This is a genomic window from Pseudomonas sp. p1(2021b) (genome assembly GCF_020151015.1).
GTDB lineage: Bacteria > Pseudomonadota > Gammaproteobacteria > Pseudomonadales > Pseudomonadaceae > Aquipseudomonas > Aquipseudomonas putida_K.
Map to the genome: position 1 here is coordinate 2,161,372 of NZ_CP083746.1, position 461,373 is coordinate 2,622,744.

Below are 461,373 nucleotides of genomic sequence, written 5' to 3' on the forward strand. Positions count from 1 at the left end.
GGTGCGTGGAGCACACCGCGTTGACCAACTACTCGCACATGTCTGCTCCGGAAACCATGCTGGCCTTCGTCGCCGGCAAGACCGAGCGCATCGGCATCGGCCATGGTGTGGTGTGCCTGCCACCGGCGATGAACCACCCGGTCAAGGTGGCCGAGCGCATCGCCACCCTCGACCTGCTGTCCAAGGGCCGTGTGCACTTCGGCGTGGGTAAGGGCGGCACCCAGCAGGAGGCCGGCACCTTCGGCTACGACCTGGCGACCCTGCAGCCGCAGATCGACGAGGCCATGTACCTGATTCCGAAGATGTTCGTGCAGGACGAGATCGAGCACCATGGCGATTTCGTCAAGATCCCCAAGCGGCCGATCCACCCCAAGCCGTACCAGGATCCGCACCCACCGATGTACCTGGCCTGCACCAACACCGATTCGTTGAAGAATGCTGGCGGGCGCGGCATGGGCGCGCTGGTGCTGGGCTTCGGTGGCCCTGAGGAGATCGCCAAGAAGGTCGAGGTGTACCACCAAGCCTTCGACAACCGCGATGCCCGCAACCAGGTGGGCTTCCGTCCCAATCGCCACATTGCTGCGCTGTGCCCGGCCATCGTGCTGGATGACAACGAAACCGCGCGGCGCATCGGCATCCGTGGCCAGCGCTATTTCATGGAGTCGCTGGGCTACTGGTACGGCGGCGGTGAACGCCCTGACCCGGAAAAGTGGAAGGACGACACCTACGTCGACGGTAACGGCCAGGCGGTGATCAAGTCGCGCTTCGCCTCCGAGGAAGTGCGTGTCGATTTCTCCGACCCGACCATGGCGATGATGAACCCCAACCACGCCTACGGCACCGTCGAGGACTGCATCGGCTACGTGCAGCGCCTGATCGATGCCGGCGCCGACGAGATCCTGTTCATCTGCCAGATGGGCACCGTGCCGCAGTGGGCCCAGCTGGAGACCCTGCGCAACATCGGCGAGAAGGTCATCCCGCATTTCCGCAACAAGCAATAACCCCCAGGGGCGCTTTGCGCTCCAATCGCGGGACAAGCCCGCTCCTACAGGGACCTGCGTCACCCCTGTGGGAGCGGGCTTGTCCCGCGATTGGGCTGCATGGCAACCCCTCGGCCGGTAGTCCTATTGGACGATGACGCTCCACCGCCAACTGGCTTGAATACGACCATCCAAGAGCCCCAGCGGCTCGTGACAAGAACAACATGAGGAGATCGTGCATGGATATCCGTGGCCTGGGTTACGTCACCGTACGTTCCACCGACCTCGCGCAGTGGCGCCACTACGCCAGCCAGGTGCTGGGCATGATGGTGGTCGAGGACGACAGCGGCGAACGCCTGTTCCTGAAGATGGACGAGCGCCCGTACCGCATCCTGGTGCAGCACAGCGCCCAGGACGGTTTCGGCGCCTGCGGTTGGGAAGTGGCCGGTCAGGCCGCCTTCGACCAGGCCGTGGCCGAACTGCACGCCGCTGGTGTGGCCGTGGAGCAGGGCAGCGCCGAGCAGGCCGCGCTGCGCCAGGTGCAGGCGCTGGCTCTGTTCGCCGACCCTGATGGCAATCGCCACGAGCTGTACTGGGGCCCGCGCCAGGACTTCGCCCGTTTCGTGTCCCCGGTGGGCGTGCGCGGCTTCGTCAGCGATGCCCTGGGCATGGGCCATGTGGTGCTGCCGGCACCGACCTTTGACCGTTGCCGCGACTTCTACGAACAGGTGATGGGTTTCGGCCTGTCGGACCTGATGAAAGTGCGTTTCACCCCGGATCCTGCCGAGCCGGAAAAGCGCATCCACTTCATGCACTGCAATAACGGCCGCCACCATTCGCTGGCGATCTTCGAATGCCCGGTGCCCAGTGGCTGCGTGCACATGATGGTCGAGGTCGATGGCCTGGAGGACGTGGGTCGCGCCCTGGACCGCATGCACGCCAATGGCGTGGAGCTTTCGGCCACCCTGGGCCAGCACACCAACGACCAGATGATTTCCTTCTACATGAAGACCCCCTCCGGGTTCGACCTGGAGTACGGCTGCGACGGCCTGGTGGTGGACTGGAGCCGCCACACACCGTTCGAGAGCACGGTGGTCAGCCAATGGGGCCACGACTTCAGTGTCGGCCGCCAGTGAGGACAGTACCCATGGATAAACAGATGACCACGGCCCAGATGGTCGCCCAGCTGCGCGACGGCATGACCATCGGTATCGGCGGCTGGGGCCCGCGCCGCAAGCCCATGGCGCTGGTGCGCGAGATCCTGCGCTCGGACCTCAAGGACCTGACCGTCGTCGCCTACGGTGGTGCCGATGTCGGCCTGCTGTGCGCTGCCGGCAAGGTGAAGAAACTGATCTTCGCCTTCGTCTCCCTCGACTTCATCCCCCTCGAGCCGTACTTTCGCAAGGCACGCCAGGACGGGGCCATCGAGGTCATGGAAATCGACGAAGGCATGCTGCTGCTGGGCCTGCGCGCCGCCGCCATGAACGTGCCGTTCATCCCCACCGCGGTGGGCCTGGGCACCGATGTGCTGCGTCATAACCCCGAGATCAAGCTGATCGCCTCGCCCTACGCCGATGGTCGCGACTGGGTCGCGATGCCTGCGCTCAAGCTCGACGCTGCCCTGGTGCACGTCGACCGCGCCGATGCACGTGGCATTTGCCAGATCGCCGGCCCTGACCACTACATGGACGACCTGTTCGTACGGGCCGCGGCACATACCTTCGTCACCTGCGACGAGCTGGTCGACAGCGCGTGGTTCCACGCCGACCCGGCCCGCGCCCACCAGGTGTTCTGGGAGCGCAACCTGACCACCGCCGTGGCCAATGTGCCCGGCGGCGCGCACCCCTCTTCCTGCGCGCCGCTGTACGGCTTCGATGTGCCGCACTTCAAGGCCTACGTGGCCTCGGCGCAGAGCGAAGAGGGCTGGCAGGCCTATGTCGAGCAGTACGTGGCCTGTTCCCACACCCAGTACCTGGAGCGTTGCGGGGGGCTTGAGGCCATCCGTCGACTGCCCCTGCCGGTTTTCTAAGCGAGGAACGCCATGACCCCTGCAACCTCCTACAGCCTCGCCGAACTGATGATCTGCGCCGCCGCCCAGGCCTGGCGCGACGACGGCGAAGTCCTGGCCACCGGTATCGGCGTGATCCCACGCCTGGCCGCCTCCCTGAGCATGCTCGACAACAACCCGCAGCTGATGATGACCGACTCGGAAGCCTACATGGTCGCCGAGCCGGTGCCGGTCGGCCCGCGCAACGGCTACGAGCCCAAGCGCGACAGCTGGATGGGTTTCTCGCGCATCTTCGACAACGTCTGGAGCGGCAAGCGCCACGCCATGATCGGCCCGATCCAGGTCGACCGCTTCGGCCAGGCCAACATTTCCTGCATCGGCGGCGACTACCAAAAGCCCAAGGCGCAGATGCTCGGCGTACGTGGCCTACCGGGCAACTCCATCAGCCATGCCAACTCGTTCTACGTACCCAGCCACAACCGCCGGGTATTCGTCGAGGGCGAGTGCGACGTGGTCGCCTCGGTGGGCTACAACCCCGCGCGCCTGGCCCGTGGCTGGTCGCTGGACGACATCGACATCCGCCTGATCGTCACCGACCTGTGCGTGCTCGACTTCCTCGGGCCGCAACACCAGGTGCGGGTGCGCTCCTTGCACCCGGGCGTGAGCCTGGACGAGGTGCGTGACAACACAGGCTTTGCCCTGCACGTGCCCGAGCATTGCCCGGTGACCCCGGCACCCACCGAGGCGCAGCTGCAGCGGATCCAGCAGCTGGACCCGCACAACCTGCGCGCCAGCCAGCTCAAGGAAAACCCACCGGGCCAGCGCCAGTCGCGCTGACAGCCCGTACCCGCCAACCGCCTTGCCGGAGTGCAGTAATGAGCGAGCAAAACAACAAAGAGGCCGATGAGGTGGTGCTGTACGAAGTGCGTGGCGCGGTGGCCCTGGTCACCATGAACCGCCCCGAGTACCACAATGCCCAGAACTCGCGGATGACCTACGCCCTGGACGCCGCCTTCGCCCGCGCCTGCGCCGATGACCAAGTCAAGGTCATCGTCCTGTGCGGCGCTGGCAAGCACTTTTCCGCCGGCCATGACATCGGTACGCCCGGGCGCGACGTGGACCAGAGCTTCGAGCGCGTGAGCCTGTGGTACGACCATGTCGGCAAGCCGGGCGGCGAGTTCCTCTATGCCCGCGAGCAGGAGGTGTACCTGGGCATGTGCCGGCGCTGGCGGGACATCCCCAAGCCGACCATCGCCATGGTCCAGGGCGCCTGCATCGCCGGCGGCCTGATGCTGGCGTGGGTGTGCGACCTGATCGTGGCCAGCGACGATGCCTACTTCCGCGACCCGGTGGTGCGCATGGGTATCCCGGGCGTGGAATATTTCGCCCACGTGCATGAACTCAACCCACGCATCGCCAAGGAATTCCTGTTCCTCGGCGCGCCGATGCCGGCGGCGCGAGCCTACCAGATGGGCATGCTCAACCGCGTGGTGCCGCGCGAGCAGCTGGAGGCGCACACCCTGGAGCTGGCCGCGCAGGTGGCCCAGATGCCGCGCCTGGGCCTGCAGTTGAGCAAGCAGGCGGTCAACAACGCCGAGGACCTGATGGGCAAGCGCGCCACCATGGACATGGTATTCGGCCTGCACCACTTCGCCCATGCCCACAACGAACTGGTGTCGGGCGACCGCCTGGGTGGTTACGACGCCAAGGCCATGGCCAGCTCCCAACGCGACCAGGGGAGGGCATGAGCATGGCCGTGTCGCTCGATACCCGCCTGACCGCCTTGCTCGGGTGCCGCTACCCGATCGTCCAGACCGCCATGGGCTGGGTCGCCGACCCGCGCCTGGTGGCGGCCACCTGCAATGCCGGCGGCTTTGGCTTCCTCGCCGGGGCGACCATCGAACCACAGCAGATGGAGGCCGCGATTCTCGAAACCAAGCGCCTGACCGACCGCCCGTTCGGGGTCAACTTCCACATGTACCAGGCCAACGCCCAACAGATCGTCGAGCTGGTGGTACGCCATCAGGTGCGCGCGGTCAGCTACAGCCGCTCGCCGGGCAAGCAGATGATCGCTCGGCTCAAGGACGCCGGCGTGGTCTGCATGCCCACCGTGGGCGCCCTCAAGCACGCGCAGAAGGCCGTGGAGATGGGCGCCGACGTGGTGACCGTGCAGGGCGGCGAGGGCGGCGGCCATACCGGCGCGGTGCCCACCGCCATGCTGCTGGGCCAGGTGCTCGATGCCGTCGAGGTGCCGGTGGTGGCTGCCGGTGGCTTCAAGGATGGCCGCGGGCTGGTGTCGGCCCTGGCCCAGGGCGCCGACGGCATCGCCATGGGCACGCGCTTTCTGATGACCGCCGACAGTCCGGTGCCCCAGGCCACCCTGGCGCGCTACCTGGCGGTCAAGGACCCGGCGGCGGTGATCGTCAGCCGGGCCATCGATGGCCTGCCGCAACGCATGATCCGCAACGAGCTGCTCGATGAGCTCGAGTCCGGCAGCGGCCTGCGTCGCTGGCTGCTGGCCGTGCGCAGCGGCCTGGCCTACCGCCGCCACACCGGCCTTGGCCTGGGCCAGTTGCTCGGCAGCGCCCTGAAGATGCGCCGTGACGGTGGGCTCAGCGCCGCCCAGAGCCTGATGGCCGCCAACGCGCCGATGGTCATCCAGAAGGCCATGGTCGAAGGCCGCCCGGCGGAGGGCGTGCTGCCGGCTGGGCAAGTGGCCGCAGGCATCGACAGCCTGCCGGGCTGCGCCGAACTGATCGCGCAGATCGTCCAGGACGCCGAGCAGCGCCTGGGCGCGCTGTGCCACCGAATTTCGTAAGGGGAAACCGAATGCAACCATTCAGTGTCAGCATTGACAACGGCATCGCCGAGATGGTCTTCGACCATCCCCCGGTCAATGCCTTCAACAGCCGGGGCTGGGCCGACATCGCCAGCACCCTCCGGGCGCTGGGCGAAGACGAGCAGGTGCGGGTCATCGTCATTCGCGCCGAAGGCCGTGGCTTCTGCGCCGGGGTCGACATCAAGGAACTGGCTGCCGACGGTAACCTGATCGTCGCGGTCAACAAGGGCAACTACGACACCTTCAAGGCCGTGCACCGCAACAAAGTGCCGGTGATCGTCGCCGTGCATGGCTTCGTCCTGGGGGGCGGCATCGGTATCTGCGGCGCCGCCGATATCGTCGTCGCCGCCGACTGCGCCCGCTTCGGCGTGCCCGAGGTGGACCGCGGCGCCATGGGCGGCGGTGCCCACCTGCAGCGCCTGTTCCCGGTGCAGAAGGTGCGCCATATGTACTTCACCGGCGAGATGATCGATGCCGCCGAGGCCTACCGCCTGGGCGCGGTCGAACGCGTGGTGCCGCGCGAGCAATTGCGCGAGACCGCGCTGGGCATCGCCGCATCCATCGCCGCCAAGAGCCCGGCGATGATCCGCCTGGCCAAGGAAGCGCTCAACGGTATCGAGGACGGCAACCTGGAAGACAAGTACCGCTGGGAGCAAGGCTTCACCCTCGAAGCCTACCGCACCCAGGACTCCCAGGAAGCCCGCGACTCGTTCGTCGAGAAGCGCAACGCCAATTTCAACGGTTGAGGGAGCGAACATGGACCTTACCTACACACCGGCCCAGCAGGCCTTGCGCGCCGAGGTGCGGGCCTGGCTGCAGGCCAATGTCCCGGCCCAGCCATTGCCCTCGTTCGACACCGAGGAGGGGTTCGCTGCCCACCGCGCCTGGGAAGCACGCCTGAACGAAGGGCGCTGGGGCATGGTCACTTGGCCGACCCGCCTGGGCGGGCGCGGTTGCGACCTGATCGAATGGCTGATCTTCGAGGAAGAGTACTACCGCGCCAACGCCCCGGCGCGGGTCAACCAGAACGGCATCTTCCTGCTCGGGCCCACCCTGATGGAATACGGTACCGAGGCGCAGAAAGCGCGCTTCCTGCCCCGCATGGCCACCGGCCAGGATATCTGGGCACAGGGCTGGTCCGAGCCCGGCGCCGGCTCCGACATGGCGGCGATCCGTTCGCGGGCCGAGCGTGACGGTGACCATTACGTGATCAACGGCCAGAAGACCTGGTCCACCCGCGCGGTCTGGGCCGACTGGGTGTTCGGCATCTTCCGCACCGACCCCGGCTCCCAGCGCCACCACGGCCTGACCTTCATCCTGGTGCCGCTGGACAGCCCTGGCATCACCGTGCGGCCGATCCCCCAGCTCAATGGCTTGCCGGGCTTCGCCGAAATCTTCTTCGACGATGTACGTGTGCCGGTGGAGAACGTGCTGGGCGGTGAGGGCATGGGCTGGCACGTGGCGATGTCCACGGCCGGCTTCGAACGTGGCCTGATGCTGCGTTCGCCAGCACGCTTCCAGGAAACCGCCCGGCGCCTGGTGCAACTGTACCAGGCCAACCGCGAGCGCGCCGACCGCGACCCGGCCATCGGCGAAGCGGTGATGCGCGCCTGGCTGGACGCCGAGGCCTACACCCAGCAGACCTACATGACCGCCTCGCAGCTGGTCAAGGGCGGGCGTATCGGGCCTGAGTCCTCGACCAACAAGATCTTCTGGTCCGAGCTTGACCTGCGCATGCACGAAACCGCCATGAGCATCCTTGGCCTGCGCGGTGAGCTGCTGCCCGAAGCCCCGGCCGCGGGCGACGTCGGCCACTGGCTGGACGGCTTCCTGTTCGCCCAGGCCGGGCCGATCTATGCCGGCACCAACGAGATCCAGCGCAACATCATCGCCGAACGCATGCTCGGCATGCCGCGTGCCTGAGGGAGAGACCATGGACTTCAGTTTCAACAGCGACCAGTTGCTCTTCCAGGACAACGTGCGCAGTTTCTTGATCAACGAAGTGACCCCCGAACGCATCCGCGAGCTGTGGCTGACCGACAGCGGCCGCTGCGACCAGCTCTGGGCGCAGTTGGTGGAGCTGGGCCTGACCGGCCTGACCGTACCGGAACAGTATGGCGGCATGGGCCTGGGGGCCCTGGACTTCGTCCTGCTGGCCCAGGAATGCGGCTACGCCGGGCTGCCCGAGCCGCTGGTGGAGACCATGCTGGTGGCGGTGCCGCTGCTGGCCGAGCTGGGCGAGGCCCACGAAGGGCTCAAGCACGACTGGCTGGGGCGTGTGGCCGAAGGGCAGGCACGCCTGGCGGTGTGCGAGCCGGGCAACCCACTGGTCAGCGATGCCCACGTCGCCGACCTGTTGCTGCTCAGCCACGGCGATGAACTGCATGCAGTGCCCCGCGAGGACGTCGACCTGGTACGCAACCCGTCCGTCGACCCCAGCCGCCAGCTGTTCCAGGTGGTCTGGACGCCGGGTGCGGCCACCTGCGTGGCCCGTGGCGAGGCGGCGACGCGGCTGCTGGCGCGGGCTTTCGAGCGCGGTGCGCTGGGCTGTGCGGCACAGCTGCTGGGCCTGGCCAAGCGCATGGTGGACCTGGCGGTGGACTACAGCTTCGAGCGCAAGCAGTTCGGCAAGCCGATCGGTTCGTTCCAGGCGGTCAAGCACTTGATGGCCAATGTCGCGGTGCGCATCGAGTTCGCCAAGGGCCCGCTGTACCGCGCAGCCCACGCCGTGGCCAACGACGAGCCGGGGCAGGCGCTGGCCGTTTCCCATGCACGCCTGGCGACGTCGGAGGCTGCGCTGCTCGCCGCGCGCAACGCCATCCAGACCCACGGTGCGATGGGCTACACCTGGGAGGTCGACCTGCAGCTGTTCATGAAGCGCGCCTGGGCACTGGACAAGACCTGGGGCGACCACGCCCTGCACAAGGCGCGGATCCGCGAGGCGCTGTTCGACCGCGAACTGGCCATCGGTGCCGGCACCACCTTCTGACGCATGGCTTGTGTGGGAGCGGGCTTGTCCCGTGATCGAGGGCTAAGCCCTCGCGCATGGCAGGCTTGGCCCTGTCGCGGGACAAGCCCGCTCCCACAGGGTCTGCGTCGATTCAACACGATGTGTTTTGTGAGGTAGAAGATGCCTGAAGCTTATATCGTCGATGCCCTGCGCACGCCTACCGGGCGGCGTAAGGGCGGCCTGGCGCACATTCATGCAGCGGACCTGGGTGGCCATGTGCTGCGCGCCCTGGTCGAGCGCAATTCGATTCCTGACCAAGACTACGATGACGTGATCTTCGGCTGCGTCGACACCATCGGCCCGTTGGCCGGCGACATCGCCCGCACCGCTTGGCTGGCGGCCGGGCTCAGCCAGGCGGTGCCGGGCACCACCATCGACCGCCAGTGCGGCTCCTCCCAGCAAGCGGTGCATTTCGCCGCCCAGGCGGTGATGAGCGGCACCCAGGATGTGGTGGTCGCCGGTGGTGTGCAGACCATGACCCAGATTCCCATCTCGTCGGCCATGACCGCCGCCGAACCGCTGGGCTTCAGTGACCCGTTCACCGGCTCCGAGGGCTGGGTGCGTCGCTACGGCGCGACCCCGCCGACCCAGTTTCGCGCCGCGCAGATGATCGCCGAGCATTGGCAGCTCAGCCGCCAGGCGCTGGAAGCCTACTCGCTGGAGTCCCATCGCCGGGCCCTGCGCGCCATCGAGCAAGGGTATTTCAAGCGCGAGATCGTGCCCCTGGCCGGCGTCGAGCATGACGAAACCCCACGCCACACCAGCCTGGAGAAGATGGCCGAACTGGAAAGCCTGTTCGGCTGCGACCGGGTCACCGCCGGCGTATCGAGCCAGACCTGCGACGCCGCCAGTGCCGTGCTGATCGTCTCCGAGGCCGCGCTCAAGCGCTACAACCTCACGCCTCGGGCACGTATCCACCACATGAGTGTGCGTGCCGACGACCCGGTCTGGATGCTCACCGCGCCCATCCCGGCTACTGCCTACGCCCTCAAGCGTGCCGGCATGCGCCTGGACGACATCGACCGGGTGGAGATCAACGAGGCCTTCGCCTCGGTGGCCATGGCCTGGCTCCACGAGACCGGCTACCCCCACGCCCAGACCAACGTCAACGGCGGGGCCATCGCCCTGGGCCACCCGTTGGGAGCCACCGGTACCCGGCTGATGTGCAGCCTGCTCCATGAACTGGAGCGCAGTGGCGGCCGCTATGGCCTGCAGACCATGTGCGAAGGCGGCGGCCAGGCCAACGTGACCATCATCGAGCGCCTGTAAGCGCAGGAGAAATACCCATGAGCAGTTGCAACGACCGAGTCGTGGTCATCACCGGCGCCGGTGGCGGCCTGGGCCGTGCCTACGCCCTGGCTTTCGCCGCCGAGGGCGCCAAGGTGGTGGTCAACGACATCAACCGTGACGCCGCCGAAGCGGTGGTCACGCAGATCCGCGAGCAGGGTGGCCAAGCCATCGCCAACAGCAACGACATCACCCACTACGAGGATGCCGGGCGCATCGTCGCGGCGACGCTGGAGGCGTTCGGCGGCCTCGACGTGGTGGTGAACAACGCCGGGATCTGCCGTGACCGCATGTTCGCCAGCCTCACCGAAGCGGACTGGGACGCAGTGGTGGCGGTGCACCTCAAAGGCCATTTCTGCCTCTCCAGCCACGCCGTGCGCCATTGGCGCGAGCAGGCCAAGAACGGCGTGAAGGTCGATGCGCGGATCATCAACACCAGCTCCGGCGCAGGCCTGCAGGGCTCGATCGGGCAGTCCAACTATGCCGCGGCCAAGGGCGGCATCGCGTCGCTGACCTTGGTCCAGGCCGCCGAGCTCGCCCGCTATGGCATCACCGTCAATGCGCTGGCCCCGGCCGCGCGCACCGGCATGACCGAGGGCGTGTTCGGCGAGGTGATGAAGAAGCCGGAGGCGGGCTTCGACTACTTCGCCCCGGAGAACGTCGCGCCGGTGGTGGTATGGCTGGGGTCCAGCGACTCGGCAGGCGTCACCGGGCAGATGTTCGAAGTCGAAGGCGGCAAGCTGTCCATTGCCGACGGTTGGCGCCGTGGGCCGCAGGTCGACAACCAGGGCCGCTGGGCCGTCACCGAGGTGGGCGCAGCCGTCGGCGAGCTGTTGGAGCGCGCCGTGCCGGCGCAGAAAGTCTACGGCACCTGATTCGACGTTTTCTCGCCAGTAGGGCGAACCGCACCACATGCCAGGGTGGTGCGGTTTTTTTTCGTCTGTTGAAAGACCCTGGGCGGCCCTTCCGCTGTCACCGCTGTGCGTGTAGGAGCGGGCTTGTCCCGCGATCACCGGCAGAGCCGGTGCCAGGCCAAGCGTCGCGCCCTTCGCGGGTAAACCCGCTCCCACAGGTTCTGCGGTGCACTGGCTATCCGCGAAGCAGACCCCAAAGGTCTAGTCCAATTGGCCGATTCCCGACGCCGCGCATCTGGCCACACTCGCAAGTACCCCCGCCAGACGAGTAGAAGACGCCGCGATGGACTTTGCATTCAGCGACGAGCAGGAAATGATCCGCGCATCAGCCGAGGGCTTTCTCGCCGATGTTTCCTACTGTGCCGCCGTGCGCGCGGCGATGGTCAGCGAACGCGGTTACGACACCGACCTCTGGCAGCGCCTGTGCAGCGAGATGTACTGGCCTGCCATCCATATTCCCGAAGCCTATGGCGGCTTGGGCCTGGGATTCGTCGAGCTGGCCATCCTGCTCGAGCAGATGGGCCGGCGCCTGCTGTGCTCACCCTTCTTCGCCACCGCCTGCCTGGCCACGCCGGCGCTGCTGCTGGCCGGCAGCGAAACGCAGAAACAGCGCTGGCTGCCCGCCATTGCCCAGGGCCGGGTGCGTGGCACCCTGGGCTTTGGTGACGGCGGTGCCTGGACCGCCCACGGCATCAGCGTCACGGCCACGCCCGAAGGCGACGGCTATGTCCTGGATGGCGAATATGCGCAAGTGATCGATGGCCACAGTGCTGACCTGCTGGTGGTCGCGGCGCGCCTGGCCGGCAGCTCGGGCGAGCAGGGCATCGGCCTGTTCCTGGTCGAAGCCGGGCAGGCGGGCCTGGCACGCCAGTGGCAGCCGACCATGGACCAGACCCGCCGCCTGGGCCGTATACGCTTCACGCGCCTGTACGTGGCCCCGGACGCGGTGCTAGGCGAGGCCGGCAACGCCTGGCCGCGGTTGCAGGACGTGTTGCGCCTGGCCTGCGTGGGCCTGGCCGCCGAGCAGGTGGGCGGGGCCCAGCAGGCGCTGGACCTGAGCGTGGCCTACCTGCAGGAGCGCCAGCAGTTCGGCCGCCCCCTGGCCAGTTTCCAGGCCCTCAAGCACCGCGCCGCCGACATGATGCTGCAGGTCGAGTGCGCGCGCTCGGCCTGCTACTACGCCGCCTGCGTCGCCCAGGAAGCGCTGGACCCTGCAGGTGATGCACAGGTGGCGGCCGAGCTGCCACTGGCCGCGGCCCTGGCCAAGTCACAGTGCTCCCAGGCGTACTTCCACTGCGCGGCGGAGTCGATCCAGCTGCACGGCGGCGTGGGCTTCACCTGGGAGTACGACCCGCATCTGTACTTCAAGCGTGCCCGGGCCAGCGAGAGCTACCTCGGTGCACCGGCCTGGCATCTGCAGCAGATCGCCAATGTGATTATCGGGGAGCAGCCATGAAGATTCGTTTCAGTGAGCAGGACGAGCGTTTCCGCCAGGAGATCGCCGACTGGATGGCCGCCAATCTGCAGGGCGAGTTCGAGGCCCTGCGTTTTCGTGGCGGCCCAGGCGACGAACACATGTTCCCCGCAGAGCGCAAGGCCTGGGAGCGCAAGCTCGCCGAAGGCGGCTGGACCTGCGTGGGCTGGGCGCCGGAGCATGGTGGGCGCGGGCTTTCGATCAGCCAGCAGGTAATCTTCCATGAAGAGTACGCCCGTGCCGGCGGCCCCGGGCGCATGGGCCATATCGGCGAAGGCCTGGCCGGCCCGACCATCGCCGCCTTCGGCAGCCAGGCGCAGAAACGCCGGTTCCTGCCTGGCATCGTCCAGGGCACCACGTTCTGGTGCCAGGGCTATTCCGAGCCCGGCGCAGGCTCCGACCTGGCCGCGGTCAAGACCCGTGCGGCCCAGGACGCCAACGGCGACTGGCGGATCAACGGGCAGAAGGTCTGGACCTCCCTGGCCCACGAGTCGGACTGGTGCTTCGTGCTGGCCCGCACCGAGCCGGGCAGTGTCGGCCACCATGGGTTGTCGTTCCTGCTGGTGCCGATGGACCAGCCGGGTATCAGCGTGCGGCCGATCGAACAGATGACCGGTACCTCGGAGTTCAACGAGGTGTTCTTCGACGACGCGCGCACCGAGGCTGCCAACATCGTCGGCCAGCCGGGCGAGGGCTGGAAGATCGCCATGGCCCTGCTGGGCTTCGAGCGCGGGGTGTCCACCCTCGGCCAGCAGATGCAGTTCCAGAACGAGCTCGACGAGATCATCGCCATCGCCCGGCGCAACGGTGCCGACCGCGACCCGCACCTGCGCCAGCGCCTGGCCGAGGCGTGGTGCGGCTTGCGCATCCTGCGCTACAACTCGCTGCGCATGCTCTCCGGGCCCCAGGACGGCTCGCTGCGCCGCGAGGCGACGATCTACAAGCTGGGTTGGTCGAGCTGGCACGCCAACCTCGGCAAGCTGGCCATGGACGTGCTCGGCCCCCAGGCCGAGCTGCTCGAGGGCGCGCCCTACCAGCTGAGCCGCCTGCAGTCGCTGTACCTGTTCAGCCGCGCCGACACCCTGTACGGCGGCAGCAACGAGATCCAGCGCAACATCATTGCCGAGCGCGCCCTGGGTATGCCCCGGGAACCGCGGCCACGTCCCTGATCGAGGAGTCCTTGCATGTCCGTTCCACACTATGTTCCCGGCCACGGCCTGCTGCGTGGCAAATCGGTGCTGATCACCGCCGCCGCTGGCTCCGGCATCGGCTTCTCCGCGGCGCTGCGTGCGGCCGAGGAAGGCTGCCGGGCCCTGATGATCAGCGACATCCATGAAGGCCGGCTGGGCGAGGCGGTGGCACGCATCCGCGAAGCCACCGGGCTACCGGCCGTGCACGGGCAGTTGTGCAACGTCACCGACGAAACCCAGGTGCGTGAACTGGTCAGTGCTGCCGAGCGCGAGCTGGGCGGTGTCGACGTGCTGATCAACAATGCCGGCCTGGGCGGCTCGCGCGCCCTGGTGGACATGCCCGACGAAGAATGGCAGCGGGTCATCGACGTGACCCTCACCGGCACCATGCGCATGACCCGCGCCATGCTCCCGCACATGATCGAGCGCCGGGCCGGGGTCATCGTCAACAACGCCTCGGTGCTCGGTTGGCGCGCGCAGAAGCAGCAGGCCCACTACGCCGCGGCCAAGGCCGGGGTCATGGCCCTGACCCGCTGCGCCGCGGTGGAGGCGGCCGAACATGGCATCCGCATCAACGCGGTGAGCCCGAGCATCGCCATGCATGATTTCCTGGCCCGCTCCGCGCCCCAGGCGGTGCTTGATCAGCTGGCGGCCAACGAGGCCTTCGGCCGTGCCGCCGAAGTCTGGGAGGTGGCCAATGTGATGATGTTCCTGGCCAGTGACTACAGCTCGTACATGACCGGCGAAGTGCTGTCGGTTTCCAGCCAGAGGGCCTGAGCATGACCCGAGTATTCGAGGCGCCCCAGGCGCTGCACGAGGCGGTGGGGCAGGCGCTGGGCGAGAGTGACTGGCTGTTGGTGGACCAGGCGCGCATCGACCTGTTCGCCGAAGCCAGTGGTGATCACCAGTGGATCCACGTCGACCCGCAGCGCGCTGCCCAGGGGCCGTTCGGCGCCTGTATCGCCCACGGCTACCTGAGCCTGGCCCTGGTCAACCTGTTCCTGCCGCAGATCATCGAGGTGCGGGGCATCGCCATGGGGGTCAATTATGGCTGCGAGCGCGTGCGCTTCCCCTCGGTGGTGCGGGTGGGCTCGCGGGTACGTGGCAGCGCCGTGCTGTTATCGACCGAGGCGGTCGGCAACGGCGTGCAGGCAGTGATCCGCGTCAGCGTCGAGATCGAAGGCCAGGAGCGTCCGGGCTGCGTGGTCGACACCATCAGCCGTTACTACCCGGCCTAGGCCGTCCAAGGAGTTGAGCATGAACGAAGCAGTGATCGTGTCCACGGCGCGTACGCCGATCGGCAAGGCCTTCCGTGGCGCCTTCAACGACACCGAGGCACCGACCTTGGGCGGCCATGTGGTGGCCGAGGCGGTGCGCCGCGCCGGCATCGTGCCGGAGGAAGTGGACGATGTGATCATCGGCGCCGCCGCCCAGCAGGGCACCCAGGCCTACAACCTCGGGCGCCTGTGCGCCACGGCGGCCGGCCTGCCGGCACAGGTGTCCGGCATGGCCGTGGAGCGCCAGTGCGCCTCGGGCCTGATGAGTATCGCCATCGCCGCCAAAGGCATCGTCTGCAACGAGCTCGACATCGCCGTGGCCGGCGGCCTGGAGTCGATCTCGCTGGTGCAGAACAAGCACAAGAACACCTACCGCAACCAGTCCACCCTGGTGCTCGAGCGTGACCCGACGGCCTACATCCCGATGATCGAGACCGCCGAGATCGTCGCCCAGCGCTACGGCATCAGCCGTCAGGAACAGGACGCCTACAGCCTGCAGAGCCAGCTGCGCACGGCTCGTGCCCAGCAGGCCGGGCTGTTCGACCTGGAGCTGGCGCCACTGACCACCCAGAAGCTGCTGGTGGACAAGGCCACCGGCGAGAGCCGGCATGAAGCCGTGACCCTGCGCCAGGACGAATGCAACCGCGCCGATACCAGCGCCGCCAGCCTGGCGGCCCTGGAGCCGGTGTGGGCGGGGGGGCAGTGGACCGGGCCTGGGCGGTTCATCACCGCCGGCAACGCCTCGCAACTGTCCGATGGCGCCTCGGCCTCGGTGCTCATGAGCGCCCGCCTGGCCGAACAACGCGGCCTGCAACCGCTGGGTATCTATCGCGGCCTGGCGGTGGCGGGCTGCAACGCCGACGAAATGGGCATCGGGCCGGTGTATGCGATTCCCAAGCTGCTCAAGCGCCATGGCCTGAAGGTCGATGACATTGGCTTGTGGGAGCTCAACGAAGCGTTCGCCTGCCAGGTGCTGTACTGCCGTGACACCCTGGGCATCGACAACGACCGCCTCAACGTCAACGGTGGCGCCATCGCCATCGGCCACCCGTTCGGCATGTCCGGGGCGCGGATGGTCGGCCATGCGCTGATCGAAGGCAGGCGCCGGGGCGTGCGTTATGTGGTGGTGAGCATGTGCATCGGCGGTGGCATGGGCGCCGCTGCATTGTTCGAGGTGGCCTGAGATGGGCTTGCCGACAGCACAGCAGGTCCAGGCCATCATGCAGCGTTATGTCGAGCGGGTGGATGCCGGTGATATCGATGGCATCCTCCAGCTCTATGCCGAAAATGCCACCGTCGAGGACCCGGTGGGCCAGGCGCCGTTGCAGGGCATCGACCAGATCGCCGAGTTCTACCGCCAAGGGTTGGGTCGGATGAAGGTCAGCGCGACCCTCACCGGGCCGGTACGTGCCAGCCATAGCGGCTGTGGCGCCATGCCGTTTCGGGTCGACATGCAGTGGCAAGGGCAAGACTGCTCGTTGCATGTGATCGATGTGATGACGTTCGACGAACAAGGGCTTATCAGCAGCATGAAGGCCTATTGGAGCGAGGTGAACGTAGTGCCCCGATGAGCTGGCCTGATCCCGGCCAGCCGTGACATGCGGCGGCCGGAGCGCAAGCGTCGACAACAATGCGACGCTGCGTAGTCAGGTGCGCTCGAACTTCAGGGCTCGGCGAGGTTCCTGTTCGTACCCGCGAGCATATCTGAAGTTGAAACCGTATACGTTCCCATAGAGGTCGGTGATATCTCCGAGCCGTTCCATTACCGGGCTCGCACGCTTAGAACCATTGTAAAAGTGGATATTGAAAGGGCTTAGGCACATGAACACAATGACCTTGCCTGCTTGCGGATTGACGAACGGCGGGTTACGTATCGGATAGGTCTTCAGGGGATGGGCGCCATTAATGCCCAGCTTTTCAGGAAGATCGTTCGCGGTTGGCGAGGTTTCCCCTGAATGTGCTGCCAGGCAGAAGGAATACTCCGCCTTGTACTCCTCGCCGGAGTCCCACCACAAGCCACGCATGTCGATGTATCTGAGTGGCACCTGCCCGTGGACGGTGTGTGCGCTGATGTAGTAGTGGTACATGCGCCACCAAGTCTCCTCGCCGCTATTCCCCAATTGGTAGACGAGTTTCTCCGGGTGGTCGAATGTCACGAGCGCCTTGTTCATCTCCTTGGGCTCTAGCGTGATCCTCCCTGTCGCCCCTTCATAGCAGGTGGAGATATGTTCGTGGAACTTTGCTGCGAATATTTTCCGAGTGGAGTCGCCCGTGGCGACCCAGAGGTGGATCTTGTCGACTTCCACTGCATCGACACCCTGGTGTACATCGACGATGGTATTGGGTGTGTTGGGCGTATTGGGATCGTCAAAGGAAAGTTGGCGAACCACCGTTTCGTCATATACGAACAGCCCGGGGTCCCGGTAGCTGCTCCAGCCAGTCAGATCTTCGTATCCTACGTCGTAAGGGAGAGGCTCGCCGACCGGGTTTCCGGATGAAGTGACTTCTATCAGTTCCATACTGGCCAGGTCTGCGGCACTCATGTCGACCTTACGCCCATACCGGTCCCTGGCGAGCGCTTCGATGGTCAGTGGTATTCGCTGGCGGCTGTTGTTGAAAAGCGGGCGGCAGTCATCCAAGTGGCCGGGGGCATGATAAATACGAAATATCTGGAAGTAGGCAATCGTGGAAGAAGCGGTGCTCGATTGGGTTTGAACAGTCATCCTATGTCCTTGTGGGCGTGTCTGAAGAGACCTGACTGTGCGAGCTTTTGAAGTCGCTGATAACTCCATTTACTTCTAGGTATTGGATTGAAGCGCCTCAGCGCCGGGCCTTGGCTATCACGAGCATGTTCGGGCGCCTTTGCCGATCATTGGCCTCTTGCCGCCTCGAGGAACGCCGGGCGCTCGCCACCGCCATGCACTGCCAGGTCCGCACCGCTGACATAGCGGGCCAGGGGCGAGGCCAGGTACAGGCAGGTATCGCCGATATCGTCCGGCTCGGCCAGGCGGCCCAAGGGGATGGTGGCAGCTACCTCGGCCACCTGCTGGGCATCGCCGTAGTGCAGCTGGGCCTGTTCGGTGAGGATCAGCCCGGCGGTGACCGCATTGACCCGCACCTTGGGCGCCCACTCCACTGCCAGCGAGCGGGTCAGGTTGAGCAGGCCTGCCTTGGCTGCGCCATAGGCGGCGGTGCCAGGTGAGGGGCGGGTGGCGCTGACGCTGCAGATGTTGATGATGCTGCCGCCCTCGGCCTGCGCCTGCATTACCCGGTTGGCCAGCTGGCTCAGGTTCAGCGGCGCCAGCAGGTTCAGCCGCACGATCGACTCGCTGAAGCGCGGCGAGGCGCTGGCGGCTTCGGCGAATGGTGCGCCACCGGCATTGTTGACCAGCACATCGAGACGGCCGAAGTACTTCAGGATGCCACCTACCAGTTGCTCCAATTGCTCCAGGTCACGCACGTCGCATTGCATGAACACGGCCTGGCGGCCTCCGCCGCTGGGCAGACGCTCCGGTGCCTGGCGGCCACAGATGACCACCTGCGCGCCACATTCGAGAAAGCGTCGGGTAATCCCACGGCCCACGCCCTTGGCACCGCCGGTGACCAGGACGACCTTGCCGCGAAAATCCAATGGGTCTTGCATGGGGATGCCTTCCATCTATCAGGAGAATGCCTCGATGCTAGGCGCCAGGGGCTGTCGGGCCTACGTCCGAAGGGACTAGGGCACGTTGCTGTAGTCCTGTCGGACGATGCCGCCAGGCGTGGTGGCTCTGAATAATCCCGGTACAACAACAAGCCGGGAGGTTCCCCATGGGCGCAGCAGCGCAAGGGCACAAGGTCAGGTTGCCGGGTGGCCTGCAATTGCACTATCAGGATGTCGGCTCGGGCGAGGCGGTGGTGTTCATCCATGGCAGCGGCCCGGGTGCCAGCGGGCATAGCAACTTCAAGCACAACTACCCGGTATTCGCCGAGGCCGGCTACCGCGCCATCGTGCCTGACTTGCCAGGCTATGGTGCCTCGGACAAACCCGAAACCGCCTATACCCTGGACTTCTTCGTCGAGGCCTTGCTGGGCTTGCTCGATGCCCTGGATATCCAGCGCTGCGCGCTGGTCGGCAACTCCCTGGGCGGGGCCATCGCCATCGCCATCGCCCTGCGCCAGCCGCAGCGGGTGGCGCGCCTGGTGCTGATGGCCCCGGGTGGCCTGATGGACAAGGCGCAGTACTACCTGCAGATGGAAGGCATCCAGCGCATGGCCACGGCCTTCGCCAGCGGCGAGTTGCGCGATGCCGACGGCATGAAGCGCCTGCTGGGCCTGCAATTGTTCGACCCGTCGTTGATCGACGATGAGACGGTGGCCGAGCGGGTCGCAGTGGTGGCGCAGCAGCCCCCCTGCGTGCTCGCCACCATGGAGGTGCCGAACATGGCCGAGCGCTTGCCGGAGCTGGCTTGCCCGATCCTGGGATTCTGGGGCATGAACGACAAGTTCTGCCCAGCCTCCGGTGCCAACACCTTGATGCAGGCCTGCCGACACATCCGCTGCGTGCTGCTCAGCGAATGCGGCCACTGGGTGATGGTCGAGCACCGTGACCTGTTCAACCGTGACTGCCTGGCATTTCTCGAGGAGGGCCGCCCATGAGCCTGCAACTGCGCCGCCAGCACAGCGACGAACTGTACCAGGCCCTGTGCGAAGGGCAGACGCTGGCACCGCTGACCGAGCGCTGGCCACAGATCACCATCGAGGATGCCTACCACATCTCGTTGCATTGCATCGAGCGACGGGTCGCCGCCGGTGACCGTATCGTCGGCAAGAAGATCGGCGTCACCTCGGCAGCCGTGCAGCGCATGCTTGACGTGCACCAGCCGGACTTCGGCTTCATCACCCGTGCGATGGCCTTCGATAACGGCGCTGAGATCTCGTTGGCCGAGAACCGCCTGATCCAGCCGCGCGCCGAGGGCGAGATCGCCTTCGTGCTCAAGCATGACCTGGTCGGCCCGGGCGTCACCGAGGCCGACGTGCTGGCGGCCACCGACTTCATCACGCCGTGCTTCGAGATCGTCGATTCGCGCATCGATGACTGGCGCATCCGTATCCAGGACACCGTGGCCGACAACGCCTCCTGTGGCGTGTTCGTGCTTGGCCAGGAACGGGTCGACCCACGCCAGCTGGACCTGCCGGCGCTGCACATGCGTGTGTTCAAGAACGATGAACCGCTGAGCGAAGGGTTGGGCTCGGCGGTGCAGGGCAACCCGTTGACCGCGGTCGCCTGGCTGGCCAACACCCTCGGCGCCTTCGGCATCCCCTTCAAGGCCGGCGAGGTGATCCTCTCCGGTTCGCTGGTACCGCTGGAGCCAGTGCGCGCAGGCGACCGCTTTTCCCTGACCATCGACGGCCTGGGCAGTGCCCAGGTGTCCTTCCGAGCCTGATCGAGGAGCAAGGCCCATGAGCCAGAAACTGAAAGCGGCCATTATCGGCCCGGGGAACATCGGCACCGACTTGCTGATGAAAATGCGCCGTTCGGCGTGGATCGAGCCGGTCTGGATGGTGGGCGTGGACCCGGAGTCCGAGGGCCTGAAGCGGGCCCGGGCGATGGGCGTGAAGACCACCGCCGAAGGCCTCGACGGCCTGTTGCCCCATGTGCTGGACGACGATATCCGCATCGCCTTCGATGCCACCTCCGCCTATGTGCATGCGCACAACAGCCGCAAGCTCAACGAGCTTGGGGTGATCATGGTCGACCTGACGCCGGCGGCCATCGGCCCGTTCTGCGTGCCGCCGGTCAACCTCAAGGAGCATGCCGCCAAGCTTGCGATGAACGTCAACATGGTCACCTGCGGTGGGCAGGCCACCGTCCCCATGGTAGCGGCGGTGTCGCGTGTGCAGCCTGTGGCCTATGGCGAGATCGTCGCCACCGTGTCGTCGAGCTCCGTGGGCCCCGGTACCCGGCAGAACATCGACGAGTTCACCCGCACCACCGCAGGTGCCGTGGAAAGCATCGGTGGTGCTCGCCGCGGCAAGGCGATCATCGTCATCAACCCGGCCGAGCCGCCGTTGATGATGCGCGACACCATCCACTGCCTGACCGACGACACCCCCGACCAGGACGCCATCCGCGCCTCGGTGCTGGCCATGGTCGAGGAAGTCCAGCGCTACGTGCCCGGCTACACGCTGGTCAACGGCCCGGTGTTCGATGGCAACAAGGTGTCGATCTTCGTCGAGGTGCAAGGCCTGGGCGACTTCCTGCCCAAGTCGGCCGGCAACCTGGACATCATGACCGCCGCCGGCCTGCGCACCGCCGAGATGTTCGCCGAAGAAGCCCACAAGGGCACCCTGCAATTGCCGGCCCGCTGAGGAGAGTGCGATGAACCTTCAAGGTAAGAATGTGCTGCTGCACGACATGAGCCTGCGCGACGGCATGCACGCCAAGCGTCACCAGATCAGCCTGCAGCAGATGGTGGACGTGGCCACCGGGCTGGATGCCGCGGGCGTGCCGCTGATCGAGATCACCCATGGCGACGGCCTGGGTGGCGCCTCGTTGAACTACGGCTTCCCTGCCCACAGCGACGAACAGTACTTCAGTGCCGTGATTCCCAAGCTCAAGCACGCCAAGGTTTCGGCGCTGCTGCTGCCGGGTATCGGTACCCTCGACCATCTGAAGATGGCCTATGAGCACGGTGTCTCGACGATTCGCGTCGCGACCCACTGCACCGAGGCCGACGTATCCGGCCAGCATATCGGCATGGCTGCCAAGATGGGCCTGGATACCGTGGGCTTCCTGATGATGGCGCACATGGTCAGCGCCGAGAAGCTGCTGGAGCAGGCGCGCCTGATGCAGAGCTACGGCGCCAACTGCATCTACTGCACCGACTCGGCCGGCTACATGCTGCCCGACGAGGTGAGCGAGAAGATCGCCGTGCTGCGCGATGGCCTGGAGGCGGCTACCGAGGTTGGCTTCCACGGCCATCACAACCTGGGCATGGCGATCGCCAACTCCCTGGCCGCCATCGAAGCCGGTGCGGTGCGTATCGACGGCTCGGTGGCCGGGCTCGGTGCCGGTGCCGGCAACACGCCGTTGGAGGTGTTCGTCGCCGTGCTCAAGCGCATGGGCGTTGAGAGCGGGGTAGACCTGTATCGCATCATGGACGTGGCCGAGGACCTGGTGGTGCCGATGATGGACCAGCCGATCCGCCTGGACCGTGATGCCCTGACCCTGGGCTACGCCGGGGTGTACAGCTCGTTCCTGCTGTTCGCCAAGCGTGCCGAGGCCAAGTACGGAATCCCGGCCCGCGACCTGCTGGTGGAGCTGGGCCGTCGCGGCACGGTCGGTGGGCAGGAGGACATGATCGAGGACCTGGCCCTGACCTTGTCCCGCGGTATCAAGGGGACTGCCGGGTAGTTGGGGTAGCTGGGTAGTTGTGGGAGCGGGCTTGTCCCGCGATTGGGCCGGGCCTGCCACCGCAGCGGGATGACAAGGCCTTCGCCCTCGATCGCGGGGCAAGCCCGCGCCCACAATGGCCGCTCCAATCACGCAAGCAGGATATGTGCCGTGCCATGCTGTAGAGCAACAAAGTGTTACGAGATCAACCCCTGCGACAACAAGACGCAGCCCGGAATTCAATGGCTTGCGCGGGGTTGGACCTCTGTCGGCTGGATGCCCGGGGGGTGTCATGCCAGAATGCCCCGGTTTTCAGCTGGCCCATCCCAGGGGCCGGCACCTTCCCTGTAAAGGATGGTTCCATGACTGATTTACTGACCCGGCGTGCTGTCGTCGCCGGGATGGGCGTGCTGGGGCTTGGCCTGCTGGCCGGTTGTAACCCGGCCCGGGGGCTCGAATTCAAGTACGGCAAGAACATGAGCAACGAAATCCTCGGGCGCAAGTTCCGGCTCAAGGATACCCAAGGCAACGAACGCACTCTGTCGAGCTTCTATGGCTCGATGCCGATGATCTTCTTCGGGTTCACCCAGTGCCCGGCCGTCTGCCCGACCACCCTGGCGCGTGCCGCGCAGATCAGGAAACTGCTCAGGGGCCGCGACCGTGATCTGTTCCAGGTGGTGCTCATCACCCTGGACCCGGAGCGTGACACCCCGGAAGTGCTCGATGCCTACGTCAAGGCCTTCGACCCTTCGTTCACCGCACTCACCGGCACCCCCGAGGAAATCGCCGAGGTGGCCAAGGAGTTCAAGGTGTTCTACGAAAAAGTCCCGGCTGGTGATACCTACACCATCTCTCATTCGTCCACCAGCTACGTCTACGATACACGTGGCACCCTGCGTCTGAGCCTTGGCCATTCCCTGACTGCCAAGGAATGCGCCGAAGACCTGGTCACCCTGATGGAGATCTGCTAATGGCTGTTTCACTGCAACCTGTCAAACGCGGCCTGGCCGCCCTGGCGCTGATGGGCCTGGCCCTGCCGGCCCTGGCTCAGACCACCGTGAGCGATGCCTGGGTTCGCGCCAGCGTGCCGCACCAGCAATCCACCGGGGCCTTCATGACCCTGACCGCCGATACCGACAGCAAGCTGGTGAGCGTGGCCTCGCCCGTGGCCAAGACCGCGCAGGTGCATGAAATGACCATGAACGGCGACGTGATGGGCATGCGTGAAGTGAAGGCTGTGGAGTTGCCGGCCGGCAAAGCCGTGAGCCTGGACCCGAGCGGCTATCACGTGATGCTCATGGGCCTGGCCAAGCAGGTCAAGGAAGGCGAACAAGTGCCGCTGACCCTGGTCATCGAAGACGCCAAGGGTGGCAAGCAGACCATAGAGGTGCAGGCACCCGTACGCCCGCTGACCGCCGAAGCGGGGCATGACCACGGGCACATGCAACACTGATCGTTCACGTACCGCTGGGTCTTCCGGCATGACGCAAGGCCGCACCTGCAGGCACCCGATGGGTGGCGTAGGGGGCGGCCTTGTATCGTTTCAGGGGCGCGTAACGGCCCCACGTCACTTAGACCGGCGCTCAGCTACGAAACCTGGGTAGCGGCCGCTCGATGGTCAACGACGTCAAGGTCTTGCGCACCTGGGCATCTTCGGCTTCCAGGGCCTTGAGGCTAGCGCGGATCTTGCCAGCAGCGGGCACATCGCCCTGCCGGTCGATCCAGTCGGCAATCTCCTTGCAAGCACTGCTCAAACAGGCTTGGCGCTGGTTCATCAGCGTCAGGAGGGTGGTGAGCTCTCTATCGGACATGGCAGGATCCTCCGTTCAGCCCACTCAGTTTAGCAGGGGTAGGGGGTTCTGCTCAGCGTAATGTCAGGCCTGCCAAACCGGTATGCGTTACAACCGTTCATCCGACGAATAGGCGGCAAAGGCTGTATGGGCCTACGTGCGCTGTCTGTTTATTGAAGTTCGGTACTTTGTAAGTAAAACGGTATTGATCATGAAAAGCTTGAGGTTTTACGTTTAACTTTTTTCTTGGGTGTGGGAAGTTTCCTACCTGTCCGTGTGAGGCGTTTGTTGCAAAAGGTTTTGTTACAAGTAGTGGGTTGTTGGTGGTGCGTTGTACGTCTACCGTGAAGTTGCCCGCTCGTTGTGAGGGCGTTTAGTCAAGGAACACATCACCAAGTAGAGGGAGTTTGCTATGAAATCAGCTATCGAAATGTTCAAGGTCGATGTCGTGGGTGTAACAGGCAAGGGCGTATGCATGTGGTGAGTCGTATGCCTAGGGGCGGTCATTGATCGCCCTCTCTTCTTTCTCCCGGGTGAAGGAGAGATACGCATGGAAGACGTCGGTTTCCATACACTATGGGACATCACGGGTGCCAACACCGCCTTGCTGCGTGATGAGCAGGTATTGCATCGGTTCTTTTATTCCGCGCTGCTGTCGTCCGGTTTCACGGTAATAGATGATCTGATGCATAAGTTCGAACTAGGCGGCGAAGGTGTCACTGGACTATTTCTGCTTTCCGAGTCGCACTTGTCCTATCACACGTATCCTGAAAATAACTATATCAGTATTGATGTCTATACCTGTGGCAGGAGCAATGACGCCATCAATAATGATATTCGGCGTTTTTTTGGCGAGCAGGCGAACATCAACTGCCAAACATTCCGGCGCGGCAGCTGCCCGCCACGGCGCGAGGAGCATGGCTGTGAAACTTGTCGATAATGGGGTGGTTAAATTTGATTATCAGTTTCCGCTTTATAATTTTTTCTTCCCGTCGCAGTCCTTGAACGTCTTCTCTCCCTCTTGGTCGCAGCTGGCAACGATACTCCAGGACGGCAACGCGCCTGCGCGGTCAAGGGCGCTGTATTTTCATATCCCGTTCTGCGAATCGATTTGCACGTTCTGCCCATTCACTCGTGGGTTATATAAAAACAGCGAGGCGATCGATCGCTATACCGAGGCGCTGCTGACGGAGATCGAGTACAAATCGAGCATCATGGACCTGCGTGCCGTCCCCGTTCGTGCCATTTTCTTTGGCGGTGGCACACCATCGTTGCTGTCGCCTCAGAACATTCATGCCATCGGCGAAGCGTTGCACCGTCATTTCGATATGGCGGGCGTCGAGGAGTTTTCCTTCGAGTGTCATGTCGGCAGTGTCACGCCCGAGCGCGTGGCGGCGCTTGGCGATATTGGCGTGAGCCACGCTCGCTTCGGTCTTCAGACGATCGACCCGCAGTGGCGTCGGCTGTTTAACCTTGAGCAAGACATCGGGCGGGTAGAAACGGCCGTGGAGTGTCTGGTTTCAGGATTTGAGCATGTCCTGTGCGACATCCTCTACGGCATGAATGGCAGCAGCGAACGCCAGACCCTGGCCGATATCGACAAAGCAATCGCATGGGGTGTCAGCAACATAGATATTTACCCGATCAACAATGTCGCCACCTCGGTCAAGCTGCACAAGCAGATCAGGGTCCGGTTCGCCGAAGTGATGCCGGCGCTACGCAAGCTGAACATGAGGCTGCTCTTCGACGAGCATCTGCGGCAAAAAGGGTATGTACCTTACAACGGCCACGGCTACGTGCATCTGCCTGGCGAGGCTGGGCGGCTGATCACGGATGAGTATTCGTTCATCTATCACGAACACGTTTACGGCTACGCCGACCATGACGTGCTGGGCTTCGGCGTCAATGCCATCTCGTGCCTGGCTGGCAACGTGATCACCAATACCCCGTTACGCGAGCAGTACATCCGCCAGATGACCAGGGGCGAATGCCCCTGCCAGGTCAGCCAGCATGATCCTTTGCTGGATGCCGTCAAGCCGCTGGTACTGCGCCTGCCTTATCACGGCAAGGCCGAAAAAGGCCGGATCGCGCTCGATCGCATGCCTGCCGGTTTGATGGCGCGTCTGAGCGCCCTGATCGAGGCCGGGCTAATCGTGGAGCACGCCGAGACTTATGAGCTGACCCACCTGGGCTGGCTCTGGTACAGCAACCTGATGTTCTACCTGATTCCCGAGAGCGAGCAGAACGTGCTCAAGCGCTTGGTCTACGAGCGTCTCGACACACCTGGGCGCGATATTACGGAAGACGAACTGATCTACTCGGCCGGCTAGGGAAGACGAGGCGACATGCAGGCTTTGAACTTGAACGCAGGCACCAGGGCGCTTGCGACCGGATACTGTTTCTCCAAATGTGGGGAGTTTGCCTTCGAGGCTGCCTTCGCTGTGGTGGTGGTAGCTATAGCGGAGGCGGATCTCCTGTTGATTGGCTTGGTCTACTTCTTTCGCTACTTGCCCAGCGCGGTCTTTTCGCCCATTGGAGGTTGGTTGGCGGATAACGGCGATCGCAAACGTACCCTGGTTTGGGTAGAAATGGGCAAGTGCCTCGTGGTGCTTTTGTTCTTCAGCGTGTTCAGTTTTACCAAGCCTGCCCTGGTAATGGTGACCGTGATGGCCATGTTCATGACCGCACTGGACTGTCTGTATGTCCCCACCTTCCGTGCTTACTTTCCCAGTATCGTCGAGCGGGACGTGCTCTGTTCGGTCAACAGTGGGCTTCAGGTGGTCGAAGATGCGGCGTCTATCGTCGGGCCGCTGGTGTTTTCCGCCATCGCGTTGCTGTACACCACCGAGGTTACCTTCTTGTTCTTTTCCGTCTGCCTGCTGTGTTCGGCAGTTGCCCTTGCCACGCTGTCACGGGTCGACAAAGAGCAAGTGGTGGCCTTCGATGGCATGAGCCTCTTGCGTGAGGCTGCGCATAGCGTCGGCCAGATGCGTGCTGGCAATGCGCCTCTGTTCGCCGTGATTTGTTGCACCACGTTCTGTGCAATGTTCGCGACCTCGGTGATTCGCTTCATCCTGCCGGCTTCGGTACTCGAGCATTTTTCTTCCGAAGCGGCGGTAGGCTACGTATTTTCCCTGTTGGCCACCGGGAACGTACTGGGAGGCGTGCTTTATACCCGGTTCAACAAGCGCACCACGGCGCGCTTGGTAATGCGCTACTGGGCGCTGTACGGTGCCTTGTTTTTCGCAGCCGCCGTAGCCCTGGAATACGCCAGCGGGCTGTTCCTGCTCATCCTGTTTTGCGTGGGGTTCGTGGGGGCGTTCGTGGATATCGCCATCGTGACCAATATCCAGTGCCTATCTGGCGAGCACGAGGTCGGGCGCAACTTCTCGTTGTATTACTTCACCGCAGTGATCGGCGACGCTTTTTCAGGTTTGATCGCCAGCGCTGTCTATGTGCTGGTGGGGCCGGCGACCTTTATCGGGATGACGCTCATGCTGGTCGTCGCGCCCTTACGTTGGATCACTCAAGGAGGCCTGGATGAGCATCACGATCGTGCATAGTGCGGCCCTTTCTTCAAGCGAGTGGGGAGAGGCCGAAATGGTCGATTTCGCGCAATGCGAAAACCTTGCCCATGCCTCTGCGCTGATACTCACGCCGCGGGATGCGGTCAGTGATCAGGTGGCTCAAGCCGTACGGCGCTGGAAGGTGCCCCTGTTCGTGATTGGCCAGGCGCACGAGCCGCTCCTGGCCAAGCAATGCTCGGAGCTGGGCGCCATCCGCTTGCCGAAGCCCCTGAGCAGCGATGAGCAGGCGCGGGTAAAGGCCGCGGCCGAAGCGTACGAGCATCGCACGCTGCCGCCTTTCACGCGTGCTGTCGCCGCGTTCAGCGCGCGTCGCAGGCCCACCTATGCCTGCCCGGGCCATCAGGGGGGGCAATGCCTGGAGCTGCATCCGGCCGGGGTGCGCCTGCGACGCTTGCTGGGTGACGGAATCTATCGGGTGGACGTTCCACATGCCGCACCTGAGCTCGGTGATGTGCTGTGCCACCACGGGCCTGTCCGGGAGGCCGAGCAACTGGCCGCACGGGTATTTGGTGCCGATCGAACCTGGTTCGTGCTCAATGGCACGTCCACGGCCAACAAGGTGGTCACCAGCGCCCTGCTGACGGCGGGTGACCTGGTGTTGATGGACCGGAACAATCACAAGTCGGTGTTCCTCGGGGCCCTGGTGCAGTGTGGCGCGTTACCTGTCTACCTGGAGAACGTTCGCGACGAGCGCGGGATCCTGGGCGGCTATCGCCCCGGTGCATTGGATGAAAGCCGGTTGCGGCATAAGGCTGCACAACTCGATGAGCGCAGGGCTTGCCAGGCGCGGCCGTTTCGCCTGGCCATCGTTCAGCATGCAACGTGCGATGGGGTGATCGTAGACGCTGCGGCGCTACTCGACCGTATCGGTCATCTTTGCGACTACGTCCTGTTCGATGCGGCCTGGTCGGGATACGAGCCTTTCATTCAGCCATTGGCGCGGTTTTCACCACTGGCCGCGCCTTTGCACGAAGGGTCGCCCGGCATCTTCGTCACCCAGTCGGTGCACAAGCAGATGTCCGGGCTTTCGCAGGCTTCGCAGATCCACAAGAAGGACCGGCATGTACAGGGGCAAACCAGGTATTGCCCAGGGCACGTGTTCAACAGCGCCTTCATGCAGCATGCATCGACCAGCCCGTCGTACCCGTTGTTCATGTCACTGGAGGTCAACGCGGCCATGCTCGTCGAGGGCGAGGGAGAGCGGCACTGGCAGGCGGTCGTTGGCCTGGCCGACGCATTTCGCCTCCAGGTCTGGCGTCAGTGCCGCTGTATAAAGCCGCTGCTGTGGCCGTCCAGCTGCGAAGGGCCGCAGGCGCACACGCTGATTAACGACGGAAGGGCGGTCGAACTGGAACCGGGCCTGCACTATCTGGACCCGTGCAAGGTAATCCTCCTTACCCGCGTGCAGCCCCTGAACCATGTCCCAGCATGCGTCGTGGCTCACTACCTGAGGGATCATGACTTCACCCCCGAGAAAGCGGACTTCTACAACTTCACCTTGCTGATCACGCCTTCTAGCACACAGGCCGGCCTGAGCAGGCTGGTGGACTGCCTTCAGGCCTTCGAGGCGGACCTGTGCGCGCATACCCCGGTATTGCAAGCCCTTCCGTCCTTACGCCAGGCCGGTGCACGCTATGAAGGCATGTCATTGGTCGAGCTGTGCCAGGAGATCAACGGCCTATACAGGTCATACGAAGTGGAGAGGCGACAAGCTGATATCTTCAGTGCCATCGATGTGTGCATTGCCGAGCTTAGCCCGCAGGCGGCGAACCAGCGTTTCATTCGCGGTGAGGCCAGATGGGCGAAGGTAGCGAATGTCATTGGCAAGGTGGCGGCGGAAGGTGTCATACCTTATCCGCCGGGCATCCTTTGCATTGCCCCCGGTGAGCGATGGACACCAGCCTTGGTCGGTTATCTGCTGGCCATCGAAGCTATGGCCTCCCGGCATCCCGGCTTCGCGCCGCATATCCAGGGGGTGCACCCGGTCGACAATGACGATGGCACGGTTTCGTTCGGGGTGTTCGTGCTTGAATGACAACGTCGATAGCGATACCTGCCTTGAGCGCAAATTCATCCATATCGACATGGATTCTTTTTTCGTCTCAGTGGAGTTGTTGGATGCGCCCTGGCTATGCTCGCAACCCGTCGCGGTAGGAGGGCGGGCGAGTGAACGTGGCGTTATCAGTACGGCCAACTACATTGCCCGGCAGTTCGGGGTGAAGAGCGGCATGGCCACGGCCACGGCGCAACGGCTTTGCCCGGAGTTGGTCATGCTGCCGGTGCGTTTCGAGCGGTATGAGGCCGTTACCCGTGTCTTGGAAGGTATCTTTCGTCGATACACCCAGAGTATAGAGTTTCTTTCCCTGGATGAGGCCACGCTCGATGTTTCCGGCCAACCCCACTGCGGCGGGTCAGCCACGTTCATGGCTGAGCAGATCAGGGCGAGTATCTGGCGCGAGTTGAGGTTGACCGCCTCTGCAGGCGTCGCCCCGCTGAAATACCTGGCCAAGATTGCCTCCGAGGTCAACAAGCCCAATGGTCAATTCGTCATCGCGCCAGGCCAGGTAGGGGCATTTCTCGCGACCCTGGATATCCGCAAAATCCCCGGAGTGGGGCCGAAGACCTGGGCGGTGCTGGAGAATCTCGGCTGTCGTCGCTGTGGAGACGTCACTGAAGAGCAGATCCCTTCGTTGTTGCACTACCTGGGCGTGCACGGTTTTTACGTATGGGAGCGGTGTCAGGGCAAGGAAGCCTACGAGGACAAATCCAGTGACATACGCTCCCTGGGCGTAGAGCATACCTTGGTCCATGATTGCGTGGACTTCGAGACCTGCATCGACGAGCTCACGGACCTCTTGAGTGCTTTACGTACTCGTTTAGGCGAAATCGAGGACGGCGCGTATATCGTCAGGAACCATGTCAAGCTCAAGTTTTCCGACTTTTCCATGGCCAGCGCCGAGGCCCCTGCGCGTGACCTGGAACCGGACGTTTTTCAAGGGTTGTGCCGGATGCTGTGGGACACCAAGCGCCAGGGGCGAGGTGTGCGCCTGGTCGGTATTGCTGTCAAAGTCCGGCGCAAGACCAGAAATGGGCTGCAATTGGAACTGTCTTGGTGAGCAGTACGGATGGCCTACACAAAGCGACACGCCTGCCGATAAGCCCCCGGCGTCACGCCATAGGCCTGCTTGAACTGACGGCTCAGGTGGCTCTGGTCGGCAAAGCCCAAGGCAAAGGCCACTTCCGAGGCGGGCAGGCCGCTCTTAAGGTATTCGCGGGCGCGGGCCAGGCGACGTTGCTTGAGCCAGGCGTGGGGAGGCAGGCCGGTGGCCTGGCGGAATACCCGGGCGAAGTGGAAGGGCGAAAGGTTCACGGCCGCTGCCAGGGCCTCCAGCGAGGGTGGGTCGGCCAGCTGGCTTTCCAGCAGCTCACGGGCCCGTGCCACCGCCACGGGTTCGTTGCCCGGCGTGGGAGGCTGGGCGCAGTGGCCGTGGCGCTGCACCAGGGCCAGTACCGCCTGGCGCCAGGCGGTCTGTTGCTCCAGGGCACTGGCACCGGTTTCGGAGAGTTGGTGCAACTGGCTGAACAGGGTGGCCAGCGTTGGGTCCTGGATGACGCTGGCCTTGAAGTGCGGCATGCCATGCCGACCCAGCTCAAGTTCCTCCAGCACACCGGTGACCCGTTCATGCTCGGGGTAGAAGCCGCGGTAGCGCCAGCCCGCCTCGTGGGCGGTGGCTCCGGTGTGCAGCTCGTCCGGGTTGATCAGCACCATGCTGCCTACCGGCGCCAGGTGCTCGCTGCCGCGATGCCAGAAGCGCTGGGCGCCGGACTCGATCACGGTGAACACGTAGCCTTCGTGTACATGAGGGGCGAAACGCTGCTGGAAATACCGTGCGTGCAGCATCTCCACGTCGCCCAGTGCCGGGGCCTGCCAGAGGTGGGTTTGTTCGCGCAGGGGCGTGTTCATGCCAGCCAACTGCGCAGGAGGAAGAAGATCACCATGCTGGCCAGCATGCTCAGCAATACGCTGCGGGTCAACAATACCAGGGCGATCGCCACCAGCGACCCCAGCAGGTATGGGTTGGCCAGGCTCAGGTCGAGCTGGTGGCCAGGCAGGAAGATGATCGGCCCACAGATGGCCGTCAGCATGCCTGGCACGGCGAAGCCCAGGAACTGTCGGGCATTGGAGCTCAGGCGCAAGGGCAGGCGCGGTTCGAGGAAGGCGTAGCGGTTGAGAAATACCACCAGGCCCATGGCGAAGATCAGCAACCAGGTCATGGGCGGCCTGCTCCGAGCTTCTGGCAGGCGAAGCCGGCGCTCATGCCCAGCAGGCCCGCGACCACCAGGGCTGTTTCCCAGTGCCAGTAGCTGAACAGCACCGAACAGAACAGCGACACGGCCACGCACACCACGGTGGGCAGGTTGCGTACCAGGGGCGCGATCAGTGCGACGAAGGTGGCGACGATGGAAAAATCCAGGCCCAGCTGATCCAGATGCGGGATGTTCTGGCCAAGCAGGATGCCGGCGAGCGTGAACAGGTTCCAGGCTACATAGAACGTCAGCCCGACCCCCAAGGCATACCATCGGTTGAACTGTTGCTGGTCATAGCGGCTGGTCAGGGCGAAGAACTCATCGGTCAGCAAAAAGCCCAGCCCCAGGCGCCAGCGCAGCGGCTGGTTGGAAAGCACCGGGCGCATGGACAGGCCATAGAGCAGGTGTTGGGAGGTCAACAGCAAGGTGGTGAGCAGGATCGAGAACAGGTTCGCACCGCCCTTGAGCATGCCGATCGCCACCAATTGCGCGGCGCCGGCGAAGACGATGGCAGACAGCCCTTGGCCCTCCCACGCGCTGAGGTTGGCTTCGATGGCCATGGAGCCGGCCAGCAGGCCCCAGGGGGCGACGGCCAGGGACAGCGGCAGGATGGCAAGGGCGCCGTGGAGAAAGGCTTGACGGGCTACGGATGGGTTGCAGGGCATGATGGTGACTATGAATCGACAGGGACAAGCAGCATGCCAGAGGACGCGAGGGGAGGCTTGAACGTTCTTGCTACCCCTGGGCCATTCGATCAGCGATGGCTGGTCAGGCGCTGTTGGGCAGCCGCGCAACCGTTGATCTCCACGGCCTTTTGCAACAACAGCTGCCGACGTTGCGGGTCAAGATCGCCGAGCAGGCGGTACACCTCGGCCTGGTAGTCACGCTGACGCCCCCATTGCATCTCCAGGCCTTGCGGCTGGCTGCGGTTGCAGGCCAGGCGAACTGCAGGCTGTGGGTAATAGGGCGCATACAGGGTGGCCATGCCGGGGATCGCCTCCAGTGCCTGGCGGTACGCGGGGCTGGCATTGTACGGCGGGCACCAGGTGGCGATTGCCGGGGCTGGCGGGGCGAAGCCCTGTTGCAGGCTGGCCTCCAGCAGAGGGCAGGCAGCGTCCGGAATCTGCGTGGCGGGCAGGTAGGTCATGTAGTACAAGGCCAGGCGGTACTGGGCTACCGGGTGGCCAAGTGCCACTGATTTTTTCAGCAAGGCGACAGCCGTGGGCAGGGTACGGGCCAGGGCCTGGCCTTGGCGGCTGAGCTCCGGGTCGCTGCCTATGGCAGTGCGCAGCGGGCTGGGGGCATCATCCTGACTGTCGGCCTGTTCGAGCAGGGGCAGGGCCTGGCGATAGAGCAGGTCGGCGTGTGGGTCGATCTGCACGTCCAGTGCCTGGGCATTTTGCGCAAGCGCGGCCAGGAGCAATGGCGACAAGAAGACAGCACGATTCACGGGCGGGTCTCGCAGGCAGGTCGGCCAAGGCTGGCGACCAGGTACAGCGGGGCAGCTTCGATGGTCATGGCGTTACACACGTGCCTCAAGCGAATCAGGAGCGACAACGTCGTATTCTAGCCACCCCGTAGGGAAGTCTGAAAGAGCATTCCTGCTTTGTCAGACGAGCTTGATGGTCGTCGCCTTGCGATTGGCCTGTTTTTCCTGGGCCAGCCCGAGTTTCGCGGTGATCACCTTGGCCAGGGTATTGTTGCCCAGGTCGTTGAAATGCAGGCGATCGACGAACAGCGCCTCGCTGAACACCGGGGAACTGCTCAACATGCAGTTCATGTCGTAGCAGGGCACGGATTCGGCCTGGGCCTTGATCCGACGGAAGAAGGCCATGTGCAGTTCGTTGTCGAACACGTCGGCCAGCAGCCGGTCGAAATTGGTCGGCTGTCGTTGCAGGGTATCGAGCATACCTTGCTCGGCGGCGGGCAAGCTGTCGCGGCACCAGGGCAACAAGGGCTGGAGAATGAAGGTGAGGGTTGTATGGCCGTCGGCCAGCAGGCGATCCCATTGCCGTAGGGTGCGGCCGATGGTCTCGGCCGCACGGGCCAGGCGCTTGTCGGGGGCAGACAGCGTCCAACGGGGTGGGGAGGGGTGGCGGCGAGGGACCAGGGCCTGGCCCAGGCGCTGCCAGAGCGATGAGCTGCGAGGCGCTTCGGTGTGCTGCACGCCTTCGTTGAAACTGTTGAGCAGGCCCAGGTAGGACAATGCCTGTTCCTGGCCCTGTTCGCAGGCGAAGACTTCGTCCAAAGCCTCATGGGCCAGGGTATTCAGGCCGCTGAGCACCACGACATGGCCGATTTCGCCAAACCGATGCTGGTGGGTAAGGAACATCAACAGCTCCTGGGTGGCATTCAGCCCGCAGCCGGCCAGGCTCAGCCAGACCTCGCCGGTGAGTGCCGACAGGTAGGAGGCCACCGTGTGCTCGTCGGAACTGGCGCCGATGCCCAGTGTGGTGGAACCGCCCACCAACAGGTTGACCCGCTTCGTGCCATGGTGCTCGGCCACCGAAAAGCGCTTTTCGCCGCAGTGGCTGTAGCGCATGCCTAGGCTGTCGGTATTGATGGTGCCGGAGCGATAGCCGCGCTCATGCATGTACAGCGTGTGGGGCGCGCGGCGGCTGCCCAGCAACAGGAAGCGCTGGTAGTCCTGTTGCAGGGGAAGAGGGCTGCCTTGGACGTTCGTGGCGTGGTCGATCGGTCTCATGGGCGCTCCTTTGGCACTCCAGGCTCGGCAATGGCGCGGCTCAGATGGCGGCCAGTTCCTTGATGTTATAGGCAAGGCCGGCAATGGCGATCAGCAGCAGGGCAACGCCGGAGGCCAGGGTGATCAGGCGGTTGCTGCGCTGCGAGGCGATCTTGCCGATGGCGAAGATGTACAGGCTGAGCACGGCGAAATCGATGAGGGTCCACAGCAGCGACAACACCACCATGCTCTTGCCGAAGGACTCGGTGATCTGGATGAACTGCGGGAAGAAGGAAATGAAGAAGATGATGTCCTTGGGGTTGGAAATACCCACCATGAAGCCCTGCAGCAAGCCACCCCGCCCAGGTTGTGCGGGCGTATCCGCCGCTGTTTGCGCAGCGGGCGCCTGCAGCGCTTCGCGCAAGGTGGCGACGGCGATGTAGCCGATGAACAGGCACCCCAGCAGGCTCAGGCCGCTGAGCCAGGCCTTGTCGACCGCGGCGCTGGTCATGATGATCCAGGCGGCGGCACCGATGAGTACCAGGGAGGCCCAGTTGGTGCCCAGCGCGGTGAACAGGGCCTTGCGCGGGCCGGAGGCGGCTGCGGTGTTGACGACCAGCGCCACGACCGGACCGGGCGTGGCGATCAGCAGCAGGACGGTGAGGGCATAGGTGGCGGCGAGTGCGGTATTCACGTTCAGTTCTCGATCAGGGTATCGGTTGTTGCATGGGCATGGAACGGGCAGCGCGCAGGGTTCAGCGAGCCGGGTTCCTGAAGTTGGTATTGACGCCATTCGAAATTGTCGCCCTGGCCGAAGAAGCCCAGGGTATCCGGGACGATGCCGTCGTTGTAGTGGCGTACCCGGTCGCGGATCCGCGAGCGAATGCGCCGCCCGCTTTCGGTGGCGGCGCTGGCCACCTCGTCGAAGCTTTCCCGGGGGTTGATGACGAAGGCGATGTGGTCGCCCAGGTTGCGGCTTTTCATCTGCCGGTGCGCAGGGAAGTTCATGTTGATGAACAACGGCATGTCGGCGAAGCAGAACGACCAGTTGGGGTCATGGGGATCGTGGGGTACCGCGGCGGGCCAGGGCAGCGGGTCGAGACGGTGCACATCCTGCAGCACCTGCCAGGCCAGGGCCTGTTGCTCGGCCAAGGTGCTGCTGGCGTCGGTTTCGAGGAATGCCAGCAGTGGCATGCCGATGCGCTGCTTGAGCGGGATCGGCTCGAGCATACGGACATAGCCGGCCAGCCCCCGGGCGATGTCGGTGGCCCATTCGCCGGCCCGGGCGAAGACCACATGGCACATCGCGGTTGCCACCGCCTTGCGTCCGAACAGGCAAGGAAAATCGGGAGCGGCGAGGAAAGTCCGAAATTGTTCGATGGCGGTATGCGTCCAATGTGGGCGATTCTGGATATGTTCGGCGGCCAGCTCTAGCGCATCCAGGCGATAGCAGTTTCCATAACCCGTAAACATGTGTTCCCCAGGTGTTTCAATGAAATTGACCGCGAGTTCTACGCGGTTTCCTATGAATATTTATTGTTTAAGAGCATTTTCGAAGAACCCACCAAGGTTGTAAAACGGGTGGTGCTGTGACCTACTATTAGTCTCACTCATACTTTGGATGGCTCGATGTCGGAACGGATCCCTGCACTTCATGCCCTGCGCGCTTTTGAAGTCGCCTCACGCTACGGCTCCTTCACCCGGGCGGCCGAGGAGCTGTCCTTGACCCAGGGCGCTGTCAGCCATCACGTCAAGACCCTCGAAGCCCTGTTCGGCTGTGACCTGTTCGAACGTCGCGGCCCCAAGCTGCGCCTCACCGAGCACGGCCGATTGCTGGCCCAGGAGCTCAAGGTCGGCTTCAAGATCATCGAGAATGCCTGTTCATTGCTGCGCCAGGACCGCTACGGCCTGCGCCTGAAGGCACCTTCTACATTGACGGTTCGCTGGCTGCTCCGGGCGCTGGACGGTTTCAAGAAGGTCGACAACAGCTGTAGCGTGCAGCTGTCGAGCGTGTGGATGGACATCGACACGGTGGATTTCTATTCCGAGCCCTACGACTGTGCCATCCTGCTGGGCAATGGCCGTTTCCCGGCCGATGTCGAGGGGCTCAAGCTGTTCGATGAGTGGTTGATTCCGGTGTGCCACCCCGATTACCTGCAAGTTCCCGTCTCGGATCTTTCGGTGCTCGAGCGCTGCGAGCTGCTGCATCCCTCGCCGGACCGTCGCGACTGGCGCCGCTGGCTGGCACGGATGGACGCGCTGGAGATCAGCATCGACCAGGGCCAGGTGTTCGATACCCTTGACCAGGGCATTTCCGCGGCCCAGCAAGGCCTGGGCATCTCGGTGGTCGACCTGGTGCTGGCCAGTGCCGACTTGGCCGCCGGCCGGCTGGTGACGCCCTTCAAGCATGCCGTGGCCACAGGCGACGGTTACTACATGACCTGGCTCAAGGCCAGCCCCAAGGCGCCCCAGATGCGGCGCTTGCGCGATTTCCTGCTCGGCCAGGTACCGCCGTTGGCCTACAAGGACATCGACTACCTCTATGGGTGATGCCTGTCCCCGCAACGAGGCCCATTGGGTCGAACAGGCCATCCCCATACAGCGGTAGAATGCACCTTCACTCAACGAAAAAACGATTCGAGGTCGACGCGGTGGAGTTGCAGCAGGGTTTTGTCCTTACCCGGCATTGGCATGACACGCCCGAAGGTACCTGCGTGGAATTCTGGCTCGCCACCGACCAGGGTCCACGGCAGCTGCGCCTGGCGCCGCAGGTGTCGGTGGCCTTCATCCCGGTGGAGCAGGCGGCGCGTGCGCAGGCCCTGCTGGTCAGCGAACAGGGCATCGAGTTCCGACCGCTGGGCCTGCGTGACTTCGACCAACGCCCCGTGCTGGGCCTGTATTGTCGCCAGCACCGCCAGCTGATCCAGCTCGAGCAGCGCCTGCGTGCGGCGGGTATCGATGTCTTCGAAGCGGATATCCGTCCCCCGGAACGCTACCTGATGGAGCGGTTCATCACCGCCCCGGTCCAGTTCAGCGGTCAACCTGATGCCCGGGGCGTACTCTGCGATGCCCAGCTCAAACCCCTGCCGGACTACCGCCCTACACTGCGCCTGGTGTCGCTGGACATCGAGACCAGCGAGCGCGGCGAACTCTACAGTATTGCCCTGGAAGGTTGTGGCCAGCGCCAGGTCTACATGCTCGGGCCGGCCAACGGCGATGCCCACGCGGAGGATTTCGACCTGCAGTACTGCGACGACCGTGCCCAGTTGCTCGAATGCCTCAATCGCTGGCTGGCCCGTCATGACCCTGATGCAATCATCGGCTGGAGCCTGGTGCAGTTCGACCTGCGTGTGCTGCACGAGCACGCCACGCGACTGAAGGTGCCGCTGGCGTTGGGGCGTAACGGCGCGCCGCTGACCTTGCGTGCCCATGGCAGCCGTAGCCATGTATTCGCCGATGCCCCGGGGCGCTTGCTGATCGACGGCATCGAGGCGCTGCGCTCGGCCACCTGGAGCTTCCCCTCGTTCAGCCTGGAAAGCGTCGCCCAGACGTTGCTGGGCGAGGGCAAGGCCATCGACACGCCCTACCAGCGCATGGACGAAATCAACCGCATGTTCGCCGAGGACAAGCCGGCCCTGGCCCGCTACAACCTCAAGGACTGCGAGCTGGTGACGCGGATCTTCGCCCATACGAAGCTGCTGGAATTCCTCCTCGAGCGCTCGACTGTCACGGGTCTTGCAGTGGACCGCAGCGGGGGTTCGGTAGCCGCGTTCTGCCACCTGTACATCCCGCCGATGCACCGCCTGGGCTATGTCGCGCCCACCCTGGGCAGCAGGCCGGACGAGGCCAGCCCCGGTGGTTTCGTCATGGACTCGCGCCCAGGCCTGTACGATTCGGTCCTGGTGCTCGATTACAAGAGCCTGTACCCCTCGATCATCCGCACGTTCCTGATCGACCCGGTGGGGCTGGTGGAAGGGCTGCGCCAACCCGATGACGAACATTCGGTCGAAGGGTTTCGCGGCGCCCGCTTTTCCCGTACCCGGCACAGCCTGCCTGCGATCGTCGAGCGAGTCTGGCAGGGGAGGGAGGCGGCCAAGCGCGCGGGCAACGCGCCGCTGTCCCAGGCACTGAAGATCATCATGAATGCGTTCTACGGCGTGCTGGGCTCCAGCGGTTGCCGCTTCTTCGACCCGCGGCTGGCCTCGTCGATCACGATGCGGGGGCACCAGATCATGCGCCAGACCCGCGAGCTGATCGAAGCCCGGGGGTATGACGTGATCTATGGCGATACCGATTCCACCTTCGTCTGGCTCAAGGAGGCCCATGACGAGGCGTCGGCAGCGCGTATCGGTCGTGATCTGGTCGGGCAGGTCAACCAATGGTGGCGCGAGCACCTCAAGGTCAGCCTGAACCTGGACAGTGCACTGGAGTTGCAGTTCGAGACCCATTACCGGCGCTTCCTGATGCCCACCATCCGTGGCACCGAGGAGGGCAGCAAGAAGCGCTATGCAGGCCTGGTGCGCCGTGCCGATGGACGCGAGGAGGTGATCTACAAGGGCCTGGAGTCGGTGCGTACCGACTGGTCACCGCTGGCTCGGCAATTCCAGCAGGAGTTGTATGGGCGGATCTTCCGTGGCCAGCCGTACCGCGACTACGTGCGTGATTACGTGCGCCGTACCCTGGCCGGTGAACAGGACGCGCTGCTGGTTTACCGCAAGCGCCTGCGCAGGCCCTTGCGCGACTACCAGCGCAATGTCCCACCCCACGTGCGCGCCGCGCGGCTGGCCGACGAATACAACGAGCGACTCGGCCGGCCGTTGCAATACCAGAATGGGGGCTGGATCAGCTATCTGATCACCACGTCCGGCCCCGAGCCTTTGGAAAACCGGCAATCGCCGATCGACCACGAGCATTACCTGTCACGGCAGTTACAGCCCGTGGCCGATGCGATCCTGCCGTTCGTGGGCGATGAGTTCAACGCGCTGACCGATCGCCAATTGTTGCTGTTCTGACCGAGGTAGTAGCTATCTAGCGTCCTCCCGACCGTGTGGGCCCATAGCCTGCTGGCTTTGCCCCCGGGAGACGCAACATGGACAGCAGCGACAATCTTGCCAATGCCGACGTGAACGTGACCAGGCTCGGACAGGCTGTCCAGGACAGACTCATCGCTCAGAACTTGCCCGGCTGGGTTCGCCAGGCCAACGTCAGGCAACTGGGCGCCCTTGGCCTGGCCTTGGGCGAGAGCCTGGAGCTGCGTCATCAGGTGGACGCGCTGCTCAAACGGATCGAGCCGCTGGACCGGTTCGTCGCATCACGCCTGGAAACCGCACTTCAGCAACGCTACCAGGCAACCTTCGATGTCAGGCGATGGCGGTTTCTCAGGGGCATTGCCCAGCCGGTCATCAATGCGCAGCCCGTAGGCGCCCATTTGAATGAATGGCATTACAAGGACATCCCGTTGCTGGAAGCGGCACTGCGCAATTTCACCCTGGACGAAACCCGGCCGGGCACGCAGGCGCCGGGCAACCGCTTGACCCATCCACGCGCAGGCAAGGTCAAGCCACCCTCGGCGAGCGAGTTCGCCGGCTTGTGCCGTGAGCTGGACCTGGGGGCCGAGTACCAGCGACACCTGGAGGCGGTCTGGCAGGCAACGAAGGCAGGGCGTGAGGGGACCTGGCTGCTGGCCCAGTCGTCGCGCCAGGACATGCTGGTCGAAGCCTACCAAGGCAGGCTGATGGGACGCCTGACGGAACAGGAGCTGACGCTGATCGTCGAGCTGTGCCGGGAGGGCAAGCCTGGGCTGCTGGACGGAGACCGGGTGGTCGCCAAGCAACTGAGCCTGCTGGGGTGCCCCCTGGAGCGGATCGTGGTGCTCGATGTCATCGAGCAAGGGGTGCTGCGCGGTAGCACTCGACGCGTCTTGCTGAACGTTCCGGAAGACCCGCATGGCGCCTGGAGCGCGTTTCCAAGCCTTCGCCAGGCCGCCAACGAGTTGGGGCGGCGCCTGCGGTCGAAGGTGTACCAGGCGTTTTTCGCCCGGTTCGTGCGTCGGCGCCATCGCCAGGCTTTCTACTCGGTGACGACCGAGCTCGAGGCGTTGACCATTTGGGCCAATCTGGACCTGAAGGAGCACATGAGCGCCTATCCCCTGCCGCTGTTCGAGAGCCTGGCGCGCTCAGGCATCGCTAAGATCAAGGACGATGCGGCGATGATCGCCACGCCGGTGGCGAAACTGGATGCGGCGCTGCAACGCGAACAGGACGAGCGCCTGCTTGCCGGGGGAGGATGGTTGGTCGGGCTGGCCGGCGTGTTCGTACCTGAAGTGGGGGCGTTCCTGCTGGCGACCACTGCCGTGGCGTTGCTGAAGGAAATCTTCCTCGGCGTGGAAGCCTGGCATGAAGGTGATGACAGCCTTGCCTTGGATCATGTCATGAACGTGGCCAGGGATCTCTTGACGATCGGGGCCACGACCGTGGCGCTAGGCGCGGCCAGTCGCGCCTGGACACGATCGACCCAGGTCGACGCCTGTGCACCGGCGCACCTGCACGACGGCGGCGTCAAATTATGGAACCATGACCTGCAACCGTTCCGCAGCACCACGCTGCCGCCGGCTGCCGTACGTGACGAACAGGGCGTGTACCGATTCGAGCAATCGACCTGGGTCGAGATGGATGGCCATTTCTATGCCGTGCATGCTACCGCTGATGGGCAATGGTGCCTGAGCCCTCGCCAGGGGCATGCCCCGGTGTTGGTACATAACGCTGCCGGTGCCTGGCGCGTATGGTCGGAACAGCCCACGCAATGGGAACAGGTGCATCGCATGTTCCGCCGCTTCGGTGGTCGGTTCCGCGCGCTGGACGACGAGCAGATCGACCAGCTGCTGCTGATCCATGGCATCGATGGCGATGACTTGCGTGGCTTGCATGTCCGAGGCGTGGCCCCGGATGCCGAACTGGTGGACAGCGTGATGCGGGTACGCCTGGATAAACGCATCCGGACGATGGTCGCTCATTTGCGTGCCGGTGAGCCTGTCGATGACCTGGTGGTGTTGCAACACGCCAGGCGCCTGGCGGGCGCGACCGAGCTGTCGGACCAGGACCTTGCCGAACGCGCGTGGGCCGCCCGTCGGCAGTTGTTGCAGCAGTTGTACGAGAGCGCCCAGGCCAGCGACACGCCTGGCAGTCGTGCGTTGCGCAGGGTATTTCCCAGCCTGCACCCATACGCGGCGCAGGCCCTGGTCGAGCAAGCCAGCGCCGTGGACCGCGAGCATTTGATCGCTCGCGGGCGGGTCACCCTGCGCCTGGCCGAAATGGCCAGGGCGCGCAGCCTGCGGGTGCGTGCCATACGGGTGTACGAAGCCCTCCACTTCGATATGCCCCAGAACGCTGACCTGGCGCGGGTCGCGCTGGGCATGCTCGAACACCTGCCAGGCGCGGCCAGCGGGGTGCGTTGGCGGTTGTTCGAGGGCTATTCGAACGGGCCGCTGCTGTTCGGCACTGCACAGGGCATGACAGCCTTCGACCTGGTGCACGTCCGTGGCCGTTTCATCCTGCTCGATGCACAGGGCCAGGTACAGGGCGAGGCGGGTGAGCTTTTCGAGGTCATGGCACGGGCCTATCGAATCGATCAACGCGATGCCATGCGTATCCATGATCCGTTCGATCACAACCTGCGGGTGCTGGTCGCCCGCCAGGCGATGGACCGCCGCGAGCGAACCTGGCGCCTGTTGGGCACGGACCGGTCCGGCATCCAGTTACATATGCCCTTGCGCCAGGCCGGAGGGCGGCTGGGCTATCCCCTGGGTGGGCATCGGCCGCACCAGGCGACGCAGGGCCTGGTGCCCTGGACGCTGAACATGGAGTTGCGCCGGGTCTATCCCGCCTATACCGAAGCGCAGATTGCCGATTGGGCGCTGGACATGCAGCGAGCGGGTAGGGACCTTGTGGTCGAACTGAGGGTATTGCATGAGCAATTGCGAGGGTTGCAGCGTGCCCTGTCGGAGTGGGTGGACGCCGCGCCACGCCGTACCCGTTCGGACCGGCGAGCGGTCAGGGAACGGCTGCTGGCCTGCTGGCAACGGGTCTCGAACGATGGTTTGCCGTTGACGGCCCAGGCGTCGGAGGCCCGGCTCGTATTGAGTAACTTCCGGCCGGGCCATCTGCCGGAACTGCCCGAGCGCAGTTTCGCGCATGTGATCGAGCTGTCCCTCATCGACATGGACCTGGAGCGTGTGCCTGGTAGCTTCCTTCGTGGGTTTACGCGCCTGCAGACCCTGCAGATCGCCAACAACCGGCTGGCACGCTTGCCGCCAGGGCTTGCGCAGATGTCGCAACTGCGAGAACTCGACCTGTACAGCAACCATATCGTGCTCGATGCCGGGCAAGCCATGGAGCTGTCAGGCTGCACCCAGCTGGAATGCATCAACCTTTCCTACAACCCATTGGGACGGACCTTCTCTCTTGTGGGTTTCGAGCGTTTGAACAGGCTGTTGATGCGCCATACCCAGGTTGGGCAGTTGCCATCGGGATTGCTCGATTGCCAGGAGCTCACCTTCGCCGACCTGAGTGACAACCCTATCGCCAGGCTGCCCGAGGCGTTTTTCCGGGCACCGCTTTGGCTACGTCACCGCGTGTCGTTGGCGGGCAACCCGCTGACCCAGACAGATGCCCAAGCCTTGAGGGCGGATGCACAAGCCCTCGACCGGCAGAATGCCCATGCCCGCCAGTGGAGCGATGCCGCCCAGGCATCGCACCGGGATACGTTGCTACAGACGTGGTGCATGCTCGAGGCCATGCCAGGTTCGCAAGGCGTCATGGGCTTGTTACGGCGGTTATTGGGCACAGAGGAGTTCCAAAGCCGGCCACGGGCCTTGGCCACCCGCGTGTTCAAGCTGTTGCAGAGCCTGCGTGCCGATGCCGCGCTACGCGAAGAGCTGTTTGCCCATGCAGACGATGCCCTGACCTGCCAGGACAGTGCACTCTGGCGCTTCATCAATTTCGAGGTTCGGGTGATGGCGGCACGAGCGCGGGCCCAGACCACTGGCGTCGACCAACAGAACGCGCTGCTTCGCCTGGGGCGCCAGCTGTGGCGGTTGGCCGAAGTCGAGGTACGGGTGCGTCGCTACATTCAGGCGCTCGAAGCGGTGCGCACGCCGGTCGACCCCGTCGAGGTGAAGCTTGGCTATTACCTCGCCCTGCGCGGGCCACTGGATTTGCCCATCGAGGAAAGCGAGATGGCATACCCGTGGAGCTCACGTATAGACCCCTCCCAGGTCGAGCGCATTCGCACCGGAGTCCTCGCGGCGGAGGATCAGGAAGTCCTGACGGACTGGATGGTGGACCAGACCTATTGGCAGGAATACCTGGCGCAAACGCACCGACAAGCGTTCGACACGCTCAACGCCCCTCACCATGAGGGCGTAGCCGCGTTGTTCGCCAGACTGGAGGCTGAGCGGGCGCGTCAGGACTTGCCCGCCAACGAGAGGCAGAGGCGGGTGGAGCAGATCGAGGCGCAGATCAACCGTGCCCATGACATCCAGAAGGCGGATGAACGTTACCTGAGGCGTCGCTTGACCAGCGAAGCGATGGAGGCAGCCTCAGGGCAAACCGCAATCGATGTTCGGTGAGCGCACGCAGGCGCTAACTATCTAGTGCTCCGCGCCAGGTGCGGGTGCCTAAGCTCGCGTCTTCATCCACTGGAGACAAAAGCACCATGGACGCTCATGAGCAGGACCGCCCCTCGACATCCAGGCGCGAGGACCAGGCGCATCAGGACCGCATCATCGCCAAGCGACTGCCCGCCTGGATGCGCTCGGCCCCGGCAGACCAAGTCGAAGTCCTCAAGGATGCCATGAAGCTGGGTCTGTATTATCAGGAACGTGCGCAAAAACGGCTCGAGCAGCTTCAGAACATCGATACCTTCGCGGTGAGCCGGCTGGAAGCCGCCTTGAAGGTCAGGTTCAATGGTGACTACCCGGCCCGACAATGGCAGTTCCGTCTGGGCCATTGGCTGCCTGTGATCGGCAGCCAGCCCACCGGCAGTCACCTGAGCGAGGCGCATTATGAACAGGTGTCGCTGGTCGAGGCGGCACTGCGCAATTTCACCGAAGCTGAAGCCAAGCCGACGCAGATGCCCACGCAGGACGGGGTGTTCGCCAGCCTCCAACAGGCGCTGGCGAATATCTTCACCGGGCCGGGCAAGACCGACCAGCAGGCCCCGGGCAATGGCCTGGTCGACCCGACAGGGCAAGCCCAGGCAACGCCGAGCGCACAAGCGTTCGCTGCGCTGTGCCGTGAGCTCGACCTGGGCGGGCAATACCAGCAACACCTGGAGACGGTGTTGCAGCCAAGCGAAGAGGAGCCCCTGCCGACCGCTACATTGCTGGCGCGTGCGCAGCGCTATGCCATGCTGGTCGATGCCTGTGTGGCGCACATGAAAGGCACTTTGACCGATGCCGAATACCGGCTGCTGGTCGACCTGTGCCTGTTGCGCCAACCCCGGCAACTCGATGGCAACCCACTGAAACTCCGGCGCCTGCAACTGTTGGGTATCGATCTTGAGCAGATCGTGGTGGTGGAAGTGCTCGACCAGGGGCTCGTCTACAACACGGTCAATCGGGTGCTGGTATATATCCCGGCGGAACAGGAGGGTGCCTGGGGCGCGTACCGGGACCTGCGCCATTTCGCCAACGCCCTGGGCAAGCGCCTGCGCACACCCGCCTACCAGCGCGCCTTTGCCCGGTTCGTGCGGCGGCGTCACAGCTATGCATTCTTCCAGGCCGTGACAAGGGGCTACCAGGGCGTATCGGACCTGGCCAACATCGATCTGCGCGAGCGCTTGGCGGACTATCCAGGGGCGTTGTTCGCCTGCCTCGGGCAGGCCCGGGTAGACCAGCTCAAGGATGACGCCAGGATGATCGCGGTCCCGGTCGCGGAAGTGGATCGCGAGGTGCAACGCAAACACGACCTGCGGCTCAAGGCCGAGGGCTGGGCGCTGCTCACACTGGCGGGCTTCTTCGTGCCAGGTATCGGCCTGGCCTTGCTCGCAGCCAGTACCTGGGAGCTGCTTGGCGAGGTCTATCACGGCGTCGAAGCTTGGCGCCAAGGCGAACGCGGCGATGCCCTGGACCATCTGTTGAACGTTGCCACTGATGTGGCGCTGCTTGGCGCCACCGCTGCAGGCGTGAGCCTGGCACAAAGGGCCTGGGCGCGCGCTTCGCTGGTGGACAGCATGGTGCCGGCCATGCTGGAAGATGGCTCGGTAAAACTGTGGAAAGCAGACCTGTCGTCGTTTCGCAGCGACCCTCCACCCACGGCAGCGGTGCGTGACGACGCCGGTGTCCATCGCCTGGGCGAGCAGGCGTGGGTCGAAATGCAAGGCCAGTATTATCCGGTCACCGAACGTGCCGACGATGGGCAATGGCAACTCGTGCCCCGCGAAGGCCACGGGCCGTTGCTCCGCCACAATGGCGCAGGGGCCTGGCGATCATGGACGGAACAACCCACCCAGTGGGCTGGCAAGCATTACCTGTTCCGACGTCTGGGTGGCCGCTTCACGGCGCTGGACGATGAACAGATCGATCAGGTCCTGGGCTTCCACGGTCTGGAGGAGGACGACCTGCGCGCCTGGCATGTGTATGGCCGGGCGCCGGAGGCGGAGCTGGTGGACAGTGTGGAACGTACCCAGCTCGACCAGCGTATACGCACCCTGATCAGCCAGTTGGGCTCAGGGCAGGCGGTCACGGACGCGCCGTTGCTGCAGCAGGCGAGGCGACTGCCAGGGGCGGCCAGCATCGGCGATCAAGCCCTGGCGGAGTGGGTCGCCGGGCAGCGCCGGGTGTTGCTACGGCAATTCCAGGACACTCTGCAAGGTTCGGACAGCATCGCGGTGGCGACGCTGCGGCGGGCGTTTCCCAGGCTGAGTCAGCGCAGCGCGCAGGCATTGCTGGATGCCGCGAGCGCTGCCGAGCGCCAGAGCCTTGCCCGTCGTTCACGGGTGCCGTTGCGGCTGGCCGAGGCTGCCAGGCTCCGTACCCGACGGACCCGTGTGGCAGGGGCCTGCGAGGCGTTGTACCTGGATGTACCCCAGGATGCGGACCTGGCGCGGGCGGTGTTGGGTATGCTCAGGCACCTGCCGAGCGCCGCAGGCGCAGTGCGCTGGCGCCTGTTAGAAAGCGCCGTGGATGGGCCAGTGCTGACGCAAATGACAGAAGGGGCCACGCCATGGGATCTGGTTCACATCGATGGCCGGTTTCGTAGGTTCCACGCCGATGGCACGGCCATTGGCGAGCCTGGCGAGTTGTTCGAGGTGATGGCGGGGGCTTATACGCAAGCCCAGCGCAGTGCCATGCAGGTCAACGAGCCCTTTGCCCATAACCTGCGGGTCATGATCGGCCGGTTGGCCATTTCCCGGCGCGAGGAGTTGGCGGGCCTGCTGGGTGACAGGGCTCCCCAGGGCTGGTTCCAACCTCCGCAACGCCTGGCCGATGGTCGTATCGGCTACCCGCTCAGCGGGCGTGGGGCCGGTAGCGGGGCGCAAGCGTTGCGCGTGAGGCTACGTAACCTGTACCCCAGTTTCAATGACACCCAGGTTGCCCTCTGGCTGGCCCAGCAGGCCGAACAGCCAGGCGGTGTCGATGCCGTCCTGGAACGGCTGGAGCGGGAGTACCGTTTGTTGACTCGCCACGTGAACGTCTGGATACGCCGCGCACGTGACGATGCAGAGGCCGAGCAACGGCGCTACTTCGGTTCGGGGCTGCTGGATTGCTGGCAGCGCAGGGTGCCTGCACAGCCGGGCGAGCAATCACTGGTCGAGCGTTTCTGGTGGAGCCAGTCGGGCGTGGAGCCTGGCGTGCTGCCGGCGTTGCCGGAGCAGGTAAGCTTGAGCCATGTCAGCGCACTGTCGTTGCGCGGCATGTCCCTGGAGGCGGTCCCGGATGAATTCCTGCAGGCCTTTCCCAACGTGAAGTTGCTCGAACTATCGGGCAACCACCTGACCCAGCTTCCTCGACAGCTGATGCTGATGCCTAACCTGCAATGCCTGGACCTCTACGGCAATCGGATCGCCCTGGACCCAGGGCAGTCCACGATCCTGGCCAACTGCGAGTCGCTGGTTTACTTGAACCTCTCGCATAACCCGCTGGGGCGGACCTTCTCGGTTCATGCCATGCCCCATCTGGCCGAACTGCACCTGCGCAACACCCGGTTACGGGAGCTTCCACACGGCGTACTCGAATGCCCCCAGCTTAGCCTGCTCGATATGGCCAACAACCAGATCGCCACCTTACCGAACGCCTTGTTCGAAGCACGGCTATGGCGAGAGGGCGAGGTTCGCCTGCAAGGCAATGCCTTCACCGATGCGCAGGCGCAGCGTTTTCGCGAAGCGTTGCAAGCCCCCAGGGCGCCTCAGGCACCGCGCAATGCAGTGCCCCCTCGTACCCGTTGGCTCGATGTCGCGCATGACCAGGAACGGGATGAACTGGCGGCCTTATGGGCGCTGCTGGAAGCCGAGCCACATTCGGTGCCGTTCTTCCAATTGCTCCAGGCCATGCTCGAGACCGCCGAGTTCCGTAGCTCGGCCGGCGCCGCGAGCCTGGCGAGCCGGCTGTACGTCATGTTGTCCAGCATGCAGGAGCACCTGGCCCTGCGTACCGAGCTGTTCAGCGTGGCATCGGATTTCACCTGCGTGGACAGCGTCGCGTTGTGTTTCAGCGACCTTGAGGTGCGCATGCTGGTCTGGTACGCCGAGAACAACGCGACTGGCCCTGGCCGGGTACGCGCCTTGCTCCGTCTGGGCCGGCAGTTATGGCGCCTGGACGAGCTCGACAGCTTTGCCCGGCAGGACGTGCAGGACCGTCGAGGGGCTGGGGGGGACCCGGATGAAATCGAAGTCGTGCTGGCTTACCGCCTGGCGTTGCGCATCGACCTGGACCTCCCGATCCAGACCCAGGACATGCAGTTCCAGGACTTGGCACAGGTCGGGCGAGCGCACATCGCCCAGGCCCGCGCCTGGGTGCTCGATGGTGAGCGAGAAGCGGACCGCCTGCTCGATTCGCTGCTCGATCGCAGTTTCTGGCGCACACATCTGCGCGCCGTTCATGCCGCGCAGTTCGCCGAGCTGGATGCCATCTACAGCCAGCGTGTCGATAGCTTGATGGCCGATCACCAGGTCCCTGAGGCCGAGCGCTTGGCCAGGATCGCCGAGGTCAGCGATGCCCGGCACCAGGCTGAGCACGACACGATGAAGGCATTGACCCGAGAGGCCATGGCGTCGGTGTTCGACGACACGTCCACGCCTGTGCGTTGAGGGGGCAGCGGGAAGGTCGGAATATGGGCCGGGGAGTTCACCGCGCGGCTTTGGACTATGCTCAGGGTGGGTATCGGTATTTTTTCGCAAATGCCCTGAGCCCGCTCTGAAGGTTGGTTTGAAATGGCAGGTTACTTTCCGCCTGGCCCTTTGGCTGGTCAGATGGTTTAGGCTCGCACGTCGGATCTTTCTCCATGATCAGTAGTCTTTATCGAGAAAATAAGGAGATGCGCATGCTCGTCCGGTCACTCACCCTCGCCACCTTGTTCGCGATCGCCAGCCCTCTGTTGGCTGCCGACAGCGATGCGCCGCTGGCCAAGGAACTGGGCAAGGCCAGGCCGTTGGTCATCATCGCACCCAGTAGCGCCGACCCGACCCTACGAGGGCTGAACGAGGCCCTCAAGGACCCGGCCACCCAGGCCGGCTTCAAGGAGCGCAGCCTGGTCCTGTACAGCGTCGCCAACATGATGGGCAAGCGCGAGGAGAAGAACCTCGAGCAGCAAACCACCATGGCGCTGATCCGTGAACTCAAGCTTGGCGCCAGCAAAGGCACCAAGGTGATCCTGGTCGGCAAGGACGGTGAACGGCATGTGCTCAAGGACGACGACAGTGGGGAAAAGCTGGACCCCCAAGTGATCTTCAAGGCCGTGGACGAGCTGCCGGCCAGTGAAAAGGCGGTGACTGCGCCGGAGCCTGTGGCGACCTCCAGCGAAGCCAAGCCCAAGGACGACAAGCCTGCCAAGCCCGCCAAGCCCGCGGCCCCACCGAAGCCGCTGGAGGATTGACGGCCGCCTGGCCTGGGTCCGCACGCCCAGGCCAGGTTTATGTATCGCACTGTATCAATCTCCCTGTTCGACCGACTCCCATACAAAACCCCGCCGTCACCGATACACCCTCGATACACCACCGCGATGAAATGGCTCCACTTCCCAACCACAGTGGAGCAACACCATGAAACAGTCGAAAAACACCCTTGGCCTGCTTGGCGCTGCCCTGATCGGTGGCATGGTCCTGGGCAACACCGCATTCGCCGCCGAACCCCTGACACAGGGCTACCAACTGGCCGCGGCCAAGGCCGCGGGCGAGGGCAAGTGTGGCGAAGGCAAATGCGGCGCCAGCGAAAAAGCCGGCAAGGGCGAAGGCAAGTGCGGTGAGGGCAAATGCGGCGGTGGCGCAAAAGCTACCAAGGCCGAAGGCAAGTGCGGCGAAGGCAAGTGTGGCGGCGATGGCAAGGCCCATGGTTGACCGACCAACGCTTGATTGAGTTGCAGCAAGGCTTGTGCGTATTGGCGAGAAGCCTTGCTGCTGGCCCACGGACAGGTCGAGACCTGTTCGTTCGGGCCGCACACGACCAGGAGCCTCGAACTTATGAGCGACACTTCTTTACAGGCCGGGCTGGGCCTGCGCCGCGGTCTGCTACCTCAATTGCTGGCGATGGAGCAGGGGGCGGTCGACTTTCTCGAATGCGCGCCGGAAAACTGGATCGGCGTCGGCGGCGCCTATGGTCAGGGCCTGGACCGCCTGGCCGAACGCTTTGCCATCGCCTGTCATGGCCTGTCGTTGTCCCTGGGCGGCAGCCTGCCGCTGGACCATGATTTTCTGGCGCGCACGAAGCAGTTCCTCGAGCGTTACCAGGTGCGCCTGTATAGCGAGCACCTGAGCTATTGCAGTGACGATGGGCATCTTTACGACCTGATGCCGATTCCGTTCACCGATGAGGCTGTGCGCCATGTCTCGGCACGCATTCGCCAGGCCCAGGACGTTCTGCAGCGGCGTATCGCCGTGGAGAACATCAGCTATTACGCCGCTCCCTATCAGGCCATGAGCGAGCTGGACTTCATCCGTGCGGTGCTCGAAGAGGCCGATTGTGACCTGCTGCTGGATGTCAACAATGTCTATGTGAACGCCTGCAACCATGGCTACGATGCCGCGCAGTTCCTCGATGGCCTGCCGCCCGAGCGGGTGGTGGGTATGCACGTGGCCGGCCACTACGATGAAGCGCCGGACCTGAAGGTCGATACCCATGGCGCACCGGTGAAGGATGCCGTGTGGTTGTTGTTCGCCCTGGCCGTCCAGCGCTTCGGTGTGCAGCCGACGGTACTCGAGCGCGATTTCAACTACCCGCCGCTGGCCGAGCTGCTGGCCGAGACGGCGCGCATCCGCGCGTTGCAACACGCCGTCAGGAGCGTTCACCATGGATGAAACCTTGCGCGCCCAGCAACTGACCTTCGCCCGCCATCTGCGCGACCCACACGCCAACCCGCCGCCGCCGGGCATCGAGCAATGGCGCCTGCAGGTCTACCGGGAGCTGTTCTACAACACCGTGGAGGGGTTGTTGGCCGGCAGTTTCCCGGTCATGCGTGAAACGTTGGGCGAGGCGCGTTGGCATGCCAGGGTGCGTGGCTTCTATGCCAACTACCGCAGCCACACGCCGCTGTTCACCGAGGTCGCTGAAACCTTCATCGACTACCTGCAGGGCATCGAGGCCGATACGCCCTGGCAGTTGGAGCTGGCGCACTATGAGTGGATCGAAGCGCAGCTGTACCTGAGTGACGCCCGGGATGCGCCGCACAACCCCGAGGGCGATCTGCTCGACGAAGTCCCGCTGCTGTCATGCGTGGCCCGCGTGTTGGCCTACCGCTGGCCCGTGGAACAGATAGGCCCTGATTACCAACCCGATGAGCCGCCACAGGTGCCTACCTTGTTGCTGGTGTATCGGGATGCTGCGTTCAAGGTCCGGTTCGCGCGCTTGACGCCTATGGCCTACCAGCTATTGATGGGGCTTGCCGGAACCGGCCGCGAGCGCCTGCAAGCGCTGGGGGACGCAGAACTCCAACTTCAAGGGCTGGCATTGCTGGAGCGGCTACGCCGGCAGGGCGTGATCGTGGGTACTTGCACAGCGGCATGAGCACCGGCCGGAAATGCGGGCGCAAGCGAGTCATGGAACATCCCTGGGCAGCGTGGCGGCAGGGCTGTTCTGTACAAAACAAGCAGTCGCTTCTACGGTCGATTGGACATGCCCCGCGATAGCCGGTCGTCAGTTGCATCGATTTGTTGCCTTGGCGCTCCGGTCAATCGTGGTAACCCCCCTCAGGTTGCGACGGTGAATGAATGGATGTGAACCCTGGCAAGGAAATGTCAACCCGCAGCCATGTGGTACGGCAACTGATCCTGGTGTTTTCCGGTGTCTTGCTGCTGGCTCTGGTGCTTGGCCTGGTCTCCCTTTATCGTCTCGCCGAGACCTTGGACCGGCGGGAGGTGGAACGAAGCCGGTTCTATGCAGTATCGGCCCTGACCCAGTTGCAAAAGAACGAGAGGACCTTCCTGCTGACCCATGCCCACTGGCAGGCAGCCTACGACCATCTGGGCGGGCCGGTCGACAGCCATTGGGCCTATGACGAGGACAACGTCGGGGCCACGCTCTATACCGTCGATGGTTACGCCGGCGTCTATGTCCTGGATGACGACGGCACCCACTACGCCCTTGTCGAGGGGCAGCTGAGCGATGAAGACCTGGCGCGTCACAGCGACAGTGCCGGGCGCGTTCTGCAGCTGGCCCGTGCGGCCGACCAGGCCGAGCAGGCCGCCTCGGGCTACCTGGTGTACCGTGGCCAGCCGGCGGTGTTCGCGGCCGCGGTGATCCGCCCGCCGTCCCTGGCCCACTACCTGCCGCGCCCCACTGCGGTGCTGGTGTTCATCCGCGCGCTTTCGCCGGCTGTGCTCGAGTCGCTTGGCCGGTCGGTGGGGTTGTCCGGCTTTGCCCTCAGCGAGGTGGCCGACGAACGGCCTGGGCGCGGGTTTCTGCCGCTGGCGGGAAGCGGGCATGCACTGACCTGGGCAATCCCACAACCGGGCACCGAGCTGATCCATACGGTGATCCCACCCTTGGCCATTGCCTTGCTGCTGATCGCCCTGGCCATGGCGCTGTTCGCCCGTCATGCCATCCGCGCCAGTGCCGGTATCGATCACAGTCACCGTCAGCTGGCCGCGTCCAAGGCGGCTCTGGAAACCAGCGAGGAGCGTTTCAAGGCGGTGGCCGAAGCAGCCTCGGACTGGATTTGGGAAACCGACGCACAACTACGCCTGACGTACCTTTCGGCCCGCTTCGCCGAACTCACCGGGCATGCGGTGCAGGCCTGGTTGCTGCGCCCGATCACCGAGCTGTTGTCCTGCGACACCAGCCACATCGAGACGTGGCTGCATGGCCTGGCCGCCACCAGTGCGTCTGGCAGCTTGCGCTGCCAGTACAAGGATCACCTGGGCGAGCAGCGGATCTGCCGGATCGCCGCACGTGCCATCGTCGACCACGGCGTGTGCTCGGGTTTCAGGGGCACCTGCAGTGACATCACCGACGAAGTGGCCGCCCATGCGCAGATCCAGCACCTGTCGTTACACGATGCGCTCACCGGCCTGCCCAATCGCAACAAGCTGTTCCGCTTCCTCGAACAGGCCGGGCAGGGCCCGGAGACGCCCCAGGTGGCGCTGTTGATGCTCGACCTGGACAATTTCAAGCCGATCAACGACAGCCTTGGCCACCCAGCGGGCGATGCCGTGCTGATCGAGGTGGCCGCACGCCTCGGCCAGGTCACCCGCGACAGCGACCTGGTGGCGCGGCTGGGCGGCGATGAGTTCATCGTCGTGCTGGCCCGCCCGGGTGATCGTGACGATATGGACCGCTTCTGCCTGCGTGTGATCGAGGCGCTCAAACGGCCCATGCAGGTGGAAGGGCAGGCCGTGCAGATTGGGGTCAGCCTCGGCGTGGTGCTGTCAGCAGAATACCCCGGCACGCCGAGCGACCTGATCCGCTACGCCGACGTGGCCTTGTACAGCGCCAAGCAGGCCGGCAAGAACACCTGGCGCTATTTCTCGGCGCAGCTGAACGCCGCGCTGATGGACAAGCGCATGCTCGAGGGCGAGTTGCGCGAGGGCATCCCGCGTGGGGAGCTGGTGCTGCATTTCCAGCCGCGCTTCAAGGTCGATGGCGCCACGGTGGCCTCGGTCGAGGCCTTGGTGCGCTGGCAGCACCCCCGGCTCGGGCTGTTGCGTCCGGACCGTTTCATTGCCCTGGCCGAGGAATCGGACCTGATCGTGCTGCTGGGCAACTGGGTCTTGCGCGAAGCCTGTGCCAGGGCCCGGGATTGGCCGCAGCCGGTCATGGTCTCGGTGAACATGTCGCCGGCGCAGTTCAGCCGCAGCGACGTGGTTCGCGATGTCGGCGATGCGCTGCGGGCCACTGGTCTGCCGGCCCACCGGCTGGAGCTGGAGATCACCGAGAACGTCATGCTCAATGACGTCGAAGGTGCCCTGCACACCATGAACGCGCTCAAGGAACTGGGCGTGCGGCTGAACATGGATGATTTCGGTACCGGCTATTCGTCGCTCGGCTACCTGCGCACCTACCCATTCGACAGCATCAAGATCGACAAGCGTTTCGTGCAGTCGCTGGGCAAGAATGGCAGTGACCGCAGTGTGGTCCAGGCGATCATCAACCTGGGTAATGCCATGGGCATGACCGTGACCGCAGAAGGTGTCGAGACCGCCGAACAGTTGGCCCTGCTCAGCGAGGACCAATGCCACGAGGTGCAGGGCTTTTTGCTCAGCAAGCCGGTGGAGAACGAGGTGCTGGTGCGCATGATGGCCGAGCCTGCCACAGGGCCCGCAGGTGGGAGCCAACTTGCCGGCGATGGGGCACGACGTGGCCGTACAGGCTCAGCCCACTCGCAGCCATAGCGCCGAGGCATCGTCGCTCATCTTGAAGCGCGGGTAGCGTAGGCAGGCGGCGTCTTCGTGCTCGATGCGCCTGAGTACCTGGGCGAGGGCGTCCAGGCCTTGGTCGAGCAACCGGGCCATGAACGTGTCGGGGGTACAGGCATCATAGGTGTCGAACAAGGCTGCGAACCCGTCGCTCATCAACACCAGGTCGTCGCCCCGGGCCACTGGGGCACGGGTGTAGCGCGTGCCTGCCTTGGCCAGCGGCGCATCGACGCCGAGCACGGCCTTGGGCCGTTCGCGGGCGATGCGCCGATCTGCGATCACGGCCGGTGTGCGCACGCCATGGGCGCCGGTACCGGGCCCAAGGGCCCGAGCCTCGGCACGCTCGGCTTCACGATCCGGCTCGGGGGTCAGGAATGCGATGCCGCTGGCACTGCGGTGGAGCACCACGCAGTCGGCCAGGTGGGCACACACCAGCTCGTCGCCTTCCAGCGCCACGGCCGCGAAGGCGGCGCGGGGCAGCTCCCAGCCGGCGATCGGCTCGCGCTGACGGTCACGTGCATAGGCCCGGGCCAAGTCGTCGAACACCTGCTCGCACACCGACTGCAAGGGGCCCGTCGCCATGGCGAAGGCGCGCTGGGCCGATGCGGCGAGCCAGGCCGCGCCGCCGCGCTCGCCCAGCAGGCCTGGAGGACCAAGGTCGGTCGCTCCGTCGATGACCCAGGCGTGGCGGTCGGCGCAGCCGATACGATCATCGTTGGGCACGTCGGCCTTGCCGGCCAGGCTCAGGCTTTGAATCAGATCGAAATGCATGGTCCCTCGAACGTCTCGTGGTAGGAAAAAATGCATACGACACGGACCAACGGTCCGAGGTTCGCTCGTCAGCCCAGGCCCAGGGGCTAGACTGCATCTGTCCAACATAATGGTGGAGAACGTCCATGACCGCCAAGAACACGATCTGCCTCTGGTTCGATGACGATGCGCTGGAGGCAGCGACTTTTTATGCAAGCACCTTTCCCAACAGCGCGGTCGGTGCTGTGCACCACGCGCCGGGCGACTACCCGTCAGGCAAGGCAGGCGATGTGATCACCGTGGAGTTCACGGTCGCCGGTATCCCCTGTGTCGGGCTCAATGGCGGAAAGACCTTCACCCACAGCGAAGCCTTTTCCTTCCAGATCTGCACCGAGGACCAGGCCGAGACCGACCGCCTGTGGCATGCAATCGTCGGCAACGGTGGCCAGGAAAGTGTCTGCGGTTGGTGCAAGGACAAGTGGGGCATCTCCTGGCAGATCTCCCCACGTGTGCTGCTCGAAGCCATGGATAACCCCGACCGGGCGGCGGCCAGGCGGGCCTTCGAGGCCATGATGCAGATGGGCAAGATCGACGTGGCCCGCATCGAGGCGGCACTCAAGGGCACGGCATAGCCGACAGCGAACGGAGTATTGGCACGCAAGAAATCACCGGCTCCAGTGTTTAAGGCATTTCGTCAGCCAGTCGGGAAATCGACTGAGCGCAGCCAGGGGTACCTCGCGTCGTACATGAACACAGACTCAGCTGTGTGAAACTGACATGAGGTGAAAATCATGGCTAGCAATCAAGACGACCGTAAGAACCAAGGTGGCAGCGCACAGAACAACCCAGGCAATTTCGCCAATGACCGGGAGAAGGCGTCCGAAGCTGGCCGCAAGGGCGGCCAGGCGTCCGGTGGCAACTTCGCCAACGATCCGGAACGCGCAGCCGAAGCCGGCCACAAGGGGGGGCAGGTGTCTGGCGGTAACTTCAAGAACGACCCTGAGCGTGCCGCCGAGGCGGGCCACAAGGGTGGCCAGGTATCCGGTGGCAATTTCAAGAACGACCCCGAACGGGCCTCCGAGGCCGGTCGCAAAGGGGGGCAGGCTTCCGGTGGCAACTTCGCCAATGACCGTGAGCGTGCCTCCGAGGCCGGCCGCGTCGGTGGTCAGCACAGCCATGGCGGTGGTCGCAAGAGCGACGATGACAACCGCTGACCTGTGTTGAACCTTGCCAGGGCGCACCCGCGCCCTGGCTGCCTGACGAGGGATTGCCAATGTTCATGCACAACAAGCGACTGCAATATACGGTGCGCGTGGCGCAGCCCAACCCTGGCCTGGCCAACCTGCTGCTCGAGCAGTTTGGTGGCCCGCAGGGGGAACTGGCTGCTGCCATGCGTTATTTCACCCAGGCCGTCAGCGAGGATGACCCAGGGCGCAAGGACATGCTGTTCGACATCGCTACCGAGGAACTGAGCCACCTGGAGGTGATCGGTTCGATCGTGGTGATGCTCAACAAAGGGGCCAAGGGGCGCCTGGCCGAAGGCATCGAGCAGGAGGGCGAGCTGTACCGATCGCTGACCGGTGCCGGCAATGACTCCCATGTCACCAGCCTGTTGTATGGCGCTGGCGCGCCCCTGGTCAATTCCGGTGGCGTGCCCTGGAGCGCGGCCTACATCGACACCATTGGCGAGCCGACCGCGGACCTGCGTTCGAACATCGCCGCCGAAGCACGCGCCAAGATCGTCTACGAGCGGCTGATCAACCTGACCGACGACCCAGGTATCAAGGACGCGCTGGGCTTTCTGATGAGCCGCGAGATTGCTCACCAGCGTTCGTTCGAAAAGGCCTTGCACGCCGTCCAGCCCAACTTCCCGCAGGGCAAGTTGCCCGGCGATCCTGAGTTCAACAGAACCTTCTTCAATCTGTCCCAGGGGGGCGAAGTACGGGGCGCCTGGAATGAAGGCCAGGACTGGGTCTATGTCGATGAGCCGCAACCGGCGGTCGACGGTGGCGATGGCAGCGCCTCGGTGCAGCTCGACGAAGCCTCGGCTTCGGCGCTGGAGGCATTCAAGGCCAGGACCGCCTCCGATCCTAACGCCCAGCCACTGACCGCGGCAGAGCTTGGGCGGGTCAATGGCGATGATGAATAGGCCATTGGCAGTCCGATCGCCATGGCGGCAACGCATTCGGGGCCGTGCTGCGGCCCCGTCTCGATAGTTGCCACTGGCCGGGAGGGGCTGGAGTGTCTGTTCGGCGGCCAACGGTCAAGCGGATTGAACCCCGCTTCATGGGCATGACTCCACCTAAGGCAAACCGTGTTTTCGAGCAACTGACGAGGTGCTGAATGAACGCAATCGAACTGTTGACCCATGACCATGAAACCGTGAAGAAGCTGCTCGCCGACCTGTCGGCGACCACCGAGCGCGCGGTGAAGAAGCGCAGTGAGCTGCTGGCGCGGCTGGAGCAGGAGCTGCAGATCCATACCACCATCGAAGAAGAGATCTTCTACCCCGCCCTCAGGAAAGTGGGCGGCAAGGAAGACGAGAAAATGTACTACGAGGCCAAGGAGGAGCACCGCACCGTCGATTCGCTGGTGCTGCCCGACCTGCTGCAGACCCAGCCCGACACGGTGGAGTTCGCCGGCCGGGTCAAGGTCCTCAAGGAGCTGCTCGAGCACCACATCGAGGAAGAAGAGAGCGAGATGTTCCCGCGGGCGCAGGAACTGTTCGACGAGGCCGCCCTCGACGAGCTTGGCCAGGCCATGCAGGCACAGAAAAAACTGCTCAAGGGCGAGCGCCGCGCCGCCTGACCTTGTATCCACGGTCGGCATCGCCCGGCCGTGGACTCCCTGCCGTGAATCTGCCGAGGTAACCGACCATGGCCCAGCACCTGTTTCTGATCAGCTACATCCTCGACAACCAGCCGGGCACCTGCGAAATGCGCAGCGATGACGAAACCGTCAGCGACGAGCAGGCGCGTAGCTACCTGCAAGGATTGCATCGGGCGGAGACGTCGTCGTTCACCGACGTCCAGGTCCAGCGCCTGGAGCATGACCATGAACCGGACACCTCGCCTGCACACTATCAGCAACCCTGAACCTTGCCGGGGCCGCTTTGCGGCCCATCGCGGGACAAGCCCGCTCCTACAGGGACCTCGCTCACTCATGGGCAACGGTGATCTTGTGGGAGCGGGCTTGTCCCACGATCAAGGGCGAAGCCCTTGCCATGCGATCATATTTTCAACCACAGCGCAGACCTCGAAATCACCCGTTCGGCTCCAGCAGGTATTCGACCAGGGTCGCCGCGCAGGCTTCGATACCTTCGTCGAGCACGATCTCGACGCCATGGGTGTTTTCCGTCGGGATCGCCAGGCAACCTGCCCGTGCCGCCACGCCCGAACTCATCACCGCGCTGGCATCGGAGGCGAAGTCCACCAGCAGCGCAGCCTGGGCCTGGTAGCCGGCGCGCCGGGCGGCGCGCATCAGCGCACGGACCACCGACGGGGTGTAATAGCCTTTCTGGTCGCCTGTGTTGACGATCGGATCGGCGCACAGGCGCGTGCCGTACTCCTCCAGCACCGGGCCGACTTCCAGGGCGATGGTGGTATCGCCCGGCAATCGCGACGCGGCGTACATGGCGCCGGCATTGGACTCTTCCTCGAAGGTGGTGCATACGAACCAGACATCCTGCGCCAGCGCGTCACGGCGGCTGCGCAGGATACGCGCAGCCGCGATGGCCGCAGCCAGCGGTGCTCGGTCGTCGAGAAAGTGCGCGGCCACGGCATCCGGCAAGCGATACGGCTGGCGCCAGTGGCGGCTGAACACGACCCGGGTGCCTGGGCGTACCCCAAGGCGGGCAAGCTCATCGACGGGTGTGCGCGTCACCACATGCACATCCTGCCACTGCACCGCACCCGAGGTCACATGCTGGCCGATGGCCGAGCCGCTGCTGGCATGCATCGAGCCATACGACAGCACGCCCGGCAGGCACTGGTGGTCGCCGAGGACCTCCACCGGACACACACCAAAGCTGATCGGCTGTGCGCCGGACTTCGTCCTCCTGCCCGCCGGGGCCGTAGGCCAGGAGCAGGGCATCGAGGAGGGTTCGGGTGGTCTGCATCGCGCTTCATCCTAAGGCGGGGGACGTTAAAAAATGCCCGTCCGAAGACGGGCCAAGACCTGATGTGGAGAGTCGAACCGACCCTACATGGGTTCTGAGTGGCAAACCGTGCGGATCCTCCGGTCTGTTTCGCAACCTGGCGACGAATGGTACGTCACCGACACGCCAATGAACGGTCGCCGCGCCCTTGTTTCGAACGACAGGGCGCAATCCAACTGGAGAGGCCGGGAAAGTTGCGCTAACTATCTAAAGGGCTGACTTCGCTTGCGAGGCCGATTCCAGGGCGCATGCCCCAGGGGAACACATGGAGTACAGATCGAGGCGAGAGGCCTCGCAGGAGAACACATGAAGATCACGGGAACCTTGAAATGGGCCTTGCTGGGCCTGACGTGCGGTGTGCTCAATGTCCAGGCCGCCGAGGCCAGGAAGGTCGATGTGCTGCTGGTCGGTGGCGGCATCATGAGCTCGACTCTGGCGGTGTGGCTCAATGAGTTGGAGCCCGGCTGGTCCATGGAAATGGTCGAGCGCCTGGACAAGGTCGCCGAGGAGAGCTCCAACGGCTGGAACAACGCCGGTACCGGGCACTCGGCCCTCGCCGAGCTGAACTACACGCCGGAGAAGAACGGCAAGATCGACATCAGCAAGGCCATCGACATCAACGAGTCGTTCCAGATCACCCGGCAGTTTCTCGCCTGGCAGGTCAAGCAAGGGGTGCTGAACAACCCGCGCTCGTTCATCAACACCACACCGCACATGAGCTTCGTCTGGGGCGACGACAACATCCAGTTCCTGCGCAAACGCTACGAAGCGCTGCAGGCAAGCCCACTGTTCAAGCCCATGCAGTATTCCGAAGACCCCGAGCAGATCCGCAAGTGGGTGCCGCTGATGATGGAAGGGCGCGACCCCAACCAGAAGCTTGCGGTGACCTGGACGCCCATTGGCACCGACGTCAATTTCGGTGAGATCACCCGCCAATACGTCGGCTACCTGCAGGGCAGGCCGAACTTCGACCTGAAGCTGTCCACCGAAGTCGAGGACATCACCCGCAACGACGACGGCTCCTGGCACGTCGAGTACAAGAACCTCAAGGACGGCACCAAGGCCGCGACCGACGCCAAGTTCCTGTTCATCGGCGCCGGCGGTGCCGCGCTGCCGCTGCTGCAGAAGTCCGGCATCCCCGAGGCCAAGGACTACGCCGGCTTCCCGGTCGGTGGCTCGTTCCTGGTCACCGAGAACCCGGAGCTTGCCCAGCGCCACATGGCCAAGGCCTATGGTATTGCCGCCACCGGGGCACCGCCGATGTCGGTGCCGCACCTGGATACCCGGGTGCTCGACGGCAAGCGCATGATTTTGTTCGGCCCCTTCGCCACCTTCTCCACACGGTTCCTCAAGGAAGGCTCGCTGCTCGATCTGTTCGCCAGCATGTCGCTGCACAACACCTGGCCGATGGTGCGGGTGGGCGTGCGTGAATTCGACCTGGTGCAGTACCTGGTCGGCCAGCTAATGCAGTCCGACGATGATCGTTTCGAAGCGTTGCAGACCTACTTCCCCCATGCCAGGAAGGAAGACTGGCGCCTCTGGCAGGCTGGGCAGCGGGTGCAGATCATCAAGCAGGATGACGAGCTGGGCGGTGTCTTGAAGCTCGGTACCGAGGTGGTGATGTCCCAGGACGGCAGCATCGCCGGCCTGCTGGGGGCCTCGCCGGGCGCTTCTACCGCGCCGCCGATCATGCTCGACCTGCTGCACAAGGTGTTCAAGGACAAGGCCGCCTCCGCGGCGTGGCAAGAGAAGTTCCGGCAGATCATTCCGTCCTATGGCCTTCGCCTGAACGATCACCCGGACAAGCTTCACGAGGAGTGGGCCTATACCAACCAGATGCTGCAGTTGGCTCCTGCGCAGGAGGGTGAAACCCAGGTGGCGGCGCCATAGGGGCCTGCCGAAGGGGCGCTGAAGGAGCGGCGCCTGCAGTTCTACCCGGCCAAGGCGTTGATCGAGCAACTGGAGCGCGACCAACACTAGGGGCCGGCTTGCAATGGCCTGGGAGAGGCCGGTAATGCTCGTCTACACTTAAAGCCCGGGCCGGTTTCCCCTAGGCCCGCATCATCCTATCCATCCGACCACCGCCCCCCGGACCGGACGTCGCCGACGGTGGCCTTCTTGCAGAGGAGGGCAGGTCATGGACGAGGCACGGCTTCATGAATTCATGGGCAAGCTGGTGGGCGACATGGGCGCTGCGGCGAGCCTGGCCAATGTCATCCTGGGAGACGAACTGGGCCTGTACCGGGCCATGGCCGACAGCCAGCCGGTCACGCCCGAGGCGTTGGCGCAGCGCACCGGTTGTCATCCGCGGTTGTTGCGCGAGTGGCTGAGCGCCCAGGTCGCGGCGGGCTACATGGTCCACCAGGACGGTGCGTTCAGCCTGCCCGAGGAGCAGGCTATGGCCTTGGCCATCGAGGAGTCCCCGGCCTACATGGCGGGCGGCGCAGCGGTGGTAGCGGCCCTGTTTCACGACAAGGACAAGCTGGTGGCGGCCATGCGCGGCGATGGTGGCTTGGCCTGGGGCGACCATCATCCGTGCATGTTCAGCGGCACCGAGCGGTTCTTCCGCCCGGGTTACCGGACGTTTCTGGTGGCCGACTGGCTACCGGCGCTCGAGGGCGTCACCGACAAGTTGCAGGCGGGGGCCAAGGTGGCGGATGTCGGTTGCGGCCATGGTGCCTCGACCATCGTCATGGCCCAGGCGTTTCCTGCCTCGCGCTTCGTCGGCTACGACTATCATGGGCCCTCGATCGTCATTGCCGGTCAACGCGCCGAACAGGCCGGCGTGGCCAGCCAGGTGCGTTTCGAGCAGGCTTCGGCCAAGGACTATCCGGGGCATGACCACGACCTGGTGTGCTTCTTCGACTGCCTGCACGACATGGGCGATCCGGTGGGCGCGGCCCGTCATGCCTACCAGGCGCTCAAGGATGACGGCACGGTGATGCTGGTCGAGCCCTATGCCGAGGATTCGCTGGAGGGCAACCTGAACCCGGTGGGACGGCTGTTCTATGCGGCCTCGACGTTCATCTGCACGCCGAATTCGCTGTCCCAGGAGGTGGGGCTGGGGCTCGGGGCGCAGGCCGGGGAGGCACGCTTGCGGGCGGTGTTCGAGGAGGCGGGGTTCAGCCGGTTCCGGCGGGCGACGCAGACGCCGTTCAACTTGATCCTGGAGGCGCGCAAGTAGCAGGATCCGTGGTCGTCCTCTGTAGGAGCGGGCTTGTCCCGCGATTGGGGCGGGCCTGATATCACCGGCGCTTGGCAAGGGCTTCGCCCTTGATCGCGGGACAAGCCCGCTCCCACCGGTACAGCGGGGGATAACAGAATCTGCGAATAAACCGGACCTGAAAGCAGAAGGGGCGCCATCTGGCGCCCCTTCCGTTCGTAGCTTAGGCTTGCGCGTCCCAGGGACGGTCGCCTTTTTCGTCTTTCACGCGGGTCGGCAGGCCCATCACGTCCAGCGCCTTGAGGAACGGCTCGGCTGGCAGTTCCTCGACGTTGACCATGCGCTTGGCATCCCACTCGCCACGGGCGACCAGCAGGGCCGCGGCCACCGGCGGTACGCCGGCGGTGTAGGAAATGCCCTGGCTGTCGGTCTCGGCGAAGGCTTCTTCGTGGTCGGCCACGTTGTAGATGAACACTTCGCGCGGCTGGCCATCCTTGGTGCCTTTGACCAGGTCACCGATGCAGGTCTTGCCGGTGTAGCCCGGAGCCAGCGAGGACGGGTCGGGCAGGACGGCCTTGACGACCTTCAGCGGTACCACTTCCAGGCCTTCGGCGGTCTTGACCGGCTGCTCGGACAGCAGGCCCAGGTTCTTCAGCACGGTGAACACATTGATGTAGTGCTCGCCGAAGCTCATCCAGAAGCGGATGTTCGGCACGTCGAGGTTCTTCGACAGCGAATGCACTTCGTCGTGGCCGGTCAGGTAGAGGTTCTGCGAGCCCACGACCGGCAGGTCGTCGGTGCGCTTGACCTCGAACATTTTGTTGCTGGTCCATTGGCTGTTCTGCCAGCTCCAGACTTGCCCGGTGAATTCGCGGAAGTTGATTTCCGGGTCGAAGTTGGTGGCGAAATACTTGCCATGGGAGCCGGCATTGACGTCGAGGATGTCGATCGAGTCAATGCGGTCGAAATACTGTTGCTGCGCAAGCTTGGCGTAGCTGTTCACCACACCCGGGTCGAAACCGACGCCGAGAATGGCGGTAATGTTCTTCTGCTGGCACTCTTCGAGGTGTTTCCACTCGTAGTTGCCGTACCAGGGCGGCGTTTCGCAGATCTTGCCTGGTTCTTCGTGGATCGCGGTGTCCAGGTAGGCGGCACCGGTGTCGATGCAGGCACGCAGCACCGACATGTTGAGGAAGGCGGAGCCAACGTTGATCACGATCTGCGATTCGGTCTCGCGGATCAGTGCCTTGGTCGCCTCGACATCGAGGGCATTGAGCGCAAAGGCCTGGATGTCGGCGGGTACCTTCAGGCTACCCTTGGCCTTGACGCTGTCGATGATGGCCTGGCATTTGGAGATGTTCCGTGACGCAATGGCAATACGACCGAGCTCGTCGTTATGCTGCGCACACTTGTGGGCCACCACCTTGGCGACACCTCCTGCACCAATGATAAGAACGTTCTTCTTCAATTTACCTGTTGCTCCTTACTCAAAGGGCCTGCCTCAGGACAGGCTGGAAACGTAGTCTTCGAAACCGAATTCGCGCACCACCTCGACGCTGCCGTCGAGCTGCTTGACCACGATGGCCGGCATTTTCAGACCGTTGAACCAGTTTTTCTTGACCATGGTATAGCCCGCCGCGTCGACGAACGAAAGCCGGTCACCGATGGCCAGCGGCTTGTCGAACTGGTATTCGCCGAAGATATCGCCGGCCAGGCACGACTTGCCGCAGATCATGTAGGTGTGCTCGCCCTCGCTGGGCGCCATCTTGGCGTTCAGGCGGTAGATCAGCAGGTCGAGCATGTGCGCCTCGATGGAGCTGTCCACCACGGCCAGGTGCTTGCCGTTGTACAGGGTGTCGAGCACGGTGACTTCCAGCGAGGCGCTCTGGGTGATCGCCGCTTCGCCAGGTTCCAGGTACACCTGTACGCCGTACGTTTCCGAGAACGCTTTCAGGCGCGCGCAGAACGCATCCAGGGCGTAGTCTTCGCCGGTGAAGTGAATGCCGCCACCCAGGCTCACCCACTCGACCTTGTGCAGCAGGTGGCCGAAGCGTTCCTCGATGTGCGAGAGCATCTTGTCGAACAAGCCGAAGTCGCCGTTCTCGCAGTTGTTGTGGAACATGAAGCCGGAGATCTGCCCGATCACCTTTTCGATCTTTTCCGGGTCCCACTCGCCCAGGCGGCTGAACGGGCGTGCAGGGTCGGCCAGCAGGTAGTCGGAGCTGCTCACCTGCGGGTTGACGCGCAGGCCGCGGACCTTGCCTTCGGACTGCTCGGCGAAGCGCTGCAGCTGGCCGATGGAGTTGAAGATGATCTTGTCGCAGTTCTCGAGCATTTCCTCGATCTCGTCGTCGGCCCAGGCCACGCTGTAGGCATGGGTCTCGCCGGCGAACTTCTGGCGACCGAGCTTGAGCTCGTAGAGCGACGAGGACGTGGTGCCGTCCATGTACTGCTGCATCAGGTCGAACACCGACCAAGTGGCGAAGCACTTGAGTGCCAGCAGGGCCTTGGCCCCGGACTGTTCGCGCACATAGGCGATCTTCTGCATGTTGCCCAGCAGCTTCTGTTTATCGATGAGGTAGTACGGCGTCTTGATCATTTAAAGGCCCCCGGCCAGGCCGGCCAAAAAAAGGACACGCATTGTGCCTTCACTTGGCACAGATCGAAAGGGTGGACGGCGCATTTCGTCCGAGTGACGCATGCGTTCGTTGCCCTTTTGTCACCCGGCACGGGTAGGTGCTGGCCAGAAGGATGCCGTCAAGGCGTTCTCCCCCTCGGGCAGGCCCAGTGAAACAGAGGAATGTGACTGTTCCAATACGGGTGGGCGGTCGATTCGCTGAACATGGCGCCTTGCCAGGGGTGTCCTTGACGTCGACTTGGCCAACCCTGGCCTGGGTCGATGCACGACAGGCGGTGGGGCGGTACTGGTACTTCTTGCGGTTCACGCCGTAAGAGCGGCTCCCTACGATGGAAATCAGAAAATAGCTACGTGACGACGTGATCGCTATTTCCCCTGGCGCTTGACCTGGCAATCAACAGGGTCGGCGGCTCCCTTATCGAATATCTAGCGCTACGTCGCTGTTTGATCGAAGGCTGCGCTTTCGTCCGCGCGGTTCGTTCGGCGGTGTATTCGCTTGCCTCATAGAATGAGTAACTATCCCGATGCGAAAACAATCCGATGCACATGTCGCCGCCATTAAAAAGGCAGGTTTCAGTTCACTTGCCTGTGCGGGGCAACTTTCCTGTGAGGAGTTGCAGGCCCGTCTGGGGCAAGAACTCTCGGCGGACGAAGTTGAAGCGGTACACGCGGCTGCCAGCCAGGCGCGTGACGATGCACTGATTCTTGAAAAAAAGATCCTGACACGGGCTTCGCCCTTGTTACCCGATGCGGTGAAGGCCGGCCTGGACCAGACTGACGTTCCACTGCAAGGTTACGAGCAGTGGTTCGGCGCTCGGGCCGCACGGTACGCAGCGCCAGGCGCCGTCGCATCGATGTTTTCGCCTGCCGCTTACCTGGTGGCGATGTACCGTGAGGCCAAGGCGCTGTATCCCCAGGACAGTCCATGGCATATCGATGCCCGTCGTCCAGACCTCAAGGGGCTGGTGCTGAACCAGGAGAACCTGGACACGCCGATGAGCGCACTGAGCCTCTCGAACGAGATCCTGCTGGAGAAGGCGCGGGTTGCCCTTGCCCGGGAAAACACCGCGACGACGGGTGTCGATGTGCTGGAAACGCTCTCGCGCCATGTGGGCAGTGGTACGCCATACCATCATGCACACAACCGCTTGCGCCTGGTCCATGCGCAGAAGGATCCGGGCTATGAACAGATGCAGGTATCGCCGCAGGTGACCAAGCATTTGAGTGGCGCTTCGCTCGCCGGCATCTATTACGACATTCCCCCGGCGTTGCATACGCTGTTGATCGACGAGATCACCGAAGAAAATGCGGGCGAAAAGTTCGCCCGGTATTTTCCAGGGATGACACCCGCCTCCCTGTTGCAACCGGCGCGACTGCGTGACTGGTTCGACGTGCCTGATGCCCAATTGCAAGGTTTCCTCAGCGCTCAGGACGACTCGGATTATGTGGGTAGAACCCTGGCCAAGCGCGTGGGTGCGAATATTGTCGAAGTGACGATGAGTGCCCCGTCGTCATTCATCAATTATGTTCGCTTGTATCCGCTGGAAGACGGTAAGTGGTTGCTGAATTTCAACCTGAAGGTGTCCAGGGTCGATATCTTCAGGGTCAGCGGTGCCTGTTCGGTATCCCTCACGGCGAATGATTTCGGTGTGACTGAACTCTCGCCGAACACGGAATATCGCAAGGTTTTCGACTGGGCACAGGTGCCTGAGTCGTTCGAGATCTCGACGTATTGGCGCAAGTCGCGCGAAGGTGGCTATGGCGCGCATACGCATCGATTCGCGTACACCTGCAAGACCTTTTCCGCGGCGTCGTTCGTCCTCAAGCTGAACAAGGTCATTCGCCTGTACAAAGCCACCGGTCTGGCCCCGCGCGTGCTGCAGGACATCATCGACAGCGTCGACCCGCACCGGATCACCAACGATACGCTGGCGGTCCTGTTCCGGACCGCATTGCTGGTCAAGCGTTACGGTATTTCCCACGAAGACGCCTTGGTCATGGCCAGGGGGCTGATTTCCCAGACGCCCCGTGCGGGCGAGATGAGCCAGTTCGACCGTTTGTTCAATGACCCGCCGTTGGTCGAGGGTGGGCTGGGGATCGCCAGCAAGCTCGTGAAACTGCATCCAAGGCACTCCGCCGATAATGCCGCTATCAAGGCGACCTTGAAGCGCGTGTGCCAAACGGATGACGAAGGTCTTTTCGAGCTAGGGCGAGCACTGGCGGCCGGTGAAGGCGAGGCGCTTACCGTCAGGCTCGTCCTGGCGCAGCTCTCCGGGCTCTATACCTTGAGCTTATGGGCACGCTTGCATGGGCTCACGCCGGTCGAATTACGGCAACTGCTGGACATGATGGGGTTGCCCAAGGCATTGCACGCTGAACCGGTCAGCCAATGGCTGGCACTACTGGAAAGGCTTTACACCCTTGTCAGCTGGCTGCGTGCGCGTCACTGGACGGTGGCCGACCTGTTGTTGCTGACCCGCACTGTCGACAGCATCCCGACCAGCACCGAAATCACCAACCTGCTCGACGACATGCGAAAGGTCATCGCCTCCTGCGAACTGCCCGAGCCTCCCGAAACGCAGGGGTGCATTCAGGCTCTGACGCCATTGTTGGCGTCGGCCTTCAACCTGAGCGGTGAAACCGCTGCGCAAGCGTTGTTGGTATGGGTGGACCGGGCACGACCCGGTGGCCTGACGTTGGTGCAATCCTGGGCGTATCTGCGCAAGAAGGCGCTCAGTGCCGCTGAGCTGAAGGCCGTGACCGCCTTCGTCTACGGCCTGGCACAACGGGCGCTGATCGCACACGCCACGGGTGTGACGGCAGACCTGTTGGCCCTGCTGGTCGAGCAACCTCATCTGTTGCTCGCCGAGGCCGTCGAAGGGCATGGCAGCACCGCCACCCTGGGGTGTAGTGCGCAGAGCATCATGGCGCTGGGCGATTGCAGCGACTGGTTGAGAACACTGCCCGACCCGATGGGAGCCAGTGGCGCTGTGATCGCGGCACTGGATGCTGGAGGCGTTCCACCGTCGCTGCTCGCCCAGGCGTCAGGGCTGCTGGAGACGGCGGTGATCCAGGCCGCGAGCCAGGCTGGGGTGAAAGGGGATGTCGAGAATCCCGCGATGCTCGGCAGCTGGCAGGAAATATCGGTGGTGCGGCAATGGCTGACCTTGGCGTCGGCATTCGATGTGATGCCGGAAACCCTGGGGCAGATGTTGGCTCTGGACTACCTCAAGGGCGAGCACCAGGCTTGGGCCGATTGGTGCAAGGTCGCGGACGCTTTCCTGGCTGGCTTGAGCCCATCGCAGATGCAGGCAGTGCACGCCGACAGCGAAGCGCCACTGAGCGTGGCGCTGGCAGGCTTCATGGGCGCCCGGGAGAACTTCACGACAGAGCAACTGAACCAGCATCTGCTGCTCGACAGCCTCAATGGCACGCAGGTGATGACTTCACGCATCGCCGAAGCCACGGCGGCCCTGCAAATGTTCATCCACCGTTCCTTGTCCAGGCCCGAGGACAAGCGGGCTCTGCGCCAGGAGGTGACGGACCGCCCATTCTTCCGAGACTGGACCCGCTGGAACGCCCGCTACGCCACCTGGTCGGCCGGGCAGATGCTGATGTACTACCCGGAGAACTACATCGACCCGACCGTGCGCCTGGGCCAGACCAAAGCGATGGACGACATGCTGCAGGTGCTGGGGCAGGCGCAGATCAACGCCGACACCGTGGGCGATGCCTTCCACGGCTACCTGAGCGCATTCGAGGAGGTGGCCAACCTGGAGACGGTCAGCGGCTACCATGACAGCCGCGATCCGGAGGCCGGCAAGTCCTGGTTCATCGGTCGCAGCCGTGGGGAACCCCGTGAATACTGGTGGCGGACGGTGGACGAAGGCAAGCGCGGCGCGGACGGTGTGCTGGCAGCCAATACCTGGACGGCCTGGACCAAGATCGACCTGGCGCCGCAGGTGCTGGAGCGGCTGATTCGCCCGGTGGTCTATCGCGAGCGTCTTTACCTGGGGTGGGTGGAGCGCCAGGAGCACATCACGGCGCGCGACAAGGACGGTAAGCCGACGGCGCGGGAATGGCGTTGGTCATTCAAGCTTTCCTGGCTGCGCTATGACGGTAACTGGGGCGCACCGCTCAACTATCCGCTGATGGTGCCGGACGTCGAGGCGCTGGAGAAGATATCGCACGAGAAACTGTCGCTGTTCATGGCGTCCCGACCAGGGCGTAACGGGTTGCTGGTGGGGCTCTACGACCGCAGTACCGTCAGTGAGTCGCAGATCACCTATTTCGCGGGCATGGAGATCTTCGAGGACTTGAGCGCCAAGCCGATCAACATCGGCCCGTTGCTCAAGGAAGTTGCCCACTGGCTGGACGCACCGAGGCACACCGGGATGTGTGCGGTATTCGATGGCAAGGGCAACCCTGTCGCGCAAGAGCGCCTGCTGGAAAAGCAGGGGTCCGGTATACCCGTGGGGTTCGATACGTTCGACGTTGCGCTCAAGCGGGCGAGGGTCGTCGACGTTTCGCCGGCGCAAGGCACCTATAGCCTGTTCCTCGATACCTTGTTGACGGTGGAAGCGAAACGACCGGAAGTGGAAAACAAATGGGTCATGGCGCTGGTCAGGAAATACCCTGCGCTCGGCAAGGAAACCCAGACGATACCGACATTGGCTCGCAGCGGCTTTGGCGCCTTCATGGTGCGCAAGGAAAACGATCAGTACTGGGGATACCTGTGCGTAAGCCGTGAACGTTTCGAGCGCTTCTTTTCCAGCGACTACGCACAGATCCAACAGGTGTTCGATATTCCCCTGCCGGACCAGGCGTCGACGTTCCGGAAAGAAAATACGTCCCAGGGCGAGGCCTACGTGGGGCGATACCGGGTGCATACGGGAACCTACCCATTGCTGCATATGAACATACGCTTCAAGGGAACGGCGGGGCGGCTTCTTCCCGTGTGGGGCGAAGTCAATCTGCGTGAATTGCTGGCATACCCAAGCGGCCAGGGTCAGGACAACGTCACACCACATCGCTATGTGGACCCCATCACGAAGGTGGCCGCTGCCGACATCCAGCGTGTGATCTACAGCGCCAACGAAAAGGAACATGCGGTCGATACCGCGAAAGCCGACCTCGATCTGTCGACAGGCGCGCAGCATGTGAGCTTCACCGGTGCATTCGATAAAGGCAACATGGCCGATTGGGATGGCGAGGCACAGGCGTTCCACCATGTCCAGTTCCAGTGTGGTGCCGGCAAGACTCGCGATTACACCATCAGGGTCTACAGGGAAGCGGATACCCTCAAGACAGCAGTCATCGGCATGCAGGACAACGGCGCGCAGTACCTGGCACGCCGGGGGTGGATCACGCGCCTCAATACCCTGTTCGCCCGTACCCTCACGGAACGGGCGATATCGGGTATCGACACGGTGCTCAGCTATGAGACCCAGCAGATCACCGAGCCGCAGATTGGCGTGACGGTCCGTTTGACGCTACCGGTGTACAAGCCGAGCTATCACGGCGCCGACACGTCGGCCCAAGTCTGGCTTTCCACGAGCCGCACGCAACGCACGCTCTTGTGGTCCGGTGAGCTCAGTGACACGCATAAAGTGATGGCGCAGGTCACGTTCGCCGCGGACGCCGTGTATGCAGGCCAGCTGTACTACCACCTGGAGACGAAATATCGGGCGCGGCACAACACCGCCCAGAGTGGCCAGAGCATCATGATCGCCCAAGGTACCCTCACCATCACGCGTAGCGCCGATGTCGGCACGAAGCTGTCCAAGGACAATGTGGATAGCGTCCAGGTACTGGATAAGCATGCCACGGCCCTGATGGACTTCTCGGGTGCCAATGCTCTGTATTTCTGGGAGCTGTTCTACTACACGCCGATGATGGTGATGCAACGTTTCCTGCAGGAGGAGCGCTTCGACCTGGCCGAGCAATGGCTCAAGTACGTCTTCAACCCTGCCGGCTACACGGTGAGGGGCCATTACACCCCGCGCATGTGGAATGTGCGTCCGCTGGAAGAGGACACGTCATGGAACGACGAGCCGCTGAAGTCGCATGACCCGGACGCTGTCGCCCAGAATGACCCCATGCACTACAAGCTCAACGCGTTCATGCGTCTGCTGGATATCATCCTGGGACACAGTGATGCGGCCTACCGCAAGCTCGAGCGCGACACGCTGGTCGAGGCAAAGGTCGGGTACCAGCGTGCCTTGGATCTGCTAGGCAATACCCCTTGGAACCCACCGACCACGCACTGGGCGAACCCTTCGCTCGGTCAAGCCGCGTCAGGCCAAGGCATCGTCCAATGGAATGCGGCAGCGGGCACAGGCGAGCTGGGCTTCTTGCCAGAGGTCAATCGCATGATGCTCGGTTACTGGGAGGCACTGCGCATCAGGCTGTACAACTTGCGGAACAACCTGACACTCGATGGCCAGCCGTTGAGGTTGCCGTTGTATGCCGCTACGGCCGACCCCAAGGCCTTGCTGGCTGCCGCCGTGGCCGCGCAGGCCGGTGGCGAGCGCGCGCTGCCTCCCCAGGAAGACGTACCCGCACTACGCTTCATACCCTTGCTGGAAGGCGCACGGACCATGGCTTCGCAGCTCATCCAGTTCGGTAGCACCCTGCAGGGTATCCTGGAGCGCCAGGATGCCGAGGCACTGGCGGAGCTGCTCAATAGCCAGGGGGCGGAACTGGCGGCCAGTAGCGTGGACCTGCAGAAGCAGACGCTCAAGGAACTGGCCGCAGAGCGTGTGACGCTCGAAGCGTCGCTGCAGAGTGCCACGCTGCGCCGCGATCATTACCGTGCCCTGTACGAAGAGAACGTCAATGCACGCGAGATGCAGGCGCTGGACCTCTCCACCGCGGCCCAGACCTTCAATGCCGCTGCGAAGGTGCCGTTCATGGCCGGTGCCGTCCTGGAGGGGCTGCCCAATATCTTCGGCTTCGCCAACGGCGGTCACCGGCCTGGTCAGTTGGTCAACGCCGTCGGTATTGGCTACACCTTGTATGCTGACGCGCTCAATGTGGCCGCGTCGCGCATCGGCCAGGAGGAGAGCTATCGCCGACGCCGCCAGGATTGGGAGATCCAGCACAAGTCGGCGGAGCAGGAAATGGCGGTCATCCAGGCCCAGCTCGACGCCCTGGCGGTGCGCGAAACCTCGGCCAACATGCAGATCGCCCACATGCAGACCCAGTCGGCCCATGCCCAGGCGCAACTGGCCCTGCTGCGCGGCAAGTTCACCGGCAAGAAGATGTACAGCTGGCTGCGGGCGCGCCTGGCGACGATTTTCTACACCTACTACGACCTCACCGCCTCGCGTTGCATGATGGCGCAAAAGGCCTTGCAATGGGAAAAAGGCGACACCACCAGCTACCTGCGCACCGGTACCTGGAACGGTGCCTGGGCGGGGCTGCTGTGTGGCGAGGGGCTGATGCTCGCCCTGGGCCAGATGGAAAACGCCTGGATGAAATGGCAGAAACGCGAACTGGAAGTGACGCGAACCGTGTCGCTGGCGAAGCTTTTTGACGGGCGCCTGACGGCAGGGGGCCAGGCCGTTTCCTTGAACGGTGCCGTCAAGGCGCTGATCGACGGTAAATCGGTGGTGGTTGATAAATTGCCGTTGAGCAGCTTGACGCTGGCCCGGACAGGTGATTTGTCCGTGCAGTTCGGCCTCAAGGAACTGGGCCTGGTGGCAGGTTTCGAGAATAACGCCATGCGCCGGGTCCGCCGCATAGCCGTTACCCTGCCGGCGCTGCTCGGGCCCTACCAGGATGTGCGAGCGCGGCTGCGAACCAGTGCCACGGGCTTGCCTGCAGGTTGCAACGAGAGTGCTATTTCCCATGGTATGCAGGACGGGGGCGTGTTCGCGCCCGATGGTGCTGACTCGCATCCACGCTGGGGCGCCCAATGGCTGCCGTTCGAGGGGTTGAGCATCGCGAGCGCCAGCGAAACGGATGACAAGACGGTCATGACTCTGAATTTCGCCGATGCCAAGGGTGAACAGAAGGCGCTGTTGCAGAGCCTGAGCGACATCATCCTTCACGTCCAATACACGGTTCGTTAAGGATGCGGGAGGGCGCTTTGCGCCCTCTTTTTCATGACCGCCGGTCGCGGCAATGGACCCTGCGGCAATGCGCAAGTTCGAACGTGAGGCAATCCACCGATCAGGAGAGCTGTTATGAGCAAGCACCACGACGCTGGCCATGGCTTTGCCGACGATCCACAAAAAGTCAGCGAGGCTGGCCGCAAGGGCGATACGAAGCAGGATGTGAAAACCGACCGGGCCGAGAAGGCCCGGGTCGGAGGCCAGCACAGCCACGGCGGCACCCCACGGCGTGGCGAGGGCTGAGACGTTGGTACGCCCCTATCGCAGGCGATGGGGGCTGTGCAGTACAGCCCGTATAACGATCAGCTCAGCGGCGGCGTGCGCGGTGGGATCATTCGGCGTGAACCGGTGGACTCGAACGCAGCGCCGAAGCGCAGCAGGTCGTTGTCGCTGTAGGCGCGACCAGCGAAGGTCAGGCCGACCGGCATGCCGATATCCGCCATGATGCCCATGGGCACGGTCACGGTCGGCACGCCCAGGTGACGAATGGCCAGGTTGCCGTTGGCGACCCAGATACCGTTGCTCCAGGCGATGTCCGCCGACGCCGGATTGACGTCGGCGTCGGCCGGGCCCACGTCGGCGACGGTGGGGAACAGCACCGCATCCAGGCCCAGGTTGTCCATCCAGTCTTCCAGATCGATCTTGCGGGTCTTCTCCAGGCCGCGCAGGCCGTCAGGCAGGGTTTCGATCTGGTCCCAGGTCTTCAGGCCGCGCTTGGCCATGTTGACGTACTCGTCCATGCCTGCCGCCAGGTCGTCCTCGCGGTTGGGCAGGGTGCCCGGGTCGTGGGGGAAGATCTGTGGGCCGTCGACATCGGCCAGGCGGTTGAGCTTCGGGTCGCCGTTGGCGCGCAGGAAGTCATCGAAGGCCCAGCCAGACAACTCCCACAGCTCATCGTGCAGGAACTCCTTGGAAACGATACCGCGGTTGTACACGGTCGGTGCGCCAGGGCGGTCGCCCTCGCAGTTGGACACCAGCGGGAAGTCCACCTCGACCACCTCGGCACCCGCCGCCTCCAGGGCCTGGCGTGCCTGCTGCCACAGGTCGATGACGCTGGCTCGGGTGTGGATGCGCTGGCCGGTGGGGCCGCCGATACCGGGTTTTTCCGAGGTACCGGCCTCGGGGTCGGCGTTGATGTACATCTTGGGTACGCCGAAACGCTTGCCTTTGAGTGCGTTGGCATCGACTGCCAGGTCCAGGTAGGAAGCAGGGCGTACGGTCGAGGCAGCCGGGATCGGTACCCAGGGTTGCAGGCGCCACAGGTCGCCACGCTTGTCGGCATCGTCGGCCACGACCACGTCGAGGATTTCCAGCAGGTCGGCCATGGTACGGGCATAGGGCACCACGACGTCCATGGTCGGGGTCAACGGCCAGTTGCCGCGCACCGAGATCACGCCGCGCGAAGGGGTATAGGCGCACAGGCCGTTGTTCGATGCCGGGCCGCGCCCGCTGGACCAGGTTTCTTCGGCCAGGCCGAAGGCCGCGTAGCTGGCCGCGGTGGCAGTGCCGGCACCGTTGGACGAGCCAGAGGCGAACGGTGCGGTCAGGTAGGCGGCGTTGTATGGGCTTTCGGCGCGGCCGTAGACGCCACGCTGCATGCCCCCGTTGGCCATTGGCGGCATGTTGGTCTTGCCCAGGCAGATGGCCCCGGCGGCGCGCAGGCGCTCGATGGTGAAGGCGTCGCGCTGGGCGACCAGGTCCTTGAATGCCGGGCTGCCGGACGCGGCAGTCAGGCCTTTGACCAGGTAGCTGTCCTTGGCGGTGTAGGGGATGCCATCCAGCGGGCCGAGGGTCTTGCCCTGTGCCCGGCGGGCGTCGGAAGCTTCGGCCTCCTTTAACGCGTCAGGGTTGCGCACCACCACGGCGTTCAGAGCAGTGGCGGTGTCGGCTCCGTCATAGGCGTCGATGCGGGCCAGGTAGGCCTTGACCAGCTCGACCGCCGTCGTACGGCCGGCCTCGAGCGCATCGCGCAGCTCGGCAATGGAAACCTCGGTTACCTCGATCATGCTGTCACCAGTTATGCAGGTGGAAACTCGTGGCGCGAGTGTAGCAAGAAGCCCAGGCCCGGCGCAGGCATGCACCGTGGCAATGGTTATTTGCATGGCGGCAGTGTCGGCGCAGGAAAAGTGTGCGTTGGTGCATGCGGGACGGGTAGGGTGGGGCTGCAACGCAGCCCCTGTGCACTCAGCCCAGGTCCGCTGCCGAATGCCGCTCCGGTACCTGGCTGGCCTCGTCACCCCAGGTCCGGTTGACCCGGGTGCCACGTTGCACCGCCGGTCGTTGGCCGATCGACTCGGCCCAGCGCTGCACATGCCGGTACTCATGCACCGCCAGGAACTCCGCTGCGCCATACAGGTTGCCGAGCACCAGCTGGCCGTACCAGGGCCACACGGCAATATCGGCGATGCTGTACTCAGCCCCTCCCAGGTAGGTGTTTTCAGCCAGGCGGCGGTCGAGCACATCGAGCTGACGCTTGGCTTCCATGGTGAAGCGGTTGATGGCGTATTCGAACTTTTCCGGCGCGTACACATAGAAATGGCCAAAGCCGCCGCCCAGGTAGGGCGCCGACCCCATCTGCCAGAACAGCCAGTTCAGGCACTCGGTACGCGCAGCGCCGCCGCTGGGCAGGAAGGCACCGAACTTCTCGGCCAGGTACAGCAGGATCGAGCCGGACTCGAACACCCTCACCGGCGGCTCGACGCTGCGGTCGAGCAGGGCGGGGATCTTGGAGTTGGGGTTGACCTGGACGAAGCCGCTGGAAAACTGGTCGCCCTCGCCAATGCGAATCAGCCAGGCGTCATACTCGGCCCCGGCGTGCCCGAGGGCCAGCAGCTCTTCGAGCAGGATGGTCACCTTGACGCCGTTGGGCGTGGCCAGGGAGTAGAGCTGCAACGGTTGTTTGCCCACCGGTAGCGCCTTGTCGTGGGTCGGGCCGGCGACCGGGCGGTTGATGCTGGCGAATTGGCCGCCGGATGGCGCTTCGTGGGTCCAGACCTTGGGTGGAACGTAGGGCTTGCTCATGCGCGGGATCTCCTGAAGGCTCGAAGCGGTCACGTAGAACGTGGACCTGCATCTATGCCATGGGTTCGACGCGAAGGGCAAACCCTGCGTGTGCTGGCGGAGCCTGCGATGGGCCGCAAAGCGGCCCCTTGAGTCTGGAGGGGCTCGACCGTTTGAGAGCTTGGGGCTGCTTTGCAGCCCATCGCAGGCTGTCGCCAGCTCCTACCGAGATTGCGACGCTCTCAAGGCTTGCGAAATCTCTGTGGGAGCCACATGGATCAGCTCGTCAAGGCGCTCAGGCAACCGGGATCAGCGGGTCCGCCGCAGCCAACGCACTGGCTCGATCCGCGGCCGGCGGGTAGATCCACACGGAGTTGATTTGCGCCTTGAGCTGCTTCGCCTCGGCCTTGTCGGTCGGTGGCGAGACCCTGCGCTCCCACCCTTCGGTATACACCGCCCCCCAGGCGCCGAGGTCCAGGCAGGTGACGTACTTGGGCTGGCTATAGGTCATCGGCGCCACGCCGATCAGCTCGGCGGCGGCGTTGTTGCCTGCGTAGCGCCCCAAGGGAATGGCGTGCTGGCAGGACATCACCGCATGGTTGCCGACTTCGTCGCAGGCGGCGAAGGCCACGTCACCGGCCGCGTACACCGCATCGTTGCCCTTGACCTTGAGGTTGCCGTCCACATGCAGGCGGCCCTGATGGTCGCGCTCGCCGTGGATTTGCGCGGTGAGCGGGTTGGCCTTGAAGCCCACGGTCCAGATCACGGTTTTGGCGGCGATGCGCTGGCCGTTGTCCAGCACCACACCCTCGCCATCCACCGACGCGACGGTAGCGCCGCAGATCCACTCCACGCCCAATGCCTGGGAGGCCTGTTCGATCGCAGGTCGAATGCCTTCGCCCAATGCTGCGCCGACCCCCGCGCCGCGGTCGACCACCACGATACGCAGGCCTGCCTGCGGCCCAAGGATCGCCCGCAGGCGCCCGGGCAGTTCGGTGGCCGTCTCGATACCGGTGAAGCCGCCACCGGCCACCACCACGGTGTTGCGTGCGGGGCTCTCGGGCAGGGCGGCCAGCGACTTGAGGTGTTCCTCCAGGCGCACAGCCGACTCGATCTTGTCCACGTCGAAGGCATGCTCGAAGCCTGCGAGCTCAGGGCGGTTGAGCTGGCTGCCGCAGGCCATGATCAGGCGGTCGTAGCCAAGGCTCGCCTCGCGCCCGGACGGTTCGCGATAGGCCACACTGCGCGAGGCCTCGTCGATCCGGTAGGCGGTCCCCTTGACGAAGCGCACATCGACCGCATCGAACAAGGCCTGCAGTGGCGCGGCCATGTTATGGACCTCGGGCTCGTAGAAGCGCGGGCGAATATGCAGCTCGGCCTGGGGCGCGAGTACGGTGATCTGGACGTCGTCGCGGTCGTGCAGGTCGAGCTGGCGCGCCGCGCCCAGGGCGCTCCACAGACCGGCGAAGCCTGCGCCTATGATCAGGATCTGTTTCATCGTTGTGCTCCTGCGATTGCAAGGGAAGGCCTGGCGCCCATCGTCTTGGCGCCTTGGAAACAACGATGCTAAGCGCAGCAGGTGGCCGGCCCTAGGCCAAAGATCCCTGGATTTCGGCCAAGGGCACGCTACGGGCGAAGCGCGCACGGTAGTCGCGCGGCGTCACCGCCAGGTGGCGCTGGAAGGCCAGGCGCATGCGCTCCTCCGAGCCGAAGCCGCACTGGCGGGCGATCTGCTCGACCTGCTGGGCGGTGTTCTCCAGCAGGCGGCGCGCCGCCTCCAGGCGAAACACTTCGATGGCCTTGGCCGGGGTGCGGCCGGTCTTGTGCTTGTACACCCGGGTGAAGTTGCGCAGGCTCATGCGTGCCTGTTCGGCCAGGCGTTCGACGGTCAGGCGCGGGTCGCCCAGATGGTCGTTGAGCCACAGGTGCAAGGCTTCGAAGGCGCCACTGTCTTCGCCTTGAGCCTTGAGCAGTTCACTGAACTGGGCCTGGCCGCCGGGGCGCTTGAGAAACACCACCAGTTCCCGCGCCACCTGCATGGCCACCTCGCGGCCACAGTCGAGTTCCACCAGGGCCAGGGCCAGGTCGATGCCGGCGCTGACGCCTGCCGAGGTCCAGACCTTGCCCTGTTGCACGAAGATCGACTCAGCGTCCACCTCGACCTCGGGGAAGCGTCGGCGCAGGGCCTCGCACATGGCCCAGTGGGTGGCTGCGCGGCGACCGTCGAGCAACCCCGCGGCGGCCAGCAGAAAGGTGCCGCTGCACACCGAGGCGGTGCGTTGGGCGCGCGCGGCAGCCAGGCGCAGCCAGCCGACCAGTTCGGCATGTTCGGGCAGGGTACGGACGATTTCCGGCGCTCCGGGCACCACCAGGGTGTCGATCGTGCTGTGCAACAAAGGCTCCAGCAGCTCGGTGCCCACCGCCAGGCCTTCGGCGGTGGCGACCAGGCCGCCATCGAGGCTGGCGGTGTGCATGTCATAACCGGGCAGGCCCCGCTCGGCACGGGCCTTGCCTGCGGCCCAGAACACGGTTTGCGCCCCCGTGAGGTCAAGCAGGCCCATTTGCGGGTAGGCGAGAAATACCACCCGGTGAGGTCGGTCCACCGAGGGCGGCAAGGCGTCGGGCACAGGGGCGGGATGGGTCATGGTGCACATCGCAAGGGGGACGAATGTGCCCATGTTACACAGCATGAAGCGGCGAAGGCAGCTCCTCTGGAAAAACGCACAACGCTTTGATTTTGCGGGGTCTTTGTAGGAGCAGGCTTGTCCCGCGATCAAGGGCGAAGCCCTTGCCATACAACCGCGGTGGCAGGGCCGGCCCATCGCCACGCAAGGCCGCTCCCACAGAAGGCGGAGCGGCCTTGCGTGGCGATGGGCTGCGAAGCAGCCCCACCAGGGTCAGTTATCGGTCAGCGGCTGGTCCTGGGAAAGCAAGGCCTTGGCAAGTTCCTCGTCGCTGACCTGCAGGCCTGGATTGGCCTTGCGGGCCTGTTCCAGTGCCGACTCTACATAGGCACCCCGGATGGCACCACCGCTGGCAATGAAGGCAGACAGCTCATCCCGTGCGGGAATGATCCGTTTGTCGTCCTTGAAGGTTGAGTACAGCGAGGCGGAGATCCCCGCCGACGTGGCGACATCACCCGCATCCACACGGGCCAGGGCTGCGCTTGCAGGCAGCAGGAGCAACAGCGAAGGGACGAGCAGTAAGTGGCGCATGGCGAGACCTCCAGGTGAAGCCCAAGGGATTTACCGCATGTTGTTAAGAGCGGCGAAGGTGTCTGGGAGTTCCGTGGGCCGACTGCAGCCGCCTCCGCCGCACCGCCGGTGGCCACGCCAATCCAACGACCGGGACGGATCATGGAAGGGGTTGTCCAGGCTTGCGCGGCTTGTCTAGCTCGTAGCCCTGCGAGTTCATCGCCCGGGCGTACCTGCATAAGATTTTTCGTATCGATAACCCTCACCAATGCGGCATCACCCTGCACCTGGGTGGCGCTGATCATCCTGGGTGCCAACACCCGATGCTTCTTCCATTTCCTCACCTTCCCAGGGCAACCGGGAGGGCCGACACGGAGTCAGATCATGTCCGATACACCTGCCGCTCCCTTAGGGACGAGCCGCGAACCCCTGTTCACCCCACCCGCGCTGCCCAAGGGGGGCGGTACCGTTTCCGCTGGTGGCGGGATGTTGTCCGTCGGCAACGCCGATGGTGCGGCGGGTTGGTCCCTGCCGTTGCCACTGCCTGTTGGGCGTGAACTGTCACCGCAGCTGACGCTGGGCTACAGCTCCAGCGGGGGCAACGATGCCTTTGGCGCTGGCTGGAGTTGCTCGCCACCCGCCGTGTTCCGCATGAGCCGTTTCGGTATCCCTCGTTACAACGAAGACGACCGCCTGGCAGGGCCGGACGGCGAAGAAATCCTGCGCGCCAAGGGCGCGCCGCGGGTTGAGGCGACCCTGCCGTTTTCTGCTGAAGCGGCGCCACACATCGTGACCAACTGGGTATCGCGCAGCGGCGGACGGGATGAACGCCTGGAGCATTGGCGCGCGCAGGAGGCGCCCGAGTCCCCGGGCTTCTGGCTCAACTACCACGCCGATGGCAGCATCACGCTGTTCGGCTGGTCGGACAGCGCCCGCTTGAGCGACCCGGACGATCCGGCGCGGGTGGCCGGCTGGTACGCCGAGGAAACCGTGAGCGCCAAAGGCGAGCATGTGGTGTACACCTACCGCGGCGAAGATACCGTCGGCTGCGACGAAGACGAGCGAATGGCTCACCCGAAGGTCGCGAGCCAGTACCTCACGGGCGTCTATGCCATGAACGCCACGCCCGCGTCCGCGCTGCTGGTGCCGGAGCAGGCCTTTCGTGCCGACGATTTCATGCGCGTGATGCTCCTGGACTATGGCGAGCGCGGCACCGACCTGGACACGCCGCCGCCGTTTGCAAGCACGGCGCAATGGCCGGTGCGAGAGGATTGCCTTTCGTTCTGGCGTTGGGGGTTCGATAACCGGATCCGCCGCCTGTGCCACGACGTACTGCTGTGGCATCGCACACGGATGATGGCTGGCGAAAGCGACCCGACCCCCACGTTGGTTTCCCGACTGCACCTGAGCTATGAGCCGTCTGCCGTAGCGACCCTGCTGGTGGCGGCCCGGCAGGTCGCCTACGAGCCCGACGGCACGCCGTTGGCGCTGCCACCGGTGGAGTTCGAGCTGAGCCGCCCAGGGCGCGAGGCGCCGCAATGGGAGGCACTGCCGGAGCTCGATGGCTTCAGCCCGCCCCATTGGCAGATGGCCGACTTGTACGGGGAGGGGGTGCCCGGGCTGTTGTATCAGGACGGCGGCGCCTGGCGATACCGGGCACCGGAGCGCAAGGGGGAACCCACTACCGATACGGTGACCTGGGGGGAGCCGCAGGTATTGCCCTTGACCCCTTCGTTGGCCGGCGGATCGCTGACCGACCTGAACGGCGATGGCCGCCCCGAATGGCTGGTCACCCAGCCTGGGCTGCAAGGCAGCTTCACCCTGTCGCCCGACGGCCACTGGGGCAGCTTCATCGCGCTGCAGGCCATGCCCACGGAGCTGCTGCACCCCTCTGCACAACTGGCCGACCTGACCGGGGGCGGCCTGCAAGATGTGGTCATGATCGGGCCGCGGAGTGTACGCCTGTGGGCCAGCGCCGCGAGTGCGGGCTGGCGCGGGGGGCGCGAAACAGGCTATGACGGGGACACGCCGTTGCCCGTACAAGGCGGCGAGCACCGCCTGGTGGCATTCGCCGACCCGGCAGGCAGTGGCCAGCAGCATCTGCTGGAAATCACCGGCCAGGGCGTGACCTATTGGCCCTCCCTCGGCCATGGCCGGTTCGGTGAGCCGGTGCGTGTGCCGGGCTTCGCAGTGAGCGATTTCGTCGCGTCGCGCGTATTCCTGGGGGACACCAACGGTAGCGGCACCACTGACATCCTCTATGTGACACCGGACCGTATCCGTGTATTCATCAGCGAGTCCGGCAACCGCTTCGTCGAGGGGCCGTCCGTGCCAGCACCAGCAGGCGTCATCCTCGACGACACCTGCCTGCTGCAGGTGACCGACTTGCGCGGCCAGGGTACGGCCGAACTGGTGCTGACCCTGCCACATATGGCGCCGCGGACCTGGACGTATCGGTTCAACGATAGCCGGCCGTGGCTGCTCGCCGAAGTGTGCACCAACACCGGGAGCCGCACCCTGTTCCGCTACCGCAGTTCCGCCCAGGGCTGGCTGGATGAGAAGGCGGCGCTCAAGGCCCAGGGCAAACCTGCGATCAGCCGCCTGCCGTTCCCTGTGCACATCCTCAGCCGGGTCACGGCGATCGACGACATCAGCGGTTTGCGTACCGTCAGCGGCATGCGATACCTGCTGGGTATCTGGGATGGTGTCGAACGCGAGTTCCGTGGTTTTGCCCGGTTGATCCAGACCGACACCCTGAGCGATGCCCAAGGTACCAGCGTGGAACGCTCGCCGGCCGCGCAGGTACATAGCTGGTTCCTGAGCGGCATCGAGGCGTATGACGCCATCCAGGAAGGCGCTTTTGCAGGGCAAGGTTCGGCCGAAGGCGACTTTACCCTCAATCCACTGCGTATCACCCGTCTGGATGCCGGTGGCCGGGATGAGCCTGTCTCGCCTGAAGGCGAGGCGCGTCGTTGGTTGCTGCGCGCCCTGAAGGGCAGGCCGGTACGTACCGAAACCTATGGTCTCGATGGCAGCGCATTGGCCTCGCAGCCTTACAGCATCACCCGCCAGCGCTGGCAGGTGCGTATGTACGAGACCGCGGATGCCGGCAGGCCTGCGGCGCTGGTCACGCCGGTGGAAACCCTGACTTTCGCTACCGAGCGCATCGTGCAGGACCCGGTGGTCTCCCAGTCGGTCGTGCTCGAACAGGACCGTTACGGCAATGTGGTGCGTGCCGTGGAGGTGCGTTACCCGCGCAGGCCTGCGCCCACGCCGTCGCCCTATCCGGATACCCTCCCCGAAGGCCTGGAACTGGCCGCGCGCGACCCTCAGCAGCAGCACGCCTGGCTGACCTTGACGCGCAACCGGCTGCACAACCTCGACGCCGGCCATAGCCATGTGGTCGGCCTGGTGGAATCGACCCGCACGGATGTCCTGCAACTGGCGCCAAACCAGGTACCGCAGGGCGGTTTCAGCGTCGAAAGCCTGTCGTCGGCAGGGGGGCCTCTCGATGACGTGGGCAACGCCACGCTGTCGAGCCATGTCCGCACCCAGTGGTGTGACGAGGCGGGCAGCCCCAGCGTTGCACCGGTACGCCAGGCCCTGGCTGCCTATACCGAAACCGCCATGCTGGACGAAGCCTGTGTGGACGTGTTCAAGGGCCTGATGTCGGACGAGGCGTTGGCGCAGATGTTGGAAAAGGCCGGCTATCACGCCGTCGAGCTGCCTGAGGATGGCTTGCGTGTGTATACCGGCCGCCATGGCCTGGCCCGCTATCTCGGCGCCGCCGGTTTCTTTCGGCTGGCTGGCGTACGGGAAAGCGAGCTGGTGGGCGAAACGCTGATCGAGTGGACCCCCCACGCCTTGCAGGTGACGAAGGTGACCGACGCAGCCGGCCTGCAGACCACCTTGCGCTACGACTGGCGCTTCTTGACACCGACATCGCTGACCGACCCGAACGACAACGTACGGGAAGTGGTCGTCGATGCCCTGGGCCGGGTATCGCAGACGCGTTTCCATGGCACCGAGCAAGGCATCATGACCGGCTATTGCAGCGGGCGCGCTTTTGCGGTGCCGGAAACGGTCGAAGGCATGCTCGCGCTCAAGGGCGGCGATGTGCCTGTGGCGACGGCCCATCGGGTGGTGGCCGATAGCTGGATGCCGCTGGCGCGCGACCGGCAGGGCCATCCCTTGGCCTCCCGCATCGGGGAGCTTGCGCTACGACGCTTGGCAAGGGCGTACAAGCTCGGGCAGGTGGACCTGGCCGAGGGACGCGAGCCCCCGCACATCTGCAGCCTGCAGACCGATCGCTACGACGGTGACCCACAGCAGCAGGTACGCCTGAACGTCACCTACAGCGATGGCAGCGGCAACCTGTTGCAGACCGCCGTCCTGCACCCGCCAGGTGATGCCCTGGTGCGCACGCCCGAGGGCGGGCTCGAGGTGGGCACCGACGACAAGGCCGTGACCAGGCACGCTTTGGTGCGCTGGGCCGTGACTGGCAAGACCGAATACGACAACAAAGGGCAACCCGTTCGTACCTGGCTGCCGTTCTACCTCGATGACTGGCGCCCGGTCTACGACGACAGCGCCCGCAAGGGCGTCTACGCCGACACCCACCTGTATGACGCCCTGGGGCGTGTGTACAGGGTGATCACCGCGGCGGGCTGGGAGCGGCGCACGCAGTTCTACCCGTGGTTCACGGTAGCCGAGGACGAAAACGACACCGCCCATGATGTACTGCGAGAGCGAGAAGCATGATGAATGAGAACCAAGAACCCCCCTTTTTCACACCCCCATCCCTGCCCAAGGGCGGTGGCACCCTCGGCGGCAGCTCGGGAGCATTGTCGACGGGCGGGCCGGATGGTGGTGCCGGTTGGCACATTCCACTGCCCGTGTCGGCAGCGCCGGCCCGTGGCCTGGCGCCTGAACTGGCCTTGGCCTACAGCAACGGCGGTGGCAACGGTGTGTTCGGGATGGGCTGGCAGCTTTCGCTGCCGGCCATCCGGCTGCGTACGCAGCATGGCGTCCCCCGTTACGATGGCACCGACCGCCTGAACGGGCCCCGTGGCGATGAACTGCTGCGTGCCCAAGAGGCCGTGCGTACCGAAACGCGCCTTCCCTTTGCCGATGCCGCGAGCGGTACCTACACCGTTACCCGTTACCAGGACCGCTTCTCGGGGTTGAATTCGCGTATCGAATGTTGGCAGGAGGTTGGCACGGACGGCGCGGTGAGCCGCACGTTCTGGATCGACTTCACACCCGACGGCGGCCTGGCCCTGTACGGTTGGTCGGCCGATGCCAGGCTGGCCGACCCACAGGATCCCTCGCGTGTGGCCGAGTGGCGTATCGAGGAGACAGTAACGGCCCGAGGCGAGCATATTCTCTGGCGTTGGCGTCAGGAGGACAACGAGCAATGCTCGGCACAGGAGCTTGCCGACCATCCGCACGTGGCCGGCCTGTACCCCGATACCCTGTACTGGATGAACCGCACGCCGGCGCTGCATTTCCTGCGGCCTGGCATGGGCCCGGGCGATGCCTGGGAAAACGAATGGCTGGCGTTGCTGGTGTTCGACTATGGCGAGCGCGGCACATCGACGGACCAAGCGCCGCCACTGACTGCCACGACGACCTGGCCTGCCCGGGAAGATGCGCTGTCGCTGCGCCGCTACGGGTTCGAGGTCCGCACCCGCCGGCTGTGTCACGACATCCTGCTTTGGCACCGCACGGCGATGATGGCCGATGTCGCCTCCCAGGATGCGACGGCGCAGCTGGTATCGCGTCTTCACCTTGGCTATGAATCGTCCACGTTGCTCACCCAACTGTGCGCCGCCCAGACGCTGGCATACGAGGCCGATGGCACGGTGGTGTCCATGCCGCCGGTGGAGTTCGCCTTGTCCGAGCCACCTGAGGTATTGCCCGATGCAACGCACTGGCAACACCTGCCTGCGCTGGACGGCTTCAACCACCAGTCCTGGCAAATGGCCGACCTCTACGGCGAGGGTATCCCAGGGGTGCTCTACCAGGATGAGGGCGCCTGGTGGTACCGGGCGCCGGTTCGGGATGGCGAAGGCGCTGCGTCCAAGATGGAGTCTGGCTATGCCGGGCTTTTCGACACTCCCCTCGACGACCGGGTGACCTGGGCCGCGGCGACCCCCTTGCATCGGCTGCCCTTTGGCGGCAGGGCGCAATTGGCCGACCTTGAGGGCAATGGCCAACCCGAGCTGATAATGACAGTGCACGGGATGCGGGGCAGTTTCACCTTGCAACCGGATGGGCGCTGGAGCGGTTTCAAGCCTTTCGCACGTTTTCCGGCAGAGTTCGATCACCCGGCAGCGCTGCAGGCCGACCTGACCGGCAGGGGCTTGACCGACCTGGTGATGATTGGCCCTGCCAGTGTGCGCCTGTGGCCCTCCGCCGGGCCGCAGGGTTGGGAGCCTGACACGACCGTAGCCCACCCAGGCCGTTCATTGCCTCACCCGAGTGGCGATGGTACCCGTATGGTCGCGATCAGCGACATCACAGGGGGAGGGCTTTCGGACCTGGTGGAAATCACCGCCGACGGCGTCACCGCCTGGCCATCGCTTGGGCATGGCCGTTTCGGCAACCCGCTGTCGTTGCCAGGTTTTTCATTGCAGTTGCTCAGGGCCGAGGACGGCAGTGCCCTGGCCTTCGACCCTGAACGGATCTACCTCGCCGACACGGATGGCACAGGCGTTGCGGACCTGCTGGTGATCGGCCGAAAGGGTATCCATGTGTTCGCCAACCAGAGCGGTAATGCGCTGCGCTACAAAGGCGTGATCCCACCGCCTGCCGGTGTCACGCCGGATGCCACCTGGCGCTTGCAGGTGGCGGACCTGCAAGGCCTGGGGATGGGCAGCCTGGTATTGACGGTCCCGCACATGAAACCGCGCAGCTGGATGCTGAATTTCAGTGCCATGCGCCCCTGGCTGCTGACCACGGTAGTCGACAATCTCGGTGGCCGTACCGAACTGGCCTACCGGAGCTCGGCCCAGGGCTGGCTGGATGAAAAGGCCGCTTTGCAGGCGAGCGGGCAAGCTGCTGTCAGCTATCTTCCGTTTCCGGTGCACACGGTTCGCACGATCACCCAGGTCAATGAAATCACCGGGTTGACGCTGGGCAGCGAAACCCGTTACCTGGGGGGCGTATGGGATGGTCGCGAACGTGAATTCGCAGGCTTTCGCTGTGTCGTGCAGACCGATCGCAACAGCCGCAGCGAGGCCGATGCCGTGGCCCGTGCCGCTGTGGAGTCCCCCCCCGTGCGCACCTGCACCTGGTTCTATACCGGCAACGAGGCGGTCGACAGCAAGCCTTTGGAGCACGCTCGGGAAGACATCGACAAGGCCTTCAGCAAAGGCCAGATCCGTTTCACCGCCTGGCAAGACGGTTCGGACAAGCCCGAGGCGCCCGGGGCGAATGCCGAGCGGCGACGGAAACTGTATCGGGCCGTGCGTGGCCAGGTGATGCGCACGGAGGTGTACGGCGAGGACGATCACCCGGCAGCGGCGACCCCCTACAGCATCTCCCGGCAGCGCCTGCAGGTCCGCGCCTGCGACAGCCTCGGCCCGGATGGCAAGCCCGACCGCAATAACCCGGTTACCCAGGTGACAGTGCTGGAAACACTGTCGCTGGCCTGCGAACGCATCGCGGCCGATCCTCTGGTGACCCAGACCATCGTATTGCAGCAGGACGCCTATGGGGTGCCGCTCGATAGCGTGAGCATCAACTACCCACGGCAATTGACGCCCGCCCAGGTCGAGGCCGAAGAACGCGCACGTGAACGCTATCCCAAGACCCTGCCTGGCGGCGTGATCAAGGAAACCGCCGATACCCAGCAATACGATTGCTGGGTCACGCTGACCCGCAACCGTGTACACCACCTGACGGCAGGCCACGACTTTGTCGTGGGGGTCGCGCAGGACGCTCGCTCCGACCTGGTCTGGTGGGGTACCACCCACCCGGACGGTAATCCCGAGGCGCGCAAGAACCGCCCACTCCCTGAGGGAGGTTTCACCGCCGACAATCTGGCGATGGCTGATTTGTTGGCAGAGCCTGGTTCCCTGGTGTTTTCCGGCTATACGAAAACCAAATGGCGCGGGATCGCTGGCAGCGAACCATTGGACATACCCACGCGCCAGGGCCTGATCGCCTGGACCGAAACCGCCTTGTTGGATGAAACATCCCTGCAGGTACTACGGCCGACCTTCGACCAAACCTTGGCAGACCTGGTCGATGCCTGCCTGAACGATACCGGCGGCGTGATCGACCCGGCGGTATCGCGCCGCTTGCGTGAACGTGTTCAGGCGCACATGACGTCGGACGTGTTCTTTGAGCTCTTCATGGCATTCGCCGTGCATCAGGAGCAGGTTTCGGCAGGAGGTGGCAACCTGTACCAGGCGGCCTTGCAAGCCATGCAAGGGGCACTGAAAGACCAAAGCAGGGGGCGGCGAACCATCGAGGCCGACGCCCTGTGGGCCGCCTTGGGTAGCCACGTCGCTAGCGGCGGCGTCCCGCGAACCCAACTGTGTTCGGCAGTGCAGGCCTATGCTGACCAACACCCTGGCGATGATGAAGCACTGGCGGCGCTGAAACAGGCGCTCATCGACCCCGCTATCACGCCAGATCTGCTGTATTGGCAGGTAGTGTCCACCGCCCTGGCCACGGGCCAGGAGCTTCACCAAGGCCTGGCCCCCCTAAGGGACACCCTTGGCCAACCTGTGCAATCGGAAAGCCTGGCAGCCCTGCTTCAACGCGGTGGCTACAAGCCTCTGGCCGTACCGTTCGAACCGCAGGTCAAGGACGTCTGGGGCGGTTTGCAGAACATCACCGCGTACCATGACCAGTCCATGTTCTGGGTCGCCAAGGGCGTACGTGAAAGTGAACAGGTTCCCCAAGTTGCCTTGACGTATTCACCGCACTTTCTGTCGGTCGTTGGCGCGACCGATGGCTCGAGCTTCGCGTCCCAGGTGACTGCCCTGGATTGGCGCTTCCTGAGCCCTGTGCAGCTCACGGACGCCAACGGTAATACCAGCGAAGCCATCCTGGACGCACTGGGCCGTGTACGGCACACGCGCTTTCATGGCTCCGAAACCCCGGCCGGTGCGAGCGAACCGGTCAACGTTGGCTATTCGACGTCCCGTGACAAACCGTTCACGCCGCCTGCCACCGTGGAGCAGGCCCTGGCGTTGAACACGGCCAAGGGGGTACCGGTTCATGAGGCCTTCACCACCGTCAGCGACAGCTGGATGCCCCTGGCGGTCACGGCCGACGGTCAATTCACAGGGCAACGGTGCGGCAGCCTGGCCCGGGCCCGGCAGGATGCGCGCCTGCGACGGGATGCGATCACCATACCGGACGTCATGGCCGCACGTACGCCCCCTCATGTCATTCGTGTCCAGACCGATCGTTACGACGACGATCCCCAGCAGCAAGTGCGTGTGCAAGTGATCGTGCACGGCGGTGGGCAGGTACTGCAGACAGCCATGCTGAGTACACCGGGCGAAGCGTTCGTGCGCACGGCGCAGGGTACCTTGGAAACCGATATCGATGGCCAGGCCATCGTCAGGCACACGGCGACCCGCTGGGCCGTGACCGGCCGGGCCGAATACGACAACAAGGGCAATCCGGTGCGGGCGTGGCAGGCCTACTATCTCGACGATTGGCGCCTGGTCAGCGGGAGCGGTATCCATGCCGATACGCACCTCTACGACGCGTTGGGGCGCGAGTTCAAGGTCATGACGGCGGCTGGGTACGAGCGTCGGGCGCAGGCCTTCCCGTGGTTCACGGTATCGGAAGATGAAAACGACACCGCGGCAGAGGTGTTGGCGCGTCAGGCAACAGGAGAAGCACAATGAACCCAGTGAATGGAACCGTCGCTTTGCATGCAGCCACTCCGGCGGTGGCTGCGCCGTTTCGGGCCTTGGCCTTTTTACGCACCCCCTCGGCCCCCGAGGCACCGGCGCGCCTGTTGGTCAGCCGCACGGTAGTCCACCCGTTCAGCCGCACCTCGCGGCTGTTCGGTGCTCGCGCCTTGAACAATACCGCCACCGGCAATGCCGATGCGGTCACCGTTTCAGGTTTGGCCGGTCAACCCTTGTGCCTGCACACCGCCGATGGTGACGCCGCCTTCACCCTGCCCGACGTGGCTGGCCGCCCCTTGTGGTCGCGCAATGCCCAGGGCACCGTGTCCACGGCTGCCTACGAGGCGGCCAATGCCGGCGGCAGGCCATTGTCGCTGAGCGAAACAGCGTTTGGCGCGGCGGTTGGGCGTGTGCGTGAGCAGTACACGTATGCGCCGTTGGCCGCGGCGAAATGGCAAGCGCTGAACCTGGCCGGGAGCCAGGTGGAACTGCGCAACAATGCCGGCATCAGCCGGCCCTTGAGCATTTCGCTGACAGGCCAGACGCTGGCCGCCGAGCAGCGCTTGCTCAAGCCTGAGATCGAGACGCTGGACTGGGCGACGACCACGCCGGATGATACCGAAGCGCCTTTACGCATCATCGGCACCTATGACGCGACCGGCGCGCCCCTGGCGACGACCAATGCGGCCGGCGTCACCTCGATCACCGACTATGCCATCAACGGCGCGGTGGCCCAGACGCGCTTGGCGTACACGGAGCAGGGCAGTGTCAAGGAAGTCGTCACCCTGAAGGACATCCGGTACCGGGCCGACGGTGTGGTGTTGTCGCAGACAGCGGGCAATGGCGTCATCGACCGCTATGAATACGACCCCAAAACCCAGCTTCTGCGCCGGCACCTGACCGAGCGACCGAAGGGCCATCCACAGGAGCCACTGATCATCAGCGACCTGCACTACCGCTATGACCCGGTGGGCAACATCATCAGCCTGGAAGACCAGGGCGCCGACCCCACATGGCACGCCAACCGACAGGCCACCGGGCTGCGCGAATACACCTACGACACCCTCTATCGCCTGGCCAGCGCCACGGGCCGGGAGCGCACGCTGGTGGCCCGTTACTACGGCGCGGAGGCCTCGTCGGGCAGCGTCTGGGCACCTTATAGCGAGCAGTACACCTATGACGACGGCAACAACCTGACAACGATCCACCATATCGGCGGTGCCGGTAACCGCACCCGGGAGCTACAGGTTTCCGAGGGCAGCAACCGGGCGGTGGTGAAGGGCCACAGCCTGACACCGGAAACCGGCTTCCTGGCGGGAGGCCTGCAAAAGCAGCTGGCCGACGGCAGGGTGTTGCAGTGGCTGGCCGATAACCAGCTCGGCAAGGTCACCGCTGTCAGCCGCGTGGATGGCGATGACGACAGCGAGCGCTACCACTACGCCGACGGCGGCACCCGCACCCGCAAGGTCCATACGGTGCAGGTCAGCACGGCCATGCAGACCACGATCACGACCTATGCCGGTGGTTGCGAGGTGCGCCAGCGATGGCTGGCAGGCAAGAGCGATCCGCAGAAACACATCGTCATCACCGAGGGGAGCGACGTTCGTGTGGTGGAGGACCGGCTCGCGGGCACCGTTCGGCTGCGCTATCGCTTCGCTGATCATCTGGGCAGCGTCGGCGGTGAGATGGACGCTCAAGGGCGGGTCCTTGCGCGTGAAGAGTACGCCCCTTATGGCGGTACCATGGGGTGCGACGAGGCTGCCGAGGAAGCGAGCAACTTGACCCAGCGGGCATTGCGTTATTCCAACAAGGAGCGGGATGCGACCGGGCTGTATTACTACGGCTGGCGCTATTACCAGGCGGAGTCGGGTCGCTGGTTGAGTGCCGACCCGGGTGGGCTGATTGACGGGATCAACCTATATGGATTTAGCCGTAATAACCCTGTCAATCTCATTGATACAGATGGACGGGGATGCACTTCCAGCAAGGCACAGCGGATTCAGGAGCAACGGGACCGTGCCGCGGAGCAGGAAGAGATAGAGCGATACCACGATGAAGTCACCAGAACAATCGCTAGCGATATGACGGAACGGATGACCGCCATGCGATCAACAGTAGGCGAGGGGTGGTCGCACCAATGGAAGCCAGGACACAGTGAGGCTTCTTTCAAGGATGAAGTTATCCAACTATTGGTGGGCTCTGGAGAAACGCCTGAGCAGGCGGAGCGTCTACAGCGTCGAGGGTTTGCACTTGGTCGGAGGGAGGCACAAAACAAGGCCGCCTCGAAGGCACTATTCTCAAAGGCTTCGCGAAGTACTTCACGCCACCCAGAGCCAAGCCGCTCAGGGGGTAGTTCGAATGCGATCACACTCGCGTGGGCTCACGATTATCAAAATATACAGAAGGGTGGGTCGGAAACGCTTTATACCCTCGACCTGAAGAACAGACTCAAAGAGATGAACACGGATCCTAATCTCACTCGAGACAGGGATAAGTGGAAAAATACTGAGGCGGGCAAGCGAGCATTGGCGAAAGTTGATTCTCTGGCTGGAAAAACATATGCGCAACTGTCCGGAGAATTGAATGATTGGGTCAAAAATAATTCTAGTATGAATGAGGGGGTGCTTTATCGGGGGGTGGATGCAGAGGAGTATACTCGCTGGATAAAGGCAGGCGTGGATGAAATATATAAGCCCGGGCGGTTTATGGCGAGTTCCAAAGTTGAGAAGGAAGCGGAAAAGTTTGGAAAACACGGAGGGATGATCCATATCGAACGGGGCTGTGGGGCAGATATTCCTAACTGGTTCGGGAATAGTGATGAGCAAGAAGTGCTTTTCAGACGCGAGGCCAAGTTTAAAATCCTGAGCATTGACCGCTCGAAGAAAATAATGAAAATAGCTCATGTTCGATAACATCCTAAGTGCAGGTTGGCCTCACCTCGCCAGCACGAGGCTCAATACCACCGGCAGCGTCACCGCTGCAGCGACGGTCTGCAAGGCGATGATGGTGGCCATCAGCGGGGCGTTGCCGCCCATCTGACGGGCCATCACATAGGATGACGAGGCGGTCGGCAGGGCCTGGAACATGACCGCTACCACCGCGGCCTGGCCGCTCAGCCCGAGCAGGCGGCACAGGCCCCAGGTGGTCAGCGGCATCACCAGGAACTTGAAGGCCGAGGCGGCCAGCACCGGGCGTACCTGATGGCCCAGCCGCGCCCCGCCCAGGGCGGCGCCTACACACAAGAGCCCCAAGGGCAGGGCGGCCTGGCCCAGGGCCTTCACGGTGGGCGCTATGCCCGCTGGCAGGCCCAAGCCGGTCACGCGCAGCAACAGCCCGCCGGCGCAGCCGATGATCAAGGGGTTGGCAAAGATCGCTCGCAATACCGTCAGTGGCGAACTGTGACGCGCACTGAAGCGGGCGAACACCAGCACGCAGAGCAAATTGACCAACGGCACGATCGCGGCATTGGCCACCGCCGCCAGGGCGATGCCCGCGCTGCCGTAGATACCTGCGGCAAGCGTGGCACCGATGTAGTTGTTGAAACGCACACCGCCTTGGAACACCGAGGTGAAGTCGGCACCGTCATGGTTCGCCGCGCCCTGGTAGAACACCAGCAACACGCCGCCCAGCAAGGTCGAGAGCATCAACACCCCGACCATGCCCCAGATCGGCACGCCCTCGAGGTTGGCAGTGGCCAGGCCGTGGAGGAACAGCGAAGGCAGCAGGACGTAGTAGCTCAGGCGTTCGGCGCCGGGCCAGAAGGTTTCGGCAAGAAAGCCACGCACCCGTAGCAGGGTGCCCAAGGCGATCAGCAGGATGATGGGGAGCAGGGTGGTGAGCAGCAGATGGAGCATTGGGGCGGTCCGTCGTCGGGTACCGACATAGCCTAGCTGCAGCAGTCAGCAGAAAAAATCGTTGTTTTCTGCAGTGACTGTTGAGGAAAAATGCATGTTCGGTGCGAGCCTTATCGCGGGACAAGCCCGCTCACAGAGTGGACTCTATGGAAGCGGGCTTGCCCCACGATGGCCGTAACGCTTTCTATCAGGCTGTCCGCACCTGAGGCCCTTTCACCCGTTGCAACTCCAGCCCATCGAGCAGCGCCTCGACCAGCGCCTTGCTGGCATCCAACGCATGGTCGTTACCCAGCAACAGGTCATGGCATGTCCCGTTGGCCAGTTGCAGGGCTTTCAGATTGCTGGCGGCCGCACCCTTGAGCAGGGTGGAGAGATGAACGAGGGCGTCTTCGAGTTCCACACCGCCAGTGACGGTGAACACAGGCGGGTGGCTGTGCTCGCAGCTACCGAACGGGGCGGGTGCCGTGGTGCTGCGGCGTGGTGGGTCGGGGATGGCTTTTGTCATTGTGTCGCTCCTTGATTCAATGGAGCCGCCACTCAACGTGACCAAACGAATGGGTGGCGACTGTACGCGGGTTGGTCAACCGGGAATCAAGGAAACCGGCGCGCACGAAGGCGCCCCACGCACAGCCGCCATAACACGAAACAGCCAGGCACAAAAAAGCGCCAACCGAATCGTATTGTGGGCGCTTGTGCGCCTTGATTAATCGCAGGTGACCAAACCCGGCTGCTGGATTTACAGCAGCGCGCAAAGGGTACCGGCCCTGGGGAAGCGTTTCAAGGCTTGTGCATGTCTAGATACATTTGCGGGGCTGCCATGGGGCCCGGCTTTAGTTCGGAGGTGGGTATGAGATCGAGCGCCGCCCGCGCGGCGCCCGATCTTACAGCCGCCGCAGCGACTACGACATACGCTCCCTCACACCTCCAACGCCATTCTCAACACCGCACTCAAATGCCGCCGCTGGCTCTTCTCATGTTCCAGCAGCACCACTCTGCGCACCAGCTGTGGCTCGCCGAACGGCAAGCGTATGGCCGGCGGCAATCGCTCCAGATCATCATCGGCCATGGGAATGATCGCCACCCCCAACCCCAAGGCGGCCATGCGCGCCAGGGCTTCCTGGCTGTCGAGCTCCATCTGCTCGCTGACCTGCAAACGCTGCCGGCGCAGCTCCTGTTCGATCTGTCGTCCTGCCCAGGCACGCTTGTCGAAGCGCAGGAACGGCTGGCTGGCCAGCAGTTGCGTCAGGCTCTGGCCCGCAAGCTCGGGGCTGGCGATGGCCCAGAAACGGTCCTCGAACAACGGCGTGTAATGCAGGCCTTGTGGGTAGGGCGGCACCGGTTCGGTGGTGATCGCTGCGTCGAGCTCGCCATCCTCGACCCGGCGCGCCAGTTCCGCCGACATGCCGGAAAACACGCTGATGTGCAGCTCGGGATGATTGGCCTTGATCCACACCAGCGCCTTGGGCAGACGCCGTGCCAACACAGTATGGATCGCACCGATGCGCAACCGCCCGCGCAAGCTGGGGCCGCAGGCCAAGGTGTCGGCCAGCTCGTCATAGGCGGCGAGGATACTCTCGGCACGCGCCACGGCCAGTTGCCCCGCCTCGGTCAACACCACCTGACGACGGCTACGGTCGAACAGGGCGACCTGCAGCTCGTCTTCCAGGGTCTTGATGTGCAGGCTCACCGCCGAGGGCGTGAGGCTGAGCATGTCAGCGGCACGGGCGAAGGTGCCGTGGCGGGCAATGGTCACCAAGGTGCGCAGGGCTTTGAGGGACACGCGGGTGACTCCGGAGGCGACGATGGGCGCACGTTACAGGCCCAGGGCCGGGTGCGGCAAGCCATTGGCCAGCGGGTATGTGCGCCGAGCCGGCTTTTATACAGCGTGCGAACTGTCTCGAAGCGCCAAGGAGAAACGCTACTCGTCAACGCGGTTATGCCGATAGACAACTCGCAGCCTTGCCAGTCTTTTTATCGTTTCACCTTGATTAGGATCCTCGCACACAGCACAGGACAGCCGGGAATGACTTCCTGATGTCGCGGGCGCCGTCCACTGGAAGCCCTATCGGTATTTGACGAGGAGATTGCCGATGCCTGATACCCCACAGGTTTTGCATCGAAATACACCCACCGTTGCAGTTGTCGACAATCGTGGCCTGACTGTCCGCACTATCGTTTATTGCCGCCGACCCGATGAACTGCAGGTGACGGATGAACGTATCACCTATCAGCAACACGACTCCCGAGGTGTCTTGGAACGCAGCGCCGACCCTAGGTTGGCCACGGCTGGCCGGGCGAATTTCACCTACTTGACGGATCTTGCCGGCACGGCCTTGCATACCCGCAATGTCGATGCCGGTATCTCGATAACCTTCAACGACGCCGCAGGCCGCCCTTTCCTGGCGGTGTCCCAGATCGGCATCGACGCGCAGGGCAACGAGGACTGGAGCCAGGCGGTTACCCGCACCTGGAGCTATGAAGACAGGATGCTGGCCGGTCGCCCAGTGGGCGTGACGGAGCAGGTGGCCGGCAACCCTGCGCGGGTGACCGAGCGCTTCGTCTGGGCCGGCACTACAGCACAAGCGCAAGCCAATAACCTGGTCGGGCAGGCGGTCAGCCATTACGACCCGGCCGGGCTGGTGAAAACCACTAGCATCACCTTGAGCGGTGTGCCGAACGCGGTGACCCGGCAGCTACTCAAGGAGGCCGACAATCCCGAGGTCGTTGCCGACTGGCAGGGCGAAGACGCTTCTGATTGGGACACCCGTCTGGCCCTCGAGACCTATACGACCCAGACCTCGGCAGACGCCACGGGCGCGTTGCTGACGACCCTGGATGCCGCAGGCAACCTGCAACGGGTGGCCTATGACGTGGCCGGCCAACTCAGGGGCAGCTGGCTGACGATCGCGGGCAAGGCCGAGCAGGTCATCGTCCAGTCCGTCAGTTATTCCGCCGCCGGGCAGAAACTCCGTGAGGTGCATGGTAATGGTGTGGTGACCACCTACACCTACGAGCCTGACACCCAGCGCCTATCGTCGATCAAGACCGAGCGCCAGGGCACTGGCGCGAAGGTGCTGCAGGACCTGCGCTATGCCTACGACCCGGTGGGCAACGTGCTCAAGATCCGCAACGACGCCGAGGCCACCCGGTTCTGGCGCAACCAGAAAGTGGTGCCGGAAAACACCTACACCTACGACAGCCTCTACCAACTGGCCAGTGCCACGGGCCGCGAAATGGCCAACGCCGGCCAACCAGGCCGACACCTCCCGCACGTCACCCCCTTCGACAACACCACCTACACCCCATACACCCGCATGTACCGCTACGACACCGCAGGCAACCTGCTGCAGGTCCGTCACAGCGCCCCCGCCACGAACCACAACTACACCACCGACATCACCGTCAGCGACCGCAGCAATCGGGCTGTGCTGAGCACGCTGGCCCAGGAGCCGTCGGCTGTCGAGGCGCTGTTCACCCCCGGCGGGCAGCAGGCCGTGCTGTTGCCGGGGCAACCAGTGGTCTGGAGCTCGCGCGCCGAGCTCAAGCAGGTCGTGTCGGTGAAGCGCGAAGGTGCTACGGACGATGGTGAAAGCTACCGCTATGACAGCCATAGCCAACGGGTGCTGAAAGCCAGCACCCAGCGAACGGCCCGCAGCACCCAGTCCCAGCGAGTGATCTACCTGCCAGGGCTGGAGCTGCGTACCCACACCCATGGCGGCACGCTCACGCAAGACCTGCAGGTGATGACGGTGGGGGAGGCCGGTCGTGCGCAAGTGCGGGCATTGCACTGGGCGGCAGGAAAACCCGACGACCTCGCGAACGATCAACTGCGCTACAGCTACGACAATTTGCTGGGCAGCAGCGCGCTGGAAGTCGATGGCGCCGGCAACCTGATCAGCCAGGAAGAGTACTACCCCTTTGGCGGCACGGCGGTATGGGTGGCGCGTAATGAAATCGAGGCGAGCTACAAGACCGTGCGCTATTCAGGCAAGGAGCGCGATGCCACGGGGCTTTATTATTACGGCTATCGCTATTACCAGCCGTGGGTAGGCCGATGGTTGAGTGCAGATCCAGCGGGGCCTGTGGATGGCTTGAACTTATTCTGGATGGTTGGGAATAACCCAACTTCTGCCATCGATAGAGATGGACGAGTGTTAGAAAAGGTCATGCGTTTTTTGAGCGAAAGAGGTCCATCACCTCTCGTCCAAGAGTTTCAGAGCTATGCGCGTGCGGTCAATGCTAATCAGCAAGAGGGGGTTGATGAGGCCACAAGACAAAGAGATGGAGAGATCTTGGGCCAGCTAGCGTCTAAGAGTAAAGATTTGCCTGCACTGATGATTTATACAGAGGGAGGGAATGATGCATATCGGTTACTCAATGGGCATTTGCGTGGCACACTGTCAGACGGGGATGAGGAGCAGTTTCGTCAATCGTATCCGAATCTTGTCAAGGAACTTAAAGACGAAGTTTCAGGTCTTGAAGACTATGAGGGTGTTGCCTACCGAATGCTGACGGTTCCGCCGGGTGTATACGGGAGGCAGATAAGAGAAAATGATGTTGTGATCGATCAAGGGTATATGTCGGCATCCGCATTGCTTCGCAATACGACTGGGTGGGGGGATTGGGCCACGACGCTGGCAGGCACGGGAGATGATCAAGTAGCACTGGTGCTGGATGAAACCGTGCCTAAAAAGATGGCGCCCACCACATTCTTGGCCGATCACATCTTAATCACCCCTTATACACAACTGAAAGTAAAGGAGATCAGTAAGACCGGCAACGGCATGATGGTGGTGAGGTTAAAGGGCGCGGATCACGCCTATCGGCATGATGTGAAAGATATCTACTCTGGTGAGGTTAGACTCGAGCGAAATACAACGTGGTTGGCTGATAAATTGAGGGTTTGCCTTTGAAACGTGATGGTTCTAGCTCGACTGGGAAGCTAGCCCGGGAAATACCAATGCTTAGCACTGTATCAGCGTTGAACAAAAGTACTCCAACAGTCACGGTAGTCGACAACCGCGGCCTGACCGTCCGCATTGTGACGTATCATCGCCATCCCGATGTGCCGCAGGCGGCAGAGCAGCGCAGTACTTGGCACTGTCATGATGCCCGTGGTTTTCTGTCATGCAGTGCCGACCCGCGCCTGGCGCAAGGCGGGCGATCGAACTTCACCTACCTGACGGACCTTGCCGGTACGGTTTTGCAAACTCGCAGCGTCGATGCGGGCACCTCGATAACCCTCAGGGATGCCGCCGGGCGCCCTTTCGTGGAGGTGGCCCAGGTTGCTACCGACGAAGGCGGTAACGACGACCTGAGCCAGGCGGTTACCCGTACCTGGCAGTACGAGGCCCCGTCCCAGGCCGGCCGACCGCTGAGCGTGACGGAGCAAGTGGCCGACAGCGAGGTACGGATTGCCGAGCGGTTCGTCTGGGCACAGGTTACGCAACAAGCACGGGACCATAATTTGCTCGGGCAGGCGACCCGCCATTACGACCCGGCGGGTCTGGCGCAGGCGAACAGCTTTGCCCTGACGGGTGTGCCGATCTCAACGACCCGGCAGCTGCTCAAGGATGCCGACAATCCTGATATCGTCGCCGACTGGCAGGGCGAAGAGGAGGCGCAATGGGACACCCGACTGGCCCCCGAGAGCTATACGACCCAGACCACGGCAGACGCCACAGGCGCGACGCTGACGACCCTGGATGCCGTAGGCAACCTGCAACGGGTGGCCTACGACGCGGCCGGCCAGCTCAGGGGCAGCTGGCTGACGATCGCGGGCAAGGCCGAGCAGGTCATCGTCCAGTCCCTGAGCTACTCCGCCGCCGGGCAGAAACTGCGCGAGGTGCATGGTAATGGTGTAGTGACCACCTACACCTACGAGCCCGACACCCAGCGCCTGTCCTCGATCAAGACCGAGCGCCAGGGCACTGGCGCGAAGGTGCTGCAAGACCTGCGCTATGCCTACGACCCGGTGGGCAACGTGCTCAAGATCCGCAACGACGCCGAGGCCACCCGCTTCTGGCGCAACCAGAAAGTGGTGCCGGAAAACACCTACAGCTACGACAGCCTCTACCAGCTGGCCAGTGCCACGGGCCGCGAAATGGCCAACGCCGGCCAACAAGGCCGACACCTTCCGCATGTCACCCCCTTCGACAGCACCACCTACACCTCGTACATGCGCACGTACCGCTACGACACCGCAGGCAACCTGCTCCAGATCCGTCACAGCGCCCCCGCCACGAACCACAACTACACCACCGACGTCACCGTCAGCGACCGCAGCAACCGGGCCGTGTTGAGCTCGATGACGAAGGCCTCGTCGGCTGTCGAGGCGCTGTTCACTCCGGGCGGGCAGCAGGCCGTGCTGTTGCCGGGGCAACCACTGGCCTGGAGCTCGCGAGCCGAGCTCGAGCAGGTCGTGTCGGTGAAGCGCGAAGGAGGTACGGACGACTGCGAAAGCTACCGCTATGACAACCATAGCCAGCGTGTGCTGAAAGCCAGTACCCAGCGAACGGCCCGCTGCACTCAGTCCCAGCGAGTGATCTACCTGCCAGGGCTGGAGCTGCGTACCCACACCAATGGCGACACGCTCACGCAAGACCTGCAGGTGATGACGGTCGGGGAGGCCGGTCGTGCGCAAGTGCGGGTACTGCACTGGCAGGCAGGAAAACCCGACGATCTCGCGAACGATCAACTGCGCTACAGCTACGACAACCTGCTGGGCAGCAGCGCGCTGGAGGTCGATGGCGCCGGCAACCTGATCAGCCAGGAAGAGTACTACCCCTTTGGCGGCACGGCGGTATGGGCTGCGCGTAATGAAGTCGAGGCAAGCTACAAGACCGTGCGCTATTCAGGCAAAGAGCGCGATGCCACTGGGCTGTATTACTACGGGTATCGCTATTACCAGCCTTGGGCAGGGCGATGGCTGAGTGCAGATCCCGCGGGTGCTCTAGATGGGCTAAACCTCTTTTGTATGGTTAGGAACAACCCAGCTACCTACCTTGACCCTGATGGTCGAGTGACCATTAAGAATCATTCGGTCGCGGACGGAGCATTGCTAACGGAGCTGTTTGAAGATGGTCATGTGTTGTATGGTCTGAGGGCGCCAATATTGTCAGCTGTGTCTGAATTGATGAGTTCCGGTTTTAGGTCGGTAGGGGGCGAGGGTGGGCAAAAGACAAATATATTTTATCAAGGGCAAATGACCGATGGCGTGTGGGATGGGGCGCTTCGGCCTACAAAATATTCGTCCGATGCCGATATAGAGCGAGGGTTCAATGACGCTGGAAGAGTCTTGGGGTTCAAAAGGTTTCTCAAAGGGCACCCTAGGTACAATGTTCGGAACCAGAGTGATGCAAAGCGTTTGAAGTGTACCTATTCTAAAGATGTCCATGTGGGGCTTTGGAAACGAACAAGCAAGGCGGGGCTTGAGTTCCAGCTTCTTGTGCGCAAGGCTCCGGTTCACTTTTTGATGGACGGTCTTGAAATAAACGAGATTGTTTCGAAGCAAGGAGGCGGTGGTCAAAGTGTGACGGCCAGTGAACTTCGCTGGTTGTATCGGCGCCGAGAGCTTCTGGATGTCAAGGGAAATGTGTTTTTTTATCGGGGCGGTAAGAAAATATCCCATGCCGAAGTGTTTGGAGACCCACAGTGGCAGAGGTATATCCCGAAAGAACGGTCCTGTCAGCAGGGCAATGGGCGCAGGTCTAATGGAGTGTTTGGTGCGTTGAGGAGGTATATTCGAAGTCGTTTTCAATAATGCGTATAAGCATCAGCAGGATGGGTGAGACTACCAACGATTGGGTCGGTTCAGACAGTCGAAGAATTTCAAGGTTGCCTTGATTGCGGCGTTCAAGTGGTTTTGTTGCATCATCGATCCAACGCCCCCACCACCTGCTCGACACTAACCTTCAAACCACCAATGGCATCCTCCGGCTCGCTGTCGATCACCACCAGCCGGGCGCCACCGGCCGCGATCGCGGCGGCCAGGGCCGGCTCTGGCTGGCGATGGTGCAGCACCAGCGCGACGTCCTGGGCCTTGAGGTTGTCGGTCAGCGCTTCCAGTGTGGCTGCGTCCCATTGGTCACCGGCGGGCAGTGGCTGCTCCACCCTGTCCAGGTTCAGGCCGCTAGCCAGGTAGCTCAAGCGTTCGGACAGGCTGACCACGCTGAGATTGTCGATCTCGGCCAGGCGTGCCTGCGACTCGGCGGCCAGGGCCAGCAGTTGGCGCTTGAGGCCGGCCAGGTTGGCCTGGATCTTGTCCTTGTCGCCGGGCGACAGGCGCTCCAGGTCATTGGCCAGCACATCGGCCATGCGCCCCAGGTTGGTCGGGTTGAGCCAGGGGTAGCGGGCGAAGGCTTCGTCGCCCTGGACCGCGATGCCCGGCAGGGCGCCGTCCACCGGGCGTGCGGCATCGATCTCGACGATGCGGATATTGCTGCGCCGGGCCATGGGGTAGAGCGGGTCGTCGCGCCAGATCGAGCGCAGGCCGATCACCGCGTCGGCCTGCTGTGCGGCCTTGTGCAGGCTGGCTCCGCCGCGACCGCTGAAATACGACGGCTGGCGTGTGGCCGGCAGGTTGGCCGGGGCGGCGCGCTTGAGCTGCACCGAGGTGCCCTCGAGCAAGGCGGCCGCCAGGCTGTGGGTCACCGGCAAGGTGGTCAGCACTTCGCTGCCGGCGGCGTGGGCGAAGCTGGGCAGGCCGGCCAGGGCGAGGGCCAGGATCAGGTGCTTGAAGTTCAGGGTCATGCCGGGGTTCCTTGCAGACGAGGGACGAGGGCGCGGGCCAGGGCCGCGAGGGCGAAGCAGGCGCCCGCGACCAGGATGATCGCCGCGCCCGACGGCACGGGCAGGTCGAAGACGATGGGTAGCAGGATGCCCAGCACGGTGCTGAGGGTGGCGATGGTCACCGCGATGAAGAAAAAGCCCTTGAGCGACTGGCTGACCAGGCGCGCTGCCGCCGCCGGGATCACCAGCAGGGCGCCGACCAGGATTGCCCCGATCACCTTCACCGAGGCCACGGTGACCAAGGTCACCAGCACCACGAACAGGTAGTCCAGGGACTTCACCGCCACCCCGCGTACCGCCGCCAACTGCGGGTTGAAGCTGGCCAGCATGATGCGGTTGTACAGCGGCAAGGCCAGCGCCAGGACCAGCATCGCGACGATGCCCAGCACCACCAGGTCCTGGCCGCTGACCGTCAGCACCGAGCCGAACAGCACGTTCTCCAGGATATGCACGTTGATCTTGCCGGCCAGCATCAACAGCAGGCTCGCACCCAAGGCCAGGGACACCGAGAGGAACACGCCGATCAGGGTATCCGGCGACAACCCGGTGCGGTTGCGCAGGAAATTGAGCAGCAGACCGAACAGCAGGCAATAACCGAACAGGCTGCCGTAGGGCCCGGTATAGGGCTCGCCGAGCAGGATGCCGATGGCCACGCCGGTCAGCGCGGCATGGCCGACCGCCTCGGAGAAGAAGGCAAAGCGCTTGACCACCACCAGGGTACCCAGGCCGCCCAGCACGGGGCCGATCATCAGGCCGGCGAGCAGGGCGTTGATCACGAAGCCGTAGGCCAGCGCCTCCGGCAGATAGCCTGCCGTGGCCCAGCCCTGGATCAGTTGACGGAAGGTTTCATCGCTCATCAGGCCAGGCACTCGCTGCGAGGGTGGACGGAAAACAGGCCCAGCAGGCGTTCCGGAGTCAGGGCCTGGGCAGGCGGGGCGTCGAACAGTACCTGGCGGCTCAGGCCGGTGGCCCGGTCGGCCAGGCGCAGCACTGCCTCCAGGTCGTGCTCGATCCACAGCACCGTGGTACCGGCCTGGCGCCAGGCCTGCAGCAGCTGCTCGAACACCTGGATGCCTGCTTCGTCGAGGGCCGCCATGGGCTCGTCGAGCACCAACAGTTGTGGGTCGGGAATCAGGCCCTGGGCCAGCAGCACACGCTGGCGTTCGCCACCGGACAGCGCGCCCATGCGCCGCTTGCGTTTGTCGAGCATGCCGACCCGTGCCAGGGCCGCATCAATGGCGGGCCGGGCGTGGCGAGCCAGGCCGAGGAAGGCCGGGCGCTGCTGGCACAGGGCAGCCATGAAGTCGTCCACGGTCATCGGCAGGCCCCGGTCGAACTCCAGGGCCTGGGGCACGTAGCCGATCACCTCGCGTGGCCCTGGCCAGTGCAAGGTGAGCCGGCCCTGGTGGGGCATCTGCCCGAGCAAGGTCTTGACCAGCGAACTCTTGCCGCCGCCGTTGGGGCCGACGATGGCGTGCACGCTGCCGGGGGCCACGCTGAAACACACCTGTTCGAGGATGCGTGTACGCCCCAGGGTCAGGTCGATGCCGTCGAAGTCGATGCGCGGCCCGCAGGCGGCAGTGAGGTTGGCGGCGGTCACGTGCGGGTCTCCTGGATGGCGCGCACCACGGTGTCGAGGTTGCGCTTCATCTCCACTTCGTACTTGCCCTGGGTGTACTCGCCGTAGGAGATATGGGTCAGCGGGTAGATGCGCACACCCGCCTCGCGCTGAATGGTCTCGACGTACGCGGACGGGAAGTCCATCTCCGAGAAGATCACCTGCACGTCCAGGGCCTTGAGCTGGTCGATGGTCTTCTTCAACTGGGCCGGGCTCGGCTCGATGCCATGGGCCGGCTCCACCACCGCGGTCACCTCCAGGCCGAAGTCGCGCACCAGGTAGTCATAGGCGGCATGGATGGTGGCCACGCGCAACGAGGCCTGCGGCGCCTGGGCGACCTTGGCCAGCGCCTCGGCGCGCAGCGTACGCAGGCGCTTGGCGTAGGCGCGGGCGTTGCTGCGGTAGAAGGCTGCGTTGTCCGGGTCGAGGGTGCCCAGCTCGCGGGCGATGTTGTTGACCTGGGCGATGGTGGCGCTGATCGACAGGAAGGTGTGTGGGTTGACCACCTTGCCCGCACCCCGGGCCGCGATGCCGGTGGCGGCCAGCAGCGGCACGTTGGCGTTGGACTCGATGGTCTTGATGCCGGGCTTTTCGCTGGCAGCGATCATGCGGTCGGCGAAGTCGTCGTGACCCACACCGTTGAGCACGATCACGTCCAGGGTGCCGATGCGCTTGATGTCCTCGGCCCGTGGCTCGTAGGCATGGGGGTTGAAGCCGGCCGGAATCAGCGGCACCACCTCGGCCTTGTCGCCCACGATGTTGCTCACATAGCTGTAGTAGGGGTGCAGGGTGATGCCAATGCGCAGGGGCTTGCCGTTGTCGGCCAGGGCCAGGACGGGCAGGGCGCAGGCCAGGAGCAGGGCGAGGGCGGAGCGGAGCATGGGGAGTCCTTGGGTTCAGTGGCGGTGTTGGCGGGTGACCCCGGCGTCGTAATGGCTGACCACCTGTTGCCAGCCTGCGGCGATCAGCGCGGCGGGGGCGAGGTCGTCGGGTACCAGGGCGCTGCGGTCGCGCCGTAGCCAGACGTCGGCCGGTTGCCCCTGGCTTGAGGGCAGGATCAACAGGAAGCTGCCGGCGACCGCGGCATCCTGGCTACGGCCCAGGTACGCGCCGCCTGGCAACCTTTGCCAGTGATGCTGCCCGCGGCGCTGGCTGCTGGCGTCATGGGTGAAGGGCGGCAGACCGTCCTCGGCCAAGGCCTCGACGGCCGGCAGGTGGCCGCTGTCTTCGTGCAACAGCTGGATTTCTTCGACCGCCACCCAGAGGTCGGTGTAGATACCTTGCTCGGCCGCGCTGAGGTCGCGGCGGGCGTCGATCTGGTGGCTGGCGATGGCCACCTCGTCCTGGCGTTCGCCGCGCAGCGCCACCACCGTGGCGGCAAGGGCGACGATCAACAAGGCACTGAGCAGCACGTAGAGGGTTTCGTGCCCGGCGCCGGCGGGGCGCACCACCTGGGCGCGGCTCATGGCGCAGCGATGTCGGCATGGTCGACTTCCACCACATGCCCGGGGCCGGCGTCGAACAGCACGTAGAATTCACCGTCAGGGCGCGTGAAGGTCAGGGTCGAGTCATCGCCCAGCTTGCCGCCGACCAGTACCTGCTCATCGTAGCCGATCACATCCAGCGTCACCCCGGGGGCGCCGCTGCCATCGGAAAAACCACCCTTGCAGGTGATCTGCTCGCCGGATTCGGTGCATTCGCACATCGGGTTGTGGGCCATTGCCGGCGTCGCGGCCAGGGCCAAGAGCGGCAGGGCGAGCCTGCGCAGCAGTGGTTTCATTGCTTGCCTCCTTGTTGCTCGAGCCAGGCGACGGTAGCTGGCGATGCCTTGGCCAGTGGGACCGAGGCCTGGTGCAGCTGGCCGTCCCAGCCTTCGATGGTGATCCACAGGTCAGCGTCAGGGCGGGTACGCGGCGGCACCGGCAGCGAGGTGCCCATGCGGTACGCCGGGCCGAAGAACAGCGTGCCGGCGGCGCGCAGGCTGCGGGGTTTGCCGACGCGCAGGTAGACAGCCTTGGCGCCCTCGACGCACTGCGTGCACAGCGCGGCGTTGAATGGCTTGAAGTAGCCCGCCGGGCCATTGGGGCGCGGTGCTTCGTCGCGCAGTTCGGCCAGGTCCAGACGGTAGGGCCCCACCTGGATATCGCGGATCAGGTTGGCCCCCAGACCGGCATCGCCGCGAAACAGCTTGGCGTCGGCAAAGTACTTGGGCATGAAGCCCAGGGGGATGAGGATCAGCAGGATGTTCAAGTGGAAACGCCACTTCAGCCAGAACTGCTTCAGCGGGCTGGCGGGCAGCGTACGTGCCTGGCTCATGGGCGGGCCTCCACGGTGCTGTGGGTGCGCGGATGGGCCCCGCGCTCGCTACGCTTGAGGGCTGCGGCGGTGGCCTGGGCGGTGCGCTTGGTCCAGATCAGCAGGCCGCTGAACACCATCAGGGTCAGGATCAGGCCGAAGAAAGCCCAGACCAGCTTGATCGCCAGCCCGCCGAAGTCGCCGGTGTGCAACGGGCGCATGGACTCGGTGACGAATTCCAGGGCCGAGCGGTCGCCGAGCAGGAACTGGCTGTCGACATTACGGGTATAGGGGTTGACCTCGGCGGTCTGGAACATCAGCGGGTACCAGCCACGCCCGCCCAGGCTGATGTGGCTGTAGGCGGTGCCCGGCAGGGTGATGAAGCTGATCTCCAGGCCCGGGATGGCCTGCTGGGCGATGCGTGCGGCTTCGTCCAGGTCGATGCGTGGTGCCGGGCTGCCGTCGGTGGTGCGCGGCACCTGCTCGCGGGCGATCACCGGCACCACCGGCTCGCTGGAAAGGCTGACATGGTTGTCGCCCAGGATCGCCTGGATCAGGAACCAGGTGCCGGTGATGGAAATGACCGCGATGAACCAGATCGACCACAACCCGGCCAGGCGGTGCAGGTCGCCCCAGAAGATGCGCGAGCCTTGGCTGCGGCGCGGCAGCTTGAAGAACCCCTTCCAGAATTTCTTGTACACCACAAGGCCCGTGACCAGCGAGGCGAGCATCGGCAGGCCGAGCAAGGAGACCAGGTACCAGCCCCAGCTGTAGCCGTTGGTGAAGGGCACCAGCCACCAGCCGTGCAGGGCACGGGTGAAGGCTTCGAAGTTGAAGTCGGGCATCCTGCCCTGGATGGCGCCGGTGTAAGGGTTGACGTAGAGCGTCGGCGCGGTGCCGTCGGGGTAGGTCACGGCGGCCTTCAGGGCGAAGTGCGAGCCATCGGGCTGGCTGAGAAAGCGCACGGCCATGTCCGGTTCGGCTTGGTGCAGGGCATCGAGCACCTGCTGGTAGCTCAGGCGCCGGGCATCGTCGTTGGGCTCGTTGGCGCGCACGTCGGGGTTGGCCAGCCAGACGATCTCCTGGCTGACCACCGCGAGCATGCCGGTGAAGCAGACGATCAGCACGAAGAACCAGATCGGCAAGGCGAGCCAGCTGTGGACGAGGAACCACAGTCTGGACTTGGATTTTTTCGTTTGTCGGGCCATCGGTCTGTTCTGTTGTAAGGGGAGGGGCGAGCCGAGGCTCAACCATGGGGCTGCAACAGATAAGACGAATGAGAATCGAAAACCCGACCGGGTAAATGCAAGAAAATGTTTCAGACAGGTGCCGGCGGCCGTTTAATTTTCCCCGTTGGCCATCCGTTTCCCTGGGATATCGACCCTCCAAGGCTCGTGCCCAATCGAATGGATGACTGCTGATGAATGCCCAAGACGCGTTGAAACTGGCCCGCCGCTATATCGACCTGCCCCTGGAGAAGCGGCGGCTGTTCTTGCAGGCATTGCAGCGCGAGGGCGTCGACTTTGCCCAGTTGCCCATCGCTGCGGCCGGGCTGCCGGTCGAGCGCCAGCTGTTGTCCTATGCGCAAAAGCGTATGTGGGTGCTGTGGCGACTCGACCCGCAGGGCGCCGCCTATAACCTGCCGAGCGCGGTACGGTTGTGCGGTACCTTGGACCGTGGCGCGCTGGAGCAGGCGTTCGCCGACCTGGTCGAGCGACACGCGACCCTGCGTACGCTGTTCGTCGATGCGGGCGAAGGGCAGGTGGGCCTGGCCGAGGCCTGCGCCCCGCTGACCATTGGCTACGCCGACCTTGGCGACCTGGCGCCCGAGCTGCGTGAAGCGCAGGTGCAGGCGCTGGCGCAGGAGCAGGTGTTCGCGCCCTTCGACCTGGGCCGTGGGCCGTTGCTGCGGGTCAATCTGTTGCGCCTGGCGGACCAGGAGCATGTGTTGCTGGTCACGCTGCACCACATTGTCTCCGATGGCTGGTCGATGAATGTGCTGATCGAGGAGTTCAGCCGCTGCTATGCCGCGCGGGTTGAAGGGCGCGCGCCGCAATTGCCCACCTTGCCGATCCAGTACGCCGACTATGCCCTCTGGCAGCGCAGCTGGCTGGAGGCCGGAGAGCAGGCGCGCCAAGTCGCCTGGTGGAGGGAATACCTGGGCGAGGCCTGCCCACCCCTGGCGCTGCCCCTGGACCACCCCCGTCCGCAGATGCCCAGCTACCGAGGCCAACGCCACGAGCTGGCGCTGGACCAGGCCCTGGCCGAGCGCCTGAAACAGGTGGCCCAGGCGCACCAGTTGACGCCGTTCATGGTGCTGCTGGCGGCGTTCGCGGTGCTGCTGGAGCGCTACAGCGGCCAGGGCGATGTGCGCATCGGCACACCGATCGCCAACCGTAATCGCAGCGAGGTGGAGGGGCTGATCGGCTGCTTCGTCAACACCCAGGTGCTGCGCGTGCAGGTCGACCCCGGGCAGACGGTGGCCGAGCTGCTGGCCGCGACCAGGGCCTGCGCGCTGGGCGCCCAGGCCCATCAGGAGCTGCCGTTCGAGCAGTTGGTCGAAGCCCTCGACCTGCCGCGTGGCGATGGTCACAACCCGTTGTTCCAGGTCATGTACAACCATCAGCCGCAGGTCGCCGATGTCGATGCCATGCGTGTGGACAGCGCGCTGACCTTGCAGGCCATCGAGCCGACCCACCGTACCACGCAGTTCGACCTGACGCTGGACACCTATGAAAAAGGCGGCCGGCTGCACGCGGCGCTGACCTATGCCACCGACCTGTTCGAGGCGGGCAGCATCGTGCGCATGGGCCGGCATTGGCTCAACCTGCTACGGGCGATGCTGGACGACCCTGGGCAAGCGGTCGGCAACCTGTCGATGCTCGAGGCGAATGAGCAGCGGCAAGGGCGCGAATGGAACGACACCTTCACTGCATATGACCTGGCCCTGGCCGTGCACCAGCGTTTCGAGCGGCAGGCCGCGGCCCAGCCCCATGCCCCGGCCCTGACCTTCGCCGGCCAACAGCTGAGCTACGCCGAGCTCAACGTCCGGGCCAACCAGCTGGCGCACCTGCTGATCGCCCGTGGCGTGGGGCCGGATGTGCTGGTCGGCATCGCCGCCGAACGTTCGCTGGAGATGGTGGTGGGCCTGCTGGCCATCCTCAAGGCCGGTGGCGCCTACGTGCCGCTGGACCCGGAATACCCGCGCGAGCGCCTGGCCTACATGCTCGAGGACAGTGGCGTGAAGCTGCTGCTGACCCAGCGCCGGCTGTTGGCCGAGCTGCCGGTGGAGGGCGTCGACTGCCTGCTGCTCGATGCGCTTGAGCGGGATGCGCAGCCGACCCACAACCCGGACGTGGCGGTGGACGGCGAAAACCTGGCCTACGTGATCTACACCTCAGGCTCCACCGGCAAGCCCAAGGGAGCCGGCAACCGCCATGCCGCGCTGGTCAACCGCCTGTGCTGGATGCAGGACGCGTACGGGCTGACCACGGCAGACACCGTGCTGCAGAAGACCCCATTCAGCTTCGACGTGTCGGTGTGGGAGTTCTTTTGGCCCTTGATGGAAGGCGCACGGCTGGTGCTGGCGGCGCCGGGCGAGCACCGCGATCCGGCGCGCCTGGTCGAGCTGATCGAGGCCGAGGCGGTGAGCACGCTGCACTTCGTGCCGTCGATGCTGCAAGCGTTCCTGCAAGACCCGGGTGTCGAACGTTGCCGCAGCCTGCGGCGCATCGTCTGCAGCGGCGAGGCGCTGCCGGTGGATGCGCAGCAGCAGGTGCTGGCGCGGCTGCCGTGGGCCGGGCTGTACAACCTGTACGGCCCGACCGAGGCGGCCATCGACGTGACCCACTGGACATGCCTGGACGAAGGCCGCGACAGCGTGCCGATCGGCCGCCCGATCGCCAACCTGGCCTGCCATATCCTGGATGCGAGCCTGGAGCCGGTCCCGGCGGGCGTGCTGGGTGAGCTGTACCTGGCCGGCGTGGGCCTGGCCCGGGGTTACCACCGCCGCCCGGGGCTGAGCGCCGAACGCTTCGTCGCCAGCCCGTTCGTGGCGAGGGAGCGGATGTACCGCACCGGCGACCTGGCGCGCTACCGGCCTGATGGGGTGATCGAATACGCCGGTCGCCTGGATCACCAGGTCAAGCTGCGCGGCCTGCGTATCGAGCTGGGCGAGATCGAGGCGCGGCTGCTGGCGCATGCCTGGGTGCGCGAGGCGGTGGTGGTCGCCGAGGACGGCAAGCGCCTGCTCGGCTATGTGGTGCTGGCCGAAGAACATGCCGGTTGGCAGCAAGTATTGGCGGCTCACCTGGCCGGGCACCTGCCCGAGTACATGGTGCCGAGCCAATGGCAGGCCTTGGCGCGCATGCCGCTGAGCCCGAACGGCAAGTTGGAGCGCCGTGCGTTGCCGAAGATCGAGGGCGGGGCCCAGGCGGCCTACGTGGCGCCACAAGGCGAACGGGAACAGGCCCTGGCCGAAGTCTGGGCGCAGGTGCTGCAGGTGTCGCAGGTCGGGCGCGACGATAACTTCTTCGAGTTGGGCGGCGATTCGATCATGGCCATCCAGCTGGCCAACCGCGCCCGCCAGGTGGGCATCGACGTCAGCCCTCGCGACCTGTTCCAGCACCAGAACGTGCGCAGCCTGGCCCTGGCGGCCGGCGTGCTGGGCGAGCAGGCGGTCGACACGCAGCTGGCCGAAGGCGAAGTGCCGCTGACGCCCGTGCAACAGCTGTTCTTTGCCTTGCCTGACTTCAACCGTGACCACTGGAACCAGTCGCTGTTGCTCGCGCCTCGCCAGGCCTTGCGCGCCGATTGGCTGGCGCAGGCGCTGGGTTGGCTGTGCCAGCAGCACGATGCCTTGCGCCTGGGCTTCGACCGGCAAGGCGACACATGGCGCCAGGCCTACCGTGCGCCGGCAAACGATGAGCTGCTGTGGGTGCGGGAAGTCGATTCGCGGCAGGCCCTGGAGGTTATGTGCGATGCCACGCAGCGCAGCCTGTCGTTGGCCCGGGGCCAGCTGCTGCGCGCGCTGCTGGCACGCCTGCCGGACGGCAGCCAACGCTTGCTGCTGGTCATCCATCACCTGGCGGTAGATGGGGTGTCTTGGCGGATCCTGCTCGAAGACCTGCAACAGGCCTATGCGCGCTTGGCGGCCGGGCAGCCGCTGGCGCTGCTGGCCAAGACCACCAGCTACCAGGCCTGGGCGCAGCGCCTGCACCGTTATGCCGCCGAGCAGCAGGCCCAGGTGGGCTGGTGGCAGGCGCAGTTGGCAGGTGCTCCCGAGCAGCTGCCGGTGGACCACCCCTGCGCGCTGGCGCTCAATCGCGACAGCTGCAAGCTGGCACTGAACTTCGATGCCGAGCTCACGCGGCGTCTTCTGCAAGAGGCGCCGGCGGCCTATCGCACCCAGGTCAACGACCTGCTGCTGACCGCCCTGGCCCGTGCCGTTGCGCGCTGGAGTGGTCAACAGCGGGTTTTGCTTGAACTCGAGGGGCATGGCCGCGAACAGTTGTTCGACGATGTGGATACCGGGCGTACCGTTGGCTGGTTCACCAGCCTGTTCCCGGTTGCCTTGCAGGTGGAGGAGGGGCTGGCCGCCTCGCTCAAATCGATCAAGGAGCAGCTGCGCGCCGTGCCCGACAAGGGCGTAGGTTTCGGCATCCTGCGCTACCTCGGCGAAGCACAGGTGCGCGAAGCCCTGGAGGCGCTGCCGCGACCGCGCATCACCTTCAACTACCTGGGGCGGTTCGACACCCAGTTCGACGCACAGGCCGCCTTCGTACCGGCCGCCGAGTCGGCTGGGCAGGCTCAGGACGATGGCGCGCCGCTGGGCAATGGGTTATCCGTCGAAGGGCAGGTCCACGATGGCCGCCTGAACCTGCAATGGACCTACAGCACCCGGATGTTCGAGGCGCCTACGGTGCAGCGCCTGGCCCGACTGTACGAGGAGGAACTGCTGGCCCTGGTCGAGCACTGCTGTGACCTGCGCCACGGCGGCCTGACCCCTGCCGATTTTCCCCTGGCCGGCCTGACCCAGGCACAGCTGGACGCCTTGCCTGGCGATCCACGTGGCTTGCAGGACCTCTACCCGCTGTCGCCGATGCAGCAGGGCATGCTGTTCCACAGCCTCTACCAACCAAGCAGCGGTGCCTATATCAACCAGTTGCGCCTGGACCTGGAAGGCGTCGACCCGCAGTGCCTGCGAGCGGCCTGGCAGCACACCGTGGATGCCCACGATAGCCTGCGCAGCGCCTGCCTCTGGCACCTGGAGCGGCCGCTGCAGCGCGTTTGGCGGCAGGTGCTGGTGGACTGGCACGAGCATGACCTGCAAGGGTGCGCCGATGCCGCGCAACGCCTTGACGCATTGGCGGATGACGCACGCAGGCAAGGTTTCGCCCTTGACCAGGCGCCACTGCTGAAGCTGCAGCTGGTCCAGCTGGCGCCTGGGCGCCACCAGCTGATCTATACCCATCATCACCTGCTGATGGACGGCTGGAGCAACGCGCGGGTGCTGGTGGAAGTGCTGAAGCGCTACCAGGGCGCCGTGGTGCCCCGCCCGGTCGGCCAGTACCGGGACTACATCGCCTGGTTGCAGCAGCAGGACCCCGCCGCAAGCGAAGCGTTCTGGCGTGCGCAACTGGCGCCACTGGACGAGCCGACCCGTTTGGCGCGCAGCGTGCACCCGCTGCCCGCAAGCGACGCGCCGGGGCAGGGCGAACACCGCCAGCAGCTGGACAGCACCACCCTGGCCGCCTTGCAGACCTTCGCCCGTGAGCAGCGTGTCACGCTCAACACCTTGGTGCAGGCGGCCTGGGCTTTGTTGCTGCAGCGCTATACCGGCCAGGCCTGCGTCGCCTTCGGTGCCACCGTGGCCGGCCGCCCGGCGGGGCTGCCCGGCATCGAGGCGCAGGTCGGGCTGTTCATCAACACCTTGCCGGTGGTGGTCGAACCCGCCGGCCACCTGCGCCTGGGCCAGTGGCTGCAAGCACTGCAGACCGGCAACCTGCGCCTGCGCGAACACGAGCACACGCCGCTGCTGGATATCCAGCGCTGGGCCGGTTTCGGCGACGCGCTGTTCGACAGCCTGCTGGTGTTCGAGAACTACCCGATCGACCAGGCCCTGGGCGAGGCCACGCCGGCGGGCTTGCGCCTGACGCCGCTCGCCAACCAAGAGCAGACCAGCTACCCGCTGACCGTGTCCGTTGTCGCTGGGCAGACCCTCGATGTGCATTACCGCTATGCCAGCAACGCGTTCAGCGCCGACTCCCTGGCGGCCCTGGCCGGGCACCTGGAGCACCTGTTGCACCAGTTACCGAGCCTGGGCAGCGAGGGGCGGTTGGGCGATCTCGGCCTGTTGTCGCCTGATGCCTTGGCGTTGCAGGTCCGCCCGTGGAATGCGCCCGTGGCCTGCGCCGAAGAACCGGCAACGGTGCATGACCTGTTCGAACGGCAGGCGGCCCGTACCCCTGACGCCTTGGCGTTGCTCCATGAGTGCGATGAATGGTCCTACGCCCAGCTCGAGGCCCAGGCCAACCGCCTGGCGCACGCACTCTTGCGGCGCGGTGTGGCCGCCGAACAACGGGTAGCCATCGGCATGGCACGTACGCCGCAGATGCTGGTGGCGATGCTGGCGGTGCTCAAGGCTGGGGCCGCCTATGTGCCGCTGGACCTGGACTACCCGGGCGAACGCCTGGCCCATATGCTCGACGATAGCGAGGCGGTCTGGGTGCTGGGCGATGGGGCGGGCGAGGCCGTGCTGGCCCCGCTGGCGGGCGCGCGGCTGCTGGACGTAGCTGCCTTGCTGGCCTCGGCCGACCTGCCTGACTGCAGCCCGGCCCTGGTCGTGCCGGCCCAGCGCCTGGCCTATGTGATCTACACCTCGGGGTCGACGGGCAAGCCGAAGGGCGTTGCCATCAGCCATGGCAATGTCCAGGCGCTGGTGCAGTGGTCCCGTGGCGTCTATAGCCGGGATGACCTGCAGGGTGTGCTGGCCAGCACTTCGATCTGCTTCGACCTGTCGGTGTGGGAGGTCTTCGTCACCTTGGCCTGTGGTGGTTACTGCGTGTTGGCACGCAATGCCCTGGCCCTGGCAGACTTGCCGGCACGCGACCGGGTGCGCCTGGTCAACAGCGTGCCGTCGGCCGTCGTCGCCTTGGAGCAGGCGGGGCAGATCCCCGCCAGCGTGCGCATCGTCAACCTGGCCGGCGAGCCGCTGAAGCAGTCGTTGGTCGAGCGCTTGTACCGGCGCCCGGGGCTTGAGCGGGTGCATGACCTGTACGGCCCCTCCGAGGACACCACCTATTCCACCCACGCTCTGCGCCGGCCTGGGGGCCAGGCGTGTATCGGTCGGCCCTTGGACAATACCGTAGCCTATGTGCTCGACACCCAGGCCCAGCTGCTGCCGGTGGGGCTGGCCGGCGAGCTGTACCTGGCCGGGGCGGGCTTGAGCCGCGGCTACCTGAACCGCCCTGGGCTCACCGCTGAGCGCTACCTGCCCGACCCGTTCGCTGGCGGTGGCCAGCGCATGTACCGCACCGGCGACCTGGTGCGCCAGGGCGGGGAGGGTGAGCTGTACTACGCCGGGCGCCTGGACCACCAGGTGAAAGTGCGTGGCTATCGCATCGAGCTGGGCGAGCTGGAGGCTCGCCTGGTGCAGGTGCCAGGTGTGCGTGCCGCCGTGGTGGTCGCCCAGCCTCTGCAGGGCGGTGTGCAACTGGTGGCGTACCTGGAAGGCGAGGTGGCCGGCGCCGAGGCGGTGCAGGCGTCGCTGCGCCAGACGTTACCGGACTACATGGTACCGGCGCATGTCCTGTGCCTGCCGGCGCTGCCGTTGACGCCCAATGGCAAGGTCGATCGCAAGGCCTTGCCGTTGCCGAGCCTTGGGTACGATCAAGGGCTCCATGTCGCCCCACGCACGGCGCTGGAGCGAGCGCTCGCGTCGATCTGGGCGCAGGTGCTGGAATGCCCGCAGGTCGGCCTGCAGGACCGTTTCTTCGCCCTGGGCGGCCACTCGCTGTTGGCGACCCGGGTCATGGCCCAGGTGCGCCAGCAACTGGGCATCGACGCGCCGTTGCGGCTGTTGTTCGAGCATGAACAGTTGCAGGCGTTCGCCACGGCCCTGGCGCCTTTGGCGCGCGGCGGGCAGTCGCAGATCGCCCGGGTGTCACGCGAGCAGCCGCTGGCGTTGTCCTACGCCCAAGAGCGGCAATGGTTCCTCTGGCAGCTGGAGCCGCGCAGCAGTGCCTACAACCTGCCGCTGGCCTTGACCTTGCGTGGCCACCTGGACGTGACGGCACTGGGGGAGGCCTTCGCACGCCTGGTGGCCCGCCATGAACCGTTGCGCACCTGTATTCGCCTGGTCGATGGGCAACCGCGTCAGGTGATCCTGGCACCTGCGGGGCTGGCCTTGCCGGTCGAGCACGTCGAGGCCGGGGCGGGCCTGGCGGCGGTACTGGCCGAGGAGGTTGCCCGGCCGTTCGACCTGGAGAATGGGCCTTTGCTGCGGGTGCGCCTGTATGCGGTGGCCGAGCAAGAACATGTGCTGTTGCTGGTGCAGCACCATGTGGTCACCGATGCCTGGTCCATGCAGTTGATGGTCGGCGAACTGGTCGATGGCTATCGCGCCGCCTGCGGTCAGCAGGTGTCGGCGCAGCCAGACCTGCCGGTGCAGTATGCCGACTACGCCGCTTGGCAGCGGGCCTGGATGGAGGCCGGCGAACGCGAGCGCCAGCTGGCCTACTGGCGCGAGCAATTGGGTGACGAGCAACCTGTGCTGCAGTTGCCCTACGACCACCCACTGCCGGCCCAGCCGACCCTGCGCAACGGCCGCCTGCAACTGCAACTGCCAAGGCAGCTCGGCGAGGCGCTCGCAGACCTTGCGCGCAAGCGCGGTGTGACCCCGTTCATGCTCCTGCTGGCCAGCTACCAGGTGCTGTTGCAGCGCTACAGCGGCCAGGACGACATCCGCGTCGGTGTGCCCACGGCCAACCGCAACCATGCCCAGACCCAGGCGCTGCTGGGCTTCTTCGTCAACACCCAGGTGTTCAGGGCGCGGCTGGATGCCAGCCAGTCGTTCACAGCCCTGCTCGAACAGGTACGCGAAACCGCCCTGCAGGCCCAGGCCCACCAGGACCTGCCGTTCGAGCAGCTGGTCGAGGCCTTGCAGCCTGCCCGCAACCTGGGCCACACCCCGTTGTTCCAGGCGCTGTTCAACCACCAGAGTGCCCGCGGCGACGACCTCGCCGAGGCGCTGCCGGCGCTTTCGATCAGCCGCCTGGACCTGCCGCCTCGCACCGCGTTGTTCGACCTCTCGCTGGACACCTGCGAGTCTGCCCAAGGCTGGTCCGCCACGTTCAGCTACATGGCCGAACGCTTCGAGGCGGCGACCATCGAGCGCCTGGCCAGGCACTGGCTGAACCTGCTGCAGGGCATCGTCGCCGCACCGGACGAGGCGTTGGGCAACCTGTCGATGCTCGATGCCTGCGAGCGCCAAAGCGTTGCGCTCAATGGCCCGGCCCAGGGCGGATCGATGCAGCGCCCGGTCCATCGGTGGGTGGAGGACTGGGCGGCGCGTACACCGCAGGCGCCCGCGGTGCGCTGCGGCGAGGAACGCCTGGACTATGCGACCCTCAACCAGCGCGCCAACCGCCTGGCCGCGGCACTCATCGCCCAGGGCGTGGGCCCCGAAGTGCGGGTGGCCATCGCCCTGGAACGCTCGCCGCGCATGCTGGTGGCTTTGTTGGCGGTGCTCAAGGCCGGCGGCGCCTACCTGCCGCTGGACCCGGAGTACCCGGCCGAACGCCTGGCCTACACGCTCAAGGACAGCGGTGCCGGCTTGTTGTTGAGCGAGGCGAGCGTGGTCGGGCAGTTGCCGGTCGAAGGCATGCAAGTGCTGTTGTTCGAAGAGACTACCGCGCAGGGCGAAATCGGTAATCCGCAGGTAGAAACAGACCCGAACCACCTGGCCTACGTCATCTACACCTCCGGCTCCACCGGCCAACCCAAGGGCGTGGCGGTGGCCCACGGGCCGCTGGCCATGCACGTGCAGGCCATCGCCGAGCGTTACGAGATGCGCCCGGACGACTGCGAACTGCACTTCATGTCGTTCGCCTTCGACGGTGCCCATGAGCGCTGGCTGACCTGCCTGACCCAGGGCGCCAGCCTGCTGGTGCGCGACAACACGCTGTGGACGCCGGAGCAGACCTACGCACAGATGAAGGCCCACGGCGTGACCGTGGCGGCCTTCCCGCCAGCGTACCTGCAGCAACTGGCCGAACATGCCGAACGCGAGGGTCAGCCCCCGGCGGTGCGGGTGTACTGCTTCGGTGGCGACGCCGTGCCCCAGGCCAGCTACGAGCTGGCACGCCGGGCCCTGCGCCCGACCTACATCATCAACGGCTACGGCCCCACCGAGACGGTGGTGACGCCCTTGCTCTGGAAGGCCGGGCAGGGCACCGAGTGTGGCGCAGCCTATGCGCCCATCGGCGAGCGCGTCGGCCTGCGCAGTGCCTACGTGCTGGATGGCGAGCTGAACCTGGTGCCACAAGGCATCGCCGGGGAGCTGTACCTGGGCGGTGAGGGCCTGGCGCGGGGTTACCTGGGGCGTGCCGGCCTGAGCGCCGAGCGCTTCGTGGCCGACCCGTTCAGCACGGGCGGGCGGCTGTACCGCACCGGTGACCTGGTGCGCCAGCGCGCCGACGGGGTGATCGACTACCTCGGGCGGGTGGACAACCAGGTGAAGATCCGTGGTTTCCGTATCGAATTGGGCGAGATCGAGGCGCGCCTGCTGGAGCAGGCCGGGGTGCGCGAGGCGGTGGTGCTGGCCCGCCCGGGCCTGAGCGGCCAGCAGCTGGTGGCCTATGTGGTGCCCGACGAGGCGGACGACCCAACCCTGCGCGAGCGCCTGCGCCAGGCCCTGCGTGCGCGGCTGCCGGACTACATGGTGCCAACTGCCTGGCTGCTGCTCGAGCGGCTGCCGCTGACCCCGGCCGGCAAGCTGGACCGCAAAGCCTTGCCGGCGCCGGACCTGGCCCAGGGCGCCTACGAGGCGCCCCAGGGCGAACTGGAAACCCGCCTGGCCGAGCTCTGGGCCCAAGTGCTCAAGCTCGAACGGGTCGGGCGCACCGACAACTTCTTCGAGCTGGGCGGGCATTCGCTGCTGGCCATGCAGGTGGTGGCCAGGGCCCGCGAGCTGTGGCAGCTCGACCTGCCGCTCAAGACCCTGTTCAGCCACCCGGTGCTGGCCGAGCAGGCCCAGGCGCTCGCGGCCTTGCAGCAGGAACAGGCGCCGGTGCAGGACGCCTTGGCTAAATCCTTGGCGGCCCTCAAACGTTTATCAGCCACTGAGCTTGAAAAGCTGCTTTCCGAATGAGGGTCATGGCGTGCAAGAGTTGATTGAATCCATAGGTGTGCTGTCTGCGCAGGAGCGCAAGGCCCTGGCGGTTCTGCTGAAAAAGGAGGGGGTCAATCTCTACGACGTTGCCCCGGTATTCCGGCGTGACCCGAACGAGCCGTTGCGCCTGTCCTATGCCCAGGAGCGCCAGTGGTTTCTCTGGCAGCTGGAGCCCGGCAGCGCGGCCTACCATATCCCCGCTGCCCTGCACCTGAGCGGCCCGCTGGACCTGCAGGCGCTGCAACGCAGCTTCGACTACCTGCTGGCACGCCACGAAAGCCTGCGCACCTGTATCGATACAGGTGCCGGGCAGCCGCTGCAGCGCATCGCGGCCCGGCAGACCATGGCCTTGCAGGTCGAAGCGGTAGGCCCACTGGCGCCGCACGCACTCAGGGCCCGGGTCGAGGCCTTGGTACAGCAGCCGTTCGACCTGGCCACCGGGCCATTGCTGCGGGTGCACCTGCTGCGCCAGGCCGAACACGACCATGTACTGGTGATGGTGCTGCATCACATCGTCGCCGATGGCTGGTCGATGCAGATCATGGTCCGCGAGCTGGTGGAGGCCTACCAGGCCCTGTGCGAGGGCCGCCAGCCCAGCCACGCGCCGCTGGCGATCCAGTACGCCGACTATGCACTGTGGCAACGTGCCTGGATGGAGGCCGGCGAGCGCCAGCGCCAGCTGGACTACTGGACGGCTCAGCTCGGCGGCGAACAGCCGGTCCTGGAGCTGCCCCTGGACCACCCGCGCCCGGCCGCCCAGAGCTACCGCGGCGCCCGCCACGACCTGACGGTCGCCACGCCGCTGTGCCAGGCCCTCCAAAACCTGGCCAACGCGCAGGGGGTGACCTTGTTCACCCTGTTGCTGGCCAGCTTCCAGGTGTTGTTGTACCGCTACAGTGGCCAGGGCGAGCTGCACATCGGTATCCCCAACGCCAACCGCAACCGCCCGGAAACCCAGGGCCTTATCGGTTTCTTCGTCAACACCCAGGTGCTCAAGGCGCAACTCGATGGGCGCATGAGCTTTTGCCAGGTACTGGCCCAGGCCGCCCAGGCCATGCTGCAGGCCCAGGCCCACCAGGACCTGCCATTCGAACAGCTGGTCGAGGCCTTGCAGCCAGAGCGCAGCCTCAGCCACAGCCCGCTGTTCCAGGCCATGTTCAGCCACCAGAACGCAAGCCGCGAGGCCCTGCCGACCTGCCAGCTGCACCAGCTGCGCATCGACAGCCTGGCGTTCGACAGCCAGGCTGCGCAATTCGACTTGAGCCTGGACACGGCCGAAACCGACGAGGGGTTGATCGCCTCGTTCACCTACATGCGCGAACTGTTCGAGCCCCAGACCATCGCACGCCTGGCCGGGCACTGGCATAACCTGCTGCAGGCGCTGGTGGCCAAGCCCGATGCGGCCATCGGCGAGCTGGAGCTGCTCGACGCTGCGCAACGCCGGCAGCTGGAACACGCATGGAGTGGCATCGACGGGCTGGCGGTCGGCGAGCAGCACAGCCTCAAGGCGTTGATCGAAACTCAGGTCGAACGCACCCCCGAGGCGCTGGCGTTGATCCATGAAGGCCAGCAACTGACCTATCGGCAGATGAACGCCCAGGCCAACCGCCTGGCCGCACGCCTGCTGGCGCTGGGCATCGGCCCCGAGCAGCGGGTCGGTATCGCGGTGGCGCGTGGGTTGGGCATGGCGATTGCCGTGCTGGCGGTGCTCAAGAGTGGCGCGGCCTACGTGCCGATGGATCCACAATACCCCCGCGAACGCCTGCAAGGCATGATCGAGGACGCAGGCCTGGCCTGCCTGCTCACCGAGCCTGACCTGCATGGGCAGTTGCCCGATTGCGGCGCCATGCCCGTGCTGGACCTGGACACGCCGGCAGCCGACGCCAGCGACCCGGGCAACCCGCCGCAGCGCAGCGCGCCGGGCAACCTGGCCTATGTGATGTTCACCTCCGGTTCCACGGGCCGGCCCAAGGGCGTGGCGATCAGCCAGGCGGCGCTGGCAGCCCATGTGCAGGTGTGCATCGATTTCTTCGGGCTGTCGAGCAGCGACCGCGTGCTGCAGTTCGCCACCTTCAACTTCGATGGCTTCGTCGAGCAGCTGTTCCCGGCCTTGATCTGCGGCGCTGCGGTGCTGCTGCGGGGCAACGAGATCTGGACCAGCGAGCAGTTCCACCAGGTGCTGGTGGAGCAGGGCGTCACCGTCGCCGACCTGACCACCGCCTATTGGGTCATGCTGGCCAAGGATTTCGCCGCACGCCCACGGGCCGGCTACGGCCGCCTGCGCCAGGTCCATGCCGGCGGCGAGGCGATGGCCGCCGATGCCCTGGCGGCCTGGCGCGCCGCAGGGCTGGAGGGCGTGCGCCTGCTCAATACCTATGGCCCGACCGAAGCCACGGTGACGGTCAGCGCCCATGATTGCAGCCAGGGCCCGGTCACCGGCAACCCGCCCATTGGCCAGGTGCTCGCGGGCCGTTCGCTGTACGTGGTCGACGGCAACGGCGCCCTGGCGCCGGTGGGCGTGGTCGGCGAGCTGTTGATCGGCGGCGGGCTTCTGGCCCGCGGTTACTTCCAGCGCCCTGGCCTGACCGCCGCGCGTTTCGTGCCCAACCCCTTCGCCAACGACGGCGGGCGCCTGTACCGCACCGGTGACCGGGTGCGACGCCTGGCCAATGGCGATATCGAGTATGTCGGGCGTACCGACCATCAGATCAAGCTGCGCGGTTTTCGTATCGAGCTGAGCGAGATCGAGGCGCGCTTGCTGGAGCACGACCAGGTGCGCGAGGCGCTGGTGATGCCGGTGCAGGGGGCCGGTGGCACCCAACTGGTCGCCTACCTGGTCGTCACGCCAGCGCTGGGCGACGACCCCGGCCCGTGGGTACGCGAGCTGCAGGCCTGGCTCAAGGCGCGCTTGCCCGACTACATGGTGCCCACCCAGGTGATGGTACTGGCCGCCATGCCGCTGTCGCCCAACGGCAAGCTCGACCGCCGCGCACTGCCCGCGCCGGACCCGCAGTGGCTGGCCAGCCACTACCTGGCACCGCGTACCGCATTGGAGCAACAGGTCGCCGACATTTGGCAGGCCTTGCTCGGCGTGCCTCGGGTAGGCGTCAACGACAACTTCTTCGACCTGGGCGGGCACTCGCTGCTGGCCACCCAGGTGATGGCCAGGGTGCAGGTGGAGCTGGGTGCCAACATTCCGCTGAGCCTGCTGTTCCAGGAAAGCACCCTGGAGGGCTTCGTCCAGGCGGTGCAGCCGCTGGTGTCGGTGGACATGGACGACACCCTGGATGAACTCACTGACTTCCTCGACGCGCTGGAGGCGAACTGAAATGGATCAGAACAGCAAGGTCGCCCTGGTTCAGCGATTCCTCAAACTGCCGGCGAGCCAAGGTCGCCTGTTCCTCGACAAACTCCAGGAAAAAGGCCTGGGCCTGGCCCAGTTACCGATCCCCACAGGTGCACGTGACGCCGAGCGGCCACGGCTGTCCTATGCCCAGCAGCGACAGTGGTTCCTCTGGCAGCTGGACCGCCAGAGCTCGGCCTACCACATCCCCAGCGTGCTGCGCCTGCGCGGCGCCCTGGACCTGCAGGCCCTGCAGTACGCCTTCGACCGCCTGGTCGAGCGCCACGAGGTGCTGCGCACCGCGTTCATCGAGGACGCTGGCGTCGCGACCCAAGCCATCCTGCCGGCCACGCCGCTGGCCATCGACCTGCATGACCTGGGCCAGGCCCAGCCGGATGCCGATGCCTTGCAAGCGCTTGTCGAGGCCGAGATCGCCCGGCCGTTCGACCTGGGCGCTGGCCGCCCGTTGCGGGTGAGCCTGCTGCGCCTGGCCGCGGACGACCATGTGCTGGCGCTGACCCTGCACCACATCGCGGCCGACGGCTGGTCGATGCAGGTGATGGTCGAAGAGCTGATCCACCTCTATGGTGGCGGCCAGGCGCTGCCGGCCCTGCCGATCCAGTACGCCGACTATGCCCATTGGCAACGTTGCTGGATGGAGGCCGGCGAAGCGGAGCGCCAGCTCGCCTATTGGACCGAGCAACTGGGTACAGACCCTGTACAGCTGGGGCTGCCGACCGACTACCCGCGCCCGGCCCAGCGCAGCCTTGAGGGCGGGCGCTGCGCCATCGCGCTGCCGTCGGCGGCAGTGCGCGACCTGCAGCGCCTGGCCAAAGACGAGGGGGTGACCTTGTTCGTCGCCCTCCAGGCCTGCCTGCATGCATTGCTGCACCGCTATACCGGGCAGACCGATATTCGCGTCGGCCTGCCGGTGAGCAACCGCAACCGGCCGGAGACCGAGCGCCTGGTCGGTTTCTTCGTCAACACCCTGGTGCTGCGTTCGCAATTGGAGGGACGCATGACGTTCCGCACCCTGTTGCGCCAACTCAAACACCAAGTGCAGCAGGCCCAGGCCCACCAGGACCTGCCTTTCGAGCACCTGGTCGAGGCTCTGCAGCCGGAGCGCAGCCTGAGCCAGAGCCCGCTGTTCCAGGTGCTGCACAACCACCAGAGCGAGGCGCGTGGGGAACACTGGCAGGTGCATGAGCAGCTGGCCGTCGAAGGCCTGCCGCTGGCCGGATGCCAGAGCAAGTTCGACCTGACCCTGGAAACCTTCGAGCACGGCGAGGCGGTGAGTGCCTCGTTCATCTACGCCCGCGATCTGTTCCGCGAGCAGACCCTGGCGCGCATGGCCGGGCATTTCGCACGCCTGCTGCAGGCGTTCGCCGAGGCCCCTGACGCCACGCTCGAATCCGTACCGCTGCTGGATGCCGAGGCGCAGCGAACGGTTCAGGCCATCTGCACCGGCGAGGCGGTGGCCGATGCCCCCCAGGGGACCGTGCACGGGCTGATCGAGGCCTTCGCCCGCCAGCAGCCGGATGCCGTGGCGCTGGTGCAGGGCGAGCGACGCCTGACCTATCGCGAGCTGGACCTGCACGCCGAACACTTGGCCGCGCGTCTGGTGGCCCTGGGTGTGGGCCTGGAAACCTGTGTTGCATTGCGCGCATCGCGCTCGCTGGAACTGGTGGTGGGCATGCTGGCGATCCTCAAGGCCGGCGGCGCTTACCTGCCCATCGACACCAGCACGCCACGGGCGCGGGTCGGCCAGTTGCTGGCCGAAAGCGCCGCGCCGGTGCTGCTCACCGAGGCGCCCTGGATCGCCGAACAGATGGGCGGGTTACCCGTGCCCAGCCTGGCATTGGATGACGTGCTCACCCAGCCGTGTGAGCCCATCGAGCGCCCACGCCCCTCGGTGTTGGCCGACAACCTGGCGTATGTGATCCATACCTCCGGCTCCAGTGGCCAGTCCAAGGGCGTGATGGTCAGCCATGGCGCCTTGCTCGCCTACGTTCACGGGCTCCTGGCACGCATGCCCTGGGCGCAGGCGCGTAACCTGGCATTGGTCTCGACCCCAGCGGCGGACCTTGGGCACACCATGCTGTTCGGCGCCTTGTGCTCGGGCCGCACCCTGTGCCTGGCCGATGACGACCAAGTGCGTGATGCCGAGCGCTTTGCCGGCTTCATGCAGGCCCATGCGGTGGATGCCTTGAAGATCGTGCCGTCGCACCTGGAAGCGCTGCTCGAGACCGCCCAGCCGGCCCAGGTCCTGCCACGCCAGTGCCTGGTGCTGGGCGGCGAGGCGTGCTCGGTGCAGCTGCTGGCGCGCATCCGGGCGGCGGCCCCGCAGTGCCGGGTGATCAACCACTATGGCCCCTCAGAAACCACCGTAGGCGTGATCGCTGGTGCCGTCGAGCCTGGTGGCGCTGGCACACGCATCGCCATGGGCCGGGCCATGCCCCAGGCCCGGGTGCAGCTGCTCGACGACGGCCTGGGCCCGGTGGTGCTGGGCGCCAGCGGCCAGCTGCAGGTGGCCGGACCGGCCCTGGCCCGCGGTTATCTCGGGCGCGCGGGCCTGACCGCCGAGCGCTTCGTGCCCGACCCTGAGGGGTATCCGGGGGGCCGTGCGTACCGCACCGGCGACCTGGCGCGCATCGGTGACGCTGGCATCGAATACTTGGGGCGCGGCGACGACCAGGTCAAGATCCGTGGTTTCCGCGTCGAACCTGACGATGTCGCCCAGCGCCTGCGTGCGTTGGCAGGCGTCGCGGCGGCGGCGGTGCTGGCGCGCGAGGTCGATGGCAACCCGCGTCTGGTCGCCTACCTGGTGCCCATGGACGCAACCTTGGCCGAAGCCGGCGAGGGCGTACGCCAGCGGTGGGCCGATGCCGTGCTCGAGGGATTGCGTCTGCAGGTGCCCGACTACCAGGTGCCGGCCCACGCCGTGGTGCTGGCGGGCCTGCCTTTCACCGCCAACGGCAAGCTGGACCGCCGCGCGTTGCCGCCACCGAGCGCATGCACGGACGAAGCGTTCGAGGCGCCGCACGATGCACGCGAGCAGCGCCTGGCTGCGGTCTGGGCTGCGGTGCTCAAGCGTGAACGGGTAGGGCGCCAGGACAACTTCTTCGAGATCGGCGGTGACTCGATCATCTCCATCCAGCTGGTCAGCCGTGCTCGCCAGCGAGGGCTGCACTTCACCGCCCGTGATGTGTTCACCCACCAGACGGTCGCCGCCTTGGCCAGGGTTGCCCAGGAGGGCGAACCGACGCAGGCCCGCGAACAACCTCCGGTGACCGGCGAGCTGGCGTTGCTGCCGATCCAGCATTGGTTCTTCGAACAGGCCGTCGCCCAACCTGACCACTGGAACCAGTCGGTGCTGCTGGAAGTGCGCAGCCCCCTGGACCCTGCGCTGCTGGAGCAGGCCTTGCGAGCCCTGGTGGGGCACCACGACGCCCTGCGCCTGGCGTTCACCGAGGGGCGTGCCACGCACTTGACGCTGGAGCAGTTGCGCACGCAATGGGCCCAGCGCCCTTTGCTGTGGACCACCCAGGTGGATTCGCCACAGGCGCTGGAGGTCGCCTGTGGCGAGGCCCAGGCCAGCCTGCAACTGGCCCGTGGCGAGCTGCTGCGCGGCCTGCTGGCGGACCTTGGTGACGGCACCCAGCGCCTGCTGCTGGCGATCCACCATCTGGTGGTCGATGGCGTGTCCTGGCGCATCCTGTTCGACGACCTGCAACAGGCCTACCGCCAAGGGGCCGCCGGACAGCCGCTGGCCTTGCCGGCCAGGACCTGCAGCTACCAGCAGTGGGGCCAGCGCCTGGGCGAGCATGCCCGCGGTGCCGCCCTCGATACCCTGGCGCACTGGCGCACCCTGGCGGGCAAGGCGAACGAGCTGCCCTGCCGCGACCCGCAGGGCAGCCAGCTGGCGCGCCATGCCCACAGCGTCTACACCCGGCTGGACCGCACGCTCACCCAGCAGCTGCTGCGCCAGGCGCCGGCGGCCTATCGCACGCAGGTCAACGACTTGCTGCTCACCGCCCTGGCCCGCGTGCTGGTGCGTTGGACCGGCCAACCGCAGGTGCTGGTGCAGCTGGAAGGCCATGGCCGCGAAGCGTTGTTCGACGACATCGACCTGTCGCGCACCGTGGGCTGGTTCACCAGCCTGTTCCCGGTGAGCCTGGCCCCGGTCGGAGAGCTGGGCGAGTCGATCAAGGCGGTCAAGGAGCAGCTGCGCGCCGTACCCGACAAAGGGGTCGGCTTCGGCATCCTGCGCTACCTGGGCGAGCCGCAGGTGCGCGCGGAGCTTGCGGCCTTGCCGCGCCCGCGCATCACCTTCAACTACCTGGGGCAGTTCGACGCCAGCCTCGACGCCCGCGACGACCTGTTCCTGCCCGCCCGCGAGGGGCGTGGCGCGGAGCAGGGCGAAGGGGCCTTGCTGGGCAACTGGCTGAGCCTCAACGGGCAGGTCTACGACGGCGAGTTGAGCCTGGGTTGGACCTTCAGCCGCGAATGCTTCGACAGCGAGGCCATCGAAGCGCTGGCCCAGGCCTATGGCCAGGAGCTGGCGCTGTTGGTCGAGCACTGCGTGAGCCCAGGCAACCGTGGCCTGACGCCTTCGGACGTGCCCCTGTCGGGGCTCGGCCAGGCGCAGTTGGAGCGCCTGGAAGCCGGCGGGCGGGTGATCGACGATGTCTATCCGCTTTCGCCCATGCAGCAGGGCATGCTGTTCCATGCCCTGTACGACGAGGCGCACCATGAATACGTCAACCAGATGTGGGTGGATGTGCAGGGGCTCGACGAGGCGCGCTTCGCCGCCGCCTGGCAGCAGGTCGTGAGCCGTCACGACAGCCTGCGCAGCTGTTTCGATTGGCGCGATGAACCGGCGCAGCAACTGGTCTGCCGCACGTTGCCCGACAGCGTGCGAGTCATCGAAAGCGCGACGCAAGCCGACCTGCTGGCCCTGGCTCGCGAAGAACGCGAACGCGGCTTCGACCTGGCCCAGGCACCGCTGCTACGCCTGCTGCTGGTGCGCACCGGGCCTGGCCGCCATCGGTTGATCTACACCAACCACCACATCCTGCTCGACGGCTGGAGCAATGCCCAACTGCTGGGCGAAGTGCTGCAGTGCTACCACGGGCAGCCGCTGGCGCCCCAGCAGGGCCGCTACCGGGACTATATCCAATGGTTGCAAGGCCAGGACCGCAGCCACACCGAGGCCTTCTGGAAGGCGCGCCTGGCGCGCGTTCCGGGCCCCACGCACCTGGCGCTGGCCTTCGCCCAGGCTGGCCAGGGTGCGCCTGGGCACGCCAATGGCCACACCTACCGCACCTATGACCAGGCGCGCACGCGTGCGCTCGGCGAATTCGCCCGGCGCTACAAAATCACCCTCAATACGCTGATGCAGGCCGCCTGGCTGCTGTTGTTGCAGCGCTATACCGGGCAGGATTGCGTCGCCTTCGGGGCCACCGTGGCGGGCCGCCCGGCGGCGCTGCCCGGCATCGAGCAGCAGGTCGGGCTGTTCATCAACACCTTGCCGGTGATCGCCGAGGTCCAGGGGGGGCAGGCCGTGGGTCAATGGTTGCAAGGTATCCAGCAGGAGAACCTGGCGATCCGCGACCACGAGCATACGGCCCTGGTGGATATCCAGCGCTGGGCCGGGCTGGGAGCCACGCCGCTGTTCGACAGCCTGCTGGTGTTCGAGAACTACCCGATCTCCGAGGCACTGGCGCAAGGCGAGGACAGCACGCTGCGCTTCGGCGAGGTGGTCAACCACGAGCAATCCAACTACCCGTTGTCGCTGGCCATCAGCCTGGGCGAGCAGCTGACCTTGCACTATTGCTTCGACCAGAGCCTGTATGGCGAGCAGGCCATCGAGCAGCTGGCCGACAGCTTCGACAGCCTGCTGCAGCAGGTGCTCGAGGCCTTGCCGCACACGCCGGTCGGCGCCTTGCACGCGTGTACGCCTGCCCAGTACAAGCAGGTCTTGGAGGCCTGGAACGGCCCGGGCCGCGATTACCCGATGCAGCGGCCGGTGCATGCGCTGTTCGAGGACTGGGCGGCGCGCACGCCCCATGCCCCGGCCGTAGTGTTCGGTGACCAGTGTTTGGATTACATCACTCTCAACCAGCGCGCCAACCGCCTGGCCGCGGCACTCATCGCCCAGGGCGTGGGCCCCGAAGTGCGGGTGGCCATCGCCCTGGAACGCTCGCCGCGCATGCTGGTGGCTTTGTTGGCGGTGCTCAAGGCCGGCGGCGCCTACCTGCCGCTGGACCCGGAGTACCCGGCCGAACGCCTGGCCTACATGCTCAAGGACAGCGGTGTCGGTCTGTTACTGAGCGAGGCGGTAACCTGCGAACGTCTGCCGACGCAAGGGTTGGACGTGCTGTTGGTGGACCAGGTCGAGGTCACTGGCGAGGTTGAAAACCCTGAAGTAGCGGTAGACCCGAACCACCTGGCCTACCTCATCTACACCTCCGGCTCCACCGGCCAACCCAAGGGCGTGGCGGTGGCCCACGGGCCGCTGGCCATGCACGTGCAGGCCATCGCCGAGCGTTACGAGATGCGCCCGGACGACTGCGAACTGCACTTCATGTCGTTCGCCTTCGACGGTGCCCATGAGCGCTGGCTGACCTGCCTGACCCAGGGCGCCAGCCTGCTGGTGCGCGACAACACGCTGTGGACGCCGGAGCAGACCTACGCACAGATGAAGGCCCACGGCGTGACCGTGGCGGCCTTCCCGCCAGTGTACCTGCAGCAACTGGCCGAACATGCCGAACGCGAGGGGCAGCCCCCGGCGGTGCGGGTGTACTGCTTCGGTGGCGACGCCGTGCCCCAGGCCAGCTACGAGCTGGCACGCCGGGCCCTGCGCCCGACCTACATCATCAACGGCTACGGCCCCACCGAGACGGTGGTGACGCCCTTGCTCTGGAAGGCCGGGCAGGGCACCGAGTGTGGCGCAGCCTATGCGCCCATCGGCGAGCGCGTCGGCCTGCGCAGTGCCTACGTGCTGGATGGCGAGCTGAACCTGGTGCCACAAGGCATCGCCGGGGAGCTGTACCTGGGCGGTGAGGGCCTGGCGCGGGGTTACCTGGGGCGTGCCGGCCTGAGCGCCGAGCGCTTCGTGGCCGACCCGTTCAGCACGGGCGGGCGGCTGTACCGCACCGGTGACCTGGTGCGCCAGCGCGCCGACGGGGTGATCGACTACCTCGGGCGGGTGGACAACCAGGTGAAGATCCGTGGTTTCCGTATCGAATTGGGCGAGATCGAGGCGCGCCTGCTGGAGCAGGCCGGGGTGCGCGAGGCGGTGGTGCTGGCCCGCCCGGGCCTGAGCAGCCAGCAGCTGGTGGCCTACGTGGTGCCCGACGAGGCGGACGACCCGACCCTGCGCGAGCGCCTGCGCCAGGCCCTGCGTGCGCGGCTGCCGGACTACATGGTGCCGACCGCCTGGCTGCTGCTCGAGCGCCTGCCGCTGACCCCGGCCGGCAAGCTGGACCGCAAGGCCTTGCCGGCGCCGGACCTGGCCCAGGCCCAGGGCGTCTACGAGGCGCCCCAGGGCGAACTGGAAACCCGCCTGGCCGAGCTCTGGGCCCAAGTGCTCAAGCTCGAACGGGTAGGGCGTACGGACAACTTCTTCGAGCTCGGTGGCGACTCTATCGTCTCCATCCAGCTGGTCAGCCGGGCGCGTGCCCAAGGCCTCCATTTCACCCCCAAGGACCTGTTCAACCAGCAAACTGTACAAGCGCTGGCCCAGGTCGCCCGGCAAGGAGCGGCGCCTACGCTGATCGAGCAGGCGCCGGCCCGTGGCGAGCAGCCGTTGCTGCCGGTCCAGCAGTGGTTCTTCGAACAGTCGATCCCTGACCGTCATCACTGGAACCAGTCGGTCCTGTTGCGCCCGCTGCAGGTGCTGGACGCCGAGCGGCTGGCGCAGGCCCTGCGCGCTCTGGTCATGCATCATGATGCCCTGCGCCTGTGCTTCAGCGAGCAGGCCGGTGGTTGGCAAGCCGAATACCGCAACGCCGCGCACCTTCCACAGGACCTGTTGTGGTGCGTTCAAGTGGAAGACGCCCAGGCGCTGGAGCGCGCCTGCGAACAGGCCCAGCGCAGCCTCGACCTGCAGGCGGGGCCATTGCTGCGCGCCGTGCTGGCGACCCTGGGCGATGGCTCCCAGCGTCTGTTGCTGGCGGTCCACCACCTGGTGGTCGACGGTGTGTCCTGGCGCATCCTCTTCGACGACCTGCAAGCGCTCTACCAGCAGCCGGAGGCTGCCTTGCCCCCACGCACCAGTTCGCTCAAGGCCTGGGCCGAGCGCTTGCAAGCCTGGGCCTTGGGGCCGGGCGCCGACGAGGTGGCGTTCTGGCAGGCGCACCTGGAGGGGAGCCATGATCAACTGCCTTGCGATCACCCCGGTGGCAGCCTGCACGGGCGCTTTGCCGCCAGCGTGCACAACCAGCTCGATACCGACCTGACCCGACGCCTGCTGCAACAGGCGCCAGCGGCCTACCGCACCCAGGTCAACGACCTGCTGCTGACCGCCCTGGCGCGGGTCATCGCGCGCTGGAGCGGGCAGGACCACGTGCTGGTGCAGCTCGAAGGCCATGGCCGCGAGGACCTGTTCGACGACATCGACCTGACACGCACCGTCGGCTGGTTCACCAGCGTCTTTCCGGTCTGCCTGCGCCCCTGCGCGGACCTGCCAGGGTCGCTCAAGGCGATCAAGGAGCAGCTGCGGGCGATCCCGGGCAAAGGCCTGGGCCTGGGCGTGCTCCAGCGGTTCGCCGACGAGACTACCCGCGCGCAGCTGGCGGGCCTGCCGCAGCCGCGCATCACCTTCAACTACCTGGGCCAGTTCGATGCCAGTTTCGATCAGGCGCAGGGCCTGTTCGTACCCGCCGAAGAAAGCGCCGGTCGCCAGGAACATGCCGACGCCCCGCTGGGCAACTGGCTGTCGATCGGTTGCCGGGTGTTCGCGGGCGAACTGGGCATCCACTGGACCTTCAGCCGCGACCTGTTCGACCTGTCCACGGTCGAGCACTTGGCCGAGGCCTTCCGTGAGGAACTGGCGAGCCTGGTAGCGCACTGCTGCGACGAAACCCAGGGCGGCCTGACCCCTTCGGATGTGCCGCTGGCCGGGCTGGGCCAGGCGCAACTGGACGCCTTGCCGGTGCCGGCGCGGCAGGTGGAGGACCTCTACCCGCTGTCGCCCATGCAGCAAGGCATGTTGTTCCATGCATTGGCCGATGGCCACAGCGGTGACTATGTGAACCAGATGTGTGTGGCGGTCAGCGGCCTGGACGAGCCGCGCATGACGGCGGCCTGGGACGCGGCGCTGATGCAGCACGAAAGCCTGCGCAGCCTGTTCCTCTGGCAGCTGGAGCAGCCCCGGCAGCTGGTCTGCCGGCACGTGGACGGCGGCTTGCAGCTGCTCGACTGGACGCACCGCGACGTATCGGACGCCGACCTTGCGCAACTGGCACGCCAGGAGCGCGAGCGCGGCTTCAGGCTGGACCAAGCGCCCTTGCTGCGCCTGTGCCTGGTGCGCCTGGGGCACGGGCGCCATCACCTGATCTATACCAGCCACCACATTCTCATGGACGGCTGGAGCAATGCCCAACTGCTGGGCGAAGTGTTACAGCGCTACAGCGGCGAGGCGGTTGCCGCGCCGACGGGGCGTTACCGCGACTACATTGCCTGGCTGCAGCGCCAGGATTTGGCGGCCAGTGAGGCCTTCTGGAAAGGCCGGGTGGCGCGGCTGGGGGCACCGACCGCACTGGCCCAGGCGCTACCCAAGCCTGCCGACTCAGGCCATGGCGACTACTACCGCACCCTGGATGCAGCGCACTGCGAGCGCCTGGAACGGTTCGCGCGGCAGCAGAAAGTCACCCTCAACACCTTGGTCCAGGCCGCCTGGCTGGTGCTGCTGCAGCGCTACACCGGCCAGCAGACGGTGGCCTTCGGCGCCACTGTGGCGGGCCGTCCCCCGGAGCTGCGCGGTATCGAGCGGCAGGTGGGGCTGTTCATCAACACCCTCCCGGTGATCGCAACGCCGGACATCGACCACCCCTTGTTGCCTTGGCTGCAGCAGTTGCAGCAAGACAACCTCGCGGCCCGGGAGCACGCGCATACGCCGCTGTTCGAGATCCAACGCTGGGCAGGCCAGAGCGGCGTGGCGTTGTTCGACACGCTGCTGGCCTTCGAGAACTACCCGGTGTCCGAAGCGCTGGCCCAGGGGCCGGATATCGGCCTGGTATTCGGCGAGGTACACAATCAGGAGCAGACCAGCTATCCGCTGTGCCTGGCGGTCAACCTGGGTGCGCAGCTGTCGTTGCATTTCAGCTATGACCAGGCGTGCTTCGACGGCGCCACCGTGGCGCAGATCGCAGGTAGCCTGGAGACGCTGCTGGCGCAAGTGGTGCAGAGCGATGCGCAGACGCGCCTTGGCGAGCTGACCTTGTTGTCGTGCGTTGCAGCCGAGGACCAGCAGCTTGCCTGGAACTCGACGTCCGTGGCGTATGACCTGGCGTGCACCGTGCACCAACGCTTCGAGCGGCAGGCCGCGACCCAGCCCCATGCCCCGGCCCTGACCTTCGCCGGCCAACAGCTGAGCTACGCCGAGCTCAACGCCCGGGCCAACCAGCTGGCGCACCTGCTGATCGCCCGTGGCGTGGGGCCGGACGTGCTGGTTGGCATCGCCGCCGAACGTTCGCTGGAGATGGTGGTGGGCCTGCTGGCCATCCTCAAGGCCGGTGGCGCCTACGTGCCGCTGGACCCGGAATACCCGCGCGAGCGCCTGGCCTACATGCTCGAGGACAGTGGCGTGAAGCTGCTGCTGACCCAGCGCCGGCTGTTGGCCGAGCTGCCGGTGGAGGGCGTCGACTGCCTGCTGCTCGATGCGCTTGAGCGGGATGCGCAGCCGACCCACAACCCGGACGTGGCGGTGGACGGCGAAAACCTGGCGTACGTGATCTACACCTCAGGCTCCACCGGCAAGCCCAAGGGGGCCGGCAACCGCCATGCCGCGCTGGTCAACCGCTTGTGCTGGATGCAGGACGCGTACGGGCTGACCAGAGCAGACACCGTGCTGCAGAAGACCCCGTTCAGCTTCGACGTGTCGGTGTGGGAGTTCTTCTGGCCCTTGATGGAAGGCGCACGGTTGGTGCTGGCGGCGCCGGGCGAGCACCGCGATCCGGCGCGCCTGGTCGAGCTGATCGAGGCTGAGGCGGTGAGCACGCTGCACTTCGTGCCGTCGATGCTGCAAGCGTTCCTGCAAGACCCGGGTGTCGAACGTTGCCGCAGCCTGCGGCGCATCGTCTGCAGCGGCGAGGCGCTGCCGGTGGATGCGCAGCAGCAGGTGCTGGCGCGGCTGCCGTGGGCCGGGCTGTACAACCTGTACGGCCCGACCGAGGCGGCCATCGATGTGACCCACTGGACATGCCTGGACGAAGGCCGCGACAGCGTGCCGATCGGCCGCCCGATCGCCAACCTGGCCTGCCATATCCTGGATGCGAGCCTGGAGCCGGTCCCGGCGGGCGTGCTGGGCGAGCTGTACCTGGCCGGCATGGGCCTGGCCCGGGGTTACCACCGCCGTCCGGGGCTGAGCGCCGAACGCTTCGTCGCCAGCCCGTTCGTGGCGGGGGAGCGGATGTACCGCACCGGCGACCTGGCGCGCTACCGGCCTGATGGGGTGATCGAATACGCCGGTCGCCTGGATCATCAGGTCAAGCTGCGCGGCCTGCGTATCGAGCTGGGCGAGATCGAGGCGCGGCTGCTGGCGCATGCCTGGGTGCGCGAGGCGGTGGTGGTCGCCGAGGACGGCAAGCGCCTGCTCGGCTATGTGGTGCTGGCCGAAGAACATGCCGGTTGGCAGCAAGTATTGGCGGCTCACCTGGCCGGGCACCTGCCCGAGTACATGGTGCCGAGCCAATGGCAGGCCTTGGCGCGCATGCCGCTGAGCCCGAACGGCAAGTTGGAGCGCCGTGCGTTGCCGAAGATCGAGGGCGGGGCCCAGGCGGCCTACGTGGCGCCACAAGGCGAACGGGAACAGGCCCTGGCCGAAGTCTGGGCGCAGGTGCTGCAGGTGCCGCAGGTCGGGCGCGACGATAACTTCTTCGAGTTGGGCGGCCACTCGTTGCTGTCGCTCAAGCTGCTCGACGCCCTGCGTCGGCAATTGGGCATCGAGGTGTCGCTCAGCCGCTTCATGGCCAACCCGAGCGTTGCCCGCCTGGCCGCGAGCTTGGCCGCACCAGCGGCGCAGGAACCGTCGTTGCTGGTGCACCTGGGGGGCGACCCAGGGTGCCAACCGTCGTTGTTCTGCTTCCATCCCAGCTACGGCTCGGTCTATTGCTACCAGCCGTTGGCCCAGGCCGTGCGCGACCTGTTCTGCGTGCAAGGGGTGGTGTGCGAGGCGTTCGTCCAGGGGCACTGGCAACCTACCACCTGGGACGCCATGGTGCAGCGCTACACCCGCCAGTTGCTCCAGGCCCAGCCCGAGGGGCCGTTCCACCTGCTGGGCTGGTCGCTGGGCGGTAACCTGGCGATGAGCGTGGCACGGCAACTGGAGCTGGCCGGACGAGAGGTGGCCTTCCTGGGCATGCTCGACGCACCGCCACCGGCCGCGGTGAAACCGTTCTGGGACCTGCTCGCCGAGGCCAAGGCCCAGGCGCCGGGCCATGAACAGGACGATCACGGCCAGGGGCGTGTGGCGTTGCTGTCGCTGCTGTTTCCCGAGCGTGAAGCCCAGTTCCGCGACCTGGCCGCCAGCCTGGTCGGCCAGCCGCTGGAGACGGTGCAGGCGCAGGTGCTGGCCTGGACGCGTCGGGAGTTGCCGGAGCAGTTCGAGCTGATCGAGGGGCTGATCCTGCAGAACCGCGACCTGGACAACGCCCTGCGCATCAAGCCACAGCTCGATGCCTTGCTGCAGGCGTTCCGCTATGAGCCAACCGAGGTTGCCCCGGCCTGCTGGTGGGCTGGCCGTGACAAGCCGCAGGCGGTGGTCGAGGTCATCGAGGCGCATCTGGAGCAGGCCCTGGCGCCGGTGGCGTTGGCCCACTCACAGGTGCTCGACAACGACCATGACCAGATCGTCAACAGCGCGCAGTGGCTGGCATCGCTGCGGCGATTGCTGGAGCGCAGCTTGCAAAGCGCATGAGCCTGGCCCTGGTTGTCCCGCGATTAGGCCCGGCCCGATATCACCATCGCCTGGCAAGGGCTTCGCCCTTGATCGCGGGAAAAGCCCGCCCACAGGGATTTCGCAGAGCGGCGCAATCTCGGTGGGAGCTGGCGACAGCCTGCGATGGGCTGCGAAGCAGCCCCAAGCTCTCAAACGGTGGAGCCCCTCCAGACTCAAGGGGCCGCTTTGCGGCCCATCGCAGGCTCCGCCACGAAGCAAGCGGAGCCTGGGCCGTATTTGCATGGCTGAGAAGTATTAAACCAACCGAAGGCACTTTGAGCTTGTCCAGCACCCTAGAATCTCCCAGAGGAATCGCGGGCCCGCTGATTTAGCGGCAATGGCTGTCGATCAGTGCTTTGGTCGACGTGGACAGCGCGTCGCTGAAGGCCTTGAGCGCAGGCGGCAGGTCGCCTTCTTGGGCGGCCACATGGCCGTTGATCACATCCTGGGCCTGCTTGAGCCGGGGGTTGCTGTTGAGCACGATTTCCCGGGCCGAAAGTTCCTTGAGCAGGTTCAGGCACAGGTGGCGCCCTTGCTCGGAAATGCCCACATACAGCGAGATGAGGTGCTCGTTGGTCTGTACCCTGATGAAACGCACGTGCTCAGCGAAGGTATGGAACCGCGGGTGGTACATCTCGGTGAAGGCGCCAGGTTGCGGATAGGCTGCCTGGCCCTGTTTCTTTTCATCGGCCCAGACCGCGTCGGACTTGATCTGGTTGCAGTCGAAGCACGCCACCGCCAGGTTCCAGAAATGGAAGCTGTACTGGACGAAATCGACCCGTGGCAGGATGTGTTCGATGGGCTTGGCGTGGGCGATGTTGACCAACGGGCGCTGGCAATAGCAGCACAGGTGGTTTTGCTCTTTTTCTAGGAAGCTGCGCAACGCCTTGCGGATCAAGGGGCCGGTCACGCCCGAGGTCTGACGCTGTTTGAATTTGCTCAGTTCGGTCCACAGGTCGGTCGTAGACGGAGCCAGCCCTTTTCTACGGCGTTCGAACTCGGCGATGGCCCGTTCTTTTTGCTCGAGCAGATGCTTCCATGCCTGTGGCCGGTGTATCGCCCGCTCATGACAGTCATCCTTGTAGCGGGCCTCTACGGCATCCATCTGTTTCTGGGTCCAATCAGCCATGGTGGGGCTCGCTTTGCGCACGCAGCATCAAGATCGCGCCCAAGGTCTTTTCAATCAGGTCGATGTCGTTGGCCGGGCGTGTGTCGCTACCGCTCTGGCCGCTCTTGCGAATGGTCGCCTTGAACGCCTCGAGCTTCTCGATGGCGTCGTTGGCCTGGTCAACGACGCCGGCCTGTTCGTTCGCCGCCTCGATCAGCGAGGCCACCAGCTTGGCGCAGCGTTCATGTACCTCGCGGTTGTGCGGAGTGTAGGTTTCGAAACCATCCATCAGCAAGGTTTCGACCGAATGGCGTTCCTCGACGGGGATCTCCTCCAGCTCTCCGACCTTGGATACGTAGCAGATGTCCTGTGCGGCGGCGTTGGCGATCAGGATGGGCGAGTGGGTGGCGACCACGAAGGCGATCTGCAGGCGTTCGCTCAGCATGCTCAAGACCTGAGGGAGCCGCTGCTGCCAACTGACGTGCAGGCTGATTTCGGGTTCGTCGATCAGGAAGGTGGCATCCCTGGTGGCCGATGCGATGATCCGGGTCAACAGGTTGAGGATGCTTTGCTCGCCGGAGCTCAGGTTCTCGAAGGCGATCGTCCGGTGGCCTTCGCGGATGAAGCTCACGGTGTAATGCTTGATCAACCCTTTTTCATGATTGAGGTACGTCCGGTCATCGTCATCCGACAGGTCCAGGATATTGGGTCGTCGATCGCCATTCTGATCGTGGCTGAGTTCCGATTTCAGGGTCAGGTAGATCTTGGGGTTGAAGCCGATCAACTCCAGGCATTCGCTGAGCAGCCAGACGTGAGTGCCGTCCTGCGCGATGGCCACTATTTCCTTGGCAATCGTGTTTTTGCGCGCACCTTTATAGGTAAAGAGGTGGCCTTCATCAGGAAAACGATCCGCATGGGACATGGGCAGGCCAATGGTGCGTTTCCTGGCAGCCTGCAACTGATAGACGATGTCCCTGAGCAGGAAGCTTTTGCCTTCGCCGTTGTTGCCGATGACGTAGATGCAGCGGTGGCTGTCGCTGCGCTCCAGTGCCTGGGCGATCAATCGACTGTTATCCGACAATGCCGGCCGTGAGGGCTCGCCAGGGGCGGCCTTGAGGTAGGGGCGGCTGGCCAGGCGTGTCCTGGAGATGGCTTTCGGCGTTTTTTCCACGGCATTGCACAGCCCGACGATCGGGCGGAAGCCATCATGGAAGTAGCTGTTGACGAACTTCAATACATCGCGAGAAAGAAAGTCCAGATGGCTGTGCGCTGCACGGCCTTGCCAGAGATTGTAGATACAACCGGCCAGCAGCATGCGCTCGATACCGTCCAGAGGGGGCAGTGCGCTGTTCGAAAGGGAGACATCGATGTACAGCGTATCGCGCTGGGGCGGCTGGGTATTGATGATGATCGCGGTGCAGTGGTCAGAGGGCGTGGGCAGGCTGCTGAAATTGATCAGTGCCTCGATGTGCGCCCGGCCCTCGGTCAGTGCGAGCAAGCGCTTCCATGTGCCGCTCGTCTCTGCACGGGTCCAGTTCACGATCAGCACCAACCGGGCATTGCCGATCTCCAACACGTTCTCGAGCGTTGACAGAAGCGTTGTGTGCTCGGCTAGCGGCCAGTCCAGCAGGAAGGTCGGCTGGCCGAAGCGGTAGTCCACGGCTTGGGTGAACCTGGCATCGATGCCATTGGCCGCCAGGCGCAGGCTGATGAGGTTTCGATGGCGTTCCGAGATATTTGTGGACATGGGGAACGATGGTTTCGGCGATTGACCCAGCAGCCCGAGCGAGAGTTCAGCGGTGTTGGGCAGCGCTTCGAACAATGAGGTCGACAAGGTCGCTTGCAGGGTGCCGACCAATGCAGCAACCAGTTTCGGGTGGCGGTAATCGATACCGACTTCCTGCGAAATGGATCTGGCGGCCAGGTGAGTAATCAGGAACCCAGTATCTTTGCGTGATTTGAGAAGCCGTTCGGCGTTGTTCTTCAACTGATTATGGATATCGATGGCGACCTGCTCGAGCAACGGATCGTCCATCAGCCATGTAGCGAATTGGTATCGGTCGAAGGAAGACACCCCGGTACGGGCGACCGCAACCAGCATCAGTAGGAGTCGAGCATCCTGCGAAAGATCGGTAATCGCTTTCACGTCCTGTTCGAGCGCTTCGATCAACTTCTCTGCCGCGATTTCGCGGTCGTCATGGTACATGGTGGGGTCCTGATCGTGTGGAAGAGCGCTTCCATGGTGGGTAGTGGCTCGTGGCCACCTAGGCGCTATTTGATCAGGTCTATCCGGTTGGATTCAATCACGCAGGGGCCGCGTTGCGGCCCTTTCGCGGCACAAGGCCGCTCCTACAGGCGTACGAGAAGCTCTGTAGGAGCGGCCTTGTGCCGCGATAGGGCTGCGCAGCAGCCCCAGGTTTTCGATCAGTAGCTGTACTTCAAAGTCATCAGCACATTACGCGGGTCGCCATAGAAGTTGTGGTCGTAGTCGATGGCCGAGTAGTACTTCTTGTCGAAAATGTTGTTGACGTTCAGCGCCGCCGACAGGTTCTTGTCGATCTGGTAGGCGATGCGGCCGTTCCAGATCGAATAGCCACCTTGTTCGCGTCCGTAGTAGCCAAACCCTGCGGACGAGCTCTGGCTGTTGACGCCGGCACCCACCGAGAACTTGCTCCAGTCACCCGGCAACTGGTAGTTCGCCCAGGTGCGCAGGATGTGCTTGGGCGTCTGGGTGTTGGCCGAGATGTTGCCGGCGGTCGCCGGCTCCTCGTCCTTGTACTTGAGCAGGTTGAGGGTGTAGGCGGCATACAGCTGCAGGCCTTCGGCCACCTCGCCGCTGACCTCGGCCTCGAAACCGCGGCTCAGGATGGTACCGGAGGGGCGATAGCAGGTGCCGCCGCAAGAGGCGTTGGCCACATCGCTCGGGATGCTGGCGTCCGGCAGCGGGATGTTGTCCTGCTCCATCTGGTACAGCGCGAAGGTGGTGATCAGGCGGCCTTCGTTGTGTTCGCCCTTCAGGCCGATCTCGTAGCTCTTGCCGGTGCGCGGATCGAGCAGGCTGCCCTCGGCGGTGCGCTGGGTCTGGGGTTTGAAGATCTCGGTGTAGCTGGCGTACGCGTTCCAGGTCGGGTCGAGCTTGTACACAAGGCCGGCATAGGGGGTGACCTTGCCGTGCTTCTGCGCCACGCTACGGCTGGCGCCCCAGGGGCCGTCGGAGGTGAACACGGTACGGAAGTCCGACACCCGGCTGCCGAGGATCAGCGACAGGTCGTCGGTCAGCGCATAGTTGGCGACGCCGTAGACGCCTTTCTGGGTGGAGTCGTAGGCATCGTCCCACTTGTTGGCCGCGTAGATCGACTCATCGCTCGGCTCCTCGCGGTTGGGCACGTAGTTGAAGATATCGATCGGCCTGACCCAGTTGTAGCGTGCGCCCCACACATCATGACTCTTGAGCTTGGAGGCGTTGGCACCGAAGGTCAGGCCGAGCTTGCGACCGAACAGTTCGGTATCGCCGCTGGCGTTGATGTCGCCGCCCCAGTGCTCGGAGAAGTAGTCGAAGACATAGGCATCGCCCACCAGGGTATTGGGTGGGCCGAGGCGGCCACGGCGCTGCAGGTACTTGAAGTCGTTGAACTCCCGGACATTGATGAAGGTGCCCTTGAGCTTCCAGCTGTCGTTGAGCTGGTGGGCGATGTCCAGGTAGTAGGTGTCCTGGGTCTTGTCCCAGTTGTCCCAGGTGGTGCCCAGGTAGGTCGAGCGGCCCAGCTTGGGCATCGAGCCATCGCTGTAGTTGGGAATGCCCATGAAGTTGGGGGTGGCATCCACCCGTTCGTGGCTGTAGCCGATGCCGACGGTGGTGTCCGGCGTCAGGTCGTAGTCGAGCGCTGCGTAGATCGTCTGGTTGTCGGAGCCGACATGATCGACGAAGGAATTGGCCGTGTCGTAGTCCAGGACGATGCGACCGCGCAGCGTGCGTTGCGCGTCCAGCGCCCCGGCCGCATCCACCTGGGCGCCGTAGCGGTCCCAACTGCCGGCCTTGGCGGTGATGTTGAGCAGCGGGTCGGCGGTAGGGCGCTTGCGCACCAGGTTGACCGCACCTGAAGGATCGCCACCGCCCTCGAGCAGGCCCTGCGGGCCGCGCAGCACTTCGACGCGGTCGAGGATGGCGGTCTGGCCGCCGAAGCTGGAACCCCGGGCATACAGCTGGCGTTCCAGGGGTACACCATCGTATTGGAAGCTGTTGATGAAGAAGCCGCGGGAATAGAACTGGTGGCCGGTGAACGACGGCACGGCGGTGATGCCGGGGGAGGCGAGCAGGGCCTCGGTGACATTGGTGATGTCCTGGTCCTGCATGCGCTGCTGGGTGACCACGCTCACCGACTGGGGGATCTCCTTGATGCTCTTGACGCCCTTGCCGATGGTGGTCATGGGCGAGGCGTAGGAGTGGGAGCCCTCGGTGGTGGCGGTCATCTGCCGGCTGCTGATCAACACATTGTCCAGGTTGACCACGTCCACTTCGGCCCGGGACGTGTTGAGGATGACCGTGTCGCCAGTGATCTGGTAACGGATGTCGGTGTGCTGCAGCAGGCGGTCGAGCACCTGGCTCGGCTCCATCTCGCCCTGCACGGCAGCCACGCGCGCGTCCTTGATCGCCTCGGGGCTGTAGAGGATCTGCAGGTTGGCCTGGCGGCCCAGGTCCTGCAACGACTTCGACAGGCTCTGGGCCGGGATGTCGATTGCCACCGGGCGCGCGTTGGCCTGGCAGGCGTAGCCGAGCACGACAGCGGCGGCCAGGGTGAGCAAGGGGCGGCGTGGGGCAACGGGAGTGGATCTACGGAGTGGGTTGATGCGCATGGATGCTATCCGTCAAGTGCTGGCGTATGTAATTGAGAATTGTTATTGGTAGTGAGACGCATGCCTGCCGAAAAGCCGGAAACTTTTTTTCAAGTTCGCTGCAGGCAAGAAAAAAGCCCCTGGAGGCGAGGCCAGGGGCTTGTCGGGTGAAGGTCAGGCCAGGGCCTTTTCGCTGACGACCTGGCCGCTGTCCATCACCACCAGTTGGTCGGCGATGTCGAAATAGCGGTCATCATGGCTGATCACGATGAGGGTCTTGCCCAGGCGCTTGAGCTCTGGCAACAGCTCGGTGTAGAAGATGCGTCGGAAGGCCGGGTCCTGGTCAGCGGCCCATTCGTCGAACACCAGCACCGGGCGTTCCTCCAGCCAGGCGCTGACCAATGCCAGGCGCTTGCGCTGCCCGGTGGACAGGTCGGTGGTGGTGAAGGCACCGTCCTTGACCTTCACCTTATGGCTGATCTCCAGGCGTTCGAGGTAGCGGTTGGCATCCTCGGGCACGTGCCGTTCGCCCTCGACCACCTCATCGAACAGGTAGTAGTCGGCGAAGATGGTGGTGAACAGCTGGCGATAGTCGTCCCTGTCGCCGCTGCCGACCACCACCCCATTGAGGCGCACTTCGCCGGACTGCGGCGCGTACAGGCCCAGCAGCAGCTTGATCAGCGTGGTCTTGCCGCCGCCGTTCTGGCCGACGATGAAGACGATCTCGCCCTGTTCGATGCGCAGGTTGACCGGCCCCAGGCAGAAGGGCGTGCTGCCTTCGGCTGCCTGGAAGCTGTAGCGCACATCTTTGAGCTCCAGGCTGTACAGGGCAGTGGCGCCTGGGCGAGGGTCATCGAGCAACAGGTGTGGCTCGGGGGAGGAGAACTGCTCCGAGAGCTCGGCAATGCGGCGAAAGGCGATCTGCGCCCGGCTGATGATCGGCAGGGTCACCACCAAGTGCTCAAGCGGGCCTTTCATGTACAGCAGGACCAGCACGAAGCCGCTCATCACCGTCTTGTCGCTCGACGGCCACAGCGACTGCAGAGCGAGCGCCAGGCCGATCACCACGAAGAACAGCATCGAGCCGAAAGTCTTGGCCACCACGAACACATTGATCGCGCGCACCTGGATGTCGCGGATGCCATTGGCGGTGCGGCGGATGCGCTGGGTGTACATGCGCTGGCGGCGTGGCCGATGGATACGCAGCTCCTTGGCGCCTTCGGCGAGCGCAGCGTAGTGCTTCTGCAGCTCGTCCTCGGCATCGCGGGCGGCCAGGAAGCCTTTGATGCCTTTACGCCGGGCCAGGTACTGGACGCCGATGCCGATGCCGATGGCCACCAGGATCATCAGGAACATCGGCCAGGACAACAGGGCCAGGTAGCCCAGGCAGCCCAGGGTCACCGTCAGCGAGATCGCCAGCGGCGCGAAGGCGAAGGCGAAGTCGCTGATGGTGTCCACGTCGTGGGTCAGCACCGGGATCAGACGATGGCTGCGGTAGCGCTCGATCTGCGCGATCGGCGCCGACAGCACCTTTTCGCCCAGGGTCAGGCGCAGGCGGGCGATGATGTGCTGGCCGACATAGTTGGTGCCGATGTCCGACAGGATCGAACTGGTCAGCGCCAGCAGGCACAGGCCGGCGAACAGCCCTACCACTTGCCGGCTGAGCCCGCCCTCGGCGTGCAGGGCGCCATTGATGGTCGCCAGCAGCACGGTGACGCTCAGCCCGCCGACCATGCCCAGCAGGATCGACAGGCTCACCACCGTGCGAAACGGTCTGAGCAGGGCCAGCAGCTCGCGCAAGGCCCCGCGTGGTTGCTTGGTCATTGGCAGGCTCCGCTCAGGCGCGGCTCAGGGCTGCGAGCGGCTGTGCGCCGATGGCGTGACGGCTCAGGTCCTGGTAGAGCGCCTGACCGATTTCCGCGGCGCGTACCGGCAGCACCGACAACAGTGTATCGCTCAAGCCATGGGATGCTTCGCAAAAGCCCTGCAAGTACACCGAGGCGCGCAGGTCGGGCGTTGCCAGGGCGCGGTAGTTGCGGTCGACCTCGAAATCCTTCAGGTGCTGTTGCAGCGGCGCCAGCAGCTCGCGGTGGGAGCGGCGCTCGTAGCCGGTGGCGAGGATCACCGCGTCGTAGCGATGGGTCTGGCGCACGTCGGTGGCCAGGTCGCGCAGGGTCAGCTCGATGCCCTCGGGTGTACCCACCACGTCCTCGATGGTGCGCCGGCACAGCACGGCATGGCGCGGGGTATGGGCGACCTTCTGGCGGTAGAGGATGCCGTAGATACGCTCGATCAGGTCGACATCGACTACCGAATAGTTGGTGTTGTGGTATTCGGCGATGAGCTTGTCGCGCACCGGGCGCGGCTGGTTGAACACAAGGTCGGTGTATTCGGGGGCGAAGATCTCGTTGACGAAGGGGCTGTCGTCGGCAGGCTTGAGCGCCGAGGCCCGCAGGATCATGTCGACCTTGACCGATGGGTAGCTGTCGTTGAGGTCGATAAAAGCTTCCGCGGCGCTCTGGCCCGAGCCGACCACGGCGATGCGCATCGGTTTGCCCTCGTTGCACGGCAGGCGACCGAGCGCGCTCAGATACTGGGAATGGTGGAACACTCGCGCATCGTCCTTGAAGGCGTGGAACGCCGGTGGGATTTTCGGCGTGCCGCCGCTGCCGACCACCACCGAACGGGCCCGGCGCTGATGCTCGCGGCCATGCTGGTCGCGCGAGACCAGGCGCAGGTGGTCGACCCGGCCCTCGTGCAGCTCAGGCTCGATGCGCAGCACTTCCTCGCCATACACCGCCTGGGTGGCGAAGTGTTCGGCAGCCCAGCGCAGGTAGTCGTTGTACTCCAGGCGGCAGGGGTAGAAGGTGCCCAGGTTGATGAAGTCGGCCAGGCGCTGCTTCTGGTGCAGGTAGTTGACAAAGCTGTAGGGGCTGGTGGGGTTGCGCAGCGAAACCAGGTCCTTGAGGAAGGAGATCTGCAGCTCACTCTGGGTGGCCAGGGTGTTGCCATGCCAGCGGTAGTCGCTCTGCTTGTCGATGAACAGGGCGTCGAGTGCATGGCCGTTGGTTTCGGCGAGCTCTTCCAGTGCAATGGCCAGGGCCAGGTTGGAAGGGCCGAAGCCTACGCCGATGACGTCGTGGATTTTTTCGGGGCTAGCGGTCTGGCTCATGGGTACGGTTCCTTGGGTGGTCGGGTGGGGCGCTGTGGGTGGCGCCCCGGGTCCTGCGCAAGTACACCGTTTAGGACGAGCCGGGCGGCGGGGAATTTACCGCCGCCAGGCGCTACAGCTCGCGGATCACGCGAAAGCCCAGCCAGTCGCCCAGGCGTTCGGGGTAGTTGTTGTTGCGGTTGCCCGAGCGCGAGAAGATTGGCGCCTCGCCCCAGTCGTTGCCGCGGATCGAGACGGTCTTGCAGCCGGCCTCGGTCCAGGCGCTGCCATCGCCCGGCGCGCCCTGGTAACTGTCGTGGTAGCAGTCTTCCACCCATTCGTAGACGTTGCCGTGCATGTCATGCACGCCAAAGGCGTTGGCTGGGTAGCTGCCTACCGGCGAGCTGTAGCTGTAGCCGTCCTTGGGGCCATAGACGTTGGCGTGGCGGCTGATCTGCAGCCCGGCACCCGGGTCGACGGGGAAGGGGAACATGCCGCTGCTGCCGGCTCGGGCGGCGTATTCGCGCTCGGCCTCGCTGACCATGCGGTAGGGCTTGCCGGTCTTTTTCGACAGCCAGGCCACGTAGTCCTTTACGTCGTGATAGCTCATGCACACCGCCGGTTGGCGCGGGCCCTGCTTGTAGCTGGGTTTGCTGGCGGTGCAGCGCCGCCCGGGGCGGTCGTCGCCATCCTTGATCCGCGTGCCGCTTTCCTTGAGGTAGGCATCCCACTCGCCCGCGGTGACCTGGAAGCGGCTGATGGCGAATGGCTTGGCGAAGGTGACCGGGTGCAGCGGGCCTTCATCGTCCTGGCGGCCCTGTTCGTCGGCGGGGGTGCCCATCATGAAGCGGCCGGCGGGCAGCACGACCATCTCCGGGCAGGTGCCGGCGCAATCGCGGAACACCGTGCCGGGTTTGTCGCCGGGGTCAGCGGCCAGGGCCGGGAGGCTGCAGCCGGCCAGCAGGGCGGCCAGGGTCAGGCGGTACAGGGTAGGGGTCATCGCGAGTGCCTTGTTCAGAGTTTCTGGGTGACCAGGGCCATGACCCGGTCGATCTGCTGTTCATCGTTGAGCAGGCTGGGGGCGAGGCGGATCACCGGGCCTGCGTCGCGGTACACCGCATCGCTCATCACCTTGTTCGCCACCAGGTGGGCGGCGATGGCGTCCGAGTCTTGGCCCTTGATCCGGAAGAAGGTGAAGCCAGCGGAGAAGGCCTCGCTACGTGGGGTCACCAGCTCGACCTGAGGGTGTTCGGCCAGGCGCGCCTTGAGCAGGCTGTTGAGCTGGTGGATGCGTGCCTGGACGTCGGCCTTGCCCAGTTGCAGGTGCAGCTTGAAGGCTTCGCCCAGGGCCCAGCGGTATTCGAAGGCGTGGTAGCCGCCGGGGGTCATGATGGTGGCGAAGTCCTCGTCCCGGGAGAAGGTGGCGACGCTGGGGGTGAGGTTGTCCATCTTGGTCGAGGCGGCGCAGATGATGCCGGTACCCCGTGGGCCGAACATCCACTTGTGGGTGCCGGCGATGAAGTAGTCGCAGTTGAAGTCGGCGAAGCGCTGGTTTTCCACGCCGAAGCCATGCACGCCATCGACCACGTAGAGGATGCGTTGAGCTTCGCTGCGCTCGCGATTGTGCCGGCGCACCAGCTCGCCGATCTCGCCCACCGGCAGCTTGACGCCGCTGCCCGAGTGTACCCAGGTCATGCCCAGCACGCGGGTTTCGGGGCGCAGGTTCTGCTCGATCGTGCTCAACACCTGGTCGGTGGACACTGTCCAGGGCTTGTCGAACAGGCGGATCTTGCGCACCGGTGTACCCTGGCGCTGGGTGCGGAAGGCCAGGGCTTTGTGGGTCGAGTAGTGTTCGTGCTCGGTGGTGAGGATTTCCTGGCCGGGGGCGAGCTTCAGGCCGCCATAGATCATGGCCAGGCCTTCGGTGGTGCTGCCGGTCAGGGCGATCTGCCGTGGGCCGACCTCCAGGTAGCGAGCGGCCCAGTCGCGCACTTCGTCTTCGCGCTGCCATTCGTATTGGCTTTCCCAGTCCATGAGGATGGCTGGGTTGCGGTCCAGGTCGGCGCGGTGGCGGTCGATGGCGGCTTGCACCGGGCGCGGGTGGGCGGTGACCAGGAAGTTGGCGAAGTGCGCCACCTGTGGATCCAGTGGGAACAGCGTGCGCAGCTGGCGCCACTTGTCCGGGCCGGTCAACAGCGGCGGCGTGGGCTCGGCCGCCAGGGCGCTGGGGAGCAAGGGCAGGGTGGCAGCAGCCAGGCCGGCCTGCTTGAGAAAGGTGCGACGGGTGTTCATGGGGCGGCGTGCCTTGTTGGGTGGGGCTCAGTGGCGGGCGGCGACGGGGCGTCCGGCGTCCTGCACCTGCTGCCAGACTCGCAGGAAATTACCGGCCCAGAGCTTGGCGATGTCGGCTTCGCTGTAGCCGCGGGTAAGCAGCTCGGCGGTGACGTTGCGGATCTCGCTGACATCCTTCCAGCCGTCCAGGCCGCCGCCTTCGTTGAAGTCCGAACTGATGCCGACGTGGTCGATGCCGACTTTCTTCACCGTGTAGTCGATGGCATCCACATAGGCCTTGAGGCTGGCCTTGGGTTCCTGCTCGAGGATGCCGTAGAGCCCGCTGGCGTATTCGCCGAAGCGTTTCTCAGGCCAGATGGCGATCGCCGGGTCGCCCGGCATCAGGGCGTAGTTCAGGTCTTTGAGCGGGCCAAGGTCGAAGCGCGCACGCAGGGCGTCGAGCTTGTCCAGGGTCGATTGGCTCAGGGGTTGCAGATAGCCTGAGAATCCCACTACCTGGACCAGGCCGCCGGTGCCTTTGATCAGTTGCAGTTCCTTGTCGCTGAGGTTGCGGCGAATGTCCACCAGGGCGCGGGGCGCCGAGTGCGAGGCCACCAGTGGCGCGCGGGTCAGGCGGGCGACGTCTGCCAGGGCCTGGCTGGACATCTGCGACACGTCGATGATCACGCCCAGGTCGTTCAGGCGCCCGACGGCCTGTTCGCCTATCGGTGACAAGCCCTCCAAGGCATCGGCCGTGTCGTTGAAGAACGGCATCGGCCGGGAAGAATCGGCCCAACTGTTGTTGCCGATGTAGCTGAAACCGAACATGCGCACGCCGCGCTTGGCCCAGAGGTCCAGTTGCGAAAGATCGTCGCCGAACGGGTAGGCATTGAGCATGCTGATGAACACGGCGAACTTGCCTTCGCCGTTGAGCCTGCGCAAGTCGTCCGGGGTATAGGCGATGCCGACCTGGTCGGGATGGTCGCGCACCATGTTGCGGATCACCTGGTAGCGCACCTGTTGCTGGTGGCGCGCTTCGTCGACGAAACCCGGCGTGGGCTTGTGCGGGGCATTGGGGCCGTTCCACATCTCCGGCCAGGCCAGGATGGTCAGCGCAGCGCCCGACAACCGCCCCTTGCCGGCCTTGACCAGGTCGAAGGGGTGCGGGCCGTCCTTGTCCACCTCCTGGCCGTGGGTGCCGAAGGTCAGTGGCACGGTGATGTGGCCGTCGAAGGCGAGCATGTGTTCGTGCATGTCCTCGGCCTGCTGGACGATCTTGCGCGGGTAGCCGGCGTTGGCCTTCCAGTAGAAGTAGCCGGCGGCCGCGCTTCCCACGGCGAGTGCCAGGGCCAGGGGCAGGCCGATGTACAGGGCTTTGCGGGAACGGGTCTTGGTCATTGCCATCTCGTTGCAGGGCTGATCGGGCGGCCTGGTAGCGCAAATGGCGCGCCGGGGCCAGGCGTGGGTATCAGGTGGACGAGTGGCGGTGAGGCAAATTTATCGACCGTGCACGATTCAAGAAGTACGCCTGGCCGCCGATAGGGAGGTCAACGCGAAGACTTATTGCAAGGAAGGTATGACATGGTCGCAATCACCGCCGCCACCCTCAATGTTCCCGTCACCGCTGGCGCTGCTGCGCAGGTCCCCGAGGGCTCGGAAAAGGGCGACTCCACCGTACAGGTCGATCTCTCCGGATTGAAAGCCAACGCGCCGGCGAAATCGGCCCAGGACAGCCAGGAGAGCAACGAGCCGGCACATATCAAGCAATTGCGCGAGATGATTCGTCAGTTGCAGAAGCAGCTGGTCGAAGAGCAGAAACAGTTGGCCGCGCTGATGCAGCGCGATATGGACGAAAACCTGAAACTGGCCGCCGTCACGGCCAAGCAGGCCAGCATCGCCACCCTTACCGGTGAGATCCAGGCGGCCACCGCCTTGTTGCTCGAGGCCCTGCGCAAGAGTGGCGGCGGCAGCGCAGGCAGCATGGTCAGCGCTCAGGCCTGACGCAGCTATTTGCCTGCGCAGGTCCCTGTACGGCGAATACCTGAAAGGCGGCTTGGCTGTTCTGTAGGACCGCCGCACCGCCGCTACTCCAGGGGATGGTGGACTCAGTCCGACGCCAGGCGAGCGCGGTTCTGGCGGTCGGCCTTGTACTGCATGGCCACGGCCGGTGCCGGCTTGGCCGTGCCGGTTTCCAGCCACTGGCGCATGCGGCTGGCGTCGGCGAAATGGGTGTACTTGCCGAAGGCATCCAGGATCACCATGGCCACCGGGCGGTTGTCCATCTTCGTCAGCAGTACCAGGCAGTGGCCGGCCTCATTGGTGAAGCCGGTCTTGGTCAGCTTGATGTCCCAGTTGCTCTTGTTCACCAGGTGGTCAGTGTTACGGAAGCCCAAGGTGTAATTGGGCTTGCGGAACGCCACGGTCTTCTCGCGGGTGGTGGAGAGGTCGCTGAGCATCGGGTACTTGCGCGATGCCAGCAGCAACTTGGCCAAGTCCCGGGCGGTGGACACGTTCTGGGTCGAAAGGCCTGTGGGTTCGACATAGCGGGTATGCGCCATGCCCAGGCTGCGGGCCTTGGCGTTCATGGCCTTGATGAAGGCGCTGTAGCCGCCTGGGTAATGGTTGGCCAGGGAGTTGGCGGCGCGGTTTTCCGAGGACATCAAGGTGATCAGCAGGGTTTCACGCCGGTTCAGCTGGCTGCCGAGCCGTACCCGAGAATAGACGCCTTTCATTTCCGGGTTGTTGGCGATGGTCATGGTGAGCATTTCGTCCATGGGCAGCTTGGCGTCGAGCACCACCATCGCGGTCATCAGCTTGGTCACCGAGGCGATCGGCACCACACGGTCGGCGTGGCTGGCATACAGCTCTCGGTTGGTGTTCAGGTCGACCAGCAAGGCGCTACCGGAGGCCAGGTGCAGCTTGGCGGGGTCGCGTTGGACCTGGGCCGGGGGTTGTGCAGCAGCGGTCGACGGAAGGGTCGCGGTTCCTGTGAGCAACAGCAGCAGGCTGAGGATGGACAGGGAAGTTTTCACGTTGAGGCTCACTAAAAGTTGGTATGTCGTTGGCTGTGCAAGGGTTTCCCCCAAAAAACCGTTGCATTGTGGAGTATGGCCGAAGTGCTGTCGATTGCTCGTTGATGGCGGGCCGGGAAATGAAAAAAGCTTCATGCTGGAACGGTTCCGCGATGGCCGTTTGTCGGTTGGAGAAGGCGGGCTGGCGACATAAAAAAGCCCGCCTGAAAAGGCGGGCAAGGAGAGCGTCAAGGGAGCAAACGCACAACGAAAATTCGCTCAGGCAAGCAGGCTCGTGGCCTGCAGGCGGTCAGCCAACGCTTGGGCCGTGGTCCGGGAGGTCAGCGGTCCGCTGACGGTCTCGCCATTGCGGGTCAGGTACCAGCACGCCAGCAAGCCTTGTGCGCGCAACGTGGCGGGTACGGCACTGCCGATGACGGACATGATCTGGATAGTGGCCATGGGGACCTCCTGTGTGACATGGCGCTACCTTATCGGCAGGCCAGGGCCAGGTGAAATCAACGCCCTCGATAGTGGTCATTAGCTTTATCAACTTCCATATCCGGGCCCGGGTGCTCCCAGGCGGTTGCGTCTGCTACGCTGCGCAATCGATTCAGCCCCAGCAAAGGAGCAGGCAATGGCGATTCCACCGAGCAGAGACACCGTGCTATGCATTTCCCTGGCCGGGCGGCCCGGTACGTTCGGGGTGCGTTTTCACAACCACTTGTATGGGCAGTTGGGCCTGGACTACTACTACAAGGCCATGACCACCCAGGACCTGCCGGCGGCAGTGGCGGGTATCCGTGCGTTGGGCATCCGCGGTTGCGGCATCTCCATGCCCTACAAGGAGGCCTGCATGGCCTTGGTCGATGAGGTCGACCCGTCCGCTGCGGCCATCGACTCGGTCAATACGCTGGTCAATACCCACGGCCATCTGAAGGCCTACAACACCGACTACCTGGCGGTGCGCCAGTTGCTGGAGCGGCACCAGGTGGATCCGAACACAGCGTTCGCCCTGCGCGGCAGCGGCGGCATGGCCAAGGCGGTGGCCAGCGCCTTGCGCGATGCGGGCTTGCGTGAAGGGATCATCGTGGCGCGTAACGAGCAGGCCGGCCGGCAACTGGCCGATGTGTGCGGGTACCGCTGGCAGGCAGAGCTGGGCGACCTGTGCCCGCCGATGCTGGTAAACGTGACGCCGATCGGCATGGCCGGCGGGCCCGAGGCGGATGAGCTGGCCTTTGCCGAACATGCCATCGCGGCGGCCGAGCGGGTGTTCGACGTGGTGGCGATGCCGGCGCGCACGCCGCTGATCCGCCGTGCCGAGGCGCTGGGCAAACCGGTGATCACCGGGCTGGAGGTGATCGCCTTGCAGGCGCTGGAGCAGTTCGTACTCTACACCGGCGTGCGGCCGACCGACGAGCAGGTGGCGCAGGCGGTTGCCTATGCGCGGCAGCCCTGAGCTTTTGGGAACACCTGTGGGGGCGGGCTTGTACCCGCCGCTCCCACAAGAGATCGTGTTGCTGCCTCGATGAATGGATCAGAATACCTGGTGATCGCCGTCGAGCTGCTGGTCCACCAACCATCGGCCATGGGCGAGGGCTGCGTGCTGGGCGTTCTCAAGGTCGGACAGGAACGCCATCTTCATCGGCAGTGACAGGCGCCTGCTGGTGTGACCTTCCGGGTCGGTGATCAGGCAACCGGCGGCAAACGGCAGGGGCGACCCTGGGTGGGTCATCACGCTGGCGGTGATGGTGTGGTCGCGGTATTCACAGTGAAGGGTTTGCATCGTCCTTACCTCGCTGTGGCTTGGAACAGGTCTATTCCATATACCACAGCGAGGGGCCGAGGGTTCCCGGCCCGACGAGCGTGTCTTGCCGGCGGGCTCAGAGCTCGGTTGGCTGGATGATCTCCACCCAGTAGCCGTCGGGGTCCTTGATGAAGGCCAGGTGCTTCATGCGGCCGTCGCTCAGGCGCTTCTGGAAGGGCACCTGCAGGGCTTCGAAGCGCTCGCAGGCGGCGCGTACGTCCGGTACCGAAATGCAGATGTGGCCGAAACCGCGCGGGTCGGTGTTGCCGTCGTGGTAGGCGAATGCCGGGTCGTTCTCGGTGCCATGGTTATGGGTCAGCTCGAGGATGCCGGGGATGGACTTCATCCACTGGTGGCGTTCGGCGTCATCGGCCGGAATCTGTGCAGGGTCCACCAGGGCCAGGAAGTACAGGCTGAACGCTGCTTCCGGGAAGTCGCGCTTGTCCACCAGGCTGAAGCCCAGCACGCGGGTGTAGAAGTCCAGGGACTTCTCGATGTCCTTGACCCGCAGCATGGTGTGATTGAAGACGAAACGGGCGGTGGCGGCGTCCGGCTTGGCGGTAACGCCTGGCAGGGTTTGCAGATCGTGCAGGCTCATGGGTGCTCCAGGAACGAGGCCAGGGACAGGCCCTGGCGGTAAAGACAGGTGGGCCATGATACGGCAGTGAGGCGTGAGCGCAAATGAAAGCGCCCTGCACGAGTGCAGGGCGCTGGAATTAGAGGCCCGCATGTGCGGGCGCGTGATGGGGTCGCTAGTCCTTTAGCTGGTTCGATACTGCGCGCGTCGATGTGAAAAAAGTGTGAAGTACGCGTGGATGTTTCATGTGCGTACCCAGCTTTCCACCGTCTTGGCGCCGTATTGCTCTTTCCAGGCCTTCAACCCGCGGTGGTTGCCGCCTTTGGTCTCGATCAGCTCGCCGGTGTGCGGGTTCTCGTACACCTTCACCACGCGGGGGCGGCGTTGCTGCTTGGGCGCTGCGGTCGGGGCCCGGGAGGCCGCCTTGGGGTCGAGGATGGCGATGATGTCGCGCAGGCTCTTGTCATAGCTTTTCATCAGGCCGACTAGTTTCTGCTCGAATTCGATTTCGCGTTTTAGGCCGGCATCCTTTTTCATCGCCTCCAGTTGCGCCATTTGTTCCTGGAGAGCTTTTTCGGCAGCACGAAACTCTGCAAGTCTGGACACTGTCATCACTCCTGTAAGTACCGTGGCGGGGCGTGACGAACATACAAGAAAGCCATAAACGCCGGCCACGAGGATGGGTAAAGCTGTTCGCTGATATCGAGTGTAGTCTTCGAACTCATGAGGGTAAACCGCAAACTTTTTATAAGTAATCACGGAACTTTGCTAGTTTTTCGTGCGGTATTCACGGCGGTTTTCATCGTGCTCTTGAGGTCGACCTAGACCATGGTCCTATGGCTTGGTCTAGAGCGGCTGAGCGATCATCCAGGACGCTGGCCGGGGTATTTGCCGACGGTCTTGTAGTGCCGGGGCGGTGTGCTGCCCTGGGTGGTTTTCGCTTTGTTCTGGATGTTCCTTTCGCATGTTTGCCCCGTTTCCCCTTGCCCCCGGGCGTCGAGTTGCCGGCCTGTTCTTCCTGTGTGTCGGTGCCCAAGCCCAGGCCGCCGGTTTTCTTGAAGACACTACTGCCAAGCTCGAGGCGCGCAATGTCTATTTCAACCGGGATTTCCGTGATGGCCACAGCAGTTCCAGCCAAGGGGCGTCCAAGCGCGAAGAATGGGCGCAGGGGTTCATCCTGAATGTGCAGTCCGGTTACACCCAGGGCCCGGTGGGCTTTGGCGTGGACGCCCTGGGCATGGTCGGCTTCAAGCTCGACTCGAGCCCGGCGGACAGCAACAGCGGCCTGTTGCCGGCGTCCGGCCATGACCCGCGCCGCTCGGTCGACCAGTACGCCAAATTGGGGGTGGCCGGTAAGGTCAAGGTGTCCCGCACGGTACTGCGCTATGGCTCGATGATGCCGGACATGCCCTTGCTCAAGTACAACGACGGCCGCCTGCTGCCGACGATGTTCCATGGCGCCATGCTCACCTCCGAGGAGGTGAGCGACCTGAAATTCACCCTGGCGCGTCTGAACCAGTACACGGCGCGAGACTCCACCGACCGCCAGGACATTCGCGTGCACTGCAAGAACAAGCGCTACGCCTGCGACACCGAGGCCGATCACTTCGACCTGGCTGGCGTCGACTACCGCTTCAGCGATCGCCTCAGCGGCCAGTACCAGGTGTCGCGCCTGGAGAACATCTACCGTCAGCAGTTCCTGGGCTTGGTGGCTACCCAGCCGCTGGCGCTGGGCAGCGTGTCGGCGGACCTGCGCCTGATCAAGAGCGACGACATCGGCAACGCCCGCGCTGGCGAGATCGACCACCGCGCCTTCAGCGGCATGCTCGGCTACAGCCTGGGTGGGCACAAGATCAGTGCCGGCTGGCAGCGCATGTATGGCGAGAGCGCCATGCCGTACCTCGACGGCAGCAACCCGTACCTGGTCAACTACGCCCAGGTCAACGACTTCGCCGCCGCCCAGGAGCGCTCCTGGCAGGTACGCTATGACTACGACTTCAAGGCCCTCGGCGTGCCCGGCCTGACCTTCTTCACCCGCTACATCAACGGTGACCATATCAAGGTCCCCGGCAGCACCGCTGAAGGCAAGGAATGGGAGCGCGATACCGAGCTCAAGTACCAGGTGCAGGGCGGTACCTTCAAGGACCTGAGCGTGCGCCTGCGCAACTCCACCTACCGCAGCAACTATGAGCGGTGGGCGCGGGACATGGACGAGACGCGGGTCATCGTCAGCTACAACTTCTCGATCCTGTAGGGCGTTTTGCCAAACCCCGGCGACCGGCCGACAATGGGCGCAGGCATTCGCGCGGGCAGGGCGATGAAACACCTTCTGCTGATTGGCATCGGGCCTGGCGACCCCCGCCAGGTCACCTTCGAGGCCGTGGAGGCGCTGCGACGCGCCACGGTGTTCTTCATCCTGGACAAGGGCCCCGACAAGGACGAGCTGGCGCGCCTGCGCACGATGATCCTGAAGCGCTACGTTCCGGCCGGTGGCTACCGCCTGGTGCAAGTGGCCGACCCCAGGCGTGATGGGCAGGCGGCGGACTATGTCGGTGCGGTGCAGTATTGGCACCGACAGCGAGCGGCCTTGTATGGCCGTCTGCTCGAGGACGAGCTGGGGTCTGGCGATGTCGGCGCGTTCCTGCTCTGGGGGGAGCCTGGGCTGTACGATAGCACCTTGCGCGTGCTGGACCTGGTCCGGGAGCGCGGCTTGGCCCTTGCGCTGGAGGTGATCCCGGGTATCAGCAGCGTACAGGCCCTGGCCGCCCGACATCAGGTACCGCTGAACCGCATCGGCGAGCCGCTGACCGTGCTGCCGGGCAGGCGCCTGGCCGAGCAGGGTCGGATCGACAATGTGGTGGTGATGCTGGACGGGCAGTGTGCCTTTGCTGACCTGGACGACCCGGCATTGACGATCTACTGGGGGGCGTACCTGGGAACCGAGGATGAGGTCCTGGTCGCCGGGCCGCTGCTGCAGGTCAAGGCGAAGATACTCCAGGTGCGGGAGCAAATGCGCCAGCGCAAGGGGTGGATCATGGATACCTACCTGTTGCGGCGTGGGCGGTGATCCGCTGTTTCACCTTCATGCTCCATCGTCGGCACCAGGGAGAGAAACGGGCGCGATCCCTGTAGGAGCGGGCTTGTCCCGCGATCAAGGGCGAAGCCCTTGCCGCCACCCGCGATGGCAGGTCCGGCCTAATCGCGGGACAAGCCCGCTCCTACAGGGGCGGCGCTGGCTTCGGGCTCAGAAGGTGTAGTCCACGGTGGCGAAATACGACCGGGGCGCGCCCAGCAGCCATTGGTCGCTGGTGTAGAGGTAGGAGGCCGCATACTCGCGGTCGAACAGGTTGTTCACCTGCAGCCCCAGGCGCACAGCCGGCAAGACCTGCCAGCCGATAGTGCCATCGACCACCGTATACCCCGGAACACTGCCCTGGTTGGCCGCGCTGTCGTAGCGCTGGTCCACGTAACGCAACCCAAAGCCGGCTTCGACATCCTGGCCCAGACCCTTGCTCACCCATAGGTTGGCCGTGCGTCGTGGCACGTTGGCCGGGCGGTTGCCGGCGCGGTCCATGATGCCGGTTGCGGTGTGCTCGAGATAGTCGTCGAACCTTGCGCGTACCACCGAGGCGTTGGCCGAGACCTGCCATTGGTTGGCCCATGCCAGCTCCACGGACGCTTCCAGGCCGTCGGAGGTCTGTTGGCCGGCCTGCTGCAGGCCATGGTTCACCGGGTCGGCGACCAGCAGTTTGTGCTTGACGATGTGGTAGGCAGCCAAGGTCCATTCGCCCCGGCCATCCCAGAAGCGCTGCTTGAGGCCCAGTTCGGTCTGCCTGGCTTTGGTCAGGTCGTAGCGCTGCTCCGGGCGCAGCGTCAGCAGGTCGCCGATGCCGTCTTCGCTGGTGGAGTGCTGGCCATACAGGGACAGATCCGGCGTGACCGCGAACACCAGGCCGGCGCGCCAGTTGCCACCGCGCAGGCTGCGGTCGCTGCGGGTGCCGTTCGCCAGGTCATTGCGATCGACATGGTTCTGGTCGCGGCGCACACCGGTCACCAGCGCCAACCGTTCGCTCAACGCGGTGCGGTTTTCCAGGAACGTGGCGAAGGTATGGGTGCTGGACAAGGTCTGGGGACGTGTCGGCGAATGGCTGTGGAACCGGCCTGGCGCGGGGTTCCAGGGATCCAGGGCATCCACGTTGCCGTCGACGTAGGGCGCGTTGCTGTCGACGTTGAAGCGGATCTTGTTGTATTCGGCGCCGATCACGGTCTTGCTGGCGAGCCCGAACAGGGTGTGGTCGAAGGTGAAGCTCTGACGGTCGCCGAACTGCTCCTGGTTGTGCTTGATCTCCAGGAAACTACCACGTTCGAGCACGCCTTCGGCTGGGTTCCAGGTGTACGATTCGGCATTGCGCCAGTGTCGCCGGCTCTTGATGTAGTACAGCTGGTTGCTGGCCGACAGGTTTTCGCTCAGGTGCCAGTCGCTGTTCAGGCGGGTCCACTCGTCATGGTAGCGCTGCACATCATTGTCGATGTTGTAGTTCTTCTTGCGCAGGCTGCTGCGGTAATGTCCATCGATCAGTGGGGTACCGTAGTAGTTGGCCGGTTCCGCGTCGCCGCGTTCGTGGGCGAGAGTGAAACTCAGGTCGTCGCTGGCGTCCAGGCGCAGGGCGGCGCTCAGGGCCAGGCTGCGCGAGTCGGTGCGCTCGACCCAGCCGTTGCCGGCCTGCCGGTTCAGGGTCACCCGATAGCTCAGCCGCTCTCCAAGGCTGCCCCCGCTGTCCAGGCCCAGCTGTTGCCGGTCCCAGGCGCCGTAGCCCAGGCGCAGGTGGTTGTGCACCGGCCCGGCGAACGGCTTCTTCGGGATCGCATTGACCACCGCGCCGGTGGCACCTTCGCCGTAGAGCACCGAGGCCGGCCCACGGATCACCTCGACCCGTTCGATCATCCATGGGTCGACCGGGAAGGTCAGGGTGCCTGCGCCACTGTACAGGCGTGAGCCATCGAACAGCGTCATCACCGAGCTTTGGCCTTCGAAACCCCGAGCCGAAAGGCCGGTGTTGCCGTCGCCTGGGCTGCCGGTGAAGGTGATGCCGGGCGAGCGGGTCACGGCGTCCTGGAGCGTGGCGTTGTTACGCCTCTGGATCTGCTCGGCGCTGATGGTGCTGGTGCTGGCCGGCGTTTCCAGCGCGCTCAGGCCCAGGCGCGAGCCGGCCTGGGTCGGGGTGCCCAGGTCGATGGCCTGCGGGTCGAGGGCCTCGGTGATCGCTGTAGAGGGTAGTGTCAGGGCCTGGCCGTCGGGCTCATCGGGCCAGGCCGGCAGGGCGACGGCCAGGCAGGCCGCCAGGGTGTGAAGCTTGTAGGTACGGGACATGTCGTTCCACAGTTGCAGGAAGGAATGGATCCCGGTGGAAACAACGCATGGAGACCTATCGCGCACGCAGGGGCGCACGCGAAACCGGCCTGCGCCCGCCCACCGCGGGGTTGCCAACGAAGCTTCAGGCCGGTCTCCGGGCTTGCGAGGGTCATGAACGCCTTCACCTTCCCATGCACAGGCACAGTGGTTTGTCGAAGGGTTCGCTCGCTTACCGTTGCGGGGGCAGCGCCGGACTTGTCCTGCAAAGGACGCACCGGCTTCCCGTTTCACCCTGCGCGCGGCGGCGCAGGACACCTGAAACTGGCGCGCATCTGACCATCGATTGGCGAGGGAGTCAAATGCGCAGGGGAGGGGTCAGCGACCGCGACGGCGCGAGACGCGGGCTTCGATGTTCTTGCGCCCGATCAGCAGCGGCGGCTTTTCCACCACCGGTTCATCGGCCAGCCATTTGTACATCACCAGGCAGTCCACCAGCCCCAGCTGGGCATGGCGGTAGGCCTTGGGCAGCCGGCCGACAGTCTCGAAACCCAGCTTGTGCCACAGCGCCACGGCCACTTCGTTGCTGGCCACCACCGAGTTGAACTGCAGGGCCAGGAAGCCTTCCTGGCGTGCCAGCTTCTGCGAGTGTTCGCACATCAGCCGCGCCACGCCACGACCGCGGGCTGCCTCGGCGACCATGTAGCCACAGTTGCCGACATGGCTGCCGGGGCCTGCTGCGTTGGCCTTGAGGTAGTACGAGCCCAGCAGTTGGCCGTCGGCTTCGGCCACCAGGGTGCGCAGCGGTAGCGAAAGCCACAGGTGGCGAGCTTGCTCGAAGCTGAGGTCGGGGTCGAAGGCGTAGGTCTGGCGGGCCTGGACGATGGCCTGGAAGGTCGGCCAGAAGTGCTCGAAGTCTTCTGGCGTCATGGGGCGGATGTGAATCATTGCAGCTCCGTGGAGTCGGTTGGCCCGGCGCCGCCGCGCAGGGCGGCGCCGGTACGGTCAATCGTTGGCCTTGCCCACAGCGTCCATGACCCGGGCCGAATACACCAGGGCAGCGCCCGCATTCATCGCCACGGCCACGCCAAGGGCTTCGGCGATTTCCTCGCGGGTGGCGCCGTGCTTGACGGCCTGCTGGGAGTGGACGGCGATGCACCCATCGCAGCGGGTGGTGACGGCCACCGCCAGGGAGATCAGCTCGCGGGTCTTGGCATCGAGGTGGTTGGTCTTGGCCCCCGCACCGCTGGCGGTCATGTAGCCGGCCACGGTGTCGGGGGACAGCTGCTTGAGATCGCCGATGCCGGCCATCAACTGCTTACGGTAGGCGTCCCAGTCCATCATGCTCATCGTCTTCACCTTGCAGGGTTGGCAACAGGAGCTTTCAGGCTAGTCGAAGATTCTACCCTTGCCCGCCTCTCATGAGCCGGGTCAGATGTAGATGAAGAACAGCACCAGCGCCGCGACCACAGCCCACTTCTCCAGGTAGTAGCGGGTACGGTTGCGTTTCTTCATCGCCTTGCCGCGTTCGCGGATCTTGTAGATGCGGGTGAACAGGCGGTTGATGCCGCCGGTTTTGTCATTGGCATCGTTGGGCGCGGCGGCGGCGGCCATGACGTTGCGGCTGAACCAGCGGTTGAAGGCGGTCGCCCAGCGGTACTTGAGTGGGCGCTCGACATCGCAGAACAGAATGATGCGGTTGTGCTCGGTGGTGTTGGCGGCGTAGTGGATGTAGGTCTCGTCGAACACCACCGCCTCACCGTCGCGCCAGGAATATTTCTGACCATCGACGTCGATGTAGCAGCCGTCGTCGTTCGGTGTGTCCAGGCCCAGGTGGTAGCGGTAGGAGCCGGCATAGGGGTCACGGTGACGTACCAGCTTGGCGCCCGGCGGCAGGGTGGCGAACATGGCCGCCTTGACCGTACCGATGCCCTGCAGCAGTTCGGTGGTGCGGGGGCACAGCTTCATGGCCGAAGGGTGGCTCTCGCCGTACCACTTCAGGTAGAAGCGCTTCCAGCCGGTCTTGAAGAACGAGTTGAAGCCGACGTCGTCGTAGTTGTCGGATTTCTTGATTTCACCCACGTGCAGCAACTGCTGGGCTTCTTCGCGGATTTCCTGCCAGTGATCCTTCAGCGGCTGCAACTCCGGGAACGCCTCCACCGGCAGGTAGGGCTTGGCCGGGTGCCGGGAGAACAGGTACAGGAAGGCATTGACCGGGGCGAGGAAGCTGGAGTGGTCACCCAGCTGGCGGGTCAGTTTATGGCGAACCCGACCGCGCAGGTGAACATAGGCGATCGAGAGGGCGAAGATCAGTACGAGTGCGATTTTCATGGACGGATGCTTGTCGAAATGGCCACGCGTCATGGCTTGAGCCCGCCAGCATAAACAATCATGGTGGCGCTTTGTAGGATTAATCTCAGATTGCCAGGCAGACATTGGTACGAGGCGGTACCCGCTATGAGGGGTGAGGCGCAGGTGTGCCTGTGCGATGATGCAGCCATGCCTAAGCAACAGGACCCTTGCCAATGCCAGTGGATGAACGGGAAAAAGGGCAACCTTTCAAGCGGTTGTTCTTCGCCCTGCCGGTGACCGATGCCCAACGCCGGGCCATGGCGCAGTGGCGCCGAGGGCTGGGCTTGCGCAGCGGCAAGCCGGTGCCGGCGGAAAACTTTCACCTGACCTTGCTGTTCCTGGGGGACGTGGACGCGGCCTTGGTGCCGGCGCTGTGCGCGGCCGTCGACAGCCTCAAGGGGCCGGACACGCCGCTGCGCCTGACCCTGGACCGCTTGCAGGTATGGCCACGGGCCAATGTGCTGGTGCTGGAGCCGCAGGATACGCCGCCGGCCTTGCGCCGATTGGTCTATGCCCTGGAGCAGGCCGTGCTGCCGCTGGGCATCGCCGGGCAGGGCCGGGAATACCGGCCGCACCTGACCTTGTCCCGGGACTATCGTGCCCAGGTACCGGAAGCGGCGGCAGCGCCGGAATTCTTCCTCACCGCCCGGCATTTCACCCTCTATGAGTCACGCAAGGGGCGCTACTGGCCGTTGGCCGAGTGGCCCCTGGCGAATTGACCGTCAGGCCGGCTGCGCCTCGGCGTTGACCAATAGCTGGGCGCCCAAGGCACGGGCAGCACCTGCCTCAAGACCGATGCCGCCTCTCAAGGGTTGTGGGGCCCAGACGCGATGCGTACCATGCCGGCATTCCTTCCAATAACAAAACCGTGCATCACCGGCCTTGAACCGAGCGGGTGATGGGCGGCCTATCGCCTTGTATTCGGAGATCAACAACCCTTCCATGAACGGACCTACCCCTAGTGTTCTGCCGCCAACCGCCGGTACCGGCAGCTGGCTGAGCGTTATTGCCCTGGCCCTGGCGGCCTTCATCTTCAATACCACCGAGTTCGTCCCGGTGGCGCTGCTCAGTGACATCGGCCGCAGCTTCGAGATGACCACCGCCCAGGTCGGGCTGATGCTGACCATCTATGCCTGGGTGGTGGCCCTGGCGTCGCTGCCGATGATGCTGCTGACCCGCAACATCGAACGCCGGCGCCTGCTGCTGTTCGTGTTCCTGGTGTTCATTGTCAGCCACCTGTTGTCCTGGCTGTCCCAGAGTTTCGCCATGCTGCTGGTCAGCCGCATCGGCATTGCCCTGTCCCATGCGGTGTTCTGGGCCATCACCGCCTCGCTGGCAGTGCGTGTGGCGCCACCAGGGCAACAGGCCAAGGCCCTGGGCCTGCTGGCCACCGGCACGACCCTGGCGATGGTCATGGGTATCCCCCTGGGCCGGGTGGTGGGCGAAGCCCTTGGCTGGCGTGTGACGTTCCTGAGCATTGCCGGGGTGGCGCTGGCGACCATGCTCTGCCTGATGAAATCGCTGCCGTTGTTGCCCAGCCAGAACTCCGGCTCCCTGCGCAGCCTGCCGATCCTGTTCAAGCGCCCGGCACTGGTGATCACCTACCTGCTGGTGACGCTGGTGATCACCGCGCAATTCACCGCCTACAGCTATATCGAGCCGTTTGCCTTGCACGTGGCGCAGATCGGTGGTGAGCGCACCACGCTGCTGCTGTTGCTGTTCGGTGGCGCGGGGGTCTTCGGCTCGCTGTTGTTCAGCCGCTACAGCGACCGCTTCCCCCATGGCTTCCTGGTGGCGGCGATCGCGGCCCTGGCGTCCTGCTTGCTGCTGCTGTTCCCGCTGTCGGGCAATTTCTATGTGTTCGCCGCCTTGAGCATGGTCTGGGGCGTGGCGATCCTGAGCTTCAGCCTGTCGCTGCAATCGAAGACCCTCAAGCTCGCCTCGGATGCCACCGATGTGGCGATGGCGCTGTTCTCGGGGATCTACAACATCGGCATCGGCGGCGGTGCGCTGCTGGGCAGCATCGTCAGCAGCCAGCTGGATGTGGCCTATATCGGCCTGGTGGGCGGTGCTGTCGCGGTGGTCGGGCTGGTGTTGGCCGCAGCCAGTACCGCGCGCTTTCGTGAAGCCCTGGGCAAACAGGGCTGAGCCTTGTCGGCGCCGGTCATGGCGCACCGGGTGGCTGCAGCGCGGCGAAGCGCTCACGCAGCCACAGGTGCAGCTGCGACACGGCAGGTGACAGCTGCTTGCGGTGGGGACACACCAGCGTCACCGGCGTCGGTTCGCCAAGGTGCTCGGGCAGCAACACTTCCAGCTCGCCCGCAGCCACATTGGCGCTGACATCCAGCCACGATTTGTAGACGATCCCTTCGCCTTCCAGGGCCCAGCGCCGCACCACATCGGCATCGTCGCTGAACAACGGGCCGCGCACCTGCACGCTGCGACTGCCCAGGCGCCACCGGTCGTACACCCGGCCCATCTGCAGGTACAGCAGGCACGCGTGCTGTTGCAGCTCATCGAGCGTGCGGGGCCGGCCATGGCGCGCCAGGTAGCCCGGCGAGGCCACCAGGACCCGGCGGTTCCAGGGCGCCAGGGGCAGGGCGATGTAGTTGGCGTCCTGGTTCAGGCCATAGCGGATAGCCACGTCCACCGGGTCGCGGGCGAAGTCGGCGATCTGGTCGGAGAGAAAGAAGCGCAGGCTCAGGTCAGGGTGTTCGCGGCGAAACGCACTGAGCCAGGGCAGCAGGATATTACGACCCAGGTCCGAGGGCGCCGACACCTGCAGCACCCCGCGCAGGGTGCTATGGGCACCGTGCAGGTTGTCGCGGCCCTGGCGCAGGGTATCGAGCACGCTGTGGGCCGTGGGCAGGTACAGCTCGCCTTCGGCGGTCAGGCGCAGGCTGCGGGTGGTGCGGGCGAACAGGCGCACGTCCAGCTCGCGCTCCAGGCGCTTGATCGCCGCCGCCACCTGCCCAGGCAGCACGCCCGCCTCCAGGGCTGCGGCGGTGAAACTGCCCAGTGCACTGCTGCGCACGAACAGTTCGAGGTCGGTGATGCGCAGCATTTTCACTCCAGGGATGAAAGTGTTGTTGCATTGTGCCGCTTTTTCTTTTTCCCAGGAAAGATAAGATGCCCGGCACATTCTGTTCCCTTGAGGAGTTTCCCTGATGGATACCGTTGCCCTGGCCAAGCGCCGCTACACCACCAAAGCCTACGATGCCAGCCGTCGCATTCCCCAGGCGACCATCGACGCGCTGCTCGAGCAGCTGCGCCACAGCCCCTCCTCGGTCAACTCCCAGCCTTGGCACTTCGTGGTGGCCGACAGCGCTGAAGGCAAGGCACGCATCGCCAAGGCCACCGAGGCCTTTGCCTACAACACGCCGAAAATCCTCAACGCATCCCATGTGATCGTCTTCGCTGCCCGTACCGACATGACCGAAGCCCACCTGGAGGCGGTACTGGCCCAGGAAGCCGCCGACGGGCGCTTCCCGACCGAGCAGGCTAAGGCCGGCCAGGATCAGACCCGTCGCGGCTACGTCAATCTGCACCGCTTCGACCAGAAGGACCTGCAGCACTGGATGGAGAAACAGACCTACCTGGCGTTCGGTACCGCGCTGCTCGGCGCTGCAGCCCATGGCCTGGACGCCACGCCCATCGAAGGCTTCGACAGCAAGGTACTGGACGCCGAGCTGGGCCTGCGTGAGCAGGGCTTCACCAGCGTGGTGGTGCTGAGCCTGGGCTACCGCAGCGAAGAAGACTTCAACGCTGGGCTGAGCAAGTCGCGGTTGCCAGCGTCGCAGGTGTTCACCTTCCTCTGAGGGGGCGGCACGCCATCGCATGAAAAACCGGGCAGGTGCCACGCACCTGGCCGGTCATTCCTCCCGCGCCTGGGACAATGGGCGCGCCACCTGCTCCAGCGACCTGCGCTCGGCCGCCGTCCCCCAGCGCGCCTGCACCAGCGCGGCGAAGATCATCAAGCCGGCACCGATCAAATAGCCATACAGCACGTTCGTGCGTTCTCCCGTCTCGATCAGGGCGCCGAACAATGCTGGCCCGGCCAGTCCGCCAAGGCCGGTGCCGAAGGCATAGAACACGGCGATGGCCAGGGCGCGGATTTCCAGTGGGAAGGTCTCGGCCACGGTCAGGTAGGCCGAGCTTGCCGCGGCGGAGGCGAAGAAGAAAATCACCATCCAGGCCAGCGTCTGCTGGGTGACGTCGAGCAGTTGCTGCTGGAACAGGTACCCGCTGATGCCCAGCAGCACGCCGGACACCAAGTACGTGGCGCTGACCATCAGGCGCCGCCCCCACACATCGAACAGCCTGCCCAACAACAGTGGCCCACAGAAGTTGCCCAGGGCGAAGGGCAGCACGTACCAGCCGATGCGCTCGGACGGTACCCCGTAGAAATCGGTGAGCACCAGGGCATAGGTGAAGAAGATGGCGTTGTAGAAGAACGCCTGGGCGCCGAGCAGGGTCAGGCCGACCAGTGCCCGCCGCCGGTGTGCGCCGAACAGGCAGCGCACGACCTCGCCCAAGGGCGTGTGGTCACGGGCATGCAGGCGCAGGGGCGGGCCTTCGATGGCGGGTAGCGCGATGCCACGCGCGCGGTACTGACGCTCGATGCCGGCGACGATACGTTCGGCCTGTTCCGGCTGGTTGTGGATCAACAGCCAGCGTGGGCTTTCAGGGATCCACAGGCGCATCAGCAGGATCGCCAAGCCCAGCACCGCACCGATGCCGAAACACAGGCGCCAGCCCAGCTCACCGCCTACCAGCGCTGGGTCGAGCAGCACCACCGACCCCACCGCGCCGAGGGCGGCGCCCAGCCAGAAGGTGCCGTTGATGGTCAGGTCCACCCAGCCGCGACAGCGGGCCGGGGTGAATTCCTGGATGGTCGAGTTGATCGCGGTGTACTCACCGCCGATACCGGCGCCGGTGAGAAAGCGAAACAGCAGGAAGCTCCACAGGTTCCAGGAAAACGCGGTCGCGGCCGTGGCGCCGATGTACAGGATCAGAGTGACGAAGAACAGCCTGCGCCGGCCCAGGCGGTCGGTCAGCCAGCCGAAGAGCAGGGCGCCGAGTACGGCACCGGCGATGTAGCTGGCGCCCGCCAGGCCGATCTCGGTGTTGCTCATCTGCAGCGCCGGGCTGTCCTTGAGCGCGCCGGACACCGAACCTGCCAGGGTCACCTCCAGGCCATCGAGCAGCCAGGTGATGCCCAGGGCCAGGACCAGCAGCGTGTGGAAGCGGGTCCAGGGCAGGCGGTCGAGGCGGGCGGGGATATCGGTGCGGTAGGCGCGACCGGTCGGGGATTCGGGCACCCAGGGGCTCCTGTCTGCTGGCGAATGTGCGCATGGCAGTTGAGCCGCTGGCGGGGGGAGAGTTCATGTTTTGAGCGTTCGGTGTCACGGTTCCGATGCCTGTGAGACCGAGCGCCGCGCGGGCGGCGCTCGATCTCACTGCCACCACCTACCCCGAGACCTACCCGACTCACCACAACGCCGCTGAAGCCGCCGTGACCACACGGCCAAATACCTCGATGGCCCTGTCGACATCCTCCTCGCGGGTAAAGCGCCCCAGGCTGATCCGCACGCACTTGCGCGCCCGTGCCTCGTCCAGCCCCAGGGCCAGCAGCACATGGGAGGCGGCATTGGCCGCCGAGTTGCAAGCCGAGGTCGAGGACACGGCCAATTCGCTCGCCAGCGCGGCGCTGTTGAAGCCCTTGGCGTCGATGCACAGGTTCAAGGTATGGGGGATGCGTTGTTCGGCGCTGCCATTAAGGTTGACATCCGGCAGGACCAGGAGCCCCTGGCGCAGGCGTTCGCTGAGCCGCTGGATACGCTGGTGTTCGCTGTCGCCAGGCGCGCCGGCCAAGGCGAAGGCACTGCCCATGCCGACGATCTGGTGGGTCGCCAGGGTGCCGGAGCGCAGGCCACGCTCATGGCCACCGCCATGCATTTGTGCGTGCAGCAGCGTACGGGCACGGGGGCCGACATACAGCGCGCCGATGCCTTTGGGGCCGTAGGCCTTGTGGGCGGAGAACGACATCAGGTCCACCGCTTGGCGGGCCAGGTCGATCGCCACCTTGCCCACGGCCTGGGCGGCGTCGACATGCAGCAACGCGCCATGGGCTCGCACCCGTTCGCCGATGGCGGCGAAGTCGGTGACCGTACCCAGTTCATTGTTGACCGCCATCAGCGACACCAGGCGGGTATCGGGGCGCAATGCCGCCTGCACGGCCTGTGGCTGAATCAGCCCATCGCTGTCCGGCGCAAGGCGCGTGACCGCCCAGCCCAGGCGTTCCAGCTCGGCTGCGGTATCGAGCACCGCCTTGTGCTCCAGCTGGCTGGTGATCAGGTGGCCCGGCTGCCCGGCACCCTGGGCGATACCCTTGAGCGCCAGGTTGTTGGATTCGGTGGCGCCGGACGTCCAGACCAGCTCGGCTGGGTCTGCGCCCACGCGTTCGGCGACCTGCCGACGGGCCTGCTCGACCAGCTCGCGGGCGGCCTGGCCGTAGGCGTGGCCGCTGGAGGCCGGGTTGCCGAAGTGTGCATCCTGCCCCAGGCAGGTGACCATGGCCTCGATGACACGGGCATCGACGGGGGTGGTGGCGGCGTAATCGAAGTAGAGTGGGGCGCTGGGCATGTTGGCGAGTCCGTGCATGTCGCCTGGAAGTGGCGATCGATGGAGCCATCGTAGCCAGCGCGCTGGAAACGCTTTTTGCCTTGTGAACGTCTCGCGTCGCCTATTCGAGAAAAATTTTCTAGGTTGTACGGGTTGTGTAGAACGTTTTTATAGGTGCCGGCGCGATAGCCTCGGCCGTAGGTCAGATCAAGCAGGTTCGGGGGCGGCTTCTTCCTCCGCCAGCACCCGTTCGCACAGCTCGGTGATCTGCTCGCGCATCCAGCGGTTGGCCGGGTCCTGGTCGGTGCTTTCGTGCCAGTACAGGTGGGTTTCCAAGGGCGGTACTTCCACCGGCAGCGGCAGATGACGCAATTGATGACGGCGGGCGAAGCGCTCCGGCACGGTCATCACCATGTCGGTTTGCTGCAACACCTGGGAGGCCATTAGATAGTGTTGCGAGCGCAGGGCGATCTTGCGTTGCACGCCCATCTTGCCCAGGGCCAGGTCGACATAGCCCAGGCCGTTGCGGCGGCTGGAGATGTGGATGTGGGTCATGGCCAGGTAGTTGTCCAGGGTCAGCTTGCCTTCGGCCAACGGATGGCCCGGGCGCAAGGCGCAGACGAAGCGGTCCTGCATGAGCTTGACGTGGCGCACCTGCGGGTCGGTGTTCAGCGGCGCGTCCACGGCGAAATCCAGGCGTCCGGCGGCCAGTTCCTTGGTGGTTTCGCGGCGCTTGCACAGGAAACTTTCGATCATCAGGGCCGGGGCGAGGCGGCGCAGACGCTGGAACAAGGGAGGCAGGATCACCGCCTCGGTGAGGTCGGTCATGCTGATGCGGAAGGTCTTGTTCGCTTGCTGGGGGTTGAACACGCGGCTTTCCTGCACCGAGGTGCGCAGCAGGGCCAGGGCATTGCGCACCGGGCCGATGATGTTCTGGGCCATGGGCGTGGGCACCATGCCTTGGGCAGTACGTACGAACAGCGGGTCGTTGAAGGTCTCGCGCAGGCGCGACAGGGCATTGGACACCGCCGGCTGGGTGATGCCGACGATCTGCCCGGCGCGGGTCAGGTTGGCTTCGGTGTAGATGGCATCGAAAACGATGAACAGGTTGAGGTCGACCTTGCTGAGGTTCATGGCGCCGCTCTTTGTTGGAGTTATGGGCCGATCATATATTGCTTATGAATGTTTATACACGCGGAAAATAGACTAGGTGGATGGCTGGCTGTTGCTCTAGGCTCAGGTCCATGTTCTCCAGCCTGTGAAGGTAGCCCCGATGGATTTCGCCTATTCGCCCAAGGTCCAGGCATTGCGCGAGCGCGTCACTGCGTTCATGGACGCCTATGTCTACCCCGCCGAGCCGGTGTTCGAGCGCCAGGTCGCCGAGGGCGACCGCTGGCAGCCCACCGCGATCATGGAACAGCTCAAGGCCAAGGCCCGCGCCGAGGGGCTGTGGAACCTGTTCCTGCCCGAGTCGGAATATGGCGCGGGGCTGTCCAACCTCGAATATGCGCCACTGGCCGAGATCATGGGCCGCTCGTTGCTGGGGCCCGAGCCGTTCAACTGCTCGGCACCGGACACAGGCAACATGGAAGTGCTGGTGCGCTACGGCAGCGAGGCGCAGAAGCGCCAGTGGCTGGAGCCGCTGCTGCGCGGCGAGATCCGCTCGGCGTTCGCCATGACCGAGCCGGACGTGGCCTCTTCGGATGCCACCAACATGGCGGCCACCGCCGTGCGTGATGGTGACGAGTGGGTCATCAACGGGCGCAAGTGGTGGACCTCCGGTGCCTGTGATCCGCGTTGCAAGGTGATGATCTTCATGGGCCTGTCCAACCCGGACGGGCCACGCCACCAGCAGCACTCCATGATCCTGGTGCCCACCGACGCCCCCGGGGTGAAGATCGTCCGCCCGCTGCCGGTGTTCGGCTACGACGATGCGCCCCACGGCCATGCCGAGGTGCTGTTCGAGCAGGTGCGGGTACCTTATGAGAACGTGATCCTCGGCGAAGGCCGTGGTTTCGAAATCGCCCAGGGGCGGCTTGGGCCTGGTCGCATCCACCACTGCATGCGTTCGATCGGCATGGCCGAACGTGCGCTGGAACTGATGTGTAAGCGTTCGGTGGCGCGCACCGCCTTCGGCCGGCCATTGGCACGCCTGGGCGGCAATGTCGACAAGATCGCCGACTCGCGCATGGAGATCGACATGGCGCGACTGCTCACCCTCAAGGCTGCCTACATGATGGACACCGTCGGCAACAAGGTGGCCCGCAGCGAGATCGCGCAGATCAAGGTGGTGGCGCCGAACGTGGCGTTGAAGGTGATCGACCGGGCGATCCAGCTGCATGGCGGGGCGGGGGTCAGCGGCGATTTCCCGTTGGCTTACATGTATGCCATGCAGCGCACCCTGCGCCTGGCCGACGGGCCGGACGAGGTGCACCGGGCGGCCGTGGGCAAGTACGAGATCGGCAAGTATGTGCCCAGGGAGATGCTCGTAGCGGACAGTGAGCGCCTTGCCGATTGGTGTGCCTCGTCTGCGACTGCTGCGCAGCCTATCGCGGGGACAGCGCGAGCCCAAGAACTGTGCGGTCTCTGTGGGAGCGGGCTTGTCCCGTGATTGGGCCGACCCAGCCACCGCGGTTGTATGGCAAGGGCTTCGCCCTTGATCGCGGGACAAGCCCGCTCCCACAGACCTTGTCAAATCAATGAGTTATGCGTTGTTCTATGAGAGCTGGCGACAGCCTGCGATGGGCTGCAAAGCAGCCCCAAGCCCTCAGACGGTGGAGCCCCTCCAGACTCAAGGGGCCGCTTTTGCTTTTGCTTTTTCCTACGCGATAGTCCAGGCGCCGCCAAACGCGACGTCAGGAGGCCGAGTGGAGGCATTACGGAGGTGGGTGCCGGGCATGGATGCCCGGCAAGCGGCGCAGGGCCATGGATGGCCCTTCGCCGCGCCCCGCCGGGAGTAATGCCGGAGCGAGGGAACCCCGAAGCGCAGCGCAGGGGCCGGATGCAGGAGCCAGCGGTTTTTGCCTACTTTTGCCCAAGACCCTCCATGTCAGGATAGTTGTCGCCCGTCTCAATAGATGGAGGGCGTAGGACTGTCTCATGAAACAACGACGTTATACCGCTGAGGAGAAAGCCTGGGCGTTGCAGCAAATGTCGGCACCTATCAACCGTACGGTCGTAGAGTTGGCTAAGCAAACAGGCATTACTGCTGTCACACTTCGGGTTTGGCGCAATGAGGCCAAGACCCAGGGAGCACAGATGGCAGGAACAGGTAAACGCAACGGGCGCTGGAGCAGCGCTGACAAGTTCAGAGCAGTGCTTCAGACAGCCGCGATGAGTGAAGCGGAGATCTCGGAATACTGCCGTAGTGCAGGTATCTTGCCGGCGGATCTGGTGCTGTGGCGTGTAGCTTGTGAGCAGGCTAATACTCCGCCCCAGCAAGAGCCCGTCAAAGATATCGCATCGGTCAAACGGATCGAGCAATTGGAGCGTGAGTTACGGCGTAAAGAAGCGGCTTTGGCAGAAACGGCAGCGTTGTTGGTACTGCGAAAAAAGGCCGATGCGATCTGGGGCAAGGACGAGGACGAATGACCAGTGCTGCAGATCGCACAGCAGCCCTTCAGTTGATTGACGCCGCAGTAAGAGCAGGCGCTCGTCAAAGTGCAGCCTGTGAGGAGTTGGGGCTCACTGAGCGAACTGTGCAACGGTGGCGCCATCAACCTGAGGATGGGCGGCCTGGAGCGGCCCGTCCTGAACCAGCCAACAAGCTCAGCGAGTGCGAACGCTTGGCCATTTTGGAAGCAGCCAATCGCCCTGATTGTGCCGACCTCACACCGCATGAAATCGTGCCGAAGTTAGCAGATGAAGGCCTCTACCTAGCCTCGGAATCGACCTTTTACCGAGTGCTCAAGTCAGCGGGCCAAGCACACAGACGTGGGCGGAGTCGAAGACCACAAGCCAGACCGCTCACGACCCATAGGGCGAGTGGGCCCAATCAGGTTTGGTGTTGGGACATCACTTGGTTACCGAGTACGGTCAAAGGCCGTTTTTTCTATTGGTATATGGTCAAAGATATCTACAGTCGCAAGCTGGTCATGAATGAAGTACACGAAGCAGAAAGTGCTGAGCATGCCAGTATCCTGCTGGAGCGTGCCTGCTTACGTGAAGGGATTCGCCCGGATACATTGGTGCTTCATTCAGACAATGGCAGCGCGATGAAAGGCGCGACGATGCTCGCCGCGCTGCGTAACCTTGGTGTTCTGCCATCCTTCAGTCGCCCACGGGTCAGTAATGACAACGCCTATGCCGAGGCGCTATTTCGCACGGCTAAATACTGCTCACGGTGGCCCAGCTTGCCTTTTGGGTCGCTCGATGAAGCTCGTATGTGGGTAATGCAGTTTGCTGCCTGGTACAACAATGAACACCGTCATAGCGCGCTCAAATACGTCACCCCTTCGCAGCGACATCAAGGTCAAGATGGCGCGTCACTTAGGCAGCGTGAACAGTTATACGAAGCAGCGCGGCGTCAGAATCCAGGACGATGGGTTCGAGAAGTCCGTAACTGGAAATTGCCTAACCATGTGTACCTGAATCGCGAGCGAGATCCAGAGCAAAAGCGAACCGGCTAAACCAGACACGACAACTACCTTGACGCGCACCGAAGAGCAAAAGTAGGTCGCCGTAAAGGCGAAAAGGTGAGTGAGCGCCTCCATGGCGAATGGAGTTTTCGCGATTCCCATGCGCTCGGTGTTTGTTGAATCGTTGGTGTTGATTTAAGCGAACAGTTCGTTTGCGATGGCGACGCACACTCACCTTTCCGCCCTTACGGCGGGTCACTTTTTGTCAAACGCGACAAAAAGTAACCAAAAAACGCTGGCGGTATGACTCACCCAGATGGGTTACAAATCAGTTCACGCACATAGGTAACAGTCTTTAACTGGCAAGGTCGGTTTTCGAGGATCTGACCATGCCGTGGCGAGAGCTAACACCTATGGACCTGAAAATGCTTTTCATCGCGGACTACCTGCAGGGGCCGCCTAGCTTCAGCGCCCTGTGTGAGGCCTACGAGATCAGTCGAAAGACCGGCTACAAATGGGTCGAGCGATACGAGAAAGAGGGCCCGGCAGGCTTGGAGGAGCGCAGCCGACGCCGGTTGACCCAGGACTGGGTTGTACCCGTTGCGGTCCGCGAGGCCATTGTGGAACTGCGCGGTCAGGGGGAGACGGTGCCTGGGCCCAAAAAAATCCAGGCAGCGTTGCAGGAGCGCTTTCCTGATCAGGCGCCACCCTCAAAGACCGCGATCTACAACATCCTCAAGAAAGCCGAACTGATCAAGCCGCGGCGTCTACGTCAGCGTGTGGCCATCTATCCCAAGCCACTGGAAAAAGCGGAGTTGCCCAATCAGCTGTTCAGTGCGGACTACAAGGGCCAGTTCCGCACAGGGGCAGGCGTCTGGTGCTATCCGTTGACGATCATGGATCACGCCAGTCGCTTCTTGCTTGCCTGCCACAGCATGGCAAACACGAACTTCCTGGAAACGCAGGCGGTATTTACTGATGTATTCCGTGAAAATGGGCTGCCTGAGCGTATCCGAACCGACAACGGCGTACCGTTCGCCAGCAAAGGACGCGCAGGTCTTTCCCAACTGTCGATCTGGTGGTTGCGTCTGGGCATTATTCCCGAGCGCATCGCACCTGGCAGACCTGAGCAGAATGGCCGGCATGAACGCATGCATCGGACTCTCAAGAGCACGCTCCCATCGCCACCAGCAATAGCATGGGAGGCTCAACAACGGCACTTTGATCGGTTTCGGCAGCATTACAATTACGAACGGTTGCACGAAGCCTTGGAACAAAGAACGCCGGCGTCCTGTTACCAACCTTCGCCGCGCCCATTCCCTGAAAAGCTGCCTGAGATGATTTATCCCAGCCATATCGAGAGCTTGCCAATTGACGGTTGCGGCATCGTCAGCCGCCGAGGCTTGAGGATCTACGTAGGTTACGTACTGAAGCACCAGACCATTGGGCTGGAGCAAGTTGGAGACGGACTCTGGGATGTTATTTTCGGTCCAATCGTCCTCGGTAGGATCGATGTGCGTGATGCCATTGATGGCTATGTGACGCTCAAGGTGTCACCTATGTGAGTGAACTTTTATGTAACCCATGTGGGTGACCCGTACATGGCTCCTGCATCCGGCCCCTGCGCTGCGCTCCGGGGTTCCCTCGCTCCAGCCTTGCTCCGGCGGGGCGCGGCGAAGGGCCATCCATGGCCCTGCGCCGCTTGCCAGGCATCCCTGCCTGGCACCCACCTGCACAAGGCTTCCACTCGGCCTCCTGACGTCGCGTTTGGCGGCGCCTGGGCTGGCGGCGTTTATTCAGTAGGAATGACGGTGATCTTTCGATCGTAATCGGGGGGGCAAGCCCCCTTCATAGAACAACGCATAACTCATTGATTTTACAGGGGCTGTGGGATCGCCGCACCGCCACTCCCACAGATCAGCGACACACACTCGTTGGGTTCAGGGCGCTCCGGTCTTCTCTTCCTGCGGCGCCTGGGTAGTGGCCTGCTTGGGCGGCCGCGCATCGCCATCCCGGGCCGTGGACGGGGAAGCGGCGCGGGTCTTGAACAGCGACAACAGTACCCCGCCTAGCAGCAACCCGAACGTCACGCCCAGCGACAGTAACGCCGGTACCTTGCCGACCATGCCGTGGTAGAAGATCTTGCAGCCGATGAAGATCAACACCAATGCCAGCGCGTACTTGAGGTAGACGAAACGGTGCATCAGCGCCGCAAGGGCGAAGTACAACGAACGCAGCCCGAGGATGGCGAAGATGTTCGAGGTGTAGACGATGAACGGGTCCTGGGTGATGGCGAAGATGGCCGGCACGCTGTCCACGGCGAACACCAGGTCCGCCAGCTCGATCAGCACCAAGGCCAGGAACAGCGGTGTGGCATGGCGCAGGGCGGTGCTGTGGCCGGGCGGGGTGAGCCGCACGAAGAAATGTGGGCCGTGGATCTGCTCGGTGACCCGCATGTGCCGGCGCACGAAGCGCAGCACCGGGTTATTGGCCAGGTCGGGGTGGCTGTCTTCCTTCGACAGGGCCATCTTCACCCCGGTGAACAGCAGGAAGGCGCCGAACAGATACAGCACCCAGGCGAAGTGCTGCACCAGCGCCGCGCCCACGCCGATCATGATCGCCCGCAGGAATACCACGCCGAGGATGCCCCAGAACAACACCCGATGTTGGTAGCGGCGGGGGATGGCGAAGAAGCCGAAGATCATCGCCATGACGAACACGTTGTCCATCGACAGCGACTGTTCCACCAGGAACCCGGTGTAGAACTCCAGCGCCGACTGGGCACCGAGCTCGTACCAGACCCACGCCCCGAACAGTACGCCCACGCTGAAATAGCCGGCATACAGCAGCAGGCTTTCGCGCATTTCGATTTCCCGGTCCTTGCGGTGCAGCACGCCAAGGTCCAGCACCAGCAAGGCGATGACGATGGCGACGAACACCAGCCACAACCAGGCGCTGGTACCGAGGAATGGGGTGGTGAGGAATGTGAGCAGAGCCGTCATGAGCCCCTCCTTGAATGTCGACGTTGCATGGCAACAGTGATCCGACATGGCGGCTCGGCAGCCGTCAGAGGGGCCCGGTATCACATGGGTGTGAGCCTAGACCGGTTTTCCGGCGCTGCCGAATGGCAGGCTGTTACATTTTTTTGCGCCGATGGCCCAGGCTTCAGTACACCCATACTTCGACCCTTTGGTTACGCAAACGTCCCTTTTGTTGATCGTTGCCGGCCACCGGCAATTCGTCGCCCAGGCCGGCCACTTCCCTCACTTCGACACCATGACGGGCCAGTGCGCGGCGCACGGCCATGGCCCGCAGGCGCGAGAGCAGGGCGGCACGCCCGGGCGTTGCCTTGGGGTCGCCAAAGCCGACCAGCACGACCTGGTGATCGAGCTTGCCGGCCTGGCGCAGGTAGTCGGCGACCCGCTGGACATCGCGCAACGCCTTGTTGTCGAGGTTGGCACTGCCGGCCTGGAAGCGGAAGCTGACGGTCAGGCGCTGGGCCTGGCTGGCCAGGGTGCGGTAGCGCGCCGGCATGTCCGCCAGGGGGGACACCGGCAGGGCCTTGACCTGCTGGGAGACGAAGCCCTGGCGGGCGACGATCGCCTGGCCTGCCGGACTCTGGGTGAACTCGGCCAGGGCCCGTGCCAGCGGGGTGGGGTGGGCGGGCAAGTAGAAGAACAGGCGGCGCGACAGCGGGTAGTCTTCACTGGCCACCCGGGCACGGGTCGGCAGCAGGGCCGGGGCGTCACCCTCGGCGATGGCCAGGACCTTGGCGCCATGCACGGCCGTCAAGGTACTGAAACCAATGGCCTGGCGGTCGGCCTTGACCCGCTCGGCCAGTGCCTCGCTGGATTCGAAGCGCTGCGCCTGGGGCGCCAGGGCCTGATGGCCTGGCTCCAGCACCAAGGCCTTGAAGGTTTCGAAGGTGCCGGAGCGATCATCGCGGGCATACAGGCGGATCGCACCGCCGGCCACGCCCAACTGCTCCCAGCGCTGCACCTGGCCGGAAAACACCTGCGCCAACTGGGTGATGGCCAGCTGCGACAGGGGGTTGCCTGGGTGGACGATCACGGCCACGCCATCCAGGCCGATGACCTGCTCCGAGGCCTTGTCGCGCAGGTCGCCCAACGCCTGCAGGCCCTGGGCCTCGCTGTCGGTGATGGGGCGGGAGGCGGCGGCCAGGTCGGCCTCGGCGTTGGCCAAAGCGGCGAAACCGGTGCTGGAGCCGTGGGCGGCGATATCGATGTGCAGGGGCTGGCCTTGGGCATTCAGGGCGCGGATCTGGGTTTCGTTGGTGTGCTCGCCCGGCGCCTGTTCGATGGCCGTGGCGCCCTGGGCCTCGAGCAGGCCCCGGACCAGGGCCGGGGCCAGGGCGGCGCCGATGGTGTTGGAGCCCTGGATGCGCAACTGCAACGGCTCGGCCAGGGCTAGCAGGGGCAGCAAGCAGCAGAGCAAGGCAAGGAGGCGGGGCATCCTGGGACCCTGTGGCATGGCGTTGGGCTGCAGATTACGACAGGGCGGTGACCGAAAGATGACAGCGATGTCGCCTGTGCAAGCCCGCTCCTACAGAGTTGGCAGTGTCCTCGGGGGCTCAGAACGTCGGCGGCGTGATCACCCAGATCACCACGGCATCCTCGTCCCCGGGGTTGCCATAGCGGTGTGGTTCCTGGCTGGAGAAGCTGAAGCTGTCGCCTTCGTTCAGCTGGAAATAACGCTCGCCCACCCACAGCTCGAAACGGCCCGATAGCAAATACCCAGCTTCCTCGCCCTCATGGCTGTAGCTTTCCTGGCTGTAGGTGCCCGGTGGAAAGCGCGAGTGGAGGATTTCCAGCTGGCGGTTGGGCTGGGGCGTGAGCAGTTGGTCGACGATGCCGTCCTCGTAATGCACGCTCAGGCGGCTGTTGCGGCGCACCACGTAGCCTTGGTCTTCAGGGGCGGTGCTGGCTTCGCTGGCGAAGAACCACTGGATGGTCACGCCCAGGCTGCGGGCGATGTTGAACAGCGCCGGGATCGACGGGTAGGAGAGGTTGCGCTCCAGCTGGCTGATGTAGCCGGCGGTCAGCTCGCTCTGCTTGGCCAGCTCTGCCAGGGTCATGCCGCGGCGTTTGCGCAGGCCACGGATGCGGGTGCCGAGAAAATGCGGGGCCGCGCCACCTGCTTCGGCGGCGGGCGTCGGCGTCATGGGTTGCTCGCTCATTGGGCGTCGGTCCATCGGGAAAGCGGCAGTATGACCAGCCTCAGAGCGCCCAGGCAACCGTCAGGCCGTCATGGATCGCCTCCTCGACGGTGCGTGGCGCCAGGCAGTCGCCGACGCGCCTGACCTCGACCAGCCCGGCCAGCTCCTCGCCCAAGGTGTCCTGGGGTTGGTGGCCCAGGCACAAGACCAGAGTGTCGATACCTTCGAAGATCATCGGCTCGCCGCTGGCGGTGTGCAGCAGGTAGACGGTGTTGTCATCGCAGCCGTAGAGGCGGGCATAGGGCGTGATCGCAATGCCCAGGCGGTGCAGCTCGCCGGCCATCTGGTCGCGCACGTACAGCGGCAGGTTTTCGCCGCAGTGGGTGCCGTTGACCGCCAGTTGCACCTGGTGCCCCTCGCGCACCAGGCGTTCGGCGATGCCTGGGCCGATCCAGTCGCTGCGCCAGTCCACCACCAGCACCGAGCGCCCCAGGGTGGCCTGGTTGCGCAACACCTGCCAGGCGTCCACTACCTGCATCTGGCCGTCGCGCTCGAACGCAGGCCAGTAGGGCGTGGCGCCGGTGGCGGCGATCACCAGGTCCGGGCGCTCGCGCTCGACCAGGGCGCGGTCGACCCGGGTATTGCGCACCACGCGCACCCCGGCCAGTTCCATCTCCCGTTGCAGGTTGGTGCTGGCGCCACCGAATTCGCTGCGCCGGGGCAGCAGCTGGGCCAGCAGTACCTGGCCGCCCAACTGCGGGCCGGCCTCGTACAAGGTCACCTCATGGCCGCGTGCGGCCGCCACCGCGGCGGCCTTCATGCCGGCCGGGCCACCGCCGGCGACCATCACCCGCTTGGGCGCGGTGGTGCGTTGCAGCGTGCCGTATTGCAGCTCGCGACCGGTTTCCGGGTGCTGGATGCAGGAGATCGGCAGGCCGCGGTGGAAGTGGCCGATGCAGGCCTGGTTGCAGGCGATGCAGGCGCGCACGTCCTCGACCTGGCCGCGTTCGGTCTTGGTCGGCATCTGCGGGTCGCAGATCAAGGCGCGTGTCATGCCGCAGACATCGGCCTGGCCACGGGCAAGGATCAGCTCGGCCTCCTGGGGCTGGTTGATGCGGCCGGTGACGAACAGCGGGATGTCCAGGCTCGCCTTGAAGGTGCCGGCTTCGCGGGCCAGATAGGCCGGCTCGATGGCCATGGGCGGGACGATATGCACCGCGCCGCCGAGCGACGCGGAGGTGCCAGCGACGATATGCAGGTAGTCGATCTCGCCTTGCAGGGCCAGGGCGGCCAGCAGCGATTCGTCCTCGGTCAGGCCCTCGGGGTCACGTTCGTCGGCACTGATGCGCAGGCCGACGATGAAGTCCTCGCCGGTCGCCGCGCGTACCGCCGCCAGCACCTCGCGCACGAAGCGCAGGCGCTGCTCCAGGCCGCCGTTGTAACCGTCGGTGCGGCGATTGACCCGCGGGTTGAGGAACTGCGCCGGCAGGTAGCCGTGGCTGGCCACCACCTCCACGCCATCCAGGCCGGCCTGGTACAGGCGACGGGCGGCCGCGGCGTAGCCCTGGACGATTTCGTCGATCATCGCCTGGTCCAGCGCCCGGGGCATCACCCGGAAGCGTTCGTTGGGCACTGCCGAAGCCGAATAGGCCACCGCCAGCAGGCCGTCGGCCGTTTCCATGATCTCGCGACCGGGGTGGAACAGCTGCGACAGCACCACCGTGCCGTGCGTGTGGCAGGCCTCGGCCAGGCGCCGGTAGCCCTCGATGCAGGCATCGTCGGTGGCCATCAGTACGTGGGAGGTATAGCGCGCGCTGTCGTGTACGCCGGCCACCTGCAACACGATCAAGCCGGCACCGCCCTCGGCGCGGGCACGGTGGTAGGCGATCAGCTTGTCGTTGACCAGGTTGTCGGTGGGCAGGCAGGTGTCATGCCCGGTGGACATGATGCGGTTCTTCAGGCATTTGCCACGGATCTGCAACGGCTCGAACAGGTGGGCGAAGGCGGTCGACATGCGCGCAGCTCCGGTGAGTTGTTGTTTTACGTCATGAAAGTGTAGCTCCAGTAAAAAATCAACTTGTTTTTTTACTTGCTCGCGACTAGCGTTCCCTTCGACCCCTCAAGCAGGGGCGCCTCACAACAACAAGAAAGCGGGCCTTGGCTGTACCGGCCAGGCACCGGCAGGAGGAACCAGCGATGAATGCATTTCCCCGCAGGACCGGCTTTTGCGCACTGCTGTTGGCCTTGGGCCTGGGCAGTGTGCAAGCGGCGCCGCAGATGGTCGTGGTCGGCTATGGTGGTGCAGGCCAGAAAGCCCAAGATGTGGCGATCTTCCAGCCTTTCAGTGCCCAGGACGGCAGCAAGCTGATCCAGAGCGAATACAACGGCGAGATGGCCCGTATCCAGGTGATGGCCGATACCGGGAATGTCGATTGGGATGTGGTGCAGATCGAAGGCCCGGACCTGATGCGTGGGTGCGACGAGGGCATCTACGAGCGCCTGGACTGGCAGCAACTGGGCGGTACTTCCGAGCTGATACCTGATGCGGCCCAGGATTGCGGTTCGGCGGCACTGGTATGGAGCGTGGCAATTGCCTACGACCGGAGCAAGCTGGCCCAGGCGCCGACTTCCTGGGCGGATTTCTGGGACGTGAAGAAATACCCCGGCAAGCGCGGCCTGCGCAAACGCGCGGTATACAACCTGGAGTTCGCTTTGCTGGCCGACGGCGTCAAGGTCGAGGACGTATACAAGGTCCTGGCCACTCCGGCAGGCGTCGAGCGCGCTTTCGCCAAGCTGACCGAGCTCAAGCCGTACATCCAGTGGTGGGATGCCGGCGCCCAGCCGCCCCAGTGGCTGGCCGCGGGCGATGTGGTGATGACGTCCACCTATAGTGGCCGCATCGCCGTGGCCGCGCAGCAGGGCAGCCCGCTGGCGGTGGTCTGGCCGGGCAGCCTGTATGGTATGGACTATTGGGCGATCATCAAGGGGTCCAGGCATGCCGATCAGGCGCGGCGGCTGATCGCCTACGCCAACCAGCCCGATACCCAGGTGCGTTACGTCGAGCAGATCCCTTATGGCCCGACCAATACCCAGGCTGCGGCCAAGCTCGACCCTGGGCTGGCCAGCTGGGTGCCGACCTCGCCCGAGAACCTCAAGGGCGCGCTGGCCATGGATGTGGCGTTCTGGGTCGACCATGGCGAAGAGCTGGAGCAGCGGTTCAACGCCTGGGCCAGCAAGTGATGGGTTGATATCCGGGGCCGCGCAGCGGCCTCATCATTCACAAATCAGGACAATGCCAATGACCCCCACCGAACGGACCCTGCGCCAGGAACTGGCGGCCTGCTACCGGCTGATCGCGCATTTTCGCATGACCGACCTGATCTTCACCCATATCTCCGTACGCCTGCCTGGCCCGGAGCATCACTTCCTGATCAACCCCTACGGCTTGCTGTTCGACGAGATCACTGCCTCGAAGCTGGTGAAGATCGACCTGCAGGGCAACCCGGTCGAGCCTTCGCCCTACGCGGTCAACCCGGCCGGTTTCGTCATTCATGGCGCGATCCATGGCGCCCGCGAGGACGCCCAATGCGTGTTGCACACCCATACCCGCGCCGGCTGCGCGGTCGCTGCGCTCGAGTGCGGGCTGCTGCCGCTCAACCAGATCGCCATGGAGTTCTATGGCCGGGTCGGCTATCACGCCTACGAAGGGATCGCGCTGGACCTGGACGAGCAGCAGCGGCTGGTGGCGGACCTGGGGCACCACACGGTGATGATCCTGCGCAACCACGGCCTGCTGACCGTCGGCAGCACCGTGGCCGAAGCGTTCTTGCGCATGTACTACCTGGAGAAGGCCTGCGAGATTCAACTGGCAGCGCTGCAGGCCGGGCAAGTGATCGTGCCGCCGCATGCGGTGTGCGCGCACACCGAGCGGCAGTTCAACGAACCGGCGCGGCCATTGAAAGCCGGGGAACTGGCGGATCCGGATGGAAATACCCTGGCATGGCAGGCGCTGTTGCGGCTGCTGGAGCGGGTGGCGCCGGATTATCGCGATTGAGACAGGCGCCTGGGTAGCGAACGGGCGTCCGCTACCCGGAGGCAGGAGTTCAGCGGACGTCGGGGATGATGATATGGGCCGGTGCCTGTGCGGCGCGGCCGCGGGCGACCCAGTAGTACAGCAGGCTAGGCACCACCAGGCCGATCAGCCAGGACACGTCGACACCGCCCAGGTGGGCGACCATGGGGCCGGTGTACAGCTTGGTATCGATGAACGGCATCTGCACCAGCACGCCAACGGTGTAGACGATGATCCCTGGCCAGTTCCAGCGCCCATAGCGGCCTTCGGGGTCGGCCAGGGCCGGGATGTCGTAGCGCTCCTTGGTGATGAAGTAGTAGTCCACCAGGTTCACCGCGCTCCAGGGCACGAAGAAGGTCAGCAGAAACAGGATGAACGACTTGAACGCACTGAGGAACGAATGCTGGCCGAGCAAGGCGACGAGGGTGGCGGCGCCGACGATGCCGAGCACGAACACCAGGCGTTGCAGGCGGCTGATCTGCAGGTGGCCACGGAACCCGCTGATGATGGTGGCGATGCACATGAAGCTGCCGTAGGAGTTCAGCGTCGAGATGGTCACCTTGCCGAAGGCGATGCTGAAGTACAGCAGCGCGGCCGTGGTGCCTGCGCCCCCCAGGCCGACGATGTACGCCACCTCATGCCCGGAGAACTGCCCACCGGCAATGGCGGCGGCGAACACGCCGAGGATCATCGAGGCCTGGGCGCCGATCACCGACCCCAGCCCGGCGGCGAGGAACGTCTTGACCGGTGACGTGCTGCTGGGCAGGTAGCGCGAGTAGTCGGCCACGTAGGGGCCGAAGGCGATCTGCCAAGAGGCGGCCAGCGACACCGCGAGCAGGAACGAGGCCCAGGTGAAGTGGCGGTTGTCGAGCAACTGGCCGATGTCGGCCAGCATCAGGATGCGGCTGAACAGGTACACGAAGGCGATGATGCCGAGTACGCTGGCCACGCGGCCGATCCAGTGGATCACCCGGTAGCCGGCGAGGGTGGCGAGCACGATCACCCCGGCGAAGATCAGGATGCCGGTGCTGTCGCTCACGCTCAGCAACTGGCCGATGGCCTGGCCGGACAGCACCGTGCCGGTGGCAGTGAAGCCCAGGTACATCAGGCACACCAGGGCCATGGGAATGGCCGCGCCATAGACCCCGAACTGCACCCGGCTGGAGATCATCTGTGGCAGGCCCAGGCGCGGCCCCTGGGCGGCATGCAGGGCCATGACGGCGCCGCCGATCAGTTGGCCGAGCAACAGGCCGAGCAGCGACCAGAACACATCGCCGCCCAGCACCACGGCCAGGGCGCCGGTGACGATCGCGGTGATCTGCAGGTTGGCTCCCAGCCACAAGGTGAATTGGCTGTACACGCGTCCATGGCGTTCAGCTTCGGGGATGTAGTCGATCGAGCGCCGTTCGATCACGGGTTTGCTGGACATGGGGCACTCCGCTTGTTTGTTCTTGTGGGGGCGGGCGGCCATTTCGAAGGGAAGGGATGGCCTGTGTGCGATATGAGCATGTATAGACAAGTAAGGTCAAGTGAAGCTTGACACGCTTCGTCTGGCCGCTGTTCGTTGTGCCAGACGCTTCGCTTGCACGACTGTTGCGCAAGGCTGGCAGCCAACTGTGCTGGTCCGTGGGAAAACAAAGGCCTTATGCTGTAACGAAATATGTCTAGAAAAGCCTGAAGAAGGAAACCGCAATGCCAGTCAAGGACCTGCTGATCGCCCTGGTGGTGATCATCGCCTGGGGCGTGAATTTCGTGGTGATCAAGGTTGGCCTCGATGGCCTGCCGCCCATGCTGCTCGGGGCCTTGCGGTTTGCCTTGGTGGCGTTTCCGGCGGTGCTGCTGGTCAGGCGCCCGAAGCTGCCCTGGCGCTGGCTGGTCGCCTATGGCGTGACCATTTCCCTGGGCCAGTTCGCTTTCCTGTTCCAGGCCATGTACAGCGGTATGCCGCCAGGGCTGGCTTCGTTGGTGCTGCAATCCCAGGCGTTCTTCACCCTCGGGTTCGCCGCGCTGTTTCTTGGTGAGCGCCTGCGTCTGGCCAGCCTGCTGGGCCTGTTGGTGGCCGCGGGCGGGTTGGTGCTGATCGGCAGCGAGGACAGCAGCCATGTACCGTTGCTGGCCCTGTTGCTGACCCTGTGCGCGGGTGCCATGTGGGGCATGGGCAACATCATCACGCGCCGGTTCGGCTCGGTGGATTTGGTGGCCCTGGTGATCTGGGGCGGTTTGATACCACCGCTGCCGTTCCTGGCGCTGTCCTGGTGGCTGGAGGGGCCTGAGCGTATCGGCCATGCCCTGGCCAATATCGGCTGGAGCTCGGTACTGGCCCTGGCCTACCTGGCGTTCGTCGCCACCATGCTTGGCTACAGCCTGTGGAGCACCTTGCTGTCGCGGCATCCGGCAGGCAAGGTGGCGCCGTTCTCGCTGTTGGTGCCGGTGGTCGGCCTGAGTTCGTCGGCTTGGCTGCTCGATGAACGCTTGAGTGCGACGCAGGGCTGGGGCGCGGTACTGGTCATGCTGGGGTTGCTGATCAATGTGTTCGGGCCTCGGGTAGGGCAGCGGTTGCGGGCGGTGAGTGTTCAGTAGAGGGTTTTGGATAGCGGTTGCGGTGAACACGTCATGATCGTTCTGTTGGTGGGACGAACCATGCCATTTTTGCTGTCTACCGCAACATTGGTTCCATCGGTAGTGTTATACCCAGCCATCTGAGAGAGGAGACTTCTCATGAAAAAGATTCTGGGTATCCACCGCAGCCCCCACGGCCATTGGGTCGGGGACGGCTTCCCGGTTCGTAGCCTGTTCACCTACGACAACCTGGCGCGCCATATCAGCCCGTTCTTGCTGCTCGATTATGCAGGCCCCCATGACTTCACGCCGACCACCGCGCGGCGCGGGGTTGGCCAGCACCCGCACCGGGGCTTCGAGACCGTGACCATCGTCTACCAGGGGGAGCTGGAGCACCGTGACTCCACCGGCGCCGGTGGCCTGATCGGCCCGGGCGACGTGCAGTGGATGACTGCCGCCAACGGCATTCTCCACGAGGAATTCCATTCGCCGGCCTTTGCCCGTAGCGGCGGCACCCTGGAAATGGTGCAACTGTGGGTCAACCTGCCGGCCCGCGACAAGCGTGCCGCGGCCGGTTACCAGACCTTGTTGTCCACGGACATCCCGGTGGTGTCGCTGGAAGGTGAGGCCGGTAGCCTGCGGGTGATCGCCGGTGCCTACCAGGGCCATCAAGGCCCTGCACGGACCTTCACCGCCATGGATGTCTGGGACCTGCGCCTGAAGGCCGGTGCCAACCTGCAGCTGCCGATCGCCGCCGGGCGCAACGCAGCGTTGGTGGTGCTGCGTGGTAACGTGCGGGTCAATGGCGAGCGCGAGGCGGGCCCGGCCAGCCTGGTGCTGCTGGAGCGCGATGGCGAGCATGTGCAGGTCGAGGCGCTGGATGAAGTGAGCCTGCTGTTGCTCAGCGGCGAGCCGATCGACGAGCCCATCGTTGGCTATGGCCCGTTCGTGATGAACAGCCAGGCGGAAATCGCCGAGTCGTTCGCCGACTTCCAGGCGGGGCGGTTCGGGCAGATGGTGGGTGAGCAGTAAGGGGGCCGCTTTGCGGCCCATCGCGGGGCAAGCCCGCTCCTACAGGGCCCTGTGGGAGCGGGCTTGCCCCGCGATTTTTTTGCCCATTATCCTGACTGGCGCCAATGCACTTCAGTGATCCCGTAGCGCTCCGCCACGGGCTTGCTGACTTTCTTGATCTTCTCGCGCCCGTATCGCCCGATACGGGCCACCCCCGCATCGCAACTGGCCCAGTGCCAGGCCTCGGCGTTGTCCATCCGCTCGGCCCGGATCACGAATGACTTGTGCTGGCCGTGCAGTTCGTAGTCGATCACGAAGAGTTTTGCATCGATCATCGGGTATCCACATCCCTTGCGCAGCATCGAGGGCTGGCCAGGTGCAAGACATTCCATGGCCTATCCGTGGGAATCGTGGCAGCGCGCAAAAGTTTGAAAAAAGTTCGTTTCCAACGACGAACGGTTGGCGCTGACCGTCCGTCGCACAGTGCCTGCAGCCGATCGAACAGCCGGAGCCTTGCGGCGCTCTTCCTCTAAGGTGCTAGAGGAATTTGCGCGGCTGCATTGTTCAGGCGAATGGACCACCGCTTGAACATGCGCAATATCAATTGGCACTTCGCCAACATAGGGCGTACTCACACACAACAGGCCATCCAGTACAGAGAGGGTCGAACCATGTCGTTGATAGGTGTTTCGCTACTAGAGATGCGTCAGTTGATCGAACAGGCCTGCCTGCCGGACCGCTGCGAGGTGACCTGCCCGGACGGTGTCAGCCTGAACATCCGCCTGGGCCAAGGGGAGAGCCTGGATGATTGCCTCACGGTCAACGGTATTCCCCTTGACAGCCTCAACAGCTGCCGGGACCTGCACGAGCTGGTGACCCAGTTGCGCCAAGCGCAACGCCTGGGCCACACCGCTGCGCTCAAGGCCATCGCCTGACGGCCATCGCGACCCGGTCAGCCGAGGCTGGCCGGGCGCACGTATTCCGGCATCAGGCCGTTGAACCAGAACAGGATCATCGCCACCAGGATGGTCACCAGCAGCAACAGCCCCACCCCCCAGACGCAGGTCGCGAACAGCATCGCCTGTTCCTTGCGCAGGCGCAGGAAGGTCTGCAACCCGCCGTACAACAGCACCGTGGCATAGGCCGAGGCCGCCAGCAGGGCAGCCACTGCCAGCCAGCGCATGGGCACCAGGCCCACCACACCGGCAACGAACCAGGGCGTGGCGCAGTAGGCGGCGAAGCCGATGCATTGGTTCAGGGTCGGCTGGGTGTCGAAGCCGCGGGACATCCAGCGGATCATCACGCCCATCAGCATCACGCCGACCACGGTGGTGGCATACAGCAGGCCTGCCAGTTGCGCGGCGCTGCCCATGCTCAGGCGTACCCGTTCCTCGGCGGCCAGGCTCCAGCCGAAGGTGGTGGTGCCGACGAACAGGCACAGCGCGGGGATCAGGGCCAGGGCCAGCAGGCGCGGCAGGTACTGTTGCGGGTGGGCTTCCTCGGCGCGGCGTATGTCCAGCCAGGCGGCACCGGGGTGGGTGAAGAGCTTGAGCAACGGACTGTTCATGGCGTTCTCCTCGAGGGCAGGCGTGTCCTCTTTTTATGGAGAAGCACAAAGGGCCCAGGGTTCAGGCGAACTGCGGGCCGTTGATCGCTTATTGCAGCTCCAGCACCAGGTTCATGCCGCCGTCCCCGCACTTGGCATGGTCGCGCACCACGCCATGGTAGCTGCGGCCATCCCACTCGAAGGCCACGCTGTGGGCGCGGTCGAGCTTGTCCGGCAGCGGTGGGTCGATGTGCAGGCGCAGGGCCGGGGCCCCCTGCAGGTTGAGGGCAGCGAGCTGGACATGGCACTCCACGCGTTGGGCCACGGGGCCGAACAGGGTGTCACGGACGAAGTCCAGCTCCAGGCAGGCGCAGGGGGCACGGTAATAGGGCTTCATGGCAGGTATGGCCGCAGCGGGAAAATCATGGCTGGCTCCTCGAACAAGGAATCGCGGGGTATCGATCTTTCGAAGCCTATCGGACGATGGCGTTCAAATTTATTTCATCCCTTGGGGCCTGTGCGGGCGCATTCGCGGGTGAATCCGCGCCCACAAGATGTGCGGCGATCCCTGTGTGGGGTTTACCCGCGAATGTGCCGTCATGGTTGGCGCTCGGCCACCGCCCTGAGGGTTCTCAACGTCACCAGCGGTGCATCCACCACGAACCGGTTGGCCAGCCAGCCCGGCACATCCCCGGCGGGGTCGGCCTGCAGCTGATAGATCACTTCGGTTTCCCTCTCGGCCAGCGGGTGCATCGTCCATTCCCCACGCAGCCGACGCACACGGATCAACCCCGGCACGGCCGGCAGCTTGCCGGGTTCGGCGCTCAGGTGGCGCACCAGGGTGCCATCGTCCAGGCGCTCGGTACGCACCCGCAGCACCATGTCCCGCGGTTGTGCCGGCCAGGGCAGGTCGGTGACCAGGTACACCCAGGTACTGTCACCTTGGACATCCAGCAAGCGCATTTCGGCGCAGGCATACAGCCATTTGCAGGCCACCCGCAGGTTCTCCTGCAGGTCGGTGAGCGTGCGCACGCTCGCCTTGATCCGGGTGACGCCGCGAAATGCTTGGTAGGTCGAACCCTCGACACGGCTCAGGTACACATCGATGCCGTCTTGCCGTTGCGCCAGGTACCAGTCGTCGGCCAGCGACACCGGGGCCGGCAGCAGGAGCAGCAGGGCGAGCAACAAAGGGGGCAGGGGCATGGCAGTGGCCGGAACGAAACGGAGCGGGTTCCTGAAGTATGGCCAGAAACACGAAGCCCGCCATGAAGGCGGGCTCGTGGACATCAGCCTGGGCTCAACGCTGTGGGTTGAGGGTCAGGTGCGCGTGGCGGTTGACGTCCTTGTACAGCAAGTAGCTGAACGGGCCTGGGCCGCCGGAGTAGCAGGCTTGCGGGCAGAAGGCGCGCAGCCACATGAAGTCGCCGGCCTCGACCTCGACCCAGTCCTGGTTCAGGCGGTATACCGCCTTGCCTTCCAGGACGTACAGGCCATGTTCCATGACGTGGGTTTCAGCGAACGGAATCACGCCGCCCGGCTGGAAGGTCACGATGTTGACGTGCATGTCGTGGCGCATGTCGGCCATGTCGACGAAGCGGGTGGTGACCCAGCGGCCTTCGGTGCCCGGCATCTCGATGACGGTGGCATCCTTGCGGTGGGTGACGAAGGATTCTGGAACCGGCAGGCCTTCGACCTTCTGGTAGTGCTTGCGCAGCCAGTGGAAGGTGACGTTGGCCTTGCTGTTGTTGCGCAGGCTCCAGTCGGCACCTGGCGCCAGGAAGGCGTAGCCGCCAGGCACCAGGGTGTGGTGCTTGCCTTCGACGGTGATGTCGATTTCGCCTTCGACCACGAACAGCACCGCTTCGGCGTTCGGATCCAGCTCAGGGCGCTCGCTGCCGCCTTCGGGGGCGACTTCGACGATGTACTGCGAGAAGGTCTCGGCGAAGCCGGTCAGCGGGCGGGCGATGACCCACATGCGCATCTTGTCCCAGAACGGCAGGTGGCTGGTGACGATGTCACGCATCACGCCCTTGGGGATGACGGCATAGGCTTCGGTGAACATGGCACGGTCAGTCAGCAGCTCGGTTTGAGCCGGGTGCCCACCGTGGGGGGCGAAGTAGGAATGATTCGACATGGACAGTCTCGACTTGTTGTTCTTTCCCCGTGCCGTGTGCCGCACCGGCCGGTGCGCCGCAGGGGAGGCCTGGACAGAATATGGGCCTTTGCCTGGCATCCACAAATTAAATGTTGAAATGTTCGGTATTTATTCGCTGAATGCCTGCGTTCAGCTCGGCAGGCGCTTGCGCCGGTGCGGCAGCAGCCCCAGCACCAGCATGCATCCGGTTAGGATCACCAGGCCGCCCAAGGCCTGCAGCAGGCCCAGGGCCTCGCCCAGGAACAGTGCGCCCACCAGTACGGCCACCAGGGTAACGACGAACTCGACGCTGATGGTACGGGTGGCGCCGATGCGCGCGACCAGGCCGAAGTACAGCACATAGGTAGTGGCGCTCATCACTGCGCCGCTGATGGCCAGGAACAGCCAGTCGGTGGGTTGCGGCACGCTCGGTACCGGCACCACCAGCAACAGTGGCAAGGTCAGCACGCCACCGGCGAGGAAGGCCCCGCCGGTGACGGTCCATGGGTCCTGGCCGCGCAGGTGCAGGCTGGCATAGTTGCTGCCGAAGGCAGCGCACAGGCAGCCGAATACCGAGGCCACGCAGCCATGGATGAAGTCCTCGGTCACGGGCTGGGCCGGGAAGCCCACCAGCATGACGATACCGACGATGCCCAGCAGCAGGCCGGCCAGGCCTTGGGGCGTGATTTTCTCGAGGCCCCACAGCCGGCCGATGATCATCGAGAACAGCGGGATGGTCGCTACCAGGATCGCCGACATCGCGGTACCGATGCGCGGCGTGGAATAGGATAGGCCAATCAACTGCCCGGCGACGGTGGTGGCGCCAACCACCAGTAGCGGCTTGAGCAAGAGCCGCAGGCGCAACGCCCGGCCCAGCAGTGCGCCGAGCACGGCCAGGGTGCTGCCGGCGATCAGCGAGCGCAGGCTGACCGCGCCGACCCAGCCAAAGGCGTGCACGACCTTGAGTACCACCAGGAAGGAAAGGCCCCAGGTGATGGCCAGGAACGCATAGGCAGCGATGTCACGCGGTTGCATGGAGGGTGGATCCATCCGGTCGGGAAGGGCAGGCTAGCGGCTGCGGGCTGGGCGGGGCAAGGGGCGCTTTGGCGAGGTGCCGTGTCTGGGTGGGTGCTTGTCGCAACCAGTGCTCCTGCTTTCACGCGTTGGCGGCTTGAGCGACCATCAACAACGATTGCGGCACTGGGCTTTGCGGATGTTGCGGCTCCTGCAGGTAGGCCAGGCGGAACCCGGCCAGGTCCAGGGCATTCAGCCAGCTGGAGAGGGTGCGGAAATACCAGGGCATCGGCGCCCATTGCCCGGCGAACCCGGCGAACGTTTCCTCGCGCCAGCCATCCTGGTAGTCGCCTGCGGCCATGCTCCAGGGGTGCAAGGTCTGGATGACCAGGGCACCGCCGGGGGCGAGCAGGCCATGCAGGGCGCAGAGCAGGGGGATGATGTCCTGGTGCAGCAGGGCGAAGTTGGCGCAGACCACGTCATAGCCATGGCCCACGTCTACCTGCGCCTCGGCCAGCTGCGCGTAGCTGGCCAGGTGCACAGGCGCCGAGCCTGCGCCGCGCGCAGCCTCGACCAGCGTCGCATCGCCATCCACGCCTGTCGCCTGGATGCCGCGCTCGGCCAGGGCACGCAGCAGCCAGCCCTCGCCACAGCCCAGGTCCAGGACCCGCTGCGGCTGGCGCCCCATCAGCGCCAGGAGGATGGCTTGGTCGGTGACTTGGCGGCGGCTTTCGATGGCGCCGCTGCGCACGGCCTGGATCCAGGCCTGGGCGTTGTGCTGCCAGCTGCCTTGCAGCGTGGTGTCGGGTGTGGGCATCGCAAGTGGTCCTGGTGAGCATGTGCCAAGGATAGGCCAGGTGGAGTAACCCTGGGCAACGGCTTCTGGCATGATGCACTCAGCTTGTCCATTCGAAAGTCAAATCCTGATCATGACTGAAAGTGTGAAATCCAATAGATCGATCTATGACCTCGACCTGCTTCGGGCCGTGGTGATGGTCGCTGACTGCGGCAGCTTCACCACCGCGGCCACCCGGTTGCATTCGACCCAGTCGACGGTCAGCCAGAAGGTCCGGCGGCTCGAAGAGATGGTCGGGCACCAGTTGCTCGACCGCAGCAACCGCGAAGTGCACCCCACCGATGCCGGCGAAACGCTGCTGCGCTATGCGCGCCATCTGCTCGCGGTGAGCAATCAGCTGAGCGAGGCGATGTCGGGTGGGGTCACGCTCACCGTGCGCATCGGCCTGCCGGACGACTTCGTCGCCAGCAAGACGGTACCGGCGCTGGCGGCCTTCAACCGCAAGCACCCGAAGGTCAAGCTGGAGATCACCGGCGGCCTGAGTCGTGACCTGATGAGCAGCTATGACCGCGGCGAGCTTGATCTGGTACTGGTCAAGCAGCGGCGGCACAGCCGCGAGGCCAACGCCTGCCAACCCGAACGTATCGAGTGGATCGACAGTGCGCAGTACCCCTGTTTCGCCCAGGACCCGATCCCATTGGTGACCTTTCCGCCGCGGGGGCTCTACCGCGATGACATGATCAGTGCGATCGAGGCCATGGGCCGCAGCTGGCGTATCGGCTTCACCAGTTCCAGCCTTGCCGGTATCCAGGAAGCCGTGGCCAATGGACTGGGCGTGAGCCTGCTGCCCTCGCGGGTGGTCACGCCGGGGCATCGGGTCTTGGGTGTCGAGGACGGTTTCAAGCCGATCAAGGTCTTCGAGGCGGCGATCTTCCATCGCCCCACGGCCGACCCGATGGTCAAGGAACTGGCGGATATCCTGATCGGCATCCTGCGCGCCGAGGCCAATGAAGGTAAGCCTGTAGATTGACGCTCCTACAAGGGGAGATTGCCAGCCTTGGGTACGTACTGCTCGGCCGGGGCGCTATACTCGCGGCTCGTTCCACTGTATCCGAGTATTCCCATGGGTCTTTCCACAACCGCCACACCCGAACCGCGCCGGTTGGGCGCGCCTTTGTTCGCCCTGGGCCTGCTGCTGGCAGGTGCCTGGTTCCTCAACCTCAATGCCGGCCTCAACCAGGTGCTGCTGCTGATCGTCGGTGCGGCCCTGGGCCTGACGCTCTACCATGCTGCCTTCGGCTTCACCTCGGCCTGGCGGGTGTTCATCACCGAGCGTCGCGGGGCCGGCCTGCGTGCACAGATGGTCATGTTGGCCCTGGCCGTGCTGCTGTTCTTCCCGGCCTTGTCGGCCGGCAGCCTGTTCGGCACACCGGTCAAGGGGCTGGTGGCGCCGGCGGGTGTCTCGGTGGTGTTCGGGGCATTCATTTTCGGCATCGGCATGCAGCTCGGTGGTGGCTGCGCCTCGGGCACGCTGTTCACTGTCGGCGGTGGCAATGCGCGGATGCTGGTGACCTTGCTGTTCTTCATCATCGGTTCGGTGACTGCCACCCACCACGTCGATTGGTGGTTCGCCTTGCCGTCGTTCCCGGCCACTTCCATCGTCCAGGCCTGGGGCGTGGTGCCGGCGCTGATTGCCAGCCTGGCCCTGTTCGGGCTGATCGCATGGGTCACGCGGGTGCTGGAAACGCGTCGCCATGGCGGGCTGGAGGTGCCTGCGCCGAGCGAGCATCAGGGCCTGCGCCGCTTGCTGCGAGGCCCCTGGCCGCTGGTATGGGGCGCCATCGCACTGGCATTGCTGAACTACGCCACCCTGGCCTTGGCCGGTCGCCCCTGGGGGATCACCTCGGCGTTCGCCCTGTGGGGTGCGAAGACCTTGGGTGGCCTGGGTGTCGACGTCGGCAGTTGGGCATTCTGGCAGATGCCCGCCAACGCCAAGGCGCTGGCCGCACCCTTGTGGCAGGACGTCACCACGGTGATGGACCTGGGTATCGTGCTCGGTGCGCTGCTGGCCGCAGGCCTGGCCGGGCGTTTCGCGCCGAGCCTGAACATTCCGCTGCCGTCGCTGGTTGCCGCAGTCATCGGCGGCCTGTTGCTGGGCTACGGCTCGCGCCTGGCCTATGGCTGCAACATCGGCGCCTATTTCAGCGGCATCGCGTCGGGCAGCGTACATGGATGGCTGTGGCTGGTGGCGGCCTATAGCGGCAACCTGGTCGGTGTACGCCTGCGCCCGTTGTTCTTCGCCGGTGAGCGCCGCGCGCCGGCCTTGAGCGGCTGCTGAGACTCACCGCCCCGCCATATGAGTGGCTGGGGCGGGTGTTCAAAAAGCTAGAAAAGCACTTTAGGTTGTTTCTATAACTAATTGAAATTAAAAGACTATCTTCGAGCAATGGCATGCTGTACGCATTGTTCGTAGTAGGTTTGCTTGATTGCGCTCGGCTTGAGCCGCGAGCGGCTGTTGTAGGTCTGTTCGGTAATGCCGAATGCCGTCATGCGCATCCACGGCTTGGGAAACCGCCGTGTCTGCAGTTTCTTGCGCGTGGCATACAACGTCACGCCGGAAAGCTTGGCCTGTTGCGCTTCGGCGGCGATCTGCGAACCCCAGTTACAGACGTGCCGATCGTTCTGGTTAAAGGCCCTGGCCTGGGCGCCGAGGGCGACCGTAGCCATTACGCAGCCAGCGATCGTTGCTAGAAATGCCCGCATGTTGCTGTCCTAAGCTTATGAAGGGGAAGGAAGTTTGCCTTCGCCTTGCACGGCTGGGGGCCAGCAGTTTGCCGTCAGTTTTCGAAAAAAGCGATCGTGAGGCAGGCACATGCCAGCCGCCCGCTTCCACGGGAAGTGTTCTGGGACCAGCAGAGGGTGACCGGGGAAGCGGGAGGCGGCATTGCACCGCCCCACGATCGAAAACCTAACGAAGAGGAATCAGGCAGCCTGGTTGCGCTTGCCCTGGGACTTGCGCACCTGGGTACGGCAGGCTTCGCCGAAGGCTTCGAAGATCCGGATCGAGTCAGGGTTCTTCGCAGCTTGCCATTCAGGGTGCCACTGCACGGCGAACAGGAACGGCGAAATGCTCGGGGCGTGGATGGCTTCGACCAGGCCGTCTTCGGCGTGGGCGATCGGCTCGATGCCTTTGCCCAGCGTGTGCAGGCCCTGGCCATGCAGCGAGTTGACGCGGATCTCGTCGGTGCCGAGTTTCTCACGCAGCCAGCTGCCTGGCTTGATCTTCACGCTGTGCACGGCCTGATACTGGACATCGACTGGGTCTTCGGGGTTTTCCCGGTGGTCGTTGAAGCCAGGTTCGGCGTAGACCTTCTGGTAGATGTCGCCGCCGAGAGCGACGTTGATTTCCTGCATGCCACGGCAGATACCGAAGATCGGCAGGCCGCGGGCGATGGCCATCTTCACCAGCGGGATGTCGAACAGGTCGCGATCCTTGTCCTGGGCCTTGCCTGGGGTCTGGTTTTCCTGGCCATAGAGGGCCGGGTCGATGTTGCTGCCCGCGCCGGTCAGGTAGACGCCGTCGGCCATGTCCAGGTAGGTCTCGAGGTCTTCGGTACCGCAGCAGGTGGGCACCAGGACCGGGACGCAACCGGCGAACTCGACCAGCGGGGTGATGTATTTGTGGGTCATGACCTGGTAGTCATGGCCTTTGCGCTCTTGGGTGCCCATGGTCATCAGGACGACGGGCTTGCGCAGGGAGGGTTGCTTGTTGCCAATGTTGCTGTTGGACATATGTCACCTTGGGACAGGTTCTACCTGTCGTTGTTGTGCAGGCGCACGGCATGGGCCTTGTGTGCGGCCTGGAGCCCCGAGCACTGCCGGCTCGCCAGGCAGGCGTTTCCGGTCGGGGCTTGATTCATAGCTTGCCAGAGCCGTTCGATATGTCAAACGAGTGGCGGTGGGCGCAGGCGCCGTTTTTCGGGGGTTGTAGGGCCTGGAGGCCTGAGGTGACAAGGGTTTGGCGGGGATTTGGGTCAATAATATTTAACGATGCAGTTGGGTCTTTGCGTGGGTGCAATAAGCGCCGGCAAGCAATAGGGGCGTTTGCGCAAGGCGGTGAACTACTTCGCAGCCGTGCCAATACGGCCCAGGCTCCGCTTGCTTCGTAGGAGCTGGCGGAGCCTGCGATGGGCCGCAAAGCGGCCCCTTGAGTCTGGAGGGGCTCTACCATTCGAAGGCTTGGGGCTGCTTTGCAGCCCATCGCAGGCTGTCGCCAGCTCCCACGAGGTTGCCACCCTTCAGTCAGTGCAGAATCTGTTTGAGAAACGCCTGCGCCCGCGCGGTCTGGGGGTGGTTGAAGAATACTTCAGGCGGGCTGTCTTCGATGATGTGCCCGCCCTCGAGGAACAGCACGCGCTCGGCCACCTGCCGGGCGAAGCCCATTTCGTGGGTTACGCAGAGCATGGTCATGCCGGTACCGGCCAGTTGCACCAGCACGTCCAGGACCTCGGCGACCATTTCCGGGTCGAGTGCCGAGGTGGGTTCGTCGAACAGCATGATCCGCGGCTTCATGCACAGCGCCCGGGCGATGGCCACGCGCTGCTGCTGGCCGCCGGACAGTTGGCTGGGGTACTTGTGTGCCTGGCTCTCGATGCCCACCTTGCTCAGGTACATGCGCGCCCGCTCTTCGGCGTCCTTGCGCGACAGCCCGCGCACGCTGGTGGGCGCTAGCAGGCAGTTGTCCAGCACGCTCATGTGCGGGAACAGGTTGAAATGCTGGAACACCATGCCGATTTCGCTGCGCACCTGGGCCGCCTGGCGGCTGGTGGCGGCAAGGTCGATGCCGGCCACCTGGATGCTGCCTTGCTCGGCGATCTCCAGGCGGTTGATGCAGCGGATCAGGGTCGATTTGCCGGAGCCCGAGGGGCCGCACAGGACGATGCGTTCGCCTTCGCGCACCTGCAGGTCGATGTCGTGCAGTACATGGAAGGCACCATAGTGCTTGTTCAGGCCTTCGATGCGGATCAGCACCGGGCGCGGGTCGGGTTCGGGGGCGAGGCTGGCAAGGCTCAGGGGGGCGGCGGTCATCTTGTTGTTCTCCCGCGTGGGTTCAGTCGAAGCGTGCAGCGCTGTAGGGCGCCGGATCAGTGAAGGGCACCTGGCCTGTGACCAGCTCGGCCAGCAGGCGGCCGGTGACCGGGCCCAGGGTCAGGCCGTGATGGGCGTGGCCGAAGTTGAACCAAAGGTTCTTGTGGCGCGGCGCCGGGCCGATCACCGGGCGCATGTCCGGCAGGCAGGGACGCCGGCCCAGCCAGGGGCGGTCGTCCAGGCGCTCGCCCAGGGCTGGGAACAGCTTGCGCGCCAGCGCTTCGCAGCGGCCCAGCTGGATCTCGTTGCCTGGCGCGTCGTGGGCGGCGAACTCGATGCCGGTGGTCAGGCGTACGCCCCGGGCCATGGGCGCCAGCACGTAGCCGCCCTGGGTGTCGCAGATCGAGTGGGCGAGCTCGGCGCCGTCCCGGGTGCTGTAGTGCATGTGGTAGCCGCGCTTGATCGCCAGTGGGAAGCGATAGCCCAGCGGCTCGAACAGCTCCGCCGACTGCGGGCCGAGGCAGGCCACCACCTCGTCGGCGGTCACCGGGCCTCGGCGGCTGTCCACCTGCCAGTGCTCGCCCACCTGGCGCAGGCTGCGCGCATCGCCATGCAGGAACTGGCCGCCACGTTGGACGAACAGCGCGGCATAGCCGCGGGTCAGGCCGCCGGGGTTGGTCACGGTCTTGGGGTCCAGCCAGTGGATGCCCCCGACCACATCGCCCTCGAGCTGCTGCTCGCGGGCCTGCAGTTGGTCGCGTTCGAGGATCTGGTAGCGCAGGCCATAGCGCGCCAGGGCCTGCAGGTCTGCCTTGGCCTGGGCGAACAGGCCAGGGTCGCGGTACACCTCGATCCAGCCCTTGGCCTGGACCAGTGCGCTGAGGCCGGCGGCGTCGATCAGCGCGTCATGTTCCTCTACGCAGCGCTGCACCAGCGGCAGCATGTCGGCCGCCGCACCGGCCAGGCGCCCGGGCGCCGACTGCTGCCAGTAGCGCAGCAGCCAGGGTGCGGCCTTGGGCAGGTGCAAGAGGCTGTAGCGCACGTCGGGCTGGCGGTTCAGGCCATAGCGCAGCAGCGCGCCCAGGCTGCGCGGGAAGGCGTAGGGGATCACGCTGGAGCGCTCGATCAGCCCGGCGTTGCCGTGGCTGGTGCCGCTGCCCGGTTCGTCGCGGTCGATCAGGACCACCTGGCGGCCACGGGCCTGCAGGTGCAGGGCGGTGCTGACGCCGACGATGCCGGCGCCCAGGACGATGGTTTGGCAATGCATGGAGCGTATCCTTCGGTCAGTTCAAGTGGCGGCCCAGGCGGGCTTCCAGGTGTTTCAGGGCGCGTCTGACGATCTCCACGATTACCAGGTAGAGCACGGCGGCCCACAGGTAGATCTGGAAGTCGAAGCTGCGCGAGAAGGCCAGCTTGGTCACCCCCATCAGGTCGTACAGGGTCACCAGCGAGGCGATGGCGCTGGCCTTGATCATCAGGATCAGCTCGTTGCCCAGCGGGCCTACGGCCACCAGCAACGACTGCGGCAGTACCACCTTGAAGAAGGTGGTCGAGCGCTTGAGACTCAGGGCCCGGGCCGCTTCGTACTGGCCTGGTGCCACGGCCATGAGACTGCCACGGAAGATTTCCGCCTGGTAGGCGGCGGTGTTCAGGGTGAAGGCCAGCAGGGCGCAGTACCAGGCCTCGCGGAAGAACCACCACAGGCCCAGGTCCTGCCAGAAGCCCTTGAGCGAGCCGAGACCGTAGTACAGCAGGAACAGCTGGGCCAGCAGGGGCGAGCCACGGAAGCAGTACACGTAGCCGGCGGACAGGTGCTGCAGCACCCGGCTGCGCGACAGGCGCGCCAGGGCCAGCAGCAGGCCCAGGACGGCGCCGAGGGTAAAGGAGATCGCCACCAGCTTGGCGGTCACCAGCAGGCCGTCGACAAAGCGTGGCCCGTAGCGTTCCAGCAGGTCGGGGTCGAGCACCATGGCCAGCAGTTGTTCGAAGCTCATGCCCGGGCTCCTTGCAGGTGACGGTTGCAACGTCGTTCGATGAGGGCGAAGACCCGGCCCGAGAGCGCCGAGAACAGCAGGTAGCCCAGGCAAGCGACGCCATAGAAGAACATCGGTTCCTTGGTCACGCTGACGGCCAGGTTGGTCTGGCGCATCAGGTCGACCAGGGAAATGGTCGAGACCAACGAGGTGTCCTTGAGCAGCGACAACCAGTTATTGGACAAGCCCGGCAGGGCGATGCGGGTCAGTTGCGGCAGCACCACCTTGAAAAAGCCGGTGCGTTGGCTCAGGCCCAAGGCCGAGCAGGCTTCCACCTGGCCCTTGGGCAGCGTCTTGAACGCCGCCAGCCAGATCTCGCTGGAAAAGGCCGCGAACACCAGGCTGAAGGCGATCATCGCTGCCAGGAAGGTGTTGATCAGCACTTCCCCTTCATAACCCATGGCCGCCAGCAGTTTTTGCGCGGCGATCTGGCAGCCGTAGTAGATGATCAGCAGGGTCAGCAGCTCCGGCAGGCCACGGAACACGGTGGAGAAACTGGTCGCCCAGGCGCGGGCCGCGCGGTTGCGCGAGCGGGCGGCGAGGGCGACCAGTAGACCCAGGGGCAGGCCGATGGGCAGGCAGGCCAGGGCCAGCGACAGGGTCACCAGGGCACCGGCCAGCAGCGCCTGGCCCCAGCCACCGCTGGCGAAAGACAGCAAGGACAAATGTTCGAGCATGCAAAGTGCTCCTTTGCTTCAGCCTCACGCGATACCTGAGGGCAGCGGGGACCTTGTGGGAGCGGGCTTGCCCCGCGAGGGCGCTGGCCCAGACGATGAGGATGGGCCTGCCGACGCTATCGCGGGACAAGCCCGCTCCCACAGGGCACTGCAGCCCTGTGGGAGCGGGTGAGTCCGCAGGGTCAGTTGTAGATGTCGAAGTCGAAGTACTTGCTGGCGATCTTCTGGTAGGTGCCGTTGGCGACGATTTCGTCCAGGGCCTTGTTCAGGCGCTGGCGCAGAGCCTCGTCGTCCTTGCGCACGGCGATGGCGGCATCGGCCTTGGTGCCGTTGACGTCGCCGAGGATCTTGCAGCAGTCCTGGCCGTTCTTGTTGACCCACTCGTGCAACGGGAACTTGTCGGCGATCACTCCGTCCAGGCGGCCGGCGGCGAGGTCAGCGTTGGCCTCGTCCATGGTCGGGTAGAGCTTCACGTCGGCACCGGCCTTGGCATACACGTCTTCGGCGTAGATGGCCTGGGTGGAGGAAGACTGGGCACCGACGGTGTAGCCCTTGAAGTCGCTCTGGGCATCGCTGATCGGGCTGTCCTTGGGCACCGCCACGGTCAGCGGGGTGCGGTAGTAGTGGTTGGTGAAAGCGATCTTCTTGCGCCGCTCCTCGGTGTCGATCATCGAGGCGACCACGGCGTCATACTTGCGTGCCATCAAGGCCGGGATGATGCCTTCCCAGTCCTGGGCCACCAGGGTGCATTCGACCTTCATCTGCGCGCACAGGGCATGGGTGATGTCGATATCGAAGCCGTGCAGCGTGTTGTCGGCGTCGACGTAGTTGAAGGGCGGGTAGGCACCTTCGGTGGCGAACCGCAGTGTTTCGGCGCTGGCCGCGCCCGCCAGGAACAAGGCACACGCACCCACCACAGCCATGGTCTTTCTCATCTTGCACCTCTGGACGTTCACTCTTGCTATTGTTGTTTGCCCGCAGGCCACGAGGTGTAGCCGACGAACTCGTTATGTAGAGCGGCAGTTGCTTCCAAGCGTCTTTCAACATCAGGCCCCAGCTTCCTGCAGACCTCGTTGACCATCAGGTGCACCCACGACAGCATCGCCGAGGTGGATTCCCAGAAGAGATTGAATTCGGTGGGGATGCGAAACACCTCGTCGGCGTTGGCGTCGGCCCAGTCGCAGAAGGTGTCGGTCACCAAGGTGACCGGGATGCCGGCCTGGCGCGCCTTCTGGCACAGCTGCAGGGCATGGCGGGAATAGCGGCGCGCCTCGAACACCACCAGCGCGCTGTCCTCGGCGCGGCCGAGCAGCACTTCGCCGAAGTGCCCGGCGCTGCCGTCGACCAATTGCACGCCATCGCGCAGGTATTGCAGCAGGTGGCTCATGCACATGGCCACGCCGCGTTCGGTCTGGAAACCGGCGATGAACACCCGCGGCTTGGTCGCCAGGCGCTGGGCGACCTGTTGCCAGGCCTGGCCACGGCTGTATTCATGCACCCGGACCAACGCCGCGATCTCCAGCTCCAGGCTGCCGGAGCTCTCGCTGTCGTCCTGCCCCTGGCGGTATTCTTGCAGGCGATCACCCACCAGCCAGGGGCCATCGCCCAGGTCGCTCTGCAGGTCCTGCTTGAGTGCCTTGAGGTGGGCATAGCCCAGGGCGCGGCAGAAGCGGCCGACGCTGGACTCGCTGACGCCCAGCTTGGCGGCGATGCTCGCGGAGGTCTGGAACGGCAGTTCATGGAGGTTGGCGAGCATGTAGCTGGCGATCTTGCGGCCCGAGGCTGCGGTGCTGTGCAGGCTGTTCTCGAGGCGTTGCTTGATCGGTTGGCTCATGGTCGGCTCCGGGTTGGGTGAGACGTGGGATAGAAGATGGATGTTTTCTGTCATCAAGTCAACAATTGACAGTTAGCTGTCATTCGCGGGACAGTTTTGCCATTGCTTACGCTGTAGCCATTCCAATTCCAAGAAAGGAGCTCCAGATGTCCTCACCTTCCGCCAGCCCAGTCGTGCGCGTGCCTTTCGCCGAGCTGCAGGCGCTGCTGCAGCGAATCTTCCTGCATCACGGTTGCGCCGAGCCGGTCGCTGCCGTGCTGGCCTTCAACTGTGCCAGCGCGCAACGCGATGGCGCCCACAGCCATGGGGTGTTTCGTATCCCTGGCTACGTCTCGACCCTGGCCAGCGGCTGGGTCGATGGCCAGGCCATACCCCAGGTAAGCGATGTGGCACCGGGTTACGTGCGGGTCGATGCCGGTGGCGGCTTCGCCCAGCCGGCCCTGGCTGCGGCTCGGCCTTTGCTGGTCGAAAAAGCCCGAAGCGCCGGGATCGCGGTACTGGCGATCCACAATTCGCACCATTTCGCGGCGCTCTGGCCGGATGTCGAGCCGTTCGCCGACGAAGGGCTGGTGGCCCTGAGCGTGGTCAACAGCATGACCTGCGTGGTGCCGCACGGCGCGCGCAAGCCGTTGTTCGGCACCAACCCCATCGCCTTCGCTGCGCCTTGTGCCGGGCATGATCCGATCGTCTTCGACATGGCCACCAGCGCCATGGCCCATGGCGACGTGCAGATCGCCGCGCGAGCCGGCGAGCAGTTGCCGCCGGGCATGGGCGTGGACGCCCAGGGCCAGCCCACCTGCGACCCCAAGGCGATTCTGGAAGGCGGCGCTTTGCTGCCATTCGGCGGGCACAAGGGCTCGGCGCTGTCGATGATGGTCGAGCTGTTGGCCGCGGCGCTGACCGGCGGGCACTTCTCCTGGGAGTTCGACTGGTCCGGGCACCCGGGGGCGAAGACGCCGTGGACCGGGCAGTTGATCATCGTCATCGACCCGAGCAAGGCCGAAGGCGAGCGCTTCGCCCAGCGCAGCCGGGAGTTGGTGGAGCACATGCAGGCGGCGGGGCTGAGCCGCATGCCAGGGGAGCGCCGCTACCGCGAGCGGGAGCTGGCGCAGCGTGAAGGGGTGGCGTTGACCGAGCAGGAGTGGCAAGGGCTCAAGTCGTTGGTTGAGTGATTCTGCGCAGGGCTTGAGGCGGGCGGTGGCTGTCGCGCCAAACGCCAACTGCCCCAGCAGGGTCGTGCAAGGCTGCATTGACACCCTTGCACATCAGTGATGTTCCTCCAGCGCCACTGCAGGTATCCTCGCAGGCAGCATTCCCCGAACTGTCCTGATCCAAGGAGCTGTGCGCTGTGTTCAAACATGTCGATGCCTATGCCGGCGACCCGATTCTCTCGCTGATGGAGACCTTCAAGGCCGATCCCCGTGCCGACAAGGTCAACCTGAGTATCGGCCTGTACTACGACGAAGCCGGCGTAGTGCCGCAACTGGCGGCGGTGGGCGAGGTGGAGAAGCGCCTGGCCGACCAGCCCCACGAAGCCTCGCTGTACCTGCCCATGGAAGGCCTGGCCAGCTACCGCCAGGCGATCCAGGCACTGCTGTTCGGCGCCGACCACCCAGCCGTCACTGGCGGTCGCGTGGCCACCGTGCAGACCGTCGGCGGTTCCGGTGCGCTGAAGGTCGGTGCCGACTTCCTCAAGCGCTACTTCCCGCAGTCGCAGGTCTGGGTCAGCAACCCGACCTGGGACAACCACCGCGCCATCTTCGAAGGTGCAGGCTTCCAGGTCCACACCTACCCGTATTTCGACGCAGCCAGCCGTGGCCTGGACTTCGCCGGCATGCTCGGCGCGCTGCAGGCGCTGGAGCCGAACAGCATCGTCCTGCTGCACCCGTGCTGCCACAACCCCACCGGCGTCGACCTGGACCAGGGTCAATGGCAACAGGTGGTCGAGGTGGTCAAGGCGCGTCAGCTGATCCCGTTCCTCGACATCGCCTACCAGGGCTTCGGCGAAGGCCTGGTGGAAGACGCCTACGCCATTCGTGAAATGGCCCGTGCCGGCGTGCCGTGCCTGGTGAGCAATTCGTTCTCGAAGATCTTCTCGCTGTACGGCGAGCGGGTAGGGGGCTTGTCGGTGGTCTGCGACGACGAGGCCACCGCCCAGAGCGTGCTCGGCCAGCTCAAGGCCACCGTGCGTCGCAACTATTCCAGCCCACCCTGCCACGGCGCCCAGCTGGTGGCCGGCGTGCTGGGCGATGCCGGCCTCAACGCCCAATGGGTGGCGGAAGTCGAAGTGATGCGCAAGCGCATCCTCGAGATGCGCCAGGGCCTGGTGGACCTGCTCGGCGAGCTGCTGCCAGGTCAGGACTTCCAGTTCTTCCTGCGTCAGCGCGGCATGTTCAGCTACACAGGCTTCAGCGTCGCCCAGGTGCGCCGCCTGCGTGACGAGTTCGGTGTGTACCTGATCGACAGCGGCCGGGTGTGCATGTCCGGGCTGCGCCCGGCCAACCTGCGTCGCGTGGCCGAGGCCTTCGCAGCCGTGCAGCAAGGCTGAGCCGCGCCAGGGCACCTTCACGGTGCCCGACAGGTTGATCGTCTGGAACAAGGGGGCTGCAGGTCAGGCCCCTTGTTCATTCATGGCAGCAATGCCCCGCCTGGGCGCTCGCCGCATAGCGGTCATGGTGGCGCACCCAGTCCATGGTGCCTTCCTCGTTACGCCCCAGCGGCGCGACATCGAGGAAGTTGTACGCCCCCACCAGGATGTCCAGCCCCCGGGCATAGGTGGAATAGGTGTGGTACACCTCGCCGTCGCTATCCCGATAGAACGCGCTCAGCCCCGGCAGCTCCCGCTCGTTGCCGGTATAGGGCTCGTAGTTGTAGTGCGCGGAGCCGTCGGTGGCCATGCGTACGCCGAAGTCCTCGTTGAAACGGCTGCCATTTGACGAAAACCAGGGGAAGCGCCAGCCCATGCGCCGGCGAAAATCCTGGAACTGGGCATAGGGCGCCTGCGATACCGCCACCAGCGATACATCGTGATGCGCCAGGTGCAGGTTGGCCCCGTCGAAATGATCGGCCAGGAACGAACATCCCGGGCAGCCTTCGCTCCAGCCCTCGGCGAACATGAAGTGATAGACCAGCAGCTGGCTGCGCCCGGCGAACAGCTCGGCCAACGCCAATTCACCTTCCGGCCCCTGGAAACGGTAGGCCTGCTCGACCTTCACCCAAGGCAAGGCTCGCCGGGCCGCGGCGAGTTCGTCACGCTGGTGGGTGAAGGCCTTCTCGTGCAGCCACAACTGGCGCCGTGCGGCGAGCCACTGGCTGCGGCTGACCACCTCGTGGTCGATTGGGGAATTGCTCATGGTGGCTGACTCCAATGGGGGGATTCAGCTATTGGTCGAGCGGCGAGGGGTGTGATCGACAGGTCGGACCTAATAGGCGACGAACGGGCGCCATAAATAAAAACTCAGATGCCTGCTAGCCAATAACGCGGTGTGGAACACTTATCCGCCCTGACGGGCTCGGATGATTGGGCATTGCGTAGGGATGGAAGTTATAGCTTCCCTCTTTATGAACTAGTCGAATGTTTATTGGTTGGCTGAGGGTTTTAATGTTTTCCTGCGCCTCAATGAGTTGGGTGTTTTAAATTGGAAGTGGCATTTTTAATGCGGTTCGGGAGGGCTGTGCATAAGGTTTAGTTGTTCTGGAGGGGGACTACTTGATTATAGGAAATTTCGCTTATTGCGTTTCGGTGGGCGGCGCTTACTATGAGGTGGTGCATTAAGGGACGACCCATTGCGGCGCATAGCCACTAGCATCTGTTTTTGCGGTTTCTGTCTGCTTACGGAACTTCTTTAAAATGTCATCGACAACTAAAGCAAGACAATGGCCACGCTCCAAACGCTGGTTGGGGCTGGCAGTATTAATGTTGCCGGTACTACTGGTGACGGTAGATAACACGATCCTGGGGTTCGCGCTGCCTAAAATTGCCGAAGCATTACATCCCAGCGCCAGCCAGCAATTGTGGATGATCGATGCCTACTCGTTGGTTCTGGCCGGGCTGCTGGTATCCATGGGCAGCCTGGGGGACCGGATAGGTCATCGTAAATTGCTGCTGGTCGGCTCATTGGGTTTTGCCATCATCTCCACCATGACGGCCTATTCCAGTACTGCCATGCAGTTGATCGGTGGGCGGGCCTGCATGGGGATCTTTGGCGCTATGCTGATGCCTTCGACATTGGCACTAATCCGCTCGGTTTTCGAGGACCGGGAAGAGCGGCGCCTGGCTGTTGCCATCTGGGCAACCACCCTTACGGTGGGTTCGGCACTCGGTCCTTTGATCGGAGGTGTGCTGCTGGAGTTTTTCAATTGGGGAGCGATCTTCCTATTGGCAGTGCCCATACTGCTGCCGCTGCTGATCCTCGGGCCATGGTTGCTGCCTGAGTCGGAACCGGATGCGTCGGGGCCTCTCGATCCTTCGAGCATCCTGCAATCCATGATCGCGCTAGGGGCGCTGGTCTACGGCATCAAGCATGTAGCCAGCGAAGGTGTAGACGGTCTGGCCACGGCAGCCTTTGTCATCGGCATGGCAAGCGGCTGGCTGTTCGTGCGGCGTCAGTTGAAGCTGGCGGTTCCCTTGATGGACCTGACGCTGTTTCGCAATAAGACCTTCAGTGGTTCTGTCGTCATCAATTTGATGAGTTTGGCCTTCTTGGTTGGCTTTGTCTTTTTCGCCACGCAGTTCTTGCAAATCGTTCTGCGTATGTCAGCGCTCAATGCCAGCCTGGTATTGGTGCCTGGGCAAGTTCTGGCAATTATCGTAGGGATGCTGGTGGTACCGATTGCCCAGCGGGTTTCGGTGCCTGTATTGGTGCCCATTCTCCTCGCGTTTACCGGCGCCGCGTTTTTACTGGTTGCCAGCCTTGGCAGCAGTCTGACGGTCGTGACTGTCGCCTTTGCCTTATTGAATATTGGCGTGGGAGCAATTGCCACGGTGTCCAATGACGTAATCCTGTCGGCGGCCCCACCCGCCAAGGCAGGCGCCGCATCAGCCATCAGTGAAACCGCCTATGAAGTGGGGGTGGTGCTGGGGACAGCGGTGTTGGGCGGCTTGGTGACCGCCTACTATCGTGGCACGTTACATTTGCCGGCGTTCCTTACACCCATACAAGAGCGTCTTGCCAGCGAAACGCTAGCCGGCGCTCATACCGTGGCGGCTGCGCTGACGGGCGATCAGGCAAGCGAGCTGATGAGCATCGCCGCGAACGCATTTGAAAGGGGCATTGGTGTGATGTCATGGGTGACCTTCGCCCTGGCAGTGATAGCCATTGCCATTGCCCGTTGGACGCTGGGAGTGAGCCAGGCGGATTCTTGGTCAGAATCGGGTTAATGGAACAACTTGACGGCAGTACGTTGGCGCCGTGGCCGTTGTTCACTGTCTCTAGCATGGCGCCTTCAGGGGGGCCTTGCGTTCGCGTTCGCCATCGCCGCTGCCGTGCTCGAGTGCCAGCAGCATTTGCATGTCGAGGATTTCCACGAGCCTTCCGCGCAAGTTGACGATACCCAGCCCCCGCAAACGGGCCATGGAACGGCATACGGTTTCCAGGCGCAAACCCAGGTATGACGCCATGTCCTCCCGGGACATGCGCAGCATGAAGCCATGGGCGGAGTAGCCTCGGCTGACAAAGCACCTGGACAATCCGACCAGGAAGCTGGCCAGCCGCTCTTCGGCGGTGAGGTTGCAGAGCATCAGCACGCGTTCGTGTTCGCGAACAATTTCCTTGCTCATCAAACGATTCAGGCTTTGCTGCAGGACGGGAAAGTCGTGCGCCAGTGTTTGTAGCCGGCGATAGGAGACAGGGCAGACTTCGCTGTCTTCCAGGGCAATGGCATCGCATACATGGTGTTCAGTGGCGATGGCATCGAGCCCAAGCACGTCGCCCGGCATCCAGAAGTTGATCACCACGCCCTGGCCTTCGGCTGTGTTCAGGCTGGTCTTGAAGCTGCCGCAGCGAATAGCGTAAAGCATGCTCAACGGGTCGTTGGCATTAAAAAGCGGGGCTCCTTTTCGAATGCGAAGGCGAGGGCCGATCAACGTACCGAGGCACGTGGTGTCATGTACGGGCAAGCCGGTGGGCAGGCACAGGCCGCTGACACGGCAGTCGTTGCACAGAGGGGAGGCGGGCCTCAGATGAATCGGGTTTGCCCGACACGCCGGTTCAGGCGTGTCGAGCAGGGTGACCTTCAGTTGTCCGGACATCATCAGGCCTCCTTCGCGAATCTCAGGTCGGCACTGGCGGCAACGCTGCCCTTGGCCCTGTTCATATTGGCCGACCGCTCGCGTGATGGCCGGTTCGCGAGCATGTCAAGCGAGTGGGGGGCGTTGAGCCTGGATGTCAGCCGCTCGACAAACTGTTCAGCCTCCGCACACGTGTTGAAACTTACCCGACAGTCATCCAGGCGGACCCACCAGCGATCCTGTTCGGTGTTCTTCTCGACGTAGACGTTCATGGGAGCCTCCAAGAGCATGCATGAGCAAGACAACTGAAAGTGAGGCGTCCCTGCCGGTAGCGGGGTGTAACTCAGGGCGTGATAGCCACTTTCATTACACCGTCACGCTGGTTGGCGAACAATTCGTAAGCGGCTTCGATGTCATCGAGACGGAACCTGTGCGTGACCAGCGGTGAAACATCGACCCGGCCGCTCACGACGACCTCCATTAGCCTGCGCATGCGTTCTTTGCCGCCAGGGCACAATGTGGTCACGATGCGGTAGTCGCCCAAGCCCGCGGCGAATGCGCCCAGGGGGATGCGCAGGTCTGCGCTGTAGACGCCCAGGCTCGACAAGGTACCGCCCGGGCGCAGTACGCGCAGTGCCCATTCGAAAGTGGCCTGGGTGCCCAAGGCCTCGATCGCGACATCCACGCCACGGCCATCGGTAAGTGCCATGATCTGTTCCACCACGTCACCTTGCTTGAAGTCGACCACATAGTCGGCGCCAAGCCGGCGAGCGACGCTGATCCGCGCGGCCACCGTGTCGACCCCGATGATGGTGGTCGCGCCCAGCAACCTGGCACCGGCGACCGCGCATAACCCTATCGGGCCCAGAGCGAACACGGCGACGGTATCGCCGACGGTCACGCCACCACGCTCCGCGCCGGAAAAGCCGGTGGACATGATGTCAGGGCACATCAGCACCTGTTCGTCGCTGAGCTGGTCGGGGATAGGGGAGAGGTTGACCATCGCATCCGGCACTCGAACGTATTCGGCCTGGCAGCCATCGATGATGTTGCCGAACTTCCAGCCACCGATGGCCTTGAAACCATGAAGGGTGCCGGCGCCGTCCTGGGAGGCGCAACCGCACAGGCAGGCGTTGCTATGGCCACTGGGCGTGATGGCCCCGGCGATGACCCGTTGGCCTTCCTGCAGGCCCTGGACCTGTGAGCCAAGCTTTTCGATCACGCCCACGGGTTCGTGACCCAAGGTCAGGCCCTTGGCCACCGGATATTCGCCGCGCAGGATGTGTACATCGGTGCCACAGATAGTCGTGGTGGTAACGCGAACCAATGCATCCAGAGGGCCAATGTCGGGGATGGGTTTGTCATCCAGTACGATGCGGTTCTTATCGAAGAATACCGCCGCTTTCATGAGCGCCATGACACGCCTCCGGGGCATTGCGCGGTGTGTTGTTCATGTGAACTAGCGTGCGCCGGATACACATCGAAACTTTGATCCGCATCAAGTTAACGAGCTGTCGTCGCAGCCGTTTGTCCGTGGGGCGCATCAGTTGACAAACATCAAGTCAGGCAGGCGCTTGTGGCCGATGATCGAGGCACGCTCCCCCACCTAAAGAGGTGTGTCATGGATAATCAGCAAAGAGTCTTGCTCATCGCGTCGCCTTTGATGCGCCGTACCCCGGTCTATGATCGCGCGGCTGCGTTGGCCAAGGCCAAGGGCATGGCCTTGCACATCGTGGCCTTCGATTACCTTGAAGGGCTTGCGACGGCCGGGATGGTCAACGACCAAGCCCTGGCCGTCATGCGCGATGGGTACGTGCGGCAACACCGTGAGTGGCTGGAGACCCAGGCGCTGTCGATGCGTCGTAACGGTATTACGGTCACCACCGAGGTGGTCTGGGTCCAGAATCCGCTGGATGAGATCCTGGTGCACCTGCGCGAGCAGCCGTTCGCCATGCTGATCAAGGCGTTGGAGCACGAGCCATGGTGGACACGGGCGATGTTCACGTCACTGGATATCCAGCTCCTGCGCGAGACCCACATTCCATTGCATCTGGTGAACAAGGCCAGCAACGCCCTGCCACGCAAGGTACTCGCGGCGGTGGACCTGTCCCGGCCAGAGGACCAGTTCGAGAGCCTCAATGACCAGATCATCAGCGAAGCGCTCAAACTGGCGTTGCAATGCAATGCCCAGATCGACCTGCTGTACGTCTATGACCTGGGCTCGATGTATCTCGATGCCGGAGGGAGTCGCGAGCACGCCTTCCTATTCGATTCGGACCTGTTCAAGACCCTTCACGAAGCCCAGAGCGAGGCATTCCAGGCATTGGCCGAGCGCAATGGTATCGGTGCCGAGCACCGTCATATGCGTGTCGGGGATCCGGCCAAGGGCTTGGCGTTGTTCATGGAAAACAACGACATCGATGTATTGGTGATGGGAAGCTATCACCATCGTGGCATTGGCTGGTTCATGGGCAGCACGGCGGAGCGGGTGCTGCACCGGCTGGGCAGCAGTGTGCTGGTAATTTCACCGGAGCACTCCAATGGTTGAAATCCAAGGCCCGCAAGGGCCTTGTTTCATGTTGTGAGGTCCAGTTCATGAAGAATCTCGCTGACATCGCCCCCCAGGTAACGTGACGTGAAGCCCAGCGCCTTGACCAGTCGGTGCATGGCGTAGTTGTTCGCCACGTCCCTGGAAATCATGCACTGGTAGCCATTGCGCCTGGCCGCATCGATGAGGTGCTTGAGCAACAGCCTGCCCAGGCCCTTGCGTTGCCATTGTTCGCTGACGGCAACCGCGCACTCGCAGTTGTGGCTGCCGGGAATCCCGGCGTAGCGACTCACTCCAACCTGCTGCAGCTTGCCATCGACATGCGCAAGTGCGACGTAGGCCATGCGCTGGTGGTAGTCCACTGGCATCAACCGCGAATCCAGATTGGGCAATCCGCTGCTCAGACCGGCAATGAAGCGGAAACGTCGCGACTCGTAGGTGATCGTGCTCAGAAAGCGTTTGTCTCTTTCGTGGTCTTGTTCCCGCAGTGGGCGGATCAGTACGACCGAGGCATCCGAAAGATGTTCTATCCAGTGCTCTTGGGTGTCGGGCTGTTGAACTGCTTGCGTATTCATGTCGGTTCCCGTTGATCCGGTGGATACTGAGAACCGTTGTACCGTGATGGCCCGGCTCCATTCTGACAATCGTCAAGTTCATGCACAGGTGACGATTTTCTGATCTGTGTCAAGCGGCGTTGGGCCTGGCTTCCGAAGATCGACTAAACCCTTCGTCCCAGTCACTCAAGCCCGGAGGCTCGCCATGGGCCAGTATCGACAACTGCTGGTGTTGCTCACCGAAGTTGATCCGCATTCGGCTGCTTTGCGCAGGGCGCTTGCCCTTGCGCATGTCAGTGGTGCCAGCGTACATGTACTCGGCTTGTTCGAGCCTTGCGAAGAGCACTCGCTACGCGAAGAGCGGCTGAACGAGGCGGATATCAAGCGTCAGCGCGATCATTTCCACGAGCAGCTTGCGGAGTTGGTCGAGCGGCACCGTGGAAGTGGCCTCGCGCTGACAGTCGATAGCCTTGCCGCAGAGGACATTCGCAGCCAGGCCATTGCCTACATCACCGAAATGCGACCCGATATGGTCATCAAGGACAGCGAAGCGACGCCCGCCTGGGTGCGGCTGTTCAGTACACCATTGGATTGCGCGTTGATGCGCGGACTCGAGGGGGTCACGCAGTTCGTTCCTGCCGACGCAGTGTCGCTGCCTAAACGCATCCTGGTCGCCGTGGACACTTCGTTCACCGATGATCCTGAGGCCCAGGCCGCGTTCAATCGCGAACTTGTGCGGGCCGCGCAGTCGCTGGCACTGCAGTGCGATGGGCAGCTTCATCTGCTTTCGGCCTACAACCTGGCCGGGGTGTTCGCCTCGGACATGCGCGTCACCCAGGCGTGGGTCGACGAGATGCGCAGGGCCCAGCAAGAACCTTTCGATGCCTTGGCGCATGCCGAAGGCGTACCTCTCGATCACCGGCGTTTCCTGGAAGGTGGGCCCGTACAGGTGATTCGCGAGCAAGTCGCTGCGCTGGACGTTGATGTGGTCGTCATGGGCGTCGTGCAGCCCAAGGGGCTGGACAAGTTGCTGGGCGATACCACCGAGCGCATCGTCAGCAGGCCGCCTTGCAGCGTGCTGGCGGTTCATCCCCATGTGCTTCACACCTGGGAGCCGCAGCCATGCAACTGACTTTTCTTGGCGGCACGGGCACGGTGACGGGTAGCAAGTTCCTGCTGACCTGCAATAGCACACGGGTGTTGATCGATTGTGGGCTGTTCCAAGGCTACAAGCAGTTGCGCCTGCGCAACTGGGAGCCGCTGCCTACGGCACTGCGCGCATTGGATGCCGTGGTGCTGACCCATGCCCATCTCGATCACAGTGGTTACCTTCCGGTACTGGCCCGGGAGGGCTATGCGGGGCCGATCTATGCAACCCCGGCCACCTGTGCCTTGGCCGAAATCCTGTTGCTCGACAGCGCTCGGCTGCAAGAAGAGCAGGCCGAGCACGCCAACCGGCATGGGTATTCCAAGCATTCACCGGCCCGTCCACTTTATACCGAACAGGATGCAAAGCGGGCATTGGCGCTGTTTCGCCCGGTAGAACTGCACCACAGTACCGAGATCGGCGAAGGCATGGAGCTTGTGCTGCGTACCGCCGGGCACATTCTCGGAGCCGCGACCGTGCAGATCACGGCCGATGGCCAACGCTTGTTGTTCTCCGGAGACTTGGGGCGCCCGCAAGATCCGATCATGCACGCTCCGGAACTGGTCAGGACCGCGGACATACTGCTGGTGGAGTCCACCTATGGGGACCGCAAGCATCCAGAGGAGCCCGTCGAGCAATACCTGGCCCAGGTCATCAACCAGACACTGCTGCGCCATGGCATTACCTTGGTGCCATCCTTCGCCGTAGGCCGTGCCCAGCTTTTGATGTATTACCTGTACAAGCTCAAGCGTGATGGGCTGATCCCTGACATTCCGGTCTATCTCAATAGCCCGATGGCCACCGATACCACCACGTTGTACCAGCAGTTCAGGCATGAGCACCGCCTGTCGCCGGCGGAGTGCGCGGCAGTGTGCAAGGGCACACGCATTATCCGTACAGTCGATGAGTCCAGGCACCTGGACCAGTTGCGCGAACCGGCGGTGATCATCGCCGCCAGTGGTATGGCAACCGGTGGGCGGGTATTGCATCACCTCAAGGCACTGGCACCCAATCCACGCAACAGTATCCTTTTTTCGGGGTTTCAAGCCGGAGGCACTCGCGGAGCCGATATCGTCGCCGGTGCGCACAGTGTGCGCGTGCATGGTGAGGATGTTCCTATCAGGGCGCAGGTGTATGCAATGGAGAACCTGTCGGCACATGCCGATGCCGACGAGATCATGGAATGGTTGCGCGGGTTCGCCAGGCCGCCACGCCAAACCTATGTCATCCACGGCGAGCCCCACGCGGCCGACACCTTGCGCCGACGTATCAGCCTCGAGCTCGGCTGGCAGGTCTGCGTGCCCGAGCATCGAGAAACCGTTGCCATAGACCCTGTGTGCTAGCTCGATGCGGGAGGTTTTGATGGACACACAAGCAAGGGCCAAACTCAGGGCATGGATGCAACGCCCCAGGGGCAGCTTGGGTTGGATCACGGCCATCGCTACATGGGTAGCCGCTGCCTCTGCCTACCAGTTACTGAGCCCGGCCTGGCGCCTTCCCATGCGTGAGCCCACTGTCCTGCTGGCGATGCTGGCATTGAGTGCAGCATTGGGATGGGCGGTGCAGCGCGGGGTAAGGCGAACGGTCGGCAAAGCCATTTTCGAGGTGCGCTCTACTGGCTGGCAGACCCGGCTCGCTTTCATACGAGCCGTGGCCCGTGAGTCGAACATCCTGCTGGGCATGCTGGTGGTCGTGGCTGTGCTTGGCATCAGTACGCTCTGGTTGGCAGGTCGTTCCGTGGACCGTATCGCGGATCGATGCCAGTCTAACCTGCAGACACAAGGCGATGTTCCCGAGGAAGCGGCCTTCTTGGCCCTGATTGGCAAGCCGGTGTGTTCATGCTTGGCACAAGCCTTCCTGGACCGCAATGGTGTGATTCGCCTGGCTCTGTTCGAGACGCCGTTGCGGGAAGTGAGCAGCTTCCAGGCCCTGACCCCAGCGGATGAGCAGCACTGTCTCGAGCAATGGGATCTGCAGCCTGAGGACACGCCCTAGATCCACGACAACCGGCCGGAGCAACAGGTATTGTTCCTGACGCAGGAGGTTTCCATGACTCAGAGTCTCGCGCTGCAGACCACCTACGCGAACCGCGCCGAAGCAGGTCGCCGGCTGCTGGAGCCATTGAGCGAATATGCCAACAGGCCTGATGCGATTGTGCTTGCCTTACCCCGGGGCGGCGTACCGGTGGCATATGAGGTGGCCACAGCCCTCGGGCTTCGCCTGGACCTACTGGTGGTTCGCAAGCTCGGCGCACCTTCGAACCCGGAATACGCCATAGGCGCCATTGCCAGCGGGGGCATCAAGGTTCTCAATGATGATGTACTGCGGGCGTATCCGGTCGATCGTGCCCGTTTCGAGGCTATCGTGGCCCGGGAAACCCAGGAGCTGGCACGGCGGGAGAAGCGTTACCGGGGTAATCGTCCACCCTTGCAGGTCAAGGGCCAGGTGGTAATCCTCGTCGACGATGGCCTGGCCACAGGTGCTTCGATGAGGGTAGCGGTGCGTGCAGTGCGTGCACAGGCGCCTTCGCGCATCGTCATTGCGGTACCGGTCTCACCCCCGGAAACGCTCGAAGCCTTGCGCCCTGAGGTCGAGGAAATCATTTGTCCGCTGGTGCCAGAGCAAATGATATCGGTTGGCTATTGGTATCTGGACTTTTCACAGACTCCTGATGAAGGAGTCATGGAACTCATGCATAGGGCAAGCCTGCGGGCTTGTTCCTCAGGCGGTGTTGAGGCGAGGAGCGATGACTGAGCTTCTGCGCGCCCCACCGAGCCGATCGGCACCTGCATTCAACCTCAGACGCCAAACGGGTAGGTTTCGTCTTCCGGTTCCAGGTGCTGTTCTTTCGGCAAGGGCAGTGCGCCGACCGGCTGTGTCTGCTCTCCCCAGATCATGGCATCGAGCTGCTCGACGACGGGTTTGTCGCAAGGCATGATGCCGCCGCATTCGACGAAGTGCCCGTACAATGCAGGATCATCCTGCCATGGGGTCAGGCAGCCATAGCGTCGGCGGGCTTCATGGGCCAGGTGTGAATCGACACGGTCCAGGTAGGCCAGCACTTCATGTATGGAGTTGCGCAGGCTATAGACATCCAGGCCGCGGAATTCGACACGATGGTCTGCGGCCGCCAGATGATTGTGCCCATGCAGCCAGTGGGCGACCAAAACAGTCGTCTGGGCAATCGGGGCGGCACCTTGGCCATCTCAGTGGACGATAGCCCGAAGGCACCGCCGTCCTATTGCCTCAGGCCAGAACAAGGCGATGGATGACCTGGCTGGCATCATCCGGGTCGCTTGACGTGGTGAACCCCATGGCCTTGGCCAACTCGCGCATTGCCTGGTTGTCTGCCGCGTCGATCGAATACATCTGCCGCAGGCCCCTGGCGCGGGCATGATCGATCAGGTGCTTGAGCAGCAAGCGGCCGAGGCCATGGTGCTGCCAACTGTCGAGAACCGTGACTGCACATTCGCATTCATCCTTGCCTGTGCAGGCGGCATAGCGGGAAATACCGACCTCCTGAAGTTCGCCGTCCACGTGGGCGAGGGCGACGAAGGCTGCCTGTCGGTCCTGATCCACCGACATCAGTTGGTCAAGCAAGGCGTCACCGGGCTCCTTGAGCTGGCACAAGAAACGAAAGTGGCGTGATTGTGGCGATAACCGTTCGATGAAGGCTTTTTCGCGTTGCCGATCCTTGGGTTGCAGCGGCCTGATCAGCACATGGGTGGCATTGTCGAGTGCTTCGATCCAATGCTCACCGGGCGGTGCTGGAAACGAGGGGGGAGTGTATCCATGAGAAGTAGTAGTGGCGGCCATGACAGTTTCCTCGCATGTCAGGATGGACAATGGAGGTTCAGTTTCACGGCGCGGCCCATTGGCTGACTTGATAGTTGTCAAATGTCAGGGCATCGGCAGCTGCAGTGGCTCATGTCGAGGATAAACGGTGGCCAGCGCTGGAGGTGTCCACCCTGCGTGACGTGGCCGTAATGGGTGGGCTCACCACCAGCAGGCTGCAGTCAAGATGGTCCAGCAGATAGCGCACGATGTCTTGCTGGCGGGTATTCTGCGGGCTTGCGATGACGACAAGGTCGTAGTCACATCGATTGGCATAAGCGCAGATTGCCTGGGCGCAGGCACCCACGATCAGATGCCGATGGAGTGCAGGAATGCCCTGGCGCTCGGTGAATTGCCTGAACGTTACGGCAAGTGCTTCGTAGCGAGGTATTTCTGCCAGGCTGTAGTGCTCGCTGTGTCGCAGTAGGGCTGCTTGGTCGTAAACCGAAAACACATGCAAACCGGATATTTGCGAATGGCCTATCGCTTTGGCGACCTTGATGACATGGGCATTGAGCGCCTGTTCGCCCATGTCTTCGCAACTGGCGGGCGCAGCAATGAATAGTTTTTCCAGGCAAGCCTTGTACCGTCCGTGAGCCAGGAGCACCGGGCAAGGTGCATGGAGTGCCAACGCCATGTCGAGGCTGGACGAAGTGGCTCCGTCATCGACCTCGGGATCCTTCAGGACCAGGTCAGCTCCAGACTGTTCGATATATTCAAAGGCACGCTTGGCGGTCCCCTCCAGGACCTTCGCATCTGATAGCACCAGGGCTCCCCGGGCTCTCAAATCGCACACCTGGTTCTCCAGGCGGGCCTGGAGTTGATTTGCAGGCACGCTGCCAAGCGGTTTGCCAAGCATCGCAATTTGCACAGGGGCATGCAGGGCCGCTGCCAACTCGGCGGCTTGCTCGATGGCCGGGCTGTAGACTGTATGGGACGGTGAAAGAACAAGCAGTTTTCGGATTGTCATGATTGCTCACCTCGATCTCGCGATGCGCCTGGGGGCCCATGTGATCGAACACGCTCACCAGATGCTTGAGCATGAATGGAAAATGCGGGGCTGCCTTGATGTTCCTCAAGTCTTGGCTGCTTGCAAAAACGCCCCTTGGTCGGCCAGGTGGGAAAGTTCGGGTGAAATAGCTAGCTTTATAAGTAGCCTGCATGAAAAGCGGAGGCATCGTTATGTCTGGCTCCGCGGATATCGGGGCGAGTCCCCTTGTGAAGTGCCTCGTGTGCTCATTGAGTCGGCTTTGCCTACCCGCCAGTCTTAGTGCAGACGAAGTGGACAAGCTTGAAGGTATCGTTCGTCGCAACCGCCCCTTGAAAAAAGGGGAGTACCTGTTCAAGGCCGGTACGCCCATGGATCATGTGTTTGCCCTGCGATCAGGGGCTATCAAGACCTTCCTTATTGATGCCGACGGCAACGAGCAGATCAGGGGGTTCGTCCTGCCGGGGGAAATGATGGGGCTGGACGCCATCGGTGCCAGTCATTACCGAAGCTATGCCCAGGCGTTGGAAGTGTCGCTGATCTGTGCCATCAAGCTCGATCAGTTGGTTGACCTGTCGGGGCAGATCCCGGGCCTGCGCTATCAGTTATTGCACATGCTCAGCCAGGGTATACAGGGCAAGGATGAACAATTGCTGTGTTGCCACGGGCATGCCGAGCAACGCCTTTCGATTTTTCTGTTAGGCATGTCGGCCCGCTATCAAAAGCGGGGCCTTCGTGCAGATGTGTTCAACTTGCCTATGTCTCGAGGCGATATCGCCAATTACCTGGACCTCACGCTGGAAACCGTCAGCCGGTTGTTCAGCCGCTTCATTCAAGCAGGATTGGTGGAGTGCACAGGACGGGAGGTCAGGCTTGTCAATCGAGAAGGCTTGGCCAATCTCACCCGGCTGGAGGATGACCGCTGAGCACTGAGAGTACCCGGTCATAACGGTGTACAGGGCGACCCAATGTCGGTTGCGAGCTTTCGGGCGGGCACAGTACATGATCTGTACGCAGCCAGATTCGCTCTGCGGGCACTCCTCGTTGCCAGCAGATACGGGCTATTTGACGTGCTACCTGCGCTGGCGCGCAGCAGTAGATGGTGTCGGGTCTGAAGTTGTCCAGCTGGGTCGAAAGTTGTAACCACCCGCTGTCGCTGCTCCGCGGGGCGAGAGACAGCCTCGAAAACCACGGTAGGCAGTCTGCGGGGAGTTGGTCCAGGGGCATGCCATCGTGCAGCAGTCGCACCTGCACCCAAGGCAGCCAGCAGCGAATTTCGTCCAACGCGCAAAACAGCGCCAGTATTCCTTGCGCACGGGTAATGGCCAGCAGCCGTGCACTGTGCAGGGGGATCGGCCAAGCGCTACCCAGTGGCCCAGAATATTCCAGGAATTCGCCAACCGGCCCGAATGCCTGGATGCGATGCGTGGCCACGATGAATCGCCTGGCTGCGCCGGGCAGGCTGACATAGCTGCAGGGCTGGCTCGCTCCGCGCTTGCCCAGCAAGCAATACTGGCCTGGCATCGCCTCGATCCACGCTCGTCCGCCAAGCTCCAGGCGCAGGCATTGCTGGGCGCCTGAACCCGGTAATGCCTCCAGTAGCCGGACAAACCCACTGTCGTGCTGTTTCATCTATGCCTCGAGCCTGCGGGCTTTTGCCGCGCTATTTCCAGGCTAGGCGCATGCCGCAGCGATGCTTTGACCAAGGTCAAATCGATGTATCGCTGTCTCGTGCCGCCAGTTGATAAAGATCAAGCGCAACGTCGCTCCCCGACAGAAGATCGAGGGGTCTCCATGGGAGACCTCATTTATTCGAGGAGATCGCCATGTCCGAAGTCGCGAAGAAAGTACCCGTTACGTCCGTCGCTGCCCAGCCGGCCAAATCTACGCCGTCCAGCGCCGAGTCATCTGACCTGTGGCGTCCATTCCAGCAGCTGCGACGCCAGGTGGACAGCCTGTTCGAGGATTTCGTACGGCGGCCGCTGCACATGCCATTCACCCACACACCCTTCGACATCGAGCCCTTCTGGCGCCGTGACCTGTTCACTCATGGCATGCCGGCAATGGATATCAGCGAACTGGCTGAAGAATACCGTATCAGTGCCGAGCTGCCCGGGGTGGACGAGAAGGATATCGAGGTCAAGCTCGTCAATGGCAACCTGATGATTCGCGGCCAGAAACAGGAGGAAATCGACGAGAAGCGCAAGGAGTATCACCTGTCCGAGCGTCACTATGGCAGCTTCGAGCGTGTGCTCCAGTTGCCCCGTGAGGTGGACGCTGAAAAGATCAATGCCCAGTTCGCCAAAGGTGTGCTGCTGGTACGCCTGCCCAAGCGGGCCGAAGCAATCCATCCGGAGAAAGTGATCCCGATCAAGAGCAGCAAATAATCGACGGCCGAGGCCGCTTTCTAGAGCAGGGACGCTCCACCTCGCTATTGGAAGGTAAAAATCATGTCCATTGGCAAATACTGCAACCGGGATGTGGTCACTGCCCCACCCGGTATCTCTGTCCATGCCGCAGCTCGCATGATGAGCCAATACCATGTCGGCGACTTGGTGCTGGCCGAGCACGTCGACCGCGAGCGTTGCCGGCCCGTTGGCTTGATCACCGACCGTGACCTGGCCTTGAGGATCGTCGCTCGTAACCCGCCGGACCAGGATGACTTACTGGCGGTCGACCTGGTGCCGCGGCCACTGGTTATCGCCAATCAGAATGACGACGTGTTCGATGTCATCCTGAACATGCGGAGGGCCAACATCCGGCGGATTCCGGTCGTGGACGACTTTGGTCTTTTGGTCGGCATTGCCACGGCAGACGATCTGGTGGGGTTTCTGGCTGACAGGTTGCACGAGCTGAGCTTGTTGATTCGTCAGCAAAGCCTGCGGGAGGAGGATATCCGCGCCGAGGATGTCTGAACGCGCCTAGCCGCCCAACGCTTGATTCATCGCTACTTGGCTTTCCAGTACTTCTGCATTTCCAGGAACAGGAACGACGCGGTCCAGGTAATCAGCACCAGGCCTGTCAGTGCTTGCATCCCTGTGAGGTATTTGAGATGGCCGACGGGCGTGATGTCACCAAAACCGATCGTGGTGTAGGTGGTGAAGGAGAAGTACACACAGTCCATGAATGTGTCGTTGAAATTGCCACTGAACGAGCCCCAGCCTTCGGCGTTGGCCATCAAATAGTAAGCCAGGGCAAAACACCACACCTCCAGCGCATGGGCCAGCAGAGCCCCGAACACCCCCACCACGATTCGGAAGCGGCTCCATAGCCTCAGCCGTGGCAGCCAGTCGTTCAGGCGCAGGAGGCATTCGTAGTGAATGATCACCACAAGGATCACGACCAGCGCATTGATCAGCGTGACGGTAAACATAGCAGGCCCCCCGGCAAGGAGCTGGCGATCATTTCGCCATGCCAGTCAATGGGTACGCCTCCGGCTCCTTGCACTGCGGCAGCAGCGCAGGGAAGTCCTAGGGCGTGAGGGTTTCCCGAGTCAGTAACAGGTGCGCGCCGGCGTCCAGGTCCGCTCTGCGTTGTGCGTGCAAGGCCTGGGCTCGGTCATAGGCTTGTGCGAGCAGTTCGGACCTCGGGGCGGTTGGTCGCAGCTAGCAGCACGACGCCTTCGCGCGGGTCGAAGCCATCCAGTTCGGCCAGCAATTGATTGAGCGTCTGCTCCTTCTCGTCATTGCCGCCCAGGCTGCCGATACCGCGCATCTTACCCAGGGCGTCCAGCTCATCGATGAAGATGATGCAGGGGGCGGCCTGCCGGGCCTGGTCGAACAGATCACGCACCCGAGCGGCCCCCACGCCCACGAACATTTCCATGAACTCCGATCCAGAGATCGAAAAGAAGAGGGGGCGCCAGCTTCCCCGGCAATGGCCTTGGCAAGCAGGGTCTTGCCGGTACCAGGGGGGCCGACCAGCAGGATGCCTTTGGGAACATGGGCGCCCAGGCGTGCATACCTTGCCTGATCCTTCAGGAAGGAGACGATTTCGATCAGTTCCTCCATTGATGCGTGGCTGGAACGCCAGCGCGTCGAGTACATGCTTGCGCAGATCGAGGTCGCTCATGATGGTCTCCCGTTTCAAGGTTCCAGCGTGGGCAGCATGGCCCTCTGCAGCCTTTTTACCCGGGAGCGGCAGGCTGAGATTGACAAAGGTCAAGATCGGTTCGTTGCTTCACTTCTCGTGAGGTTGACAAATATCAGGGCGCGTCTGGTTGCAGTGCGGATACTCGGAGTGTCTAGGTACGTGCGAGGGTATCGACATGCAACGTTATTTGCTGATTGGCTGGGTAAGCTTGCTGGCATCCGTTTCTGCCTGTAGCCCTTGGCATGCCGAGGAAATCGACGCGCGCCTGGAGTCGGCGGAGAACAATGCAGCCACTGCTCGGCTGCGCGCCGACGAGGTGTGCTATCGGCTCGATTTGGTCGAGCAGGCTGCCAACGAGGCGCTGCGCATCGCTACCCAGAACCAGGAACAGATTCAACAATTGTTGCGGCAAGCCAAGCGCAAGTAACCGCCATGTCACGTTGGTGGCGGGACCTGAGCCTACTGCTGGTGAGCGCTTTGGCCTTGTTGGCCGGCGGGCTCGTCCAGGCTGCGCAGCAACCGGCGTGGGCGGCGCTTATCTGGGCGGTGGGCAGCCTGGTGATGGCCCTGGTGCTGGTGGTTGAAATCGGCAGGCGCCTGGCCAGGAGGGAAGTGGGGGTCGACGTCATCGCACTGGTATCGATCCTGGCGGCATTGGGGCTGGAACAGATGTTGGTCGGGGCGGTAGTGGCGCTGATGCTGGCGACCGGGCGTGCGTTGGAGTCGCTTAGCCGCCAGCATGCCGAGCGCGAGCTACGTGCGCTGATCGAGCGAGCCCCCCGGCATGCTTGGATACAGGAGGGCAGTGGGCTACGCGAAGTGCCGGTTGACGACGTTCAGCCTGGTCAGACCGTACTGGTACGCCTGGGCGAGGTTGTGCCGGTCGACGGGTGCCTGCAAAGCGCGCAGGCTACTCTGGACGAGGCAGCGCTCACCGGCGAGCCATTGCCGGTTACACGTTATGCGGGCGAATGCCTGGCCAGTGGCGTAACCAACGCTGGCTCGCCGGTGCTGCTACTCGCCACGCGTTGCGCGGCGCAGAGCACCTATGCCGGCATCGTACGTCTGGCCGAGGCCGCACGCCGATCACGGGCTCCGTTCGTGCGGTTGGCCGATCGTTTCGCCCTGGGGTTCATCCCACTGACGTTGCTGATCGCAGCGGCCGCCTGGTGGTTCAGTGGCGATATGCAACGCGTGCTCGCCGTGCTGGTGGTCGCTACACCTTGTCCGCTCATATTGGCGGTGCCCATCGCCATCATTTCCGGCATCTCGAGGGCAGCGCGCCGCAACATTCTCGTACGCGATGGTCAGGTCCTGGAAGCGCTTGCCAAGATCAGGCAAGTGTTTCTGGACAAGACCGGCACCTTGACCGGTGGCCATGCCCACGTTCAGTCGGTCGAAGTACAAGGTGAGGTTTTACCGCTGCATCTCCTGGAGTTGGCCGCTTCGCTGGCGCAGGCCTCTTCGCATCCCGTTGCCCAGGCCATCGTGCGGGCTGCTCGGCTGCGTGGGTTGTTGCCAACGGCACCTCGAAATGTCCAGGAGATCCCCGGGCAGGGGCTTGCCGGTACTGTGCAAGGCCATGCCGTGCGCATGGGGGCGGTGGGGTATGTACAAGGTGATGCAGGCACAGGCGCTTGGACACAGGCTCGCTTGCAGGAGCTTGACTACCTGGCCGGCAGTGGCTGTTTTGTCGCCATTGATGGCCAGATGAAGGGGGTGATCAGGCTGGCCGATAACCTGCGCCTGGAAGCTCCCCATACCCTTCGCTTGCTCCGTGCCCGTGGTATCGAGAAGATCGTCATGCTCACCGGCGACCGCCTGGAAACGGCAGAAATGATCGCATTGACGGCGGGTATCGACGAGTTGCATTCCGGCCTGACGCCCCAGGACAAGGTTCACTGGGTGCAGGAAGGGTGCCGCCACGCGCCGACATTGATGATGGGCGATGGCATCAACGATGCCCCCGCCTTGGCGGCCGCCGATGTCGGCGTCGCCATGGGAGCGTCTGGTGTCACGGCTTCGGCTCAGGCGGCCGGGGTGGTCTTGCTGGTGGACAGGCTCGACCGCCTGGTCGAGGTACTGGATATTGCTCGGCACGCCGTGCTTGTCGCTCGCCAAGGGGTGTGGGCGGGGATGGGCCTGTCGCTATTGGCCATGCTTGTCGCTGCGGCTGGGTACTTGCCAGCGCTGCTTGGTGCCTTGCTGCAGGAAGGCATCGATCTGCTGATTATCGGCAATGCCTTGCGCGCGCTTGGCCCACTGCCCGGTATAGGGCGAAACGGGATGCCCTGCGTCGATATAGACAGGCTTGAGGATGAGCATCGACAGTTGGACAGGGTGCTGGCAGACCTGGGGCAGATGGCTCGCGATTTTTCCCGTCGTCCGGCCGATAAGGCACGGGCCGACTTGCGTACCTTGGTTGCTGGGTTGCACGACCTGCTGGAGCGCCATGAGCGGGATGATGAGCGCCGGCTTTATCCGTTGCTGAGCCATTACCTGCCAGGTGAGGACCCGCTGTCGGCGATGAGCCATACCCATCGCGAAATCTTTCGGTTGATCCATCTGCTGTCCCGCATGAGCGACGATTTTAATCGTGGGCATGCGCTCCCTGGCGCCGACGAGGTACAGCATCAGCTCATTCGCCTCGACACCCTGGCGAAACTGCATTTCGCTCAGGAAGAGGCCTTGTTTCGCTCTCTGGATCGACGCTGAGTGAAGGGCATGAGCGGGTGAGTAAAATCAAACCTTTGTCCGACGGCAGCGGGATATGACCAATGTCCCTCCTTTTTCCGGAGACAGGTGACCGTCAAGCCGAGCATGTACGGAACCACCGGTGGAATCGATTGTTCGTTCAACTGCGGATCGCCAGAATACTGGACTGGACCTTGTACAGGGTCTGCTCGGCCGTGCTGCCGACGATCTTGCTGAGCCCTTCATGGTAGCGCGTACCCATTACCACGACATCGAAGCCCTGTTGGTTGACGTACTCACTGACCACACTGGGCCCAGGCCCGCGTACCAGATGCACGTGATCGTGTTTGACGCCGTAACGAGCCCCCAGGCTTGCCATACGTTCGCGTGCCCGGCCGGTCATTTCTGCGAGCAGTTCATCGGTCCAGGCCACAGGAGCCGCTGCATAGGCAACGAAGCGGGGGCTTGGCTCGTAAGCCTGAAGCATATGCAGTTGTGCCTTACAGCGCTGCGCGAATGCGTGTGCCGTTGCCAGGATGCGGTCATTGAGCTTCTCGATGAACGGGTCGTTCTGGGTCACGTCCACCGCGGCGAGCACCCGGCCCGGCAGAGGGTGCTCGGCATGGGCTACCAAGTGTAGCGGTATCGGGCATCGGCGCAGCAGCTGCCAGTCCAATGGCGTGAGCAAGGCTCGGCTCAACGCGGTTTCATGCTTGATATCCTTGATCACCATTTCCACGTGGTGCAGTTGGCCCAGGCGGACCAAGTCTTTCAGCGGATCGTCTTCGTCCACCGTTTCGGCATAGGCCGTGATGCCAAGCGCGTCCAGCGCGGTGACCTGTTCGGCCAGCCATGCCTTGCGATGTTCGGCGTCTTGCTTGCGAGCACTGCTTCGCAATACATGGTCCAGTGTCGTCAAGCGGGTTGGCAAGGGGCTCGACATCACAAGGTGCAAGGTGGCACCGGTAGTAGTGGCCAGTGCTTGTGCCCGTGCCATGGCCGGTGAAGGATGCAGGTCCGGATGGCAGATCAGCAACAGTCGCGAAAACATATTCATGATGACCTCCACGACGATGACAGCCTGGATGCAGGCGCAGTGGTTCAGGCCTAGGTTGACGCCATAGGCCTTGGAGGCCTTGATATTTATCAAGATTGCTCTAGCGCCCGCCTCGATAATGACAGCATCGCGCAATCGCATAGTCGCGACGGGAGGTGGTTGATGGGCCCGTACAACAGGATTCTCCTGATCATGACCAAGGCCGAACCCGATGCATCTCTGCGCCGAGCCGTGGCATTGGCCGAAGCCTCCGGAGCGTCGTTGCATGTCCTGGGTGTCCATGCGCCCGCCGAGCTGCGTCTGTATCACCCATTGCCGGACGCATCACCACCGTCGGCATCGTTCGTGCATTTCAGTACCAGGCTCAAGGCGTTGCTCGACGAGCAGCCGGTGGCGTGGCTACGTCCGACCTTCGAGGCAGTTGAAACCACGCTAGCGCATGACATCGTGTCGGCATGTGTCGCACGTGTTGCACCTGACCTGATAATCAAGGATTGTCCCGCCCGCTCGGTATTTGGCCAGCTTGCCCAGACCTCGCTCGACCATGTGCTATTGCATACCAGCGAGGCACCGACGCTGTTCGTACCTGCGAATGCCCCGGTCATGCCCGCGAATATCCTGGTGGCGGTGGATGTGGCCACCGCTGGGCCGCGCCAGCACGCTTTCAATGACGCGCTGATCGTGGCTGGCCAGCACTTGGCGGCCCAATGCAAGGCACGGGTCCACTTGTTGTCGGTCTACAGCTTGCCCATGGCAATGTTGGCCAATCCTGATCTCGCCGAGCCTTGGGTGCAGGAAGTGCGCGAGTCGCTTCAGGGGCCGTTCGACGAGCTGGCCGATGCCCGTGGTGTTGCCCACGCGCACCGTTACTTCGTCGAAGGCGCTGCGTTACGCATCATCAAGTCCTACATCACCACGCTGACGATCGACGTGGTGGTCGTAGGAGTGGTGCAGCCCAAACGCTGGGCCAGGCTCATCGGTGATACCACCGAGCGGCTTATCGGTCATGCGCCCTGCAGCGTCCTGGCGGTCAAGCCAGAGCCTGGCCGTTAAGTCAGGCTTTATCGCCGGCCCGGCGATGTCGCAGGGCCTGAACCACATGGCATTTGACTTCGATCCGGGTAACCAGGCTGGCCGCCCGAGCGTAACGGTTCGTGGGCAGGGCAGTGGCACATCAAGCGGGATGAACGTCGAGGCCGTCACTTCAGATTCTCTTCAGATTCACTGTCGATACTCCCCCTGACCAACCCTATCGGGGGCGTTTCATGACCCAGCCTATATGGAGCAGCTTGCTCCCATTGCACATTGGCAGCCACGCGGACCATCACGCGGGTTTGTCCCTGCATCTTCACGAAGATCCTGGGCGTGCCGAGTTGGAGCACTTCATTCATCAGCGTTTCGCCCACGTGCACCATGCCGATGTCCACCATTATCTACCCGAGCTGCTGGCATTGCGCGACAGCCATGGGCGCTTGATCGCCGCGGCGGGGATACGACCGGCCAGCGAGGGGCCGTTGTTTCTCGAGCATTACCTGGACGAACCGCTGGAGTTCGCGGCGTCGCATGTGACAGGCGTGGCACTGGATCGTGAAGGCTTGGTCGAGGTCGGCAACCTGGCTGCGCTCAGCGCCGGCAGTGCGCGCGTCATGATCATTGCCGTGACTTGGCTGCTGGCCATACGAGGGTTTCAGTGGGTGGCGTTTACCGGGGCTTCGACGTTGATCAACAGTTTTCAGCGTCTGGGGTTGGTGCCGAGTGTACTGGCGCCGGCCGACCCGGCCCGCCTGAGTGAGCCGGTGGATCACTGGGGAAGCTATTACGCTCAGCATCCTCAAGTATTCGTCGGCGACATTCGCCATGGGTTCGATCGTTTGAACACGGCGGGTGTGTTCCTGCGCCTGGGGTTGCCAACGCAGACCGAGGAGGCTGGCCATGCCGCGTGAACTGCAGGACTTCAAGCAGTTGTTGCTCGGCTACGCGTGTGAGTATGGCGACGCGCTGGCGGTCCAGGGTCTGGATGCCCAGTTCACTTACCGACAGTTGCTCGCCGAGGTGAACCGGCGTGCTCAAGCGTTGCGCGCCCGGCAGCCGGGTGCGCTGATGCTGGCTCTGGACAATGGTCCTGAACTTCTATTCTGGGACCTGGCGGCGCTGTTCACGGGCCGGCCTTGCGTGACCGTGCCGTCTTTTTTCACGCCATCGCAAATGCGTCATTGCATCGCGCAGAGCGGCGCGACCCAGGTACTGTTCGCGCACCCGTGGGCTGATGTGTTCAGCCAGTCGGGGTTCGTACAACAGGACGCCTTGTGGGAGCGACAGCTCAGCCCCTCTGTGGCGCTGCCCGCGGGGACTGCCAAGATCACCTATACCTCAGGCAGCACAGGTACGCCCAAGGGCGTATGTCTGGGGGCCGACGCCATCCTACGCGTAGCCCGCGAGCTGGAACTGGCCAGCCGCCCCACCGAACCTGAGCGACACCTGGCAGTGCTGCCGATGGGCGTACTGCTGGAAAACTTGGGCACCTATGCCGCACTGTCTGCAGGCGCCTGCGTACAGATCTATCCCCAGGCACAGCTGGGCATGACTGGTTCCAGTCAGGTCGATTTCACGCGCTGGCTGATGGCAATCGCCCAGAGCGCGGCGCATAGCCTGATCCTGGTGCCACAACTGCTGATGGGGCTTGTCACCGCGATCGAGCGTGGCTCGATGGACGTCGGCCCGCTTCGGTTCGTCGCGGTCGGCGGAGCGCGTGTATCGCCCAGCCTTTTGGCGCGGGCCGAGGCGGTCGGTTTGCCGGTGTTCGAAGGCTATGGGTTGTCTGAATGTGCCTCTGTCGTGGCGTTGAACCGCCCTGGCGCGGTTCGCCCGGGAAGTGTCGGCAGGCCCTTGCCCCATGCACGAGTGCAAATCGCCGAGGATGGCGAGGTGCTGGTTGCAGGCTCGGTGCTCTTGGGCTATCTGGGGGAGGCCGCGGTCTCGTCACCTTGGTGGGCCACGGGTGACCTGGGGCATTTCGATGAAGATGGCTACTTGTACCTGAGCGGCCGCAAGAAGCATCAATTCATCAATAGTTTTGGACGCAACGTCAACCCCGAATGGGTGGAAACCGAACTGACCCAGGGCGGCGTGATCGCCCAGGCCTTCGTCCACGGTGAAGGGATGGCGCACAACCTGGCATTGCTTTGGCCGTTCGATCCGAGCGTCAGCGATACGGCCATCGAGCAAGCCGTACAGCGCAGCAATGCCACTTTACCCGACTACGCCAAGGTACATGCCTGGCGGCGGTTGCCAGGCCCGCTCAGCGCTGGCGAGCAAACCCTGACGGCCAACGGTCGCCTGCGGCGCGAGGCAATCCTGCAGCGTTACCAATCCCTGCTTTCCGACATTCCGAGCTGAGGTCTGCCATGTCATTCTTTGACACCTTGCAATTGCAAACCACCCATGAACGCCAGGCCCTGTTCGCGGTGCCGGTTATCCGTGAAGCCCTGGCCGGCCAGGTCAGCCTGGAAAGCTATATCGCCTTCCTCACCCAGGCCTACCACCATGTACGCCACACCGTACCGTTGTTGATGGCCTGCGGCGCACGCTTGCCTGCCCGTCTGGAATGGCTGCGCGCTGCGGTGTGCGAATACATCGAAGAGGAGTATGGCCACGAACAATGGGTCCTGAACGATATCAAGGCCTGTGGGGGTGACTGGGAAGCGGTGCGCGACGGTCGTCCGGCGTTGCCGATAGAGTTGATGGTCGCCTACCTCTACGACCTCATCGCCCGAGGTAACCCGGTGGGGCTGTTCGGCATGGTCAACGTGCTCGAAGGCACCAGCATCGCCTTGGCCACCCATGCTGCCGGGGCGATCCAGCAGAGCCTGGCGTTGACCGACAATGCGTTCAGCTACCTCAGCTCTCATGGTGCGTTGGACCAAGGTCATATGGTCACCTACAAACGCTTGATGGATCGGCTCGACGACGTGGACGATCACCAGACGGTGATTCATGCGGCCAAAGTGGTGTACCGGCTGTACATCGAGATGTTTCAGGGATTGCCTCGGGCTGGCCAGCCGGAGGTGCCGTATGCGCTTGCCTGAATCCAGAGTCGTGCTGACCGGCGCCAGTGGCGGGATTGGCCTGGAGCTCACCAAGCTGCTATGCGCGGCGGGTGCCCAGGTGCTGGCGATCGGCCGGGAGCGGGGCAAGCTTGCAGGCCTCATGGACCGTTATCCGGGATGCCTGCGATGGCAAGGTGCCGACCTGCGCACTGCCGAAGGGCGCGAACAGATCATCGACCAGGCCCGGGAGATGGGGGGGGTGAACGTGCTGATCAATGCCGCCGGTGTCAATCGCTTCGCCTTGCTCGACCAGTTGGATGAGTTCGCGCTCGATGAGCTGCTGGATATCAATCTCAAGGCGCCTCTTCAATTGACTCGTGCCTGCCTGCCGCTGTTGCGCGCTCAACCCAAGTCATTGGTCGTCAACGTTGGCTCCACCTATGGCTCGATTGGGTACCCGGGATATGCGACCTACTGTGCCAGCAAATTTGCATTGCGCGGTTTTTCCGAGGCGTTGCGGCGGGAGCTGGCCGACACCCCGGTGAATGTTCTGTATGTCGCCCCCCGGGCCACCCGCACTCGTATGAACAGCAGTGCCGCCACGGCGCTGAACCAGGCCTTGAAGGTAGGCATGGACGACCCGGCGGACGTGGCCAAGGCAGTGCTCGAGGCCATGCAGTCCGAGCGCAGCGAGTTGTACCTGGGCTGGCCGGAAAAGCTCTTCGTGCGCATTAACGGCATGTTACCGGGGGTGGTCGACCGGGCGCTGCGCAAGCAGTTGCCGGTGATTCTTCGTTACATTGGCAGTCACTCCAAGGAGTCGATCAAATGAAGCGTTTGTTCATTGCAAGCCTACTGGCATTGGCACCCTTTACCTGGGCCTTGGACCAACCGGGTACCCAGCGCTTGAGCGATCTGCAGCAGCGTTGGGCGCAGATCCAGTACCAGTTGCCGAAGGAAAAACGTGCCGATGCGTTCGAAAAACTGGCCGCTGATGCAGCCCTATTCGTTCATCAATACCCCGGCACGGCCGAGCCGTTGATCTGGGAGGGCATCATCAACAGCAGTTGGGCGGGCGCTACAGGTGGCTTGGGCGCTCTTGGCAAGGTCAAGGCAGCAAGGGCCAGCCTGGAACAGGCCATGAAGCTGGACCCCAACGCCTTGCAGGGCTCTGCTTACACCAGCCTGGGTACGTTGTATGACCAGGTGCCGGGTTGGCCGATCGGTTTCGGCGATGGCGACAAGGCTGACGAACTGCTGCGCAAAGCCTTGCAGATCAACCCCGATGGTATCGACAGCAACTATTTCTGGGCCGATCATCTGTTTCGGCAGAAACGTTACGCCGAGGCCACTACAGCGCTTCAGAAGGCTCGACAGGCACCACCCCGTCCAGGCCGTGAGCTGGCCGACCAGGGTCGGCAGCGCGATATAGATGCTTTACTCAAAGCCATCAAGGACAAACAGGATTGAACATGCGCCTGCTGCTGGTTGAGGACGACGCCGCGCTGGGGGAAGGGATCTGCGACGGCTTGCGCCAGGAAGGTTATACCCTGGACTGGCTGCGGGATGGGGCGAGCGGGTTGCATGCTTTGCTACACGAGGCTTTCGACCTGCTCATCCTGGATTTGGGCTTGCCGCGCATGGGGGGCATCGAGCTGCTGCGGCGCCTGAGAGGGCGCGGTGAAAATTTGCCGGTGCTGATCCTGACCGCCCGCGATGGCCTGCAGGACCGTATCACCGGCCTGGATGCCGGCGCCGACGATTATCTGGTCAAGCCGTTCGACCTCAATGAACTTAAAGCGCGTCTGCGCGCCTTGTTGCGGCGTAGCGCGGGCCGCGCCACGGTGATCATCGAACATGCTGGCGTGAGCCTCGACCCGGCGACTCAGCAGGTGCGTTATCAAGGTGTCGAGGTCGTGCTGACACCTAAGGAATATCTGTTGCTGCACGAGCTGCTGGCCCAGCCTGGCAAGGTGTTTACCCGCGAACGGTTGACCCAGTTGTTGTATGGCTGGGACGAGGAGCCGGAAAGCAACACGCTGGAAGTGAACATCTACCATCTGCGTAAGAAGCTGTTCAACGGGCTGATCCGCACCGTGCGTGGCATCGGTTACCTGATCGAGGGCAAGGCATGAGTTCGTTGCGCCAGCGCACCCTATGGCGGGTGATGTTGTTGCTGCTGATCGGAGTCGGCGTGCTGGCACTTTACAACTACCACGACAGTAGCCGGGAAATTAATGAGGTTTATGACGCTCACCTGGCCCAAAATGCCCGCTTGTTGCAGGGGGTGATGAGCCTGCCGGTGGAAGACGGCGATCGCGAGGCATTGTATCGGTCGTTCAATGAGGCGCTGGGCAATGCCGGCCATCTACTAGTGGGCCATCCTTACGAAGGCAAGCTGGCATTCCAGGTATGGGAGCAAGGGGGAGGCAGGCTTGTGTACACGCCCAGTGCACCTGTACTCGACCCGTTGCCGACATCGCCGGGCTTCCATGATTTGACCCGTGGGGGAGAGCAGTGGCGCGGTTTCGTCTTGCCGGTGCCTGAAAGGCGCTGGGTGATCTGGGTCGGCGAGCGGGACGATGTGCGTTACGACCTGATTGACCGTATCGTCCGGCACACGTTGTTGCCATTCTTGCTCGGCAGCCTGGCCCTTGCGCTGCTGGTTTGGGCCGCAATCGGTTGGGGGTTGCGACCGTTGCAGAACATGGCCAATGTCATTCGTGCCCGCCATGCCGACTCCCTCGAACCGCTGCAATTGGTGCCGTTACCCTCGGAGCTGGAACCCATGCAGGCGGCAATCAATCGGCTACTGGCACAAATTGAAGATTTGTTGCGCCGCGAGCACCGATTCATTGCGGATGCGGCCCATGAGATGCGTACGCCGCTCGCCATCCTGCGCCTGCATGCGCAAAATGCCCAGGCTGCCAGCAATGAAGCTGAGCGGCAAAAGGCACTGGGTTTTCTGATCGGTGGAGTCGACCGGCTGACCCGAGTGGTCAACCAGTTGCTGACGCTGGCTCGAGTCGAGCCGCGCCTGGGGCTGCGCGCCAGTATTCGGGTTGACCTGGCCGAGGTGGTCACCGATACGTTGGCCGATTTGACCCCGTGGATACTGGACCGTGGCCTGGAGCCTTCACTGGACATCGACGAAGGTGATCACCATCTGGCAATCGATGCTGGTGCGTTGGGCATCGCGTTACAGAACCTGGTTTCCAATGCGGTAGAACATTCGCCACCAGGAGGGCGTGTAACGGTATCGCTCAAGCGTCTGGGCAACTGCTTCGCACTGGTTGTCGAAGATGAGGGGGCGGGTATCGAGGAGGCCAATCTCCTTCGTGTGTTCGAGCGCTTCTACAGCCGCAACAGCCCTAATGGTGCCGGGCTGGGACTCTCCATCGTGGCGACCATCATTGACCGCTTGGGCGGTCAGGTGCGCTTGGAGAATCGTGCAAGCGGCGGGGTGGCTGCCACGCTGTTGCTACCTCTGGCTTGAGTCGAGCCGCGAGGCAGTGCGCTCCGATGCATGATCCGAGGGATCTCATGATGACGTTGCCTTTTCGCGATTCTGGGGTTTCCAGTAGTGGCATTGAGCTATGGCTTCAATGACGCGCGGTCGAGTGGGAATTATCGAGTCTTGTTGAGTGGCAGCTTTTGGCCGATTACTGTCCTTCGCGAGAGGCAGCTATGGACTCATGCCCTTCAGGAACGTCAGGAATCGGCCAAAAGTACCCACAAAAAGTCTAGGCTCTGTCTGAAAAATACCGTCGCATACACCGCATGACTAGGCTCTGTCTGAAATGCCAAGAAACTGAAATGTGGCGCCGGAACGGCCTTGGTTTTGTACAGTCACCGACCATCTACGGAAAGGAATTCTGTGATGGCAAAGCGTTATGAACTCTCGGACGAAGCGTGGGCAGTGGTCGCTGATCTGTTTACAGCAGCGCACGTCAGGGGCAGGCCCCGCAATAGTGATCGCTTGATGCTCGATGGTGTGCTCTGGGTTCTCTGCTCTGGAGCAGCCTGGCGAGATATGCCTGAGCGCTTCGGGTCTTGGGCTACGGTCTATCACCGCTTCCGAGTCTGGCGAAACAGCGGAATATTCGATCAGATGCTCAGACGATTGCACCTCAAACTCAATGACAAAGGCTTGATCGACCCCCACACCTGGATGATCGACTCCACTGCTGTTCGAGCAACCCGTGCTTCATCTGGAGCGCGAAAAAAAGGGGGCCTGACGAGCCTGCCGATCACGCTATAGGCCGCAGTCGCGGCGGTCTGACAACCAAAATCCATATGCTATGCGACGCCAACGGGATACCGTTGCGCTTCCTTCTCTCTGGTGGCCAAGCCAGTGACATTAGCTACGCCCAGCCACTGCTGGACGACGTCAGCATTCCATCAAGCCAACGAGGTCGTCCGCGCAAGCGCTGCAAATGGCTGCTTGCCGACAAGGGCTACGACGCCGAGGCCTTGCGCCATTACTGCGACCGATATCGGATGCAGCCGGTCATACCGCTGCGCTCAATGAAGCGCAAGCCCAAGCCCGGCTTGCCGAGGCTGTTTGATCGCCCCAAATATCGACAGCGCAACATCATCGAGCGCATGTTCGGCTGGCTAAAAGAGAACCGTCGAATCGTCACGCGCTTCGACAAGCTCGCAAAAAGTTGGACAACATGACCCCAAACGCTGCGCTATTCTCGCCTTCATCCGCGAGCGCATCGCCGATCACGGCCAGCCCCCGAGCCTGGCCGACATCGCCCAGCGCTTCGGTTTCGCCTCGCGTAGCGTGGCACGCAAGCACATCGTCGCCCTGAGCCAGGCCGGCTACATCGACGTAACCCCCAACCAGGCCCGTGGCATTCGCCTGGCCGAACCGCTGCGCCGCCCCGAGATCCTCGAGATCCCGGTGCTGGGCCAGGTGGCGGCCGGTGCGCCGATCGGCCCCGACCTGGGCATCCATGAGCAATTGCTGCTCGACCCCAGTCTGTTCCGCCGAACCCCTGACTACCTGCTCAAGGTGCGCGGCGACTCGATGATCGACGACGGCATCTTCGATGGCGACCTGGTTGGCATCCGTCAGCAGGGTGAGGCCCGCGACGGGCAGATCGTGGTCGCCCGCCTCGATGGCGAGGTGACCATCAAGCGTCTGCAACGGATACCGGGTGGCTACCGCCTGCTGCCGCGCAACCCTGCCTATGCACCGATCGACGTGGCGCCGGACCGGGATTTCGTCATCGAAGGCGTGTTCTGTGGCCTGTCGCACGAAAAAAGCCGACATTTCGTGAAAAGTGCCGGCTTGTCCGTGACGGGTGATTTGAACGGTCAGGCGATGAAGTTTACCAGTCGGTTCGGCACGACGATCATCCTTTCATTCCCCTTTAGATGTCGAGCCAACGTCGTGTCGGACTGCGCCTGGCTGCGTATCGTGTCATGCTCTGCATCAGCCTGCACCATCATCGTCACCTTATCCTGCTTCAAGGCGTCGCTGGACGGGGTCGGCCATGTACTGTCATAGATGGCCCCAGGAAACGCCAACTCCTCCCAGAGCACCTGGGTGATATGCGGTGTCACAGGATGCAGCACCTGCAAGAGAATGGACATGCTTTCCCTGCACGTTTGACGACCAGCCTTGCGGGCACCCTCCAGCACCTTGAGCAACTTCATCGCACCGGAGACCACGGTGTTGTACTGCAGCCGTTCGTAGTCGTTATTGATTTGCTGCAGCAAGCTATGGGTCATGAAGCGCACATGCTTAGCTTGCGCGTCGTCCACGGCCGGTTCTTCACCTTCGCCCCAGCGTGCATGCTCCTCCACGGCAAAACTCCAGAGTCGGCGCAGGAACCGATAGGCACCTTCGACACCGCTGTCGCTCCAAATCGTGCTTTGATCGGGCGGGCCTGCGAAGATGGTGAACAACCGGGCAGTGTCCGCACCGAACCTATTGATGATGTCCTTGGGCTCGACCACATTGTTCTTGGACTTGGACATCTTCTCCACGCCCCCTACGGTGACGGGCAGGCCATCTTCAATCGCTGTCGCGCTGACTGGACGGCCTTTCTCGTCGTGGTGAACCGCTACTTCAGAAGGGTAGAACCAGCGTCGGCTACCGTCCTCGGCTTGGCGGTAGTAGCTTTCGCGCAACAGCATGCCCTGGGTGAACAGATTCTTGAACGGCTCATCGAAGTCCACCAGACCTTCGTCGCGCATGGCCTTGATCCAGAACCTGGCGTAGAGCAAGTGCAATACGGCATGTTCGATACCGCCAATGTACTGGTCGATGGGCATCCAGTATCGGCTGCCGGGCCCTACCATTGCGGTATGGCAGTTTGGATCGCAATAGCGCATGAAATACCAACTCGAGTCGACGAAGGTATCCATGGTGTCCGTTTCCCGCAGCGCGGGTGCGGCGCAGCGTGGGCACGCGAAGCTTGTAGCGACGAAGGGGGCTATCCAGTACTGTGAGAAAAGAGTACAAATGTACTCCATGGACAACATGACCCCCAAACGCCGCGCCATTCTCGCCTTCATTCGCGAGCGCATCGCCGATCACGGCCAGCCCCCGAGTCTGGCCGACATCGCCCAGCGCTTCGGTTTCGCCTCGCGTAGCGTGGCACGCAAGCACATCGTCGCCCTGAGCCAGGCCGGCTACATCGACGTAACCCCCAACCAGGCCCGTGGCATTCGCCTGGCCGAACCGCTGCGCCGCCCCGAGATCCTCGAGATCCCGGTGCTGGGCCAGGTGGCGGCCGGTGCGCCGATCAGCCCCGACCTGGGCATCCATGAGCAATTGCTGCTCGACCCCAGTCTGTTCCGCCGAACCCCTGACTACCTGCTCAAGGTGCGCGGCGACTCGATGATCGACGACGGCATCTTCGATGGCGACCTGGTTGGCATCCGTCAGCAGGGTGAGGCCCGCGACGGGCAGATCGTGGTCGCCCGCCTCGATGGCGAGGTGACCATCAAGCGTCTGCAACGTATACAGGGTGGCTACCGCCTGCTGCCGCGCAATCCCGCCTATGCACCGATCGACGTAGCGCCGGACCGGGATTTCGTCATCGAAGGCGTGTTCTGTGGCCTGTTGAGGCGCGACTGATGGGCGCGGTAGTCGACCTCGACGGCCTGCTCGACCAGCGCCGGGTCTGGCGTGGGCGCCAGGCCCAGGTGCGGCCGCAGGGCCTGCAGCCCACCGGGCATGCCTCCCTTGACGAGCGGCTGCCCGATGGAGGCTGGCCGGCGGCTGCGCTCAGCGAACTGCTGCTGGCCAGCCCAGGCTGTGGCGAGCTACAACTGCTCTGGCCGAGCCTGGCGCGCCTTACCGGCGAAGGGGGGCGGGTGGTGCTGGTGGCGCCGCCGTTCATTCCCTATGCACCGGCCTGGCAGGCGGCTGGGGTCGACCTGCGTTGGTTGGCCCAGGTCCAGGCGGCGCCGGCTGACGCCTTGTGGGCAGCCGAGCAGTGCCTGCGCTCCGGCAGTTGCGCAGCAGTGCTGTGCTGGCCCGAGCGCGCCGATGACCGCGCCCTGCGGCGTCTGCAGGTGGCTGCCGAGACCGGCCACGCCCTGGCCTTCGCCTGCCGGCCGCAGCAGGCCGCGCACAACCCGTCGCCTGCGGCTTTGCGCATCGCCATCGATACCCGCCCAGCCCAGTGGCGGGTCCTCAAGTGCCGTGGCGGCCTGCCACCGGCCACGCCCATCGCCTGCCCGGGGCGGGGTTGATGATTCATGCTCTGGGCGTGCATCGTCTTTCCACAGCTGGCACTGGACAGCCTCCTGCGTGAGCGTGACGACCCCGACACGCCCCTGGTGCTGATCGGCGGGCCGCAACAACGGCGTATCGTGCAATCGGTCAACCCGGCTGCGGCCGCGCTCGGCCTGCGCGCCGGGCAGACCCTCACCGCCGCCCGTGCCCTGGCCGATGGCTTCACCTGCGTGGAAGCCGACCCGGCGCGCATCGAGCAGCTCCAGCAGTTGCTGGCCGCCTGGGCCTACCGCTTCAGCGCCCAGGTCAGCCGGCACTACCCGCGGGCCTTGTTGCTGGAAGTCGGCTCCAGCCTGGGGTTGTTCGGGCCCTGGCCGGTGTTCGAGGCACGCCTGCGCCAGGAGCTGGATGCGCTGGGGCTGCGCCAGCGCATTGTCCTGGCGACTAACCCGGTGGCCGCGCGCATGCTCGCCAACGGCCATGACGGCCTGGCCGTGACCACGGCCGAGCAGGCCCGGGCGGCCCTGGCCAGCATGCCGGTCGGCAAGGTCGGGCTGCCTCCGATGGCAGCGGAGGCCTTCGCCCGCATGGGCCTGCGCCGGCTCGGCGAGGTTCTGGCGCTGCCGCGCGATGCCTTGGCCCGGCGTTTCACCGCCGACGTACAGCTGCACCTGGACCAACTGCTCGGCCTGCGCACCCTGGGGCTGGCGTTCTACCAGCCGCCGGATCGGTTCGAGACACGATTGGAGCTGAACTTCGATGTCGAATCGCACCAGGCGCTGCTGTTTCCTCTGCGCCGGCTGATCAACGATCTGGCGGCGTTTCTCGCGGGCCGGGATTGCGGTGTGCAGCGTTTCAACCTGTACCTGGAGCACGCCGAAGGGCCGGACACCGAGCTCAAGGTCGGCCTGCTGGCTGCCGAGCGCGAGGCGGCGATGCTGTTCGAGCTGGCCCGGGGGCGCCTGGAGCCGCTGCGCATTCGCGCACCGGTGCGCAACCTGCGGCTGCTGGCCGAGGACCTGCCGCCTTTCGTTCCCCAGCACCAGGCATTGTTCGATCCCCGGGCGCAGCAGGCCCAACCTTGGGAGCAACTGCGCGAGCGCCTGCGTGCGCGGTTGGGCGATGACGCGGTCACGGGGCTGTGCGCTGAAGCCGATCCTCGCCCCGAATGCGCCTGGCAGGCGGCCGAGCAGGGCGCACCGGGTATATCGGTCGCGCCGGGCAGCCGCCCCGGCTGGCTGCTGCCCCAGCCCCAGGCCCTGCCCGAGGCGGGCGTGCAATTGCTGGCAAGGCCCGAGCGCATCGAGTCGGGCTGGTGGGATGGTGGCGATGTCCGCCGGGATTACTACCGCATCGAGACCCGCGATGGCCTGCGCGGCTGGGCCTATCGCGACCTGGCCCAGCCAGGGCCATTGTGGCTGCAGGGCTGGTTCGCATGAGCACGCCGGCCTACACCGAGCTGCATTGCCTGTCGAACTTCAGTTTCCAGCGCGGCGCCTCCAGCGCCGACGAACTGTTCAAGCGGGCCAAGGCCCTGGGCTACGAGGCCCTGGCCATTACCGACGAGTGCACCTTGGCCGGTATCGTCCGGGCCTGGCAGGCCGCCCGGCAACATGAGCTCCGGCTGATCATCGGCAGTGAAGTCCAACTGCAACAAGGGCCCAAGCTGGTGCTGCTGGTCGAGGACCTGACGGGTTACCAGAACCTCTGCGGCCTGATCACCCAAGCGCGGCGGCGGGCGCAGAAGGGCGAATACCAGGTACTGGCCGAAGACCTGCAGGGGCGCTGCCAGGGCTTGCTGGCGCTGTGGGTCGCCGATGCCGACGATGACCCTGCCACCGGCCAGTGGCTGCAGTCGCTGTTCGGTCAGCGCCTGTGGCTGGCGGTGCACCTGCACCGCGGTTGCGATGATGCCCGCCGCCTGCAGCGCTTGCGCAGCCTGGCAGACCGGTTGGGGATCCGCGCCGTGGCCTGTGGCGACGTGCATATGCATGTTCGGGGGCGCCGTGCCCTGCAGGACTGCATGACGGCGATCCGTCAGCATTGCACGGTGGCCCAGGCCGGGCGCTACCTGTTCGCCAATGGCGAACGCCACTTGCGCACGTTGGCCGAACTCACCGAGCTGTACCCGGCCGACCTGCTGGCCGAGACCCAGGCCATCGCCGACCGCTGCCACTTCGACCTGGGCGAACTGAAGTACCAGTATCCCCGCGAACTGGTGCCCCAGGGCCATACGCCTGCCAGCTGGTTGCGCCACCTGTGCCAGCTGCGCCTGCCCGAGCGCTGGCCCCAGGGGCCGAGCGCCGAGGCGCTGGCGACCTTGGAGAGGGAGCTGTGCCTGATCGAGGATCTGGGCTACGAAAGCTACTTTCTCACCGTCCATGACATCGTCGACTTCGCTCGCAAGCAGGGCATTCTCTGCCAAGGCCGTGGCTCGGCCGCCAATTCGGTGGTGTGCTTCGTGCTGGGCATCACCGAGCTGGACCCGATGGAGCACCGCTTGTTGTTCGAACGCTTTTTGTCCCGCGAGCGCAACGAGCCACCGGACATCGACGTGGACTTCGAGCATGAGCGCCGTGAGGAAGTGATCCAGTACGTGTTCCGCCGCTATGGCCGGCACCGCGCGGCACTCACCGCGGTGGTCAACACCTACCATGCCGCCGGTGCCGTGCGTGACGTGGCCCGTGCCCTGGGGCTGCCGGCTGACCAGGTGGATGCCCTGGCCAAGTGCTGCGGGCGCTGGAGTGACCGCATTCCCGATGCGCAGCGTCTGGCCGAGGCCGGTTTCGAGGCGCAGAGCCCGTCGCTGCGGCGCATCCTGGTGCTGGCCGGCGAGTTGATCGGCTTTCCCCGGCATTTGTCCCAGCACCCCGGCGGCTTCGTCATCTCCGAGCAGCCGCTGGACCACCTGGTGCCGGTGGAAAACGCCGCCATGGCCGAGCGCACGGTGATCCAGTGGGACAAGGACGACCTCGACCTGGTCGGCCTGCTCAAGGTCGATGTGCTGGCCCTGGGCATGCTCAGCGCCCTACGGCGTTGCTTCGACCTGCTGGCCCGTCATCGTGGCCGGCACCTGACCTTGGCGACCATCCCCAAGGAGGACAAGGCCACCTACGCCATGATCAGCCGCGCCGAGACCATGGGCGTGTTCCAGATCGAATCGCGGGCGCAGATGGCCATGCTACCCAGGCTCAAGCCGCAGACGTTCTACGACCTGGTAATCGAAGTGGCCATCGTCCGGCCTGGGCCGATCCAGGGCGATATGGTCCACCCCTACCTGCGCAGGCGCCTGAAGCAGGAGCCGGTGACCTACCCGTCACCCAAGCTCAAGGAGGTGTTCGGGCGCACCTTGGGCGTGCCGCTGTTCCAGGAGCAGGTGATGGAGCTGGCCATGGTCGCAGCCGACTATACCCCAGGCGAGGCGGACCAGTTGCGCCGCAGCATGGCGGCCTGGAAGCGCCATGGAGGCCTGGAGCCGCACCGCGAACGGCTGCTCGAAGGCATGAAGCGCAACGGCTACGAACAGGCCTTTGCCGAGCGCATCTTCGAGCAGATCAAAGGGTTTGGCAGCTATGGTTTCCCCGAGTCCCATGCGGCCAGCTTCGCTTTGCTCTGCTACGCCAGCAGCTGGCTCAAGTGCCATGAGCCGGCGATCTTCACCTGTGCTCTGGTCAACAGCTGGCCCATGGGTTTCTACAGCCCTGACCAGCTGTTGCAGGAGGCGCGACGCCAGGGCATCGAGGTGCGGCCGGTGGACGTGTGCCACAGCGAGTGGGATTGCACCCTGGAGCCTGACGCGCGAGGCGCGCTGGCGATCCGCCTGGGGTTGCGGCAGATTCGCGGCTTTAGCGAGGCCGATGCCCGGCGCTTGGAGCAGGCGAGGGCGCACCAGCCCTGGCGGGATGTCGAGGACCTGTGCCTGCGCGCCGAGCTCGACAGCCGCGCCAGGGCCCGTTTGGCTGATGCTGGCGCCTTGCGAGCCCTGGCCCGCGACCGTCACCAGGCGCGCTGGCAGGTTGCGGCAGTGCAGGCGCAATTGCCCTTGTTCGCCCAGGTCCAGGGCGCGCCCGAGCGACCCGTGGCCTTGCCGATGCCGACGGTGGGCGAGGACCTGTTCGCTGACTACGCCACCCTAGGTACCACGCTCGGGCCGCACCCCCTGGCCCTGTTACGTCGACGCTTGAGAGCGTTGGGCTGTCGCAGCTCCGTGGAGCTGGACGGGGTCGCGCACGGAGACAGCGTGGCGGTGGCCGGGTTGGTGGTGGGGCGGCAACGGCCGCAGACCGCCAGCGGGGTGACCTTCGTCACCCTCGAAGATGAACATGGCATGGTCAATGTGGTGGTCTGGCGCGACCTGGCCGAGCGCCAGCGCAGGGCCTTGGTGGGTTCGCAGTTGCTCAAGGTGAGCGGGCGGCTGGAGCAGGAGAAGGGCGTGCGCCATTTGATTGCCCGGCGGTTGGAAGACATCAGCCCCTTGCTGCAGGGGCTGGATGTGCGTAGCCGGGATTTTCATTGATCTTGGGGGCGCTTTGCGCCCCTTTCGCGGCACAAGGCCGCTCCTACAGGAAAGCGGTCTTTGTAGGGGCGGCCTTGTGCCGCGAAAGGGCCACGCAGTGGCCCCGGGGCTCTGAGCCAACGCGGCCTGTCACACCATCGCCAGGTGCTGCTTGCGCGTTGGTGCCGGAAACGCCTTGTCGATCGCCTGCAGGTCCTCAGGCAGCAGCACCAGTTCACCCGCCGCGGCATTGAGCTGTACATGCAGCGGGTCCACGGCTTTAGGAATAGCGATCACCCCGTCATTGCGCGTCACCCAGGCCAGGCTCACCTGGGCCGGGGTGACGCCATGACGCTCGGCGATCTCGGCCAGCACCGGGTGCTGCAACAAACGCCCGGCCTGGGCCAGCGGGCAGTAGGCCATGGTCGGCAAACGGTGCTCGCGGCTCCACGGCAGCAGGTCGAACTCGATGCCACGCTGGGCCGGGTTGTACAGCACCTGGTTGGTGGCACAGGCGTCGTTGCCCAGCTCCAACAGGTCATCGACGTCGAAGTTGGACACCCCCCAGCGGCGGATCTTGCCTTGCTCGCGCAGGCGTTCGAAGGCTTCGACCGTCTCTTCCAGCGGGTACTGGCCACGCCAGTGCAGCAGGTACAGGTCGATGCAGTCGGTGCCCAGGCGCGCGAGGCTGCGTTCACAGGCCGCCGGTACGCCACGCCGGCTGGCGTTGTGCGGGTACACCTTGCTGACCAGGAACACCTGGTCGCGGCGCCCGGCGATGGCCTGGCCGACCACCGTTTCAGCCCCGCCCTCGGCATACATTTCCGCGGTGTCGACCAAGGTCAGCCCCAGGTCGATGCCCTGTTGCAGCGCGGCCACTTCAGCCGCCTTGCGGCGCGGGTCCTCGCCCATGTACCAGGTGCCCTGGCCGATGGCCGGCACCTTCGAACCTGCCAGATTCACGAAACGCATGTCACCTCCTGTGGATCGGTGTGGGAAAGCACGACGTCGAGCAGCGCTTGCGCTGCGGTGGAAAGCTTGTGGTCGGCCAGGGCGATGACGCCGATACGCCGTTCCACGCTGGGCTCGACCAGGGGCACGCAGCGGGCGCCGAGCTCCTGCATCTGGTTGACGCACAACGCCGGCACGGCGCTGACGCCCAGGCCGTTGGCGACCATGCGGCCGATGGTGGACAACTGGTGGCTCTCGAACGCCACCGCCAGCTTGCCGTGGCTGGCCGCCACGTTCTGCTCGAGCAAAAGGCGCACGGCCGAGGGCCGTTGCAGGGCGATGAAATCTTCGGCGAGCAATTGCCGCCAGCTCAACTGGGGTTGTTCGGCCAGGGGCGAGTCGGCAGGCACCACGGCCACGAAACGATCGAGGTAGAGCGGATGGAAGCGCAGGCCGTCGAGGTTCTCCGGCTCGAAGCCGATGCCCAGTTCGACGCGGCGATGGCGCACCAGTTCCAGCACCTGTTCGTTGATCACATCGTGCACCGTGACATTGACCCGCGGGTAGCGTTGGCGGAACACCTTCAACGATCTGGGCAGCAGGTTGCCAGCAAACGCCGGCATGGCCGCCACCGAAACCCGCCCCAGTTGCAGGGTGAAGCGCTGGCGCAGCATTTCCTCGGTGTCGTCCCAATCGGCCAGCAGGCGCCGGGCCAGGGGCAGCAGTACTTCGCCTTCGGCCGTCAGGCTGACGCTGCGGGTGGTGCGGGTGAGCAGGGCGCCGCCGAGGTTGTCCTCCAGCGCCTTGATCGTGAGGCTCAGCGCCGGCTGGGAAACATGCAGATGCTCGCCGGCCTGGGCGAAGCTCTGGTACTTGGCCACGGTGACGAAGGCGCGTAACTGCTTGACGTTCATGGCGAACCTGTTTTGTTTTGGAAAAATTATCAATCGATGACGAAAACAAAATTAACAAATCAGTCGACAGCGGTGAAGATGCGTCCACGGTTCCAACAACTACAAAAGGCGACTGAGCATGGCCGGACTGGACAAGCGCGTAGCAACCTATGAAGAGGCCCTCGCAGGCCTGACCGACAACATGACGGTGCTGGCCGGTGGTTTCGGCCTGTGCGGCATCCCCGAAAACCTCATCGCCGAAATCAAGCGCCGCGGCGTCAAGGGGCTGACCGTGGTCTCCAACAACTGCGGCGTCGACGGCTTCGGCTTGGGCGTGCTGCTGGAAGACCGGCAGATCCGCAAGATGATCGCCTCCTACGTGGGCGAAAACGCCGAGTTCGAACGCCAGCTGCTCAGCGGCGAGCTGGAAGTGGAACTGACTCCCCAGGGCACCCTGGCCGAGAAGATGCGCGCCGGCGGTGCCGGTATCCCGGCCTTCTACACTGCCACCGGCTACGGTACCCCGGTCGCCGAAGGCAAGGAAGTGCGCGAGTTCAAGGGCCGCAAGTACATCCTCGAAGAATCCATCACCGGCGATTTCGCCATCGTCAAGGGCTGGAAGGCTGACCACTACGGCAACGTGGTGTACCGCAACACCGCGCAGAACTTCAACCCGCTGGCTGCCACCGCCGGCAAGATCACCGTGGTCGAGGTCGAGGAGATCGTCGAGCCGGGCGTGTTGCTGCCCAGCGAGATCCACACCCCGGGCATCTATGTCGACCGGGTCATCGTCGGCACCTTCGAAAAGCGCATCGAGAAGCGCACCGTCAAGGCCTAACGCGCCGTCCACAGAACAACAAAGAGATCCTGACCATGGCACTGACTCGCGAACAGATGGCGCAACGCGTCGCCCGTGAATTGAAGGACGGTTACTACGTCAACCTCGGTATCGGCATCCCCACCCTGGTGGCCAATTACGTGCCCGCCGACATGGACGTGATGCTGCAGTCCGAGAACGGCCTGCTCGGCATGGGCGAGTTCCCCACCGAAGGCACGATTGACGCCGACATGATCAACGCCGGCAAGCAGACCGTCACCGCCCGCCGCGGTGCTTCGATCTTCGATTCGGCCCAATCGTTCGCCATGATCCGTGGCGGCCACGTCGACCTCACCGTGCTCGGTGCCTTCGAAGTGGACGTGGAAGGCAACATCGCCTCGTGGATGATCCCCGGCAAGCTGGTCAAGGGCATGGGCGGCGCCATGGACCTGGTGGCCGGCGCCGAGAACATCATCGTCACCATGACCCACGCCTCCAAGGACGGCGAGTCCAAGCTGCTGCCGCGTTGCAGCCTGCCGCTGACCGGTGCCGGCTGCATCCGTAAGGTGCTCACCGACCTGGCCTACCTGGAGATCGAGAACGGCGCCTTCATCCTGCGCGAAACCGCACCTGGGGTCAGCGTCGAGGAAATCATCGAGAAGACCGCCGGCAAGCTGATCGTGCCGGACGATGTGAAGGAAATGACCTTCTGATATCAAAGGTTGTAACCCACCCTGTGGGAGCGGGCTCTGCCCCGCGATAGCGTCAGGCCAGGCAACATCATCGCCTGAGCGGACGCTATCGCGGGGCAGAGCCCGCTCCCACAGGGTTTTGTGCTTGTTTTTGAAAAAACATAAAACCAATAAAAGGAAGACTACCGTGGCCGCTGAAATCCAAGACAGCCGCTCCGCCCGCTTCGCCTTGCGCTGCTCCAACTGGGCCGAACGCTGGTTCCCCGACTCCTGGGTGTTCGCAGCCCTGGCCGTGGTGCTGGTGTGCGTGGGCGCCATGCTCATGGGCGGCAAGCCCACCGACACCGCCAAGGCCTTCGGCGATGGGTTCTGGAGCCTGATCCCATTCACCATGCAGATGGCCTTCGTGGTCATCGGCGGCTATGTGGTGGCCAGCTCGCCGCCCGCTGCTCGGCTGATCGACCGCCTGGCCCGCTTGCCCAGCAATGGCCGTTCGGCGGTGTGCTGGGTGGCGCTGATCTCGATGCTCGCCTCGCTGCTCAACTGGGGGCTGTCGCTGGTGTTCGGAGGCTTGCTGGTACGCGCCCTGGCACGTCGCCAGGACCTGAAGATGGACTATCGCGCCGCCGGTGCCGCCGCCTACCTGGGCCTGGGCGCGGTCTGGGCGCTGGGGCTGTCGTCCTCGGCGGCGCAACTGCAGGCCAACCCGGCCAGCCTGCCGCCTTCGATCCTGGCCATCACGGGGGTGATCCCGTTCACCGAAACCATCTTCCTGTGGCAGTCCGGCGTCATGCTGGCGGCCCTGGTGATCGTCTCGCTGGTGATCGCCTACGCCACCGCCCCCGGCCCGAACAGTGCCCGCACCGCCGAACAGTGTGGCGTGGACCCAAGTTTCAGCGCGCCGCCACCGGCCCAGCGTACGCGCCCGGGCGAGTGGCTGGAATACAGCCCGATCCTGACCCTGCTGCTGGTGGCCCTCGCCGCAGGCTGGCTGTACCACGAATTCGCCACCAAGCCTGCCATTACCGCGATCTCGGGCCTGAACACCTACAATTTCCTGTTCATCATGCTCGGCGCCTTGCTCCACTGGCGCCCGCGCAGTTTCCTGGACGCAGTGGCCCGCGCCGTGCCGACCACCACCGGGGTGCTGATCCAGTTCCCACTGTATGGCTCGATCGCGGCCGTCCTCACCCAGGTCAAGGGCGTGGACGAGCAGACCCTGGCCCACCACATCTCCACGTTCTTCGTGCAGATCGCCTCCCACGACACCTATGCCGTGCTCATGGGCGTCTATTCGGCGGTGCTGGGCTTCTTCATCCCGTCCGGTGGCGGCAAGTGGATCATCGAGGCGCCCTACGTGATGCTGGTGGCCAACGACCTGCAGTACCACCTGGGCTGGGCGGTGCAGATCTACAACGCCGCCGAAGCACTGCCGAACCTGATCAACCCGTTCTACATGCTGCCGCTGCTGGGTGTGCTAGGGCTCAAGGCGCGGGACCTGATCGGCTTCTCCTTCGTGCAGTTGCTGGTGCATGTGCCGTTGGTGCTGGTGCTCTTGTGGGCGCTGGGCACGACCTTGCAGTACGTACCGCCGGTCATGCCGTAGATGTAGGAAAGCCAGAAGAGGGCGGTAGGAAACCGCCCTTTTTTTCGTCTCGATGAATTATAGATAACGATTCGCATCAGTGATTCGTTCCCAAGTGAATGCCGCCGTGCGGCAGGCAAGGACATTCATCGAAACGAACAAGGAGCAAGGCAGCGATGTTCGCGCCCATCAGCCGTTGCATGACCCTGACCCTGGGGTTGTGCATCACCACCACTGCAACCCTGGCCGAAGAAACCGACCACCAGGCCAGTGCAGAAGTCCTGGAACTGGATTCCACTGAAGTCTTCGCCCAGGGCTTGGGCAGCACCACGGAGCATACCGGCTCCTACACCACCGGCAGCATGAGCGCGGCCACGCGCCTGAACCTGTCGATCAAGGAAACGCCGCAATCGGTCTCGGTGCTGACCCGCCAGCAGCTGGACGACTTCCAGCTCAACACCCTGTCCGAAGCCATGGCCCACGTCACCGGGGTCACCGTGCAGCGCAACGATTCGGAGCGGCCGGCCTACTATTCGCGGGGTTACGCGATCAACAATTTCCAGGTCGACGGGATGCTCAACACCTTCTCGGGGCTGAAGTCCGACTCCGACACCATCATCTACGACCGCATCGAAGTGGTACGCGGCGCTACCGGGTTGACCACCGGCGCGGGCGACCCGTCCGGCACCATTGCCATGGTGCGCAAGCGGCCCACCCATGAACTGGCCATCCGCAGCGGGGCCAGTGCCGGCAGCTTCGACAACTACTACAGCTACCTCGATGTCGGCGGCCCGCTGGGCTGGGACGGGCGGCTGCGCGGGCGCACCGTGCTGGCCTACCGCGACGCCAAGTCGTTCATGGACAAATACGCCAACCAACGCGAGGTGGCCTACGGCGTCCTCGAGGCCGACCTGACCGACAGTACGGTGTTGGCAATCGGCTACGACTACCAGAACAAGCATGTGCAGGGGTCGTCCTGGGGGACGGTGCCGATCTGGAACGGCGACGGCAGCAAGGCCAACCTGCCACGCTCGACCAACCTGACCGCGCCTTGGTCGTCCTGGCCTTTGAAGGACGAGACGGTGTTCGTCACCCTCGACCAGCAGCTGGCCAACGATTGGCTGCTCAAGGCGGCCTATACCCATCGCCAGAGTGACAGCGATGGCAAGGTGTACTACGGCGGCAATGGCTTCCCCGAGGCCGACCGTAGCGGCATGACGGCTTGGCTGGCGCACTTTTCCGGCATGGAGAAAATGGACGCCATCGACTTCAACGTAGCCGGGCCCTACACGCTGTTCGGTCGCAGCCATGACTTGATGGTCGGCTACGGTGAGTCGCAGCGGCGCAACACTGAGCCTTATCTGGTGCGTCAGGCATTGCCGGACGACTACACGAAGATCCCGGACTGGAAGCACATGGGGTCGATCCCCAAGTTCTTCGACACCGACTCCGGGCGAGACGCCTCGCGTGGCTACACCCGGCAGAAGGCCGGCTACATCGCCACCCGCCTGAACCCCACCGAGCGTCTGCATGTGGTGCTCGGCAGCCGTTACGGCACTTGGCAGAGCGAGCAACGCCAATGGGCCTACGTCGATGCCCTCAACGGCAAGGAGCTGCCGCGCACCAAACAGACCCAGAGCGACCAGTGGACCCCCTATGCCGGTGTGCTCTACGACCTGACCGAACAGTACACCGTGTACGCCAGCTACACCGACATCTTCAACCCGCAGACGGTGCGGGATGTGAACCGCAACTACCTGGACCCGATCGTCGGTAAGGTCTATGAGGTGGGCCTGAAGGGCAGCCTGTTCGAGGACCGCCTGAACCTGAGTAGCGCGGTGTATCGCAGCAAGCAGGACAACGTGCCCGAGCGTGACGACACGGTGGACCCGGGCGGCAACGAGGTGTTCTACAAGTCCGGAGGCAAGGGGGTGGTGGTGGAGGGCTTCGAGGCCGAGGTCGCAGGCGAGGTGATGCCCGACTGGCAGATGAGCCTGGGCTACAGCTATACCCATGCCGCAGCGGCCGACCATACCCGCAAGAGCCCCGAGCAGCCGCTGAACCTGGTGCGCCTGGCTAGCACCTACACGCTGACGCCAGCGTTGACGGTTGGCGGCACGCTGGACTGGCAGAGCGAGACCTACAAATCGACCAAGCGCCCGGTCGGGCGTACCGAGCAAGGCAAGTTCATCACCGTGGCCGATACCGTCAGCCAGGGTGCCTTCTCGGTGGTCGGTCTGATGGCCCGTTACCGATTCGACGAGCACTTGTCGGTGTCGTTGAATGTGAAGAACCTGTTCGATGAGCATTACTACAACAACATCGGGTTCTACAACGGGGTGTACTACGGCGAACCCCGGACGGTGATGCTGGGTGTCGATTGGCGGCTCTAGGACAAGGGCAGCTGGCTTCAGGAGCGCAGGCATTCTGTGGACGATTCTGTGGTGCTGGACACGCTCAAATTGCTTCGGTTGGCTTACTGCTCAGCCGTGGCTCCGCTTCCTCGTGGGAGCTGGCGGAGCCTGCGATGGGCCGCAAAGCGGCCCCTTGAGTCTGGCTCCACCGTTTGAGGGCTTGGGGCTGCTTTGCACCCATCGCAGGCTGTCGCCAGCTCTCATAGAACAACGCATAACTCATTGATTTGACAAGGCCTGTAGGACCGCCGCACCGCCACTCCTACAGCAGAAGGCGGCGCTAGCCACTTGTTCTCTGCGCGACAGCGCAGCCCAAAGGGCTGGGTGATCTCCCACCGAGATTGCACCGCTCCCGCGATAGGCCTACGGCCTCTGATTCACACAGGTCAATGCATCAACAGCGCCTGCAAGGCCTGGCGAGCTTGCTCGTCCAACCCGAACACCGGCCGCCGTGGCTCGCCCACGGGCAGCCCGGTCATGGCCAGCCCGGCCTTGATGGTAGCCGGCAGGCCGCCCTTGAGGATGAAGTCCAGTAAGGGCAGCTGGCGATAGAACAACGCCTTGGCCTGCGCCAGGTCGCCCGCCAATACCGCCTGGTACAGACGCTGGTTGAGGTCGGGGATCAGGTTGGCGGCGGCGGTGCACCAGCCCTTGGCACCTGCCACGAACGCCTCCAGCGCCAGCGGGTTGCAGCCGTTGTAGAACGGTACCTGGCCTTCACCGAGCAGGTGCAGCTTGTGCATGCGCTGGATATCGCCGGTGCTCTCCTTGACCATGGTGACATTGTCGACCTCACGTACGATGCGCAGGATCAACTCCACCGACATGTCGGTACCACTGGTGGCCGGGTTGTTGTAGAGCATGATCGGGATGTCGATCGCCGCACCGATGGCCCGGTAATGCTGGACGATCTCGGCCTCGCCGAGCTTCCAGTAGGCCGAAGGCAGCACCATCACCGCATCGGCGCCGTGTTGCTGGGCAAAGCGGGCGCGCCGTACGGCGCTGGCAGTGGTCAGGTCGGAGACGCTGACGATGCTCGGCACGCGCCCGGCGATGCGCGCCAGGCTGTACTCGGCCACCTGCCGCCATTCCTCGTCGCTCAGGTATGCACCTTCGCCGGTGCTGCCCAGCGGGGCGATGGCCTGGACCCCATGGTCGATCAGCCGGTCGATGGACTGGCCCAGGGCAGGCAGGTCGAGCTGTTCGCCGTCGGCGCTGAAGGGGGTGATGGTGTAGCCGATGATGCCGTGGAATTCAGTAGTCATGGTGAAAAGGCTCCGCAAGCAAGGCATTAGGGTTCAGTTCAGGCAGTCGGCGTGCCGGCGCAGGCTCTGCCGGGCGAAATAGGCGAAGGCCGCGCCATGACGTTTGGGCCGGTCGATCCAGTCGTGGGCCTCGCGGCCAAGCGACGGGGCGATGGGTTTGATGGTGCCCGCGGACATCGCCAGCAACTGCAGGCGTGCGGCCCGTTCGATCAGCTGGGCATAGACGCAGGCCTGCTCGATGCTGTCGCCGGTCGACAGCTGGCCGTGGTGCGAGAGCAGGATCGCGCGCTTGTCACCCAGGGCCTGGCTGATGATCTCGCCTTCTTCGTTGCCTACCGGAACTCCTGGCCAGGCCTCGAGGAAGGCACAGTCGTCATACAGCGGGCACAGGTCCATGTGCGAGACCTGCAGCGGCACTTCCAACATCGACAGCGCGGCGACATGGGTCGGGTGGGTATGGATGATGCAATTGACGTCCGGACGTGCGCGGTACACCCAGCTATGGAAGCGGTTGGCCGGGTTGGGCATGCCCTGGCCTTCGAGCACATCCAGGTCTTCATTGACCAGCAGCAGGTTGCTGGCACTGATCTCATCGAAACCCAGGCCCAATTGCTGGGTGTAGAAGGTGCCCGGCTGCGGGCCGCGTGCGCTGATCTGCCCGGCCAGGCCTGAATCATGGCCATGCTCGAAGAGAATTCGGCAGGTCAGGGCCAGCTTTTCGCGCACGGTCCACGTATTATCGGCGAGCGAGCCTTGCATCTGTGTCAGGGCTTGGCGGACCAACTGGTCCTTGCTGTGTGTCAGAGTCTTGGCCATGGGGGGTATCCTCTGTGGCGTAATGGACGATGTCGGCGCTTGTCGCCTCGCCACCTGCTGCGTGGGGTAGTCCGGTGGCGGGGCGGTCAAGTGTGTGACACAAATAATCCTATATGACACAAAGTGTCATAAGCAAGTACGTTCGCCCGGGAAAACCGCGTCACATGTCTATCCGACTGAAATTGCTGAGAAAAAAGCTGGGGATCACCCTGGAGTTGCTGGCCGAGAAATCCGGCATGACCAAGAGCTACCTGTCCAAGGTGGAGCGCGGCCTGAACACCCCGTCGATCGCTGCAGCGCTGAAACTGGCGCGGGCGTTGAACGTGAATGTCGAGGAGCTGTTCGCCGAAGACCAACACGCCCAGGCCCGCTACAGCCTGGTGCGCCAGGGTGAACGCCAGGCGCTGGTGGGCGATGGCCAGGGGCCGGGGTATACGGTGCTGACCTCCCAGGTCGGCCAGCGCAGCCTGTTGCCGTTTCTCATCCAGCCGCCGACCGAGTTCAGCGACCCGACCTTCAAGGAGCATCAGGGCGAGGAGTTCCTGTTCGTGCATGAAGGGCAGGTGGAGGTGGACTTCATGAACGAGCGGGTAGTGCTGGAGCAGGGCGATGCCTTGCACTTCAATGCCCAGACCCCGCACCGCCTGCGCTCGGTCGGGCCGCGCCAGGCACAATTATTGGTGGTCGTGCAGGGCGGCGGCGAATGAGGGCAGGGCGATGATCGAGGTGTCGCGGTTCTGGCGGGATCCGGCCTTGCCATTCGTCGAGGCCCGGCGCGTCGGTGATGGGCGCCAGGTGTGTTACGCGGCCCATTCTCACGAGAGCTTTTCCATCGGCGTGATCACTGGGGGGCGCAGTACCTACCTTACCGGTGGTACCCAGCGGGAGGTGAGCGCAGGCGCCACGGTTTTGATGAACCCGGGCGTGGTGCATGCCTGCAACCCGATCAAGGGTGAGCCCTGGTCCTACCTGATGCTGTTCGTCGACCTGTCATGGCTGCAGGCCCGCGGCTTCGTGTTGCCCGAGGCCACCTACAGTGCATCGCCTGCGCTCTACGGCCGGCTGCTGGCGCTTTTCGCTGCACTCTTCGATGCCGAGACGGTTGGACGGGAGACGCTGTTGGCCAGCTTCTTCGAAGACCTGCCGGGTTATCTGCAGCGTGCCCCGGCCAGCGGGTTGCGAGCCCATCCACGTCTGGAGGCCGCTGCTGCATTCATCCGTGCGCACCGGCTCGACCCCCTGACCGTGAACGATATCTGCGCGGCGGTGGGCCTGTCGCGCGCCTACCTGATACGCGCGTTCGGCCAGCGCTTTGGCCTGACGCCCCACGGCTACCTGCTGGACCAGCGCGTGCAGCATGCCCGGGCGCAGTTGCGCCAAGGGCGGCCGATCGCCGAGGTAGCAATGGAGGCGGGGTTCGCCGACCAGGCGCATCTGCAACGGGCATTCAAGCAGCACCTGGCGGCGACACCGGGGCATTATCGGCAGGGCTAGGCGGGGCAGGTTCACCCCAGCAGCAGGTACAGGGCACTGGCCGCCAACAAGGCTGCTAACGCACGGTTGAACGCACGCAGGTGTCGTGGGTTGCCCAGGTAGTGGCGAATCACGCTGCCTGCCCAGGCCCAACTGGCAATCGAAGCGAAGCAGATCGGCCCGTAGATCCAGGCGAACAGCCACAGCAAGTGCTGCTCGCCGCCGGTATAGGCCCCGACCCCCGCGATAGCCGCCAGCCAGGCCTTGGGGTTGAGCCATTGCATGAGGGCGCCGTGCCAGGCCGATGGCGCGGCTTGTGGATGTTCGCTACCCAGCTGGCCATCGTCGCTGGCCAGTTTCCAGGCCATGTACAACAGGAACGCAACGCCGCCGCCGTGCAGCACCTGGCCCAGGCGCGGCCAGCGCAGCAGCAGCTCATGCAGGCCAAGGCCGACCAGCAACAGCAGCAGGCAGAAGCCCAAGGTGGCGCCTGCGGCGTGGGCCAGGCTGGCGCGCAGGCCGTGGCGGGCACCGCTGCCCAGGGCGACGATATTGACCGGGCCGGGTGAAATGGAAGCCGCCAGGGCGAAGGCGGCCATGGACAATGACAGGCTCATGGTGGGATTCCTTGCGGGAGAAGGAAACCATGTTGGGGCAGGGCGCTGGGGTGAGTATTGAAGAAAAGTCCCCATTGCATGCGACGGGCTCACCGCGCGGCCAATCGCAGGTGGCCGTGGTCCCTGTAGGAGCGGGCTTGTCCCGCGATGGGCCACACCGCGGCCCCCTGTTACAGCTTTTGTAATAGTTTCCCGCTGTAAGTAAACACCTTGCTGGTTGTAGGATCTTTTTCCCAATTAGCTATCAAGGTCCCCATGAGCACCTTCTCGGAGCCCCCCAGTCCCCGGCCGTCCTGGCCTTCTTCCCCATGTCCCCGTGACGCCTTTGCCGTGAGTACCTCGCAATGGAATGGCTAGCCGACCCTACGGCCTGGCTGGGCCTTGCCACGCTGATCGTGCTCGAACTGGTACTGGGTATCGACAACCTGGTCTTCATCGCCATCCTTGCCGACAAGCTGCCGCCGCACCAGCGCGACCGTGCACGGGTCATTGGCCTGAGCCTAGCGCTGATCATGCGCCTGGGCCTGCTGGCCAGCATCTCCTGGATGGTCACCCTGACCGCGCCGTTGTTCGAAGTGTTCGGCAAGAGCTTCTCGGGCCGAGACCTGATCATGCTGTTCGGCGGTGTGTTCCTGCTGTTCAAGGCCACCATGGAATTGCATGAGCGTCTCGAAGGGCACGTTGCGCACACCGGCGGCGTGACCCGCCATGCAGCGTTCTGGCCCATCGTCGCGCAGATCGTGGTGCTGGATGCGGTGTTCTCCCTGGATGCGGTGATCACGGCCGTGGGCATGGTCGAACAGTTGTCGGTGATGATGATCGCCGTGGTCTTCTCCATCGGTATCATGATCGTCGCCAGCAAGCCACTGACGCGCTTCGTCAACGCCCATCCCACGGTGATCATGCTGTGCCTGGGCTTCTTGATGATGATCGGCTTCAGCCTGACCGCCGAGGGCCTGGGCTTCCATATCCCCAAGGGTTACCTGTACGCGGCCATCGGCTTCTCATTGCTGATCGAGCTGTTCAACCAGCTGGCCCGGGCCCGTCGCAAACGCAGCCTGCAGCAGCATCGACCGCTGCGTGAGCGTACCGCCCATGCCGTGCTGCGCCTGATGGGGGGGCGCGCCGTGGCGGCCGATGAGGTGGGTGAGGAAATTGCCGACCTGGTCGAAGGCAGCGATGACCAGGTGGTCTTCGACCGACGTGAGCGGGTGATGATCAGCGGTGTGCTGAACCTGGCCGAACGGCCGATTCGCACGGTGATGACCGTGCGCGCCGAGGTCGACGCCATCGACCTGGCGCAACCGGCCGAGGCCATTGCCCAGGCCTTGGCGAACTCGCCCTATTCGCGCCTGCCGCTGATCCGCGACGGCCGGATCGAAGAGCCGCTGGGCTTCGTGCACAAGAAGGAATTGCTCAAGGAGCTGTTATCCGGCGGCCAACCGGAGCTCGAGCGCCTGGCTCGGGCTCCGTTGAACCTGCTGGAAAGCTTCAGCATCCTCAATGCCCTGGAGCAGATGCGTGCCCAGTCGACCCACATTGCCTTCGTGGTCAATGAGTTCGGCGACTTCACCGGTGTGCTGACCATGACCGATATCCTCGAGTCGATCGCCGGTGAACTGCCGGATGCCAGCGAAGTCGCCGGCCCTGGAGTCGTCGAGGAAGAAGGCGGTTTTGTGGTCAGCGGTGCCTTGAACCTGAGCCAGGTCCAGGCACGCACCGGTTTCGGCGCGCGCCCTACCGAGGACTACCAGACCCTCGCGGGCCTGGTGATGAGCCTGCTCGATCGCCTGCCGGTGATCGGTGACCGCCTGGTATGCGACGGCTGGACCCTGACCGTGGTGGCGGTCGAGGAGCGCCGGGTTCGCCAGGTGCGCCTTACACCGAGCGGCGACGTTGGCGCAGCAGGTGCTTGATCCCTTCAAGCACAAGCACCAGTACCGCGACCCAGATCGGCAGGTAGGTCAGCCACTGGTCGGGGCCGATGGTCTCGCCCAGGAGCAAGGCGACGCCGACCAGCAGCACCGGTTCGACGTAGCTGAGCAGGCCGAACAGGCTGAAGGGCAGCAGCCGGCTGGCCAGCACGTAGGCGATCAGGGCCGAGGCACTGATCGCCCCGAGCAACGGGATCAACCCATACAGCGCCGGGTGTTCGGCAAGGTCGGCGGCGGTCAGCGGGTTCTGCAGCACGAAATACAGCGCCCAGGGCAACAGCAGGCACATGTCGCACCACAGCCCGCCCAGGTGGTCGGTGCCGCAGCGGCGACGCAGGACGAAATAGACCGGGTAGCCAAGGGTCACCACCAGGGTTTCCCAGGCGAAGCTGCCGTTCTGGTACAGCTCATGGCCCACGCCGAGAACAGCGCAGGCCACCGCAACCTTTTGCAGGCGCGACAACCGCTCGCCATACACCAGGCGCCCGGTGAGCACCATGGCCAGTGGCAGCAGGAAATAGCCCATGGACACTTCCAGGCTGCGCCCATGCAACGGCGCCCAGAGGAACAGCCACAGTTGCACGCCCATCAGCCATGAGGTGCCGACCATGCCCAGCAGCAAGACAGGTGCCTGGCGCACCCGTGCCAACAGGCCGCCGACCAGCTTCCAGTCCTTGGTGGCCAGCATGAACAAGGTGAGGCAGGGCAGCGTCAGCAGGGTGCGCCAGCCAAAGATCTCCTCGCCATCCAAGGGCGTCATCAGGGAGGTGTAGAAGTACATCACGGCGAACAGACAGGACGCCACGACCGACGAGAGAATGCCTTTTGACACGAATGCCTCGGTTTACGAAGTTGAACAGGTGATCAGTTCGGCATGATCTCAGGGCGTACGTCGTGGGGCAACCGCGTGCTGCCCGGACGGGCGGCCAGGGCTTGGAGAAAGTCGCCAACAGGCATCGGCCGGCCGAACAGGTAGCCTTGCTGGAAGTCCACCTGGTGACGTGCCAGGTAATCACGCTGGACCTCGGTTTCCACACCCTCGGCAACGATCCCCAGCCCTAGCTTGCCCGACAGCTCGATGATGGTATCGAGAATATGCTGGGAAAGTGCGTCGCCACCGATCATCGCGACGAAGCTCTGGTCGATCTTCAGGTAGTCGACCTTGAACTGGCGCAGGTAGTTGAGGCTCGACTGGCCGGTCCCGAAGTCGTCCAGGGCGATCATCACGCCCATTTCATGCAATTTTTCGAACAGCTCCAGGGTGATCGGCGTGGCCTCGATCAGCTTGCGCTCGGTCAGCTCCAGGGTCAGCACCACGCGCCCTGGCGGGAAATGCTGGAGGAAGGTACGGCAATCATCCAGCAGGCCCAGGTCGCGGCAGTGGTCGGCGGTGATATTGATACCGATGTGGAAACCATCCTCGAGCAGCGCGGCATAGGGGGCCAGCCCTTGGGCGGTATGCAGCATCAGGGCGCGGGTCATGGGGACGATCTGGCCGCTGTGCTCGGCATAGGGAATGAACAGGTCCGGGCGCACCAGGCCTTCGCGCGGATGGTTCCAGCGCATCAACACTTCGACACCGGCCCAGCGGTAATCGTCCTTGCGCACCACGGGCTGGAAATAAGGCAGGAACTCGTCGGCTTCCAGCGCGCGCTGCAGCTCGGCGCGCGGCGACAGGGCGCGGCGGACCTGCCAGTGACAGACCATGCCTGCCAGCCCCCCCAGGACCACCAGCAAGCTGAGCAGGGCCGGGTAGTGCTCGGCCATGAACTGGCTGTGCTTGCCCGGTGCATAGCCCCCATGAACGCTGAAAGGGTAGCGGGTCGAGGATTGAACCACCGCGGCGATGGCGGCCTGCGGCGGCGCGCCGGTATGGACCACGCCTTCCTTGCCTATCCAATTGTTACCGACCTGAAGTTGCAGTTCTTCCTCCGGGCCGATCAGCTTCAGGGCGGCGACCAGGTGGTCGCTGTCGACCACGGTGATGGCGCCACCGTCGCCTTTGCTGAGGCGGTAGGCCAGCAAGGAATGGCCCGGGGTGACCGCATTGCCCTTCATCAACCACAGGCGCCCCTCGGTGTAGTCGCGAGGGTCCACCGGTTCGTCGAAATTGCCGAACAACGAAGAGCAGTAGAGGGTATGGTGCTGGAACAGGTTGGTAGAGCGTACGAAGGCGTTGCGGGTGACCTGCCCGCGCAAGGCCACGTCGATCTCGTTGCAAGGACGGCCCACCAGGGGCAACAGTTCCGTGGCGGCACCAGAGAGGTTGTCGAGAATATGCTCGACATGTTTGACCACTTGTCGGGTTGTGCTCTGGCTGCTGTTGTGCAGTTCGCGCTGGGCCTGCCATTGCATGACCCCCAGGCCACAGAGCAGCGGCAGGGCCCCTATGCCCCAAGGGAGAAGGGAGCGCCAGCTCCAGCGGGCGCGTTTGACCGATAAAGGCATGCTCATCCAATCTGTTTGAAACCAATTCGCAGAGGATAGCCGTTTGTCGGATCAAGCGGTGAACTAAAGCGCGACAAATGATTTTACGCCCTGTAGAATCGGTTTACGAATACAAGAATAAGGTTCTCCGCGCCCCGGGGAATCAAGCCCGCCGAGAATGGGTCCATATGACATACCATGGGTTCAAGCTGATCATTGGTGACTTCCTTGCCCGCAGCGTGCGCGGCATCCCGTGCTCGCCACCACGCCTGTCCGACATCCAAAGCACCTGACACCATTTTTCGCTTGCTGATGAGGACACACACATGGCTGATATCTTCGACAACCCGATGGGCCTGATGGGCTTCGAGTTCATTGAATTCGCATCGCCAACCCCTGGCGTGCTGGAGCCTGTATTCCAGATGCTCGGCTTCACCAAGGTGGCCACCCACCGTTCCAAGGATGTGCACCTGTATCGCCAGGGCGGCATCAACCTGATCCTGAACAACGAGCCCAAGAGCGTCGCCTCGTACTTCGCCGCCGAGCATGGCCCGTCGGTATGCGGCATGGCGTTCCGCGTACGCAATGCCCATGAAGCCTATGCCCGTGCCCTGGAGCTGGGCGCCCAGCCGGTGGAAATCGAAACCGGCCCGATGGAACTGCGCCTGCCGGCAATCAAGGGCATCGGTGGCGCGCCGCTGTACCTGATCGACCGCTACGAGGAAGGCAGTTCGATCTATGACATCGACTTCAAGTTCATCGAAGGTGTGGACCGTAATCCTGTCGGCGCCGGCCTCAAGATCATCGACCACCTGACCCACAACGTCTACCGTGGCCGCATGTCCTACTGGGCGGGCTTCTACGAGAAGCTGTTCAATTTCCGCGAGATCCGCTACTTCGATATCAAGGGCGAATACACCGGCCTGACTTCCCGCGCCATGACTGCGCCGGACGGCATGATCCGCATCCCGCTCAATGAAGAATCCTCCAAGGGCTCGGGGCAAATCGAAGAGTTCCTGATGCAGTTCAACGGTGAAGGTATCCAGCACGTGGCCTTCCTCACCGACGACCTGCTCAAGACCTGGGACGCCCTGAAGGGCTACGGCATGCGCTTCATGACCGCGCCGCCGCAGACCTACTACGAAATGCTCGAGGAGCGCCTGCCAGGCCACGGTGAGCCGGTGGACCAGCTGCAATCGCGCGGCATCCTGCTCGACGGTGCCTCCGAAGCCGGCGACAAACGCCTGCTGCTGCAGATCTTCTCGGAGACCCTGCTGGGCCCTGTGTTCTTCGAGTTCATCCAGCGCAAGGGCGACGATGGCTTCGGCGAAGGCAACTTCAAGGCCCTGTTCGAATCCATCGAGCGTGACCAGGTTCGTCGTGGCGTGCTGAACGTCGAGTAATCGCAACGGCAGGCCGCCTCAACGTCTGGGAGAGGTGGCCTGCCGGCCTTTGTTGCGCGCTCTGAATATCACCCAATAGGTAATCGCTCCGGTCAGCAGCCCTACCAGCGCCAGGGAAGGGAGTATCTGCAACATCGACTGGCGTATCTCGCTTGCCGTGAAGCCCTCCGGGTACCCGCCTCTTACCGTATATCCGTGCTTGCTCGAGGTCGCACTGCGGAAGAACTCCGATTGCGAAGGCTCTTGCGGGTCACGGCTGTCTCCCATCTCCCAGATGTATTTCTTGCCGAACTCCAGCACCAGCACCATGCCATCCTGGAAGCCGCGCAGCTCGTTGCGTAGCTCGATGCCATAGGCGGTTGCGATCACGCCTGGGTTGGCATAGGCAAGACGCAATTCGACGACGACGCCGTTGGGCGTGATGGGCGAATCGAAATTCAGCTGTACCAGCGCACGTGGGCTGTAGAACGTCGGGCTGTCGGTGATGGTGGTCTCGATACTGCTGCAATACGACTGGCCGTTCCTGGTGAGGATGAGCGAGCGGATCCGTGGGTCCCCAGCGGCCAGCACTTCCAGCGGCTGCGCGGCTTCGCTACAGGGTTGGCCCGCCAGGGGCAGCGCGTTGGAGGCGGCGCTTTGCAGGTTGTCCAGAACCCTGTCGATGGCAAAGATGGCCTCCTGGACCGATACCTGGGCATTTTCCTCAAGCTTGCGTTCCAGCTGGTAGATCATGACCAGCAGGCCCGATGCCATTGGGACCAGGCTGATGGTCAAGATAAGCAACATCTCCAGTAGGCTGCGCCCTGCATGGGTGAATTTCGACATGATCGCAGCCCCTCCTGGCAGCTTGTCCGACAGTGGACAGGTTGCAGGCGAGGTTACTTGGGCCTGAGGCGGTTGGACTGTAGCCGCTATCTGCGAATGTTGCGGATTATCGGGCAATCGCCCGTGGGATCATGCGGGTTTCTTCAGGCGCGCCAGTACGTGCTCGGCCACCAAGGCGCTGGAAGCCGGGTTCTGCCCGGTGATCAGCCGGTCGTCACTGACCACGAAGCCGGCCCACGGGTCGTCATGCTTGCTGTACTTGCCGCCGCGGGCCACCAGCTCGTTTTCCGTGAGGTAGGGCACCACATTGTCGAGCTCTGCAAGTTTTTCCTCGGTGTTGGAAAAGCCGGTCACCTGGCGCCCTCTGACCAGCAGGCTGTTATCGCTGAGCTTGATGTTCAGCAGGCCGACGGCGCCATGGCATACCGCTGCCACCACGCCGCCGGCTTCATAGATGGCACGAGCCAGCGCCTGCAGGCTGGTGTTCTCCGGGAAGTCCCAGATCACGCCATGGCCGCCGGTATAGTAGATCGCGCAGTAGTCCTCGGCCTTGACCTGGCCTGGCCCCAGGGTGGTGCCGAGGCGGTTCATGAAGGCCTTGTCGTCGTACCATTGCCAGTCGAGCTCAGGTGCCATCTGCAGGCTGTGGGGGTCGATCGGCACATAGCCGCCGGCAGGGCTGACATAATCGACGGCATAGCCGGCCTTCTGCACCTTGTCGACGAAGTGGACTGCTTCGCCCAGCCACAAGCCGGTGGCGCGCTTTAGCGTCGGGTATTTTGCCGTGTTGGTCAGCACCACCAGGATCTTCTTGCTCATGACCGCGCTCCACATGCCTGGAAAAGGCCCGGATTCCCCGGGGCAGAGGAAAACCTAATGAGCATAGCCGCCCATGGGCGGAAAGCCATACGTGGGCGCGTCGGTGGTTCGGCAGGCGTGTGCAGCAGGTTCAGCCGCAGGTCTGCTTGTCCAGCATCTGCGTGACACGGGCCTGTAGTTGGCTCAGTTCGAAAGGCTTGCTGATCAACTGCATGCCTGGGGCGAGGAAGTCGTCCTGTACCATGGCCGTCTCGGCATAGCCCGTAATGAACAGCACCTGCAGGTTGTTCCGCAAGGTGCGTGCAACCTCCGCCAGTTGTCGACCGTTCATGCCGGGAAGCCCCACATCGCTGATCATCAGAGCAAGCGGCTGGGGCGATTGCAACAGCTGGAGGGCTTCTTTGGCATTGCAGGCCGCATGGCAAGGGAACCCTTCCTCGCGCAGCGATTGACAAAGCAACTGGCGCACGTGCGGGTCGTCTTCGACCACCAGGATTTCCCGGCAGACGCTGACGCTGGCAAGGGGCGGTGGTTCGCTTAGCGGGCGTGCCTGGCCGATGTAGCGCGGCAAGTACAGGTCGACGCGGGTACCCTGGCCGATCTGGCTGTGCAACTGCACATGGCCGTTCGATTGCTTGCTGAAGCCATAGACCATCGAAAGCCCAAGGCCAACCCCCTGGCCGACCGGCTTGGTGCTGAAGAACGGCTCGAAGGCATGCTCGAGGGTGCTTTGCGACATACCCTGGCCGGTATCGCTGATACTCAGGCACAAATAGTCGCCACTGGGCAGCGCGCCGTCACCGGTGGATGCGCTGTCGATGCGTTGGTTGCTCGCCTCGATATCCAATCGGCCGCCCCAGGGCATGGCTTCGCAGGCATTGAGCAACAAGTTGCTCACGGCTTCCTTGAGCTGCTTTTCATCCGCCTCCACCCGCCACAGGTCGGTTGGCAGGGTGACTTGCAAGGTGATGGAAACATCCAGGCTGGCCCGGAGATCATCGGGATGCAGCAGGTTGTGCAGGTCGACGACCTGGCTCTGCAGGGACTGGCGGGAAGAAAACGCCAGCAGGCGATGGGTCAGGCGTGCCGCCCGGATCACAGCTTCCTTGCCCATGCGCAGGATGCCATCGAGCTGCTCGCTCCGCCCTTGTTGCAAGCGCTTGTCGATCAGTTCGAAACTGCCGCCGATGCTGGTCAACAAGTTGTTGAAATCATGGGCGATGCCACCTGCCAGTTGCCCGATGGCCTCCATTTTCCGTAGTTGATGGCGTGCCTGCTCATCGGCTTGGTGTTGTTGCGCCTGGCGTTCCAGCTCGCGCATGTAATCACGGGAGCGGTATTGGCGGCGACGGCTGCGCAGGGCGACCTGGCTGAGGTGAAGCAACTGCGCGGCGTCCAGTGGCAAGGGCAGGGGCAGCAGGTGACCGAGTGTCGGTTCGGGTGGGCCGGTGGCGGGACCGGTCAGCAGGACAATAGGCAGGTCCGACCAGGCCGGCTGTTGGTCGATAAACGATTGCAGCACCGATTGCGGGCCCGGTAGCGTATTGGCGGCGGCGATGACCATGCCGACCCCTTCGGCCAGCCAGGTGCCAAGGCGCGCGGCATCGCTCGTGCACAGGCAGGCAAAGCCTGCGCCTGTCAGCAAGTGCGAGGCGTGAGCAGCGATCTGCGAAGGTGCCAGGATCAGCACGCGTTCGTCCAAGGGTAACGCAGCGGCCAAGGCATCTCTCCTCTGCCAGCGGGCAACCGATACCCCCTGGACCGCGGGAGTGACACCTGGGTTCAACCCCGGGGGTGTGCAGATCGTCTACAAGCCTTGCTGGAGCAGCGGATCGTCGGGGTTTTGCCGCTCCAGCTCGGCCAATAGCACCTGGACATTCTGCAATTGGCCGGTTTCCTTCCAATACTGGATCAACAACAACCGGGCCCGGCGATTGGCCGGCTCTCTAGCGAGCACGGTTTCCAGCTGTTTCTGGGCGGCTTCCACTTGGTCCAGGTCATGCAAGGTCACGGCCAGGACGTAGCGGTAGTCGGTGTTCTCCGGTTCCAGTTCGACGGCTCGGGAAAACGCCAGCAAGGCGTACTCCTGTTGCTCGTGACGGACCAACCAGAGCCCCAGCTCATGCTGGAGGAAAGCCGAATCCGGGCGTAGCGCCAAGGCCTTGGCCAGCACTTGCCGAGAGGCATCATGCTGCCCCTGGCGTTCCAGCAGGCGCACCTGCATGGCCAGCGCGTCCAGCCCGTGCGGGGCGGTTCGCAGGCTGCGTTGCAAGGCCGCGCCGGCCTGTTCGTAAGCATCTTCATGCAGGTAGAGGCGCGCCAGGTGAACCTGCGCCTCGGCATCCTGTGGTTGCGCTTCCAAGGCCTGCTGATACTGCTCCAGGGCGTCCTGCAGCGGGCCGAAATACAAGCCTATCGCGTCGGGGTCCAGGCCCAGCAAGGCGTCCACCGCCGCGAAGCGAACGCTCTGCTCGTCGTCTTCCAGCAAAGGGCCCAGCACCAGGCTGCGTTGGGCGGGCGGCAGGAGGCGGCGAATACTGGCGATGGCCGCCCGGCGTACCAGCGGGTCGCCATGGTCCAGGTCCTGGCGAGCCAGCTTCAATGCCTGGGGCGATGGGTAGTGCGGCAGTTCAGCGTAGAGCGCGGCGCGGCGGATGGCCGGCAGGTCGTCGCGTTCTAGTTGCTGGTAGAGCACCCGCGCCGCGCCTGGCTCGCCGTTGTGCGCTTGGCGCAAGGCCTGGGCGTAGCTGTGTGGGTGTTGCACAGGTGTAGCGGGTTGGTCGCCGTGCCACAGGTAGCCGATACCGCCCGACACCAGGATCAGCAGCAGCAGGGCGACCAGGTAACGGTGATGGTTGGGCATTGGGCGGTCCGTGACAGCGTGAAGGCAGAGCTTGGGACAGGTGGCCGGCAAATGCAACGGGCTGCCCGGCTATCAAGGTCTATGGCGCGGTCTGTTAAGATCGGCCTTTTTACCAAGGCGAGGGAGCCGACTCATGATCATCACCACGACCAGCCAGCTCGAAGGCCGCCCGGTAGCCGAATATCTGGGGGTGGTCAGCGCCGAATCGGTGCAGGGTATCAATTTCGTGCGGGACTTCTTCGCCCGTTTCCGCGACTTCTTCGGCGGTCGGTCGCAGACCTTGGAAAGCGCCTTGCGTGAGGCGCGCGAGCAAGCCACCGAAGAGCTCAAGGCGCGGGCACGTCAATTGCAAGCCGATGCGGTGGTGGGGGTGGACTTCGAAATCAGCATGCCATCTGTCCAGGGTGGCATGGTGGTGGTGTTTGCCACCGGTACGGCGGTTCGCTTGAAGTAGTGCCTGCCGCTGGTCGGTGTCGAAGGTTCTGTCTAGATGGTCTGTAAATGACCGGCTAGTCTCACTAGCAGGTCATTGCTTCTCCAGGAAGGCATGTTGCCTGCCGGCGTGGCCGATAACCGGGGAACCTGGGCATGAGCGAATCCTTTTTCGAAGATATGAACGATGCATTCCCGATCAACAGCCAGGTTCGGTGCGGTCAGGCGGCTGTACGCCTGGGCTTCGCCAACATGACTTTGTACGAATCGGAGCAGTTGCAGCCACCGCACCTGCAGCGTAGCAAGAAGGGGCGCTTCACCCCGCGTATTCCCGCCAAGAAATGACCAGGCGATGCATGACGAACCCCGGGGCTGCATGTGCAGCCCTTTTTCATGAACGGCGTTTGGTGAAGTGCGTCACGCCCAGCGGTAGCTTTTTATCCGTATTCCTTGATCTTGCTCATGGCAACGGCGAGTCGCCCTCGCCGGGAGAGCAAGGTTATGTTTTTCTTGCGCGGATTTCAGCACAAGGAGGAAAAATCCATGCGCGTCAGGGAAGAAACCTATTGGCAATGGGCCGATGCCAACCTGCATGCCCGCTGCCATGACGAAGTGCTCAGCGATGGAACTACCCTGGATGTCCAGGTGCGTCTTTCCAGGCAAGGTGCCACGCAGCTATTCCTTGGGTTGTATACCCGGGAGGGGCAGGCCCTGGTGGAAGAATACTATCCGGCCCGGCCGGGAGAGACTATGACCCGCGCCCTGGTCTGGGGTGTGGAGCGGGCGCGGGCGCTGGCTACTGGTGCCTTGCCGCTACCGCCCCGTGTGGCGCATCGACGTCAGGCCTGAGCTCGGCGGTTGCGGCTGGCCTGGACGATGCGTTCGGCCGGCACCCGCAACTGGCGCAGCAGGTACTCGGCAAACGCCGGTGCCCAGGGCTGCAGGTCAATGGCATCGGCCATGCAGGCAAGCCAGAGATCGGCATGGGCTTGATCGATCGGCCACTGGGCATGGAAGGCTGGAATGGCGATCGAGCCGAAGCGTTCATTGTACAGGCGTGGCCCACCAAGCCAGCCACTGAGAAAACAGGCCAGCTTGTCTCGCGAGCCTTGCAGATCGTCTGGGTGCATCTGCCGCACGCTGGCCGCTTCCGGGCGTTCATCCATCAGCCGGTAGAAGTCGTCGACCAGGCGGCGCAGGCCCTCGATGCCGCCAGCGGCCTGGTAGGAGGCATCGCCGGTGCCATAGGCGGGAGTACTCATCACGCGGCTCCGCAGGAACAGGGGCGGGCATTATAACAGGCATGAAAAAGCCCGGCCTTGGGGGCCGGGCTCAAGAGGCGGTGTACCACTCAGTTCAGTGGGTCGATCACCTTGACTGCCTGCCGCTCACGGGCGGTAGGCCATTCTTGTTGCAGGGTCTGCAGGACGCGACCGACGAACTCGGTGTCGGCGGCGGCCTTCTTGCCGACGTAGCCCTGGCCACGGCGGTAGACCTTGAAGCGGGCGCGCATGCTGGGCATGTGCGTTTCGAATTCATCTTCGACCGTATTGGGCGGCAGGCGGTCAAGGCGTACCTCGCCGGTCTGGCTGACCCACAGCAGATGGTCGTCGAGGCTGTCCTTGCGTGCGGCGAACAGCTGGGCCAATTGGTCGATCGTAGGATTGTTGTTCAAATTCATCATAAAGCCCCCATTACCCGTCAGTTAGTGATTTCACACTCGGCGCCACGACATGTAGCGCACTACCAAGGCTGCTACAGCAGCATCGCAACAGGGGCTTTCTCACGCTGCCTTTTGGACAGTTTCCCTCTCCACGGACGGCCTGCGTTACCGCGCAGGCCGTCTGGAACACCCTTGCCACCGCTCCCGATCAGGGAGACGGCCTCATCATGCCCAAGGCCGTTCCGCGGCGTCAACCGTTTTGTAGTGAATATTTTTCTTCACTACATTTTTGTCCGACAATCCTGTCGGCGTGCGCATTTCACCGTGCCAGGTTGGAGAGAATCGTGTAGGCCGCTCGCACGCGCGCCTCGTTGGGGTAGTTGCGGTTGGCCAGCAAGACGATGCCCAGGCCCTCGCTCGGAACGAATGCGTAATAGGCACCGAAGCCACCGGTCGCGCCGGTCTTGTTGTACCAGGCCGCAGGTGTGGCCGGTTGGGCAGGCTTCAGGCGTACGGTCGGCTGGGGGTGCAGCGCCATGGTCGAGCTGTTGCCCTCGAGCAGGGTGTCCAGGGTGACCGGATATGGATAGCGTTCCCAGCCCAGGCCCTGGGTCATGGCGCCGACCTTGAAGTAGCCAGCCTGGGTCACGGCGATGGCCTTTTGTAGTGAAGGGGAGAGCTGCGTGGGGCGCAGTTGCAGGTTTACGTAGCGTGCCGCATCGGTCAGGTTGGTCTTGATGCCGTAGGCTTCATCGGCCAACGGCCCGGGGTTGACGCGTACGGGCTGGTTGCTGGCGTCATAACCTTGCGCGTAGTGCTCACGAGCACTGCCGGGCACCTCGAGGTAGGTATGGGCCAGGCCCAGGCCCGGCAGCAGCCGCTGCGTCATCACCTGGGCGAAGGGCTTGCCCTGGGCCCGCGCGGCCAGTTCGCCGAACAGGCCAAGGCTTGGGTTGGAGTAGCAGCGCTGGGTACCGCGCTGGCTACGTGGGCGCCACTGCTGGTAGAAAGCCAGCACCTGATCGGCGGTCCGCACTTGGTCCGGGAACTGCAAAGGCATGCAATCGGCACTGTAGGCGCCCAATTCGAGCACGCTGGCCTCGCCCAGCGGTGTACCGTCCAGTGCCGGCTGGTAGCGCTTGGCGGGTGCATCGAGATCGAGCTTGCCTTCGGCATTGGCCTGGGCGACGAGAGTGGCGGTGTAGGTCTTGCTCAGCGAGCCGACTTCGAACAGCGTCTGGCGGTTCACCGGCTGCCCATCGGCCTTGCTGGCCACGCCATAGGTGAAATAGTGCGCCTTGCCATCGGCGATCACCGCCACGGCCATGCCGGCGATGTCATGCTCGCGCATCAGCGGCTCGATGATGCCATCGACCTGGGCTTGCAGCGAGTCGGCCAGGCTTGGGGCTGCAACCGAGGCCAGGCCGAGGGCGAGGGCGAGTCGGCAGAGACGGGCGGTGAACATCATGCAAAAGGTCCTTTTCGAGCTTCAGGAAAGGTGGTTGCGGCGCAGGAATTCGCCAGGCGATTGGCCGAAATGCTCACCGAAGGCGGCGATGAACGCCGACAGCGAGGCATAGCCGCAGGCCAGTGCCACATCGGTGACGCGCTCGCCGCGCTCAAGGGCCGGCAAGGCGCTGAGCAGGCGTACCCGCTGGCGCCACAGGCGGAAGGTCAGGCCGGTTTCGCGCAGAAAGCGCCGGCTCAGGGTTTTTTCCGACACGCCCAGGCGCACGGCCCATTCGGCCAGGCTGCGTGAGTCGTCGGGGGCGGCCTGCAGGCGGCGGCATACCTGACGCAACTGGCGGTCGTGGGGCAGCGGCAGCAGCAAGGGTTCTTCCCGGGCGCAGGCCAGGCGGTCGAGCAGTACCTGCACCATCCGGCCGTCGGCGCCGTGTTCGTCGTAGGCCGCCGGCAATTGCGAAAAGGCCTGGATCAGTTCTCCGAGCAGTGGCTCGACCGCTACCACCCGGCAGACTGCCTCGGGCCAGGGCAGGGCGCTGGGCTCGATATACAGGCTGCGCAGACAGGTATCGGCCTCGCACGCTACCCGGTGCGGTACCCGTGCGGCGATCCACACGGCGCGCTGGGGCGGCACCAGGTACAAGCCTTGGGGCGTCTGCACGCGAAGGATGCCACGACGTGCATGAGAGAGCTGGCCCCAAGGGTGCTGGTGGCGATAGCCCAGGGCGATATTGGGAAGGCTCTCCGCGTGCCCGTAGACAGGGCGTGGCAGGCGATCGAGCTGGTCGAGCCGGGGCTCTGGGTGTCCGTTCGGCGACACTGTTGGGGGTTCCGGCGCTAGCGGTTGGAAAGGCGAGACCTTATCGTCTGCCTCTGCGTAATTACAAGACGGAAAATTCAATGAAGTACGTGCGAAAAGTCCTAGATAACTTCACCCTGGCTTTGCTTGCCGTGGTACTGGTCGCCACCTTGCTGCCGTGTTCGGGAGAGGGGGCGGTGTTCTTCGGTTGGCTGACCAACCTGGCCATCGGCCTGCTGTTCTTCCTGCATGGGGCCAAGCTTTCGCGCGAAGCGGTCATCGCCGGTGCCGGGCACTGGCGGCTGCACCTGCTGGTGTTCGCCTGCACCTTCGTGATGTTCCCGCTGCTGGGCTTGGCGTTCAAGCCGCTGTTCGTGCCGCTGGTGGGCGACGAGTTGTACCTGGGCGTGCTCTACCTGTGCGCCTTGCCTGCCACGGTGCAGTCGGCGATCGCCTTCACGTCGCTGGCTCGCGGCAACATCCCGGCGGCGATCTGCAGTGCGGCAGCCTCGAGCCTGCTGGGCATCTTCCTGACGCCTGTGCTGGTGATGCTGTTGCTGGGAGCCGAAGGCGAGACGGGCTCCGGGCTCGATGCGGTGCTCAAGATCACTTTGCAGTTGCTGGTGCCGTTCGTGGCGGGGCAGTTGGCGCGGCGCTGGATTGGTGGGTGGGTACAGCGCAACGCGCGCTGGCTGAAGGTCGTCGACCAGGGGTCGATTCTGCTGGTGGTCTACACGGCATTCAGCGACGCCGTGGTCACGGGGCTATGGCACACGGTGTCGCCGCAGCACCTGGCAGGGTTGTTCGTGGTGTGTGGTGTGTTGTTGGCGGCCGTGCTGTTCGGCACGCGGTTGCTGGGACGTGCGCTGGGCTTCAGCCTGGAGGACCGGATCACCATCCTGTTCGCCGGCTCGAAGAAGAGCCTGGCGACGGGCGTCCCCATGGCCCAGGTATTGTTCGTGGGTGGGGGCATCGGGGCGATGATCCTGCCGTTGATGTTGTTCCACCAGATCCAGTTGATGGTGTGTGCGGTGCTGGCGCAGAAATACGCGGCGCGGGAGGTCGAAGGGGCTTCGGTGGTGTCTTGAAGGGCATGGGGTTGAAAAAAAGCCCCGCAAGCCAACGGCAAGCGGGGCAAACGGTTGGGGAGGATCCAACCAAAGGAGTCGTTGAAACGTCGAAACGTCAGCGAGCGCTGGCCACCGCCTCCGGCTGCCAGCCACCGCCCAGGGCCTTGTAGATCGCCACGATGCCCTGGTACAGCTCGACCTCGCCCTGTGCCTGGGCATCCTCGGCGCTTAGCCGCTCGCGCTCGGCATCGAGCAACACCAGGTAGTCCACCGTGCCTTCCCGGTAGCGAACCGATGCCAGGTCGGCTGCCTTGCGGCTCGCTTCGCTCTGGCGCATCAAGGCCAACAGGCGTTGCTGGCGTTTGCCGTAGTCGCTGAAGGCATTGGAGGACTCTTCCAGTGCCAGCAAGACCTGCTGTTCATAATTGGCCAGGGCCCCTTCGGCATCGGCCTTGGCCCCGCGTAGGCGAGCCCGCACGCTGCCCAGGTCGAATGCCGCCCAGGTGATGCTCGGGCCCAGCGCCCAGGCATTGGCCGCCGACGAGCCGATCTGTGAACCGCGCGCGGCGGTAAAGCCCAGGAACCCGCTCAGGCTCACCCGTGGGAACAGGTCGGCCGTGGCCACGCCGACGTTCGCCGTGGCCGCCGCCAGCTGGCGTTCGGCGCTGCGGATGTCCGGACGTCGGCGCAGCAGTTCGCCTGGATCGCCCACCGGCAATGCCTTGGCGATGGCCGGCAGCGCCTTGGGCGAGAGGTCGACACTCAATGCATCCGGCCGTTGGCCAAGCAGGGTGGCGATCCGGTTGCGTGCCCGCACCTGTTCGGCCTGCAATTGCGGCACCGTTGCCTCTACCGCGGCCAGGCGGGCGTCGGCGCGTACCACGTCCAGCTCGTTGCCCACGCCGGCATCGCGCAACGTCTCGGTGATGCTGCGCGATTCCTGCTGGGTCTTGAGGTTGGCCAGGGCGATCTTCTCGCGCAGCTGGGCACCGCGCAGCTGGCCGTAGGCATCGACCAGTTCCGCGATCAGGCTGACCTGCAACTGCTGCAGGTCGGCCGCCGCAGCGGCCTCCTGCGCCTGGCTGGCTTCGATCTGCCGCTGTATGCGACCGAACAGGTCCAGCTCCCAGGCCATGTCCAGGCCCAGGTCATAGCGTTCGCTGTTGACCCGGCGCTCGGTCTGGCCGGGGACCTGGCCTTTGCCGATCTCGCTGCTGGCGCGGCTGGTGACCACCGGCAGTGGGTCGTTCTGCGCATCCTCGCGGATCGCCCGGGCCGCCTTGAGCCGGGCGTAGGCCACGCGCAGGTCGCGGTTGCCGTCCAGCGAGGCTTGCACCAGTTGGTTGAGCACCGGGTCGTCGAATTGCTTCCACCACACGCTTTCGAAGCGGCTACGGTCGAAGGCCTTGGCCGGCGCCTGGGTATCGATGTGCGCAGGCTCGGTCTGCGGTGCCTGGTAGTCCGGGCCCACCGCGCAAGCCGCCAGGGCCAGTGCCAGCAGGCTCGGGGTCAGGGGTTTGAGCAGGTTCATGCATGGCTCTCCAGCGAGGGCGCGCGCTCGGCCTTGCGGGCCTGGCGACGTTCGACGAAACGGCGGATCAGGAAGAAGAACACCGGAGTCAGGAACAGGCCGAACACTGTCACGCCGATCATTCCGCTGAACACCGCCACGCCCATGGCATGGCGCATCTCGGCACCGGCACCGGAGGAGAACACCAGCGGCACCACACCCATGATGAAGGCGATCGACGTCATCAGGATTGGCCGCAGCCGCAGGCGGCAGGCTTCCAGCACCGCAGCGAGCGGATCGAGGCCTTCGGCCTGTTTGTCCTTGGCGAACTCGACGATGAGGATGGCGTTCTTGCACGCCAGGCCCACCAGCACGATCAAGCCGATCTGGGTGAAGATGTTGTTGTCACCGCCGGAGATGATCACGCCGGTGATGGCCGACAGCAGGGTCATCGGCACGATCAGGATCACTGCCAGCGGCAGGCTCCAACTTTCGTACTGGGCCGCCAGCACCAGGAAGGCCAGCAGCACGCACAGCGGGAAGACGAACAGTGCCGTGTTGCCTGCCAGGATCTGCTGGTAGGTGAGGTCGGTCCATTCGAAGGTCATGCCGTTGGGCAACTCCTGCTTGAGCAGTTTCTCCATGGCGGCTTCAGCCTGGCCGGAGCTGTAGCCCGGCGCTGCGCCACCGTTGATTTCGGCGGTGATGAAGCCGTTGTAGTGCATCACCCGGTCGGGCCCGGAGGTGTCGCTGACCTTGAGGAAGGTCGCCAGCGGGATCATCTCGCCCAGGTTGTTGCGCACCTTCAACTGGCCGATCTGCTCGGCGTCGAGGCGGAACTGCTGCTCGGCCTGGACGTTGACCTGGTAGGTGCGGCCAAAGCGGTTGAAGTCGTTGGTGTACAGCGAGCCCAGGTAGATCTGCAGCGTCTCGAAGATGTCGTTGATGGCCACGCCGTGGGTCTTGGCCTTCTCCCGGTCGATGGCGGCATCGACCTGGGGCACGTTGACCTGGTAGCTGGTGAACAGGCCGGCCAGCTCCGGCACGTCATGGCTCTTGGCGATGATGTTCTGGGTTTCCTTGTACAGCGCTTCGTAACCCAGGTTGCCACGGTCCTCGATCTGCAGGCGGAAGCCACCGATGGTGCCCAGGCCCTGCACGGGCGGCGGCGGGAAGATCGCGATGTAGGCGTCTTGGATGTCAGCGAACTTGGCGTTCAGCGCCGCCGCGATGGCTGCCGCCGACTGGCTCGGGTCCTTGCGTTCGTCGAACGGCTTGAGCGGGGTGAACACGATGCCGCTGTTGGGGCTGTTGGTGAAGCCGTTGATCGACAGGCCCGGGAAGGCCACCGAGTCGGCCACGCCAGGTTGCTCCAGGGCGATTTCGCTCATCTTCTTGATCACTGCCTCGGTGCGGTCGAGGCTGGCTGCGTCCGGCAGTTGGGCGAAGGCCACCAGGTACTGCTTGTCCTGGGCCGGCACGAACCCGGTCGGGGTCGACGAGAAGCCCAGGTAGGTCAGGCCCATCAGCCCTGCATAGACGAACAGCGCGATGCCGCTGGAGCGGATGACCCGGCGCACGCCGCCGACGTAGCCATGGCTGGCGCGGTCGAAGAAGCGGTTGAACGGGGCGAACAGCCAGCTGCCCAGGAGTTTTTCCAGCAGCAGCGAGAAGCGGTCCTTGGGCGCATGGTGGTCCTTGAGCAATACCGCGGCCAGGGCCGGCGACAGGGTCAGGGAGTTGAACGCCGAGATCACGGTGGAGATGGCGATGGTCAGGGCGAACTGCTTGTAGAACTGCCCGGTCAGCCCGGAGATGAACGCCGCCGGCACGAACACGGCGCACAGTACCAGGGCTGTGGCGATGATCGGCCCGGTCACTTCGCTCATGGCTTTTTGCGTGGCCTCCAGCGGCTTGAGGCCCAGGCCGATGTTGCGCTCGACGTTCTCCACCACGACGATGGCGTCATCCACCACGATGCCGATAGCCAGCACCAGGCCGAACAGCGACAGCGCATTGAGCGAGAAGCCGAACAGGTGCATCACCGCGAAGGTACCGATCAAGGAGACTGGCACCGCCATCAGCGGGATGATCGAGGCGCGCCAGGTTTGCAGGAACAGGATCACCACCAATACAACGAGCACCAGCGCCTCGAACAGGGTGTGCACCACCGCCTCGATGGAGCCGCGCACGAACACGGTCGGGTCATAGACGATGCTGTAGTCCATGCCCTCGGGGAAATCCTGCTTCAGCTCGGCCATCTTCGCCCGCACTTCGTCGGAGATCTCGATGGCATTGGAGCCTGGGCGCTGGAAGATCGGGATCGCCACCGCCGGCTGGTTGTTGAGCAGCGAACGCAGGGCGTACTGGCTCGAACCCAGCTCGACCCGGGCGATGTCCTTCAGGCGCGTGATCTCGCCGTTGTCGCCGGCGCGGATGATGATGTTCTCGAACTCTTCCTCGTTGACCAGGCGGCCCTGGGTGTTGATCGACAGCTGGAAGCTGGTCGAACCCGGGGCGGGTGGGGCACCCAGCTGGCCGGCGGCGACCTGGCGGTTCTGTTCGCGGATGGCCGCCACCACGTCGCTGGCGGTCAAGTTGCGCGAGGCGGTCTTGTTCGGGTCCAGCCATACCCGCAGGGAATAGTCGCCCATGCCAAACAGCTGCACATCGCCCACGCCACCCAGGCGTGCCAGCTCATCCTTGATGTTGAGGATGGCGTAGTTGGAGAGGTAGAGCATGTCGTAGCGGTTGTCCGGCGAGGTCAGGTGCACGACCATGGTCAGGTCGGGCGAGGCCTTGTCGACGGTGATACCGATGCGCGTCACTTCCTCCGGCAGCTTGGGCTGAGTGCGGGTCACGCGGTTCTGCACTTGTACCTGGGCGTTGTCCAGGTCGGTGCCCAGGGCGAAGGTGATGGTCAGGGTCAGCTTGCCGTCGGCGGTCGACTGCGAGGACATGTACAGCATGTTCTCGACGCCGGTGATGGCCTGCTCGAGGGGCGCGGCCACGGTTTCGCCGATCACCTTGGGGTTGGCGCCGGGGAAGTTGGCGCGCACCACCACGGTGGGCGGCACCACTTCGGGGTATTCGCTGATCGGCAGCTGGAACAGCGCGATGGAGCCTGCGATCAGCAACACCAGCGACAGCACGGCGGCGAAGATCGGCCGTGTGATGAAGAATTTGGAGAAGTTCATCGGCATCGATCCTTAACCGCGAGGTGCCTGGGCACTGGCGACTTTGTCGTTGGAACCGGCCACCGTCGGGGTCGGGTTGCTGGCCTCCAGGGCCTGGCGCTGGCGAGCCAGGGTGGCGAGGGTCTCTTCGCTGGCCATCGGGGTTTCCTCGGGCGTTACCGGGGAGCCTGGGCGTACGCGCTGCAGGCCCTTGACCACGATGCGGTCATCCTTGCTCAGGCCGCTGCGCACGATGCGCAGGCCTTCGAGCTTGGGCCCCAGCTCCACGGCGCGGTAGGCGGCCTTGTTGTCCTTGTCCATGACCAGCACGAACTTCTTGCCAAGGTCGGTACCCACGGCTTCGTCGTTGATCAGCACCGCGTCGTATTTGGCGCTGCCGACCAGCTTCAGGCGGGCGTACAGGCCCGGGGTGAAGCGGCCGTCGCGGTTGTCGAACACGGCGCGGCCACGGATGGTACCGGTGCGCGGGTTGACCTGGTTGTCGACGAAGTTCATCTGGCCCAGGTGCGGGTTACCGGTTTCGTTGGTCAGCCCGAGGTACACCGGGGTGCTCTGGCCGCGCTGGCCATCGCGAGCCAGCTGGGTGTACTTGAGGTACACGCGCTCGTCGGCGTCGAAGTAGGCGTAGACCTTGTCGGTGGACACCACCGAAGTCAGCGGGGTGACATCGGCGGTGACGATGTTGCCGGCGGTGAACTGGGCACGGCTGACCCGTCCGCTGATCGGTGCGGTGACGCGGGTGAAGCTCAGGTTGAGGCGGGCCAGGTCGAGCTGGGCCTGGATCGCATCTACCCCGGCGCGGGCTTCGGCAGCGGCGCTGCTGCGCGATTCGGCCAGTTCGGCGGAGATGGCGTTGCTGTCACGCAGGCGTTCGCCGCGGCGCGCTTCGTTGGCGCTGCGGATGGCGGTGGCCTTGGCTTGTTGCAGCTCGGCCTCCAGACGACGGACTTCGGCCTGGAACGGGCGTGGGTCGATCTGGAACAGCAGGTCGCCCTTGTTGACCTGGGCGCCTTCGGTGAAGGCCACCCGGTCGATCTGGCCCGACACGCGCGGGCGCACCTCGACGGTTTCCGGGGCTTCCAGACGACCGGTGAATTCGTCCCATTCGTTGATCGGCTGCTCGATCACCTTGGCCACGCTGACCTTGGGTGCGGCGGGCGCCTGCACGGCTTCCGGGGCTCTGCCACAAGCGGCGATCACCATCACTGCCAACGCAGCGAGTGGAAAGCGCAAGGGTTTGAATGATTGTTCCATGGAGAACTCCGCCAATTATTGGATAGTGGGCGGATTCTGCGAGCCTTGCGCGCGGGGAACGAATCGAACGGGGCGAAGGTTATTATCAAGCGGAATGATAAGTCCGGCGGCATCATCGATCAGGACACATGAAAGCCAGGTGTCCTCGACAGGGGGCCGCGTTGCGGCCCATCGCAGGCTCCGCCAGCTCCCACGATTTCACCCTTGGGGCTTAGTTGCTGCTGTGTGGGCGAAGCCTGCGATCGAGTGCGAAGCGCTCGCTGCTGATGTCTCTGTCCTCTGGAGGGCTAGAGCCATGTGGCATCCCAATGAGGGTAGTCCGCTATTGTCGACACCAGACCGGCGCGCAATGGGTTGGCCACGATGTAGCGAGCGGTCGCCCGTATATTGTCCTCCTCGCGCAGTGCTCGGTCATGGTATCCCTTTTGCCAGAGGCCGCCCTGTTGCTGATAGGACCGGTTGACCAAGTAGGCGCTTCGGCATTTGACCCGTCGCATCAGTGCATCCAGCGAGGTGTGCTGGAGCTCGAGCAGCCAATGCAGATGGTCGGGCATTACCACCCATGCCAGTGACCGGGCCAGGCCCGTTTCTTGAGCCTTGCGCAGTTCTCCGACCAATATTCTGGCCAGATGGAAATCACGGAATATGGGTTGGCGGTGCTGCACCGTTGTGGTCAGCAGGTATATCTGAGCCTGAATAGACACCCGGCCCTGGCGAAGCCGGTGAGATCCTGGACTGTCCATGGCCTTTTTCCTTGAAGTGGAATACTCAAGGTAGCTGCGAGTCGCGAAGGTGCTATTGGCTCAATGGCACAGGATGTGTCCTACATTTCACCGTGTCGGCTCGTGGGAGCTGGCGAAGCCTGCGATGGGCCGCGACGCGGCCCCAGGGCCTTCAGGCCTGTGCAGCGAATTGCGCCAAGCGCTCACCATCGAGCCGGTAGCGAACCCACTCATCCTGAGGCTCGGCCCCCAGGGACCGGTAGAAGCCGATTGCCGGCTCGTTCCAGTCCAGCACGCTCCACTCCAGGCGCCCGCAGCCCTTGGCCACGGCCTCGCGGGCGATATGACGCAGCAACTGACGGCCAGCTCCGTCGCCGCGTTGCTCCGGGGTGATATACAGGTCTTCCAGGTAGATACCGTTGCGGCCCAGCCAGGTGGAATAGCTGTAGAAGTACACGGCAAAGCCGATGGCCAAGCCATCCCGCTCGCAGATCAGGCTGTGCACCGTGCTGCCCTCATCGAACAGGCTGCGCTCGATGTCGCCCAGGCTCGCCACCACTTCGTGGCGGGCGCGCTCGTAGTCGGCAAGCTCGGTGATGAAGGCAAGGATCTGCGCGGCGTCGGCGCGTACGGCGGGGCGAATGGTCAGGCTCATGGTCGGGCATCCTTGAAGGTGCAGGGCAGGGTGCTTCGGACCGATACAGTCATGTGTATCGGTGCAATTTAACGTAACTGTACGGGTCGCAAGGAAAATCGCTCCGCTAGTGTGACAACACAACAACCCTTGTGGAAGCCCACCATGCTTGGATCCATCGATCTGCTCACCGCCTTCGTGCTCTTTGCCTTCGTCTCTTCGATCACGCCGGGGCCGAACAACACCATGCTGCTCGCCTCGGGGGTCAACTTCGGTGTGCGCCGCTCCATTCCTCATGCCCTGGGTATCAGCATCGGCTTCATGGTGATGGTGCTGGCGGTGGGCTTCGGCCTGGGCGAGCTGTTCAAGGCCTGGCCGCCGCTGTACACCCTCTTGCGCTACGTCGGTGCGGCGTACCTGTTGTACCTGGCCTGGAAGATCGCCACCTCCGGGCCGATGTCCGGCGATACCAAGGGCGCAGGCAAGCCGCTGGGCTTCTGGGGGGCGGCGGCATTCCAGTGGGTCAACCCCAAGGCCTGGGTGATGGCGGTGGGGGCGATCACCACCTATACGCCTGCCCAGGGCTATGTGCTCAACGTCATCGTCATCGCCGCCTTGTTCGCCCTGGTCAACCTGCCCAGCGTCGGTATCTGGGTGATGTTCGGCAGCGCCTTGCGCAACTTCCTGCAAAACCCGCGCTGGTTGATGCTGTTCAATGTCCTGATGGCCCTGTTGTTGGTGATTTCGTTGTACCCGCTGCTGTTTGTAGAATCGTCTTTTTCCTAGACCGATGAGTACAGCAAAGCGATGCAGTTGATTCCCTGGTCCCACGAAAGCTCCGAAGGTTTCACCCTGCGCGGCTGGCGGTCACCGGCCAGCGGGCGGCCGTTGCTGCATTTCCTGCATGGCAACGGCTTCTGCAGCCTGGCCTACCAGCCCATGCTGATGACGCTGGGTGAGCACTTCGACCTGTGGCTCAGTGACGTGCAGGGCCATGGCGACAGCGACCATGGTGGGCCCTTCCGGGGCTGGAACCGCAGCGCCGAGCTGGCGGTCGAGGCGTTCGAGGCCGGGCGGGGCGAGTATGGGGACGTGCCGCGCGTTGCGGTGGGCCACAGCTTTGGCGGTGTGCTGACGGGGTTGATCCTGGCCAGCGAGCCACACCTGTTCAGCCGCGCCATGCTGCTCGACCCGGTATTGTTCAGCCGGCGCATGCTCGGCGTGATGGGCGTGGCTGCACTGGTCGGGCTGCACCGCCGTCACAGCTTGGCTCGCAAGGCCGCGACCCGGCGCAGCCATTGGCCCGACCGCGAGGCGGTCACGGCATCGCTGCAAGGTCGGGGCATCTTCAAGGGCTGGAGCGAGGCAGCATTGCAGGCCTATGTGGAGCATGCCGTGGGCGAGTGCGGGGAAGGGGTGGTGCTCAAGTGCAGGCCCAGCCGGGAAGCGGAGATCTTCAGTTCGTTCCCTGAGCGGATGTGGTCCCACCTTCTGCAGATCAAGGTGCCGACGTCCATCCTGTATGGCGAGCATACCTATCCGTTCGTTCCCCATTCGGTACAGCGGCTGGCCGCGCTCAATCCCCATGTGAACGCTCGGCAGGTGCCCGGGGGGCATTGCTTCATGCAGGAGGATCCGGCGGGGGCGGCGCAGCAGGTGGTGACCTGGCTGCTCGCCCATTGACGGGTTTGCATGTGATGTAGGAACGCGACCGGGCCAGGCCAGATCAGGCCACATCGACCAGGACGATCTCGCTGTCCTCGACGGCCGTTACCTGCAACACCTGCTCCTGCTCGATGGCCACGCCATCCCGGGCTTTGGCCCGCAGGCCATTGACCTCCACCAGCCCCTTGGCAGGCACCAGATAACCCCGGCGTCCCGCGTCGAAGCGGTATTCGGCGCTTTCGCCAGCACGCAGGGTTGCGGCCACCAGGCGCGCATCGGTGCGGATGCGCAGGCTGTCTTCATCGCCGGCCCGGCCGCTGGCCAGGGTCACGAAGCCTTCACCGCGCTCGCCCTTGGGGAAGGGCCGGGTGCCCCAGGACGGCGCTTCGCCGACCCGCTCAGGCATGATCCAGATCTGGAAGATCCGCGTGTCGACCTTTTCCAGGTTGTATTCGCTGTGCACGATGCCGGTGCCCGCGCTCATTACCTGGACGTCGCCGGCCTCGGTGCGGCCTTTGTTGCCCAGGCTGTCCTGGTGGGTGATCGCCCCTTCACGGACGTAGGTGATGATTTCCATGTCCCGGTGCGGGTGTGGCGGGAAGCCTCCGCCGGCGGCGATCAGGTCGTCGTTCCAGACGCGCAGATTGCCCCAATTCATGCGCGCCGGGTCGTAGTACTCGGCGAACGAGAAGTGGTGGTGGGCATCGAGCCAGCCGTGATTGGCATGGCCCAGGCTTTCGAACGGACGCAGTTGCAGCATGGTCGTGCTCCTTGAATCGGTTGATGGAGCCATGATGCGCCAAAAAAAGATCGAAAATAAGCGTAAATATCGGCTTGTTTTGATCTATTTATTGGATTTGTTTTGTTTGGGTAAAGCCTGCGATTCATCGCCTAATCCACTGATCTGCAAGCATTCGCTGGCGATTTTTCGCAGATGGGGCGAACATGCCCGTTGATTCGATTTTCAACGGAGTGACCGTGCCTCACGAGCATCCCCCAGCCCCTGCAGACCTGGCGCCGCCGGCCCAACTGCCCTGGTTTCGCCGCTTGGCCGCTCGCCTGCTGGGCCGCGGCCTGACCCGTCTACAAGCGCAGCACCGCGACTCTTGGTTCCTCGGCCATGCGACCGGCCAGCGTCGCGGCCATGCCGATGGCGTGCGTGAAGGCTACGAGCGCGGTCGGGTCGAAGGCTACGAAGCTGGCCGTCAGGTGCTGGTGATCCGCGATGTCCGTCCCGACGCCGCTGGGGTACCTGGCCAGGACGACAAGCTGTTCGACGACTGGCGCCTACCGCTGTCCGCCGAATTGAAAAAGCGCTTCAAGGCCGATGTCGCCCAGCGCCTGCCTGCCGAGGCCCAGCCCAGCGCCGCGCAATGGAAGCTGATCTTCAGCGATACCCCGTCCACCTGCGTGGTGGCCGGTGCAGGCGCGGGCAAGTCGACCTCGTTGGTGCTGCGCATCCTGCTGTTGCGCCATTACCTGGGCTACGAGCTCGATGCCATGACGGTGGTGACCTTCACCCGCGAATCGCGCAAGGACTTCATCAAGCGCCTGGTGCAGGTATTCGCCCTCTGGCAGCTCGATCTGCATCCCGCCCAGGCCCGCGAACTGGTGCGTACCTTCCATTCGCGCATCCTGCCGCTGGTGCGCAGCCTGCCGGGCTTCGGTCAACTGCGGGCATTCGAGACCCTGGGGCAGGACCTGCCAGCTGGTGGCGAAGCCAACGCCGAGGGCAACCCGTTCGACTTGCGTTTGAATGACGCCCAGCGCCAGCAGCTGAACCTGTGCTATCGCGACCTGCTGCAAGGCAACTCACGCTTCGCCGAACTGATCGGTGCGTTGCGACGCGAGGCCCTGCAGCTCAAACCCCTGGACCCGGACCACCCCGACGTGCAGAAGCGTGTGCAGGTGACCCAACTGGCTGCCCAGCGTGACGAAGAGCTGTGCGACGTGATCGAGGACTTGTGGTTCGCCGCCGGCGCCTGGCCGATCAAGGGCATCGAGCCGTGCCGCGATACCGTGCAGATCCGCGGCAGCCGGTTCCACGTGCATGGCCGTCTCGAAGGGTTGGATGCGTGGGTGGTGCTGGGCTTCGACCCGTCCGAAAGCGCCCAGTACCAACGTCCGGGCGCCAAGCTCGGGGTTCGCGCGGAATGGGCGGTCAAGCGCACCCTGTTTCAAGCTTTCTGCGACAAGCCATTGATTTGGTTGGAAAGCTATTCGGCGGCGAAGCGGCTTGCCGCCACCCTGGCGGGCGATGCCGTCGCGGGCCCGGGCTTCGAATACAAGGTCAAGGGCGAGCTGGCGCCGGCACCGTTGCTCGATGCATTCGTCAGCGCTGCCAGCTTCATCGAAAACCTGGGCCTGGATGTGAACCGCGCCGTGGCTGCCATGCGTTTCCCGCCCGATGACAGCGACGCGTTGTTCTTCGAAGCCTTGGCACTCTACTGGAAAGCCCTGGAAGCCCATCTGCTGGCACAGTCGCCTCCGGTGATGACCTACAACCGCATGTTCGCGCTGTTCGGCGAGCACAACCCGGAAAACCTGCGCCTTTTGCCCGACCCACTGCTGCGCCCGTTGGCGCACCTGATGATCGATGAGTTCCAGGACGTCTCGCCGCAGATCGTCAGCTGGCTGCGGGCGAGCCTGGCCGAGATCCGCAGGCGTGGATCGGCCATGCACGTCGGGCGCAACGCCGGACACAGCTCGCTGATGTGCGTGGGCGACGATTGGCAGTCTATCTACGGCTGGCGCGGCAGTTCGCCGAAATACTTCATGGAATTCACCAAGGCTTTCCCGTCGCCGGCCAATACCCGGGTCATGCTGGTGGAAAACTATCGCAGCCAGCAACACATCATCGATGCAGCTGAACACCTGGTAAAAGGCGCACAGGCTATCGCAGGCAAGAAGGCCAAGGCCAGCGGCCTGGCTGCCGAGCTGCCGCTATCGCCGGTGAAAGTCTTCGAGCGCGACGAGGCCGCCTTGGCCAAGACCTTGATGGAACACTACCAACGGGGCGAAACGGTCATGATGCTGTTTCGAAAAAGTTCTGATAAATCATTGATGGATCAGCATTTGTCAGCGGTGTACAAGGCGGATTCCAGCTTGCCGCCCGACCAGCGCCGGCTGCGCCAGCTGACGTACCACAGCGCCAAGGGTCTGCAGGCCGACGCCGTGTTCATGCTCGGCGATTGCCAGTACCTGACCAGTTCACCCTACAAGAACCAGGCGTACCGCCTGGCGGGCCTGGGGCGTCCGGGCGATGCCCAGGCATTCGACACGGCGCAGAAGGAAGAAGTGCAGCGCCTGGCCTATGTGGCGGTGACCCGTGCGGTCAGGCACTGCTATTGGCATGTCGAGCCGGCCAATGGCGAGCTTGCGGGGGCGCCGCGAGCCTCCGCCCAGGTGGCCGGCCGACATGCGTTTTTCGAGGATCTACGCGGTCACTGAGCGTTCGGGTCCTGTTGCCGGGTCAGTTCGAGCAACAGGGCTTCTTCCTGCGCCAGGCGTGCGTCCAGCAGTCGCTTGACCGCTTGCAGGTGCTGCCCCTCGTTCACTTCGACCCGGCGTAACTGCCCTGCGGTATCCCGTGGTGACTCCGGCAACTCTGGCGTGATGGCCTCGATCACAGCGTCATCCAACGCATCGATGGGGTCGGCCTGGGCGTCCAGGCAGTAATCCAGGTAGTCCAGGCCCGATTGCCAGCGGGCGTTCAGCGCGTCGAAGTCGTCGGCGTAGCGTTTCTTGAGAAAACGCTGCCAACTCGGCTGCCGCGCGACCCAGGCATGTCGCAACGGGTCGTTCTGCTCTTCTTCATCGAACCGTTCAACGGCGTTGATGACAGCGTCCGCTGTACTGTCAGAAATCATCGCCGTCTGGCGGTAGAGCATCTCGTGGCTGGGCTCCGGAACCTCGAGCCGAGGCGCCACGGCCTGGCGCAAGGCCAAGCGTATTTCGATGTCATCGATCAAGGCCGTACGTAGCTGTTCCGGGTGGATGTCATCGAGTGGATCGAGCGGGGGCAACTGCGGGGTGTTGCCTCTTTGGGCGGCTGGCAGGGTTTCCCATTCGCGGTAGGCAGTCTGGACGCGCAACCGGGCCAGGTAGATACGCGCCGCCAGGATGTTCACCTGCTCGCGGCGGAACAGGCGACCGTAGAAGGCGAACAAGCGTGGCCCGGCGATCGTACCGTCGATACTTTCGCTATAGGCCAGCACCTCGACTTCCAGTGTGCTGAACCCATCCGTACCTGCATCGCCACAGTTAGGCGGGAAGTCACTGGCTATCTGTTCCAGATGGGCTCGCAGGTATTCATCCTGACTGGCCTTCTCCAGCAGGCTCCAGATTTGCCTGGCCAAGGCTTCCGGGCTGGTACGCGCCTGTTCCGAGCGCCCGACGCGCTCGATGACCTGTTGCAGATTCGGGTAGGCACCGTCTTCGAACAGCGTGCTCCACAGTTGGCGTTGTCTGTCTGTGGCGGTGTCGAGCCAGTTCACCGGGGGGACGTCATGGGGTATCTCGGGCGGTAGCAGCGGTTGCAGCTCCCGTGTTTCAAGGACCCTGACGCCCACTTCACGCAAGCGTTCGGCCGTCTGTTCAGGGATGCCGTTGTCGAAGAAGGTCCAGATGAGCAGGCGCCGACCCGTACGTAGCTCATTGACGAAGGTGCTTTGCAGGATCCGCTCGAGCATCGGGAATTCGGTAATGTGGTTTGTGCTCAGCTGAAGATCGCGCAATCGGCAATTTTGCCGCTCCATCAACTCGGTCAGCCCCGTGGGCCATTGCGTGAGCAGGCAGCCGTCCAGATAGAGGCCTTCAAGGTTGTGCAGGTCGCCCAGCAGGGGGGCGAGCCCCAGTGGGTTGTTCGACAGCCTAAGTTCACGCAACGACGTCAATTGGCCGAAATGCGCTGCCAGGCCAGGGGTGAGGTCGATGGCATTGGCTTCGAGCTGCAGTATCTGCAGTGGCAGCCGTGCCAGCACCTGCATGTCGGCGACGCCCAGCTCCAAGCCAGCATGAGAGAGGCGGAGCACGCGCAGGTGCCGCATGGCACTCAATGCCTCGCGAGCTTCGGTGTTCAAGCGGGCCAGTGGCGAGCGGATGAGTGTCAGCTCATGCAGGCCCGGCGCGCTGCGCAGGGCCTGGAACAGGGCGTGCGTATCCAGTTGCGGGTTGTTGGTCAGTTCCAGTTGCTGCAGATTCGGAAAACTCTGCAGGAAATCCGCTGGAATCGTCCGCAGTGGCAGGCCATCGATGGAAAGCTCCCTGATGTGGGGAAATGGCACGGGCAACGAGGGCAGGGCGTCGAGTGCCAGGCGGTCAAGGTGCAGGCGTTGGCCGCCATCGCGGGCCCAGGTGCGAGCAAGCAGCCGGCTTAACGTTCGGCGGCTTTCGTATTCATCCTCTGGTGCGGTATCGGTCCAGTATTGGAGCGATTCGGTGAGGGTCGCACGCTGCTGGCTCAGCACCCTGAGCTGTTCTGCAACGTTGCCATGCAGGGCCATCTCCTGGGCCAGGTTGCGGATTTCGTCTGGGCGTAGCCCTGGATACAGGCCTTGCAGTTGGGTATGCGTGGCATTCTGGCCGGTCCTGAACAGTTCTCGAAAGCGGAACCGGCCACTGAGCGGGTAGCCCAGTTGCCCATCGCTCAAACGCATCGGGGAGCGCCAAAAGGGCTTGATGGGTTGCTGGCCGATCAACCGGGATGCCAGGCTTCGGTCCGCCTGTACGGCGTCAAGGCGCGCTGCCAAGCTGGCATCGGGCTGCTCTGCCGACAGCGCATCGGCCAGGCGCTGACTATCGGCATTGGCCAGGGTGGGTCGGTTCAGGCCCAGCAAGGCCCGGTCCAGTCGGGCACGGGCCTGAAGACGTCGTGCCTCCTCGGCGATGCGCAACGGAATGCGACCGGCAGCCAGGCGATGCCTCTCGGTGGGGCTGGCATGGTCGAGGAGGGCCTGCAGGGCGTCGTCCGGTACGCCGCCGAATTGGCCGGCCAACAGCTGCGCTGGCGCGCTCAGGGGCTGTCGACGGCTCGCCTGCAGGCTCTCGAACACGGCCGTGCGCTGGCCAGCCAGGTGATCGGCCAAGCATTCGTCCAAGGCAGAAGCGCCCGCACCTCGTGCCCCATTGGCCGACAGCAGTGCGGTGAATGTCTCTGGCGCCATCTGCGCTGCAACCGTCTGGCTCAGATGGCCTTGTTCCAGTGCAGTGCGGGTAATCATTATCTGCACTTCGCCGGGCGTCTGCGCTGCGCCATAGCGGGTGACCGCGCCCAGGGGGGCCGGGCCTTCGTATGCCAGGATGACATGATCTTCGGGCCAGCCTGGCAACATGGGCAGGGCTGAAAGCGCATAGTGTTTGTATGCTGCAAGCGGCTGGGCATGGCGTACGCGAGAAATGACATCGCTGGTCTCTTGGTCGATGCGCAGGCGCTTGAGCGCATCGACGAGCAGCGCCGGTGGCCGTTGCCCATCGATGTGCACGCGGCGCAGCACGTCGGCATCCGTGCCGGTGGCGTTCATGACCATGATCAGGTCGTCGTCCTGCAACCCTTCGGTCACCTGCCCGAGACGGCGCATCAGTTGCACATCGCTCCAGTCCAGCGGTTGTTCCAGGGCCAGGCGCCAGGCACCGTGACCGTTATGCTGCAGACGAGGGCGATAGGCGTCGGAGGCACTGGGATGAAGCAAGCGCCAACTGCCCTGTTCGCCTTGTTCGAGCTGGTACGTGCGGCCTTCGATGCGAATGTAGTGGCGATCTTCCAGCGCATACAGGCCTTGTGCGTCCGGCGACAGCTCGCCAGGCAGCTGCACGGGGCTCTGGTAGGGAGAGAGGTCTGGACGCCACAGTCGCTCCTCGCCTTCGTGCAGGATCGACTGCATGGCATCGACGAAGCCCGAGGCCTTGAGCGCCTTTAGCCCCGCGCCGATGCCCGCCACGGTGGCGAGGTTGGCCGCGATGGATTCCACCTGGGCAAGCGCCTGGGCGGTATCGTCGTCCTCCCAGGCTTCGATGCCATGGAACACGCTGCCCATGATCTGTGCCGCACCGATGGTCATCATGATCGGGTTGAGCAAAGGCACGAACATCGCGGCGACGTTGAGCACGTCCAACCCCACCGATAGCCAGTATTCCAGCCGCTCCAGGCGCGACTTGGCGTCGGCATCGGCGGTGGGCACCGCAATGCTTGCGGCATCGCCCTTGAGACGGCGCACGTGGTCGCGGTAAAGCGTGAGCCAGGGATTGTCAGGCAGAGCGATACGTTCGTAGAAGACCCTGGGCGATGCCTTGTTCACCCGGACCTTACGACCAAACAAATGCTTCTCGGTGAACAGCGCCTGGTGCAGCTTGCCGGTCAATTCGCCTTGCAGGGCATGGGGGGCGAAGCCGATCACCTGCCGCAGCAGGCCAGCATCCTGCATGCGCTTGGCCAGATCGCCAGCGGCCTGGCTTGCCGAGGCATATTCGTGCAACGGCGCATCCGGCGCACCGGGAATGTAGACGATGCACGGGTTGGTCGCATCGTCCTGGTCCGGGCCGATCACCAGCACTTCGTTCAGCGCAGTCGCGAACAGGCTGATCCGCCAGCATTTCAGTGGTCGGCCCGCATACTGCGGGTCGGCAGCGCTCTGGCACAGCTGCATCAGCGCTGCGTGTCCAGCCTCGCTCAGCCGACCGCGCAGGCGGGCGATCCAGGCCTGGACCGTTAGCTCGTCACGGTTGGCCTGGATGGACAGGCGCTGGATCCAGGCCGAGGCAGGGCCCTCGAACAGTGAAGCCAGATGCTGTTGGTACTGCTGGCCCAGGTCCAGGTCACGGCAGATCCTGACGAACCCTGCGGCTGTCAGGCCCGCTACCGGGCTGGCGACCGGGCGTGTGTCGGTCTTGCTGCGTTGCAGGGCACTGAAGGGGCCGGCTGCGTCCGGGCTCTCGAAGTTGTGCAGCGCCGCTTCCAGCAGGCTGAGCATGCGTGCCTTGCCCTGCGGGTCGCGCTCGTAGCGCTGCCGGTCGGTCTGTGCGGCAACGGTGGCGGTGTCCTCCGTAATCGCCTCGATGATCGGCTTGAAGGGCTGGAAATGGTATTGCGCCTGTTCGACAGGGTCGTCGATGCCCAGGCGTCGCTCCAGCAGCGGTTTACAGAACTCGGTGATGCCCTTGAGCGGCTTCAACGCATGTTGCAGGGCCTTGCGGCTGGAGTCCCTGCGTTCGATGGCCTCGCGCAGGGCTTGCTGTTGTGCGGCGCTGGCCTCGGCATACCAGCCATGGGCCGTGCCGTCGGCCTGGAGGTAGTCTTTGCGCAACCTGGCCAACAGGCCGGAAAGGTAGTGCGCATGCACGTGCTTGCTCCAGGAGGGCAGGGAACGAACGATCTGTGCGTGGTGGAAGGGGGCCTCGGTGGTCATGGTCAACTCCTTGTCAAAGAGCTGCCATTGAGCGGTCGTGCGGGATGATGCAGGCGATAACGAGATACTACCCAAGGGTCGGTGTCGCACATGTTGTCGTCGGTGACGGGGCAGCGGGCCGTGTCTGGCTGGGCCAAGGTAGGCTACCGGCCTGTGCGCTGGCGCCAGGCCATAGCCAAGGGAGAGAGTTCATGCGTTCGCAGTGCAGTCCCAAGGATCACCTGCTAGACCTCGATGGCGTCGAGATTGCCGTGCGTTGCTGGGGCCCGGAAGATGGCATTCCGGTGCTCGCATTGCACGGCTGGTTGGACAACGCCGCTTCATTCGACCGGTTGGCACCCCTGCTCGACGGGTGCTTTGTGGTCGCACCGGACCTTGCCGGCCACGGCCGTTCCGATCATCGCCGCGACGACAGCGGCTATTACCTGTGGGAACACGCCGAAGACATGCTGGCGGTGGTCGACAGCCTGGGCCTTGGGCATTTTCATGTCCTGGCCCACGGCATGGGCACCGGTATCGCCTCGCTGCTGGCGGCACTGACCAGCAGCATCGCCAGTATGATCTTCCTCGATGGTATGGGGGCGCCGTTCACGGTCGCCGAGGATGATCGTGTGGCGCACCTGGCCCGGGCCTATCGCCTCAAGCGCATGGTCCGGCGCAGCCGTCTGCAAGGTTTTGCCGAGCCTGGCGGGAGCCAGTTCGATGACCTGGATACCGCGCTCGCCCAACGGCGCAACCGGCTCGATGGCAATTTGTCCGCCGAGGCCGCACGGCTGTTGGCCCAGCGCGACCTGTTGCAGGTGGGCGAGGGCTATTGCTGGCGCCACGACCCGCGCCTGGTGCTGCCCGAACCCATGCCCTTGACCGAGCGTGAAGCCTGCGACCTGCTCAGGCAGATCGCCTGCCCGCTATACCTGATGCTCGGGCGCCAGGGCGCCTTCGCCGGGGATGGTGTCGAGCCACGACAGGGGGCCCTGCCTGGCCACGCCCGGGTCACCTGGCATCCGGGAGGGCATCACTTCCATCTCGAAGGCCCGGACCGCACCCTGGTCGACCTGATCCTGCGGGTGCTGGCCACCCATGATCATGGCCAGTTGCAGCGCCTGGTCAACGAGTAGCCGCGCGAAACGGGGGGCTGTCGGTGCACCTTGGGATGGGCTATGTTGCCCACGTACCTTTTCCCAGGTCGCTCAAAGGAGCTACGGCATGCCACCGTTCGTCATCCAGCACATCGACCATATTGTTCTACGGGTTCATGACCTGGACCGTAGCATCGCCTTCTACCGTGACCTGCTCGGTTGCCAGGTGAGCCGAACCCGGGAAGACCTGTGCATGGTGCACCTGGCGGCAGGCACGGCGTTGATCGACCTGGTGAGCCTCGATGGGCCGCTAGGGCGCCCAGGCGGGCCGGCGCCGAGCGGGCAGGGGCATAACCTGCATCACTTCTGCCTGCGCATCGAACCTTTTGATGAGCACGCCTTGGTCGACTACCTGCAAGCGGCCGGGGTCACCGTGGAACCTGCGGAGAAACGTTACGGCGCCGAGGGCGAGGGGCCCTCGCTGTATTGCTTCGACCCCGACGGCAATCAGGTCGAGCTCAAGGGGCCGGTGTCCTGTGAGCTGGCCCCGCGATAAGGGCCAAGTCCTTGCCAGACGACGGTAATCGGGCGCTGCTCCTGTGGTCTTGCGCAGCGATGGCTAAAAATACCCCGCGAAATCAATTGGTTATTAATTTTTTGTAAGAGGATGCCTTTGCCTTTGCCTTTGCTCTTGCTTGCGATGCGCGATAGCCCAGGCGCCGCCAAACGCGACGTCAGGAGGCCGAGTGGAGGCATTACGGAGGTGGGTGCCGGGCATGGATGCCCGGCAAGCGGCGCAGGGCCATGGATGGCCCTTCGCCGCGCCCCACCGGGAGTAATGCCGGAGCGAGGGAACCCCGGAGCGAAGCGCAGGGGCCGGATGCAGGAGCCAGCGGTTTTTGCCTACTTTTGCCCAAGAGCAAAAGTAGGTCGCCGTAAAGGCGAAAAGGTGAATCAGCGCCTCCATGGCGAATGGATATTTCGCTATTTTCAATGCAGTCGATTTTTACAAAGGCTTCCGCTCGGCCTCCTGACGTCGCGTTTGGCGGCGCCTGGGCTATCGCATATCACAAGCAAGCGCAAGGCTGCCGCTGATGCTAGGCATGATCGAAGTGTTGGCCCAATCGCCGGCAAGCTGCCCCACAGGGTAGCGCTAGTTATGGGTAGGCCGAAGATCTGGAATATTTCCTACAGATCCACCGATCAAGCAGAACACCTTTAACGAGATGACTCTAAGCAAAGACAGCCCAACGAGATCATCATCGTGGCCCGACAGTCCCCTGCCCCACACGCCACACCCGCCCAGGCCGTGACCTTGCTGGTACTGGCCATGGCCACGGTGCTGGCGTCCGGCATCATGCCCCGCCACCGCGCCGACTGGCTGATGGAGAACCTCGTCCCGCTGGCCCTGATACTGGCCTTGGTCGTCGGCTGGCGCTGGTTGCGCCTGTCATGGCAGGCCTACCTGGCTATCCTGCTGTTACTGGCCGTGCATGAACTGGGGGCGCACTACACCTACGCCGAAGTGCCCTACAACCGTTGGTGGCAGAGCCTGTTCGACCAGTCGTTGAACGCGGCCATGGGCTGGCAACGCAACCAGTACGATCGTTTGGTCCACCTGAGCTATGGCCTGCTGTTCTATCGGCCGCTGCGCGAAACGCTATGGCGTCTGACGCCCCTGCGTGGGGCTTGGCTCGCCTTTCTGGCGTTGAACCTGGTGCTGGCCACCTCGGCGTTGTACGAACTGATCGAATGGGTCGGTGGCCAATACGTGGGCACCGACACGGCTCGGGCCTTCGTCGCCACCCAGCGCGACCCCTGGGATGCGCAGAAGGACATGGCGCTGGCGCTTGGCGGGGCGCTGGCCAGTCTTGCGTGGGGCACATTGCGGAGTGTTCGACCGCCCAGGTGATGCCGAGGAACATCCCGCGCCGACCTGGCGTCTCCCGACATATCGGAAGACGATCCAGAGGAGCTGCCCATGTCTGCCCCCGCCAAGACTCGCGAAGCTGCCGACCAGGCGCTGCTGACGCTGCTGCGCCGCCATGGCGAGCCGCTGCCGAACATCGATGCGCCACTGTTCGGCGAGCTGTTCGACCGCTATGCCGACGCCAAGGTCGTGCTGATCGGTGAGGCCAGCCACGGCACCCGGGAGTTCTACCGGGCTCGGGCCGCCATCACCCGACGGCTGGTGGAGCGGCACGGCTTCACCATCGTCGCGGTGGAGGCCGACTGGCCCGATGCCGGCCAGCTCGATCGCAAGGTGCGGGGCCTGGGGACCGCGCCCACCCGCGACCCGGCGTTCGCGCGCTTTCCCAGCTGGATGTGGCGCAACGTCGAGGTGCGCGAGTTCATCCATTGGCTGCATGGCCACAACCAGCCCTTGGCGAGCGAGGCGCGTATCGAGTTCCGTGGCCTGGACATCTACAGCCTGCGCAACTCCATGGCCGAAGTGCTGGCCTACCTGGACCGCACCGACACCGAGCTGGCGCGAGAGGCCCGCCAACGCTACGGGTGCCTCACCCCATGGCAGGACGACCCCGCCCTGTATGGGCACTTCGTCGAGCGCGGTGGCCAGGTGCCGTGCGAGGATGCGGTGGTGCAGCAGCTCAACAGCCTGCTGGCCGAACGCCTGGCGCGTCTGGCCGATGATGGCGAAGCCTTCTTCGACGCCACCCAGAACGCCCGTGTGGTGCGCGCCGCCGAACAGTACTACCGGGCCATGTACCGCGGCTCGGCGGCCTCCTGGAACCTGCGCGACACCCATATGTTCGACACCTTGCGGGCCTTGCTCGCCCATCGCGGCGAAGAGGCCAAGGCGGTGGTGTGGGCGCACAATTCCCATATCGGCAACGCTGCCGCCACCCAGATGGGCTGGCGCGGCGAGCTCAACTTGGGCCAGCTGTGCCGCACCGCCTTCGGGCAGGATGCGGTATTGATCGGCATGAGTACCGACCGTGGCCAGGTGGCTGCCGCCGATGATTGGGATGCCCCGGTGCGGATCAAGCAGGTCCTGCCGTCACGTCCGGACAGTTGGGAACGCCGTTTCCTCGATGCCGGCATCGCGGCCTCGTTGACCGACTGGCGCGGGGAGGGCACGCAGGCATTGCGCGCGGCCCTGGCCGAACCTTTGCTCGAGCGTGCCATCGGCGTCATCTACCGCCCGGCCACCGAGCGCCAGAGCCATTATTTCGAGGCGTCGCTGGCCGACCAGTTCGATGCCCTGGTGTGGATCGAGCAGACCGCTGCCGTCACGCCGCTGCCGGTGCCCGAGAGCGCCAGCCACGAGGAAGACACCTTCCCGTTCGGAGTCTGATGTCATGAATACCTATTTTTCCCAGCACCCTGTATTCAAAGACCGTCGCCAGGCCGGGCGTGCCCTGGCCCAGGCGCTCAAGTCGCGGGTACAAGGCCAGCCGCTGGTGCTCGCCTTGCCCCGTGGCGGCGTGCCGGTCGCCTACGAAGTGGCCAAGGCGTTGGCTGCGCCACTGGACCTGGTGCTGGTGCGCAAGATCGGCGCACCGGGCAACGAGGAGTTCGCCATCGGTGCCGTGGCCGAGGGCAACCCGCCTTACTGCGTGGCCGACCAGGCGATGATGGCGCTGTTCGGCGCCTCCCAGGATGGGTTCGACGCCGAGCGTGATCGGCAACTGCTGGAGATCCAGCGGCGCCGCCGGGCCTACTGCGGGGATCGCCCAGCCCCTGATGTGTCGGGCCGTGAGGTGGTGTTGGTGGACGATGGCATCGCCACCGGCAACACTGCCCGTGCCGCCTTGCTGGCCCTGGCCGCCAGCGGGCCGTCGCGCTTGCTGTTCGCTGCCCCGGTGGGCGCGCGGGAAGCGGTGGCGATGCTGCGCCCCCTGGTCGATGAGCTGGTATGCCTGGAAATGCCCGAGCCGTTTCGTGCGGTGGGGCTGCACTATGACCGGTTCGAGCAGACCAGCGATGACGAAGTGGTGCGGTTGCTGGCGGCCAGCAGGGAGGGCTGAGCGGTCCCATGGCGTCCCGACCATGCCGCTTGTCAAGGCGCGTGGTCGGGTTTGCATGGTTATCCGGGCAAAGCCGATTATTCTTCAACAGACCTTGCTGCGATCCTGGGCGGCTCGTCCTGTCGTGCTTCGCGCAATCTTGCACAACCCACGGCCTGGGTGCATTGGTGAATGCGTAGTGTGGGGCACCTTCGGCCTATAGCCCATAGACGGAGGCAACCCATGGCGGTCATCGACAGCACGTCCACAGGCAGCAGTGCGCCCCAGCGCGGCATCACCCGGGAGGAGCGCAAGGTAATCTTCGCTTCGTCCTTGGGCACCGTGTTCGAATGATATGACTTCTATCTCTACGGCTCCCTGGCCGCGATCATCGCCAAGCATTTCTTCGCCGGGGTCAACGAAACCACCTCCTTCATCTTCGCCTTGCTGGCCTTCGCTGCAGGCTTTGCCGTGCGCCCGTTCGGCGCCATCGTGTTCGGCCGCCTGGGCGACATGATCGGGCGCAAGCACACCTTCCTGATCACCATCGTCATCATGGGCTTGTCCACGGCCGTGGTCGGCGTGCTGCCCAGCTACGCGAGCATCGGTGTGGCGGCGCCGATCATCCTCATCAGCCTGCGCCTGCTGCAAGGCCTGGCCCTGGGCGGCGAATACGGCGGTGCAGCGACCTATGTGGCCGAGCACGCACCCAAGGGCAAGCGAGGTTTCTTCACCTCGTGGATCCAGACCACTGCCACCCTCGGGCTGTTCCTGTCGCTGCTGGTGATCATGGCCTGCCGCACGGCGCTCGGGCCGGAGGCGTTCGAGGCCTGGGGATGGCGCATCCCGTTCGTGCTGTCGATCCTGCTGCTGGCGATTTCGGTGTACATTCGCCTGCAGCTCAACGAGTCGCCGGTGTTCATGAAGATGAAGGCCGAGGGCAAGGCGTCCAAGGCGCCGCTGACCGAGTCGTTCGCCCGCTGGGACAACCTCAAGGTCGTGATCATGTCATTGCTCGGCGGTACCGCGGGGCAGGCGGTGGTGTGGTACACCGGGCAGTTCTATGCGCTGTTCTTCCTGCTGCAAATGCTCAAGATCGACCCCCAGGCCGCCAACCTGCTGATTGCCGGCTCCCTGTTGATCGGTACACCGTTCTTCGTGCTGTTCGGCAGCCTCTCGGACCGCATCGGGCGCAAGAAGATCATCATGGCCGGCTGCATCATCGCCGCGCTGACCTACTTCCCGATCTTCAAGGCGCTGACCGAGTACGGCAACCCGGATGTGTTCGTGGCCCAAGAGCAGAACCCGGTGGTAGTGGTCGCCGACCCCGACCAATGCGCGTTCCAGTTCGACCCGGTAGGCAAGGCGCGCTTCACCAGTTCCTGCGACATCGCCAAGAGCCTATTGGCCAAGCGTGCGATTCCCTATTCCAATGAAGATGCCGAACCCGGCAGCGTGGCGCAGGTCCGCATCGGAGACCGGGTGATCCCAAGCTTCGAAGGGGCCGGGCTGGCTGCGGCGGACTTCAAGGCGCAGGGCGACGCCTTCACCACCACCCTGGGTACTGCACTCAAGGAGGCCGGCTACCCGGAGAAGGCCGACCCGGCGAAGATCCACTACCCGATGGTGTTGCTGTTGCTGACCCTTCTGGTGATCTACGTGACCATGGTCTACGGCCCGATCGCCGCCTGGCTGGTCGAGCTGTTCCCGGCGCGTATCCGCTATACCTCCATGTCGTTGCCGTACCACATCGGCAATGGCTGGTTCGGTGGTTTCCTGCCGACTGTGGCGTTCGCCATGGTGGCAGCCACAGGGGATATCTACTACGGGTTGTGGTACCCGATCATCATCGCGGTGATGACGGCGGTGCTGGGGATCTTCTTCCTGCCCGAGACCAAGGACCGGGATATCCATCACGCGTGAGAGGCTGCTGTGCAGCCATCGCGGGGCAAGCCGGCACCCACAGGGGCTCGCGACAACAATGGCCTGTGGGAGCGGGCTTGTCCCGCGATCAGGGCGGGCCCGATATCGCCGTCGCCTGGCAAGGGCTTGGCCGTTGATCGCAGGGCAGGTCGGACCGCCGCTCCTATCGCCTAGTCGAAACAACCCCGCAAGGCATAGCGATAGCCGATGTCGACGCCCGCGCAATCGCCCCGGCTATGGGTCTTGTTCAGCACGAACTCGAACGCCGGCTCGTAGAGCCCGTCGCGCAGCACCGCCCCGGCAAGCACCTCGACCCGGTACCAACCGTTGTCCAGCTCGATGATCGGCCGGCCCGGTTGCTGGTAGCGCACCAGCAGGTCACCCAGGGCCTTGTGGGTGAAGTGCTGTAGGATGCGCCAGGTGAACAGCATCAGCGCGCGGTGCTGCACCTGCAGCACATAGCCCGGACGGCGGTGCTTCAGGCGGCTGCCGGGGGCGAGCAGGGCGGGGGTGGCCTCGTCGAGGCTGAAGATGATCCGGTAGGGCAGGTTCTCGACCCCAGCCAGCGGCAGGACGATGCCGTCGAACACCGCCTGGTCACCGACATCGCTGCTGGTGAACGCCCCGGCCAGGTCATCAGGCAGGTCATGTTCTTCTTTGTAGCGTTGTAGCAACTGGATATCGCCGAGGATGAAATAGTCGACCAGGTCGTTGAGGACTTCGCTGAATTCGTAGCGCATGGGTTTTCCTTGTTATGGCTGCGCTTGTTGCAGGAGTCGGCACTTTAGCGGAAGGCGTGGCGACATTCACTCCGGGCGCTGTGCTCAGTGGCGCTGGGCGATCTGGATCAGGTTGCCGCAGGTGTCGTCGAACACCGCCACGGTCACCGGCCCCATGGCGGTCGGCGGTTGGGTGAAGCGTACGCCCGCCGCGCACAGGCGGGTGTATTCGGCCTGGATGTCGCGCACGCCGAACGAGGTGGCGGGAATGCCATCGGCCTTGAGGGCGGCCTTGTAGGTCCTTGCAGCGGGGTGGGCATCAGGCTCGAGCAGCAGCTCCACACCGTTGGGATCGTTGGGCGAGGTGAGGGTCAGCCAGCGGTGCGGGCCCATGGGGATATCGTGCTTGGGCTCGAAACCCAGCACATGGTGATAGAAGGCCAGGGCCTTGGCCTGGTCATCGACCAGGATGCTGGTGATCACGATTTTCATAGGCACGTCCGTTCTGCAGGCGGTTACTTGCAAGTAAAGACGTAATACGTATGTTCACCACCCCGCTCTCATAGAACAACGCATAACTCATTGATTTGACAAGGCCTGTAGGAGCGGCGGTGCGGCGGTCCGACTTGTCCCGCGATCAAGGGCGAAGCCCTTGCCATACAGCCGCGGCGGCTGGGCCGGCTCAATCGCGGGACAAGCCCGCTCCTACAGGTTTTGTGCCTGGCCGTCGCGGTGCTGGCTCCGGCCTTGTGGGAGCGGGCTTGCCCCGCGATCAAGGGCGAAGACCTTGCCATGTTGACGCACTGGCAGGGCCAACCCGCTCGGGTGGTCAGTGTTTGCGCAGGAACGCCAGCAGATGCTGGTTCACCTGCTCGGCCGCCTCCATCTGCACCATGTGCCCGACACCTGGTATCACCACCGCCTCGGCCTCCAGCCCCTGGACATGGCTGGCCGGAATGATCGCGTCCTCGGCGCCCCAGATCACCATCACCGGCAGGCTGCCGAGTACGCCGCGCAGGTCGTGCCGTTGCCGGTCGCCGTCGGCGATGGCCGTGGCCAGCTGGCGCAAGGCGTTGTCCACGCCCTCCAGGCGCTTGAACTTGAGCATGTCGTCGAGCATCTGCCGGGTGACCAGGCCCGGGTCGGCGAACAGCTGGCTCATCTGCGGCTTGAGCGCGTTGCGGTTGCCGGCCTCGACGAAACCTTGCAGATAGCGCCCATTGATCGCCTCGCCGAGGCCCGCGCTGGCCACCAGGCCCAGGCTGGCCACCCGTTGGGGGGCCAGGCGCGTCAGGTTCAGGCTCACCGCGCCGCCCATGGAGTGGCCGACCAGGTGGGCCCGAGGGATCTGCAAATGGTCGAGCAAGGCCAGCACCGCTTCGCTCAGTTCATCCAGGTCGCCCCGTTGCAGGGTCTTGGCCGACTCGCCGTGGCCGGGCAGGTCCAAGGCAATGACTCGACGTTCCACGGCCACGGCCGGGTGGTTGAACAGCCAATTGTTGAGGTCGCCGCCGAAACCATGCACCAGTACCAAGGGGGTGCCGCCTTCGCCGAGCTCGAACCAGCGCAGCAGGCGGCCGGCGATCTCGGCCTTCTGCGGTACTGGGCCCTGGGCCTGCTCGGCACCCTCTTGGGCGACGAACTCGGCCTGGAAGCGCTGCACCACTGCATCGATTTCGGCTTCGTCGGCCTCGCCTTCCACCACCACGGCGAGCAAGGCGCCCACCGGCAGGGTTTCGTCGGGGCGCGCCACCAGGCGGCGCAGCACGCCGCTGAAGGGGGCCTCGACGCTGCTGCTGATCTTGTCGGTCTCCACATCCAGCACTTCATCGCCTTTGGTAATGACATCGCCTTGCTGCTTGAGCCAGGTGTCGACCCGGCCTTCAGTCATCGACAGGCCCCACTTGGGCATGGTCAGGGTATGGATCTGGCTCATGCGGCGCTCCTTGCGGCTTCGATCACCTTGCGCACGGCGGCCTCGATCTTCGCCGCATCGGGGATGTACAGGTCTTCCAGCGCATCGGAGAACGGCACCGGTGTATGGGGCGCGGTGACCATCTCGATCGGGCCCTTGAGGGCGCCGAAGGCCTTCTGCGCGACCAAGGCGCTGATGTCGGTGGCCATCGAGCAGCGCGGGTTGGCTTCGTCGATCACCACCAGCCGGCCGGTCTTCTCCACGCTCTCGAGGATGCTGTCTTCGTCCATCGGGCTGGTGGTGCGCAGGTCCAGCACTTCGCAGTCGATACCCTGGCGGGCGAGGTTGGCAGCAGCTTCCATGGCCACGTGGACCATGCGCCCGTAGGTCACCAGGGTCACGTCGTCGCCGTCGCGCAGGAAGTTGGCCTCGCCGAAAGGCACGCTGTAGAGCTCCTCGGGCACTTCGCCCTGCATGCCGTAGAGCAGTTTGTGCTCACAGAAGATCACCGGGTCGTTGTCACGGATCGCCTGGATCAACAGGCCCTTGGCGTCGTAGGGCGAGGAGGGGCACACCACCTTCAGGCCCGGGATATGCGTCCATAGCGACGTGAGCATCTGCGAATGCTGGGCCGCGGCGCGCAGGCCGGCGCCGTACATGGTGCGCATGACCAGCGGGGTGACGGCCTTGCCACCGAACATGTAGCGGAACTTGGCCGCCTGGTTGAGGATCTGGTCCAGGCAGCAGCCGGCGAAGTCGACGAACATCAGTTCGCACACCGGGCGCAGGCCTTGGGTCGCGGCGCCGACGGCGGCGCCTACATAGCCGATTTCGGACAGCGGCGCATCGAGCACGCGGCCGGGGAACTGATGATAGAGGCCCTTGGTGACTCCGAGCACGCCGCCCCAAGCATCGTCCTCGCCTGGCGCCCCGGCACCGCCGGCAACGTCCTCGCCGATGATGAATACGCTGGGGTCACGGCGCATTTCCTGAGCCAGGGCTTCGTTGATGGCCTGCTGGTAGCTGATCTTTCTTGCCATGGTGGTTCTCCTGTTGTTCTTGTTGTCCGGCCTTACGGGTAGCTGACATAGACGTCGCTGAGCAGGTCGGCGGGCTGTGGCTTGGGGTCGGACTTGGCGCGGCGCACGGCGTCTTCGATCAGGTCCGCGACCCGGGCGTCGAGGGTATCGAGCTGCTCGTGGCTCAACAGGCCGGCGCGGGTGGTCTTGTTGCGGAACTGCAGCAGACAGTCGCGGCTTTCACGCAGGTTCTTCACCTCGTCCGGGGCGCGGTAGGTCTGGGCGTCGCCCTCGAAGTGGCCGTAGTAGCGGCTGAGCTTGACCTCGATCAACGACGGACCTTGCCCCGCGCGGGCGCGCTCGATGGCGGCGCCCGCGGCTTCGTGCACAGCGAAGAAGTCGAAACCATCGATGGTCACCCCCGGCATGCCGAAGCCTGCGGCGCGGTCGGCGATATGATCGCAGGCCACCGACCAGGTCGAGGCGGTGGCCTCGGCGTAGCCGTTGTTCTCGGCGACGAAGATGCACGGCAGGTTCATGATCGAGGCCAGGTTCATCGCCTCGAACACCGCGCCTTCGTTGGAGGCGCCGTCACCGAAGAAGGCCACCGATACATCGTCGCGGCCCTTGATCTTCGCCGCCAGTGCGGCGCCGGCCACCAGGGGCGCACCGGCACCGACAATGCCGTTGGCGCCTAGCATGCCTTTCTCCAGGTCGGCGATGTGCATCGAGCCGCCCTTGCCGCCACACACGCCGGTCTTCTTGCCGTAGATCTCCGCCATCATGCCGTACACATCCACACCCTTGGCGATGCAGTGGCCATGGCCGCGATGGGTCGAGGCGATGCAATCGCTGTCGCGCAGATGGGCCATGACCCCGGCGGCGGAGGCTTCCTCGCCGGCGTACAGATGGACGAAGCCGGGGATCTCGCCGGTGGCGAACTCCACATGCAGACGTTCCTCGAAGGCGCGGATGGTGCGCATCACTTCATAGGCATGCAGCAACTGCTCGGAACTCAGTTGAGTGGACATCTTGTTGTTCTCCAGGGTTGTCTCAAAACAGGGTTGCAGCGAGGCACCGGTGGTCCTTCGGGACCGCCAGCAGGTGATGTCGGGCGGCGTAGGCCAGTACGGCCTCGACATCCACGGTCAGCGGGCCGTTGGCGTCGAGGGTGACGGTGGGGGTGTCGTGCTCGGTGAATTCGATCTCCCGCTCGCCATCCAGGGCCAAGGTGCCGCAGGGTAGGCTCAAGGGGTAGGCGATGCCTGGCTCGAGCCGGCCCGAGGCGCCGATGCCGCAGCCCTGCAGCAGACCGGGGGCCAGCGGTGCGAGCAGGGCATGCTGGGCATGTGCGTCCAGGTGTACCCAGGCGCCGTATGGGTCCAGACGCGATACCGGGCACCACAGCCCGCACAGAGCGGAAAGGCCTATGGCATGGGGTTCGGCGAAGCAGGCGAAGACCTCGGCCAGGTCTTCGCTGCGAGAGAGCGCTCGGGCGCCGATGAAGCGCTGGGGTGATACGGCCACTTCCACCAGCGCCCATTCGCACACGTCCTGTTCCGGTACCTGCACCAGCAGCCGCTTGTTGCGGCGCAGGCCGATGCCGGCGGGCACCCGACCAGTGGCCTGCAGCCCCCCTGCCAAGCCGGCGCTGGTGGCCTCGCGCAGTTCCGGGAAGGCGTTGTTGGTGCCGGTGGACAGCGTCAGCAGTGGCACGTCCCCGGCTTCGGCGGCCACGGCCTTGTGGGTGCCGTCGCCGCCGAGCACGGCGATCATCGCCACGCCCCGTTCGACCATCAAGCGCGTGGCCAGGCGGGTATCGGCAACGGTCTGGCTCAGCGGCAGGTCGAGGATCTCCAGGGCCGGCCAGTGCTGGTTCCGGGCCACCGGGCCTTGGCTGGCCTTGAGCACGGCGGCGGCGATACCGGTCATATCGCTGGGTAGCAGCACCTGGGCGATGCCCGTGGCACCGAAGGCGGCCAGCAGGCGCTGGATGGTCGAGGCTTTGTCGGTGCTGGAATAGAGGCCGGCAGTAGCGGTCAGGCGGCGCAGATCGCGACCGGAGGCCGGGTTGGCGATGATGCCGATGGTCGGGGCAGGTTGCGTCATGGCGCACCTCGTTTTCTTGTTTGCCAGGGGCTGGAGCAAGGGCGGTGCCAGTTTTGCCATTTCGACTCGAAGTGGCCGTGCCAGAGCGGCTGCACCCGGTGCTCGATGCCCCCCGAGCGGTGCCAGGCGAGACGCCGGGTGCCAGCTGCGCCAGGCGCAGGGCGAGACGCTGAGACGCAGCGTCTCAGGCGTGCCGATGATCACGCGGCGCTTGTCGGGCACTTCGTCGAGGCGCTTAATGGCCGCACAACGATAAGAACATGAGAACCGGAGGCCCGATGCTTGCCGCGAACTCCCGAGCCCATGTCGACTGCGTCAGCCGGGTGCTGAAGAACGCCGACCGCTTGCCCCAGGCACCGGTGCCGACGCTGATCCTCGACTCGTGGCGCCGCTCCATGGAGCTCTACCGACTGGACCCCGGCTCTTTGCAGGGGCCGCGTATCCTGTCCCAGGACCTGCTCAACGAGTGCCGTGAGCGCGCCGAACTGTTCCTGCGTATCGCCAGCGATGCCGTGGCCCGGTTGCACGAGCGGGTGCGTGGCGCCGACTACTGCGTGCTGCTCACCGATGCCCAGGGGCGCACCATCGACTACCGGGTGGAGTCGACGATCCGCAATGACTGCCGCAAGGCCGGGCTGTACCTGGGTACCTGCTGGTCGGAGGGCGAGGAGGGCACGTGCGGGGTCGCCGCGGTGTTGACCAGCAAGGCGCCGATCACCGTCCACAAGCGCGACCACTTCCGCGCCGCCTTCATCGGCCTGACCTGCAGCGCGGCCCCGGTGTTCGATCCCCAGGGCGAACTGTTGGGGGTGGTGGATGTGTCGGCCTTGCAGTCGCCCGACGATCGGCGCAGCCAACACTTGATCCGCCAATTGGTGGAGCAGACCGCGCGGGAGATCGAGAACGCCTTCTTCATGCACAGCGCCCAAGGCCATTGGGTGATGCGCGCCCATGGCACGCCAGGCTACGTGGAAAGCCAGCCGGACTACCTGTTGGCCTGGGACGCCGATGGCCGTCTGCACGCTATCAACAGCCTGGCGCGCCAGCGTTTGCTGGAGCGCCTTGGCCGGTTGCCGGGGCATATCGGCGAGTTGTTCGACCTTGACCAGCTGCGCCGGGCCAGCGATGCCTCGGCCCAGCACCTGCCGGGCTGGGATGGGCTCTACGGTCGGGTCAGCGCGCCCCAGCGCCGGGCCCGGACGCTGTTGCCCCAGCAGGCCCAGGACGCGCGTATCGAACAGCACCTGCGCCTGGCCACGCGGGTCAAGGACTGCAACTTGGCCGTGCTGGTACAGGGCGAGACCGGCGTGGGCAAGGAGATATTCGCCCGTCAGGTGCACCAGCAAAGCCTACGGCGCGAGGGCCCATTCGTGGCGCTCAACTGCGCAGCGATCCCGGAAAGCCTGATCGAGAGCGAGCTGTTCGGCTATGTGGCCGGGGCTTTCACCGGGGCTTCGAACAAGGGCATGCAGGGCCTGTTGCAGCAGGCCGATGGCGGTACCTTGTTCCTCGACGAGATCGGTGACATGCCATTGAACCTGCAGACCCGCCTGCTGCGCGTGCTGGCCGAGGGCGAAGTGGCGCCCTTGGGTGCGGCACGGCGCCAACGTGTGGACTTGCAAGTGATCTGCGCCACCCACCGGGACCTGGCGGCGATGGTGGCCGATGGGCGTTTTCGCGAGGACCTGTACTTCCGCCTGGCCAATGCCCGTTTCGAGCTACCGCCGTTGCGTGAGCGGGACGACCGCCTGGGGTTGATCCATCGGTTGCTGGCCGAGGAAGCCCAGGCCTGTGGCGTTGACGCCAGGTTGACCGATGCGGCGCTGGAGGTGCTGCTGACCTATCGCTGGCCCGGCAACCTGCGCCAGTTGCGCCAGGTGCTGCGTTACGCCTGTGCGGTGTGCGAGGGCGGGCAGGTGCTGCCTTCGGATCTGCCCGAAGAGGTGCGTGGTGCAGGGGCTCCCAGCGAGGCCGTTGCCTCCAGCCCCGCACGGCAAGTACTGCTCGATGCTTTGATCCGCCATCGCTGGAAGCCGGCGGAGGCGGCGCGGGCGCTTGGCATCTCCCGCGCGACCTTATATCGGCGGGTGCATGAGCACCGTATCGAAATGCCCAGGATGAAGCTGTAGATCCATGAGAGAGCCTTTGTTTTTCTATCGCAGGTTCCCACGATGCAAGCGGAGCCTGGGCCGTATTGGCATGGCTGAGAAGTATTAAACCAACCGAACAGTTGTTCCCATAGATACAGAGATACAGCGGGCGCCACTGAGCTCTGTGGCCGGCTTGCCGGCGATTGGGCCGGGCAGGCAACCAACCGGCATAATTTTTCGCCGCCGCCGCTTTTGCTCTTGCTTTTCCTACGCGATAGTCCAGGCGCCGCCAAACGCGACGTCAGGAGGCCGAGTGGAAGCCTTGCGCAGGTGGGTGCCAGGCATGGATGCCTGGCAAGCGGCGCAGGGCCATGGATGGCCCTTCGCCGCGCCCCGCCGGAGCAAGGCTGGAGCGAGGGAACCCCGGAGCGCAGCGCAGGGGCCGGATGCAGGAGCCATGTACGGGTCACCCACATGGGTTACATAAAAGTTCACTCACATAGGTGACACCTTGAGCGTCACATAGCCATCAATGGCATCACGCACATCGATCCTACCGAGGACGATTGGACCGAAAATAACATCCCAGAGTCCGTCTCCAACTTGCTCCAGCCCAATGGTCTGGTGCTTCAGTACGTAACCTACGTAGATCCTCAAACCTCGGCGGCTGACGATGCCGCAACCGTCAATTGGCAAGCTCTCGATATGGCTGGGATAAATCATCTCAGGCAGCTTTTCAGGGAATGGGCGCGGCGAAGGGCCATCCATGGCCCTGCGCCGCTTGCCGGGCATCCATGCCCGGCACCCACCTCCGTAATGCCTCCACTCGGCCACCTGAAGTCGCGTTTGGCGGCGCCTGGACTATCGCGTAGGAAAAGCAAGAGCAAGAGCAGGAAAGAACAAGCGAGCTCCAAGCCGTACCCCCGTTTCGGGGAATCCGCTGGGGAATCCTCCCCAATCCGTTTTGAATGAGAATGTAACCTGTTGAAAAACAGGAAGAATATTTGTGGCATGCCGCTTGCTCCGGCCCTACGCAGAGAACCTGTGTCCCCCGGAGGTGCAGCATGATGACCCCGCTCAAAGGCTCTGTCCTGTCTTCACTCGTGCTGGCCTTGCTGGGCTGGCAGGCGACCAGCGAGGCGGCGGTGCAATGCCAGCGCACGCTGGTGGCCAATGTGGTAGCACTGGACCAGCCGCTGATGTTCAACCGCCTGGGCGCGCAGAACGCCAACGGCATGATCTTCGCCTTGCGCCAGGATGTGGTCGACGACAAGCTGGTGCCCCTGAACCAGGGCGGCGCGGCGGTGCCCGGCAAGGTCACCCTGCGCCCGGACAAACGCCCGCGGCCGATCGTGCTGCGGGTGGCCGCCGGTGACTGCCTGACGGTGAACCTCACCAACCTGCTGGCCTACCAGGCCAACCCCAACAAGCACGGCATCGACCATATCGAGACCGACGTCGAAGGCGAAGAGCTCGAAGTGGAAAACCCACTGGGCGAGCCGGTGATCGCCGACCAGCAAGTCGCCGACCGCCACGTCGGCTTCCAGGTCAACGGCATGCAGGCGGTCAATGGCATCAGCGACATCGCCGCCAATACCGGGCGCAACGGCAACTTCCTGGTGGCCCCCGGCAATACCCGCAGCTACACCCTCTATGCCGAGCGCGAAGGTGCCTTCGCCGCCACCAGCAAGGGCGCCACCTTTGGTGGCGAGGGTACCGCGGGCAATGTCGCCAACGGCCTGTTCGGCCAGGTGGTGGTGGTGCCCAAGGGCGGGCGTACCTACCGCAACACCCTCACCGAAGAAGAAATGCGCCTGGCCACCACCGGGCGTACCGCCACCGGCCAGCCTGTGGTCGACTACGAGGCCCGCTACCCACAGGCCCAGCCGTGGATCGCCGAAGGCAAGGCCGGTAAACCGATCATCGCCATGGTCGACGGCAACGAGATCGTCAACAGCGAGACCGACGCTATTGTCATGGGCCCCAACCCCGACGGCAGCTTCCCACCTTCGACCTACCCACTCGAATCCATCGGCAAGCGCAACCCGGCGTTGCCCAACCGCCTGGACGCCTTCCGCGATTTCGCTTCGCAGTTTGCCGACGAAGTGGCCGTGACCCAGGCCTTCCCTGGCTACTGGGCCGACCCAGTCATGGGCCACGTGCTGGAGCCAGCCCGGGATTCGTTCATGATCAACTACGGTTCCGGCGGCATGGGCGCCGAGGTGGTGGCCAACCGCCTGGGGGTGGGGCCGATGCATGACTGCTTGTCTTGCGCCTACGAGGAGTTCTTCCTGAGCGCCCACACGGTGGGCGACGTCGGTACCCTGGTGGACGTGCCAGCCAACGTCGGCCTGGAGCAGATCCGCCCCGGCGAGACGCCACCGGCCAGCGCGGTAGGGGTCAAGGCCAACATGGCCCTGTACCCGTCGGAGCCGTCCAACGTACACCACAGCTACATCGGTGACTTCACCAAGTTCCGCAATACCCACAACGGCCATGAGCAGCACATCTTCCACCTGCACGGCCACCAGTGGCTGTTCAACCCCAACGATGACAACTCCGACTACATCGACGCCCAGGGCATCGGTGCCGGCGGCGGCTACACCTACGAGATCGCCAACGGCGGCTCGGGCAACCGCAACCGGGTGGCGGGCGATGCCATCTACCACTGCCACTTCTATCCGCACTTCGCCCAAGGCATGTGGGCCATGTGGCGGGTCCACGATGTGTTCGAGGAGGGCACGCGCCTGGAGGTAAGCGGGCAGACCGAGGACGGCTTCCACAGCACCCCGTTCGCCTTGCGCAGTGGCAAGCCCGCGATCGGCGCCCGGGCCCTGCCGGATGGCGAGATCGTCGCCGGTACACCGATCCCGGCGATCGTGCCCCTGCCTGGCAAGGCCATGGCACCGATGCCCGGCAAGGTCACGGTGGTACCGAAGCTGGCCGAGACCCTGGTCGCCGAGCATGACGACGATGAAGCCGAGGAGGGCGACGACGATCATCTGGACGAGGCCGCCGCTCCGCGTGCCGTGGGCTCCCTGGCCCTGGTCGACCGCAGCGAGAGCAACCGCAATGCAGACGGCAGCCTGAAGAACCCCGGCTATCCGTTCTGGGTCGGCGGCATGGAAACCAGCGTCGGCCAGCGCCCACCGACCCCGCCGCTGGACATGCTCGACCCGGCCCTGGCCCAGCAACTGAAGAACAGCGGCAAGGCCCTGTGGGCCAACCTCGACCCCAACCAGGTCGATGGTTGGGACGGTGGCCTGGGCCGCCACGTGCTCGATGGCGTCTCCGCCGGAGGCGAGGCAGTGACCACCACCACCAAGCTGGATTTCTCCAAGGTGGTGCACAAGGCCAAGCCGATCTACCTCCCTGAAGAAGGCACCGATGTCGAACAGGCGGCGATGCAGTTCCACGCCCAGGCCGAGCACCCAAGCTACGCGTTGATTCCGGGCAGCGATCCGGTGCCGCGCAACTTCCGCACCAATGGCGCACTGCCGACGGCCGGTGCCCCGTACTACGAACCCTGCATGGACGACCGTGGCAAGCGCCTGACCCAGTCCTCGGGCGTTGGCGAGTTCTTCAGCGGGGAAAGCCTGAGCGGCATCAGCTTCCGTGGCGGCTCGACCTTCACCGCCGACCGCCCACGCATCTACAAAGGCGCCAACATCCAGTTCGATGCGGTGTACAACAAGGTCGGCTACCACTTCCCGCAGGCGCGCATCCTGGCCCTGTGGGAGGACGCCTGGCCGGTGATCACCAAGCAGCGGCCGCCGGAGCCGCTGGTGATGCGCATGAACACCTTCGACTGCACCATGTACCAGCACACCAACCTGATCCCGTCGTTCTATGAAATGGACGACTACCAGGTCCGCACCCCCACCGATGTGATTGGTCAGCATATCCACCTGCCCAAGTGGGACCTGACCGCCGCCGACGGTGCCGCCAACGGCTGGAACTATGAAGACGGCATCCTCTCGCCCGGCAGCGTGGTCGAGCGGATCCAGGCCATCCGCAGCTTCAACGGCTGCACCGAAGGCGACCCGCGCGACGGCACCGCGGCCTGCCCGAAAGCCAAGCAACACCCGTACTTCGGCCGCTTCGGCCGGGCCGACTGGCTCGGTGCACGCACCGCCATGCAGCGCTGGTTCGCCGACCCGCTGATCAACGTGCACAATGTCGACCGCGGTCTGGGCACCATCTTCACCCACGACCACCTCGGCCCATCGACCCACCAGCAATTGGGCCTGTACGCCACCGTGCTGGCCGAGCCTGCCGGCTCCACCTGGTACCACGCCGAGACCGGCGAGAAGCTGTACAACCCGGCCACCCGCCAGGATGGCGGGCCGACCTCGTGGCAGGCGGTGATCCAGACCGGCGACCATGACGGCGATGGCAAGAACGACAGCTACCGCGAGTTCTTCCTCGAGTACAGCGACTTCCAGCATGCCTACGAGGCCGGCGTATACGTAGGCGCCGGCCCCGACGGCAAGCCGGACGCCCAGGCCTACCCGGCCACCGCCGACAGCTTCCGCTACGCCATCAACCCACCCGTACGGCAGAAGGCCTCCAACCTGCTGGAAGCCATCGTCGAGTCCCGTGGTGGGTTGGCCCCGGGTTGCCCGAGCCGCCCATGCCCACAAGCGATCTCGGTGGATGACCCGGGCATGTTCGTCGTCAATTACCGCAACGAGCCGTTGGCCCTGCGGGTGTTCGACCCGAACAAGGTCGGCCCGGACGGCAAGCGTGGCATGCAGGCCGACGGCCTGGGCGGCGACCTGGCCTATGCCCTGCAGACCCGTACCGACCGCGCCATCCCGGCGATGAACCTGGCACCGTCAGCGATCACCTCGGCGGTCGGACCGACCGGCGGCACCACGCTGTTCCCGCCGCACGTCAACCTGGGCACCGAGCCGGGCGACCCGTTCACGCCGATGCTGCGCACCTATTCGGGCGACAACGTGCGGCTGCGCATGCATGCCGGCGGCCATGAAGAGGAGCACAACGTCACCCTGCACGGCGTGAAGTGGCTGCAGAACGGTTCGGGCTTCGGCAACAGCTCCAACTCGGGGTGGAAGTCCTCGCAGATGGTCGGCATCTCCGAGCAACTGGGGTTCATGGCGCCGGTTTCGATGATCTCCAGCTCGGCGGCCACCAACGGTGACTACCTGTACTCCCTCGATGCGGCATTGGAGGGCTACTGGAACGGCATCTGGGGCATCATGCGCAACTACACCGCCCAGCGCCCGGACCTGTTCCCGCTGCCGAACAACCCGCAGCCGGTGGCCATGCGCAACACCGTGGCGTTCGACGGCATCTGCCCGAAAACCACTGCCAACCCCACCGGCATCGGCAGCCGGCCGACGGTCAAGCGCAACTATGAAGTGGTCGCGGCGCTGGCCAACGACATCCTGGAGAACCGCAACGGGGTCAGCATCGTCGACCCGGCCGGGGTCGGCCAGCATGTCGGCGGCCCGCTCAAGGCCAATGGCGGCACCCTGGTGTTCAACAGCCGTCGCACCAGCATCCCGTTGGTCAGTGGGGTCGACCCAGAGGATGGCGAGACCTTCACCATCGGTGGCCACAGCGCGCCGTTGCACGACCCGACCGCGATCCTCTACGTACGCAAGGCCGACCTCGACCCGACCACCGGCAAGCTCAAGCCTGGGGTGCCGGTAGAGCCGCTGGTGCTGCGGGCCAACGCCGGTGACTGCATCAGCATCACCCTGGAGAACCGCCTGCCGCTGGTCATGCCGGACCTGGCCAGCACCGCGGTGATGCACGGCGTGGTCAAGCGCGACCGCAACGACAGCGAGGGTTCCACGGCCTTCAACAACAACCAGATGCGCCCGTCCAGCCATGTCGGCCTGCACGCCCAACTGCTGGCCTACGACATCACCAAGTCCGATGGCACCAACGTGGGCCTGAACCCGGTGCAGACCGTACCGCCCCGGGCCGGCAACAGCGGCGCCTACCCGACCAAGGTGTACCAATACTACGCCGGCCACCTGGAGCGTGAAGGCAAGCCAGTGCTGCAACTGGGGCGCACGGTGGACAACATCAACACGACCGCCATCGAGTTCGGCGGCCTGAACCTGACCCCAGCGGACCTGATCAAGCAGCCGCAGAAGGGTCTGGTGGGGGCCATGAGCATCCTGCCCCAGGGTGCGACCTGGACCGAGGACGGCGCCAGCCGTGCCCAGGCCACGGTCAAGGCCAACGGGCAGCCGGAGTACCGCGACTTCGTCACGGTGTGGCAACGCGCACTGAACATGCGCTGGGCCGATGGCCGGCCGGTGGAGGGCATCAATACCGAGGGCAACGGCGCGGCTGCCGACCCGCAGGACAACGGCAACATGGCGGTCAACTACAAGACCGAACCGTTGTGGCTGCGCTTTGGCATGGCGCCCGACTCGCCGTTCGGTCGCGCCGCAGGCCTGGGCTTCGGTGACGTGCCCAATGCCCACATGGCCTACAGCAACGACCTGGTCGGCGGCGACCCGCAGACCCCGGTGCTCTGGGCCAAGCCTGGCCAGCCGCTGCGCAGCCACATCCTCATGCCCAGCGGTGGCAGCCGCGGCATGATCTACCAGCTCGATGGGCACCTGTGGCCGCTGCATGCCTACCAGGCCGAGAAGAGCGACGTCGATGGCTACCCGCTGGGGCTGCCTGGCATCGGCTCGGTGCGCTTTGGCTACAACCCGATGGCGATGTACGTGGGCTCCCAGGAAAGCGTGCTGCCGGCGGCGCACTTCAGCTTCATGCTGCCCAGCGCCGGTGGGGCCAACGCCGTGCCGGGGGACTACCTGTTCCGCGACTACGGCGCCTACGGCAACCTCTCGGGGCTGTGGGGCATCCTGCGGGTCACCAACGAAGCGCCGCCGGCCACCGCCCCGGCGCAATGAGAGAAGGGGGAGCGCGCATGAACAAGAAGAATCGTCCCGCGTACCTGGGGGTGATGCTGGGGGTGGCGCTGATCGGGCTGGGGCTTGCCTACGACAAGCTCTGGTGCGACCCCCGCGAGCTGCTGCAGGAGCCTGCGGACCCGCAGGGCCTGCACCGGCTCAGCCGCGATGGCGTGACCGTGGAGTTCGAGGCGCGGCCTCTGGACGGTGGCGCGTTGCGCGAGGGCAGCTTCGCCAATATCCGCTTCAAGGTCAGCGACCAGGCCAGCGGCCAGCCGCTCTCGGGCATGGCCCCGGGGGCCTGGCTGGACCCGGCACAGTCGGCCCCGGCCGGCGACCGCGACAGCAGCTGCAAGGCGCGGGTGGCGTTGTTCCTCAAGAGCAGCATCGGCGCGCGCCCTTTGCTCGACCTCAACAGCTATTTCCTGCTGGTGCTGAACAAGGACCCCAGCCTGACGGTGATCGACCCCACGGTCTCGGTGGGCGGGGTGACCAGCACGCTGGCCCGCATCGACCTGCCGGGCCGGCCCATGGACTGGGTGGCCACCGGCGATGACAAGCAGGTGTTCGTCTCCATGCCTGACCAGGGCCAGGTGGCGGTGATCGACACCGAGACCTTCACCCGCGTGGCCAACCTGGACGCGGGCGAGCAGCCGCTGCGTGTGGCCCTGCAGCCGGACCAGCGCCGGCTGTGGGTCGGCAACAACAGCGCTGACCCGGCCAAGGGCGGGGTCACCGTGATCGATGTGCTCAGCCGTGGCATGCTCAAGACGTTCATCACCGGCTCCGGGCACCACGAGATCGCGTTCAGCAAGGACTCGCGCTATGCCTTCGTCAGCAACCGCGACGCAGGCACCTTGAGCATCATCGACGCCGCCGACATGCGCCTGGCCAAGACCCTGCAGGTCGGCCCGCACCCGCTGTCGGTGGCCTATTCGGCACTGTCCCAGGCGGTTTACGTGGCCGATGGCAAGGAGGGCACGGTCCGGGTGATCGACGCCAGCAGCCATCAGCTGCGCCATACGGTCAAGGCCGAGCCTGGCCTTGGGCCCATGCAGTTCAGCGACGACGGCCGCTACGGCGTCGTGCTCAACACCCTGGAGAACCAGGCCCTGGTGATCGATGCCAGCAACGATCAGTTGATCCACCGGATCCCGGTGGCGGCCGAGCCGTACCAGCTGACCTTCACCAAAGGCTATGCCTATGTGCGTGGCCTGGCCTCGCCGAAAGTCAGCATGATCAACCTGTCGAGCCTCGGGGCAGGGCGCGAGCCGATCGTCCAGGGCTTCGAGGCAGGCCCCGCGGCGCCCCGCCAGGCCGGCGACCTGCCGCTGGCCCAAGGGCTGTCGGTGGCCCGCGACGACAATTCGGTGTTCGTGGTCAACCCGGTGGACAACACCACCTATTTCTATGCCGAAGGCATGAATGCGCCGATGTCCGGCTACAACAACCGTGGCCACCAGGCCCGTGCCGCCATCGTCATCGACCGCAGCCTGCGCGAGCTGGCCCCTGGGGTGTACGGCTCGACGGTGAAGCTGCCGGCGGCGGGCAGCTTCGACGTGGCCTTTCTGCTCAACCAACCGCAGATCATCCACTGCTTCAGCACCAGCGTGGCGGCATCGCCGGAGGCACCCAAGCGCAAGGGCGTGCACGCCCATTTCCTCGGCAACGGCCAGCCGGCCTTGCAGCACAGCGAATTCGTCGCGCGGGTGCGCATCCTCGACGACAACGGCGAGCCGCGCCTGGGCCTGCGTGACCTGAGCCTGCGCTACTTCCTGGCGCCGTCCTCGATGCCTCGCAGCCTTCCGCTCGAAGAAGTGGGCGACGGCGTGTACCAGGGCTCGCTGCAACTGGCCGAGGCCGGTGCCTGGTACCTGCATGTGCAGTCGCCGACCCTTGGGCGCACCTTCGCTGAAGAGAACTACACCAGCCTGCGTGTCCTGCCGGCCGCAGCCTCTACCGCTTCCCAAGGGAACCCCAGGAGTGTGCGATGAACGCCAAGCTTGCTTGCAACCTGATCGCCCTGAGCCTGCTGATGGCCAGCCAACTGGCCCTGGCCCATGCCGGGCATGACCACAGCGGCCATGCGCCGCAACCGCCGGCGGCCCGCCAGGAGAAGGCCAGTGTGCGCTTTGCCGATGTCTCGCTGCTCGACCAGGACGGCATGCCGGTGCGCCTGGAGAAGGACCTGGTGGGCGACCGCCTGGTGGTCATGGGGTTCATCTACACCAGCTGCACCACGGTCTGCCCGGTGGTCTCGTCGATCATGTCCAAGGTCCAGCAGCAATTGGGCGGGCGGGTCGGCGAGGAGATCCAGCTGGTGTCGATCAGCGTCGACCCGCAGCGCGACGACTCCAGGCGCCTGCTCGGCTATGCCAAGGCGTTCCAGCATGGCCCGGGCTGGAGCTGGCTGACCGGCTCGCCCTACGCCATCACCGAGACCCTCAAGGGCCTGGGCAGCTTCAGCGCCGACCTGAGCCAGCACCCGCCGCTGATCCTGGTGGGTGACGGGCGCAGCGGCCATTGGACCCGCTACTACGGCTTCACCGACCCGGCCGTGCTGATCGCCGAGATCAACCGCCTCAGCGCCCGTCGCGTACACGCCAAGAGTACCGCCATCGCCGGCGGGCCGGATCGCCAGCAGGAGGTACAGCCATGAACACCACCAACACCCGCCGGATCGGCATGCGCGGCCTCGACTGGCTGACCCTGGTCGGCTGCCTGTGGATCCTCGCCTCGGTGGCCATGGCCCACGAAGGCCATGCTCCGGCCGGGCCGACCCCGCAACCGGCGCCGCAGCCGATGGTCAGTGGTGGCGGCACCCGGGATGCGCAGGTCTGGTTCACCGACACCGTGCTCAAGGACCAGGACGGCCGCGAGCTGCGCTTCTACAGCGATGTGCTCAAGGACAAGGTGGTGATGCTCAATGTCATCTTCACCCACTGCAACGACGCCTGCCCGCTGATCACCCGCAAACTGCGCGAAGTGCGCGAGGCCATGGGGCCGGAGCTGGCGCGCCAGGTGACCTTCGTCTCCATCAGCAGCGACCCGCTCAACGACACGCCGGCCGCGCTCAAGGCCTTCGCCCGCAAACAGGGCGTGGACGGGCCGAACTGGCTGTTCCTGACCGGTGACAAGGCCAATGTCGATTTGGTGCTGGGCCGCCTGGGGCAGTTCTTGCCCAGCCCCGAGCAACATTCCACCCAACTGATCGCCGGCGACGTGGCCGGCAAGCGCTGGAGCAAGATCCGCCCCGATGCACCGCCCGCAGCCATCGCTCAGCGCATGCAGCTGCTGGCCCAACCCCTGGCAGGCCGGTGAGTGTCATGAGCCTGTACACATCCCTTGTAGGAGCGGCCTTGTGCCGCGAACGGGCGCGAAGCGACCGCAAAGCCCGCACTTCTGGTCAACCGGGCAAAACCCAGTTGCCTGGTTCGCGACACCGGGCCGCTCCTACAGGGGCGTGGCTGGCCTTGTGCCTGGGGTTGCTGCTGTCCGGCGCAGCCGTGGCCCTGGACCTGACCGAACAGGAACAGGCCGGCAAACGCCTGTACCGTGAAGGCCTGTCGAGCAGTGACGCCCAATTGGTGGCCCGGGTAGGTGCCAGCGACATGAGCGTGCCGGCGAGTGTGCTGCCTTGTGCCAGCTGCCATGGCAATGACGGGCGTGGCCGCGCCGAGGGTGGGGTGCGCCCGCCGAGCCTGGACTGGCAGCGCCTGGCCCTGGGGCAGGGTGAGCGCCAGGCCAATGGCAGGCGTTACCCGGCCTATGCCGAGGCCAGCCTGGCCCGGGCCATCCAGCAGGGCCTGGACCCGGCGGGCAACCGCCTGGACCCGGCCATGCCGCGCTTCGAACTGACCCTGGCCGACCAGCGCAACCTCACGGCCTATCTCAAGCGCCTGGGCGAGGAACGCGACCCCGGCGTCGAGCCGGACGTGCTGCGCCTGGGCACCCTGCTACCGGCCAGCGGGCCGCTGGCCGAGGCGGGCAGGGTGGTGCGCGCGGTACTGGAGGATGGCCTGGCGCAACTCAACCAGCAGGGCGGTATTCATGGGCGGCGTCTGGAACTGGTGGTGCGCGACCCCGGCAACGCCCCGCAAGATGCCAGGCAGGCGCTGGGCAGTCTGCTGGACGAGGCACAGGTCTTCGCCCTGGTCAGCCCGCTGGCCCCCATGCTCGACGACGAGCTGGCCGCAGCCCTTGAACAAAGGGGCGTGCCGCTGGTCGGCAGCACGCCCCGCAGTGGAGCCAGTCCCCAGATCTTCGACCCCTTGCCTGGCCTGCCCGAGCAGATGCTGAGCCTGGCCGGGCATGCCAGGGCCGGCCTGGGCCTGCCGCCTGAAGGGTTGCAGGTGGTCTATGCCGGCCCGGAGCAGGCCGCGAACGCCCAAACGGTGCGCCAACGCCTGCTGGCCGTAGGCTGGGCAGCGGGCCCGGTGCAGGCATTCGCTGGCCAGGCGGTGCAGGGCCAGGGCATCGTCTTCCTCGGCCGCGCCCAGGCGTTTGCCGAGCTGGCGACGGCACTGCAGGTGGCCGGGCGCACCCCCTACCTGTTCGCCGCCTCAAGCCAGGTGGCCGGCGCCTTGCCGAGCCTACCGGTGCAGTGGTCCCAGCGCGTGTTCCTGGCCTATCCCTTCGTCCCGGCGGACTGGACGCCACAAGGGCTCGCCACCCTGGCCGGGCTGCGTGAGCGCCAAGGCCTGGACGGCCGCCAGGCGTCGTTGCAGGTCAGTACCCGGTGCGCCCTGGTGCTGATGACCGAGGCCCTCAGGCAGGTGGGCCGCGACGCCAGCCGCGAACAGCTGGTGCAGGCCCTGGAAGGGCTGCATGACGTCGAGACCGGCCTGACCCCGGCCTTGGGTTTCGGCCCGGGGCAGCGCCAGGGCCTGGTCGGGGCCCATGTGGTGCAAGTGACGCTGCCCGGGCCACAGTTCCATACCGCGGCGGCGTATCGCGCGATGCCGGACACACCTTGACGGAGGTTGCCATGCGAATCCTCTTGCTGTGCCTGCTGCTGGGCCTGGCCCCGGTCAGCCAGGCGGACCTCGCCGCGGCGCGGGTCAATGGCGTGGAAATCAGTGTCACGCGCCTGGAGCGCTACTTCGCCGAGTACCTCCAGGACCAGGGGCGGGCGCTGACCAGCATCCGCAGCCCGAGCTTGTACAAGCGCCTGCGCGACCAGGCCCTGGACGAGCTGATCGACAAGGAACTGTTGTGGCAGGAAGCCCAGCGTCGTGGCATCGTGGTCAGTGACGAAGCCGTCTCGGCGCGGGTCGGCGAAGTCGAACAGGCCTTCGGCAACCCAGCGGTGTTCGAACGCCGTCTGGCCGATGCCGGCTTCGATAGGGCCGGGTACGCCGACTACACTCGTCACGAGATGGCCGCGCAACAGGTGTACGCCCAGCTCACGGCCATCGACGCGCCCACCGAGGCGCAGGTCGAGGCCTTCTATCAAGCCAACAAGGAAAGTATGCAAGGGATGCAGAACCAAACGCGTGAAATCCCGGTCGAACGTGAGCAGGGCCTGGCTTGGGCCAGGGCTGCGCTCGTCGGGCAGTTGCAGGCCCAGGCACGCCAATCGGTGCGCCAGCGCCTGCGCGAAGGGGCGGAGGTTGAACGAGCGGATGACTGATACACCTGGCGTTGCCTTTTCCCCACTCCTGGGGAATAACGCAGGGGGCCAAATGCCATCAGTTTCCCCGTATTTGGGGAGAGCCTGCTGGCACCCGTCGGGTGGCGTAATGGAATCAACGACTTACAGTGGTGCGACATGACTATTCACGCCTGGCACGAAGGATGCTCAAGCCTGTACAAGGCTGAACTCCAGAGACCGGGTAACCGGGCAGTTCTTGGGAGTCGACCTTGGTGAACACAGTATTGGTAGTCGATGACGAGCAGACCCTTGCGCAGAACCTGCAGGCCTACCTGCAGACGCAAGGCCTGGAGGTCCATGTCGCCCACGACGGTGCCAGTGGCATCGCCCAGGCTCAAAGCCTGGCACCGGACGTGATCGTGCTGGATTACCGCTTGCCCGACATGGAGGGGTTCCAGGTCCTGGAGACCGTGCGCAAGAGCAGGCCATGCCATTTCGTGCTGATCACCGCCCACCCGACCGCCGAGGTCCGTGAGCGGGCCGCCACACTTGGCGTAACCCATGTCCTGTTCAAGCCGTTCCCGTTGCTGGAACTGGCCCGCGCGGTATCCGACCTGACCGGCACGGATCGCCAGCCTCAGGCAGCGGGGCAACAGGCCGAGGGTTTCGTCGAACGACGCCAGAACAGGAACCAGACGTTCCCCTTGCAGCTGTACGATGGCAGCTGGGTACTGGCCGACCGCCGACGCAACGGCGCCAAGCCTCCCACACCTGACGACGAACTGCTCACGGGGGAATAGCGGCGCCCGCGGCCACCCCGGTATCCCCCGAGCCAGCCTGCGACGCGCCCTGAGCGGAGTCGCAGGTCATGTCAGAAGCATTCGATACTGTCGAGAACGCACGTGAGCCTGCCGCCTACTCCCGTGAACTCATGGCCCAGGCCCGCCTGCTGGCAGGTGACGAGCGCCTGCTCGACTGCCTGGCCCGCCTGGCCTGCGACGAGCCGGCCAGTTTCACCCGGCGCTTGGGCGCCACCTTGCACTACCCGGTGCTCGACAGCCAGGCGCTGCTGGCCAGTACCCCACTGTTCGAACGGGTCAGCCTGGCCCAGTGCCTGAAACGCGAGTTCGCCCTGGTGCAGCACCAGGGCGAGGTCATCGGCGTGTTCGCCGACCCCTTCGACCACGCCCGCCTGGCCTGGATCGACGACTGCCTGCAAGGGGCGCCGCTGTACCTGGCCCATGCTGCCGACATCGCTACCTTCCTGGCCCGCCAGGAAGAGAGCTTCCATGCCGTGGACGCCCTGGAGCACGACGCCGAGCCAGGCACCGAGGCCGACCCACTGCAACGCCTGTCGCTGGCCAGCATCAGCGAAGACCAGAGCAAGGTGGTCAAGCTGGTCAACTCGACCCTCTACGACGCCCTCAAGCAACATGCCAGTGACATCCACCTGGGCATGACCGGCCAGGGCCTGACCATCAAGTACCGCATCGACGGCGTGCTCAACGGCGCCGGCAAGGCCAGCGGCAGTGCATTCGCCGAGCAGGTGATCTCGCGCATCAAGGTCATGGCCGAACTGGACATCGGCGAGAAGCGCGTGCCCCAGGACGGCCGCTTCAAGGTGGCCGTGGGCGATCGCCAGATCGACTTCCGCGTCTCGATCATGCCGAGCATCTTCGGTGAGGACGCGGTGCTGCGGGTGCTCGACAAGCAAGACCTGTCCGATCGGGTCAGCGGCGTGCAGCTGCAGGCCCTGGGTTTTGCCGAACACACCCTGCAGGCCCTGCGCCGGCTGGCCGCCGAACCTTACGGGATGATCCTGGTCACCGGCCCCACCGGCAGCGGCAAGACCACCACCCTCTACGCCATGATCAGCGAGATCAACCACGGCGTGGACAAGATCATCACCATCGAGGACCCGGTGGAGTACCAGTTGCCCGGCGTGTTGCAGATCCCGGTCAACGAGAAGAAGGGCCTGACCTTCGCCCGTGGCCTGCGTTCGATCCTGCGCCACGACCCGGACAAGATCCTGGTGGGCGAGATCCGTGACCCGGACACCGCACAGATCGCGGTGCAGTCGGCCCTGACCGGGCACCTGGTGTTCACCACTATCCACGCCAACAACGTCTTTGATGTGATCGGCCGCTTCAGTCAGATGCAGGTCGACCCCTACAGCTTCGTCTCGGCGCTCAATGCTGTGCTGGCCCAGCGCCTGATCCGCCTGGCCTGCCCGCATTGCGCGGTGCGCGCCGAGCCGGACGACGAGACCCTGGCCGCCTCGGGCCTGACCCGCGAAGGCGTCGCCGGCTGGACCTTCATCCGCGCCCAAGGCTGTGGCCAGTGCCGCGGCAGTGGCTACCGCGGGCGCAGCGCCATTGCCGAACTGCTGCACCTGGATGACGACCTGCGGCAGATGATCATCGAGCGCCGCCCCCTGTCGCAGATCAAGGCGCTGGCCTGCCAGCGCGGCTTGCGGCTGCTGCGCGCATCTGCCCTGGACCTGGTCCGCGAGGGCCGTACCACGCTTGAGGAGATCAACCGTGTCACATTTATCGCCTGATCGCTATTGCGCCGTGCTCGGCGCCGAAGGTGTCGGCCTGGGTCGCTGGCACGCCAACCAACATCAGTGGCTGGGCAGCCGCGCACTCGCCTGCGACGTCGGACAACCGGCCTGGGCGCCGGCCATCGCCGCCCTGGCCGAACTGCTGGCCGAGCATGCGACCCGTGGTGCCCGGCTGCAGGTACTGCTGTCGGCCCGCTACAGCCGCTTTTGCCTGGTGCCCTGGAGCGATGCCATCGGCCATCCGCGCGAGCTGGATGCCTATGCCCGGGCCTGCTTCGAGAACCTCTACGGCCAGCCGCTGGATGACTGGCGTATCGTCCTTTCGCCGGAAGCGGCCGGTACCGCGCGCATCGCCACAGCGCTGCCCGAGGCACTGCTGCAGGCACTCAAGACGCTGGGCCGGGAAAACCGCCTGGTCCTGCGCTCGGTGCAGCCGTACCTGATGGCCGCCTACAACAGCTGTTCGGCGCAGCTGGAGGAGGGCGACTTCCTCTTCGTCCTGGCTGAGCCCCGGCGCAGCGTGTTGCTGCTGGCCGCCGGCGGGGCCTGGCAGCAGGTGCTGAGCCAAGGCTGCGCCGACAGCGACCAGGCCTTGCAGGCATTGATCGAACGCACCTGCGAGCTGTATGGCGAACACCTGCCACGGGTGTACCTGCATGCGCCTGGCCGGGGTGACGTGCCGCAGCTGGCAGCGGTACAGCTGTGCCAGCCGGCCGCCGAGAACGATCCATTGTGCGCCATGTGGCGGGCGGTGGCCTGACATGCGCCGCCTCGACCTGGAATTCCAGCCCCCCCGCAGCAGCCCGATGGCCTGGGCATCACTGGCCCTGGGATGCACCGTACTGGCCGCTCTGCTGCTGGTTCAACAGCAGCTCGAAGGTGAACGGCAGGACCTGGAAGGACGGGTCCACCGGCTCGAACAGCAACTGGGCCGCCGCCCGCAGGACAGCGCGTCGCAGGGCAGCACCGCCAGCCGCGAGCAGGCCGAGCAGCTGGCGCAGATGCGCAGCGTCTCGCAACAGCTGCAGCGCCCCTGGCAGCAACTGTTCGCCATGCTCGAGGCCCAGCCCCAGGAAGACGTGGCGCTGCTGACGCTGACCCCCGATGCACGCAAGGGCCAAGTGCGCATCGCTGCCGAGGCCCGCAACCTGGAAGCCATGCTGCAGTACCACCAGCGCCTGGAGCGCAGCGAGGCGCTACGCGATGTCTCGCTGCTCAACCACGAGGTGGTGTCCGGCCAGCCCGAGCACCCGGTGCGCTTCAACCTGACCGCCACCTGGGAGACCGGCCATGCGCGTCCCTAGCCTGATCCTTCATGAACACCTGGCCCGCCTGGGCCGTGTCGGTGGTGCCGCGCTGTTGACGGCGGTCCTGGCCGTGCTGGTCGGTTTCGCCTGGGTCCTGCCGCAGTGGCAGGCGGTGCGTGAACTGCGCGCCAGCGAGGCTGACGCCAGCGTCCAGCTGCAGCGCGTCAAGCGCGGCGAGCTGAAGGTGGCCGCCAAGCCCGAGCAGCAAGCCCTCGACAGCCTGCGCCAGCAGCTGCCCGGGCAACCCCAGGCCAGCGAACTGATCGAGCGCCTGTATCACCTGGCCAGTGCCGAACGCATCAGCCTGGCCCGTGGCGAGTACGCCCTGGGTGTGGACCCCAAGACCCAGCTGGCGCGCTACCAGATCGTGCTGCCGGTTCGAGGCAGCTACCCGCAGATCCGCGGCTTCCTCCAGGCACTGCTCGGCCAGCTGCCGACCCTGGTGCTCGAAGACCTGGAGCTGCAGCGCAAGCGCATCGGTGACCGTGAGCTCAATGGTCGCCTGCGCATGACCCTTTACCTGTCGAGGTCGTGATGAACATTCAGCGCGCGGTGATGTGGGCGGGTTTCCTCGGGCTTTCAGGCGCCTTGGCCTGGGCCCCCGGGCACTGGTTCGGGCAGCAGGATGAGGTGGCTCCGATCGCCGGCAAGCCGGTGCCCACCCAACTGCAAAGCGCAGCCAGCCAGGTGGGAGCCGGCTTGCCGGCGATGAAGCCAGCCCAGCCCTCAAGGGACCTGTTCCCACCCCAGCAATGGACACCGGCCAAGACCTTGGCCACCGTCACCGAGCAACCTGCAGCCACCGCCCCCGTGGCACCGGCTGCGCCCACCGCCCCGGTGTTGCCGTTCCAGTTCATCGGTCGCCTGGGTGACCGCGACGACCTGCAGGTGTTTCTGCAGAGTGGCGAGAAGCTCTACGTCGTACGCCAGGGCGATGTGATCGACCAAACCTACCGCCTCGATCGGGTCTCGGCCACCGAGCTGGACCTGGTCTACCTGCCACTGCACCAGTCACAGACCCTGTCTGTCGGGAGCGCACCATGAAGCCGTCGAAGTTGTGCAAGCCTGCTCCGTTCATGCTTCTGGCCCTATGCGCGGCCCTGGCCGGCTGCGGCTCGAATGCCACGCGCCAGGACAGCGCGGATTTGATGAAAGAAGGGCAGTACGAGGCAGGTATCGCCATGCTGGAGGAGGCGTTGCGCGAGGACCCGCGTGATACCGAGCTGAACATCGCCCTGGCCCATGGGCGCCAGCAGGCGGTGGAAGCCTTGCTGACCCAGGCCGACAGCGACCGTATCCGCCACGATTTCGCCAGTGCGCGCATGGGCTACGGCCGGATCTTGACCATCGAGCCGAACAACCGCCGCGCCCAGGAGGGCATCCGCCAACTGGAGCTGGTACGTAACCTCGACGAGCGCGTGGCCATGGGCCAGGCTGCGCTGCGCCAGGGCGACCTGTTCGGCGCCGAGCGCTACATGCGCGAAGTGCTGCGCCTGGACCCGCAGAACCAGAAGGGCATCGCCCTGCGCAGCGACATCGAGAACGTCCAGGCACGCACCGCCCAGCCTTACCCGCAATTGCGCAGCAAGCTGGAACGGCCGGTGACCCTGGAGTTTCGCGATGCCAACCTCAAGACCATCTTCGAGGTCCTGGCCCAGGTCGCCGGGATCAACTTCATCTTCGACAAGGACCTGCGCCCGGACATGAAAGCCACCATCTTCGTGCGCGACGTGCGCATCGAAGATGCCGTGGCCCTGCTGCTGGAGCAGAACCAACTGCACCAGAAGATCGTCAACGACAACACCCTGCTGATCTACCCCGACTCGCCGCAGAAGACCAAGGACTACCAGGAACTGGTCATGCGCACCTTCTACCTGACCAGCATCGATGCCAATACCGCGCTGAACATGGTCAAGACCATGCTCAAGACCCGCGACGTGTTCGTCGACGAGCGCCTCAACACCCTCACCATGCGCGACACCCCCGATGCTGTGCGCATGGCCGAGAAGCTGCTGCAGTCCCAGGACCAGTCCAACCCGGAAGTGGTGCTGGAAGTGGAGGTGATGGAGGTGGCCCGTTCGCGCATCCTCGACCTCGGGCTGCAATGGCCCAACACTTTTGGCGTGCTCAATGACGAAGGCAACCCGGTCAGCGTGCTCGACCAGCTGCGCGGCATCGACTCCAGCCGCATCAGCATCGCCCCGGCGCCCCAGGCCAAGATCAACGCCTCCGACAAGGACATCAACACCCTGGCGAGCCCGGTGATCCGCGTCAGCAACCGCGAGCAGGCACGCATCCATATCGGCCAGCGGGTGCCGATCATCAGTGCCACCTCCGTGCCTTCCACCCAGGGCCCGGTGATCACCGAGAGTGTCACCTACCTGGACGTGGGCCTGAAGCTCGAAGTGCAGCCCACCGTGCACCTGAACAACGAAGTGGCGATCAAGGTGGCGCTGGAAGTGAGCAACGCCACCCCCCTGGAGCCGACCCGCCAGGGCACCATCCCGGTGCAGGTCGACACCCGCAACGCCCAGACCAGCCTGCGCCTGCACGATGGCGAGACCCAGGTGCTGGCGGGCCTGGTACGCAACGACCTGACTTCCAGCGGCAACAAAATCCCGGGCCTTGGCGACATCCCCGGCCTGGGCCGGCTGTTCGGCAGCAACCGCGACGACAAGAGCAAGTCCGAGCTGGTGCTGGCGATCACCCCGCGCATCGTGCGCAACCTGCCGTACCAGAGCCCGTCGGACATGGAGTTCGCCACCGGCACAGAGTCGAGCCTGCAGGTGCGCCAGCAGATGATGGCACCGCTGGCGCAGCCTGAAACCTCGCAGCCGGACGCTTCGCAATCGCAAGGCACCGTGGCCACTGTGCCGACCGCCATCAACCGCCAAGCGGACCCGCTGCCATGAAACGCCAACAGCAAGGCTTCAGCCTGATCGAGGTGGTGCTGACCCTGGCGCTGCTCGGGCTGCTGGCGACCATGGCCGCGCCCCTGACCGAGACCGTGGTTCGTCGCGGCAAGGAGCAGCAACTGCGCGAGGCGCTGTACCAGATCCGCGATGCCATCGACGCCTACAAGCGCGCCTTCGACGCCGGCTACATCGAGAAGCGCCTGGACAGCAGCGGCTACCCGCCGAGCCTGCAGGTGCTGGTCGAAGGCGTACGCGATGTGCGCAGCGCCAAGGGTGCCAAGTTCTACTTCCTGCGCCGCATCCCTCACGACCCGCTGGTGGCGGCCAAGCATGAGGACGAAGGCGGCTGGGGCCTGCGCGCCTATGACAGCAGCGCCGACAACCCACGCGAAGGCCGCGACGTCTTCGACGTGTACTCCAAGGCCAGCGGCAATGGCCTGAACGGCATCCCCTACGGGCAATGGTGACGGCCATGAAACGCAACCGCGGTTTCACCCTGATCGAGCTGCTGGTGGTCATGGCAATCATCGCCACCCTGATGACCATCGCCATGCCGCGCTACTTCAACAGCCTGGAGGCCTCCCGCGAGGCGACCCTGCGCCAGAGCCTGGCGGTGCTGCGCGAGGCCCTGGACCACTACTACGGCGACACCGGCCGCTACCCCGAGTCGCTGGAGCAATTGGTCGAACAACGCTACCTGCGCAACACCCCGGTCGATCCGCTCACCGAGCGCAGCGATGCCTGGAAGCTGGTGCCGCCACCGGAAGGGGTCAGCGGCGGCGTGGCCGATATCAAGAGCGGTGCCACAGGGAGGGCGCGTGATGGCAGCCTCTATGCTGAATGGTAAGGCCTGCGCGGGCTTCACCTACCTGGGCGTGCTGTTCCTGATCGCGGTCAGCAGCATGGCCCTGGCCGCCACCGGGACCCTGTGGGCCACCAACGCCCAGCGCGAACGTGAGCGCCAACTGCTGTGGGTCGGTGGGCAGTATGCCCAGGCCCTGCGCAGCTACTACCGCGCTTCGCCAGGCCTGGCCCAGTACCCCCAGGCCCTGGAGGACCTGCTCGAGGACAACCGCTTCCCATCGCCACAGCGGCACATCCGCAGGCTCTACCCGGACCCGGTCACCAACGGCCAGGAATGGGGGCTGCTGCGCTCGGTGGATGGCCGCATCACCGGCGTCTACAGCAGCTCCGATGCCGCGCCGCTCAAGCGCAGCGGCTTCGAGGCCCAGTGGTCCGGCTTCGAAGGGCTGGAGCACTACAGCGACTGGCAGTTCGTCGCCGAGCAGCCCTTCGCCGAGGCCGGCGGTGGCGCCCGCACCCACACCGGCCCAGGGGACACGCCATGAACGCGCGCGCCACCCTGTGTTGCCTGTGCCTGCTGTTGGCCGCCTGGATGCCCACGCAGGCCCGGGCCGGCGCCGAGGACGAAATGATGGGTTTCATCGTCGACAACACCATTTCGCACATTGGCCACGACTTCTACAACGACTTCACCGACCGCCTGCGCGCCACGAGCCGCCTGGACTTCAACCTGGTGGTGCGCGAACGCCCCGACGCCCGTTGGGGCAGCCTGGTGACGGTGGAGTACGAACGCGAGGTGCTGTACCGGCGCTTCCTGCCGCCCAACACCACGCAACTCAAAGACGAGGCCGTCGCGGCGGCGGACCTGGTCAAGCAGCAGATCATCCAGCGCAAGCTGCAACGCCTGCTGCAGGACACCACTGATCTGGAGAGGGACGAGCTATGAACAACCGCATACCCCGTTGTATCGCCGTCTGCCTGCTGGCCGGCGCCTTCGTCGGCCCCATCCAGGCCACGGAGCTGGTGTATACCCCGGTCAACCCGGCGTTCGGCGGCAACCCGCTCAACGGCACCTGGTTGCTCAATAACGCCCAGGCGCAGAACGACCACGACGACCCGGACCTCAAGGACCGCGCCTCGGCCTTCGCCGGTACCTCGGCCCTGGAGCGCTTCAGCAACCAGCTCGAATCGCGGTTGCTTTCGCAGTTGCTGGACAACATCAGCAACGGCACCACCGGCAGCATGTCCACGGACTCGTTCCTGATCGACGTGATCGACGATTCCGGGGCCCTGAGCATCAAGGTCACCGACCGTGCGACAGGGGAAGTCTCGATCATCGAGGTCAGTGGCCTGAACCCCTGAGAGGGAAGGCCGATAGGGGAGAACGACCATGAAACGCCTGCTGAGCACACTGCTGATCCTCGCCACCTTGCAAGGCTGCGGCCTGCGCGAGCCCATGCCCGCCGAACAGGACGGGGCGATCCCGACCCTGACGCCGCGCGCCTCGACCTACTACGACCTGATCAACATGCCGCGGCCCAAGGGCAGGCTGATGGCGGTGGTCTACGGCTTCCGCGACCAGACCGGCCAGTACAAGCCGACCCCGGCCAGCTCGTTCTCCACCAGCGTCACCCAGGGGGCGGCCAGCATGCTGATGGATGCGCTCAATGCCAGTGGCTGGTTCGTGGTGCTCGAACGCGAGGGGCTGCAGAACCTGCTGACCGAACGCAAGATCATCCGCGCCTCGCAGAAGAAGCCGGACGTGCCGCTGAACATCCAGGGCGAACTGCCGCCCCTGCAGGCGGCCAACCTGATGCTCGAGGGCGGCATCATCGCCTATGACACCAACGTACGCAGCGGCGGCGAGGGTGCCCGCTACCTGGGTATCGACATCTCCCGTGAGTACCGGGTCGACCAGGTCACCGTCAACCTGCGGGCGGTGGACGTGCGCAGCGGCCAGGTGCTGGCCAACGTGATGACCAGCAAGACCATCTATTCGGTCGGGCGCAGTGCCGGGGTGTTCAAGTTCATCGAATTCAAGAAGCTGTTGGAGGCCGAGGTCGGCTACACCACCAACGAGCCGGCCCAGCTGTGCGTGCTTTCGGCCATCGAGGCGGCGGTAGGCCACCTGCTGGCCCAGGGCATCGAGCGCCGACTGTGGCAGGTGGCGGGCGATGGCAGCGGCGACAAGGCGGTGCTGGACAAGTACCTGAGCCAGTACCAGCAGCAGTAGGGCACTGCTGTCTGATTGTGCAGGAGCTTGTTGAAGCTGGCGACAGCCTGCGATGGGCCGCAAAGCGGCCCCTTGAGCCTGGAGGGGCCCACTGTTTGAAGGCTTGGGGCTGCTTTGCAGCCCATCGCAGGCTGTCGCCCGCTCTCATAGAACAACGCATAACTCATTGATTTGACGAGGCCTGTGGGAGCGGGCTTGTCCCGCGATCAAGGGCGAAGCCCTTGCCATACAACCGCGGTGGCTGGGCCGGCCCAATCGCGGGACAAGCCCGCTCCTACAGCGTTTGGAGCTCGGCTTGTGCCGCGACTGCGTTACCTGGCCTTGCGCAATGTAAGGTTGATCCGCCGCTCTCCCATCCTCGGGTGCACGCCAGGCTTGATCGGCATCACCCCGTGATACCGCAGGCGATCCTCGCCACCCCACACCAGCACATCGCCATGGCTCAAGGGTATCCGTTGGGTCTGGTCCGAACGGTGCAGCCCGCCAAACAGGAACACCGCTGGCAAGCCTAGGGACAGCGACACGATCGGCTGGCCGAAGTCGCGCTCGTCACGGTCCTGGTGCAGGGTCAGGCGGGTGCCGGGCAGGTAATGGTTGATCAGGCAGGCATCGGGCACGAACCCCTCGAAACCGGCTGCATCGGCGGCACGTGCCGCGAGCTCGAGCAGCACCTGGGGCATCGCCGGCCACGGCTTGCCAGTCCTGGGGTCGGTAGGGCTGTAGCGATAGCCTTGTTCGTCGCTGACCCAGCCCTGGGCACCGCAATTGGTCAGGGCCACGGCCATGTGCAGGCCGCCAGGGGTGCGCATGTGCCTGAAGGGCGCGGCGCGCAGCACCGGGCGCAGGGCATCGAGCAGCGTCTCGACCTCGGCCAGGGCGAAGCCGGGCAACAGCACGGTATGGCTGGCCAGGCGCTGCGGCTGGGGGCCGAACAGGTCGAGGTCGGACTGGATCATAGTGGCTGCGTCGATTGGGTGTGCGGCCATTGTAGCGTCGTTGCGCCTGTCGGCCCAATCGCTGGAAAAAGGAACCGCGGCGCCAGGGAGAGGGAACACCGCGGTCCAAGGGGAAGGGGGTTATTGCTGGGTGACGGTGGCCAGGTTGGCGGTGCCGTACTGGGTGATGGTGGCGCTCTGGTTCATGCTGCTCTGGTCCACGAAGGCCTGGTTGTTGGTGCCTCCCTGTGTCACATAGGCGACGTTGGCGCTGTCGACCTGCTTGATGGTGGCTTCGTTGCCGCTACCGTACAGCTGGTAGGTGTAGCTCTGGTTGTACTGGCCGGACTGGTCGAGGGTAACGGTATTGCCGGTACCTGTGCTCAGGCCGGCGGCGTAGTTGCCGTTGTCGCGCTGGTCGGCGATCAACAGGTTGTCGGTGCCGTTCTGCTCGAAGTACAGCTCATTGTTGTTGTCGGCCTGATTCGTCAGCATGGTGTTGCCGGTGCCTTTCTGGCCAAGCTTGGCCAACTGCTGCAGGCCGTTCTGGGTGATGTTCACTGTGTTGGCGACACCGTTCTGCGTGATCTGGGCTTTCTGGCCGACACCGAACTGGCCGCCTTCGCGGTCGCCTTTCCAGTTGCTGGCCTGGATCTTGTTGCCATTGCCAGTGGTACTGATGACCAGGCTGTGGTTGTCGCCGTTCTGGTAGGTGAAGTGCAGGTTGTCATTGCCGTTCTGGGTGATGCTGGTGACCGACTGGTTGGTCTCGAACTGGTCCGACCAGCTGGCGTTGCGCTGGCCGCTCTGGGACAGGCTCGCGCTGTTACCTTGGCCGAAGCTCTGGTCGATGTAGCCTTCGTTGAGCTGGCCTTGCTGGTACACGCTGGCCTGGCTGGCGATCTGGGTGTCCTGCCACACCTCTACGGAGTGGCCGGTACCGACCTGCTGGATTTCCAGGGTTCCCCCCAGGCCGTCGCGCTGGTCACCGTAGGCCCAGCTACCGGTGCCGGCCTGCTGGATCTTGATATCGCCATTTTCATGGAACAGATGTTCGGCGGCGGCGGTGTTGCCGGTCCCCTCTTGCCTGATGAGGCTGCGGTTGTTGGTTCCGCCGAACAGCTGTTCGACCACTGCATCGTTACCGCTGCCTTGTTGCTCGGTGGTGGCCTTGCTGCCCATTTGCGAGTCCTGGAACACCTGGGAGCGGTTCTCGCTGCCTTGCTGGATCTGCAGCGACTGGTTTTCGCTACCCAGGGACTGGCTGGCGAAGTTGTCGTTGCCGCTGCCGCCGGACTTCTGGGTCAGCGTGCTGCCGTTCTCGAAGATCTGGTCGCCGTAGCCGGCGTTGTAGGAGCCGGTGGCGGTTTGCTCGATCTGGCTGGTGCTGGTGTCTTGCACCGCCATGTGGTTGTGGCCCAGACCCGTCTGGTCCTGGATGATCGTGGCGTTCGGTGCCAGGTTCTGCAGCACTTCGGCGATGTTCTCGGTGCCCTGCTGGGACTGTTCCGAGACGCTGTCGGTGGCCATGGCCTGGCCGGCGACCGCCAGGACAATGGCGGCGCTTAAGGGAGCGAGCTTGAACATGGTGGTGCCTCCAGGTCTATCGGTATTGGGTGATCTGAACGTATTGGCCGTTGCCGGCCTGAGTCACGGCGCTGGTCAGCCCCGTGCCTCGTTGCTCGATGCTGGCGTTGTTGTAGTTGCCGATCTGTTCGATCGACGCGCTGTTGTTGCTGCCGCTCTGGCGGATCGCAGCGTTGTTGCCTTGGCCCTGCTGGACGATCGAGGCCATCAGGTCGTTGCCTTCCTGCAGGATGTACGCCTCCTGCGCACCCCCGGCCTGGACGATGCGGCCCAGCAGGGCCTGGCCGTTCTGGTCGAGGGCGGCACGATTGCCCGACCCCTGCTGCTCGATCACCGCCACCTGGCCAGCGCCGGCCGGCAGCAGGCGCACGATCACCGGTTCGCCGAGGTCGCTGCCGACCGCAAGGTCGGCGTTGTCCATCAGGTCTTCGGCCCAGCCGGGCTGAAGGGCCTGGCCCGCCAGGGCCAGGCAGAGCAGCAAGGGGTTCAGGGGTTTCATGGCGTCCTCCCTGGGCTACTGCACGACCACCGGCACGGTACGCGTGGTGCCCTGGCTGGTGGTGATGGTCGCCGTCGGGTTGGCCGATGGCACGATGGTGGTGCTGTTGCTCACGATCAGGCGCCAGCGTCCGGTCAGCGGTACAGGCACGCTGCCAAGGGTCACCAGGCCGTTTGGCGTGGTCACTTGCACCGTGACGGTATTGCCGGTAGTCACCGAGGACGTGCCGCCGAAATCCCAGTTGAAACGGTTGTTGGAACGCGCCGTGACTGTCGCGGTGGTCACCGTGAAGGTTTCCTGGGCCGGGCGTGGCGACACCTGCACGGTGACCGTGCCGTTACCGGACAAGGCGCCCAGGGCATCACGCGCCACGTAGGTGAACGTGGTGGTGAAAGGCGCGGTGACCGTGGCCGGGGGCGTATAGGTGACGGTACTGCCATCGGTGCTGACCGTACCTTGGCCTGCAGGTGGCTGGCCGACACTGGCCACGGCCAGCGGCAGGTTGTTCTCCGGGTCGGTGTCGTTGGCGAGCACGTTGATGGTCAGTGGCACGCCCAGGGTCGCTGCGCTGTCCGCGACAGCGGTTGGCGCCTGGTTGGGGGCGACGTTGACAGTCACCGTGGCCGGTTCCGACTTCAGGCCCTTGGCATCCTGGGCGCGGTAGCTGAACGTGGCGGTGAAGGCAGTCGTAGCGCCGGATGGCGGGGTATAGGTGACCGCCGTGCTGCCGTTGGTCACGACCGAGCCGAGGCCGGTGCCGGGCTGGGTAAGGTCGGCGATGACCAGCGGCACGTTGCCGTCCGGGTCGCTGTCGTTCTCCAGCAGGCTAAGGGTGATGGGGACGCCGACACTGGTGCTGGCGACATCGGCCTGGGCCAGTGGTGGCTGGTTCTCGGCCGCGACCGGGGCATTGCCGACCACCACCACCGGCTCGACATCGCTGCCACCGGCGGCGGACTTCACCGTGACGCTGGCGGGCGGTTGGGGCAGGTCATTGACCGTCAGGGTCTGCACGATGCCGCCCTTGGACAGGCGGCCATAGCCCTGCGCAACCAGGTCGGGCACTTGCACTTCGTCGCTGGAGCTGGCCTCGATCACCAGGCGTTTGTTCGCCCACTCGTAGCGCGCGGTGTTGACCTTGACCACGTCGGTGAGCTTGCTCGACAAGGCTGTTGGCCGGGTGTCCGGGGCCGGGCTGGTCGCGGTCACCACCACCACCGAGGGCGGTGCTTCCTGGTTCAGCTGGTGGCTGAAGAACAGGCCGTTGTTATCGGCCAACAGGTCGAACTGGCAGGGCGTGGCCGGCGAGCCGACCAGCGCCAGGCCAAAGCGCATGCATACGCTGGCATCGCCCGGGGCCTTGGCGAAAACTTCGACGCGGGTGCCATTGCCGTTGCGCTGGTAGGTGGCGCGCTCCAGGGTGGCAGGTGTCTGCGCCCGCGGGTCGAGGACCTTGCCGGAGAGGGTGAAAGAATTGGTCTGGATGGTGCCGGCCGGGCCTTCGATGCGCACGAAGTTGGTGTCGAACGGGCTGCCGATGACCTCCTGGGAGATGTTCGGATCGCCGACGAAGGATTCGAGCGCGCCGGTGTCCGGGTTGATCTCGGTATACAGCGCACCGCTGGCGTTGCGCAGGAACGGCCCGACATCGCCTCGCAAGGCTCCGCTGAAGTCGCCTGGCGCACCGATGCCGATATCGCGGGTGATGTTGATCGCCCGACGGCCAGGGGTGTTGACCACGACTGTTTCGACGCCATACGGGTGGGTGATGGTGTAGGTACCGGCGGTAGGGACCGAAGCGCGGATACGGATACGGGCGAAACTCTGCTGGTCGCCATCGACCGGGTTCTCGGCGGCGAACGCGGCCTCGATACCGGCGACATAGACTTCCAGCTCATAGCCGCTGTTGCCGACTGCAGGGATATCGGTCTCGGCCAGGAACCAGAACATCTCCGGTGGCCAGTTGTCCGGGAACACCAGCGGCAAAGTGTCGTCGTAGACACCAGGTTCTGGCAGGAGGGTGCACATGTAGGCCGGAGCACCTGGCGCGCCGGGTGCCCGCGAGCTGGTGGCGCGCGACTGGCACAGCTCCAGGGACAGGCCGCTGGCGTCCTTGTACCACATTGGGTAGCCACCGGTGGCAAGGGTGTAGGGGCCTGGGTCGACCTCGGTGAGCGTGGCCCAGGCCGCGCCGGAGAGGGTAAGGGAAAGCCCGGCTGCGTACAGCGCGCGGCGTGGCCAAGTATTCATGCTGCCTCCTTGAAGGCGGGGCCTTTGTCTGTTCATGGCACCAGCACCACGTCTTCGCTGTCGCTGCCGCCATGGGCGCTGGTGACCTGCACCGTGGCCGGCGGAAGGGGCGAAAGCCCACGGGTGAGTGACTTCACCGCACCTTCGCCACCGAGGTCGCCGATCAGCGCGCCGTTGCCGGTGCGGGCGGTAAGGGTCGGGGGCGTGGTTTCGTCGCTGGTGGCAGCGACCAAGGTCAGCTCGGCCTTGGACAGGCTGTATTCGGCGCGGGTGATGGTCACCAGGTCGGTCAGCGGCAGGTTGGCGCTGGTGGCACTGCTGGTGGGGATGGACACGCTGTTGTCGGCGGTGATCCCAAGGCTTGCAGGCAGCGTCGGGTCGAGTGCCGACTGGGCGTACCAGGCACCGGTGCCGTTGGCTTCGGTCAGCGACAGGTTGGGCGTCTGGCTGGTCAGGGTGACGGTGGCTGGTGGTGGTGGGGCCATGACGAAGACATCCTGCTGAGCGCGCAGGTCGCCATTCTCGAAATGCCGTGAATAGGTGCTGCGCTGTGGCAGCAGCGGGGTCGGCAGGTTGACCGTGGACAGCTTGCCGGACACGGCGAACAGTTCGGTGCGCAGATCCAGGCCATTGGGCCCTTCGATGCGCACGTAGTTGGTATTGAACGGGCTGCCGGTCACACGCTCTTCCAGGTTGGGGTCGCCCACGAACTGCTCGCTCGCACCGGTTTCCGGGTTGGTCTCGGTGTAGGGGCCGTTGACGCTGCGCAGGAACGGCCCGACATCGCCCTTGAGCGCGCCGGTGAAGTTGCCCGGTGAGCCGATGCCGATGTCGCGGGTCATGTTGATCGCTCGTGTACCCGGGGTAGTCACGTCGAACACTTCGACGCCGTAGGGGTGGGTGATGATGTAGGTCCCGGCGGTCGGTACGTCGACCCGGATGCGTATCCGGGCGAAGCTGATCTGGTCGCCTTCCTTGGGCTCCTCGGCACTGAACGCCGCCTCGATCGCCGAGACGTAGCCAAGGTCGATGCCCCGGGCGGCATCGACGATGGAGGCGTCACCGGTGAACCAGAAGGCTTCGTCGGGGAAGTTGGTAGGGAAGGCGATCGGCTTCGTATCGTCGAACACACCGGGGGTCGGCAGCAGCGTGCACATGTACGACGGTGCGCCGGGGGTAGCGGGCGCCCGGGAGCTCACTGCCTTGGACAGGCACAGGTCGAGCGTCCGGCCATGGGTGTCCTGGTACCAGGCGGCGAAGCCGCCGTTCTCGGGTAGGTAGGTGCCCTGGTCGACCGCGTTGAGCGCAGCCTGGGCCGGAAGCTGGAGCATGCTGGCGAAGATCGCCACTGCCAGCGGGTGGGGTGTCAATCGGTGCATGAGTCAAACCCTCCTGCAAACGGGCCCATGGGTTGGGGCGTCTGATGAGGGATCGGCAACAGCCGTGCCAATTTATCGATAGGTCGCTTGAAGGGCTCTAGGACGAAGGTTATAGAGGGGCTTCGAGTTGCGTTTGCAGGGAGCGGCGGTGGGCTGTGGTCCCCAGCATTGGGGAATGCCGGGGGCAACATCACCCGTTGTAGCGTCGGCCAGTGGAAGATAACCCAGCCGTCCTTGTGTGCGGGCTTGTTCCGCGATTAGGGCGTGCCTGATATCTCCGTCGGCTGGCCAGGGCTTTCGCCCTTTACGTAAACGTAAACTTTATGCCACGCTTTCCCCAGCCGGATGACGGCGCGCGGATTCTGACGCACACTGCAACGAGTCCCGAAGCCCGTTGCTCCTGACTGCAGGAGCACAGCTGGAGTTAACGATGGCGCGACAACTACTTACAACAAACGCCTCAGATCCATTGCACGAATCCCGCCAGGCCCGCCTGAAGCTGGCCAATGAAGGCGAGCTGCCTTCCGGGATGCTGCGCGAGGAGATCGACGCCTCCTGGCGACGCAGCCTTGGCCATGGCCTGGACTGCCTGCAGAGCGAGCAGGTGGGCCTGGGAACGGGAGCCGGCCATGACTTGCGCGCGCTGCTCGAGCACAACCGTCTGTTGATCGATGCCGTGACGCCCGACCTGGACTACCTGGTCAAGCGCCAGGGCAAGAGTGGCATCGTCATCCTCGGCGACGCCCAGGCCAACGTCCTGGCCATCGAAGGCCAGGCCCAGGTGCTTGGCCGCGAAGGTCTGCGCGACCTGCACCCGGGCAGTTGCTGGAGCGAGTCGCTGCGTGGCACCAACGCCATCGGCACGGCGGTGGTCGAAGGCCGGCCCACGCTGATCAACTGCGGCGAGCACTACCTCGACCGCCTGAGCCCGTTCTCTTGTACCTCGGTGCCGCTGCGCGACCCGCGCGGCGAAGTGATCGGTGTGCTCGACATCACCCGCGAAGGGGTGATGACCCAACCCCAGGACAACCTCACCGCACTGATGCTCGCGGCCGGCAACATCGAGGGCCGGTTGTTCGGCCTGTACCACCCCGAACACCTGGTGCTGGCCTTTCACAGCCGCCCGCAGTACCTCGCCAGTGCCTGGCAAGGGCTGTTGGCGCTTAGCCTGGACGGTGAAGTGATGGCGGCCAACGACAACGCCTGCCAGTTGTTGCAGGTGTCGCGCCAGGCACTGATTGGCCGACGCAGCAGCGACCTGCTTGGCGAGCGCTCCCCTGCCTTCATCACCCGGCTGTGGCAGGGCGGGGTGAGCAGCGTGCAGACAGCCAAGGGCGAATTCTTCTTCCGCGCCCTGCAATTGCCACGTCATGGCAGCTTCAACGGTGCCATGGCGCCGGGCAAACCTGTGAAGGCCGCCCAGTCGCTTGCCCTGGAGGCCCTCGGCGGAGGTGACCCGCGCCTGGCGCGTGGCTTACGCATGGCGCGCCAAGGCCTGGTCAACGGTTTGCCGGTGCTGTTGCTTGGCGAAACCGGTACCGGCAAGGAAGTGGCGGCCCGTGCCTTGCACCAGGCCAGCCCACGCGCGGAAAAACCGTTCGTGGCGGTCAATTGCGCGGCCATCCCGGAAGGGTTGATCGAGTCCGAGCTGTTCGGCTACCGCGAGGGCGCCTTCACCGGGTCGCGCCGGGGCGGCATGGTCGGGCGATTGATGCAGGCCCACGGTGGCACCCTGTTCCTCGACGAGATCGGCGACATGCCCCTGGCACTGCAGGCCCGCTTGCTGCGGGTATTGCAGGAGCGCCGGGTGGCGCCATTGGGTGCCGGCGAGGAGCAGGAGATCGACGTGGCGCTGATCTGCGCTACCCACCGCGACCTCAAGCGTTTGGTCGCCGAACAACGTTTTCGCGAAGACCTGTACTATCGGGTGAACGGCGTCTCCCTGCGTCTGCCGGCACTGCGCGAGCGGGATGACCTGTCAGGCATCGTCGAGGGCCTTTTGCACAAGTTCGGCGCCAAGGGCGTGACCCTGGACCCGGCCCTGGCCGAGCTACTCGACGGTTTCGACTGGCCGGGCAACATCCGCCAACTGGAAATGGTGCTGCGCACTGCACTGGCCATGCGCGAGGACGGCGAGCAGGTGCTGGGCCTGGACCACCTCACCGACTGCCTGTTGGACGAGCTGGCCAGCGGCGTAGCGCCGTCGGGCAGCCTGCGCGAGAACGAGCTGGAGCTGATCCGCGGCGCCCTGGCCCGGCATCAGGGCAATGTCTCGGCGGCGGCCGAGGCCCTGGGCATCAGCCGGGCGACCCTCTACCGCAAGCTCAAGCAGCTGCGCGGCTGACATGGGCGGCCTGTTCGCGCGGCTGGTGGAAACCAGCGACCCGGTGCTGATGCGCCAGGCCCTGGCCTGGCTGTATGGCTTCGTGCGCCCACAGCGGCGTGCCATCGCGCTGCTGCTGGGGTTGTCCCTGGCGGCTTCGCTGCTGGCCCTGGCTCAGCCCTGGCTGGTCAAGACGCTGATCGATGAAGGCCTGCTGGCACGGGACTACACCACGCTTTGGCACATGGCGGCGGTCATGATCGCCGCCGGGCTGCTCGCTACGGTGTTGTCAGGCATCAACCGCTACCTGCACACCCGCTTGTCCGGGCGCATCCTGTTCGCCCTGCGCGACGACTTGTACCGCCACCTGCAGCGGCTTTCGCCGGGCTTCTACGGGCAACGGCGCACCGGCGACATCCTCTCCCGGCTCGACGGCGATGTCGCTGAGATCCAGCGTTTTGCCGTGGACTCGCTGTTCTCGGCGGTGTCCAGCGTGATCGGCCTGGTCGGTGCGGTCGGCCTGATGCTGATGCTGTCCTGGCAGCTGTCGCTGCTGCTGGCATTGCTGGTCCCGATCGAAGTGCTTTGGTTGCGCTGGATGCGACGCAAGGTCGAACGCGAAGTGCGCAGCCTGCGCGAGCGCTCGACGGATGTGTCGTCGTTCCTGGTCGAGACGCTGCCGGCGATGAAATTCATCCAGGCGGCCGGCCAGCAGGACCGCGAGGCGGGGCGTCTGGAGCGGCTCGGCCAGGGCTATATGGGCCAGTTGCTCAAGGTACAGGTCGCCGAATTTTTCACCCAGGCGGTGCCTGGCACGTTGACCTCGCTGTGCCGGGCCTGTGCCTTCCTGATCGGGGGCTGGTGGGTGATCCAAGGCACCTGGCAACTGGGTGCGCTGATCGCCTTTTCCACCTACCTGGGCATGGCCGTTGGCCCGGTGCAGAGCTTGCTGGGTCTGTACGTGGCGGTGCAGCGCATGGCGGTGAGCCTGGGGCGGGTGATGGAGCTCAAGCAGGCACAGGTGGCGGTGCGCGAGGCCGACAACCCGCAGCCGATGCCGCAAGGGCCGGGCGAGCTGCGCCTGGAGGCGGTGGAGTTTGCCCATGCTGGGCGCCAGGGCGCGGTGCTGGGTAAGGTGGACGTGCATATTCCGGGTGGCCTGAAGGTGGCCGTCAGCGGTGCCTCGGGGGTGGGCAAGTCGACCCTGATCGACTTGCTGCAGCGTTTCTACGACCCCGATGCCGGACGCATCCTGCTCGACGGCATCGACTTGCGCGAACTGAGCCTGCCGGCCTTGCGCCGACGCATCGCGGTGGTCAGCCAGGACATCGTGCTGTTTCGTGGCACCTTGGCGCAGAACCTGGCGTACAGCACACCCGAAGCGAACCTGGCGGATCTGCAGCGGGTGGTGAGCTTGACCCGGCTGGACAGCCTGGTGCAAAGCCTGCCATTGGGCCTGGACGGCTTGCTCGGCGAGCGCGGCCAACAGCTTTCCGGCGGCCAGAAGCAGCGCATCGCCATCGCCAGGGCGCTGTTGCAGGATCCGGCAATCCTGGTGCTCGACGAGGCGACTTCGGCGGTGGACGAAACCACCGAGCGCGAGGTGATCGCCGCCATCGACCAGCTGTTCGCCGGGCGCACCCGCATCCTGATCAGCCACCGCGCTTCGACCTTGGCCGATGCCGACCTGCACCTGCATCTGCACGATGGCCAACTGCACGTCCTGCCCCGGGAGGTGGCGGGCCATGGCCGGTGACGTACGGGTCGGCGTGATCGACAGCGGTTGCTCGCCCGAGCAGGCCGGGCAGCTGCTGGCGGCACGGCGCTTCTGGTTGGAGGACGGCATGCTGCGCGAAGGTGCGCTGTTGCCTGATCGCCTGGGCCACGGCAGCGCGGTGCTGGCGGGTGTACAGGCGCAGGCCAGCGAGTTGCCGGTACTGATGGCCCAGGTCTTCGACCGCCAATGGAGCACCAGCGCCTTGCAGGTGGCCGCCGCCTTGCTGTGGCTGGTGGAGCAGGGCGCGAACCTGGTCAACCTAAGCCTGGGCTTGCACCAGGACCGCCCGGTGTTGCGCCAGGCCTGTGCCGAGGCCCAGGCGGCCGGCCTGGTGTTGTGCGCCTCCAGCCCGGCCCAGGGCAGCCCGGTATACCCGGCCAGCTATCCGGGCGTGATACGCATCACCGGCGATGCCCGTTGCGCAGCAGGGCAGTGGTCTTGGCTGGGCAGCGCCCAGGCCGACCTGGGTGGCCCGGTGGGCGGGCGGACCATGGCGGGTGCGAGCCTGGCCTGCGCCGCGCTCAGTGGGCGGATCGCGGCCTGGCTGGCTGCGCATCCGGGCCTTGGCCGCGAGCACGTGTTGGCGCACCTGCGGGCCGGTGCCGCCTATACCGGACCAGAGCGCAGGCGCCTCGGTGATGGCTGAGCCACAGGTGCTGGTACTGGGCGCGGGCCCGGCCGGTGCGGCGACGGCCCTTGGGCTGCGTCGGCTTGGCTATCGGGTCACGGTGGTCTCCGACTGGCGCCGTTTTGCCGCCGTGGAAGGGGTTTCCCAGCGAGTACTGGAAGGGCTGCGCCATGCCGGGCTTGATGGCGCGGTGCGTGAGGCGGCGGTGCTGGCGACCCGCCAGGTACACTGGAACGGCGAACAGCTGCGGATAAACCAGGAGTATTTGCTCGATCGCCAGCGTTTCGACCAGGCCTTGCGGGACGATCTTTACCGCGCCGGTGTGACCGTGGTCGAAGGCCGAGTGCGGGAGGTGCGGCACCAGGACGGATATCACGTGCTGCTCAACGACGGTCAGGTGCTGCATGGGCCGTTCCTGGTCGAGGCTCGTGGTCGCCAGGCGCCCTTGGCCGCAGACCGGCTGCGAGGCCCAGAGACCGTCAGCCTGTTGAACCTCTGGCAGAGCACGCCGGGCGAGCCCGCCTCGGCGGTACAGAGCCTGGAGGACGGCTGGGCCTGGATGGCACGGTTGGCCGATGGCCGCTGCTACTGGCAGGTAACCCTGGATGCCGCCGGGTTACCCGGCAAGGCTGCCTTGCCCGAATACTGCGCCGAGCGAAGGCGGCGTTCGGCGCTGGTGGCGCAGCTGTTCGACGAGCAGGCCTTTCGGCCCAGCGAAGTGCACGCCCGCAGCAGCACGGCGATCCTGGCCGGCGACTGCGTGGGGGCGGACTGGGTGCGGGTGGGGGACGCGGCCATGGCCGTGGACCCACTGTCGGGGAATGGGATTTTCCAATCGCTGTCGTCGGCGCTGCAGGCGCCGGTGGTGGTCAACACGCTGTTGCGCGAGCCTGCGCGGGCGGCCCTGGCCCGGCAGTTCCACCAGGATCGGGTGGAGCAGTTGTTCCTGCGTTTCGCCCGCACCGGGCGGGACTTCTACGCTCAGGAACTGGAAAAGGCCGGCCATGGCTTCTGGACGCGCCGCAGGGCCTGGCCGGATGCGCGGCCGATGCATGTTGCCGCGCATTGGCAGGCGGTAAGGGTCGAACGTCGGCCGGTGCTGCGCGATGGGCTGGTGGCGCAGGCCGAGGTGGTGGTGACGGCGGACCAGCCGCTGGGGATCTGGCACCTGCAGGGCGTCGAGCTGGCGCCTGTGGTTCAGGGGCTGCATCAAGGGGCGTCGCTGCAGACAGTGTTGGGCAGGGTGCCTGCGCAGCAGCGGGCGATGGTGGTGCGGTGGTTGGGTGAGCAGGGGTATGCCGCTCCTGCAGGGCTCCTGTAGGAGCGGCCGTGCGCCGCGAAAGGACTGCGTATCGGTCCCTGGCGGCCTAGAAGAACGTCCCGACGACCACCTGCAGATAGGTCCCGGTATCCCGCCCGCCCAGCTGCACGCCACCATTGTCGGCACTGCGCTCAGGCGTATAGAACCCCACCAGAGGGCTGATCAGCAGATGGTCGTTGACCATCCATTCCAGATACAGGTCCACCTCGCGCCCACCGAAGTTGCCTTGTTCGGTGTCCAGGGTATCGAAGTCGAAATACAGCGCCCCGAGGGTCAGGTTGTCCCGCGGCTTGGCCTTGAGCCCCACATGATGCACCTGGGTATTGCTGTTGAACGGCCCGGCATAATTGGCGGCCACTTCACCCTGGAACCAGGTGCCGTAGCCACGGCTCATGCCGAAGAATAGCGGGTCGAAGTCTGCGGAAAAACGGCTGTAGCGGTAGGTGGCGGTGGGTGACCAGGGCAGGGAGGAAAAGGTCCAGTTGCCCTCTAGGTACCAGGCGTCCTCATGCCCGCCGGTACGGTCTTGGGTAACGTATTCGGCGGCCACCTCCAGGTCCTTCACCCCCAGGCTGCCACGCCCCCGCAGGCTGTAGGTGTCCATGCCGTCGCGGTGCTCCAGGCCCATGATCCGGGCGTAGCGCTGGTCGACGTCGAGCCCGCGGATCCAGCTCAGGCCTACGGTGCCGGCCTCGCCGACGTGCTCTAGGTTGCCCACGGCCAAGGACGTATCGGCCTGGTAATGGTTGTCGGACTTGAGCCACATCAGGTCGCCGCGCCAGCCCTGGCTGCCGCCCAGGCGCAGCACGCCGGTGCGGTCGAAGGCCTTGCGGGCGGCCAGGTAGTACGCACCACCCCGGTTGAAGTTGGCGCCCAGGTCGACCTTGCCGAGGTTGACCGGGTCGCCCTGGATCAGGAAGCCGTCGCCCAGGGTCACCACTTGGCGCCCACCGGACACATCGATGCCATCCTCGCCCAGGGCCGGGAACAGGTTGCCTGAGCGCCAGCCCAGGTAGGCATCCTCCACGGCCGTGCGGCGCTCGTCGCCCAGGCTAAGGCCCGCGGCGTCGCCATCGCCCCAGGTGGCGGAGCTGAGGAGGCTGAAGGCACCGTACGCGGTGCCCCGGTCGGTCAGTGCCTGGCTGGCGCTCACGCCATACTTGACGTACCCCTCGCGCCAGGCGCTGCTACCGGGCTGGCGATTGCCGGCCTGGTTGAAGCTCTCGTCGCTGTGGAAGAGGCCGAACAGGGCTTCGAGGTCGGCATTGAGGACAGTGCCGTTGTGGTTGTAGAGCTCGTGAGCGCTGACGGTTTGCAGGGCTGTGGTGAGCAGCAGGGTCAGGAGAAGCGGGGAGATTCGAATCATCGAGGATGCTCCATTGTTCTTGTTCTGGTTTGGCGCAATCGTTATGTAGTCTGCAAGGTCCAAGCGCGGGGCAAGCCCGCGCCCACATGGCCAGCGTCGTAGCTGTGGGCGCGGGTTTGGGTCAAAGCTTGATCAGCACCGATTTGAGCTCGGTGTAGTGCTCGATGGCGTTGGCCCCCATTTCGCGGCCGACCCCGGACAGCTTGTAGCCACCGAATGGCAGGGCCGGGTCCAGGGCGCTGTGGCAGTTGACCCACACCGAACCGGACTTGATGCGCGGGATCATCCGGTGCACCGTACCCAGGTCGTTGGACCAGATGCTCGCGCCCAGCCCGTAAGGGTTGTCGTTGGCCAGGCGCACCACTTCGTCGACATCGTCGAAAGGCATGGCGACCAGTACGGGCCCGAAGATTTCCTCCTGTACCAGGCGGTGGCGCTGGTCGACATCGACGATCACCGTCGGCTTGACGAAGTAGCCCGGCCCGAAGCCTTCGCCGCCGCAGGCGATGGTGGCGCCCAGTTCGCGGCCCAGGTCGATGTATCCGGTGACCCGGTCCTGCTGCTTGGCCGAGATCAACGGGCCCATTTGCACGGTCGGGTCCAGGCCGTTGCCGAGCTTCATGCCGTTGGCGATGCCGGCGATGTCGGCGACCACGTTGTCGAAGTGCTTGCGGTGCACATACAGCCGCGACCCTGCGCAGCACACCTGGCCCTGGTTGAAGAAGATCGCCGTGGCAGCGCCGGCGGCGGCTTGCTGCAGGTCGGCATCGGGCAGGACGATGGTCGGCGACTTGCCGCCGAGCTCCAGGGTGACGCGGGTCATGTTGTCCATGGCGGCTTTGCCGATCTGCTTGCCGACCTCGGTGGAGCCGGTGAAGGTCAGCTTGTCGACACCCGGGTGGCTGCTCAGGGCCGCGCCGGCGTTCAGGCCGGTGCCGGTGACCACGTTGAACACCCCGGCGGGGTAGCCGGCTTCATCCACCAGTTCGGCCAGCTTCAAGGCGGTCAGCGGGGTCTCATCGGCGGGCTTGAGCACCAGAGTGCAGCCGGTGGCCAGGGCCGGGCCGAGTTTCCAGCAGGCCAGCAGCAGCGGGAAGTTCCAGGCCACGATAGCCCCCACCACGCCTACCGCCTCGCGGCGGATGAAGCCATGGAAGTGCTTGTCGGGCATCAGCGGCAGCGAAGGCTCGACGGTGCTGCCCTCGATCTTGGTGGCCCAGCCGGCCATGTAGCGCAGGAAGTCAATGGCCAGCTGTACGTCCATCGCCTGGGCTACGGCGGCGCTTTTGCCATTGTTCAGGCATTCCAGTTCGGCCAACACCTGGGCGTCGCGCTCCATCAGCTCGGCCAGGCGCCAGAGCAGGTTCTGCCGCTCACGAGGGCGCAGGCGGCTCCAGGGGGAATCGTCGAAGGCCAGGCGCGCGGCCTTGACGGCCCGGTCCACGTCCTGTAGGTCGGCGGAAGGCACTTCGCCGAGAATTTCGCCGGTGGCCGGGTTGCGCAAGGCGATGGTCCGGCCGCTGGCGGCGTCCTGCCAGTCGGCGCCGATGCGCATCTTCAGCTTGCGCGCGAGGAAGGCGCGGGTGGCGGGCAGGAGGGGCAGGTCGCAATGCATGGTTCGGTGCCTCGTGTCAGTGGGTGTGACGGGCAGTAGCGCAACGGGCGTGCCAAGGTCGGTCGCAGGCGGCAATGGCTTGAGTGGCAAGGGGTTTGCCCGAAGGATGGGTAGGAGGTAGGCGGCTATGCTGTTGCACATTGAGACGGGGTGAGACGGGGATGAAACAGGTGGCCCAGGTTTATCCGCGAAACGGTTGTCTCAAGCTGAAACAGCCTGTCGCGAAATGGGACGTTCCGGCTCGCTGATGGCGACCTGGAACTTGCCGGAAAAACCATTCAACCATTTGAAGAAAAAGGATTTTTCCAACACTGGCACACTTTCTGTATCAGCACTGGCCACATGCACCTGCAGTACCCGAGCGTGCGAAAACGATAAGAACAACACCGTGGAGGTCTGACCTTGAAGACGACTCGACTCCGGCGGCATGCGGGCAAACTGGCGCTGGTCGCTGCCGCACTGCTGAGCACCCAGGCCATGGCGGCCGAGCAGGGCCCGAGCCTGTTGCAATCGAAGTGCATGGGGTGCCATACCCCCGAAGGCAACGACAACTACAGCCGCATCAGCCACCAGCGCAAGACCCCGGAAGGTTGGCTGATGAGCATCGCCCGCATGCAGGTGATGCATGGCCTGCAGATCAGCGACGATGATCGCCGCACCCTGGTCAAGTACCTGGCCGACAAACAGGGCCTGGCGCCTAGCGAAACCGAAGGCGTGCGCTACGCCATGGAGCGCCGGCTCAACACCGTCGAGCACTTCGACGACCAGACCAGCCAGATGTGCGGCCGCTGCCACTCCGGCGCGCGCGTGGCGCTGCAGCGCCGCCCGGCCCAGGAATGGGAGCACCTGGTCAACTTCCACCTCGGCCAATGGCCCTCCCTCGAATACCAGGCCCAGGCCCGCGACCGCGACTGGCTGGACATCGCCCTCAAGCAAATGGTCCCGGCCCTGGCCAAGCGCTATCCCCTCGACAACCCGGCCTGGGCGCAATGGCTGAAGACCCGGCCCAAGGCCGATGCCCTGCCGGGCCAGTGGGCTTTCAGTGGGCACATGCTGGCCAAGGGCGATGTGCGTGGCGTGATGAGTGTGACCGCTGATAAAGACGACACCTTCAAGGTCGAGGTCAAGGGCACCTACGCCGACGGCACGCCATTCAACGGCAGCGGCTCGGCGATTCTCTACAACGGCTATGAGTGGCGCGGCAACGTCAAGGTGGGCGACAGCACCCTGCGCCAGGTGTTCGCCGCCCTGGACGGCGAGATGACGGGGCGCATGTTCGAGGCCGATCACGACGAGCGAGGCCTGGACTTCACCGCCGTGAAGGCGGGCAAGGCACGTCTGTTGGCGGTGCAGCCGGCGTACATCAAGGCCGGCAGCGAAAGCGAGATCACCCTGGTCGGCAGCGACCTGTCCGGCAAGCCGGTGCTGGGAGCGGGGGTCGAGGTGACCGAGGTGCTGGAGTCCACACCGACCTTGGTGCGGGTCAAGGCTCGCGCCGCGGCCGATGCCGCGCCGGGCCAGCGTGAGGTGACCGTCGGCGCGCTCAAGGGCGTGAGCCTGGCCGTCTACGACAAAGTCGAGGAGGTCAAGGTGGTGCCTGCCTTCTCCATCGCCCGCATTGGCGACAACGGCGGCTCCACGCCCAAGGTCCAGGGCCGCTTCGAGGCCGAGGCCTGGGGCAAGGATGCCAACGGCAAACCCCTGCGCATCGGCTACCTGCCGGCCAGGTGGACGGTCGAGCCGTTCAACGAACGCGCCGCCGAAGACGAGGACGTGAAGTTCGCCGGCAAGATGCAGGCCGACGGCATCTTCATGCCCGCCGGCGCTGGCCCCAACCCCGAGCGCAAGATGATGACCAACAACGCCGGCAACCTGAAGGTCGTCGCAGAACTCGAGGACGGTGGCCAGAAGGGCGAAGGCCACATGATCGTTACCGTGCAGCGCTGGAACAACCCGCCCTTGCCGTGAGGGGGCGGTTGTCGCGCATGCAATGAAAACGGGCTGAAGAATCATCGAGAGGTCGCCATGGGCGCACTATTGAACCTGGTCGAACGCAACCTGCATGAAGTGCAGGTCGATGCCGACCGCATGCTCTTCCATATCCCCAGCAGTTCGCTGTTCGCCGCCGACGCGGTGACCGGCGGTATCATCGATGCCCTGCGCCAGCAAGGCTGTTCCGCCGAGGAACTGGTGCAGCGCCTGGGCCGGCAGTTCGCCGGCCAGGACATCGAAGACACCTTGCGCGAGCTGATCGCTCTGGAGCTGGTCAGCGACGGCTCGCCGCTGACGCCGGAGATCGCCCTGCGCAAGGTCGAGCGCACGGCGCTCAACACCGTGGTGCTCAACGTCAATACCGGTTGCAACCTCAGTTGCACCTACTGCTACAAGGAAGACCTGGACAAACCTTCGGCCGGCAAGAAGATGAGCGCAGCCACCGCCGAGGCCTCGGTGGAGATGCTGCTTAAGGAATCGCCCGACGAGCAGCGCTACAGCGTGGTGTTCTTCGGCGGCGAGCCGTTGTCCAACCGGCCGCTGATCGAACACATGGTCGCCTACTGCGAGCGGCGTTTTGCCGAGGCGGGCAAGCAGGTCGAGTTCATCATGACCACCAACGCCACGCTGCTGACCGAAGAGATCGTCGACTGGCTCAACGCCCATCGCTTTGGCCTTTCGGTGAGCATCGATGGGCCGAAGACCGTGCACGACCGCAACCGCATCACCGTGGGCGGGCAGGGCACCTATGACGTGGTGCGGCGCAAAGTCGACATGCTGCTGTCGCGCTACCACAGCCGGCCGGTGGGCGCGCGGGTTACCCTGACCCGTGGCATCACCGACGTAGAGACCATCTGGAACCATCTGTTCAACGAGCTGGGCTTCGCCGAAGTGGGCTTTGCCCCGGTGACGTCGGGCGACATGGCCAGCTTCAACCTGACCGGTGAGGAGCTAGTACAGGTTTTCACCAATATGAAGGCCCTGGGGCGGCACTACCTGGAGGCAGCGCTGGAGCATCGCAACATCGGTTTTTCCAACCTGCACCAGCTGATCACCGATATTCATGAGGGGCACAAGAAGGCCCTGCCATGCGGCGCCGGGTTGAAGATGCTGGCCGTGGACCACGAAGGCGAGCTGAACCTGTGCCATCGCTTCACCGGCTCCAGCCTGCCGACCTTCGGCAATGTGCACCAGGGCGTCAAGCAGGCACAGCTCAACGACTTCCTGTCCCAGCGCCTGGACCGCAGCGGCACCGGCTGCGACAGCTGCCGCATCCGCAACCTGTGTTCCGGCGGCTGCTACCACGAGAGCTATGCCCGCTATGGCGACCCCACCCACCCGACCTACCACTACTGCGAACTGATGCGCGACTGGGTGGACTTCGGCATCGAGGTCTACAGCCGCATCATGGCCGCCAACCCGGCCTTCATCGATCGCTACATCACTCCTCGGAAGGCGCATTGACATGAAGCACTTGAAGCCCCTGAACAACAAGGCCCGCATCCTTGAACAGGCCGCTGCCGAAGACCGCATCGAAGAGGTGGTGGCCATGAGCGCGGTGGCCGGCTGCACCGCCACCACCGATCCGGGCTGGGAAGTGGACGCCTTCGGTGGCGTCACCTCACTGTGCCAGCCCATGGAGGCCGACCTGTATGGCTGTTCCGACCCTTGCTGGTGGCCAGCCCAGGTGCCGGACATGATGAGCACCTACCAGGACTGGAACGCCCAGGCGACCAGCTCCCAGGACGACTGGCGCAACCTCGGCACCGTGTTCCCGAAAGACAAATGACCGGCCCGACAAGAACGACAAGGGGAAACCGCATGAAAGCTGGATTCTGCGCACAGCTCGCGCTCACCGTCGCCGCCTGTGCCGGCGCCTGGACGGCCCACGCCACCGACACGGGGCCCGCCCTGAAGGCCGGCCACGAGTACCTGATCGCTACCAACTACCCGAACAACCTGCATGTGGTGGACGTGGCCAGCGACTCGCTCTACAAGACCTGCCGCATGCCCGATGCCTTCGGCCCCGGCACGGCGATGATGGCGCCGGACAACCGCACCGCCTACGTGCTCAACAACCATTTCGGCGACATCTACGGTATCGACCTGGATACCTGTGGCACCACCTTCCACGCCAACTTGTCCAGCGTGCCCGGCGAAATCGGCCGCTCGATGTTCTCCTTCGCCATCAGCCCCGACGGCAAGGAGATATACGCCACGGTCAACCCGACCCAGCGCCTGAACGACCACTACGTGGTCAAGCCTCCGCGCCTGGAGGTGTTCCGCACGGCCGATGGCCTGGGCGCCAAGCCCGTGCGCAGCTTCCCCATGCCGCGCCAGGTCTACCTGATGCGCGCAGCCGACGATGGCAGCCTGTATGTCGCCGGGCCCGACATCTACAAGATGGACGTGAACACCGGCAAGTACCAGGTGGCACTGGCGCTGCGCAACTGGAACCGCCCAGGCTACAGTGCCCCGGATGTACTGTATTTCTGGCCGCACCAGACCGGGCTGCACGAGTTCTCCATGCTCTATACCGTGGCCAGGTTCAAGGATGCCAAGCAGGACCCGAACGAAGCCGCGCTGCTGTATGGCTACCTGAGCGTGGACCTGAAGACCGGAAAGACCCACACCCAGGAGTTCGCCGACCTCACCGAGCTGTATTTCACCGGCCTGCGCTCGCCCAAGGACCCCAACCAGATGTACGGCGTGCTCAACCGCCTGGCGCGCTACGACATCAAGCAGCAGAAGCTGATCGAGGCCGCCAACCTGGACCACACTTACTACTGCGTGGCCTTCGACCGCGCCGGCAGCAAGCTGTACCTGGCCGGGACCTTCAACGACATCGCGGTGTTCGACCCGCAGACCCTGAAGAAGGTGAAGAACATCAAGCTGCCAGGGGGCGATATGGCCATCACCACCGCCCAGGTGTTCGTCCGGTAGTCCTGTGCAGGCAGTGCTGGCCTCATCGCGAGGCACGCCCGCTGCCACACGGTCAGCGATGAACCTGTGGGAGCGGGTACCTGCGCAGGGGCCGATCGATGAACGCCAGAACAAGAAGAGAGCAGCCATGCCTCAGCCAAGCTACACCCAAGGCAATCCAGACAAAGCCTTGCTCAGCCAATGCATCGGTGACGCCTTCGACGCCACCGTCGCCCGCTACCCCGACCGCGAGGCCCTGATCGTTCACCACCAGGGCCTGCGCTACACCTGGCGCACCCTGGCCGAGGCCGTCGATCGCCATGCCCGGGCGCTGATGGCCTTGGGCGTGCAGGCCGGCGACCGCCTGGGTATCTGGGCGCCGAACTGCGCCCAGTGGTACATCACCCAGTTCGCCAGTGCCAAGCTCGGCGCGATCCTGGTCAACATCAACCCGGCCTATCGCAGCAGCGAACTGGACTACGTGCTGGGCCAGTCGGGTTGCCGCTGGATAATTTGTGCCGGTGCCTTCAAGACCTCCGATTACCACGCCATGCTGCTCGGCCTGGTACCGGGGCTGCAGGACAGTCGCCCCGGCGAGGTCGACTGCGCGCGCCTGCCGGAACTGCGCGGCGTGATCAGCCTGGCCGACGAGCCGCCGCCTGGGTTCCTGGCCTGGCAGGCGCTGCAGGCACGTGCAGACGAAGTCAGCCAGCAGGCACTGGCTCAACGCCAGGCGGGGCTGGGGGTGAACGACCCGATCAACATCCAGTACACCTCTGGCACCACCGGTTTTCCCAAGGGCGCGACCCTTAGCCACCACAACATCCTCAACAATGGCTACATGGTCGGCGAGAGCCTGGGCCTGACCGAGCATGATCGTCTAGTGGTACCGGTGCCGCTGTATCACTGCTTCGGCATGGTCATGGCCAACCTGGGATGCCTGACCCACGGCAGCACCCTTATCTACCCCAACGATGCCTTCGACCCCTTGGCGACCCTGCGCGCGGTGGCCGAGGAGAAGGCCACGGCTCTGTATGGCGTGCCGACCATGTTCATCGCCGAGCTGGATCATCCGCAGCGTGGCGATTTCGACCTCTCTAGCCTGCGCACCGGCATCATGGCCGGTGCCACCTGCCCGATCGAGGTGATGCGCCGGGTGATCGGCGAGATGCATATGGCCGAGGTGCAGATCGCCTACGGCATGACCGAAACCAGCCCGGTGTCGCTGCAGACCGGCCCGGATGATGAACTGGAACTGCGCGTGACCACGGTGGGCCGTACCCAGCCTCGTCTGGAGAGCAAGATCATCGACGCCGACGGCGCCACCGTGCCCCGCGGCGAGATCGGCGAGCTCTGTACCCGTGGCTACAGCGTGATGCTCGGCTACTGGAACAACCCCAAGGCCACCGCCGAAAGCATCGATGACGACGGCTGGATGCACACCGGGGACCTTGCCGTGATGGACGAGCATGGGTATGTGCGCATCGTCGGGCGCAGCAAGGACATGATCATCCGCGGCGGGGAGAACATCTACCCGCGGGAGCTGGAGGAATTCTTCTTCACCCACCCGGCGGTGGCCGATGTGCAGGTGATCGGCATTCCCTGCAGCAAGTACGGTGAAGAGATCGTGGCGTGGATTCGTTTCCACCCCGGGCATACGGCCAGCGAGGACGAGCTGCGCGAATGGGCCAAGGCACGCATTGCGCATTTCAAGGTGCCCAGGTATTTCCGCTTCGTCGATGAGTTCCCCATGACCGTGACCGGCAAGGTGCAGAAGTTCAGGATGCGCGAGATCAGTATCTCGGAAATCGACCAGTAATTGCGCAGGTGGTACCGGCCTAATCGCGGGACAAGCCCGCTCCCACAAGTCATGTGGCACCTGTGAAGGCTGCGGTGGGCCTGTGGGAGCGGGCTTGCCCCGCGATTGGGGTGGCCGAGGCAGTTTATTCTTCCAGCCGTTCGGGGCTGTTGAAATTGCTCAATCTGGCGTCGTCCTCGGCACACTCGTACCCCTGCACCGGCCCGCGTAACAGCGCCTTCTGCAAACTGCGCTCGCCCTCCCGCCAGGCCTGCTCCAGCACGGGTAGCACCCTGCGCGGCAACACACTGAACATCGGCTGCCAATAGCCGCCTTGGCGCACCATGGCCGGGCTGTCGTGCTCGACGGCCAAGCGCAGCAGGCCCTCGATCAAGGCCCGGTCGACCTGGGGTGCATCGCAGGCCAGCAGCACCACCCACGCATGCCGCGCCACCGCGAGCCCAGCGATCACGCCGGCCAACGGCCCGGGGAAATCCGCCTCGGCATCGGACACCAACTGGTCGGCATAGCCCCGATAGACCTCGTGGTTGCGATTGCAGGAAATCACCACATCGTCGCACAGCGGCCTCACCGCCCGTTGTACGTGCGCCACCAGCGGCTCGCCCCGCCAGGGCAGCAGGCCCTTGTCGCGGCCGCCCATGCGCTGGCCGCGGCCGCCGGCGAGAATCAACGTGGAGCAAGGGGGCAGGGCAGTGGACATGAAAAAGGGTTCCAGGCAGTCGATGCCGGGAACCCTCCCATGTCAGGCCGGTGTTGTCCAGTCAGGCTTGGTGGGTCACCGCCTGGCTGTCCTTGGCTTGGCGTCGACGGGCAAGGCGCATCACCACCACGAAGAACACTGGCACGAACACCACCGCCAGGGTGGCGCTGAGCATGCCGCCGATCACTCCGGTGCCGATGGCCTGCTGGCTCGCCGAGCTTGCCCCGGTGGCGATCGCAAGCGGCACCACGCCGAGGATGAACGCCAGCGAGGTCATCACGATCGGTCGCAGGCGCAGGCGGGCGGCCTGTACGGCAGCGCCTACCGGGTCCTGGCCTTGATCGACCAGGCTCTTGGCGAACTCGATGATCAGGATGGCGTTCTTCGCCGACAGGCCGATCAGGGTGATCAGGCCGACCTTGAAGAACACGTCGTTGGGCATGCCACGCAGGGTGACCGCCAGGACCGCTCCGAGCACGCCCAGGGGCACCACCAGCAGTACGGCGGTGGGGATCGACCAGCTCTCGTACAACGCCGCCAGGCACAAGAACACGACCAACAGCGACAGGGCCATCAGCAAGGGGGCCTGGCTGCCCGACAGGCGCTCCTGCAGCGACAGGCCGGTCCACTCCAGGCCAGCGCCGGCCGGCAGCTGGTCGACCAGGCGCTGGATCTCGGCCATGGCCTCGCCGGAGCTGTAGCCGGCGGCGGGCTCGCCGGAAATCGACACCGCCGGGTAGCCGTTGTAGCGGGTCAGCTGCACCGGGCCGCTGATCCACCGGGCCTGGACGAAGGCACCCAGGGGCACCATCTTGCCGCTGCTGTTGCGCACGTGGATCTTCAGCAGGTCTTCCACCTGGCTGCGCTGGTCGCCCTCGGCCTGCACCACCACCCGCTGCATGCGGCCCTGGTTGGGGAAGTCGTTGACGTAGTTGGAGCCCACGGCAGTATCGAGCACTGCACCGATGTCGGCGAACGAGACCCCCAGGGCATTGGCCTGGCGGCGGTCGATCTCCAGCTGCACCTGCGGGCTCTCGGCCAGCGAGGCCTCGCGCACGTTGACCAGCACCTTGCTCTTGCGGGCATTGGCCAGCAGCTCGTCACGTGCCGCCATCAACGCCGCGTGGCCCATGCCGCCACGGTCCTGCAGGCGGAACTCGAAGCCGGTGGACTCGCCCAAACCGTCGATCGGCGGCGGCAAGACCGAATAGGCCACCGCGTCCCTGAGCTGACTGAAAGCTGCGGTGGCCCGGTCGGCGATCGATTGCGCGCTGTCGTCAGCGCCGCGCTCGGACCAGTCCTTGAGCGTGGTGAACGCCAACGCTGCGTTCTGCCCGCTGCCCGAGAAGCTGAAACCCAGGATCAGTGTGGTGTTGCCAACGCCTGGCTCTTCGGCATTGTGCGCCTCGATCTGCGCGGCCACCTGCTCGGTGCGCATGCGGCTGGCTCCGGGCGGCAGCTGGATGTCGGTGATGGTATAGCCTTGGTCCTCGGTGGGCAGGAAGGCGGTCGGCAATTGGCTGAAGCCGTAGCCAAGCACCGCCAGCAGCGCCCCGTATACCAGCAGGTAGCGGCCGCTGCGCGCCAGGGCGTGTTCCACCCAGCGCTGATAGCCGTTGCTCATGCCCTCGAAGCGCCGGTTGAACCAGCCGAAGAAGCCCTTGCGCTCATGGTGCTCGCCCTTGGCCACCGGCTTGAGCAGGGTGGCGCACAGGGCAGGGGTCAGGCTCAGGGCGAGGAATGCCGAGAATAGGATCGACACCGCCATGGACACCGAGAACTGCTGGTAGATCACGCCCACCGAGCCTTTCATGAAGGCCATCGGCAGGAACACCGCCACCAGCACCAGGGTGATGCCGACGATGGCCCCGCTGATCTGGCCCATGGCCTTGCGCGTGGCCTGCTTGGGTGGCAGCCCTTCCTCGGCCATGATCCGCTCGACGTTCTCCACCACCACGATGGCGTCGTCCACCAGGATGCCGATGGCCAGGACCATGCCGAACAAGGTCAGCACGTTCACCGAGAAGCCCAGCGCCAGCATGGTGGCGAAGGTGCCCATCAGCGCCACCGGCACCACCAGGGTCGGGATCAGCGTATAACGCAGGTTCTGCAGGAACAGGAACATCACCGCGAACACCAGCAGCATGGCCTCGAACAGGGTGCTGATCACCTGTTGGATCGAGACCTTGACGAACGGCGAGGTGTCGTAGGGGATGTCATAGCGCACGCCCTCGGGGAAATAGCCCGAGAGCTCCTCCATCTTGGCCCGCACCAGGGTCGCGGTCTCCATGGCATTGGCGCCGGGGGACAGTTGCACGCTGAAGGCAGTGGACGGCTTGCCGTTCAGGCGCGTGCCGTACTGGTATTCCTGGGCGCCGATCTCTACCCGGGCGACGTCACCGATGGTCACCGTGGAGCCGTCGGGGTTGGCACGCAGGACGATCGCGGCGAACTCCTCGGGCGTGCTCAGCTGGCCCTTGACCACCACGTTGGCGGTGATTTCCTGGGTACTGCGACCCGGCAGGTCGCCGATGCTGCCCGGCGCCACCTGGGCGTTCTGCGCGGCGATGGCCGTGGCCACATCGTTGGGCGTAAGGTTGAAGCCGATCAGCTTCTGTGGGTCTATCCACACCCGCATGGCGCGCTCGGAGCCATACAGCTGGGCCTTGCCCACGCCCTTCAAGCGGCGGATCTCGTTCATCACGTTGCGTGCGAGGATGTCCGAGAGGGCCGTCTCGTCTAGGCTGCCGTCCTCGGAGGTGAGGGTGGCCAGGAGCAGAAAGCCCGTGGACACCTTCTCCACCTGCAGGCCTTGCTGGGTCACCGGCCGGGGCAGGCGTGACTCGACCACCTTCAGGCGGTTCTGCACATCCACCTGGGCCAGGTCCGGGTGGGTGCCTGGCTCGAAAGTGGCGGTAATGGTCGCGCTGCCCAGGCTGCTCTGGGACTCGAAGTACAGCAGGTTGTCGGCACCGTTGAGCTCCTGCTCGATCAGGCTGACCACGCTTTCGTCCATGGTCGCCGCCGAGGCGCCCGGGTAGACGGCGTAGATCTCCACCTGGGGCGGTGCCACGTTGGGGTACTGGGCCACCGGCAACTGCGGGATGGCCAAGGCCCCGGCCAGGAGAATGAACAGTGCGACCACCCAGGCGAACACCGGGCGGTCGATGAAGAACTGCGGCATGGATCAGGCCCTCACTGGCCGTTGTGCTGGACGATGGGCAGGCCACCTTGGGGCGCGTCGACCTGGACCTGGTCGCCGGCCTTGACGTGTTGCAGGCCCTCGATCACCACGCGCTCGCCGGGTGCCAGGCCCTCGCTGACGATCCAGCGGTCGCCCTGGGCGTTGCCGAGCACCACCTGGCGTTCGCTGATGCGTTGCTGTGGGTCGACGACCAGCACCTTCGGCACCCCGGCGCTGTCGCGCAGGATGGCCCGCTGTGGCACGCTGATGCCTTTGGGTTGCACGGCCTGCTCCAGGCGCACGCGCACGTAGCTGCCGGGCAACAGGTCCAGGTCCGGGTTGGGGAACTCGCTGCGCAGGGTGATCTGGTTGGTGCTCGGGTCGACGCTGATGTCGGAGAACAGCAGCTTGCCCGGCAGCGGGTAGGCGCTGCCGTCGTCCTGGATCAGCGTGGCCCGGGCCTGGTCCTGGCCGACCTGTTGCAGCTCGCCGGCGCGCATGGCACGGCGCAGGGCATTGAGGTCGCGGGTCGACTGGGTGACGTCGGCATGGATCGGGTCCAGTTGCTGGATGATCGCCAGCGCCGTGGTCTCGTTCTGGCCGACCAGCGCACCTTCGGTGACCAAGGCACGGCCGATACGTCCCGAGATCGGCGCGGTGACCGTGGCATAGCCCAGGTTCAGGCGAGCCCGTTCAAGGGCGGCCTTGGCTTGCGCGACTTCGGCACCGGCCTGCAGAAAGGTGGCCCGGGCGTTGTCGTATTCCTGGCGGCTGACCGCCTTGTCGTCGACCAGTTCGCGGTAGCGCTGCTCCTGCAGGCGGGCCTGGTACAGGTTGGCCTCGGCCTTGGCCAGGGTCGCGCGGGCGCTGTCGTGGTCGGCCTTGAACGGCGCAGGGTCGATCAGGAACAGCACGTCGCCTTGCTTGACGTCGCTGCCCTCACGGTACACGCGCTTGAGCACCACACCGGCCACCCGGGCACGGACCTCGGCAGTACGGGGGGCGAGGATACGCCCACTGAGTTCGGTGCTGATGGCCAGGGGCTGGACCTGCACCGTTTCCACCCGCACCTGGGGGGCGGGCGCCTGTTCATCCTGGTCGGCGGCATCGTCGCAACCGGCCAGCGACAAGGTCAGCAGCGCCAGGAGCGCCAGTGGGCGCAGGCGAAAGGGAAGGGAAATGGACATACGGATCTTCCAGAAATGACAGTGTCTATGCTAAGGCAGCCGCTGCGCACCTGGCTGTGAAGCTCTGTAGGGCGAATGTGAAAAAGTGTAAGAATTGGCGTTGATCGTGCGTGGATTCTATATCCTGCCTCATCGCCAACCCTGTTCCTTCCTCACCTCTATGCCGAACATTCTCCTGGTCGAAGACGACAGCGCCCTGTCCGAACTGATCGCCAGCTACCTGCAACGCAACGACTTCCATGTCCGGGTGATCGCCCGGGGCGACCATGTGCTGGAGGAGGTCCGCCGGCAACGGCCGGACCTGGTGGTGCTCGACCTCATGCTCCCCGGCCTGGACGGCTTGCAGGTGTGCAGGTTGCTGCGCCAGGAGTCGCAGACCTTGCCGATTCTCATGCTCACGGCCCGCGATGACAGCCATGACCAGGTACTGGGCCTGGAGATGGGCGCCGACGACTACGTCACCAAACCCTGCGAACCGCGAGTGCTGCTCGCCCGAGTGCGTACCCTGTTGCGCCGCAGCAGTGTCAACGAGCCTCGGCTGGACAGCGACCTGATCCAGGTCGGCGGGCTGCGCATCGACCTGGCTGAACGCGTGGTGACCTGGCGGGGCGACGAAGTGGAGTTGTCCAGCGGCGAGTACAACCTGCTGGTAGTGCTGGCGCGCAACGCTGGCGAAGTGCTCAGCCGCGACCGCATCCTCCAGCAACTGCGCGGCATCGAGTTCAACGGCACCGACCGCTCGGTGGACGTGGCGATCTCCAAGCTGCGGCGCAAATTCGACGACAACGCCGGTGAAGCCCGCAAGATCAAGACCGTCTGGGGCAAGGGCTACCTGTTCAGCCGGGTCGAGTGGGAGTACTGACACGTCATGCTCAAGATCCTGGTGCGCCTGTATGTGGTGATCATCGCCGCCTATGCCGGGGCGATCCTGTTCATTCCCGACTCCATCGTCGCGCTGTTCCATGACCGTTTCATGGCCTACAACCTGGAGCAGACCAAGGGCGTGCAGTCGTTGATCGTCCGCCAGTTCCGCCAAGCACCGCGCGACGAATGGCCAGCGGTCGAGCAGCAATTGGCGCAGAGCTTCGCGCCCCTGGAAGTGAAGCTGCAGCCCATGAGCCAGGCCGGGCTCACGGTGGAGGAGCAGGCACGCCTGGAGCATGGCTTGAACGTGGTGCGTATCGGCGACTGGGGCTATTACGACACGGCCCTCGCGCCGCTCGACCGTGACTGGCTGGTAAGCCTGCACACCCCGCCGGACCCGATCGACATCAACCTGCTGTCCTGGGGCGTCACGGTGCTGATCGGTGCCGCCCTGCTGGGCTGCCTGCTGCTGTGGGTATGGCCGCACTGGCGCGACCTGGAGCGACTCAAGGAAACCGCCCGGCGCCTGGGGCAGGGGCAAATGTCCGAACGCACGCACATCTCGCCACGCTCGAACATCGGTGAGCTGGCGGGGGTGTTCGACACCATGGCCAGCGACCTGGAGCGCCACGTCAACCAGCAGCGCGAATTGCTCAACGCGGTGTCCCACGAGCTGCGCACACCCTTGACCCGCCTGGACTTCGGCCTGGTGCTGCTGTTCGACGAAGTGCCACCGGCCAGCCGCAAGCGCCTGCTGGAACTGGTGGGGCATGTGCGCGAGCTGGATGAGTTGGTGCTGGAGCTGTTGTCCTACAGCCGCCTGCAGAATGCCGACCAGGCGCGTGAACGGGTCGAGGTGTCGTTGCTGGAGCTGGTCGACAGTGTGCTGGGTGGGTTCGCCGAGGAGCTCGACAGCCGGGGTATCCAGTGGGAAGTGCGCGCCGAGCACAACCTGCCACGGTTCGTCCTGGACCCCAGGCTGACCGCCCGTGCGGTGCAGAACCTGGTGCGCAACGCGATGCGCTATTGCGATGAAAGCCTGCTGCTGCGCCTGCGCCGTGAGGACGATGGCGCCTGCCTGTTGACCGTGGAAGACGACGGCATCGGCATTCCGCCCGAGGAACGCGAGCGGATCTTCCAGCCGTTCTACCGCCTCGATCGCAGCCGCGACCGCAACACGGGCGGCTTCGGGCTGGGGTTGGCGATCAGCCGCAGGGCCATCGAAGGGCAGGGCGGGTCGCTGACCGTGGCACAGTCGGCCCTGGGTGGGGCACAGTTCAGGATTCGCCTGCCGGCAGGATAGCCTGTAACGCCCCAATCGCGGGACAAGCCCCACAGGGATTTCGCACGTCTTCAGAGCGGCAGCAATCTCGGTGGGCTTGTCCCGCGATGAACCCTCGCTCAGTTCAACGGCAACGCACGCGCCCAAGGTCGGTAGCGCAAGGCGAACACCGCTTCGGCATGGCACCCTCCAGTCAACGCCGGTTGTGCCGGCTCGGCGCGAAACGGCTGGCTCGGTGCGCTGACCTGGCGGAATGCTTCGCGCACGATACCCACGCGGCAGGGCAAGGCTTGCTCATAGGCTTGGCGTACCTGCGCCGGCAGGCGACTGGTGCCCGCGCCGTCCTGCCACCACACAGTCAAGCCCAGCTCGGCCAGCTGGTCCAGCCAGGCCGCGTTGACCCGCGGCGCCAGGTGCCCGGCGCTGAAGGCGCTCAGGTGCAACGGCTGGTCCAGCTGCCGGTTGAAGGCCTGCAACTGACGATACAGCGCGTCGCGGCGGCTGGCCTCGTGAAAATGCAGGTCGTCCAGCTCCAGGGGCAGGTACCAACCCGCGACAGGCAGATCCCAGTGCTGGCGGACCTGGTTGTACTGGGTCAGGGCGCGGCCCAGTTGGGCCTTCCAATAGTTGGCCAGGCCTTCGCCATCGAGTTCTTCCAGACGTTGGTAGTAGGCCGGGTCCATATACAACCCCAGCACCAGTTCCAGCCCCTGGGCCTGGGCTTCGCGCAGGCTGTTGGCCAACCACCCCTGGGCGCCGCCGAAGTCGCTGTCGCCATAGACGGTCCACTGCACGATGAGGGTCTTGCCTCCCTGGGCCTTGGTGTCCCGCCACAGCTGTTGCCATTGGCTGGACGTCACGGCGGCGTCGCGGTTGAGTGGCTGGTAGAACAGACGCTGGTCGGCCACGGTCGGCAGGCACAGGGCAAGCATGCAAATCGCCAGGATCGTACGCATCAGAAGGTCAACTCCACACCCAGCAACACGCCATTGGCGCGCTCATAGAGATTGCCGCCCAGCGACTGCTGGTATTCGGCGCGTACTTTCAGCGAGCCGCGGTAGGCGTTGTAGCGGTCGTCGTCGAACCACCACTGCCAGCGCACGCCCACGCCGGTGCGCAGGTCCTGGCGCCAATCATTGCTCGGGTCCTGGCTGGCGAACTCGAGGAAACCATAGGGCATGACCGTCTGTGGTGAGTTGCCAGGCAGTTTCCAGGCGTGGCCTTGCTGGTAGCGTGACAACCACGCATGGTCGCCGGCGCGGGTCCACCAGGCGGCATCCAGGTAGAGGAAGCGCTCGTTCCATTGGTCCTCGTCCACCCGCCAGTCGTTGCGCCAATCGCCCTGGTCGAGGAACGAGGCGGTGGCCCGCAGCAGCAGGTCATTGCTCGATTCGGCATGGTGGCGCAGGTCGCCCCAGTTGCCGCCCACCTTGGCCGGGCTGAGCAGCTCCCCCAAGCTCAGCCCGTTGTAGTGGTCGCTGTCGACCTGGCGCTGGTGATAGAGCTCGGCATACAGGTTGAGGTTGGCCTGGCCGAACGGCTTGTAGCGCAGGCCGACGCCGGTGCCCAGGCTCTGGGCGTAGTCGGTGCGGCTCTGGCCGCCGAACAGCACGCGGCCATAGACCGACAGGGTGCTGCCGTTGCGGCTGGGCTCTTCGCCCAGGGCATGGTCCCACATGGCGATCTGCACGTTCTGCGAGCGGGCCCGGCGTTCGGTGCTGCGTGCCCCGTTCTCGAGAAACTTGTCGTTGGTCGAGGTGCCGGCGGGCGACCAGGTGCTGGCCAGGGTGACCGTGTCACGCCGCGACAGCGTTTCGTGGGCTCGGCGCTGGCGGTACTTGCGGGCCTCGAGGCTGCCGTACTCGTCATCACCGTCCACCAGGTTCTGTTCCTCGTCGATGACCCGGCGCAGCTCACGGCGGGCCGCGGCGCTGTCCTCGGCTTCGTCGTAGCGCAGTGCCAGGGTCTCGCCCAGGCGGTAGTCCTCGGGGAAGTCGCGGGTGGCCCGCTCCAGATAGGGAATGGCGGCCAGGCGTTGCTGCCTGTGCGCTGAACCGGCCAGGCGCATGCCATAGTCGGCACGGTAGCGTGGCTGGTCGGGTGCCAGGCGCACGGCCTCGGCCAGCCAGGCCATGGCCAGGGTGCTTTCGCCGGCTTGCTGGGCGGTGTTGGCCGCCGCGTAGTAGTGCTCGGCGCGGGGGGCATGGGCCAGGGCCTGGCGCTGGAATTCCAGAGCCTTGGCCAGGTCGCCCTGGCGCTGCGCGATGGCGGCGCCCAGGGCCCAGTCGTCGGCGCTTTGGTGGGCGGCTGCGTCCCAATGGGCACGGGCTGCGTCGGCATCGCCGGCATTGAGCGCGCCCTGGGCGGCGGTCATCCGCGCATTGTCGTTCCAGGCGTCGGCAGGCAGGCTGCGCCAGATAGGCGCGGCGGCCTCGAAATCGCCGGCAGCCTCCAGGGCATAGGCCAACGGCAGGCGGCTGCCCGGGTCGCCCAGGCGTTCGGCGGCCTGGTAGTAGACCACTGCCTGCCCGGGCTGGCCGGGCATGGCGCAGCGCCCCAGGGCGCGGTACTGTCCGGCCTCGGTGGGCGTGGGCACAGCCTGGCGCACGGCGTCGCATTGGCCGGCCTCGGCCAGTCGGCCCAGCAGCTGGGCACGGGTGTCGGCATCGACTCGGGGCACCAGGTGCAGCATGCGACGGGTATCCAGGGGCGCGTCGTTGCGGGCGTAGAGGTTGCCCAGGCGTTGCAGCAGGTTCGCTGTCAGGCGGCCCTGGCGGCGATCGTAGGCGGGTACCAGCAGCTGTCGGGCGCGGTCCGGGTGGCCTTGTTCGAGCAGCAGGTAGCTGGCCTGTTCGAGGGCGGCCAGGTCGCCGGTCTGGTGGTAGCGCTGCTCCCATTGCGCGGCGGTGCGCGGTTGGGGCGGCGCAGGCGGGTCGCCATACAGGCGCTGCTTGAGCACCGCATGGGCACGTGGGTCGGCGCTGGCATTGCAGCCGGCGAACTGTTCACGGGCCTGTTGCGGGTCGTGACGGGAAAGCCAGTCGACGGTTTCCAGGCAGGGCCGCTGCAGTTCGTTGCTGAGGGTGCGCACCAGGGCGGCGTCGTCGCCTTCACGGGCCAGCTCCCACAATTGTTGGCGTTGTTCGGGTTGTTGCAGCTGCTCGGTCGGCAGAGCCTGCAGCCAGCGTTGCGCCTGCTGGTTGTGGCCGACTGCGATGGCGCGGTTGGCCATGGCCAGGCGCGCCTCGTTGGCGGCCTTCTCGGACGGCGCGCTGGCCAGCAGCTTTTGCAGGCCTTGTTCGTCGATTTGCTGGATATAGGCATTGGCCAGGCGGTGCCAGTCTTGCACCGGCAAGGTGCCTTGCTCGGCCAGTGGCTGCAACTGCTCGATGGTTTCGCCCCAGTTGCGCAATTGCTCGGCGAAGTTGGCGCGGGTCAGGCGCAGGACCATGCCGTCATCTCGCGGTGGCAGGTGGTTGAGCCAGTCCAGGGCGCGGGCAGCACCGCCGAACTTGGCCAGGCTCAGGCTATAGGCCTGCCACAGGCGCACCCGCTGGTGGCCTTCGCTGTTGGCGAGCCAGCCTTCGACCTGGCTGGCCGGTGGCGGGTCCTGTTCGATCCAGGTCAGGCGCAGCTCGAGCAAGGCATCGACATGCTCGGGGGTATCGTCGAGCTGTTCGGCGAGCGCCTCGGCCTCCTTGTAGCGGCGCTGGTGGGCCAGGGCCTGCATCAGCAGGGCCCTGGCTTCGTCGTTGTTGGGCACCCGCTGCAGCACGTGGCGGGTCAGGCGTTCGACCTCCTGCCAGTTGTCGCGCTGCGCTTCGCGGTAGCTGCGCTCCATGAACGGGTAGCTGCGAAAACGCTGGAAGTCGCTCATCGGCGCGGCCGCCGTGGGCAGGGAGGCGGTGCACAGCAACAGGCCAGTGAGGGTCAGGGAAAGACGGGGCTTCATGCCACCTCCCGGGTCAGGTCATAGGCGGCCTGCTGCTCGCTGGCCTGTTCGGCGAGGGCTTGCTGCAGCACGTCCTCGGTGATGATGCCGCGGGCGACCAGGTGCTGGCCCAGGGTCATGTGCTCGGGGTCGAAATCGATCAGCGCCTGGTTGAACAGGGTCACCGGCACCATGCCGCGTACTTGCAGCAGGGCGCCGAGCATGACCAGGTGCACGCATACCCGCTCCAGCAGCGCGGCATCGTCCTGGTTGCGCTCCAGCACAGCGAGCATCTGCCGGGTTTCCTCCTTCTGCCACGGGCTGGGGTAGTGATGGTGCAAGCCTAGAGCGACCCGGCCCTGGGGCGCCAGGCGATTGCTGACCGGGCGCTTGAGCTGGCGGCTGATGACCCCGAGCGAGACCTGGCTGACCGGGCTTTCACTGGCCAGTACCAGGGTTTCGCCGTCCTCGGCGACTGGGAGTACGCCGTAGTGGGTGGCCAGGCGTCGGGGCAGCTGGGCGATCAGTTGCGGCGAAACCTTGAATGGGTTGAGGGGGGCCCAGGGCAGGTCCATCTGTTCGGCCAGGGCCTCGACCAGCTGCTCGCTGGTGAGCCAGCCACGCAACAGCAATTCGCGGCCGAGGCGCCGGCGCACCGGGCTGGTGATCGCCTGTTGCAGCTGCTCGTCGGTGATCAGGCCCTTGGCTACCAGGCGCTGGCCCAGGGGTGTGCGGGCGGGCGAGGCGATGGCAGGGAACTCGTGGGTGGTCTTGTCCCAGGCCACGCGCCGCGAATCGCCCATCTCCATGACCTGGCGCAGGGCCCGCAGGTTGGCGAAGAAGTTGACGAAGTTGCTCCACATCATGCGCGGCGCCGACAGCAGCCCTTCGCCGATGCCGTAGTAGCGGGTGACGAACCAGCCGCGCTGGAACAGGCGGTTGATCAGCAGCAGGCCGTTGAGCCAGAGCAAGGTGGACAGCAGCCAGCTGTCGCCCAGGATCGACATGAAGCGCCACGACTCAGGGGCGATGGTGGTCACCAGCCAGATGGCCAGCAACACCAGCAGCAACAAGTTGACCAAAAAACTCAGCAGGTAGGCGAACAGCCCGCGGCGGTCACGCCAGAGGAAGTAGTTGAGTGCGCCCTTGCGGCTCCAGCCCAGGTTACTGGTGCCCTGGAACACGATGCCGACGATCCATCGCGACTTCTGGCGAATGGCGTGTTGCCAGTCGCGCGGGAAGTGCTCGCGCACACAGATCACCTGGGAGAACCGCCGGCTCATGCCCCAGCGCCATTCCTGCTTGAGGGCCAAGGCCGGGTCGGTGATGGAGTAGCGGGCGAAGATGCACTTCATGCCCTTGTGCTTGAGGCGAAAACCGATGTCGTAGTCTTCGGTCAGGCTCTGCACGTCGAAGGCGATGCCGTCGCCATCTTCGAGCAGGGCGCTGATGGCGCGGCGGCTGAAGCAAGTGCCGACCCCGGCGCTGGGCACCTGACCGGTCAGCGCCTCGCGTACGATCACGTCCTTGCCGTGGTTCTCGGCGAACTCATCGACGTAGTGCCCGGCGGTGAAGCCTTTCCATTCCGGTGCGTAGGGGTAGACCGGGATCTGGATCATGTCCTTGTTCGGCAGCAGGTAGTTGAACAGGCGCAGTTCCATGGGCGAGATCACGTCTTCGGCATCGTGCAGGATGAAACCGGCGAATTCGATGCGTGCGTCCTGCTGGAAGCGCAGGATCGCGTCGATGATGTTGTTCAGGCAGTCGGCCTTGCTGGTCGGGCCGGGGCGTGCGCAGACCACCTTGTGCACGTTGGGGTAGTGCAGGCACACGGCATCGACGTCGGCCTGGGTCTGCGGGTCGTTTGGGTAGGTGCCGACGAAGATCTGGTAGTTCTCGTAGTCGATGGTCGAGGCGGCCAGGCGCGCCATCTCGCCGACCACGCCCACTTCGTTCCAGGCCGGGACCATGATCGCCAGGGGTTTTTCCGGTACTTCGAACAGGCGCTTCTCGTCGGCCGGCTCGAAGCGGTCGTAGATGCGAAAACGCCGGATCAGCTTGCGGCCCCAATAGCAGATGTCGATGAACAGGTCGTCCAGGCCCAGCAGGAACATCAGGCTGGCCAGGGCGATAGCCAGCAGCTTCAGGCCGAACAGCACATAGACGAGGAAGTCGATGAAGGCCAGGCTCATGCGTCGCCCCGCCCGGCGGCTTGCTCTTCGAGCCAGCGACTCAAGCGCTCGGCGATGCGCTCGCTGGCGTGGCCGTCACCGAAGGGGGTGTACACCCTGGCCATGCGTGCGTAGGCCTCGGGGTCATCGAGCAGCAGGCTGGTCTGGGCGACGATCTGGTCGGTATCGGTGCCCACCAGCTTGACCGTGCCGCCCTTGAGCACCGCCGGGCGCTCGGTGACCTTGCGCAGCACCAACACCGGCTTGCCCAGGGCGGGGGCTTCCTCCTGCACGCCGCCGGAGTCGGTGAGGATCACGTCGGCACGGTTCATCAACCAGACGAAATGCGGGTAGTCCTGGGGCGGCACCAGGTGGATGTTGCCACGCCCGGACAACACGCCGTACACCGCCTGCTGGACCTGCGGATTCAGGTGCACCGGGTAGACGAACTGTACGTGCGGGTAGCGCTCGCCCAACTGGGCCAGCGCCTTGCAGATGCGCTCGAAGCCCTGGCCGAAGTTCTCCCGGCGGTGGCCGGTGATGAGCACCATGCGCTGGTCGTTGTGCAGTACGGCCAGCGGCGAGTCGGCGGCAGGTTGCCAGTTCTGCGCGGCCAGGTGGTCGCGCATCCACAACAGGGCATCGATCACCGTGTTGCCGGTGACTTCGATCTGGTCGGGGTGCACGCCTTCGCGGATCAGGTTGGCATCCGAGTCGCGGGTCGGCGTGAAGTGCAGGTCGGCCAGTACGCCGGTGAGGCGGCGGTTGGCTTCTTCCGGCCAGGGCTGCCTGAGGTTGCCAGTGCGCAGGCCCGCCTCGACATGGCCGATGGGGATCTGGCGGTGGAAGGCGGCGAGGGCGGCGATGGCGCTGGTGGTGGTGTCGCCATGGACCAGGACGATCTGCGGCTTGACCTGTTCGTAGGCCTGGTCGAGCTTGTCCAGCAGGTCGCGGGACAGGCCGTTGAGGGTCTGGCTGTGGGTCATCACCTTGAGGTCCTGGTCGACGCCAAGGCCAAAGGCGGTCAGCAATTGCTCGAGCATTTCCCGGTGTTGGCCGGTGGAGCAGATGTGCAGGTCGATCCCGGGCCATTGACGCAACACGCGGGCCAGGGGCGCCATCTTGATCGCTTCAGGGCGGGTACCGAATACCATCATGACGGTATGTGCCATGGTTTGAATCCTCCGTTCTATTCCCTGGACGAAGTGACGCGCGCTGCGGCACGTCATAGACAAGCAGTCGAATGCGGGGTTGTCCAATATCGACTCGCGCCGACGCGAGACGTTCGGAGCGCGGCAGAGAGCATCCGGGGAAGGGCACGTACGGGCGCCAAGACACCGGGATGCCAGGGAAGGGTGGGTGTTTGCTGAAACGGTTATTCTAGTACTTTTGTTCCGCTTTCTCTGCAAGATGTATTACAAGCTTTTACTTGTGGGCTTCTGCTTGTAACTTTGTAGGCCTTATTACCAAGGAGTCGTTCATGCAAGGCAAGGCACGCAAGGTGGTCCAGGCCATCCTCTATGAAGTCATCGCCGTGGCTTGCGTAGCGCCGGCCCTGTCGCTGATGTTCGATGCGGGCATGGCCCATTCGACGGTGCTGTCGATTCTCATGTCGGCCATCGCCATGAGCTGGAACATGGGCTACAACTGGGCATTCGAACGTTGGGAGGCACGCCAGGACAAGCGCAGCCGGACCTTCCTGCGTCGGCTGCTGCATGCCTTGGGCTTCGAAGGCGGGCTGGTGCTGATCCTGCTGCCGCTGGTGGCATTCTGGATGGACATCAGCCTGTGGGCGGCGCTGCTCACCAATCTGGCACTGTTCCTGTTCTTTTTCGTTTACGCGTTCGTGTTCCAATGGGGATTCGACAAGGTGTTCGACGTACCGGTCTCAGCCCAGGAGGTTCGTGAAGGGTCACAGGGGTGTTGACTCGGCGCCTGGCGCCGGGATAACTTCCCTGCCCATGAACACATTCCCGCAGCGTCACGCCATCCGCATTATTACCGCCATTATTCGTTTGGCGGGCTAGCGCGTACGTGCACCGAACCCGCCCTGGAGGCGGGTTTTTTCTTTCCGGCTCCTGGGTACTTGAAACCACCAGGAGTCATCGATGACCAGCCTTAGCGTCAGCCTTCGTAGCACCTCGCCCCAGCAACTGCTGTCGGAACAGGTTCGCCGCATTCTCAGTGCCCCCGTGTATGACCTGGCCATCGAGACGCCCCTGCAACCGGCCCCGGCGCTGTCGGCTGCCCTTGGCAACCAGGTGCTGCTCAAGCGCGAGGACCTGCAGCCGACCTTCTCGTTCAAGATCCGGGGAGCCTACACCCGGCTGTCGCGGCTGACCCCGGTGCAACGGGAACGTGGGGTGATCACCGCATCGGCGGGCAACCATGCCCAGGGCGTGGCGATGGCGGCATCGCACCTGGGGATGCGCGCGACCATCGTCATGCCCACCACCACCCCGGAGCTCAAGGTCCAGGGCGTACGCGCGCGAGGCGGCCATGTGGTGCTGCATGGCGAAAGCTTCCCCCATGCTCTGGCCCATGCCCTGCAACTGGCGGACAGCGAGAGAGCGACCTTCGTGCCGCCGTTCGACGACCCGGACGTGATCGCCGGACAGGGCACGGTGGCCATGGAGATCCTGCGTCAGCACCCGGGCGCATTGGATGCGATCTTCGTCCCGGTCGGTGGCGGCGGGCTGATCGCCGGCATCGCCGCCTACGTCAAGTATCTGCGTCCGGAAGTGAAGGTGATCGGTGTCGAGCCGGAGGACTCCAACTGCCTGCAAGCGGCCCTGGCCGCCGGCGAACGGGTGATCCTGCCGCAGGTGGGAACCTTCGCCGATGGCGTCGCGGTGGCCCAGGTCGGTGCCCATTGCTTCGAGCTGTGCCGCCATTTCGTCGACGAAGTGGTGACGGTCAGCAGCGATGAACTGTGCGCCGCGATCAAGGACATCTACGACGACACCCGCTCGATCACCGAGCCGTCCGGCGCCCTGGCGGTGGCCGGCATCAAGAAGTACGTGGCCCGCGAAGGGGTTGGCGGACAGACGCTGGTGGCGATCGATTCCGGTGCCAACGTCAACTTCGACCGCCTGCGCCATGTGGCCGAGCGTGCCGAGCTGGGCGAGCAGCGCGAGGCGATCATCGCCGTGACCATCCCGGAGCGCCCGGGCAGCTTCCGGGCCTTCTGTCAGGCCCTGGGCAAGCGCCAGATCACCGAGTTCAACTACCGCTATTACCCCGGCAAGGAGGCGCGGCTGTTCGTCGGTGTGCAGACCCACCCGCAACACGACCCGCGCCAGGCGCTGCTGGCCAGCTTGCGCGAGCAGGGCTACAACGTGCTCGACCTGACCGACAACGAGCTGGCCAAGCTGCATGTGCGCCACACGGTCGGCGGGCATGCCGCGCCAGGTGCGCAGGAGCGGGTGCTGCGCTTCGAGTTCCCCGAGCGGCCAGGCGCGCTGCTGGGCTTTCTCGAGCGGCTGGGCAAACGGTGGAACATCAGTTTGTTCCATTACCGCAACCATGGTGCGGCCGAGGCGCGGGTATTCGCGGCCCTGGAGGTGCCTGACGAGGAACTCGCCGGGTTGCCCCAAGCCCTGGACGAGATGGGCTATCGCTATTGGGACGAGACCGAGAACCCGGCTTACCGGTTGTTCCTGGGTTGAGTGTCGGGCAGGCTCGGCCCACAGCGGGGCAAGCCCGCGCCCACAGGTTCGGTGGTGTTCGCTGACGGTGCGTTGCGCTGGGTCAATACTGCTCCGCGCCAGCAGGCGGATCCTCAAGGGCAGATAGACCTTCCAAGAGGATCCGGCCATGAGCAGCACCTTCTTCATCCCCGCCGTGAACATCATGGGCATCGACTGCCTTGACGAGGCGATGGCGGCCATCGCCGGCTACGGCCTGCGCAAGGCCCTGATCGTCACGGACCAGGGCCTGGCGAAAGCCGGCGTGGCCGAGCGTATTGCCGGCTTGCTGGCCAGGCGCGACATCGATTCGGTGATATTCGACGGCGCCAAGCCGAACCCGAGCATCGCCAACGTCGAGGCCGGGCTGGCCTTGTTGCAGCGTGAGCGTTGCGATTGCGTGGTGTCCCTTGGCGGCGGCTCGCCCCACGACTGCGCCAAGGGGATCGCCCTGTGCGCGACCAACGGTGGGCGGATCAGCGACTACGAAGGCGTCGACCGCTCCAGCAAGCCGCAACTGCCGCTGATCGCCATCAATACCACCGCCGGCACCGCCAGCGAGATGACCCGCTTCTGCATCATCACCGACGAGGCGCGCCACGTGAAGATGGCCATCGTCGACCGCAACGTCACGCCGATCCTTTCGGTCAATGATCCGGCGCTGATGGTCGGCATGCCCAAGGACCTGACCGCCGCCACCGGCATGGATGCCTTGACTCATGCCATCGAAGCCTACGTATCGACTGCCGCCACGCCGATCACCGACGCCTGCGCGCTCAAAGCCGTGACCCTGATCAGCACCAACCTGCGCCAGGCCGTCGCCGATGGCAACGACCTGCAGGCACGGGAGAACATGGTCTATGCCCAGTTCCTCGCCGGCATGGCGTTCAACAATGCATCCCTGGGCTACGTACATGCCATGGCGCACCAGCTGGGGGGCTTCTACGACCTGCCGCACGGGGTGTGCAACGCCATCCTGCTGCCCCATGTGCAACGTTTCAACGCCAAGGTCTGTGCCGCGCGCCTGCGCGATGTGGCCAAGGCCATGGGTGTGAAGGTGTGTGGGTTGGACGCAGAGCAGGGCGCAGGTACGGCGATTTCAGCCATCGAGCACCTGGCGGCGGCGATCGGCATTCCGGCCGGGCTGGCAGAGCTCGGGGTCAAGGTGGAGGACGTACCGGTGCTGGCAGCCAATGCTCTGAAGGATGCCTGTGGCTTGACCAACCCGCGGCCGGCGAACCAGGCAGAGATCGAGGCGATCTTCAGGGCGGCGTTCTAGCAACTAAGAGGTTCGCCGACCCTGCAGGAGTGGCCTTGCACCGCGATGGGCTGCGCAGCAGCCCTGCAGACGGGGCCTTCACCGCTCACGCATAAAGAACCCTGCCACATACTTGCGGAACGTCTCCAGGCTCTTGAAGTCGGCATAGCGCTTGAAATTCTCGGCATCCGGTTCAGGGCCGATGGGTTGCGCGAGCAGGGACACCGACAGCACCCGGTCCTGGTCCGACGTGAGCACCAGCTCATCCATCACCTGCCCACCGATGACCGGCCGACGCATCAGCACCTTGACGCCTTTGCCCGCCATCCAGTCGATCAGCGACACCAACGCCTTGAGCGGCTCGCGCTCTTCGTCGCGGTATACCGGGAACAGGTGCCCGCGCGACAGCACCGGTACGCTGGCGACGTGGATCAGCTCATAGAAATGGCTGCCGGCGGTGGTGGGTGAATAGAGTATCAGGGCCAGCAATGGCCCGCTGGTGCGGCCACCGTCCCAGAACAGATGGTGGCCTTGGAAGTCGAAGCCGTCCTCGGTGCGGGCGTTGAATAGCTTGCGCCCCTTGACCTGGTCGATGCAGTCGAGCAGCAGGCCATGACGGCGGTGGGTGCCGAAGGCCGTGGCGTCACGCAGGCGGGACTTGAGCATCATCATGTGCTTCATGTCCAGGCGGGTTTCCAGGTAGTTGCTCGCCGGTACCCGCTCCACCAACGGGTAGCGACCGGCCACGCCGCGCAGGTCGGCGAATTGGGCCGTGAGGTCCTTCTTCAGGTGGGTGGCGTAGACGTTCAAGCCACTGGCTTCGATCCAGGTCAGCAGCAACGACAGCAAGCGTTGCTGTTCACGGCGCTCTGTCGTGGCGCCGGGGCCGCCGACACCCGCCCGATTGAAATCACCCAGCAGGCGCAGCGGGGTATCCGGTGGCAGCCAGGCGGCAGGCACGGCGGTTTGCTCGCTACGTTCGCCGGTTTCGCGCTCGACCTTGGTGAACGGGCAGCCGGGCGCATGCTCGGGGGTGTCCGGGTTGTTGCGTAGGAACAGGGTGCCGGTGCTGCCGTTGAGGCTGACGTTGAGCACTGGCATGGCATCCCGACGGCAGTCGCAGGCCAACCACTGGTTGGCGCTGCGTACCTTCATCAGCCACTGGTTGGCCTGCAACAGGCGCGGGCCGGCGAGGGTACCGGAGGCAAAACCGACCAGCAGTTCCTCTTCGGCCGAGGTGAGGCTGCGCACCTGCGCAGCGTTCTTTTCGATGATTCGCATTCAGCAGCTCCAAGCTACGAGCCTCAAGCTTCCGGCAAAGTCAGGGCGCTTTCAACCCGAACGCCCGAAGCTCGCAGCTTGTGCTTCACTGGCCGCCGAACAGTTTAGCGGCGCGGGCGCGGATTTCCTCTGGGCTGAGGTCTTCCTTATGAGTGGAGACGAACCACAGGTTGCCGAACGGGTCTTTCAGCGTGCCGCTGCGGTCGCCGTAGAATTGGTCCTGCACCGGGCGCAGGGACAGCGCGCCGGCGGCGATGGCCTGGTCGTAGATTTTGTCGCAGTCTTCGACATACAGGTGGAGACCGACAGCCGTGCCACCCAGTGACTGGCTGGCGGTGAGCCCGCCTTCCATGTCGCAGGGGTCGGCGAGCATCAGCGAGGAGTCGCCGATCTTGAGCTCCGCATGGCCGATGCGGCCGTCGGGGCCTTCGAGACGGAACATCTCCACCGCACCAAAGGCCTGCTTGTAGAACTCGATGGCCTTTGCCGCGTCCTTGATGCCCAGGTAGGGCGTGATGCTGTGTTGTCCTTCGGGAACAGGTTTGACCGCCATTGCAAGGTTCCTCCTTCAGGTAAGGTCAGTACCGACCCGCCGCAGAGATACCCGCGACAGGCTTCACGCATTTACCGAGCCTGTATGTTTGTACAGTTTCGGCAAATGCGCAAATGCCTTTTCCCTATTAGAGGCTGACCGGCTAGAAGATGTAGTCGGTGGTCAGGAAGCTCGACTGGCGGTTGCGGATGATCTCGCTGATCAGCGCCTTGTTGGCTTCCTGGAACCTGGTGGCCACCAGGGTGCGGATGGAGAACACACGCAGGGCGTCGTGTACCGACAAGGTGCCTTCGGCACTGTTCTTGCGGCCGTTGAACGGGTAGGTGTCCGGGCCACGCTGGCACTGGGCATTGATATTGATGCGGCCAACCTGGTTGGCGAAGGTATCGACCAGCATGCCGATGGTTTGCGGGTCGTTGCCGAACAGGCTCAACTGCTGGCCATAGTCGGAATCGAGCACATAGTCGATCACCGTCTGCAGGTCGCGGTAGGGCACCACCGGCACCAGCGGGCCGAACTGTTCCTCGTGATAGACGCGCATGCTGGGCGCCACCGGGTAGAGCAGGGCCGGGTAGAAGAACGAGCCGCGGCTGGTGCCGCCTCCCTCGTTGAGTACCCGGGCACCCTTGGCCATGGCGTCGGCCACCAGGCCGTCGAGGTAGTCGACCTTGCCAGGCTCGGGCAACGGCGTCAGGGCCACGCCCGGCTCCCAGGGCATGCCGGGCTTGAGCGCGGCGAGCTTGCGCTGGAACTTGTCGAGGAACGGCTCGACCACATCTTCGTGCACGAACAGGATCTTCAGCGCGGTGCAGCGTTGGCCGTTGAACGACAGAGCGCCGGTGACCGCTTCCTCGACGGCGTTGTCCAGGTCCACCTGGGGCAGGACGATACCAGGGTTCTTGGCATCCAGGCCCAGGGCCGCACGCAGGCGGTGCGGGCGCGGGTGCAGCTTCTTCAGGTCGCTGGCGGCCTTGTGGGTGCCGATGAAGGCGAATACGTCGATCTTGCCGCTGGCCATCAGGGCGCTGACCGTTTCCCGGCCACGGCCATAGATGACATTGATGACCCCTGGCGGGAAGCTGTCGCGGAAGGCTTCGAGCAACGGGTGGATCAGCAGCACGCCGAACTTGGCCGGTTTGAACACCACGGTGTTGCCCATGATCAGCGCCGGGATCAGGGTGGTGAAGGTCTCGTTGAGCGGGTAGTTGTACGGGCCCATGCATAGCGCGACGCCCAGTGGTGCGCGGCGGATCTGGCCGAGGGTGCCTTGCTCGAGTTCGAAGCGGCTCGACCGTCGGTCGAGGTCCTTGAGGGCATTGATGGTGTCGACGATATAGTCGCAGGTACGGTCGAACTCTTTTTCCGAGTCCTTGAGGTTCTTGCCGATCTCCCACATCAGCAGCTTGACCACCGCCGTGCGCTGTTCGCGCATGCGTCCCAGGAAGGCTTCGACATGCTGGATACGCTCGGCCACGCGCATCGTCGGCCAGGCTCCACGCCCCTTGTCGTAGGCCTGTACGGCGGCATCCAGTGCGGTGAGGGCGGTATCGGCGTCGAGCAGCGGGGCACTGCCGAGGATCACTTGCTGTTCACTGTCGCCGTGCTTGAGCCAGACCGGGCTGCGTACCGTGGCCAACGGGCCGTCCCAACGCCTGAGCTGGCCACCGACCAGGTAGTCGCGTTGCTCCAGGGGCTCGCCCAGGCGCCAGGCCTCGGGGATAGCGTCGGGGGTGGGAAACAGCGAATCGAGCAGACGGTCCATGGGTACTGCACCTCGTTTGTTCTTGGGTAGGTGAATCGCTTCAGCTGCGAGCATGCACCCACTGGAAGAAAAACACCAGTCTGGCTCAAATTTGCCTTTGCCGGGCCGATAAACAATTAATCGCCGCCGATTTCCGCCCAATGAAGACTCTCCACGTATCCCCTGACCAGCCGCCGTCCTGCAAAGGCACGCTGCGGCGCACTGTGCACCGCTTGCTGCCGGTCGGCTTCGCCCTGGTGGGCATCGGCCTGTCCATCGCGCTCGGGCACTTGGACATGCGCCGTGAGCAAAGCGAACAGCTGGCGAACATCGCCGCACGCCTTTCCGGGGTGCGCAGCGCCCTGGAGGCGCAGCTGCGGGCGGCATTCGCCGAGGCTGAAGGCATCGCCCAACTGATCTCCACCGATGGGCGGATCAGCCCTGGGCACTTCCATGGGATGGCCCAGGACGCGCTCGAGTCGGTGCCCTACATGCACCACATCGCCCTGGCGCCGGACGATGTGATCAGTGCGGTCTATCCCGAGCAAGGCAACCAGTCGATCCTGGGCCTGGACTATCGTCGGCTGCCTGACCAGTTCCCCATGTTGCAGTCGGCCCGTGAGCACCGCGAGGCCGTGCTGGCCGGCCCGGTCGGCCTGTACCAGGGTGGGCGGGCATTGATCTATCGGCGGCCGGTGTTCGTCTCCGGCAAGCGAGGGGTGAAGCTCTATTGGGGCAACGTGTCGATCGTCGCCGATATCGACAGCCTGCTATGGGCCGCAGGCCTGCGCCCGGACCTGGATATTCAGGTGGCGCTGCGCGGGGCCGACGGCAAGGGCACGGATGGTGCGCTGATCTGGGGCGATCCGCAGCTGTTCGACGACCCGCTGCTCAGCCAGTTGGTGACGGTGCCGGGCGGGCACTGGCAGATGGCCGCCGCGCCTCGCGATGGCTGGCCGGTGCTGGGCCTGTTCGCCTCGCCGCTGTTTCTTTTCGCCCTGACCTGCACGGGGCTGTTCAGCCTGTTCGTCGCCCAGCTCAACGGCAACCAGCGCCTGTTGCAGCAGCGCAACCGCGAGCTCCGCCAGTCCCAGGCGCAGCTCGAACGCCTGGCCCACTACGACACCATCACCGGCCTGCCCAATCGCGTGTTGTTCCAGAAACAGCTGGCAGAGGCCATTGCCAGAGGCCATGGGCTGGCTGTGCTGATCCTCGATATCGACGGGTTCAAACAGGTCAACGACAGCCTGGGCCATCCGATGGGCGACCTGCTGCTACAGCAGGCCACGGCGCGCTTCCTGCAGGAGCTGGACAGCGCCGACCGGCTCTGCCGCCTGGGCGGCGACGAGTTCGTGTTCATGCTCCAGGGCAGCCAGGGCCAGGTCAGCCACCAGGTATGCGCCTTGCTGCGCTGCCTGCAGCGGCCATTCGACCTCAACGGCAATGCCGCGCTGGTCACCGGCAGTATCGGCCTTGCCCGCTGCCCGCAGCATGGCGAGGCGGTGGACAGCCTGCTGCGCCATGCCGACACCGCCATGTACGCGGCCAAGGAGGGCGGTCGCAATGCCTGGCGGCCTTATCACCCGGACATGACCGAGCGCCTGCAGCAGCGCCTGGAGCTGGAGCGCAACCTGCGCCGGGCCTTGCAGCATGACGAGTTCGAGTTGTGGTACCAGCCCAAGCTCGACCTGTTCAGTGGTCGCGTGAAAGGGGTAGAGGCGTTGCTGCGCTGGCGTGACCCTGAACGCGGGCTGGTGTCGCCGGCCGAATTCATCCCCCTGGCCGAACGCACCGGCCTGATCATCCCGTTGGGTGAGCGCGTGCTGGAGCTGGCCTGCGCCCAGCTGGCCGCTTGGCGCGCCGTCGACTGCCTGCCCGGGTCGATGGCGATCAACGTGGCGGCGTTGCAGATCGAGCGCAGCGACTATGTCACCAGCCTGGCCACGACCCTGGCCCGCTACGACCTGCCGGCGAGCCTGCTGGAAGTGGAGATCACCGAAAGCCTGCTGATGGAAAGCCAGCAGCAGGCCTGCGCGGTGCTCGCACAATTGCGGGCCATGGGTGTGGCCACGGCAGTGGATGACTTTGGCACCGGTTATTCGTCGCTGGCCTACCTGCGCGCCTTGCCCATCGATCACCTGAAGATCGACCGGGCGTTCATCAAGGACCTTCCAGGCGATGACGATGCCCAGGCGGTAGCCTGCGCAATCATCGACCTGGGCCACGCCCTGGGCTTTCGGATCACCGCCGAGGGTATCGAGACCCAGGCGCAATATGACTTCCTGCGCAACGCTGGGTGCGATCAGGGGCAGGGCTTTCTGCTCGCGCGACCGATGCCGGCGGCGGACCTGGCCCGTTGGCTGCAGGCCAGCCGGGACTGCGGCTGACCGGCTTACCTGCTTGGCCAGCAGCCTCAGGACTCGACGAGCCTGGGCACGGCTCCATAGCCAATGCGCTGGGTTTGCCTGAGCTGCTGCTCGACCAGCGATTGCAGTGATTCGCCGGTGGGCAGGTAGGCGTCGCCGAAGTCCTGACCGCCCAGGGCACTGGGGTGCGTGACGATTTCCAGGATGCCATGGGCCGGGGCCAACCCGGCCTTGAGGTCCGCCGGGGTGCAGACGTAGTCGGCCGTGGCACCACTGAGCTGGCGCAGGCGGCGGTTGAGCAGGCTCTTGTACAGGTGCTTGACCGGGCCGATGTTGCGCCCGAGGTTGCGTGCCAGGCGCACGGGGACGCCTTGGCTGCGGGCAAAACGCGCGACCACTTCGCCGACCGGCCAGATATTGTGCACGTGCTGGTGCGAGTCGAGGTGGCTGGGCACAAGGCCGTGGGCCAAGCAGTGTTGCCATTGCGCGTGCAGTTCCTGCTCCACGGCGGCACGCTCGCGCCGGGACAGGCGCAGGGTCGTGCGTTTGAGCGCGAAGGCGAACTCCCCGGTAGGCGAACAGAATCGTGGCTCGGCGAGAATCGCCTGGCTCAACGGCCGCCCCTGGGTGAGGTTGAAGTGCAGGCCTATCCGGCCCAGCAGTTCGGGCTGGCGAGCCAGGGCGCAGGCCGCAGCGAAGGCGGGCATGTTGGCCATGGCCGTGGCCGAACTGATCAGCCCGGCCTGGAACGCTTGCAGGATCACCGCATTGGTGTGTGGGCTCATGCCGAAGTCGTCAGCGTTGACTATGACCTGGGAGGGCATCGGGGTTCTCCTGTGGCAAATGGGATGGTGCCGGGGCGGCCAAAGGCCGCCGGTGTCCGTTCAGGTAGGGTTTGAGCAGCCGCCAGGCGCGCAGAGCCAGGCCCAGCAGGCGACCGTCCAGGCGCTTGCTGTAGAGGCTAAGGCGCCATTGTTCGAGCGAGTCGGTCATGCGTTCGTGCAGCTGGTGGCTGGAGTTGTGCAGGCTGACCCGGGAGGCGTCGACCCAGGTCCATCCTTCGTCCAAACCCCAGCGAATCCACTCGTCCAGCAGCACGCGGCCGCTGCCGAGGTCGCGATGCTCCGGCACGAAGGCCAGGTTGTAATCGTAGAGCCGGCCTTGTTCGAGCAGGCCGAGGCGGTAGCTGATGCAGCGACCGTCCAGCTCCAGCAGCACCAGGCACACCAGGCCTTCGGCGGCCAGGGCGGTGAACGCCTGGTATATCCATTGGCGGCGCTGCGTACCCGAGAAGATCCCGACCTCCTCATCACCTTTCCAACTGGCGGCCTCCACGGCGCTGACGGCCTCGATCAGAGCGTGGATGTCGTTTAGGCTGGCTTGCACGCGCCGTACCCGGGCTCCACAGGCGGCGATGCGTTTGCGCGCCCGGCGCAGCTTGTAGCGTGGCGCGCCGCTGGGCTCCTGGCGATCGGCCGGGCTGATCCGGTGCAGCGGGACCATGCAGCTCAGTCGCTGCTCGCAATGTGAACTCGCTGTGGCCCACCGGCCCAGCCAGCCATAGGGCTGCACCGACACTTCGTTCAGTTGCAGCAATGCGTGGGGCAAGTGTTTGCCGATGGCCTGGAGCACGCTGTCTGCATCCGCTTCGGGGAGATCGACGAGCAGGGCGATGCGGTCGCTCAAGGGGTAGCCCAGGTGGCGTACCACCGGAAGGTTGAACGGGCCGTACGGTTCGCGCATGCGCACCAGTGGCAGGCAAAGCCGCAATTGCGCTCCCCGAAAACCCAGCAGCACCTGCAGGCGTTGCCCGGGCTGCAGGGCGCCCTCGGCGGCCTGCAGCCAACCTAGGTGGTTGAACGGGGTGCTACCCGGCACCCGCCGGCGCAGGGCCTCGTATTCGTCAGCCGGGAAGTCGGGGACGAACAGCGAGTCGTGCCAGCTCAGTCGTAGGTCCATGGCTCAAGGCTCCTTGACGGTGGTCTGGTGCGTAGGTGCAAAGCGTTTGGCGTATATGCGCCGCCCTGTCGAGGGTGTGTCGGGGAGCGCCTGCGCAGCGTTCCAGCCAAGGGCGAACAAGGTCTGCCCGGGTACCTGGAAGTGCACCTGGCCGGCGTTGCACGCGAAGGTGGCCAATTGCGGCTGGTTGTCCGGGCCGAACAGCTCCAGACGCGCATCCGGGCAGGTGCCCAGGGTGAGTTCGACCTGCTGCAGGCGGTCAGCCTTGTTCACCCCCAACAGGCTGCGCCGATGTCCTTCGGCCATGGCCAGGGCATCGACTTCGAACCCGTCGTTGTCCAAGGCCAGTACCTGGCCCAGCCAGTGCTGTTGGATGAACTGCTGGGCCAGGCCGACCGGCTTCAGTTGGAAGTGCGTGTCGTCGATGACTTGGACCATGCCTTTGGGCCATTCCGGCTCGTCGGCGACATGGAACCAGTTGAGCATGTCCAGCAGACCATCGGCCGAGGCATTGATCACCACCGACGCCCACCAGACCCCGGCGTAGTGGGTGTTCTGGTCGTAGGGGCTCAGGCTCGAGCCGCTGGACAGATTGGTCTGGTCCAGCAGTAGCGCCTTGCGCGGCCTGCCCCGGTCGTCCAGCCCCACCAGGGCGGCGGCCTGGCGCACGCTGTCGCGGTAGCTGCGGGTAGCCAGCAGGTCGCGAACCATCCACTCGTGCCAGGCCAGGGCATCGACTTGTGCGCCCTGTTCCTCGAGCAGGCGCCGGGCCCAGTCGATACCGCGCTGGCCCTTGGCGTCATCCCTGAACGGGCCGCCGAGCCAGCGCGAAGAGGCCGGGATGGCGATGCGGACGCCGGCTTCGCGGGCGCCGGGCCAGTTGTGCACCACAGCGGTCATGAGGCGAAAGTAGTCGCGGAAGCTAGCGTAGTCGGGGTAGTTGAGGTTGGGTTCGTCGGCCACGCTCAGGTAGTGCACGCCCTTGCCGCCGAGCCTGGTGGTCGCTGCAAGCCAGGCCTGCAGGCCGTTGCGGGTGGGCGCATCGGCTGCCAGCACGGCGCGCCGGCCGGTGCCGGCCAGCAAGGTGATGTCCTGGGCGATGGCGAAGCGCTCCTGGTACAGGCGTCGCCAGGCGTCTTCGTAGTGCGGCTTGCGCACCAGAACGTCGACGAAACTGTAGAAGCCCGCCGCCTGTGGGCGCAGGGCATCCAGGGCGGCAAAACTGGACGGTGGGGGCGCCACGTAGTGCATGGCCACGCCCAGCCGTGGCGTAGGGCCTACTGCCCGTTCAGCAACCTTGAGCGCTACCAAGCCTTGGGCGAGTGGCAGGTCGCCGAGATGTTCGGCGCGCTGGGCGAACAGGTTGGCCGTGCCGTCCAGCCAGAACGCAGCCTTGCCGCTGCCTTGCAGGTACAGGCGCCAGGTTTCGTCGCGGGTACTGAGTGGCAGCTTGTGCTGGTCGAACTGCCAGTAGGCCGGGTGGGGCGCGAGCGCGACCTCTACCTTGTAGCCGTCGCTCAGGCGCTGGGCCAGCAGGCGACTCACGCCGCCATGGTATTTACCGGCCAGGCTCGCCTGTTCGCCTGCCTTGACGCGAAAGAACAGGGAGGTGCCCGATGCCATTTCGGCACTGAAATGCACTTTCGCCGGTGCGAACAGCGCCCGGGTCGTATCCCGGTGCTCGACCTGGTAGCCGCGGAAGCTGTAGCCGGGGATTTCCAGCCGGTAGGGGCCTGCGCCGGGCTCCAGGGACCAGGTTTGTTCGCCCCGCACCTGCTCGGCGCGAATCGCCCGCTCGGCACTCAGGCGCCCCTGGCCATCGAGTAGGTACAGATGCTCGCCGTTGGCATCGGCCTGCCAGGCCGGACGCCACTGGATGCGCAGTTCGTCGGTGCGTTCGGGCAGCAGGTACAGGCTGCCGTCGCGGATGTCTCCCCAGTGCAGGCTGGCGGCCAAGGACCACGACGGCACCAGTGCCGCGAGCAGGGCCAGGCACTTCACGCGGGCCTCCGTTGCAGCATTTCACGCAGCGGGGTGTGGTCGCCGGGCAGGATGATCAAGGTCCGCCACAGCGGCACATTGCTCAGCTGGCAATACACCACGAGCATCGCCAGGGTCACGGCCAGGTAGGCGACCGATGATGCCAGGGCTGCGCCGACGATGCCCCAGGCCGGGATCATGAAGATATTGAGCAGCAGGTTCAGCGCCGCGCCGCCGCCCATGATCAGCGACACCGTGCCGGGCCGGTTCTTGCCCAGCAGGTCCAGGCGCAGGATGCTGGCGTAGCACAGGCCCAGCAGCCCTGGCAGCAGCGCGAGCAGGGCTGGATAGGCAGGCGCGTACTCGATGCCGAACAGGGTGATGATCAGCCACTTGCCGATCAGCGCCATGCTCAGGCAAGCCAGCAGCATCACCGTGGCGGTCAGGCGCAGGGCCAGGGGCGTGAGGCGCTGCATGTCGGTATCCTGCTGCAGCAGGTGCTTCATCAGAGGGGTGGTGACAGCTTCGGGGACGATCAGCAGCAGTTCGGCCGCGGCGGTGGCCATGGCGTAGTGGCCCAGGGCGGTACTGCCGAGGACGGCGCCGATGAATAGATAGTCCGAACGCAGGATCACCTGCTGGAACAGGAGGTCAGGGTGGCTCTTGGCACTATAGCTCAACAGTTCGCGCTGGCCGCTGCGGTCCCAGCGCAGGTGCACCGGGTATTGGCGCGCCAGCCAGGCCACGCCCAGCAGCAGTACCACGCCAAGCCCCAGCAGCCAGCTGATCAGTGCGGCCTCCATGGCCTGCTCGCGCCACATCCAGAAGAGCGCCAGGAACAGCAGCAACGGTGCCAGCGACTCGGTCAGGCGCAGGGCGTTGAAGGCATCCACGCCGCCACTAGCATTGTGCAGGGTCAACAGGCCGCTCTTGAGCACGGCCATCGGCACGGCCAGCAGCAACAGCCAAGCCAGCAGACCAAGCTGCTGAGTCACTTCCAGTTGGCCACCGAACTGGCGGACCAGAAAGACCCACAGCAGGGTCAGCAAGCCGGCGAGCAGACAGCCGTAGACCAGCACCTGGGTCAGCAGCAGGCCCATGTCGCGGCGCTTGGCGGCCTGGTAGCCGACTGCGCTGTTGAGCCCACCACTGGTGACGGCGCTGATCAGGTCGGGCAGGGCGCTGAGCAGGGCAAACAGGCCCCGTTCGCTGGGCCCGAGGATCCGCGCCAGCAGCACGTTGCGCAACAGGCGCAGGACGATCATCGCAAGCTTGGTGCCCATGCTCAGCGCCAGGTGACGCAGGTAGGTGCTACGGATCATGCAAGACCTCCACGGGCGATGCGCCAGGCCAGCAGCGAAGGGCAGGCAGCGGTGTGCTGGCTGACGCCGATACGCGGCAGGGCGAGAGGGTCGTCGTCATCACGGAACAGGCCCTGCCGGGTGCTCAGGGCATAGGCATAGCTATGCCGGGCGACCCATGAACGGACCCGGTCGTCGTGGTCGCCGTTGGGGTAGCAGTACACCGGCAGCGGGTGTTCGCAGTGCTGTTGCAACGCGGCGTGGCTGCGCTGCAGCTCGTCGTTCAGGCCCTGTTCGTCGAGCTCGGGCAGCAAGGCATGGCTGGCGCCATGGGGGCCGAAGTGTATCAAGCCGGTCGCCTCCAGCTGGCGCACTTGATGCCAGTCCAACGCTTGCGGTTCAGGTTCGGCCGGGCAGGCGTCGGTCACTCGCTGCAAGGTGGGCTGGCCAAGGTTCTTGAGACTTTGCAGGTAGCGGGCCAGCACCTGGCTGCGGGTATGGGATCGGCTGTTCAAGAAATACGCCGCTGGCAGCGGGCGACCGGTCTCACGCAATTGCTCGGCCAACGCCAGGCGTGCATCCTCGCCGCGGGTGCCCCACAGGGTTTCGCCGATGCTTTCCCACCAGAAGCGCTGGCGGCTGCCGATGTAGTCCGTGGACAGGAAGATGCTGGCCGGCACGCGATAGCGCAGCAGCAGCGGAAAGGCATTGACTGCATTGTCGCGCCACCCGTCGTCGAAGGTCAGGGCGACCCTGGGCTGGCCGTGGCCGTTGGCGCGCCGAGGGCCTTGCAGCAGGTCCATCAGGGAGACGCATTCGAAATGCTGCGACAGCCAGCGCAGCAAGCGCTCGAAGGCCTGCGGGCCCAGGCACAGCTCGTTGCGATGGGGCAGCGCCGCGAGGCTGTCGTCCTCGAGCACCCGGTGCAGCATGAGGATCACGCCGGTGTTGTGCAGGCGGGCCAGGGTCCTGGGCAAATTGAAGTACAGCCAACCGCTGGCCTGCTTGATACGGGTCTTGATCGGCATAGGGGTGTACTCATCGATTCTGGTCGGGGTTCCACTGGCTGTAGCTGTACCCGCGCAGGAACTGCCACACGCCGATGCTCATGCCGGCCACCGTGACCAGCATGAAGGCGGCCAGGCGAAACGGCTTGGGCAGTCGGCGACGGGCATCCAGCAGGCCGAGCACTGCAGCGCCATAGCCGAGCAACTGGGCGGCCAGGCAGAGCAGGTAGAAGCCACCTTCGGTGGCCAGCCAGAGGTTGGCCAGCAGCAACGGCACCAGTAATACCGGAGCCAGGCGGCGGATCAGCTTGTGGCTGGCCAGGGCAATCGCGTACAGGCCATGCCTGAAGGGATTGAGCAGCTCGCGCCGGGCGGCCAGGCTCAGCAGCCCCCCGACGGTGACCCGCTGGCGACGGCGGAACTGCTTGCCGGCCTCGTCCACCCCTTGGTCCAGCACCACGGCCTCGGGCACGTAGACGATGCGCTTGCCGGCAACCGGCGCGCAGGTGCTGATGAAGAAGTCGTCGTTGACCTGGCGGGGAATCGGCTGGAACAGTTCGCGGCGCAGGGCGAGCAGGGCGCCGTCGGCCGAGACCATGCAGCCGGTGCGGTTCTCGACCTTGCGCAGCCAGGCTTCGTAGTGGCGGTACAGGCTGTCGCCCAGGCTCAGGCCTTGCCCGGGTTCGGGAATGATCATGTGCCCGGCGGTGCAACCGACTCGTGGATCGGCGAACGGGGCCAGGAGCCGGCGCAGGGTGTCGCCGGACCACTGGTTGTCGGCATCGGTGAATACCAGGATCTCGCCCTGGCAGCTTTGTACCGCTGTGTTCAGCGTGGCCCCCTTGCCCTGACGCGGCAGGTCCAGCACCTGTACACACACAGCACCGATGGCACGGGCACGGGCCACGGTGAGGTCGGTGGAGCCGTCGCTGGCTACCAGCACCTGCAGGTCAGCGGCCGGGTAGTCCTGGGCCAGCACGCTGGCCAGCTTCTGTTCGATGTGCCGCTCTTCGTTATAGGCGGCGATGACCACACTGACCCGTTGCGGGGCCAATGGGCCAGGTACCCGGCGGGGGAAGAAGGGCGTGGCCAGGGTCAGCAACAGCGGGTAGCCGACCCAGGCGTACAGCGGCAGCAACAGGCATGACCAGAAAATGACCTCAGCCACGGGCAGGCCTCCTTGCGGTGCGGTTGAACAGGTTCAGCACGATGGCGGCGCCGGCCAAGTGCAGGCGGACCCAGTGCAACGCCCACAATTGCAGGGTGAACATCGGGGCACGGTGCTTAAGGCTCTGCCTCAGGCTCAGTGCCAGGGCCGGCACGGCGCCCAGCACCATCAGCAACAGGGCGAGCCGACCGGCCCCCTGGAGCAGTGCCAATAGTGCCAGGGCGGCCAACGCCCAGGGCGCCAGCGACAACAGTGGGAAGCGCAACATGCGCAGGCTTGCGCCATGGTTGCGCAGCAGTTGCAGGTGGCTGCCCTGGCGCCACAGTTCCTTGCCCAGCCATTCGCCCCAGCTGCCCTCGAAGCCCCAGTGCAGCACCGTCGGCTGACGCAGGGCGCGCAGGCGCGCGCCGGCCTGGTGCAGGCGCAGGGTGAAGTCCTTGTCCTCACCGGTGCGCAGGCGTTCGTCGAAACCGCCCACCCGCTCGAACCAGTCGCGGCGCAGCAGCAGGTTGGGCGCCGGCAACCAGGTGCTTGGCTGCAGGGTTGGCCCGGCGCGCAGCGTGCGCCGCTGCCAGGCGTAGGCGAACCAGGGGGCCTGACGGGGGGTATCGCAATCGAGGGCGAAGACATCGCCTTGGTCACGTTGGTGCAGACCGACCAGCAGGGCGAGCCAGTCGCCAGGCACTTCGATGTCGGCATCCAGGAACGCCAGCCAGTCGCTGCAGCTGGCCCGGGCACCCAGGTTGCGCAGGGCGCCGATGGTCGCGCCCGGCAGCGTCAGTACCGTGGCCCCGAACTCGCGGGCGATATCGGGGCCGGCGTCGGTAGAGCCGTTGTCCACCACCAGCAGTTCACACGCCAGGCCCGCCTGCAGGGCCGCTGCCCGGGCGCACGCCAGGGTACGGCCGATGTGGCGGGCTTCGTTGAACATGGGGATGACGATGCTCACCTGGTTCATCGCGACACCGCCGTGGACGGGGCCTCTGCGGCTTGACGCACCAGCACGCTGGACAACGCCAGCATCATCCACAGGTACTTGTGGCTGGGCACGCTGAGGAACATCAGGAACAGCCCGATGGCTACCAGGCTCATGCTCAGGTGGGCGGCGAGGTCGGCATGGTAGTGGTCTGCGGCGGCGCGCCAGCGGGCGCTGGCCCTGGTGAAGTTGCGCAGCGCCAGTAGCATCATGCCGATGAACAGCAGGCCGGCGGGTATGCCGGTTTCGGTGATCAGTTCCAGGTACGTGTTGTGCGCCTGCCGATAGAGGTCATCGCTGGTGCGCTTGGCCGGAGCGAAGGCTTTGGAAAAACCGGTATTGGCATAGTGCAGTGGGAAGGTGCCGGGGCCGGTACCGAGCAGCGGGCTGTGGCTGATCATGTCCTTGCCGACCACCAGGTAGGAGGCACGTCGGCCCAGGGATTCGTCCTTGTGCGCACTGATCCCCGACTTGAGCTGGGCCAGCGACTGGATGCGCTCCAGGTATGCCGGCGGCATCAACGCCGCGCCCAACGGCAGCACGATGGCCAGGCCCAGCATGGCGAAACCCAGGTGCCGTGGCCGAATACGCGCCAGTTGCACACGGTAGACGTACAGCACGGCAACCAGGGTGGCCAGTAGCACGAGCAGGCCGGAACGCGACTCGGTGCGGGTCATCCCGGCAAGCATCAGCAGGCAGCAGGCCGTCCAGAACAGCTTGGCCGGTACCTGCCGGGCCTTGATCAGCAACCACAATGCCAAGGGCATGGCGAAGGTGATCAGCAGGGCCAGCACGTTAGGGTCGAGCAGGGCCGAGGCGCGACCTTGTTGTTGGTATTTGCTCGAGAGCATGGCGAACAGGCAGGTGACGCACACGCTCAGGGTCACTACCCGGCACAAGGTCGGCAGGCTGAGCTCGCGCCCCACCAGCAGGGTGATCACGAACACCACCAAGCCTACGGTGAATTCGCGCAGGTGGTTGAGCGAGAGCGCCGTATCGTCGCTGGTCCAGAGGCTGAGCAGGTACAGGGCCAAAAACGGCACCAACAGACGCCACTGGTTGCTGTGCAGGCGCTCACCCGGCAGCTGGCGCACCGCCAGTTGCAGGCCGAGGGTCAGGACCAGGCCGAGGCCGACGATCTTGGCCGCGGACACCTCGCTGTCCTTGAGCAGGCCTTCCAGCGGGACCAGCAGGGCAATCGCCAGCAGGCCCCAGGCGGGCTTGCGGTACAGCACCAGGGCACCGGCCAGGCCCACCACCGCCCCTGGCGCGAGATACGGGAAAGGGCTGGCGAGCAGGGCCAGGCTGAGCAGGGCCGCAAGGCCAACCAGTGACAGGGGCATGATCATGCGACAACCTCCTCGGTGGCGCCCTGGTAGACCAGGGCCCAGCGTTGTGCCAGGGTCGGCAGGTGGTAGCGTTCGCGTTGGGTTCGCTGTGCCCGGGCTGCCAGTTCGGCAGCCTGGGCGGGGTCTTCGATCAGGGCTTGCAGGTGCTGGGCGAGTTCGTCCACGGCCAGGGGCCTTGCCAGCAGCCCGCTACGGCCGTGCTCGATGACATCCGGGATGCCGCCAACGCCGAAGGCCACCACCGGTACCCCATCCTGCATGGCCTCGAGCAGGACCATCGGCGTGCCCTCGGTGCGCGAACTGATGACCAGCGCATCCAGGCGTGCCATCCAGCTGCGCATGTCGCGCTGGAAGCCCGGCAGTTCGATGCGCGAACCCAGGCCCGCGGCGTCGATGCGCGCCTGCAGCCGCTCGCGCTCGGGGCCGTCGCCGAGCATGACGGCCTTGATCTTGGCGTAGCGCCGGCACAAGGGGATCAGTGTGTCGAGGAACAGGTCCGGGCCTTTTTCGCGGGAAAGGCGCCCCACGTAGCCGGCCAGCCAATAGCCCTTGACATGGCGTTCGGGCAGGCCGCGTGCCGGCGGCAGGCCATTGGGGATCACCCGCAGCTTGCCGGGCGCCACCCCAGCCTGGTGATGCAGGCCGGCGATGCTGTCGGCGACGCACACCACCGTGCCTACCACCGGCGTGCGGCATAGTTGCAGGCCAAGCCAAATATAGAAGCGCTGCTTGAGGCTGCGCGGCGTGAAGCCGTGTTGCGTGGTGACCAGAGGCAACCCGCACAGGGCCGCTCCTAGCCAGCCGAGGGCCAGGCCCTTGAAATTGTGGGCATTGATCAAGGGCCGTGCATTGCGCTGGGCGAGCAACTGCCTGAGTACCGCGGCCGAACCACGGCAGGTCAGGCAGTCGATACCGGCCTGGCGAAAGCGCGCCGTCAGCTCGACCGGAGCGTCGAGCAACAGCACCCGGTGCCGGCCAGGCGTGGCCAGGCAGTGATCCAGGAGCATGCGCTCGGCGCCGTAGAACCCGCCACTGCTGAGCAGGTGCAGGATCGGCCGTTCGCCAGGGTGGGCAGCGCTGTTCAATTGCGCACCCAATGCATCAGCCGTGGCAACGTCCAGGCCTTGTGCGGGTTGGGCAGGCCAGGGGCCTGATCGTTGATCACCAGCAGTACCGGCAGCCCCAGTTCCTGGGTGATCTGCGCCGGGTGCTTGAAGCGATGGTCGAAGAACTCCTTGACATAGACCAGGGCGATGGCCAGCAGCAAGCCGGTGAGCAACCCGAACGGAATGATCAAGCCGGGGCGCGGGAAGGCCGCGGTGGTAGGCTCGTAGGGGGCACTGAGAATGCGCGCGTTGGACTGGCTGCCGTCGAACAAGCCCTGACCGCGGCTTTCCTCGTAGCGTTGGGCATAGGTGGAGAAGGCCTTGTGCAGGGCGTCGATCTCGGTGTCCAGTTGGCGGGTCTTGCTCTGGGTTTCACGCAACTGGTGGATGCGCTCCTTGAACTCACCGATGCGCTGGGTCTTCTGCGCGATCACCTGCTGGGTCACGGCCAGGTCCTGCTGGCGTTCCTGGATGCGGTTGGCGATCACCTTGAGGAACTGCGCACGCAACTGGGCGATCTGCTGGCGGGCCAGTACCATCTGCTCGGCACCGGGCAGGAACACCGTGGTGTCGGCATTGTAGCGGGCCATCTGCGAGGTCAGCTGTTCACCGATCTGGCGGATCTCACGGTCCTCGAAGGCAACGTTGTCCACCGTGGTGGTAAAGGTGTAGGGGAAGGCGTAGTCGGCCATGCGCGCCTTGCGTGCATCAGCCAGGCTGCCTTGCAGGTAGTCCAGCCATTGCTGGTTCTGCAGCTGCCGGTCGCGCTGGGCATTGAGCGCCTGTTCCTCGGTGTTGATGGCGTTGAGACGGAAGGTGATTTCTTCCTTGGGGTCGGAGGAGCCGATCGCCGCCAGCAACGCCAGGCGCTGGTTCTCCAGGTCGCCCAGACGGGCCTGGTAATGCAGCTTCTTCTGTTGGTAGAAGGCTTCGGGCAACTCGTTGGACTGCAGGTCCTGGCGGTTCTTCAGGAAGTTGTCCAGCAGACGTGCGACGAACAGCGTGCCAAGCTCGGCATCCGCGGCGCTGTAGGACACCGAAATGACATTCGAACCTGGCAGGGTCTTGATGTCCAGGTCATCGAGCGCCTGTTCGGTGAGGGTGTCCAGGGTCTTGTCGCGGCTATTGTCGGCGGGCCCGGCCAGCCAGCGGCGCACCGGCTCGATCACCTGCTGCTGCAGCGGCATGAACAGTACCCGCTGGAGCAGGCCCGGCTCGTGCTGGTAGTGGCCTTCCTGGCGCAGCTGGCTGATGGTCTGGCGGATCAGGCTGGGCGAGCGCAGGATATTGCTCTCGGTCTCCATGTCGGCCAGCGTCGGCGGGATGAACTGGTCGGCTTCCTGGGACAGGGCCGAGCTGGTATCGCTCTGCGACAGCTTCTTGGACTGCACGATCACTTCGGCGGTAATGTCGTAGCGCTGTTGCAGTACCAGGGGCAACACCAGGGCGATCGCGGCGAACACCAGGAACACCCGCTTCACCAGGTGGCGGTTGGCGAAGAAGATGCGGAAGAACTCATGCACATGGTTTTCTTTCGGTTGCGTGATCATGGTTCGTTCCCCCGTTCAGTTGTCGTTGTTCTTGTTGTCGACGCGGTAGCTGAAGCTGAAACCGAAGCCCTGGAACAGCACCACATCGGCCAGTTGCCGGGACAGCTCGGCAGCGCTGGCCAGGGAGGTCTTGGGCACGTAGAGCATGTCTTCGGGCTGCAGGTAGGCCAGCTTCTGGCTGCCGCCGGACAAGGCCTCGTCGACGTCATAGTTCACCGCATGGACCATGTTGCCTTCGCGGCGCATGATCACCACCGAGCCGAGCTTGGCCTTGAGGGTCGGGCCGCGGGCCAGGGTCAGTGCCTCGAGCACCGAGACCGGGCGGCGGATGGCGAAGGCCCCAGGCTGGCCCACTTCACCGAGTACGTAGATCTCGTTGGCGGCGGTCGACTTGAGCAGCACATCCACGGTCATCCGGCCGGGCAGGCTGGCGTAGCGCTCATTGAGGTAGTCGCGCAACTGGTTGACGGTCATGCCCTGCAGCGGCACCGAGCCGATTTCCGGGAAGGTGGCGCGGCCATCGTTGCCCACGGTGATGTCGCGGCTCATGCCCGTGGTGGGGTGCACCAAGGTATCGCGCAGGGCCGTTTCGCTGGTCATCGGGCTCAGCACCCGGACGCTGACTTGGTCGCGGTTGGGCTTGAACACGCGCTTGTCGTTGTAGGCCTGGCGTATGGCACCCTCGGCCTCGGCGGTGGTCATGCCCTCCACGCGCACCGTGGAGTTGGTGCTGGGCAGGGTGATGGTGCCGTCCGGCTGCACCAGCTGGCTGCCGTTCAGGCCGCTGGCGGCCATGAAGGACAGGTCCAGGGTGTCGCCGGACTGGATGCGGTAGACACCGGCCGAGCGGTTGCTGACGTGGAAGATCACTTCTAGTACATCCTGTGGGCGCAGCACCTGCTCGCGACGTGCCACCTCGGTGGCCTGGCTCTCGGCGGGCGAGGCCGTGAGGATCTGTACCGGCATCTCGCGGTTCTGCTGGCTGGCGCAGCCGGCGAGGGCCAGCAGGCACAGGGCTATCGATGGGTATCTCATGGCGTTCATCCTGTGCGGCCTCTCAGAGGTTGTCGTACAGCCACTTGGGCATGTAGTACTTGCGCTTGTTGAACACGCTGCCGATCAGCCGCGCGCCGGCCTGGGACAGGCGCTGGGCCGCCGCCTGGGCCACTTCCCAGCGGGTCTGCTCACCGCATACCACCAGGATCACGCCATCGACCAGGGGCGCGATCACCAGGCTGTCGGCGCTGGCGTAGATCGCCTCACCGTCGATCACCACGAAGCGGTACTGCACGCCCAGATGGCGCAGCAGCACGCGCAGACGCTCGGGGTCCAGGTGCTCGCGCTCGCGCTTCCAGGTGCCGCCAGGCAACAGGTCGAACGGCTGCTCGGTGAGGCGCACGATGCAGTCCTGGGCCAGCGGCGGGGTGTCCTGGTCGAACAACAGATCGGTGTAGCCGCGCAACTTGCCCAGGCCCAGTTGCTGGCTCAGGCTATTGGCGCCGCTGCTGCTGTCGATCAGCAACACGCTGCCGGCGCTCATCATTGCCAGCTGGCTGGCGAAGGCCAGGGCGCTGGTGCTGGTGCCGGTTCCGGTATTGGCCGCGGTCAGCAGCAGGGTACGCTGCTCGAGGTCGAGTACGGTGGCGGTCAGGTTGGTTTCGCTCGGCGGGGCGACACTCAGGCTTCTTGAAGTAGAACCGTCCATCTCAACTTGCTCCGTGGCCAGTGAAGACTTTGAACGGAGTCTTGAGAAGGATCTTCAGGTCCAGCATCAGGCTCTGTTCGTTGATGTAGCTCAGGTCCAGCTGTACGCGTTGGTCGAAATCGATGTCGCTGCGCCCGGAGATCTGCCAGAGGCCGGTCATGCCCGGATAGATGCACAGCCGCACCAGGTGGCTGTCCTTGTAGCGGTAGGCGTTGAAGGACGTAGGGCGTGGGCCGACCAGGCGCATGTCGCCGGTGACCACGTTGATCAGGTTGGGCAGCTCGTCCAGGCTGCTGCGCCGCAGCCAGCGACCCACCGGGGTGATGCGCGGGTCATTGTCGATCTTGAAATCGATGGCGTCCGCGCCGTGCTTGTTCAAATGGCGCACCGATTCCTTGAGCGACTCGGCGTCGGCGACCATGGTGCGAAACTTGAACATGCCGAACAGGCGACCGCGGTAGCCGGTGCGCTTCTGCACGAAGAACACCGGGCCTGGGCCCGAGCGCTTGATCAACACGGCGAGTACCAGGAACAACGGTGACAGCACCAGCAGCAGGCCCAGCGCCGCCAGGCATGACAACACTCGGTTGGTGCGCGAGAGCGACCAGGGCCGCCCACCGGCCCGCCCGCTGATCCAGCCGCGGCCCTGGATATGGATGGCCGCGTCGATGCGCTGCCGGTGGCTGGGGTCCATGCGCTTGTCCTGGTACAGCGCCTGGGCTTGCGCACTTTGAGGTTGTCCTGTCATACGGCCCTCCGTTGATCTGCCTGCCCGTGGGGGCAGTACCCTTGAAACCAGGCGACGAAGCGCTTGAGCCCCTCATCGAGGGAAACCTGCGGCGTGAACCCAGTCAGCTGGGCCAGGGCGCTGGCGTCGGCACAGGTGCTCAGGACATCGCCCGGCTGCAGCCCGAGCAGTTCGACTTGGGCGTTGCGCTGCAGGTGGCGCTCCAGCAGGGCGAGGTAGTCGCGCAGCGCGACGGGGCGCTGGCCGCCGATGTTGAACAGCCGCCAGGGGGCGCTGCTGCTGGCGGGATCCGGGGCGTGGGCGGACCAGCCCGGATCACCGCTGGGCGCCAGCGGGAGCAGGCGCACCAGGCTTTCGACGATGTCGTCGATGTAGGTGAAGTCACGCTGGTGGTTGCCGTGGTTGAACAGCTGGATCGGTCGCCCGTCGGTGATCGCCTGGGCGAACTGCATCGGCGACATGTCCGGGCGCCCCCAGGGGCCGTAGACCGTGAAGAAGCGCAGGCCACTGCAGGGGATCCGGTACAGGTGGCTGTAGCTGTGGGCCATGGCTTCGTTGGCCTTCTTGGTGGCGGCATACAGCGACAGGGGGTGGTCGACGGCGTCCTGGACCCGATACGGGGTGCGCTGGTTGGCGCCGTACACCGAGCTGGACGAGGCGTACAGCAGGTGCTCGACCGGGTACTGGCGGCACCCTTCGAGAATATTGAGAAAGCCCACCAGGTTGCTCGCCACGTAGGCCTGAGGGTTGTGCAGCGAGTAGCGCACGCCGGCCTGGGCGGCCAGATGGATCACCACCTGTGGGCGTAGCGTGGCGAACAACCGGAGCATGGCGTCCTGGTCGCACAGGTCCAGACAGTGCAGTTCGAAGGGGCCGGCCTGCTCGCGCACCCACTGTACCCGGGCGTGCTTGAGCGCTGGGTCGTAATAGTCGTTGAAGTTGTCCAGGCCCTGCACCTGGTGGCCATCGCGCAGCAGGCGCAGGCAGGTGTGAGCGCCGATGAAGCCGGCAGCGCCGGTGACCAGGATCTTCATTGGTCGGTCACCCGCGCGGCTACGTGGCGCAGGCCGATGCCGCAGTAATGCAGGCCGTGGGCTGCGACTTGTTCGGGGTTGTACAGGTTGCGCCCGTCAACGATCACCCGCGCCCGTAGCTTGCTGGCCAGCAAGGTGAAATCGACCACGCGGAAGTTCTTCCATTCGGTGCAGATCACCAGGGCATCGGCATCCTGCAGGGTGTCGTCACGGGTGGCGCACAGTTGCAGGTCGTCGCGGTAGCCATAGAGCCGCCTGCATTCGTCCATGGCCTCCGGGTCGTAGGCTCGCACCGTGGCACCTTCGGCCCACAGCGCTTCCATCAGGTAGCGACTGGGCGCTTCGCGCATGTCGTCGGTATTGGGCTTGAAGGCCAGCCCCCACAAGGCGACCGAGAGCCCGGCAAGGTTGCCGCCCAGGTGCTGCTTGAGCTTGGCGAAGAGGATCCGCCGTTGCCGGTCGTTGACCTCGTTGACACTCTGCAGCAGGCGCAGGGGCATGCCGCTGTGCTCGGCGGTGCGCAGCAGGGCCTGGATATCCTTGGGGAAGCATGAGCCGCCGAAGCCGCAGCCGGGGTAGATGAAGTGGTAGCCGATGCGTGGGTCCGAGCCGATGCCCTTGCGCACCGCCTCGATGTCGGCGCCCAGGTGCTCGCTGAGGTTGGCCAGCTCGTTCATGAAGCTGATGCGCGTGGCGAGCATGGCGTTGGCGGCATATTTGGTCAGCTCGGCGCTGCGGTTGTCCATGAACATCAGCTTTTCGCGGTTACGGCAGAAGGGCGCGTAGAGCTCGGTCAACTGTTCACGGGCCAGTTCGTCATGGGTACCGACGATGATCCGGTCGGGTCGCATGCAGTCGGCCAGGGCGCTGCCTTCCTTGAGAAATTCCGGGTTGGACACCACGCGCACCTGCAGCCGCTCCTTGCCCAAGCGCTTGAGCTCGTCGCAGGCCAGCGTCAGAACCTGGTCGGCCGTGCCTACCGGCACGGTGGACTTGACGATCAGGGTGCGGTCGCCGTCCATCAGCTGGACAATCTGGCGGGTGACCTCCAGCACATGGGAAAGGTCTGCCGAACCGTCCTCGTCGGGCGGGGTGCCGACAGCGATGAAGATCAGCTCGGCGTGGGTGACCGCATCGCTGGCCTGAGTGCTGAACAGCAGGCGCCCATCGCGGATGTTGTCCTCCAGCAGGTCCGACAGCCCCGGCTCGCTGATCGGGGGCACACCTTGGCGCAACTGGTTGATCTTGTGGGTATCGACGTCCACGCACAGGACGCGGTGCCCCATGTCGGCCATCGCCGCCGCTTGTACCAGTCCGACATAGCCAGTGCCAAACACGCTCACGTCCATGCCCAGTGCCTCAGTGAACAGTAAGGGAGGAGAAACATTGCGTGACTTTGGTATAGCTCAGCTCTCTGGATTTGCGTCAAACCTATGGCGTGTTTCGCTTAACTTACAAGCGCTGATGGGCAGAGCTGCTGGCAAGTAACCCTATTCAAGTCCATGGGTTAGCTTTGAAAGCTAGTGGCGTTTAGCCGGTCGGCGAGCCGATGAGTGGTAGAGACCTCTAAAACAGTGGGCTGCAGGTAATAGAGGCGCTTGTGGGGAGCGGAAAAAGTCGTCGGATTTCGGCTTAGGTAAAGTGGCGGAAAATTGACTTTTGTCGTTCTGTGGGTGGGGTCTCAGGCAGGCTGGCCGGCTTCCCGCAGCTCAAGCGTATGCAACACCCGGAACGCCTGCGCTTCTTCCACCAGCCAATCATGCACCGCGCGGGCCCCCGGCTGGCTCAGGCCTCCGGGTGGGTAATGCAGCATGTAGCGCTTGTGGTTGGCGATCGGCACGCCGAAAGGCACGATCAGCGTGCCACGCTCCAGCTCGTCATTGAGCAGGGTACGCCGGGCGATGGCCACACCCACACCGGCGATGGCCGCCTCGATGGTCAGGTGGTTGCGGTTGAAGGTGTGGCCGCGACGCACGTCCAGGCTGCCGGCACCGATGCCCTCGAGGTAGAACTCCCACTCAGCGTACTCGGAGCTGCCACGCCAGGCGGTGATGTCGTGCAACAGTGGGTAGTGCACCAGGTCGGCCGGGCCGTGCAGGGGCGGGCGACCACGCAGCAAGGCCGGCGAGCACACCGGGAACACCTGCTCGTCCAGCAGCGGCGTGGAGAGCATGCCGGGGTAGCTGCCGTCATTGAGGTCGATGGCCAGGTCGAAGTCGTCCGGGTGCAGGGCCTGGTTGCTGTCCTCGGCCACCAGGCGCAGCTCGATGTCCGGGTAGCGTTGTTGGAAGCGTGGCAGGCGCGGCGTCAGCCATTTGGCCAGGAACGAGGGGATCGAACGCAGGCGTAGGGTGCCACGGATCTCGCCAGCATCCAGGCGCAGCAGTTCGGCCTCGATGCTGCCATAGGCCTCGGCCACGGTCTGCGCCAGGCGCTGGCCCTCGGCGCTCAGCTCCACCCCGCGGGCCCGGCGCAGGAACAGGCGATAGCCCAGGCGCTCTTCGAGCTGGCGCATCTGCTGGCTGACCGCGCCCGGGGTGATGTGCAGCTCCTCGGCGCAGCGGGTGAACGACAGGTGCCGTGCCGCGCAGGAAAACACGTTCAGCCAGACGAACATCTGGCCATTGAGTTGACGCCTCATGGTTTAGTACCGCTAAAGCCTTGCTTAGGAATTTTCGTTGGTCATTGCCAAAGATGCGCGGCAGTATCGCGCAACTTCGCAATAGCGTTCAATTTTTCCGGAGGAGCGGGCAGCAGCCAGACAAGCTGTCAAGCTCAGGCATTAGCATGGCTATCAGTGTTTTCGATCTCTTCAAAATCGGCATCGGCCCGTCCAGTTCCCACACCGTAGGCCCGATGCGTGCCGCGGCGACCTTCGCCCAGGCCCTGCGCGAGCGTGGTCTGTTGGCGCGGGTAGCCCGTGTCCAGGTGCGCCTGTACGGCTCGCTGTCGGCCACCGGCGTCGGCCACGCCACTGACCGCGCGTGCCTGCTGGGCCTGATGGGCCAGTGGCCGGACCGCATCGACCCGCACAGCATCGAGCCGCGTATCGCCCAGCTGATGCAGGCGCGTTGTCTGCTGCTCGATGGCAGCCACCCGCTGGCCTTCGAGTATGGCCGTGACATGCTGCTGCTCGACGAGAGCCTGCCGTATCACCCCAATGCCATGACCTTGGAAGCGATGGATGGGCACGGCAGCCTGTTCAGCCAGACCTACTACTCCATCGGCGGCGGTTTCATCGTCGAACAGGGCGAGATCGATGCGCCGAAGGACGATGCCGCTCAGGTCAGCCTGCCCTACGAGTTCGGCAGCGGCGCCGAGCTGCTGGCCCTGTGCAAGGCCCACCGGCTGAGCGTCAGCCAACTGATGATGGCCAACGAATGCGCCTGGCGACCCGAGGCCGAGGTGCGCGCGGGGTTGCTGAAGATCTGGGGGGCCATGAAGGACTGCGTCGACAACGGCCTGCGCAACGAGGGCATCCTGCCGGGTGGCCTGCAGGTCAAGCGCCGCGCGGCCAAGCTGCACCGCAGCCTGCAGGAGCTGGGCAAGCCGAACGTGATCGGCTCGACCTTGAGCGCCATGGAATGGGTCAACCTGTTCGCCTTGGCGGTCAACGAAGAGAATGCCGCCGGTGGGCGCATGGTCACCGCGCCCACCAATGGTGCGGCGGGGATCATCCCGGCGGTGCTGCACTACTACATGAAATTCAACCCCAGTGCCTGCGACGACGACGTGGTCGCCTTCCTGCTGGCCGCCGCAGCGGTGGGCATCCTGTGCAAGAAGAACGCCTCCATTTCCGGCGCCGAGGTCGGCTGCCAGGGCGAGGTCGGCTCGGCCTGCTCGATGGCGGCGGCCGGCCTTGCCGAAGTACTCGGCGCCACGCCGCCGCAGTTGGAGAATGCCGCCGAGATCGCTCTGGAGCACAACCTGGGCCTGACCTGCGACCCGGTCGGCGGCCTGGTGCAGGTGCCCTGCATCGAGCGCAACGCCATTGCCGCGGTCAAGGCGATCAATGCCGTGCAGATGGCCTTGCGCGGCGATGGCGAACACTTCATCTCCCTGGACCGGGTGATCCGCACCATGCGCGACACCGGCGCCGACATGCACGCGAACTACAAGGAGACCTCCCGCGGCGGCCTGGCCGTGGCCTTCGTGGAGTGCTGAACCTGGGTTGCGTGCGCGCATACCTTGTAGGTGCGGGTTCACTTACGAAGCGTGTGGCGCATTGCATGGCACCGGCTTTGCCGGTGTTCGCGGGTAAACCCGCTCTCATAGAACAACGCATGACCGTTTGATTTGCGGCACCCTGTAGGAGCGGGCTTGTCCCGCGATTAGGCCGGGCCCGATATCACCGTCGCCTGGCAAGGGCTTCGCCCTTGATCGCGGGACAAGTCGGACCGCCGCACCGCCACTCCTACAGAAGAAGGCGGCGCTAGCCACTTGTTCTCTGCGCGACAGCGCAGCCCGAAGGGCTGGGTAATCTCCCACAAGGAGGTACCGCGCTGCCATAACGGGGCGCCGCGTCATCGAAACAATGCAACACCCGCTGTACCGAGCAACAAAAACAACTACAAGGCGATACCCATGACTGATGTACAAAACACCACGAGCATTCGTGTGGATTCGGCCGCCCCGGTTTCGACCGAGGGCACGACCAGCTGGAACCGGCACGACACCACCTGGGCCCTGGGGCTATATGGCACGGCGATCGGGGCGGGGACCTTGTTCCTGCCGATCAATGCCGGCGTGGGAGGCTTCTGGCCCTTGCTGATCCTGGCCATGCTGGCGTTCCCCATGACTTTCTACGCGCACCGGGCGTTGACCCGCTTCGTGTTGTCCGGCCGCAAAGGCGGCAGCGAGGACATCACCGAAGTGGTGGAAGAGCATTTCGGCACGGGAGCCGGCAAGCTCATCACCTTGTTGTACTTCTTCGCCATCTTCCCCATCCTGCTGGTCTACAGCGTGGCCCTGACCAACACCCTCACCAGCTTCCTGGAGCACCAGCTGCAGATGACCGCTCCACCGCGGGCGCTGTTGTCGTTGTTGCTGATCCTGGGCTTGATGGTCGTGGTGCGCTGTGGCCAGCAGATCATCGTCAAGGCCATGAGCGTACTGGTCTATCCCTTCGTCGCCTCCTTGCTACTGCTCGCCCTGAGCCTGATTCCCAACTGGAACGGCGCTTTCTTCGCCCAGGCCAATGAGGGGTTGGACGCATCGAAGCTGCTGCTGACCCTGTGGCTGGCGATACCGGTGATGGTGTTCTCGTTCAACCACTCGCCGATCATCTCGGCCTTCGCCGTGGACCAGAAGCACCGCTACGGCGCCGATGCCGACCGCAAGAGCGGCCGCACCCTGGCCACTGCCCACCTGATGATGGTGGTGACGGTGATGTTCTTCTGCTTCAGCTGCGTGCTGGCCTTGAGCCCGGATGACCTGGCGGCGGCCAAGGCGCAGAACATCTCGATCCTGTCGTACCTGGCCAACCACTTCCAGACCCCGGTGATCGCCTTCGTCGCCCCGCTGATCGCCCTGGTGGCGATCACCAAGTCGTTCCTGGGCCATTACATCGGTGCCAGCGAAGGCTTCCAGGGCATGATCATCAAGAGCCTGCGCGGGCGTGGCAAGGCCTGGCCGGCCAAGCGCCTGGAGCGGGTGACGGCGTTGTTCATGGTGCTGGCCTGCTGGTTGGTCGCGACACTCAACCCGAGCATCCTCGGCCTGATCGAGAGCCTGGGCGGGCCGGTGATCGCCTGCCTACTGTTCCTGATGCCGATGTATGCCGTGCGCAAGGTGCCGAGCCTACGCCAGTACTCGGGCAGGCTGTCGAACCTGTTCGTGGTGTTGGTAGGGCTGATCACCTTGTCGGCGATCGTCTATACCTTCGTGGCTTGAGTGGGCGGGCAGGGCTGCTTCGCAGCCCTGTCGCCCCAGGTTCACTTGAGCAGCACTCGCCGCTTGGTCAGCTCACCGTCGTCGCCACCCGGCCAGTGCAGTTCCACCAGTACCTCTGTATGAGTGCCGTCGAGCGACGGGCGGACCTGGAGCATGGCGAAGTTCTTCGAGCCGGCCATGGCGTACCAGCGCTCGCAGACAATGTCGTTGATCCCGGGCATGCTGCCGCCTGCACTGATCGCCAGCTTCAGCACCCCTGGCGCCGGCATCCGGGAAATGGCGCTGGAGGTGACCTGGAACACCTTGGCGGTCGGGTAGCGCTTGTGCAGCAGGCGGAACACTGCGGCGCAATGCACGTCGCCACTGAGGAACACCACCGGTTTGCCACTGCCGCCCAGGGTCGCGAACACCTGGTCGAGCAGGTGCTTGCGCTCGGCCTGGTTGGTCTTGTGGTCCCATTCATCCATGCAGTCGTCCTTGAACGAGCCGATGTCGGCGTAGTTGGTCACGGCATTGCGCCAATGCATGACTGGTACCGGCGACACCACGAACACCGCATCGGCAGCCTCGACCGCCGGGCTTCTCAGCCAGCTTGCGAAGCGCTTCATCTGCGCGCTGCCCAGCAGCTTGTACGGGTCGTCTGCCTCGACGTCGTGATGGCCACGCATGTCCAGCACGTAGAAGGCCGAGCGGCCCTGCTCGAAGGCGTAGTCCCACTGGCAGGCGTCGGGGTCGTTCAGGTCGATCGGCGTTGGCGGGTTGTGGCTGTGCTGGTACTCGTAGTACACCCGGCAGGCGGCTCGCCACATCAGATCGACGAGCATCTGGTTGGTCGCGGTGTTGTTGCTGCTCTCGAACAGCAGGGCGATGCGCTTGCGCCGCTCGGCATTGGTCAACGAGCCCCAGCCGTCCATGATCTCGTGGTCATCCCAGATCATGTACTGAGGCAGGCGCTCGTAGATTTCCCGCTGGCTGGGCACATTCCAGTAGACCCGGTAGAACCAACGGTAGAGGTTGCACAGGTAGCGCTCGATGCCAGGCTTGTCGTAGCCCTTGCCTTGCTTGTAGGCCTGCAGCAGTTCGTCCTTGTTGTCCTTTAGCCATTCCCAGATATCCAGGAAGCCGTTCTTCTTGTTGGTGTCCACGTACACCTGGTCGCCACCGCCGATGACGAAGGTGGCGCGCTGATCGGTCAGTTGTTGGTGCATCAGGGGCCAGGCTCCGGCGCTGCCGTCGGCGCTGATCGGATCGTGGCAGCTGTAGAAACCGAAGGTGAGGGTAGCAGGTGCCTGCGGCGGGGTGACGAAGAAGCGTGGGCGGTCGCCGCCGATCTCGGTGCGCCGGCCCACCTTGGCCGGGTCGCGTTCGTCGCTGATCAAGGCGTAGTAGTAGGTAGTGTCGGGTTTCAGCCCGTCGACATCGAACACCCCGGTCACGTCCGTCTCGAAGCTCAGCGTCTGGGCCTTGAGGTACACGGTCTTGATGCCCTGGCTCTTGAAGTACTGGGCCACGGGCAGGTCGCCCAGGCGAACCAGGTCGCCACGCAGTGGCTGGGCGCTCACCGCCAGGTACCAGGTCCCGGGGCGATACAGGCGTACCCACAGGCGAGTGCTGGTCGGCGTGGTGGCGCCGATCAGGGCGGCGCTGGAGAGTTTGGAATACTTGCTTTCGTTGGAGGTGGGGTCAAGCAGGGGCATGGGGCTCGTCCTGAGTGCGGGTCACGGTGTACCGGCCATTAAAGACCGGGTTTTGCCGTTTCGCTTGCCCAGGCCGCCCCATGCCAGGGGCAGGGGGCGTCAGCGGGCCTTGTCGCGCAGGGCGACAAAGCTGCGGCGCATGTCGCTGGCCCAGCCGTCGAGCACGGGCTTGACGTCCTCGAGGGTGAGCTTCTGGGTGTCGTTTTCCAGTTCCGTGCCGCTGCCCTTGCGCACCACCTGGGCCAGTACCTTCTGGTTGGCCCCATCCAGGAAGGCCGCTTCCACGGCGACCTTCACGTCCTGATCGCGGCCCCCGGCAGCGGTGTTAACCGCCGCGATCACCAGCGCGATGGGGATCACCTCGTAGGGCTTGAGGCCTTCGGTGCTGGTGGACACCGCCGTGATCGCCGGGCGCACCACGATGGTATTGGGCCCCGGGGCCTTGGCCAGGGTCAGCACGCTGCCCATCTCGCGGCGCATCGCCTCGTTGAAGTAGCGGGTGATCTGGCCCAGGGTCTGCGCCGAGATCACCTCGGTCGGTTGCGGCTTGGGGTAGAACTGGCTGGGTTCGATGAACACGTGGGTGTACTGGCTGGCCTTGACGTTCGGGTCGATCCAGCGCATCACTGGTACGCCAGAGGCACTTTCCGCCGGTTGCAGGCGGCTGTAGTCCTTGAGGAAGCCGGAATAGTCGCTGGGGTCGACGCGGTTGCTGGAGCAGGCGGTCAGCGCCAGCAGGGTAGCGCACAATAGGGTGACGCGGGGCAGTGCTTTCATGGGTTCGGCATCCTTGAGAGAGCGGCCAGAACAACGCTAGCAGGACATTACGAGTTGGCCAGTGGCCATGTGTTTGGATGGGGTACCGATGGCTACGAAGCCTTGAAAGCCCATATCGAGCCGTTTCCTACGCGGTTTGGTGAAAGCACTGGTTTTGCTATGGAGGCAACCCTTGGAAAATGTGCCCGTTACGGGTATGTTTTGGAACGTTCAGGATGAACATCTACAAGCGAAGGGCGTTTGCCCGATGGCAGGTAAGCGAAAATCTGCCCGACACAATGCTCTGCAAGGCGGTGGAGGAAATGCGTAACGGCCTAGTCGATGCAAGCCTGGGAGGCTTGCTGTTCAAGAAACGGATCGGTGGCGGCGCCAGCGGTAAGCGAGGAGGATATCGTACGTTGTTGTCCGCACGCATCGGCGATCGGTATGTCTTCTTGCATGGGTTCGCAAAGAATGAAAAAGCGAATGTAACGCCTGGTGAGCAGAAGGCCTTGCAGTTCGTGGGTCGGGTATTCCTGGAAATGTCAGTAGATGCCTTGGCCAAAGCGCTGGCCAGTAGTGTTTTGATGGAGGTCTGCTGTGAGCAGCAAACTGATTGAATCCTTGCGCGATGACCTATCCGCCCTGCACGAAGCAGGTGCGGTCGGCAAGGTCACGATGCGCGAGTTCGAAGCAATTTGTCCGGCGCCTGTCCGGGATTTCAACCCAGTGGATATCCGGCGTCTGCGCGAGGCGCTCAACTTCAGCCAGCCGGTGTTCGCGTTGCACCTGCATACAACGGCTTCCACCGTTCGCAAATGGGAACAGGGCGAAACGCGCCCCGCAGGACCGGCGCTGAAGCTGCTCAACGTGATCGCCAGCAAAGGGTTGCAAGCCATTCTTTGATCTGGCGGCCCGTGCGCACCCACCTGCGAACGGGCCGTCGACGTCAGCCCAACACCTCCCGCAGCCGATACCACAGCATCCCCAGGGCCAACAGTGGCGAGCGCAGGGCCTTGCCGCCGGGGAAGGTCAGGTGCGGCACGGCGCTGAACACGTCCAGTCCCTGGCTGTGGCCAACGGCGATGGACTCGGCCAGCAATCGTGCGGTCCAGTGGGTGACGTTCAGGCCATGCCCGGAATAGCCCTGGGCGTAATAGACATTGGGGTGCTGGCTCAGCCGGCCGACCTGGGGGAAGCGGTTGGCGGTGATGCCGATCATCCCACCCCACTGGTAGTCGATGCGCACATCGCCCAGCTGCGGGAATACCTTGAGCACCTTGGGCCGCATGTAGGCGGCGATGTCCTTCGGATCGCGCCCGGAATAGTGGCAGGCGCCGCCGAACAGCAGACGACGGTCGGCGGTCAGGCGGTAGTAGTCAAGCCCCACTTTCTGGTCGCACAGGGCCATGTTCTGCGGGATCAGCGCACGCGCCACGCGTTCGGGCAACGGCTCGGTGGCCACCACGTAGCTGCCGGCGGGCAGCACCTTGCCGCTCAGGCGCGGCTCCAGCTCGTCCAGGTGGGCATTGCAGCCCAGCACCAGGCGCTGGGCCCGGACCTTGCCGCGAGCACAGTGCAGGGTCACGGTAGGGCCATGTTCGATGCGCTGCACCGGGCTCTGCTCGAAGATCCGTACCCCCAGCTGCGCTGCGGCGCGGGCCTCGCCCTGGACCAGGTCCAACGGGTGCAGGTGGCCCGAGCCCATGTCCACCAGGCCGCCGGCGTACTGGTCGCTGGCGACCACCTCGTGGATTCGCTCGGGGCTCACCAGGCGGGTCTGGTGGCGATAGCCGAGCGCGGCCAGGTCGTCCTGTTCGTCCTTGAAGGCGGCGAACTGCGCCGGGGTGTTGGCCAGTTCGCAGAAGCCCCAGCGCAGGTCGCATTCGATGCCGTAGCGGGCGATGCGCTCGGCGACCAGTTCGACCGAATCGATGCCGGCCTGCTTGAGGTAGCGCACGCCGTCCTGGCCGACGTAGCGGGCAAAGCCGCTGACGTCGTGGCCGATGCCGCGGATCAGTTGCCCGCCGTTGCGCCCGCTGGCGCCCCAGCCGATGCGCCGGGCCTCCAGCAGGACCACCGAGAGCCCGCGCTCGGCCAGTTCAAGGGCGGTGTTGACGCCCGTCAGGCCGCCACCGACCACGCAGACATCGGCGCAAAGCTCGCCCTCGAGCGCGGGGTAGGGTGCGCTGTGGCGCGCCGTGGCGGCGTAGTAGGACGCGGTGTGTTGGGTAGTGTGCATGACGGGCTCGGCTCAACGGTTGGACTTAATATCGCTCCAGGAGCGGGTCATCAGGCGCATGATCTTCGGGCTCTGGGTGGTGGACACATAGAGCTTGTCCAGTACCGCCTGGGGCGGGTAGACCTCGGGGTTGTTCACCAGCGCCGTGTCCATGTGCGCCTGGGCGTCGGGGTTGGCATTGGCGTAGCCTACGCTGGCACTGACCTTGGCGATCACCTGCGGGTCGAGCAGGTAGTTGATGAAGGCCAGGGCCTGTTCGGGGTTGGCCGCGTCCTTGGGAATCGCCAGCAGGTCGAACCACAGGTTGCTGCCTTCCTTGGGAATGCTGTAGGCGATCTTCACGCCATTGCCGGCCTCTTCGGCGCGCTGGGCGGCCTGGAACACATCGCCGGAGTAACCGAAGGCCACGCAGATGTTGCCGTTGGCCAGGTCCGAAACGTACTTGGAAGAATGGAAGTAGGTCACGTAGGGGCGTACCGCCATCAGCTTGGCCTTGGCCTTGGCGTAGTCGCCTGGGGCTTCGCTGCGCGGGTCCAGGCCCATGTAGTTGAGTACGGCCGGGAACAACTCATCGGGCGAATCCATGAAGGCGACGCCGCACTGCTTGAGCTTTTCGAGGTTCTGCGGCTCGAACAGGACCGCCCAGGAATCGACATGGTCGATACCCAGCGCCGCCTTCACCTTGTCGACGTTGTAGCCGATGCCGTTGGTGCCCCACAGGTAGGGGACAGCGTACTGGTTACCGGGGTCGTTCTGCTCCAGTTGCTTGAGCAACGTCGGGTCCAGGTGCTTCCAGTTCGGCAACTTGGCGCGGTCGAGCGGCATGAAGGCGCCGGCCTTGGCCTGGCGGGCGAGGAAATGGTTGGAGGGCACCACCACGTCGTAGCCGGTGCGCCCGGCAAGCAGCTTGCCCTCCAGGGTTTCGTTGGAGTCGAACACGTCGTACACCACCTTGATGCCGGTGCTGGCCTGGAAGTCGGCCAAGGTGGTGCTGCCGATGTAGTCGGTCCAGTTGTAGACCTTGACCTCGGGCTGGGCCTGGGCGGCTGCGCCGAACAGCAGGGTGAGCGCGGCGGGAATCAGGGTTTGCAGATAACGCATGTCGACACCTCGTTTGGCTTTGTTGTTTACGGTGTTGTTTCGGAGCTGGCGGGCGAAGGCCCCGTGAAAGCGGGCTTTCGCGCCGCTGTCACAGGCGTCCTGCGTCAGACGCTCAGCAGCAGGAATTCACGCTCCCACGAGCTGATCACGCGCTTGAAGTTCTCGTGCTCGGCGCGCTTGACCGCCACGTAGCCCTGGACGAACTGCCGGCCCAGGTACTGGTGCAGGATCTGGCAGTCTTCCATGTGCTGCAGCGCATCCTCGATGGTGATCGGCAGGCGCAGGTTGCGCCGCTCATAGGCGCGGCCCTGCACCGGCGCGCTCGGCTCGATCCGCTCGACCATGCCCAGGTAGCCACACAACAGGCTTGCGGCGATCGCCAGGTACGGGTTGGCGTCGGCGCCGGGCAGGCGGTTCTCCACGCGCATGGCTTCGGGGATGGAGGTCGGCACGCGCAGGCCGGCGGTGCGATTTTCCTCGCCCCATTCGACGTTCACCGGTGCCGAGGTGTCCGGCAGGAAGCGGCGGAACGAGTTGACATTCGGTGCGAACATCGGCAGCACCTTGGGGATGTACTTCTGTAGGCCGCCGATGTGGTACAGGAACAGCTCGCTCTTGCTGCCGTCATCGTTGGCGAAGATCGGCTTGCCGGTGGCAATGTCGACCACGCTCTGGTGCAGGTGCATGGCGCTGCCCGGTTCGTCGGTGATCGGCTTGGCCATGAAGGTGGCCGTGACGTTGTGCTTGAGCGCCGCCTCGCGCAGGGTGCGCTTGAACACGGTGATCTGGTCGGCCAGGTCCAGGGCGTCGCCGTGGCGGAAATTGATCTCCATCTGCGCCGGGCCGTCTTCGTGGATCAGCGTGTCCAGGTCCAGGCCCTGGAGTTCGCACCAGTCGTAGACGTCCTCGAACAGCGGGTCGAATTCGTTGGCCGCATCGATGGAGAACGACTGCCGGCCGCTCTCGGCACGGCCCGAGCGCCCCAGCGGCACCTGCAGGGGCAGGTCCGGGTCTTCGCAGCGCTGGGTCAGGTAGAACTCCATTTCCGGGGCCACGATCGGCTGCCAGCCTTTGTCGGCATACAGCTTGAGCACCTTCTTGAGCACGTTGCGTGGCGACAGCTCGATCGGGTTGCCATGCTTGTCGAAGGTGTCGTGGATGACGATCGCGGTGGGTTCGATCGCCCAGGGAATCTGGTACACCGCCGCAGGGTCGGGGCGGCAGACCATATCGATGTCGGCGGCATCGAGCAGGTCGTAGTAGATGTCGTCATCGACGTAGTCGCCGGTGACCGTCTGCAGCAGCACGCTCTCCGGCAGGCGCATGCCGCGCTCATGGAGGAACTTGGCGGTGGGGGCGATCTTGCCGCGGGCGATGCCGGTCAGGTCGCTGATCACGCATTCGACTTCGGTGATCCGGTGTTCTTTCAGCCAGGCGGACAGCTGATCGAAGGGGGCGTTCATACAGACCTCTTGGTTGGGTTTTGTGGGCGAGTCCGCGTTGGAATCTTCCCAGGCGACGCGCTGAGGTCTATCTTGGTCGCAGCCCCTCGGGGCGATCTATCCACTTTCTTCGCGAACAAATGCACCAAAAGAGTGCATAAGGGACGAGCGCGTGACAACGGCCAATGCCTTGCAGGTCCAGGCTTTCCATACTCATGACGTGACCGAACAGGTGCGCGCCACCCCGGGGTGGCAGCAGCAATACCGGCAGATGTCCCCCGGGCATTTCAACGGCCAGCTGCGTTGCCTGGGGCTCGATGGCGTGGAGGTTTACGAAGAGTGCCTGAACACGCGGGTCGAGCAGTTCTTCCGCGCGCCGAGCGGGTCGTTGGCGTTCTGCTTCGACCGCAGCGACAACAGTCTCTACCTGCTCAACGAAGACAGCCGCAATATCTGGATCACCCCGGAGAACTACCAGGAAGTGGCGGTGGTCTTCGACCAGGCGTTCATGGCACGTCATGGGTTGAACCTGGAGCGGCTGGACGGGTTGTTCATGGTGCCCCTCGGCAGTGGGCAGAACGCCTTGTTCGGCAGTTGGCTGAGCGCGACCCTCACGCGCCTGGGCGATGCCAATTACCCGCTGGAGGGCAAGGCGCTGGCCGAGCAGCTGTTGGAAGACTGCCTGTTCATCCTCGACAACGCCTGCCAGCGCCTTCAGGGCGATGCCCTGGGGCGGCGTGACGAAGAGCGGACGATCATGCGCCGGGTCAGCGAATGGGCGGCCGATTGCCCAGAAGAAACCCTCAACTTGATGGAGCTGGCCGATGTGGCCGGGGTGTCGTTGCGTCAGTTGCAACAGGCGTTCAAGGCCTTCACCGACATGCCGCCGGGGCAGTGGCTGCGGCTGCGCAGGCTCAACGGGGCCAGGCGTGACCTGCTACGCCATGGCGCCGGGGACGTGACCGTGGCCGAGGTGGCGATGCGTTGGTCGTTCTGGCACCTGGGGCGGTTTTCCGAAAGCTATCGGGAGCTGTTCAAGGAGTTGCCGAGCGAGACCCTCAGGCGTTCGCCATAGCCGCTCCGGTGTCTATGAGATCGAGCGCCGCCCGCGCGGCGCTCGATTCCACAGGCGCCAAAGCTACCCCGGCGAATATATGCCAGAATCAGTTGCGATCCAGCCACACGGTCTGCACGTTGCAGAACTCGCGTACGCCGAAATGCGACAGTTCCCGCCCAAAGCCGCTCTTCTTCACACCGCCAAAGGCCACGCGGGGGTCGGAGGCGCAGTAGCCGTTGATGAACACGCCACCGGTATCCAGCGCCGCGGTCATGCGCTCGGCCAAAGCCAGGTCGGCGGTGTAGAGGGTCGCGGCCAGGCCGAACTCGCTGTCGTTGGCCAGTTCGACGGCATGGTCTGCGTCCCGAGCAGTGACGATCGCCGCCACCGGGCCGAACAGTTCCTGTTTGAAGGCGGTCATGTGCGGGGTAACGTCGCCGAACACGGTGGGTTCGTAGTAGTTGCCCACGCCTTCGGCCTTCTTGCCGCCCAACAGCAGGGTCGCGCCTTCGGCAAGGGTCGCCTGGACCTGGCCGTCGAGTTCGTCGCGTAGGTCGAAACGGGCCATCGGGCCGATGTAGGTGTCGTCATCCAGCGGGTTGCCGATCTTGAGCTGGCGGGTGGCTTCGACGAACTTTTGCGTGAACGCTTCGACGATGCCTTGCTCGACGATCATGCGCTTGGCAGCCGCGCAGACCTGGCCGGTGTTCTGGTAGCGACCGATGACCGCCGCCTTGACTGCAGCGTCGAGGTCAGCGTCAGCCAGGACGATGAACGGGTCGGAGCCGCCCAGTTCCAGCACGCATTTCTTCAGCGCGGCCCCGGCCTGGGCACCGATGGCCATGCCGGCCCGCACGCTGCCGGTGAGGGTGACCGCGGCGATGCGCGGGTCATTGATGGCGCGGGTAACCCCTTCAGGCGTGACGTTGATCACCTCGAACACGCCTTCCGGCAAGCCGGCCTGCTTGAACAAATCGAGCAGCAGGTAGGCGCTGCCCATCACGTTCGGTGCGTGCTTGAGCACATAGGTGTTGCCGGCCAGCAGCGCCGGTACGGCGCCCCGCAGCACTTGCCAGACCGGGAAGTTCCACGGCATCACGGCGAGGATCGGGCCCATCGGGCGGTACTCGATGCGGGCCTTTTCGATCTGGGTCGGCTCCGGCGCGAGCATGGCCGGGCCGTGTTCGGCGTACCACTGGCACAAGCCTACGCACTTGCTGACTTCGCCACGGGCCTGGGTGATCGGCTTGCCGATTTCGCGGCTGATCATCTGCGCGAAGGTTTCGTGCCGGGCCTGCAGGGCAGCGGCCAGGGCGAGCAGGTATTCGCTGCGCTGACCCGGCGACACCTGGCGCCAGTGGCCGAAGCCTGCCTTGGCGCGTTGCAACGCTGCTTCCAGTGCGGCGTCGGTATCGAAGGGGTAGTGGCCGATCCGCTCGCCACTGTGTGGGTCGATGGAAATGGCGTGGGTCAGGCTGCTGATCTCGCTCATGGCGGGCTCCTCATTGTTGTGTCCAGCGAGCGCCCAGACTAGTGGCGTGCAACCTTAATGAAAACTGAATAATAATGAGCGAAACATTCACGAATGGAGAAAGCCTGTGGACCTGGTGCAACTGGAAATCTTCAAGGCCGTCGCCGAGCACGGCAGCATCAGCGCGGCCGCCCAGCAGATCCACCGGGTGCCTTCGAACCTCACCACGCGGATCAAGCAATTGGAGGAAGACCTGGGCGTCGACCTGTTCATCCGCGAGAAAAGCCGCTTGCGCCTGTCGCCTGCCGGGTGGAACTTCCTCGAGTACACCCGGCGCATCCTCGACCTGGTGCACGAGGCGCGCCTGACCGTGGCGGGAGAGGACCCACAGGGCACCTTCGCCCTGGGCTCGCTGGAAAGTACCGCTGCGGTGCGCATCCCCGGGCTGCTGGCGGCTTACAACCAGCGCTACCCGAAGGTCGACTTGGATCTGTCCACCGGGCCGTCGGGGACCATGCTCGAAGGCGTGTTGTCCGGGCGCTTGGTGGCGGCATTCGTCGATGGCCCGGTGTTGCACCCCACCTTGGAGGGCATGCCGGTTTTCCAGGAGGAGATGGTCATCATCGCACCGCTCAATCATGCCCCGGTGGGCCGTGCCCGCGATGTGAACGGCGAGAGCATCTATGCCTTTCGCGCCAACTGCTCCTACCGCCACCATTTCGAGAACTGGTTCGTCCAGGACCAGGCGGTGCCGGGCAAGATCCATGAAATGGAGTCCTACCACGGCATGCTGGCCTGCGTGAGCGCCGGTGCCGGGCTTGCCTTGATGCCCCGCAGCATGCTCGACAGCATGCCCGGTTGCAGCACGGTGAGCGTCTGGCCGCTGTCGGAGGACTTTCGCTACCTCAGGACCTGGCTGGTCTGGCGCCGGGGCACGGTGTCGCGCAGCCTGAGCATGTTCATCAAACTGCTCGAGGAGCGCCGCGCCGCCTGACAGACGGCCCTGCCGGGCTCGAACGCCGCTGCGGGTGCGGCGTCGAACATTGTGTAGACCATCCCTCGAGGGAGGAATGCACCATGCGCAACCATCATTTCGGCTTGTGCGCGGCGCTGCTGGTGGCCCTGGTCATGCCCTGGACCTTGGCCGCCGCGGCCGACCTGAACGCACCGATCGACCCGCAAGGCGTGCACCTGCAGCCGCAGGAACAGAACGGCGTGCGCTACCTGCAGGGTGGTATCGGCCAGGACGAAGCCAATGCCCTGCGTCGTACCCCGGGCTATGACCTGCACGTTACCCTGTCGATCGGCCCGGAAGGCAAGTTCCAGAGCGGCGCCGCCGTGGACATCCAGAATGCCCAGGGCCAGTCGGTGCTGGCATTGCAGGATGTTGGCCCATTGCTGTTCGTGCAGTTGCCGCCAGGGCAGTACCGCGTGACCGGTACCGCCGACGGCGAAACCGTGCAGCAGCAAGTGGCAGTGGACGGCAAGGCGCCGGCCAATGTGAACCTGCACTGGCGTTAGGGCTCGCCCGAAAAAGAGTGGAGCACACATGTACTCCATGGATTCAGCAGCCAAGGCTCGATCCGGCGTCACACGGCGCCACGGATCGGGCCTATATTTTTTGAACGATCCTGAATCCTCGCCCTTCTGATACTTCAGAGCGTGCCTGCCGGAGCATGGCCATGAACCTGGACGTCCAGTTGCAATCCCTGCATGACCGCGGATACGTACTGATTTCGGGCGTACTCGACCCGCTGCGCATTGCCTTGCTGCGTTGTGCCATCGACGACCTGCAACCGCTGCACTGGGATTACCAGGGCCTGCTCGAACACTACAAGTGCGTATTCAACCGGGACCCGTTGTGGCTGTCGTTTCTCGACCTGCCACCCCTGATCGAGCTGGCTGAAGCGGTGCTGGGCGCCGATTGCCATGTGATCGGCCAGACAGCCTGGCGCAGCCATCCGGGGTACCCCGGCATGGGGCTGCACCTGGACTATCTGCCGATGGAAATGCCTGACTGGATACGTGCCCGTGAGGACTTCAGCCAACCGGCGCAGATCCTTACCGCCCAGGTGTACCTGTGCGATATCGACGAGGCCGTGGGGCCGACCTGGGTCGTGCCTGGCAGCCACCGGGCCGCCCGCCCGCCCCGCGATGGCGAGGACAGCTGGCTGGGGCAGGGCGCACGGGCGTTGCTGTGCCAGGCGGGTGACGCATTGGTCTTTCGCAGCGATGTCTGGCACAGCGGCGGGGCCAACAGCAGTGGCGGGCGAGTCCGCGACATGCTCCAGGTGCACTATGGCCGGCGCATGGTCGCGCAGAAGTTTTCGCCTTACTTGACGTGGCGGTTCAATCCCGAAGTCGTGGAAGAAGCGACACCGCGACAACGAAGGTTGTTGGGAGAACACCAAGAATCGGTCTATGACTGAAAATGCATTGCTGACAAAAATGCAACAGTCTGTTGTCGACCTTAGTGGCAAATGAGTTTCAACTTTTTGTTTAACTGGTCGATAATCCAAAAAGTATTACGCCTTGTTACTTGGTTGGATGCACCAGGTTCGACAAGCAAGAACGAGGGGCACGAGCCCCCGACTGGCAACAAGCCGGCAGGCAATGCACCGGCTTGTCCGTGAAGACCATCAGGAGATGTCATTGATGAAAACCCGTCTCGCCGCTTCGCTGGCCGCCGCCGTCCTGGCTTTGGCCGGCGCCAACATGGCCCAGGCCGCACAAGTGTCCGGCGCCGTTGGTGCCACCGGCCAAGGCGACATGACCTACCGCATCGGCCTTTCGTTCGACTGGGACAAGAAGTGGTTCGAAAGCAACACTGGCCATCTGACCGGCTATTGGGATGCGGCCTACACGTACTGGGAGGGCGGTGAAGCCAGTGGTGCCCACTCGCTGTCGTTCAGCCCGGTGTTCGTCTATGAATTCAGCGGCTTCACCTATACCCCGTTCATCGAGGCGGGTATCGGCCTCGCCGCATTCTCCAAGACCGATGTTGGCGACCAGCGCCTGGGTTCTTCGGTCAACTTCGAAGACCGCATCGGCTTTGGTCTCAAGTTGCCGCAAGAACAGAAAATCGGTATTCGCGCGATGCACTATTCCAATGCTGGTCTGAAACAGCCGAACGACGGTATCGAATCGTACTCGCTGTACTACAGCAAAGGCTTCTGACCGCCTCTATGTAGGAGCGGCCTTGTGCCGCGAAAAGGCTGCGCAGCAGCCCCGAGCCTGCTGACAAGTGGGCAGGTTTACGGCTGCTGCGCAGCCGATCGCGGCACAAGGCCGCTCCTACAGGGACGTATGATGCGAGACCTGTAGCAGCGGGCTTGCTACGCGATTGGGGCTATAGCCTCACCGCACCGCCTTGATCGCCAGCACATTGCACAGCGGGTGTTCCACCACATGCGCCGTGGTCCCACCGAGGAACGTCTGCATCGCATCGTGCCGGTGGCTGCCCATGACGATCACGTCCACCCGGCTTTGGCTGACGAATTGGGCGATCGCCCGTATGGCCGGCCCTTCGAGAAAATGCCTGCGCTCCAGGTCGATCTGGTGATGATCGCCCAGGCGGTTGAAGGCTGCCCGCTGGGCGGTGCGCACGCTGCCCTCGAAGCCTGGCATGGTCACGGTACCGGCACCGAAGTCGGCAATATGTGTCTTGGCCGCATCGCAGACGTGCAACAGGTGCAGTTCGGCGTTGCATTGCAAGGCCAGGGCATGGGCACAGCGGATGACCTGTTCGTCCAGGTGCTCGGTACCTTCGTGGCAGTTCAGATCTACCGCAGCGGCGATCTGCCGGGGCAGCGGCAGGCGGATATCGCTGACCAGGTGCACGGCGATGGGGCTGTCCTTGAGCAGTTGCCAGTCCAGGGGCGTCACCAGCAGGCGCTTGAGCACCGGCTCGTGCTGTACATCCTTGACCAGCAGGTCGCAGCCCAGGCGTTCGACCTGTTCCAGCACGCTGCCCAACGGGTCGCGGGTGAGTAGCAGCTCGGTGGACACATCCAGCCCGGCGTTGCGTAGCTGCTCGGCCTCGTCGGCCAACCATTGACGGTTGTGTTCGAGCAGGCGCTCACGTTCGCGACTGTCGCTCATCAGGCCGAAGGTGTCGACATCGTCGACGAACACGTTGATATCCAGCAGTGCGCCGCTGGACTCGGCCAGCGCCGCCGCCCGCTGCAGGGCAGGGGTGTGGCGCATCTGCGGTCCGAGCATGACGAACAATCGCTTGAACTGGCTCATCTCATACCTCCACGTGCGGCAGCCCCCATTCCTGCCAGCGCTGGTTGTCCGGGCCAAATGGCCGAATCCCTCATTCAGTCTAGACCCTGCCGGCCGACCAGCCGGCGCGTCGGGACCTGGGGTATGATGCGAACCCTTTCTCCACATCGAGGCCCGATCCATGTCCCTGAGCGTTGAACAGATTGGCGAATTCCGCGCCTTCGCCGAGCAGTTGGCCGATGCCGCCGCCGAGGCGATCCAGCCGTATTTCCGTGCAAGCCTGGACGTCGAGGACAAGGGCGGGCGTCTGTACGATCCGGTGACCGTGGCCGACAAAGCCGCCGAAGACGCCATGCGCACGCAGATCCTGGCCCGTTACCCGGAGCATGGCATTCTCGGCGAGGAACACGGCGCGGCCGTCGGCAGCAGCCCGCTGACCTGGGTCCTGGACCCGATCGATGGCACCCGCGCCTTCATCACCGGCCTGCCGCTGTGGGGCACGCTGATCGCCCTGAACGACGGTACCCGCCCGGTCGTGGGGGTGATGAACCAGCCCTTCACCGGCGAACGTTTCGTCGGCACCCCCGCCGGCGCCTGGCGCAGTGGTACGCCGCTCAAGACCCGGGCCTGTGCCGACCTGGCCGCGGCCACATTGATGTGCACCACCCCTGACATGTTCGACACGCCCGAGCGCAAGGCAGCCTTCGAAGCCGTGGCGCAGAAGGCGCGGCTGATGCGCTACGGTGGCGACTGCTATGCGTATTGCATGCTGGCCTCGGGCTTCGTCGATGTGATCGTCGAGGCCAGCCTGCAGCCGTACGATGTGCAGGCGCTGATGCCGATCATCGAAGGTGCCGGCGGGGTGATCACTGCCTGGGATGGCAGCTCGGCGCAAAATGGCGGTTGCGTGGTGGCGTGTGGCGACCCGGCGCTGCATGCGCAGGTGGTGGAGATGTTGCGTCACGCCATGTAGCAGCGGGGCGCTTTGCAGCCCCAATCGCGAGGCCTGGAGGGAGTCTTGCATCGCGATTGGGGCTGCAAGGTAGTCCCGGCGTGTTGCCCACCATCGCACTTTTTCGCATTTACGGGCTCTATCCATGGCCAGGCTGGGCCGATGTCCGCCCCAGCCGTTGACCCCAGACCCCGGTGCCGATGGTTGTATCACTGCTGAAACCTTCCTTGCGCCTGCTCTTGGCAGGCGCCACGCTCGCCCTGTGCGCCTGTACCCAGGAGCAAGGCCGCGACATCATCACCCAGTTCGGTGACGGCAAGCCCAGCGAGCTGTTCCAGACCAGCGTCGATCGCATGGCGACCCTGGCCATGCGCGACAACCTGCAGAGCTTGTACCTGTTGATGAACAAGCTCTACCAGCGCAACCCCAGCCAATGGAAACTGTCCGGCTACCTCGATGCCGCCACTGCCGAGCGGCAGATCCGCGTGGCCATTGAGCAGCGTCAGCCCTTGCCTCAGCTGGGCAACCGCCGTGACCTGGCGGCCTTGAGCTACGCCTTGAGCCCGGAATTTCGCGGCGACCGGGTAGGGGCGTTCATCTACGCCATCGGCAGCATGGTGATCACTGCCCACGGCGGGCGCACCGAGTTCTATATGACCGACACCATCGACCCGCTGTTCGTCAACAATGCTGCGCGCAACATCGAGAAGGCCACCTGGATGCTCAGCCAGCGCCAGGATGCCAACGGGGTGTTGCTGCTGTTCTCCAACGAGATTTCCGAAGAAGGCAGCAACCTGAGCTTCGCCGTGGAGTTCGGCAAGATCGTGGCGCGGCTGGACCTGCTGGCCCAGATGCTCGACGAACGCTACCGGCGCATCGGCCTGAACTACGCCCAGAGCCTGTTGCTGATGAACTTCCTGCCGGTGCAGTAGCGCCTTTGCATGTGTCGAACCCGCAACCGGCTTCCTCCCCCTGCGATAAGGTTTGCACTGCCGGCCGGGATGAAGGTAGCTTCCGGAAAACGACTTTTCAGGGACTCATACCTTGGACTCACTGACCCAAGCCGTCCTCGGCGCCGCCCTGCAAGGTGCGGTGCTGGGGCGCATCCAGGGCCGTCGATCATTGTTGTATGGTGCGGCCCTTGGCACCCTGCCAGACCTCGACGTGGTCATTCGCTACGCCGACCCAGTCTCGCAGATGACCTTCCACCGAGGCTTTTCCCATTCGATCTTCGTGCTCACCGGCCTGGCCTTGCTGCTGGCGTGGCTGGTGAGTGCGATCGGCCGTAGGCGCTGGCCCGAGAAGGGCTACCGCTGGCCGAGGTTGTTCCTGGCGTTCTGGCTGGCCCTGGTGACCCACCCGATCCTCGACGCCTTCACGGTCTATGGCACCCAGCTGTTCTGGCCGTTGCACCTGACCCCGGAAAGTTGGGCGGCGGTGTTCATCATCGACCCGGTGTACACCGTGCCGTTACTGGGCGCTGTGCTGTACGCTGCGTTCAAGGGGATGCAGGGCAGGGCGATCTCGCTGCTGACCCTGGCGCTGGTGTTCAGCACCGCCTACCTGGGCTTTGGCCTGGCCGGGCGCATGGCGGCCGAACAACGCTTCCAGTTCGCGCTGGACCAGCAGGGCATCGCCGTCAGCGAGGTGCGGGCCGTGCCGCTCGCCTTCAACAGCCTGGTATGGCGGGTATTGGCCAAGACGCCCGATGGGCACTACTACGAAGGCGTCAGCAGCCTGTTCGACCGCCAGCCGCCGGAAATGCAGCGTCAGTCGTTGAACCTGGAGGCGGCCAAGGTGCTCGACGGCGTGCCGCTGCACGAACGCCTGCGCTGGTTCACCGATGGCTGGCTGCGCTATGACGTGGTAGGCGATGCCCTGGTGGTGACCGACCTGCGCATGGGCATCCCGGGCAACTACACCTTCCGCTTCAGCATGGCCCACCGTGACGACACAGGCCACTGGACCGCCGGCACCCCCACGCTGTGGCTGGGCGATGGTGTGGGCTCGATGTTCAACGCCCAGGACCTGGCACTGATCTGGCGGCGCATCGTCGAGCAACAACCCCCCCTGCCGCTGGCGGCCTGGACCCAGAAGTACCTGGGCCCGGCACAGGCCGCCGAGGCAGAGCGCTGAGCGCGATATCGGATCAGGAACGAGGCAACCGGCCAGTGACGAAATGCGCCACATCGTTGAAGCCGGGTGTCGAGGCATGCCCTGGGGTCACCAGCGAATCGATGAAGGCTTCGTCCTCGGCGGTGATCTTCACTTCCAGCGCACCCGCGTAGGTGTCCCACTGGGCCTCGGTACGCGGGCCTACGATCGCAGAGCTGACCAGGCGATTGTTCAGCACCCAGGCGATGGCGAATTCGACGATACCCACGCCCTTGGCGTCGGTATAGGCGTGGATTTTCTGGGCGATGGCCAGCGACTCCTGGCGCCACTCCACTTCCATGATGCGCTTGTCCTGTCGCCCGGCACGGCTGCCGGCATCAGGTGTCGAGCCTGGCGCGTACTTGCCGCTGAGCACGCCACGGGCCAGTGGGCTGAAGGGCACCACGCCCAGGCCATGGTAGGCGGCGGCGGTCAGCTGCTCGGGCTCGGCCTGGCGGTTGACGATGTTGTACAGCGGCTGGCTCACCACAGGCTTGGCCACGCCCAGGCGCTCGGCCAGGTTGCAGATCTCGGCGATGCGCCAGCCACGGAAATTGGACACGCCCCAGTAGCGGATCTTGCCCTGCTGCAGCAGGTCGCCGATCGCCCGCACGGTCTCTTCCAGCGGCACGTTGTGGTCTTCGCGGTGCAGGTAGTAGATGTCCAGGTAGTCCAGGCCCATGCGCGTCAGGGACGCGTCGAGGGCATTGAACAGGTGCTTGCGCGACAGCCCGCTGCGGTTGGGCACCCCGTCCACCGGGCCATAGCCGGCCTTGGAGGCGACGATCCAGTCTTGGCGATGGCGCGCCACGGCTTCACCGACGATCTCTTCGGAACGGCCATTGTTATAGACATCGGCGGTATCGATGAAGTTGATGCCCTGGTCCCAGGCCTTGTCGATGATGCGCAGCGAGTCCTCGGTGCTGGTCTGCTCGCCGAACATCATGCTGCCCAAGGTGAGCGCGGAAACCTGGAGGCCGCTATGGCCGAGGGGGCGGTAGATCATGCTGGAGGGCCTTCTGTTAGGGAGTGTCGGGTTGTTTTACACATATCCCCACAGCAATAAAAGACTTTGGCCGTCAGCCACAAGGCTTCTCCCTGAGTTTCAAGGGTTGCTCATGCGTAGGTTAAGTCTGATTCTCAATCCGGCCACGCATCGATCAATTCTCGTGCCTCACGACTGCTCAAGGGGCGCTTCATGCGCTGTGACAATGCCGCCATGGCCCTGGAATAGCCTTTGGCGATCACCGCTTCGACCTGGTCATCAACGCACTGCAAGGCGATGAAATTGCCTTGCTCCGGTTCACCGACATACTCGATGCGGTTCCAGTGACGCCCGTGCCCGAGCACTTCCAGGGTACGCCCGTGCTGGTAGGTCCAGAAGAATGGTACGTCATCGTAGCGGCGCTGCTCGCCGAGCATGTTGGCAGCGGCGATGACGCCATGCTGTTGGGCCAGGCGCCAGTGTTCGATACGCGCCGGGCGACCGGTGAGCGGGAAGGTGGCGATGTCCCCAGCGGCCCAAAGGCCTTCGGCGGCCTGCATCTCGGCGTTCACCGACAGCGACTGGTCATCGGCCAGCACCAGACCATGGACAAAGGCGGTGGCCGGTTTGACACCGACGCCCAGCAGGACCAGCGACGTCTCCAGCCGCTCGCCATTGGACAGCACCACCGCCTGGACCCTGTCCGCACCTTCGAAGCGCAGCACCTCGGTGGGGCCATGGAACAGCACGCCCTTGCGCTGGTGCAGCTCACGCAGGGTGCGACCGATACGCTCGCCCAGCTGTTTGGCCAACGGAATGTCATGACGGGTCACCACATGGACCTGCAGACCATACTTGCGCAAGGCCGAGGCTGCCTCCAGGCCGATGAAGCCATCGCCAACGATGACCACTGGTTGGCCAGGCTCGGCGGCGTCGAGCAGGTGGGCGGCGTCTTCGCGCGAGCGTAGCAGGCAGATGCCCGGCAATTGTGCACCTGGGATGTCGAGGCGCCTGGGCTTGCCGCCCGTGGCCAGCAGGGCGGCGTCGTAGTCCAGTCGCTTGCCATCGGACAGGACCACCTGGCGCTTGGCGACATCCAGGATGCGCACTTTGCCCTGTACACGATCCAGGTGGCCACGGCGCAGGTCGGCGGGGTCCAGCAGGGCAGGGACCTCGTCGGGTGGCATCTGCCCGGCGATGACGAATTTGTTCAGGGCGGTACGGTCATAGGAGGGCTGGCGTTCCTGGTCCACCCACACCAGACGGCCGCCGAAACCGTGGCCCAGTAACGTGGCCACGGCCGCACTGCCGGCGGCGCCCGCACCGATGACCACGAAACAGCGAGCATCGCTGTGACGGGGCGGGTCGCTCTCGGGCACAGCCTGGTCATCGACCCAGAGCTCGCCATCTTTGACCTGCACCGGGTAACGGCGCAGGTCCGACAGGGCCGGGGGTTCGCACACGGCGCCTTCGTCCACGGCGAAGGCCGCCTTGTGCCAAGGGCAGACCAACAGGCCCCCACACACGGCGCCTTCTTCGAGCGGGGCGCCCGCGTGGGGGCAGTTGCCTTGGTAGGCATGGACCTGGTCGCCCTGGCGAATGAGGATAATCTCTTCGTTGCCGGCCTGGGCTCGCAGGGGCTTGTGTTCGTCGAGCTGGTCGAGGCGGGCCACGCGGTGCTGGGTCATGGGGCGTCTCCTGGGAACCGTTCAGGTCCATTTGACGCCGTTGTCGCGTAGAGGGTGCAGGCAACCGACGATCGGGGATCGCAACCCCAAGCTTGTCAGTCGGCGCGCACGGCTTTCAGTGCGCCGGCACGGGTCACCCGCAGCGCCACCAGGCTGCCGAACACGATCAAGGCCGCCAGCGAATACAGCGCGGCATCGGTCGAGCCGGTCTGGTCCTTGATGAAACCGACCAGGTAAGGGCTCAGGAAGCCCGCCATCTGGCCTACCGAGTTGATGATCGCCAGGCCCGCCACGGCGGCACTGGCGCTGAGCAGGGCCGTCGGCATCGGCCAGAACATCGGCAGGCCGGTGAGCGCGCCCATGGTGGCGATGGACAGGCCGAGCAGGGCGATGGTCGGGTTCTGGGCGAAGTTCACCGCGATCAGCAGGCCGATGGCGCCCATCAGCATCGGTACCACCAGGTGCCAGCGGCGTTCGTTGCGCAGGTCTGCCGAGCGGCCGACGACGATCATGAACACCCCGGCCAGCAGGTACGGGATGGCGCTCAGCCAACCGATCAGCAGCGGGCTGTCGAAGCCCAGGTTCTTGATGATCGACGGCAGCCAGAAGTTGATCGCGTACACACCGCTCTGGATGCAGAAGTAGACGAAGCCGAAGGTCCAGATCAGCGGGTTACCCAGCACGGCGAGCACGCCATCACCGCGTGCGGCTGGCTTGGAGGCGGCGTCGGCCTTGAGGTCGGCCTCGATCAGCTGGCGTTCGGCTGGGCTCAGCCAGGCCGCTTTCTGGTAGCCGTCGCTGAGCAGCATGATTGCCAGGATACCCAGGGCTACGGTGGGCAGGCCCTGGATCAGGAACATCCACTGCCAGCCGGCCAGGCCATGCTGGCCGGCGGCGAAGTGGTCGAGGATCCAGCCGGAGAATGGCCCGCCGAGCAGGCCGGAGACCGGGATCGCCGACATGAACAGCGCCATGATACGGCCACGACGGTCGGCCGGGAACCAGCGCGAAAGGTACAGCACCACACCCGGGAAGAAGCCCGCCTCGGCGGCGCCGGTGAGCAGGCGCAGGGCGTAGAACTCGGTGGGGGTGGTGACGAACAGCAGGCAAGTCGAAAGGCTACCCCAGGCGATCATCATCACCGCGATCCAGCGCCGCGGGCCGAAGCGGTTGAGCGCCAGGTTGCTGGGCAGGCCGCACAGCACGTAGCCGATGAAGAAGATCCCGGCCCCGAGGCCATAGACGGTTTCGCTGAACTGCAGCGCATCGAGCATCTGCAGCTTGGCGAAGCCGACGTTGACGCGGTCCAGGTAGTTGAACAGGTAGCAGATGAAAATGAACGGAATCAGCCGCAGGGTGATGCGCCGGTAGAGCGCATCGCGGGTGATGTCTTTGCCTTGGTCAGGGGCGGGGCTGTATGCCATGATCGGGTTCTCTTTTGTTATGGTTGTCGCCGCGTCGCCTGTTCCGGCGCTCGCCCTGACGAGTCTCGGTGAGCGCAGCGCGGCTGTCTTTGTGCTTTTGCACAGCCTCTGGCACGGCCTGCTGTGCCGGCGACCAAAGCCTACCAAGGATCCTTGCATGTTCGAACTGGACCACGACCTGGCGCAGGACATCGTCGACCGGGCGATGGCCATCCTCCCGTGCAACGTCAATGTCATGGACAGCCAGGGCCTGATCCTGGGCAGTGGCGAGCCGGAGCGGATCAACACCCGCCACGAGGGCGCGCAACTGGTACTGGCCAACGGCCGGATCGTCGAGCTGGACGTGGACGCGGCCAAGTGCCTGAAGGGCGTGCAGCCGGGAGTGAACCTGCCCTTGATGCTCGATGGCCGGCTGATCGGGGTGCTGGGCCTGACGGGTGACCCACAGCAGTTGCGCACCTATGGCGAATTGGTGCGCATGACCGCCGAGATGCTCCTGGCCCAGCGCCACCTGCAGGTGGAGCAGCAATGGCGGCGCCAGCGCTGCGATGACCTGCTGGCCTTGCTGCTGGGCAGCAGCGGCGACTCGCCACGTTTGCTCGACGAGGCCCAACAGCTGGGGCTCAAACCCCAATTGGCACGGGTCCCTTGCCTGTTCGAGCTCGAGTCCGGGCCACCGGCGGAAACCTTGGCTGGCTGGTTGATGAGTCGCTTCCCGGACAGCTGGTGCGTCAGTCCCGCACGGCATTCGCTGCTCTGGTGCCGCCCGGCGAACGTGGCCTTGGACGAGCAGCGCCTGGTGGAGCGCCTGGCGCGCCATGGCTGGAAGGTCGAACGCCTGGCCCTGGGTAACGTGGCCCATAGCCTGGAGCAGTTGCGCCGCGGCTATCGGCGGATTCGCGACCTGCTGGCCTATGGCCGCGAAGTGCTGCCAGGCGAGCGCCTGCTCAGCCTTGGTCGTTACCGGTTGCCGGCCTTGCTCTGGCGCCACCGCAACGACGACGCCCTGGACGAACTGCTCGAGCCGTTGCAGCGCATCCGCGCCAAGGACACCAGCGGGCAATTGCTGGCGACCCTACGCGCCTGGTGCGCCCACGACGGGCAGAGCCAGGCCTGTGCAGACGCGCTGGGCATTCACCGCAACAGCCTGCGCTACCGCCTGGAGCGCATTGCCGAAGTCGGCGAGGTGGACCCATTGCGGCTGGAAGGCATGCTGAGCTTGTATTTGGGGTTGCAGTTGCTGCCGGCGGAATAGGCCTGGCTGTGTAGCGCGTGCTCCGCCCGATCGCCGGCAAGGCTGGCGCGAAGGCATTCGCCCAAACACCACCACCACGCTTTTGTGCATTCGCCAGAGGCCACCTTGCGCTACACCTGTCAGCATGCGGGCTATCTGGATCAGGAGAATCCCCATGAAAGTCGTCATCGCCCCCGATTCGTTCAAGGACAGCCTCGACGCTGCCGGTGTCGCCCGTGCCATCGGCACCGGTCTGGCCGAAGTCTGGCCGGACGCGGAGCTGGTCGAATGCCCCATGGCCGACGGTGGCGAAGGCACCATGGAGGCGATCCTCGCCGCCAGCCAGGGCGAACTGCGCCGTCAGGTGGTGCGTGGCCCGCTGGGTGCGCCGGTCGAAGCCGGTTGGGGATGGCTGGCATCCAGCCGCACGGCGATCATCGAAATGGCCCAGGCCAGCGGCCTGCAACTGGTGCCCACCGGCCAGCGCGACGCCTGCCGCAGCAGCACCTGGGGCACCGGCGAGCTGATCGCCGCCGCCCTGGCGGCCGGTGCCACGCGTATCGTCCTGGCCATCGGCGGCAGCGCCACCAACGATGGCGGCAGCGGTATGCTGCGTGCGCTGGGCTTACGCTTGCTGGATGCGAACGGCCAACCGCTGGCAGAAGGCGGGCAGGCCTTGGCCGGCCTGGCGCACATCGACGCCAGCGACCTGGACCCTCGTTTGGCGGAAGTCCAGGTGGAAGTGGCTGCCGATGTCGACAACCCCCTGTGTGGCCCCCATGGCGCTTCGGCGATCTTTGGCCCGCAAAAAGGTGCAAGCCCAGAGCAAGTGCAGGCGCTGGACCAGGCCCTGGGGCATTTCGCCGACCATTGCGCGCAACTGCTGGGCGAAGATGTACGCGATTTCCCAGGCTGCGGTGCGGCCGGAGGCATGGGTTTCGCCGCCAAGGCGTTCATGGGCGCGCGCTTCCGCCCTGGCGTCGAAGTGGTCGCGGACCTTGCCGGCCTCGACGCGCTGGTGCAAGGCGCCGACCTGGTGATCACCGGGGAAGGGCGCTTCGACGCCCAGACCCTGCGCGGCAAGACGCCCATGGGCGTGGCCCGCGTCGCCAAGCGCCATGGCGTACCCGTGGTGGTGCTGGCCGGTACCCTCGGCGAGGGCTACCAGCAACTTTACGCCCACGGTATCGACGCCGCGTTTGCCCTGGCCAGTGGGCCGATGACCCTGGAGCGGGCCTGTGCCGAGGCCGGACTACTGCTCAGGGCGCGGGCGACCGACATTGCCAGGCTTTGGCAGGTGGCGCGGCGCTGAAGCGCGGGTTGCCACCACCCAGCAAGCAGCTTGTCACGGGGCTAGACTGCCTGGTTGGCGTCAACGGAATTGGGGGAAAACCCTCATTGTCGCCGGCCAACCTGGCACCTAGCATGGATTTCGCCAATCCAACCCAGCTGGAGAACACCATGACGAGCCCCCAGAACGACAAGCGCCCCACACCGGACCCCGCCGAAGACAACGCGTTCTTCCCTTCGCCTTATTCGCTCAGCCAGTTCACTGCGCCCAAGTCCGACCTCAGTGGCGCCGACTACCCCAGACCCTACACCGGCGGCCGCTGGAAGGTGCTGATGATCGGTGCCGACGAGCGCTATCTGCTGACCGACAATGGCACCATGTTCTCTACCGGCAACCATCCCGTGGAAACCCTGTTGCCGATGTATCACCTGGACAAGGCCGGCTTCACCTTCGACGTGGCGACGTTGTCCGGCAACCCGGTGAAGTTCGAGTTCTGGGCGATGCCTTCGGAGGATGCGGAGGTCAAGGGCCTGTATGCCCGCTACCGGGATGCGTTCAAGCAGCCGCTCAAGCTTGCCGATGTGATCGAGCGGGCACTGGGCCCGGATTCGGACTATATCGCTGTGTTCATCCCCGGCGGCCATGGTGCCCTGATCGGCCTGCCTGAAAGCCGGGACGTCAAGCGGGTGCTGCAATGGGCGGCAGCGCAGGACAAGTTCGTGATCTCCCTGTGCCACGGGCCCGCCGCGCTGCTGGCTGCAGGGCTCGATGAAACCCGCGAAAGCTGCATCTACAACGGCTACCGTATCTGCGCCTTCCCCGATGACCTGGACGCCAAGACCCCCGACATCGGCTACATGCCCGGCCACCTGACCTGGAAGTTCGGCGAGCAGCTCAAGGCCCTGGGGGTGGAAATCGTCAACCAGGATATCTCTGGCGCGACCCTGCGCGACCGCAAGCTGCTCACCGGTGACAGCCCACTGGCCGGGAACGCGCTCGGCAAGCTGGCGGCTGCCGCGCTGCTCGAGGAGGTCGGCGCAGGATGAGCCGACTACTCGTCGAGCGTGTATTCGCCACCGCCTTGACGATCGAGGGCGCCACGGCGCTCACGGTCGTCCAGGACGCCGTGCGCGGCTACGCCAGCCCACTGGGGTACGACCGCTTCGTGCTGTTCTCCGCTACAGCGGCGCGAGACGAGGTGGTCGAGCGCATTCATTGGGTCGAGGGCAACTGGTTCGGCGACCAGTCGCCGGTGGATGCCGAAACCTATGTGCGCCATTGCCCGGTGACCCGCCATATCTTGCACGCACGTGCACCGTTCTACTGGAGCAAGGTGTCGGTGGACGGCAACGAACGCTACCGGGTAGTGCGCGCACCCGGTGGCCCCGGCGTCCATGGCCTGCAGGTTCCGGTGTTCGGCCCGGCAGGGTTGGAGGGGGCGATGAGCTTGGGCGGCGAACGGATCGACACGTCGCCACGTGAGCGGCTGGCCTTGACCATGCTGGCGACAGCGGCGTTCTGGGCTGCCCGGCGTTTACTGGAGGCACCGGTCGACAGCCATGTGCGTCAGCTCTCCGAGCGTGAGCGGGAGGTGCTGGCCTGGACCGCTGCCGGGCGACGCCAGGCCGACATTGCCGCGACCCTTGGCCTGTCGCCGCGCACGGTGGAGAATCACCTGCGCTCGGCACGCCGTCGGCTTGGCGTCGATACGACCGCACAAGCGGTCAGGGTCGCCTTGCGCAACGGCGAGCTGGCGGACATGGGCGATTGAACTCAAGCGTCGACGGTGAGCACCACCTTGCCCATGTGCTGACCACTTTCCATCAAAGCATGGGCTTTGGCTGCCTCGGTGAGGTCGAAGGTACGGAAGATCAGGGGTTTGACTGCGCCGCTGCGAACATGAGGCCAGACCTGTTCTTGCAACTGGGCGATGATCTGCGCCTTGTCGTCGGCGCTGCGCGAGCGCAGGGTCGAGCCGACAAGGGTCAGGCGCTTGGTCAGCAACGGGAACAGGTCCAGCTGCGGCGCGGGGCCCTTGAGCACGCCGATCTGCACGATCCGGCCGTTCAAGGCGGCGGCCTGGAAGTTACGAGCCACGTAATCGCCGGCAATGATGTCGACGATCACATCCACGCCTTGGCCGTCGGTATGGTGCAGTACTTCACGGGCAAAATCCTGGCGGTTGTAGTCGATCGCCACATCGGCGCCCAGGGCCCGGCTGGCCGCCTGCTGTTCAGGGTTGGCCACGGTGGTGAAGATCCGCGAGGCGCCGAGGGTCTTGGCCAGCATGGTCGCAGTGGTACCGATGCCGGAGACACCACCATGGATCAGCACCGATTCGCCGGCCTTGAAGGCGCCACGCTGGAACAGGTTGACCCAGACGGTCATGAAGGTTTCCGGCAGGGCGGCGGCCTCCACCATTGCCAGGCCTTCGGGCAGGTGCAGGGTGGTGCGCTCATCGGCGACTGCGTACTCGGCGTAGCCCCCGCCGGTCACCAAGGCGATCACCGGGTCGCCAATGGCAAAATGCCGAACCTCGTGGCCCAAGGCGACGACCTCGCCGGCGATTTCCAGGCCGGGAATGTCCGAAGCGCCGGCGGGCGGGTCGTACAGGCCCTTGCGTTGAAGCAGGTCCGGGCCGTTGACGCCGGCTGCCCGTACCTTGATCAGCACCTCCCGTGCGCCAGGCGTGGGCACGGTCCGGCGAGTGGGCTTGAGGACATCGGGGGCGCCTGGTTGGCTGATTTCGATGGCCATCATGTCGAAGCGTTTGTTCATGGGTTCCAGCCTTTTCGTGTAGGAGACTGCATGAAAGGGTACGGAACTGCGTTGTTGAGGGCGCGCGGCGATTTTGCGGCGCCTTGTTGCAGATGTGCTGCGAGGAAGAACATCGATGAATTGGGATGACGCCAGGATCCTGCTGGCCCTGGGCCGCGAACTGACATTGCGCCGTGCCGCACGGGTGTTGCGGATCGACCAGGCCACCGTGGGGCGGCGTATTGCCGCGCTGGAGGCGGATCTGGGCTCGACCCTGTTCCTGCGAACCCCGGGGGGTTACCAGCTGACCAGCATCGGCGAAGAAGCATTCGCGCTTGCACAAAAGGTCGAAAGTGCCGCACTGGAGCTGACCCGACGTATCGGCGGGGTCGACAGTGAAGGCGCGGGCGAGGTACGGATCTCCACTACCGACTCGCTGGCCTGCGACTTCGTGTTGCCGGCGCTGCGCGCGCTTCACCTGGAGCACCCGGACATCCGCGTGGTGCTGCATGGCGCCTCGGAGCTGGTCAACCTGTCGCAACGGGAGACCGATATCGCCATCCGCAACCTGCGTCCGGACAACCCGGACCTGATCCTGCGCAAACTCGCCAGTTGGCCGATGGGGCTGTATGCCAGTGCCGAGTACCTGCAGCAGCATGGCGAGCCGGTGCCGGGCAGCGGTTTCGCCGGGCACGATCTGGTGATGTACGAGCCGTATTGGCGCGACCGGCCGGTCCCGACATTGGTCGATGAGGCGATCGACCAGGGGCGGGTAGTGGCGGCGGTGAACTCAAGCCTGATGGTGCGCCGCGCCATCGCCGAAGGGCTGGGTATCGGCGAGATCCCCATCGACATGGGCGAGCGCGACGGGCTGGTGCGCCTATGGCCGGCGCGCCAGCGCAAGGATCTCTACGAGGTGTGGATGGTCACCCACAAGGACCTTCGCCACACAGCCCGGATACGCCTGATCATCGAGCAATTGGCCCGGGCCTTCGCGCGCTGAGGCTCAGTCCTTGATCAACGCCCGCAACGCAGCCTTCGCCTCGGCACTCTGCAAGCGCTCGACGAACAACTGGCTTTCACGCTCCACCGTGGCCTCCAGCTGCGCCCGGTAACCGTCCTTGAGCAGCCGCTTGCTGATGCGCAGGGCCTCCTGGGGCATCGCCTGCAGCTTGCGCGCCAGCTGCCGGGCGGCGGCCAGGCACTGCTCGCCATCCTCATGCAGCTCATTGGCCAGGCCCCAGGCCACAGCCTGTTCACCCGTGAGCAGTTCGTTGGCCAGCAGCAACCGCGCGGCCCGGGCGTGGCCAAGCAGCCGGGGCAGCAACAGGCTCGAACCGAACTCCGGGCACACCCCCAACGGGGCGAACGGCATGCGCAGCTTGGCCGAGCGGCTCACCAGCACCTGGTCGCAGTGCAGCAGCAGGGTGGTGCCGATGCCGATGGCCGGGCCATTGACGGCGGCGATCAGCGGCTTGGCCAAGCCCATGACCACCCGCATCAGGCGGAACACAGGGCTGTCGCGGTCGCGGGGCGGGTTGTCGAGGAAATCGCGCAGATCGTTGCCGGCGCTGAAGGTCTGCGCGCCGCCGGTGATCAGGATGACCTCGACCAGCGGGTCTTCGTCGGCTGCGCGCAGCAGGTCGCCCAGCTGGCGATACATGGCGACGTTCAGGGCGTTGAGTTTGTCGGGGCGGTTGAAGGTCAGGGTCAGCAGGCCCTGGTCCAGCGCGTAGGTGATCAGGTCGTTCATGGCAGCCGCTTTTGTTGTTGTGGTCGGGGCCCCGAGGCACGGACGCCGGGCCGGAGGCAGGGAGGGTTTATCACGCTGCTCGGCTTGTTGTACAGTCGTTCAGCCAGACTAGTCCCGATGAGAATCACGATGAGCCAGGAAGCCCGCTACAACCGTATGCTGCCGGAACTGCGCAAGGCCAACCTGGTCGAGGCGACCCTTGCCTGCCTGAAGCGGCACGGCTTCCAGGGTGCGTCGATCCGCAAGATCTCGGCCGAGGCCGGGGTGTCGGTGGGGCTGATCAGCCATCACTATTCGGGCAAGGACGAACTGGTCGCCGACGCCTACATGGCAGTGACCGGGCGGGTCATGGGCCTGCTGCGCGAAGCCATGGCCCAGGCGGCGCCCAATGCCCGCGAGCGGCTGTCAGCGTTCTTTCGTGCTTCGTTCTGTGCCGAGCTGCTCGACCCGCAACTGCTCGATGCCTGGCTGGCATTCTGGGGCGCGGTGAAAACGGCCGACGCCATCAACCAGGTGCATGACCATTCCTACGGCGAGTACCGCAACGAACTGAGCCGCCTGCTGGGCGCGCTGGCCAGCGAGGAAGGCTGGCAGGGCTTCGACGCGGACCTTGCCGCCATCAGCCTGAGCGCCTTGCTCGACGGCTTGTGGCTCGAATCCGGGCTCAACCCCGGAACCTTCTCGCCGGAGCAGGGGGTGTTGATCTGCGAAGCCTGGGTAGACGGCCTGCAGGCAGGGGGGCGGCGGCGCTTCAGTGTGACCGGGGGCTGTTGATCGCCTGTTCAGTAACGGGTACGCTGCCGTCGCGGGTTCGAAGCACAACACCAATAAGAAAAGAGACAACACGCAATGACGCCTCGGGTACTGGTCGTCGATGACGATCCGCTTATTCGCGACTTGCTGCATGCCTACCTGTCCCAGGAAGGCTACGACGTCCACAGCGCCGACACGGCCGAGCAGGCCGATGCCTTCCTCGCCAGCCAGGATGTCGACCTGGTGCTGCTGGACATCCGCCTGCCGGGCAAGGACGGCCTGACCCTGACCCGCGAACTGCGGGTGCGCTCGGAGGTGGGCATCATCCTTATCACCGGCCGCAACGACGAGATCGACCGCATCGTCGGCCTGGAATGCGGCGCTGACGACTACGTGATCAAGCCGCTCAACCCCCGCGAGCTGGTGTCGCGCGCCAAGAACCTGATCCGCCGCGTGCGCCATGCCCGTATCGCCCAGCCCGCACCGCCATGCACCCAATCACTCAAGCAGTTCGCCGACTGGTCGCTCGATACCGACCGGCGCCGGCTGATCGACCCCGACGGCGGCGAGACCCTGCTCACCCATGGCGAATTCCAGCTGCTCAGCGTGTTCCTGCGCAACAGTGGCCATACCCTGACCCGCGACCAGTTGATGGACCAGATCCGCAACCGCGAATGGGTGCCCAACGATCGCTCCATCGACGTGCTGGTCGGCCGCCTGCGGCGCAAGCTGCACGACGACCCGGCCGAGCCGCACCTGATCATCACCATCCACGGCACCGGCTACCTGTTCACCGCCAGCGTGGCGGCCTGAACCCCATGGCCCGCCTGCTGGTGCTGGCCCTGGTGCTGCTGAGCCTGCAGGCCGGGGCCGGGGAGCGCATCCGTTATTGCGATTACCCGGTCTACCCGCCGATTTCCTGGAGCGACGGGCGCCAGGTACGTGGCCTGGCGCCGACCGTGGTACGTGAGCTGCTCGGGCGCCTGGGCTACGAGGTGCAGATCGTGGTACTGGGCAACTGGAAGCGCTGCCTGATGGACGCTGCTGCCGGGCGGGTCGACGTGGTGCTGGCCTACAACACCGACCAGCGTGACCAGAGCATGCGCTTTTCCACGGTGCCGGTGCTGCGCGAGGAAGTGGCGGTGTTCTACAACCGGCACCGGCCGGTGCATTTCGAGCGCATCGAAGACCTGGCCGGCTATCGCGGCGGGCTGCTGTTCGGCGAGAGTTATGGTGCTGAGTTCGACCGTTTCGTGGCGCGGCACCAGAACATCGAGTGGGTATCCTCCAGCCAGCAGAACTTCGGCAAGCTGATCCGCGGTCGCATCGATTTCGTCATCCAGGAGCGGCGCACCGGCGAGCTGTTCATCGAACATCTGCCCGGTGCCGAGGACATCCAGGCCCTGCCCAAGGCCCTGAGCGTGGACTACCTGCGTGTCGCGGTGTCGCGCCACTCGCCCCTGAGCCAGAAGATGGACGCCATCGATGCGCAACTGCAGCGCATGACCGACAGCGGCGAAATCGACGGCTGGCTGGGGCAGAGCGAGGTGACCTACCGCGACATGATCAACCTGCCGGCGAACGCACGATGATCCGCCTGCACACCGATGGCCTGCTGCGCCGCCTGCTGCTGTTCATCTTCCTGTTCAGCCTGTGCTTCACCGTGCTGGCAAGCTCCGTGCAGCTGTATTTCGAGTACCGCCGGGAAATGCGCGACATCGAGGCGCGCATGGACCTGATCCGCGCCGGCTACCTGGCCAGCCTGGAGCGCAGCCTGTGGGACCTGGACGAGGCGCAGCTGGACGTGCAGTTACGCGGCCTGGTGGACTTCTCCGATGTGGCCCGGGTGCGGCTGCAGAGCGACGACTTCCGGTTGCTGCGCGGCGAGGCCGAGCCCAAGGGGCCGCTGCGCATCGAGCGCTTCGCGTTGGACTACCAGCCGCCTTCGGGGCCGTTGCGCCACTTGGGCGAGCTGGAAGTCAGCATCGACCTGGGGGCGGTGCACCGGCGCCTGTTCGCCACAGGACTCACCAGCCTCCTATGGATGGGCGTATTCCTGTGCGGTCTGGCAGTGGCGCTGTCGGGATTGTTCTACCGCCTGGTGACACGCCACCTGCAGGTGATGGCCGAGTTTGCCCGGCGTATCGGCGCCGGGCAGTGGCAGGAACCTCTGCGCCTGGGCCGGCGTCGCTCGGCGCGCCCGGACGAGATCGACACCGTGGCCCATGCCCTGGATGACATGCGCCGGGCGATTCTCAGCGACATCGAGCGCCGCGAGCTGGACCGGTTGGCCCTGCAGGACAAGCGCGACGAGCTGCAGGCCATGGTCGAGCGGCGCACCGAGAGCCTGGCACGGGCCAAGGACGAGGCCGAGGCGGCGAACCTGGCCAAGTCACGTTTCCTGGCCACCATGAGCCATGAGCTGCGCACGCCCCTGAACGGCATCCTCGGCATGGCTGAACTGCTGCGCGGCGGGCGCCTGGACGACCTCGACCGGCAACGCCTGGACGCGTTGTACAAGGCCGGGGAAGGGTTGCTCACGATCCTCAACGAAGTGCTGTATTTTGCCCGTCTGGAGGAGGGGGAAAGCCGCCCGGACCGGGTCGACTTCTCCCTGCGTCAGCTGTGCGAGGAGGTCATGACCCTGCTCGAGCCCCGGGCCGTGGGCAACGGTAACCGCCTGCATTGCCAGGTCGACCCGCAACTGGCCGCCTTCCAGTACGGTGCCGAGCAGTACCTGCGCCAGGTGCTGAGCAACCTGCTGGCCAACGCCATCAAGTTCACCGAGCACGGGCAGGTCAGCGTCCAGGTCCAGGTGCTGGGCAACCAGGGGGCGGGCCAGCGGGTGAGGGTAGAGGTCAGCGACGATGGCATCGGCATCGCCCCGGCCATGCAGGCCAGGATCTTCGAGCGCTTCACTCAGGCCAGCGACGCCGTGGCGCGGCGCTATGGCGGCACGGGCCTGGGCCTGGCGATCTGCAAGCACCTGGTGGAGAAGCTGGGCGGTCGCATCGGCCTGGACAGCGCCGAGGGGCAGGGCAGTTGCTTCTGGTTCGAGCTGGAGCTGGCCCGCGGCCGGCAGCCACAGGCTCAGGCGCCCATTCGCCAGGCTTCCCAGGCGCTGGATATCCTGGTGGTCGAGGACGTGCCGCTCAACCGCGAAGTGGCCGGCGGCCTGCTCACCCGCGACGGCCATCAGGTCAGCTTTGCCGAAGACGCCGCGCAGGCCCTGGCCATGTGCGCGCGCCACCGCTTCGACCTGATCCTGCTGGATGTGCACCTGCCGGGCATGAGTGGCGTGGAGTTGTGCCGGCAATTGCGCGCCACGGCAGGGCCCAATCGCGATACCCGGATCCTGGCCTTGACCGCCGGTGTTCAGCCCGCCCAGGTGCCCGGCTACCTGGACGCGGGCATGCAGGGCGTGCTGGCCAAGCCGCTGCGCCTGGACAGCCTGCGCCAGGCCCTGGCCGAGGCGGCGCCGACGATGCCGGCCAAGGCGCCGGAGCAAAGCGTGGACTGGGCATTGCTGCAGACCCACCGCACGCTGCTCGGCGAGCAGAAGGTGCAGGGCTTGCTGGTGGGCCTGCGCCAGGCCATCGAGCAGCACCAGGCGGCCTTGGCCCAGGCCCTGCAAGCCAGGGACTGCACCGAGGTCGTGCACCTGGCCCATCGCCTGGCGGGCAGCAGCGACTCCCTGGGCTTTCGTGGCCTGGCAGCAGTGCTGCGGCGCCTGGAGGATGCCGCCTCGGCCGATGACCTGGCGGCACTCGAAGGCCTCGGCGACCCCTTGGCCGAGCAATTTGCCGCAGCGCATGACACCCTGGAACGCCTGATCCAGGGCTGACGTACAAAAAAGTTACGACTTTTTACATCTTCGATCCTTTCGTACAACGGCACCTTACATCCGTTTCCAATAATCGATCGCAACCGTGCTCCACACGGTCCATGAGGCTTATTGGAGATAACAATAATGAACTGCCGTAAAGCTGATGCCCGCCTGAATCCACTGCTTTTGCAGCGTACCTGCCCAGCCGAGGTGCGCCATGTCTGACACCAACGACCGCAAAGGTATCCAGCTGACCCGCGCGCTCAAGAGCCGCCACATCTTCATGCTGTCGCTGGGCGGTGTGATCGGCACCGGCCTGTTCATGGGGTCGGGAGTCACCATCAACCAGGGCGGCCCGATGGGCGCGATCCTGGCCTACCTGGTGGCAGGTTTGCTGATGTACCTGGTGATGGTCTGCCTGGGCGAACTGTCGGTACAGATGCCGGTGTCCGGCTCGTTCCAGGCCCACGCCACGAAATTCATCGGCCCGGCCACCGGCTTCATGATCGGCTGGGTGTACTGGATGAGCTGGGCCACCACCGTGGGCCTGGAGTTCACTGCCGCAGGCATGCTCATGACCCGCTGGTTCCCCGACGTGCCGATCTGGTACTGGTCGGCCCTGTTCGTCGGCGTGCTGTTCGGCCTCAACGCCCTGGCTACCCGGGCCTTCGGTGAGGCCGAGTACTGGTTCTCCGGCATCAAGGTCGCGACCATCCTGGGCTTCATCGTCATCGGCCTGCTGGTGATCTTCGGCGGCATCCCGCTGAACAACGGGGCGCCGGCACCGATGCTGGACAACCTGGTCGGCGACGCGGTATTCCCCCATGGCCTGTCGGCGGTGTTCGCGGTGATGATGACCGTGGTCTATGCCTTCCAGGGCTGCGAGATCATGGGCGTGGCCGCCGGCGAGACCGAGCACCCGGAGAAGAGCATCCCGCGTGCGGTGCGTAACGTGGTGTTCCGCGTGCTGATCTTCTATGTACTGGCGATCGCCGTGCTCTCGGCCATCGTGCCCCATGAGCAGGCCGGCCTGATGGAGAGCCCGTTCGTGCAGGTGTTCGACATGGTCGGCATCCCCTACGCGGCGGACCTGATGAACTTCGTCATCCTCACCGCCATTCTGTCGGTGGGTAACTCCGGGCTGTACGCCTCCACCCGCATCCTCTGGGCCATGTCCAAGTCCGGCATGGCGCCCAGGAGCCTGTCGCCATTGAGCAAGCGTGGCGTACCGCTGCGTGCCTTGAGCATCACCCTGTGCTTCGCGCTGGTGTCGCTGATGACCAGCTTCGTCGCCGCGGACACGCTGTTCATGGTGCTGATGGCGGTGAGCGGGATGTCCGGCACCGTGACCTGGATCGTCATCGCCCTGGCGCAGTACCGCTTCCGCAAGGCCTACCTGCGTGACGGCGGCAAGCTCGAGGACCTGAAGTACCGTGCACCGCTGTACCCGCTGGTGCCGCTGCTGTGCATCACCCTGTGCAGCTCGCTGTTCGTGTTCCTGGCCATGGACGAGACCCAGCGGCCGTCGCTGTATTGGGGCTTTGGCTTCATCGCCCTGTGCTATGCAGCGTATTTCCTGGTCAACCGTCGTCGCCAGGGTGCCTTCGCACCGAGCGCCCCTGGGGTTTGAGCCGCGCGCTCAACTGAAGGCTCAAATCGCGGGACAAGCCCGCTCCTACAGGGAAAGAAGCACCTGTAGGAGCGGGCTTGTCCCGCGATTGCGTTGGGGCAGACACTGCAAAAACCTCAGTTGTACAAAGTTGTAACAAGGCACCGATCGAATTCGTTTGTCGTCAATTAAAATCAATAAAAAACAATGATTTATCTGCGTAACTTCATTTGTTACACACAATATAGCCTCGATTGCCGTCTTGTTGAACACTCGTTTAGTATCTCTTCAAACCTGATCCCTCATACCACTCAAAACAACATCGAGGCCTCCCATGACTAGCCCGTCGCCACTGCTGAGCAAGGTCGAAGCCGGCGTTGCCTGGATCACCCTCAACCGCCCCGAGCAGCGCAACGCCTTGGACATCCCCAGCCTGAAACAACTGCACGCGCTGCTGGAGGCCTTCAACACCGATCCTGCAGTACGGGTGGTAGTACTGACCGGCACCGGCCGCAGCTTCTGCGCAGGCGCAGACCTCGCCGAATGGGCCGAGGCCGAAGCGCGTGGCGCCCTGGAAAGCTACGGCTGGACCGAGACCGCCCACGCCCTGATGCAACGCCTGCATAGCCTGGACAAACCTACCATCGCCGCCATCAACGGCACTGCAGTCGGTGCCGGCATGGACCTGAGCCTGTGCTGTGACCTGCGTATCGCTGTCGCCTCGGCGCGCTTCAAGGCCGGCTACACGAGCATGGCCTACAGCCCCGATGCCGGAGCCAGCTGGCACCTGCCACGTTTGATTGGCACCGAACAGGCCAAGCGCCTGTTGTTCCTCGACGAACTCTGGAGCGCCGAACGAGCCTTGGCTGCCGGGCTGGTGGGCGAGGTGTGTGCCGACGAGCAGTTGCCGGCTGTAGCCGCCGAGCTGGCCGGGCGCCTGGCCAATGGCCCGACCTTCGCTCATGCCCAGACCAAACGCCTGATCCGTGACGGCGCCCAGCGCACCCTGGCCGAGCAGCTGCAGGCGGAACTCGCTGCCGGCCTGCTGTGCGGGCGTAGCCAGGACGGCGCCGAGGCACTGCGTGCTTCGATCGAGAAGCGCGCACCACATTTCGTTGGCAAATAACCACTTACACGACCTTCTTCAGGACCATTCCAGATGAATTTCCAACTGACCCAAGAACAAGAAATGTTGGTGGAAGCGGTACGCAGCTTCGTAAACAAGGAGCTGCTGCCCTACGAGGAAGAGGTGGACCGCGCCGATGCCGTGTCACCCGAGCTTGCCGCGCAGATCCGCGGCAAGGCGATCGCCGCTGGCTTCTACGCCTTCAACATGCCTGAGGAGGTCGGCGGTGGTGGCCTGGACTACCTGTCCCAGGCGCTGATCGAACGCGAGCTGTCCAAGGTGTCCTGGGCCCTGCATGTCTTCGTCGCACGCCCCTCGAAGATCCTCATGGCCTGTAAGGACGAGCAGATCAACGACTACCTGCTGCCGTGCGTGCAAGGCGAGAAGATCGATTGCTTCGCCCTCACCGAGCCAGGCGCCGGCTCCGACGCCAACGCCATCAAGACCCGCGCCGTGCGCGACGGTGATGACTTCGTGATCAACGGCAGCAAGCACTTCATCAGCCATGCCGGCCATGCCGACTTCGCCATCGTCTTCGCCGTCACCGACACCTACGAGCACAACGGGCGCAAGCGCAACGCCGTGACCGCTTTCCTGGTCGACCGCGGTACCCCGGGCATGACCGTGCGCCGTGGCCCCAAGTGCGTGAGCAACCGTGGCTACCACACCTACGAGCTGTTCTTCGACGACTGCCGCGTGCCGGCCAGCAAGGTGCTGGGCGAAGTGGACAAGGGCTGGGAAGTGGCCAATGCCTGGCTCACCGCCGGCCGGGTGATGGTCGCCGCCAACTGCGTCGGCCAGGCCCAGCGTGCCTTGGACCTGTCGCTGCAGTGGTCGGCCGATCGCAAGCAGTTCGGCCAGGCGATCGGCAGCTACCAGGGGGTGTCGTTCAAGCTCGCCGACATGGCCACGCAGATCCGCGCCGCGGAACTGCTGACCCTGCACACCGCCTGGAAGATGGACCAGGGCAGCATGACCGACGGCGAGGCCGGCATGGCCAAGCTGTTCGCCAGCGAAGTGCTGGGCAAGGTCGCCGACGAGGCGGTGCAGATCTTCGGCGGCATGGGCCTGATGGACGAAGGGCCGGTGGAGCGCATCTGGCGCAACGCGCGCATCGAGCGGATCTGGGAGGGCACCTCGGAGATCCAGCGGCACATCATTTCCCGCGAACTGCTGCGCCCCTTGCTGCGCTGATCGGCCTGGAGAACCCCCATGTCGCATTCGATTCGTGACAACCTCAAGCGCCTGTTGGCACCCAGGCACCTGGCCTTCGTCGGTGGCCGCAGCATGGCTCGGGCGCTCAAGCGCTGCGCCGAAGGTGGCTTCGCCGGCCAGATGTGGCTGGTCAACCCGCAGCATGAAAGCCTGGACGGCGTGCCGTGCGTGGCGAGCGTCGCCGACCTGCCGTGTGCACCGGACGCCGTGTTCATCGCCACCAACAAGGACCTGACCCTGCAATGCGTCCAGGCCTTGGCCGAGCGCGGTGCCGGCGGTGCCATCTGCTATGCCTCGGGCTTCGCCGAGAGCGGCGAGCAAGGGCGTCTGTTGCAACAGCGCCTGCTCGAGGCCGCCGGTTCCATGGCCTTGCTCGGCCCCAACTGCTACGGCCTGCTCGATTACCTGCATGGCGCTGCCTTGTGGCCGGTCGCCCATGGCGGCAAGCAGGTGGAGAAGGGCGTGGCGATCCTGACCCAGAGTGGCAACTTCGCCTACAACCTGTCGATGAGCGACCGCTCGCTGCCGGTGGCCTACATGGCCTCGGTCGGCAACCAGGCGCAACTGGGCGTGGCCGAGCTGATGGACGTGCTGCTGGACGACCCTCGGGTCACGGCCATCGGCCTGCACCTGGAAGGCCTGAAGAACGTGCCCGGCTTTGCCCGCGCCGCGCACAAGGCCCTGGAGCGCGGTATCCCGGTCATTGCCTTGAAGACGGGTGTCTCGCAGATCGGCGCGGAACTGGCGCTGAGCCACACCAGTTCGCTGTCGGGCTCCGACGCCCTGTACGACAGCCTGTTCCAGCGCCTGGGCGTGATCCGCGTGAGCGGCCCGGTGAGCTTCGTCGAAACCCTCAAGGCCGCTGCCTGCGGGCAACTGCCCAAGGATGGCCGCCTGATCGCCTTGGCATGTTCCGGTGGCGACGCCGGGCTGATCGCCGACTATGCCGAACGCAATCACCTGACCTTGCCCAAGCTCGAGCCCGGGCAGGTGGATGAACTGGCCCAGGTGCTTCCGGCCTACGCCAACCTGGTCAACCCGCTGGATTTCACCACGGCGATCTGGGGCGATGCCGCCGCGCTCGAGCGCATGCTCGACAGTGCCCTGCGCGGCGATGCCGACGCAGCCATGCTGGTGCTGGACTACCCAGCGCAGTTCACCGGCGAGCGCAAGGAGTGCGACCTGCTGCTGGAGCTGTACTGCGATGCCCTGGCGCGCCACGGCAAGGTCGGCTTCGTCACCTCGGCCTTCCCGGAGCTGCTGCCGGCCTACGCCCGCGAGCGTCTGCACGCCCATGGCATCGCCGCCTTGCAAGGCGTGGAGGACGGTCTGGCGGCCTGGGGGCGGATCGTCGCCTACCAACGTAACCGTCCGCGCTTGCTGGCACTGGGCGAGTCGGCCTTGGTGCCGCTGTGCCCTCAGGCGCTCGATGGCCAGGCGCATTTGCTCGACGAGTGGCAATCCAAGCAGGCGCTGCGTGCGTTCGGCCTGCCGGTACCGGCCGGTGTACTGAGCACGCCCGGGCAGGCTGTCACGGATGCCGCTGGGGTGGGCTTCCCCCTGGTGCTCAAGGCAGTCAGTGCGCAGTTGCCGCACAAGACCGAAGCCGGTGCCGTGGCACTCAACCTGCGTGACGTCAGCACCCTGGAGGCGGCGCTCGAGCAGATGCGCGGGCGTATCGCGGCCTACGCGCCGAATGTGCCGTTCGACCAGGTGCTGCTCGAGCCCATGGCCGAGGCGCCGCTGGCCGAACTGATCGTTGGCATCAAGCGCGAGAACGACTTCGCCCTGGCCCTGGTGATCGGTGCCGGCGGGGTGCTGGTCGAGCTGCTCAAGGACAGCGTCAACCTGTTGTTGCCCACCACCGACGGTGCCATCCGCAATGCCGTGCTGGGCCTGCGCAGCGCCGGCCTGCTGCAAGGCTTCCGGGGGCGCCCGGCGGCCGATCTGGACGCCTTGGTGGCGGCGATCCGCGCCGTGGCCGACTACGCCTGCGAGAACGCAGGCCGCTTGCTGGAACTGGACGTGAACCCATTGATGGTCGGTGCCCAGGGCACCACCGCGGTCGATGCGCTGATCCGCCTCGGCCAGCCGCAAGGAGAACGATAATGCGTGAACCCTCCATGACCGCCGGCCAGGCCTTGGTGCGGCTGCTGGGCAACTATGGCGTCGATACCGTGTTCGGCATCCCCGGGGTGCATACCTTGGAGTTGTATCGTGGGCTGCCGGGCAGTGGCATCCGCCATGTGTTGACTCGCCACGAGCAGGGCGCCGGCTTCATGGCCGACGGCTATGCCCGGGTCAGCGGCAAGCCGGGCGTGTGTTTCGTCATCACCGGCCCCGGCGTGACCAACGCGGCCACCGCCATCGGCCAGGCCTATGCCGATTCCATCCCGATGTTGGTGATCTCCAGCGTCAACCACACCGCAAGCCTGGGCAAAGGTTGGGGGTGCCTGCACGAGACCCAGGACCAGCGCGCCATGACCGCCCCGATCACCGCGTTCTCCGCCGTGGCCCTTTGCGCCGAAGACCTGCCAGAGCTGATCGCTCGCGCCTGGGCCGTGTTCGACAGCGAGCGCCCACGCCCGGTGCACATCTCCGTGCCGCTGGACGTGCTGGCGGCCCCGGTCGCCCGGGACTGGAGCGCCGAGGTGGTACGCCGCCCTGGGCGTGGCCTGCCCGATCGCGACAGCCTGGACCAGGCGGCCTTGAAGCTCGCCGCCGCCAAGCGGCCGATGATCATCGCCGGTGGCGGCGCCTTGCAGGCGGCCGACGAACTGCGCCAGCTCAGCGAGCGCCTGGCGGCACCGGTGTTCACCAGCGTGGCCGGCAAGGGCCTGTTGCCGCCGGAGTCGCCTTTGAATGCCGGTGCCAGCCTGTGCGTGGAACCTGGCTGGCAACTGATCGGCGAAGCCGACGTGGTGCTGGCGGTGGGCACGGAAATGGCCGACACCGATTTCTGGCGCGAGCGCCTGCCGCTTCGTGGCGAACTGCTGCGGGTGGACATCGACCCGCGCAAGTTCAATGACTTCTACCCCTGTGCCCTGGCCTTGCATGGCGATGCCCGGCAGACCCTTGCCGGCCTGCTGGAACACCTGCCGCACATCCAACGCGACGCCGGCGCCGCCATCGAGGCGGTGGCCAACTTGCGTCAGGCGATCCGCGCAGGCCATGGCCCGCTGCAAGGCATCCACCAGGCGATCCTCGACCGTATCGCCGCCGTGCTGCCGGACAACGCCTTCATCAGCAGCGACATGACCCAGCTGGCCTACACCGGCAACTATGCCTTCACCAGCCGCGCCCCGCGCAGTTGGCTGCACCCCACCGGCTACGGCACCCTCGGCTACGGCCTGCCAGCGGGTATCGGCGGCATGTTCGCCAGCGATGACCGTCCGGGTCTGGTGCTGGTGGGCGATGGCGGCTTCCTCTATACCGCGCAGGAGCTGGCCACCGCGGTCGAGGAGCTGGACCGCCCGCTGGTGGTGCTGTTGTGGAACAACGACGCCCTGGGCCAGATCCGCGACGACATGCTCGGCCTGGACATAGAACCCATCGGCGTGTTGCCGCGCAACCCGGACTTCGCCGCGCTCGGCCGGGCGTTCGGCTGCACCGTGGCGCAACCGCGCAGCCTCGATGAGCTGCAACGGGCGCTGCAGGCGGGCTTTGCCCGCAACGGTGTGACCCTGGTCGAACTCAAGCACGCCTGTGCCCACTGACGGAGGATTGCCATGCGCTTTTCCAAGCTGACCCAACGCATCGCCGGCGACGGTGCCGCCGCCTGGGACATCCACTACCGCGCCCTGGCGATGCAGGCCGAGGGCAGGGACGTCCTGTTGCTGTCGGTGGGCGACCCCGACTTCGACACCCCGGCGCCCATCGTCGAGGCCGCTATCGACAGCCTGCGCAACGGCCACACCCATTATTCGGACGTACGCGGCAAGCTGGCCCTGCGCCAGGCCATCGCCCGTCGCCACCAGCAACGCAGCGGCCAGAAGGTGGATGCCGACCAGGTCACCGTGCTGGCCGGCGCCCAGTGCGCGCTGTTCTGCGTGGCCCAATGCGTGCTGGAACCGGGCGACGAGGTGATCGTCGCCGAGCCGATGTACGTCACCTACGAAGCCGTGTTCGGCGCCTGTGGGGCTACCGTGGTGCCGGTACCGGTCAAGCCGGAGAACGGTTTTCGCGTATGCCCCGCGGATGTGGCGGCACGCATCACCCCCCGTACCCGTGCCCTGGCCCTGAACAGCCCGCACAACCCCTCGGGGGCGAGCCTGCCACGCGCTACCTGGGAGGCCCTGGCCGAGCTGTGCATCGCCCACGACCTGTGGCTGATTTCCGACGAGGTCTACAGCGAGCTGCTGTACGACGGCGAGCACGTCAGCCCCGGCAGCCTGCCAGGCATGGCCGAGCGCACCGCGACACTGAACAGCCTGTCCAAGTCCCATGCCATGACCGGCTGGCGGGTCGGCTGGGTGGTGGGTTCGGCCGAGCTGGCCGGCCATCTGGAAAACCTCGCCCTGTGCATGCTCTACGGCTCGCCCGACTTCATCCAGGATGCTGCGGTGGTGGCCCTGGAGCAGCCATTGGCGGAGCTCGAGGCGATGCGCGACGCCTACCGCCAGCGACGCGACCTGGTCTGCGAGCGCCTGGCCGGCTGCCCGGGCATCCAGGCGCTCAAGCCCGATGGCGGGATGTTCGTGATGGTCGATATCCGTGAAACCGGCCTGAGCGCCCAGGCCTTCGCCGATCGCCTGCTGGACCGTGAAGGCGTCTCGGTGCTGGCAGGGGAAGCCTTCGGGCCGAGCGCTGCCGGGCATATCCGCCTGGGCCTGGTGCTCGGCGCCGAGGCGCTGGACGACGCCTGCCGGCGCATAGCCCGTTGTGCGCGGGCCCTGATGCAGGAGCAGGCCCATGCGTGAGTACCCGCGGCTGTATATCGACGGCGCCTGGCAATTGCCGAGCGGGCAGGGCATGGCCGAGGTCATCGACCCGGCCAGCGAGGCTGTTATCGGCCGTGTCCCGCTGGGCAACGAGCAGGATGTAGATCGGGCGGTGTCTGCCGCCCGGCGTGCGTTCGGCGCCTGGTCGCGCACGCCCTCCAGTGTGCGGGCCGGGTACATTCGTGCCCTGGCCGGGCAACTGAAGGCCAAGGCCGGGGAAATGGCCGATGTGATCACCGCCGAGCTGGGCATGCCGGTGCAGTGGTGCCAGATGGTCCAGGTCGACGGCCCCATCGAGGGCCTGGAGCAGTACGGTGAGCTGGCCGGGCTGATGGACGAGGTGCGCGAGGTCGGCAATTCGCTGGTGTACCGCGAGGCGGTGGGGGTGTGCGCCTTCATCAATCCCTGGAACTACCCGCTGCACCAGATGATCGGCAAGTTGGCCCCTGCCTTGGCCGCCGGCTGCACGGTGGTGGTCAAGCCCAGCCAGGAGACACCCTTGCACGCCTTCCTGCTGGCCGAGATGATCGACGCCATCGGCTTGCCTGCGGGCGTGTTCAACGTGGTCAGCGGGCCAGGGGCGAAGGTGGGCGAGGCCCTGGCCCGGCACCCGCAGGTGGACATGGTGTCGTTCACCGGCTCCACCGGTGCCGGGGTACGGGTCTCCCAGGCCGCCGCGCCGACGGTCAAGCGCGTGTGCCTGGAGCTGGGCGGCAAGTCGCCGCTGTTGATCACCGCCGATGCCGACCTGGAAGCGGCCGTGCGCCATGGCGTGCAGGACGTGATGATCAACTCGGGGCAGACCTGCACAGCACTCACCCGCATGCTGCTGCCGGCCGAGCGCTATGCGCAGGCCCTGGAGATCGCGGTGGCGGAAGCCCAAGTGCTGACCATGGGCGACCCGCGTGACCCGCGCAGCTTCCTCGGGCCCATGTGCTCGGCCGGGCAGCGGCGCACCGTGCTGGACTATATCCGCCTGGGCCAGGAGGAGGGCGCGCGGCTGCTGTGCGGCGGCGACACCGCCACGGGCTTCGAGCGGGGCTACTATGTGGCGCCTACCCTGTTCGCCGACGTCGACAACCGCATGCGCATTGCCCAGGAGGAAATCTTCGGGCCGGTGCTGTGCCTGATCCCCTATACCGACGAGGCCCAGGCGGTCGAAATGGCCAACGATTCGCCGTTCGGCCTGTCCAGCGCGGTCTGGGCCGGTAGCCGCGAGCGCGGCTTGGCACTGGCACGGCAGATGCGCGCCGGGCAGTGCTTCGTCAACGGGGCCGGGTTCAACTACCGGGCGCCGTTTGGCGGGTACAAGCAATCCGGCAACGGCCGGGAATGGGGCGAGGAGGGGCTGGGCGAGTTCGTCGAGGTCAAGGCGGTGCAGCTCTGAACGAGCAGGGCCGTGATTTTGCACACCCGTGCGCTTGCTCCGCGATCCACGGCGCGGCCCTTGCCATGCAATCGCGATGGCAGGGCCGCCGCAATCGTCGGCGAACCGGGTTCATCTTGCGGCCGCATCGTCTACCGGCCTGTCGAACGCCACGAACAACTGGTCCGCGGTGATCGCCCCCAGGTCCAGGCGCATGTTCGCCTCGAGCATGGCGAACAACCGGGTGAACACTTCATACACCTTGCAGTGGTCTTCCATCCCGGAGAACGGGTTGTCGATCTTCTCGGCAATCAATGAACTCTCCTGCACGGCGTCATACACATCGCGCAGGGTGATCTCGCTGGGTGGGCGCGCCAGGGTCAGGCCGCCATGGGCGCCGCGCCAGGATTTGAGGATATTGGCCTTGACCAGCTGCGAGGCCAGGCTGCGCACCCGTGCAGGGTGAACCTTGACCCACTTGGAGATGGTGTCGGTGCGAAGCTTCTGCGGGGCGTTGGCGGCCACGAACGAGAGGATATAGGAGGCGGTGATCAGACGCGTCGACTGGCTCATCGGCGAAGGTTCCTGGGTCGAAAATCGAAGTCTACACCCCTGTGAAAATCCACTTGGCAGAGGCACGGCATAGAGTCTAATGTATTTATCACGATGACAATTACAATTATGAGTCATCGCAGTGCGCGACCTTTCTCTTAGCGGTTCAAAAAGGCGATGCCATGAGCGATAACAAGAACAAGATCACTCAAGCGATACCCGAAGCTGGCCTGCCACGTCGGGATTTTCTCAAGTACGGGGCCGCTGCGACCGTCGCCGGCGCCTTCTCTCTGGGCCTGCCGTTGCCGAGCTGGGCCGGGCAGGCCACACCCAAGGCCGGCGGTATCCTGAGCTTGGGGCTGGCCGGCGGCAGCAGCACCGACTCTGGCGACCCTGGCTCGTGGAGCGACACCTTCACCTTTGTTGGCTTCTCGGCGGTGTATAACACCCTCAGCGAGATCGGCGTGGATGGCACGGCGATCCCTGAACTGGCAGAACGCTGGGAGTCCAGCCCCGATGCCAGGGTCTGGACCTTCTTCCTGCGTCAGGGTGTGACCTTTCACGACGGCAAGACCCTCGATGCCCAGGACGTGGTCGCCTCGATCCAGCACCACCTGGGCGAAAAATCCACCTCGGCGGCCAAGGCCGTGCTGGGCGACGTCGCCCAGGTGCGTGCCCTGGGCAATGATACGGTCGTGTTCGAGCTGCACGCGGGCAACGCCGACTTCGCCTATGTAGTCGCCGACTACCACCTGGTGATCATGCCGGCCAAGGACGGCGTGGCCGACTGGCGTCATAGCATCGGCACGGGTGGTTATCGCCTCAAGCGCTTCGAGCCGGGGGTGCGTATGGACCTGGAGCGCAACCCGGACTACTGGAAACCCGGCCGAGCACACTTCGCTGGCGCGCAGCTGCTGGCCATCTCCGATGGTACGGCGCGGGTCAACGCCTTGGTCACCGGCCAGGTGGACGTGATCAACAAGGTCGACCTCAAGATCGTGGCGCTGCTCAAGCGCAGCCCACAGCTGGTCATCGAGGAAACCAAGGGCGCGCAGCACTACACCTTTCCCATGCTTTGCGACAGCCCGCAGTTTCGCAACAACAACGTGCGCCTGGCGCTCAAGTACGCCATCGATCGCAAGGCCCTGCTGGCTTCCGTGCTGCATGGCTACGGCCAGATCGGCAATGACCATCCGATCCAGCCCGGCAGCCGCTTCATCAACGCCGCCCTGGAACAGCGCAGCTACGACCCGGACAAGGCGCGCTTTCACCTGCGCCAGGCCGGCATGGACGGGCTGAAGGTGCGCTTGCAGGCGTCAGAAGCTGCCTACACCGGCGCGGTCGATGCCTCGGTGTTGTTCAAGGAGCAGGCACGGCGTGCCGGTATCGACATCGAGGTCATACGTGAGCCGGTCGATGGTTTTTTCACCAACGTATGGATGAAACAGCCCTTCACCACCTCGTTCTGGTACAGCAGCTTGACCGCCGACCGCATGTTCAGCATCGGCTACGCCAAGGGCGCGGCCTGGAACGAGACGCACTGGGACAACGCCCGCTTCAACCAGTTGCTGGCCGCCGCCCGGGGAGAGATGAACGCACCGTTGCGCCAGGAGATGTACGACGAAATGCAGAGCCTGTGCCGCGATGATGGCGGGGCCATCGTGCCCTTGTTCGCCAGCTCCGTGGCGGCGCGTTCGCGCCGAGTCACCCATGGCGGGGTCACCGCACCCTATGGCGAGCTGGACGGCCTGCGCTTGATCGAGCGCTGGTGGTTGGCGTGACCCTTTGGTCGTTCCTGGAGAAGCTCAATGATGAATAGCCTTGGTTCATTGCTTGCGCGGCGTCTGGCCTTGGGGCTGCTGTCGCTGCTGGCGGTTTCGGTCATCGTCTTCCTGGCCGTCGGCATGCTGCCCGGCGATGTCGCCCAGGCCATGCTCGGCCAGTCCGCCACCCCTGAAACCGTAGCCGCGCTGAGGGCCCAGCTAGGCCTGGACATGCCAGCGCTGAGCCGCTTCGGCCACTGGGCCTGGCAATTGCTGCACGGCGACCTGGGGGTGTCCCTGGCGAACCAGCGGCCTATCGCCGAACTGATCGGCGCACGCCTGGGCAACACCTTCAGCCTGGCGTTGCTGGCCGCATTGGTATCAGTGCCCCTGGCGTTGCTGCTGGGTATGCTCGCGGCGCTGTACCGCAACAGTTGGTTCGACCGGTTGCTCAACACCAGTGCCCTGACCGCTGTTTCGTTTCCCGAGTTCTTCGTGGCCTACATTTTGATCTTGCTGTTCGCGGTGAGCCTGGGCTGGCTGCCGAGCATCTCGATTCTGCCACCGGACGCCTCCTTGGGCGAGGTTCTGCAGCGTTCGTTGCTACCGGTGCTGACCCTGGCCCTGGTGGTGATCGCGCAGATGATGCGCATGACCCGAGCCTCGTTGGTGAACCTGCTGGCCAGTCCCTACATCGAAATGGCCCGGCTCAAGGGCATTTCGCCGGGGCGGATCATCTTCCGCCATGCCTTGCCCAACGCCTTGGCTCCGATCATCAACGTGGTGGCGCTGAACCTGGCCTACCTGGTGGTCGGCGTTGTGGTGGTCGAGGTGGTGTTCGTCTACCCGGGGCTTGGCCAACTGCTGGTGGACTCGGTCGCCAAGCGCGACATCCCCGTGGTGCAGGCCTGCAGCCTGATCTTCGCCGCCACCTACGTCCTGCTCAATACCACTGCCGATGTGCTGTCGATCGCCAGCAATCCGCGCCTGATGCATCCCAAGGGGTAGCCGATGAGCCTGTTCAAGCAATTGCAACGTGCGCCGTTGAGCGCCAAGTTCGGTGTACTGGTGATCCTGCTCTACGTGCTGGTGGCGCTGTTCGCACCGGTATTGGCGCCGTTCGGCGAGACCGAAGTGGTCGGCGAGGGTTTCGCGCCCTGGGGCGGGCAGTTCTTGCTGGGCACCGACAACCTGGGCCGTGACATGTTCAGCCGCCTGATCTACGGTGCGCGCAATACCCTGGGCATCGCCTTCCTGACCACCGCACTGGCCTTCGCGGTGGGCGGTTTCTGCGGCCTGATGGCGGCGGTCAAGGGCGGCTTGGTCGATCAGGGTTTATCGCGCCTGGTGGATATCCTCATGGCCATCCCGCAGTTGATCTTCGCCTTGTTGATCCTCAGCGTGGTCGGCACCACCGCGACTTCGTTGGTGCTGGTGATCGCGCTGCTCGATGCCACCCGGGTGTTCCGCCTGGCACGGGCGGTGGCGATGAACGTGGTGGTGCAGGACTTCGTCGAGGCCGCGCGCCTGCGTGGGGAAGGGTTGTGGTGGCTGGTCAGCCGCGAGGTGCTGCCCAATGCCGCAGCCCCCTTGATCGCCGAGTTCGGCCTGCGTTTCTGTTTCGTCTTCCTGTTCATCAGTGCCTTGTCGTTCCTGGGCCTTGGCATCCAGCCACCGACTGCCGACTGGGGCAGCATGGTGCGCGACAATGCGGTGCTGATCACCTTCGGTGAACTCAGCCCGTTGCTGCCGGCGCTGGCCGTGGCGCTGATCACCGTCAGCGTGAATTTCGTCGTGGACTGGGTACTGCATACTTCCAGTGGCCTGAAGGAGTGCTGAGCATGAATACACCTTTGCTGGAAATACGGAACCTGCGCATCGACGGACACCATGACGACGCCTGGCACCCGTTGATCAAGGGCATCGACCTGACCCTCGCGCGGGGCGAGGTGCTGGGGCTGATCGGCGAGTCGGGAGCGGGCAAGTCGACCCTGGGCCTGGCAGCCATGGGCTATGTGCGTGACGGTTGCCGCATCAGCGGCGGCTCGGTGCGTTTCGACGGCCAAGAGTTGGTGGGCGCTGCGTCCGAGACTTTGCGCCGCCTGCGTGGCCTTCGCATCGCCTATGTAGCGCAAAGCGCCGCTGCCTCGTTCAACCCGGCCCATCGGCTGATCGATCAGCACATCGAGACTGCCGTGAAGAATGGCGGCATCGACCGTGTCCGCGCCGAGGCCGAGGCGGTGGAGCTGTACCGGATACTGCGCCTGCCGGACCCGGAACGCATCGGCCAACGCTACCCGCACCAGGTTTCCGGTGGCCAGTTGCAGCGGGTGATGACCGCCATGGCCATGGCGTGCCATCCAGATTTGATCGTCTTCGACGAGCCGACCACCGCTCTGGACGTCACCACCCAGATCGAAGTGCTGACCGCCATTCGCGATGCGATACGCACCTACGGCAGCGCGGCCTTGTACATCAGCCATGACCTGGCGCTGGTGGCGCAGATCGCCGATCGCATCATGGTGCTGCGCCATGGCAGCCTGGTGGAGGAGGCCCAGACCCGCACCATGCTGGAAAGCCCGCGCCAGGACTACACCCGGTCGCTGTGGGCCGTGCGCAGCTTCCATACCGAGGTCAAGCCGTGCCCAGCCCACCCCAGGCCTTTGCTGGAAGTCCGCCGGGCCAATGCCAGCTATGGCGCCCAGCCAGTGCTGCACGATGTCTCGCTCACGCTGCACCGTGGCCAAACCCTGGCGGTGATCGGCGAGTCCGGCAGCGGCAAGAGCACCACCGCACGGCTGATCACGGGCCTGTTGCCGGCCAGCAGCGGCCAGGTGCTGTACGACGGCGAGGCCCTGCCGGCGGACTATCGTCAGCGCAGCAAGGAGCAGTTGCGGCGGATCCAGATGATCTACCAGATCCCCGATACCGCACTGAACCCGCGCCAGCGTATCGTCGATATCATCGGTCGACCGCTGACCCTCTATCTGGGGCTCAAGGGCAAGGCGCTGCATCAACGTGTGGCCGAGTTGCTGGAGATGATAGAACTCGACCCGGGCAAGTACATGCACCGCCAGCCTCGCGAACTTTCCGGCGGCCAGAAGCAGCGCATCTGCATCGCTCGGGCGCTGGCCGCCGAGCCTGAGCTGATCATCTGCGACGAAGTCACCTCGGCCCTGGACCAACTGGTGGCCGAGGGCGTCCTCAAGCTGCTTGACCGTATTCAACGCCAGTTGGGCGTTTCCTACCTGTTCATCACCCATGACGTGGCCACGGTACGCGCCATCGCCGACGAAGTGATGGTGATGCAGCGCGGGCGAGTGGTCGACCATGGCAGCCGAGAAGCCATCTTCGCGCCGCCGTACCACGACTACACCGGGCTGCTGTTTTCCTCCGAACCGGAAATGGACCCCGACTGGCTCAACCGCCTGCTGGCCCGCCGGGCCGGGCAATCCAACCTGCAAACTGTGCAAGGACAACCTTCATGAACGTACTGATCGTCCACGCTCACCCCGAGCCGAAATCCTTCACCGCCGCCCTGCGCGACCAGGCGGTCGAGACCTTCACGGCCCAGGGGCACCAGGTGCAGGTCAGCGACCTGTACGCCATGGGCTGGAACCCGGTGGCCAGCGCCGAGGATTTCGGCACGCGTGAGAACCCTGACTATCTGGTGTATGCCCTGGAGCAGCGCCTTGGGGTCAAGAGCGGCTCCATCGCCGCGGATATCCAGGCCGAGCTGGACAAGCTGCTGTGGGCCGACCTGCTGGTGCTGAACTTCCCGATCTTCTGGTTCTCCGCCCCAGCCATGCTCAAGGGCTGGATCGACCGCGTGCTGGTCTCCGGCGTGTGCTACGGCGGCAAGCGCTTCTACGACCAGGGCGGGTTGGTGGGCAAGAAGGCGCTGGTGACCGTGACCCTGGGCGGGCGCGAGCACATGTTCGGCGAGGGCGCGATCCATGGGCCGCTGGAGGACATGCTGCGGCCGATCCTGCGCGGTACCCTGGCCTATGTCGGCTTCGAGGTGCTGCCGCCGTTCGTGGCCTGGCACGTGCCGTATATCAGTGATGAGGCGCGCAAAGGGTTCCTGCACGATTACCAGCAACGCCTGACCCACCTCTCGGACGACCTGCCCCTGGAGTTCCCCAAGCTGTCGCAGTTCGACGAGGCGCTGTACCCGCTGCCCAGGTGATTGCGACCGATTGTCGCTGAGCGGACACCGGAGCGGGCGCCAGACCGTGCCCGCCCGGGTTTGTTGCCCGGGGCGCAACACATATTCTTCACGTCAGGACTGGTCAGTGGCGGCCCTACGACTTATGGTGGCGGGTAGCAAAACTTGTCTGGAGCTCCAATGTCGAACTTCCCCATCGTCCGCCCACGTCGCCTGCGCCAGAACCCATCGTTGCGCAACCTGTTCCAGGAGACCGAATTCCGCCTCGACGACCTGATCCTGCCGATCTTCGTCGAAGAAGGCATCGACGATTTCGTGCCCATCACCAGCATGCCGGGGGTCAATCGCATCCCCGAGAAGCGGCTCGCCAGCGAAATCGAGCGTTACGCCCGCGCCGGCATCAAGTCGGTGATGACCTTCGGCGTCTCGCACAACCTGGACGCGACCGGTAGCGACACCTGGAACGAAAACGGCCTGGTGGCGCGCATGGCGCGTATCTGCAAGGACACCGTGCCGGAAATGGTGGTGATGTCCGACACCTGCTTCTGCGAGTACACCAGCCACGGCCATTGCGGCGTGCTGCACGACCATGGCGTGGACAACGACGCCACCCTGGCCAACCTGGGCAAGCAGGCCGTGGTGGCCGCTGCCGCCGGTGCCGACTTCATCGCCCCGTCGGCGGCGATGGATGGCCAGGTCCAGGCCATCCGCAGGGCCCTGGACGGCGCAGGCTTCCATGACACGGCGATCATGGCCTATTCGACCAAGTTCGCCTCTTCGCTCTACGGCCCGTTCCGCGAAGCCGGCGGCACTGCGCTCAAGGGCGACCGCAAAAGCTACCAGATGAACCCGATGAACCGCCGCGAAGCCGTGCGCGAGTCGCTGCTCGACGAGCAGGAAGGGGCCGATGTGCTGATGGTCAAGCCGGCCGGCGCCTACCTTGACGTGATCGCCGACATCCGCGCCGCCTCGCGCCTGCCGCTGGCGGCGTACCAGGTCAGTGGCGAGTACGCGATGATCAAGTTCGGTGGCCTGGCCGGTGCCATCGACGAGGCACGGGTGGTGCGCGAGAGCATCGGCTCGATCAAGCGTGCCGGCGCCGACCTGATCCTGACCTACTTCGCGATGGACCTGGCCCGCGACGGGATCTGATAGCGCTGGGCTGATTGCGGGAGCGGGCTTGTCCCGCGATCAGGCCCGCCCTGATACCACCGCCGCCTGGCAAGGGCTTCGCCCTTGATCGCGGGTAAACCCGCTTCCACAGGTCCATTTGTTACCTGTGGGAATATTGCGCACACCCAACCAGAGTGCGCACGGTTGCTGGAGCCGGTCGACGAAGCCGCTGGCTGGCCGGGCTCAGCACGCAGGAGGCAGGTGCCCGGTCTTGAGATACACGACGGCGCCGTACGCGCCGGCCATCATGTCCGGGTAGGCCCCTTGCGGTAGCCGCATCCAGCTGCCTTGTTCAAATGCCCCATCAGCGGTTTCCAGCCGGCCGGAGACGACCAGCCATTCGGCGCTTGCCACCCCTCCATCGAACAACGGTGCGCCTGGCGGCAGGCGTTGCAAACTCACGCGCTCGGTGTCGTTGGCAAACAAGGGGCAGACTTCCCGGCCGCCTTGCATGTGCCAATTGGCGGCGTCTCGTGTGTCGATTCGCACGGGCGTTCTTTCGTCCGGCTGCATCTGCCAGAGCTTGACGAAGATGATCGCGCCTTCGGCGCTGGAAGGTTGGTGGGCCGAACCTGGCGGGTTGCGCAAGTAGTAGCCGGCGGGGTAGTGCACATCGCCTTCGGAAAAGGTGCCGACCAAGACCAGCACCTCTTCGCCTCCAGGATGGCCATGGGGCGGGAAGCACGAGCCGGGGGCGTAACGCACGATACTGGTCGCCCGGGCCCGTTCGCCGCCGAGCCGGTCGAGCATCACCCGTTCGACGCCCTGTTGCGGCGAGGGCATCCATTGGTAGTCATCGGGTGAAACGGTGGCGCGGCGGGAGAAATCTGCGTTGACGAGCATCTGCGTAATCCAGTATCGACCAAAGGGGCCTGACCGGTCCTTCATCGACCGCAAGGCAGGGTTTGTCGGACAGCAAGAAGGTTATCACTTCAGCGACACCTCTGATGTACCAACACGACCGATCGGGTGGTCGTTGAAGCCTTGCAGGTCATGCCAAGGATAACGTCAGTGCACCTTTGGCTGCCCCGGGCTACGAGACTTCGCGAGCGACCCGGCAAGCAGGTCGAGCATGGAGCAGAACAGGAAGTAGAGCAGGGCAACGAACAGGTAGATTTCCGTGGGATGCACCATCACTCGGTTGCTCACCTGGGTCGCCACGAACGACAGCTCGCCCACCCCGATCACGTAGGCCAGCGAGGTGTCCTTGATCAGCGAGATCCACTGATTGAGGAACGACGGCAGCATGATCGGCAACGCCTGGGGCAGTATCACCAGGCGCAGCACCTGCCAGGGTCGCAGGCCCAAGGCTTTCGCCGCCGCCCATTGCCCGGCGGGTAGGCTGTGGATGCCCGCGTACACCGAATGCGCGAGGTAGGCACCGCCGATCAATGACAATGCGCAGACCACCGTGGCCAACGCCGGCACGTCGACCTTGAACACGATCGGCAGCAGGAAGTAGCTCCAGAAGATCAGCATCAGTACCGGGATGGCGCGAAAGAACCCCAGTACCGTCACCAATACCCAGCGTGGCCAGCCACGCAACACCGCCAGGGCGATACCCAGCCCCAGGCCCAGCACGGCTGAGGTCAGGCCAGAGAGCAACGCCAGCAGGACGGTCAGCGCGGCGCCACCGATTGGCCCGTCGGGGTAGGCGCCCATCAACAGGTATTGCAGATTATCGACAACCACCGAGAAGTCCATGGCTCACGCCCCTCCCTGACGGTAGCGGCGGCTGTGCTGCAGGACTTGGCCCAAAGCCTCGATGAACGCGATCGCGCCGATGTAGAGGAGGGTGGCGACGCCGAAGGCCTGGAAGGTCTTGAAGGTCTCGGTCTCCACCTGGCGCGAGGCGTAGGACAGTTCGGCGAGGCCAATGGCCATGGCCAGGGAGGAGTTCTTCAGCGCATTCATGTACTGGCTTAGCAACGGCGGCAGCGCAGTACGCAGCGCCTGGGGCAACACCACCACCCGCCACACCTGGGCCGGCTGCAGCCCCAGCGCCAGGCCCGCCGCTCGCTGCTGCGGACGTACCGAGGCGATGCCGGCGCGGATTTCCTCGGCAACGAAGGCCGCGGTATAGAGCGTCAGCCCCCAGGCCGCGGCGAGGAATTCGAACGAAGGCCACGGCAAGCCAAGCCATTGATGCGGCGTGTTGAGCCAGGCCACCAGATTTTCCGGCAACAGCGCCGGCACACCGAAATACCAGAAGAACAACTGCACCAGCAGCGGGGTATTGCGAAAGGCGGCCAGATAGGCGCGCGCCGGCCAGGCACACCACCGCCTGCGCGTAATGCGGGCGATGGCCAATGGTGCGCCGATCAGCGTGGCGAGCGCGCAACTGAGCAGGGCAAGGCCCAGGCTCATCAAGAAACCGTCGAACAGCAGGAGCAGGTAACGCGGGGCGAGGAGGTCACCGAACATCGAGGGGGTTCCAGCGAACGAAACGAGTCGCGCGCCCTACGGGCGTGAGGCGCGCGGTTGGAGCGGCGCGATCAGCTCTTGTCACCGATCTTGTACAGGCGCGCGAGCGGGGTCTTGGTCTGGGGGCCGAACCAGGTGTCGTAGATCTTCTGCGCCTGACCGTTGGCTTCGAGGTCGCGCAGGCTCTGGTTGACGAAGTCGGCCAGGGCCGCTTCGCCCTTGGGGATGCCGACACCGATCAAGTCGTTGGAGATGGTGAAGGGCGGCACTTCGTACTTGTCCTTGTCCGGCACGTTGGCCAACAGCCCGATCAGCTTCGGGCCGTCCTGGGTGATGGCCTGTACCTGGCCGTTGCGCAGCGCCGTGAAGGCAAACGGCGTGTCGTCGTAGGCGATGACCTTGGCGCCGGGGAACTTGTCGCGCAGCACCCCTTCGTTGACTGTGCCCTTGTCGACGCCGACGCGCCATTTGTTCAAATCGTCCGGGCTTTTCAGGCTGCCTTTCTTGACGATGAACTGCTGCCCTGAGGAGAAGTAGGGGATGCTGAAGTCCACCTGCTGTGCGCGTTCCGGGGTGATGGTGAAGTTGGCCAGCACCAGGTCGACCTTGTTCGCCGTCAGCAGCGGCACACGGTTGGCCGGGTTGGTTGGCAGCACCTGGAGCTTGACGCCCAGCTTGTCGGCCAACGCTTTGGCGTAATCCACGTCGAGGCCTTCGATCTGCTTGCTCTTGGCATCGACGAAGCCGAACGGTGGGTTGCTGTCGAAGGCCGCGACACGCAGCACGCCGGCTTGCTTGATATCCGCCAGGCGATCGGCATGGGCCGCTCCGGAAAGGACGACCAGGGCGAGGGCGGTGAGGGCAGTGAGTTTCTTCATGAATATGCAGCTCCTGGGGATGGGCGAGAGCGGGCAATTACGGATAGGAAAGGCCCGTTGTAGAGTGGCGGCGATAGACCGCTGGCGAGATGGATTCTGGCAGTGGAGCGGGAGGGAGAGGAAAGAATGAATGGGTCTATCTTATAACCTGATCGCTTAGTTGAATTAATACGTGTGACCTGTTTAGGAATAGAAAAGCGACGCCATGTCGACTTGCTTGAGCTATAGCTTAATGCGCCAGATCATTTACAGAGGACACCGAAATGACCGAAGCACTGCGTCCGCCCTTGCCGCCATTCACCATGGAAACGGCCATCCAGAAAGTCCGTGGCGCCGAAGACGGTTGGAACTCGCGCGACCCGGCCAAAGTGGCGCTGGCGTATACGGAAGATACCCATTGGCGCAACCGCAGCGAGTTCATCGAAGGCCGCGCCCAGGTGCAGGCGTTTCTTGAACGCAAATGGCACAAGGAGCTGGACTACCGGTTGATCAAGGAGCTGTGGGCGTTTGCGGATAACCGTATCGCAGTACGTTATGCGTACGAATGGCACGACGATTCGGGTAACTGGTTCCGATCGTACGGCAACGAAAACTGGGAGTTCGCCGCCAATGGGCTGATGCAGCGGCGATTCTCCAGTATCAATGATCTGCCGATCACCGAACGCGAGCGCAAGTACCATTGGCCGCTGGGGCGGCGACCGGATGATCATCCAGGGCTGAGTGAGCTCGGGCTTTGAATCGACCACGCCAGGCCTGGAACCGCCAGAAAGCAGGGGAGAGCGGGATCTACACCTCGATCCGCCCGAGCCGCATCTCCATCGCTCAAGCCACTGTGGTTCGCTCTGTTTCTGCGCGAGCGTTGCGGCGTAGACGCAAGGCCCATTTGGCGGTCAGTTTGAAGACGATCGCGCTGAACATCAGGGCGAACGCCAGTGGATACCAAGACCCCATGGGCAAACGCTTGTAGAAGGACAGCAGGAACACACCGGCGATCACCCAGGTCCCCGTGCTGTGCAGCGCCTTCCATAAACGGGCACCGAGCAACTTGGCCACGGCGGGGAAGGAGGTAACTGTCAACAAAAGGATGAACACATAGCCGATCGAACCTGGAATATTCGTGACGGCGCTGCGCCCATGCCAGAACGACTCGGGAAACCCGCTCGCGTACAGGATGATCAGCACCGCATGCACGGCATGGGAGAACGCGAATGCCAGCCCTAGGAAGCGTCGCTCCCGCAGCAGACCTCGAGTCAATGGACTGGGCACCAGAGCTGCCATCGACGAGGCGAGAAAAGTCGCCAGGAACAGGGCAAAGGACGTGCGCGCGGTGACCCTGATGGCGCTACGCAGGGCATCCACCCATTGCGGCTGGGCCCATAGGGCCAGTGCGGCGGCGATCAGCACCAGCACGGACAACAAGGAAAACAGGCGCCAACCATGCAGGTTGGCAGTGTCAACGGTTCGGTTCATGGCGGGCTCCGGGGGTGAACGCGGCGAGCGGAATGCCGCCGCGTGATGGAGCCATGGTGCCGGTGGCGTTTATCCGGGATGTGTCGAGCCAGGCCCAATGTGTATCGCACTGTAGCTGGCGTGTGGCTACAGGTGAAAATGCCCCGCAGTCTCCGGTTGGTAAAGCACTTTCCTGATCTCGATCCGGCGGTTGCGTTCAGAAATTCGCCAGTCGATGGCGTCCCCCTCCTGGTAGCCCAGAATGGCCGCACCGATGTCGGAACACACGGAATGCTTCCCCGCGCTGCTGTCCGCGTCTTCAGGGTAGACCAAGGCCACCTCGAGCTCTTCATCGTCCAGCTGCAGCAAGACCCTGGAGTTCATCGTGACAACAGTACTCGCCACCTTCTGCGGCTTAACGACAATGGCCCGCTCGAGTTCATGTTCGAGGTCGACAACGGCCGGGCCTTGCTCGAGCGCAATCAAGCTCTCGAGTCTGGCCTTGTCGATTTCAGTGATGTAGATCCCAGAGCAATCGCTGACGACACCTTCGCGCAATAACTGGCGATAGCGCGCCAGCGTCATGGAAAACGACTTCAGTGTCGGCGTTTCGCTCTCCAGCACAAAGCCGCTGCGCAGGAAGGCCTGCAACGAACGCGTGTTGTCAGGGTGGATCTTGGCGATCAGTTTCGCCGCGCGCATGTCGAAGAAGGCCAGTTTCATGCCTTCGCGGATCGTGCGCAGACCAAGACGCCGGCCCCATTTTTTGCGGTCTCCGATGGCCAGCACGATCTCGCAATCCGAGCCGGTCTTGATGAGGCGGACAAAGCCCACCGGGGCGTCATGCCGGTCATAGGCGATGAAGAATCGGCCGCCACGGTTGAACAGGTGGGTCAGGATCGGCAATTGCGTCCGATCGATGGCTTGCTCGATGGAGCGGGAGACATGACGCGAGTCACTGAGGTAGCAGGTGACGCGCTCATCCTGCAACCAATCCATCAGTATCAGCGCGTGTGCCCGAGTGATTTCAGGGCACAGCGAAATGAAAGGCTTGTTCATCTTCACCACTTTCGCTTGTAAAGGATGAAAGCCCTTCATGGCTAGGGCCATGACGGTTCTTTCGGCAACCGGCTACCTTACGACATAACGTGAGTAATGCCCAACAATGCCGCGCCCAAGCAGCGTGGCCACATACACTGTAAACGGAAGGCTGCGGTGTGCTATGGGAGAGTTGCGGAGGCTGTGATAATGGGGGAAATCAAAAGGGCCATGTCATGCTGACCATCTCCAATAGCGTGCATCTGCCGGATGCCGACATCGAACTGACATACATCCGCGCACAAGGCGCGGGCGGACAGAACGTCAACAAGGTGTCCAGCGCCGTGCACCTGCGCTTCGATATCCTGGCATCGTCGCTGCCTGAGTTTTACAAAGAACGGCTGCTGGCGTTGCGTGACAGTCGCATCACCAGCGATGGCGTGTTGATTATCAAGGCCCAGCAATACCGCACCCAGGAGCAGAACCGCGCAGACGCGTTGGCACGCCTTGCCGAGTTGATCATCGCTGCCGGCAAGACCGAGAAGAAACGCCGTCCCACCAAGCCGACCCTTGGGTCCAAGACCCGACGCCTCGAAGGAAAGGCCAGGCGGAGTGAAGTCAAGGCGGGTCGCGGAAAGGTGGATTTCTAACTTTCGATTACATCGAGATATTTTATAACCCAAAACGCCGACACAGCAGTGCTATGCAGCTGTCGCTAGTAGAGTACGAGAAACGCTATTTTCTGAGCTTGGAGAGTGTCTAGGAAACCAGGGGCGATTCACGGTGTGGGGATCGTGTGGGCTATGAAGTTGAACGCGAGCCCTAGACACACGTAGGGCACTTTGGCTTCAACGACCAAAGGATCATTACTACGGCAGCAGGAAGCGCTATCATCCCGCCATCAGCTCAAGAGGGGCCCCTTGGCCGGCCAATTCCGGCACTCCCTTGGGCATAACGACAAGGAAGGTTGCGCATGGACGACATCGTTCAGCCCCTCGCTGCTCAAGAAGAAATCCCACCTAAAGAAGTCAAGATTCTGGCCACGTTGGTGGCGAAGCTGAACCTTGCCGACTTCCAGAACGCCATTCCCGTGATTCGCGAGCTTCGCATCGCGAACGAGACCGAAGACCGCTTCGTCAATGTGACTCTGACATTGACTTCAGAGCCTGAGGTGTTCAAGGCCAAGGTCTGGCGAATCGACGAAGTCGCACCTGACAGCTTTCGAGTTATCCCGGGGCTTGATCTGGTCTTGGATGGCCCCTTGCTCAGTCGCCTCACAGAGGCGGAGCTTTCGACTTTTACCTTTGTCCTTGAGACCGATGACAAGGCGTCCGAGAGTGGTCGGAAGGAAGTTGCTCGCCTAGAGCAGGTTGTAGACCTTTTGCCGCGTAACCAGTGGGGTGGGCTTCGTCATATCCCAGATATGACTGCCGCTTTCGTACAACCCAATGATCCGGCAGTTGAAAGGTTGTTGAAGCAGACGGCTGAATTGCTGCGCCTCAGTGAGAAGTCTTCGGCGCTCGATGGCTACGAGGGTGGTGCGAAGCGTGTTTGGCAGCTGGCGTCAGCAGTCTGGGGCGCCGTGGCACGAATGAAGCTTGATTACGCGTTGCCACCGGCGAGCTTTGAGCAGACTGGCCAAAAGGTGCGCAGTCCCAGCCAAATCGCCGACACTGGTTTGGCGACCTGTATGGATCTCACTCTGCTTTTCTGTGCAGCTCTTGAGCAAATTGGGCTGAACCCTGTGATCGTCTTTACCCGGGGGCATGCCTTCGTGGGTCTGTGGATGAAGCCGGAAGAGTTTACAACGGCGCTGGTTGATGATGTGACCGCGGTGCGCAAACGGGTGAAGCTGCGCGAGCTGGTGCTTTTCGAGACCACCCTTGTTACTCAGAACCTTGCTCCGTCTTTCTCCTATGCCGTCGAGCGCGGAACGAAGCAGATAGCTGAAGACTCAGACAGCGACTTCGAGATGCTGCTCGACATACGTCGCGCACGTCTGCAGCGCATCAAGCCCCTGGCGAGCTCCGAGGCTCAGATCCCACGAGTTGCTCTGGAAGTCTCGGACGAGGCCGCACCGCTGCTGGTTGAAGACGGCCTGGACATGCCAGATGAAGTGCATGAGGTGGTCGTCGAAGATCTTTCCAAACTCGATCCTGCTGATCGTCTAGGCCGCTGGCAGCGCAAACTGCTGGATCTGTCGCTTCGAAACAACCTTCTCAACTTCAAAACGGGCAAGCGGGCTTTGAAGCTCGAGTCTCCAGACCCGGGTGCTCTTGAGGATGTACTGGCCAGTGGTCAGTCGCTGAAGCTGCTCACCCGTCCAGACCTCATGGATGGTGCTGATCCAAGGGAGCGCGCTCTGTATGAACAACGCGAGCGTGAGGATGTTCGTCGCCGGCATGCCGAGGATGCGCTTAAGCGCAGAGAGGTGTTCGTTGCGCTGACATCCAACGAGATGGATGTTCGACTCACCGAACTGTACCGAGGTGCTCGCACAGCGCTGCAGGAAGGCGGCTCCAATACGCTCTTCCTGGCCATCGGCTTCCTGAGTTGGACTCGTGAGGACAGGGCAGGGCAGAAGTACAAGGCGCCATTGGTTTTGGTTCCGGTCACGCTGGAGCGCAAGAGCGCTCGCTCCGGATTCACCATGGTGCTCCACGATGATGAGCCGCGCTTCAACCCAACCCTTATTGAGATGCTTCGGCAGGACTTCGAGTTGGGCTTGGGTTCCCTGGAGCACGAGTTGCCTCGGGACGATTCTGGTCTTGATATCGCCGGCATTTGGAACAAGGTCGGACATGCCATCAAGGACATTCCAGGCTGGGAGTTGAGCGAAGACGTCGTGCTGTCGATGTTCTCGTTTGCCAAATACCTCATGTGGAAAGATCTGGCCGAGAACGCCGAGCACCTGCGGCAGAGCTCAGTGGTTCAGCACCTCCTGGATACCCCACGCGATTCGTTCGTTTCGGATACACCGTTCCCAGAGGCGCAATCGCTGGATCGTGATTACGGCCCGACCGATGTTTTCTGCCCACTGCCATCTGACTCATCTCAGTTGGCTGCAGTGATGGCGGCAGCCAAGGGCAAAGACTTCGTGCTCATCGGCCCACCCGGTACCGGCAAGAGCCAGACGATTTCCAACATGATCGCTCAGTCGATTGCCCAGGGGCGTCGCGTGCTGTTCGTCTCGGAAAAAATCGCCGCGCTGGATGTTGTGTATCGTCGCCTCCGTGAGATTGGTTTGGGTGAGTTCTGCCTCGAGTTGCACTCAAGCAAGGCTCGGAAAACTGATGTGCTGGCCCAGCTGCAGTCCGCTTGGGAGGCGAAAGGGCAGGTCGACTCCGCTGCATGGGAGGTTGAGGCTCAGCGCCTCGCAACGCTGCGCGACAGCCTGAACATTTACGTGGAGCGGCTGCACCGGCGTCATCGCAACGGTTACACCATCTACGATGCGATTGGCACCGTCACTTCGGGTGGCGATGAAGCTGTTGCTCCTGTTGGTTGGGCGTCACCTGACATGCATGACCAGAAGGCCATGCTTGAGCTACGGGAGTTGGCCGATCGTCTCGAAGTAAACGCGCAGGCTGTGGGATACAGCCATTTATTGGGCAATGCGTTGTCCGCTATAGGCCAGGCGGAATGGTCACCCCATTGGCAGCATCAGCTGGTGCAGGCAGCTCGCGATGTATTGCCTACTGTGCTGGATGTGCAGCGGGCGGCTGATCGGTTCGTTGAGTTGGTTGGGTTCCCGACTTCGGAATACACCCCCACGGCACTGGAGGGGTTGTCAGTCCTTTCCCAGGCACTGCCGGCGGCAGCAGGGCAGGATTGGCGCTTCGCGTTGCGGCCTGATGCCCGCTCCATATCCCAACGACTGAGCGATGGCTGTGCGTGGATTGAACAACACAGAGAGCTCAACGCTAAGCTATCGCCGCTCTGGCCTTCTCGCGTTGTGGCCGATGCGAAGCAGGGGATCGAGCTGCTGCAGCAACGTCGCACCGTATTCGGTGAGCTCAGCCCGGCCTGGCCGGAAAGTGCCACCGATGTGCTTGCTCAGGCGGTGGCACTGCTTGGCCAAATTGTAGAGCTCAAGCAGCACCTCAGTGCGACCTACGGCGATACGATCGAATCGCTCGACATCGATCTGTTGCTACGTGAGTGGAAGGAGGCTGAGGAATCGTTCTGGCCAAAATCCTGGTTCGGAAAGCGTCGTATTGCGGGTTTGCTAGCCCCGACTCAAACCACTGCAGGCGAGGCTGATCACGGTAAAGATTTGGCCATTTGGGCAGAAATCCGCGCCGTGCGCCGTGCTATTGATGAGCTTGAGCCCGGGCACGAGTGCGTTGCCGTTTGGCAAGGTTCAAAGTCTGTGGCTGAGCAGCTTTCGACGTCGATTAAGCTTCAAGAGGCCATTCGGCTCCAGCAGGCAGACTCGGACTGGATCGATGATGGATTCCAATTGGTCGAGCAAGGCCAGCTGGGTGACGCCTTGAAGGAAGAGCTGCGACGACTTCGCACGCTGGCGCGCCTTGATAGCGATATGGCTGCCTTGTCCGACCTTGGCTCGAGCACTCAGCAGCTTTGGTGCGGCAAGGACACCAACATTGAACTCCTTACTGCAGCGCTGCGCTTCCAGGCTGAGCGTCGGGATATCGAAGAGCGCGGTCGTCTTGTTGATGATCACCCAGAAGTGCAGGAGGGCCGCTGTGGAGCGTTGCTTAAAGGTGACTTCGACCTGTTAAAGCAGCGGGCAGCGGTTGAACGTGATCTGTCCGACCTGGCTGACCTGCGAGAGCTGGTACCGGTCTGGAGTGACCTGAAGACCAAGCTTGAGATTGCACGTCAGGCTGTGGTGTTCCAAGGGCAGGTAGCGACTGCTATTGCGAAGCTCGCGCTGAACTCGGAGCAGATTGTAGCTTACAAGGCTCCCCTTCAAACGCTATTGGGCGATGGCAACGCTTTTCTAGAGCCTGAAGGTGCGATAGCTCTTGCAGGCGTCGGCCTGCGTGAAAAGCTTGCGTTGTTGCAGGAGCGTTCATCGCATCTGATTTCGATCGGTCACTTCACCGAGTCTGGTGCTGATGAGACCGCACACCTTTCGTTGAATGACCTCAAGAAAAATTGCGAGACCGTAGTTTCTTCCGAGGCGCGACTTAAGGCATGGTGTGCTTGGAGGAAGGTGCGCGATGAGGCCTTCGCCGTTGGCCTCGCCCCAATTGTCCAGGCTATGGAAAGCGGAGCGATCACCTCCGGAAAAGTCCGCCGCGTCTTCGAGGTGAATTACGCTCGCTGGTGGCTGAATACCACGGTCGATAACGAGGAAGTGATCCGGACATTTGTCAGCGTTGAGCATGAACAGCGTATTCGCGATTTCCGAGCGCTGGATGACAAGTTCACCGAGCTGACGAAGGACTGGCTCCGTGCTCGGCTGTGTGCTGACCTGCCAAGTCAGGACAGCGTGAGCCGATCTTCAGAGTGGGGCTTGCTGCGTCATGAGATGGGCAAGAAAACCAAGCATATTCCATTGCGTGAGTTGATGACCCGGGCACCAGAAGCCCTCACCAAGCTGACGCCTTGCTTGCTGATGAGCCCGCTCTCGATTGCCCAATACCTGCCGCCAGCCTCAACCCCGTTCGACCTCGTCATCTTCGATGAGGCCTCTCAGATTCCGGTCTGGGATGCAATTGGTGCGATGGCGCGAGGAAAGCAGGTCGTGATGGTAGGTGACCCGAAACAGCTGCCGCCGACCTCGTTCTTTGACCGGGCTGAGTCCACTGCTGATGATGAGGATGTCGAAGCGGATCTCGAGAGCATCCTGGATGAATGCATCAGCGCGAACCTGCCGATGCGCAACCTGAACTGGCATTATCGCAGCCGTCACGAGAGCCTGATCGCGTTCTCCAACCAGCGTTACTACGGCTCGAAGCTGGTGACGTTCCCTTCGCCATTCACAGCTGATAAGGCTGTGAGGCTGTGTCCAGTTGCTGGTGTTTACGACAAGGGCGGCTCACGTACCAACCTGATTGAAGCAAGAGCCCTAGTTGCTGACCTTGTTGCTCGCCTTCAGTCGCCGGCCTTCCGTGAGAGCCGTCGTACTGTGGGAGTGGTCACGTTCAACGGTGAGCAGCAGAAGCTCATCATGGACATGCTCGATGAGGCATGCCGGAGGGATCCGTCGCTCGACTCGTACTTCGCTGAGTCTGAGCTCGAGCCTGTGTTCGTGAAGAACCTGGAAAGTGTCCAGGGCGACGAGAGGGACATCATCTATTTCTCGACCACCTACGGAAAAGACGCTGCCGGCGTGATGTCTATGAACTTCGGCCCGATGAACCGTCCGGGTGGCGAGCGCCGACTGAACGTTGCAATTACGCGTGCTCGCCAAGAACTGGTGCTGTTCTCGACCCTCCGCCCAGAGCACATTGACCTTGCTCGGACGCAAGCCGTCGGGGTGCGTGACCTGAAGCATTTCCTCGAATTTGCTGAACGTGGGCCGCAGGCCTTGGCTGAAGCTAATTTCGGTAGTGTGGGTGGATTCGATAGCCCATTTGAAGAGGCAGTCGCTGCTGCCTTGGCCAAGAAGGGTTGGCAGATCCATACCCAGATTGGTGTCTCTTCCTTCCGAGTAGACTTGGGAGTTGTGCACCCTGATGCTCCAGGGCGCTTCCTAGCCGGTGTCGAGTGCGATGGGGCTACCTATCACCGCAGTGCGACTGCGCGTGATCGCGACAAGCTGCGTGAGTTTGTGCTGCGTGGACTTGGCTGGGAGATCGTCAGGATCTGGTCGACCGACTGGTGGGTTGATGCCGTGGGAACCGCAGAAAAGGTGCATCAACGTCTCACCGAACTGCTTGCCGAATCGAGGGCCAAGCAGGCGGTCATCGATGCTGCCCATGAGGCTGAGCGCCTAAAAGTCGATGCTGCCATGGCTGAAGTCATTGAGGTTGTGGATCAGGTTGCTGTTGTAGCTTCGACTTCACCTGCCGGAGCCAATGATCCGTCTGGCGCAATGCCAGAGTTGAAATACGCCAAAGCTGCCACGGCTCAAGCAGCAGAAGATACCGTGATTCCTTATGTGCCAGTAGAGCACCTGGTTTACAAGGAAGCAGACCCTGCCGAGGCTGTGGAGGCGGTTGATCCAGACAGATTCTTCGAAGCGAGCTACACGGCTACCTTGGAACAGATGATTGCCCATGTGGTGGCAGAGGAGGGGCCTGTGCTCGATATGGCGCTTGCACGGCGTATCGCGCGTGCTCATGGCTGGGTCAGAACGGGCTCGCGCATTCGTGATCGCGTCGATCAAATAGCGCGGGCACGATTCCGATCTCATGAAGAGGAGCAGGCAGGAACATTCTTCTGGCCGACTCATCTCGAGTCGGATATGAACGTTGTCTTTCGTAGGCCGGGTGATGACGATGCCATTCGCCCACTTGCTGAAATCTGCTTGCCCGAACTAGGTGCCTTAGTAGATGAAATGACCAAGCATGGTCACGTAGGAGAGGGGCTGGTTTACGCAGTAGCCAAGGAAGCCGGGGTCGGTAAGCTTGCCCACGCGGGCCGTCAGCGTATCGAAAAAGCGATAAAGCGGATCGCAGAGTGATACTCGATAGGGCGCATTACCAGCGCCCCTTATCGATTCAGGGTGTAGCACTGTTGCTTCGAATTGTGCCGCGCCTGTATGCAATTTGCAGTGGCAGAACAGGTCAGCAGCGAGATCGTATGCTGCTGACCTGTAAACCGTCATTTGCCGCGCGGTTTGCCAGCATCGCTCCGTTTATCGCGGACTTGACCGTCCTTGTTGCGAGACCGTGGTTGTTCACCACCGCCAGGCTTCGGAACGTTCACGTTGGGGTTGAGAGGGCGACGATCTGTCATACGGAATCTCCTTCATCCAGCAATGTGAGATACAAGAGGTTTTCAGTAAATCGCGAGCCGCGCAGAAAGGCTTGCACACACCATATGGTGGTTTTCCTTGCTGCAAGACACAACATAATGCGTTCCACTGGTGTTCGCAAGTGTTTTGGATCCCTTTAAATTTCTAAATTTTTACGCCCGTGCAGCGTGCCGACTGTTCGACGGCATATGCTAATGTGCCATCACGCATTCGGTATGGAGCATCGTGATGGGTTGGAAAGGGACTGTAAGATCGCTGCAGGCATCAGCCAGACGCGCTGAGCGCAACGCTCATCGTCGGCAGCGTGAACTCGAGAAGCGGCAAAAAGAGTTCGACAAGATGGAGGCTCTAGAGCAAGCAGCGTACGAGGTAGAGGTCTATGAAAATCACATCGATCTCCTACTTTCCATGCACAAGGAATGCGCTGAGCCGGTGCAGTGGAAGAAGATCCTCTCAACGCCAGAGCCCCGGCAACCCTTGAAGAGCGGAGCGCTCGAGCAAGCCGCACTTCATGCATCTGCTACCTATCGCCCTAACTTTTGGGCACGGCTTTTCAAGCTTGAGCATCGCCAGCGCGAAGCGCTTTTGGGGAGAGTCGGCGTCGCCGCGGCCGAAGATGAAAAACTGTTCCAGGCAGAGCTTAATGAGTGGAAGACTGCACACGACGATTGGGCTGAGGAGCGCGATATTGCTCTGCGCATCCTGGATGGTGACCGCCAAGCGAAGCTTGATGCTATAGAGGCTTTCGAATCTTTTGAGGAAATCTCCCACCTAGGCTCATCTATCCAGATGATCGTCCATGAGGGCGGAGTTCTGGAAGCGAAGCTGGCCATCCACGGTTCACACGTCATCCCGTCCGAAATCAAGTCTCTGCTCAAGAGCGGCAAGCTCTCAACCAAAGCGATGCCAGGTGGGCGCTTTAATGAGCTGCACCAGGACTACGTCTGCAGTTGTGCTCTGCGAGTTGGGCGGGAGCTGCTGGCCATCCTTCCGGACGAGCTGGTAATCGTTACTGCCATGGATAATGTGTTGAACAGCTCAACCGGACACATGGAGGATCAACCGATTCTCAGCGTTGCGTTCTCTCGGGCCACAGTCGACGGCCTGAACCTTGAGGCGATTGCCCCATCAGACGCGATGAAGAACTTTGTACACAATATGAGTTTTAAGAAAAGTGGAGGATTTTCGGCAGTGCAAGCTCTAAACGCACAGCGCTTTGCTGGTGTCGAGGCATGAAGTCATATTTGAGGAAAAGCTTCGTTAGTTGTTGAACAAATACGGCTTCAGCCTCCGGGACATCATCAATATTCTTGACCCCAGGCTGGCCGTCGCAGCGCCACAGCCGCCGTAGAAAAAACGCCACGTCGTGCGCGGCAAGTGAAACAGTACAAGAACCCCCACAACGGCGAAATCATCGAAACCAAGGGCGGCAATCATAAGCTGTTGAAGGAGTGGAAAGCCCAATATGGCGCCGATGAAGTCGAGTCTTGGGTGTCGTAAGGCCCAAATTTATCGAGGATTTCTACAAAAAACGGCCATATGGCCGTTTTTTGTTCATGCTAGCATAGAGTTTCATGGGCTCCCGGATTTCTCGGTATCCGGTATGGACGGAACCCAAATTTTGATCGTGAGGTTCAACTTTTGAGCAATAACGCCCTGTACTACCCGTATATTAACCTGCCGCAGGATGCTTGGAGTGCAAGGTCGCTACTCTACTGGGATGGGCTGGCTACGATCGTGCCTATGGATCATCTAGACAGGCCTGAGCAGTTGAGTCAGTTCATGCGAGGGCTGCTTTCCGAAGGGCTGGTGAAGCAAGTTGTCCCTGGGATCCATCTCTATGATTGCCCGGGGTTTTCTGAGCATTTCATCGAGTATCTTGAGACTCGTCGCCAGGCTGTCAAATTTAAAGCATCCACGCAGCAACCTTTTCGGTACACGCGAATCCACCTTGAAAAATTGCACGGTATTACCGACTACCTAGTCCAGCACGAGTTGGCATCTCAGGCTGACTACACTTGGTACAACGTGCGGGAAGATGTTGCTCGAGATTTTATGTTCTACCTTGCGGTGACGCTGGGCGCGTTGGGCCATATCGACGCTGTGCCAGTGACGGATGGATGGGCGCTTCCAGGTCGCTCACCTTCGCCATCCACGATCCGAAGAAGCCCTCATGTAAGGAAAGCCCGTGAAGTGGTACTTGAGAATTTACTTCCTACCCCGGTAGAGGGTATTTCTGTTCAACAACTTGCCCAATTCAGGCACCGTCATGGCCATCTACTGCCTAGGTTTCGCTTAGCGGTTGAGCAGCACTGTATCCAAATGGCTGGCGTCACGAGCGCGGAAGAACGGCTGCAGAGAACGCGCCTGTTCATCATGGATTGCCAAGAGCAGATCAAGGAAATCGAGTCTGCCATGAAGCCGAGCTTTGGAAGAATCATCTGCACATCTCTGATCCCCCTCGTCGCTGCAGGATTGAGTTACTCCGGTGAAGATGGGCCTCAAGGTAGAGCAGCGGTGGCTCTTGGCATCATTCCGTTAACGTTTGAAGTGGTGTCTCAGATTCGCGCCGCACGAGGTGCAAATTCGAAACAGCCATTAGCATATGTTGCCCATGCTCGTAAATTTACTGCCTAACAGACACTGCAGAATCAGGACGCCCCGTTCTGCTGAGCAATGCCATGCTGACATCTGCAATAGCAAGGTGCGCGTCATGCCGCTGCGCTTGGAGAACCTTGTGTCTGTGCCACCCGTACTATTTCCAGCAGAGGCTCGAATCTGTCCAGTACACAACGGGTTAGTCAGCTGAGCTGGATCGAACCGCTCCTACATCCAGACGGGCACACCACAGTGAATGTGGGTAGTCTCGAGAGATATCCTTGGTAGCCACGCGCACGAGTAGCTGGAAGGACAGAAGGTTTCCATGGTGCACCTGATCCTCGCGGCTCCCGCCAGTGTTTTTGGCCGACGGTACGATCCGCACAACATGCCACCGCTTCGCTGCTACCAGTGGCAGCGCACCGAACAGAACCCATACCCCTGGGCCGTAGAAATGCCTACCGCACCTGAGCAGCCTGGCAAGTACGTACAACACTCCCTTCCCGAATTAAATGCCACACAGTGGGAAAGCTTCATCGTATCGATGCTGAAGAAGTGAAGCCAAGCGGCAGGCGGCAGAGCGCAGCTACAAGCGGTTTGGTCTGCACATTGCCCACAAGCTCGGCATGTCCACTGATGACGTCCGTGTAGTGGTGCAAGGTTCGATGCGCACGCAGACCACCATCGCTGGCGATGGGCGTGAAAACTTCGACTTGGATGTGGTTGTGAAGCTCAGTGGCTCCCGGTTCACCAACCTGACCGAGTCCGAGGACTTCTTTCAATTGTTCGGTGCAGCGCTGCATGGCATCGATGGGGCAGGGGTACCCGAGCCTAAAAACCGCTGCTGGCGCTTGCCGTATCCGGGGGAGCCGTTCTACTTTGACGTGACGCGGCGATCCCATTGTCCGCGCACATCACCGGTACCGACCTTCGTGTACGCGACAAGAACACGGTATGGAGTCCGTCCAACCCAGAAGACTTCGCAAATACCATTTCAAACGTCAGCCGGCTCACATCCGCGAAACCAGCCCGATCTCGATTATCCTGGTGACACTGGCGGGTCAGGCTTACGACGATCTCCTGCAGAGCCACCCGTATGGCCTGCGTTCCTCCATTGAGGTAGTGATGGAAATCATTGCCCGGATGCCCGACTTCATTGATCGCCGCCAGGGCATTCGGGTTAACAACCCGGCCATGCCTGGCCAGGTAAAAGAGAACTTCGCGGATCGCTGGAACATTGACGGCGGGGCTCGGAACAAGAGCTTCAACGAGTGGCATGACCGTCTAACCCAAGACCTTGATGCGCTGTTCTCGGTCGGGCAGAGCACAAAGGCAAGCGGAGCGCGCAAGCACGAGGATGGAAGCCCGGAGGGCCAAGACCCCGACAGCGCGGTCAGAGCGACAGCCCACCTACATGTCCCCATCCGATACCTTAGAATTCCCAGATGCAGAGCAACGTGTTTCGCCCGAGGCGAGCGCCGCCTAAATACTGTGCACATATACAGTTATTTATTTCATCCCGCGAAATTGCCACCTCGGTGACCTTTTGGCTGAAGATCTCCAGTCTTAATACCAATCGTTGAAAAACGGCTACAGGCCTTATGGTGCTTTGCTTTGAGCCATTTTGGGATGGCTCCGAGTTCAGAATGGCGGGATTTAAGCATGCCGGGTTTCGGCTCTCGCGAGGTCTGGAACGACACTGTATATGCATACATTTTTGGTGTGTTTTCACTTACTGGGCCTTACCGGTTCAGCATAGCGGCTGGCAATGCGGCCTCGGCCAGTGCTACGGTGACCGATCTACCAGTAGTGATTCGAGTGACCAGCTTGGGACATTTGGAGACCGGCTTATGAGAAGGAATGGACGCCGCCAACGTGCACGACGTGGCATCACACGGATGATTGCCCGGATTGAACGGCTGGAAAGGTTGGGCAGAGTAGCAAAGCAAAGCCTGCGGCAACGTCTTTGGGATGGTCTAGCGGGATTGCTTCGTGGCCTAACTGGCTCCAGGTCTGCTGATGAGCTGCAGCAGCAAAGGTAAACGTTGATGAGGGTAGGGCGCTGATCCTTTCCGGGGTAGTCCTGGTGCTATGCGCCGGCCCGGCGCGAAAACCAGTCGGTCGATCGAGCTCGCACAGCGTCGATAAAAGACTGTGAGGCCCGCTTAATGCCTCTCCTCAGCACAATTTAACATAATATACATTATGCGCAGATTTGTATGGAGCTACCGGGGCCGTGGGTGGACAGATTTGAAGCCAGGCTCTGGCCTTGATCACCTTGCTGCAGCTCGCACAGGCATCGCTTGGCGATGCTTTCTGCGCATGCTTGAATGCCGGCCTTCAGCAACGCTGTTGCTTTCACTCTACGCCGGAGAAATGGAATGTGGCTTTGTACAGACTGGGAAATTGACTGGGATGCAATCAGCGCTGTGTCGACTGCCGCTGCCGCAGTCATTGCTCTGTGCGTTTGGCTCTTCGACAAGCATCAACGGGGTCTTGAACGTACTAGGCTTCTTGCTCAGATTATGACGACACCAGTCGGAGCTGCACACGTCCAAATTTCCAAATTCAGGAGCGATCTTTTCCCAACCGGCAGCGATCCGCTGATTGGTACTTTGCGTGAGGATAAAGAAGCTCGCCGCCGACTGGCCGAAAAGGCATCGGCGATTACGATCGACCTTTCTTCACAGTTCTTGGACAAAGCTGACTTCTTCAGCGAAGCCACGAGCAGCAGCCTTGCAAACGCCTTTTCCCAAGTAAATCGTTTAAAGCAATTCGTCGGTTTGCTTGGAGATCTAGCGGATAAAGAAACGCAGGAAGTGATTGATCTACATTTAATGACGGTTCTCAACCAGATCAAAGAGGCTGAGGAAGCTGCTAAAGCTGCATTTCAGGCGCTTCTTGCAGTTGGGCGAAGCAGTCGATAGCCTTGTCTTCCCTTTCTTTTTAATTGCCCTTAATTATAACTAAACTAAATATTCATTTAGTCGAGTTATAAGTTTGGCCGTCTTTGGAACCTCGAATGCCCTGTATTTTCTTCGAGCTGCTCACCCGCCACGAACGCTGTGGCAGGTAAGCCTTATCCGTCAAGCCTGGCGCAACTCACTCGGGTCAATTGGCAACCAGCGAAGTCGCTTGCCTGTAGCGGCGAATATTGCATTGGTGACCGCAGGTGCAATCAGGACGGTGGAGACTTCACCCAGGCCACCGGGCGCCTCATCACTCTTGATGACGTGTACATCGAATTGCGGTGTCTCGTTGATGCGCAAGATCCGATACGTATCGAAGTTACCTTGTTCGACTCGCCCGTCCTTGAAGGTAATGTCTCCGAACAACGCCGCCGTCAGCCCGAAAATAGTACCTCCTTGGACTTGTGCCACAACGCTGTCCGGATTTATCGCAATGCCGCAGTCCACCACGCTGGTGATGCGTTTTACCTTGACCTCCCCCGAGGGCTGGACACTGACTTCAGCCACTTGGGCGGCATAAGTACCAAAACAATAAGTAAGGGCCAACCCTCGCCCTTCCCTATCGCCCATTGGTGTGCCCCAGCCCGATTTTTCGCGAAGCGTCTCAAGCACCTTGAGTAACCGAGGATGCTTTTGAAGCAATGGATAGCGATACTCAAACGGATCAATCTTGGCGATATGCGCCAGCTCGTCCAGGAAACTTTCCACCATGAAACCGTTCTGGGTGTGGCCCACACCACGCCAAAATGCGGGGTAGATCCCTTCAGGAGGTTCGTGGCGTACGTAATAGGCACTGATATTGGGAAATGCGTACGGACCGGACGGGTCGCGTACCGCATCACGATCGATGCCATCCTTGAAGGCGGCAGGCAACCAGCGCGCCAAGATGGAGCCGCCAGTGACTTTATGGATCCACGCGATGGGACTCCCCTTTTCATCGAGCGCGGCGCTCAGATGGTTGTAATGGTACGGTCGCAGCGAGCTGTGTCGCGTATCTTCCTCCCGTGAGTAGATGACCTTGACGGGATAGTCCACTTGCTTGGCGATCTTCACGGCATGGGCAACAAAATCGACTTCAAGGCGCCGGCCGAAGCCACCGCCCAGCAATTGGTTATGTACCTCGACCTTGTCCTCAGGCAACCCTGTGAGCTCTGCCGCAATCGCCTTTGCACGCGCCGGTACCTGGCTGCCAACCCAGAGTTCACAGCCATCCTTTCGTACATGTACTGTGCAATTGACCGGCTCCATGCATGAGCCAGGAATGGAACCTGATAGACCGCTTCGACCTTTCTGGCAGCCGTCTTGAATACACCCTCTGCGTCACCTTCCTTGCTGGATTGCCGGCCGGGTTGCATTGACGCTTTCTTTATCGCCTCAAGCATCTGCTCGCTCGAGACCGATGCATTCTGGCCACCGTCCCATTGGATCTGCAACGCAGCCAGCCCTTTGCGCGCAGCGCCCATATGGTCCGCGACAACAGCTACCGAATTATCGGTTTTGATAACTTGCCGGACGCCTTTGATTGCCATCGCTGGACCAGGTTCGACCGCCTCCAGCGTGCCCCCGACAATGGGGCAAATCGTGATTGCAGCGACTTTCATGCCTTCTGGCCGAACGTCGATGCCGAACACCGCCTTCCCCGTGACCTTGTCCTGCCCGTCGGTCCGTTTGGCGGGAGTACCAATGAGCTTGAACTCACTGGACGGTTTCAGCGGCAAAATATCTGGAACAGGCAGGTTCGCAGCGGCACTGGCGAGCTCTCCATAGCCAAGCTTCCGGCCACTGGCCGGATGAAGCACCGATCCGTTTTCTGCTTTGCAGCTGTCCGCAGCCACACCCCACTGATTGGCCGCTGCGCTGATCAATAACATACGTGCTGCCGCGCCCGCTTCACGTAGCGGCTTCCAGTTCGCAGGCACCGATGTCGATCCTCCCGTCACCTGGAAGCCCAGTGCCGGGTTGGCATAGCGCGTGTCGTCCGCCGGGGCATGTTCGACAACGATCTGGTCGAGCCCTACTTCCAGCTCCTCCGCTATGAGCGCGGGCATTGACGTATAGGTGGCCTGCCCCATTTCTACCGGCTGGATGACAAATACAACCTTGCCGCTGGGCTCGATCCGAATATAGGCATTGGGAGTGAAATTCGAATCCTGGCCTTGCGACGAACCCGCAAATCCAGGTAGCGAGATACCGATCAACAACCCGCCACCGAGTGCAGCACTGGCTCGAAGGAAACCACGACGGCTGACCCCTTCGGTAGAAGATGAGGCCATCAGGTTCTGGATGCTCATGATTTGGCCTCCCCGCTCGTAGGCTGAGACTTGCTTGCAGCTGTCTTTATGGCCTCTCGAATGCGCACATAAGTGCCGCAACGGCAGATGTTGCCTGCCATCGTGGCATCGATATCGGCATCGCTGGGGTTCGCATTGCTGGCGAGCAATGACGTTGCGGCCATGATCTGCCCTGATTGGCAGTAGCCGCATTGAACGACCTCGTGTTCGAGCCACGCCTGCTGCACACGACGCCCCACATCGGTGTCACCCACCGCTTCTATCGTCGTGATGCTGGCCCCCGCCAGGCTGCCGACAGGTGTAACGCACGAACGGATGGCGACACCGTTCATATGCACGGTACACGCACCGCACAGGGCCATTGCGCAACCGAACTTGGTCCCCGTCATCCCCAGCACATCTCTGAGTACCCATAGCAGCGGCGTGTCGTCATCCACGTCCACCTGATGTTCGGTCCCGTTGATCTTTAGCGTTTGGGTCATCGGATCGCCCTCGTCTGCACCACGGGTAGTTGCGCCTGGATGGCTTCGACGCAGGCGCGCAAAACAATAGAAGAGCTTAGGTCGAGATTTCGATCAGGGGGCAGCAATAAAGAATAAAATCGAAGACCCGATCGATCGTTGCCCCACCGACGCGACCCAACAAAAGGAGCCGGGATGAACCGCAACGACCTGAACCTGCTGGTGATCTTCGAGGCCTTGATGTTCGACGTGTTGTCTCTTTCCACCGACTTCGTCTCGTTGCGACGCTAGAACGACCGCCCTGCAGGTTGACTCCCCACCCCATAAATGCTCAGATGCGCCCCAGTTTCAGGTGTCCCCTGCCGCCGTGCCGGGGATTAAACGGGAAGCCGG

355 protein-coding genes, 11 pseudogenes and 2 riboswitches (2 of these 368 cut by a window edge) are annotated in these 461,373 nt (G+C 64.5%); of the genes and pseudogenes, 198 read left to right on the forward strand and 168 right to left on the reverse strand.

The features are described from left to right. The 17 genes from K8374_RS10235 to K8374_RS10315 all read left to right on the forward strand — a co-directional run. On the forward strand, positions 1-1,001 hold the 3' portion of the coding sequence (locus K8374_RS10235) for an LLM class flavin-dependent oxidoreductase (RefSeq protein ID WP_084857938.1). 124 nt of this gene lie to the left of the window's left edge; only the last 1,001 of its 1,125 coding nucleotides appear in the window; the start codon falls outside the window, past its left edge; its stop codon occupies positions 999-1,001. A gap of 218 nt (positions 1,002-1,219) precedes the next feature. Continuing rightward, positions 1,220-2,116, forward strand: coding sequence for a VOC family protein (locus K8374_RS10240; RefSeq protein ID WP_224458925.1), 897 nt, complete (start codon positions 1,220-1,222; stop codon positions 2,114-2,116). A gap of 11 nt (positions 2,117-2,127) precedes the next feature. Then, the gene (locus K8374_RS10245) at positions 2,128-3,009 is read left to right on the forward strand and encodes a CoA transferase subunit A (RefSeq protein ID WP_224458926.1); all 882 of its coding nucleotides are present in this window, start codon (positions 2,128-2,130) and stop codon (positions 3,007-3,009) included. A 12-nt stretch (positions 3,010-3,021) separates the two neighbouring features. Next, positions 3,022-3,825, forward strand: coding sequence for a CoA-transferase subunit beta (locus K8374_RS10250; RefSeq protein ID WP_224458927.1), 804 nt, complete (start codon positions 3,022-3,024; stop codon positions 3,823-3,825). Between the two features lie 38 nt (positions 3,826-3,863). Next, the gene (locus K8374_RS10255) at positions 3,864-4,736 is read left to right on the forward strand and encodes an enoyl-CoA hydratase (protein ID WP_224458928.1); all 873 of its coding nucleotides are present in this window, start codon (positions 3,864-3,866) and stop codon (positions 4,734-4,736) included. Positions 4,737-4,738: 2 nt separating this feature from the next. Beyond that, complete coding sequence (locus K8374_RS10260) at positions 4,739-5,806, forward strand: NAD(P)H-dependent flavin oxidoreductase (protein WP_224459307.1); 1,068 nt, start codon at positions 4,739-4,741, stop codon at positions 5,804-5,806. A gap of 11 nt (positions 5,807-5,817) precedes the next feature. Further along, entirely contained in the window at positions 5,818-6,573 is a 756-nt protein-coding gene (locus tag K8374_RS10265) for an enoyl-CoA hydratase family protein (RefSeq protein ID WP_224458929.1), read from the forward strand. A gap of 10 nt (positions 6,574-6,583) precedes the next feature. Next, positions 6,584-7,750 (forward strand): acyl-CoA dehydrogenase family protein, encoded by a 1,167-nt coding sequence (locus tag K8374_RS10270; protein ID WP_224458930.1) that lies wholly within the window; start codon positions 6,584-6,586, stop codon positions 7,748-7,750. Positions 7,751-7,760: 10 nt separating this feature from the next. Then, positions 7,761-8,816, forward strand: coding sequence for an acyl-CoA dehydrogenase family protein (locus K8374_RS10275; RefSeq protein ID WP_224458931.1), 1,056 nt, complete (start codon positions 7,761-7,763; stop codon positions 8,814-8,816). 141 nt (positions 8,817-8,957) lie between these two features. Then, positions 8,958-10,106, forward strand: a complete 1,149-nt coding sequence (locus K8374_RS10280; RefSeq protein ID WP_224458932.1) for an acetyl-CoA C-acetyltransferase — start codon at positions 8,958-8,960, stop codon at positions 10,104-10,106. A 17-nt stretch (positions 10,107-10,123) separates the two neighbouring features. Further along, positions 10,124-10,999 (forward strand): SDR family oxidoreductase, encoded by an 876-nt coding sequence (locus K8374_RS10285; RefSeq protein ID WP_224458933.1) that lies wholly within the window; start codon positions 10,124-10,126, stop codon positions 10,997-10,999. A 322-nt stretch (positions 11,000-11,321) separates the two neighbouring features. Then, positions 11,322-12,494, forward strand: coding sequence for an acyl-CoA dehydrogenase family protein (locus K8374_RS10290; RefSeq protein ID WP_224458934.1), 1,173 nt, complete (start codon positions 11,322-11,324; stop codon positions 12,492-12,494). After that, positions 12,491-13,681, forward strand: coding sequence for an acyl-CoA dehydrogenase family protein (locus K8374_RS10295; RefSeq protein WP_224458935.1), 1,191 nt, complete (start codon positions 12,491-12,493; stop codon positions 13,679-13,681). Before K8374_RS10290 ends, K8374_RS10295 begins: the two co-directional genes overlap by 4 nt. 15 nt (positions 13,682-13,696) lie before the next feature. Further along, positions 13,697-14,479, forward strand: a complete 783-nt coding sequence (locus K8374_RS10300; RefSeq protein WP_224458936.1) for an SDR family oxidoreductase — start codon at positions 13,697-13,699, stop codon at positions 14,477-14,479. 2 nt (positions 14,480-14,481) lie between these two features. Next, complete coding sequence (locus tag K8374_RS10305; RefSeq protein ID WP_224458937.1) at positions 14,482-14,940, forward strand: MaoC family dehydratase; 459 nt, start codon at positions 14,482-14,484, stop codon at positions 14,938-14,940. A 19-nt stretch (positions 14,941-14,959) separates the two neighbouring features. Then, a complete protein-coding gene (locus tag K8374_RS10310) occupies positions 14,960-16,162 on the forward strand; it encodes an acetyl-CoA C-acyltransferase (RefSeq protein ID WP_224458938.1) in 1,203 nt (400 codons plus the stop codon). Between the two features lie 7 nt (positions 16,163-16,169). Continuing rightward, positions 16,170-16,550: a steroid Delta-isomerase gene (locus K8374_RS10315; RefSeq protein ID WP_318010864.1), complete on the forward strand. Its 381-nt coding sequence runs from the start codon at positions 16,170-16,172 to the stop codon at positions 16,548-16,550. Between the two features lie 75 nt (positions 16,551-16,625). Here K8374_RS10315 and K8374_RS10320 read toward each other — a convergent pair whose 3' ends face one another. Beyond that, positions 16,626-17,702, reverse strand: coding sequence for a hypothetical protein (locus K8374_RS10320; protein WP_224458940.1), 1,077 nt, complete (start codon positions 17,700-17,702; stop codon positions 16,626-16,628). 146 nt (positions 17,703-17,848) lie between these two features. Continuing rightward, positions 17,849-18,622, reverse strand: a complete 774-nt coding sequence (locus tag K8374_RS10325) for an SDR family oxidoreductase (RefSeq protein WP_224458941.1) — start codon at positions 18,620-18,622, stop codon at positions 17,849-17,851. 167 nt (positions 18,623-18,789) lie between these two features. Here K8374_RS10325 and K8374_RS10330 point away from each other — a divergent pair, with 167 nt between their 5' ends. The 6 genes from K8374_RS10330 (at position 18,790) to K8374_RS10355 (ending at position 23,807) form a co-directional block, all read left to right on the forward strand. After that, the gene (locus tag K8374_RS10330) at positions 18,790-19,617 is read left to right on the forward strand and encodes an alpha/beta fold hydrolase (RefSeq protein WP_224458942.1); all 828 of its coding nucleotides are present in this window, start codon (positions 18,790-18,792) and stop codon (positions 19,615-19,617) included. After that, a complete protein-coding gene (locus K8374_RS10335; protein ID WP_224458943.1) occupies positions 19,614-20,405 on the forward strand; it encodes a fumarylacetoacetate hydrolase family protein in 792 nt (263 codons plus the stop codon). Before K8374_RS10330 ends, K8374_RS10335 begins: the two co-directional genes overlap by 4 nt. A 16-nt stretch (positions 20,406-20,421) precedes the next feature. After that, positions 20,422-21,330: an acetaldehyde dehydrogenase (acetylating) gene (locus K8374_RS10340; protein WP_224458944.1), complete on the forward strand. Its 909-nt coding sequence runs from the start codon at positions 20,422-20,424 to the stop codon at positions 21,328-21,330. A 10-nt stretch (positions 21,331-21,340) separates the two neighbouring features. Continuing rightward, on the forward strand, positions 21,341-22,375 hold the full coding sequence (gene dmpG, locus K8374_RS10345) for a 4-hydroxy-2-oxovalerate aldolase (RefSeq protein WP_224458945.1): 1,035 nt from the start codon (positions 21,341-21,343) through the stop codon (positions 22,373-22,375). Positions 22,376-22,716: 341 nt separating this feature from the next. Continuing rightward, on the forward strand, positions 22,717-23,325 hold the full coding sequence (locus K8374_RS10350; RefSeq protein ID WP_196154206.1) for an SCO family protein: 609 nt from the start codon (positions 22,717-22,719) through the stop codon (positions 23,323-23,325). Then, on the forward strand, positions 23,325-23,807 hold the full coding sequence (locus tag K8374_RS10355) for a copper chaperone PCu(A)C (RefSeq protein ID WP_224458946.1): 483 nt from the start codon (positions 23,325-23,327) through the stop codon (positions 23,805-23,807). The genes K8374_RS10350 and K8374_RS10355 overlap by 1 nt, the downstream gene beginning before the upstream one ends. Positions 23,808-23,937: 130 nt before the next feature. On the opposite strand, the gene K8374_RS10360 is transcribed toward K8374_RS10355, so the two are convergent. Beyond that, the gene (locus tag K8374_RS10360) at positions 23,938-24,165 is read right to left on the reverse strand and encodes a hypothetical protein (protein WP_043206911.1); all 228 of its coding nucleotides are present in this window, start codon (positions 24,163-24,165) and stop codon (positions 23,938-23,940) included. 529 nt (positions 24,166-24,694) lie between these two features. On the opposite strand from K8374_RS10360, the gene speD reads away from it, so the two are divergent. Genes speD through dinB form a run of 5 tightly spaced genes read left to right on the forward strand, consistent with a single transcriptional unit; the run spans position 24,695 to position 30,847 of the window. Continuing rightward, positions 24,695-25,084, forward strand: coding sequence for an adenosylmethionine decarboxylase (gene speD, locus K8374_RS10365; RefSeq protein ID WP_196166229.1), 390 nt, complete (start codon positions 24,695-24,697; stop codon positions 25,082-25,084). Continuing rightward, positions 25,062-26,474, forward strand: a complete 1,413-nt coding sequence (locus K8374_RS10370) for a coproporphyrinogen-III oxidase family protein (protein ID WP_224458947.1) — start codon at positions 25,062-25,064, stop codon at positions 26,472-26,474. Before speD ends, K8374_RS10370 begins: the two co-directional genes overlap by 23 nt. Before the next feature lie 15 nt (positions 26,475-26,489). After that, positions 26,490-27,707, forward strand: coding sequence for an MFS transporter (locus tag K8374_RS10375; RefSeq protein ID WP_224458948.1), 1,218 nt, complete (start codon positions 26,490-26,492; stop codon positions 27,705-27,707). Then, a complete protein-coding gene (locus tag K8374_RS10380) occupies positions 27,685-29,766 on the forward strand; it encodes an ornithine decarboxylase (RefSeq protein ID WP_224458949.1) in 2,082 nt (693 codons plus the stop codon). The genes K8374_RS10375 and K8374_RS10380 overlap by 23 nt, the downstream gene beginning before the upstream one ends. Beyond that, a complete protein-coding gene (gene dinB, locus K8374_RS10385) occupies positions 29,759-30,847 on the forward strand; it encodes a DNA polymerase IV (protein WP_224458950.1) in 1,089 nt (362 codons plus the stop codon). Before K8374_RS10380 ends, dinB begins: the two co-directional genes overlap by 8 nt. A 14-nt stretch (positions 30,848-30,861) precedes the next feature. Here dinB and K8374_RS10390 read toward each other — a convergent pair whose 3' ends face one another. From K8374_RS10390 to K8374_RS10420, 7 genes are all read right to left on the reverse strand, one after another. Continuing rightward, complete coding sequence (locus tag K8374_RS10390; protein WP_224458951.1) at positions 30,862-31,695, reverse strand: AraC family transcriptional regulator; 834 nt, start codon at positions 31,693-31,695, stop codon at positions 30,862-30,864. Further along, positions 31,692-32,006 carry an AzlD domain-containing protein gene (locus K8374_RS10395; RefSeq protein ID WP_224458952.1) on the reverse strand — a complete coding sequence of 105 codons (315 nt, stop codon included), beginning with the start codon at positions 32,004-32,006 and terminating at the stop codon, positions 31,692-31,694. Before K8374_RS10395 ends, K8374_RS10390 begins: the two co-directional genes overlap by 4 nt. After that, positions 32,003-32,704 (reverse strand): AzlC family ABC transporter permease, encoded by a 702-nt coding sequence (locus K8374_RS10400; protein ID WP_224458953.1) that lies wholly within the window; start codon positions 32,702-32,704, stop codon positions 32,003-32,005. The genes K8374_RS10395 and K8374_RS10400 overlap by 4 nt, the downstream gene beginning before the upstream one ends. An 89-nt stretch (positions 32,705-32,793) precedes the next feature. After that, complete coding sequence (locus tag K8374_RS10405; protein ID WP_411969623.1) at positions 32,794-33,471, reverse strand: sel1 repeat family protein; 678 nt, start codon at positions 33,469-33,471, stop codon at positions 32,794-32,796. Between the two features lie 177 nt (positions 33,472-33,648). After that, the gene (locus K8374_RS10410) at positions 33,649-34,743 is read right to left on the reverse strand and encodes a hypothetical protein (protein WP_224458955.1); all 1,095 of its coding nucleotides are present in this window, start codon (positions 34,741-34,743) and stop codon (positions 33,649-33,651) included. A 40-nt stretch (positions 34,744-34,783) separates the two neighbouring features. Continuing rightward, the gene (locus tag K8374_RS10415) at positions 34,784-35,416 is read right to left on the reverse strand and encodes a LysE family translocator (RefSeq protein WP_224458956.1); all 633 of its coding nucleotides are present in this window, start codon (positions 35,414-35,416) and stop codon (positions 34,784-34,786) included. A gap of 2 nt (positions 35,417-35,418) precedes the next feature. Next, on the reverse strand, positions 35,419-36,195 hold the full coding sequence (locus K8374_RS10420) for a YqcI/YcgG family protein (protein WP_318010861.1): 777 nt from the start codon (positions 36,193-36,195) through the stop codon (positions 35,419-35,421). Positions 36,196-36,351: 156 nt separating this feature from the next. Between K8374_RS10420 and K8374_RS10425 the strand changes: the two genes are divergently transcribed. The 9 genes and pseudogenes from K8374_RS10425 to K8374_RS10465 all read left to right on the forward strand — a co-directional run bounded on the left by K8374_RS10425 (position 36,352) and on the right by K8374_RS10465 (position 54,756). Next, positions 36,352-37,272 carry a LysR substrate-binding domain-containing protein gene (locus K8374_RS10425; protein WP_224458957.1) on the forward strand — a complete coding sequence of 307 codons (921 nt, stop codon included), beginning with the start codon at positions 36,352-36,354 and terminating at the stop codon, positions 37,270-37,272. A gap of 101 nt (positions 37,273-37,373) precedes the next feature. Then, on the forward strand, positions 37,374-39,734 hold the full coding sequence (locus tag K8374_RS10430; RefSeq protein ID WP_224458958.1) for a DNA polymerase II: 2,361 nt from the start codon (positions 37,374-37,376) through the stop codon (positions 39,732-39,734). A 77-nt stretch (positions 39,735-39,811) separates the two neighbouring features. After that, the gene (locus tag K8374_RS10435; RefSeq protein ID WP_224458959.1) at positions 39,812-44,347 is read left to right on the forward strand and encodes an NEL-type E3 ubiquitin ligase domain-containing protein; all 4,536 of its coding nucleotides are present in this window, start codon (positions 39,812-39,814) and stop codon (positions 44,345-44,347) included. An 86-nt stretch (positions 44,348-44,433) separates the two neighbouring features. Next, entirely contained in the window at positions 44,434-49,026 is a 4,593-nt protein-coding gene (locus K8374_RS10440; protein WP_224458960.1) for an NEL-type E3 ubiquitin ligase domain-containing protein, read from the forward strand. Between the two features lie 233 nt (positions 49,027-49,259). Further along, positions 49,260-49,811, forward strand: coding sequence for a DUF4174 domain-containing protein (locus tag K8374_RS10445; protein WP_224458961.1), 552 nt, complete (start codon positions 49,260-49,262; stop codon positions 49,809-49,811). Positions 49,812-49,977: 166 nt separating this feature from the next. After that, positions 49,978-50,247: pseudogene (locus K8374_RS10450) on the forward strand (hypothetical protein); the annotation flags it as partial. A 147-nt stretch (positions 50,248-50,394) separates the two neighbouring features. Then, complete coding sequence (locus K8374_RS10455) at positions 50,395-51,228, forward strand: DUF692 domain-containing protein (protein WP_224458962.1); 834 nt, start codon at positions 50,395-50,397, stop codon at positions 51,226-51,228. Beyond that, the gene (locus K8374_RS10460; protein ID WP_224458963.1) at positions 51,221-51,934 is read left to right on the forward strand and encodes a DUF2063 domain-containing protein; all 714 of its coding nucleotides are present in this window, start codon (positions 51,221-51,223) and stop codon (positions 51,932-51,934) included. Before K8374_RS10455 ends, K8374_RS10460 begins: the two co-directional genes overlap by 8 nt. 203 nt (positions 51,935-52,137) lie before the next feature. After that, positions 52,138-54,756 carry an EAL domain-containing protein gene (locus tag K8374_RS10465; RefSeq protein ID WP_224458964.1) on the forward strand — a complete coding sequence of 873 codons (2,619 nt, stop codon included), beginning with the start codon at positions 52,138-52,140 and terminating at the stop codon, positions 54,754-54,756. Here K8374_RS10465 and K8374_RS10470 read toward each other — a convergent pair. Further along, positions 54,736-55,551: a protein phosphatase 2C domain-containing protein gene (locus tag K8374_RS10470; RefSeq protein WP_224458965.1), complete on the reverse strand. Its 816-nt coding sequence runs from the start codon at positions 55,549-55,551 to the stop codon at positions 54,736-54,738. The two genes, K8374_RS10465 and K8374_RS10470, sit on opposite strands and share 21 nt — an antisense overlap. A 125-nt stretch (positions 55,552-55,676) precedes the next feature. Here K8374_RS10470 and K8374_RS10475 point away from each other — a divergent pair, with 125 nt between their 5' ends. From K8374_RS10475 to K8374_RS10495, 5 genes are all read left to right on the forward strand, one after another. Continuing rightward, a complete protein-coding gene (locus K8374_RS10475) occupies positions 55,677-56,162 on the forward strand; it encodes a VOC family protein (RefSeq protein ID WP_224458966.1) in 486 nt (161 codons plus the stop codon). 159 nt (positions 56,163-56,321) lie between these two features. Beyond that, on the forward strand, positions 56,322-56,744 hold the full coding sequence (locus tag K8374_RS10480) for a general stress protein (RefSeq protein ID WP_084857976.1): 423 nt from the start codon (positions 56,322-56,324) through the stop codon (positions 56,742-56,744). Positions 56,745-56,803: 59 nt separating this feature from the next. Next, positions 56,804-57,679, forward strand: a complete 876-nt coding sequence (locus tag K8374_RS10485; RefSeq protein ID WP_224458967.1) for a manganese catalase family protein — start codon at positions 56,804-56,806, stop codon at positions 57,677-57,679. A gap of 194 nt (positions 57,680-57,873) precedes the next feature. Further along, positions 57,874-58,338: a hemerythrin domain-containing protein gene (locus K8374_RS10490; RefSeq protein ID WP_224458968.1), complete on the forward strand. Its 465-nt coding sequence runs from the start codon at positions 57,874-57,876 to the stop codon at positions 58,336-58,338. 68 nt (positions 58,339-58,406) lie between these two features. Beyond that, complete coding sequence (locus K8374_RS10495) at positions 58,407-58,625, forward strand: hypothetical protein (protein WP_224458969.1); 219 nt, start codon at positions 58,407-58,409, stop codon at positions 58,623-58,625. A gap of 166 nt (positions 58,626-58,791) precedes the next feature. Here K8374_RS10495 and K8374_RS10500 read toward each other — a convergent pair. Then, positions 58,792-59,574, reverse strand: a pseudogene (locus K8374_RS10500) (M42 family peptidase); the annotation flags it as partial. Positions 59,575-59,992: 418 nt separating this feature from the next. On the opposite strand from K8374_RS10500, the gene mqo reads away from it, so the two are divergent. Together mqo and K8374_RS10510 are read left to right on the forward strand one after the other, a co-directional pair. Beyond that, on the forward strand, positions 59,993-61,576 hold the full coding sequence (gene mqo / locus K8374_RS10505) for a malate dehydrogenase (quinone) (protein WP_224458970.1): 1,584 nt from the start codon (positions 59,993-59,995) through the stop codon (positions 61,574-61,576). 247 nt (positions 61,577-61,823) lie between these two features. Beyond that, positions 61,824-62,870, forward strand: coding sequence for a class I SAM-dependent methyltransferase (locus tag K8374_RS10510; protein WP_224458971.1), 1,047 nt, complete (start codon positions 61,824-61,826; stop codon positions 62,868-62,870). 202 nt (positions 62,871-63,072) lie between these two features. Here K8374_RS10510 and K8374_RS10515 read toward each other — a convergent pair whose 3' ends face one another. Continuing rightward, on the reverse strand, positions 63,073-64,317 hold the full coding sequence (locus K8374_RS10515; protein ID WP_084857986.1) for a saccharopine dehydrogenase family protein: 1,245 nt from the start codon (positions 64,315-64,317) through the stop codon (positions 63,073-63,075). A gap of 33 nt (positions 64,318-64,350) precedes the next feature. Then, a complete protein-coding gene (nspC, locus tag K8374_RS10520; protein WP_224458972.1) occupies positions 64,351-65,448 on the reverse strand; it encodes a carboxynorspermidine decarboxylase in 1,098 nt (365 codons plus the stop codon). Positions 65,449-66,101: 653 nt separating this feature from the next. On the opposite strand from nspC, the gene K8374_RS10525 reads away from it, so the two are divergent. Beyond that, a complete protein-coding gene (locus K8374_RS10525; protein WP_224458973.1) occupies positions 66,102-73,562 on the forward strand; it encodes a neuraminidase-like domain-containing protein in 7,461 nt (2,486 codons plus the stop codon). 114 nt (positions 73,563-73,676) lie between these two features. Continuing rightward, positions 73,677-73,847 carry a KGG domain-containing protein gene (locus K8374_RS10530; protein ID WP_224458974.1) on the forward strand — a complete coding sequence of 57 codons (171 nt, stop codon included), beginning with the start codon at positions 73,677-73,679 and terminating at the stop codon, positions 73,845-73,847. A 59-nt stretch (positions 73,848-73,906) separates the two neighbouring features. Here K8374_RS10530 and K8374_RS10535 read toward each other — a convergent pair whose 3' ends face one another. From K8374_RS10535 to K8374_RS10555, 5 genes are all read right to left on the reverse strand, one after another. Beyond that, positions 73,907-75,610, reverse strand: coding sequence for an amidase (locus K8374_RS10535; RefSeq protein ID WP_224458975.1), 1,704 nt, complete (start codon positions 75,608-75,610; stop codon positions 73,907-73,909). A gap of 178 nt (positions 75,611-75,788) precedes the next feature. After that, positions 75,789-76,625 carry a glutathione-dependent disulfide-bond oxidoreductase gene (gene yghU / locus K8374_RS10540; protein ID WP_224458976.1) on the reverse strand — a complete coding sequence of 279 codons (837 nt, stop codon included), beginning with the start codon at positions 76,623-76,625 and terminating at the stop codon, positions 75,789-75,791. Between the two features lie 274 nt (positions 76,626-76,899). After that, the gene (locus K8374_RS10545) at positions 76,900-78,102 is read right to left on the reverse strand and encodes an NAD(P)/FAD-dependent oxidoreductase (RefSeq protein WP_224458977.1); all 1,203 of its coding nucleotides are present in this window, start codon (positions 78,100-78,102) and stop codon (positions 76,900-76,902) included. A gap of 91 nt (positions 78,103-78,193) precedes the next feature. After that, on the reverse strand, positions 78,194-79,249 hold the full coding sequence (locus tag K8374_RS10550; RefSeq protein ID WP_224458978.1) for a GlxA family transcriptional regulator: 1,056 nt from the start codon (positions 79,247-79,249) through the stop codon (positions 78,194-78,196). A gap of 252 nt (positions 79,250-79,501) precedes the next feature. After that, the gene (locus K8374_RS10555; RefSeq protein WP_224458979.1) at positions 79,502-79,819 is read right to left on the reverse strand and encodes a DUF2388 domain-containing protein; all 318 of its coding nucleotides are present in this window, start codon (positions 79,817-79,819) and stop codon (positions 79,502-79,504) included. 363 nt (positions 79,820-80,182) lie between these two features. Here K8374_RS10555 and K8374_RS10560 point away from each other — a divergent pair, with 363 nt between their 5' ends. The 3 genes from K8374_RS10560 to K8374_RS10570 are packed head-to-tail and all read left to right on the forward strand — an operon-like array spanning position 80,183 to position 92,591. Next, positions 80,183-84,559, forward strand: a complete 4,377-nt coding sequence (locus K8374_RS10560) for a SpvB/TcaC N-terminal domain-containing protein (RefSeq protein ID WP_224458980.1) — start codon at positions 80,183-80,185, stop codon at positions 84,557-84,559. Next, positions 84,559-89,673: a SpvB/TcaC N-terminal domain-containing protein gene (locus K8374_RS10565; protein WP_224458981.1), complete on the forward strand. Its 5,115-nt coding sequence runs from the start codon at positions 84,559-84,561 to the stop codon at positions 89,671-89,673. Before K8374_RS10560 ends, K8374_RS10565 begins: the two co-directional genes overlap by 1 nt. After that, positions 89,670-92,591: an RHS repeat-associated core domain-containing protein gene (locus K8374_RS10570; protein ID WP_224458982.1), complete on the forward strand. Its 2,922-nt coding sequence runs from the start codon at positions 89,670-89,672 to the stop codon at positions 92,589-92,591. Before K8374_RS10565 ends, K8374_RS10570 begins: the two co-directional genes overlap by 4 nt. A 21-nt stretch (positions 92,592-92,612) precedes the next feature. On the opposite strand, the gene K8374_RS10575 is transcribed toward K8374_RS10570, so the two are convergent. The 3 genes from K8374_RS10575 to K8374_RS10585 all read right to left on the reverse strand — a co-directional run bounded on the left by K8374_RS10575 (position 92,613) and on the right by K8374_RS10585 (position 95,313). Next, on the reverse strand, positions 92,613-93,533 hold the full coding sequence (locus K8374_RS10575) for an AEC family transporter (RefSeq protein ID WP_224458983.1): 921 nt from the start codon (positions 93,531-93,533) through the stop codon (positions 92,613-92,615). 187 nt (positions 93,534-93,720) lie between these two features. Next, entirely contained in the window at positions 93,721-94,038 is a 318-nt protein-coding gene (locus tag K8374_RS10580; protein WP_224458984.1) for a DUF3077 domain-containing protein, read from the reverse strand. A 411-nt stretch (positions 94,039-94,449) separates the two neighbouring features. Then, positions 94,450-95,313 (reverse strand): LysR family transcriptional regulator, encoded by an 864-nt coding sequence (locus tag K8374_RS10585; protein ID WP_224458985.1) that lies wholly within the window; start codon positions 95,311-95,313, stop codon positions 94,450-94,452. Between the two features lie 310 nt (positions 95,314-95,623). On the opposite strand from K8374_RS10585, the gene K8374_RS10590 reads away from it, so the two are divergent. Further along, positions 95,624-98,446 carry an RHS repeat domain-containing protein gene (locus K8374_RS10590; protein ID WP_224458986.1) on the forward strand — a complete coding sequence of 941 codons (2,823 nt, stop codon included), beginning with the start codon at positions 95,624-95,626 and terminating at the stop codon, positions 98,444-98,446. Between the two features lie 47 nt (positions 98,447-98,493). Continuing rightward, the gene (locus tag K8374_RS10595; RefSeq protein WP_224458987.1) at positions 98,494-101,295 is read left to right on the forward strand and encodes an RHS repeat-associated core domain-containing protein; all 2,802 of its coding nucleotides are present in this window, start codon (positions 98,494-98,496) and stop codon (positions 101,293-101,295) included. 110 nt (positions 101,296-101,405) lie between these two features. Here K8374_RS10595 and K8374_RS10600 read toward each other — a convergent pair whose 3' ends face one another. Genes K8374_RS10600 through K8374_RS10635 form a run of 8 tightly spaced genes read right to left on the reverse strand, consistent with a single transcriptional unit; the run spans position 101,406 to position 107,444 of the window. Further along, entirely contained in the window at positions 101,406-102,278 is an 873-nt protein-coding gene (locus tag K8374_RS10600) for a metal ABC transporter solute-binding protein, Zn/Mn family (RefSeq protein WP_224459309.1), read from the reverse strand. Positions 102,279-102,280: 2 nt separating this feature from the next. Next, positions 102,281-103,180 carry a metal ABC transporter permease gene (locus tag K8374_RS10605; RefSeq protein ID WP_224458988.1) on the reverse strand — a complete coding sequence of 300 codons (900 nt, stop codon included), beginning with the start codon at positions 103,178-103,180 and terminating at the stop codon, positions 102,281-102,283. Beyond that, positions 103,180-103,923: a metal ABC transporter ATP-binding protein gene (locus K8374_RS10610; protein ID WP_224458989.1), complete on the reverse strand. Its 744-nt coding sequence runs from the start codon at positions 103,921-103,923 to the stop codon at positions 103,180-103,182. Before K8374_RS10610 ends, K8374_RS10605 begins: the two co-directional genes overlap by 1 nt. Beyond that, positions 103,920-104,822 (reverse strand): metal ABC transporter substrate-binding protein, encoded by a 903-nt coding sequence (locus K8374_RS10615; RefSeq protein WP_224458990.1) that lies wholly within the window; start codon positions 104,820-104,822, stop codon positions 103,920-103,922. The genes K8374_RS10610 and K8374_RS10615 overlap by 4 nt, the downstream gene beginning before the upstream one ends. A gap of 15 nt (positions 104,823-104,837) precedes the next feature. Then, the gene (locus K8374_RS10620; protein ID WP_224458991.1) at positions 104,838-105,407 is read right to left on the reverse strand and encodes a DUF6162 family protein; all 570 of its coding nucleotides are present in this window, start codon (positions 105,405-105,407) and stop codon (positions 104,838-104,840) included. After that, positions 105,404-105,721, reverse strand: a complete 318-nt coding sequence (locus tag K8374_RS10625; protein ID WP_224458992.1) for a hypothetical protein — start codon at positions 105,719-105,721, stop codon at positions 105,404-105,406. Before K8374_RS10625 ends, K8374_RS10620 begins: the two co-directional genes overlap by 4 nt. Further along, entirely contained in the window at positions 105,718-106,257 is a 540-nt protein-coding gene (locus K8374_RS10630; RefSeq protein WP_224458993.1) for a thiamine pyrophosphate-binding protein, read from the reverse strand. The genes K8374_RS10625 and K8374_RS10630 overlap by 4 nt, the downstream gene beginning before the upstream one ends. Beyond that, on the reverse strand, positions 106,254-107,444 hold the full coding sequence (locus K8374_RS10635) for a PepSY-associated TM helix domain-containing protein (protein WP_224458994.1): 1,191 nt from the start codon (positions 107,442-107,444) through the stop codon (positions 106,254-106,256). The genes K8374_RS10630 and K8374_RS10635 overlap by 4 nt, the downstream gene beginning before the upstream one ends. A gap of 212 nt (positions 107,445-107,656) precedes the next feature. On the opposite strand from K8374_RS10635, the gene K8374_RS10640 reads away from it, so the two are divergent. The 3 genes from K8374_RS10640 to K8374_RS10650 are packed head-to-tail and all read left to right on the forward strand — an operon-like array spanning position 107,657 to position 135,111. Then, entirely contained in the window at positions 107,657-118,606 is a 10,950-nt protein-coding gene (locus K8374_RS10640; RefSeq protein WP_224458995.1) for a non-ribosomal peptide synthetase, read from the forward strand. Positions 118,607-118,616: 10 nt separating this feature from the next. After that, a complete protein-coding gene (locus K8374_RS10645; protein ID WP_224458996.1) occupies positions 118,617-121,955 on the forward strand; it encodes a non-ribosomal peptide synthetase in 3,339 nt (1,112 codons plus the stop codon). Between the two features lies 1 nt (position 121,956). Continuing rightward, positions 121,957-135,111, forward strand: a complete 13,155-nt coding sequence (locus tag K8374_RS10650) for a non-ribosomal peptide synthase/polyketide synthase (RefSeq protein WP_224458997.1) — start codon at positions 121,957-121,959, stop codon at positions 135,109-135,111. 349 nt (positions 135,112-135,460) lie between these two features. Here K8374_RS10650 and K8374_RS10655 read toward each other — a convergent pair whose 3' ends face one another. From K8374_RS10655 to pvdM, 8 genes are all read right to left on the reverse strand, one after another. Further along, on the reverse strand, positions 135,461-136,261 hold the full coding sequence (locus K8374_RS10655) for an HNH endonuclease (RefSeq protein ID WP_224458998.1): 801 nt from the start codon (positions 136,259-136,261) through the stop codon (positions 135,461-135,463). Further along, positions 136,254-138,446: an AAA family ATPase gene (locus tag K8374_RS10660; RefSeq protein WP_224458999.1), complete on the reverse strand. Its 2,193-nt coding sequence runs from the start codon at positions 138,444-138,446 to the stop codon at positions 136,254-136,256. Before K8374_RS10660 ends, K8374_RS10655 begins: the two co-directional genes overlap by 8 nt. Before the next feature lie 218 nt (positions 138,447-138,664). Continuing rightward, positions 138,665-141,094 (reverse strand): TonB-dependent siderophore receptor, encoded by a 2,430-nt coding sequence (locus K8374_RS10665; protein WP_224459000.1) that lies wholly within the window; start codon positions 141,092-141,094, stop codon positions 138,665-138,667. A 153-nt stretch (positions 141,095-141,247) separates the two neighbouring features. Next, entirely contained in the window at positions 141,248-142,897 is a 1,650-nt protein-coding gene (locus K8374_RS10670; protein WP_224459001.1) for a cyclic peptide export ABC transporter, read from the reverse strand. A 13-nt stretch (positions 142,898-142,910) separates the two neighbouring features. Next, positions 142,911-144,245 carry a lysine N(6)-hydroxylase/L-ornithine N(5)-oxygenase family protein gene (locus K8374_RS10675; protein WP_224459002.1) on the reverse strand — a complete coding sequence of 445 codons (1,335 nt, stop codon included), beginning with the start codon at positions 144,243-144,245 and terminating at the stop codon, positions 142,911-142,913. A gap of 112 nt (positions 144,246-144,357) precedes the next feature. Further along, positions 144,358-145,224, reverse strand: a complete 867-nt coding sequence (locus K8374_RS10680; protein WP_224459003.1) for a formylglycine-generating enzyme family protein — start codon at positions 145,222-145,224, stop codon at positions 144,358-144,360. 14 nt (positions 145,225-145,238) lie between these two features. After that, entirely contained in the window at positions 145,239-146,516 is a 1,278-nt protein-coding gene (locus K8374_RS10685; protein WP_224459004.1) for an aminotransferase class V-fold PLP-dependent enzyme, read from the reverse strand. A gap of 27 nt (positions 146,517-146,543) precedes the next feature. Continuing rightward, positions 146,544-147,893 carry a pyoverdine-tailoring dipeptidase-like protein PvdM gene (gene pvdM / locus K8374_RS10690; RefSeq protein WP_224459005.1) on the reverse strand — a complete coding sequence of 450 codons (1,350 nt, stop codon included), beginning with the start codon at positions 147,891-147,893 and terminating at the stop codon, positions 146,544-146,546. A gap of 183 nt (positions 147,894-148,076) precedes the next feature. Between pvdM and K8374_RS10695 the strand changes: the two genes are divergently transcribed. Next, positions 148,077-148,496 carry a hypothetical protein gene (locus K8374_RS10695; protein WP_224459006.1) on the forward strand — a complete coding sequence of 140 codons (420 nt, stop codon included), beginning with the start codon at positions 148,077-148,079 and terminating at the stop codon, positions 148,494-148,496. A gap of 104 nt (positions 148,497-148,600) precedes the next feature. Here K8374_RS10695 and pbpG read toward each other — a convergent pair whose 3' ends face one another. Continuing rightward, on the reverse strand, positions 148,601-149,527 hold the full coding sequence (gene pbpG, locus K8374_RS10700; RefSeq protein WP_224459007.1) for a D-alanyl-D-alanine endopeptidase: 927 nt from the start codon (positions 149,525-149,527) through the stop codon (positions 148,601-148,603). Between the two features lie 258 nt (positions 149,528-149,785). Continuing rightward, a complete protein-coding gene (locus K8374_RS10705) occupies positions 149,786-149,968 on the reverse strand; it encodes a hypothetical protein (protein ID WP_224459008.1) in 183 nt (60 codons plus the stop codon). Positions 149,969-150,143: 175 nt separating this feature from the next. Between K8374_RS10705 and K8374_RS10710 the strand changes: the two genes are divergently transcribed. Next, positions 150,144-150,965: a shikimate 5-dehydrogenase gene (locus K8374_RS10710; protein ID WP_224459009.1), complete on the forward strand. Its 822-nt coding sequence runs from the start codon at positions 150,144-150,146 to the stop codon at positions 150,963-150,965. Positions 150,966-151,043: 78 nt separating this feature from the next. Here K8374_RS10710 and K8374_RS10715 read toward each other — a convergent pair whose 3' ends face one another. From K8374_RS10715 to K8374_RS10725, 3 genes are all read right to left on the reverse strand, one after another. After that, complete coding sequence (locus K8374_RS10715) at positions 151,044-151,292, reverse strand: hypothetical protein (protein ID WP_084857480.1); 249 nt, start codon at positions 151,290-151,292, stop codon at positions 151,044-151,046. A 97-nt stretch (positions 151,293-151,389) separates the two neighbouring features. Next, a complete protein-coding gene (gloA, locus tag K8374_RS10720; RefSeq protein ID WP_084857481.1) occupies positions 151,390-151,911 on the reverse strand; it encodes a lactoylglutathione lyase in 522 nt (173 codons plus the stop codon). A gap of 222 nt (positions 151,912-152,133) precedes the next feature. Next, entirely contained in the window at positions 152,134-152,496 is a 363-nt protein-coding gene (locus K8374_RS10725; protein ID WP_224459010.1) for a histone-like nucleoid-structuring protein, MvaT/MvaU family, read from the reverse strand. 358 nt (positions 152,497-152,854) lie between these two features. Here K8374_RS10725 and K8374_RS10730 point away from each other — a divergent pair, with 358 nt between their 5' ends. Both K8374_RS10730 and cobF read left to right on the forward strand, forming a co-directional pair. Further along, entirely contained in the window at positions 152,855-154,144 is a 1,290-nt protein-coding gene (locus tag K8374_RS10730; protein WP_224459011.1) for an OprD family porin, read from the forward strand. A gap of 63 nt (positions 154,145-154,207) precedes the next feature. Further along, the gene (gene cobF / locus K8374_RS10735; RefSeq protein WP_224459012.1) at positions 154,208-154,957 is read left to right on the forward strand and encodes a precorrin-6A synthase (deacetylating); all 750 of its coding nucleotides are present in this window, start codon (positions 154,208-154,210) and stop codon (positions 154,955-154,957) included. Between the two features lie 177 nt (positions 154,958-155,134). Here the strand turns inward: cobF and K8374_RS10740 are convergent, their stop codons facing one another. From K8374_RS10740 to lpxO, 4 genes are all read right to left on the reverse strand, one after another. Further along, the gene (locus K8374_RS10740) at positions 155,135-157,261 is read right to left on the reverse strand and encodes a TonB-dependent receptor (RefSeq protein WP_224459013.1); all 2,127 of its coding nucleotides are present in this window, start codon (positions 157,259-157,261) and stop codon (positions 155,135-155,137) included. A gap of 109 nt (positions 157,262-157,370) precedes the next feature. Next, positions 157,371-157,577: riboswitch (cobalamin riboswitch) on the reverse strand. A 41-nt stretch (positions 157,578-157,618) separates the two neighbouring features. After that, positions 157,619-158,188, reverse strand: a complete 570-nt coding sequence (locus tag K8374_RS10745; protein WP_224459014.1) for a GNAT family N-acetyltransferase — start codon at positions 158,186-158,188, stop codon at positions 157,619-157,621. Positions 158,189-158,245: 57 nt separating this feature from the next. Beyond that, on the reverse strand, positions 158,246-158,590 hold the full coding sequence (locus K8374_RS10750; protein ID WP_224459015.1) for a carboxymuconolactone decarboxylase family protein: 345 nt from the start codon (positions 158,588-158,590) through the stop codon (positions 158,246-158,248). A gap of 81 nt (positions 158,591-158,671) precedes the next feature. Further along, positions 158,672-159,571, reverse strand: coding sequence for a lipid A hydroxylase LpxO (gene lpxO / locus K8374_RS10755; RefSeq protein WP_196146466.1), 900 nt, complete (start codon positions 159,569-159,571; stop codon positions 158,672-158,674). 194 nt (positions 159,572-159,765) lie between these two features. On the opposite strand from lpxO, the gene thpR reads away from it, so the two are divergent. Beyond that, complete coding sequence (gene thpR, locus K8374_RS10760) at positions 159,766-160,311, forward strand: RNA 2',3'-cyclic phosphodiesterase (protein ID WP_224459016.1); 546 nt, start codon at positions 159,766-159,768, stop codon at positions 160,309-160,311. Between the two features lie 223 nt (positions 160,312-160,534). Further along, positions 160,535-161,740, forward strand: a complete 1,206-nt coding sequence (locus tag K8374_RS10765) for a sugar transporter (RefSeq protein ID WP_224459017.1) — start codon at positions 160,535-160,537, stop codon at positions 161,738-161,740. 16 nt (positions 161,741-161,756) lie between these two features. On the opposite strand, the gene K8374_RS10770 is transcribed toward K8374_RS10765, so the two are convergent. Further along, the gene (locus K8374_RS10770) at positions 161,757-162,656 is read right to left on the reverse strand and encodes a LysR family transcriptional regulator (protein WP_224459018.1); all 900 of its coding nucleotides are present in this window, start codon (positions 162,654-162,656) and stop codon (positions 161,757-161,759) included. A gap of 103 nt (positions 162,657-162,759) precedes the next feature. On the opposite strand from K8374_RS10770, the gene nfsB reads away from it, so the two are divergent. Then, positions 162,760-163,410 (forward strand): oxygen-insensitive NAD(P)H nitroreductase, encoded by a 651-nt coding sequence (gene nfsB, locus K8374_RS10775; RefSeq protein ID WP_224459019.1) that lies wholly within the window; start codon positions 162,760-162,762, stop codon positions 163,408-163,410. Between the two features lie 54 nt (positions 163,411-163,464). On the opposite strand, the gene K8374_RS10780 is transcribed toward nfsB, so the two are convergent. The 3 genes from K8374_RS10780 to K8374_RS10790 form a co-directional block, all read right to left on the reverse strand. Next, positions 163,465-164,913: an MFS transporter gene (locus K8374_RS10780; protein ID WP_224459020.1), complete on the reverse strand. Its 1,449-nt coding sequence runs from the start codon at positions 164,911-164,913 to the stop codon at positions 163,465-163,467. Positions 164,914-165,082: 169 nt separating this feature from the next. Then, entirely contained in the window at positions 165,083-166,237 is a 1,155-nt protein-coding gene (locus K8374_RS10785) for a cysteine desulfurase family protein (RefSeq protein WP_224459021.1), read from the reverse strand. A gap of 186 nt (positions 166,238-166,423) precedes the next feature. Further along, complete coding sequence (locus K8374_RS10790; RefSeq protein ID WP_224459022.1) at positions 166,424-167,350, reverse strand: LysR family transcriptional regulator; 927 nt, start codon at positions 167,348-167,350, stop codon at positions 166,424-166,426. Positions 167,351-167,489: 139 nt separating this feature from the next. Here K8374_RS10790 and K8374_RS10795 point away from each other — a divergent pair. From K8374_RS10795 to K8374_RS10805, 3 genes and pseudogenes are all read left to right on the forward strand, one after another. Continuing rightward, a pseudogene (locus K8374_RS10795) lies at positions 167,490-168,704 on the forward strand (acyl-CoA dehydrogenase); the annotation flags it as partial. Between the two features lie 662 nt (positions 168,705-169,366). Next, a protein-coding gene (locus K8374_RS10800) for an IS3 family transposase (RefSeq protein ID WP_411969636.1) occupies positions 169,367-170,844 on the forward strand; the annotation gives its coding sequence in 2 pieces (ribosomal slippage) (positions 169,367-169,772 and positions 169,772-170,844; 1,479 coding nt in all). A 338-nt stretch (positions 170,845-171,182) separates the two neighbouring features. Then, on the forward strand, positions 171,183-172,358 hold the full coding sequence (locus tag K8374_RS10805; protein ID WP_224459024.1) for an integrase core domain-containing protein: 1,176 nt from the start codon (positions 171,183-171,185) through the stop codon (positions 172,356-172,358). Positions 172,359-172,733: 375 nt separating this feature from the next. On the opposite strand, the gene K8374_RS10810 is transcribed toward K8374_RS10805, so the two are convergent. The 4 genes from K8374_RS10810 to K8374_RS10825 all read right to left on the reverse strand — a co-directional run bounded on the left by K8374_RS10810 (position 172,734) and on the right by K8374_RS10825 (position 177,983). Next, the gene (locus K8374_RS10810) at positions 172,734-173,795 is read right to left on the reverse strand and encodes a TerC family protein (RefSeq protein ID WP_224459025.1); all 1,062 of its coding nucleotides are present in this window, start codon (positions 173,793-173,795) and stop codon (positions 172,734-172,736) included. A 163-nt stretch (positions 173,796-173,958) separates the two neighbouring features. After that, positions 173,959-175,266 carry a phosphate ABC transporter substrate-binding/OmpA family protein gene (locus K8374_RS10815; RefSeq protein WP_224459026.1) on the reverse strand — a complete coding sequence of 436 codons (1,308 nt, stop codon included), beginning with the start codon at positions 175,264-175,266 and terminating at the stop codon, positions 173,959-173,961. A gap of 118 nt (positions 175,267-175,384) precedes the next feature. Then, on the reverse strand, positions 175,385-175,975 hold the full coding sequence (locus tag K8374_RS10820) for a cupin domain-containing protein (RefSeq protein WP_143515221.1): 591 nt from the start codon (positions 175,973-175,975) through the stop codon (positions 175,385-175,387). 55 nt (positions 175,976-176,030) lie between these two features. Further along, entirely contained in the window at positions 176,031-177,983 is a 1,953-nt protein-coding gene (locus K8374_RS10825) for an FAD-dependent oxidoreductase (RefSeq protein WP_224459027.1), read from the reverse strand. 182 nt (positions 177,984-178,165) lie between these two features. On the opposite strand from K8374_RS10825, the gene K8374_RS10830 reads away from it, so the two are divergent. Next, on the forward strand, positions 178,166-179,209 hold the full coding sequence (locus tag K8374_RS10830) for an ABC transporter substrate-binding protein (RefSeq protein WP_224459028.1): 1,044 nt from the start codon (positions 178,166-178,168) through the stop codon (positions 179,207-179,209). 58 nt (positions 179,210-179,267) lie between these two features. Continuing rightward, on the forward strand, positions 179,268-180,023 hold the full coding sequence (locus tag K8374_RS10835) for a class II aldolase/adducin family protein (RefSeq protein ID WP_263498528.1): 756 nt from the start codon (positions 179,268-179,270) through the stop codon (positions 180,021-180,023). A gap of 49 nt (positions 180,024-180,072) precedes the next feature. Here the strand turns inward: K8374_RS10835 and K8374_RS10840 are convergent, their stop codons facing one another. Next, a complete protein-coding gene (locus K8374_RS10840) occupies positions 180,073-181,470 on the reverse strand; it encodes a purine-cytosine permease family protein (protein WP_224459030.1) in 1,398 nt (465 codons plus the stop codon). Positions 181,471-181,733: 263 nt separating this feature from the next. Between K8374_RS10840 and K8374_RS10845 the strand changes: the two genes are divergently transcribed. Both K8374_RS10845 and K8374_RS10850 read left to right on the forward strand, forming a co-directional pair. After that, positions 181,734-182,621, forward strand: a complete 888-nt coding sequence (locus K8374_RS10845; protein WP_224459031.1) for an EamA family transporter — start codon at positions 181,734-181,736, stop codon at positions 182,619-182,621. Positions 182,622-182,759: 138 nt separating this feature from the next. After that, positions 182,760-183,632 (forward strand): pirin family protein, encoded by an 873-nt coding sequence (locus K8374_RS10850; protein ID WP_224459032.1) that lies wholly within the window; start codon positions 182,760-182,762, stop codon positions 183,630-183,632. 86 nt (positions 183,633-183,718) lie between these two features. Here K8374_RS10850 and K8374_RS10855 read toward each other — a convergent pair whose 3' ends face one another. Beyond that, positions 183,719-183,946: a DUF6555 family protein gene (locus tag K8374_RS10855; RefSeq protein WP_084857528.1), complete on the reverse strand. Its 228-nt coding sequence runs from the start codon at positions 183,944-183,946 to the stop codon at positions 183,719-183,721. 336 nt (positions 183,947-184,282) lie between these two features. On the opposite strand from K8374_RS10855, the gene K8374_RS10860 reads away from it, so the two are divergent. Beyond that, the gene (locus tag K8374_RS10860) at positions 184,283-184,546 is read left to right on the forward strand and encodes a DUF1652 domain-containing protein (RefSeq protein ID WP_224459033.1); all 264 of its coding nucleotides are present in this window, start codon (positions 184,283-184,285) and stop codon (positions 184,544-184,546) included. 17 nt (positions 184,547-184,563) lie between these two features. Here the strand turns inward: K8374_RS10860 and K8374_RS10865 are convergent, their stop codons facing one another. The 6 genes from K8374_RS10865 to K8374_RS10890 all read right to left on the reverse strand — a co-directional run bounded on the left by K8374_RS10865 (position 184,564) and on the right by K8374_RS10890 (position 189,122). Continuing rightward, positions 184,564-185,178 carry a Yip1 family protein gene (locus tag K8374_RS10865; protein ID WP_196145299.1) on the reverse strand — a complete coding sequence of 205 codons (615 nt, stop codon included), beginning with the start codon at positions 185,176-185,178 and terminating at the stop codon, positions 184,564-184,566. A gap of 88 nt (positions 185,179-185,266) precedes the next feature. Beyond that, on the reverse strand, positions 185,267-185,554 hold the full coding sequence (locus K8374_RS10870) for a hypothetical protein (RefSeq protein WP_224459034.1): 288 nt from the start codon (positions 185,552-185,554) through the stop codon (positions 185,267-185,269). Positions 185,555-185,754: 200 nt separating this feature from the next. Beyond that, a complete protein-coding gene (locus tag K8374_RS10875; RefSeq protein ID WP_224459035.1) occupies positions 185,755-186,360 on the reverse strand; it encodes an START domain-containing protein in 606 nt (201 codons plus the stop codon). 94 nt (positions 186,361-186,454) lie between these two features. Then, on the reverse strand, positions 186,455-187,291 hold the full coding sequence (locus tag K8374_RS10880; protein WP_084857535.1) for a bifunctional allantoicase/(S)-ureidoglycine aminohydrolase: 837 nt from the start codon (positions 187,289-187,291) through the stop codon (positions 186,455-186,457). A gap of 150 nt (positions 187,292-187,441) precedes the next feature. After that, positions 187,442-188,326: a DMT family transporter gene (locus K8374_RS10885; RefSeq protein ID WP_224459036.1), complete on the reverse strand. Its 885-nt coding sequence runs from the start codon at positions 188,324-188,326 to the stop codon at positions 187,442-187,444. A gap of 121 nt (positions 188,327-188,447) precedes the next feature. Beyond that, positions 188,448-189,122, reverse strand: coding sequence for a class I SAM-dependent methyltransferase (locus K8374_RS10890; protein WP_224459037.1), 675 nt, complete (start codon positions 189,120-189,122; stop codon positions 188,448-188,450). Positions 189,123-189,234: 112 nt separating this feature from the next. Here K8374_RS10890 and K8374_RS10895 point away from each other — a divergent pair, with 112 nt between their 5' ends. Further along, the gene (locus K8374_RS10895; RefSeq protein WP_224459038.1) at positions 189,235-190,131 is read left to right on the forward strand and encodes a LysR family transcriptional regulator; all 897 of its coding nucleotides are present in this window, start codon (positions 189,235-189,237) and stop codon (positions 190,129-190,131) included. Positions 190,132-190,224: 93 nt separating this feature from the next. Then, complete coding sequence (locus K8374_RS10900; protein ID WP_224459039.1) at positions 190,225-191,439, forward strand: YeeE/YedE family protein; 1,215 nt, start codon at positions 190,225-190,227, stop codon at positions 191,437-191,439. Positions 191,440-191,534: 95 nt separating this feature from the next. On the opposite strand, the gene K8374_RS10905 is transcribed toward K8374_RS10900, so the two are convergent. The 8 genes from K8374_RS10905 to K8374_RS10940 form a co-directional block, all read right to left on the reverse strand. Next, a complete protein-coding gene (locus K8374_RS10905; protein WP_224459040.1) occupies positions 191,535-191,864 on the reverse strand; it encodes a hypothetical protein in 330 nt (109 codons plus the stop codon). Between the two features lie 219 nt (positions 191,865-192,083). Beyond that, positions 192,084-192,893: a gamma-glutamyl-gamma-aminobutyrate hydrolase family protein gene (locus K8374_RS10910; protein ID WP_084857541.1), complete on the reverse strand. Its 810-nt coding sequence runs from the start codon at positions 192,891-192,893 to the stop codon at positions 192,084-192,086. Between the two features lie 510 nt (positions 192,894-193,403). Then, entirely contained in the window at positions 193,404-194,189 is a 786-nt protein-coding gene (locus K8374_RS10915; protein WP_084857543.1) for an amino acid ABC transporter ATP-binding protein, read from the reverse strand. Between the two features lie 22 nt (positions 194,190-194,211). Further along, complete coding sequence (locus K8374_RS10920; RefSeq protein ID WP_224459041.1) at positions 194,212-195,456, reverse strand: NAD(P)/FAD-dependent oxidoreductase; 1,245 nt, start codon at positions 195,454-195,456, stop codon at positions 194,212-194,214. 16 nt (positions 195,457-195,472) lie between these two features. Continuing rightward, positions 195,473-196,183 carry an ABC transporter permease gene (locus K8374_RS10925; RefSeq protein WP_224459042.1) on the reverse strand — a complete coding sequence of 237 codons (711 nt, stop codon included), beginning with the start codon at positions 196,181-196,183 and terminating at the stop codon, positions 195,473-195,475. Continuing rightward, positions 196,180-196,899 (reverse strand): ABC transporter permease, encoded by a 720-nt coding sequence (locus K8374_RS10930; RefSeq protein ID WP_224459043.1) that lies wholly within the window; start codon positions 196,897-196,899, stop codon positions 196,180-196,182. Before K8374_RS10930 ends, K8374_RS10925 begins: the two co-directional genes overlap by 4 nt. A gap of 182 nt (positions 196,900-197,081) precedes the next feature. Continuing rightward, positions 197,082-197,834: a transporter substrate-binding domain-containing protein gene (locus tag K8374_RS10935; RefSeq protein WP_224459044.1), complete on the reverse strand. Its 753-nt coding sequence runs from the start codon at positions 197,832-197,834 to the stop codon at positions 197,082-197,084. A 26-nt stretch (positions 197,835-197,860) separates the two neighbouring features. After that, the gene (locus K8374_RS10940; RefSeq protein ID WP_224459045.1) at positions 197,861-198,733 is read right to left on the reverse strand and encodes a MurR/RpiR family transcriptional regulator; all 873 of its coding nucleotides are present in this window, start codon (positions 198,731-198,733) and stop codon (positions 197,861-197,863) included. Positions 198,734-198,879: 146 nt separating this feature from the next. Between K8374_RS10940 and K8374_RS10945 the strand changes: the two genes are divergently transcribed. Next, a complete protein-coding gene (locus K8374_RS10945; RefSeq protein ID WP_224459046.1) occupies positions 198,880-199,905 on the forward strand; it encodes an Ldh family oxidoreductase in 1,026 nt (341 codons plus the stop codon). Between the two features lie 176 nt (positions 199,906-200,081). Beyond that, positions 200,082-201,281, forward strand: coding sequence for an aromatic amino acid transaminase (locus tag K8374_RS10950; protein ID WP_224459047.1), 1,200 nt, complete (start codon positions 200,082-200,084; stop codon positions 201,279-201,281). A 76-nt stretch (positions 201,282-201,357) separates the two neighbouring features. Here the strand turns inward: K8374_RS10950 and K8374_RS10955 are convergent, their stop codons facing one another. Next, positions 201,358-202,086: a DUF899 domain-containing protein gene (locus K8374_RS10955; protein ID WP_224459048.1), complete on the reverse strand. Its 729-nt coding sequence runs from the start codon at positions 202,084-202,086 to the stop codon at positions 201,358-201,360. Positions 202,087-202,583: 497 nt separating this feature from the next. Here K8374_RS10955 and K8374_RS10960 point away from each other — a divergent pair, with 497 nt between their 5' ends. Continuing rightward, positions 202,584-204,113, forward strand: coding sequence for an MFS transporter (locus K8374_RS10960; RefSeq protein WP_224459049.1), 1,530 nt, complete (start codon positions 202,584-202,586; stop codon positions 204,111-204,113). 51 nt (positions 204,114-204,164) lie between these two features. Here the strand turns inward: K8374_RS10960 and K8374_RS10965 are convergent, their stop codons facing one another. From K8374_RS10965 to K8374_RS10975, 3 genes are all read right to left on the reverse strand, one after another. Further along, the gene (locus K8374_RS10965) at positions 204,165-204,983 is read right to left on the reverse strand and encodes a helix-turn-helix domain-containing protein (RefSeq protein WP_224459050.1); all 819 of its coding nucleotides are present in this window, start codon (positions 204,981-204,983) and stop codon (positions 204,165-204,167) included. A 2-nt stretch (positions 204,984-204,985) separates the two neighbouring features. Beyond that, the gene (locus tag K8374_RS10970) at positions 204,986-205,234 is read right to left on the reverse strand and encodes a hypothetical protein (protein ID WP_224459051.1); all 249 of its coding nucleotides are present in this window, start codon (positions 205,232-205,234) and stop codon (positions 204,986-204,988) included. Between the two features lie 71 nt (positions 205,235-205,305). Further along, a complete protein-coding gene (locus tag K8374_RS10975; protein WP_224459052.1) occupies positions 205,306-206,379 on the reverse strand; it encodes an NAD(P)-dependent alcohol dehydrogenase in 1,074 nt (357 codons plus the stop codon). A gap of 204 nt (positions 206,380-206,583) precedes the next feature. Here K8374_RS10975 and K8374_RS10980 point away from each other — a divergent pair, with 204 nt between their 5' ends. Continuing rightward, entirely contained in the window at positions 206,584-207,510 is a 927-nt protein-coding gene (locus K8374_RS10980; RefSeq protein WP_224459053.1) for a universal stress protein, read from the forward strand. Positions 207,511-207,536: 26 nt separating this feature from the next. Here the strand turns inward: K8374_RS10980 and K8374_RS10985 are convergent, their stop codons facing one another. Further along, positions 207,537-208,085 (reverse strand): GNAT family N-acetyltransferase, encoded by a 549-nt coding sequence (locus tag K8374_RS10985; RefSeq protein WP_224459054.1) that lies wholly within the window; start codon positions 208,083-208,085, stop codon positions 207,537-207,539. A gap of 184 nt (positions 208,086-208,269) precedes the next feature. On the opposite strand from K8374_RS10985, the gene K8374_RS10990 reads away from it, so the two are divergent. From K8374_RS10990 to K8374_RS11005, 4 genes are all read left to right on the forward strand, one after another. Beyond that, complete coding sequence (locus K8374_RS10990; RefSeq protein ID WP_224459055.1) at positions 208,270-209,196, forward strand: universal stress protein; 927 nt, start codon at positions 208,270-208,272, stop codon at positions 209,194-209,196. After that, positions 209,187-210,554 (forward strand): MBL fold metallo-hydrolase RNA specificity domain-containing protein, encoded by a 1,368-nt coding sequence (locus K8374_RS10995; RefSeq protein ID WP_224459056.1) that lies wholly within the window; start codon positions 209,187-209,189, stop codon positions 210,552-210,554. The genes K8374_RS10990 and K8374_RS10995 overlap by 10 nt, the downstream gene beginning before the upstream one ends. A 157-nt stretch (positions 210,555-210,711) precedes the next feature. Continuing rightward, positions 210,712-211,206, forward strand: a complete 495-nt coding sequence (locus tag K8374_RS11000) for a hypothetical protein (RefSeq protein WP_224459057.1) — start codon at positions 210,712-210,714, stop codon at positions 211,204-211,206. 54 nt (positions 211,207-211,260) lie between these two features. Next, on the forward strand, positions 211,261-211,965 hold the full coding sequence (locus K8374_RS11005) for a phosphoribosyltransferase (RefSeq protein ID WP_224459058.1): 705 nt from the start codon (positions 211,261-211,263) through the stop codon (positions 211,963-211,965). A 137-nt stretch (positions 211,966-212,102) separates the two neighbouring features. Here K8374_RS11005 and K8374_RS11010 read toward each other — a convergent pair. From K8374_RS11010 to K8374_RS11020, 3 genes and pseudogenes are all read right to left on the reverse strand, one after another. After that, positions 212,103-212,372: pseudogene (locus K8374_RS11010) on the reverse strand (erythromycin esterase family protein); the annotation flags it as partial. An 85-nt stretch (positions 212,373-212,457) separates the two neighbouring features. Further along, positions 212,458-213,027 carry a GNAT family N-acetyltransferase gene (locus K8374_RS11015; protein WP_224459059.1) on the reverse strand — a complete coding sequence of 190 codons (570 nt, stop codon included), beginning with the start codon at positions 213,025-213,027 and terminating at the stop codon, positions 212,458-212,460. 109 nt (positions 213,028-213,136) lie between these two features. After that, a complete protein-coding gene (locus tag K8374_RS11020; RefSeq protein WP_224459060.1) occupies positions 213,137-214,015 on the reverse strand; it encodes a universal stress protein in 879 nt (292 codons plus the stop codon). Positions 214,016-214,227: 212 nt separating this feature from the next. Between K8374_RS11020 and fnr the strand changes: the two genes are divergently transcribed. From fnr to K8374_RS11035, 3 genes are all read left to right on the forward strand, one after another. After that, on the forward strand, positions 214,228-214,959 hold the full coding sequence (gene fnr / locus K8374_RS11025; RefSeq protein WP_224459310.1) for a fumarate/nitrate reduction transcriptional regulator Fnr: 732 nt from the start codon (positions 214,228-214,230) through the stop codon (positions 214,957-214,959). A gap of 900 nt (positions 214,960-215,859) precedes the next feature. Further along, on the forward strand, positions 215,860-216,420 hold the full coding sequence (locus K8374_RS11030) for an Hsp20/alpha crystallin family protein (RefSeq protein ID WP_224459061.1): 561 nt from the start codon (positions 215,860-215,862) through the stop codon (positions 216,418-216,420). 63 nt (positions 216,421-216,483) lie between these two features. Continuing rightward, positions 216,484-216,948 carry a CBS domain-containing protein gene (locus K8374_RS11035; RefSeq protein WP_224459062.1) on the forward strand — a complete coding sequence of 155 codons (465 nt, stop codon included), beginning with the start codon at positions 216,484-216,486 and terminating at the stop codon, positions 216,946-216,948. Positions 216,949-216,980: 32 nt separating this feature from the next. Here the strand turns inward: K8374_RS11035 and K8374_RS11040 are convergent, their stop codons facing one another. Both K8374_RS11040 and K8374_RS11045 read right to left on the reverse strand, forming a co-directional pair. Continuing rightward, a complete protein-coding gene (locus tag K8374_RS11040; protein ID WP_224459063.1) occupies positions 216,981-217,406 on the reverse strand; it encodes a potassium channel family protein in 426 nt (141 codons plus the stop codon). Positions 217,407-217,591: 185 nt separating this feature from the next. Further along, a pseudogene (locus tag K8374_RS11045) lies at positions 217,592-218,079 on the reverse strand (AAA family ATPase). A 221-nt stretch (positions 218,080-218,300) separates the two neighbouring features. On the opposite strand from K8374_RS11045, the gene K8374_RS11050 reads away from it, so the two are divergent. Then, the gene (locus K8374_RS11050) at positions 218,301-218,552 is read left to right on the forward strand and encodes a hypothetical protein (protein ID WP_224459064.1); all 252 of its coding nucleotides are present in this window, start codon (positions 218,301-218,303) and stop codon (positions 218,550-218,552) included. Positions 218,553-218,557: 5 nt separating this feature from the next. Continuing rightward, positions 218,558-220,840, forward strand: a complete 2,283-nt coding sequence (locus tag K8374_RS11055) for a heavy metal translocating P-type ATPase (protein WP_224459065.1) — start codon at positions 218,558-218,560, stop codon at positions 220,838-220,840. A gap of 139 nt (positions 220,841-220,979) precedes the next feature. On the opposite strand, the gene K8374_RS11060 is transcribed toward K8374_RS11055, so the two are convergent. Further along, positions 220,980-221,969: a universal stress protein gene (locus tag K8374_RS11060; protein ID WP_224459066.1), complete on the reverse strand. Its 990-nt coding sequence runs from the start codon at positions 221,967-221,969 to the stop codon at positions 220,980-220,982. A gap of 99 nt (positions 221,970-222,068) precedes the next feature. On the opposite strand from K8374_RS11060, the gene K8374_RS11065 reads away from it, so the two are divergent. The 10 genes and pseudogenes from K8374_RS11065 to lexA (K8374_RS11110) form a co-directional block, all read left to right on the forward strand. Next, positions 222,069-222,929 carry a universal stress protein gene (locus K8374_RS11065; RefSeq protein WP_224459067.1) on the forward strand — a complete coding sequence of 287 codons (861 nt, stop codon included), beginning with the start codon at positions 222,069-222,071 and terminating at the stop codon, positions 222,927-222,929. A 212-nt stretch (positions 222,930-223,141) separates the two neighbouring features. Further along, complete coding sequence (locus K8374_RS11070) at positions 223,142-223,819, forward strand: thermostable hemolysin (protein WP_224459068.1); 678 nt, start codon at positions 223,142-223,144, stop codon at positions 223,817-223,819. Beyond that, complete coding sequence (locus K8374_RS11075) at positions 223,809-225,272, forward strand: AMP-binding protein (RefSeq protein WP_224459069.1); 1,464 nt, start codon at positions 223,809-223,811, stop codon at positions 225,270-225,272. The genes K8374_RS11070 and K8374_RS11075 overlap by 11 nt, the downstream gene beginning before the upstream one ends. An 8-nt stretch (positions 225,273-225,280) precedes the next feature. Then, complete coding sequence (locus K8374_RS11080) at positions 225,281-225,961, forward strand: TenA family transcriptional regulator (protein ID WP_224459070.1); 681 nt, start codon at positions 225,281-225,283, stop codon at positions 225,959-225,961. Continuing rightward, entirely contained in the window at positions 225,948-226,754 is an 807-nt protein-coding gene (locus tag K8374_RS11085) for an SDR family oxidoreductase (RefSeq protein WP_224459071.1), read from the forward strand. The genes K8374_RS11080 and K8374_RS11085 overlap by 14 nt, the downstream gene beginning before the upstream one ends. Continuing rightward, positions 226,751-227,392: a tetratricopeptide repeat protein gene (locus K8374_RS11090; RefSeq protein WP_224459072.1), complete on the forward strand. Its 642-nt coding sequence runs from the start codon at positions 226,751-226,753 to the stop codon at positions 227,390-227,392. Before K8374_RS11085 ends, K8374_RS11090 begins: the two co-directional genes overlap by 4 nt. Positions 227,393-227,394: 2 nt before the next feature. After that, a complete protein-coding gene (locus tag K8374_RS11095; protein ID WP_224459073.1) occupies positions 227,395-228,057 on the forward strand; it encodes a response regulator in 663 nt (220 codons plus the stop codon). After that, positions 228,054-229,418: a sensor histidine kinase gene (locus K8374_RS11100; protein ID WP_224459074.1), complete on the forward strand. Its 1,365-nt coding sequence runs from the start codon at positions 228,054-228,056 to the stop codon at positions 229,416-229,418. Before K8374_RS11095 ends, K8374_RS11100 begins: the two co-directional genes overlap by 4 nt. Before the next feature lie 384 nt (positions 229,419-229,802). Beyond that, positions 229,803-230,593: pseudogene (locus tag K8374_RS11105) on the forward strand (IS5 family transposase); the annotation flags it as partial. Positions 230,594-230,618: 25 nt separating this feature from the next. Continuing rightward, positions 230,619-231,182 (forward strand): annotated as a pseudogene (gene lexA / locus K8374_RS11110) (transcriptional repressor LexA); the annotation flags it as partial. A 65-nt stretch (positions 231,183-231,247) separates the two neighbouring features. On the opposite strand, the gene K8374_RS11115 reads toward lexA (K8374_RS11110), so the two are convergent. Beyond that, entirely contained in the window at positions 231,248-232,303 is a 1,056-nt protein-coding gene (locus K8374_RS11115) for a class I tRNA ligase family protein (RefSeq protein ID WP_224459076.1), read from the reverse strand. 97 nt (positions 232,304-232,400) lie between these two features. Here K8374_RS11115 and lexA (K8374_RS11120) point away from each other — a divergent pair, with 97 nt between their 5' ends. The 4 genes from lexA (K8374_RS11120) to K8374_RS11135 are packed head-to-tail and all read left to right on the forward strand — an operon-like array spanning position 232,401 to position 238,137. Next, complete coding sequence (lexA, locus tag K8374_RS11120; RefSeq protein ID WP_224459077.1) at positions 232,401-233,018, forward strand: transcriptional repressor LexA; 618 nt, start codon at positions 232,401-232,403, stop codon at positions 233,016-233,018. Further along, complete coding sequence (gene imuA, locus K8374_RS11125) at positions 233,018-233,638, forward strand: translesion DNA synthesis-associated protein ImuA (protein WP_224459078.1); 621 nt, start codon at positions 233,018-233,020, stop codon at positions 233,636-233,638. Before lexA (K8374_RS11120) ends, imuA begins: the two co-directional genes overlap by 1 nt. Positions 233,639-233,644: 6 nt before the next feature. Then, on the forward strand, positions 233,645-235,060 hold the full coding sequence (locus K8374_RS11130; RefSeq protein ID WP_224459079.1) for a Y-family DNA polymerase: 1,416 nt from the start codon (positions 233,645-233,647) through the stop codon (positions 235,058-235,060). Next, on the forward strand, positions 235,057-238,137 hold the full coding sequence (locus tag K8374_RS11135) for an error-prone DNA polymerase (protein WP_224459080.1): 3,081 nt from the start codon (positions 235,057-235,059) through the stop codon (positions 238,135-238,137). Before K8374_RS11130 ends, K8374_RS11135 begins: the two co-directional genes overlap by 4 nt. Before the next feature lie 129 nt (positions 238,138-238,266). Here K8374_RS11135 and K8374_RS11140 read toward each other — a convergent pair whose 3' ends face one another. Beyond that, entirely contained in the window at positions 238,267-239,088 is an 822-nt protein-coding gene (locus K8374_RS11140; protein ID WP_224459081.1) for an aldo/keto reductase, read from the reverse strand. Continuing rightward, a complete protein-coding gene (locus tag K8374_RS11145; protein WP_224459082.1) occupies positions 239,076-239,981 on the reverse strand; it encodes a LysR family transcriptional regulator in 906 nt (301 codons plus the stop codon). The genes K8374_RS11140 and K8374_RS11145 overlap by 13 nt, the downstream gene beginning before the upstream one ends. 118 nt (positions 239,982-240,099) lie before the next feature. Here K8374_RS11145 and K8374_RS11150 point away from each other — a divergent pair, with 118 nt between their 5' ends. From K8374_RS11150 to K8374_RS11165, 4 genes are all read left to right on the forward strand, one after another. Continuing rightward, positions 240,100-240,798: a CoA transferase subunit A gene (locus K8374_RS11150; protein ID WP_043215587.1), complete on the forward strand. Its 699-nt coding sequence runs from the start codon at positions 240,100-240,102 to the stop codon at positions 240,796-240,798. A 35-nt stretch (positions 240,799-240,833) separates the two neighbouring features. Continuing rightward, positions 240,834-241,490, forward strand: coding sequence for a CoA transferase subunit B (locus tag K8374_RS11155; RefSeq protein WP_023380384.1), 657 nt, complete (start codon positions 240,834-240,836; stop codon positions 241,488-241,490). Between the two features lie 166 nt (positions 241,491-241,656). Further along, positions 241,657-243,075 carry a short-chain fatty acid transporter gene (locus tag K8374_RS11160; protein ID WP_224459083.1) on the forward strand — a complete coding sequence of 473 codons (1,419 nt, stop codon included), beginning with the start codon at positions 241,657-241,659 and terminating at the stop codon, positions 243,073-243,075. 155 nt (positions 243,076-243,230) lie between these two features. Continuing rightward, a complete protein-coding gene (locus K8374_RS11165) occupies positions 243,231-245,447 on the forward strand; it encodes a TonB-dependent siderophore receptor (RefSeq protein ID WP_224459084.1) in 2,217 nt (738 codons plus the stop codon). A 407-nt stretch (positions 245,448-245,854) separates the two neighbouring features. Here the strand turns inward: K8374_RS11165 and K8374_RS11170 are convergent, their stop codons facing one another. Continuing rightward, on the reverse strand, positions 245,855-246,733 hold the full coding sequence (locus tag K8374_RS11170) for a dihydrodipicolinate synthase family protein (RefSeq protein WP_224459085.1): 879 nt from the start codon (positions 246,731-246,733) through the stop codon (positions 245,855-245,857). Positions 246,734-246,766: 33 nt separating this feature from the next. Further along, positions 246,767-247,549 (reverse strand): aldolase, encoded by a 783-nt coding sequence (locus tag K8374_RS11175; RefSeq protein WP_224459086.1) that lies wholly within the window; start codon positions 247,547-247,549, stop codon positions 246,767-246,769. Between the two features lie 164 nt (positions 247,550-247,713). Between K8374_RS11175 and K8374_RS11180 the strand changes: the two genes are divergently transcribed. Both K8374_RS11180 and K8374_RS11185 read left to right on the forward strand, forming a co-directional pair. After that, entirely contained in the window at positions 247,714-248,256 is a 543-nt protein-coding gene (locus K8374_RS11180) for a helix-turn-helix domain-containing protein (RefSeq protein ID WP_084857626.1), read from the forward strand. A 10-nt stretch (positions 248,257-248,266) separates the two neighbouring features. Further along, complete coding sequence (locus K8374_RS11185; protein ID WP_224459087.1) at positions 248,267-249,043, forward strand: AraC family transcriptional regulator; 777 nt, start codon at positions 248,267-248,269, stop codon at positions 249,041-249,043. Positions 249,044-249,054: 11 nt separating this feature from the next. On the opposite strand, the gene K8374_RS11190 is transcribed toward K8374_RS11185, so the two are convergent. Then, on the reverse strand, positions 249,055-249,639 hold the full coding sequence (locus K8374_RS11190) for a LysE family translocator (RefSeq protein WP_224459088.1): 585 nt from the start codon (positions 249,637-249,639) through the stop codon (positions 249,055-249,057). Positions 249,640-249,983: 344 nt separating this feature from the next. On the opposite strand from K8374_RS11190, the gene K8374_RS11195 reads away from it, so the two are divergent. Then, complete coding sequence (locus K8374_RS11195; RefSeq protein WP_224459089.1) at positions 249,984-251,555, forward strand: TerC family protein; 1,572 nt, start codon at positions 249,984-249,986, stop codon at positions 251,553-251,555. Here the strand turns inward: K8374_RS11195 and rarD are convergent. Beyond that, entirely contained in the window at positions 251,518-252,405 is an 888-nt protein-coding gene (gene rarD, locus K8374_RS11200; protein WP_224459090.1) for an EamA family transporter RarD, read from the reverse strand. The genes K8374_RS11195 and rarD overlap by 38 nt on opposite strands. A 32-nt stretch (positions 252,406-252,437) precedes the next feature. After that, a complete protein-coding gene (locus K8374_RS11205; RefSeq protein WP_224459311.1) occupies positions 252,438-254,021 on the reverse strand; it encodes a cyclic diguanylate phosphodiesterase in 1,584 nt (527 codons plus the stop codon). A 305-nt stretch (positions 254,022-254,326) separates the two neighbouring features. Between K8374_RS11205 and hppD the strand changes: the two genes are divergently transcribed. Next, positions 254,327-255,403 (forward strand): 4-hydroxyphenylpyruvate dioxygenase, encoded by a 1,077-nt coding sequence (hppD, locus tag K8374_RS11210; protein ID WP_084857636.1) that lies wholly within the window; start codon positions 254,327-254,329, stop codon positions 255,401-255,403. An 18-nt stretch (positions 255,404-255,421) separates the two neighbouring features. Here hppD and K8374_RS11215 read toward each other — a convergent pair whose 3' ends face one another. The 4 genes from K8374_RS11215 to K8374_RS11230 form a co-directional block, all read right to left on the reverse strand. Beyond that, on the reverse strand, positions 255,422-256,228 hold the full coding sequence (locus tag K8374_RS11215; protein ID WP_224459091.1) for a CSS-motif domain-containing protein: 807 nt from the start codon (positions 256,226-256,228) through the stop codon (positions 255,422-255,424). Positions 256,229-256,357: 129 nt separating this feature from the next. After that, positions 256,358-257,047 (reverse strand): type 1 glutamine amidotransferase domain-containing protein, encoded by a 690-nt coding sequence (locus K8374_RS11220; protein WP_224459092.1) that lies wholly within the window; start codon positions 257,045-257,047, stop codon positions 256,358-256,360. Positions 257,048-257,177: 130 nt separating this feature from the next. Beyond that, positions 257,178-258,767: an ATP-binding protein gene (locus K8374_RS11225; RefSeq protein WP_224459093.1), complete on the reverse strand. Its 1,590-nt coding sequence runs from the start codon at positions 258,765-258,767 to the stop codon at positions 257,178-257,180. An 87-nt stretch (positions 258,768-258,854) separates the two neighbouring features. Then, positions 258,855-259,910 (reverse strand): HEAT repeat domain-containing protein, encoded by a 1,056-nt coding sequence (locus K8374_RS11230; protein ID WP_224459094.1) that lies wholly within the window; start codon positions 259,908-259,910, stop codon positions 258,855-258,857. A gap of 133 nt (positions 259,911-260,043) precedes the next feature. Here K8374_RS11230 and K8374_RS11235 point away from each other — a divergent pair, with 133 nt between their 5' ends. From K8374_RS11235 to K8374_RS11245, 3 genes are all read left to right on the forward strand, one after another. Beyond that, the gene (locus tag K8374_RS11235; RefSeq protein WP_084857645.1) at positions 260,044-260,364 is read left to right on the forward strand and encodes a YbjQ family protein; all 321 of its coding nucleotides are present in this window, start codon (positions 260,044-260,046) and stop codon (positions 260,362-260,364) included. Positions 260,365-260,498: 134 nt separating this feature from the next. Next, positions 260,499-260,687: a hypothetical protein gene (locus K8374_RS11240; protein WP_224459095.1), complete on the forward strand. Its 189-nt coding sequence runs from the start codon at positions 260,499-260,501 to the stop codon at positions 260,685-260,687. A 198-nt stretch (positions 260,688-260,885) separates the two neighbouring features. Continuing rightward, positions 260,886-261,191 (forward strand): hypothetical protein, encoded by a 306-nt coding sequence (locus K8374_RS11245; RefSeq protein WP_084857649.1) that lies wholly within the window; start codon positions 260,886-260,888, stop codon positions 261,189-261,191. Here the strand turns inward: K8374_RS11245 and K8374_RS11250 are convergent. The 4 genes from K8374_RS11250 to K8374_RS11265 form a co-directional block, all read right to left on the reverse strand. After that, positions 261,182-261,604: a group II truncated hemoglobin gene (locus K8374_RS11250; RefSeq protein WP_224459096.1), complete on the reverse strand. Its 423-nt coding sequence runs from the start codon at positions 261,602-261,604 to the stop codon at positions 261,182-261,184. The two genes, K8374_RS11245 and K8374_RS11250, sit on opposite strands and share 10 nt — an antisense overlap. 89 nt (positions 261,605-261,693) lie before the next feature. Next, positions 261,694-262,026 (reverse strand): hypothetical protein, encoded by a 333-nt coding sequence (locus K8374_RS11255; protein ID WP_084857653.1) that lies wholly within the window; start codon positions 262,024-262,026, stop codon positions 261,694-261,696. 298 nt (positions 262,027-262,324) lie between these two features. After that, entirely contained in the window at positions 262,325-263,470 is a 1,146-nt protein-coding gene (ampC, locus tag K8374_RS11260; RefSeq protein ID WP_224459312.1) for a class C beta-lactamase, read from the reverse strand. Positions 263,471-263,494: 24 nt separating this feature from the next. Further along, entirely contained in the window at positions 263,495-264,289 is a 795-nt protein-coding gene (locus tag K8374_RS11265; RefSeq protein WP_224459097.1) for an AraC family transcriptional regulator, read from the reverse strand. 80 nt (positions 264,290-264,369) lie between these two features. Here K8374_RS11265 and K8374_RS11270 point away from each other — a divergent pair, with 80 nt between their 5' ends. After that, complete coding sequence (locus K8374_RS11270) at positions 264,370-265,356, forward strand: bile acid:sodium symporter family protein (RefSeq protein ID WP_224459098.1); 987 nt, start codon at positions 264,370-264,372, stop codon at positions 265,354-265,356. A gap of 97 nt (positions 265,357-265,453) precedes the next feature. Here the strand turns inward: K8374_RS11270 and K8374_RS11275 are convergent, their stop codons facing one another. The 5 genes from K8374_RS11275 to K8374_RS11295 form a co-directional block, all read right to left on the reverse strand. Beyond that, positions 265,454-266,869: an efflux transporter outer membrane subunit gene (locus K8374_RS11275; protein WP_224459099.1), complete on the reverse strand. Its 1,416-nt coding sequence runs from the start codon at positions 266,867-266,869 to the stop codon at positions 265,454-265,456. Next, entirely contained in the window at positions 266,866-270,045 is a 3,180-nt protein-coding gene (locus K8374_RS11280) for an efflux RND transporter permease subunit (RefSeq protein ID WP_224459100.1), read from the reverse strand. The genes K8374_RS11275 and K8374_RS11280 overlap by 4 nt, the downstream gene beginning before the upstream one ends. 12 nt (positions 270,046-270,057) lie before the next feature. Then, positions 270,058-271,299 (reverse strand): multidrug efflux RND transporter periplasmic adaptor subunit MexE, encoded by a 1,242-nt coding sequence (gene mexE / locus K8374_RS11285; RefSeq protein WP_224459101.1) that lies wholly within the window; start codon positions 271,297-271,299, stop codon positions 270,058-270,060. Between the two features lie 287 nt (positions 271,300-271,586). Then, positions 271,587-272,042, reverse strand: coding sequence for an REP-associated tyrosine transposase (locus K8374_RS11290; RefSeq protein WP_224459102.1), 456 nt, complete (start codon positions 272,040-272,042; stop codon positions 271,587-271,589). Between the two features lie 151 nt (positions 272,043-272,193). Continuing rightward, positions 272,194-272,676 carry a GNAT family N-acetyltransferase gene (locus K8374_RS11295; protein WP_224459103.1) on the reverse strand — a complete coding sequence of 161 codons (483 nt, stop codon included), beginning with the start codon at positions 272,674-272,676 and terminating at the stop codon, positions 272,194-272,196. A 144-nt stretch (positions 272,677-272,820) separates the two neighbouring features. Between K8374_RS11295 and K8374_RS11300 the strand changes: the two genes are divergently transcribed. Together K8374_RS11300 and K8374_RS11305 are read left to right on the forward strand one after the other, a co-directional pair. Continuing rightward, positions 272,821-273,441 (forward strand): LysE family translocator, encoded by a 621-nt coding sequence (locus tag K8374_RS11300; protein ID WP_224459104.1) that lies wholly within the window; start codon positions 272,821-272,823, stop codon positions 273,439-273,441. Positions 273,442-273,462: 21 nt separating this feature from the next. Continuing rightward, positions 273,463-274,338: an alpha/beta fold hydrolase gene (locus K8374_RS11305; protein WP_224459105.1), complete on the forward strand. Its 876-nt coding sequence runs from the start codon at positions 273,463-273,465 to the stop codon at positions 274,336-274,338. Between the two features lie 43 nt (positions 274,339-274,381). Here K8374_RS11305 and K8374_RS11310 read toward each other — a convergent pair whose 3' ends face one another. Beyond that, positions 274,382-275,080 carry a pirin family protein gene (locus K8374_RS11310; RefSeq protein ID WP_224459106.1) on the reverse strand — a complete coding sequence of 233 codons (699 nt, stop codon included), beginning with the start codon at positions 275,078-275,080 and terminating at the stop codon, positions 274,382-274,384. On the opposite strand from K8374_RS11310, the gene K8374_RS11315 reads away from it, so the two are divergent. Together K8374_RS11315 and K8374_RS11320 are read left to right on the forward strand one after the other, a co-directional pair. After that, the gene (locus K8374_RS11315; protein WP_224459107.1) at positions 275,079-275,276 is read left to right on the forward strand and encodes a hypothetical protein; all 198 of its coding nucleotides are present in this window, start codon (positions 275,079-275,081) and stop codon (positions 275,274-275,276) included. The genes K8374_RS11310 and K8374_RS11315 overlap by 2 nt on opposite strands. After that, complete coding sequence (locus K8374_RS11320; protein WP_224459108.1) at positions 275,266-277,770, forward strand: UvrD-helicase domain-containing protein; 2,505 nt, start codon at positions 275,266-275,268, stop codon at positions 277,768-277,770. The genes K8374_RS11315 and K8374_RS11320 overlap by 11 nt, the downstream gene beginning before the upstream one ends. Here K8374_RS11320 and K8374_RS11325 read toward each other — a convergent pair. Then, complete coding sequence (locus K8374_RS11325; RefSeq protein WP_224459109.1) at positions 277,764-282,722, reverse strand: dermonecrotic toxin domain-containing protein; 4,959 nt, start codon at positions 282,720-282,722, stop codon at positions 277,764-277,766. The two genes, K8374_RS11320 and K8374_RS11325, sit on opposite strands and share 7 nt — an antisense overlap. Before the next feature lie 191 nt (positions 282,723-282,913). On the opposite strand from K8374_RS11325, the gene K8374_RS11330 reads away from it, so the two are divergent. The 6 genes and pseudogenes from K8374_RS11330 to K8374_RS11355 all read left to right on the forward strand — a co-directional run bounded on the left by K8374_RS11330 (position 282,914) and on the right by K8374_RS11355 (position 289,692). Then, complete coding sequence (locus tag K8374_RS11330) at positions 282,914-283,840, forward strand: alpha/beta fold hydrolase (protein ID WP_224459110.1); 927 nt, start codon at positions 282,914-282,916, stop codon at positions 283,838-283,840. Between the two features lie 88 nt (positions 283,841-283,928). Beyond that, complete coding sequence (locus K8374_RS11335; RefSeq protein WP_224459111.1) at positions 283,929-284,357, forward strand: VOC family protein; 429 nt, start codon at positions 283,929-283,931, stop codon at positions 284,355-284,357. 708 nt (positions 284,358-285,065) lie between these two features. Then, a complete protein-coding gene (locus K8374_RS11340) occupies positions 285,066-285,713 on the forward strand; it encodes a DUF2238 domain-containing protein (protein WP_224459112.1) in 648 nt (215 codons plus the stop codon). A gap of 69 nt (positions 285,714-285,782) precedes the next feature. Further along, positions 285,783-287,117 carry an erythromycin esterase family protein gene (locus tag K8374_RS11345; RefSeq protein WP_224459113.1) on the forward strand — a complete coding sequence of 445 codons (1,335 nt, stop codon included), beginning with the start codon at positions 285,783-285,785 and terminating at the stop codon, positions 287,115-287,117. Positions 287,118-287,121: 4 nt separating this feature from the next. Then, positions 287,122-287,790 (forward strand): phosphoribosyltransferase, encoded by a 669-nt coding sequence (locus K8374_RS11350; protein ID WP_224459114.1) that lies wholly within the window; start codon positions 287,122-287,124, stop codon positions 287,788-287,790. 222 nt (positions 287,791-288,012) lie between these two features. Further along, positions 288,013-289,692 (forward strand): annotated as a pseudogene (locus K8374_RS11355) (MFS transporter). Between the two features lie 170 nt (positions 289,693-289,862). On the opposite strand, the gene K8374_RS11360 reads toward K8374_RS11355, so the two are convergent. The 6 genes from K8374_RS11360 to K8374_RS11385 form a co-directional block, all read right to left on the reverse strand. Beyond that, complete coding sequence (locus K8374_RS11360) at positions 289,863-290,432, reverse strand: hypothetical protein (protein WP_084859000.1); 570 nt, start codon at positions 290,430-290,432, stop codon at positions 289,863-289,865. Between the two features lie 84 nt (positions 290,433-290,516). Then, entirely contained in the window at positions 290,517-290,903 is a 387-nt protein-coding gene (locus tag K8374_RS11365) for a VOC family protein (RefSeq protein ID WP_224459115.1), read from the reverse strand. 337 nt (positions 290,904-291,240) lie between these two features. After that, on the reverse strand, positions 291,241-292,347 hold the full coding sequence (locus K8374_RS11370) for an acetoin dehydrogenase dihydrolipoyllysine-residue acetyltransferase subunit (RefSeq protein WP_224459116.1): 1,107 nt from the start codon (positions 292,345-292,347) through the stop codon (positions 291,241-291,243). Then, positions 292,344-293,366, reverse strand: a complete 1,023-nt coding sequence (locus K8374_RS11375) for an alpha-ketoacid dehydrogenase subunit beta (RefSeq protein ID WP_224459117.1) — start codon at positions 293,364-293,366, stop codon at positions 292,344-292,346. Before K8374_RS11375 ends, K8374_RS11370 begins: the two co-directional genes overlap by 4 nt. Positions 293,367-293,398: 32 nt before the next feature. After that, positions 293,399-294,376, reverse strand: coding sequence for a thiamine pyrophosphate-dependent dehydrogenase E1 component subunit alpha (locus K8374_RS11380; protein ID WP_224459118.1), 978 nt, complete (start codon positions 294,374-294,376; stop codon positions 293,399-293,401). Positions 294,377-294,398: 22 nt separating this feature from the next. Continuing rightward, the gene (locus tag K8374_RS11385) at positions 294,399-295,454 is read right to left on the reverse strand and encodes an ATP-NAD kinase family protein (protein ID WP_224459119.1); all 1,056 of its coding nucleotides are present in this window, start codon (positions 295,452-295,454) and stop codon (positions 294,399-294,401) included. 278 nt (positions 295,455-295,732) lie between these two features. Here K8374_RS11385 and K8374_RS11390 point away from each other — a divergent pair, with 278 nt between their 5' ends. Further along, on the forward strand, positions 295,733-297,583 hold the full coding sequence (locus K8374_RS11390; RefSeq protein WP_224459313.1) for a sigma-54-dependent Fis family transcriptional regulator: 1,851 nt from the start codon (positions 295,733-295,735) through the stop codon (positions 297,581-297,583). Between the two features lie 456 nt (positions 297,584-298,039). Here K8374_RS11390 and K8374_RS11395 read toward each other — a convergent pair. Next, positions 298,040-298,300: pseudogene (locus K8374_RS11395) on the reverse strand (IS481 family transposase); the annotation flags it as partial. A gap of 308 nt (positions 298,301-298,608) precedes the next feature. Between K8374_RS11395 and mnxG the strand changes: the two are divergent. The 19 genes from mnxG (at position 298,609) to K8374_RS11490 (ending at position 319,864) form a co-directional block, all read left to right on the forward strand. Continuing rightward, on the forward strand, positions 298,609-304,449 hold the full coding sequence (mnxG, locus tag K8374_RS11400) for a manganese-oxidizing multicopper oxidase MnxG (protein WP_224459120.1): 5,841 nt from the start codon (positions 298,609-298,611) through the stop codon (positions 304,447-304,449). A gap of 17 nt (positions 304,450-304,466) precedes the next feature. Beyond that, a complete protein-coding gene (locus K8374_RS11405) occupies positions 304,467-306,443 on the forward strand; it encodes a cytochrome D1 domain-containing protein (RefSeq protein WP_224459121.1) in 1,977 nt (658 codons plus the stop codon). Continuing rightward, positions 306,440-307,108, forward strand: coding sequence for an SCO family protein (locus K8374_RS11410; protein ID WP_224459122.1), 669 nt, complete (start codon positions 306,440-306,442; stop codon positions 307,106-307,108). The genes K8374_RS11405 and K8374_RS11410 overlap by 4 nt, the downstream gene beginning before the upstream one ends. After that, a complete protein-coding gene (locus K8374_RS11415) occupies positions 307,105-307,770 on the forward strand; it encodes an SCO family protein (RefSeq protein ID WP_224459123.1) in 666 nt (221 codons plus the stop codon). Before K8374_RS11410 ends, K8374_RS11415 begins: the two co-directional genes overlap by 4 nt. Positions 307,771-307,775: 5 nt before the next feature. Beyond that, complete coding sequence (locus tag K8374_RS11420) at positions 307,776-309,425, forward strand: ABC transporter substrate-binding protein (RefSeq protein ID WP_224459124.1); 1,650 nt, start codon at positions 307,776-307,778, stop codon at positions 309,423-309,425. Between the two features lie 11 nt (positions 309,426-309,436). Further along, the gene (locus K8374_RS11425; RefSeq protein WP_224459125.1) at positions 309,437-310,081 is read left to right on the forward strand and encodes a SurA N-terminal domain-containing protein; all 645 of its coding nucleotides are present in this window, start codon (positions 309,437-309,439) and stop codon (positions 310,079-310,081) included. Between the two features lie 230 nt (positions 310,082-310,311). Further along, on the forward strand, positions 310,312-310,842 hold the full coding sequence (locus K8374_RS11430; protein ID WP_224459126.1) for a response regulator: 531 nt from the start codon (positions 310,312-310,314) through the stop codon (positions 310,840-310,842). Between the two features lie 68 nt (positions 310,843-310,910). Further along, positions 310,911-312,602, forward strand: a complete 1,692-nt coding sequence (locus tag K8374_RS11435; RefSeq protein ID WP_224459127.1) for a GspE/PulE family protein — start codon at positions 310,911-310,913, stop codon at positions 312,600-312,602. After that, positions 312,583-313,365: a hypothetical protein gene (locus tag K8374_RS11440; RefSeq protein WP_224459128.1), complete on the forward strand. Its 783-nt coding sequence runs from the start codon at positions 312,583-312,585 to the stop codon at positions 313,363-313,365. The genes K8374_RS11435 and K8374_RS11440 overlap by 20 nt, the downstream gene beginning before the upstream one ends. A 1-nt stretch (position 313,366) precedes the next feature. Then, positions 313,367-313,909 (forward strand): PilN domain-containing protein, encoded by a 543-nt coding sequence (locus K8374_RS11445; protein WP_224459129.1) that lies wholly within the window; start codon positions 313,367-313,369, stop codon positions 313,907-313,909. Continuing rightward, on the forward strand, positions 313,896-314,447 hold the full coding sequence (gene pilO / locus K8374_RS11450) for a type 4a pilus biogenesis protein PilO (RefSeq protein WP_224459130.1): 552 nt from the start codon (positions 313,896-313,898) through the stop codon (positions 314,445-314,447). Before K8374_RS11445 ends, pilO begins: the two co-directional genes overlap by 14 nt. Then, positions 314,447-314,956 (forward strand): hypothetical protein, encoded by a 510-nt coding sequence (locus K8374_RS11455; protein ID WP_224459131.1) that lies wholly within the window; start codon positions 314,447-314,449, stop codon positions 314,954-314,956. The genes pilO and K8374_RS11455 overlap by 1 nt, the downstream gene beginning before the upstream one ends. Beyond that, positions 314,953-316,824, forward strand: a complete 1,872-nt coding sequence (locus K8374_RS11460; RefSeq protein ID WP_318010862.1) for a secretin N-terminal domain-containing protein — start codon at positions 314,953-314,955, stop codon at positions 316,822-316,824. The genes K8374_RS11455 and K8374_RS11460 overlap by 4 nt, the downstream gene beginning before the upstream one ends. Next, positions 316,821-317,294 carry a type II secretion system protein gene (locus K8374_RS11465; protein ID WP_196146169.1) on the forward strand — a complete coding sequence of 158 codons (474 nt, stop codon included), beginning with the start codon at positions 316,821-316,823 and terminating at the stop codon, positions 317,292-317,294. Before K8374_RS11460 ends, K8374_RS11465 begins: the two co-directional genes overlap by 4 nt. 5 nt (positions 317,295-317,299) lie before the next feature. Next, positions 317,300-317,674, forward strand: coding sequence for a type II secretion system protein (locus tag K8374_RS11470; RefSeq protein WP_224459132.1), 375 nt, complete (start codon positions 317,300-317,302; stop codon positions 317,672-317,674). Then, a complete protein-coding gene (locus K8374_RS11475) occupies positions 317,649-318,176 on the forward strand; it encodes a type II secretion system GspH family protein (protein WP_224459133.1) in 528 nt (175 codons plus the stop codon). The genes K8374_RS11470 and K8374_RS11475 overlap by 26 nt, the downstream gene beginning before the upstream one ends. After that, positions 318,173-318,577, forward strand: a complete 405-nt coding sequence (gene csgE, locus K8374_RS11480; protein ID WP_224459134.1) for a curli production assembly/transport protein CsgE — start codon at positions 318,173-318,175, stop codon at positions 318,575-318,577. The genes K8374_RS11475 and csgE overlap by 4 nt, the downstream gene beginning before the upstream one ends. Then, positions 318,574-318,993: a curli assembly protein CsgF gene (locus K8374_RS11485; RefSeq protein WP_224459135.1), complete on the forward strand. Its 420-nt coding sequence runs from the start codon at positions 318,574-318,576 to the stop codon at positions 318,991-318,993. Before csgE ends, K8374_RS11485 begins: the two co-directional genes overlap by 4 nt. Positions 318,994-319,021: 28 nt before the next feature. Continuing rightward, positions 319,022-319,864: a CsgG/HfaB family protein gene (locus tag K8374_RS11490; protein WP_084858975.1), complete on the forward strand. Its 843-nt coding sequence runs from the start codon at positions 319,022-319,024 to the stop codon at positions 319,862-319,864. Positions 319,865-320,175: 311 nt separating this feature from the next. On the opposite strand, the gene alkB is transcribed toward K8374_RS11490, so the two are convergent. From alkB to K8374_RS11515, 5 genes are all read right to left on the reverse strand, one after another. Further along, positions 320,176-320,820, reverse strand: coding sequence for a DNA oxidative demethylase AlkB (alkB, locus tag K8374_RS11495; RefSeq protein ID WP_224459136.1), 645 nt, complete (start codon positions 320,818-320,820; stop codon positions 320,176-320,178). Positions 320,821-320,940: 120 nt separating this feature from the next. Beyond that, the gene (locus K8374_RS11500; RefSeq protein WP_224459137.1) at positions 320,941-322,386 is read right to left on the reverse strand and encodes a curlin; all 1,446 of its coding nucleotides are present in this window, start codon (positions 322,384-322,386) and stop codon (positions 320,941-320,943) included. Positions 322,387-322,402: 16 nt separating this feature from the next. Further along, positions 322,403-322,885 (reverse strand): curlin, encoded by a 483-nt coding sequence (locus K8374_RS11505; RefSeq protein ID WP_224459138.1) that lies wholly within the window; start codon positions 322,883-322,885, stop codon positions 322,403-322,405. A 15-nt stretch (positions 322,886-322,900) separates the two neighbouring features. Further along, a complete protein-coding gene (locus K8374_RS11510) occupies positions 322,901-325,135 on the reverse strand; it encodes an Ig-like domain-containing protein (RefSeq protein WP_224459139.1) in 2,235 nt (744 codons plus the stop codon). 32 nt (positions 325,136-325,167) lie between these two features. Then, positions 325,168-326,514 (reverse strand): hypothetical protein, encoded by a 1,347-nt coding sequence (locus K8374_RS11515; RefSeq protein ID WP_224459140.1) that lies wholly within the window; start codon positions 326,512-326,514, stop codon positions 325,168-325,170. 430 nt (positions 326,515-326,944) lie between these two features. Between K8374_RS11515 and K8374_RS11520 the strand changes: the two genes are divergently transcribed. The 4 genes from K8374_RS11520 to K8374_RS11535 are packed head-to-tail and all read left to right on the forward strand — an operon-like array spanning position 326,945 to position 332,563. Further along, positions 326,945-328,858, forward strand: a complete 1,914-nt coding sequence (locus K8374_RS11520) for a sigma-54-dependent Fis family transcriptional regulator (protein ID WP_224459141.1) — start codon at positions 326,945-326,947, stop codon at positions 328,856-328,858. Between the two features lies 1 nt (position 328,859). Continuing rightward, positions 328,860-330,593: an ABC transporter ATP-binding protein gene (locus K8374_RS11525; protein ID WP_224459142.1), complete on the forward strand. Its 1,734-nt coding sequence runs from the start codon at positions 328,860-328,862 to the stop codon at positions 330,591-330,593. Further along, positions 330,583-331,260, forward strand: a complete 678-nt coding sequence (locus K8374_RS11530) for a S8 family serine peptidase (protein ID WP_224459143.1) — start codon at positions 330,583-330,585, stop codon at positions 331,258-331,260. The genes K8374_RS11525 and K8374_RS11530 overlap by 11 nt, the downstream gene beginning before the upstream one ends. Then, complete coding sequence (locus K8374_RS11535) at positions 331,253-332,563, forward strand: NAD(P)/FAD-dependent oxidoreductase (protein WP_224459144.1); 1,311 nt, start codon at positions 331,253-331,255, stop codon at positions 332,561-332,563. Before K8374_RS11530 ends, K8374_RS11535 begins: the two co-directional genes overlap by 8 nt. A 46-nt stretch (positions 332,564-332,609) precedes the next feature. On the opposite strand, the gene K8374_RS11540 is transcribed toward K8374_RS11535, so the two are convergent. Then, positions 332,610-333,929: an alginate export family protein gene (locus K8374_RS11540; RefSeq protein WP_224459145.1), complete on the reverse strand. Its 1,320-nt coding sequence runs from the start codon at positions 333,927-333,929 to the stop codon at positions 332,610-332,612. 121 nt (positions 333,930-334,050) lie between these two features. Next, entirely contained in the window at positions 334,051-335,544 is a 1,494-nt protein-coding gene (locus K8374_RS11545) for an aldehyde dehydrogenase family protein (protein WP_224459146.1), read from the reverse strand. Between the two features lie 402 nt (positions 335,545-335,946). Between K8374_RS11545 and peaA the strand changes: the two genes are divergently transcribed. From peaA to K8374_RS11570, 5 genes are all read left to right on the forward strand, one after another. Continuing rightward, the gene (gene peaA / locus K8374_RS11550; protein WP_224459147.1) at positions 335,947-337,512 is read left to right on the forward strand and encodes a quinohemoprotein amine dehydrogenase subunit alpha; all 1,566 of its coding nucleotides are present in this window, start codon (positions 335,947-335,949) and stop codon (positions 337,510-337,512) included. A 57-nt stretch (positions 337,513-337,569) separates the two neighbouring features. Then, complete coding sequence (gene peaB / locus K8374_RS11555; protein WP_224459148.1) at positions 337,570-339,000, forward strand: quinohemoprotein amine dehydrogenase maturation protein; 1,431 nt, start codon at positions 337,570-337,572, stop codon at positions 338,998-339,000. A gap of 1 nt (position 339,001) precedes the next feature. After that, positions 339,002-339,325, forward strand: a complete 324-nt coding sequence (qhpC, locus tag K8374_RS11560; protein WP_224459149.1) for a quinohemoprotein amine dehydrogenase subunit gamma — start codon at positions 339,002-339,004, stop codon at positions 339,323-339,325. A gap of 32 nt (positions 339,326-339,357) precedes the next feature. Beyond that, on the forward strand, positions 339,358-340,479 hold the full coding sequence (gene peaD, locus K8374_RS11565; protein ID WP_224459150.1) for a quinohemoprotein amine dehydrogenase subunit beta: 1,122 nt from the start codon (positions 339,358-339,360) through the stop codon (positions 340,477-340,479). A 127-nt stretch (positions 340,480-340,606) separates the two neighbouring features. Then, complete coding sequence (locus K8374_RS11570; RefSeq protein ID WP_224459151.1) at positions 340,607-342,277, forward strand: fatty acid CoA ligase family protein; 1,671 nt, start codon at positions 340,607-340,609, stop codon at positions 342,275-342,277. A 124-nt stretch (positions 342,278-342,401) separates the two neighbouring features. Here K8374_RS11570 and mobA read toward each other — a convergent pair whose 3' ends face one another. The 3 genes from mobA to K8374_RS11585 all read right to left on the reverse strand — a co-directional run bounded on the left by mobA (position 342,402) and on the right by K8374_RS11585 (position 347,348). Beyond that, positions 342,402-342,977: a molybdenum cofactor guanylyltransferase MobA gene (gene mobA, locus K8374_RS11575; RefSeq protein WP_224459152.1), complete on the reverse strand. Its 576-nt coding sequence runs from the start codon at positions 342,975-342,977 to the stop codon at positions 342,402-342,404. A gap of 61 nt (positions 342,978-343,038) precedes the next feature. After that, positions 343,039-346,161: an efflux RND transporter permease subunit gene (locus tag K8374_RS11580; RefSeq protein ID WP_224459153.1), complete on the reverse strand. Its 3,123-nt coding sequence runs from the start codon at positions 346,159-346,161 to the stop codon at positions 343,039-343,041. 11 nt (positions 346,162-346,172) lie between these two features. Continuing rightward, on the reverse strand, positions 346,173-347,348 hold the full coding sequence (locus K8374_RS11585) for an efflux RND transporter periplasmic adaptor subunit (protein ID WP_224459154.1): 1,176 nt from the start codon (positions 347,346-347,348) through the stop codon (positions 346,173-346,175). Between the two features lie 160 nt (positions 347,349-347,508). Here K8374_RS11585 and K8374_RS11590 point away from each other — a divergent pair, with 160 nt between their 5' ends. Further along, positions 347,509-348,210, forward strand: a complete 702-nt coding sequence (locus K8374_RS11590; RefSeq protein ID WP_224459314.1) for a response regulator transcription factor — start codon at positions 347,509-347,511, stop codon at positions 348,208-348,210. A gap of 6 nt (positions 348,211-348,216) precedes the next feature. Next, the gene (locus K8374_RS11595; RefSeq protein ID WP_224459155.1) at positions 348,217-349,515 is read left to right on the forward strand and encodes an ATP-binding protein; all 1,299 of its coding nucleotides are present in this window, start codon (positions 348,217-348,219) and stop codon (positions 349,513-349,515) included. A gap of 98 nt (positions 349,516-349,613) precedes the next feature. On the opposite strand, the gene K8374_RS11600 is transcribed toward K8374_RS11595, so the two are convergent. From K8374_RS11600 to wecB, 4 genes are read right to left on the reverse strand one after another with little or no spacing between them, the layout of a single operon-like run. After that, positions 349,614-350,450, reverse strand: coding sequence for a DUF4434 family protein (locus tag K8374_RS11600; protein WP_224459156.1), 837 nt, complete (start codon positions 350,448-350,450; stop codon positions 349,614-349,616). Next, positions 350,450-353,446 carry a phage receptor gene (locus K8374_RS11605; RefSeq protein ID WP_224459157.1) on the reverse strand — a complete coding sequence of 999 codons (2,997 nt, stop codon included), beginning with the start codon at positions 353,444-353,446 and terminating at the stop codon, positions 350,450-350,452. Before K8374_RS11605 ends, K8374_RS11600 begins: the two co-directional genes overlap by 1 nt. Next, the gene (gene nrfB / locus K8374_RS11610; RefSeq protein ID WP_224459158.1) at positions 353,443-355,617 is read right to left on the reverse strand and encodes a cyclic di-3',5'-guanylate-activated glycosyltransferase NrfB; all 2,175 of its coding nucleotides are present in this window, start codon (positions 355,615-355,617) and stop codon (positions 353,443-353,445) included. The genes K8374_RS11605 and nrfB overlap by 4 nt, the downstream gene beginning before the upstream one ends. Next, on the reverse strand, positions 355,614-356,768 hold the full coding sequence (gene wecB, locus K8374_RS11615; protein WP_224459159.1) for a non-hydrolyzing UDP-N-acetylglucosamine 2-epimerase: 1,155 nt from the start codon (positions 356,766-356,768) through the stop codon (positions 355,614-355,616). The genes nrfB and wecB overlap by 4 nt, the downstream gene beginning before the upstream one ends. Positions 356,769-357,076: 308 nt before the next feature. On the opposite strand from wecB, the gene K8374_RS11620 reads away from it, so the two are divergent. The 3 genes from K8374_RS11620 (at position 357,077) to yiaY (ending at position 360,561) form a co-directional block, all read left to right on the forward strand. Next, positions 357,077-357,523: a PACE efflux transporter gene (locus K8374_RS11620; RefSeq protein ID WP_224459160.1), complete on the forward strand. Its 447-nt coding sequence runs from the start codon at positions 357,077-357,079 to the stop codon at positions 357,521-357,523. 181 nt (positions 357,524-357,704) lie between these two features. Continuing rightward, on the forward strand, positions 357,705-359,264 hold the full coding sequence (ilvA, locus tag K8374_RS11625; protein WP_224459161.1) for a threonine ammonia-lyase, biosynthetic: 1,560 nt from the start codon (positions 357,705-357,707) through the stop codon (positions 359,262-359,264). A gap of 148 nt (positions 359,265-359,412) precedes the next feature. Beyond that, positions 359,413-360,561, forward strand: a complete 1,149-nt coding sequence (gene yiaY, locus K8374_RS11630) for an L-threonine dehydrogenase (RefSeq protein WP_224459162.1) — start codon at positions 359,413-359,415, stop codon at positions 360,559-360,561. A gap of 78 nt (positions 360,562-360,639) precedes the next feature. Here the strand turns inward: yiaY and K8374_RS11635 are convergent, their stop codons facing one another. From K8374_RS11635 to K8374_RS11645, 3 genes are all read right to left on the reverse strand, one after another. Continuing rightward, positions 360,640-361,821: a hypothetical protein gene (locus tag K8374_RS11635; RefSeq protein ID WP_224459163.1), complete on the reverse strand. Its 1,182-nt coding sequence runs from the start codon at positions 361,819-361,821 to the stop codon at positions 360,640-360,642. 85 nt (positions 361,822-361,906) lie between these two features. Continuing rightward, a complete protein-coding gene (locus K8374_RS11640) occupies positions 361,907-362,374 on the reverse strand; it encodes a VOC family protein (RefSeq protein ID WP_224459164.1) in 468 nt (155 codons plus the stop codon). A gap of 142 nt (positions 362,375-362,516) precedes the next feature. Further along, entirely contained in the window at positions 362,517-364,136 is a 1,620-nt protein-coding gene (locus K8374_RS11645; protein WP_224459165.1) for an NADP-dependent glyceraldehyde-3-phosphate dehydrogenase, read from the reverse strand. A 140-nt stretch (positions 364,137-364,276) separates the two neighbouring features. On the opposite strand from K8374_RS11645, the gene K8374_RS11650 reads away from it, so the two are divergent. Continuing rightward, on the forward strand, positions 364,277-366,502 hold the full coding sequence (locus K8374_RS11650; protein WP_224459166.1) for a putative bifunctional diguanylate cyclase/phosphodiesterase: 2,226 nt from the start codon (positions 364,277-364,279) through the stop codon (positions 366,500-366,502). Between the two features lie 26 nt (positions 366,503-366,528). On the opposite strand, the gene K8374_RS11655 is transcribed toward K8374_RS11650, so the two are convergent. From K8374_RS11655 to K8374_RS11730, 16 genes are all read right to left on the reverse strand, one after another. Further along, the gene (locus K8374_RS11655) at positions 366,529-367,305 is read right to left on the reverse strand and encodes a carbohydrate deacetylase (RefSeq protein WP_224459167.1); all 777 of its coding nucleotides are present in this window, start codon (positions 367,303-367,305) and stop codon (positions 366,529-366,531) included. Beyond that, positions 367,277-368,440, reverse strand: a complete 1,164-nt coding sequence (locus K8374_RS11660) for a GNAT family N-acetyltransferase (protein ID WP_224459168.1) — start codon at positions 368,438-368,440, stop codon at positions 367,277-367,279. Before K8374_RS11660 ends, K8374_RS11655 begins: the two co-directional genes overlap by 29 nt. 3 nt (positions 368,441-368,443) lie before the next feature. After that, entirely contained in the window at positions 368,444-370,441 is a 1,998-nt protein-coding gene (locus K8374_RS11665) for a hypothetical protein (RefSeq protein WP_224459169.1), read from the reverse strand. After that, the gene (locus K8374_RS11670; protein ID WP_224459170.1) at positions 370,438-371,742 is read right to left on the reverse strand and encodes an oligosaccharide flippase family protein; all 1,305 of its coding nucleotides are present in this window, start codon (positions 371,740-371,742) and stop codon (positions 370,438-370,440) included. The genes K8374_RS11665 and K8374_RS11670 overlap by 4 nt, the downstream gene beginning before the upstream one ends. Continuing rightward, positions 371,739-372,749, reverse strand: coding sequence for a polysaccharide deacetylase family protein (locus K8374_RS11675; protein WP_224459171.1), 1,011 nt, complete (start codon positions 372,747-372,749; stop codon positions 371,739-371,741). Before K8374_RS11675 ends, K8374_RS11670 begins: the two co-directional genes overlap by 4 nt. Before the next feature lie 10 nt (positions 372,750-372,759). Further along, positions 372,760-373,896, reverse strand: coding sequence for a glycosyltransferase family 2 protein (locus K8374_RS11680; RefSeq protein ID WP_224459172.1), 1,137 nt, complete (start codon positions 373,894-373,896; stop codon positions 372,760-372,762). After that, complete coding sequence (locus tag K8374_RS11685; RefSeq protein WP_224459173.1) at positions 373,889-374,854, reverse strand: glycosyltransferase; 966 nt, start codon at positions 374,852-374,854, stop codon at positions 373,889-373,891. Before K8374_RS11685 ends, K8374_RS11680 begins: the two co-directional genes overlap by 8 nt. After that, the gene (locus tag K8374_RS11690; protein WP_224459174.1) at positions 374,851-376,221 is read right to left on the reverse strand and encodes an O-antigen ligase family protein; all 1,371 of its coding nucleotides are present in this window, start codon (positions 376,219-376,221) and stop codon (positions 374,851-374,853) included. Before K8374_RS11690 ends, K8374_RS11685 begins: the two co-directional genes overlap by 4 nt. Continuing rightward, positions 376,218-377,306, reverse strand: a complete 1,089-nt coding sequence (locus K8374_RS11695; RefSeq protein ID WP_224459175.1) for a glycosyltransferase — start codon at positions 377,304-377,306, stop codon at positions 376,218-376,220. Before K8374_RS11695 ends, K8374_RS11690 begins: the two co-directional genes overlap by 4 nt. Beyond that, the gene (locus K8374_RS11700; protein ID WP_224459176.1) at positions 377,303-378,877 is read right to left on the reverse strand and encodes a GumC family protein; all 1,575 of its coding nucleotides are present in this window, start codon (positions 378,875-378,877) and stop codon (positions 377,303-377,305) included. Before K8374_RS11700 ends, K8374_RS11695 begins: the two co-directional genes overlap by 4 nt. A gap of 15 nt (positions 378,878-378,892) precedes the next feature. Further along, the gene (locus K8374_RS11705) at positions 378,893-379,912 is read right to left on the reverse strand and encodes a polysaccharide biosynthesis/export family protein (RefSeq protein ID WP_196156381.1); all 1,020 of its coding nucleotides are present in this window, start codon (positions 379,910-379,912) and stop codon (positions 378,893-378,895) included. A gap of 22 nt (positions 379,913-379,934) precedes the next feature. Then, positions 379,935-380,582 (reverse strand): CpsD/CapB family tyrosine-protein kinase, encoded by a 648-nt coding sequence (locus K8374_RS11710; protein WP_224459177.1) that lies wholly within the window; start codon positions 380,580-380,582, stop codon positions 379,935-379,937. A gap of 1 nt (position 380,583) precedes the next feature. Further along, on the reverse strand, positions 380,584-381,330 hold the full coding sequence (locus tag K8374_RS11715; RefSeq protein WP_224459178.1) for a sugar transferase: 747 nt from the start codon (positions 381,328-381,330) through the stop codon (positions 380,584-380,586). Further along, positions 381,327-382,364, reverse strand: a complete 1,038-nt coding sequence (locus K8374_RS11720; RefSeq protein ID WP_224459179.1) for an NAD-dependent epimerase — start codon at positions 382,362-382,364, stop codon at positions 381,327-381,329. Before K8374_RS11720 ends, K8374_RS11715 begins: the two co-directional genes overlap by 4 nt. Next, positions 382,361-383,713 (reverse strand): UDP-glucose dehydrogenase family protein, encoded by a 1,353-nt coding sequence (locus K8374_RS11725; protein ID WP_224459180.1) that lies wholly within the window; start codon positions 383,711-383,713, stop codon positions 382,361-382,363. Before K8374_RS11725 ends, K8374_RS11720 begins: the two co-directional genes overlap by 4 nt. 332 nt (positions 383,714-384,045) lie before the next feature. Continuing rightward, on the reverse strand, positions 384,046-385,005 hold the full coding sequence (locus K8374_RS11730) for a LysR substrate-binding domain-containing protein (RefSeq protein WP_224459181.1): 960 nt from the start codon (positions 385,003-385,005) through the stop codon (positions 384,046-384,048). 146 nt (positions 385,006-385,151) lie between these two features. Between K8374_RS11730 and K8374_RS11735 the strand changes: the two genes are divergently transcribed. Further along, positions 385,152-386,528, forward strand: coding sequence for an L-serine ammonia-lyase (locus K8374_RS11735; RefSeq protein ID WP_224459182.1), 1,377 nt, complete (start codon positions 385,152-385,154; stop codon positions 386,526-386,528). A 420-nt stretch (positions 386,529-386,948) separates the two neighbouring features. Beyond that, complete coding sequence (locus tag K8374_RS11740; protein ID WP_224459183.1) at positions 386,949-388,256, forward strand: serine/threonine transporter; 1,308 nt, start codon at positions 386,949-386,951, stop codon at positions 388,254-388,256. A gap of 41 nt (positions 388,257-388,297) precedes the next feature. Here the strand turns inward: K8374_RS11740 and K8374_RS11745 are convergent, their stop codons facing one another. Both K8374_RS11745 and K8374_RS11750 read right to left on the reverse strand, forming a co-directional pair. Then, positions 388,298-389,953 carry an alkaline phosphatase D family protein gene (locus tag K8374_RS11745; RefSeq protein WP_224459184.1) on the reverse strand — a complete coding sequence of 552 codons (1,656 nt, stop codon included), beginning with the start codon at positions 389,951-389,953 and terminating at the stop codon, positions 388,298-388,300. Between the two features lie 99 nt (positions 389,954-390,052). Then, a complete protein-coding gene (locus tag K8374_RS11750; protein ID WP_224459185.1) occupies positions 390,053-390,730 on the reverse strand; it encodes a DUF3313 domain-containing protein in 678 nt (225 codons plus the stop codon). 215 nt (positions 390,731-390,945) lie between these two features. Between K8374_RS11750 and K8374_RS11755 the strand changes: the two genes are divergently transcribed. After that, complete coding sequence (locus K8374_RS11755; protein ID WP_224459186.1) at positions 390,946-391,329, forward strand: type II toxin-antitoxin system RelE/ParE family toxin; 384 nt, start codon at positions 390,946-390,948, stop codon at positions 391,327-391,329. Then, complete coding sequence (locus K8374_RS11760) at positions 391,310-391,615, forward strand: helix-turn-helix domain-containing protein (protein WP_224459187.1); 306 nt, start codon at positions 391,310-391,312, stop codon at positions 391,613-391,615. Before K8374_RS11755 ends, K8374_RS11760 begins: the two co-directional genes overlap by 20 nt. A 43-nt stretch (positions 391,616-391,658) precedes the next feature. On the opposite strand, the gene K8374_RS11765 is transcribed toward K8374_RS11760, so the two are convergent. From K8374_RS11765 to K8374_RS11775, 3 genes are all read right to left on the reverse strand, one after another. Continuing rightward, a complete protein-coding gene (locus K8374_RS11765; protein ID WP_224459188.1) occupies positions 391,659-392,951 on the reverse strand; it encodes an NAD(P)/FAD-dependent oxidoreductase in 1,293 nt (430 codons plus the stop codon). A 12-nt stretch (positions 392,952-392,963) separates the two neighbouring features. Further along, entirely contained in the window at positions 392,964-394,052 is a 1,089-nt protein-coding gene (locus tag K8374_RS11770) for a polyamine ABC transporter substrate-binding protein (protein WP_224459189.1), read from the reverse strand. A 104-nt stretch (positions 394,053-394,156) separates the two neighbouring features. After that, positions 394,157-395,515 carry a glutamine synthetase family protein gene (locus K8374_RS11775; RefSeq protein ID WP_224459190.1) on the reverse strand — a complete coding sequence of 453 codons (1,359 nt, stop codon included), beginning with the start codon at positions 395,513-395,515 and terminating at the stop codon, positions 394,157-394,159. Between the two features lie 151 nt (positions 395,516-395,666). Here K8374_RS11775 and K8374_RS11780 point away from each other — a divergent pair, with 151 nt between their 5' ends. Beyond that, positions 395,667-396,569 carry a helix-turn-helix domain-containing protein gene (locus K8374_RS11780; RefSeq protein WP_224459191.1) on the forward strand — a complete coding sequence of 301 codons (903 nt, stop codon included), beginning with the start codon at positions 395,667-395,669 and terminating at the stop codon, positions 396,567-396,569. 88 nt (positions 396,570-396,657) lie between these two features. On the opposite strand, the gene K8374_RS11785 is transcribed toward K8374_RS11780, so the two are convergent. Further along, on the reverse strand, positions 396,658-398,043 hold the full coding sequence (locus K8374_RS11785) for an aldehyde dehydrogenase family protein (RefSeq protein WP_224459192.1): 1,386 nt from the start codon (positions 398,041-398,043) through the stop codon (positions 396,658-396,660). Positions 398,044-398,149: 106 nt separating this feature from the next. Here K8374_RS11785 and ptrR point away from each other — a divergent pair, with 106 nt between their 5' ends. From ptrR to K8374_RS11805, 4 genes are all read left to right on the forward strand, one after another. Further along, entirely contained in the window at positions 398,150-399,016 is an 867-nt protein-coding gene (ptrR, locus tag K8374_RS11790; protein ID WP_224459193.1) for a putrescine utilization regulator PtrR, read from the forward strand. 83 nt (positions 399,017-399,099) lie between these two features. After that, positions 399,100-399,543 carry a carboxypeptidase regulatory-like domain-containing protein gene (locus K8374_RS11795; RefSeq protein WP_224459194.1) on the forward strand — a complete coding sequence of 148 codons (444 nt, stop codon included), beginning with the start codon at positions 399,100-399,102 and terminating at the stop codon, positions 399,541-399,543. 161 nt (positions 399,544-399,704) lie between these two features. Beyond that, positions 399,705-400,451, forward strand: coding sequence for a phytanoyl-CoA dioxygenase family protein (locus tag K8374_RS11800; RefSeq protein ID WP_224459195.1), 747 nt, complete (start codon positions 399,705-399,707; stop codon positions 400,449-400,451). Positions 400,452-400,737: 286 nt separating this feature from the next. After that, entirely contained in the window at positions 400,738-401,199 is a 462-nt protein-coding gene (locus K8374_RS11805; RefSeq protein WP_411969637.1) for an acyloxyacyl hydrolase, read from the forward strand. Positions 401,200-401,379: 180 nt separating this feature from the next. Here the strand turns inward: K8374_RS11805 and K8374_RS11810 are convergent, their stop codons facing one another. Next, positions 401,380-402,270, reverse strand: a complete 891-nt coding sequence (locus K8374_RS11810) for a universal stress protein (RefSeq protein ID WP_224459196.1) — start codon at positions 402,268-402,270, stop codon at positions 401,380-401,382. A gap of 160 nt (positions 402,271-402,430) precedes the next feature. On the opposite strand from K8374_RS11810, the gene hisN reads away from it, so the two are divergent. From hisN to K8374_RS11825, 3 genes are all read left to right on the forward strand, one after another. Beyond that, entirely contained in the window at positions 402,431-403,222 is a 792-nt protein-coding gene (gene hisN, locus K8374_RS11815) for a histidinol-phosphatase (RefSeq protein ID WP_224459197.1), read from the forward strand. Between the two features lie 179 nt (positions 403,223-403,401). Next, complete coding sequence (locus K8374_RS11820) at positions 403,402-404,133, forward strand: hypothetical protein (RefSeq protein WP_224459198.1); 732 nt, start codon at positions 403,402-403,404, stop codon at positions 404,131-404,133. Positions 404,134-404,245: 112 nt separating this feature from the next. Beyond that, positions 404,246-405,337 carry a metal-dependent hydrolase gene (locus tag K8374_RS11825; RefSeq protein ID WP_224459199.1) on the forward strand — a complete coding sequence of 364 codons (1,092 nt, stop codon included), beginning with the start codon at positions 404,246-404,248 and terminating at the stop codon, positions 405,335-405,337. A 13-nt stretch (positions 405,338-405,350) separates the two neighbouring features. On the opposite strand, the gene K8374_RS11830 is transcribed toward K8374_RS11825, so the two are convergent. The 3 genes from K8374_RS11830 to K8374_RS11840 all read right to left on the reverse strand — a co-directional run bounded on the left by K8374_RS11830 (position 405,351) and on the right by K8374_RS11840 (position 409,452). Next, positions 405,351-406,361 carry an aldo/keto reductase gene (locus K8374_RS11830; RefSeq protein ID WP_224459200.1) on the reverse strand — a complete coding sequence of 337 codons (1,011 nt, stop codon included), beginning with the start codon at positions 406,359-406,361 and terminating at the stop codon, positions 405,351-405,353. A gap of 134 nt (positions 406,362-406,495) precedes the next feature. Continuing rightward, complete coding sequence (locus K8374_RS11835) at positions 406,496-408,028, reverse strand: FAD-dependent oxidoreductase (protein ID WP_224459201.1); 1,533 nt, start codon at positions 408,026-408,028, stop codon at positions 406,496-406,498. 95 nt (positions 408,029-408,123) lie between these two features. Beyond that, complete coding sequence (locus tag K8374_RS11840; protein WP_224459202.1) at positions 408,124-409,452, reverse strand: MFS transporter; 1,329 nt, start codon at positions 409,450-409,452, stop codon at positions 408,124-408,126. A 157-nt stretch (positions 409,453-409,609) separates the two neighbouring features. Here K8374_RS11840 and K8374_RS11845 point away from each other — a divergent pair, with 157 nt between their 5' ends. From K8374_RS11845 to K8374_RS11860, 4 genes are all read left to right on the forward strand, one after another. After that, entirely contained in the window at positions 409,610-410,707 is a 1,098-nt protein-coding gene (locus K8374_RS11845; protein WP_224459203.1) for a sugar diacid recognition domain-containing protein, read from the forward strand. 154 nt (positions 410,708-410,861) lie between these two features. Continuing rightward, positions 410,862-411,998 carry a glycerate kinase gene (locus K8374_RS11850; protein WP_224459204.1) on the forward strand — a complete coding sequence of 379 codons (1,137 nt, stop codon included), beginning with the start codon at positions 410,862-410,864 and terminating at the stop codon, positions 411,996-411,998. A 149-nt stretch (positions 411,999-412,147) separates the two neighbouring features. Beyond that, entirely contained in the window at positions 412,148-413,023 is an 876-nt protein-coding gene (hchA, locus tag K8374_RS11855; RefSeq protein WP_224459205.1) for a glyoxalase III HchA, read from the forward strand. Next, positions 413,020-413,748 (forward strand): PA1136 family autoinducer-binding transcriptional regulator, encoded by a 729-nt coding sequence (locus K8374_RS11860; RefSeq protein WP_224459206.1) that lies wholly within the window; start codon positions 413,020-413,022, stop codon positions 413,746-413,748. The genes hchA and K8374_RS11860 overlap by 4 nt, the downstream gene beginning before the upstream one ends. Positions 413,749-413,750: 2 nt before the next feature. On the opposite strand, the gene K8374_RS11865 is transcribed toward K8374_RS11860, so the two are convergent. Next, positions 413,751-414,737 (reverse strand): NAD(P)H-quinone oxidoreductase, encoded by a 987-nt coding sequence (locus K8374_RS11865; RefSeq protein WP_224459315.1) that lies wholly within the window; start codon positions 414,735-414,737, stop codon positions 413,751-413,753. Between the two features lie 133 nt (positions 414,738-414,870). On the opposite strand from K8374_RS11865, the gene K8374_RS11870 reads away from it, so the two are divergent. After that, positions 414,871-415,737 carry a LysR family transcriptional regulator gene (locus K8374_RS11870; RefSeq protein WP_224459207.1) on the forward strand — a complete coding sequence of 289 codons (867 nt, stop codon included), beginning with the start codon at positions 414,871-414,873 and terminating at the stop codon, positions 415,735-415,737. Positions 415,738-415,740: 3 nt separating this feature from the next. Here the strand turns inward: K8374_RS11870 and K8374_RS11875 are convergent, their stop codons facing one another. Further along, positions 415,741-416,487: an enoyl-CoA hydratase gene (locus K8374_RS11875; RefSeq protein WP_224459208.1), complete on the reverse strand. Its 747-nt coding sequence runs from the start codon at positions 416,485-416,487 to the stop codon at positions 415,741-415,743. A gap of 129 nt (positions 416,488-416,616) precedes the next feature. On the opposite strand from K8374_RS11875, the gene K8374_RS11880 reads away from it, so the two are divergent. From K8374_RS11880 to K8374_RS11930, 11 genes are all read left to right on the forward strand, one after another. Further along, a complete protein-coding gene (locus K8374_RS11880; protein ID WP_224459209.1) occupies positions 416,617-417,261 on the forward strand; it encodes a TetR family transcriptional regulator C-terminal domain-containing protein in 645 nt (214 codons plus the stop codon). A gap of 75 nt (positions 417,262-417,336) precedes the next feature. Then, a complete protein-coding gene (locus K8374_RS11885) occupies positions 417,337-418,053 on the forward strand; it encodes a response regulator (RefSeq protein ID WP_224459210.1) in 717 nt (238 codons plus the stop codon). A 5-nt stretch (positions 418,054-418,058) separates the two neighbouring features. Beyond that, a complete protein-coding gene (locus K8374_RS11890) occupies positions 418,059-418,832 on the forward strand; it encodes a substrate-binding periplasmic protein (RefSeq protein ID WP_224459211.1) in 774 nt (257 codons plus the stop codon). Further along, positions 418,829-421,084, forward strand: a complete 2,256-nt coding sequence (locus tag K8374_RS11895; protein WP_224459213.1) for an ATP-binding protein — start codon at positions 418,829-418,831, stop codon at positions 421,082-421,084. The genes K8374_RS11890 and K8374_RS11895 overlap by 4 nt, the downstream gene beginning before the upstream one ends. Before the next feature lie 199 nt (positions 421,085-421,283). Further along, positions 421,284-422,696: an amino acid permease gene (locus K8374_RS11900; protein ID WP_224459214.1), complete on the forward strand. Its 1,413-nt coding sequence runs from the start codon at positions 421,284-421,286 to the stop codon at positions 422,694-422,696. A 313-nt stretch (positions 422,697-423,009) separates the two neighbouring features. Continuing rightward, on the forward strand, positions 423,010-423,801 hold the full coding sequence (locus K8374_RS11905; protein WP_224459215.1) for an enoyl-CoA hydratase/isomerase family protein: 792 nt from the start codon (positions 423,010-423,012) through the stop codon (positions 423,799-423,801). Between the two features lie 33 nt (positions 423,802-423,834). Continuing rightward, on the forward strand, positions 423,835-424,995 hold the full coding sequence (locus K8374_RS11910) for an acyl-CoA dehydrogenase family protein (protein WP_084857888.1): 1,161 nt from the start codon (positions 423,835-423,837) through the stop codon (positions 424,993-424,995). An 18-nt stretch (positions 424,996-425,013) separates the two neighbouring features. Then, entirely contained in the window at positions 425,014-427,125 is a 2,112-nt protein-coding gene (locus tag K8374_RS11915) for an acetate--CoA ligase family protein (protein WP_224459216.1), read from the forward strand. Then, entirely contained in the window at positions 427,125-428,732 is a 1,608-nt protein-coding gene (locus K8374_RS11920; protein ID WP_224459217.1) for a 5-guanidino-2-oxopentanoate decarboxylase, read from the forward strand. Before K8374_RS11915 ends, K8374_RS11920 begins: the two co-directional genes overlap by 1 nt. A 12-nt stretch (positions 428,733-428,744) precedes the next feature. Then, positions 428,745-429,935 (forward strand): pyridoxal phosphate-dependent aminotransferase, encoded by a 1,191-nt coding sequence (locus K8374_RS11925; RefSeq protein ID WP_224459219.1) that lies wholly within the window; start codon positions 428,745-428,747, stop codon positions 429,933-429,935. Next, positions 429,928-431,343, forward strand: coding sequence for an aldehyde dehydrogenase family protein (locus K8374_RS11930; protein WP_224459220.1), 1,416 nt, complete (start codon positions 429,928-429,930; stop codon positions 431,341-431,343). The genes K8374_RS11925 and K8374_RS11930 overlap by 8 nt, the downstream gene beginning before the upstream one ends. Positions 431,344-431,454: 111 nt before the next feature. Here K8374_RS11930 and K8374_RS11935 read toward each other — a convergent pair whose 3' ends face one another. Beyond that, the gene (locus tag K8374_RS11935; RefSeq protein WP_224459221.1) at positions 431,455-431,895 is read right to left on the reverse strand and encodes an RrF2 family transcriptional regulator; all 441 of its coding nucleotides are present in this window, start codon (positions 431,893-431,895) and stop codon (positions 431,455-431,457) included. A gap of 161 nt (positions 431,896-432,056) precedes the next feature. Here K8374_RS11935 and K8374_RS11940 point away from each other — a divergent pair, with 161 nt between their 5' ends. The 6 genes from K8374_RS11940 (at position 432,057) to hemB (ending at position 438,957) form a co-directional block, all read left to right on the forward strand. Beyond that, complete coding sequence (locus K8374_RS11940; protein WP_224459222.1) at positions 432,057-433,655, forward strand: ABC transporter substrate-binding protein; 1,599 nt, start codon at positions 432,057-432,059, stop codon at positions 433,653-433,655. 30 nt (positions 433,656-433,685) lie between these two features. Next, the gene (locus K8374_RS11945; RefSeq protein WP_224459316.1) at positions 433,686-434,645 is read left to right on the forward strand and encodes an ABC transporter permease; all 960 of its coding nucleotides are present in this window, start codon (positions 433,686-433,688) and stop codon (positions 434,643-434,645) included. A gap of 3 nt (positions 434,646-434,648) precedes the next feature. Further along, a complete protein-coding gene (locus K8374_RS11950) occupies positions 434,649-435,476 on the forward strand; it encodes an ABC transporter permease (protein WP_172403028.1) in 828 nt (275 codons plus the stop codon). A 2-nt stretch (positions 435,477-435,478) separates the two neighbouring features. After that, positions 435,479-437,125 (forward strand): ABC transporter ATP-binding protein, encoded by a 1,647-nt coding sequence (locus K8374_RS11955; protein ID WP_224459223.1) that lies wholly within the window; start codon positions 435,479-435,481, stop codon positions 437,123-437,125. Continuing rightward, the gene (locus tag K8374_RS11960; RefSeq protein ID WP_224459224.1) at positions 437,122-437,826 is read left to right on the forward strand and encodes an NAD(P)H-dependent oxidoreductase; all 705 of its coding nucleotides are present in this window, start codon (positions 437,122-437,124) and stop codon (positions 437,824-437,826) included. The genes K8374_RS11955 and K8374_RS11960 overlap by 4 nt, the downstream gene beginning before the upstream one ends. A gap of 159 nt (positions 437,827-437,985) precedes the next feature. Next, positions 437,986-438,957, forward strand: coding sequence for a porphobilinogen synthase (gene hemB / locus K8374_RS11965; protein ID WP_224459225.1), 972 nt, complete (start codon positions 437,986-437,988; stop codon positions 438,955-438,957). A gap of 204 nt (positions 438,958-439,161) precedes the next feature. On the opposite strand, the gene K8374_RS11970 is transcribed toward hemB, so the two are convergent. From K8374_RS11970 to K8374_RS11985, 4 genes are all read right to left on the reverse strand, one after another. Further along, positions 439,162-439,821, reverse strand: a complete 660-nt coding sequence (locus tag K8374_RS11970) for a cupin domain-containing protein (RefSeq protein ID WP_224459226.1) — start codon at positions 439,819-439,821, stop codon at positions 439,162-439,164. 165 nt (positions 439,822-439,986) lie between these two features. Next, complete coding sequence (locus K8374_RS11975; protein ID WP_224459227.1) at positions 439,987-440,682, reverse strand: amino acid ABC transporter permease; 696 nt, start codon at positions 440,680-440,682, stop codon at positions 439,987-439,989. 3 nt (positions 440,683-440,685) lie between these two features. Beyond that, on the reverse strand, positions 440,686-441,402 hold the full coding sequence (locus tag K8374_RS11980) for an amino acid ABC transporter permease (protein ID WP_224459228.1): 717 nt from the start codon (positions 441,400-441,402) through the stop codon (positions 440,686-440,688). A gap of 71 nt (positions 441,403-441,473) precedes the next feature. Next, on the reverse strand, positions 441,474-442,280 hold the full coding sequence (locus K8374_RS11985; protein WP_224459229.1) for an ABC transporter substrate-binding protein: 807 nt from the start codon (positions 442,278-442,280) through the stop codon (positions 441,474-441,476). Between the two features lie 263 nt (positions 442,281-442,543). On the opposite strand from K8374_RS11985, the gene K8374_RS11990 reads away from it, so the two are divergent. Continuing rightward, positions 442,544-443,017 carry a DUF1348 family protein gene (locus tag K8374_RS11990; protein WP_224459230.1) on the forward strand — a complete coding sequence of 158 codons (474 nt, stop codon included), beginning with the start codon at positions 442,544-442,546 and terminating at the stop codon, positions 443,015-443,017. 85 nt (positions 443,018-443,102) lie between these two features. On the opposite strand, the gene K8374_RS11995 is transcribed toward K8374_RS11990, so the two are convergent. Both K8374_RS11995 and K8374_RS12000 read right to left on the reverse strand, forming a co-directional pair. Then, positions 443,103-443,750, reverse strand: a complete 648-nt coding sequence (locus tag K8374_RS11995; RefSeq protein ID WP_224459231.1) for a hypothetical protein — start codon at positions 443,748-443,750, stop codon at positions 443,103-443,105. A 126-nt stretch (positions 443,751-443,876) separates the two neighbouring features. Beyond that, a complete protein-coding gene (locus K8374_RS12000; RefSeq protein WP_224459232.1) occupies positions 443,877-444,839 on the reverse strand; it encodes a bifunctional GNAT family N-acetyltransferase/nucleoside diphosphate kinase regulator in 963 nt (320 codons plus the stop codon). A 164-nt stretch (positions 444,840-445,003) separates the two neighbouring features. Here K8374_RS12000 and arfB point away from each other — a divergent pair, with 164 nt between their 5' ends. From arfB to K8374_RS12030, 6 genes and pseudogenes are all read left to right on the forward strand, one after another. Beyond that, on the forward strand, positions 445,004-445,417 hold the full coding sequence (gene arfB / locus K8374_RS12005; RefSeq protein ID WP_224459233.1) for an alternative ribosome rescue aminoacyl-tRNA hydrolase ArfB: 414 nt from the start codon (positions 445,004-445,006) through the stop codon (positions 445,415-445,417). A gap of 323 nt (positions 445,418-445,740) precedes the next feature. Then, complete coding sequence (locus K8374_RS12010) at positions 445,741-452,367, forward strand: DUF3320 domain-containing protein (protein WP_224459235.1); 6,627 nt, start codon at positions 445,741-445,743, stop codon at positions 452,365-452,367. 522 nt (positions 452,368-452,889) lie between these two features. Beyond that, positions 452,890-453,897 carry a hypothetical protein gene (locus K8374_RS12015; protein ID WP_224455717.1) on the forward strand — a complete coding sequence of 336 codons (1,008 nt, stop codon included), beginning with the start codon at positions 452,890-452,892 and terminating at the stop codon, positions 453,895-453,897. Continuing rightward, positions 453,896-454,161 (forward strand): annotated as a pseudogene (locus K8374_RS12020) (histone-like nucleoid-structuring protein, MvaT/MvaU family); the annotation flags it as partial. The gene K8374_RS12015 and the pseudogene K8374_RS12020, both read left to right, overlap by 2 nt. A 141-nt stretch (positions 454,162-454,302) precedes the next feature. After that, complete coding sequence (locus K8374_RS12025; RefSeq protein ID WP_224455718.1) at positions 454,303-455,298, forward strand: hypothetical protein; 996 nt, start codon at positions 454,303-454,305, stop codon at positions 455,296-455,298. A 286-nt stretch (positions 455,299-455,584) separates the two neighbouring features. Next, positions 455,585-455,818: an SAVED domain-containing protein gene (locus K8374_RS12030; RefSeq protein WP_224455720.1), complete on the forward strand. Its 234-nt coding sequence runs from the start codon at positions 455,585-455,587 to the stop codon at positions 455,816-455,818. Here K8374_RS12030 and K8374_RS12035 read toward each other — a convergent pair. Next, a complete protein-coding gene (locus tag K8374_RS12035; protein WP_224455722.1) occupies positions 455,793-456,062 on the reverse strand; it encodes a hypothetical protein in 270 nt (89 codons plus the stop codon). The two genes, K8374_RS12030 and K8374_RS12035, sit on opposite strands and share 26 nt — an antisense overlap. On the opposite strand from K8374_RS12035, the gene K8374_RS26435 reads away from it, so the two are divergent. Then, complete coding sequence (locus K8374_RS26435) at positions 455,943-456,377, forward strand: hypothetical protein (RefSeq protein ID WP_411969638.1); 435 nt, start codon at positions 455,943-455,945, stop codon at positions 456,375-456,377. The two genes, K8374_RS12035 and K8374_RS26435, sit on opposite strands and share 120 nt — an antisense overlap. Positions 456,378-457,640: 1,263 nt before the next feature. Beyond that, entirely contained in the window at positions 457,641-458,186 is a 546-nt protein-coding gene (locus K8374_RS12045) for a hypothetical protein (protein WP_224455725.1), read from the forward strand. Between the two features lie 159 nt (positions 458,187-458,345). Here the strand turns inward: K8374_RS12045 and K8374_RS12050 are convergent, their stop codons facing one another. The 3 genes and pseudogenes from K8374_RS12050 to K8374_RS12060 all read right to left on the reverse strand — a co-directional run bounded on the left by K8374_RS12050 (position 458,346) and on the right by K8374_RS12060 (position 461,001). Continuing rightward, complete coding sequence (locus K8374_RS12050) at positions 458,346-459,476, reverse strand: xanthine dehydrogenase family protein molybdopterin-binding subunit (RefSeq protein WP_224455727.1); 1,131 nt, start codon at positions 459,474-459,476, stop codon at positions 458,346-458,348. A 458-nt stretch (positions 459,477-459,934) separates the two neighbouring features. Beyond that, positions 459,935-460,519, reverse strand: a pseudogene (locus K8374_RS12055) (molybdopterin cofactor-binding domain-containing protein); the annotation flags it as partial. Then, entirely contained in the window at positions 460,516-461,001 is a 486-nt protein-coding gene (locus K8374_RS12060) for a (2Fe-2S)-binding protein (RefSeq protein ID WP_224455728.1), read from the reverse strand. The pseudogene K8374_RS12055 and the gene K8374_RS12060, both read right to left, overlap by 4 nt. A gap of 312 nt (positions 461,002-461,313) precedes the next feature. Continuing rightward, a riboswitch (cobalamin riboswitch) is annotated at positions 461,314-461,373 on the forward strand (it continues 148 nt past the right edge of the window).

Bases quoted from the DNA above. Each gene is read 5' to 3' on its own strand.
- K8374_RS10920 (WP_224459041.1), bottom strand. From the start codon at position 195,456: ATGCATTGCCAAACCATCGTCCTGGGCGCCGGCATCGTCGGCGTCAGC.
- K8374_RS10965 (WP_224459050.1), bottom strand. From the start codon at position 204,983: ATGTCCGGACAACTGAAGGTCACCCTGCTCGACACGCCTGAACCGGCG.
- K8374_RS10935 (WP_224459044.1), bottom strand. From the start codon at position 197,834: ATGAGAAAGACCATGGCTGTGGTGGGTGCGTGTGCCTTGTTCCTGGCG.
- K8374_RS11650 (WP_224459166.1), top strand. From the start codon at position 364,277: ATGAAGACTCTCCACGTATCCCCTGACCAGCCGCCGTCCTGCAAAGGC.
- K8374_RS10680 (WP_224459003.1), bottom strand. From the start codon at position 145,224: ATGACCCCTACCCTGTACCGCCTGACCCTGGCCGCCCTGCTGGCCGGC.
- K8374_RS10710 (WP_224459009.1), top strand. From the start codon at position 150,144: ATGGCGATTCCACCGAGCAGAGACACCGTGCTATGCATTTCCCTGGCC.
- K8374_RS11940 (WP_224459222.1), top strand. From the start codon at position 432,057: ATGAGCGATAACAAGAACAAGATCACTCAAGCGATACCCGAAGCTGGC.
- qhpC (WP_224459149.1), top strand. From the start codon at position 339,002: ATGAAGCACTTGAAGCCCCTGAACAACAAGGCCCGCATCCTTGAACAG.
- K8374_RS11950 (WP_172403028.1), top strand. From the start codon at position 434,649: ATGAGCCTGTTCAAGCAATTGCAACGTGCGCCGTTGAGCGCCAAGTTC.
- K8374_RS10370 (WP_224458947.1), top strand. From the start codon at position 25,062: ATGGCTGTGAAACTTGTCGATAATGGGGTGGTTAAATTTGATTATCAG.
- K8374_RS11645 (WP_224459165.1), bottom strand. From the start codon at position 364,136: ATGGACCGTCTGCTCGATTCGCTGTTTCCCACCCCCGACGCTATCCCC.
- K8374_RS11175 (WP_224459086.1), bottom strand. From the start codon at position 247,549: ATGGCCAAGACTCTGACACACAGCAAGGACCAGTTGGTCCGCCAAGCC.
- K8374_RS11375 (WP_224459117.1), bottom strand. From the start codon at position 293,366: ATGGCAAGAAAGATCAGCTACCAGCAGGCCATCAACGAAGCCCTGGCT.
- K8374_RS10335 (WP_224458943.1), top strand. From the start codon at position 19,614: ATGAGCCTGCAACTGCGCCGCCAGCACAGCGACGAACTGTACCAGGCC.
- K8374_RS10875 (WP_224459035.1), bottom strand. From the start codon at position 186,360: ATGCCCCTGCCCCCTTTGTTGCTCGCCCTGCTGCTCCTGCTGCCGGCC.
- cobF (WP_224459012.1), top strand. From the start codon at position 154,208: ATGAAACACCTTCTGCTGATTGGCATCGGGCCTGGCGACCCCCGCCAG.
- K8374_RS10310 (WP_224458938.1), top strand. From the start codon at position 14,960: ATGAACGAAGCAGTGATCGTGTCCACGGCGCGTACGCCGATCGGCAAG.
- K8374_RS11070 (WP_224459068.1), top strand. From the start codon at position 223,142: ATGACCCAGCCTATATGGAGCAGCTTGCTCCCATTGCACATTGGCAGC.
- K8374_RS11140 (WP_224459081.1), bottom strand. From the start codon at position 239,088: ATGCGTTTCGTGAATCTGGCAGGTTCGAAGGTGCCGGCCATCGGCCAG.
- K8374_RS10275 (WP_224458931.1), top strand. From the start codon at position 7,761: ATGGACTTCAGTTTCAACAGCGACCAGTTGCTCTTCCAGGACAACGTG.
- K8374_RS11740 (WP_224459183.1), top strand. From the start codon at position 386,949: ATGACTGATGTACAAAACACCACGAGCATTCGTGTGGATTCGGCCGCC.
- K8374_RS10375 (WP_224458948.1), top strand. From the start codon at position 26,490: ATGCAGGCTTTGAACTTGAACGCAGGCACCAGGGCGCTTGCGACCGGA.
- K8374_RS11655 (WP_224459167.1), bottom strand. From the start codon at position 367,305: ATGCCCTCCCAGGTCATAGTCAACGCTGACGACTTCGGCATGAGCCCA.
- K8374_RS10420 (WP_318010861.1), bottom strand. From the start codon at position 36,195: ATGTTTACGGGTTATGGAAACTGCTATCGCCTGGATGCGCTAGAGCTG.
- K8374_RS11195 (WP_224459089.1), top strand. From the start codon at position 249,984: ATGGAATGGCTAGCCGACCCTACGGCCTGGCTGGGCCTTGCCACGCTG.
- K8374_RS11945 (WP_224459316.1), top strand. From the start codon at position 433,686: ATGAATAGCCTTGGTTCATTGCTTGCGCGGCGTCTGGCCTTGGGGCTG.
- K8374_RS10785 (WP_224459021.1), bottom strand. From the start codon at position 166,237: ATGCCCAGCGCCCCACTCTACTTCGATTACGCCGCCACCACCCCCGTC.
- K8374_RS11115 (WP_224459076.1), bottom strand. From the start codon at position 232,303: ATGGATACCTTCGTCGACTCGAGTTGGTATTTCATGCGCTATTGCGAT.
- K8374_RS11795 (WP_224459194.1), top strand. From the start codon at position 399,100: ATGCGCAACCATCATTTCGGCTTGTGCGCGGCGCTGCTGGTGGCCCTG.
- K8374_RS11365 (WP_224459115.1), bottom strand. From the start codon at position 290,903: ATGAAAATCGTGATCACCAGCATCCTGGTCGATGACCAGGCCAAGGCC.
- K8374_RS10715 (WP_084857480.1), bottom strand. From the start codon at position 151,292: ATGCAAACCCTTCACTGTGAATACCGCGACCACACCATCACCGCCAGC.
- K8374_RS11150 (WP_043215587.1), top strand. From the start codon at position 240,100: ATGGCCGGACTGGACAAGCGCGTAGCAACCTATGAAGAGGCCCTCGCA.
- K8374_RS10810 (WP_224459025.1), bottom strand. From the start codon at position 173,795: ATGACGGCTCTGCTCACATTCCTCACCACCCCATTCCTCGGTACCAGC.
- lpxO (WP_196146466.1), bottom strand. From the start codon at position 159,571: ATGAAAATCGCACTCGTACTGATCTTCGCCCTCTCGATCGCCTATGTT.
- K8374_RS10675 (WP_224459002.1), bottom strand. From the start codon at position 144,245: ATGAGCCAGACCGCTAGCCCCGAAAAAATCCACGACGTCATCGGCGTA.
- K8374_RS11410 (WP_224459122.1), top strand. From the start codon at position 306,440: ATGAACGCCAAGCTTGCTTGCAACCTGATCGCCCTGAGCCTGCTGATG.
- fnr (WP_224459310.1), top strand. From the start codon at position 214,228: ATGTCTGGCTCCGCGGATATCGGGGCGAGTCCCCTTGTGAAGTGCCTC.
- K8374_RS11530 (WP_224459143.1), top strand. From the start codon at position 330,583: ATGGCCGGTGACGTACGGGTCGGCGTGATCGACAGCGGTTGCTCGCCC.
- K8374_RS11685 (WP_224459173.1), bottom strand. From the start codon at position 374,854: ATGAACCAGGTGAGCATCGTCATCCCCATGTTCAACGAAGCCCGCCAC.
- K8374_RS11895 (WP_224459213.1), top strand. From the start codon at position 418,829: ATGATCCGCCTGCACACCGATGGCCTGCTGCGCCGCCTGCTGCTGTTC.
- csgE (WP_224459134.1), top strand. From the start codon at position 318,173: ATGAACGCGCGCGCCACCCTGTGTTGCCTGTGCCTGCTGTTGGCCGCC.
- gloA (WP_084857481.1), bottom strand. From the start codon at position 151,911: ATGAGCCTGCACGATCTGCAAACCCTGCCAGGCGTTACCGCCAAGCCG.
- K8374_RS11325 (WP_224459109.1), bottom strand. From the start codon at position 282,722: ATGACCACCGAGGCCCCCTTCCACCACGCACAGATCGTTCGTTCCCTG.
- K8374_RS10295 (WP_224458935.1), top strand. From the start codon at position 12,491: ATGAAGATTCGTTTCAGTGAGCAGGACGAGCGTTTCCGCCAGGAGATC.
- K8374_RS11250 (WP_224459096.1), bottom strand. From the start codon at position 261,604: ATGAGTACTCCCGCCTATGGCACCGGCGATGCCTCCTACCAGGCCGCT.
- K8374_RS10240 (WP_224458925.1), top strand. From the start codon at position 1,220: ATGGATATCCGTGGCCTGGGTTACGTCACCGTACGTTCCACCGACCTC.
- nrfB (WP_224459158.1), bottom strand. From the start codon at position 355,617: ATGAGCCTGGCCTTCATCGACTTCCTCGTCTATGTGCTGTTCGGCCTG.
- K8374_RS11835 (WP_224459201.1), bottom strand. From the start codon at position 408,028: ATGACCCAGCACCGCGTGGCCCGCCTCGACCAGCTCGACGAACACAAG.
- K8374_RS11590 (WP_224459314.1), top strand. From the start codon at position 347,509: ATGCCGAACATTCTCCTGGTCGAAGACGACAGCGCCCTGTCCGAACTG.
- K8374_RS11425 (WP_224459125.1), top strand. From the start codon at position 309,437: ATGCGAATCCTCTTGCTGTGCCTGCTGCTGGGCCTGGCCCCGGTCAGC.
- K8374_RS10455 (WP_224458962.1), top strand. From the start codon at position 50,395: ATGAGCGACACTTCTTTACAGGCCGGGCTGGGCCTGCGCCGCGGTCTG.
- K8374_RS10360 (WP_043206911.1), bottom strand. From the start codon at position 24,165: ATGTCCGATAGAGAGCTCACCACCCTCCTGACGCTGATGAACCAGCGC.
- K8374_RS11335 (WP_224459111.1), top strand. From the start codon at position 283,929: ATGCCACCGTTCGTCATCCAGCACATCGACCATATTGTTCTACGGGTT.
- dmpG (WP_224458945.1), top strand. From the start codon at position 21,341: ATGAACCTTCAAGGTAAGAATGTGCTGCTGCACGACATGAGCCTGCGC.
- K8374_RS10395 (WP_224458952.1), bottom strand. From the start codon at position 32,006: ATGACCTGGTTGCTGATCTTCGCCATGGGCCTGGTGGTATTTCTCAAC.
- K8374_RS10355 (WP_224458946.1), top strand. From the start codon at position 23,325: ATGGCTGTTTCACTGCAACCTGTCAAACGCGGCCTGGCCGCCCTGGCG.
- mnxG (WP_224459120.1), top strand. From the start codon at position 298,609: ATGATGACCCCGCTCAAAGGCTCTGTCCTGTCTTCACTCGTGCTGGCC.
- K8374_RS11915 (WP_224459216.1), top strand. From the start codon at position 425,014: ATGTCGCATTCGATTCGTGACAACCTCAAGCGCCTGTTGGCACCCAGG.
- K8374_RS11500 (WP_224459137.1), bottom strand. From the start codon at position 322,386: ATGTTCAAGCTCGCTCCCTTAAGCGCCGCCATTGTCCTGGCGGTCGCC.
- K8374_RS11520 (WP_224459141.1), top strand. From the start codon at position 326,945: ATGGCGCGACAACTACTTACAACAAACGCCTCAGATCCATTGCACGAA.
- K8374_RS11620 (WP_224459160.1), top strand. From the start codon at position 357,077: ATGCAAGGCAAGGCACGCAAGGTGGTCCAGGCCATCCTCTATGAAGTC.
- K8374_RS11585 (WP_224459154.1), bottom strand. From the start codon at position 347,348: ATGTCCATTTCCCTTCCCTTTCGCCTGCGCCCACTGGCGCTCCTGGCG.
- K8374_RS10955 (WP_224459048.1), bottom strand. From the start codon at position 202,086: ATGAGCAATTCCCCAATCGACCACGAGGTGGTCAGCCGCAGCCAGTGG.
- K8374_RS10670 (WP_224459001.1), bottom strand. From the start codon at position 142,897: ATGACCAAGCAACCACGCGGGGCCTTGCGCGAGCTGCTGGCCCTGCTC.
- K8374_RS11765 (WP_224459188.1), bottom strand. From the start codon at position 392,951: ATGCACACTACCCAACACACCGCGTCCTACTACGCCGCCACGGCGCGC.
- K8374_RS11050 (WP_224459064.1), top strand. From the start codon at position 218,301: ATGCAACGTTATTTGCTGATTGGCTGGGTAAGCTTGCTGGCATCCGTT.
- K8374_RS12045 (WP_224455725.1), top strand. From the start codon at position 457,641: ATGTGGCTTTGTACAGACTGGGAAATTGACTGGGATGCAATCAGCGCT.
- K8374_RS11865 (WP_224459315.1), bottom strand. From the start codon at position 414,737: ATGATGGCCATCGAAATCAGCCAACCAGGCGCCCCCGATGTCCTCAAG.
- K8374_RS10530 (WP_224458974.1), top strand. From the start codon at position 73,677: ATGAGCAAGCACCACGACGCTGGCCATGGCTTTGCCGACGATCCACAA.
- K8374_RS10595 (WP_224458987.1), top strand. From the start codon at position 98,494: ATGCTTAGCACTGTATCAGCGTTGAACAAAAGTACTCCAACAGTCACG.
- K8374_RS11870 (WP_224459207.1), top strand. From the start codon at position 414,871: ATGAATTGGGATGACGCCAGGATCCTGCTGGCCCTGGGCCGCGAACTG.
- K8374_RS11745 (WP_224459184.1), bottom strand. From the start codon at position 389,953: ATGCCCCTGCTTGACCCCACCTCCAACGAAAGCAAGTATTCCAAACTC.
- K8374_RS11925 (WP_224459219.1), top strand. From the start codon at position 428,745: ATGCGCTTTTCCAAGCTGACCCAACGCATCGCCGGCGACGGTGCCGCC.
- K8374_RS11055 (WP_224459065.1), top strand. From the start codon at position 218,558: ATGTCACGTTGGTGGCGGGACCTGAGCCTACTGCTGGTGAGCGCTTTG.
- K8374_RS11170 (WP_224459085.1), bottom strand. From the start codon at position 246,733: ATGACTACTGAATTCCACGGCATCATCGGCTACACCATCACCCCCTTC.
- K8374_RS10960 (WP_224459049.1), top strand. From the start codon at position 202,584: ATGTCATCGACAACTAAAGCAAGACAATGGCCACGCTCCAAACGCTGG.
- K8374_RS11980 (WP_224459228.1), bottom strand. From the start codon at position 441,402: ATGTTCGGTGACCTCCTCGCCCCGCGTTACCTGCTCCTGCTGTTCGAC.
- K8374_RS11420 (WP_224459124.1), top strand. From the start codon at position 307,776: ATGAGCCTGTACACATCCCTTGTAGGAGCGGCCTTGTGCCGCGAACGG.
- K8374_RS10805 (WP_224459024.1), top strand. From the start codon at position 171,183: ATGCCGTGGCGAGAGCTAACACCTATGGACCTGAAAATGCTTTTCATC.
- K8374_RS10320 (WP_224458940.1), bottom strand. From the start codon at position 17,702: ATGACTGTTCAAACCCAATCGAGCACCGCTTCTTCCACGATTGCCTAC.
- peaD (WP_224459150.1), top strand. From the start codon at position 339,358: ATGAAAGCTGGATTCTGCGCACAGCTCGCGCTCACCGTCGCCGCCTGT.
- K8374_RS10285 (WP_224458933.1), top strand. From the start codon at position 10,124: ATGAGCAGTTGCAACGACCGAGTCGTGGTCATCACCGGCGCCGGTGGC.
- mqo (WP_224458970.1), top strand. From the start codon at position 59,993: ATGAAGATCACGGGAACCTTGAAATGGGCCTTGCTGGGCCTGACGTGC.
- K8374_RS11805 (WP_411969637.1), top strand. From the start codon at position 400,738: ATGGCCCAGGCCGCACAAGTGTCCGGCGCCGTTGGTGCCACCGGCCAA.
- K8374_RS10255 (WP_224458928.1), top strand. From the start codon at position 3,864: ATGAGCGAGCAAAACAACAAAGAGGCCGATGAGGTGGTGCTGTACGAA.
- K8374_RS11320 (WP_224459108.1), top strand. From the start codon at position 275,266: ATGCCCGTTGATTCGATTTTCAACGGAGTGACCGTGCCTCACGAGCAT.
- K8374_RS10865 (WP_196145299.1), bottom strand. From the start codon at position 185,178: ATGAACAGTCCGTTGCTCAAGCTCTTCACCCACCCCGGTGCCGCCTGG.
- nspC (WP_224458972.1), bottom strand. From the start codon at position 65,448: ATGATCAAGACGCCGTACTACCTCATCGATAAACAGAAGCTGCTGGGC.
- nfsB (WP_224459019.1), top strand. From the start codon at position 162,760: ATGGATACCGTTGCCCTGGCCAAGCGCCGCTACACCACCAAAGCCTAC.
- K8374_RS11005 (WP_224459058.1), top strand. From the start codon at position 211,261: ATGACTCAGAGTCTCGCGCTGCAGACCACCTACGCGAACCGCGCCGAA.
- K8374_RS11190 (WP_224459088.1), bottom strand. From the start codon at position 249,639: ATGAGCCTGTCATTGTCCATGGCCGCCTTCGCCCTGGCGGCTTCCATT.
- mobA (WP_224459152.1), bottom strand. From the start codon at position 342,977: ATGTCCACTGCCCTGCCCCCTTGCTCCACGTTGATTCTCGCCGGCGGC.
- K8374_RS11165 (WP_224459084.1), top strand. From the start codon at position 243,231: ATGTTCGCGCCCATCAGCCGTTGCATGACCCTGACCCTGGGGTTGTGC.
- K8374_RS10835 (WP_263498528.1), top strand. From the start codon at position 179,268: ATGACCCCCACCGAACGGACCCTGCGCCAGGAACTGGCGGCCTGCTAC.
- K8374_RS11080 (WP_224459070.1), top strand. From the start codon at position 225,281: ATGTCATTCTTTGACACCTTGCAATTGCAAACCACCCATGAACGCCAG.
- K8374_RS10410 (WP_224458955.1), bottom strand. From the start codon at position 34,743: ATGAGACCGATCGACCACGCCACGAACGTCCAAGGCAGCCCTCTTCCC.
- K8374_RS12035 (WP_224455722.1), bottom strand. From the start codon at position 456,062: ATGCAGCGCTGCACCGAACAATTGAAAGAAGTCCTCGGACTCGGTCAG.
- K8374_RS10685 (WP_224459004.1), bottom strand. From the start codon at position 146,516: ATGAACACCCGTCGCACCTTTCTCAAGCAGGCCGGCCTGGCTGCTGCC.
- K8374_RS12010 (WP_224459235.1), top strand. From the start codon at position 445,741: ATGGACGACATCGTTCAGCCCCTCGCTGCTCAAGAAGAAATCCCACCT.
- imuA (WP_224459078.1), top strand. From the start codon at position 233,018: ATGGGCGCGGTAGTCGACCTCGACGGCCTGCTCGACCAGCGCCGGGTC.
- K8374_RS10930 (WP_224459043.1), bottom strand. From the start codon at position 196,899: ATGCTCGAACATTTGTCCTTGCTGTCTTTCGCCAGCGGTGGCTGGGGC.
- K8374_RS11860 (WP_224459206.1), top strand. From the start codon at position 413,020: ATGAGCCGACTACTCGTCGAGCGTGTATTCGCCACCGCCTTGACGATC.
- K8374_RS11295 (WP_224459103.1), bottom strand. From the start codon at position 272,676: ATGAGCCTGACCATTCGCCCCGCCGTACGCGCCGACGCCGCGCAGATC.
- K8374_RS12015 (WP_224455717.1), top strand. From the start codon at position 452,890: ATGGGTTGGAAAGGGACTGTAAGATCGCTGCAGGCATCAGCCAGACGC.
- K8374_RS11595 (WP_224459155.1), top strand. From the start codon at position 348,217: ATGCTCAAGATCCTGGTGCGCCTGTATGTGGTGATCATCGCCGCCTAT.
- K8374_RS11735 (WP_224459182.1), top strand. From the start codon at position 385,152: ATGGCTATCAGTGTTTTCGATCTCTTCAAAATCGGCATCGGCCCGTCC.
- K8374_RS11910 (WP_084857888.1), top strand. From the start codon at position 423,835: ATGAATTTCCAACTGACCCAAGAACAAGAAATGTTGGTGGAAGCGGTA.
- K8374_RS11275 (WP_224459099.1), bottom strand. From the start codon at position 266,869: ATGAACCTGCTCAAACCCCTGACCCCGAGCCTGCTGGCACTGGCCCTG.
- K8374_RS11995 (WP_224459231.1), bottom strand. From the start codon at position 443,750: ATGAACCGAACCGTTGACACTGCCAACCTGCATGGTTGGCGCCTGTTT.
- K8374_RS11330 (WP_224459110.1), top strand. From the start codon at position 282,914: ATGCGTTCGCAGTGCAGTCCCAAGGATCACCTGCTAGACCTCGATGGC.
- K8374_RS10790 (WP_224459022.1), bottom strand. From the start codon at position 167,350: ATGAACCTCAGCAAGGTCGACCTCAACCTGTTCATCGTTTTCGATGCC.
- K8374_RS12060 (WP_224455728.1), bottom strand. From the start codon at position 461,001: ATGACCCAAACGCTAAAGATCAACGGGACCGAACATCAGGTGGACGTG.
- K8374_RS10270 (WP_224458930.1), top strand. From the start codon at position 6,584: ATGGACCTTACCTACACACCGGCCCAGCAGGCCTTGCGCGCCGAGGTG.
- K8374_RS11360 (WP_084859000.1), bottom strand. From the start codon at position 290,432: ATGCGCTACGAATTCAGCGAAGTCCTCAACGACCTGGTCGACTATTTC.
- K8374_RS10250 (WP_224458927.1), top strand. From the start codon at position 3,022: ATGACCCCTGCAACCTCCTACAGCCTCGCCGAACTGATGATCTGCGCC.
- K8374_RS10485 (WP_224458967.1), top strand. From the start codon at position 56,804: ATGTTCATGCACAACAAGCGACTGCAATATACGGTGCGCGTGGCGCAG.
- K8374_RS11930 (WP_224459220.1), top strand. From the start codon at position 429,928: ATGCGTGAGTACCCGCGGCTGTATATCGACGGCGCCTGGCAATTGCCG.
- K8374_RS11720 (WP_224459179.1), bottom strand. From the start codon at position 382,364: ATGAAGATCCTGGTCACCGGCGCTGCCGGCTTCATCGGCGCTCACACC.
- K8374_RS12050 (WP_224455727.1), bottom strand. From the start codon at position 459,476: ATGGAGCCGGTCAATTGCACAGTACATGTACGAAAGGATGGCTGTGAA.
- K8374_RS11075 (WP_224459069.1), top strand. From the start codon at position 223,809: ATGCCGCGTGAACTGCAGGACTTCAAGCAGTTGTTGCTCGGCTACGCG.
- K8374_RS11830 (WP_224459200.1), bottom strand. From the start codon at position 406,361: ATGATCTACCGCCCCCTCGGCCATAGCGGCCTCCAGGTTTCCGCGCTC.
- K8374_RS10425 (WP_224458957.1), top strand. From the start codon at position 36,352: ATGTCGGAACGGATCCCTGCACTTCATGCCCTGCGCGCTTTTGAAGTC.
- K8374_RS11545 (WP_224459146.1), bottom strand. From the start codon at position 335,544: ATGCATTGCGACCTGCCCCTCCTGCCCGCCACCCGCGCCTTCCTCGCG.
- K8374_RS10815 (WP_224459026.1), bottom strand. From the start codon at position 175,266: ATGCCCCGCCTCCTTGCCTTGCTCTGCTGCTTGCTGCCCCTGCTAGCC.
- K8374_RS11700 (WP_224459176.1), bottom strand. From the start codon at position 378,877: ATGATCACGCAACCGAAAGAAAACCATGTGCATGAGTTCTTCCGCATC.
- K8374_RS11065 (WP_224459067.1), top strand. From the start codon at position 222,069: ATGACCAAGGCCGAACCCGATGCATCTCTGCGCCGAGCCGTGGCATTG.
- K8374_RS11485 (WP_224459135.1), top strand. From the start codon at position 318,574: ATGAACAACCGCATACCCCGTTGTATCGCCGTCTGCCTGCTGGCCGGC.
- K8374_RS10330 (WP_224458942.1), top strand. From the start codon at position 18,790: ATGGGCGCAGCAGCGCAAGGGCACAAGGTCAGGTTGCCGGGTGGCCTG.
- K8374_RS11885 (WP_224459210.1), top strand. From the start codon at position 417,337: ATGACGCCTCGGGTACTGGTCGTCGATGACGATCCGCTTATTCGCGAC.
- K8374_RS10945 (WP_224459046.1), top strand. From the start codon at position 198,880: ATGTCCTCACCTTCCGCCAGCCCAGTCGTGCGCGTGCCTTTCGCCGAG.
- arfB (WP_224459233.1), top strand. From the start codon at position 445,004: ATGCTGACCATCTCCAATAGCGTGCATCTGCCGGATGCCGACATCGAA.
- peaB (WP_224459148.1), top strand. From the start codon at position 337,570: ATGGGCGCACTATTGAACCTGGTCGAACGCAACCTGCATGAAGTGCAG.
- K8374_RS10870 (WP_224459034.1), bottom strand. From the start codon at position 185,554: ATGAAGCCCTATTACCGTGCCCCCTGCGCCTGCCTGGAGCTGGACTTC.
- K8374_RS10640 (WP_224458995.1), top strand. From the start codon at position 107,657: ATGAATGCCCAAGACGCGTTGAAACTGGCCCGCCGCTATATCGACCTG.
- thpR (WP_224459016.1), top strand. From the start codon at position 159,766: ATGCCAGTGGATGAACGGGAAAAAGGGCAACCTTTCAAGCGGTTGTTC.
- K8374_RS10570 (WP_224458982.1), top strand. From the start codon at position 89,670: ATGAACCCAGTGAATGGAACCGTCGCTTTGCATGCAGCCACTCCGGCG.
- yiaY (WP_224459162.1), top strand. From the start codon at position 359,413: ATGAGCAGCACCTTCTTCATCCCCGCCGTGAACATCATGGGCATCGAC.
- K8374_RS11475 (WP_224459133.1), top strand. From the start codon at position 317,649: ATGGCAGCCTCTATGCTGAATGGTAAGGCCTGCGCGGGCTTCACCTAC.
- K8374_RS11670 (WP_224459170.1), bottom strand. From the start codon at position 371,742: ATGATCCGTAGCACCTACCTGCGTCACCTGGCGCTGAGCATGGGCACC.
- K8374_RS11850 (WP_224459204.1), top strand. From the start codon at position 410,862: ATGAAAGTCGTCATCGCCCCCGATTCGTTCAAGGACAGCCTCGACGCT.
- K8374_RS10765 (WP_224459017.1), top strand. From the start codon at position 160,535: ATGAACGGACCTACCCCTAGTGTTCTGCCGCCAACCGCCGGTACCGGC.
- K8374_RS11460 (WP_318010862.1), top strand. From the start codon at position 314,953: ATGAAGCCGTCGAAGTTGTGCAAGCCTGCTCCGTTCATGCTTCTGGCC.
- K8374_RS11505 (WP_224459138.1), bottom strand. From the start codon at position 322,885: ATGAAACCCCTGAACCCCTTGCTGCTCTGCCTGGCCCTGGCGGGCCAG.
- K8374_RS11370 (WP_224459116.1), bottom strand. From the start codon at position 292,347: ATGAGCCAGATCCATACCCTGACCATGCCCAAGTGGGGCCTGTCGATG.
- K8374_RS10460 (WP_224458963.1), top strand. From the start codon at position 51,221: ATGGATGAAACCTTGCGCGCCCAGCAACTGACCTTCGCCCGCCATCTG.
- K8374_RS10545 (WP_224458977.1), bottom strand. From the start codon at position 78,102: ATGAAACAGATCCTGATCATAGGCGCAGGCTTCGCCGGTCTGTGGAGC.
- K8374_RS11515 (WP_224459140.1), bottom strand. From the start codon at position 326,514: ATGCACCGATTGACACCCCACCCGCTGGCAGTGGCGATCTTCGCCAGC.
- ilvA (WP_224459161.1), top strand. From the start codon at position 357,705: ATGACCAGCCTTAGCGTCAGCCTTCGTAGCACCTCGCCCCAGCAACTG.
- K8374_RS11035 (WP_224459062.1), top strand. From the start codon at position 216,484: ATGTCCATTGGCAAATACTGCAACCGGGATGTGGTCACTGCCCCACCC.
- K8374_RS10445 (WP_224458961.1), top strand. From the start codon at position 49,260: ATGCTCGTCCGGTCACTCACCCTCGCCACCTTGTTCGCGATCGCCAGC.
- K8374_RS10510 (WP_224458971.1), top strand. From the start codon at position 61,824: ATGGACGAGGCACGGCTTCATGAATTCATGGGCAAGCTGGTGGGCGAC.
- K8374_RS11380 (WP_224459118.1), bottom strand. From the start codon at position 294,376: ATGTCCACTCAACTGAGTTCCGAGCAGTTGCTGCATGCCTATGAAGTG.
- K8374_RS10730 (WP_224459011.1), top strand. From the start codon at position 152,855: ATGTTTGCCCCGTTTCCCCTTGCCCCCGGGCGTCGAGTTGCCGGCCTG.
- K8374_RS10480 (WP_084857976.1), top strand. From the start codon at position 56,322: ATGGCTAGCAATCAAGACGACCGTAAGAACCAAGGTGGCAGCGCACAG.
- K8374_RS11445 (WP_224459129.1), top strand. From the start codon at position 313,367: ATGCGCCGCCTCGACCTGGAATTCCAGCCCCCCCGCAGCAGCCCGATG.
- K8374_RS11690 (WP_224459174.1), bottom strand. From the start codon at position 376,221: ATGATCATGCCCCTGTCACTGGTTGGCCTTGCGGCCCTGCTCAGCCTG.
- K8374_RS11130 (WP_224459079.1), top strand. From the start codon at position 233,645: ATGCTCTGGGCGTGCATCGTCTTTCCACAGCTGGCACTGGACAGCCTC.
- K8374_RS11800 (WP_224459195.1), top strand. From the start codon at position 399,705: ATGAACCTGGACGTCCAGTTGCAATCCCTGCATGACCGCGGATACGTA.
- K8374_RS11310 (WP_224459106.1), bottom strand. From the start codon at position 275,080: ATGCTGCAACTGCGTCCGTTCGAAAGCCTGGGCCATGCCAATCACGGC.
- K8374_RS11710 (WP_224459177.1), bottom strand. From the start codon at position 380,582: ATGGACGGTTCTACTTCAAGAAGCCTGAGTGTCGCCCCGCCGAGCGAA.
- K8374_RS11970 (WP_224459226.1), bottom strand. From the start codon at position 439,821: ATGCTCGTCAACGCAGATTTCTCCCGCCGCGCCACCGTTTCACCCGAT.
- K8374_RS11305 (WP_224459105.1), top strand. From the start codon at position 273,463: ATGCAGTTGATTCCCTGGTCCCACGAAAGCTCCGAAGGTTTCACCCTG.
- K8374_RS10995 (WP_224459056.1), top strand. From the start codon at position 209,187: ATGCAACTGACTTTTCTTGGCGGCACGGGCACGGTGACGGGTAGCAAG.
- K8374_RS10975 (WP_224459052.1), bottom strand. From the start codon at position 206,379: ATGGCGCTCATGAAAGCGGCGGTATTCTTCGATAAGAACCGCATCGTA.
- hchA (WP_224459205.1), top strand. From the start codon at position 412,148: ATGACGAGCCCCCAGAACGACAAGCGCCCCACACCGGACCCCGCCGAA.
- K8374_RS10265 (WP_224458929.1), top strand. From the start codon at position 5,818: ATGCAACCATTCAGTGTCAGCATTGACAACGGCATCGCCGAGATGGTC.
- K8374_RS11750 (WP_224459185.1), bottom strand. From the start codon at position 390,730: ATGAAAGCACTGCCCCGCGTCACCCTATTGTGCGCTACCCTGCTGGCG.
- K8374_RS11845 (WP_224459203.1), top strand. From the start codon at position 409,610: ATGTTCGAACTGGACCACGACCTGGCGCAGGACATCGTCGACCGGGCG.
- K8374_RS10495 (WP_224458969.1), top strand. From the start codon at position 58,407: ATGGCCCAGCACCTGTTTCTGATCAGCTACATCCTCGACAACCAGCCG.
- K8374_RS10860 (WP_224459033.1), top strand. From the start codon at position 184,283: ATGTCGTTGATAGGTGTTTCGCTACTAGAGATGCGTCAGTTGATCGAA.
- K8374_RS10695 (WP_224459006.1), top strand. From the start codon at position 148,077: ATGGTCGCAATCACCGCCGCCACCCTCAATGTTCCCGTCACCGCTGGC.
- K8374_RS10830 (WP_224459028.1), top strand. From the start codon at position 178,166: ATGAATGCATTTCCCCGCAGGACCGGCTTTTGCGCACTGCTGTTGGCC.
- K8374_RS11230 (WP_224459094.1), bottom strand. From the start codon at position 259,910: ATGCCCAACCATCACCGTTACCTGGTCGCCCTGCTGCTGCTGATCCTG.
- K8374_RS11090 (WP_224459072.1), top strand. From the start codon at position 226,751: ATGAAGCGTTTGTTCATTGCAAGCCTACTGGCATTGGCACCCTTTACC.
- K8374_RS11935 (WP_224459221.1), bottom strand. From the start codon at position 431,895: ATGAGCCAGTCGACGCGTCTGATCACCGCCTCCTATATCCTCTCGTTC.
- K8374_RS10655 (WP_224458998.1), bottom strand. From the start codon at position 136,261: ATGGCTGATTGGACCCAGAAACAGATGGATGCCGTAGAGGCCCGCTAC.
- K8374_RS11385 (WP_224459119.1), bottom strand. From the start codon at position 295,454: ATGACGCAACCTGCCCCGACCATCGGCATCATCGCCAACCCGGCCTCC.
- K8374_RS10925 (WP_224459042.1), bottom strand. From the start codon at position 196,183: ATGAGCTTCGAACAACTGCTGGCCATGGTGCTCGACCCCGACCTGCTG.
- K8374_RS11605 (WP_224459157.1), bottom strand. From the start codon at position 353,446: ATGAAGCCCCGTCTTTCCCTGACCCTCACTGGCCTGTTGCTGTGCACC.
- K8374_RS10820 (WP_143515221.1), bottom strand. From the start codon at position 175,975: ATGACGCCGACGCCCGCCGCCGAAGCAGGTGGCGCGGCCCCGCATTTT.
- K8374_RS11875 (WP_224459208.1), bottom strand. From the start codon at position 416,487: ATGAACGACCTGATCACCTACGCGCTGGACCAGGGCCTGCTGACCCTG.
- K8374_RS10435 (WP_224458959.1), top strand. From the start codon at position 39,812: ATGGACAGCAGCGACAATCTTGCCAATGCCGACGTGAACGTGACCAGG.
- K8374_RS11960 (WP_224459224.1), top strand. From the start codon at position 437,122: ATGAACGTACTGATCGTCCACGCTCACCCCGAGCCGAAATCCTTCACC.
- K8374_RS10605 (WP_224458988.1), bottom strand. From the start codon at position 103,180: ATGAGCGATGAAACCTTCCGTCAACTGATCCAGGGCTGGGCCACGGCA.
- K8374_RS11085 (WP_224459071.1), top strand. From the start codon at position 225,948: ATGCGCTTGCCTGAATCCAGAGTCGTGCTGACCGGCGCCAGTGGCGGG.
- K8374_RS11635 (WP_224459163.1), bottom strand. From the start codon at position 361,821: ATGCGAATCATCGAAAAGAACGCTGCGCAGGTGCGCAGCCTCACCTCG.
- alkB (WP_224459136.1), bottom strand. From the start codon at position 320,820: ATGATCCAGTCCGACCTCGACCTGTTCGGCCCCCAGCCGCAGCGCCTG.
- K8374_RS11840 (WP_224459202.1), bottom strand. From the start codon at position 409,452: ATGGCATACAGCCCCGCCCCTGACCAAGGCAAAGACATCACCCGCGAT.
- K8374_RS11675 (WP_224459171.1), bottom strand. From the start codon at position 372,749: ATGCCGATCAAGACCCGTATCAAGCAGGCCAGCGGTTGGCTGTACTTC.
- K8374_RS10490 (WP_224458968.1), top strand. From the start codon at position 57,874: ATGAACGCAATCGAACTGTTGACCCATGACCATGAAACCGTGAAGAAG.
- K8374_RS10555 (WP_224458979.1), bottom strand. From the start codon at position 79,819: ATGCGCCACTTACTGCTCGTCCCTTCGCTGTTGCTCCTGCTGCCTGCA.
- K8374_RS11220 (WP_224459092.1), bottom strand. From the start codon at position 257,047: ATGAGCAAGAAGATCCTGGTGGTGCTGACCAACACGGCAAAATACCCG.
- K8374_RS10745 (WP_224459014.1), bottom strand. From the start codon at position 158,188: ATGATTCACATCCGCCCCATGACGCCAGAAGACTTCGAGCACTTCTGG.
- K8374_RS11580 (WP_224459153.1), bottom strand. From the start codon at position 346,161: ATGCCGCAGTTCTTCATCGACCGCCCGGTGTTCGCCTGGGTGGTCGCA.
- K8374_RS11510 (WP_224459139.1), bottom strand. From the start codon at position 325,135: ATGAATACTTGGCCACGCCGCGCGCTGTACGCAGCCGGGCTTTCCCTT.
- K8374_RS10980 (WP_224459053.1), top strand. From the start codon at position 206,584: ATGGATAATCAGCAAAGAGTCTTGCTCATCGCGTCGCCTTTGATGCGC.
- K8374_RS11990 (WP_224459230.1), top strand. From the start codon at position 442,544: ATGACCGAAGCACTGCGTCCGCCCTTGCCGCCATTCACCATGGAAACG.
- K8374_RS10635 (WP_224458994.1), bottom strand. From the start codon at position 107,444: ATGGCCCGACAAACGAAAAAATCCAAGTCCAGACTGTGGTTCCTCGTC.
- K8374_RS10475 (WP_224458966.1), top strand. From the start codon at position 55,677: ATGACCGCCAAGAACACGATCTGCCTCTGGTTCGATGACGATGCGCTG.
- K8374_RS10910 (WP_084857541.1), bottom strand. From the start codon at position 192,893: ATGTCCAACAGCAACATTGGCAACAAGCAACCCTCCCTGCGCAAGCCC.
- K8374_RS10665 (WP_224459000.1), bottom strand. From the start codon at position 141,094: ATGCGCATCAACCCACTCCGTAGATCCACTCCCGTTGCCCCACGCCGC.
- K8374_RS11240 (WP_224459095.1), top strand. From the start codon at position 260,499: ATGAGCGAATCCTTTTTCGAAGATATGAACGATGCATTCCCGATCAAC.
- K8374_RS11235 (WP_084857645.1), top strand. From the start codon at position 260,044: ATGATCATCACCACGACCAGCCAGCTCGAAGGCCGCCCGGTAGCCGAA.
- K8374_RS11000 (WP_224459057.1), top strand. From the start codon at position 210,712: ATGCGTGAGCCCACTGTCCTGCTGGCGATGCTGGCATTGAGTGCAGCA.
- K8374_RS11415 (WP_224459123.1), top strand. From the start codon at position 307,105: ATGAACACCACCAACACCCGCCGGATCGGCATGCGCGGCCTCGACTGG.
- K8374_RS10350 (WP_196154206.1), top strand. From the start codon at position 22,717: ATGACTGATTTACTGACCCGGCGTGCTGTCGTCGCCGGGATGGGCGTG.
- K8374_RS11525 (WP_224459142.1), top strand. From the start codon at position 328,860: ATGGGCGGCCTGTTCGCGCGGCTGGTGGAAACCAGCGACCCGGTGCTG.
- K8374_RS10940 (WP_224459045.1), bottom strand. From the start codon at position 198,733: ATGAGCCAACCGATCAAGCAACGCCTCGAGAACAGCCTGCACAGCACC.
- K8374_RS10400 (WP_224458953.1), bottom strand. From the start codon at position 32,704: ATGCCCTGCAACCCATCCGTAGCCCGTCAAGCCTTTCTCCACGGCGCC.
- speD (WP_196166229.1), top strand. From the start codon at position 24,695: ATGGAAGACGTCGGTTTCCATACACTATGGGACATCACGGGTGCCAAC.
- K8374_RS10280 (WP_224458932.1), top strand. From the start codon at position 8,958: ATGCCTGAAGCTTATATCGTCGATGCCCTGCGCACGCCTACCGGGCGG.
- yghU (WP_224458976.1), bottom strand. From the start codon at position 76,625: ATGAGCAAGCCCTACGTTCCACCCAAGGTCTGGACCCACGAAGCGCCA.
- K8374_RS11345 (WP_224459113.1), top strand. From the start codon at position 285,783: ATGTCTGCCCCCGCCAAGACTCGCGAAGCTGCCGACCAGGCGCTGCTG.
- K8374_RS10825 (WP_224459027.1), bottom strand. From the start codon at position 177,983: ATGTCGACCGCCTTCGCCCACCTGTTCGAGCCGTTGCAGATCCGTGGC.
- K8374_RS10390 (WP_224458951.1), bottom strand. From the start codon at position 31,695: ATGAACACGCCCCTGCGCGAACAAACCCACCTCTGGCAGGCCCCGGCA.
- lexA (WP_224459077.1), top strand. From the start codon at position 232,401: ATGTACTCCATGGACAACATGACCCCCAAACGCCGCGCCATTCTCGCC.
- K8374_RS10615 (WP_224458990.1), bottom strand. From the start codon at position 104,822: ATGCTCCGCTCCGCCCTCGCCCTGCTCCTGGCCTGCGCCCTGCCCGTC.
- pvdM (WP_224459005.1), bottom strand. From the start codon at position 147,893: ATGACCAAGACCCGTTCCCGCAAAGCCCTGTACATCGGCCTGCCCCTG.
- K8374_RS11880 (WP_224459209.1), top strand. From the start codon at position 416,617: ATGAGCCAGGAAGCCCGCTACAACCGTATGCTGCCGGAACTGCGCAAG.
- K8374_RS11640 (WP_224459164.1), bottom strand. From the start codon at position 362,374: ATGGCGGTCAAACCTGTTCCCGAAGGACAACACAGCATCACGCCCTAC.
- K8374_RS11705 (WP_196156381.1), bottom strand. From the start codon at position 379,912: ATGAGATACCCATCGATAGCCCTGTGCCTGCTGGCCCTCGCCGGCTGC.
- K8374_RS10340 (WP_224458944.1), top strand. From the start codon at position 20,422: ATGAGCCAGAAACTGAAAGCGGCCATTATCGGCCCGGGGAACATCGGC.
- K8374_RS11185 (WP_224459087.1), top strand. From the start codon at position 248,267: ATGATCGAGGTGTCGCGGTTCTGGCGGGATCCGGCCTTGCCATTCGTC.
- K8374_RS10985 (WP_224459054.1), bottom strand. From the start codon at position 208,085: ATGAATACGCAAGCAGTTCAACAGCCCGACACCCAAGAGCACTGGATA.
- K8374_RS10380 (WP_224458949.1), top strand. From the start codon at position 27,685: ATGAGCATCACGATCGTGCATAGTGCGGCCCTTTCTTCAAGCGAGTGG.
- K8374_RS11455 (WP_224459131.1), top strand. From the start codon at position 314,447: ATGAACATTCAGCGCGCGGTGATGTGGGCGGGTTTCCTCGGGCTTTCA.
- K8374_RS10325 (WP_224458941.1), bottom strand. From the start codon at position 18,622: ATGCAAGACCCATTGGATTTTCGCGGCAAGGTCGTCCTGGTCACCGGC.
- K8374_RS10880 (WP_084857535.1), bottom strand. From the start codon at position 187,291: ATGTCGAATCATTCCTACTTCGCCCCCCACGGTGGGCACCCGGCTCAA.
- K8374_RS11245 (WP_084857649.1), top strand. From the start codon at position 260,886: ATGCGCGTCAGGGAAGAAACCTATTGGCAATGGGCCGATGCCAACCTG.
- ampC (WP_224459312.1), bottom strand. From the start codon at position 263,470: ATGTTCACCGCCCGTCTCTGCCGACTCGCCCTCGCCCTCGGCCTGGCC.
- K8374_RS11975 (WP_224459227.1), bottom strand. From the start codon at position 440,682: ATGGACTTCTCGGTGGTTGTCGATAATCTGCAATACCTGTTGATGGGC.
- K8374_RS10660 (WP_224458999.1), bottom strand. From the start codon at position 138,446: ATGTACCATGACGACCGCGAAATCGCGGCAGAGAAGTTGATCGAAGCG.
- K8374_RS10550 (WP_224458978.1), bottom strand. From the start codon at position 79,249: ATGACCCATCCCGCCCCTGTGCCCGACGCCTTGCCGCCCTCGGTGGAC.
- K8374_RS10580 (WP_224458984.1), bottom strand. From the start codon at position 94,038: ATGACAAAAGCCATCCCCGACCCACCACGCCGCAGCACCACGGCACCC.
- K8374_RS10850 (WP_224459032.1), top strand. From the start codon at position 182,760: ATGAAAAAGATTCTGGGTATCCACCGCAGCCCCCACGGCCATTGGGTC.
- K8374_RS11215 (WP_224459091.1), bottom strand. From the start codon at position 256,228: ATGTCGAAATTCACCCATGCAGGGCGCAGCCTACTGGAGATGTTGCTT.
- K8374_RS11145 (WP_224459082.1), bottom strand. From the start codon at position 239,981: ATGAACGTCAAGCAGTTACGCGCCTTCGTCACCGTGGCCAAGTACCAG.
- hisN (WP_224459197.1), top strand. From the start codon at position 402,431: ATGTCCCTGAGCGTTGAACAGATTGGCGAATTCCGCGCCTTCGCCGAG.
- K8374_RS11135 (WP_224459080.1), top strand. From the start codon at position 235,057: ATGAGCACGCCGGCCTACACCGAGCTGCATTGCCTGTCGAACTTCAGT.
- K8374_RS11955 (WP_224459223.1), top strand. From the start codon at position 435,479: ATGAATACACCTTTGCTGGAAATACGGAACCTGCGCATCGACGGACAC.
- K8374_RS10905 (WP_224459040.1), bottom strand. From the start codon at position 191,864: ATGCGGGCATTTCTAGCAACGATCGCTGGCTGCGTAATGGCTACGGTC.
- K8374_RS10625 (WP_224458992.1), bottom strand. From the start codon at position 105,721: ATGAAACCACTGCTGCGCAGGCTCGCCCTGCCGCTCTTGGCCCTGGCC.
- K8374_RS11180 (WP_084857626.1), top strand. From the start codon at position 247,714: ATGTCTATCCGACTGAAATTGCTGAGAAAAAAGCTGGGGATCACCCTG.
- K8374_RS11095 (WP_224459073.1), top strand. From the start codon at position 227,395: ATGCGCCTGCTGCTGGTTGAGGACGACGCCGCGCTGGGGGAAGGGATC.
- K8374_RS11205 (WP_224459311.1), bottom strand. From the start codon at position 254,021: ATGCCTTTATCGGTCAAACGCGCCCGCTGGAGCTGGCGCTCCCTTCTC.
- wecB (WP_224459159.1), bottom strand. From the start codon at position 356,768: ATGGCACATACCGTCATGATGGTATTCGGTACCCGCCCTGAAGCGATC.
- K8374_RS10260 (WP_224459307.1), top strand. From the start codon at position 4,739: ATGGCCGTGTCGCTCGATACCCGCCTGACCGCCTTGCTCGGGTGCCGC.
- K8374_RS10470 (WP_224458965.1), bottom strand. From the start codon at position 55,551: ATGCATTTCGATCTGATTCAAAGCCTGAGCCTGGCCGGCAAGGCCGAC.
- K8374_RS10560 (WP_224458980.1), top strand. From the start codon at position 80,183: ATGTCCGATACACCTGCCGCTCCCTTAGGGACGAGCCGCGAACCCCTG.
- K8374_RS11390 (WP_224459313.1), top strand. From the start codon at position 295,733: ATGCTTGCCGCGAACTCCCGAGCCCATGTCGACTGCGTCAGCCGGGTG.
- K8374_RS11100 (WP_224459074.1), top strand. From the start codon at position 228,054: ATGAGTTCGTTGCGCCAGCGCACCCTATGGCGGGTGATGTTGTTGCTG.
- K8374_RS11280 (WP_224459100.1), bottom strand. From the start codon at position 270,045: ATGAACTTCTCCAAATTCTTCATCACACGGCCGATCTTCGCCGCCGTG.
- K8374_RS10290 (WP_224458934.1), top strand. From the start codon at position 11,322: ATGGACTTTGCATTCAGCGACGAGCAGGAAATGATCCGCGCATCAGCC.
- K8374_RS12000 (WP_224459232.1), bottom strand. From the start codon at position 444,839: ATGGCCCTAGCCATGAAGGGCTTTCATCCTTTACAAGCGAAAGTGGTG.
- K8374_RS11290 (WP_224459102.1), bottom strand. From the start codon at position 272,042: ATGGACAGTCCAGGATCTCACCGGCTTCGCCAGGGCCGGGTGTCTATT.
- K8374_RS11985 (WP_224459229.1), bottom strand. From the start codon at position 442,280: ATGAAGAAACTCACTGCCCTCACCGCCCTCGCCCTGGTCGTCCTTTCC.
- mexE (WP_224459101.1), bottom strand. From the start codon at position 271,299: ATGGAACAATCATTCAAACCCTTGCGCTTTCCACTCGCTGCGTTGGCA.
- K8374_RS11255 (WP_084857653.1), bottom strand. From the start codon at position 262,026: ATGATGAATTTGAACAACAATCCTACGATCGACCAATTGGCCCAGCTG.
- K8374_RS11725 (WP_224459180.1), bottom strand. From the start codon at position 383,713: ATGGACGTGAGCGTGTTTGGCACTGGCTATGTCGGACTGGTACAAGCG.
- K8374_RS11920 (WP_224459217.1), top strand. From the start codon at position 427,125: ATGCGTGAACCCTCCATGACCGCCGGCCAGGCCTTGGTGCGGCTGCTG.
- K8374_RS11490 (WP_084858975.1), top strand. From the start codon at position 319,022: ATGAAACGCCTGCTGAGCACACTGCTGATCCTCGCCACCTTGCAAGGC.
- K8374_RS10465 (WP_224458964.1), top strand. From the start codon at position 52,138: ATGGATGTGAACCCTGGCAAGGAAATGTCAACCCGCAGCCATGTGGTA.
- K8374_RS11660 (WP_224459168.1), bottom strand. From the start codon at position 368,440: ATGGACCTACGACTGAGCTGGCACGACTCGCTGTTCGTCCCCGACTTC.
- K8374_RS10750 (WP_224459015.1), bottom strand. From the start codon at position 158,590: ATGAGCATGATGGACTGGGACGCCTACCGTAAGCAGTTGATGGCCGGC.
- K8374_RS10895 (WP_224459038.1), top strand. From the start codon at position 189,235: ATGACTGAAAGTGTGAAATCCAATAGATCGATCTATGACCTCGACCTG.
- K8374_RS10845 (WP_224459031.1), top strand. From the start codon at position 181,734: ATGCCAGTCAAGGACCTGCTGATCGCCCTGGTGGTGATCATCGCCTGG.
- K8374_RS10740 (WP_224459013.1), bottom strand. From the start codon at position 157,261: ATGTCCCGTACCTACAAGCTTCACACCCTGGCGGCCTGCCTGGCCGTC.
- K8374_RS11730 (WP_224459181.1), bottom strand. From the start codon at position 385,005: ATGAGGCGTCAACTCAATGGCCAGATGTTCGTCTGGCTGAACGTGTTT.
- K8374_RS10575 (WP_224458983.1), bottom strand. From the start codon at position 93,533: ATGCTCCATCTGCTGCTCACCACCCTGCTCCCCATCATCCTGCTGATC.
- K8374_RS10915 (WP_084857543.1), bottom strand. From the start codon at position 194,189: ATGACCGCCGCCCCCCTGAGCCTTGCCAGCCTCGCCCCCGAACCCGAC.
- K8374_RS11015 (WP_224459059.1), bottom strand. From the start codon at position 213,027: ATGGCCGCCACTACTACTTCTCATGGATACACTCCCCCCTCGTTTCCA.
- K8374_RS11755 (WP_224459186.1), top strand. From the start codon at position 390,946: ATGAACATCTACAAGCGAAGGGCGTTTGCCCGATGGCAGGTAAGCGAA.
- hemB (WP_224459225.1), top strand. From the start codon at position 437,986: ATGTCGAACTTCCCCATCGTCCGCCCACGTCGCCTGCGCCAGAACCCA.
- K8374_RS11900 (WP_224459214.1), top strand. From the start codon at position 421,284: ATGTCTGACACCAACGACCGCAAAGGTATCCAGCTGACCCGCGCGCTC.
- K8374_RS11540 (WP_224459145.1), bottom strand. From the start codon at position 333,929: ATGATTCGAATCTCCCCGCTTCTCCTGACCCTGCTGCTCACCACAGCC.
- K8374_RS11350 (WP_224459114.1), top strand. From the start codon at position 287,122: ATGAATACCTATTTTTCCCAGCACCCTGTATTCAAAGACCGTCGCCAG.
- K8374_RS10590 (WP_224458986.1), top strand. From the start codon at position 95,624: ATGCCTGATACCCCACAGGTTTTGCATCGAAATACACCCACCGTTGCA.
- K8374_RS10535 (WP_224458975.1), bottom strand. From the start codon at position 75,610: ATGATCGAGGTAACCGAGGTTTCCATTGCCGAGCTGCGCGATGCGCTC.
- K8374_RS10990 (WP_224459055.1), top strand. From the start codon at position 208,270: ATGGGCCAGTATCGACAACTGCTGGTGTTGCTCACCGAAGTTGATCCG.
- K8374_RS11785 (WP_224459192.1), bottom strand. From the start codon at position 398,043: ATGAGCGAGATCAGCAGCCTGACCCACGCCATTTCCATCGACCCACAC.
- K8374_RS10970 (WP_224459051.1), bottom strand. From the start codon at position 205,234: ATGAACGTCTACGTCGAGAAGAACACCGAACAGGATCGCTGGTGGGTC.
- K8374_RS11470 (WP_224459132.1), top strand. From the start codon at position 317,300: ATGAAACGCAACCGCGGTTTCACCCTGATCGAGCTGCTGGTGGTCATG.
- K8374_RS12030 (WP_224455720.1), top strand. From the start codon at position 455,585: ATGGTGCACCTGATCCTCGCGGCTCCCGCCAGTGTTTTTGGCCGACGG.
- K8374_RS10855 (WP_084857528.1), bottom strand. From the start codon at position 183,946: ATGATCGATGCAAAACTCTTCGTGATCGACTACGAACTGCACGGCCAG.
- K8374_RS10705 (WP_224459008.1), bottom strand. From the start codon at position 149,968: ATGGCCACTATCCAGATCATGTCCGTCATCGGCAGTGCCGTACCCGCC.
- K8374_RS11570 (WP_224459151.1), top strand. From the start codon at position 340,607: ATGCCTCAGCCAAGCTACACCCAAGGCAATCCAGACAAAGCCTTGCTC.
- K8374_RS11315 (WP_224459107.1), top strand. From the start codon at position 275,079: ATGGTCGTGCTCCTTGAATCGGTTGATGGAGCCATGATGCGCCAAAAA.
- K8374_RS10890 (WP_224459037.1), bottom strand. From the start codon at position 189,122: ATGCCCACACCCGACACCACGCTGCAAGGCAGCTGGCAGCACAACGCC.
- pilO (WP_224459130.1), top strand. From the start codon at position 313,896: ATGCGCGTCCCTAGCCTGATCCTTCATGAACACCTGGCCCGCCTGGGC.
- K8374_RS11020 (WP_224459060.1), bottom strand. From the start codon at position 214,015: ATGACAATCCGAAAACTGCTTGTTCTTTCACCGTCCCATACAGTCTAC.
- K8374_RS11715 (WP_224459178.1), bottom strand. From the start codon at position 381,330: ATGACAGGACAACCTCAAAGTGCGCAAGCCCAGGCGCTGTACCAGGAC.
- K8374_RS10305 (WP_224458937.1), top strand. From the start codon at position 14,482: ATGACCCGAGTATTCGAGGCGCCCCAGGCGCTGCACGAGGCGGTGGGG.
- K8374_RS10900 (WP_224459039.1), top strand. From the start codon at position 190,225: ATGGGTCTTTCCACAACCGCCACACCCGAACCGCGCCGGTTGGGCGCG.
- K8374_RS11405 (WP_224459121.1), top strand. From the start codon at position 304,467: ATGAACAAGAAGAATCGTCCCGCGTACCTGGGGGTGATGCTGGGGGTG.
- K8374_RS11270 (WP_224459098.1), top strand. From the start codon at position 264,370: ATGAAGTACGTGCGAAAAGTCCTAGATAACTTCACCCTGGCTTTGCTT.
- K8374_RS11535 (WP_224459144.1), top strand. From the start codon at position 331,253: ATGGCTGAGCCACAGGTGCTGGTACTGGGCGCGGGCCCGGCCGGTGCG.
- K8374_RS10630 (WP_224458993.1), bottom strand. From the start codon at position 106,257: ATGAGCCAGGCACGTACGCTGCCCGCCAGCCCGCTGAAGCAGTTCTGG.
- K8374_RS10885 (WP_224459036.1), bottom strand. From the start codon at position 188,326: ATGCAACCGCGTGACATCGCTGCCTATGCGTTCCTGGCCATCACCTGG.
- K8374_RS10770 (WP_224459018.1), bottom strand. From the start codon at position 162,656: ATGCTGCGCATCACCGACCTCGAACTGTTCGTGCGCAGCAGTGCACTG.
- K8374_RS10620 (WP_224458991.1), bottom strand. From the start codon at position 105,407: ATGAGCCGCGCCCAGGTGGTGCGCCCCGCCGGCGCCGGGCACGAAACC.
- K8374_RS11600 (WP_224459156.1), bottom strand. From the start codon at position 350,450: ATGCGTACGATCCTGGCGATTTGCATGCTTGCCCTGTGCCTGCCGACC.
- K8374_RS11770 (WP_224459189.1), bottom strand. From the start codon at position 394,052: ATGCGTTATCTGCAAACCCTGATTCCCGCCGCGCTCACCCTGCTGTTC.
- K8374_RS11890 (WP_224459211.1), top strand. From the start codon at position 418,059: ATGGCCCGCCTGCTGGTGCTGGCCCTGGTGCTGCTGAGCCTGCAGGCC.
- K8374_RS10840 (WP_224459030.1), bottom strand. From the start codon at position 181,470: ATGTCCAGCAAACCCGTGATCGAACGGCGCTCGATCGACTACATCCCC.
- hppD (WP_084857636.1), top strand. From the start codon at position 254,327: ATGGCTGATATCTTCGACAACCCGATGGGCCTGATGGGCTTCGAGTTC.
- K8374_RS10440 (WP_224458960.1), top strand. From the start codon at position 44,434: ATGGACGCTCATGAGCAGGACCGCCCCTCGACATCCAGGCGCGAGGAC.
- K8374_RS11155 (WP_023380384.1), top strand. From the start codon at position 240,834: ATGGCACTGACTCGCGAACAGATGGCGCAACGCGTCGCCCGTGAATTG.
- K8374_RS10245 (WP_224458926.1), top strand. From the start codon at position 2,128: ATGGATAAACAGATGACCACGGCCCAGATGGTCGCCCAGCTGCGCGAC.
- K8374_RS11300 (WP_224459104.1), top strand. From the start codon at position 272,821: ATGCTTGGATCCATCGATCTGCTCACCGCCTTCGTGCTCTTTGCCTTC.
- K8374_RS10300 (WP_224458936.1), top strand. From the start codon at position 13,697: ATGTCCGTTCCACACTATGTTCCCGGCCACGGCCTGCTGCGTGGCAAA.
- K8374_RS11465 (WP_196146169.1), top strand. From the start codon at position 316,821: ATGAAACGCCAACAGCAAGGCTTCAGCCTGATCGAGGTGGTGCTGACC.
- K8374_RS10565 (WP_224458981.1), top strand. From the start codon at position 84,559: ATGAATGAGAACCAAGAACCCCCCTTTTTCACACCCCCATCCCTGCCC.
- K8374_RS10650 (WP_224458997.1), top strand. From the start codon at position 121,957: ATGGATCAGAACAGCAAGGTCGCCCTGGTTCAGCGATTCCTCAAACTG.
- K8374_RS11820 (WP_224459198.1), top strand. From the start codon at position 403,402: ATGGTTGTATCACTGCTGAAACCTTCCTTGCGCCTGCTCTTGGCAGGC.
- K8374_RS11775 (WP_224459190.1), bottom strand. From the start codon at position 395,515: ATGAACGCCCCCTTCGATCAGCTGTCCGCCTGGCTGAAAGAACACCGG.
- K8374_RS11435 (WP_224459127.1), top strand. From the start codon at position 310,911: ATGTCAGAAGCATTCGATACTGTCGAGAACGCACGTGAGCCTGCCGCC.
- K8374_RS11810 (WP_224459196.1), bottom strand. From the start codon at position 402,270: ATGAGCCAGTTCAAGCGATTGTTCGTCATGCTCGGACCGCAGATGCGC.
- K8374_RS11040 (WP_224459063.1), bottom strand. From the start codon at position 217,406: ATGTTTACCGTCACGCTGATCAATGCGCTGGTCGTGATCCTTGTGGTG.
- K8374_RS11905 (WP_224459215.1), top strand. From the start codon at position 423,010: ATGACTAGCCCGTCGCCACTGCTGAGCAAGGTCGAAGCCGGCGTTGCC.
- K8374_RS11030 (WP_224459061.1), top strand. From the start codon at position 215,860: ATGTCCGAAGTCGCGAAGAAAGTACCCGTTACGTCCGTCGCTGCCCAG.